The sequence below is a fragment of the Paenibacillus sp. FSL F4-0087 genome (assembly GCF_038020215.1).
In the GTDB taxonomy this organism is placed as follows: Bacteria; Bacillota; Bacilli; order Paenibacillales; family Paenibacillaceae; genus Paenibacillus; species Paenibacillus taichungensis.
Genome location: NZ_JBBODJ010000001.1, coordinates 2,768,233 through 3,229,605, shown reverse-complemented (window position 1 = coordinate 3,229,605; position 461,373 = coordinate 2,768,233). Strand labels below are relative to the sequence as shown.

The following is a 461,373-nucleotide window of genomic DNA, read 5'->3' as shown; positions in this document are numbered from 1 at the left end:
CTTGGAATTCCCACGATCTTCATCGATAGCGCTTCCGACATCTGTTATCCGGAATTTCATGCCGATTTGCTGCTAATGGAGAACGAGCACAGCACGTATCAGTTAACCAGAAAATTAATTGAGAGTGGCTACAACCAAATTGGATTTGCCGGGGATTACAATCATTGCAAGAGCTTCAATGAACGTTGGGTAGGATACCAGCGGGCCATGCTGGAAGCGGGGCTGCAGGTCGATCCATCCCAATGCATTGTGGATGATGACCGCCTGTTCTTCTCGAAGCCAGGCTGGTTAAACGAGCGAGTAGCTGAGCTGAAGTCGCTGCCTGATGCGTATGTATGTGCCAACGACTTTATCGCAGTCGAACTGATCAGAGCGTTGAGAGCGAGGAATGTTACTGTACCGCAGGATATTGTCATATGCGGATTCGATAATGCGCCTGAATCACGGATTATTGAGCCTCCATTAACAACTGTGCATATCTACAGTAACGAAATGGGAATCAAGGCTGCGGAGATGCTGTTATCCCGGATTGACAATCCATCCCAGCCTTATCAGGTCTCGCATATCGTAACCAAACCGATCATACGGGAGTCCACACCCACACTTATGAAAGCCAATCCACAAACCGTTTAACCTATCTCATAGATCTCTAAAAAAATAAATAGCCGTATCTTTCACGCAGAATAGAACGTGAAGGATACGGCTATTTCTATAAAAACTTATAAATACCCTTTGATGATGGCAATCACCATATGATGCGAACAGGACGCAGCCTCTAATTGGGATTCGTAGCTCCATGCTACACGGATGCCTTGGATGCTCCTTTGGCCGAACGTACCTCTGTACGAATCAAATTGAAGATCATAAAGACCAGCACAACGAGTTGTGGAATAAAGGTCTCCCATGTCGGATACATGCCAAGCCAGCCCATCGTCGGCAGACTCGGTTCGACATGGGCCCCAAGGGTTGCCGAAACTTGAAGGGAGTGTATGCTCTCTCCAAGGAAACGAAATACCAGATAATAAATCAGCAGCGTAGCGGTCAGGAAAAACCATCGTACAGGCAGACGTACACTGAACTGAATAATGGCCACAGCCAATACAATCAGGATGAGCAATGCTGCCCCCATGCCGATCAACATCTGCGAGGTCTCAATTGCAGGCGCCATACCAATATAAAAGATCGCAGTCTCCGCACCTTCTCGCAATATGGCAAGACCCGCCACAGCGAAGAGTGACCACAGACTTCCCCGGGCAAGCGCACCACCTACCTGTCTCTGGACATAGCTATTCCAGGAGCGGGTATTTGATTTGCTATGCATCCAATGTCCAACCGTCAACATTAGTACAACGGCTGCAAGCCCCGTATACCCCTCAATCATCTCCCGTGTGCTACCCGATGATGCCACAGCAAGGGTCAGCGACAGTACAACGGCCAGCGCCGCACTAAGCAGCAGACCACTACCGGCACCAGCCCAGATCCAGCGCCGGGCCGCAGTCTCGCCACTCTTCTTGGCATAAGCCAGCAATGCAGCCAGTACCAGAATGGCCTCCAATCCTTCGCGAAGCAGAATCAATGCTGCATCCCATGCCGTGTATGAGGTAGTAGCCGTTAACGGCTCCAGCCGATGGATCATTCGGGTTACAACCTCGGTTGCCTTCACCGTATTTGGCGGATTGGAGACGACATATCCGGATGCTTCCGCCATTTCATTCTCAATGGCCGTATATGAAGCTGGAGATGATATCTGTACCTGACCTTCAACCAAAGGCCAGGACACAATAAACTGCTCCAATCCCGATGCGGCAGAAGTCGTATCCCCCGCTTGAATCTGCTGCTCTACTTGCTCCAGTAATTTCAGCAGGTCGGACAAAGAAGAAACACCAGAGGATGCTGACGTATCCTCAACTTCCCCTTCCTTGAGTGTCCCTGCACTATAGTCTGTGAGCAACGTGACCAGTTCCTTCATACGCGCTGTTGCCTGTACTTCCTTGCGCGGCTCGGCCTGCATTGAAATACGAATTAGGCTGATGTCTTTCTCCAACTGGCTGTATACACCAAAATGATCCTGGCGGATCGGAGCTTCGGTGCCTTTCCAGGCCGTAACAATCCGTTTATAGGCAAGCTCTGCCTGGGTCCAATCGCCCTGTTCCATTAAACTCAAACTTTTACGTGCGTCCGGCAGCAGCCTTTCGGCCGCTTTACGGCCTGCATCGCTGCTCTCTTCCGCACCCTGAAACGCCTCAATGTACTGATTGGTCGCACGGGCAAGATCAGCCAGTGCTTTCTTGGCAGTATCAGAATCCTTGCCAGACAGTGCCTGTTCCGTTTTGGACAGGGCATCACTTACAACGCTGGCGGCCGTCGCAACCTGATCTGCGTTCTGCTCCGGCACCAACGTGCTGGCAGTATCCCACAGTTGCCGGAATTCAGCGACATCCTCCGTCGCTTCTGCCAGCTTGCCCTGTCCGACTTCAACCAAGGCGCTGCCCACAGGCGGCAACAGACTATCCAGTTGTTTTTGCACAGACTGCTCTTTGTTTTGGAGCCCCTCAGCAGAAGCGTGTGACATGCCCGGTAAACGAATCACCCCGGACCCCACCATCAGGAACACCAGCAGCATCAGCAAGGAACGCATCAACCTTCCTTTGTACAGCAGCCGCTTCTGCGCCTTCCGATCTGCGATCCTGCCCATCATTGTCATCCTCCCCATTAAATTAAGGTGTCCCCAATATATCCGCCATTCGTAATCCCAGGAAAACAGGCAAATACAGCACTGCCTGTGTGCACGGTATATTCATTCAGCTTATCGTTCTTTGCCAGTCGTTTCTGAATCGGAATAAACTGTTTCTCCAGGTCCCGTTGATAGCTAATGAACAGCAAACCTGCATCCAGCTGTCCGGTCTTGGCATCGAGCCCACTCGAATACGAGTAGGAGCGGCGTAAAATTTGCTGACTGCCATCTCCTTTGGCGAGACGCAGATGTGACGTTGCAGGAATGACAGGCTGCCCATCGGCAGACTTGGCCTTCAGATCTACCGGATCGAACTCGCCGCGGCTGCCGAGCGGCGCTCCGCTGTCCCGGTGGCGTCCAAAAGTCGCCTCCTGGTCTTTCAATGTGGAGCGGTCCCACACCTCCACACGCATGCGAACCCGGCGGACGGCCATATAACTGCCGCCGGCCATCCACCCTGGACCGTCAGCCGGCTGCGCCCAGACGGTCTGGTCCATCAGCACGGCATCCGTTGTATCCGGATTGCCGGTGCCATCCTTGAAGCCGAGCAAGTTGCGCGGTGTTCCACCTGCAGGGTCAGCTCGGCCTGTGCGCTGGAAACCTTCCTGCGTCCAGCGCAATACCGCATGCCCGCGTGCGATGCGCGCGAGATTGCGGATAGCATGGAAGGCGACCTGCATATCGTCTGCGCAGACTTGCACGCACAGGTCGCCACCACACCACTGCGGGTCCAGCGCATCTCCGGCGAATGCCGGCAGATCGCGCAGGCCCTTGGGCTTCCGGCCCTGCAGCCCGAAGCGCCCGTCAAACAAAGATGGCCCCACACCAAACGTCAACGTAGTTCGTGACGGTGTCAGGCCTGCCGCTTCGCCCGTATCGGTAGGGGGCGTATTCAGCGTTGTATTATGTTCGCCAATCATCTCTCCGGCGGCCATGGCAGCGGCGGCCGCCGTCCAGTTCTTGAACAGACGGCGGAGGTCATCCGCACTTCCCGCCGTCACATCAAAGGCGGCAAAGCAGATGAAATCTTGAGCCGGGGTAATAATGCCTGCCTGGTGCTTGCCATAGAAGGGCAGTGCTTTGTCCGGCGTGTTCACATCCAATGCCGCCGAACTGCTTTTGCGGCCCAGCGCCATCAGACCGCTGGCACCGCCTCCGCCCAAGAGCAGACCCAATCCGGCCACGCCGGTCAGCTTCAGCATTTCACGCCGTGACAACGGCTTTTTCAGCGAATCCTTTTTCTGCTCGGTCATCGTTCTACACTCCCAGTACCTGTCCCATGTTCGACAGTGGCTCAGCCAATGCATCCAGGTTCTGACTCAGCTTCTTCACGTCCTCATCCTTCAGCTTCTCATAGGAAACGTACCCGTCTCCATCCTTGAATGGAGCAAGTTCTTTCTCGAGCGCATCGAATCGGTCCGCAATTTGCTGATTCAGATCTTTGTCTTTGGCAGCCAGATCATCCTTAAGCAGGTTATATATCTCGCGTGCTCCCTCTACATTCGCTGCAAAATCATACAGATCCGTATGGGAATAACGTTCTTCTTCACCCGTTACCTTACTGGAGGAAACCTCATTCAGCAGTTCTACCGCACCCGTTACCATTAGACTCGCATCGATGTCCATCGTCTCGACTTTGGCACGCAGGAGCTTCGCATCACTTAACAATGTATCCGCAAAGTCAGTCATGCCTTCGGTCGTCTTGTCTTCCCAAAGTGCTTTCTCAATCCGGTGGAATCCACGCCAGTCGGCAGCCTCCACATCCCCGTCACGAGCATCGATATTCGGGTCCAGATCCCCAAGTGCTTCGGCTACTGGTTCAATGCGTTCATAATACATACGAGCTGGTGCATATAATGATTTGGCAGTCTCCAGATCACCAGCTTTCACGGCATCGGTGAACTTCTCCGCTTGCTTCACGAATTCATCGATCTGCTCGATTGCAAACGCGCGATAGCCATCCACTGCGGTTGTATAATCACTCCCGGCCGCTTCCTGATCTGCTGCATCCGTGGTATCTGTGGAAGTTTGATTTTCGCTTTGAGCAACGGGCGTTTCCGCCTGCTTGTCCGAACCAGCTTCATTATTGCCGCAAGCGGCGAGTAAAACCGAAGTTGCCAGCACAACAGCCGGCAGTGCCAATATTTTTTTCAACACGATACACTCCCCATTGGTTAAACTGATATGGTTGTACACCTACGATAAATATGTCGATGAGTACAAACCCTTAGATTAACGTTCATTTAATGATAATGATTATCAATTTCGGTAAAGACATCATAATTCCGGCGCATACTTATGTCAATATGAAAATAAGGGGACCGGTTTAACCACATACTCAGGTGGAAAATACCGGGTATTAATTCCCTTGAAAACATAGACAAACTTCGTCATCAGCCGTTAAAATGAGACAAAATGTCTAGATTATTTTAATTTATGAAATTGGAGGCTCATGCCATGAAATGCCCAGTATGTAATCATGAAAATGGAAATGCCAGTTTTTGCGAGAGGTGCGGCGCTAATCTAATCCCTTCCTCCCCTAATGCAAATTCTGCTCAGGAGCAACAATCCGCTGCTGCCGAACCTGAATATACCCGTTGGTCGAGCACACAGGCGACACCTTCTCACGCTCCCATTTCTTCCAACACACCTTCTGCTCCCAGACCTGTACAACATGTTTCCGAATCTTCAGACTCTTCCGGCACAGAGGGCGCTTCAGCTTCAGGAGACAACAACACCAATCAGTGGAATAACATCGTACAAAATGAGAAAGTTCAGCAAGCCAAAGAAGTAAGCAAACAGTATCTATCCTATTTCCTTAGTGTGCTCACCCGTCCTTATCAAACTATGAAAACTGTTGGTGAACAGCATTCTCTTAACGGCTGGATCACGATGGCTCTGATTGCGGTTCTATCCTCTACATACTTTTTGATTACTTTCGGCCGGATGGATATGGACGGATTGTTCATTGGCGGGTTTATCAGACCGCTGTTGTTCACCGCCATTTCTTTGGTCGTAGCTATCGCATTGATGTATGCCATTTTGAAGATTGAAAAAATAACGTTCCGCCCCAAAACACTGGTTGCCCAGTTCGGTACATTGCTTGTGCCCGCTGTAGCGTCGCTCGTCCTGGCGAATCTGTTTATTGTTATCTCGTATTCCATCGCTATCTTCTTCCTCGTTGTCTCGTTTTTGATTATCTTTGTATCTCTTAACACGGTACTGTTCCAGTATCCGCTGAATCGTACGAAGGCAGCCATCGATAGCATGTACAGCGTGTTGATTGCCAATGTTGTATTGTTTTATATTTTATATCGCTTGTTGGCCACAATGATCATGGGATTGATCAGCCTTATGTTCTCTCCATTTGGTCGTATGTAGCATCTAGTTCAAAAGCTCTTACGAAGGCTCTCCCTGCTCATGCGAGGAGGGTCTTCTTTTGTTTTCAACGTCAGCAGATTGCACTCGTTACGTTCCATACACTATAATGTGTAGTGTAAAAGGTATGTCCTTTTTTACGTAAGGATATGAGGTAAGAAGCGCTCCATGCTTATATCTGATCTGCACCATTGTCATCAACACTACATTGTGTAGTGAATCGTTGTGATCATTCATTTTATTAAGAAGGGTAGAGGGAATCGATATGGACATGAATATGAATCATATGCAAATGGAGCACGAGGCAGGCACATCCTACCTATGGCTTATCGTTGGAGCAGTCGTTCTACTGTTCTCCATCGCAGCTTATATCTGGTCTGCACGCACCCAGAAGTCTGTACTGGCACATATGAAGAAGAATGAACGAGCCGTGATTAAAAAGAAAACCCGATCCATCCGCCTGGGTGCACATGCACTACTGGGGGTGTCGATCATTGCGTTTGTTCTTTTCTTCATGCAGGGCGCACTTACCAAGTATGATGTTGCGGATCTGAATGCCGGTGCTGCGATCGAAGTGACTGACGATAAATACTACGGAGCCGATCATACAGAAGAGCCGATTCAATATGAGATGACCATCCCAACGTCGGGGCCTCATAACCCGCATGATATCAAGTTTGGATTTTACACCGATTTCCCCGGCTATCCATACCTGGTACATAATCTGGAGCATGGGGATATCATCATTTATTATCGTGAGAACGCAAGTGATGAGCTGAAGCAGCATCTGAAATACCTTGCCAAGTTCCGCAAAGCTGGATCAGGTATCCTGGCAGTGCCGAACAAGGACATCCCTGAGGGTAGTGAGGTCGTTGTGACGGCATGGACCAAAACCATGAAGCTGGACCAATTCGATGATGCCAAAGTAGGCACTTTTATTAATAAATATATTAACCAAGGACCAGAGAAGATCCCTGCCTCCATCCGCCAGGGTGGCGGGACGATGTAAAGCCCCCCTCTTTGTAGTAATAACAGCAAAGGGTTCCTTCAATCAAGGGGAGTCCAAGAGATGAGATATCCATTTATACGTTTCAAACAAGATAAGCTCCTGGATCTACTTGATCCGGGGGCTAATTCTTTATCATGCAGATGCCGATATTTTAAATAGAAATGAAATACATATGTACGTTAGCAAAGAAGGAAACGCAGTTCCAATATGACGATTCATCCAACTTCAATATAAGAATTCATAGTTTTATATATCAAGGGGGAGCATTTCTACTAATGAACAGTTTGTTTATGCGTATCTTTTTATTTTTTTCTTGTCTGATGCTGGCGGCAGGAGCCGTTCTTGGCATTACTATGTATCGCTCATCCGCACAGCTGGTTGAACAATCGATGGGCATGCAGGCACAGGCTGTTGCCGAACGAGCAGCACAATCTATCGATACCTCCCTGTATGCGCCGCTCAGTACAGGACAGGATCAAACCGAGTATTACGATACCTTGCGCGAACAACTCAGCCAGCTTCGTCAGGCCAATGGGTTGAAGTATCTGTATACACTTGGTAAGCGTGAAGAGAACGGAGCCGCATCGTATTATTACGTAGTGGATGGCGCTGCTCCGGATGTGGAAGAGGATGATTTCTCTCCCTACGGGTCGCCTGAAGAGAACCAATATGCGGGAATGCTGCAAGCCTTTGCGCAAAACGAACCTTTCCGGGGCGATCTGACCCAGGATGAGTACGGCGCAACGATTACAGCCTATGTACCAATTCACGGGACTAATGGGGAACTGCTTGGTCTGGTTGGCGCCGACCTCGACTCCACCGCCGTCTACGAGTTAATGACACGCAATCGGATGACCATGATCTGGACTGCCCTTGCCATCGTATTGCTCAGCGTGCTGCTAGTCTATGGATTTGCTCATTATTTGACCCGTCCTCTGGTGAAACTGAAGAAGATCATAGCTGAGGTGGGCAAAGGTGATCTGACCGTCGATGTCGAGCTTGGACGGAAGGATGAGGTTGGACAACTGGCTTCGGAGTTCAAACATCTGGTCACAGATACAAGAGATGTCATGACAGGCATCCGCAAAAGCTCCGATTCCCTGCTGCAAGCAGCCGAAGGGGTATCCAGACACTCGCTGGCGACAGCGGAAGCCAGCCAGCGCATTGCTGAGCACACAGACCACACAGCCAAAGGCGCTGCGGAGCAGGTTGCACGGGCAGGCGAAGTTACTGTAGCAATGGAGGAAATTACACGCAGCATGCAGCATATTGCGAATTCATCTTCCATGGTGGCTGATGTATCCGAGGAGACGACCCATAACGCGATACAGGGTCAGACCAACATCAACACAGCGATTGACCGCATGGACAAAATCCATCAGGCCAACACACAGATGGAAGCATCTACCTCCCAGCTTGCGCAATACTCCAGCAAAATTGAATCGGTAGCCCACATGATGAAGGGCATCGCTTCCCAGACCAGTCTGCTGGCATTGAATGCAAGCATTGAAGCTGCTCGGGCCGGGGAACATGGCAGCGGATTCGCCGTTGTTGCTTCCGAGGTTCGGAAGCTTGCGGGGGAATCAGAGCAATCTTCCCAGCATGTGACTGAACTGATCGCCGAAATGACGCGTCAGACTGCCGTTTTATCTTCGCATATGTCGGCCAGTACCTCAGAAGTTCAGGCCGGTCTTGCTGTTGTACAAGAAGCAGGACGTTCGTTCACGTCCATTCATTCCGGCATTGAGACGATGAATGAACGTCTGCACGAAGTGTCCGCCGCTTCCGAACAGCTCTCCGCCAGTGCCGAAGAGGTATCCGCCTCCGTTGAGGATATGGAACATATTTCGCGCAAGTCTTCTTCCAGCATTCAGGAGGTTTCCGCCGCAACTGACGGGCAGCTGAAATCGATGGATGAGATGAGCACATCTGCGGAATCCCTTCGTGTGTTGTCCAGTGAATTGAATGGGTTGATAAGCCGATTCAAAATATAAATCCGATTGTAGATGGGCAATCCATGGAGCCCACCGGATGAATACAAAAAAAGCCGCAATGCAGGGAACAGGAACATGGGGTTTACCCCATTCCTGCTCACTCTGCCTGCGGCTTTTTATTGTTGTCAATTTAATGGAGGCTGGCCTTGCGGCTGCCTGAATTAATAACGCTGCGGAGCAGCTTTTTTGCCCAAATCCGTCATGTATGTGAAGAACGCTTCTGGATCAGTATCATACACAAGTTGTACTGGACGTCCGTCTGCTTGTTCCACCGTACGGCCTTGGCTTGGACCATCCGGGATAACAATACAGTTCACCGTTTTCTTCTTCACGATGTCTTCACGTCCAACGGAAGCCGTAGTCAACACATCCCACAGATAATACGTGGAGTTCGTTTCACTGTATACCAGTGGCGGACATCCTGCGTAACAGTTACCCAAGAAGTCAACGCCTTCAAAGCGACGCTCTGCAGCCCAACGGTTACGTACAGCAGGTGTCAGAGGTACTTTGTTCGTGCTCTCCAGGGCTACCAGATCAATCTGAATGCCGGTCTGCCATACACGGTAAGCCGCTTCCGGGTCCCAGAATACGTTCCATTCTGCTGTACCATCATGCTCAGGCTCTTCGACGTTCCCTCTTTCGAACGTTCCACCCATCCACACAAGCTTGTCGATTTTCTCTTCAATGTCCGGTGCTTCGTCCAGTGCACGCGCAAGATCAGTCAGCGGTCCTGTGAACAGGAGCAGCGTTTTGCCTTCGGTGTTGCGCACTTTCTCAATCAGATGCTGGTGAGCCGGAACGGCAGACAAAGGAGCTTCCATTTTGCCGGATTCGTTCAGTACTGGAAGTGCATCTACATAGAAGGAATGCAATCTCCATGCCGCAGGAAACGGATTCTTCCCTCTGGAGTTGGATTTCGCTACCTCTACGGAATATGTGCCGAAGCGATCGATAATTTTACGGCTGGCATCTGTAGCTGGCTCCAGATATCCGTCTGCCGGAATAACCGATACACCGGTTACATTTACATTGTCCATTTGCAGAAGCATGAACAGCGATACGAGGTCATCTACGCCGCCGTCATGGTTAAAATACACATTAAGTTGGTTCGTCATGCTTGATTTCATCCTTCCCCCTGGTTGTCCCATTGATGTTCATCCCATCCGTCTGCCTAAGGCTGACGTTACCTCTATTATGTCCCAAAACCCTTGGCCACGTAAACCTTCCTCGTACAAAGAAAATAGCGGGCAGATCTGTTTCTGCGGATATTTTACAGTTCCTCCATTCCATCTCAGCATATACCCGGATCAACCTGCACTCCAATATAAAAATGGTAAAAAAGGACAGTGGGCTTGAGGCCCCCACTGTCCTTGTCTGAATCTATCCATTAATTACATGGATTGTTTTTGTTTCTCTTTGGCTTTCTCTGCAACAGGCACATACTTGCCTGGCCAGAAAGCCCATTTGCCCAGCAACGTAGTAATGGCTGGCACCATGAACGGTCGAACAAGGAACGTATCGAGCAAGACACCCGCAGCCGTGATAATACCGAACTGCACCAGCACCTGTATAGGCAGTGTTGCCAGTACGGCGAATGTACCTGCGAGAATCAGACCTGCGGAAGTAATTACAGATCCGGTTTCACCCACACCTTCCTTGATCGCTTGGCGAAGTGGCATCGTTTTGCGTTTTTGCCAGATGCTTGAGATCATGAAGATGTTGTAGTCTTCACCCAGCGCCACAAGGAATACGAAGGAATACAGCGGAATCGCTCCCTGAATGGCGTCTGCCCCCAGTCCATAGTGGATAATGAGCCAGCCCAGGCCCAGTGCGGAGAAATAGGACAGTACTACTGTGGCAATCAGATACGCCGTCGCTACGACGGAACGCAGGTATAACAGCAACAGCAATGTGATCATTCCGATTACCACTGGGATAATGATGCTGGCATCCCGCTCTCCAGTGACTTCGATATCATACTGCTCAGCCGTCTGACCATCGATCCAGACATGGCTGTCCACGCTTGTTATTCCAGCATCTTTCAATGCCTGTTCAGCCGTTGCCCGCAGATCCGGGATATGTTGCATCGCCTCCATCGAGTATGGATTCAGATTGAATTCCACATCGTAAGCGGTGATGTTTGCATTCTCAGCACCCTGCTGCGCTTCACCTACCTTGCTTACGTAATCCAGCGATTCCAGACGTTGTTTCAGATCTGTCTCGCTGCCTTCTGTATCGATAATCACTTTCGCCGGAGCGAGTTCACCTTCCGAGAACTGTTCTCCAATGACTTTGAAACCTTCACGAGATGCAACATTCTCCGGGAAGGACGATAACAAGTCATACGTGAATTTTATTTGGCTAGAGAAAGCAGCCAGTCCACCCAACAACACCAGCGTAATCGCCAGTACTGTCCACGGTTTGGTTACTACTGTACGGCCAATCCAGCTTTCCTTGATTTTACGCGGAGCAGGCACTGGTTTGCCTTTTTTCTTCGCACGTTCTACTTCCATATCATGCGTACGCGGTACAAACGGGTAAAATGAACCCCGACCGAAGATCGCCAGCAAAGCCGGAACCAGCGTCAGGCTCGCAATAAACATGATGAAGATGGATAAACTGAATGGTACGGCAAAACGGTGATAGGCACCATATTCTGCGAACAGCAGTACAAGCAGTGCTGCAACAACTGTAAATCCACTCATGGCAATCGCACCGGACGATCCGGTAATCGCCTGGAAGAGTGCTTTCTTTTTATCCGACTCATGATAGAGAATTTGACGGAATCTGGAGATCATGAACAGACAATAGTCCGTACCTGCACCGAACAACAGCACTGTCATAATCGAGATGGACTGCGCGTCCACTGTAATCCAGCCCTGATCCGCCATAAATCCGAGAATCGGACTAGTGACCATATAAGCGAACCCAACTGCAATAATCGGGATAATCGCCAGTACTGGGGAACGGTAGATCAACAGCAACAGCACGAGTACCAGTACAACTGTTGCAATCAGCAGGGATACATCCGCAGATGAGAATAATCCACTTGCATCAATTGATATCCCAACCGGGCCTGTAACCCGCGCGCTTAGTGCGCTGGCATCATCAATGGCAACGTCAAATGGGTCGGAGCCAAAAATGTCTTTCGTTTTCTGCTCCAGCGCTGCAATGCCCTCTTTCAACTGTGACGAATCAGCTTCCTGATTGAAAAATAGAGGCATAACCAAGGTGCTTCCGTCTTCCGAAAGCTGACCTTTCAGAGCCTGTGGCGGCAACTGATATAGCGGAACCACAGATTGCTGCTGCTCCACCGGATCTTGATCCAGTCGCTCCGTTAACGCCTGAATGTTCTTAATCTGTTCATCCGTCAGACCGCCGGCTTGACGCCAGACGATGAGGGCGGGGACACCTTCGCCGCCGGGAAATTCTTTCTGGGCAACTACTGCCGCCTGCACCGATGGCTTGGAATCACTCAGATCCTGCGCGTTGTTCGTTTCACGATCACCAACAGCAGGCCACACCACACCAAGTACAACCGCGACGATAATCCATACCAACAGTGTAATCCATTTGCTTCGTTTGCCGGCAACCCAGCGGCCGTAGCCCGAACCTTCTTGCATTGTCTCTTCATCTCCCTATTTTGGTTCTATGAAGCCGTTTTTATGTGATAAATATAGAAATGAACCACGGGTCATAGTATAATTGACTTAATTATATATACCGGAAGGTTAATATTGCAAATACTAATTTTTGAACACTTTTGTACAGCCAACATGAATAAGTAAAGAGGTATGCAACCATGAGCAAAAAAACGAACCCTCCCCGCTCGCCGGGCAGGCCCAAAGCCGATGCCGATCAGGCATCAGCCCAGTCAAAAATACTGATGACCGCCTCGCGGCTATTTATGGAATACGGGTATGAGCCCGTCTCTCTCCAGCAAATCGCCTCGCTATGCGGCGTGACCAAAGCATCAATTTATTATCATTTTTCCAGCAAGCCGCAGCTATTCACCGTCGCCATCACCAGTATGATGGCCATGGGCATGCAGCAGACAGCACTCCGTATGGATGCACCCGGTACATTACAAGAAAGACTGGAGAAAGTTGCGGAAGGACGGATGCAACAATCTCACGTCGATACCGAGACCATGATGCGTGAAGCCAATACCTATTTGGATGCAGATCAGTTGGCCCAGATCCGTGAAGCCGAAGTACGCATCTATGAAGTCCTCGCCACCCACTTTAAGCAGGAGATGGACAACGGTTATTTGCGATCTGCCAATCCGATGCTGCTTGCCCATGCGTTCACGTCCTTGCTGATGCTGGCAAACCGCGAAGGAGTACGCGACATGCATGCAACGATTGCCGATCTGGCACGTGAGCTGGTAGCTTTATTTTTGGACGGAGCTGCTCACAAGGCTTAAAGATCTCTCCATGCTTTTGCCAATGCCGCGACATCAGCTCGATCGGTCCTGCATGACGACTTGAACTCACAGGAGGAATATCCCATGTCTCAACCAACACCATCCCCGCGCATCCCACGTCTGTTGGAAACGAAGCGCATCTATCTTCGTCCATTTGAATCGACTGATGTTGATATCTATTTTCCCGGATTGTTTGACGCCGAGATGCGCAGACTTACTGGAACACAAAACAGCTTCACCCGTACCCAAGTAGAACGCTACATCGAAAACGCGGCCCAGGATGACTCACGCCTGATGCTGCTGATTGCCTTGCAGGAAAATGACCAGGTCATCGGAGAGATTGCCCTGATGGACATGCATACCAAAAATCGCAGTGCGCACATCCGGATCGCCATTGATCATATAGAGCATCAAGGAAAAGGGTATGGCAGCGAGGCATTGCTGCTTATGCTGAATTACGGCTTCGGTATCTGCAATCTGCACCGAATCGAGCTTGAAGTGTATGCCTTCAATCAACGTGCGATTCGTACATATGAGAAACTAGGATTTCAACGTGAAGGTGTACGGCGAGAGGCCTTGTATTACAATCATCAATATCACGATGCCATTCAGATGAGCATGCTCGAGAATGAATTTCGAGAGCGGCATGTCAGTAGACTTGGATAACGAAGACTACGTGCTACCGGGAGGGGATTTCTTCCGGTTGGTTTACGTTCCCGGCAAATAACCATGCTCCAGTGGATTTATCCACTACAGCAACCATAAATGGACGATTGGCCTCTATCCTCACCGGATCCGTTGGTGGAGCACTTCCAGCCGCCATTCCCACTAATGTTGAAGCAGCAGCTACAGTTCCTTGTTCGCTCACTTCCATCACGGCACGATGCAGTACCTGACCAATGTATGCTTGCAAGTTCGGCCCGGGAGAAATCATTTCCGTGAAATTGGCGGCATACGGATCAAAGGCCATTTCCATCCCCATCTGCTGCAACGTTTCTTTCAGGTTCATTCCATACTCTACACGAAAACGTGGCAAAGACAGCTCAACTAAGCTATATTCTGAGCCGCGATCAAGCCGTTTTGGGTCATCCAGCAACTGCTGCTGAACCTCATCCAGCGTACGCCCCTCTCGCGGCAAAACGACAAGCAGATGCATCTGGCCATCTCCGTAAGGCAGTCTAACCGCCTGCCAATACTCATTCTCAGAGTATTGGAACTGCTTTGTCTGATGCATCATCCGCACAGACAGGTCCTTTCCATTGGCCAGCCTGAACTCTTCGTCCGTCGTGTACTCCGGGTCAAACTCATCCATCCAATTACCATCAAATGCAATGACATTCACCAGAATCATCAGAGCTTCCTTTTCGGGCGGCTCCTGCATCAAATTTGGAATCATGCCGTTGGTGTGCTGCTTCACCCATTGATTAATCTCTTCCTTTGCTTGTGCTGGTTGTACATTGAGTGTCCTGATTTCGGCTTCATACGTTTGCTGTACGGCTGTTTGGTACGTTTCCTCTACCGGGATTCCGTCCTTCACCCACATGGAGTTCGCAATACCGATCTGTATTCCTTTTCCCGGATGGGTCAACAACTGCTGCAAAGCCGCTTGAAAAGCATTTACTTGCTCCATTTCTAGCCCCGACCAGCCCATGACCTTTGCCATCTCTTGCCTAGTCTCACCTACACTGCCGTTATATGCCATGCCAATTGCCGCCGTAATACTGTAAGGAGAGATCAGCAGATTATTCCCGTCAGCTTTTTCTTTTGTACCCATCTGTTGAAGAATATGCAGCCCTATGGTGTTCATGGCTTGGATTCTTTCGGGTTCGATCTCTTTCAGAACAGCTTTTCGTTCTGACTCGGATAACTCCTGATTCGAATTAGATTGCATCTTGTTTGGGTCCCCCTTTGCTGAACAGCTCGTAATGATCAGCCCACTTATACAGCATAATAACAGTAATACTCCTAACCGTGCATGCATCGAAATCCCCCCTCATCCGTAATACTCAGATACCCGTCATAGCAATTCACTGATTTCCTTTTTTTACTAGACGTACGGTTGAGGAAAAAGGTTACTTTACACTCATATGCCAAGGTCACCAATTTCTACTGAAGAAAACACCATTCAAAACGAGTCAAAACGGTTATATCTATACCATATACGAATGGAGGGATTCCCTATGATTCCGGCAACGTTGGAACAATTGGAGCAAGTTCGCAAGGAATGCCGCACCATGGTCAAAAAGAGAGCTACCGCTTCCGCCGGTACAACACTCGTTCCTCTTCCAGGCACAGACGTCCTGGCTGATGTGGGAATGCTCATGCAGCTACTGCCTGCCATTAACAATAAATTCGGATTATCGCAAAAGCAGCTCGACGGTATGGACCCTGAGACCAAATCCATGATCTACGGATTCGTCATGTCCATCGGAAGTAAAGTCATCGGACGTATGGTAACCAAAGAACTGGTCGTACAGGTTCTGAAAAGGGTCGGAGTACGCGTAGCTACCAAATCGGTCGCCAAATTCGTCCCTTTTGCAGGTCAGGGATTGGCAGCCGCGCTCAGCTTCACGGCCATGCGATATGTTGGCAACAAACATGTTGAGGACTGTTATGAGGTCGTAAAACGCATGATTGAGCAGCGTGAATTAATACCGGGCGAACCGGCACCTTCTGCGCTTGAGGAAGCAGGCGAAGATACGAAGCTGGAAGTAAAGACATCATCCGGCGTAAACGAAGGCAAAGCTCCAGAAGATTCGAAAGAGGGTTAAGGAAAGAAAAACGATACCGTGAGACTAGCCGCGGTAGAAACAAATAGCCGGGTGTACCCATTGGGTGCACCCGGCTATTATGTTAACGCCATTTAGGATCAGATCGCCTGTGGCTGTTGCTCCGTAAACTGACTGTTGTACAGATCAGCATAGAAGCCTTGCTTCTCCATCAGTTCCTCATGATTACCCTGCTCAATCACGTTACCATGATCCATAACAAGAATCAGGTCGGCTCCGCGAATGGTGGACAATCTGTGGGCAATGACAAAGCTGGTACGATCCTTCATCAGATCATTCATCGCTTTCTGGATGAACACTTCGGTCCGTGTATCGACACTGCTCGTCGCTTCATCGAGAATCAGAATGGCCGGATTCGCCAGAATCGCTCTCGCAATCGTCAGCAGTTGCTTCTGGCCCTGTGAGATGTTCGAGGCTTCTTCATTCAGCACCGTATCATATCCATCAGGCAAGGTACGAATGAAGTGATCAGCATGGGCCGCATCGGCTGCTTTAATGACTTCCTCTTCCGTTGCGCCTTCTCGACCATAGGCGATGTTGTCACGGATCGTTCCGTTGAACAGCCATGTGTCCTGAAGTACCATCCCAAACAGGCTGCGCAGCTTGCCGCGTTCCATGTCCACAATATTAACGCCATCAATCGTAATTTGGCCGTCCTGAATTTCATAGAAACGCATCAGGAGGTTGATCAATGTTGTTTTCCCCGCTCCAGTCGGCCCGACAATGGCTACCGTCTGTCCCGGTTTTACATCAATATTCATATTTTGAATGAGTAACTCATCCGCTTTATATCCAAAATTCACACCATGGAATGCAACGGCACCCTGTGGATGCTGCAATTGTACTGGTTTCGAAGACTCTGGAACCTCTTCCTCTTCATCCAGCAATTCAAATACCCGCTCCGCTGAAGCGATAGTGGACTGAATGATATTCGAGATGTTGGCAATCTGGTTAATCGGCTGAGTGAACTGACGGGAGTACTGTGTGAATGCAAGGATATCCCCGATGGAGATGGCACCACGTGTAACAAAGATCCCGCCGACCACACAGATCAGCACATAACCAAGGTTACCTACAAACGTCATCAGTGGCATGATAATCCCTGAGATAAACTGGGCTTTCCAACCGGATTCATACAGCTCTTCGTTCACTTTTTCGAACTGTTCTACCGAATGTTCTTCCCGTCCAAAGGCTTTAACCACTTTGTGTCCGGTGTACATTTCCTCGACATGACCGTTCAACTCACCAAGTGATTTCTGCTGGCCTGCAAAGTGTTTTTGTGAACGGGATGCCACCAGCATAACTACTACCACGCTTAATGGCAGTGTCAAAATGGTAATGAGGGTCATCCATGGACTTATGGTCAACATCATGATGATAACTCCGACAATGGTAACTACAGACGTAATGAATTGCGCCAAACTTTGCTGGAGTGTATTACTGATGTTGTCCACATCGTTTGTCGCCCGGCTTAATGTTTCTCCGTGGGTACGGGAGTCAAAATATTTCAGCGGCAGACGTCCAACCTTTGCACTGATCTGCTCACGCATGTCGTACACAACTCGCTGAGCTACACCAGCCATCAGGTATTGCTGAATGTACATGAAAGCTGCACTGAACAGATAGAGTCCCCCAAGCAGATACAAAACCTTCATCAAGGCAGGAAAATCAATCCCGGCCCCCTGTACACCCTGAAGGATGGCAATAGCACCTTTACTGAGAATATCCGTCCCTTCTGCCATAACCTTAGGACTGATTATGCTGAACACGGTACTAAGAATTGCAGCAACCAGCACACCCAGCAAACGATAGCTGTGGGGTTGAAGATAACGCATCAAGCGCCGCAGTGTACCTTTAAAGTCTTTCGCTTTCTCCACGGGAGGCCGCATGCCCATTCCGCCTCCGGGATGACCCGGCCCGCCAGGGGGACGAGATGACTTGCGTTCTGTACGTTCACTCATGCGATCTCCTCCTCTGTCAGCTGGGAGGATACAATCTCGCGATATACTTCATTGTGCTCCAGCAGCTCTTTATGTGTTCCCGAACCGACAATCCGTCCCTCATCCATAACCAGAATGCGATCTGCATCCATAACCGTACTTACGCGCTGAGCCACAATAAGCACTGCTGCTTCAGTCGTTTCGGACTTCAGGGCAGCACGAAGTTTGGCATCGGTTTTGAAGTCAAGTGCCGAGAAGCTGTCGTCAAAAATATATACTTCCGGACGGCGAACCAGTGCGCGTGCAATGGACAAACGCTGCTTCTGTCCACCGGATACGTTGTTACCTCCCTGCGCAATGACGCTGTCGTAACCGTCTTTCATCTCCGTGATGAAGTTCTCTGCCTGAGCCGTTTGAGCGGCTCGAACAATTTCCTCCATGGTCGCGTCTTCCTTCCCGTGCCGGATATTCTCCGTAATCGTTCCGGTGAAAAGAACCGCTTTTTGCGGTACAAATCCGATTTTGGCACGCAAATCTTCCTGCCGCAGCTCACGTACATCTATTCCATTTACCCGTACACTACCCTCCGTTACATCATAGAAACGTGGAATGAGACTGAGCAATGTGGATTTACCTGAGCCCGTACCCCCAATAATGGCTGTGGTTTCACCCGGGCGTGCCGTAAATGAAATACCTGACAACGCAGCATTTTCTGCACCCGGATAACGGAATGTCACGTTATCGAACTCAATCGTACCTTGCAGAGATTTCATATGACGAGGCTGCTCTGGATTGCTAAGATCCGGATGCATATCCAATACCTCGTTGATCCGTTCTGCCGAAGCCGAAGCTCTTGGAATCATGACAAAGATAATGGAGACCATAATGAGAGAGAACATGATCTGCATCGCATACTGAATAAAGGCAATTAATGAACCAATATTCATATTTCCACTGTCAATACGCTGTCCACCGAAATACAAGATGGCAATCATTGAAAAGTTCATAACCAGCATCATGACGGGCATTAGTGTTGCCATGAGCACATTCACTTTAATGGAAACATCTCGCAGATCCGTATTGGCTCCATTGAAGCGAACACGCTCATGTTCCCCACGATTAAAGGAACGCACCACGCGAATTCCTGTTAGTTGTTCACGCAGGACCAAGTTGAGTCGGTCGAGTTTTTTCTGAATTTGTTTAAACAAAGGCAGACCTTTGGCACCAATCAGGGCGATAGCCCCAGCCAGTACAGGCAAGACCACCAGGAAAATGGTCGATAATTTGGCATCCTGGGATACCGCCATGAAGATACCACCGATACACATCATCGGTGCCATAACCATCATGCGCAGCATCATCGTTAATACGTTCTGAACCTGCGTAATATCATTTGTGGTACGGGTAATCAGCGAGGCTGTACCTAATTTATCAAATTCCTGCAGCGAAAAGTTCTCCACATGGCGGAACACTCTGCTGCGCAGCTGTTTGGCAAATCCACCCGCTGTACGGGAGGAAAGATAACTGGCTGTTACAGAACAGGCCGTGCCTGCTACAGCAATTAACAGCATCCAGCCACCAATCTGCCAGATGTACGGAACATCTCCTTTTACTATGCCGCCATTAACGATGTCCGCCATCAGGGTTGGCAAATACAGTTCAGCTAGCGACTGTAACAGCACCAGACCCAATATGAAGAAAATGGGAACTCGGTAAGGCTTAAGCATGCGAAACAATTTCATCATGGCTTATCATCTCCTTGTGTGGACGCATCCATCTGTTGGGAAACCTTTGTATCAAAAAAGGTGTACACCTTGGTCAACAACTCCGCTAATTGAAGACTGTCTTCCTCACCCAGATGCTCAACGAGCTTATTGAATATCTCCATACGCTCCTGATGAGCCGCCCGAATAATTTCACGACCTGCTTCAGTAATGGTAATACGGACTGCGCGACGATCCTCTGGATCCATCGTTCGTTCGACCAGGCCTTCGTCTTCAAGCCCCCGAATGACAGGAGTAATCGTAGGCGATTTCACACGCAACAAAGCACTAATTTCTGATACTTTCAGTCCTGGATGATTCGATTGTAGCGTGTCATTGAAATTAGGAGGATTATCCTGCCAATTCAATCGTTCCCCCGGATGCATGCCGTGGAGCAAACAACCCAGAACCATAATTTCATTGTGATTGCGCCCGTGTGGTTTATGTTGCCTCCATTTGCCTTTATTAAACTGCATAATGGAATACAAAAGCTTCTGGGCAACCGGATCTATGCCAGTCATTATTGTCCCCCCTTTAATTTCATTATCATTCCATAGAGGTCCAACATCATAGGACATCTATTAAATAGCATTCCAATTAAATAGCCAATCAATTAATTAGGTGTACTAAGTATATTCCTGCAAAAGTTGAATGTCAAACAGCAAATGCACAACAAAAAACCGTGACTTTAAAGCCACGGTTTTGAACCAAATATAGAAGAATCAGGACTGTGAAGCAGAAACAGTTTTGAGTGCGGAAGCAAAAGGGAAATACTCCTTCGCATTGTTGTAGGCAATGCCCTGTACGATCTGTCCAAGCAGCTCCATATCATGCGGTACCTCGCCCTGTTCGGCCCATTCACCGATGAGGTTGCAGACCAGACGGCGGAAATACTCATGTCTTGTGTACGAGAGGAAACTGCGGGAATCGGTCAGCATGCCGACAAAACGGCTGATTAGACCGACATTCGCCAGCGCCTTCATTTGAGCAAGCATACCGTCCTTCGTATCATTGAACCACCAGGCTGCGCCAAGCTGAATTTTGCCTGGAATGCCGCCGCCCTGGAAACTGCCGATAATCGCTGCAAGCACTTCATTATCCCGAGGGTTTAGGGAATACAGGATTGTTTTAGGTAACGCCTTCTCCTGATCAAGTGCATCTAGCAGGCCGATGACTGCTGAAGAAAGTGGCGTATCATTCACCGCATCATATCCGGTATCCGGGCCAAGCTGTGCGAACATCCGACTATTATTGTTGCGGGCAGCATTAATATGGAATTGCATCACCCAGCCCCGATCTGCGTACAGTTTGCCGAGGAAAGTCAACGTTACCGTCTTGTACTTGTCCTCTTCCTCACGACTGACCATCTGCCCAGAGAGAGCTTTGGCAAATATAGCCGCTGCTTCCTCCCGTGTAGCCGCACCAAAAGGTACATAATCAAGTGCATGGTCAGACACCCGGCCTCCTACGGAGTGGAAGAACTCTACCCGTGATTCCAGAGCGGAGAGGAATGAGTCATAATCGGAAATTTCCGTACCGGCTGCCTGCGACAACTTGCCTACCCATTCCGAGAAGGTGTCACGGTTCAATTCCAATCCTTTATCTGGACGGAATGAAGGCAATACTGCGGCATCGAATCCTTCAATCTCCTGAATCTTCAGGTGATATTCTAAGGAATCACATGGATCATCCGTCGTGCATACCACGGTAACATTGGATTTGGTAATAAGATCACGTGCACCGAATCCGTCACTGTTCAGCTTGGCATTTACTTTTTCCCAGATGGCCGGGGCGCTCGTCTCATTCAACACTTCATAGACACCGAAATAACGCTGTAATTCCAGATGGGACCACGCGTACAGCGGGTTACCAATCATCATCGGTACGGTTTTGGCATACGCCAGAAAACGATCGTAATCGGTTACGCCCTCTCCACCCGTAATGTATTGCTCCTCAATTCCGTTTGCGCGCATCAGCCGCCACTTGTAGTGATCACCGTATAACCAAGCCTCTGTAATATTGCCAAAGGTTTTATTCTCGTAGATTTCCTGTGGACTCAGGTGGCAGTGATAGTCAATAATCGGCATGTCCTTCGCATAGTCCTCATATAACTTGATCGCCGTTTCATTGTGCAGCAAAAATTGTTCATCCAGAAAAGACTTCATTCGCCTCGCACGCTCCCTTTAGGTGAGTTTACGTTCATATGGGTTTACTTCCCAATCTTTACGCTACACTGTTTGCCCGCAAAGTTCAATATAAAATGATAGCGTTATCACAAAAGGTTGATTTAGGCATATTTACTGGAACAAGGTATACTGGTTTTAATCTAATTGATGCTGATCTGAAGATGATAGAAGGAGATGAAATGGATGAAAATTACATTTCTCGGTACAGGGGACATGTTCAGTGTAGAGCAACACCACAACAGTATGCTGGCCGAATTCGGCGATACACATCTGGTGATTGATTTTCCGGAATCCAACGCAAAAGCATTAAAGGAATACGGCTATCCCATGACAGATATTCATAATGTGTTTATCACCCATCTGCATGAAGATCATATTAACGGAGTACAGATGCTCGGATATTATTCACAGATTGTGGGCGACCGCAAGCCACGCCTGTTTATCCACGAAGAACTGGTTGATCCGTTATGGAATATTTTATCCCCAGGCATGCGTTATACAACCGATGGGGAGCGTACGATGAGCGACTATTATGATATTGTACCTTTACCGGATGGAGGCACATTTGAGCTGGGGGGCGTAACATTTGAGACTTTTCGAACACAACACGTGCCGGGTATGGTCAGCAATGGCCTTCTTGCAAAGCCCTACTTCTACTATAGTGCGGACAGCACACTGGATCAGGAACGGGTGGAACGGAATGCCGCGGACGTACAGCTGATTTTCCATGAATGTCATATGCATGATCTGGTGATCAAATCACACACCTCACTGAAGGATCTGCAACAACTGCCTGCCGAAGTGAGACAGAAAACCGTGCTCATGCATTATCATGATGACTACGCTGATGCGGACAAACGGGCACATTTCAACCAAGAACATGATCTAAGAATGGTGGGCACGCTGGAATCGTTTGAACTGGATAATGCGTAAATAGAGAGTATTGGATAGGTACCGTAATTGTTCTGTATTCTAATGGAGGTAAGTGCTATGGAGTATCGATTTGAACAAGGTTACTTTTTGATATATTCTTCTGCAAGAAGCACAAGTAGTGGAGACATCATGGTTGTTAAATTATTGGACAGACCCTTTAAAGATAGATTTGAATTCCTTGTCAACAGCAAAAACTATGAATGTACTACACACACTGAATACTTAAACTTTGAGCCTACTTCTCATCATAAACCTGAAAAGCCTGGAGCATTTTCACTGGAACGAAGTGAGTTCAATCGAATGTGGGATACGATGAATCAGTATTTTGAAAGTACATGATTAATGTTTAGTTACCTGAACAGGCAGTACCTGCTCAACTTCCTAACTTGGAACTGGTGGGTGCTGCCTTTTTTTATTCTTCTTTCTACCATGACTTTATATATATATTCTTTTGCCTTCGGAGACGGCTCAGCCTACATAAAAATAATCTTCTGTTCGCTGATCATTCGGCCCATAGGAGATTTTTTATATACATATCTGTATAACTATGGCTTATATTGTTGTCAATCTCTGCCTTTAGCCTCTAACGAACATGAGAAGCCTTATCCGAGTTAAATTCGAGGTTTCGATATTCTAACGAATCCCAGACACTCTAGTCTAATGGTGTTGCTCCAATTGGGACTATTTTAATCGTTTTCATGAAAAATAAAGTTACTGAGATTCGTTAGAATTCCCGTAACGCTAATTTAGTGGAAATAAGGTGCGCTGAGTTCGTTAGGATGGAGCTTTAGTCGTACTTGAGAAAATGCAAACCACCTGAACATATGAGCCTGTTCAGGTGGTTTAACGATCTGTATACTGTTTTTCATATTTATCTGTACGTTTCTGCAGTTAACTGTCGATATTTCATTCTATTACTCAGCATCTACACGATCCTCACCCTGATCCGGGAGAGCCCACACGGAGACGCCCCCACCACATACATGGAAGGTGGCCCAGCCGTCTTTCTCAATAGTAATGCTATCCTCGCAGCTGTGCGTCAGATCGGTCCAGACTTCACCAGCACGGTGTTCGCCAACCAACATCCGTTTCTCACCATCATCACCATTCGAGATAACTACTGCACAACCGGAGCCTTCGATTTCGTCCACCCCGCGGCGTACCCACCCAATCGTGTTCGCGTGATCGAAGTAATCCTCTTGCTCTCCATAAGCTTTGTCGTAACGGGCTGACATCAGAATGTCCAGAATGTCCTTCTTACCCTCGACAGGTTCGGGACCTCCGATGCCGTAATAATCACCGTAAAAGACAACCGGGTAACCGTCACGACGCAGCAGCGTCAGCGCATAGGCGCTCGGCTTGAACCAATCGCCAACCCATGATTCCAGCGCTTCATGTGGCTGGGAATCATGGTTATCAACAAACGTTACGGCATGCGTTGGATGTGTCTGCACCAGGGTGTCATCAAAAATCTTGGAAAGATCAAAATCCCGCCCAGCCAGAGAGGCTTCATGAAGTTTGTAATGCAGGGACACATCGAACAGATCAATCTGATAGTCCACCGTATCCAGAAATTCACGGCATGCATCGAGATTGGAGTTCCAGAACTCGCCCACAATGTAGAAATCCTGCCCCCGTTTGCGGATCATCTCAGCAGCGAATTCCTTGATGAATTCGTGGTTGATATGCTTGATCGCATCCAGTCGAAAACCGCTGCATTGCAGCGTATCGATGAGCCATTTTCCCCATTGGAGCATTTCCTGCCGAACATCCGGGTGATTGTAATCAATATTGGCGAACATCAGGTAATCATAGTTACCGAACTCATCGTCGACATTCTGATTCCAGTTCTTGTTTTCCCCTGCAATGCGGAACACACCACTCCGTTCTTCCTTGGCATCAAAGTCGGTGCCGTTGAAATGTTCGGCGTTCCATTGGAAAGAGGAGTATTGATCCCCGCGGCCCGGAAATGTAAATTTGGTCCAGCCCTCAATCTCGAACGGTTTGGAGATTTCCTTCAACCGATCATTGGGATCGACCTCAATCACCTTGAAGACTTCCTTCTCATCCGCACCCGCCTTATGGTTCATCACCAGATCGACATAGACGGCAACACCATTCTTCTGGCACTCGGCAATTGCATCGACCAGTTCCTGTTTGGTGCCATATTTGGTGCGCACGCTGCCCTTCTGGTCAAATTCACCCAGATCATACAGGTCATATACACCGTAACCGGTATCCTCGGCAGATACGGCTTTGGTCACCGGAGGCACCCACACCGAATCAATGCCTTTGGCTTTTAGCTCTGGCGCCATTTCGGCCAATCGCTTCCAGTGGTTTCCGTCTGCGGCCAGGTGCCATTCAAAAAACTGCATCATCGTATGATTTCTCTTCATTCCCAACCGACCTCCTTGATTGCTTTCGAAGCGGACCACGGCACGGATCTGTATCGTCCTTGTTCGTTCGTATGCTATCCAAGTAATACCCTTTTCGGCCTACCCTTCAATCATGCACAGCAAAGAAAGCTGAAAAGTCTACGATCGATCTTTTAGCTATAAATCGTTATTAGGGTGAAATCCGTGTGTAGTCCTGCCACTCCTCGGGCAGCAATGAACGATAAGGTTCCTCGGTGAAACGATCATCGACCAGCACCAGTACGCCCTTATCCTCTTCCGTACGTATCAGCCTTCCACCTGCCTGCAATACCTTGTTCATACCTGGGAAAACATAGGCATAATTGAATCCATTTCGCCCTGTACGACTATAATAATCACGGAGTACGTTGTTCTCCAGACCAATTTGGGGTAATCCAGCACCGACCACCACAACTCCATTCAGACGATCACCCGGCAGATCCACACCTTCGGAAAATACACCGCCCATCACGGCAAATACCAACCGTGTTCGTTCAGGATTTGGCTGGAACGCGTTCAGGAACGCCTCCCGTTCCTCTTCACTCATGCCCTGCTCCTGCATCATGACTTCTGCCTCGCCCGGCTGTTCCATATACGTCGCATGTACTTCGCGCATATAAGGATAGGATGGGAAAAAGACGAGCAGGTTGCTATGGGGCCACTCGGCAACCAACTGGCGCAGCATACTGGCAATAGGCTGTCTGGATCTTTCACGATCCCGATAGCGAATCGATAATGGCAGCAATCTCACATCCAGCTGCTCCCGCTGGAAAGGCGAAGCAATACGCAAGGTATAATCCTCTTCCTCCGCACCTAGCATATCCCGGTAATAACCAAGAGGTGACAATGTCGCAGAGAAATGAATGGTAGAACGGAACCCTTTGGCAGTCTGGCGCAGCAGCACAGACGGATCCAGGCAGAACAGCTTCACTCGTACTTCACTTCGCACACATTCCATATAGGTAATGAAGCGATCATCATACAGCTTGGCAATACGCAGGAAATTCTGTGCGGTGAAATAGGCTGTCAGCAGCAATTCATCCGTCTCGGCATTTCCCGAACCCCCTTCAACAAGGCATTGCTCCGCAACCATGACAAAAGGCTCCAGCAGTTCAATCAGCTCCTCCGGCGCCTCCTGTTGCAGCAATTTGCCCTCATCCCCGCCGTTTTTGCGAAGCGTAATCAGGTATTTGTCGATGGCACCCGTACGATCCGCGATGGCTTTGGCAGCGGTCACACTGCTGCCCAGCGTCTGGAACTCCCTTTTGACATCCAGAAAGACGGCCTTCTCCAGCTCTGCCGAAAACATCATTCGGCCCCGATCAACCAGATTATGTGCCTCATCGACCAATAATACCGTCTTGCGCTTCTGCTCCTCCAGCATGCGTTTGAGCGAGATGCGTGGATCGAAAATATAGTTATAATCGCAAATCACCGCATCAGCGGCATACGCAGCATCCAGTGAAAATTCAAACGGACATACCCGATGCTTGCGCGCGTACTGTTCAATAACCGGGCGTGTCATTAACGTCTCATGTTCCAGCATATCCAGCACCGCTCCATTAATACGGTCATAATATCCTTCGCACATGCCGCACTGTCCCGTATCACAGGCTTCCTCTTCCTTGAAACAGATCTTGTCCTTTGCGGTGAGACTGATCACATGCATCTTCAATCCTTCGGCCTGCATCCGGGCAAAAGCTTCTTCTGCCGCCACTCGCGTCGTCGTTCTAGCGGTCAGATAAAACAAACGTTTGGCTTCTCCTTCACCAATCGCCTTGACCGTGGGAAACAGTACAGACATCGTTTTGCCAATACCCGTTGGCGCTTTCGCCATCAGTCCCTGTCCCTCACGAATCGTCTTGTATACAGCTCCTGCCAGCTTGCGCTGTCCCTCCCTGTATTTGCGAAAAGGAAAAGGCAGCTCGCGCACGCTTATATCTCGCTTCTCTTCATATTCCACGATCATCTCTGCATATGGCGCGTAGCCAGCGACCAGCTCAGCTGCAAACTGTTCCAGCTCCTGCCGTTCCAGCATCCGCCGAAATCGTCTTTCCTCATTATTCACGGTGTGCACGTATGTAAGCTGTACCTGCATACGGGGTTCATCATGCTGAACGGCGTACATATAGGCATACATCATGGCTTGCGCCCAGTGTACTGGGGCCCCATCGCCCAGATCGTCCAGATTGCCGGCAGTTGATTTGATCTCATCCACCGTCAGTTGACCATCCAGACGAATCAGTCCGTCACATCGTCCCTCCACCACGTAGGTCAAGTCTCCGTGCTGCAGTTCCACTTCGAGAACCACTTCTTTCAAATCCTCTTCTGTGTAATCCTTCTGCACCCGTTGGTGTATCCGAGTTCCCTCCTGCATCGATGCATTGGTGCGGAACCCTGGACGTATGCTGCCACTACGGTACACATATTCCACCAAAGGCCTGACTGATATTCGAATTTCGGTTGTCATGCGATCACCCGTTCTGTTTGTAGTGACTATACTTTATCACGAAAAGCAGTGCTCAAACCAGCCAATCAGCGGATTGGACTCGTCCCTTCCCATATGCTATGTTGAAGTGGAATGTACTTAAATGAGGAGGCATCTTCTATGTATATCTATTTGGTTCCTTCACCGATTCCGGATGCACTTGCTGCATATCCGCATCTGACGTTGCGCAGTGAGGAACAAGTTCGTTTAGCTATTGAATCGACAGAACGTCTGATGAACATCGAGTCCGATGACAACGTAGCGGCGTATGAAGCCTTCGATGCCGCAGGCTCCTGGACAGGCGGCGGTTATGCCGTTCTCAACAATATACCCGTAACCGAAGATGGACGGAATGACTTTGAGGAACGCTTCAAGAACCGTGCACGCAAAGTGGAAGACGAACCCGGCTTTGTCGGCATTCGTGTGCTTCGTCCTTTAAAGGACGATACGTATGTCGTACTTACACTTTGGCAGTCCGAAGATCATTTCAAAAACTGGCAGCAGTCCCAAGCCTATAACCATGTTCACCGCAACCGCAGCACGAGTGAAGGGCTGACTGCACAGAAGCCCACCATGTTTCCAAGACCTTCATTCGTCACGACCTTCACTATAGAGTAAACAAACGGGAACAAACCTGATGTTATGCTCCAGGACCTGTATGCAAGTCTACAGATATACTGTGATTACATTTTGGGTAAGCATCATTTAATTAAGTTCACTTTAAAATGCAACCCCTTCCGCCTCTTCCTCAATGGAAGGGGCTTTTTGTATATGTGAGGTCATGAATGACCCCAAGCGCCTCTCTCCTTTTTCCAATAATTGAAAGAAATGAGCAACCAAGAAGTTCGGTGCTTTTGACACGACATACCATGAGATAGCATAATACTTGTTAAATGAAACTTCGGAAAGGAAGGAAGGCGGTAACTTGTCACGCAATTCACTCACCCGGTTTCTAAGCGGACCGTTTATAGTGTTCACCGTTATTATGATGATCAAAAGCTCTCTGGCCTGGATTGTGATCTTCGATGACATCCCCGTCTGGAAACCGCTGCTGACAGAGTTACCGCTGATCTGGATCTGCTTCTGTCTGATTGAGTGGTTTGCAGCCAAGCGTCGGATGTGGCTCTATCTAGGGCTAAATCTGGTGCTATCGGGCATCTTCTTCGCAGCGATCATGTATTACAAATATTATGGGGTCATTGTTAATTATCACGCACTCGCACAGGTTAATCAGGTAACCTCGGTCAAGAGCAGCATGTTCTCTTTGCTCGATCCGTATTATTTGTTTATTTTTGCAGATATTCTGGTTATCGCGGGGATTCTGATTCGTCGGCGGATCAAGCTCGGCGGGACTGAACGTCCAGGCAGAGTGCCGCTTGAACGAAGGGCCAGAAGACGGATTGCCTCAGTCATTCTGATTCTATCGATGATGCTGTGCATGCTCAACATATACCCCAATCGGGCGAGTATGAGCGAGATTACACAGGCGGAGCAGATGGGTATTCTTGGTTACGAAGCGTACACCATCCTGGCTGATCGGCCTGACAAACCCGTGCCCCTCGATCAAATCGATCAGAATCATATCGACGAGATTAAACAAACGACAGCACTGCCCGCTGTTGTGAAGGAGGGTGCAGCCAAAGGACGCAACGTCATTGTCCTCCAGCTCGAATCATTCCAGAACTTCCTGATCGGATTGCAGGTGGACGGACAAGAAGTTACCCCAAATTTGAATAAGTTGGCGGGACAAAGCCTGTATTTCCCGAACTTTTATCAGCAAGTCGGACAGGGAAATACGTCGGATGCCGAGTTTGTGGTAAATACATCGTTTTACACGCCGCCCAACGGGGCTGCAACTACCGTCTATGCCAATAAGGAATTGCCAAGTCTGCCCAGGCTAATGTCCGCGAACGGTTATCAGACAGCCACATTCCATACGAATGATGTGCACTTCTGGAATCGGGATCAGTTATACAAGGCGCTTGGATTCGACCAGTATTATGACATCAATTATTTCGGAACAGAGGATTCCATCGCCTTCTCGGCATCGGATGAAGTGCTGTACAGCAAGACACTGGATAAACTCGAGGCCATGCAGGCATCAGGGTCACCTTTCTATGCACAAATCATATCCATGTCTGCACACCATCCTTACCATTTGCCAGAAGATAAAAAAAGTCTGACGTTGCCGGAACGCTACGTTAATACGTTGCCTGGGGATTATCTTGTGTCCCAGCATTATGCCGATCAGGCGGTTGGACAATTTATTGAGGGACTTAAGGAACGTGGACTATGGGAAAATAGCCTGCTGGTCGTTTATGGTGACCATCTGGGTCTGCCTATCTACTCGCTGGATCGGACTGACGAGAAGCTGATGCAGGAAATCTACGGTCGGGAGTACACGTCTGCGGACATGATCAATATTCCACTTATCGTCACGGCTCCTGGCATCACGCCAGGAGCTCAGCTGGAACAGATCGGAGGACAGGTGGATATTCTGCCAACGATCGCCGGGTTGACCGGTTCCTCTCTCCAGAACCAACTGTATTTCGGGCAGGATTTGCTGCGTGAGGGAAATAATCTGCTGCCAGAGCGCTATTATCTGCCCTCCGGTTCCGTACTGAACGATGCTTCACTGTTCGTTCCTGAGACGGGGTACGGTGATGGTACTCATTACTCTCTTGCGGATGCCGGGAGACAGGATGTCGTTTCGGCAGAGCCTGATCAGGAGAAGGGGACGATTCCGGACAGTCTAGAGGATGAACCGGCCGTGCCCGCATCTGCCATACCAACCGAAGAGGGCTCGACCTCTTCCGAATTTATTACGAAAGAACAGTACGAACGGGCTTTGGATCTTCTCCACTTATCCAACAGTTATCTGAGTCAGTTACCGAATCGAAATGCAGTGAAATGATACAACATGCACAATGAAATTATCTTTCACTTTTAATTCATGATGAAAAAGACAAGAGCCCATGATAGGTCTGAAATGACCTGATTCATGGGCTCTTTCCATTCCTTTTAACCTCTATATCTAACACCTTTCTCCCCAACTTTCTAACAAAAAGACACCTATAACCACCCGAATCATCCATTGCCAACAAATTCCCCTCTTTAGCGAAGACACCTGGACGTTCCTGTCCCTTGAGCAGCGGTTTACAATGAAAGCGTATTATTCCTTGTTGAAGGAGGAGAATTATGAAATTCGATCTGAACTTTGTACCCTTCAGCCGCAGAGAGTCGTTCCTTGCCGTCTCTCTTCTGCCTGAAGGCAAGAATAGACAGCAGGGCCTCTACCTACGAACTGTGCGGGGTGGGGATGATAAATTTGGCGAGGCGTTCCGTATCGAACTGTTGGATCAGCAGAATCAGACGATTCCATTCACGACAGAAGCTTCTCCAGAAACTGTCCAGCTGAATTCACCAGAGCCCGCAATCTTTGCGGAAATCTGTATTTCGGATAGTCGCACGGTCCGATTCCGTTCGGAAGGGTGCGGGATCAGATTGACCTTTATCCCGTCAACTTATGATTATGCATATGAGGTGAATAAGAACAGCTGGGAAGTAAATAGCTTCACCCATGAATGCCGCTTCATGCTGACTGGAATTGTAGGTGACATGAAGCTGGAAGTGCCGTGGGATAAAATCAAGAGCTCACGCGTAATCGCAGAGTTCAATCCGGATACAGACACGAATACAGCTGAGTTTGCCGTTGAGGAGTTCCGCACAGTATGGGAGCCTCGCCCACAATGGGAGTCCTTTGATGATGACGTAGAAGCGGTTCGGACTGAATTCAGCCACTGGCTGGACAGCAGTCTTGCGATCCCTGATCGCTGGCAGGATGCGCGGGAGCTTGCGGCTTACATTACTTGGTCCTGCCTCGTTCCGGCGGAGGGTTGTCTGACGCGTCCAGCTATGTATATGTCAAAGAACTGGATGACAAATATATGGAGCTGGGACCACTGTTTCAATGCGATGGCGCTTGTTCGCCATGATCCAAAGCTGGCGTGGGACCAGTTCATGATCTTTTTTGATCGGCAAGATGAGAGTGGATTAATTCCTGACTTTGTGAACGATAAATATGAGCTGTGGAACTGCAACAAACCTCCTATTCACGGATGGACACTGGCTTGGATGATGCAACGTACGGATTATATTCGCGAGGCGCAGCTTCGTGAAGTGTACGGCCCATTGTCCAAGTGGACGAAATGGTGGTTCCGGTATCGTGATGATGATGGTGATGGGATTCCCCAATATAACCACGGTAATGATTCCGGCTGGGATAACAGCACCGCGTTTAATAATGGCATTCCTGTAGAAAGTCCGGATTTAGCTGCCTTTCTGATTATCCAGACAGAGCTTCTGGCTGAAATTGCTGGATTGCTTGGGCTTACCACGGAATCTTCTGAATGGAGAAAACTGGCGGACGATACGCTGGAGAAGATGATCAGCCACTTCTGGAAAGAGGATAGATTTATCTCCTTACGTTCAGGTACACATGAACCTTCAGCTGGAGACAGTCTGCTGTTATTCATTCCGATTCTACTGGGCAAACGCCTGCCTGAACCCATCAGAGATCTTCTTCTGGAAGGGCTCAGGGAGGAGAATCGCTTCCTGACGGAAAATGGTTGGGCAACCGAGAGCATAAGCAGCCCTTACTATATACCAGACGGGTACTGGCGTGGACCGATCTGGGCTCCATCAACCATGCTGCTCGTGGAGGGCGTAGCTGCTGCCGGTGACCTGGAGCTGGCTCGAGAAGTATCCCGCCGCTTCTGCAATATGCTTAGCCGGAGTGGTATGGCGGAGAACTTCGATGCGCTGACTGGTGAAGGCCTACGTGACAGGGCATTCACATGGACATCGAGTGTGTTCCTGGTTCTGGGGCACGAGTACACAATCTAAAACCAATATTGCACGTCCCTGGCTGCTGTTTTAAACAGCTTTCCGGGGAGGTGCTTTTCCCGTTCACCCGAAAAATTTTATTTGCAATCCGTAATTTGAAAGCGTTACCATGAAATGATTGGATTCTTCTATAGGCTACCTGTCCGTGCTAGAATGCAGGTAGATGTAGTTATAGCGAGAGGGGAAACCGTTTATGAACATCCAATGGATCAGGCAGCTAAATAAACGCATTTTCTCTGGTTCCTACCGCAGTATACGGACCAAGCTGCTCTTCTGTTTTCTCATCGTGACTCTGATTCCGTTGCTCTCGCTTGGTGCGTTGTCCTATTACCAATCCGCCAAAATCATTAATTCCCAGTTTGGCAAATATGGTGAAAATGCTGTAGCGCAGTTGGAACAACAAACGAGCTCATCTTTAGGCCGAATGAAACAAATGAGTGAAACGATCTACTCGTATTTGCTTGATCCCGCCCATACCGATCTAAGGAACCAGGCACCTGTAAGCTATAGCGAAATCATTGAGAAGAATGACTTTGAAGCCCTACTGAAATCGCTGTGGACAGACCAAACCGCAGGAATCTATATCATTACGCCCTCAGGCTATTATTATGGAGAGAACAATTTGGACGTTGCCAAGCTGAGAAATATGCCAGAATGGAAGACAAAACCGGCTTCTTATAAAGGACTATACTGGCTAGGCTTTTATATGCAAAATCACGCAATGAGCAGTTCAGGCGATTCGAATCTTCCCGTTCTTGGGCTCGCTGTTCCGATTCATAATTCCAACGGAACGCAAAACGGCAGCACCATACTCATAGAGGAGAATGCGCAGGAACTGATCCATATGTTCAAGCTGTTTGAGACAGATACGAAGTCGCATCTGACCATTAAAGCTTCGGACGGAAGAATTATATATGAAAGCGCACCCGATTTCACGAAGAAGGATAGTGATATTACATGGATTCGGACGCTTGCCGTGAACCAGTGGACCATAGAAGCGAGATTACCTGCCAAAGCCTTCTACCTGTCCTCGGGCATTATTCGGTCGAATACCATTGTCGTGGCCGTTATTTCATGTCTGCTTGCCTTTGGATTCGCCTATCTGTTCTCGTCGAGGTTTACAGCTCGTATTCGCACGCTAAAGGATTCGATGCAGAAAGTCAGCTTCGGTAAGTTGGATACACGAATGCCGATCGAAGGCAGAGATGAGCTAGGTAGCCTTGATATGAGTTTTAACCGGATGGTAAGTGGCGTTCAATCGCTTGTACAAGAAGTGGAACAGAGCGAAAGACTCAAGAAGGAAGCAGAACTGAAGGCTTTCCATTATCAGATTAACCCCCACCTGCTGTTCAATACGTTGAACTCCATTCAGTGGAAGGCCCGTCTGGAAGGGGCTGATGATATCCGTCAGATGTTATATCACTTAACGATGGTGCTGGAAGGAAATCTGGATATATCGCAGGAACTGATCACGGTGGGCAGAGAACTACGCATGATTGAGCATTTCCTGAAAATTCAGGAGATCAGGTACGGAAATGTGTTCAGCTATGAGCTGAATTGCGAGGACTCACTGAAGCAGTATCTGATCCCGCGTATGACTCTACAACCGCTGTTTGAAAATATATTTTTCCACGGCTTCACGGATGGAATAGGTGTAATCAAGCTCGATGTCACCGTGGAAAAAAATGAACTTCTGCTGACTCTCCGGGATAATGGAGCAGGTATGACAGAAGAAAAACGGGAGCGTTTGCTTGTTCCAGATCAGAAACGTCGTGGTCGCGGAGGATTAGGCGTCCAGAACGCAGACCAGAAATTCAAACTGCATTTCGGCTCGCAGTACGGACTTACAGTATTTTCGACTAAGGGTGAAGGTACAGCGATTGTCATTCATTGGCCCAAAGAGGAGGAGCGTCCGGATGGATACAGCAAAGAGAATTAAGGTGCTGATTGCAGATGATGAGAGCATTGTACGGAAAGGCCTACGTTCGACCGTAGCTTGGGAGAAATTTGGAATGGAAGTTATAGCTGACGCGCCCAATGGACAAAAAGCCTGGGAAGCCTTTCTGGAGCATCGGCCTGAAATTGTAATAACAGATATTGTAATGCCAGAGATGGATGGCATCGAGCTGTCTCGCAAGATAAAGGAGATGGCGGCGAAGACCAAAATAATTCTGCTCAGTTGTCACCGCGACTTTGAATACGCACAGCAGGGAATTCAACTTGGGGCATCCGGATATCTTTTAAAGACCGCTTTTGAGGACGAAGAACTTGAAGACATGTTAAAGAAGTTCCAGCAGGAACTATCTGTCTCCGCTCCCCCCTCTCTAAAAGATGAAGAACGTATGGAAACACTGCTCTTTGCATGGCTGAACGGACATAGCTGTAAATTTCCAGAGGAGCTGGAGAAGCTGCATGGCGGTCAATCGCATGTTAATGGTCAGCCGCTGTTGATATATCTCATTCGAACGGCAGAATGCGGAGCATCTTGGACCGAGCTGCTACAAGAAGCTGAGAAAAATGACCGCAGCATGCGCGAGGGTACGATCATTCCTTATGGAGAAGAATACTACTATTGGATCGTTCCTGATACGCTGCGAGGGTCTGCAGACGGCCTTCTGGTAGAGAGTAAGAGCAAATGCAGTCAGTTGAAGTGGACTCGTAAAGAATCCTTGCTCAACAGCGATGATCTGAAGCTGGCATTCCAAAACCTTCATAAAGAAGCTGAGCTAGAGAAGCTGTATGGGATATCCGTAAATCATTGGCCAGATCCGATCTGGAAAGCCGTGAATCTACTGTATGCTAATCCCGCAGCTGACTGGTCAGCCAGCGAACTGGCGGAAGAGGTTGGGCTCAGCCGCAGTCATTTCTCCATTCTCTTTAAGAAGGCTGTCGGTGATAGTTTCATTGCCTTCCAATATAAACGGAAACTACGCCTTGCTTATGGTTTATTGCGGGATACACATCTAACTATGCAGGAAATTGCGGAGCGAACAGGACTAGGAGATAGCAAATATTTTAGCAAATGGTTCAAACGCTGTACGGGTCAGACACCGAGTCATTACCGTTCCCAACAAAAAGACGAAGGGTCCCGAACAGATTGACACCTGCTTCAATAATTCGAACAAAATCACAACAACATTCGAATAGATACACGTTTTGAACCGCTTTCATTCGCGTTACGATGAAAGCGGTTCAATTATTATAAACCTCACTGACAGGGAGCTGACAATATGAAAAAAAGAATTTCACACATTGTCCTTGCAACGACGCTGATGGTATCTATACTGTCTGCATGCAGCGGTAACGCTGGAACAGCCAATCCGGAGAACGGCGGTTCGGATCAGACGAAGACGCTTCGTTTTGCAACCTGGGATACGGGAGACGCGCTCAAAATTGAGCAGGATATCGCCAAGAAGTTTGAAGCAGAACATCCCGGTACAAAGGTGCAGGTTGAGGCCTATGCGGACGGATTTGACCAGAAGCTAGCCGCAGGCTTTGGAGCGGGTAACCCGCCAGACGTCATGTACATGTGGGACTTCCCTACTTACCATCAATCTCTTGAACCACTGGATAGCTTCGCAGAAAAAGATAAAGACCTGAAGATAGATGATTTTTACAAAGGATTGTTCAACTACGGAAAAATTGACGATAAGCTATACGGCATTCCGGCAGGCTTCACGACTCGTGTCGTCTATTATAACAAAAAGCTCTTTGATGCTGCGGGTGTCCCTTATCCTAAAGACGGATGGGAATGGAGCGATTTCCAGGATATCGCTAAAAAGCTGACGGATCCATCTAAGAAGCAGTACGGTTTCGGTGCACGTGCCGAGAATGATACGTATGACTTGCAGGGCTTTGTCTGGAGCAACGGTGGCTCCTTTATTTCCCCGGATGGTAAAACCATCGAAGGCTACATGAACAGTAAAGAAACCGCTGAAGCTATCCAAATGTTTGGTGATATGGTGAAGGACGGCACCGCCGTGCTCACAGGTGGTAAAGGCCAGCAAAGCGGTGATGATATCTTTAAAGGCGGTAAGATCGCCATGTGGGAAAGCGGAATCTGGCCGCTCGAATCATTCAAACAAGCGGGAGTTGATGTAGGTACGGTCGAAATTCCGACTTTTCCAGGCAAACCGGTTAAAGGTGTACTTGCAGAATCTGCCCTGTCTATTGCCAAAGACTCCAAGAACAAAGATCTGGCATGGGAATTCGTTAAATTTTATGTTTCTAATGAATCGATCAAAATGCGTGTTGCTGACCTGCCAGTACGACAAAGTGTTGTAAACGAACTCAAGAAGGATCAAGATCCGCTCTACAAACCTTATTACACCATGCTTGAGCGTTCGGACAATACACCTGCATTTCTACTCAATCCGAAGTGGAATGAAGTGAACCGACAGCTGTCGGCTGCAGTGGAAGCAGTTATGCACGGCAGCAATGCCCAAGAAGCGCTGAATCAGGCGGTTAAGGACAGCGAACGATATTTGAAATAACACTTGTAGAAAGAAGGTTAGGAGATGGCTCAGACCTACCTGCAGAATACATCAGAACCGACAGCTACCCTTAAGGCCTTGAAAAAACGTAGATGGGGTGGGCTTGCACCCTACCTCTTTATCTTCCCTTGGATATTTGGATTTGTTTTCTTCACTTTAGGCCCCCTGCTGTTCTCATTGGTCATTTCATTTTTTGATTGGCCAATCGTCGGTAAGGTAACTTTTATAGGGATAGACAACTATGTAGAGATGTTTTCGAATGATCCACTTTTTTGGAAATCTTTATTTGTCACACTTAAATTTGCAGCCCTCTTCGTTCCGCTCAATATTGTAGTTGCACTCGGACTTGCCATGCTGCTCAACCAAAGGGTTAAAGGAAGCGCCATTTTCCGTACGGCATTTTATCTCCCCTCTGTAATTTCAGGTGTTGCGCTTGCTATGATCTGGTCCTGGGTATACAGCGGAGACTATGGAATTCTGAACTACTTCTTGTCTGTCCTGGGCATTCAGGGACCCGATTGGCTGAATGATACAAACTGGTCGCTTGTTGCAATGGTCGTTGCCAGCCTCTGGGGACAAGGATCGATGATGCTTATTTTCCTAGCTGGACTTAAAGGCATTCCTAAGGACTTGTACGAATCGGCATCAATCGACGGAGCAGGTAAAATCCGAAAGTTCTTGAGTGTAACCATTCCGATGATTACGCCAACAATTCTATTCAATCTCATCACATCAATTATTGCAGCATTTCAGCAGTTAACTCTCGCCCTGCTACTTACGGGAGGCGGGCCAATGAAATCAACCTATTTCTATGCGATGTACATGTATGAGAACGCTTTCAAATACTTTAAGATGGGTTACTCTGCCGCCAACGCCTGGTTTATGTTTCTGATCGTGCTTACCTTGACATTTCTGGTATTCAAATCTTCGGAAGCCTGGGTGTTCTATGAAGGTGAAATGAAAAAGCAGCCGCAGAAGAAACTTAAGGCCAGTACAAGGGGGCGGTCCTGATGAAAAAAATAGTTGCATACACGTTGCTGATTGGGTTCTCACTGCTGTTCATCGCCCCACTGTTCTGGGCGGTAACCACGGCACTGAAATCACCGCAGGAGCTCTATCTGTTTCCTCCCAAATGGATTCCGTCCGTCTGGAAATTCAGTAACTTCGCAGAAGCATGGAACATCCAGCCCTTTAATTTATTTTTGAAAAACACGCTGATCGTTACGGTTTTATCCACCCTGGGACAGCTGATATCCTGTACGCTCGTCGCTTACGGCTTCGCCAGATTCCAGTTCAAGGGTCGTGATTTCCTGTTTCTTGTCGTTCTGGCTACCATGATGATCCCTTGGGAAGTAACGATGATTCCGCAGTATATGGAGTTTAACTATTTGGGTTGGATTAACACACTCAAACCGCTGATTATTCCATCGTGGTTCGGCTCTGCCTATTATATCTTTTTGTTGCGGCAGTTCATTATGACCCTCCCTCGGGAGCTGGATGAAGCAGCGACAATTGACGGCGCTAGTAAAATGACGATTCTACTGCGAATCATCGTACCGCTAATGGGACCTTCGCTGATCCTGGTCTCCGTATTCCAGTTCATGAGTTGTTGGAATGACTATCTGGGGCCTCTCATTTTCCTTAATGATCAGACGAAATATACGTTAACGCTAGGCCTATCTCAATTTAAGGGCATGTACGGTGTTGATATGCAATCCATCATGGCCATCACCTGCTTAATTTCGATTCCGCCACTTGCGATTTTCTTCTTCGCCCAGCGTTACATTGTCGGCGGAATTGCCACGACAGGTATTAAAGGATAGGACACACAGATAGAGGAAAGGAATGACGATCATGACTGTTATGAACATTGAGCGCGACTGGGATAACCTCAGCGTGCTGGAGAGAAACCGTGCGAAGAGTCGCTCCTATTTTATCCCTCATTCCAATAAAGAAAGTGCTCTGAGCTATGACAGAGGAAGCTCTCCATGGTTCAAATCGCTGAACGGTATTTGGAAGTTCCAATTTGCTGAGGGGCCAGATCTGGCCACCCCGGATTTTTATCAAAATGAATATGACACCTCAGGTTGGGATGATATTCGTGTCCCTGGCCACTGGCAGTTGCAAGGCTACGGAAATCCGCATTACACGGATCTCGAGTACCCAATCCCTGTTGATCCTCCTCATGTACCTAATGATAATCCAACGGGCAGCTATATAAGGGAATTTACGCTGCCAGACCATTGGGACGGAAGAGTTGTTTCACTTAAGTTCGACGGTGTAGATAGCGCCTTTCATGTATGGCTGAATGGTTCATTTGTCGGCTACAGCCAAGGCAGCCGCCTGACATCAGAGTTCGATCTGACCCCTTTCCTTCGGGCGGGAGTTAACCGATTGGCGGTCCGGGTATACCAGTGGTCTGACGGTAGTTATTTGGAGGACCAGGATATGTGGTGGATGAGTGGCATTTTCCGGGATGTCTATCTGGTTTCCGAGCCTTCAGCATCCCGTATTACAGATTATCGAATTGTAACGGAGCTAGATACAGAGTTTACCAATGCGGTACTGTCGGTCCGCTTAGATCTGGATGGAGAAGAAGTTCAGGGCACGGTACAGTTGCAACTGCTGAATAACGTTGGCGAGCAGATCCTGTCTGCTGAGAAGAATCTAAACCATCCTTCGAGTGTCGAGTTCAATCTGCCTGTGGCAAAGCCTTTTTTATGGAATGCTGAATCTCCTTATTTATATCATCTAATCATTTCAGTGGTTGATTCGAAGAATCAGGTTATAGAAACGATTGCCCAGCGAGTTGGGTTCCGCCGTGTGGAAGTCAAGGATGGACAGTTCTTGGTGAATGGAGTACCGATCCTTCTCAAAGGAGTAAACCGGCATGACCATCATCCAGATACGGGACGAACCGTTACGGTATCCACCATGCTCGAAGATATTCAAATGATGAAGCAGCACAATATCAATGCGGTGCGGACGGCACATTATCCGAACGACCCGCGTTTCTATGATCTGTGTGATGAGTATGGATTATACGTTATGGAAGAGACGGACCTGGAGACGCACGGCTTTGAGCCGCTGGGTAATATTTCACGACTTAGCGACGACCCCGCTTGGAAGGATGCTTATGTTGACCGCATCCGCCGTATGGTCGAGCGCGACAAGAATCACCCTTCCGTGATTTTCTGGTCACTTGGCAATGAATCGGGTTTCGGCTGCAATTTCCGTGCGATGTCTGAGTGGTGCAAAGCCAATGATTCTACACGTCTTATCCATTATGAAGAAGACCGTGAAGCGGAAGTATGTGATGTGGTGAGCACGATGTATTCTTCCGTCGAGAAAATGGAAGGATTCGGCCAGCTAACCGAACATCCGAAGCCGCATATTCTATGCGAATTTGCCCATGCGATGGGTAATGGACCCGGAGGGTTACGGACGTATTTTGACACCTTTGATACTTATCGGCGTCTTCAAGGCGGCTTTGTCTGGGAATGGATCGATCATGGGCTCAGCAGAAAATCAATCGATGGCAAGGCTGACTACGCTTACGGTGGAGATTATGGAGATGTACCGAATAACAGTAATTTTGTTATTGACGGACTGGTTCGCCCAGACCGCACCCCCTCTCCGGGACTCATTGAATATAAAAAAATCATCGAACCTGTAAGGGTCGAAATGATAGACGCAGGAAAGATTCGCGTAACGAACCGGTATGACTTTGTGACATTAGATGATCTGCAGATTCACTACAGCGTCACGGCTGATGGAAGAACCATAAACAGTGGTGCACTCGTACTTCCTCAGATTGGTCCGGGTGATAGCGCAAACGTATTGATTCCACATTTGAATTTAACAGATCAACAGTCGATTCATCTTGAGCCGGGTACGGAGATGTGGCTGAATGTCGGATTTACGCTGGCAGCAGACTGCGCTTGGGCGGAACAGGGGCATGAGGTGGCTTGGGCGCAGTTTGCACTGCCGAATCATTCCACCTCAGCCGTATCTCCCTCATCCCTGCTGTCTGTAGAGCAGAAGTTGTCAGTTTCCGAAGAAGGGCGAGAGCTAATCCTTACGAATGACAGTTTCCGTATTTCTTTTAATCGTCTACGTGCAGGGGTCACCTCACTTCACCTGAACGGAAAGGAACTCATTCAACATGGACCACGACTGAATTTCTGGCGTGCTCCCATTGATAACGATATGTATGTGCTCCCGGATTGGCGCAAGGCACACCTCGATCGACTGACCGAGCGAATAGATCACTTCCGCTGGAATCGATTGAATGAAACATCTGTGCGTATGACTTGGACTTCACGCATAGCACCTCCTGTCTACGATTGGGGCTTCCGCTGTGAAACGTCCTATACGGTTACTGCAGGCGGACTAATCATTATAGATGTGAAGGGAATGCCGGAAGGAACACCACCTGCTATGCTCCCGAAAATCGGTCTTCAGATGAAAGTTCCCGGTGATATAGATCGCGTGAAATGGTATGGCCGTGGGCCGGGAGAGAGCTATTCGGATAGCCGGGAGGCCGGACGCTTCGGCGTATATCAGAGCAGTGTAGATGGATTGTTCACGTCGTATATTTATCCCCAAGAGAATGGAAATCGGACAGATGTAAGATGGGTTTCGATTGCCGATGGAGCAGGAATCGGTCTGCTGGCGGCAGGAGCGCCAACGCTTGATTTCAGCGCTAGACGTTACACGGATGGTGATCTGGAGAAGGCGCAGCATATGAGCGATTTGGCACCTCGTGATTTCATTACTCTGAATCTGGATTACCGACAGAACGGACTGGGAAGTAATAGCTGCGGCCCAGCACAGTCGCCTGAGAATACAGTTAAACCGGAAGCGTTCCGGTTCCGTATCTTGCTTCAGGCGTATATGGCGGAGGATAGCTCTCCTGAAAGGCTGAGCCGCCGAATGAGTACAGAAGCGATGCAATATGAAATGGAGGAAGATAAAGATGCTTAATACACAGGACGTTTTGAATTTATCTGGCAAGGTAGCCGTCGTTACTGGTGGGGCATCAGGCATTGGGCTGGCCACCGCTGAGCTTCTGGCGAGCTTCGGGGCACATGCTGTCTTGATTGATATTAATGAGGCTGCGGGTAACGAGGCAGTCGCCAGTATCCGTGAACAGGGAGGTCAGGCCAGCTTTTACTGCTGCAACGTGACCTCTGCCGCAGATTGTGAACGCACAGCTTCAGAGATCAAATCGACTCTTGGAGGAATTCATGTCCTGTTCAATAACGCAGGGGTTATTCGCCGCAAAACGGTTACCGAGCTGGATGAAAGAGACTGGGATCTTGTACTAGATGTCTCACTCAAAGGTGTCTTTCTCCTTTCTAAATATGTAATTCCCATTATGGAGTCTAGCGGCGGAGGCAGCATCATTAACACAGGCTCAGGTTGGGGACTGAAAGGTGGAGACCGCGCAGCAGCTTATTGCGCAGCAAAGGCAGGCGTTGTCAATCTGACACGTGCCATGGCTATCGACCATGGAGCGGCGAACATTCGAGTCAACTGTGTATCACCAGGGGATACGGATACACCTCTCCTGCGTGACGAAGCGAGGCAGCTGCAGCAGGATGAGTCAGCATTTCTGGTTGCCTCTGCAGGAGGCAGACCGCTGGAGCGTCTAGGTACACCGCGTGATATCGCGAATGCAGTATTGTTCCTAGCGAGTGACTTATCCTCATGGGTAACAGGCAGTGTTCTCGTTGTTGACGGAGGCGGAATCGCTTAGGACGATAAGAATTACCTTTTTCCCAACATATGAACGGAGGCGTTAATTGTGGCTGACAACAAAACATATGCCCATCCCTATATCCCAAATACCGTTCCGGAGGTCCGGGACGCGATGCTGAAAGAGATTGGTTTAACGTCTATGGAGCAACTCCACGACGCAATCCCTGACAGCCTGAAGCTGAAGCGGGAGATGGACCTTCCGCCAGCCATGAACGAGTATGAACTGCGCCGACATATTGACGGACTACTAGCAAAGAACAAGCACAGTGGAGATTATCTTAATTTTCTGGGTGCAGGATGCTGGCAGCACTTCATTCCAGCTGTATGCGACGAGATTAATCAGCGTTCTGAATTCGTGACGGCCTATGCCGGTGAGCCTTACGAAGATCATGGTCGGTTCCAGGCCCTATTCGAGTATCAGAGCCTGCTTGCCGAGCTCGTGGACATGGATGTCGTGAATGTACCAACCTTTGACTGGGCTCAGGCAGCTTCAACCGCGATTCGGATGGCGGGGCGTATTACAGGGCGCAAAATCGTGCTGCTCCCGCGTTCCGTAGACCCGGATAAGGCGGCAATTATTCGTAATTACTGTACTCCAGTCATGGATATTCAGTATGTTGACATCGATCAGGTAACAGGACGAATGGATCTGAATGATCTGCGCAGCAAATTAAGTGACGATACGGCGGCAGTATACTTTGAAAATCCAGGTTATCTTGGAATCATTGAGGATCAGGGTGCCGAGATATCTGAACTGGCTCATAAGATTAATGCCATTTCTATTGTAGGTGTTGATCCCATATCACTTGGAGTTCTGGAGCCTCCGGGCCATTACGGGGCCGATATCATTTGCGGAGATTTACAGCCGCTGGGTATGCATATGAACTTTGGCGGTGGGCAGGCTGGCTTCATTGCAACACGTGATGAGGAAAAATACGTCATGGAATACCCTTCCCGGCTATTTGGCATCGTGCCAACCGAAGTGGAAGGCGAATACGGCTTCGGAGACGTTGCCTATGAACGTACATCATTCGCTCTTCGGGAAAAAGGTAAGGAATCGGTAGGGACCCAGACCGCATTATGGGGCATTACAGCAGGAGTATATCTGGCCCTCCTCGGTCCTGCTGGGATGCAGGAGGTTGGTAGCACTATTATCCAGAAATCGCATTACGCTGCGAAACAGATATCACGAATTCCAGGTGTGTCACTCCGCTTCGAAAATGGCACCTTTTTCAAAGAGTTTGTTGTTGATTTTAATGGTACAGGTCTAACCGTTGAGGGGATTAACCAGAGATTAATGGAGTCAGGAATTTTCGGTGGTAAGAATCTGTCATTATCCTACCCATCATGGGGTCAATGTGCACTGTACTGCGTCACGGAAACGCATACCCAGGCCGATTTGGACCGACTCGTCGATACTCTTCGTTCCATTGTCAGCACATCATAACGATCATATAGAGGAGGACTGAATGCCATGAAACGGATTCGCAGAGATCATAAGGTCCGTAATTTTCATCAAGCTAAATGGGATGAGCCCGTTATCTTTGAACTTCACCGGCCCGGAGAGCGGGGTGTCGTCCCACCGGGAACGGAAGCGGCTGTAGCTGCTGAAGTGGGCTCCGCAGAAGACAACATACCGGCATCCATGTGGCGGCGCACTGTTCCCGCTTTGCCTGAAATCGGGCAGGCTAAGGTACTGCGGCATTATCTGAGATTATCCCAGGAAACGTTGGGATCGGATATGAACGTGGAGATTGGTCAGGGAACCTGCACGATGAAATATATTCCACGGATCAACGAAATGCTTATCCGCAATCCACGTATGACCGAGCTACATCCGCTGCAGGATGTGGATTCTGTTCAGGGGATGCTGGAGATATTCCACAATCTTGATTTGGCAATGCGAGAGATTTCCGGTATGGATGCGTTCTCCTTTCAGCCAAGTAGCGGAACCCAAGCACTTCTGGCTATGGCCTCCATCGTTCGCGCCTATCATGATTCGCGCGGTGAAGGTGAACAACGTGATGAGATCATTACAACGATCTTCTCTCATCCTTCACAAGCTGCTACAGCTGCCGTGAAGGGATATAAGATTATTACGTTGCATCCAGACGAGGATGGATTCCCGGACCTTGAGAAGCTGAAGAACGTTGTCTCCGAGCGGACTGCCGGATTTGTTGTGGCTAACCCAGAGGACACAGGCATCTACAATCATCGTATCCGCCAATTTACGGATGTGGTGCACGAAGCTGGTGGTGTCTGCTACTATGATCAGGCTAACGCCAATGGCCTGCTCGGGATTACACGAGCGAAGGAAGCGGGTTTTGATATGTGCTTTTTCAATCTTCATAAAACCTTTGCTGCGCCCCATATGTGCGGCGGTCCTGCTACGGGCGCTCTCGGTGTGACGGAAGAATTGAAGAATTTCATGCCCGGCCCTTTGGTGGATAAGGAAGATGACGGACGTTATATTTTGAGAGATCAAACGGAAGTCAGCATCGGTAAAGTACGGAGTTTTCACGGTGTAGCCCAAACTGTACTCCGCTCCTACGCCTGGATTATGAGCCTCGGACCGGACGGTCTGAAAGATGTCGCCCAGGTGGCGGTGCTGAATAACAACTATCTATATCATAAAATTGTTCAAATACGTGGAGCGAGTGCCCCGTATGTCCAAGGACGCCGTTTGGAACAGGTACGCTACAGCTGGAAACAGCTCACGGATGAGACCGGAGTGACGACGGAGGATATTACGCGGAGAATGTGCGATTTTGGCTTGCATTACTGGACCTCTCATCACCCGTATATTGTTCCACAGCCGTTCACACTGGAGCCAACGGAATCCTATTCCAAGGAGGATCTCGACGAATATATCCATGCGCTGGAGCATATCTCGAATGAAGCCTATACTCAGCCAGATATCGTCAAATCAGCTCCGCATAACAGCACGGTGCATCGCAATGACGAATCCTCTTTGGACGACCCGAAACAATGGTGTATTACCTGGCGTGCATATTTGAAAAAAACACAGCCAGAGCTTCAGTAAATTAGCATGTATGTTGTAGCTACTGTTATTGTTCATATAGAGGAGTATTAATATTACTCGTTTTATAAATAGACAGAAAAAGTAAAGGCCCTCAACACGTGTTGAGGGCCTTTTTAATATGATTCTATAGCTTTCAGTGGAGTTAAAATAACGATTTTATCCCGTCCCCTCTTCCCCATTTACACCGATTTCCTATTCACTGAGCATGGACTGTGTGAATCCGATCCACTCCCGGGTTGCAAAGGATAAATATCGATCCTTCCGCCAGATCATGCCGAGCTGCCACGGAATCACAGGTTCCATCACGGGTATAATGCGCACACGCATATGATCCACCTCACGGCAGATCGTTTCTGGCAGCAATGCCACGCCCAGATTGGCCGCTACCATCGCACTGAGCAGGTCCCACTGGGAGCTTTCATACACCACCCGAGGCTGGAACCCCGCATGCTGACAGGCGGCGATAATCCGGTCATGCAGCGCAAAATCTTCCCGAAACAGCACAAATGCATCATGCTCCAGCTCGCGCAGCGCGACAGACTCTTTGCTCGCAAGCGGGTGTGAAGGATGTACGATCAGATTCAGTTTCTCTTCCACAAAAACAAAGTGGTCCACAAGTTCATCCACAGTAGGCAGAACGGCGACACCAATATCCAGTGCACCACTAATCACATCGGCCTCTACTTTTTTGGCACCGTCCTCGAAGAGCTGAATGGTTACCTGTGGGTAAGCTTTATGAAATTCACCGATAATCATCGGAAAAAAGCTTGAACCTATCATCGGTGGCAAACCAATCCGAAGGTGTCCTTTCTTCAGATTCATCAGGTCGTCCAGCTCGGACGATAAGCTGCGAAATGACTTTTCAATCTCCAGCGCCTGCCGAAAAAAGACATGCCCTGCATCCGTTAACGCTACCTTCTTGCCATAACGATCCAGCAGCGTTACGCCCAATTCGTCTTCCAAGCTTTTGACGGTTTTGCTAATCGTCGGTTGTGTAATGAACAGCACTTCGGCCGCTTTGGTGAAGCTTTGCTGCCGAGCAACTTCCAGAAAATATTGCAAATGGCGGATATCCATCGTCTGATCCCCATCTCTCATAGATAAATGGAATGATAAACATTCTTAATATGCATTTTACTCATGAAAGAATGCGATGTAAAATTTGTGATAACAAGTGAATCATTTTCATAAACAACTCAAAATCATCACGTTCATTATACAAGGAGGGATTGAAGTGAAGAAATGGGGCCTTGGAATTTTGCAAGTTGCGCTCTTGATGGCCTTTTCACTGCTCATGGACCAGTTGGCCCGTGCTCTCCATCTACCTGTACCAGGTTCCATACTCGGTATGATCGTGCTGTTCATTTTGCTTCAGACCCGGGTCGTGAAGCTGCGCTGGATCGAAATTGGAGCTGCCTGGCTGCTCGGTGAGTTACTGCTATTTTTCATCCCGTCAGCCGTTGGCATTATGAACTACATGCCCATGCTGGAGCAAGACGGACTGCAAATTCTGTTTATTGTTCTGCTTAGCACGTTTCTGGTCATGGCCTGCACAGGCCTTGTTGCCACCCGAATCGCCAAACGAAAGGAGCGTCACACCGGATGATTGGATTCCTCTGTCTCTTGTTAACCGTCGGTATTTACTTGGTCGCCAAACGCATGTATCGCAACCTGCCCAAAGTTTATCTGTCTCCGCTGCTGATTACGCCGCTTCTTGTCGTTGGTGTGCTGCTCGCAACAGGCACGGATTACGCAGCTTACAGCAGTGGCGGTAAATGGCTAAGTCTGCTGCTTCAACCGGCAACGGTGGCCTTTGCCATACCGCTCTATACGTTTTTCCATGTACTCAAAAAACATATTTCCGAGATCGTCTTCAGCGTTATGACGGGTTCCGTCGTGGCGGTCCTCTCTTCTGCCCTGCTCGCCAAGTGGTTGCGCCTGGACTCCGGACTCATTCATAGTCTGATCCCGAGATCGATCACGACCCCTATTGCCATGAATGTATCGGCGACTATTGGAGGCATTCCGGCGGTTACGGCGGTTTTTGTCATCATGACCGGTCTGCTGGGGGCAATTATGGGACCATCCATTGTGAAAATGCTGCGTATTGATGGCGAGATTGCGCGTGGAACGCTGCTTGGAACCGGTGCCCACGGAACAGGCACATCCAAGGCTTTTGAGCTCAGTTCACTGACAGGAACCATCTCCAGTATCTCCATGGTACTGGCCGCATTGTTCACATTAGCGGTTGCACCCGTGCTATCTAAACTTATTTTCCCATAATAGATGGAATTAACCCTATTTCTTGAAATATTATTGTTGTATTAAAGCCCTTTCTTCCTTACAATAAGGACAGGTTTTAATTGTGAATATTGCGGGGGAGATGCGATGAAAAGAACCGGAATGAAGAGATCTCTGGACCGCCTTGGACGAATTGTCCTTCCCAAAGAAATGCGGGATACGATGGAAATCCATATCGGCGATCCGCTCGAGTTTTTCATTGAAGGGAAAGAGTTGATTTTGAGAAAGTATAAATCAACATTGTGTGTGTTTTGCGGTGATGTGGATACGGAAATGTATTTCAAAGAGCAATTCATCTGCCGGACTTGTGCAATTCAATTAAAACACCCGGATGACACTCCCGATTGGTTCGTTCCTCAGAACAAACAGGCTCCTGCACCCGTGGAGCGTCCTGCTACCGAATCCGCCACAGTTTCGTCTCCCACTTGGGAAGAAGGGGCTACAGCTGCCAACCAAGAGTATCCGGACCTGCGGCCGAAGACGGCACGCATGCTGCAACAGATGAAGGAAATTGTTGAACAGAATCCCGGTTTGGCTCAACAGCAAATTGCGGAAAAGCTTGGCATTAGCCAAGGACGCGTCTCCCAACTTAAAAAACTACTATAATAGGAATTTATTCGATTATTTATAATCAGGAGACCTTCCGTTTCAAGAAGTCCCGTTGCAAGAGAACCCTTTGAACTCCGTGGGTTCTTCTTTTTTTTGAGATAAACCACAAAAAAGACGACTACCGCTTAATCACAGTGGTCATCTTTTTCAATATTCTTAACTCCAGCGTTTAACTCTTAGACCTGCACGAGATCCATATCCATTTCTTCTGCTTCCAATTTACGCATCCCCATAATAAGAACGATAATGTTGGCAACCAGCAACACCGCCGGGAAAGGAACAGCTGCGTATTGTCCGTAAATTAGATGACTCCCCACAGCCCCAATCAGAATGAACGTCAATACTCCTGAAGCCAGAATACGAGTACGAGGAATCAACAGACCTACCGCACTGAGCAGCTCTACTACCCCAATGAGATACATCGTCCATGTAGGATAGGAGAACCCTTCGAAAGTCTGCACCATCATCTCTGCTCCACTAACCTTGTTAAAGCCTGCCATTACAAACATACCTGCAAGAACAACCAACGCAATATATCCTAAAATTCTTATGCCTTTGTTCATATGTATAATCCTCCTGAAAATGAATGTCCATATTCATCTGTTGTATAAAAAGCAATCTATGTAAAAGTTACAACGTAACTCTATTTTTAAAATGGGCAGTTTGTACTGCAAAATTGGTATGTGCTGATATTATACATATTAATAATCATTAACTTACTTTTATGAAGTGAGTATATAATAATAACATTATTTATTCAAGTAATTTTTTGACGAATAGTGTATAATACATACAAAAGGTATGTTACAGTACATTTTGTAGTAACATGTTTGACTTCATTGTCCCTTACTTTGGTCAGAGCGGCAGAAAGCCACGCACTTTTATATATACGAATATACGAAGAAATCCATCAATACTTGAATCGAGGTGAACACGTTGAAGCTGAGAAAAGTAAAATCACCAAGTCCCTGTCTCATTACTCAGGCCATGGATATCATCGGTAAGAAATGGGTACTGCTCATCATGTACCAACTGTTATCCGGACCCAAACGATTCACAGAGCTGGAAGCAGAAATGGCGATTAGCGGTCGGTTATTGTCCGAACGTCTGAAGGAGATGGAAATGGAAGGTATCGTAACCCGGCATATGTATCCTGAAATTCCTCCCCGCGTTGAGTATGAATTGACGCCCAAAGGCAGAGCCATCGAACCCGTCATCAATCAGATTTACAACTGGTCCTCAGACTGGTTGAAACAGCAGCAGTCTACTAAGTAGCCAGATTCTGATTCATGTACAACACAAAGACGCCTGAATTGAACTGATCTTTGGATCAGTCCAGATTCAGGCGTCTTTTTCACGCGTTTATATTTCTGGTTACGTCATAAAAGGATTAATGCGAGAGGTGTTTGGATGGCTGAAGCTGTACCGGTAATCCCGAATCTGCCGAAACCAACGCCGCCGTTGTAATTTCCTGTGTACGGCAGGCATCCGCATAATCGGACAATATCCGTGAACGATCTCCGGTACGAAGGGCGTGAATGAACGCTTCATTTTCCCGCTCATAAGGGTTATGCCCTGCGGGAATCTCCAGACCTGCCATCGCATGAGGGGCAGCACTTGGCAGAAGAAGACGTTCAGGTGTCCAGTCCCATACTCCGGCATCCGTGTAGAACTGGAGCCCTGCTCCGCCCTCACCATCTGGCAGCAGGCAGGTGTTGGCAATGCTTGCAATCGCTCCACTCTCCAGCTTAAGCGTTACATTTGCCACATCAGCTACCGTGACATGCTCATGCTTTTCATGCATACTGCGTTGGGCCGCTACAGCGTATACCTCTGTCACTTCACCAGCACAATACCGCAGCAAATCCACGATATGGGTCGTCTGTTCCACAAACTGTCCCCCGGAGCCTTCCTGGCGACGCCACCAAGCGACTCCCGGCATTCCGCCCATCCAGCGTCCAAGCGCCATGCCGACGGTCTGCTCTTTCATCGCTTCTTTCAGTACCTGTGCAGCCTCCTGATAACGGAAATGATAACCTACCGATGTCAACAATCCGGATTTCTGTACCTGATCCAACACCTGACGAGGAATATCCATGCCTGTACTCAACGGTTTTTCCACCAGGAACGGGATACCCCGTCGAATCAATTCAGCTTCAATCGATCCATGAGACATCGGAGGAATACAGATATAGACTGCGTCCAGCTTTTCACCATCCAGCATATGTTCAAGTTCACCGTAGCCAACAGCATCATAGACGGAAGCCATAGCCTCTGCCTTCTCCAACGTTGTTCCGCAGACAGCTGCTACACGAACACCTTCCATTCGTGCCAGAATATCTGCATGTACCTTGCTGAACCAACCTGTTCCAATGATTCCGATCTGTAAAGTCATAGATGTAAACCCCTCTCCTTGTTACACGCTTACATGTTCCATTCGACCCCCAGATGCGAAATCCTGCATTACATTTTGCCCGATGCTTCCAAGAGCAACTGATCCAGTTCATTCGCAAACCGTATCGCTTGTTCCTCCCGCCAATCCAAGTGTTCAGCCATATAGTGAATAACCACTGCCTTATACTGGCGGACTTCATCAATGCGGAAAAACAGGTCTCCGGTGCGTCTCACAAAAAAGTCTGCCGGTGTCACAGCCATCTCCTCGTCAATGGCATAACGCAGCATTATCAGCAGCTCCTGTGACATACCATGCAGGTCGGCCTTTGTCCGCGGATCAGGCATCCGCTCGTACAGTGCGTCCACATTGGAACCATACACTCTGGCTAATCGTTCCGCAGTAGATCTGTCGAGTCCAAGTGCTACTCCATCCTTAATCTTGCGTTCAGCATACGCACCAAATGCGGCGGAACCGCCAACATGGCCTCCAGAAATCGGCATCTTTTTCGTAATACATGGTCCAGCGGATCTCCCCGTCTCCTGCTCCAATTGGCGAGCAGTCAGATCAACAACCATCTCTGCCATCTTGCGGTACCCGGTTAATTTTCCCCCGGCAATCGTGATCAACCCCGAAGGGGCTACCCAGACTTCATCCTTGCGCGAAATTTCGGAAGGCCCTTTACCCTCCTCATGGATCAGGGGGCGTACTCCAGCCCAACCGGACTCCACGTCCTCAGCTCGAATCCTAACGTCCGGGAACATGCCGTTGACGGCATCGATGACATAATCCCGGTCTGCCTCAGAGATTAACGGATGTGCGGGATCATCTTCGAAGACGGTATCCGTGGTTCCCACATAGGTTTTCCCATCCCGCGGGACAGCAAAGACCATTCGTCCATCCGGTGTATCAAAATATACAGCCTGCCTTAACGGGAAACGCGTACCGTCGAATACCAAATGAATACCTTTCGTCATCTGCAACGTTTTGCCTTGGCGGGACCCATCGATCTTGCGCAGCTCATCCACCCATGGACCGGAAGCATTAATCACCTTGGTTGCCCGCAAATCATAAGATTGACCGCTGATCTGGTCCACAGCCTGAATTCCGGTAATGACCCCATTCTCCTTCAGGAATGCTGCTGCCTTCACATAGTTCACTGCCTGTGCGCCGCGCCGCACCGCTTCCTTCATCACTTCAATGGTAAGCCGTGCATCGTCCGTTCGGTATTCCACATAACGTCCACCACCCAGCAGTCCTTCCTTCCGCAGCAAAGGCTCACTGTCTGAGACGGCACCGGCATTTAACATTTGGCGTCGTTCACTACGCTTCACTCCGGCAAGCCGGTCGTACACCATCAGACCAATGGATGTGCTGAAGCGGCCAAAGGTACCCGCCGTATAGATGGGGAGAAGCATCGGTTCGGGTGTCGTCACATGTGGCCCATTCTCGTACACCACCGCTCGCTCCCGTCCCACCTCAGCCACCATTTTCACTTCAAACTGCTTCAGATACCGTAGACCGCCATGCACCAGTTTGGTCGAACGACTGGATGTGCCTGCCGCAAAATCCTGCATTTCCACCAGCGCTGTCTTCAATCCGCGGGAAGCTGCATCCAGCGCAATCCCGGCTCCCGTGATTCCCCCACCAATAATCAATATGTCAAAATGTGCATTCGCCATCCGATCCAGATATTCGGTTCGTTTTTCCGCTGAGAACGATGTTGTCATCCCGATTCCTCCCATTGATTACCTTTGTATTACCCACAAAAGCACAAAAAAAAGACCACGTCATTCGCTTCAGCAATTGCTGAGCGGTACGTGGTCTCTCCCGATCTCCAGACATCATTTTTTAACTTGTGACTTAATCCTATCACACATTTAAGGCGGCGTGAAGGCCTGAAATGACACATTATTCAAAAAAATTTCAAAAAGTTGTTCTGCCTGCGGATGGAATTTCAAACTGATCCACTAATCATTTATTTTTCCTTATAGTGGGTATATGTTTTCTCTTCTCCAGGAAAATAAACCCTGTAAGTTATGCATCATTTTCCACCAATAAATATCATTTATTGTAGAACTTTATCAAAAAAGTACAAATGCCCATTTGAAATATAATCCACTCATTTGAACACCATCGCTGCCTTCACTGCACGTTGCCACCCTGCATACAGCTCTGTACGCTCTTCTTCAGCCATAACCGGCTGGAAGACACGCTCCGTATTCTCGTGATTCGCCAATTCATCCGCGCTATTCCAATAGCCTACTGCAAGTCCTGCCAGATAAGCCGCACCTAATGCTGTCGTTTCGTTCACATTGGGGCGCTCCACAGGGATATTCAGAATATCACTCTGGAATTGCATCAGAAAATCATTGGCCGCTGCTCCCCCATCTACGCGCAAGGCATTCACCGGAATACCTGAATCGGATTCCATTGCCTCCAGTACATCCTTGGTCTGATACGCCAGTGCTTCCAGGGTTGCACGGATAAAGTGTTCTTTGGTTGTTCCTCTTGTCAAACCAAACACCGCTCCCTTAACCTCACTGTCCCAGTAAGGGCTTCCCAGACCTACAAATGCAGGAACCATATAAACGCCGTCTGTAGAGGGTACACGTGCCGCATAGTCCTCACTGTCTTTTGAGGAACGAAGCATCCGTAAGCCGTCACGCAGCCACTGTACCGCCGAACCTGCGACAAAAATACTGCCTTCCAGCGCATACTCGATTTTGCCATTAATGCCCCATGCAATAGTTGTAATCAGGCCATGGTTGGATTGTACGGGTTGTTCACCGGTATTCATAAGCATGAAACAGCCGGTGCCGTACGTATTTTTCATGCTTCCCTTTGTATAACAGCCCTGACCGAATAATGCCGACTGCTGATCTCCTGCTGCTCCGGCAATTGGAATCCGATGACCAAAGAAATGGTAGTCAACCGTATGTGCGTACACCTCGGATGAACCGCGCACTTCTGGCAGCATCGCTTTGGGAATGTCCAGAATATGCAGCAATTCATCATCCCATTGCAGATCATAGATGTTGTACATTAATGTGCGGGAAGCATTAGATACATCAGTGACATGAGTACCACCGCTCAGCTTCCAGATCAGCCAACTGTCGATCGTACCAAACAGAAGCTCACCCTTCTCTGCACGCTTCCGGGCGCCAGGCACATGATCCAAAACCCATTTCACCTTGGTTCCCGAGAAGTAAGGGTCAATGAGTAAGCCCGTTTTTCGATGAAAAAGATCACCCAATCCCTTCGCCTTTAACTCATCACAAATATCAGCCGTTTGTCTGGACTGCCAGACTACTGCATTATAGATGGGACGGCCCGTTTCTTTGTCCCATACCACAACCGTTTCCCTCTGGTTCGTAATGCCGATGCCGGCAATCTGGACCGGCTTAATTCCACTTTCGGCCAGACACGAAGCCATCACTGCCAGAATGGAGCTCCAAATTTCATTGGCGTTCTGCTCCACCCAGCCCGGCTTGGGAAAGTACTGCGGAAATTCCTGCTGTGCAATATGCACAATCTCACCGCTCCGGTTAAACAGAATAGCCCGGGAGCTCGTCGTCCCCTGATCTAGAGCCAATATATATTTTTCCATACAGACAACCTCCTGTTGTGGGATTACTGCTTATATTCTGTATGCGATTTCTTGTAGTGCCGAATCAGGTCCATGTTGGAAGTGGTTACTGCGGTAGCTCCGGCTTCCAGCGCCAGTTCAACCTCTTCCGTTGAGCGGATCAACCCACCTGCAATAATGGGTATACCTGTCCGTATGGATACTTCTGCAATAATATGCGGGATAACACCGGGCAGTACTTCAATATAGTCTGGTTGGGTCTTGGACAGCAAAAGATAACTTTTCTCCAGCGCATTTGTATCCAGCAGAAAAACACGCTGAATGGCTGTAATCCCTTTCTGTTTCGCCTTCTGAATTACACTGGCTCGCGTCGAAATCAGTCCTGCCGGACGAATATGCTGGCATAAATACTCTGCGGCATATTCATCGTTCTTCAGCCCCTGCACCAGATCGGCATGCAGAACTATTTTTTTGCCACGTCGCCGTGCTTCTTCCAGCAGACTATGAAGCTGCGCAATATGCGTATCCAGCATAACCCCATAGGTGTATGGGCCTTCAATCATTGCTTCAAACTGCTTCATGCTCTTGGCAGCCGGTAACACATACTGTCCCTCAAATGGCACCTTCGTTCCTCCCGCATAAATCAGATGCCTATATTGTATAGTTCGTATGGTATGAACGGCAAGCAAAGTCAGGACCGTCAGATTAATTCTTGGCGTGAGACGACGGGGCCATTCTATTTCCTAAACTCAAAAAAGCTGTTCATGTTTACCCCAGAAGGAGCATACACAAACAGCTTAAATTGTCCTGTCTATTGGACAGTATGGCAAACAGGCGTTATGCCAAAATCATATTGAACGATCGATCGGGATCGAGATCAACCTTTTAGGCTTGGGCGTGTGGAAGCAAGGTCTCTTCGCCAGCCCATGCATCATTTTCTGCCAAGTGACCCGAACGGCTCACTTTGGTCTGCAAATATTTTTCGTTGAAGGACGAACGATCTCCCCACAGTGACACACGTCCGCCCACATTAAGTCCCGCTTCCTGCAAAGCAGCGAGCTTGCGTGGATTGTTGGTGATCAATGTTACGGGAGCTGTACGAAGTGCCCGCAATACGGCAATGGCATCATCATAATTACGAGCATCGTCTGTAAATCCAAGCTGCAGGTTAGCATCAACGGTATCCAGACCTTCCTCTTGCAACAGGTATGCCATCGCTTTGCTGAACAGACCGATGCCACGGCCCTCATGGTTTGCCAGATAGAAGAGTGCGCCTGCTCCATGGGCGGCAATCATTTTCATCGATTGCTCCAGTTGGAAGCCGCAGTCACAACGTTTGCTGCCAAAGATATCGCCCGTATGACAGATGCTGTGCATCCGAATCAACGCTTCCTGTGCTTCGGCAAACTCACCGTACACCAATACGCTGGATTGCTGACGTTCAGCCAGTTCGGCGGTAGCGAGAGATTCAATCAGCTCGCGGCTTTCCATAGCTTTCTCCGATTTCATCCAGCTGTACCACTGGAAGGTATGTGTCTCTCCATCAAGATTCACCGGAAGTTTAATCGGTCCAACGAGGTGAATGAATTCTTTTCCACTCGGAAAAGTCTGAATTTTGGGGGCAAGCAGTTGAATAATATGTGAATTAATCATTAGTAATTTCCTCCTGTTAAACCATCTTGGTTATGAATTGATTCGCATCCAGACGTAAAATGGATCACTGGATTGCATATCATACGTATCTATATTATTGTCATCATCATTAGTTACTTTATGTAAGCAAGTTTAAAATAAAAATTATATTGTGTCAAGTAACTTTTGTTTTTAAAGTAACTAATAAATTTATGATACGTAACCGACACAAATTTGTGTTTCATTTCAGGAATATTGGGTATGAGTTTATAAACTGCTCATACACTTATGTTGTAGTCCATCGCACTTCATGCCTCGAACTTAACGATGAGGGGGTTATCACATGATCCGCCGGAAAAGAACATGCTGGACAGCCATTCTGCTAGTCTGTGTCATGCTGGTGAGCGGATGCTCCATATGGCCGGGACAGAACGATTCATCGAGCAACAAAAAGGTAGCGCTTACATTGTGGTACTGGAACCGTTCCATCGATGATAAGCTGATTGCCAAGGCCAAGGAAAAGTTCCCCAATATTGAACTGACCGCCCAGAAAATCGGTGGTGATTTCAAAGCAAAACTCAAAACGACACTCGCTGCGCGCTCAGGTGAGCCCGACATTGTCGCATTGAACGATTGGATCATGGAGCTCTTTCCCAGCGAGGACCGTTTCTATAATCTGTATGATCTCGGCGCAGGTGACGTCGAAGACCAATATCTGGATTGGAAATGGAAGCAAGGCGTTACACCGGGTGGACAAATGATCGGCTTCCCTATGGATACGGGACCGACAGCCCTCTTCTACCGTGCAGATCTATTTAAAGAGGCCGGATTGCCTTCCGAGCCTGAAGAAGTGGCTCGTCAGATCAACAACTGGGATGCCTATTCTGCTGCAGGAGAAAAGATCAAGGAAAAGTTCGGAGGCAAGGTATTTCTAACCGACAATATTGGAACCGTTTACAATCAAGTGTTATCGCAAGGAACCGAACGGTATTTCCGTCCTGACGGCTCGTTTATCGGCATGGATTCTCCACTCGTCAAGCAGAGCTGGGATACCGCCGTATCCTTCAAGCAAAAAGGGCTGCTCGCTAATGCAGACGGCTGGACCCCTGGCTGGAACGCAGCGATGAATAATGGTGAGATCGCTTCCTTTGTGGGAGCCGTCTGGATGAAGCAGGTACTGCAGGAAGCCGCGCCGGATACCTCTGGCAAGTGGCGAGTCACCCGCGCTCCTGGTGGAGACGGCAATAACGGTGGATCATTCCTGTCCATTTTGAAGTCAAGCAAACATCCAAAAGAAGCGTTCGAAGTCATCCAGTGGCTGCAAAGCCCGGATAACCAACTTGAACAATATAAGACGTTGAACCTGTTTCCTTCGGCACCTGGTGTGTTCGATACACCGGCGATGAAAGAAGAAGAACCCTTCTTCGGCGGACAGGCAACAGGGCCTGTATTTGCCGAATCGGCACAGCATGTGCCCGAGGCTTTCTTTGGTGAACGATACCCTTCGGTGCACAACATCATTACTCGGCGGCTGAATGATATTGCGAAGCAAAATGCCAACCCGGAGCAGGTCTGGCCTGATACGGTTCACCGTGTTGAGCGGGAGTTACAGCGTTAATTCAGACACTCTAATGAGATGGCAATCCGTAAAGGAGGAATTCATATGGCTGTAACCGAACCTCGCCTCACTCCGGATCCGGGGAAGGTAAGTCCGGATTTGGATCGGCAGAAATCACTCTTGTCCCGGATGTGGGAACATCGTGCACTCTATGTGGCGATCTCCCCGTTTTACATTCTGTTTGCCGTGTTTGGACTGTTTCCAATCGGTTTTTCCTTATATCTGGCCTTTCACAAATGGGATGGCATTGGTGTGATGACCTATAACGGACTAAACAACTTTAAATATATGCTGACCGATGCTGAATTCTGGCAAGCGGTGGGTAACACGTTCATGATCTGGATTTATTCCACCATCCCGATGTTGTTCTTTGCCCTAATCATTGCGTTTCTGCTGCATGCACCTTTTGTGAAGTTCCGTACGCTGTTTCGGGTAGGGTATTTCTTGCCGAACGTGACGTCCATCGTGGCCGTCGCCATTATCTTCGGTGCCCTATTTGCCAACAACTACGGGTTTCTCAACTATTTGCTCCAGTCCGTCGGGCTTCCAGTGGTGGAGTGGCTGAACGCGCCATGGGGCATCAAAGTGGCAATCTCCTCCATGGTGGTCTGGCGCTGGACAGGATACAACGCTGTCATCTATCTGGCCGGACTTCAGAGCATCCCGCAGACATTGTACGAGGCTGCCAAGATTGACGGGGCATCCGGGATACAGTCTTTTTTCCGAATTACGATTCCAATGCTGCGTCCCGTCATTCTGTTCACTGTGATCACATCAACAATCGGCGGCATGCAGCTATTCACCGAGCCACAAATTCTCGTGGGTAACGATGGCGGCGCAGGTGCAGCCGGGATGACCATTGTATTGTACCTTTACCGCGAATCTTTCATTAATAACTACTTCGGCTACGGTGCTGCGGTTGGTTGGGGCATGTTCCTCATTATCGCCCTGTTCTCGATTGTGAACTGGAAGCTCGTTCAAGGCAAGTCATCCTGATGTGACAAGGGGGGAGCGCTCATGACGTCCAAATCTCTCAAATCGCTGGTGTTGTATATCGGTCTTATCGGGGGCATGCTCATTTCCATGTTCCCGTTCTATTGGCTGATTGTAATGTCTACCCGGACGACGTCCGACATTTATAAGTTCCCACCTCAGCTCTGGTTCGGGGGCGAACTGTGGAACAATATCAGTCGGGTGCTTCAGCAGATTGATTTCTGGGGCGCATTCATGAATACGTTGTTTGTGTCGGGCTTGGTGACGGTACTGGTACTGTTTTTTGATTCACTGGCAGGGTTTGCGTTTGCGAAGTTTGAATTCCCGGGTAAAAAATGGCTCTTCGTCCTGCTGCTCGCCACCATGATGGTGCCTTCCCAGCTGTCGCTGGTCCCTTCCTTCGTGCTCATGGCCACGTTCGGATGGGTCGGTTCCTTCAAAGCCCTCATTATTCCGGGCATGGTGAACGCCTTCGGCATCTTCTGGATTCGCCAATATGCCACGGAGTCCATACCGAATGACCTGCTGGACGCCGGGCGAATCGATGGCTGTAATTTTTTCCGGCTCTATTGGAATGTAGCGTTGCCCATTCTGCGGCCTGCGTTTGCTTTCCTCGGTGCGTTCACATTTATTGGCGTATGGAATGATTATCTCTGGCCCCTGATCGTCCTGACGGATGCTCGAAAGTATACACTGCAGATTGCGTTGTCTCAATTAAACGGACTGTACAATACGGATTACGCGATGGTTATTGCGGGTACATTGCTGGCTGTTATTCCGCTGATCGTGATGTTCCTGTTCATCAGCCGCCAGTTTATCTCCGATATTGCCGCAGGTGCTGTAAAGGATTAGGGATAGCGCATTTTGATCCATCCCTCAAGTCTGATATTCTTATCTATAGATAAATACCAGATGCCATATAAGTTAGGTGAATAGCGCCACGTGGGCGGAGGGGACAGAAAAGGCCTGAAGAAATGAAGTTAAAAGCTTTCCAGAGGAAAGCTACTTCGGAAGCATATGCTTCGCATTTATAACCAAATTTCTCCTTTTGAAGAGGGATCAAAGAAATTTGGGGATAACGGCGATCGGAAGGCTTTCTGTACCCGGAGTGTAAACGTGTAACAGCATTCATTTAACTTATATATTCTAGAAAGAGGGAGGACAAAATGGCTTCTTCACCCTATATGATCGGCGTAGATATCGGCACCACCTCCACCAAGGCTGTCCTGTTCGAACAGAACGGAACCATTGTGGCTCAAGGCGGTGCCGATTACCCGCTGTATACCCCTACTCCTGCGATTGCAGAGCAGGATGCAGAAGATATTTTCAAAGCCGTAGTAGAATCAGTTAAACAAGCGACCTCCAAAGCGGGCATCAAACCGGATGAAATCCTGTTTGTATCGTTCAGTTCAGCCATGCACAGCATTCTGCCTGTTGATGAACACGGCAAACCACTGATGCGGGCGATGACTTGGGCAGACAATCGCAGTGCCGAGTGGACAGAAGCACTCAAAACCGAAATGAACGGTCACGAAATCTATTTGAGAACCGGTACACCGATTCATCCGATGTCACCTCTGACCAAAATCATGTGGCTAACCAGAGATCAACCGGAACTGTTCAAACAGACGCACAAATTTATTTCAATGAAAGAATACGTATTTTATAAATTGTTCTCCGAGTATGTAATTGACCACTCCATGGCCTCTGCCACGGGGATGATGAATCTCGAAAAGCTCGACTGGGACGAGGAAGCTCTCCATGTCGCAGGCATCACTCCGGATCACCTGTCCCGCCTCGTGCCGACGACACATGTACTTAAGAAAGGCTTGAATCCTGAGTATGCCAAGGAGATGGGTATTGCGGATTCGACACCATTTGTCATCGGGGCAAGTGACGGCGTGCTCTCCAATCTTGGCGTTAACGCCATTGATCCAGGCGTCGTAGCGGTTACCATCGGGACCAGCGGAGCGATTCGTACCGTCGTGGACAAGCCGGTCACCGATCCGAAAGGGCGTTTCTTCTGTTATGCGCTCACTGAGGATGCGTGGGTGATTGGCGGTCCGGTCAACAATGGCGGGGTTATATTCCGTTGGATTCGGGATGAGTTTGCGGCATCCGAGGTAGAGACAGCGAAACGACTCGGAATTGATCCGTATGAAGTATTAACCCGCGTCGCCGAAAATGTACCTCCAGGCTCGGAAGGCCTGCTGTTCCATCCGTACATGACGGGTGAGCGGGCCCCACTCTGGAATCCGAATGCACGTGGTTCATTCTTCGGCCTGACGCTGCATCATAAGAAGGAGCATATGATTCGCGCTGCTCTTGAAGGTGTCTTGTTTAACCTGTACACCGTCATGCTGGCGATTGAAGAGAAAATCGGGCGTCCCAAAAAGATTCAGGCGACAGGCGGTTTCGCCCGCTCTGAGCTGTGGCGCCAGATGATGGCAGATATCTTTGACCAGGATGTCATCATTCCCGAGAGTATCGAGAGTTCCTGCCTTGGGGCAGCCGTGTTGGGGCTTTATGCTCTTGGCCGCATCGATTCCCTCAGCGCCGTCTCCGGCATGATTGGATCGACCCATCGTCATCAGCCAGACCCAGATAGCGTTCGCATCTATCGTGAACTGCTGCCGATCTTCATCCGCATCTCCCGCAAGTTTGAAGAAGAGTATGCCGATATCGCTGCTTTTCAGAATAAAACGATGCAGAAGTGACTTGCTACGGCAACGAATCGCTGCACGTTAAAGAGGGCCATCCCACTATGTCTATGACATATGGGTGGCCCTTCTTCATGTACTTTTTTTGTACAAATACCCCAAGTACCATAGTTGCATTGCCCACCACACCATCAGCAATGGTGACATGATATACAAGATAGATAATGAAGTATCTCATTAAAAAGAACTAGAAAAGAATGTATGCATCCATATGCTAACTATTGCAATCATCCATTATATTTGCTGAATGCATCCTTATCTGCCTGCACATTTTCCAAATATACAATCTTCCCCGCCTCATTCACACGAGCGATATCGATGCCTGTTTTGGCATACACCGTTCCGTCCGCAGCTTGTCCGCATACCGCCCAGTTTGTTTGATAGCTACCGTCCGGCTGAAGCTTCCATTGGTCCCACATGTGTTTCACATCGCTATTGTATTCATAGAAAGCTTTCATAAAACCATCGAATCCTGTTCTGCTGGTTCCATTAAGCACAATCTCTGCATCGGGTGTAAACAGGGACAATAGATCCTGCATCGCGCGTTCGTCAGTACGGGAAGCGTCAAATAGACGGAAATAGTTGTTTAACAAGGTAGTCATGGGTATTCCTCCTGAGGTATATAAGCCGATTTCGATTTAAGTTCGAAAAATTTCAAACTAACTGAGATGAAATGTAACATACTTTCTGCATCAATAACAACCCTCAGTTCGAAAAAATTCAAACATTGAAAGAGCTTGTCGAATATGCTACCGTCATAGATATGAAAACTCCAACGATACCTATGGCTTCGGAATTGAATCTGACCACGGTTTGCAACGCACTCGGTGATCCGGTACGGATGAAAATTGCACACTGTCTGGCCAGCTCTGGCGAGAAAAACTGTTCCGCCTTCGAAGTAGACCATATTTCCAAATCAACGTTGTCTCATCACATCAAAATCTTACGTGAAGCAGGCCTTATCCGGCCTCGCATTGAAGGTAAGCAGCACTTCTATTCTCTGCGAAAAGAAGACTTGAACTCCCGTTTTCCAGGTCTTGTTGAACTGATTCTGAATACAACCAAGGAATATGTACATTAAGGAAAACGAAGCTTAATCATGCGATCCATCATCTTATCGATTGTATAAAGGAGGTTTATTTCTTGGATAAAAAAGCAGCAAAAATCCTGCTAGGCACCTTTTGGGGAAGCGGCGGCTGGAAAACAATATCTGCTCCCTTCTCAGGGGATGACTTTGAATATGCCAAAAGCAGAGGTGTCATGTTCGATCCACTGACCATTACCCATGATGAGATCGTCGCGCGTTTGCATGAGATTCATCAGGACAACTCCATCAAGCGACGGGTAGTATCAGCATTTTTACACAGTTTATCTACCAAAAAAGGTTATCTGCGCAGCGCCCTTTCCAGCTGGGCTTTAACATCGCAGCTGCCTTTGCATACCTATGAGGAACGCCGAGCACTGCATGCCAACACCAGCTCCTGTGGGGATTGTAACTTCCTGCGCCTGCAATCGGACAAGACGTACACGGACGTCGATCTGAACGTATTGAACTTTGAACGGGTGAAATGGGGCGGAGTCCGCCACAACAACCTGTTATACTGCCTGATGGATCTGGATCTACTGCTGGCTAGCAAGGAAGCCATCTATGAAGTGACTGACGCAGACATCGCTATACTTGTGAGCATGCTTGAAGCAGCGCAAACCTGCGAGCCTCACGACAGCGCACGCGGGTTAGAGAAACGCTGGAAAGGCTTATTTCCTTCGAGCAAACAGGAACGCGACGCCATCCTCGAAATCTGGGGTGCATCCGGTCTGCTTGTGCCGCAGGATACGCCACGAAAAAGCAGAGGCAGTTACAGCGACTTCCACTTTGCTGCAACCTGGCAGGGCGATGACGGTTATAGCGCAGATGCGGCGATTTCCCTCTTTGGCTCCTATCTGCCCCAGAAACTCTAACCCCTTAACCAGCCCAGCTCTAGATCTGTTTAAGCCGGTTATATGAATAACAAACAAATACTTAGGTGGATATAGTAAAAAACACTACAGCTCGAAGGCTTGCAGTGTTTCACCAAAAATTTACCGTTAATTTTCCAATAGGCATCAAGACATATTTGAAGAACGACTTACTATGTGTGAAATCAAATCACACTTGTCGTTTTTATATAATTGGCAATAATCCACTCTTTACTGCCCGTTTTATTCTAAACTTTTTAACGATTCAATCATGTTAATTCGGGATACCTTTCTCCGAAGCATCAAGTTAGAGAGCCCGGTAAGTAAAAATGCAATCGTGATTGATATCAGCATAACAAACATATTTATTTGATCCGGGATTTGTTGATGCGTACTCGACAGCGCCTCAATTATAATGGAATACATGTAGACGCTAATCGGTAGTGCTATAATGACCGCAAAGGTAGTCAGTATCATGTTCTCGGAAAAGATAAGTCGATTTATTTTATATTTTTGATAACCCAATACCTTAAGAGTAGCCAGCTCGCGATTTCTTTCATAAATGTTGATGGAGGATATGGTGTAAATGGCGCCGAACGAAAGAATAACCGCACTAATGATAAACATAATGAAGATAAAACTATTTTGCTTCAAAATAAATTGTGCGGACTTTTTCAAATCATCTTTATCCGCGATTGTATCTACCTGTTTATCTTGTTCAAAAAACTGTCGAACGTTAGGAAGATCTGCGGCATTGTTGGCTTTCACTAGAATCGATGTTGGCTTATAGTCGATGTTAAAACTATTCAGATACGCTATCGAACTAAAGAAAGATGGATTGGAATACTGATTGGATATTTGTGCAACCTTCATATCGACTGTTTTATTTTCAAACGACGGATCGGTAAATCGAATTTGAATCGTATCCCCTACCTTAACTTTATATTGATTTGCATACGATTTGGGTATCAGCACGCCATTGTCCATAAGTGTCATCGGGTTGTCTTTCTCGTCAAAAAATTGGATAAGAGTGTTATCTTTCTCCGTAACGGTCAACGTGGCATTCTCATGTTCATCGCCCTTGGTAAACTCCACAGGAAAGGTCGATTGAACATAGCTGCTTTTAATCCCAGTGGGTAACTCCACCTTTCCAAGCTCTGCCCCTTTCGTGTATTCGACCTTCAGATCATAGGTATTCACCTCTTCGATCTGGTCCGCGACCCTTTGTAAGGACGTTTGAGTACCAAATGCAGTGATCAACAGCACCGTGCTCACCACAACACCTACGGAGCTTGCTATTGCCTTTTGTTTGTTAAGAAAGATGTTTCTCAAAATAAGTTTATTGCTATAGGAAATACTTCCCCACATTTTCGGAAGCCGCTCAATAAGCAGTTTTTTCATTTTCTTCGGCGGTTTAGGCCTCATGGCCTGTGCTGCGTGTTCTCGCAGAATCCCTATGCCGCTCAAGTAACAAGCCAACATGCCGAATGCACTCGAGAATAGAACAGGCATAATGATTGAGAAGGGGGATAAGGAGAATGTTATATTCGGTAATGAGTAGGATCTGGCATTTGACGCCTCAATCATTGGAACAAATATGATTGCCGAAACGATACAACCAAGAAGGGAGCCTATGATACCGACAAGTATCGGGAATCCCATGTAATGGAGCATGATGCTACTGTTCTTCACTCCTAAAGCCTTCATAATTCCTACCTGGTTCCTTTGCGAATCGATGATCCGAGACATGGTGAGGAAGAGAATGATTGCTTCGATGATAAAGAGAACCAGCGGAATAACCCTACTCATCAATTTATTGTTATAAACTGTTTGTTGAAGCTGCGAGTAATTGAATGTTCGCTCTTTACTTATTTGACTTACATAAGAAAGTTGTTGGGACTGCGCTTCAACGTTTTTGCCTAATCGTTCTATATCGTATCCTTCTTCCGCATCAATCAAAACCTCATTATAATAAAGGCTACCTGCGATTCGAGGAATTCCCGCTTCAGCGACATATGCGAATCCGGAAGTTTTATGGTCCTGAGTTTCGTTCTTTTTGGCATATTCCACATTTTCGCCCAAGCCGCTAATGGTGAATGGCATATTTGCGTTATTAACAATCAAATTTATTTGATCTCCAACACTGTACTGATGTTCTCTGGCGTAATGGGAATCCAGCAAGATTTCATCCATGCTGGATGGAATCTTACCTTCAACTATTGCAGATGTATTAATATTATTAACTGCGGGGATGGAGTGGATTTTTAAAGCCGCTTTAGTATCACCAAATGATTGCATCGCATCAAAGGTATACCGTCCCTCCACCTTTTTTATCCCTTCAATTCCACTCAACTTCGACATATCCTGCTTGGATACTTGGTCGTAGTAAACGTTTAAGTCACTTAAATTATGAGTTTGAAAGTAATTCTTTGAATAAGAGCTAAGGTTATCACTTAACGTTACCAGCCCCGTGTAGAAAAAAGCGCCTATGGTGATAACCAATACAAAGGCCAGAAATTGACCGATTGATTGCTTGATATCCCTTATCAATTTTTTGAATAATTTCATCACCACTCAATCCCTTCAACGCTTTGTTTATGCTCATTGACCGTTACGCTTTCGATTTTCCCGCTTTTCACCCGAATGATTTTATCCGCCATCGGCACAATCGCAGAGTTATGCGTGACCAGCACAACACATTTTTTCGTTTCCGTATTCAAATCCTGAAGCAGCTTCAAAACCGACTTGCCAGTTACATAATCCAACGCACCAGTCGGCTCATCGCATAGCAATAGCAGAGGGTTCTTTGCAACGGCGCGTGCTATAGCAACTCGCTGCTGCTCTCCTCCGGAGAGCTGGGACGGGAAGTTTTTTATCCGATTCTTCAAGCCGACTTTATTTAATATCTCTTTGGCATCCAAATGGTCTTTGCATACTTCAGTGGCGAATTCAACGTTCTCTAAAGCATTCAAATTGGGGATTAAGTTATAGAATTGAAAGACAAAACCTACCTTCTCGGCGCGATATCCCGTAAGCTTCTTTTCGTTGAAGCTAGTAATATCCTTATCGCCAACAGTCACTTTACCCGAGGTGGCCGTATCCATGCCACCAAGTATATTGAGAATCGTGCTTTTACCTGCTCCGCTTGCACCAAGAACAACAACGAATTCACCCTCGTTAATGGAAAAGTCCACACCGTTCAGCGCTTTGATCGGCACTTCACCAATTTTGTATTCTTTTGTTACACTTTTAAATTCGATCAATGTTTTCATAAATTTCTCTCTCCCCGTTATATATTTGTCATACTTCTGGTGCTCCCTTTGGCAAGTATATTTTTATTTATGTAAGTATGTTAGTGTATGAGTATGTCACTCATGTAGCATACTATAATTCCATTGCAAACAATTGTCAATAACTGGACTCCATGTAAAAAAAATCATCATACACCCCTAAGAATTATTGTTTATTGACAAATTTTCGCATATAAGTTATGTTTTTCTGCTAGATGTGTAACAAACTACAATGCTGAGTGGTGAGGTAATGAGCGTCACTTTCGACGAAAAGCAGCCAATTTTTCAACAAGTAGCAGATATCATTGAGGACGATATTCTCAACGGAACTTACCGAGAGGACGAGCAGATTCTTTCCGTTGCTCAGTTTGCTCAGCTCTTTCAAATCAATCCAGCGACTGTTGTGAAGGGAATTGGCCTGCTCGTAAATGAAGAAATATTGTATAAAAAAAGAGGGCTTGGCATGTATGTCTCGTCTGATGCCAAACAAAAGATTAAGAATAAGCGAAGAAATCGTTTTTATAAAGAATTGCTGTCCAATCTCATTTGTGAAGCTGACAAACTTGAACTGGCAACCGAGGATATCATTGAGATGATTAAACAATTAAGGAAGGAATGAATTCATTGTGAGCATCTTGGTGAGTTGCGACAAATTAAATAAGAAATATGGTCGAACCTATGCATTACGGGATCTGGATATACAGCTCGAGGAAAACGTTATTTACGGCTTGCTCGGACGAAACGGCGCAGGCAAAACAACCTTGCTAAACATCATAGCAGGTGGACTCTTCGCGAACGAAGGCACCATTAAGATAAGAGGTAAAAAGTTGGGTAAAGGAGCCCTACCAGAAGATTGCTGTTTCGTACGGGAGAATAACAAGCTATTTGGAGGAGCTCGATTGATTCAGATTTTGCAGTTCGCTGCAAATTTCTATCCCAATTGGGACTGGACGTTTGCTCATAAGCTTCATCAAACGTTTGAGCTTGATCCCAACAAAAAAATCAAACAGCTCTCAAGAGGCACAGAATCACTCGTAGGAAACATCATCGGTCTGTCTAGCCGATCATCGTTGACATTATTTGACGAACCGGTGCTTGGACTTGATGTATTGATGCGGGAAAGGTTTTACAAGGAGCTTTTGGAGGATTACGCCAATCATCCCCGTACGATTTTACTTTCTACGCATTTGATTGATGAAATCGCCCCAATCGCAGAAAGAGTCTATATCATTGATGAGGGCTCCCTCCTGCTTCATGACGAGATGAATCAGATACGGATGGCAGCTAATTTGATTCGTGGAAATTCAGATGCCGTAGCATTGTTCACAAAAGGAAAGCGAGTATTACATACAGAATCTTATGGCCACGGAAAGCTTGCCGCCATCTACGAAAAATTCAACGATGAGGACAGGTTGCAGGCCCGCAAACTAGACATAACTATTGAAAATTTGACGCTTCAGAAGTTTTTTTCGTATTTGATCGAAGGAGGTCGTTAAATTGGGTGCATTGACCGTTCATTTAAAGGCGACTTATTTGCAAATGAGGATATATATATGGATGGTCATTATTTTAATCCTCCTTGGCAGGTTGGCGGAATTTATAGTTGGCCTCTTCATAGACAGCAGTCAAAACACAGGAATCGCGGATGGCAACCTGCTGCTACTTATTTTGCTCATTTTCGCAATCGTACTTCCTCTTAGCTATTACAACCGCATCGTACATTTAGGAGCAAGCCGGAAACAATATTTTTTCGGGCTTCAGTTCGTTTATATCGTGTGGGCAGTGGCCATTGCTTTATTCAATTCTTTATGGTCTGTCCTTGAAGTGAATGTACTCCACAAAAACACCGTAAATCTTATTGAAGCGTTTCATTGGAATGAATTTGGCGTTGTAGGTTCTTTCCTCTATCAAACCATTTTTTATTTGATGACGATGGCGCTCTTAAGCATGCTGATCTCTGGCTACCACCACATTGCCGGTTGGCTGCTGTGGGTGCTATTCATCGTGGCAATTCCAACCGGAACAGCCATTCCTGCGCTACGCGCTCATGTTGTTTCTTTTTTTGAAGCATTGTTATTCAACAGCTCACTACTCAAGGGTGTTGGATTTAATCTTGTGCTTTTCATCGTTTTCGTGGCCGGTGGTTGGTTTTTCACAAAGGGGAGGACATACTAAACTATCTGGGTAGAAGCTTAGGTTACAATAATGACATCGACAGATTTCCTGTTTAGCTCGTATAATAGGGGGAAATTGGTAGATAGGAGTGAATCAAGCGAATTTATGGTATACATACTGGCTTTTATGCTGTCTTTTGCTGTCGTGGTTCTGCTTATTCCGCCGCTTGGTCGACTGGCACATCGGCTCGATTTTGTGGACAAGCCCCGAGAAGATGTGGAGCGTAAGCTGCACAGGCAGCCCATTCCACTGACGGCGAGTTACGCGATATTTACTGGATTCTTCCTGACATACATTGTTCTTACGAAAGAAATTTCTTGGGAAACGGCGGCCCTGGTCGCCGGCGGAATGCTTCTATTAACGATTGGTACAGTCGATGACTGGTACAAAACGAAAGGCAAAGACTTCCCTGCCCTGCCTAAAATGATCATTCAAGTCTCGGCGGCAGTACTCGTTTTTGCTTCCGGCATTGCGTTCACAGGATTTGTGAATCCCTTCAACTCCGAATACATTATGCTTCCGATCTGGCTGCAATTTATTCTGACGATCCTGTGGATCTTCGGTGTAACGACAGTCATTAACTTCACGGATGGCATGGACGGACTGGCAGGTGGTTTGTCCGCCATCTCAGCCATTACACTGTTTATCGTTGCAATAACCAAAGGCCAAACCGATTCTGCCCTCATGGCCATTACGCTGGTGGGTGTAACCCTTGGTTATCTGAAATATAACAAAGCTCCAGCCAAAGTGTTTATGGGAGATGCAGGGGCTACGTTTCTCGGCTTTATCCTGGCGGTAATCGCCCTGGACGGTGCATTCAAACAAGCGACCATGTTGTCCATCTTCATCCCGATTCTGGCACTCGGCGTACCGATCTTCGACAACATTTTTGTGGTCATCAAACGTTTCATTCAAGGCAAAGCCATCTATCAGGCAGATGCAAGTCAAGCTCACTATCGCTTGCTGCGTGCAGGTCTGAATCACAATCAGGTGGTTGGCGTCCTGTATCTCATCAGTACCTGCCTTTGCCTCTCGTCCATTATTTTGATGCTGGTGGAGATGTAATATTAGTAACAAACGTTTCAACAAAAGGTGTAAAAAAAGAGACGAGCCCACTGATCCTGTGGCTCGTCTCTTTGCTATGTCGCTGATGAATTGAACTAACATTTAAGAGGGTAACAGCTACACTGTCGTGCACAAGCCTCTGCAAACGCCTCCTACCCTTCCGATACCCGCCCCTGCCTGCACCTGCACCTTATATTCGCTCTTATCTTGAGGCTACAGGTGGTAGCGGGACCGCAGGTTGCTGCCCATCTGCCCAACCCGGTCGATCAAGTTCAACGAGACGGCGATAACGCTCTTCCCGGGCTAGCAATTGTTCGTGAGATCCCTGCATGGTGATCTGTCCATTTTCCATAAAAATAAGTTCATCCATCCGTTCCGCTCCCATCAGGTGATGGGTGACCCAGATCATTGTTTTGCCCTGCATGCTGTCCAGAATCGTCCGCATGAGGGCTCGTTCCGTCACAGGATCAAGTCCTACCGTTGGTTCATCGAAAATAACGACAGGTGTTTCGCGAAGAAGCACCCGGGCCAGTGCAATTCGCTGTCTTTCTCCACCAGAGAAACGAAGTCCTGTCTCCAGCATCGGGGTATGATAACCCTGCGGCAAGGATTCAATGAGATCGGATAAACCTACTTGCGCAGCCACTCGCTGGATTTCTTCGTCTGTTGCATGCGGACGGCCAATTCGCAAATTGTTGGCTACCGTTGTATCAAATAGATGTGGACTTTGGTTCAGCACCGCAATGACATCCGTTATATTTTCGCCCACCGTTTGTACTGGAAGATCATTGATGAATACGTTCCCGGCGGATGGGAGCAATGCTCCCTGAATGAGCTTCAGAAGGGTTGATTTCCCACCGCCACTGCGACCGAGAATAGCCAAGCGTTTACCCTGAGGTAGATGAAGGGATACCTCCTGCACCGCACAAGGAGCATCTGGCGTATAACGATAACTCACCTGATCGATCTGAATGTCAGCTCGTAGCCTGGGCGGAATGCGCAAGCGGATGCGTCGATCCGAAGCTCTTTCCGTGCGATTCAGGGAATCCAGCTGCTCTCCAGCTACCAGATTACTACCTGATACACCTAAAGTCATATCCGCTTTGGCTCCGGCTGCTGCATTCGCCCCTTCGGTTCCAGACTGTTCTGGTTTATGCTCTTCACCTTCCAAATGCTGCAAGCGTTCCAGCGATTCACGATACTGCGGAATATGCTCCACCGCATCTCCTACGGGCAGCAGTGCTTCTGTGAGTGGAAACAGTACCAGCACAAATGCAGCAATCATAACCGCAGGCAGCTGCCCGGCATAAGCCGCACTTCCCGCCCATAAGGTCACGGATACTACCATTAGTCCGATCACACATTGGGCAACCAGATCACGCCAGCGGGTCCATTGCCGCAAGCGGAGGCGAATCATATCTGCCTGGCCTTCAGTCTCTTCCTGCCGACGCACAAATTCTTCTGCTCGTCCACTTGCTATCCAATCTCCGAGGCCAAGCACACCATCGGTCAGACGAGTGTACAACTTGGCGTTTTCCCGCTTCAGCCGCACTCGCAACTTCCAAGTCACTCGGAGGGAAATGGCTGGCAGCACGGCAACCAGAAACAGCATATACAACCCCATCCACATTGCAAAACCCAGATCAACGCTGCCAAAGGCCACAACAGCTCCACCGTACATCATGAGCGCCGTAACCGCCGGAAATACTGTACGCAGGTAAATATCCTGCAGTCGTTCTACATCCTCTGCAAGAGCAGCAAGTACGTCTCCCGTCTGCATACGAGAGCGCAGGAACAGTGCCTGCGGCTCCAAAATCCGGTACAGCTTCACGCGCTGATCCGCGAGTATACGCAAAACCGCATCATGACCCGCCAGACGTTCGACATACCGGAATACGGCACGGAAAATCCCAAATGCACGAACACCCACGATAGGTACATATACCATCAAAATATTTTCAGGACGGAGCGCTGACTTGGAGATCAGAAACCCGGAGGTGAAGAGCAGCAGCACAGCACACAATGTAGCACATATCCCCAGCGCAATGACTGCAAAGAGTCTCCAGCGGTACTGTGCCACGTACGGAGTGATCCAGCTATTCTTTTTGCCCCCGCTCCGAGCTGTTTCTGTCAGCTCATAACCGGCTTTCATCTTACACCGCCTCCATCTGGGCCTGAATCATCTGGTAATATACGCCTTGTCGGGCCAACAATTCCTCATGTGTTCCTGTCTCTGCAACCGTGCCGCCATCCATCACGATAATGCGATCCATATGCGGCATCCAATGCAGTCGATGTGTTGCCAGAAACACCAGCTTACCCTCAAACAGCGGTAACATGGTCTGTTTCAGTTCATACTCGGTCTCCACATCCAGATGCGCAGTCGGCTCATCCAGCAGTAGGATCGGGCGGGCACTAAGCAGAGCTCTCGCCAAGGCCACCCGCTGTTCCTGCCCGCCGCTGAGCTGCCTTCCCCCAGCCCCAATCGGTTCCTGCAACCCATTCGGCAAGGAGGAGGCAAGCTTATGCAGACCTGCTGCGTGAATGGCGTCAGCCACCTCCACATCCGAAGCTTCAGGCATATAGAACCGAACATTATCCGCCAAGCTGCCACTGAAAATAGTTGGATGCTGCGGAATCGCCGCCGTTTGTTTTCTCCAATCTTCCATCTCTGGAGATAAGGGCTGGCCGTTATATAAGATCTGACCTGAAGTAAGCTGCTGGAAACCTGCCAGCACATCAATCAGGGTTGATTTCCCTGCTCCGCTCGCTCCGATAATCCCTACTTTACCAAGACCAGAAACCTGAAACGTCACATCATTCAGCGAACATGGCCCGTATTCCTGATGCCGTACCTGTACGTTAGTGAGCGCCAGTCTGCTCGTTGCCTCCCAAGAGGGTTTGGATGAGAAAGCAGCCACGCCACTTCGGGCATCCACCTCACGTAAAACCACCCGTATGGTGGATGGAGCCACACCGCTTAGGCCAGAAGAAAGCTCACAAGAAGAGGATTCTCCGTTCTTTTCTGACACACCATGCAGAACAGCACTTGTGTATGCTTCCTTTTGCTTACGTTCGGCCATTTTCCCTCGTTCAATCATCTGGCTGATCGCTTCCCCGGCCTCTTTGCCGTCCAGTGTAGCGTGGTAATCTGCGCCTACCATTCGTACAGGCAGGAAGTATTCCGGTGCGAGAATGAGTACGGTCAGCGCTGGTCCAAGCAGCATATGTCCTTCCGTCAGGCGCAGCCCCAATCCAACCGCTACCGAAGCCACCGACAGCATGGTGAAGAAATCAAGTGCGAAGGAGGACAGAAAAGCCATACGCAGCGTAGACATCGTAGCCTTGCGATAACGTTGACTGACCCGAATGATCGTTTCCCCATGCTTACCGCTTTGTCCCAGTGTTTTGAGTGTTTCCAGCCCACGGAGCGTATCTACGAAATGGTTGGCCAGCGCTTTGTACGACTTGAACTGTCCATCGATCTTGCGTTGTGCAGCCAACCCCACCAAAATCATAAACACAATCAGGATCGGCAGCGTCAGCGTCAAAATAACCCCGGACATCATATCCAGCTTGAAGACATAGAACAGAATAACGATTGGCGTGAACCCCATCCCCAGCATTCGGGGAATAAACAGTTCAAGATACGTCTTATACTGGGCTATTCCTTCGCGTGCCAAGGTTACCAGGTGCCCTGTTCCTTCCGTTTTGGCAAAACGCGGTCCCAGCCGGAACCACTGCTCCACCATCTGTCTACGCAGATCGTTTCCTGTCTTCTCCGCGTACCGCGAAGCGATGAGCTGCAACCAGAATGACAGGGCATAGCGGGCGGCAAAAGCGGCCAGGAACAACAGCAGCACCGGGTACTGCTCCGTTACGGGCGAACCTTGAAACAATGCCGTAATCGCCTGTGCCAGCCATTTCGCTTGCATGATAATCGTCATCGCCTGTAACAGTACTAGCGCTGAGGCCAGCGCAAGTACTGGCCGGATGCCCGGCAGCTTCAGCAGCCCCCGTCCCATATCAGTACTCCAGGTGATGCTGATCGTTCAGACGTTTGCGGAAAATGTAATAACTCCAGATCTGATAGCCGAGTACAAACGGAAGCAGCGTACAAGCCACAATCGTCATCACTTTAAGCGAATATGCACCGGATGAAGCATTATAGACTGTCAGGTCAAACGCCGAACCCATTGAACTCACCATGACCCTTGGGAACAGACCGATAAATACGGAGGCAAACGCAATTGCAATCAAGGCTCCCGTCATACCGAAGGCCCAGGCTTCACGTTTCTGACGCACAAAGTAAGCGGCCAGCCCCAATGAAGCAGCGCCAAGGACAACCATAATCCAGAGAGCCCAGCCGCGTACGGCAAACACATCGGTCATGAAGTATGTCATCACAGCGTAGATCGCGAGGATCGCGGCCAGCGGCAACATCAGTTTTTTGGCCTTATTCAGGGCACGTTCTCTAAGATCTCCGACGGTCCGCAAGGAAGCAAACAGCAGACCATGCACCAGACACAACAACGTTACGCTCAACCCACCTACCACCGTATACGGATTGACGATGTCCAGGAAGCTGGGACGAAGCTGCATCTGCGCATCAATAGGCAGGCCTTTCATCAAGGTAGCGAAAACAACGCCGAACAAGAATGGTAGTAACGCACTGGAGACTACAATGATGATGTCCCATGTTTTGCGCCAGCGTTCATGTCTCATTTTGCTGCGGAATTCAAAGGCAACTCCGCGTCCGATCAAGGCCAGCAGCACGACGACCAGCGGCAGATAAAACCCGCTAAACAGCGTGGCATACCAGTGCGGGAAGGCTGCAAACATTGCACCCCCTGCCGTAATCAGCCATACTTCATTGCCATCCCAGAACGGACCGATCGAGTTGATCAGGGTACGACGTTCACGATCCGTTTTTCCAATCATTGCAGTGGACATGCCCACACCAAAATCAAAACCTTCCAGAAAGAAAAAACCAACAAACAAGACGGCAATCAGCAAAAACCACAACTCACTTAGTGACAACAGAATAACCCCCATCCACGCCGAACGGATCGGCCGATTCATCATGCTCCTCCGGCTTTTCGACTGCACATGGCCCTGCCTTGATTTCACGAACGAACAGGTAGACCATCACAATGCCGAGAACCGTATACGCTGCTGTAAAAGCAATGGTGGAGAACAAAATCTGGCCTGCGCTTACGTTCGGAGATACCCCGGCTGCGGTTGTCATATAACCAAATACTGTCCACGGCTGCCTTCCCACCTCAGTCATAATCCAACCCGACGTATTGGCGATAAACGGAAGGGAAATGGCAAACACCATCAAGCGCATAAACCATTTTCCTGCCCCCTCCAACTTGCGGCGCATCGCCAGATAGGTACCGTATAAAGCAAGCAGAATCATCAAGCCGCCCGCAGCAATCATGATGCGGAAGCTCCAGAACGTCGTCCGTACCGGAGGAATGTAGTCTCCTGGACCATACGTCTGCTCATACTCCGCCTGCAATTCTTTCATGCCTTTGACACTGCCAGAGAACTTGCTATAGGACAGATAACTGAGCAATCCAGGGATTTTGATTTCGCCGGAATTCTCCTGTTTGTTCGGGTCGATAAAGGCTACCACGGTCCATGGTGCAGGGTCTTCCGTCGTCGTCCATGTTCCTTCACTGGCTGCCATTTTCATTGGCTGCGTCTCCACTAGATATTGCGCCTGGAAGTGACCCGAGAAGGCAACCCCCAGCGAGGAAACCAGGCCAATAATGATGGCAATGTTGAACGATTTGCGGAATATTTCCACATCCTGCTTCTTCATCAACTTGTAGGCACTAATCCCGGTTACGACGAATGCACCTGTCATCAGGGCACCAAAGATCGTGTGCGGGAACTCTACCAGCAGTTGACCATTCGTTATCAGTGCAAAGAAATCATTCATCTCGGCGCGGCCATTATTAATCTCGAAGCCAACCGGATGCTGCATGAATGAATTGGCTGCCAGAATCCAGAGCGCGGACAGGAATGTGCCGACAAATACAAGCCAGATACACGCCAAGTGCACCTTTTTGGACAAACGATCCCATCCGAAAATCCAGAGTCCAATAAAGGTAGACTCCATAAAAAACGCCAATAAGGCTTCTACAGCCAGTGGCGCACCAAATACATCCCCGACAAAACGGGAGTACTCCGACCAGTTCATGCCGAACTGGAATTCTTGCAGAATGCCTGTTACTACCCCAACGGCGAAGTTAATCAGGAACAGTTTGCCCCAGAATTTGGCCATCGTTTTGTAAACTTCCTTACCCTTCACTACGTACAACGTCTCCATAATGGCTACCAGCAGCACAAGACCGATGGACAGCGGTACAAAAAAGAAATGGAAAATCGTTGTGAGCGCATATTGGATACGCGATAACATGATCGGATCCATACCGTTACCCCTTCTTTCTGTTCATATCGCAGTTTTCGTATTTGGCATTGAAGCCCCTTCTTCCGTTTCTGTCAGCCAAACACGTATTGATGAACGTATTGTGCCAGATAGACTATTTTATACATGTGACAATTATCACAAACCCTGCCATGACAGCAAAAAAAAGTGACGATGGTCACACAATAGAAAAAAATAAACCTAATCTTTGAGCTTGCCAGCTTCGTCTATTCACGGAAGATGCTCATGTTTGGGACGGAACGCCCATATGTTAGTGTCAGGCATAAAATACGCTGGGCAAAATGGGCATTACATATTGAATTATTGGATTCATTGATATCATTCAAAGCAGCGCCAATCTGATGTTTATCAGGTGGTGATGCTTCAATCCGTGAACGGACAAAATGTAAATCAAGTGAGGTGATTCATCGATGGAAGAGCTGTCTCCGATCCCGGACCCGGAGCCTCATCAAGGGGTAGATGCAGAAGAGCCAAGTACGGACCTGTCTGCCTTTCGTTATATTCTTTTCCCCCGGAAGGGAGGATGGTCTGCTTTTCCCTATCCAGACATCGCTGCTCTGATGGTTGCGGAAGGGCCTGTCTACTATGTCAGCAGTCTGGAGCGCTCCGAGGAAATGCCTGCGAATATCACCGTCATCACGCTTCCCGAAGCAGAACAATTGCTGCAGGAGCCCCGTACGGTTGCTGTGGTTGCTCATCCCTACTGGCTTACCGCCACAGCCTCGCTCCATCCGGAGCTCTGTATTGTACTTCTTCCCGAGCCGGTTGGTGAAGAAGCCGAGTCCCCCTTATGGGAGAGCTGTATTTCAAGACTGGTCGGTATCGCCGATCTGGTGGGCACCACTTCAGAAACACGCTACATGAAGCTGGTATTCCAGGGTGTACGCGCCATCTGGCTGAATGGTGAGGATTCCTCCCCTGCTGGTGTCATGCAAAAGGATGACCTCGAGGTCCCTCTCCGGGACTATGAACTGCTATTCCTGCATGCGCTGCGGCAGACCCTCTCGGGTGTTCAGGATACGGTCACCCAGCTGCAATGCAGTGTGCGGGCCGACTTCTATCGTCAGCTTCGATCCAAAGCAGGAGCGCATGAGACAATTTCCTTTTTGCTGGCAGCCTATGAGTATGTGCTAGAGGATTCGAGAGCGGCCGCTTCACTCAAGGAGGCCTTCTCCCACGCGGTATTAAACGGGCGCAATGATTGTGTAAGCTCCCACTATCGATTCCTCTCCGCCATTCATGCAAGGGCCGGGGAAATCGAGAATGCGCTGCAGGTTTATGGAATCAGCGCAGGCAACGAGCAGGAACGGCACCATTATGAACAACTCTGTCGCTGGCTGGAGGCCGGAGAGGAACAGCTTGTCCGGGCAGAACTGCTGCGTCTGAATGATGATTATGGAAACGCATTGCACATTTTGGATGAACTCGGAGGCGAAACGGCACGGCATTGGAAATTTCGTATCTATCAGGAGACTGGACGTGTGGAAGATGCATTAGATTTGGTGCATGCAGTGGATATTCAGGATAGCCCCAGCCGACAGGATTATCGGCAATTATCAGGTCTAGCTCTGGCTCTGCGGGGAGAACGTCACGGGGCGGTGAGACAATTTCTGGAGACAGCACTGGAGGATGAAGATGCTCTTGCGCGAATCGTCGAGATGGAGCTGTTGGATCAAGCCGTCCAGCAATTGCTGGGGGAGGTGCCATGATGCTGGACCCGAAGAAGCGCAGACTACATGTGAATGGACCGATGGTGCATAAGGATATACGATCCGAAACAACTCATACTCCAACGGAAACGCTGGAATCGCTGCATGCTGACCCAGAGGGACAAGGGGATCAGCAGCATGCTGCAAAACACCAGGATACAGACCTATTCAGAGAGCCGTTTTCCGTTCGTCGGGTTCGTAAAAGTCAGGGCAATAAACTGACCGCCATGCTTCAGGTACGTAACGAGCGAGGGCGATATCTGGAGGAAGTGCTGGACGATTTAAGTGAGTTTGTGGATGAGATCGTCATTGTGGACGATGCCAGCACAGATGGAACACCCGATCTATGCAGAGCCTATCCAAAGGTCGTTCGTCTGGAAGTGCTGGAAAAGCCGTTATTTGCGGAGGAATGGCGATTACGCAATGCACTATGGCAAGCAGCAGCAGGTACCTCGCCGGATTGGTTGCTCTCGGTTGATGCCGATGAGCTATATAGCACGGAAGCGAAGAAAGCGATACGCGCTCTGATTAACCAGGACCATGCGGACTGGATCGCTTTCCGCTTCTACGATATGTGGGGCGGACGAACTCACTATCGGGAAGATGAGCTTTGGGGGCTTCACCGACGTCATACCGCTTCTCTGGTTCGATATATGCCGGGTTATCCTTACTTTTATCCGCAGCAAAATCATCATGTGCCTCGCCTTCCCTTACCCTGCACTGTACTGCCCGGAATCAGCACAGAATTGAAAGTCCAGCATCTTGGCTGGGCAGGAAGTCTGGAGGATCGGGTTCGAAAATATTTGCGTTATAAACGAATTGATCCACACGGCGAGTGGGGCAGCCTGGAACACTATGAATCAATTCTTGATCCGGAGCCCCGACTGATTCCGTGGAAGGAGGAGCAGTGAGATGGGCGTGGTCAGCATATTGACACACAGCTTCACCGATGGATATAACCGGGAATTCAGCCGGGTGTTCGGGGGCGGTCTGGAGCGTTACGTTCTTGATTTGTGCAGTGTAATCCGCGGATTGGGACATATCCCCGAGGTTCATCAGTTGTCCTATTTTGAAGCTTTTCATACCCGCACGGAACAGATCGATGTATATGGGTATGCCTACGATATGAATGATGTGCCCGAAGCTTTTGTCCGAATGGCTGCGGCAGCGCGAGGGCCTGTGATCTATGCAAGCTGCCTGTGGCAGCCCATTGCCTACAAGCCGGGCAGCCTCGGTATCTGCCATGGCATTAACTGGGATCGTCCCGCGCTGCCACTCGAAACCAAGCAGCAAGTTGCTGAGCATATTCAGCTGGCACTGGATGGACTTGTACGCATCGTGTCGGTCGATTCCCATTTTCAGACCTTTTGCCGTGCTGCTTGTACGTTTGCGGATGCCAGTCAGGTCGTGCTTATTCCCAATGCGGTGGATACCTCCTACTTCACACCTGCTCCGCCAAGGCGTACGTTTGAGCCTGAACAGGAAGAAGAATGGCTGGCTGCATGGAAGAAAGATCTTGCAGGCCATGAAGAGCATGCTGAAGCTGCCATCTCGGGGTTGAATGCTGCGTCATCCGTGGGGGAAAGAAACGTTGGAAACGGCATGGTGCGGGCGGACAAATCCGAGGTGACAGTAATCGCTGAAGAACTGGACTCGAGGGATATCCAACAGGGCCGCACTGGTCGGCAGCCAAATGAGCTGATGGATGAACATTTGAAGGATCAGGGCGACGACACACCGGCTGCAACTAATGTGAACCCCTCACGTCCACTGCGCATTTTATATCCACGCCGCATCAGCATGGAACGGGGCATTATTCCGATGATGCTGGCAGCAGACCGACTGCTCGGTGCCTTTCCCGATCTGGAGGTCGAATTTGCGGGAGAGCTGGTTGAAGGCAGTACGGTGGGTCGATCCTTCCGATATTGGCATCGTACGCACCCCCATGCGGATCGAATTATACAGCGCACGTATGATTTTCGGGATATTCGCGAGGCCTACCATCAGGCAGATATCGCGGTGATCCCGACAGTCTTCTCGGAAGGAACATCCTACGCTTGTCTGGAGGCGATGAGCTGTGGACTTCCGGTTGTTGCTTCCAATGTTGGCGGATTGAATGATCTGATTCAGGATGGCTTCAACGGACTGCTGGTACCTCCAGGGGAAGAAGCGCTGACCGCCGCGCTGGTGCGTCTCGTTCAAGACCGGGCCGAGCGGGAGCGGCTGGGTATCTATGCCCGCGAGACGGCGCTATCCTACGACATCTCCCACTGGCGGCGCAGATGGAGTACGGTATTGGAATCTTTTCTGGCAGAAGCAGGATTAAAGGAGGGAATTCGGGGATGATGGATACGCCAAATGCAACGGATTTCACGGAATCAAGATACATTCGGGAGGGCGACCCCAAAACGGATACATTGGTTTTTCCACTGCATCCTGCGTGGTGGAGCCGTCCGTACGAGTACGAATGGGCACGCCAGTTTGCACGTCAAGAAGACGTCGTACTCGACGCCGCCTGTGGTATATCCCATCCATTCAAATTTTGGCTGGCAGAGCACTGCCGGGAAGTTCATGCCTGTGATTGGGATGAGCGTATTTTGTCCAGAGAAGCGATCCGGCTGGATATCGCTTCTGATTTTGGTGAACAGGCCGCACGCGACCTGCCGGAATTGAGCCTGGACCGACTGCATCTTGCGCAGGCCAATCTGGCTCAGCTTCCGTATGCACCGGAGATGTTTGACAGCGTATTCTGCATCTCTGTGTTGGAGCATCTGGATACAGGCACGATGCTGCGCGCCTTTCGCGAGTTCGCCAGGGTGCTGAAGCCGGACGGACGGTTGATAGCCACGTTTGATGTACCCGAGATGCGCCCTGATCTGCTGGAGACCATTATGGCTGTCACTGGACTGACGATCGAAGGTAAGCTGAGCGTGAAAGAACCGGAGGATGCCATCTGGTCTGACATGTATGGCCCGGCAATCCGTTGTTTTCGTGCTGTTATTCGTAAGGAGTAATTGGGATGGATAAATGGGATCACTGATGAGGGCATAGATTGAGATTAACTCCAAATCCTTAAACCTTTGGATACCGAAGCCGTTAGAGATGAACCAGCAGCATGCTGCACTGGTTAGCGTATGCTTCGGTGGATGCTGCGCCGGGTGATGTCAGGCGCAGCAGGGTGTGCAGGCCCGGCGGGACGGTGGTCGCCGGGCTGCCGGAGGCGGCGGGTTGCCGTGCAGTGACTTGGGCCCATTCGGCCCAATCACGCGCAGTGCGCTGCCGCCCTGCGAGCAAAGCGAGCGTGCCCGCCAGTACCATGGCGGGCACTTCGTGCGTGAAGGGCTGCTGGGCGCCATGCGGCGTGCCGAACAGCGCATGCAGCCCTTCACGCACGCTAGCGGGAGCGCGCAGCAGCCCGCAGCGGGCCGCAGGCGGAAGCGCCGCGAGCAGCGCCGGCGCCTGGCCGGGCGGCAGGGCCTGCAGCAGGCGCAGCCATGCGGCCCAGGCGCCTACGCGCGCGAGCGCCAGCGCCGCGGCGTGCACGGCCTGCGGCGCTGGCGGGGCGCAGCGAGCCGGGGCGCCGCCGCGCAGCAGCGCTTCCGCTGCGCGGGCTGCGTCTGGCGCGGCCCCCTGCTGGCGGGCCTTACGTCGCGCTGACGGCGACGCTGCGACGCCTCGCGCTAAGCCCGCCGCAGCCCGGGTGCGGTGCTCGCCGGGCTGCTTGTGGCCGAGCGCCCACAGCGCTAGCGCCGCCTCCGGCTCGTGCTGCGCATGCGTTGCCCAGGGCTGCAAAGCCGCCATGGCAGCGGCGTCCTCGCCGAGCTGGGCCAGCGCCAGCCCAGCGGCGAGGGGCTGCGCCCGCAGCGCGGCGGCCAGCGAGGCCGCGTGGCGCGACAGCCATTCCGGCCGATGCGCATCCAGCGCGGCCGGGATCAGCGCCTGCCAGGCCGCAGGCGGCAGGCTTATCCGCTGGGCTGCGCTTGCGATGGCGTTCGGCCGCCCGCTAGCTGCGGCCAGCAGCAGCAGCCGCTGCCATGCTGACAAGCTGCCGGGCTGTACAGCGAGCGCAGATGTATAAGCCTTAGCTGCCTCCTGCCAGCAGCCCAGCCGTTCATGGGCCATGCCTTCCAGAGTCAGGCTGCGATAAGTTCCGGCACCAGAAACAGACGTATATCGACTGGCTGTGGATGCTGCCGCTTTGGCCTGCTTCAGCCAGTCAAGCGCCGCAGCATCCCGTCCCTGATCGAGCTCCAACACAGCACCAAGCTCCAGCAAGTCAGGGAAGTCAGCATACACCGGCCTCCATTCCTCAACGATAGCGAGTGCTCTCTCTGGGCGGCTACGTTCCCGCCAGGCATAAGCCGTTTTGAGTACCAGATCCGAATGATATCCGCATTCCGGCGTAAGCTTTGCCAGCAAAGGCTGTAACAACTTGAGCGCTTCATCGTATCTCGCTTGCTGAAACCACTCGGCAGCCATCGCATATAACAGTTCCGGTTGATCCGGTGACTCTTCAAGAGCGGAGCGAATTAGCCGCATATTGCGCTCGGGTTTATTTTTGCCAACAATAACGTGCTCCAGATAGCCATAATGAATAATCTCAAGCCCGGAATCGACCACACCCCACGGAGCGAAGGAGAGAATCGAAGATGCCACTTCTTCATGAATCATGCCTTGAAAAGCAATCCGGGGATCATTCCGAAATAAACGACACACGGCATCCGTCACACGCTCTTCTCCAGACATTCCGAGCAAACTCGTGACCTGTATCCAGTATCCCCATACGTCGTCCTGACTTGAGGTCAGCAGCCGCTTCATCTCGGCCAGATTGTGCTCGGTCTGCATCCAGACTTCATCCGCATCCAGTACCAGAATCCAAGGATGAGTGGCAGCAGCAAGGGACAGGTTGCGGGCAGCACTAAAATCTCCGGTCCATGCTGCACTGATGACAACCGCACCATAACGACGGGCAATGTGGATCGTCTCATCCGTTGATCCCGTATCCACAACGATGATCTCATCCACAACATCCTGAATAGCATCCAAGCATCGCTGAAGCGACCGGGCCTCATCCTTCACGATCATGCACAGGCTGATTCCTGTCTGCATGTTCATCCTCCCTCCTTCCTATTCGGGGTTCTGCTCTCTTTCATTCAATCTTCAAAACTCAAAACCATCCGGCCCCGGTAAATCCAGCCTAATCTGTTGAACCACAGGCCAACAACGATCTCGCTGTCCTTCTGTCCCTTGAGCATATGCCTCCAAATGATGATCGGCAGCACTGACAAGCCCTTTCACCAGCCAGCTCGTTCCGACACGTGAATCGGAGGCTCCGGGAAAGGGTTCTCCCGCTTCCTGCCGGGCTCCTTCCACCAATGGATACACTCCTTCTGCCAACTGCCCCTGACCAAGCTGGACCAGCGTATGCAGCACATCCCATTTCCCGGATTGCACACATCCTTCCATCATCAGTCCAAGTGCCTGCCAGCCATTATATGCTGTTCCAGCACCCACGTTTGAGTCGTCATTTTGGGCAACGGCTTGTGAACTACTGATTCTTTCTGCCTGTTGATATCGCTCCGACTCCGTACCCGGTTGCGAATGACGGTACAGCCAAGAAGTCAGTTGATCTTTCCCCTCGATCGTTCTACCTTCAATCCAGTCTAGTCGCTCTATCCAATGGGTAGCTGACACAGAAAGCTCTCCTTTTTTTCGCCGTACCGTCTCCAGCTTAAGGCGTGCCTTGTTCCATTTCCTCTGTTGAATCTGAAGCAAAGCCTCAGCCATGGATAACCTCCCCCTCATCTCCGCTGAAAGGTCTGAAGATATGTCTGGCAACAACTGCACAGCTGTATCATAGCAACGACACTGCTCCAGAATGCCCAATACTTTCTGAATTGCCTCTTCTGAAGTCATTGCAAATCGCTCCCTAATCAGTTCCACCAAGTGTTGCTCTTGACCCGAAACCCGCATGATCCGAAAAATCCGGTACAAGGGCGGCAGCAGGCTCGATTTGGCACGGACTGCTTCCACATAAGCATCCACTGCGCCTTCAAGGTCCGCCCGCCCCTCCAGCAGCCTCCCCAGGGTATACCAGGTCTGATAGGCTCCGATTCCTTCTTCCGTATGAAATATGGGTGGCGGCGGTCCCATACGAACAGCTTCACGCAGTGATAGCTCTGCCTTTTCGGTCTCGCCCAACGCCTCCTCACATACTCCGCGATGATGCAGCAGGTCCGTGTATTCTGGGAAGAGTTCAAGAGCAGCATGGATGTGATCCAATGCTTCCTGCCAGCGACTCAAATTCTGGAAACAGCGAATCTCATATTTGAACAACAGATGTGCATAACTTGTCAGGGTGGGATCAATTCCCGCTTTTGCTACCCCAAACGTCTTCAGCGCCTGTTCCGTTTCTCCCATCCGTAAATACTCAACACCCAGGTTATAGTGATGGAACGGCTGATCTGGCTCTTCCTCCACCGCCTGTTGAAGCAAACGCAAATTCCGGTTCACCTTATCTTTGCGCTCCACAATGGCCGTCTGATACCCGTAATGGTGGATGATCATGTCTGTCACGTGAAAAGCAGCCTGTGGATTTTTCCGACAAATTGCCACCGCGATCTGCTCATGAATCCGACCCTCGAACCGATGCTCCGGCTCGTTCCTGAAGAGGCGCAATACTGGATTTACCGTCACCCCTTGCTGACCAGAACCTGTATAATTATGAATATTTAAAAACAATCCGTCACATCCGCTGGCTGCCGTCCAGCTTCTGATCTGCTCCCGTGCTGTCTTATCCAGCGCCTCGTCCGCATCGAGAAAAAGAATCCATTCGCCCGAAGCCTGCTCCAGCCCAGCATTTCGTGCCGCGGCAAAATCGTCGCTCCACACAAACGGCACAACCACTGCCCCATATTCCCTGGCAATGGCAGCACTTCGGTCCGACGAACCGGTATCCACAACAATGATCTCGTCCACCGCCCCGCGGACACTTTCAAGACAATGAGGCAACAGTTCTTCTTCATCCTTCACGATCATGCATAATGAAATGTGAATGTGTTTGGTCGGCAAGCTGGTTCCTCCTCTCCTTCGCATGGAACACCGTACGCCAAGGAATGCCTTCGGCGGTTCGTAGCTGCGTTTCCAGCACAGTCTGTTGTGCCATAAGTTCTTTGTCAGCGGGAGAACGAGTTTGTTCGTGTCTGATAACCCCTAGCGCCTGCCGCATATAACAGACAGCAGCTCCAGCCCTCGCCTGCCGCTGTTCTGAGTCCTTCTCCAATGCCTGCTGGAAAAGAATCAATGCCTGATCATAATGCCCTTTAGCATACACGGCTTCCCCGAGGTAAAAGAGGCTTTCCGCATCCAAATCACCTTGTGACATACATTGAATCAGCAGCTCTGCGGCTGCCATGGTGTATCCCTGGCGGTAAAGAACAGCGGCCAGCCAACGGCTATGAACACCATTTCCATCGTGTTCAGGGCTAATTGCAGCCATCTTCTCGTACAGGTTCCTGGCAAACGCCAGTTGTCCCATTTGTACTGCCCGAATCAATATGTTCTTACTCAGCTCCGTTGCAGCCTGAAGCGTCTGGTGAACTATTTCCCCATCTCTGTCATCCTCGGCATGCACCCGTTTTCCCGTATCCAGCAGGCCATTCAGCAATCTCCATCCTTCCCTCTCCTGAGGTTCTGCTGCTGCCATAAATGATTCGGATACAGACAACTCATTTGCCCAAAAGGTCAATGCCAAGTCTAGTCGTTGCTCAGGTTGGAGGTTTACGCCCGCACGTTGCTCGTCACTCCATTGTTTCTGCACGAACTGCAACGCATCTGATACCCTGTTGTCACATAACATCCAATACAGGTACTCTTCATGTTTTATACGCGTATTTCGGGCATCTCCATGTAGCAAGTCTAATGCTTGCCCATACGCTCCGCTGGAAGCAAGTGCATACACCACATATGCCTGACCATCATCGTATGTGACTCCGCTCAGATCTGGATCCTCTTTCTTTGAATGCTCTTTCCAGCGTGCGCATAGTGTCTCTGTTATGCTTTCATCCGTCTCTCCGGATTGCTGCAATACATCGGCTAACCCTGTCCATGCAGGAGCATACGTGATCTCACTCCCCAGAGCCAGGCTGTACAGATGAGCAGACTCCTGCAGAAAGCCTCTTTTCTGTGCAAGCCTTCCCATGGCTGTATAGGCCTTGTAGCTATCGCTACCTATATCCGTTACGTAATGTCTTTCCAATCGGGCTGGCTCTCTGTGAACATCATCAGAGGACTTGCCCTCACGTAATTCATCGCTTCCCGGTTTATCTGTTTGCTCGATTGCTTGCTGATGTATGCCTCGAATCTCTGCCTTGTTATTGTCCTTGAGATCAGCTCCATTGAAGCCCTCCCGGCAATCTGTTGCTCTTGCATAGGACTTGTAGGCCCTCTCCTCTAGACCCTGTTGCTCCAAAATCTCTCCATATATCAGATGCAGGTCGGCATACCCCGCATAACGCTGTCTTTCTACCGCCAATAATCCATGAGCCTCGTCATAACGCCCCATTGCCAGTAGAACCTTGGCATAGTCCCGAACCAGGGTGGAGCGATACGGAGCGTGCAGCGGTGTATGAAGAAAGGATTCAGTAAAGGCTTCTGCTGCCTGTTCGATATTCCCTAACTGGCAGTATGTCACCCCCACATTATAGAGGTGAAAAGGTTGCCCCGGACGATCAGCTAATTCCTGCTGCAAAAGCTTTAGATTACGCAAAGGTTTATGTCCTAGAGCAATCGTGGACGGCAAATAACCATCATGAACCAAACGCAGTGGAGCCAAGGGTTCATGCTCAGCGATACCGTCTTCCTCACGGGTAGAGGAGTCGTTTATTTCCAGAGCCCCTTCTTCTTGTTTTCCATTATCCTTTGCTCCTCCACGAACCAATTGCTCATGTATACGCCCCGCATACCGATATCCTTTGTGGGCGCGAAAAAGACGCACAGGTTGGAAGATCACACGCTCTCCCGCTCCCTCGCCAATTCGGTTCTCTATCGTAATCCGTAGTCTCAAAACGCTCTTATGGACCTTCGGTAGATAATCCAAAAGCTCTTCCAATCCCTGTATGACATACTCATCCGCGTCCAGACACAGAATCCATTCTGTGCTCGCGAGAGGCAAACTTATATTTCTGGCATGTGCAAAATCATCTTCCCAACGGGCGTGAAGCACGGTTGCTCCATAATGTCTGGCGATCTCCGGTGTACGGTCTGTTGAGCCGGTATCTGTGATGAAGCATTCGCTGCCAATCGGCTTGAAGCTGTCGAGACAGCGGGCCAGATGATGTTCTTCATTTTGCACAATCATATGAATTCCGAGTAACCTGTTCTGCATATGCAGCCACCTCCAATGCAAAAAAGTACATGAAGCCCATCAAAGGGACTCCATGTACCTATATGACAACTAGCCAGATTATGTGCCTTGTCCATTGAAGAACACATCAATCGTGCTGGGTGCTCCCAGCAGACTGGAGCGGTAGGAAAGACGTGTATATTTGAGAAAACGCTGTGGCACCAGAACATCCACCGAGCCTGGCAAAATCCCGGTCACCGTGTCCACATCATCGTACCAGTTGGTACCGTTGGCACTGATTTCAACGCGGGCATCAACCCGGTTAAGCCCCGGACCCCTGTTATATACAAAGAAAGAATAAGTGCCGAATACACTCGTCGTGACCGCCGGAAGCGGTGTAAACGTGTTTGCCGTCGGCGTACTAAGAAGCTGTGATTCCTGAAAGCTCTTTTGCGAAATGGACGTCACGCTGCTGAGTGTACCCGCTGTAATGGTGGCTCCCAATACGCTGGTAATGGTACCATTTAACAAGTTCGTCAATGTTCCGGCTGTAATGGTGGCACCCAGTACACTGGTAATCGTACCGTTCAGCAAATTCGTTAACGTTCCGGCTGTCACGGTAGCTCCCAATACGCTGGTGATGGTACCATTTAACAAGTTCGTCAGTGTTCCTGCGGTAATCGTAGCTCCAAGGACACTGGTGATTGTACCCGCAGTGATTGTTGCTCCAAGCACACTGGTGATCGTTCCTGCGGTGATCGTCGCTCCGAGGACACTCGTGATTGTACCGTTTAGCAAGTTCGTCAGCGTTCCCGCCGTCACTGTGGCTCCAAGCACGCTGGTGATTGTTCCGGCTGTAATTGTCGCCCCAAGTACACTCGTGATTGTACCGTTCAGCAAGTTTGTCAGCGTCCCCGCTGTCACCGTGGCTCCAAGCACGCTGGTGATCGTTCCTGCTGTAATTGTCGCTCCGAGGACACTCGTGATTGTACCGTTTAGCAAGTTGGTTAGTGTTCCCGCTGTCACTGTGGCTCCAAGCACGCTGGTGATTGTTCCTGCTGTAATCGTCGCTCCGAGGACACTCGTGATTGTACCATTCAACAAGTTGGTCAACGTTCCTGCGGTGATTGTAGCTCCAAGCACGCTGGTGATGGTACCATTGAGCAGGTTTGTTAATGTCCCCGCAGTAACGGTTGCCCCGAGCACACTTGTGATCGTTCCGGCAGTAATGGTAGCTCCCAGAACACTGGTGATCGTACCATTCAGCAGGTTTGTTAATGTTCCGGCTGTGATGGTTGCGCCAAGCACGCTGTTAATGGTACCCGCCGTGATCGTTGCTCCGAGGACGCTGGTAATCGTTCCGTTCAGAATATTTGTGATGGTTCCGGCATTAATGGTAACGGTAGTGAGACCTGATATATTACTAATCGTACCATCCAAAATAATTCCGAGTACGTTCCCGCTTGTATCGGTGTGAACCGGCTGGGCAGCACCTGTACTATCATGACCAAAAATCAAAGTCCTGAGATTATCCGGATTCGTATTAAACGTTGTAAAGTTAGGCATATGCCTCGTCCTCCTCCCTGGTCAAATCGGTTGTATTCCACGTTCTTACGGCATACGCTGCGCCTGAAAATATACATCGAGCCGGGTTGGCTGATCCGGTTCAACCGATTGGATAACCAGCCGGGTATAACGCAGAAATCGCAGCGGCACCAGCGCTTTGGTTTGACCTCCGGCAATCACTTCCTGGCTGTCCACAGCATAGTCTCTGGCATTAGGGCTGATCTGGATCTGCACAAGAGCCGGATGTTCGCCCCGATTTACAATGCCATATGTGTACATGCTGAGCGATGAGGTGTCTTGAGCCGGAAGAGAATTCATACTACCGTTTGTCTCGGCTCCGACATACGTATGCTCTGTAAAACAGTGAGTAGCACCAGGGAGTGTCGTACGTGAGGAACTACCCTGCTTGAACCGGGGACGAGTAATCCGGGAACAAGGAGGTTTCAGCAATTTAGCGCGGCAGGAACGACGGGATTGGCGGCGGCTGACATATTTAGTTGTTTGGTTCGTTTTCTTCTTGCTACGCTTCGCTGTTCGACTCATATCGATTTCCCCTTAAAAAATGTGCTTCCGCATCGTATGCCTGCATGTAAAATACGGGCACGGCATGCGCCGTTATTTGAGGATTTACTATGCATATCCCAAACCCTTCCCTTGTTTCCCACATACACTGCAAGTACAACCTCTTCACGGCTCTCTTTCAAACTTTCATAGAAACAGCTCATTCCAAAAAAATCGCTTTGATTACTTATTCAAGCAGATTGGAGGTGGATTATATGACCAATTCCAATGTATTTAATCAATCCAACGGCCCCTTATATACTCAACTAACTAATACATTCTCTGCCCCCGGCATTGAGTCCACTCCAGAGGGCGGTGCGGCAGCCGCAGGCAGTTCATTTGCACTGACTACCAATAATGTCAGTGTAGGTGCTGGACTAAATCTGTTGCTGCAGGTCGTTAATGCAGCGGGCAGTGGGCGTACCTTGTACGTCTCTAGGATCAGCGGAGGTACAACCGCAGCTGCTACACTCATTGTCTATTCCGGCGGAACCATTACAGGTGGTACCACACCTGCGCCAGTCAATACATTGTTGGGCAATACCAATACGAGTGTGATGACAACAAGGCAAAATACCGGCTCATTAACGGGAACATTAACAAGCTTGTTAAGCATTCCTCTTACAGCGGGCATGTATATGTTAAACCTGAACGGTTCTATCATCGTCCCTCCAGGGCAGACACTATCCATCAGTGCGGGAACGGGTTCCCAAACCGCCTCCATTAATCTTTCCTGGTGGGAATTCTGACATATCATTTAGAAAAGGAGTGTGCACAATGCCGAATGATCACGTGTTCAACCCGCTAAACCGTCCCGTTTATACGTCCATTACGAATACGTTTACTTCTCCCGGCATTGTGGCTCCACCTGAGAATAATGCAGGTAGTACTGGCAATCTGTACAATGCAGGCTCAACCAACTCCACAACACTAGGATTGCTGGGGGGCAGTGTTATTGCTACTGTCCAACTGACCAACCCAGTCGGGAGCGGTAAAAATGTGTATATATCACGGCTTTCCGGTGGAATCACGGTCGCGCTCAACTTGCTTTCTTCCTTCAGTGGTACCATGACTCTGTCTGCAAATGGAACATTGACATCACCGAGCACACTCACACCGGTAAACAATAATTTATCAAGCAGTAATACGAGCATTGCAACGGTACGATTCTCCGCTGCCGCTCCCACGGGTACCACAACCTTATTGGCTATGCCCTTGCAGGTAGGGCCCTTTCTATCCAACGAGTTAGGACGTTACGTGGTTCCTCCCGGTCAGTCCATTAACCTGTCGGTGAGCGGATCCCTGTCTGTTGGTGGGCTGATGGCCTCCACTTCCTATTTCTCTTGGTGGGAAGCATGATGTACTGCCCTATTAAATAGAAATAGCCGCTTACGGATAAGTAACCGTAGCGGCTGTTCATCGTTCGATCTTCTTTTTACCGTAACAATGGCAATTATGGCTGTCTGACTGACTTCTGTCCAAGTTCTCCAGTCGACTCTACCGGATGCGCTTGTTTCCCCACCCATAAGATTCGTTGCAGCAGCATGCCTGCCAAACCAATGGCCAGTGTCGCCATGCCGATATATTGAAATGTGGGACTGGGTCCTACACTCCGAATCAAGGCGCCGCCAGCAAGTGGAGCAACGACCAGCACGACACTGGAAAGTGAGTTTTGAATACCGAATACACGGCCTACATAGGCAGGCGGAGTTTCTTTTTGTAGCAAGTAATTCAACGTCACCATGAACAGACCATTGCCCACTCCGATGCATAAGCCCCAGATGATGATCCAGAACTCGGACGTTTGAGAACTAACCCAACCAAGCGCAGCAATTCCCGCACCAATCAGCAAATATCCTCCACCCAGCCCCCAGCCATAACCAATTCGCGGAAGGCGATTCAACAGGAGAATGATCACAACCGCACCTGCCCCAGCGGATGATCCCAGCCAGCCAATCAGGGCTTCGTTGCCAGGCTTGATCTCCCGAAACAGCGTCGTAAACTGGTAATCGATCATGAGGATCGCCATTAATCCAAAGCAACCAAACAGCATCGTACTCAGAAGGATGCGGCTGCTCTGAATAAAACGCCAACCTTTCTGCCATTGGCTGAATAAAGATTCCGTGGTCTCCCCCGTTTCCAAAGGACTCCCGTCCGATGAAGACGATTCTGGATTCTCTGTTAGACGCCGTAAAGGCCATAATACGGCTCCGGACAACAGACGTGTAAAAGCATTGATTAAAATACAAACTTGCGGTGAAAATACGGCCACAATGACTGCACCCAGCAGCGGTCCCGCTACTTTGGAGCATTGGCTCACAAAACCGTTCAATGACGATGCCTGGAACAAATGCTCCTCTGCTACTACTTGGCGGGTGAGTGCCTGCTGCGCAGGAACATGGAATACTCCCATTAGCGCTCGTAAAGCAAGAAGCGGTAGCAGCCAAGCCGCACTTGGTGCGAACAGAATTGCAACCGTTAATACAACGGTGATCACATCACATATCATCATGATTTTCACCTTGTGCAAACGATCAGCGAGTGCACCTGCCACTGAGCCAAGTACGATACCCGGAACAGCCATACATACCGGAATAAGGGCAATGATCAGCGGATCAGCACCCCAACGATAAGCGACCATGATCTGGATGGCGAGCGCGTCAAACCAATCTCCAAAGGTTGCAAGCGAATACGCAATAAACATTCGCATGAAGCGGAAGTTGGTCCATAGGCTTTTGGAGGCGCTATTGGACGAAATGGATGATGGATTGGGTTCATTTGAAACGACGGTCATACGTTATACTTCCTCCCCTGATTACAGCCTTGTTGCTGGCTTGTATGTTCCTGGCTGTAATCATAAGGGAGTTATATCAGAGGAAGATCAGAGGATGGAGCAAACGGGGATAAAAATGTGCGGATTTCATCCACAATTTGCTGTCCATAAACAGGTACGCCGTAACTTTTGGAGATATCCGCATGAATTTGAAGGTATTTAGTGCGAAGACGCCCCTCTATCCGGTGATGTGCCATGAACAACAATATCTGGTATGCCGAATTGAGATATAGCGGTGCGTTCAATGTCATTTTCAATACGTCCAGACCATCGTCCATTCTCGGCTCTGCCTCTCGTATTCTCCCTTGTCTGAGCAGCCATAGGCCTTCCATTACTTGAAAACGTCCGATTTCCCGCAAGTATGGCGCATCTTTCAACCCGGAACGCAGAGAAGCCATTTGATCTTCTACCTCTTCGCCGCTGCCACCCCACAGTTCCACATACAACGCTGAGAGCTTTACCGGAAGTCTGAAATGGACCAGTTCATCTTGCTCCATCACATGATACGTTTCAATAAGTCGAGCTTTGGCCTGCTCATACTGGCCCACCTCTGCGTAGACTTCAACAATGTTCAGAATGCGAAGTTCACGAAGCTGTTCGGCAGACAAAGCGGATGAATTCAGAGCCTTTTCGTACAATAGCAGACTCTCCGATGGTTCAATCAGGGTATGTGTAAAAATGAGCAGCCAATACAAACGTTCCTCGAAGGGAATTTCCGTTGTTGTAATCAGCCATTCCAGATCTCCCTGAATAAAGTGGATATACAACTGATAAAATGGATCAATCTCAATGCCCAGCGCTTCTTGCTGATCCAGCAGCGTGAGCATCGACTTGCCCTGCCCATACAGATGATATTTGCGGAACAATCCATGAATCACTTCTCGCATCTCCTGATCTTGGGCGGAAGGGTTAGAGGGCAATATCGCCATATTCGATCGGATGTTAAGCCGGTAACCATAACCACGCACGGTCTCCAGTGCAATTTCTTCCCAACGTTTCAGTTTCTTGCGCAGTCGATACACATGGTCGTCCACGGTGCGTTCAACCGGATATTCCAAGGGCCATACCCGGTCCAGCAGTTGGCTGCGAGTAAAGGCTTTTTCCTTGTTCTCATACAAAAAATGCAGCAGCGCAAATTCCTTCGCCAGCAGGCGGATGGAATCGGTACGCCGGGTTACGCTGTATGTTCCTTCATCGAATTGTAACGACATGCACGGCCCTCCTATGTATGCTTACTAATTGTGGTCCTTATTCTGTTCAACATACCACAAAAACCCTTTGCGAGAACGCAAAAGGTTTTGTAATGTGATGTACTGGCTCTCTTCAGTGATCGCAAGGTGCTCCTTGGATTTAACCCAGCACCACGCGATCATCGGCCATTTTTTTACCACTGATACGTTCAAACTCACCCAATAACTCAGGTACGGTCAGCGTGCGTTTACGTTCTTCACTAACGTCCAAAATAATTCGGCCTTTGTCCATCATTATTAGACGATTGCCCAAACGTATGGCCTGCTCCATATTATGTGTAACCATCAACGTTGTAAGTCTCATCTCACGTACAAGCGTCTCTGTCAGCTCTGTGATCAGCTCCGCACGAGAAGGATCAAGTGCAGCCGTATGCTCGTCCAGCAGCAAAATTTGCGGCTGGGTGAATGTGGCCATCAGCAGGCTGAGCGCCTGACGCTCACCGCCGGATAGAAGGCCCACTTTAGCATTGAGACGTTTGTCGAGCCCGATACCAAGCTTCTCCAACTGGGCGTTGAAAATCTCCCGTCTGGCACGGGTAACTCCAAAGCCCAGTCCCCGGCCCTTGCCGCGTTTGTACGCCATCGCCATATTCTCCTCAATGGACATATGCGGTGCTGTACCCGCCATCGGGTCCTGAAACACACGGCCAATCCAGCTGCTACGCTTATGCTCGGGCAGGTTCTTGATGGAACGGTCATTAATCAGCACATCGCCCATATCGGGCTTCATGACGCCTGAAATAATGTTCATCAACGTTGATTTCCCTGCGCCGTTACTGCCAATCACCGTCACAAAGTCTCCCGGATTCATGGTCAGATTTACACCAACTAGTGCGGTCTTCTCGTCCGTCGTTCCCGGATTAAACAGTTTGGTCACTTGTGTAATCTCAAGCATAATCACATGCCTCCCTTCGCCTGTTGACTCGACGAGCCCATAAGCTCTTCGGTTCGTTTGCGAGCCAGACTTTTCTGCTTCATGGAGCGCTGCATGGTTGGGAAAACAAGTGCGATAATAACGATCACCGCGGTGATTAGCTTCAGATCGGATGTATCGAACCATTCGACCTGGAGTGCGATCGCGACCACAATCCGGTAAATAATTGAACCGACAACTGCCGCAAGAGTGGCCCAGAATACGGTTCTTGCACCCAGAATCGCTTCCCCGATAATAACGGAGGCCAGTCCGATAACGATCATCCCAATTCCCATCGTAATGTCTGCAAAACCAGATTGCTGTGCAATAAATGCTCCAGACAGCGCAACAAGTCCGTTGGACAGACTGACACCAACAATGGTGGTCACATCCGTATTCGCACCGAAGCTGCGAATCATGCGTTTGTTGTCACCTGTGGCGCGCAGTGCCAGTCCGATATCTGTTTTCATAAACAGATCCAGCATGATTTTGAATACCAGCACAACCACGATTATGATGATCATGACATGCTCACCCGAAAATGGGTTGTCCATGCCCATAATGGATTTGTTTGGTGCGCCGAGAATACGCATATTAATCGAATACAAGGCAATCATCATCAGAATACCGGATAACAGCCCGTTAATTTTGCCTTTGGTATGCAGCAGACCTGTACAAGCGCCAGCCACCATTCCTCCAGCCATTGCTGCCAAGCAAGCGAGCCAAGGAGAGAAGTCGTTGGATATCATGACCGCCGCGATTGCGCCTCCAGTTGTAAAACTTCCGTCTACGGTGAGATCGGGGAAGTCCAGTATGCGGAATGTAATATATACACCCAATGCCATCAGTGCATACAACAATCCAAGCTCGATTGCCCCTTCAATTGAACCCCAAGTCAAATTCACATTGCTTCCTCCCTGTCTATCGAAAAGAATGAGGCGAACCCGCCTGCACGTCCGCCTCGCATCCGTACTGCCGGAGGATCTCCAGTCAGATTATTGAATAATGTTGTTATCCTGGTCCTTCACTTCTGCCTTCATCTCATCGGTAACAGTGATACCTTGAGCTTCAGCCGCTTTCAGGTTCAGAATCAGATCCAGCTTGTCCGGCACAGTGACTTTCAAGTCGCCTGGTTTCGATCCATTTTTCAGAATGTCCGCAGCCATTTCACCCACTTGGTATCCGTGATCGTAGTATTTGAAGCCAACGGTTGCGAAAGCCCCTTTTTCCACGGTATCCCGGTCACTGGAGAAGAACGGAATTTTATTTTTATTCGCTGTCTGGATGATTGTATCCACTGCGCTAACTACCGAGTTATCCAGCGTGATATAGAAGGCATCTACTTTGCCAACCAAAGAATCGGTCGCCTGTTTTACTTCGGAAGTGTTCGTAACTGGTGCTTTGACCAGCTTGATATTATGTGTTGCGAGCGCTTTTTCCGCGTTGTTTGCCATCACAACAGCATTTGGTTCGCCCTCGTTAATAACCAGACCTACCGTCTTTACATCCGGCAAATTTTTGGCGATAAAATCAGCCAATTGCACAATCGCCTCCGGGTTCGTATCCGATGCACCTGTTACGTTACCACCTGGCTTGTCCATGTCACTCACCAGTTTGGCACCCAGCGGGTCTGTCACCGCTGCGAACAGCAGTGGCTTGTCCTTTACTTGTTGAGCCAGTGCCAGTGCGGATGGTGTTGCAATCCCTAGGACCAGATCATTTTTGGAATCCCCGGCAATTTTCTGGGCAATGGACAGGTTGTTCGTTGAATCGCCTTGCGCGTTATTGTAGTCAATCGTCAGATTCTTGTTTTCTTCAAGACCAGCATCCTTCAGCGCTGCAATAAATCCTTCACGTGTGGCATCCAACGATGGATGTTCGACGATTTGCGAGATCGCGATGCGATACGATTTTTCTGCCGTACCTTCACCTGTTGTGCCACCAGATCCCTCGGTCGTTGTGCTACCGCCGCTGTTATTTCCGCAACCAGCCGCTACAACCATAGATGCAACCATCATCAGAGACATTAACCATTTCTTTTTCATGTGTGAGAACCCCTCTCCATCTTCTAAAATGTTGATGCCCTCATCGTTATCCAAGTGACACGATAGGGCGGGACAAAACGAACGCTTCAACGCATTGTTGCTTTGATCGACAAAAGCAGACAAATATAGACTTTTCTCATGCGACTGAAGTCCATGACTCGTGTTGGTATTTTATTGTTTCCCTAATATTAAGGTGCGACCTGTTTCCCGTCAATGGTTGAACCGCTTCCAATTTGCATTCATTGCAGATACGTGAGAGAAAACATTACATAAAACAAAAAAAGAGACTGTTCCGAGTGATCGAAACAATCTCTATACATTCTAATTCCCAGCCGCCTCGCGAATCTGGTATGTGCATTTTTTGCCGCCGTCTGCATAACATTCGGTGCGCTCCACATCAGCCTGCAGCAATGAACGGAACAGTTCCAGTTCACAGCGGCAAGCCTGTTTATAGACACTCGCTACCTGCACAATGGGGCAGTTCAGCTCGGTAAGCACATAGGTGCCATCCGATTCCTTGGAGGCATCGGCCATATATCCGTTTGCATTCTGAATGCGCGCGAGTTCCTCGACACGTCCGGCCAGATCCTGACCTTCCATCTGTGGCTGTCCGCTGCGAAGCAGCTTGTCCCGACGGCTCTCGAACAATGCATCCACGACACCGCTGCCCGCTGAATCCGACAGTTCCTCCAGCAGTTCCAGGGTCAGTGATGAATATGATTTTGGGAAAAAGCTATCCCCACGTACCGTCAGATGGTACACAGCGGATGGACGTCCTGCTGTCGCTCTGGCTTCCCGAACCTCAATCCAACCATCCTGCTCCAGTGCCGTGAGGTGGCGGCGGATCGCCATGCCGGTCAGACCAAGCTCAGCTGTCATTTCCCTTGCGGTCATTGTGCCTTGCTGCTTGAGCATGAACAAAATCCGTTCACGCGTCGTTCGTTCCTCTTCGCGCTTCACGATCAGCACCTGCTCTCCCTGCTTATGCGGTTACCGGTGCTGCCTCCCGGCAAGCATCCGAGCAAAAGCGGTTATGCGTCTCTTCGCAATCCTCACAGCATACATGCTGCAGGTTGCAGGTTGGACAATTAATATAACGGTCATGTGTCGTTCCACAGTGATAACAGCTAGCAATCACAATATCTTCATCCGTCCGGTTAATCGGCACGGAAATACGCTCGTCAAATACATAACATTTGCCATCAAACAGACGACCTTGTACCTCATCGTCCTTACCATAGGTAACAATTCCGCCATCAAGTTGTGCCACGTCCTGGAAACCTTCGTTAATCATGAACCCAGTCAGCTTCTCACAACGGATTCCGCCAGTACAGTAGGTAATGATCTTTTTGTCCTTCATGTCACCCAGGTTCTCCCGAATCCATTCCGGGAACTCGCGGAACGATTCAACGTCTGGACGAATCGCGCCTCGGAAATGACCGATCTCGTACTCGTAGTCATTGCGGCCGTCAATTACAATAACATCCTCCTGTTGAAGATGCTCGTAAAATTCTTTTGGGGACAAGCGTTTACCACTAATGACGTTCGGGTCCAAGTCTTCGTCCACGCGGAACGTAACCAGCTCGGCTTTGTGACGAACAAATATTTTTTTGAACGCATGCTCTTCGACATCATCAATCTTGAATACCATATCGCTGAACAGCGGGTTGGCATGCATATCCTTCATGTACTGCTCGGTTTGCTCTGGTGTACCGGATACGGTTCCGTTAATGCCTTCTGAGGCAATCAGAATACGTCCTTTTACACCCAGGTCCTTACAGTATTGCAGATGCTCTTGCGTAAACGTTTCAGGGTCTTCTATCTTCACGAACTTATAATATAAAAGCACGCGGTACGCGCTGTTACACATGTGTATCACCTGTTCCTATTCCATGTTGTTATTGGCCGGATCATCCGACAAGACTACAACGTTGCAACCTTGCTCATTAAAAAGAAAATAAACAGCCGCCCGAAACAATGTCTCGAACTGCTGCTTTGAACATTCGACTTTTATTCCTGCATTCTAGTTTATCGGAAGCGGAATAGCTTAGTCAATATAAATGTATAGAAAGGAATGTAAGTTATGGAATACATTTTTCGTTACTTATCTTAATTGAACGATTAAGAATACTGAATAGCATTGGCAATAAGCATAAATACAATACCCATAGCGATCCACATGACCATCAGCGGCCAAAAGAATCTAACCCATTTCTGATACGGAATGCCGGATACCGCGAGACTGCCCATCAAAGCAGAAGACGTTGGCAGAATCATGTTGGTGAAGCCGTCTCCGAACTGGAACGCCAGTACGGCTGTCTGACGGGTAACCCCGAGCAGATCCGATAATGGAACCATAATCGGCATCGTAGTCACAGCCATACCTGTACCTGACGTGATAAACACGTTCATAATATTTTGGAAGAAATACATACCCAATACCTGCACGGAGGACGGCAATTCGCCAACCGCTGTAGACATTCCGTATACTACGGAGTCAATAACGTTACCCTGATCGAGGACAACCATAATTCCTCTTGCCAGACCGATGATAAAGGCACCATAGGCAATACCACTTGCGCCTTTGACGAATTCACTTGCAATTCGGCTAGGACCGAACCCGGACACGAGACCAGAGATCACGCCCATGCTCAGGAAGAGAGCCGCCAGTTCCTCCATCCACCAGCCTTCTTTGGATACACCCCAGATTAACAGGGCAAAGCCAGCTACAATCGTAATGATGGTCAGAATATGTGTGATGCTAATCGTTGGCAGTTTATTCAGATCCACTGCAGGTGTATCTGCTGCCTGCTCCTGTTCCAGCTCATGCACCAAACCACGAGTTGGATCAGACTTCACTCTGGACGCATACCGCATAATATAGATACTTGTTACGGAGATGAGACACACCAGGATAATCGCACGAAGCCACATACCTGAGAAAATCGGAACTTCTGCAATAGCTTGAGCTAGTCCCACATTGAACGGATTGAGCAGTCCCGCGGTAAAACCACACGAGGCCCCCAGCGAGATCATCGCCGTACCTGTTAGAGCGTCATACCCTAGCGCACGCGCAATGGCGATCCCGATCGGTACAAAGACCATAACCTCCGTGGACATGCCCATCGTAAACCCACCAACGGAGAACAAGGTGATGAATACCGGGATGACCCATAATCCTTTATTAGCGAAAGAACGGGCTACCCTTCCTGTAAGAGCTTCAATCGTTCCCGTGCTCGTAATGATCTGAAATGCACCGCCGATGATGAAAATAAAGAATACAACGTCCGCGGAATCAACCAGTCCGCGAACAATGGACTTGGGAATATCCCACAATCCCGTTGGATTGGCCTCTACATGATGGTATGAACCTGGAACGAGCAAGGATTTGCCTGTTGCTTCATCCTTGACCCGATCAAATTCCCCTGCGGGAATAATATAGGTCAAGACAGTAGCTACCAGCACCAAAATGAACAAGATGACGAAGGTGTGAGGCATTTTGAACCATTTACGCCGTTGTTGTGGTTGTTTTGTTATGTTTTCCAATTCATCATCCCTCGTCCTTCTGTTGTTTCCATGCTTCAAATTCATCACGTACCTGCTTCAATGCTGCCTTGTCTGCGTACAAATCGAACGCTGTCAGTGCAAGTGCCTTCGCCGCACGGTTCAGTTCAATCATGCCTTCCTCTGCTCCGGCAAGCCGGGCAAATTCAGGAGTGTGTGTTGTCGCATCTCCTAACCGAATATACGGATGGATTGCGGCTGTAATTTGGCTTACGTTACCGATATCCGAGGAACCCACACCGCCTGTTTGCGGTGGATCATGTACTTCAATGCCCATATCCTCCAGGTTCTGCTGGAACAGACCCGCCAGAGTCTTGTTGTTATTCCGCTCGGCATAGATCAGGCCTTCTGTAATATCTACCGTAGCCCCAACGCCTTCCGCAGCATGGCGCACGACGCGGTAAACTTTGTCCATGACGACTTTCAGTTCTTCAACTGTCTTTGCCCGAATGATATATACGGCTTCAGCGAGCTCAGGCACCACGTTGGGCGCATCTCCACCCTTGGTTATAATCCCGTTCACCCGAACGTCATCCTTCAAATAAGGACGCAGCGAGTTTATTCCCGCGTACGCGTTGACCAAGGCATCTAGCGCACTAATGCCCTTCTCAGGAGACGAGGCAGCATGTGCCTGCTTGCCGTGGAACGTAAAGGTTGCGTCCACACAAGCCAGCGCACCTCTCAGTACCATCGTTTTTTGCTGCGGGTGACACATCATGACGGCATCCATCTCATTGAATACGCCATCGTTCACCATGATGATTTTGCCACCGCCCTCTTCTTCAGCCGGTGTACCAAGTACGACAATTCGTCCCGGAAGTTCAGGGCAAGCTTCCTTGAGCGCCAATGCTGCACCTACAGCAGAGGTTCCGATCAGATTGTGTCCGCAGGCATGTCCGATGCGGGGCAGCGCATCATATTCAGCGAGCAGTGCAATCGTGGGTCCACCTGACTGACCTTCCCATACAGCGCGGAACGAGGTGTCGAGGCCTGAAATGCCTTTTTCCACCTGAAATCCGGCTGCTTCCAGCGGTTCGGTTAACCACTGTTGTGCTTGGATTTCCTGAAAGCTAAGTTCAGGGTTAGCGTGAATACGCAGGGATAATTCCCGCAAGTCGGGGTCTAGCCGATCTACAGTTTCTTTGATTTTTTGCTTCATAAGAGCTGGGTCAGAATACATATTGTTTTGCCGCCTTTCTTCAAATACAGCATTTCTATATTCAATTCAATCGAATAAATATACAATCAGATTGGATATATTGTATGTGTGACCAAGCTATAAGTAAATTCGAAAAAATTAAGGAATAGCCCATAAAAAATTTTATGGACTCGCTAGATAATAACATATGGATATCATTAGATGTCAGTATAATACTGGTTTATTTACATATTAACCAAGACAGCATCGGTATACATTTTAATCTTATATACATCCTTCGAATCAGTTCCCCCCATAAAAATAACATTGCCAAATGGCAATAAAATTCCTGTTTTGATAAGGAAATATCGGATAATTATGCATAAGCCTAGCACCTGCACCACCACGTCTGTATCTAGCTTCCATCCACAACATGCTGTGTTCCAGCCGTTTTCATTAAATCAACAAAGCGACCAACCGTTGCCTGTTGCAGCACACTTTCCTTATACACCAACCACGTGTTACGCCGCACTCCCTGTCCATTCTGTCGGATTAGTTCCTGCTGATGAAGACCATCCGAAGCAGATACGAAAATACCCGGAATAATGGCATAACCAAGCCCGTATCGCACCATTTCCTTGCATGTCTCATAGCTGTCCACACGCATCGCTACAGTTGGTGAACATTCATAGCGCTCATACCACCAGGCCGCTACTCCTTCTCGGAATGGGTTCACAGGAGATCCACCCGTTTTTGTCAGGGGCTCCTGAAATGCAATTTGCGGAAGCTCGGGAAGTTCATCCAGATTAATGGGTTCACGGGATACAATGCAGACCGGTTCATCGTGCAGCAGATGTTTCCCCTCATACCAGGGATGCTCCCCCCGTATGACACCCACCTGGATTTCGTCCCTCATCAACAGTTCCATAACCTCCACACTTAGTGCACAGGTCACAGCAAACTGAACCTCAGGGTACAGCTCCTTGAACTGCTTTAACAAGGGAGGAAGCTTGTACAACGAATAATGATTGGCAATCCCAAGGCGCAACGTTCCCTTAACCTCATTACGAATGTTAGACAGCTGCTCCTTGACCTGGTTAAGCTCATTGAGCATTTTACGGGCATAGATCGCGAGATGCTCTCCTTCGGGAGTAAATCTGGCGCCTTTTAACGTTTTATCGATAAGTGGCACGCCAAATTCCTTCTCCAATTGCTGCAAACGGTATGTCAAAGCCGGCTGGGTCATAAACATGCGCTCCGCAGCCTTGGTCAGACTGCTTTCTTCGGAAACGCTCAGCAGCAGACGGCAGTCCTTTTCATCCATGATCATGTTCCCCCTTTACTTCTCGTCTCTTCAGTATAACCCAGAAAACCAGCGTTAAAGGTACAGAAAAAGCCCAACTCGATATGAGTCAGGCCCGCCCTGCTGATTTGCTTCTTATTCGATGATGATTTACTGCGAAATCGTAATGACCGAGGTAACAAAGTGGTATGATTCATTTTCCTGCACTGCCTGCGACAGCAAAATCCGGTTGCCTTCCGGACTCCAGCTCAATGGATCAGATGCGTTATCCATTTCAGCTGAGATCTGGAACTGCTCCGCCGATTCCGTATTGGAGACAAATAGCCCTTTTTCATCATCACTTTCCGAATTGATCGTGTAGGCGATTTTGGAATCGTCACCAGACCAGCTCGTGCCGAAGATCTGCGTGCCTCTGGCAAGCGTGGCTTTTTCATTCCCTTCCAGATCGGTCAGCACCAGCGCCCGTTTGGTATCGGCTGTTTTTTTCACAATCGCCAGTCTTGAGCCATCGTTGGATGGAATTACCCTCTCTACACTTTTCAGTACCTGCTTCACTTCACCGGTCTTCGTATCGTAGCTATTCAACTGTCCGTCCGTGCCTGTGATGTAGTAAATCACATTCCCAGAAACGCTGACGCTGCTTACATTGAAGTTTCCCGTCTTGACCAGCGCTTTGGTCGTTCCATCCACACTAGCTGATATGATATCCCCATTCATGTTTGGAAAAACAACATGCTCCTTATCCAGCCATGCTCCTTCAAAGACAAATCCATCGTCCTTGCCCGCAGGTACCACTTCCCCGTTGTGCAGGTTCAGAATAAAGCCTTTGCCTGTCGATTCCTCTGGTTCTCTGTAGAAAATATACTGACTATCCGGGGACACGAGTGGTGAACCCAGACTCACTTCACTTTCCTTCACGGGTGTATCTGTGCCCTTCGTAAGATCATACATGTATAAGTTATGCGGGTAACGTTTCTCACCCTCAACCGTGATAGGCTTCATGGATTCGTTTTCTTTATCCGACAAAATCCAGTCATTGCTTAGCCACGCTACCCCGCGCATATTCGACAGTTTATCGATTTTCTCCAGCTTAAAGCTCTGGTATACCGACGTATTTGTATTGTCCTTCACCGTAATATCCGTGCCTGATTTCCCGTTCTGTGTATGATCCCCTGGTTTCGTTGTTCCCCCGCATGCTGTTGCCGATAATAGGACGATTGCCCCGAGCGTGCCCATAGCCGCCTGTTTCCAATTCATCATGGTCCCTCCTGAGTGCTTTCTATAGACCAAGCATACACATCGCATACTTCCAAAGTTATTCAGACTTGTTTCCAACTTGTAAACTTGAATGCGCCAACGGGAAAATAAGCTGGAACGTTGTCCCTTCTCCGTGTTTCGGATCGCCCGGCAACAATGAGATTGTGCCGCCCTGCTTCTCTACAAATTGCTTGACGAGTGATAGTCCCAACCCGGTTCCTCCGGTTTTTCTAGCCCTGTCTTTATTGACGGTGTAAAAGGGTTCAAAGATTTTCTCGCGCGCCTCGTCCGGAATGGGCGTACCCGAGTTGAAGATGCAAATCACCGCTTGTCGCTCCTGCATTCGCAGTTCATTGCTTACCCGGATGACACCTCCCGGCACATTATATTTGATCGCATTATCCAACAGATTGATGAAAATATGCATCAGGCTTTCCCGATCGCTGCGGATCACCGCAGGCAGTAACACCAGCTCCATGTTCAATGCAAACTTCTCGGCTTTGCCCCGCATCCGGCCACAGGCATCCTCCAGTAGAGCACGAACTTCCACGTCTTCTGCCTGATTCTCAAAATCATATTTCTCCAGAGCAGACAAATGTAATACCTTCTCAACCATCTCGTACAGCCGCTCGGTTTCCTTGCCAATATTGCTCGTGGCATCATTCAGCAATTGTGGATCATCCTTATACATGTCCAACAGCTCTACATACGCCTTAATCGACGTAAGTGGCGTCTTGAACTCATGGCTGATGTTGCCGATATATTGTTTCTGCTGCTGCTCCAGGGCCTGAAGCTTCTCGATGGCAAGCTGAAGCTTCTGCTGTTCCGCATGCATGGCTTCAATATTTTGCTGAATCGATGTGCTCATATAATAAATGCCCTGTCCCAGCTCACCTAATTCATCCTTGCGTCTCACAGGTGATTCAGTAATATAATGCCCTTCACGGATGGAATCGGCAGACCTCTTCAAGCGGGTTATGGCAACGGCAAAACGATTGTAGAAGAGATATCCCAGAATGAAGCTTAGTCCAACAACCGCAATCCCTGCCCACATAAACAACTGAAGGATACGGGCATAAAATTCATGATAGCTCTGAACCGGATACTGCATGCGCACAGCACCCATCTGTCCATCCGGTCCGTCCAGCGGTGCTATGTAGAGCAGGGTATCCCCCTGTTCGTGATAAGCGATTTTATTTTGCAGCGCATAGTTCAGCGTAGCTGTGATATCTGCACTTTCCTCAGACATGATCGATGAACCAACCTGCTGTCCCTTCATATCATAGAGCGCGATTGGCAGACCTGTGGAGCTTGCAAGCTCTTGAGCCAGCCTGCGGCCATTTTGCTGTAAAAAAACCTCCTGCTCCAGACGAACGGACTCGGTATAGTAAGACTGCCGCACATTCAGATTCACCAGTCGGGTCTGCTGGGACAGAATGGTCTCGATCTGCGTCTGCTGGTTGCGCTCAATACCTCGCAATACCAGGGAGCTGAGCACAACGACGGTCAGGATAAGCAATGCGGCCAGAAAAACGCTGAACTTCAGCTTGATGCTGACTCTCATACCAAGCCGCCCGGTTCAGGGGCTGATGCCTTATAGCCAATGCCGTATACCGTCTGCAATTTTTGCTGGTCGGTATCGCCGATTTTTTTGCGCAGCCGCTGAATATGAATATCCACCGTGCGTGTACCCCCGGCATATTCCATGCCCCACACCCGGTCCAGCAGATCATCCCGCGTGTATACACGCTCAGGGTTGGACATCAGAATGGTAAGCAAATCGAACTCTTTTGGCGTCAAATCCAGCTTCTCCTCATTCACCGTCACGGTGCGGTGAGCGATATGGATACGTAGCGTTCCATTGACGATAGCCTGATTCTTGGAATCATCAGATGGTGGACTGCTTTTCTCCACGCGGCGCATCAGTGCCTTTACCCGTGCAAGCAGCTCGCGGATCTCAAACGGTTTGGTCATGTAATCATCCGCGCCCATTTCCAGGCCAACGATCTTATCCACGATATCATTTTTGACAGTGAGCAAAATAATGCCGATATCCTCCCGATCCTCCAGCCTGCGGCATACGCCGTATCCATCCAGTTTGGGCATCATCACGTCCAGAATCATGACCTGCGGATGGAATGAAGCTACCTTGACCAGCGCTTCTTCGCCGTCATTTGCTGTCTCTACTTCATATCCTTCGCGCCGCAGCGCGTAAGCAATGGCACTAACAATGCTTGACTCGTCATCCACGACCAGCACTTTTTTATTCATCGGAATCATCCTCTATATGTGTCATGAGTTATCTTATTCTTTGGATCTATGTTAACAAGGTATGGCCTGATTAGCTATGGAGGACTTTTCGATTTGCGAGAAACGCTAGAAACGTCTGTATCCTCCCAGCTTGGACTTCGCTCCACTTTTTTTATACCCCAAACACAACAAAAAGAGCCCATCATCAGGAGAAATGCTCCATCCCATGATTGGCTCTTCTTTAATAAGACTAACCGCTCCAAGTGCGGCGCCTTTTTATTTCTATACTCCGCTCAAATCGAATTTATTTTCCAAACCATCATCATACTGCTGGCACAGGCTGAGCTCCAACTTCCTCCTCATGATCCAGCAGATCATGTTTCTCCCAAGCCCGGCTCTTCCAGCGGAAATACATAATGACAGCGCGTGTCCACTCGTCTGCGGCAATCGCAAGCCATACACCGGCGAGCCCCATGTGAAGCTTGAACACCAGCAGATAGCCCAGCGGCAGACTCATGCAGACCATGGAGATCAGTCCCATATATACCGGGAACTTCGCATCACCTGCGGCACGAAGAGAACCAATAATCACAATGTTGCAGGTTCGCCCAGTCTCCAGCAGAAGACTGAGCAGGATGACCTGTGCACCCAGTTTTATAATTTCCGGATTATCCGTGAACACACTCATCAGCGGAACACGGAAGAGAATAATAATTACATCGATCACAACCGTTGCGAGCAGCGCCCATTTTACACTGTCGAATACACGTTTGTATGCATCGTTCTTGCGCCGTGCACCGACCAGTCGGCCAACAATAATGGATGTCCCCATTCCGATAGCCATGCTGAATAAATAGATGTAGCTTGAAATGTTACCCGCATATTGCCGGGTCGCCATCGCTTCAGCACCCAGATAGGTCACATACAGTGTGAAGACGAGCTGGCAGGACTGATATACAACGGATTCCAGCGCAGAGGGGATACCAATTCGCAAGATTTTGCTGATAAATTTCTTCGAAAGGTTGATGTAATAGCTAAACTCCACCCTTACATCCATTACCCGATAGAGCAACCAGAAGAAAATAATCAAACAGATCAGACGGCTTCCGACCGTTGAGATCGCTGCCCCTTCTACACCAAGCTTCGGCATGCCGAAATGGCCAAAAATAAGAGCGTAGTTACCAACGACGTGAATCACGTTCATCAGAACAGAAACATACATCGTCTCTTTGGTGTAACCATGCGTACGAATCGTCGCGGCCAGCGCGTTAATCAGCGCCTGAAGGAAGATCCCGCCTCCGACAATACTTATATAAGAACGGGCAAAATCGTATATTTCACCTTGGATATGAAGCAGTGTAAGCAGATGTCCTCCGAACAGAAGGAAGCTTCCGCTCAGGATTAGTCCAACAATCAGATTAAGCGTAATCGCATTACCTGTGACCTGTGCCGCCTCACTCAACTTCTTCGAACCAATATATTGTGCCACAACAATAGCAGCACCATGTCCAATGACTTCCAATACAAGAATCGCAATGGAAATAATCTGGTTGGCTGCTCCGACTCCGGATACTGCATTATCGGACACCGAACTGAGCATGAACGTATCCACGCTCCCCATCAACATAAACAAGAAGAGTTCCAGGAAAATAGGCCATGTTAGCCGAATCAGATTCAGATCTTTGGCATCCGAACGCAAGGACTCTTTGGTTGAGGATATTGCTGTCATTTTCTCACCTTTCCCGTGTGGGCTTTAATTCTTAGGGTATGTTAGCACAGGTAGTTTGAAAATGCAGTAGTTTTGCGAAAAAACTTGAAAGTTTTTTGAAATTCCAATAATAGGTATTTTCAGTTCTTTCATTTAATTTGCATTATAGAGAAGAAATACATTCATATAGTCGTTCTAAATACATGTTCTCAGGAGATATACGAAGTCCGAGACGATGAACAAAAACCCTAACACATCCCTTTTGGACCGGGATATGTAAGGGTCCAAGGTTAAGCTAGCCATTTAATCATATTGAATACATGGGTCTATCCTTTTACCGATCCTGCAGCGATGCCCTCCACAATTCGATTGCTCAAGACGAGGAAAGCGATCAGGATCGGCAGGATGCTGATCATCAGTGTCGCGCCAATCGCTCCCCAATCCGTTGTGTACTGTCCAATAAAATTCTGTACCCCAACAGTCAGCGTCTTGTACGCATCTGTGCTGATGAACGTATTCACGAAGATGAATTCATTCCAGTCATAAATCATGTTGATAATCGCTGTCGTGGCGATCACCGAGGATGTCATCGGCAGGACGATACGGAAGAAAATCCGATGGACAGAGCAGCCGTCCATCACCGCTGCTTCCTCCACTTCCCGCGGAAGGGCATAATAGAAACCAAGCAGGATCATAATGGTGATCGGCATATTAAACGCAATGTATGAAAGAATGACCGACAATGGATGATCTGTAAGATGGAGCTTCAGAAACAGGCTGAACAACGGAATCAGCGTAGAATGCACAGGGATCATCATACCCACCATGAACAGTCCGAGCACCAGAGAACGTCCTTTCCAGCGCATGCGGGTTATCGCGAAGGTGACCAGACTCGCGAACAGTACGGTGAACACAACGGACACCACTGTGATCCAGACACTATTGAAGAAATACAAGCTAATGTTGCCTTCCGTCCACACCTTCACATAATTCTCCCAACGCGGAGTCGCGGGAAGGGCGAACGGTGCCATATCGAATACTTCCTGATTGTTTTTTAGGGAGAACAGCAGCAGCCATATCAAGGGCAGAATCTGCAGCAGCGCCACCAGAATCAACAGAATGTAGAGCAGGACATAGCCAAGCCTTCTCAGCACTGTCGGTCCCGCGCCTGTTCCGGGATAGGCTGGCAACCGAACCGTGGTATCGGTCTTCACAGGGATGGACCTCCTTTCATTTCACTTCACTCAAGAATACTGAATGGTGTCCTTGGATGCCGTAGCCTTTCGAAGCAGCCAGGTTACGACCAGACAGATCACGAGCAGGAAGAAGCCGACAGCACTCCCGTAACCAAAGTCGAATCCACGGAAAGCCTGATGATACATATAAGAAGCCATCACTTCACTGGAGCCATTCGGTCCACCGTCCGTCATCACATAAATGAGGTCAAAGTACTTCAACGAACCAACGACAGCCAGCACGATCGTCACTTTGATCACTTCCGTGATCAGGGGCAGCTTGATTCGGAATGCAATCTGCCAAGGGCTTGCACCATCAATCCGCGCTGCTTCAACCAACGATTCCGGGATATTCTTGAGTGCAGCATAGTAGATCAGAATATAGAATCCCGCATACTGCCACAAGATCGGTACGAACAGCGCATACAATACCAGGGATGGCTCCGCCAGCCAGGCTGGCGGATTGGCAATACCGACAGATTCCAGAAAGGTATTAAGCACACCATTGCTGGGATGGTAAATCTTCAACCATAACTGGGCAATCGCTACGGAGGACAGCAGCATCGGAATCAGATATATTTTCCTGAACAGGTTGGCACCCTTAATTTTGCCTGACAGCACCAGGGCAATCATAAGATAACCGATCAGACTCAGTGCAGAGAACAAGGCCAGTAGAAAGGTATGATATGCACTCTGCCAGAACGTTGCGTCATGAAGCAATCTTGCATAATTTTCAAAACCGATAAAGGTCATTGCGCCGATCCCGTCCCACTGCATCAATCCGTAATATCCGGTCAGCACGATCGGGATATAGATCAGTACCAATAACAGCAGCAGTGCGGGAAGCACGTACAACGCAGCGACTAAACGGTTGGACATGACTTTATCCATCACAATATCCTCCCTATGAGCGTTGTACGTTAGTTGCCTTTATCAATCGCTTCCTGATGATTCTTCACAAATTCCTCAGGAGTGACTGCTTTTCCGAACAGTGCCTGGATCATGTCCAGATGGACTTGAGCTGCGGTCGGTTTCATCTGCACGTCGGCGAATAATGTCAGGCTGCTGGCCTGATTCAATTCATTCAGCAGGTCACTATAAAGCTGCGGCAGTTGTACCTCGGCTGTGTCCACTTTCGTTGCCGGAATAACACCCGCTTCGGTTACAGAGCTTTCGCCCCATTTTTCCACAAAATATTGAACGAATTTTTGAGCTTCATCCTTCACCTTGGAGTTCTGTGCGACGAACAAGCCTACACCCGGGCCGCCGACCCAACTGTTAATATCGCTTTTGCCACCATCCATTGTCGGGAATTTGAAAAATCCGATTTTATCCTTGAACTCCTGCGGTACATCCGGATTGGTGGTATAGTTCGGCAGTTCCCAGGTGCCCATGAGGTACATGGCAGCTTTCTCATTCATGAATTCCGATTTGCCTTCATCATTGGACAAGCCGTTATAACCTTTGTTAAAGGCGTTCATATCCACCAGCTTCTGTACTTCGGCTGCCGCCTGGATCAGGGCTGGATCGTCAAACTTGCCTGTGCCATTGATGGCCTTCTCCAATGCATCCCCGCCCAATCGATTGGCCAGATACATATACCAGAGAGACCCGGTCCAGCGATCCTTGTTGCCGAGAGCGATGGGAACCACACCATTGTCTGTCAGCATTTTCACAACATTCAGAAATTCATCATATGTTGCCGGGGGCTGCAGATTATATTTGGCGAAAATGTCTTTGTTGTAATAGATCGGAGATATGTTCAGTTCAATCGGGAGCGCATAGGTTTTGCCTTCCACAGCATATGCTTCGGTTGTTCCGGCAATGAATTTCCCTTCTAGTGAACCACTCAGGAGGTCATCCAGTGGAGCAAACAAATTGCCCTTTACATAAGGCTCAAGAAAACCCGCTGCCCACGTTACGCCTACATCCGGGAGTTCATTGGAAGCGGACAGAATTTTCAATTTGTTCTTATATTGCTCATTCTCCAGCACTTCCTGTTTGATGGTCACGTTGGGATGATCGGTCTGATACTGTTTGATGATTTCATTCACCAGCTTATTCTGCTGTGCAGAGCTGCCTGCTGGCCAGAGATGCATAAACTTGAGGGTCACTTTTCCGTCAGAGCCACTACCGCTCGCTTCACCCTCTCCGTCAGAACCTGAATTGCTGCATCCGGATAAAAACACGGCGAGGACAAGTGTCAATGTCAGTAGCATGGCTATTGGCTTTTTTCTCATATTCCTAACCCCCTGTAATGGTTATTCGGTTGATGTAACCGCTTTAATAAAATTGTAGCATGGGTACATCTCCCCCATAAGACCAGGATGATTTGGAAAAACTCCACTATTTTATGGTTATTTAGTCTCTTTACGAATCCCAATGGAATGACGATATTTGCTTGGGCTAAGCCCTTCGAGACTTTTGAATACCTTAATAAAATATTTATCCGTCTGGTAGCCTACCTGTTCGGCGATCTCCGAGATGGGCAGGGCCGTCTGAACGAGCATCTCCTTTGCCCGTTGAATACGTGTACGGGTCAGATATTCGCTAAAATTAATTCCTATCTGCTCCTTGAACAAAACGCTAAAATAACTGGAGTTCAAGTGCAGCATATCAGCGATTTCCCGCAGGGTAACATGTTCACTCAGATGGGCATCCACGTAAGCAACAGCTTCACTGATCTGGGGATTAAGTCTCTCGTCTCCCCGTTCTTTGGCATCCAGCAGCTTGGGGTCAACCAGCTTCTGCATCATTTGAATACGCCGTTGTTGGTCTCCAAGCTGCAAAGCCTTCTCTACCGTCTGAATCAGCTGTTCCTTCTCAATCGGTTTAAGCAAATAATCTACCACGCCAAGTTTGATGGCCTGCTGGGCATATTGGAAGTCGGCATGCCCTGACATAATCAATACAACTGGTTTGCTCGGAAACTGCTGCACGGCTTCAACGAGGGACAGGCCAGAGAATTCCGGCATGCGAACGTCAGTAATTAAAAGGTCCGCCGTCTGTTCACGGAGCCATGCTGCAGCTTCGACTCCACTTGCCGCAGTTCGAATTTCGTTACGACCAGCTGACCAGCCTTCCAGCGTCTTGCGAATTCCTTCTCGTGTACGCGGTTCATCATCAACGATTAGAATCGTTCTGCCATGAATCATATGCACCCTCCGTATCCTTCGGAATCTCAAAGCGAATGACAGTCCCTTCACCGACCTTACTCGTAATGGAAAGTCTGCACAATTCGCCAAGCTGACTGCCAAAATAAAGCTTCAACCTGCGATGCACGTTAATTAGCCCCACGCCTGTTCCCTTGTCGGAAACAGCAGGTCCACCATTCAATGCACGAACAACGGATTGAAGCCGGGAATCATCCATGCCAGGTCCATCATCCCGAACTTCGATGTGAACCAGCCCATCCTGCGTGGAAGCATCTACATGGATGCTTACCTTTCCCGGTTCAATTTTGCTCTCTATCCCGTGAAGAATAGCATTCTCCACCAAGGGCTGTATGAGCAATTTGGGAATCTTCACGGTGCGCATCGCATCACTCAGTCTGATCTCCCATTGCAGCCGTTCTCCCAGCCTCATCTCCATAATTCGAAGATAACGCTCCGCGTGCTCCAGTTCATCGGCCATAGTAACCCATTCATCCTGATTGGGACTGGAGATGATGTAGCGGAATAGGCGGGACATCGCCACAACCATACGCGCCATTTCCTCGTCTCCTTTGTCATCAAGTGACCAATAGAACGCCTCCAGCGTGTTAAACAGAAAATGAGGATTGATCTGCGACTGCAGAGCTTTCAGTTCTGTTCTTGACTGCATAATTTCCTTCTCATATATCTCCTGAGTCAACTCATTCAACCGATAAACCATCTGATTGTATACTTCATTAAGCCTGTGAATCTCCATCGTTGAGCTGAACATAATATTGGGCTTCATGGCTCCTGGCCGCGCACTGCGCATGGCCCTCATCAGCCGGGTGATGGGACGTGTAATCATGGTCGACAAGAGAAAGGACATAATGAGGAACAGCACGACGCCAAACAAACCGGAAATAAGCAGTGCCGTCCGAAGAATGGACACACCCTCCGTTGTCTCGCTAACAGGTGTAAGAACCGCGAGCGTCCATCCCGTCATTTCGGAATGCTGTCTAACGACGATATAAGGTTCCTCCCGGGTCTCGACTACAGAACTGTCACTGCTTAGGAGTGCCTTCACATCCAGACTAGCCTCCAGATTGGAAGTAACTACGCTTCCTGCCGCATCTACCAGAAGAATAGAATCCTCCACATCGTCCTCAGCATCCAAGTCATTCAGTTGAAAAAAGCTGCGCTGCATCCGCACCACGACATAACCTCCAGGTTCAAAAGCCCGGTCCATGAGGCTGACTCGCCGAATAGCCATAATAACCCCCGGATCTTCCGGGTCAGGACCGACCCAGACCAGCCTTCCCTTCTCTGCGTCTGCTTCCGCTATCCAGTTACGTCCGAGCCTTCCATCCAAAGATCGGTCATCCATGGGAAATATTCTGCTATAAGTTGTCGTATAAATTTCCAGACTCTGCACACCGCTCATAAAGGATGGATAGCTGCTCACAACCTGCAAGAGCGCTTGGCGCTGATTAAACGTAGCCTGTTCCCCACCTTTCTCATTGCTCAGTAAACGCTGCACATAAGAATCATCTGCCACTTGAGCTGTCAACGAGTTAACTTGTGCGATTAAGGCGTCCAGTCTGCCGTTAGCCTGAACAGCAGTTTGATGAATATGCTTCTCCGCATTGGTCTTCAGCAAACCGGATACCCGGTCATAGGCAGCGATTCCCGCAATAAATAACACCACCAACATCACCAGTACAAAACCAACAAAAATCTGATTGCGCAACGAGTTCCATCTGCCCCAATTCACTCGCAAACCCCATTCTCCTCCCCGCATGTAAAAGAAATCGCCACCCGTTTCTCATCTTGGGTGACGATTGAGTACAAGTATGCCGGAATCCATCATCGCCAATTATTGAAGCGTTTACATTTTGGCTCGTTGATCTCCTTCACCGATCTTTGTTTAGTGATTAAACTAACGACTAAAAAATAGCACAGAATCCTATCTTTATCAATCATTTAAATATAGGGCAGCTCCACAAACCGGAAGCTCATGAAAACAAAAAAAGGACGGACTCCATGAGTCCGCCCTTTTCTTCATTATTTCACTGAACCTTGTGTTACACCATTGATAATCCATTTCTGTGCAAACAGGTAAATGATGATCATCGGCAGCAACGCCAGCAGGTACGATGCAAACGCCAGGTTGAAGTCGGTATTGAATTGACCCTGGAACACATATTGTACCAGTGGTAGTGTGTATTGTGCCGGGTCGCTAATAATAATGAGTGGCAGCAGGAAGTCATTATAGGTAGACAGACAAGTTAGAATACCAACCGTGGCACTGATCGGCGCCATCAATGGGAAAATGATTTTCCAGAATGTACCCCAGGTTGTTGCTCCATCTACGAAGGCTGCTTCCTCCAGCGCTACCGGAATGGACCGAATGTAACCTACATACACAAATACGTTAAAGGCGAGCCCATACACCGTATGCAGCAGGATAAGACCCAGAAGATTGGTCATTTCCAGTGATGCAGTCAACTTAACAATCGGCAGCATGATGATTGGAAACGGAATGAACATCGCACTGACGAAGTAATAGTACAGCCCTTTGAAAAACTTCCGTTTCTCCATATTCCGGGCAATCGCGTAAGCAACCATAGAGTTACTGAGCAAGGTCAGAATGACTGTTGACGCAGTAACAATGGCACTGTTACGGAACGATTGGAAGAAGTTGGTCATGTCTATTGCACTTGCAAAGTTCTCCCAGTGGAGCGTTGTCGGAATAGCAAATACCGATTGAGCCATTTGCTCCGGATTCTTCAATGCGATTGTAACTGTCATATATAAAGGGAACAGAATGAACAAGGTACCCAGAACAATTAACAACATAACGGGCCAGTTGGTACGTAAACGGCTTCTCATTACAGATCCGTCTCCCTTCTTTGCAGGAACCGGATTTGCAGAATCGAAATCACCGCAATAACGATGAAATAGATAACCGAGTTCGCAGATTGATATGCATATTCGCCGCCTTCAAATCCACCCGTGTAGATCAGATGGGAGATGGACTGTGTTGCCCGTCCCGGTCCACCATTCGTTAAGGCCACGATCTGGTCAAAGACCATCAGTGAGTTTTTCATCGCCAGCACCATATTAATCGTGAAGAACGGGGCAATAAGCGGAAACGTAATGCTCCAGAATTCACGCCATTTGCCGGCGCCGTCCAGATTGGATGCTTCATACAATGTCGTAGGGATGGTTTGCAAGCCCGCCAAATACAGAATCGTATTCAACGCGACGGATTGCCATACCGCTACAATCACGATCCCAATCCATGCCAGGCTTTCGCTACCCAGAATGTTGGTGGATAGGGCGTTGATGCCCAGGTTTTGTCCCCATATCGGGAATACGTTGGAGAACAGGTAGTTAAATATGTAACCTACGATCAATACACTCAGGATATTCGGCAAGAAGTAGATGCCACGGAAAAAGTTACGGAACTTGATCTTGGCATTCAGCCCAAGTGCAATGAGCAGGCTTAGAATATTCGTGAGGATCGTTACAACGATCGCAAACTTGAAGGTAAACCAGTAGGCGTTGCCTACATTGTCATCTTGAAACAAATTGAAATAGTTTTTGAATCCAACAAAATCATACCCTTTACCGAATCCGTTGTAGTTCGTAAATGAATAATAGATCCCCTGGAGGGCCGGCAGCGTCATAAATACAAAGAACAGTATTACCGCCGGAACCGTCATCCAGTAATAAGGCGCGATGCGCTTGTTCATACTCCATCCTCCTTCGGACAAGGCGTTATCGCCGATTCGCTACCTTGTCCCATTCTTTGTCGAGTGTATCCAGATAGTTGTCAATGTTCTTGTTCTGCAAAAAGGACTGTACGATGGAATTCAGCTGCACCGCAGCCGGAATATAGTGATCGGCGAAATCGATAACCTTGCCCTGCTCAATGTAAGGTGTCAGTTCCTGTACAGCAGGATCATCTTGTTTTACACCTTCCACCGCAGAGAACAGCGTCTGTTCCTCAATGTATTTGCCTATATTTTCAGGCTCCAGCAGAAACGCGATGAACTGCTCTGCCTGCTCCTTGTTCGGTGTATCCGCTGCAATGGTAAACAGGGAGTCGATTCCGTTCACCAGCTTAATCTGGCTCGGATCATTCCCTGTCGGGAATGGGAAGAAACCAATGTCCACATTCGGGTTGGCTTTGCGAATCTCGGAGATCGCCCAGGTACCCTGGATGTACATATATGCTTCGCCATTAGCAAAAGCACGGTTACCATCCGAATACGCTTTACCGAAGTTGTCACCGTGACCATAATTCATCAGCTCCAACTGCTTCTCCGCAACCTCACGGTATTTCTCCTTGAAGGTCACCTTGTTCTCGCGACGCTCCAAGTAGAAATCAATACCAACCAAGTTAGGTCCGAGTGCATTGAACGGCAGATTCGTCTGCCAGTCATCCTTGTATGTGAAGTAAAACGGAATTTTACCCGCATCCTTAATTTTTTTGGCTGTAGCAATCAGCTCGTCCCAAGTTTTGGGTACGTCCAGACCCATTTCCTTAAACAACGTTTTGTTGTACATGATGCCGTTTGCATTTGTTGCGTAAGGAACGCCTGTCACTTCTTCCATGCCCGTGACATCCTTCAGCATCTTTATGTAGTTGGGATCGATCGTTTTTAACAGTGGACTGTCTGTCAGATCGGCGAAAATATCACTCTGTGCAAGAATGGAATAGGTATCGGTTGCCCCCATTGCCATGATGTCTGGCACATCGTTCTTCACCACACGTGTCTTCAGCACCGTCTCCGCGTCAGGTGGATTCACCTGAGTGACCTGAATATCGGAGTGTTCGGCATTGAATGTTTTGATTAATTCGTCAAAGGTTCCTTTGGCTTCGGGTTTGTTCTGAAAAAATTCAACCTGCACTTTGCCGTTGGCATTATTCCCACTGGTGCAAGAAGACAGAAGTACAGCCGTTATTCCACAAAGCAGTATTAACCCGAGTGCCTTGGTAAGCGATGTTCTCATGTTGTACCTCCCTCAGCTTATATACGTAAAGATTTACCCATTAAATTAGTGAAGTAACCACGTGGTTAATCCTTCCACCGTTTTATACTTAGAGCGTTGACTATAATGTGTCCTATTATTCCTAAAACGGTTTCGGTAAAATTGAATCAGTCCCACTGAGAGCGAGTCCGCTCATCGATATAACAAAAAAAGGACATCGGAATATATCCAATGTCCATCATGTATTCAGTTACGTGCTTACATCAAAGCTGTTGTTAACTCTCTATCAACGCTCTATTTTCGGCAAAGCATTACGTAAACGCTTGGCTCGGTAACTCTGAAATGCACGGATTAACATGCCGATAACGAGCATAACCACACCAACATTTATTGCTACATCCGCCAAATTGAGAATACCACGCCCCGACGGAAATACGAGAAAATCCGTTACGCGTGCGTAGATAAACCGATCGATTGCATTACCCAAAGCACCACCAACCATGAAACCGGCACCTGCCTGCATCCAGAAACCGCGAATCTCACCTTTTCTTCGATAATACATTATGCCCGCCACGAACAGAATGGCAACCACACCGAACAGACGCGCATTCCCTTGAAACAGGCTGCCTGCCATTCCACTGTTCTCATAATGCTGCAATTGCATTCCCGAGTCGCCAAGCCTCATCGTGTCGCCAACTTCCATATACATCCTCACCGCCATCTTGGTTCCCTGATCAACCAAGGTAACCAGCAGTGCTACAAAATAAAATAACATGTGCCACTCCTCCTGCCGGACGCTCAAAAGTTAAACTAAAGGGTCTCCGCTGTAACATTTCCTTCACTTTAACACACCCGAAGCGTTGTCACCAACTGGGTTGAGCACGCGCTTGGCATACACTCATAGGAATGGAATGGGCAAAAAAAATCCGTGCCTGGATTAGGCACGGATGATAAATACTTTTATTGGAGTTGAAATCCACCATTTTATTGAATAGCGGAGAGCACATCCAGCAGCATGGATTTGAATTTCGGACGGTCAATGGCTTCGCAGACACGTACATTTGGCTCTTTGCCGAAACGTCCATTGATATCCACAACGCTATATCCGCGTGTTAACTCTCCTGCTGCTTCTACATCCACATAATACTGACCGGATTTGGTCATGAGCGACTCATCTGCGGCAACAGCCATCAGCAACGTATCCGGGTGAGTGGTGCCATTCAGTTTATGTACCGATTTATTGAACTGCATAACCACTTTGTTGATGGCTGTGAAGAAATCAGCACCAGATGTACCCAATGCTGCAATCTCTGCATGATCATCATCATCCATAACAGAATACTGCGTACACATTTCCCAGCCAACCATGGTGGTCGGAATGCCGGCATGCAATACGATTTTGGCTGCTTCCGGATCTACATAGAAGTTATACTCCGCGGCTGGTGTGATATTACCCAATGCATTATTCGTTCCACCCATGATGTAGAGGTGAGCAATCTCCGGAATAATGGTTGGGTCCTTCTGGATTGCCATCGCAATATTAGTTAGAGGTGCAATGGCCAGAAGCGAGATTTCGCCCGGATGTGCGTGTACCTTTTCAATGATAAAATCAACTGCATGCCCTGCCTCTGGACGCTGGTCTGCCTTCGGGAAATGGGCTCCGCCCATGCCGTCATCGCCATGTACGTCTTCCACCGTGCGGTGCTGCGCCTTGCCATAGGCCATCAATGGGCGTTCGCATCCTTTGTACACAGGCACCTTGCCGCCATGTCCAGCAACCTGAACCGTGTACAGGGCATTTTCAACCTCCTGGTCAAACTGTACGTTTCCGCCTGTAATCGTAATGCCCTCCACCTGGAAATGGTGCAGTGCCGTCAGGATGGCAATCGTATCGTCTCCTGCTGTATCTGTATCGATGATGACTTTTCTCATGATGCCGCGCTCCTTCTTCATTGAATTGATATTCATTCCAAATAAACACTAGGGTTTATTTTACATCAAAAACGTACCAATGACGATGGAAACGCCGATGATAATGGAACGCAGCAGCTGTGCTACCGCCATATTGCCTCGTGCGATTTCGTCACATACCCGCATCTTGGGAATCAGGAAGTCAAATATAATATAGACCAGACACAAAATAATGATTCCAAGCGCCGACCAGAGCAGCATATCCAGCCATGAATGCGTGGAGAAGGACACCATGCCCACAATGATACACAGGCCCAGCAATTTGCTGCCCATATACATGCCTGCCGCCTCGTTACCTTTCGCGATTTCCTCGCTATCGTTATACCGGGTCAATTGGCTAAAAGCGAAATACCCACATACCAATACAACCAGTAAAATGCCTATACCTACCGCTACATTCAGCAGGTTTAATCCCAAATTGTCCATTCCTTCTCCTCCTCGTCATCCATCCGCTCATTGACCACAGCCGCACAATAATAGGCCATATCTCCGGTTACCTTCTCCCCGATCCGAGGTAGCACACCAGCAAAATGTCCACCAATGACAAACACCCCTGTAAGCAAATAACCGCTGTATTCGCCATCCTCTGTCTGAATTACGGCCTGCTCCATCGGTACCAGCTGCTGATATATTTTAGGCTGATTATTATAATAGGCTGCGATCTCCTCATCTTCTTGCAGTTCGTCTGTTGTGTTGGAGTTCATAGGAGCGTGCAGCTGATAAGAAGCAGCCGTTTGGCCCCCATGATGATCCGATTCCTCACCCAGCAGCGATGTGCCTCGACCCTCGCGGCCCCAATAGCTTTTGGCTACATAAGGTATTGCGCTCCATTCGAAAGGCCCAGCTTCGAAATAAGTCGGTAGCAGATACCGTGAAATGGAAGCTAACTCTGCATCGTTAAACAGCCGAAATCCACAATATTCCGGGGTTTGTTCATTGCGTTCATAGAGTGACCAGATCGCAGCCATGAAGCCCTTGCTCTGCATCAGCACATGCTGTACAGGATTCATCAGACCCAGGCGTCCATCCTGAACCAATTCAAGCAGTGCTGCGCCGATGTCCACGCCGGTCGTTTCATCTCGATCATCGATTAGATATTCCAGGGGATAGATCCGGTACAGAAGGTTGATCTCGCGTCCATGATGGTAGAGCGCCTCCCCAGGAATAATCTCCAACTCCTCCAGTGGCGCGTAGAACGTTTCATACCCCGCCTCCTGGCACAGCTTCATCAGATACTCCGTATTGGTCCGATCCTCCACATGCTCCCCAAATGAAGTAAAGGTCACCGGGCCCAGCAAACCCTGCTTGGCGTAAGCATCCAGCCAGCGGCGAAAGCATTCCCGGATACATTCATCCATTCCTTTGGAAGGAGCATGGAGCGATATTTTTTCAGCCATCCCCACCAAAATACCTTCCAATGCAGCTGCTTCAGGTATGCCGGTTGGGGTATCCGTATTATTTTCAATACATTTAGGCCCAGCTTCCCCAATAATCCAGTCCTGCCGAGTGATGCCGCCTGTCACCATCTCCATACGCGCCGCCTGAATCAGGCCGGGATGAATGCCCAACTGCTGCTCCAGAAAAGAGTCGGGCATGTATTGTTGAATAAAACGCATCACCTTGCAGTAGATTCCGTCTACAGCATCAACTGCCGTACGCAATTCCTGCATCTCCGCTGGGGAAAAGACTGTCAACGCAGGCACACAATATTGCTTGCCATACATGCGATGGTAAGGAACCTGCTGCCCTGCTTTGCCCCTGAAAACTTCTTCATGACTGAATGGCAGTTGGTATATATGCCTCATCAGGTTCTAACCTCCCGAACTGCGGAAAAAGCTGCCAAAGCCGCTCGATTTTGAACTGGATTTACTGTAGGAGCTGCTATCCTTGTTGCTCCGATAGGACGATCCGCCACCGTAGTAATAGTGCCCACTACTGGAGTCATATTCACATCCAGTATCGTATTCCGGGTCACATTCGTCGCTATTGCTGCTACAACCGGATAATACAGCTGGAACCGCAAGCATTAGCGAGAAGGCAACAAGCTTGGCACGTGATCCAGGTTTGGGTTTGGAATCTTCGGCCATTACAGATCCACCTCCTTCATCAAAAACAACACTTTCTTGCGATCCGCATCCAGCACGGAATACACAAATTCATAGGTGATGCCGCCCCGGACCATGTAATGGTCCAGCAGTTGCTCGGCAAGCTCCACCGTGTACGAGGAGGATTCTGCCAAGTCCAATTCCTGAAATGCACTCCCATTCCACAGCATATATTCCGCACTGTACATGGAGGACATTTTACACATTGCCAGTGCAGCGTCCGCAATCGCTGTACCGTATTCGGCAGGTTTTTGGTTGTCATACTCGGTCACGTAGACCGCATGCTCCCGACGATCCTCACATTCATTGGATAGATGCGCCCAAAGCTTATTTTTCATCAGGGTCGCATCGACCAGCTTGCGCATGAACAGCTCATCGCGAGTAACCGATACCTGCTCCAGTACCCCTGTCTCCACCTGCCGGTCATCCGACCAGTTCCGATAAGTCATTGAATAATAAATAACGATAACCTGCCTTTCTGTGAGCTCTAAGAGGAGCCGTTTCCATACACACAAACGTATTAAACGCATGAGAAGGAAAAAAGTTACACTATTCCCGATGACATGTAAAAAAGCATTTTAAATAAATCCCGAGGGTAGTTTTCAATCAGCAAGATATGGATCGAAATGAATCTATTCGTCTAGATCTTGTACCCATGATCAATACACAGCATATCTAGCCACTTACTGCGGATATCATCGCATTATGAAGCTAACTTTGAAAATCAAAAAGGCCAGAGATCTTTCTCCGGCCTTCTTTCCTCCTTTATCTATTTCAAGATCTATTTCAAGATAAGCTCCGTAATCTGACCTGTCTCACAGCTCTGCCCACTGGGCCAACATATCATTGTATTCACCAGACAATCGCTCGCGTTCGTTCCACATTTGCTCCAGCTCGTTTGGATTGTTCTGCACAGATTCAAGCTGGCGATCCATCTCCTGGATTTGCCCTTCAAGGTGAGCCAGTCGCTGCTCCAATTGTTCAGCGGACAGCTTTTTAGAAGTGTACGTTGTATCAGGCGTTCTACCCGACTCCGTCTCCAGTTTCGGTTTTGAACTTCCACGTGATGGAGTGGCTACAACTGCTACATGCTGATTTGCCGCAGCTGCGCGGGCTTGCAGATCAAGCTTCTTCTCGCGATAGGCTTCATAGTCTCCAAGATAAGTGGTCATCCGCCCATTCTCCAGTTCCCACACGCGGGAAGCGAGTCGATTGACGAAGTAACGGTCATGCGAGATGGCAAGCACCGTTCCTTCGAAATCAACGAGCGACTCTTCGAGCGCTTCCCTTGAAGCGATATCCAGATGGTTGGTCGGTTCATCCAGCAAAAGCACATTCGGCTTCCGCTGAACCAGCAGAGCCAGCCTTAGCCGCGTCCATTCCCCACCAGATAACTGTCCTACCGAGCGAAATACATCTGCTCCATAGAATAGATATCGGGCCAAAATGCCGCGTGCTTCTCCTTCTTCCACGCCCGCTTCCTGACGGAAGTACTCCAGCACATTCAGCTTCGGATTGGAAGGCTCCTCCTGCTGGGCCAGATAGCCAACATCTACACGTGCCCCCCACTCCAGGTTGCCTGCACTGGGTTGTTCCTCGCCCAGCAACAGCTTGAACAACGTCGTTTTGCCTGAACCATTGCGTCCAATAAGGGCAATTTTGTCGCCATATTCGAGCAATCCTGATACACCGCGCAGAATCGGACGTTCTCCATAAGCCTTTTCGACCTGTTCCATAACGGCCACTCGTTTTCCCGTACGGTCTGTAGGGCGTACATCGAAGTCGGCGTTACGCCGCTCCAGTACCGGGCGCTTCACCTGTTCCATCCGTTCGATTGCTTTACGCATCGAAGCTGCACGCCGGAAGAACTTTTCATTACCCCCGACTCGGCCCCATTCTTCCAGTTGGCGGATCGTTTCTTTCATTTTTTTGATCACCTTCTGCTGCTCCTTGAACTCCTCGAATTGCTGCAGCAGTCGTTGTTCCTTCACTTTCATATATTCCGTATAGCCACCAGCTGACGTCTGCGCTTCTCCATCCTCCAGTTCTAACGTCCGGGATGCTACACGGTCCAAAAAGTAGCGATCATGTGAGATCAGGATAATCGTACCTGTGTACTCGCGCAAAAATCCTTCCAGCCATTCCACCCGCTCCAGATCAAGATGGTTGGTCGGCTCATCCAGCAATAACAGATCAGGCCTTACAATTAGCTGTGAAGCCAGCACAACCCGGGTCTGTTCACCACCAGACAACGAACCAAACCGCCATCCGTAATGCTCCTTCGCAATATCCAGACCGTCCGCCACCTGATCGATCCGGGCATCCATTTCATATCCACCCTCGCGCTCGAACTGGTCCTGCAATGCCGCGTACCGCTTCAACAGTCGCTCCAATTGGTTCGGATCGGATGCACATTCCGGATCGGACATCTGCTGCTCCATATCCTTCATTTGACTCCGGCACGCCATAAGCTCCCTGAATCCAAGACTCAGCACATCCAGCACTGTGTAATCGTCCATTCCTTCCGGCACCTGAGCGACGTAACCAATACGTGTATCCTTCTTGATCATCAATTGTCCTTCATCCGGCTGGCTCAGTCGTGCCAACAGACGCATCAATGTCGTTTTTCCGCTTCCGTTGCGGCCAATCAGGGCGACCTTGTCGCCTTCCATAATTTCAAATGTAATGCCGTCCAGCACCAGATGTGCTCCGTGGTATTGAGTCAGTTGTTGCGCACTAATAATCATCATAATAAGGTTCCTCCTATGGATTGGAAGATCCTGACCGCAACACAAAAAGAGCCGCAGGAGGTTAGCTCCGCGGCCCTTCAGAATTCAAGCAATATCGCTTATCGTCCGAATGAGGTCAAGGCAGGCATCTTCTCGCAAATGTTAACTTCCGTATATTCAAAATTGGACAGACTTCTCCCGTTGGTCAGAAAAGTATGAACAATGCCAGCCATAGCAATCGGCAGCTGGCTAATACGGTTGTTAAGCATCTCGTGATTCACCTGTCTTCACCTCCCTTGTCATAATTAATGTCAATATATCACAGACGAATGCATTCCTGCAACCGTCCGATCGTCCAATTCACTCTTACTGTACAGCAGCTAACCCTCCGATTAATTCCGTCTCCGACGCCGAAACACTCCATCCGTAATCGCCACCGTAATTAGTGTCAACATTCCCGCTGCACCCAGCGATGCACCAAGCAAGGCATAACCGATACCGTTCCACCCGCCAATCTCAATGCTAATCATGATCACAACGGCTCCGCCGAGCAAGGCCACACATGGCAGTATATATTGAACCCCGGTCATTCGACGTCCCTGCAACCGATAGATGAGCCATTCAATCAGCAGCTGCACTGCCCACATGCCAAGCGTCCATAGGATGAGTACTTCCATAAGATTCTCCTCCTTCTTGCTGAATGGTTAGAGCCTTCGTTACAGACCTCTCATTATTTCAACCAGTTGGCAAAGAACTCCCGGTATCCTTCTTTCATGATCGTGCGCGAAAAAGCACCAAAAGCATACTCACGGTTGTCTTCGGAAACACTACGCGGAGCGGCAGCAGCCATATTCACCAATTCAAACCAGTTATCCTCATTTCCTGCAAAAGCATGCGTGGAACGGATGTGTCCATAGCAGGCATGCTCCGGTTTCACAACCATTTTGCCCATCGCCATAGCTTCGGTCAGCGGCATCGCAAACGTATCAAATGCCGAACAGCTCCAATACACCTTGGAAGAGTTCATTAGGGTAAATACCTCATCCTGTGTCAGCGCGAATTGCAATTTTACGTTGTCCGGAATGTTGTATTTCTTCATGCTTTCCTCATAGCGGCGACCGCCGAATACCATGTATACTTCCTTGTCCGGGTTCTGCCGGGCGTATTCCAGCACCAGATCCGGGCGACGATTCGCTTCATCCCGACCGATCCAGAGCACACGATTATGCACAACCTGACTTGGGTCGTAGTGGCGGTTTGCGAGCTCTTCGCTAAAGCCAATCGGGATAACGTTCACGTCATGTACACCGAAATTGCGTCCCAGTTCTGTTTTTAGGAACTCTGTCTGCACAATCGCTTTATCCACCATCGTATAAAATGGCTTCATCATCTCATACCCCGTCAGCGCCGGGTCGGGAAAGCTGTGCGGGAACAACACACTCTTCGGTAAAAACATCTTCAAAAACGTAAACCCGGATACGGTGTAGATGACATGCTCTATATTTTGGCTATATATCTGGTCCAGTACGATATCATAGTTCACCAGGTCGCCTTTCTCATGCTCATAACCTGGCAACCAGTCATACCCGCTGACATGGCGCTCCGGCGAGATGAACACAATCTCCACGCCCAGCTCCAGCCCGATCTGCTTCAACCGATCCGCAAATACGCGCGGGCCCTGTGCCTCCGTGAATTGAATTTTACGCATTACGAGTCCTACTTTACGCATGTTCTGCACCCCTCATTTCTATTCCCTTCAACACTGCTTCATGCACTGTTTCAGTGTCATTGCCGTCTCGTGCCACTGGTTCCGCAGCTGTTCCTCCGGCCATACACAGTCTGCACTTCTCAGATCCCCATCAATCAGACGCAGCATCCAGAGCGAGAATACAATGGCATATGCACAGTACCACCTTTTAAAAGAAACCCGTTCAACCTGAACGCTATGGCGTTCCAGCCCGTCCAGATAAACATCGATAATCTGCTCCCGCAGCTCGGGCGTAACGGTTCTCGGGAACAGCGGATGCGATAGATCTACCAGATGATATACGTCCCAGAGAGCCGTATTCAGATGCGCATGCTCCCAATCGATAATCACCAGCCTGCCATTCACATCCGCCATGTTGCCGGGATGAAGATCTCCGTGACACAAGACACGAGGTAACTCCTCCTCTGCTGTATGGATTAGCGAGGAGATGTTGTGCCAATCCGATGGTGACAGCGAGACCTCCAGCTTGGACAACAAATCAGCAGTGGATTCCTTCTGCCCAAGCAGATCATCCAGCATGTCCCGGATTGGCGGTTTCTGACCCACCCGGGGCAGCTCAGCCCAATCAGCAACAGATAAGGAGTGCCACTCCGCCATATGTACAGCAGCAGCCAGCATCGTCTCTTCCCGCGAATCATGCACCAGTTCGCCCAGATCCTCATAGATGATCCAGCTCTGTTCCGCGTTAATTTCACGGTCTGATGCAGCAATTAGCGCTGGATAAATAGGCGGCAATACAGACAGCACATACTGGGACATCCATTGTTCACGTCCATGTTGTGCAGGATTGGTCAGCGGTTTGAAAATATAACTTTCCCCGGTACGAACAGTGAAACGCTCCACATATTTACCATTCATGCCTTTGTAGAGCCTTTCTCTGCTTGTTACATATTGTTCATTTAACGTCCCTTCGGGAGTCACCCAGCGATGCGCCTGCACGTCTTCATTCACGCCATTCACCATCCATTTCGTTCCCAGGCCTGGAGCTGGTGCTAGTCATGTTTGCCTTTGCATCCTACTTCTGCCCACGCTCCGCGCCCGCCTATCCGTTATTATTTCTATCCATCATACGTTGCCGTTCATAAGCCTGCAAGCTTTGAGCGAAAGCACTTTTCCTAGCGTTAAATAAGAGATTCTGAAATGGCAGTTGCAATTTAGTTAGTAATCACTTACTATACAATCATGAAGAACAAACCTCATGTAGACAGCAAAAAGAAAGACATCCTACAAGCGGCGATGCGCTTGTTTGCAACCAAAGGCGTTGACGGCATTTCCGTCAAAGAGATCGGTGACGCCGCCGGAGTAACGGATGCGGCGATCTACAAACATTTTAAAAACAAAGATGCCGTTGCCCTTGAGGCTTTCACCCAATATTGCGCAGACTATACTGCATTAATTGACGGGTATGTTCGCCAGGATGGTCCGGTGCTCGAACGCTTCCGGCAACTGATTACCGAAGTTCTCCACCTGCATGATGAAGATCCCTACGGACTGCTGCTGATTTCACAAAATCATGAGATTTTCATTGAAGCTGGAAGCAGTGAGGATTACCGTCAGCCGCTTGATGCGTTGATTGATCTAATCGATCAGGGGATTATGCGAGGTGAACTACCCGCTCAGGATTCACGGCTCACGGCCGTTCTGGTCATTGGTGCCATTACGCGCCTGGCCGTATCCAGTATGCAAGGTGAACTGCCGGAGCTGCTTGTTCCTTACACCGGAGAAACCGTTCACCGACTTGCGTTGATGTTGGGCCAGGTAACAGCTGAGCTCGGATAACACCCGATGGATTGCATCTCGAATTCGTTCCGATCAGACAGGCAATAATCATTGGTAATTGGTATAAGTTTTCACCTATATACAAGATCGGCTTCATCCAGCTTCAGGATATTTCTGAATGTTCACCAGGTCATTCGTGACCTTTTCTTTTTGCACATGAGGTTAGTGTTCATTAACTAAAATAGTCAGGACGTGTCATCATTATGAAGAAAATATTAATTATTCAAGGAAACCCCGTCTCCCCAAGTTACAATGGCGCAATCGCCGAAGCTTATCGTAAAGGCGCTGTGCAGGCAGGTGCCGAGGTTCGCATGATCACCCTGAACGAACTGGAGTTCAACATGAATTTAGAGGGAGGCTATCGTAATAAACTGCCGCTCGAACCGGACTTACTGAAAGCCCAAGAGGCGATTAAATGGGCAGAGCATCTCGTATGGGTGTTTCCGATTTGGTGGGGAGGACCACCAGCTTTGTTCAAAGGATTCATCGACCGCATCTTCATGCCAGGCTATGCCTTCAAGTATCACAAAGGTAAACTTTTCCCGGATCAACTGCTCAAAGGTCGCACCGCACGCATGATCACCACCATGGATGGTCCGAACTGGTACTACAAATGGTTCCAGGGTGAACCTGCACACAAAATGATGAAGATCTCCACCTTTGCTCTGACAGGCATCAAACCTGTACGCATAACACCTGTAGATCTGGTGGGCAAACAGTCCGAGGAACAGAGAAAGAAATGGCTCGAGAAAATTGAGCAGCTTGGACGGAAATTGGGGTAAAAAACAACTCGTTCTTGAAGGGATTTTCATTTAATGTTATCAATAAATTAAACGATATATTCACCTAACAATTTATAGTCGATACTATTTACATTTAATAGAAAGAAATTAAACTTAACCAAAAAAGATACTGCGTGCATAAGCACCGCAGTATCTTTGTCCATAGATGAACGCTATTCAAGTAGATGGGATAACTTAACTCCAATACAGACTAGGCTTTCACGGCAATGCCTTCATAGAACCGACGAATGACCTTCTCGGCTGGTTTACCGTAAACTCCGTATCCATCATCGCTCAGGGCATCCTTCTCTTGATGCAGATGCGCGCTCCAGTCCCACAGACCAAATCCGCGCACCCAGTCCCGCTTACTTGCATGACGGAACATGGCTTGATAGAACTGCTCCTGCTCCTCCGCGCTGACCGCACCTTCTAACCCCCAGTCATTCGGCACCTGTGCCGATCCACTACGGCTAGGGCAGCCCGCTTCTGCGAAGAAAAAAGGTTTGCCGTAAGGTGCAATGACCTGTTCAATCCGATCCAGCTGCGCCTCCCAATCCCCAATCGGATAGTAACCGCTGGAGGAAATGACGTCTACGGCATCCCACCATTTCACTTGCCCTTCCTGATACTTGTCGGTGTTGTAGGATACTAGCCCGGAATACACTTCACGCACTCCCGCGATGACCTCGCGCCATTCCTCGCTCCGACGCTCAGACTGCACCATCTCACAGCCCACGATGAACATCTCGCATTTCTCTCGCTCTGCAATGGCTGCATAATGCTTCTGATACACGGTATAACTGCGGAACCAGTCTTTCCATTTCGGCTCACACGGCACATCGATATCAAAGAAGTTAATGTGTGCACGCCATGTGCCATCGGTGCAATTGACGGTTGGTTTCAGAATGACCCGCAGTCCGAGCGTACGGGCATAACGGATCATATCCACCAATTCATCGTCTTCCACCATATGTTCACCCTCATATTTGACTTCTACAGCCTGCGGATGATCCTGATGTGCCGCCAGTGCAAAAATAACATGCGAACTGCCAGTGCGTTCAGCCATCAGACGCAAGGATTCTTTCGCTTCCGGCTTGCGGAAGTCTCCCCTGCCACTCATCCAGCCAAATGTAAATCCCTTGATGTATTCCATATGCATTGTTCCGCAATGCCCCTTTTTCAATTAATGTAAAATGAATGACCGAATGTATACACGTCCAACTACGATTGCAGTACCATCTTCCGATCGCCGTTATCCCCAGATTTTTTTGAATCTCTGATGAAAGGGGAAATCCGAGGATAAATGTGAACACTTCGTTTCTTCAGATCAGTTCTGCACTCTCCGTTATTGTGTAAATTCCAGATTTATTTAAAATTGTTTCACTTCAATTATAATTTTCCTTCCTCACGGTCTCCGGCAATGACTTCGTCGGTCTCGATGACGTAGTTCACGATTTCTTCGACAGTAGTATAAGCCACTCCAACGTATGTGTCAGCTGCGCCATAATAGATGGCGATTCGTCCGGTCTCCGCATCATGCAATGTGGCACATGGGAATACGACATTGTCTACAAACCCTTGCTCCTCATACCATTTTTCCGGTGTCAGTACGAAGTTCGAGGAACGATATTTTACTTTCGATGGCTCATCCAGATCCAGAATGACCGCACCCATGCTATAAACAAAACCATTGCACGTACCCGTTACGCCGTGGTAAAACATCAGCCAGCCTGCGGACGTTTCGATCGGTGCGGGACCGCCGCCAATTTTGACGGATTGCCACCAGCCCTGACCGCCTTTGCTCATGACATGACGGTGCTTGCCCCAGTACACGAGATCCGGACTTTCGCTCAGAAAAATGTCCCCGAACGGCGTATGTCCGCTGTCGCTTGGTCTGGACAACATCACATAGTTATCATTGATTTTGCGTGGAAACAACACCCCATTGCGGTTGAACGGCAGCATCGGATTTTCGAGACGTAAAAACGTTTTGAAATCTTCCGTCTTGGCCAACCCCAGCGCTGCACCGTAGAAATCGGTACACCAGATGATGTAATACGTATCTTCCACTTTCACCAGACGTGGGTCGTATGCATAGTTCGGCATGAAGGGATCGCCCTTTTCGTCCACAAAGGCGATACGTTCCTCTTCAATCGTCCATGATAATCCATCCTCACTCCACCCCATGTGCAGGTGTGGACGTCCATTAATGGTTTCTGCGCGGAATACGCCGATGAATTTCCCTTCATAAGGAATCACTGCACTGTTGAAAATACGGGCAATTCCCTTGACCGGGTTACGAGGCACAATCGGATTCGCGGAGTGTCTCCATACCGGACCTTCCGTGCCCTCCGGTTTATCCTCCCAAGGCATATTCGGCAATGCATCCCCAACAATGTGTACGTTTTTCATATCAACAACTGTCATCGTTTCATTTCTCCCTTCGGTTAGGCTATATGAAATGAATACTTGAAATTACACGAGTCCACTCCGTTTCTCCAGCTTTTTTCTGTCCTCTTCGTTCCTGTGTATTCTCATATGCATTTCATATAGCCTTTTGTTTTTTTATTTAACGGAGCCTTGTGCGAAGCCGTTGTAGATGTACTTCTGTAGCAGCAGGAAGATGATCATCGTTGGAATGATGGCAATCATAATCCCTGCGCTGATAACCTCCCACTGTGATCCGAATGGCCCCTTGAATTTGAAAAGAGCCGTGGATATGACCTGCAAGTCTGTCTTGGGCATATACAGGAATGGTGTGTAAAAATCGTTGTAGATGTTGACACCCTTCACGATAATGACCGTTACAATCGCCGGTTTCAGGAGTGGCAGAATGATTCTCCAATAGATCGTGAAGTAGGAAGCGCCATCCAGCATGGCGGATTCATCCAATGCGTTTGAGATGGAACCCAGGAATTGCAGGAAGATATATACCGCGATGATATCTGTACCGAGGTACATCACAATGGCTGCCCAACGGGTATTGAACAGGTCGAGCGCATTGATGATCTGGAATGTAGCGACTTGCGTCGTCACACTTGGAATGAGGGTAGCGAGCAGAAATGCGGCGACCATGATCTTTTTACCTTTGAATTTGAAACGATCCAGCACATACGCGATCATGGAACCCGTCAAAGTGGCACCCACGATAGAGATGATCAGGATGATAATTGTATTTTTGAAACCGACCAGCATGTTGCCGTCCACAAAAGCCTTGGTATAGTTCGCAAAGTTCAGCCAATTGGCTGGTGGGGCAAGCGGACTGCTGGTCGCGTACTCTGCATTGGTTTTGAGCGATGCAAACAGCACCACAACAATGGGTACAAGCGCAATGAACGCTGCGAGAATGAGTGAAGCATATTTAAATATGCTCGCTAGGGTGTATTTGAATGATTGCACGTTCATTCCTCCCCTTTCATGGTGACACGCTGAACCAGCGTAACAAGAATGACAATAAACAGCAGCACAACAGCCATTGCTGATGCCAAGCCCAGCTTGCCGTACTTAAATGCCAAGTGAACGGTTTGAATCACAAATGTCTCACTGCCATTGGAACCGTCTGTCATAATGTATGGAATATCGAACGCACTGATTGCGCCGCTAATCGCCAAAATCAGGTTGAGCTGCAGGATACGCGTAATGCTCGGCAGGATGATATGGCGGAACTGCTGCCAGCGATTGGCCCCGTCAATATCTGACGCTTCATAGACATCTTTTTGGATGGAAGAGATCGCACCCAGGAAGATAATGAAGTTAAAGCCCATGTATCTCCATACCGATGCGCCTGCGAGTGACACGTTAATAATGTTCGGATTCCCAAGCCAGAGCTGGGTGTATTGTCCAAGCCCTACGGCCTGCATGAGTGTATCGAGGGTACCATCCGGCTTGAAGAAAAAGAGGAAGATAAATCCGATGGCTACGCCATTCAGCAGATAGGGAAAAAACAATATGCCTTTGAAAAAGTTTTTGCCGCGGATTTTGAAGCTCAGAATCGTTGCAAAGTAGAGGGCCAGACCCATTTGTACGAAGGTAGCCACAAAATAATACAAACTGACAATAAACACTTTAAAATACTCAGGGTCACTGAATATCCGTGTGTAGTTCTCAAACCCCACATAATCAAACCTTTTGCTGTATCCGTTCCAATCGGTGAAGCTGTATTTGAACATGTTAATGACAGGTAAATAAGCAAACGTGAACAGCAGTGCCAGCGGAATGATCGAGAAGGCACAGATGATAAATATGCGTTGCGCTGAGTAGCCCCAATTCGAAATCTTCAAGTATTTCATGCTCTCCACACCTCCAAGCGGTTCTGCCGCTTTTATATCGAAAGACTCCCGTCCAAATCACAAATGCCTGAGTAATCAACCACCGAAGGTGGCATTTCACATCCGATATGCTGCATCCAGATGCAAAATGCCGTATCAAAAGGGAGATCCTCTCCCCTCAGCCAAGGCGCGGTGCCTCGCTGCATGTCAGCGGTGGTCGGACATAGGTAGCAACTTTACAGATCGATGTATCCCCGCAATCTGTTTATTTCGCGACTTCTGTCCGTGCTTTAACCCATTTCTCATTCAGATTCTTCATGATGTCGTCGTACGATTCGCTGCGATTACCGATGGCAGCTTCGATAATGCGTTTCTTGAAGTCAGGCTGCCAGAGGCCAATCTCGCCTTCGTTGTCGATTTTGTCAACCAGACCTTCCTGTCCTTCTTTGGCAGGAGTCAGTGTGGAGAATGTAACGTCTTTGTATTGATCCAAAATCGGTGGCAATTCCGCATTTTTGTCTGCGCTCATGCCCCCGCCTTGCTCAACCGCGTAATTCGATTTCGCCAGGAACCAGTCAATCCACGCTTTCGCAGCAGGTTTGTTCTCGCTGTTCACGTTCATGCCGATGTTGTAGTCTGCTGCGAGCGGAACGACCACATCACTTGCATTCGTAGGAAATGGCAAGAATCCGATATTATCTGGTGTATCCGTCAAGCCTTGAATTTGGGTAATTGCCCATGATCCAAGTGCCATCGTTGCAATTTTCCCGTTCGCCAGATCAGCCTTGGAGCTTTCCCAGTCGGTTGTGGTCGGATCTTTCTCAATCAGGCCATTCTTGGCTGCGTCGTAAAGCACTTTGTACAATTCATAGTGCGGCTTGCCAGCCACAAAGTTTTCATCCGTGTTCGGTTGATCAATGTTTACGTAGTCCACACTGCCTGCAACCGTCGGCAGATCTGCTTCCCATTGTGTCAAAGCCCAACCGGAGGCATAGTTGGTGTACAGTGGAATCGCGTCTGTATTGTCTTTCACCAGTTGCAGTGCAGCCTGGAATTGCTCAGGTGTTTTGGGAACTTCCGCAATGCCAGCGTCCTTGAACACCTGCTTGTTATAGATGATGCCGGAGAACGTGATAACGGTTGGAATACCATAGACTTGGCCGTCAACCATACGCTCTTCAATGGCTGTGTACTTATCTTTCAACTCATCGTACGTGCCCAACGGTTCGAAAAAGTCCGGAATGTCCGCAATCGGTACGCTGGTGGGGATCATCAGCACGTCACCATAATCTTTGGTGCTCATACGAATCTTCACTTGTCCCTCATAGTCAGCCAGCGCCTGGAAGTTTACTTTGACATCCGGGTATTCCTTATTGAACTCCGCAGCATAGTCTTTAAATACCGTATCAACAATATCTGTACGCTGCGTGAGAACGGTGATCTCGCCCTTGATATCTGCAGGATCTGTACTGATTTCCTCTCCTGCCTGCGAGGATCCACCTCCAGAAGAGCATGCTGCGAGCAGAGAAGTGATGAGCAGCATGGTGAGCAGCACCATCCAACCTTTGTTTTTATTCAATTGATTTGACCCCTTTCTTAAGTTAATTTAAGTTATCGTTAAGGTTACAAAATGAATTTTATTATGGTAACGCTTACCTGTCAATTAAATTATTTATTACTTAACAACAAGTTTTTATCCCCAGACGCGTTGACAATGCTTTTTCCCGACACTAGTATTATAAAATAAGGTTAACGTTAACTTAATTAAACTTTATCCCTGTACTTTGAAGGAGCGCTCACTTATGACTCACATCAATGACATCAAAACTGAAATAAAAGAACACTGGGAAGGTCATATTCTGCCATTCTGGTCTGCCCTCAAAGATCATAACAACGGCGGATTCTATGGTTGGGTTGGCAATGACCTTCAGGTCGATCCACTCGCTCCCAAGGGCGGAATCGCCACGGCACGACAATTATGGTCCTTTGCAGCTGCCTACCGGGTAACCGGAAATGAAATCTGGCGTGATCACGCTGAACATGCTTACCGTTTCCTTGTGGATCATGTGATGGATATGGAATACGGCGGAATGTACTGGATGGTCAATGCCAATGGAGAACCATTGGACACAAGCAAACATGTGTATACCCAATCCTTCGGCGTCTACTCACTGAGTGAGTACTATCGTGCCACCGGGGATGCATCTGCTTTGGAACTTGCGAAAACGCTTTTTGCTCTCATTGAGGATCAAGGGCTGAATGCCGAACTACCTGCATATAAGGAACAATTTGACCGCCTTTGGAAGGAACAGCCCAATGAAATGCTGAGCGAAAATGGTGTGATTGCGGATTACACGATGAATACGCATATCCACGTGTTGGAGGCCTATACCACGCTCTACCGAGTGTGGCCAGATCAACAGGTGAAGACGGCACTGGAACGCCTGCTCGGCATCTTATATGAACGGGTGTATGACAAGAACACAAAGTTTCTCGGTGTATTTTTTAACAAGGAATGGCAATCCATCATCGATCTGCGTTCATTCGGGCATGACATTGAAGCCAGCTGGCTGATCGACGAAACGTTGAAAGTGATGGGCTTGGACAAACACCCGGAGTATTCCGCGATGGTTACGGATATTGCCTATAACATTTCCAATGTGGCTGTACAGGACGATGGCTCCCTGATGAATGAACAAGAGGGCGATCATGTGGATGAGAAACGGATATGGTGGGTTCAGGCCGAAGCGATGGTCGGATTCTATAATGCCTATGAGCGTACAGGTGACCCTTTGTTTTTGGAGAGAGTAGAACGCTTGTGGACATATACGAAGGAACATATTATCGATCACCGTGCTGGCGGGGAATGGTACTGGTCGGTAGACGGAAACGGCACACCTGATCAAAGTGAAATCGCCGGACCGTGGAAATGCCCGTATCACAATAGCCGATTCTGCATTGAACTAATTGAGAGGATGGGATAACGATGATACACCCCAAATACAATGAATTATTGGAGCAACAGGAGCAGCTGCTTACGCGTCAAAATGAAATTGATTCTTCCTTCTACAATGGCGTATATGATCGGTACCGTTATCCGGTAATCACACGCCATCATGTACCGCTGCACTGGAGATTTGATCTGGACGAAACGACAAATCCCCACTTCATAGAGCGTCTGGGCATTAACGCTACGCTTAATCCGGGGGCCATCTTTTTCAATGGCAAATACGTGATGGTCATCCGAACCGAAGGATTGGACCGTAAATCCATCTTCGCCCTAGCTGAGAGTGATAACGGAATCGACGGATTTCGTTTCACAGGCAAACCATTAGTGTGGGAAGATATCGATGCCGACGAAACCAACCAGTATGATATGCGATTGGTTCAGCATGAAGATGGCTGGATCTATGGCATCTACTGCTCGGAGCGCAAAGACCCAGAAGCTCAGGCATTTGATACATCCAGTGCAGTAGCCCAGGCCGGACTTGTCCGGACACGCGATCTGCTCAGCTGGGAGCGTCTGCCCAACATCACGACCAGCTCCCCTCAACAGCGCAATGTTGTATTGCACCCCGAATTCGTAGAGGGTAAATATGCGTTCTATACACGGCCTCAAGACGGATTTATCTCCACAGGCAGCGGCGGCGGGATTGCCTTTGGTCTGTGTGATGACATTCTAAATCCGGTGATTGATGAAGAGACAATTATCGATGAACGCAGATACCATACGGTATACGAAGTGAAAAATGGCCAAGGCCCTGCTCCGCTCAAAACCGATCGCGGCTGGATTCACATTGCCCACGGGGTTCGCAACACGGCAGCGGGCCTTCGTTATGTGCTGTACACGTTCGCCACGGATCTGAATGATCCGGCACGCATTATCGCCAAGCCGGGCGGACATTTCATCGCTCCTTATGACGACGAGCGCGTTGGCGATGTGTCCAATGTTATTTTCTGCAACGGCGCGGTGGTCAACGAACAAGGTGATGTTTTCATTTATTATGCATCCAGCGATACCCGCTGTCATGTGGCCACAACGACGCTGGATAAACTGGTCGATTACACCTTTAATACTCCGGCTGATCCGTACCGTTCCCTGGATTGTGCCATCCAGCGCGGTGACCTAATTGAGCGGAATGAGAAGCTTCTCCAAAAGCAATTGGTTTAAAACCGAAGATCAGCCTTCAGGCGGAAAATGCAGCATGCTGAAAAATTAGCGTAGCGCTAACCAGAATTTCTTTATTCCATGTGGGTAACGATGTATACTAATATGGATTGTTGTTATGTTTGAAGGAAGCGCTAACCATAATGACAGCACATTGTACGTAAACCGGCTTGAAGGAGGCGACCAAAGCTGAAGAACAATATCACCATGCGGGATATCGCCGACAAGCTCGGAGTTAGCAGTGTGACGGTCTCGAAAGCATTAAATGATAAAGATGGCGTCAGTGGCGAATTGAAGGAAAAAATTAAAGTGCTTGCCGTTCAGATGGGCTATCGGTATAACGCCGCAGCCCGTTCGATGAAGGAAGGCCTGACTCATAATATTGGTGTTATTATCCCGGAGCGGTTTACCGGACCTACACAATCGTTCTATGTACGTGTATTCCAGCGCATCACCAAACATCTGGAGGATCAGGGGTACTACGGTATTCTGCATATTCTGAATGTGGAGGACGAAGAGGAATTAATCCTGCCTAAGCTCTATAGTGACAACAAAGTGGATGGTTTCATTGTGCTGGGACAAGTCAGCAAGGAATATATCGAGCTGGTCCAATCGATGGACGTTCCCAAAATGTTTCTCGATTTCTACGATGAGCATTCTGATATCGACTCTGTCGTTACCGATAACTTTTACGCTGCTTATGAGCTGACAAATGTTCTTGTTCAACAGGGACACCGCCGCATCGCTTATGTGGGGAATCTCTATTCTACAAGCAGCATTCAGGACCGATTCCTCGGTTACTACAAATCATTGCTGGAACATCGGTTACCGATGAATCCGGATCTCGTGCTTAATGACCGCGATGAGCGAGGTACGTTTATTGAAATTGATTTGCCAGCTCAGCTGCCTACGGCTTTTGTATGCAACTGTGATCAGGTTGCCCATCTGCTCGTTCAGAAACTGACTTCACTGGGTATTCAGGTGCCTGCACAATGCTCTGTGGTTGGGTTCGATAATGATATCTATGCCACACTCTCCGATCCCAAATTAACAACGGTTGAGGTCGATGTGGAACAGATGGCGCGTACTGCGGTTCATTCCATGCTCAAAAAGATCGATAACCCGAGTCGCAGCTTCGGCCGCGTACACGTGAAGGGCAATATCATTTATCGTGATTCGGTGAGTGCTGCACCTGCCCTTTCGGATGACGTACCTAACTAAAAAGGAACTAGACTCCCTGTTCCACAAAAAGAGTGCTCCCGGCCATTACGGCTGCAGGAGCACTCTTTGCTTATGAAAAAAAGAGAAAGTGGTCAGTAACCACTATAGATCACGGCCACACTCCACTCGATTCCAAATACAAACTCCTGTTACAGCCTAGTAACTCGTCTTCAGCCAATTATCTTTGGACCAGGATAATTTGCCTGCACCTGCTCCGCTTGAACCAGTGAGGCGTGCATTCAGCGTCGCTGGATCATCGGTAGTGTAGCTGTAAGGAAGTGCCGAGAATCCGTTCCAGGAGAAAGCTTTCACTGCGGCCGGAACCGGGCTGAGCGGACTGCCGGATGTATCACTGTTTCCACGGAATGAGCTTCCATCCAGAGAATACATCGTGTCAGTTACCTTAATTTTACCGGTATACGTTGCATCGGCCGGATCCGTCTGGTTATTGCGGACCGGGAACAGTACGTCTTTAATCACGGATTTTTCGACCAGCACTGCACCATCTTCAGTGGAAATAGCTCCATTGCCAATGATATCAAAATGATACCCTTTGGACGAAATTGCCGTTGCCATCGCAGAAGTGATTCTGGATTTGGCCGCACGCGCCCCTGTCGCATCCATCACAATATTGTAGGCATGCGCATTACCTCCGCGCAGACGTGGCATCCGATCCTGGATATCCTTGTACAGGTTGTGATGCAAAGTCATGGACAGATTGGCGTTGGCTGATTCGAAGCTGGTCGAGCCCACCAGATGACCTTTTTTCTGAGGAGACGAAATGGCAATGATATCGGCTTTGCTGAGCCCAACCGCGCTGCTGCGCAGGTAGTTGTACATCGGATAGGAAGCCTTGTTCGCCTCCAACTCGTTAATCTGCTGAGTAACCCAGCTGTTTGAGCTGCCGTCATCGCCTTTGAAGAGAGACCAGGAAATGGTCACACCGCTTGTTCCTTTTTTCGAATCGACAAGCCCGTCATAGGCTTTATTAAAGGTACAGTGATCAATCCATACGTTGCTGTTCTCCTCAAGAGTGATGTAATCCCAGTCGTTCTTATCATAATCACCCTTGGTGGATTCATCCCACTCCCAGAGCTCATCAAATTCGAGGTTACGGATAATGACGTTGGAGCTTCGTTTCACGCTAATGGCAGCATGTTTGATTTTGGAACCGTTAGCGGAGAAAATAGTGAGTCCATTAAAACCGTCAATTGTAATCTTGCTTACGCCAGTCTGTTTCAATACAGGATGCGTTAAGGCATCATTATGCTTGGCAAAAGGTGATGTCTGCGCGGCACTCGGAATTTCGTTCCACCCTAGATTCAAATCATTCATAATCTCCACCACTTTGACGCCGGAGTTCTTCTTCAACGCCAGTGCCAGGTCAGTCGCATTGTATACCTTCTTATACGTGGACGTGTTCGACTCACTGATGATGCCACCGCCCGTGTTACCTTGGGAGAATCCCGTGAGATTGTAATCTGCATTCCCTGCTGCCTGCACACTTGCAGGACCCGACATTAGTGTGATCCCCAACGTTACAGCCACGGCTGCACTGCACCAGCTTCTTAATTTTGTTTTCATCCCATTCATTCCTCCCATTTCATAATTGATAAGGCTCGTCCCTCGCTGCCATACCGTGTCATGAAGGACATGTCCTCACTGTATATTTTGAAAGCGATTACAACAATAATCTTAATCTCACATCCATGTGGAAAAACCCAATCTGGTAAGAGGTTATACTGTAATCAACTATGAATCGTATAGGTTTAACTTGGTTTCAGGATGACTACATTTCCGATATATATAGTTAAGTCCTACTTCCTGTGATAAAGTAAGAGAGCAGCAGGCAATTCCACATTGTGGATAGAGTGTATTAATAGGACAAACAGCGGCTGACTTATCTATAAGTTACATAAAATGGAGTGAAACAGATGAAGTTTAGAAAGATGCTCTTGATATCGTTTATTTCTATTTTTATTTTTGGCAATTTGGGCCTTCACAGCGTAATTGTGCACGCTGCTGATTCCCTTGAATTCAGGGAGCACGATGATTTAATCAATATTCTAAAAGATGGTGATGGAGAAAACCGCGTCTTCGGATTTACAACGAAGAACAAGTTGACCGCATCCAATACCACTTTGCGCTTGTATGTCAATGCGATAGAAGTGGACTCCAAGGACTATGTTGTGGATTATGCCAACTATAGCATCACCTTCAATAAAGCTCCCGACAGAGGTGCCGAGATTCATATTAAATACGGCATTATTCCCGGATTTGAGTGGGAAGAAGGTGCCAATATGGGTTTTGCCTTGCCTGAGGGAGATGGCTCCACACGGAATTTTCCAGTGTCGTTAAACTATACGCTAAATTCAACCAAACAGATCAGTCTTTCCATTGACCTAACGAAGGTAGCCACGTCCCGATTTACCTTCAACGCAACAACGAATACCGTAACCCTATCCGAAAAACAGCAGGTTCCGCACTCCGGTGCCAAAGTCTATTTCTATATCCCTAAGGCTTCTATTTCCAGTAAACCCTCTCCTTCCGAAGAAGTGATTGAGAGTCCGAGTCCGAGTCCGAGTCCAAACAAACCATCGGAGCCTCTTGTTCAAATTCCAACAGGAGAGCGCTATCCCGGCAGTATTACGATCAGATCAGGCAATACCATTACCATCAAACTGTCTGAATCGGCCTCCGTTTCCGGGTACACCTCCTATTTAATGGTGAAAAATGCAAGCGGGCAGGTGGTTAGGCAAATAAAGATTGAGCCAGGAAAGACCTTCAGTTTCACACTAAGAAAGATGGGGCTTCCAACAGGCGGATATTATTTTTACCTAAAATCGGCCAATCAGTCAGGTGAACTGTCTGCTTCTATTCCTCAATTCGTTATAATCAACCATGAGCCTACGAATATTCAGGTGTTTATTGAAGGTGAGAAGCAGGTTTACAAGCAACCCCCGACTAATTTCAAGGGGAGTGTGCTCGTGCCGCTTCGAGGAATCTTCGAATCGTTGGGAGCCGATGTTAAATGGAACAGTTCCACTCAAACGGTTACGGCAATTAGAGAAGGCCGGACTATCGTGCTGACGATCGGCTCTAAAATTGCCTACATTAACGGTGTCGCTGTAACCTTAAGTGCAAAACCACAGATCATTAACGGCGTAACCATGGTGCCACTACGGTTCGTCAGTGAAGCATTCGGAGGAGAAGTAGAGTGGCACGGAGAAGCTGGTTCGGTTACCATTTTTCTAAATAAGCCATCCATTCCTACATCTGCTGAAAGCGAAGAACCGGCTTCGGGAGCAACAAAAACAACAGAATCTGGGTCTTCAAGTACCTCGCCTATTTTAAATAATATATCGAAGGGAATTAATACTCCGTCTGATATTATATTTGTTATAGACGTGACGGCCAGTATGGGTGAAGTGATCGACTATATCAAAGAAACGGTTAAGAGCTTCGTTGATTCCGTACCTGCCGGTTCGAATTTTGCGGTTATCACCTATCGGGACGTTAACATTTACAGAAATGGCGATTACAATTTGAAGTTCTTTGATTTTACCCAGGATAAAGATAAGTTAAAGGGGGATTTGAATACATTGGTGGCTTCTGGCGGAGGGGATATAAGAGAATCGGGACTGGAGGCTATTAACTTAGCTACTAATAAGCTCTCGGAGTTCAGCAGCGACAACGCCAAACGGATTATATTCATTACCGATGCCCCTGTCCATGAGTCACTCCCCTTGTCTTCCTTTAGCATTAAAGAAATAGCTGATAAACTGAAAGCAGACGAGATTGTATTTGATGCCATCGCCCCATCAGACGGTGATGCCTACAGACAGATTATCCAACTCGTTAAAAGTACCCCTGACGGAGTTCTCTATGATATCAAAGATGCTTCGGTACTCTCTCTGAACAAGTGATACGTTAGCTGTGCGATCTCTCCCATTCATAAATGAAACGGAATCCCGGACATGATGTGCCGGGATTCCTTTTTGTTCGCGGTTATGGTAGCACACAAATTTATGGTTATAAATGCACCCTGAAGTGGTACATTAACCATAACATATAACCTACAGGTGTGATAAATAGTGTATCTTATTCAAAAAATTAAAGAAGTGACTATGCAATATAACAATGCCAGAAAAGTCATTGGCGAGTTTTTTGATTCTACCATGTTGCATCATTACAAGTTATCGCTTAATAGAACGTGTCCAGAAGCCACCATGGAATTGTTTTGGCTCCACCGTAATAACGAAGGCTTTGGGGTCTAACCCGAGAATCGTCTGGTAGAGCAGTTTCTGGTTTTTGCGTTTCGCCAAAATCTCCATAACCAGCCGATCTCCATCTCGTCCACTACCAACCCAAGCGGTGACCCCGTAACCTTTATCTCGCAATGCATTCGCTACATCCCCGCCCATCTGGTTACAAATAACCTTAACGGTAACGTAACCGAGTGCAATCTTCTCTTCAATCCAGGCACCCAGCAATACCCCCAGCCCATAACCAACGGCATATACAATTAACGCAGACGGCTGGGTCAGATATTTGAGTACCAGATTCAGGCCGAGTACGTAGATCACAATTTCGCCCATACTAATGAGCGCAGCAATATATTTCTGTCCTTTGAGCGTCAGAATCATCCGAAGTGTATAGGCAGATACATACACAATCTGGATCAAAAAGATAAATACCAATATTTTAAACAATCGCAATCCCTCTTTCCTGACTTTCACAACGGAATGGGCCGTTTGATGCACGCCTTCTTTCCGCTTCCTCTGCATGTCATTTACGCTTCTGCGTATTTACTCTATCTCCATCATTGGACGTTATGAGGTCATTTTAAACGGTGGAACGTAAATCGGGCTGCAGTTCCTTGCCGGAACTGCCATTATAGAGCCCTTTCTGCGCATTATCAACCCGGCATGAGACCCAGGGGCGAAAATCGGCTTGACTGAATATGCTGAACCAACAACAGGTAGATTAAGGCGTACAGGCAAACAGGTTCGGGAAACGACGGCTACCAAAAGGGGGGAACTGTCATGCAGTTGTGGCACGAAATGGAGCGGGAAGGTATGGAAGAACTCATATTTTGCCATGATCCACGCAGCGGGCTTAAAGCCGTCATCGCCATCCATAGTACAGTACTGGGTCCCGCACTTGGGGGATGCCGCTGCTGGACGTATGCATCGGAGGAAGAAGCGGTTCGGGATGCCATCAAACTCGCAAAGGGCATGACATACAAGTCGGCAGTCTCCGGTCTGCCTTATGGCGGGGGCAAAGCTGTGGTGTGGGATGTGCCCGCCGAACTGGCCACCCAACGGGGCGTAGCCAGCCCAGACAACCATCTGAATCCCAAAAAAGGCAAACAGGATGTCGGACCCCATACGAACATCATTAAAGGCAAGGATACATCGAACGGATTAGATAAGGGGTTAGATACGACATCCAAAAACAACCGGTTAGCTTCCCGGCGTGCTGAAACGTTCCGTTCTCTGGGCCGCTATCTGGAACGACTGAACGGACGTTATGTGACGGGCCTGGATCTGGGCACTACGGCGGCAGATATGGACCAGATCCGGCTGGAGACGGTACATGTGACAGATACGACCGGATCGCTTGGTGCACAGGATGATTTCACAGCCGAGATGACCGCCTACGGTGTATACACTGGCATTGTGACATCGCTGCGTCACCAAGGCATCGACGCCTTGCAGGACATTTCCGTTGCCGTCCAGGGACTGGGCAAGGTCGGGTATGCCCTGTGCCGTTACCTGCATGCAGCCGGGGCACGGCTCATTGTGGCAGACGTTGTACCCGAACGTGTACAACGTGCCCTTGTGCAGTTCAGCGGCGCTATTTCGGCCGATCCGGCCCATATTCACGCCGCTGACTGCAAGGTGTACGCCCCCTGTGCCCTAGGGGGCGTACTGACCCCGGCAACGGTGGAGGAGCTGCGCTGCTCCATCGTTGCCGGGGCGGCGAACAACCAGCTCAGCCACCGGGAGCTGGTTGTTCGCGGCATGCAGGCGCGCGGCATCCTGTACGCGCCTGACTATGTGCTCAATGCAGGCGGAATCATCAGCACCGCCTACGAGCTGGAGGGCGCAGGGCCCGACCTAATCCGCCAAAAGGTGGCGGGGATTGCGGGCACGCTGACCAAGGTCTATGCGATAGCAGAGCAATCTGCCCTCTCCACGGCGGATGCAGCCGATCAGCTGGCAGAAGCTGTCCTACAAAGCGGAAAACCCCATGCTTAGCATACCGATACCGATTTATCACACTAATTCAATCTCCCAATCTTTTAAGTGCTCCAGAATCGAGATCACTGTTACAGTTCGGCATATCATTTATTTTCTCCATCTTTAAAGTACATCGCATCACGTAAAGAATTAGAAAAAACGTAAAAAAGCCAATCCGATTCATCAACACCGGATTGGCTTTAATCAACTTTTCTTCATAATTCTCATAATTCCATCTGCTAAACTTCATCAGGCAACCTCAACCTGCTACCGCCCGCCTTAACCTCCCATTACAGAGGCCCGCTTCACTCGATGCAGCATCGTCCAGAACAGCATATTAATCACGATTAGTAGCGCTATATAGATCCAGATGCCTGCTGGTATGGTGCGGATGAATACATGTAGTCCCCATAACAGTGCCATGAGCGGAAAGAAGGCAAAGACGAGCCAGCCGTCACTCTGCCCGGCCACACTGAAGGATTGGGAGAACGGCGGTTTTCGCATCAACAACTTTCCAGACAGCGGAATTAGTGCAGTTGCCACCAAAAATATTACGATCAGATCAGGAAGAATTCTTAACCCAAAGGTCCACACAAATATGATAGTGTTCAATATAAATACAGGTAGAAACATATTACATAAGAAAGCCTTCAGCGCTCCACTATATAGCACATTCTCGTTGGCCAGAGGGGCTGCCCGGAAGGTCCAAAACGCCTTGTATTGTCCGGAATACTTCAGCATGGTCACAACAGACACAATCAGCAAGAGCAAAATATATAGCGTGTAAAAGAAGGAGCTTTCCCTGAATTCTGCCCACGAAGAACTCTGCAATTGAGTGAACCAGAATACATAGGGCAATACAAAAGATAAACCCATCGACGGGTATACCTTCAGCTTGAACTCTCTTTCACTTCGCATCATACTGGCAGACAAACGAAAGCACGCCTGCTCTTCTCTCGAACGAGAGAATACCTTCGCCATGATGCGATCCCAACCCCCACGTCTTCGTCCAGTTGCCTGACCTGCGTGTGCCATTTTCTCCAAATACAATTCAAAGGAAGGCATCAGCTTCACGTACACCAACAGACTGACCATTGGAACAATCACAGCAAACGCCGAGAAAGTATAAAGCCATGCATCTCCCCCGCCACCGAACAGCAGCTCAAAAACCGCTGCATACCATACCGGAGGCAGCAGTAACTGCCACCAGGCAGGCGTGAAAACCATATTAAAGTCGATGATGCTGAACGAACGTATGACCAGCTGATAACCTACAGCAATCCCGATGGAAAGCAGGATTTGCATCATATTGATCATGTCCTTCAGCTTCTCACCATCCAGAAACTTCATCATGAATAGATAGATCAGGGACGTGGTCACCAGAATTAACATATTAATCAGCACCAGTTCCACCAGAAAAAGCAGGAAAAAGCCGATCCCGTGGGCAATCAATCCGGCTACCAGCGGTGCAGCCGTCAGAGAGCCTGTCAGCAGCAGCAAATAAACCCCTGCGTGAATGGCACGAGCCAAGCCAACAGTGCGTCCATTTACCGGCTTGGTCATGATGATATTACGATCCCGGATATCAAGCAGTACCGAAGAAAAGTCGGAGATCATGGAGGTCATGATCATAAACATCAGCATGGCGGTCACTAGACCCATCTGGAGCATAAAGTGTCCCGTATCCCAGACAACAAAAGGAACCATAATCAGCCCCATCAGTGCATACAACCAGAGGGAACGCAGATACAGGTTGCCTTCTTTCTGCTTCTTATTGCCATTACGCGCTGACAATACCGTCGGCACCCTGCGCTGATCCATCTGAAACTTCACCCGTAGAATCAAACGCAGTACATCATAATCCGCTCCTGTTTTGGCGATGATAGGGCGAAAACGGTCCAGAATCTTCAGCGTGCGGAAGTCCGAGGATTCCGCCATATCAATACACCTCCTGCACGATGGACACAAAACGTTCGGCAATTGCCCGATGCTCATTGAAGCCCGTCAGTTGGTTGAATACTTCCTCCAGTGAGCCTTCCATGGATTGCTGCTGAAGCTGCCTGAACGTACCATCCGCCATCACACGTCCTTCGGCAATCAGAACGATTCGGCTGCTGATCTTCTCCACCACATCCATGATGTGTGACGAATAGAATATCGTTGTGCCCTTGGCTGACAGCTGTGTCAAAATCTCTTTTACCACCATCACACTGTTAGCGTCCAGTCCGCTAAGTGGTTCATCCAGGAACAACAGATCCGGGTCATGCAGAAGCGCGGAGATCAGCAGCACTTTCTGACGCATGCCTTTGGAGAAGGTAGCAATGCGGGAATGATATGATTTTTCCAGTCCAAAACAGTCCATCAACTGCTTCGCCTTATAATCGGAATCTTCATAGGACAATCCGTACAATTCTCCTATAAAGGTCAGATATTCTGCCGGGGTTAATTGTTCATATAGCTCCGCGACTTCCGGTACATAACCGATTCTGCGCTTATATTCCGCGTCACCATCCGCGATATCCTTGCCAAAGATGCGGACCGTACCCACATATCCCTCAACCAGTCCGAGCAAAATCTTGACCGTCGTACTTTTACCCGCACCGTTCGGACCGATGTATCCGATCATCTCGCCCCGATTCACTTCCAGATCAATCCCATTGAGCACATAACGCCCGTTATACCGCATACGCAAGCCTTCAATTGACAGTACTTGTTTTTCACTCACTTCGTTATCCAGCCCCTGTCTCAACTTTTTCTACAATTCTACTAGTTTACCACAGATTGGATTAACAGAGAGGGATAAAGAAAAATTAAAAGACCTTTGCTCTGCATAAAGAAATGCATAACAAAGGTCCAAAATTTATAAAACAGAATACAATTTTTGTTAATTTACTAATTAAGCCTGGTAATTATTATTTTTTTATTTAGTTGAAATTCTTATTAATAAAAGGTAAAACAGCACCCCTCCTATCACCCCAAAAAAAGCATATAAATCTGTAAAAGTATAAGCTATAAACGCGGATGATATCAACGTCACAATAATCCCTGCTCTATTTTTCAATAATAATCTATAGGTTAGATAGCCTAGCAACCCAGAGATTAATGTCGATAACAAAAAAGGAAGAAAAACGTACATTTGCTAACCTCCTAACTCGAACTCATGTTTCACCATTTTTTACTTTGTGGCAGGGTCCTACCAGTAATATATCTGAGCAATGTAATCGTCCTGAAAATTAAGCTTTTCCGTTATTTATACTAATACCTTTTTTCTGCTTTTGATAATCTAAAATTAGAAAAAAGATTCAATTGGAATGTTTCAACTCTAGCTTATATAGCTTAATATTTTTCACAATAAACCCTTGTCCCACTCATAATGAGGGACAAGGGTTTAATTGTGAATCTATATGATGATTAACTGACCAACAATAAATCCTTATTGAACCTTAACAATCTGGAATTGCTGATTCGTACCACCATTATCGGTCCACTGGATGGCATCTGCCCCGTCTGCCAGGGATTGTCCCGAAATATCAAGCACCTTGCCTGTGCTGCGGTTTTTCAATTTATAATAACCACCGCCCACACTAACCAACTGCCATTGCTGACTGGCCCAGCCGCCATCGTTCCACTGTTCAATAACAGCTCCATCTGCAGTAGAGCCATTCTCAACACCAATCAGCTTGCCGCTGGATCGGTTGATGATTTTGACATAACCGCCACCCGCATCCGTGATCTGCCACTGCTGGCTGGTCGTTCCGCCGTCTGCCCGCTGCTCCAGATCGGCACCATTATCCGCAGAACCACCGATGACATTAAGCAATTTATTGCTTTTGCGACTAATCAACTGGTACGAAGCATTCGGGTCCCATACGTTAGTGTTATCCACTCCAGTTACGGAACCCGTGGCTGCATCGATGGTAACCGTGCTTGCCCAGTTCATTGCCAGACTGGTTGCACTAGGGAAAGACAACGGTAACCACACATACTTGGAGTCCTGCACTGGCCCGCTCCAGGCGCCCGCCCAGCGATCGCCCATGTAGAGATAGGATGTTGTCTGTGAGCCTTCCACGGGAAGCACATACGCCGATTGGGAACCATAGGTTGTACTATCCCCAAAGTTGCTCAGGCCGCTCCACGTGCCAGTTATGCTGGTAGCCGTTGCATACTTGGCCTGATTCGGATTCCATCCCGTAGCCCCGGATGTGATCAGGAAGTAGACGCCACCCTTTTTAAACATGGCAGGTGCCTCACGATATTGACCCGGCCACAGCGTCGTTACAAGCGATTCCACACCGAGAAAATCTGGAGTCAGCTTGTAGATATTCAGGTCGGCATTCACTTTGGTCGCTGAGATGAGATAAGCTGTTCCGTTGTCGTTGTAAACTGTCATGTCTCTCGAATCATAGCCAAGAGGCCGATAGCTGCCTACATACGTATAATTTCCATCCACTGTACTTGAGGTCGCTACCGCCACTCTGGCTTCACCATAGTCGACCCCGTTTTCTTTATGCATCCAAAGAACATACTTGCCTGTTGCACTGTTATAGATGACCTTCGGGCGTTCGATGTTGGAAATGTTCAGCTCGGCAGCCGAGCTGCTGGTGAGCACATCATTGCGATACTCCCAGTTTTTCAGATCTGCTGAACGATATACGGAAACCGCCTTGAACGTTCCATTAGGATTGCGGTTCTCTCCAAACCAATAATAATACCCGTTAGCCTTAATCATCCCGCCCCCATGGGCATGAATGACATTGCCGTTTGTATCCTTGAACTGTACCCCATTGGTCACACTGAGTGGAGCAGCGGAAGCCTGTTGTCCTGGAGCGACCAGCATACCTAGCGATTGTAGCGCCAAGATTAGAGCAAGCAGATAACAAAGGCGACGAGTGAAACGATGTGTTTTTGTTTTCTTTTTCAACCAACCCTCATTCATAGAACAATACACCTCCGTAATTTATTTATAAAGCGCTTACAATAAAATCGATACGTCTCTTCTTCCTCCGATCAATGATGCATTTCATAGATTACCGTTACTCAGACTGGCTCGGCACTCACCTCCTGATTACGATTGTATCCACGATCCTCCTGCTCGAATAGTGAACAATACGGCGGAACATGTACGATTAAACACTGAACTTATGGAGCGAACAGCAAAAAGACGCTTCATCCGAAGCGTCCTCTGTTATACACAAGCCAAATCCCTATAATATATGTTATTTCTTAATCTTCGTCGTCAAAATCCTGGTCAAACGAAAGCACTTTGCCTGTATTGGCATCGACGTCTACATCGGCTTCACCGTTTGCTGTTCTCAGTTCCACTTCATAAACATAACGGCCGTTATCATGATCCAGTTCGATTTCGGTTACTTTTCCGCCTGTCACCTGTTTCAGGGCAATGTTCGAAGCTTGTGCTTCTGTCAGTTTAACCTGTTTTGAAGCAGCTTGATTAGAAGAAGTACCTGCCACAGTCCCATTATAATCATCGTCGTCATCGTAATCTTCATCATCGACTACTGCAAGGATTTTACCTGTGTAAGCATCCAAACGAACGACAACATCATTACTACCTTTTTTATCGATTTCAACTTCATAGAACGTTTGGCCGTTTCTGCGCTCCAGATCCACATCATCCACTTTACCATCCGTTGCTTTCAAGGCTGCTTCTTTTGCCTGTGCGACCGTCAGCAATTTACCTGTGTTCTGGGTCTGTGTTACTGATTGTGTAGTGGACGTTTGCGTAGGCTGTACCGATTGTCCGTTTACACTCCCACTAGCCAGAGCGGCTGATCCTCCGAGCAACACCGCTGCCGACAAGCTGCCAATCCATAGTTTATGTTTGTTCATCATCATCATTCATCTCCTCGTTGTTGTTCTCGTTCTCGTCTACAGTTATAGAATAACCTGTACGAATGAGAGTTCAGCGAGAGTTAGATTAGAATTTGATGAGAAAATGAGTGAGAACCTCACAGAATGGCTTCTATTCCTTTAATCATCGTCATCATCCCAAGTGACCGAACGAATCGCGCCTGAAATGGCATTCACCTGCACAATGGCCTCACGGCCGTCTTCCAGGTCAATTTCAACCAGATAATACGGATTGCCACTATTCGTTCCACGGAGTTCGATATCATCCACTTCACCAGGAATCCTAGCCAGCGCCTTCTGCTCTGCTTCTTTCTCGCTCAGAAATGAAGTCTTAGTGCCTTCCCCTGTCGTCGGGTCGGGTGAAGAGGATTCCAGCGTCTTTGAAGACTGTTTCTCTCCGGTATAGGGATCGATGGTCCATTGCTCCCGAGTATTGTCCTTCATCTTAAATACCGCCAGATACACCGGGATTCCCTGCTGCTCGACAAGTTCAAGCGACAACAGTTCGGCATCCGTTTGTTTCAGCAATTCCGTCTTGATTTGTTCCCGGCTCCATAACGTCTTCTCCTCGGCTTGTGGGTTGGACTCCAGCCGTTTAATGGAATTCACAGTTGCCGTAGCCGCATCAACTTGTACGTCATACAGTCCGGTTTCTGAGCGGAGCTGCATGATGTAGGTTCCGTCCTTCAACGTGGAATTCACGATTTCTCCCGGATATTGATCCAAGACCGATTGGGCGGCTGCATCTGCTGTTAACATCACGCGGTCTGATTGCCATGACTTCCACCACATGACCACTATAACGACAAGGAGAGCCAGTAGCCCCACACCCCACCAAAATGAATGTCTCGGCTTTGCCCATCCTTTGCGTCGTTGTTTTTCCCGTTTCATTTCCGGACGCCCCTCATGCTCTTCCATCATGGTTCCCCCTTACGTACTCTCTTATGATCCGAAATTGTACCGTGTTCACCAGTATATAAGAGAAGAATGAGATTTTCATGAGAGTGACCCGTTCTGTACGGATGTGGGCAAAATAATGGAAGCCTCGGTTCCCCTGCCCTCGGTGCTGCTCAGTTCAATGCGTGCGCCCACGGCCTCTGCGATATCTTTGGCAAGAGACAGTCCCAAGCCCGAACCGCTTGCTCCGCCGCTGCGTGTTCTGGCCTGATCTACGCGATAGAAACGGTCAAACACCTTGGACAATTCCGCTTCACGCATGCCGATCCCCTTATCCACAATACGTATCCGACATTCCTGCCCCTCTGCCTCCAGCCGCACTTCAATAGCATCTTCACTATACTTACGAGCATTGTCCAGCAAAATAAAAAGCAGCTGCTTCAGCTTGCTCACATCGCTAATCGCCCATATCCTGCCTGGATCATCACAGTGGACTTCCCGATGATAGGCTTCGCGAAATGCACGTGTGGAATCCAGCGCAAGCCGGGTGATATCCACCCGCTCCAGCTGTACATTCCACTGCTCTGGCTGCTTTGCCAGCAATAGCAGCTGCTCGGTCATCTCTCGCATGCGCACGGATTCGGACAGAATCGCTTCTACCGCCTCATCGAATACTTCGGGTCGTTCCTTGCCCCTTCGTTGCAGCAGACTGGCATAACTTTCAATGATGGTAAGTGGCGTTTTCAGTTCATGAGAAGCATCGGAAACAAAGCGCTCCTGCCGCTCGAAGTTGGATTCGAGCAGATCCATCATGCGGTTGAACGTCTGCCCCATCGTTTTCAGCTCGTCCTTGGATTTTTCGTCGAGGGGAAGCCGCTTGAACTGACCGCTCGACTGGATATCACTCATCGTACGTGTCATCTGCTGGATCGGCCGTGTCATCCGGTTCGCCAGAATACGGCTGGAGATGATGGCCGGAATCAGCGCGATGATGGTCACGGCAACAAGAACCGTACGAAGCACAGACAGGCGATTCTCGGTATCCTCAATGCTCTCGGTGACTTGTAGATTCACCACTTCTCCGTCCGGCCAGATCACTGGAACAGAGACCCAGACATAACCGATTTGCTCAACTTGGGTATACTCGGATTTTTTTTCGCTTTCGTACTTGTAGGATAGCTTGCTCAGTTGCTCCTCAGCCGAGGTCGTCACCGGTGGGGAGCTGGTGCCGTCTTCATTGACGATCCGCAGCATGCCGTCCAGCGGCGCGTAGGCCCGGAGCAAGTCGTCCGGCGGAATGGAACCGGCAGACTGGCGCACTCCTTTTACAATAGACTCGGCCTCAGCCTCTACCCGCTTGATCTCGTTATCGATCGACATTCGTTCAAACACGATATACACCGACAGGTTGACGGCAATCAGCAGTACGGCGAACAATACGGACGAGTATCCGTAGATTTTGCTGCGCAGGCTCATACTTGCTCCTTCAGGACGTAACCAACACCCCGAACGGTATGTATTAAGGGTGGTGTGAATCCGTTATCGACCTTTTTGCGCACATAACGGATATACACATCCACCACATTGGTATCTCCATAATAATCGTATCCCCAGACGGCCTGAACAATCTGATCCCGGCTCAGCACCTGGCGCTGGTTTTGCAGCAGATACACCAATAGATCGAACTCTCGCGGGGTAAGCTCCATCGATTGGCCATCCCTGGATACCTCACGGGTTCCTTCATTCAGCTTCAATCCACCTGCGGTAAGCCAGCCTGTCTCATTTTCCGCCGTGTGCTCTGATGATTGCGCCGTTTCCCGTGGGACCGAAGTGGCAGAGTGGGCAGCAGCCGATGCAGCACTCAGGCGCAGTGCAGCACGCACTCTCGCGAGCAGTTCTTCAATCTGGAACGGTTTTGTAATGTAATCGTTAGCTCCGAGATCGAGTCCCGAGACTTTGTCTTCCACAGAGTCTTTGGCTGTGAGCATCAGTATGGGCACGGTCGCATCTTTGGCACGTATCCGCCGCAGCACTTCAATCCCACTCAGACCCGGCAGCATAATATCCAGCAGAATCAGATCCCATTGCCCGTCCCCATACATCTCCAGCCCTTCCGTTCCGCTGCCTGCCTTGCCTACCTGATATCCCTCATACTGTAATTCCAGTTCAAGCAGGCGTGCAATTTTGGGCTCATCCTCGATCACCAGCACGGCTTCATTCATGCAGAGCTCCCCCTCATTCCGTCATTCCATTCTCCCGTTATATTACAATACGAATTACAATTTACCTAAGGCATCCTCTACCAAGTCATCCCCAGCAATCAGATCAAAAGCCATTCGATACGTCTTCTCCTCCTGGAGGGAAGCAGCGATGACACGAGCCACGTCTTCACGTGGAATACTTCCCGGTTTCAGATCTGTTCCTACAGAGATTTTGCCGGTGCCCGGTTCATTTTTCAAACCGCCAGGACGGATAATGGTGTAATTCAGATCACTTGCGAACAACGCCCGATCAGCATAATGCTTCGCCACGTAATACGGCTTAATGGCGTCCGACCATTTCTCCCGTTGATCTGCCCCAAACGCACTGACCAAAATATATCTGGTAATTCCCTGCTGCTGTGCAGCCTCCATTGTTTTCACTGCACCATCGAGATCAATGAGCAATGTTTTGTCTTCGCCCGTAGATCCACCGGAACCCGCTGTAAATACAATGGCATTGTGATCTTTCATTGCCTCGGCTAGATCATCCACGCCGCCTTCCAAATCGCCAATTACGACATTGGCACCAAGCTGCTTAAGTAGGTCTGCCTGCTCCGGTTTGCGAATCATCGCGGTGACCTGATGTTTCCCTTCCTCCACCAGTTGCTGCACCAGAAATTTGCCGATTTGTCCGTTCGCTCCAATGACTAATACGTTCATATGTCATTCCCCTCTCGCTTTTCCTTTTATAAGCTAGTTTTTATAAAACAGACTTGTCTTTAATTTAAACGAAAGCCGACGCTTCTAAGCGCCGGCTGCTATGTATTACTACCGTTCAGCGCATCTGGCAAGATGCGGATAACATGTCTTTCCTTTAATATACCATACACCCTATACGGTTATACCGAGCACTTTTTTCTTCAAAACATCTCTGATAACAACGGTTATACTTCCGCATTCACTTCATGGAACTTAGCCCCTATGCCAAACGGATGCTGGTTAAAAATAAAAAAAGGCACCCCAAGTGGGGTGCCTTTCTGCTGCATGGCGTACAGGTATTAGTAAGCCAGTGCAAACAAACCGTGAATATGAGCAAGGTAACGGATGTTACTTGCTTCTTTCATCATGGTTGCTGGCAGACCTTTCAGACGAGTCTGGTTGCCACCGATCATGCCGACAGCATCCTTACGACCCAGACTTCCCAGTGTACCGGAGAATACTGGTGTGAAGGATTCCATTGCGCCACCTTTGAACATTACGCCCAAGTTGTGACCAATAGTTTCACCCATTTGCCAAGCCAATTGTGCTGTTGGAGGGTATGGACGAGCGCCTTCGCTAGGGAAGACCACTGCGCTGTCACCAGCAACAAACACGTCTTTATGGGAAGTGGATTGCAGTACTTCCGTAACTTTCGCACGGCCACGATCCACTTCAATTCCGCTGTTGGCAACAACTGCATTACCTTGAACGCCGCCTGTCCATACGAGTGTGTTCGTAGGGATCGAGCTTCCGTCTTTCAGCAGAACTTCATTTTCTTTCATTTCGGTAATCGCTACGCCAACGATGAAGTTAACGCCACGTTTTTCCAGACTCGATTTTGCACGCTCAACCAGTTCTGGCGGGAATCCTGCCAGGATGGAAGGACCTGCTTCAACCGTGTACAGGGAAACTTCTTTGAAGTCGATACCTTTTTCTTGGCATACAGCCGGAAGAAGGTCAGCGAATTCACCAACAAGCTCGATACCTGTCAAACCACCGCCACCGATAACAAACGTAGCGTCTGCTTTGTTGCCGGATTGTTTGTAAGCATCCAAACGAGCTTCCACGTGTGCACGAATGCGGTTAGCATCGCTAACGGATTTCAGCGTGAAGCTGTACTCCTGCAATCCCGGAATTCCGAAGAATGCCGTTTCACTGCCCAAGGCAACAACGAGTGCATCGTAAGAGTAAGTAGAACCGCTGGTCATGAGAACTTTTTTCTCGTCCGGCTTGATTGTATCCACCGTATCGATTTTCAAGTTCACATTTTTACCACTCAGCAATTTTTCGAGTGGAAGGGCAACTGCTTTTTCAGCAATGCTTCCTGCTGCAAGACGGTGCAGTTCCGTAATAATTTGGTGCGTAGGGTAACGGTTCACGACTGTAATAGTCGCTTCTTCCGGTGTCAGGTATTGACGCGCAGTCAGCGCAGTCAACAGACCACCGTAACCTCCGCCCAAGATCAAAATTTGCTTCGACATATCCATCCTCCGTTCTTCTAATCTTAACGTTGCTGTTGTTGACGCTCGTTCAGGATGCTCAGGAATGATTGAGCAAAACGCAGCGTTTGTTGTACGTTTGGATCTTTAAGCATTTTGAGCATAGCGAACAAACCAACCGAAGTTTGCTCGGCTTGCGCACGATCACTTGCTTCGATGGCAGCAGAAGCTACACCTTTAGCTTTGTCTACAACAGGTTTAGCAAACTCGCCCATTGCGCTCATTGTGTCGCTGATCAGAACTTTGTCTGTAGCTACGCTTTGTGCAAAGTCATAAGCTTTGGTCATTGCAGTGACCATTTCAGCCAGTTTAGGCAGGTTCTCCACCAGAACGGTCAGAGACTCCTGTACCTCAGGCTTCATCAGTTGATCCAGTACGTCCAAGGACTGGCGTTGGGAAACGTCGGCACCTTCTGTAACCGGCACCTCTTGTTGAGTAGGCGATTGTGACATAAGAGAAAGTCCTCCTTTACTTTGGGATAGAAGTCCGCGACTTTCATGATGCCTGTCAAGCAGAGCCGAACCACAAATACATCCAATACAACTAAATGTACCAAATTTCACACAATAGAATGAGCATAGCCCAAGGGCCGTTCCCACATCGTGTATTGTATCTTGGGTCTATTGCGGACAACATGTGTTGACGCAAAACGACAAGCAGGCCGAAACCGAACTCTATACCCCTATATTACACCTCTTACACATGAACATGAAAAAGAAATTTTTTACACTTGTGAAGATATTGTGAACATTGTAACAAAATCGATTTTTTTGTCAAGCATTGCGGTCGGTTTAAAATCGATTATTCTCCTGTCCCAGATCCGTAATCCTACCACATGTGGTATGAAGACAAGACCCCATATGACCATATGTGCGATATGTACACAAGGAAGGATTTTTTCAACTGAATTTTACAGGAATTGTTTTCCAAAACCATGAATTTCATGCAACGAAATTGGTCACTGTCGTTATTATGCAGCTATGGGTGCAGCCTTATTCCTGAAATGACATCATTTCTTGTTCAAGTATGAACCTATCCGGGCATGAAAGCAAAAAAGTCAGAAAGAAGGCCTGACGGATCGTCCGGCCTTCTGATATTTCTTTCACTGTTTGCCTGATCTGATCGTTACATGTAGGTCACACCATAACCATTTGGGGAATGCTGATCCATTTCTTCAAGCAACGCTTGTATTACAATGACAGCAGCCCGCTCCAATTCCTCCACCTCCAGAAGTATCGAGATAGCCTGATCGGCATGAAGCTTCTCATTAGGCAGTCCTCCATCTGGAAAAGGAAAACACTGCTTGAGCATATTTAACCTTTGGGACATGTTTCGATATAACTCTTCCGCCTGAAGACAGAGTGGAATCAAGCTGGAATGGAGGGGAGTCGAAGCCCACTTTACAGAAAGTTCTTTGAAAAACTCACTTGCATAACGTCTTGCATCCCACAAAACCGCAAGGTTATAGGCATGACCGTTCGGTTCTACCCGTCTATATTCTAGGGCTTCTCTCCAGACCGAATAGGCAGCCAGACCACTGACCGTGTTCGGCAAGGTATACGGGTCCTCCCCACGATAATGAGCCAAAACATCTGTCAGTGCTGCGCGCAGGTTCATTTCTCGTATCATGCCATCTGATTCCGCTGTCATTACAAATACTTCCTGATTCACACCCCGCCCTACATGATCATAGGGAATTGTTCCTGATTTAATGAAATCTGTACCGTATAAGGTTCGAACTGCATCATCATAGCCATAGATCAATCCGAATTCGGGAATATTCAGGTCCCATACGACGGCCGGAATTCCCCGATGAATGGAGTAACGAATCAGGGAGAGGGCGCGGACTAGTCTTGGATTTAGCACCCTTTTCCCTTTCGCTTTCTCCTCTAGCATCGAGGGATCGACCAGATTGGCATTGAGCCCCGCTTCGCTCGCCAAAGCCTCAACCGCATGGGAACGATAACCCATATGCCGCAATCCTCGGGTAAGCACCTCTTTGAAGTTATAGGCGGTGGGGCCAGCGATATGTATGTCCTGAGGCAGGATGGTCAGACGAAAAGAAAGTCCAATCATCCCCATAACCATGGGGAGAGATGGAGATGAACCGATATAACCTAACATCTCGTGAATGGATGCTGCTGCCGAGTTCCAGGTTTGGGGAGCTCGAAATGAAAGGGGTTCCTCCAAAATCAATCGATTTTGTCCGATTGAATGCCACTCTGCCAGCATTTCTTCTACAGATAAATGAATATGAAGCTGCGACACTTTTTTACGTGAACGGGACAGAATTTGATACACATTAGCACTTGTTAGATTGAATTTGCAGGCAATTTCTTGCGGCGACAGCTGCTCCATCCAATACGATGTAAAGACCTGTTGCTCTCTCTCATTCAGACAACCTAGCAGCTTGTGGAGATTGTTCCTCATTTCCTGCTGAGCAACAGCTTGATACGGATCATAGCCTGTCTCCCAGGATCTCCGATCGGTGTCATTCAAAAAATGATTCAGCGTCATGTCGAGCGAGTCTTGATCGCTCCATGAGGCATCATCGGCTCCAAATCCAAATGCAAAGAACGAAGAAAAATGTTGTTCCCGTTGCTGCTCTCGGCGCTGCATATGTGAATACGCCTGATTACGCACAATGCGCTGCATCCAGGCCATAAAACGGTCAGCATTCTGAAGCTGTCTCATATGAATGAACGCACGAATAAGCCCATCCTGTAAAATGTCTTCTGCGAGATAAGAATCATGCGTAAGTGCTCGCACATAACGGAACAATTGTCCGCGGTAACGGTGAATCAACTCACCACAGGCCTCTGTATCCCCAGTTTGGGCTCGTTGGATAAGCGCGATGTCCGACTCCTTTTGCCGATTCTCGAATGTTTCATCTTGCCCTGAGCTGATATGGAAATGATTAACAGTTAATTCATCCATGTGATTTTCCTTTCTCATAGCCTCGCTTCACTTCCATTACTCCATCTTCAAAATAGCAGCTTCGATCATGGCTTCTGTCTCCGCAAGCGCCTCCATGATTGTCGCAGCAGCCTCCCAGTTCCGGGAGACAAGACGGGATTGGCATTCCCCGAATTGGCGGGATTGTGCGTATTTCAAAGCAGAAAGATCAGGATGGATTGTTTTAAAAAACAAGCCAAAATCATGGGCACGACGCGCGCCTACTGGCAGAGCAAAATACACATAATGAGCCCACTCATTACCATCGATTGATCCAGCACGAACCTGTTCCGCCTTATGCAGAATTGCTGAAGCTCCTGTCCGTCCTTCCTGAGCAGCAATATCATTGAGCTGTTCTGTAAGGCTTGATTTGAACCAAGTAAAAGCGCGGCGGTTAATCTCCTCCAGATCAGGCTGTTCCATGCGTTCAGGACTCCACCATCGTCGATACACACCGCTACTCCACGGGAATTCAGACTTCCATGCTTCCTCAAGTGTATCCAATGTGAGGAAGACATTCGGGAATCCAGCCGGGTCATGCAGGCATATTTCATCGCCCTCCATGCTCAACGCCACTACATAATGATCGCAACCACCCAGGTTGGGAAAGTTGGGATTGTAGACGAGTTTGCCCATATCCAGCGGACCCATCATCACAGGACCCTGCTTCAAGGCCTCTCTTAGCTCATCTACAGGCATCTCTGTACCCCGTGATTGCACACTTTCACGCACACTAAACCCCAGAATGCTCATCGCTTTGCTGATGGCCAGATCAGGACTAGAGGTACAATTATCAAAAAAGAGAAGGTCTTCCTGCGTTCGAAAGGCCCCTAGTGAAAAGCCACCGACGGTTTCAAGCAGACCAGGGTCTACCTTTTCTCCAATGGACGACAGCAGCATTGAAGCTGAATTGGCGTAGCAATATGCACCGTTTCCAATATAATTGCTCATATCATAACATCCTCTCATTTCTTTAATGAAGCACGCGATCATGCAATGCCTATACTTATACTGACTCTTCGTACAGATCATTTCTGACAGAATATTCAGAACAAATTTTTGCCCGCATGAACTAGCGAACGTTTAGAATGCAGACATCCCGGTTAATAAGGACTACACCAGAAACGAAGGAGATGTTCGATATGAGTAATTCAACTAGCGATAAAATCAAAGCAGGCGTAAACAAGGCCAAAGGCGAAGTGAAGGATCAGGTCGGTAATGCAACTAACAACAGATCCCTTCAGGCTGAGGGTAAAAAAGACAAAGCCAAAGGTGCTGTGCAGGACAAAATTGCTGATGTAAAAAAACATCACTAGATCCATTCGTTAAACGTGAACACGCACGACGATTCGTGCAGTAAATATAGAATCTTTGCCCGACCGTCCATATCGGTTGAAAGCCGGGATTCGACGGGGGCGCAAAAAAGCCAAGGAAGGTGTTATTCACTACACCCTTCCCTGGCTTTTTTTGTCCTATTTAGATAGCCGGAACTGCATATCTTGCCATATCGATAATAAAACTGCGTGCTTCTCTTGTCGTGTGGTATTCACGGCTGAATTGTCTTACCCATTCGGGATGTTCCTGATACCATCGAAAGGTCTGCTCCAGTCCCTGCTCCAGCGTCGTCTGGGGGAACCATCCGGTCTCTGATCGTAACTTTCCAGAGTGAACGACCAGACTCGAACCCCTGGACTGGGTGGGCTCCTGCTCTCGAATCTCCGCCGTTCCATTAGAAGTATGCAATTGTTGCAATTGAGCTCCGATCTCTTGCATGGTCGTTCCTTGCCCCGTCGAAATGTTATAGATCTGCTGATCTTGTCCATTCAGCATAATCTGTTCAATCGCTCGCAGCGCATCATCCACATACAGAAAATCACGTACAGCTGATCCCTGAATATCCAGAGGAAGGCCGTCCATCATTCGGCCAAAATTACGCGGGATAATCCGATCCGGCAACTGCCAAGGACCATAGAGATTGGTTAAACGAAATATTTTTACAGGAAGCTGGTAACATTGAGCGTAGGATCTTGCGAGCATCTCACAGGCTACTTTGGAAGCGGAATAAGGGGATACCGGAGCATATTCATCGGATTCGTGATACACTCTGCCCATCTCCCCTCCGTATACCTCAACGGATGAAGCCAGTACCACGGGAATATGGTGATCGGAAGCGTATTGCAGAATGGCCTGTGTACTGAGGGTGTTGTTACGAAACACTTCTCCGGGGTGATGATACGAATAATCTACGTGCGGCATCGCTGCCAGATGAATAATATAGTCTGTTTCGTGCGGCAAGCTGAATCTGTCCTTCGCGAGATCACAACAGATAAAAGCCATCTCATGAAGTGGAGAGCTGTGAACAAGCCTCTGACAATAATCATCCTGGTCCACCGGGGTGATTCGATGTCCTTTTTGCGCCAAATACTGAGAAAGGTTAAATCCTACAAATCCAGAAGCCCCTGTAATGACAATATTCAAGCACATTCCCCCTTGGATTAATACAACAAGTTCACTGAAGAGAGTCTATGTTCTGATTATAACCTTATAGTGATACATTTTGTATCATTTTACAATTGTTTTTTGTTCTTCTCCAGAAATAAACGGGTAATGCCATAGAGAGGTGATATTTACGATGAAAGAGGACATGAACAATGTACAGACAATGTTGTTCCAGGACGATGGTGTGATCCCCAATCATCCAAGTCTGCCTGTACTTCTGTATAAGGGGATTTGGGCAACAGATTCCTCTCGTGCAGAGTCGTTGCTGAACCAAAACGGATGGGGAAACAGCTGGATTAACGGCGTGTTTGATTATCATCATTATCACAGCAATGCTCACGAAGCACTTGCAGTGGTGAGTGGTTGGGTTGAGCTCATCCTTGGTGGAGAACATGGAAAGGTTGTGCGCCTTCAGGCAGGAGATGTCGTCGTATTACCTGCGGGAACCGGACATAAGCGGCGGAGTGCGAGCCTGGATTTCCGCATTGCAGGGGCCTATCCAGGTGGCATGAGTTATAATACCCGAACGGGTGAACCGGGAGAGCGTCCCAAAGTTCTGCGTGAAATTCAGGAGGTTCCCACCCCGGATACCGATCCGGTCTATGGGCAAGAGGGGCCACTATTGGAGTTATGGAAACAGAATAAGACATGAAAGAATAATGGACTGCTCCGGGATAAAAAAACTACCGGGAACAGTCCATATTTCGGTCACTGAGGGAGCCTCACACTGTATAATCGCATGGCATGCGGCTTCCCTTCCATCTCAAGCTGTCCTTGTAAGATCAACTGTCGAACACGGTATTCAATGAATGCGTCTCCGACAGCTTGTTCGAGATGGCCCAGCACCTCACCTACGACGCGGGCTGATTTTATAAACTCGCCAGGCTGTCTGGTTAACGTAACCTCCCTAGCCTTCTGCATAATGTACTCATCAATCGCGTCTTCGGGCACGCTCTGAATCTGCCCATCCTTCATTAATCGCAGAAGTCCAGGCTGTACAGCCAGATTCCCCCACTCTTGCTCCATGTGTTTTCGTTCCTCCACAGACAACGGTTCAGCATTCACACGGTGTTGCCACATCGCTAACAACTTCTCGGAAAAAATTTCACCTGTTCTAGGAACATCATACTGAACTTCAGAAGGTTTGAATAATTCCCGATATAATGCACCGGTATCGATCAAATAAATAGGCCCCAGCCTTTTACGAAGCAAATGCATGGCATATAAAAGCCCCGTTCTCTCATGAGCATTATTCGCATACCAGATGATGATTCGCGTATCTTCATCAATTGAACTCAACATGTTGTTTAATTGAATCAGCTCATCCATGCCTTGGACGGCATATCTTCCATGCTCATTCCAATAGAATTTCTCAAGTAGCCAGAGGTGCCTGCGGTGTAAATCCGCCTTGTTCGTCAAATCGCCCAATGGACCGATCGCATAGTAGTCATTCATAGAGAAAAACCGCCGCTCCGAGCGCCCTGGAACTTTGCCCATCGCAACCTTAATGCTGCCTAGCGGCGATTCTCCAATTGCTATATGAATTTCACGTGGTTTTTGTGCCTTTAGTGCCTGTTGCTCCGCTTTCTCCCGGTTCCGATTCTCGTCCAATGTATTAAATATCGACTGAATTTTTGTTGCAAAATGAACAGAATGTTCTTCCGCTGACTGATCACTGACTGCCATATCTGCGCTGAGATAGAGCGTACGCAATAACGAACGCAGCTCTTCCTCATCCATACGGTACAGCTCCTGATCAAAATCAAAGACATTGTCAATCATGTTTATCCCCCTCTAAACAGTCTGAACAGATGGTCATCTCCACACTTAACCATTCAAAATCGAGTACGTATTTGTATCATCGTAAGTTTACGAAGAAATAGACTTTCCAGAGGAGTGACTCCGTTCATTCATTTCCTCACGATTGGATGACGAACGGGTGAAGTGCCGCTCCAACTTCCGACTTGCCCACAGGGATACTGCGATAAACAGCAACACGCCGCCCCAGCGCACAGGGTGTTCCATAAACTGAGCTACATTGGAACCGATATACGTCACACAGAAAATCATAATGGCTTTGCCAAAACTCACCGCGAGCAGGAAGGACATTAATCTCATCCGTGCGATACCTGCCGCAACATTGATAATCACGAACGGACCCACTGGAAATATACTCAACAAAAACACATAGCTGAACGCATTCCGCCGAATCCATACCATACTGCGCTGCACACGGGGTTTGTTGGCCCAACGTTCCACAAAAGCCGATTTCCCAATTTCTCGTACAATCAGGAACGTAACGGTACATCCCAGGACCATCCCGATCCATGAATATAAAAACCCTGCCCATAGCCCATACACTGCTCCGTTAACCCCAACAATGAGCAGTGTAGGCAGCGGGGGCACGAATGATTTCATAAAGGTAAGCAAAATTGCAGGTAAAGGGCCCAGGGAGCGGAACTTCTCCAGCCAAAAACGAATATTCTCTTCCGTAATATAGGACATGATGTCCAAAGATGCCGGGTTCATCTGCTTCCCTCCAATCTATTCAGTTCAAATTTTCTAAAGATGTGGTGCCCATTATAAAATACATCTGGTAAACCGATGTGAAGTTTCACGACTCACTTCTCCCCAGTATAACGTACATATGAGCGCTGTACCGTTGTCAATTTGAAGAAATTTCACCAGCGACGCTGAAAAACAAAAAAGCACACCCGGACCTGTACAGTCTTGGTGTGCTCTATATATCGGATACCCACTTGAAACCATTGGTCAACAAGCTTGGGGCAGTATTTGTATTTCGCATAAACCGTTTATTCTAGCTGAGCTTCCTGCATTGCCAATTCATTCAGCTCTTCCTGATGCGCAGCATTCCACTCGGGAATACCGGAACGCATGAATTCCTCGGCATCCATCGCTGCTTTGGACTGATTGCACAGATTGCAGGCGCAGACACAGTTAAGTGGGGTCGTATGCCCACCTTTGGCTCGCGGCAGCAGATGGTCAATCGTATCTCCATACGATCCACAGAAGTAACAGGTATAGTTATCACGGGTCAAAATAAACCGTTTGAAATCCTTGTTGCTAAACAATCGGCGGATCGTGTACCGATTAACTACAACAGCGGCTTTTTCCTTGACCAGCGTGACCGCCAGCTCCATATCCACTTCCTGATGCCAGCGCCGCCCTTTGTCCGTCTTGCCACGCATGCGCACCATGCCCTGCCGGTTCGTCCGAAGCGATGCCGGATCTTCCGGATCAATCGCTACAGGCACCGCCGGTGCATGACGGCGGGTACGACTTTCCGTTCCAGCCCCATGACTGCGGCTGGAATGTACTGGCGCCCGCTGCCCGGATGATCCGGCGCGGGCTGTGTCTTCGCCGCCCGCCTTGGGCGCACGCTCCTTGCGTGCCGAGCGCGGCTTCGACCCGGGCGAGCCTGGCTGGCGCCCGGGTGCAGGAGGCGCAGCCTCCATGTCCGTGCCCGGTGCTTGGCCGGGCACGGGCTTTGCAGCAGCGGCAGGCTGTGCGGCCGCTGCGGGGGGGCCGGCGACCGAGGCATCGCCACGGTCGCTCAGGTTCGGCGCACTGGCCTCAGCTATGCTGCGGGCCTGTCCTGCGCCGGACGGCAGCGCGGCAGCACGTTTGCGGCGCCGCTTGCGTTTGCGCTTGGCTGCGGTCGGCTGATCCGCAGCCCCTGGCTCTGCTGCCGGGCCTTGCGGCTTAGCTGGCAGCAGAGCCTTGGCCGCCGCAATCTCCTGCTCGGCGGCCTGATCCGTGCCAGCGGCTAGACGCGCGCGGGCACGCTTCGCAGATGGATCAGCATTCGCTGTATGCACCTGCGAATCCCTGTCTTGCAGATCAGCCCCCGTCTGAGGCTGATCTACAGTCTCGTTCTCCTTGTCAGTTCGGGAGAGCGATTCCGTTTGCTCTATACCAGACTGAAGCTCTGGACGCTTTGCTTTTCTCCTCCTTCTCCTCTTCTTGCGGTTGCCCGAAGACGAAGAGACAGTTGAAGAAGCAACGAATTCAGCCGTTTCACCTTCCATCGAAGAAGATGACCCCACCGGCGGCTGTGACTCGCCGTGTCCTTCTGAAGCAGCAGCAACAGAAGGCGTACCAATTGCTGGATCGACGCTCCGTTCTGCTGTATGACTTGCAGGTGCAGAAGGTCGGGCAGTCCCAGCACCTTTATGACTCTTTACCGACTCATCCTCAGGCCGGAGTGAGTTGTTATTGTTATCCGCTTGTCCACCGAGCTGACGACAGTAGCGACAAGCGCCACGTCTGGCTCCAGGGCCAGCCCGCTTTCCGGTTCTTCGTCGGAATTCGGACAAAGGACGCTTTTGCCCGCAGTACATACATGTCTTGGTCAGTTGCGCTTCATGTTCCGTCATTTCCTGCCGGAAAGGGGCCGAGCCCATCTCCATGTTGTCACCTCGGTTCCGTATGAATCCGGTTTCTTTCTATTGTATCACATCTGCTCGCCAACACACTCATAGCCAGATGTCCCATAGTCTTTTGTCTTGTACTCCTGGGTCTGCCCCACGCATTCGTGAAGGATGTGTTCCACGTATTCCAATATATCTTGCATCGGTTTCCCGCATTGTTCACATGTTGTCATTGTTCTCACCTTAATCCTGTTCTTAAAGTTATCTGCTTATCAAATGATAAAATGTGTTCCGCCTTCTCATTACCCTTCGCGTGCAAAAAAGAAACATCCGTTCCCCATATATGAATTAAATCCGCAATCAAAAAACCGTTTCCTGCTCAACCCTAATGGTCGACCAAGAAACGGTTTATTATTCCTGTATTGGCATAAATATTTTAACGAACGTCGAGTTGTCCCGAGTTTTGTTGCGGTACCAGACGAGGCTTTGGTTTTGGCAAATTGCCGAAAATCACCCATGCAAATGGAACGAATCTTGCAGTGAGTCCAACCACAATCCAAGATGCGATCAACGCCACACCAAATCCTCCCGCGTACCAGAGGTGAATCAGCCAGGAAACCCCGGTTTGTGGTGGATAATTCCGATAGACCAAGAGGAAGAATGGATGTATCAGATAAATACCAAAGGACAATGCCCCAAGCCGATTGAGTGGCTTAACGATCAGCGATGGTCCTTTACGATAAAGCAGGTACGCAATCTGAATGAGCACCAGCGCACAGGCGAACGTATGCAGATTCCAGAAAAACTCGTACCACAGCGTGTTATACGTCGCAATCTTCAGGCGCAACAGATAATAAATATATACATGGCCGAGTCCGGCAAAAATCCATACCGCCCACAGCACAATCCATGAAACTACACGAGCCTTGGTTGCATTTTCCCGACTAATGACAAACCATTGTTTAATCTTCGGAAAATATACTCCGATAAAAGCACCCAGCATGAAGTAGGAAAAGTACGAAAATGCCCAACTTCCCTTGTTCGGCACCTGGAAGCCATATTTATTACTTACGATAAATGCCCACTGAATGAGCAACCCAATCGGTACCGACCATTTGACGACTGAGGGATATTTCTTAAGCAGCCACAATACCAACGGGAATAACAGATAAAATTGCATGTTGATAAATACAAAGTACAGATGCGTATACGCCTTGCCCGTGAACAGTTTCGTTATGAAACTTACTGCTGATTCACCGAACGGACGGCCCTGATAGTGGGTGAAGTGCAGGATTACAAAATACATTAATGAAAATAGGAAATAGGGCAGTAAAATGTAAACAAATCTTTTTTTGTAAAAGTTGCTGACCAGCTTCTTATCGAGCGGACGAGAATAATAATTATAGAACAGTACAAAACTGCTCATGAAAATAAACGTTGGTGTACCATATTTCATAAAAATATTAATAAAATTGTACAGCCAGTAATACCCTGAACCTGTCATGTCCACCGTCGCGTATGAAGTGGAATGCACACACAGCACACCGATGATAGCCATTGCCCGTACGAGATTCAGCTCTGGGATTCGCTCTCTTTTGATGGTTTCACTCATAATTAGCGTTTCTCCTTAATATGTTTCGTTGATATGTCTAAGATGACTTAATACGATAAGCACACTATCTATTAAAAAGCATAAAGCTTAATATGGGTAGTCCAAATTCTTAAAAGTTCCTAAATTTTCAACATGTTTCACAGTTTTTTCATGTCTATATATGTAAAAAAGACCGCTATGACGCGGCCTTTAAGCATGTTTCGTATCTGTCCAAAATATTGTTGGTTCACTGGGATGAAAATGGTAAACTTCAATGCTGACGACTGGCCAGAATTTGTTTATAGACCTCAATAGCCGATTGTCTTGAGACTTTCAGATCCACAATTGCACCCTGCCGAGGCTGATGAATCTCTTTGCTATGCAAATCCTTCAAGTCAGGCAGCCATTTGCGGATGTAATCCCCTTGGGGATCATACTTCTCTGACTGTGTCACCGGATTGTTCACCCGAAAGTATGGAGCTGCATTCTCGCCAAGTGATGCACACCACAGCCAGTTGCCCCGGTTTTGAATATTGTCATAGTCACGAAGCTTGCGTCTGAAATACGCTTCACCCAGCGTGAACGGGCATCGCAGATTTTTGGTAAGGAACATCGCGGTCAGAATACGAAGCCGATTCGGCATATGTCCAGTCTCATTCAGTTCCGTCATGGCTGCATCGATAATCGGAATGCCCGTTTCGGCCTTACACCACTGTTCGAAGTGGACCTCACTGAGCGCCGACAGATCATAAACTTTTTCATATGTAAAATAATGACTCTCATATACGGCCCGATACAGATAGAAGTCGCGGAAGCACAATTGTCTGATCCATTCATCCGAATGCTCCGTGCGTTTTGCAGCATCGTACATCTTGCGGATGGAAACAGCCCCCACAGCTACATAAGAACTGAGCCGACTCGATTCATAAGCTTCATATTCATCCCGATGGTCTCCGTAATCGGCAATTCTGTCAGATAAAAATCCATCCAACAATTGATGAGGTTCCTCCAAATCCGATACATCATATGACAACAATTGAGGTGGCACCTGGAAGGTCTCCGGCCATTCTATCTGCTGATCACTGACCTGCACATCCGCAACCGTAGTGGTTGAAGCTGGATTAGGATGCTCATTCATGAATTCCACCCAGCGTCGGTGGAAGGCAGCAAATACTTTGTAAGGCTCGGACTTACCCGTATAATCAGCGAACCCCTTCAGGTCCATCAGCAAATGATCCGTCAGCTGCGTAAACGTGACTTCTCGTGCCTCCGTTACCTTACGTATTCCACGATCACGCTCGATTGCATATGGCGTCATATCCCGATGAACTACAACTTCATCTATACGACTTTGCATCCGATCGAGGATATGTTCAATCACCTCAGCTGGTTTGCCATAAAGAACGTGCAGCTTGCGGCCTGACTCGCGGTACCGCTTACCAAGCTCAGCAGCATGCTGTAGAAAGTTCACTCCACTATGTTCCTCTTCGCGACCTTGCCGCAGCAGAAATGGATCATAGATGAGCACATGCAGACTCTCTGCCTCCTGGTTCCGCAAATAATCAAATGCGACTAGATCATCTGTACGCAAATCTTTGCGATGTATGAATAACTTCATGCTTCATCCTCCTGCTGAACTTCTGCCTACTTTGCCGTTAAATCTTCATACAGCCTGATTGTCTCCTGCTCCGGTTGATGTCCCAGTTCTTCAAGCAGGGTCAGCGTAAATGAATGATATATTCTGAGTATGGCTTGTTGATCACCCATGGATGCACATACTCTCATCATTAATCGGCAGATCTCTTCGGCATACGGCTCCCGTTCCTGTAGTTCGTTCAACTGCTCCATCGCTTCCTTGCTCCGTCCATGCTTCGTGTCCCATTCGGCGATATCCATAACCAGTCCTACATATTTACTTTTCAGTTCTCTAGCTTTGGCTTGAGCCCAGCGATAATCATGCTCCTCCAGATAATCACCGCGGTAGAGCGGGACGATATCCCGCAGTTGATCGACATTGTCTGACGTAACGGTATCATAGGCCATACCTTGCTCAAATTGCTCTACATCACTCACCAGATTACCCGATAACAAACGATAGCGGTTCATGTTGTACTCCAGTTTGCCCGTCATGTTCCATTCCTTCAGCAGTTTGCGTATCTGATAAACGGAAGTATGCAGATGCGTAAGCCCTTTCTCTTGCGAAACATCCGCCCACAGCTTATCGAGCAGAATCTCTTTGCTTACCCAATCCCCTCTATGGTGAAACATAAAAGCAAACAGTTCTTGCGATTTGGCTGTACGCCACTTATGCTTCTGTGCTTCCTGATCCAGACTTCTGTAGATATCCAGATGTTTAAAAGTAAGCAATCCAGGCACACGGGTATCCAACTCCACAGCCTCAGATTCCTGAACCTCAGCAGTTGCAGCAACCTGAGGGGATGAGGCTATCATCCCTGCGGCAATGCGATCGATCGTTTTGCCAAGCCTCACTGAACTTACCGGCTTCAGCACATAATCCAACGCCTGAAGTTCGAAGGCTTCAACCGCATGATCCGCGTAAGCCGTTATAAATATAATGCGAATACTGCTGTCCAATTGCTGTATATATTCAGCCGCTTCCAGTCCATTCATTTCCGGCATGCCAATGTCCAGAAACACTACGTCCACACGCTCTTTTGCCAGAAAATCCAGACCGGCACGGGCTGTTGAAAAACACTGCACGGGTGTAATCCGCCCATCCGATCGTAACAGGCGCTCCAGATGAAGCTGCGCCGGTTTCTCATCATCGATTACAATGGCTTTCATCGCTATTCCAGCCTCCTGCCGTGAATTATTCAATGGGAATACCGGTTATCTTGGCACCCGCTTAATAGTCTGTTAACCAAATCCGCCCAGCTCGGCCCATTATTTGGAACCATTTCTCTTCTCCACAGGTATGCGAAACCGTATTAGCGTTCCTTTCCCCGAATGACTCTGAATCTCCAGCCCTTGACCATATATAGACAACAGGCGTCGATTAATATTCTGTAGCCCTACACCTCCAGGACCTTCAGTTCGCCCTGAACTTACTTGAGCCAAACGCTCAGGAGGTATGCCTACTCCATCATCCTGTACCACAATGACGATGTGCTCATCTTCCCTGGTAATACCAAGGTTAACCGTACCGCCTGCAGCACGCTCCATCACCCCGTGACGAATCGCATTCTCCACAAGTGGTTGAATACTGAGTGGTGGCAGGTAAAGACGCACATCTGGGTCGATATCATAATGGACCACCAAACGTTCCTCGAACCTAGCTTGTTCCAGATGTACGTAGGACTCCACTAACTCCAGTTCCTTCGCTAGCGGAACCAGTTGGTCGCGGTTCTGGAAATCGAAACTTCCCCGCAAGTAATGACTCAGTTCAATAAGCAAATCGGTCGCTTTATCCGGATTGACGGCGCATGTTGCAATAATGACGTTGAGCGCGTTATATAAAAAGTGCGGTTTGATCTGAGCTTGCAAAAAGGCCATTTCCGTACGAATAGCTTCCTGTACCGAGGTACGCATCTCAATTAACGTCCGCACTCTTGCACGCAGTTCACCTGCATCCACAGGTTTGCTCAGAAAATCATTTGCTCCTGCCTGGAACCCCATTTTGATATCTTCAGGCAGCCCGCGAGCTGTCAGCATAAGAATAGGCAGCTCGGACAAGGAGCTGTTCTCACGCAGCTTGCGACACAGCTCAAGCCCGGACATTTGTGGCATCATCCAGTCTGTAATGACAAGATCAATGGAGGGGTGTTCTTCACGAAGCTTAAGTGCTGCTACCCCGCTATCCGCTGCAATGACACGGTAACGTTCCGTTGATAGAAGATTGAACAATACCTGTCGATTCACAGGATCATCGTCCACAATCAGAATGGTATGCTCTGCTTCCAGACTATCATCCGTCTCATCCCAATCCACTGCTGCTGCCGTATCCTGCGCTCTTCTTTCTTGGGTAGATACATATTGAGCCGCAACAGGCTTCGAATTCACTTGCAGCAAAGGAAACTGCACAACAGGCAGGGTAAAATGAAAGGTCGAACCTTCACCTGGCTCCGATTCTACCCAGATGATCCCTCCCCCAAGCTCGACAAGTTTGCGAGTGATACTCAGTCCAAGACCAGTTCCTCCGTTAACCCTCTCACTTGTTCCGTTGCCCTGTTCGTAAGACTGAAATATGTCTTCCAGTTTATCTGGGGTAATACCAACACCTGTATCGGCGATAGATACCGTCACCATAGCTCCATCCACACGGGCATAGATCCGAATCTCACCTTGCTTCGTGTACTTATACGCATTGCCCAGCAGGTTGTACAGAATCTGCCTTAGGCGATCCTCGTCCGCTTCAACCAACGGCAACGCTGGAGGCCATTGTTGAATCAGCACAATCGGTTTATCTTCAAAGGTAAAACCAGAGACTTCAACCACCGTTCGGGCAACTGATTCAAGGTCCACAGCATTCCGTTTTAATTCAATTTCACCATTTTTGAGCTTGGAAAAATCCAAAATATCGTTTACCAGCAGTGAAAGCCGCTTTCCAGTTGAGGTGATCATGGACAGATTTTTAGCCTGCTTGGGTGTAACCGCTCCTGCCGCCCCTTCCAGCATCGATTGAGCAATATTAATAATGCCATGTAGGGGAGTTCTCAGTTCATGTGACGTATTGGCCATAAACTCATCCTTGAGAATATCAATGGCAAGCAAACGTTCAGACAACGCTTCAACTTCACGGAATGATTGTGCGAATCGGGTCGCTGTTAGAATCATCTGTGCAAAGACGAATAACAGAAGCTCGTACAGCGCAAGAAATGTCGTATCCACGGTGGTGAAAGCACCAACGGTGTGCAGCACAACCACCATAAATATACTCATCATGCTCATTAGGACAAAATGACCGTCGTTCGGTTGCTTTTTCAGCCAATGGAGCATAGCTCGCAGCGTGTAACCAATCACCACCAGTGAAATCAGCAGCATAGGCAGCTCCAACAATGAGAATAGAACAGGAGACAATGTAAGGCCTACCACGCATTGGACTATTACCAGAACCACACCCAAGCGAACAAACCATTGATGTACCGCTCCAGGAACAAGTGCATCCATGTAACGTAGCAAGTAATAATACGCAAGAGCCGCGCTGAGTAATTGCAGCCGCAGAATATCATTATTCGGTAAGAATGGTAACAGGGTTCCCAGCAACTTCTCTCCATGAGTTAATGCGTACATTGCACCGGACAGGCTGAATAACCCTAGATACCGAAGCTCTTTCTCACTGCGCCGCAGCCGGAATAACATCAGGAAGAAGGCCGCTGGCAAAATAAATCCGAATAGTGTCATCAGATCCTTAAGCCAATCCTGCTGTTGGCTCTTCAGGATACTGTGCTCGTCTCCAAACAAAATGGATGCGATAATGCCTCCAGACGAGTAGCTGTAATTGGATACCTGAATGATAATATCTGCAACGTCGCCTTCTATGGAAGTAAATCCTGTAAAAGGCAAATTGAGCTGAACATCGGTATTTCTCGTTGTACCTGGTAGCCCTTTTCCGCCAATCTCTTTGCCATCTATAAATAAACGATGGGCCATACGGATATTTTGAGTGCGGATTCCGTAATCGTTCTTCTCTGCTCTAGGGGGAATTCGAACACGTAAATGATAGGTCCCATACCCGTGCGCCTCTCCAAGAGTCCCATTCCACCGGGAGGGGACATGGATAGGTAGAGGTTTGGAAAGCGGCTTGCGTCCGGATACGTCCGCCTCAAAATCAACGGGCTTCAACAACTGACCCGGATAGAAATCCCAAGTACCATTCAGGGACGCAGCCCCATGCCTGTCGAAGTTCCAGCTGGTCAGGTCCATAACCCCCTCCCTTGCATGAGGGTTGCCGCGCTCAATAATTAACGTTTGAATAATGGATCCCAGAGGAAAGGCAACAATACATATAAAGCTAATGGTGAGCATAATCCAGTGTTTTCTCATCTATGTAATCCTTCCGCCTCCATGGCGAGAGACGTCTAATTTTGTCGTTTTATACCTATAACTCCATGTTACACGTTTCTGTTGCTGACGGAAATAGTTCTTACATGATATTTTAACGCCAAAAAAGCCACAGGCTCAGCTACCGGAATGAAGACCGGAGTAAGACCCGTGACTTTTTGAATTTGTTGACTATCTTTTTTACTTCTCTCGTTTCCTTACGCTTGTCCAACGACCTGGGCCAGTTTCTGCACGATTCCAGCCCAGCCCTGCTCCATCCGTTCACGAACCATGGCATGAGCCTGTCCAAATTCAGTCAGTTTGTCCGCGTCCCAGCCACTGTGAATCAATGCAAAGTCAGTGTCTTGTCCTTGCTCCGTTAGTTCAAACGTAAGCGTCCAGTCCTTACCCCATTGGAATGACAGCTTATGTAGCGGCTGAACTTCCGTGACTTTGCACGGTGATTTACCAAAGGGTCCTGCTTCCAATATAAATTCATGCCCTTCCACCGGCTCCAGATTGCTTGGCATAAACCATGATTCCAAGCCCTTCGACGTCGATACAATCGCCCACACTTTCTCCACAGGTGCGTGAAGTAACAGTTGTTCCCGAATATCTGGCAATGCACTTGAAGATTCCATGATATCTCTCCTTCTAAATGGATATAACTCATTGTTCAAGATTAGATGATATGTGTCAAATATATTCTGCTAACAACAGGTACTCTGTTGACCGGCATTGAAAACAAATCTATAATTGGAACATATTACATAAAAGGTGCGTGATTTCTTATGATAGTCTGCTCTGAAAAATTCAATTCCAACCGTTGCCGGAAGGGATAAACATTTCGTAGCTAGTCCCTTCCACATTCTATTCTAATTATGTTGTGGAGGAAACGTTACATGTCTTTTAGTTATTATGGTCCGTTATGTACCGAGGTTTATAATGCCACCAAACCCGTTGGCCAATCCCTCGGAGGCGATATTGAATTTTACCGTGATTATCTGATGAACTGCAATGGACGCTTCCTGGAAGCAATGTCTGGTTCAGGTCGAATGCTGATTCCATTACTTGAGGCTGGTTTGAACGTAGACGGTCTTGATTATTCAACGGATATGCTCGATTCATGCCGGGCTCTTTGTACCGAGCGAGGATTGCCCCTGCCTGAATTGTTCGCTGCTGATCTGGAGACACTTGATCTTCCTTATCGGTATGAAGTCATTATCATCGCCGCAGGCTCCCTGCTGCTTATTCAAGATAGACAGGCTTCCATAAAGGCCCTGCGTAATCTGTATCAACATCTGGAACCTGGAGGCCGACTTGTGCTGGACCTCTTTCTACCCGATGTAACGAATACGACTTCACACTACTCAGGTACCTCGACTGTTCAATTACCGGATGGCGATACGATTACAATGGAGAGCAAAGACATCGAAGTCAATATGCTTCAGCAGTACAAAGTAAGTTTAATTCGCTATGAAAAGTGGCGCCATGGCACCCTCATAGCCACAGAACTGCAACAGCTTGCATTACGTTGGTACGGTGTGGAGGAGCTGCGCATGATTCTGGAACAGATCGGTTTCGTCGACGTTGTTGTATATGCAGACTTCGATCCCGACCAGGAACCTTCGCGTTCTGATCAGAAATTTGTGTTTGAAGCGACACGAGGACTACCCTCGGAAGTGGATTCACTTTCAGGTCAAAGCGCTAACGAATCGACCACACCGGGTAAGATCCAAGATCGAGGAAGTAACGTGCATACGATTCGTTAATACGTAAACCTGTAAAATTTGCAGCTAATAACAGTTGCTCGGTTCATTAAATTGTAATGATGCTAAAAAGGGATGTCCTCCGTCATGTTCATGACTTATGGGACATCCCTTTTTAATTGAATTTATATAAATGTTCTAATTAAAAATGTTCTAATTAAGATCAGTACCCGCGGGAATATGGCTGTGCGATAGCCGCTTTATCTTTGCTAACACCCAGTTCCAGAGCTGCATGAGTCGCCCAGTAAGGATCACGCAGCATACCTCTGCCAACCGCGACCAGATCTGCATCACCGTTGCCGATAACCGCTTGAGCCAGAGCTGAATCTTCAAGCATGCCTACCGCAATGACAGGAACGTTCAGTTCTTCACGGAAACGACGAGCAAACGGCACTTGGTAACCAGGGTAGTTACCCGGTTTACGTTGTCCGGAAGGTCCTTCACCGCCAGAGCTAATGTGGAACATATCCACGCCTGCTGCCTGATAGGCACGGGAAATCTCAATGGTATGATCAATGTCATACCCGCCATCAGCGTATTCCACTGCCGAAATCCGCATAATCAGCGGCATATCTTCCGGCATTTCTTTTTTCACTGCGCGAATAATCTCGACACCAAAACGGGAAAGATCCTGTCCATACTCATCCTCGCGATGGTTCATCAGTGGAGAATGGAATTGATGAATGAGATAACCGTGTGCACCATGCAGCTCAATCGCATCGACCCCCGCAGCTACTGCACGGCGTACACCGTCCGCAAATTTCTGTACCATGGCTTGTGTTTCCTCTGTAGTTAAAGCGTGTGGTGTATTAAAGCTCTCTCCAGGGAAGGTAACCACTGATGGAGCTACAGGTCGAGCCGCATCCTCTGCTTTACGTCCAGCATGCGCGATCTGAATCGCCACCTTGGAGCCATAAGCGTGAATGCCATCCACCAGCTTGGTAAAGGCAGGAATGTGTTCATCTGACCAGATGCCCAGATCATTGTCAGTAATACGTCCGTCCGGATCAACATCCGTCATCTCGATCACGATCAACCCTGTACCCCCAACCGCACGGCTTACATAGTGTACCTGATGCCAATCGTTCGGAATGCCGTCTTTAGCAGTAACGGAATATTGGCACATCGGTGCCATAACGACACGGTTATTTAGTTGAAGTCCCTTGAATTGATAAGGGGAAAATAATTTCTCTGTCATTTCAATTCCATCTCCTATTCAATATGTTGATATATGTTGAGGCAATTCCTTGTTTTCCAGATCGGAAAACAGCTGCCCATGCTTGCCGCAGTTGTCCTGCTTCAAATCCTCAATAACTATTATGAACCTAACCTATAGAAATACAAGTACGTACTTTTTTGTAAGATAGTACCCTTTTTTATACCTAGTTGGCCTTTTTCTTCTGTGCATTCACCACAACTCGAAATGAACCCAAAACATGATATGATAGCCATACAGACATACAGGTTATACTATACCCACTTTATATAAGTTGTACCTAACGGTTACACGAAAACGGAGAGGGCAGGATAAACTGGAGAAGCGAAGCTAAAAGCTTTCTGAAAGAAAGCTGCATCGGAAGCACACACTCGCCTTTATCACCGGATTTTCCCTTTTAATAAGGGAATCAAAAAAATCTGGGGATAACAGCGATCAGAAGGGTATTCTGACCTCGTAGTGATAGTGTAAAATAAGTGGTCAACTTATATACTAACCGAGCCGAAGGAGCGATTACTGGTGAAAGATATTTTAATTCAAAGACTAACAACCTATGCTCAAATGGACACACAATCCGATGAAAATAGCGAGACCTGCCCTTCCACACCAGGCCAGCTGGTCTTGGGTAAATACCTAGTTGAAGAATGTACATCCATTGGATTGCAGGAAGTGACCATGGATGATAACGGCTACGTAATGGCGACATTGCCATCCAACACAGACAAGGATGTTCCAGTGATCGGTTTCCTGGCTCATCTGGATACAGCAACCGACTTCACAGGCAAAGATGTCAAACCACAGGTCATCAACAACTATGATGGACAGGACATTGTGCTGAATCAGGAATTGGATGTGGTGTTATCCACCACTGATTTCCCAGAACTGCGTGAATATAAAGGCCACACTCTGATTACAACAGATGGCACAACACTGCTTGGCGCGGACAATAAAGCCGGTATTACCGAGATCATGACAGCAATGGCCTACCTGATTGAACACCCGGAATTAAAACATGGAAAGATCCGTGTTGCTTTTACCCCGGATGAAGAGATTGGCCGTGGGCCGCATAAGTTCGATGTCCCTGCTTTTGGAGCCAAATATGCCTACACGGTGGACGGCGGACCACTTGGCGAGCTGGAATACGAAAGTTTCAACGCGGCTGCTGCCAAAATCACAGTACGGGGCACCAACGTGCACCCGGGCACAGCCAAAAACAAGATGGTCAATTCGGCTAAAATTGCGATGGAGTTGAACCGCCGATTGCCTGCGGAGGAAGCACCCGAATTCACAGAAGGTTATGAAGGATTCTATCATTTGTTATCTATCGAGGGAGACGTCGAACTGACTAAGATGAGTTACATCATCCGGGACTTCGACCGGGAGAAGTTTGAGGAACGTAAAGCGTATTTGTTGGATGTCGTGGGCGAATTGAAAAACAAATATGGCGAGAAAAGTATCTCCATTGAATTAAATGATCAATACTATAACATGCGTGAGAAAATCGAACCTGTGCGCCAGATCGTCGATATTGCACACGAAGCGATGACTCGCCTGAATATCGAACCTGTCATCCGCCCAATTCGGGGAGGCACAGACGGTTCCCAGCTTTCGTACATGGGTATGCCTACACCCAACATCTTCACTGGCGGAGAGAACTATCACGGCAAATTCGAATATGTATCGGTGGATAATATGGTGAAGGCCACACAGGTCATCGTGGAAATCGCTCAATTATTCGAACAGCGTGGAGATGTTTAAACCATATCTAAATTAATAGAACGACAAAGAAAAAAAGCCTTCACCTGACAAGTGGAGGCACTGGACACCCTCTGATCTGCAGAGGGTGTCTTTACATTTTTACCGTAAAACGATGTGAGGTACTGCCATCTAACCTACTTATTCGTACATATTACCTCCCGCAATTTCACGCAGCTGCTCCAGATTGCAGATGACAATGTTGCGCTGTTCTTTGCGGATGATTTCACGGTCACGAAGGTCATGGATGACCCGGTTCAAGTGTCTATAGCTCGTGCCCAGCATATCGGCCAGCTCTGTTAACTTGGAGGTCTGGATTTCTTCTGTGATCTGCTCCCCCTGTTCCATCGTGGACAACAAATAGCTTGCAAAACGGCTCTCTACAGGATAAAGCAGATTAAGACTCGATAGATTCGAGAAGGTATATAATTTGTGGGTCACATGACTAAGCATAAAATGGAGAAATTTCGGGTTTTCAGCATATGTATTCTTGAGATAGCGATAGCTTACACCGAGCAGCAGGCTCTTGTTGACGGATTCCACCGTGTTTTTGGCTTCCTTACCATTGACCAGCTCCAGATCACCTACCAGCGCAGGAGGCATACTGAAACGCAGCAACAAAGACTTGCCATTCGGAAGTGTTGTATAAATCTTGAGCTTACCTTGGACGAGAAAATATAATCGTTCGGGACGTTCACCTTTGGCACATATAATCTCGCCTTTGGAGGCTTCGAGCAACCTTAATTCAGCAAGTGCAGGCTCGTCGAGCACCTGATCCAGGCCATGCTCCCGCGCAAGCTGGCGCAGCAATCCAAAGTCCATGATTTCTCTCATCTCGGAACCCCCCTGTGTAGATCTACATATGCATTGGACACATGTCCCATAAACGATATAGATCAGTACAAATATCTTGATGTAAAAATAGTTACAACTAGAACTTATATCCAATACATTCATTTAAATGGGAAACACTTTAAAATCCAGCCTTCAAAATGACAATATTTTATGAAAAAAGAAGTACATGATAGCGCACTCTTATCCGATGAAAGATAAAGCAATAAGCATAGTTACAACTGCTAATTTAGAATTCAAATAAAGAAAGGATGGTTCTACCTGTTATGAACGTTGTAGATGCTCTTTTGAAAGTAATGCCTTATATCCGTATGATTCTTAGAGAACCAGCCAGTCTAACGGTGTATGATCACGAGAAGGTACTGTATTCTGTCTCCACCGATAAGTTCAATCTTGGATTCAACGAAGGTGATCCTCTTTTGGATGGATATAAGAACTTCACCGCTCTCACGAACGGAAACGAAGCCTCTCTGACCCACCTGCCGGCAGAATACTACGGTATCGAGCTTGATATCCTTAATGTACCGATCTTTGATGATAATCATCAGGTCGTTGCTATTTTCTGCGTATCATATGATCAATCGAACCAGAATCAGCTTGAAGCTATTATACAAGAAAACCAAACGATTAATGGAAACCTGGTTGAAATGGTCCAGCACGTTGCCGCTCATGCGGAGGAATTGCAGGCCACCAGCGAACAGATTCTGGAGAATACACGCCTGGCGGTAAAGAATTCGTCTCAGATCAACAAGGTTGCCGGGTTCATTCGTGAAATCTCGGAACAGACCAACTTGCTTGGGCTCAATGCCGCTATCGAAGCTGCGCGTGTAGGTGAAGCCGGAGCAGGCTTTGGTGTGGTCGCAACGGAAGTGCGCAAACTTTCTGTCGATGCCAAACAAGCTACCAGCGATATTGATATTAGCTTGAAGGATGTACAACAGGTTATTAAACAGATGGAAGTCGAAGTATCTCAGATTGCAGCTTCTTCTCAGGAGCAAGCTACGCTCGTATCTTCGTTCACGGATGTCATCGAGAAGCTGAATGAAGCGGGAGAACGCATGAAAGCCCTGTCTGAGCAACTGATCAGTTACTCTGTGAACGATTAAGAAAATGTGCATCTCCCGATAGGATGGTTACCGACTCCACCAGTACTCTTTGAATAATAACTAATTTAGATGTAATAAACAGGACTTGGAATCCCCGTCCCCGTGACGGAAATTCTAAGTCCTGTTTCATTTGTCTTTTTATCGCGGTGTACGTGGAGTCCCTACTACCTCGGCCTCCGACTCCCAGCATTCCACTTCTCCCGGAATGTGAATACGGTCCCGAGTAAAGATCGGGTCACGTCCTTCGGCCTTTTGTTTCTTGTAATCTTTCAGCGCATCGAATGTCACCTTGGACAGCATCAGGATGGCGATCAGATTCACCACAACCATTAGTCCCATAAACAGGTCGGCCAGATCCCATACCAACTGTACCTTGGCAACGGCACCGAACAGCACCATCGCGATGACACATACACGGTATACCCACAGCCATACTTTATTGGATTTGATAAACTCAATATTGGTTTCCCCGTAGTAATAATTCCCGATGAGCGTACTAAAGGCAAACAGGAACACCATCACTGCCAAAAATCCGGATGCCCATGAACCAATATGCACACTTAATGCCGCTTGAGTTAATTCAATCCCGCCCAGATTGGAACCTTTGTACACCCCAGATAACAAAATAATCATGGCCGTGCTTGTACAAATAACCAAGGTATCGGTCAACACACCAAATGCCTGAATAAGCCCTTGTTTGACCGGATGTGTTGTATCCGCCGTAGCGGCAGCATTCGGTGCACTACCCATACCCGCCTCATTGGAGAACAAACCACGTTTGACACCATTCATCAGCGCGGCTCCAAGTGTACCACCCGCGACCTGTTCAATGCCGAAGGCATTTTTCACAATCAGCGCAATCATGGCCGGAAGTTGTGTGATGTTCGACAGAACAACAAATGCAGCCACACCAATGTACAGCACAGCAAGAACAACGACGATGTATTCAGACGCCTTGGCAATCCGTTTAACACCACCCATAATGATTCCTGCGAACACAACGGCCATAATGATGCCTACAGTCAACCGATCGATGCCGAAAGAATTTTTAAATGCGACTGTAATCGTGTTGGACTGCACAGCATTAAAGACCAAACCAAACGACAACGTAATGAGAATTGCGAACAATATCCCCATCCATCGTTTCCCGAGGCCACGCTCCATATAATAAGCCGGCCCTCCGCGGAATCCGCCTTTATCTTTGATTTTATAAATTTGAGCAAGCGTACTCTCCACAAAACTCGAAGCTGAACCAAAAATTGCGATAACCCACATCCAGAATACAGCCCCTGGTCCCCCCAGTGCGATTGCCAGTGCAATACCGGTAATATTCCCGGTTCCCACGCGGGCCGCCATACTGATACAGAATGCCTGAAACGGCGAAATTTTGCCGGGCTCCTTGCTCTTCGGCTCCTTGAGCACTTTCACCATATCCCCAATCATGCGGAATTGCATGAACCGGGTCTTGGTCGTAAAATACAAACCACATACGACCAACAAGATGATTAACAGCTTGGACCACAGAAAATCATTGAAAACTGCAATAATATCTTGTATTGTTTGCTCCATTGGCTATGCCCCTTTTCGTTGACGGTTCGTTAAAAAGCGTTCCCCAGCTGTATGACTGAGCGAAAAATTCTCATACTACTTCATAAAGGCATACAGTTCTATCGCTCCAGACGGACAGATCTCTGCTGCAGTACAATAGTTAAGAGATCGTTTGCACCATTCTGCACATCTCGGAATCCACATTTTCGGATGTTACCTATACTACAGGGTCATCTACGGAAACCGACAAATACCTACACGGAAACATTTAAATTTTTTATAAATAAGCAACGTTTATCCATTCACTGTTACTTTATCTGACATATCCGTCAGCATACACGGGTCTTCACATCGGGATATACAACCAAGTATGATAATAGGGGACATTAATAGCAGGGAAAGATCATTTATAGAGCAGAGAACGAAATATATAGGAGTGAACTTAATCAGAAAGGAGGACCACGGAAATGCGTTATTTTATTGTGGATGATGATCCTGGGGTTCGATCCATGCTAATGGATATTATTGAAGATGAGGGGCTCGGTGAGATTGTGGGAGAAGCCGAAGATGGGGCTCATATTCATGCTGAACTGTTGGAGCTGCATAAGGTGGATGTACTCCTGATTGATCTGCTCATGCCGCAGCGAGACGGGATTCAGACGATACGTGCGCTTGAAGGAAGGTTCGATGGCAAGATCGTGATGATCTCCCAGATTGAGTCGAAAAATATGATTGGGGAAGCCTATTCGCTTGGCATCGAATACTATATTACGAAGCCGATTAATCGACTGGAGATTCTGTCTGTTCTGCGACTGGTGGACGAGCGTCTGCGTATGCAGCAATCCATCGCAGATATTCAGCGTACGCTGCAAGGACTGTCCAGATTACAATCTTCTGAACGTGCTTCAACACCGGCCCCTGACAAAACGATCACGACAGCAGGACATTTCCTGTTATCCGAGATGGGCATGATCGGAGAAGCCGGCAGTAGAGATCTGCTGGACATGCTGGAATACCTGGAGCAGATTGAAACGGAGGAACATAAACTCTCTCCATACACGTTCCCGTCACTTAAGGATATCTTCCAGAATGTAGCCATACGCAAACTGGGTTCCGATGCCACATCAGCGGAAATAACGAAGGAGATCAAGGCATCCGAGCAGCGCGTTCGCCGGGCAATTTTCCAAACATTAAGCCATGTCGTATCGCTCGGACTCACGGATTACACACATCCGAAGTTCGAGAATTACGCGTCAAAGTTCTTTGACTTTACGGAGATTCGCAAGAAAATGCTGGAACTGCAAAACAATGTGGAGCCCTCCTTGTCCCAGACCCGCATTAACACCAAAAAGTTCGTTCAGGTACTGTATCTGGAAGCCAAGCGGCTGTTGCATTAAAGAGTAAAAAAAACATGCGCTCATGATCGAACTGGAACTGATACAGCATTCGTTCTTCCTGCTGCCTATTCCAGCTATTATCATGTGCGCATGATTGCAAAAAATAGCTCATCTATATCCATCAAGCCCTCGGCTTGCTTAAGTGCATTCGATTATACTCATTGATCAATTCATCCAGTACCATGGACTGCTGAAGCACATCGGGATGTCCAAATCTACCCTCGTTATGCTCTACCAACATATGAAGGTTATGTCTGGCTTTCTCTATTTGATTTTTCAATTCCAAACTCATAACCATCGCGTCTAATCCCTCCCTATTTCTGTGTTACATTTTAGGTTTTCCTGTCAATCTATAGTTGGATTAACATATGGCATAGTTCGCATGGATGTTTTGTATCCTTCTCCAATTTTTGAAAGTCTCTATAGCCATCTCTACAAGACGATCCGAAAATGGCTCTGCAACGCCTAATTGAAGGTTGGTTTACAATTTCACGAGCAAATTTTCCCCACTAACTTCATATTCAAACAGTTGTGTCATTATTGTGTATGTTAAAAAACCAAAAAAACCCTCTCAATCTACAGGCTTACCCAAGGGGTAACCCTATTCGATAAAGAGGTGCTTCTTCGTCAGTTCACTTTAAAGAATAAACATGTAATTTTCCGTTTTTCTCCACCTTGCTCCAAAAGGTAATAAAATCCCTTTTCATACGTAATTCATTCAGGTACAATAGGGCGATGTGTGTGTCCGGACCAGGCGGATACAAAATAAGAAGTATAGAGGACGATTCAGTTCGAGCGGATCATCCTGATTTGATTATTTGGAGGCTCATCAACACCATGCAAACCGATTCACAGACTAAAGTCAAAATCATAAACGCCGATCCCAGCGCGATGGGATTATTTGGGTTGGCCATCGTCACTCTGGTCGCTTCTTCCCAAAAGCTTGGCATTACAGACGGCCTTAGCTACGCCATTCCTTGGGCGATTTTCCTAGGTGCTTTTGCCCAGTTGTTCGCTTGTATTCAAGATTCCAAACGTAACAACACCTTTGGCACAACTGCCTTCGGCGCATATGCATTCTTCTGGTTCGCCATGGGTGCCAACTGGCTGATCAAAATGGGCGTGTTTGGCTCCACTCTTGCGGAACAGGCAGATGGAAAGCAGCTCGGATTTGCTTTTGCCGGATACCTCGTGTTCACCCTGTTCATGACGCTGGGTGCCGTGGAAGCCAACAAAGTATTGCTCATCATTTTCATTCTCATTGACTTCCTGTTCCTTGGCCTGACCTTTGACGCTTTCGGCGTAGCTCCTCATATCTTCCATACCATCGCAGCTTATGCTGAAATGGGAATCGGAATCGTGTCGTTGTACGGCACAGGTGCTTCCGTACTGAACGCTCACTTCGGCTATACGTTCTTGCCTATCGGCAAGCCGTCTGGCATTTTCAGACCCAAGGCTTAATATACAGCATCAAACCGCCAGCGCGCCGGTCCGCGCCTGGCGGTTTTTTTGAATCATGCTTCACTTGAATAGGGATACAGCTTCTTTTTTACTTTTTACCATTTTTTTTATTTCTTTTTCTGAAAAAAAGTATAATATTAACATGTTATATACAAAATTCTACTAGGTGAAGGAGTTTATAACAAATGAGAAACAAAGCAAGATCCGCAGTTTTATCCTTAGCACTAGCCGCAACTTTGGCGATCCCAGCAGTAGTTAGCGCTGATAGCGTCCAAGCAAATCCGGCAGATGAGACAACGCCACCAATTGTTACTCCGTTCTCTGTTGGTAACCAACAGCCGCTCACAACTGTGAGCGCTGCTACTTCTATCGTCCCCGCTTATTTCTCGGTTCCAGCTGGTTACGGACATGGTAAATTCTACTTCCTAAACAATGGAACAAGCAATCTAACTGTTACGATGACACACTCATCAGGATTAGAGTATATTGCAGCTACTGTTAAGCCGGGAGTAGCATATACTTGGAGAAGCACGGCGGATTATCCGCAAGGTATGCGCGGTGGTGATTATACCATCTCATTCCATTGTTCCAGTGGTGTAAATGCAAAGTGGTCTGCATTCGCTTCCAATAGCGTCACTGAAGCTAACGCATAAAACATTGAAATCCGTTACGACTGATTATTCACAAAAAAGGATTCGAAATGTAACAGTGTATGACAGTCTATTATATTGGTACATCAGACGGCATGTCGTCGACGCTAAAAGCGCCCTAGCTTCCGATAATATCGGTGAACGAGCAGGACTCAAGCAGTCGGCTATTGCCCGACTGGAGAGCTCCGCGCAGATTCCGCGCTTCGATACGCTCCAGAAGGTGGCTTTTGCGCTTGGCTTGCGCTTTGAACTGGTTCCTGATGGCGAGGAAGAAGTGACCGACACCTATACTAGAACTAACATATAGAGAGGATGGACGCGGCATATCTTGCAGCGTCCATCAGCCATACTGTCAGGAGGACTACAAAGAATGAGAGAGATACCTAAACCTACGGAATTAGATCAAGTGGAGAGAAAGTATGTGCGTGAAACACGTTGTTTCAAGACGGCAAGAGTATTTCCAACCGATGTAAACAACCATAATACCTTGTTTGGCGGCAAACTCATGTCCTATATCGATGACATTGCATCCATCGCCGCATCCAAGTTGTGCCGGGTCAATACCGTCACGGCTTCGACCGATTCGGTGGATTTCCTGTATCCGATTAATCCGACGGATTCGGTGACGTTGGAATCCTTCGCATCGTGGACGGGACGAAGTTCAATGGAGATTTTTGTTAAGGTGATCCGCGAGGATCTGAAGACGGGGGAGAAAAAGATTGCGGCGACCGCATTCCTTACCTTTGTCGCTTTGGATGAAAATAACCGTAAACTCATTGTTCCTCGCATCATTCCGGAGACGGAGGAAGAGAAGAAATTATACGAAACTGCCCCAGCCCGCGCGGCCATGCGGAAACAACGGCGAGAAGAAAGCAAGAACTTCGCCGACTTCCTCACCGTTAGTTACCCCTGGGAATAAAAGAACCGCGCGCGCTATTCAGTCCTGAAGCATACGTTCATGAATGGTCCGACCCTTCTGCCCTGGTTCAATCAGGAGACGCGTCGGTTTGATATTAATTAGCGCGGTCAGCTGTTCTCCCATGTAGTGGGAAGAATACTTGAACCCAATCTCCGCCCAATGCATAATCACACCAACGGTTGCAGATACCAGGTAACTTAGCATGATGTCGTAATTAATGGTGTACTCGCTGTCTTCGGTCACCAATACAAAATCTTCGGTTAAATATGTTCTGAACATGTTGCAAAGTCTGGTTCCCATATCCCCATGCATCGTCATTAAAGCTCGAAAGATGTCTTGATGCGCTTCAATATATTCAAATACAGGCATCGTTGATGGCAGTAATGCTGTCATATCTACTTCTTTTAACTCCGCATAAGGTGATGCATAAGCTTGTCCCACGCCCTGCATGAAATCATCCAGAATGAATTGCAATAGCTCGGGTTTACCAGGAAAATGTAAATAGAACGTTCCCCGGTTATAATCCGCCCGCTCCGTAATGTCACGAATCGTGACGGCTTCAGCTCCCTTTTCCAATATCAAAGAAACTGCCGCAGCGATGATGGCATCCTGCGTTCTTCGTGCTCTCCGATCCTGAGGGTGTTCGATAATCAACATTTCCACCTCCTCTGTCCATTATTGTAACCTAAATGAACACCGCTTACATCTCTGTCCGATAGCTGACATATGCGCTGTCAATGATGATTGTCACATTTCTATGTATATCTTAACATTGAGATAGGAACGATAGACCACAGGTTGAACGTTCACTCACAGTTCACCTGATTTCATTTTATAAGGAGCGAATACATGATGAGTACATCATATACCCAAACAGCCGTTATTACAGGAGCAGCCGGAGGCATCGGTAAAGAATTGGCACGCCGCCTTGCTGAACGTAAAATTAATCTGGTGCTGGTCGACCTGAACGAAGAAGCCATCCAGCAAACCATCACGGATCTGAAACTCGACAAAGAGCACGCCATTGCAGTGAAAGCAAACGTATCTCAAGAAGCCGACGTGAAAAACTATGTGCAGCAAGCACTTGATACGTTTGGTCGTATCGATTATTTTGCCAACAATGCCGGCATTGAAGGTCCAACCGGACTGATCGAGGATCTGAGCGTTGAAGCGCTCGACCTCGTATATAACGTCAATGTGCGCGGCGTATTCCTTGGTTTGCAGAACGTCATCCCTGTCATGAAAAAACAAAAATCTGGTGCGATTCTGAATACCTCTTCCCTCGCAGGTCTGATGGGTGCTCCAGCCGTATCTCCATATATTATGTCCAAACATGCCGTGATTGGCCTCACCCGCACAGCAGCGAATGAACTCGCGCCTCATGGTATTCGGGTTAACGCGGTATTGCCAGGCACCATTAATACCCGTATGATGCGTCAAATCGAAGCAAACTCCGGTAATGTGGAAGATTATCAATCCGCTACCGTATCCGCAATTCCGATGGGCCGCTATGGTGAACCGGAAGAAGTCGCAGCCATCATGAACTTTCTGTTGTCCGAAGAAGCTTCGTATGTCACCGCTTCCCTCTATACTGTCGATGGCGGTATGATGGGTCAATAAGGAAAATGGGCCTAGCCCAACGGGCTGGCTGTTTAAAAGGTAATTCCCAAAGCACAATCCAAAATGACCTCAAAATTCCACAGTAACGTGGAAGCTGAGGTCATTTTTCTTAATAGATTGATTTAAATTTAATCCACGTAGCCTGCGAGACCTTTTTCCATCAAGTAGTCCATTTCAGCATCCAGAATGCCTTCAACGGTCAGCTCGTCCAGCTTCACATCTTTGCGGCTCAGAATGTAGTCGGCCAGATCATCACCGTCGATATCCACGTCGCCTTTGGCATTTTCATGTGCTTTGTTAATGTATGCCTGCTCGTGCTTCAGGACAAGAGCGATATTCGCTTCGCTTGCCTTTGTCTTCTCTGCAATATATGCCTTCATTTCCTGTTCATTAATTGAATTTGCCTCAGTCACGTTAAAGTCAGCTCCTTGATTCATACGTTCTGTTGTCATTGTAGCATAGGTTAACCCACAACAGTCATGCCTTATTCCTTACCCCTAGGATAAACGAACGTAAAATGTTGCACCTTCCCCTACCACACTGCGGGCGTAAATCTCACCTTTGTGCTGCTCCACGATCGACCTTGCAATCGCAAGACCCAATCCATGTCCACCATGTTTCCGAGCTCTGGAGGCATCCGTGCGATAGAAACGATCGAAGATCCGGTCCAGATGTTCAGCCGCAATGCCCTCTCCCGTGTTGGAAACGGCCAGCACAACATCATTATTTTGTTTCTTCAACGAAACGTTGACCGAGCCTTTGGCTCTGGAGTATTTCACAGCATTATCGAGCAAAATCAGAATGACTTGCTTAATCTGTTCGCTGTTGCCATGGACCATGAGCTGCGGCTCAATGCTGTAGTCCAAGGATATATTTTTCTCGAAAATCACAGCTTCCATCGTCAAAATGATCGTCTCCACCGCATCGCTCATATTGAATTTGGCATGAATCATCGAGGATCGCGAATCGTCAATTTGAGTCAGATATAACAGATCATTCGTCAGTCCCGACATGCGTTCCGTCTCCGACTTGATGTAATGCAGCCACTTGGCCTGATTCTCAATCGTGTCCTCCCGGTTCGCGAGCAGCACATCCGTGTTGGTATTAATGATCGCCAGCGGCGTTTTCAACTCATGTGAAGCATCGGCTATGAACTGCTTTTGCTTCTCAAAGGCTTCCTTGACCGGGGTAATGGAACGATTGGCGAAATAACGGCTCAGGAAGAAGATGACGATCAGCATGATCAGACCTACGATGGCAAAAGTATAAATCAGATTCGTTAGGATGCCCTGTTGGGCCGTCACATCGATGAACACAATCATGTGCCCTGTGCTGCTCGGGTCGATCACATAAGCCCAGTCCGTTCCATTCAGCGTAAATTGTCCGGTTTTCCGATCCAGATCGTTAACCTTGTCCACCTTTTGCAAAGCTTCAGTATAGAACGTGTCATCCATATCAAACCTGGAGTGTGCATCCGTGATTTTCCACTCACTGTCCGTCTTGACCATGAACGATACAGAACGACCTGGCGGTGAGTTCGGATCACTTCCCGGTGCTCCATTCGCAATGGAATCCGATGGTTGTGATCCTGTCACTGAATCCCTGTCATCACCACGCGGTATCTTGCTGGAGTTGTACGGACCATGATAGAAATCCGACACTTTGAACAGCTCCATGTTGGTTTCCCTCTGTACATTCTGGTACGTAATGATGTAGATCGTAGCAAAGGCAACCAGCATCATAATTGAGATGGATACCAGGTTCACGATCAGAAATCGATTTCTGAGTTTCTTGAACATCAGGACGTCACCTCAAGTACGTACCCCACACCCCGAATCGTATTGATGCGGACCGCGGAGTTCAGGAAGGTTAATTTTTTGCGTAAAAACGAGATGTACACCTCCACATTGTTATACTCCACTTCCGAATCGAAACCCCACAACTTCTCAATAATCTGCTCTTTGGAAGTGATGGCCTGTTTGCGAGTGATTAACAGTTCCAGCAGTTCATTTTCCTTCAGATTCAGCTTGATCTCCTTACCTTGAACACTTAGCTTCAGCTGCGTGGTGTTCAATTCGACGTCACCGAACTTCAGTCCATCCTCTGGAACGACTTCTCCCTTCCTTCTCAGGGCTGCCCGAATCCGTGCGAGCAATTCCTCCGTGGCAAAGGGCTTTGCTATATAATCATCGGCTCCATAATCCAGCCCGGTCACTTTGTCTGAAATTTCTCCTTTGGCTGTGAGCAGAATGACAGGCGTATGATTGCCTTCGCTGCGCAGTTTCTTCAGCACGGTAATCCCGTCCATTTCCGGCATCATGATGTCCAGCAGCAACAGATCATAGATTCCACTCAGCGCATAATCCAGACCCGATCTCCCGTCATGCACCATGTCTACAGAGTAATTGTGTTTTTTCAATATTTGCGATACGGCTTCTGCCAAATGAACCTCATCTTCCGCAATAAGTATTCTCATCGGTTCTTCATTCCTCTGCATGAATTGGTTTCGATATATGTCAATCTATTATACCAACGATTGTAACAACCGAACCTTGAATCAATCTTAATTCCACTTTTTTCGCGAACTATTAAAGGAAGGTAAAAAAAGATCAACGGAATGTAAAATCATTTAAGATTCATTCAAGGTTGGGGCTCTAAGATACAGACATGGAAGCAATACACGATGCAACAAAACATACAAAACATGGATGAAAGGACTGAACCCCCATGGCAATTGAAGTATTCAACCGATATGAGAGCAAGTATCTCCTCACCGATGAGCAGTACGAGAACTTCTACACCGACTTGCTGAAGTATATGGAGCTGGACGCCTATAACAAAAAACACGAGTTTTACTCCATTAGCAACCTGTACTTTGATACTCCGCAGGATTCCCTGATCCGCGCCAGTCTCTCCAAACCCAAATACAAGGAGAAGCTGAGACTGCGGGCATACGGAATTCCTGAAGAGAATGCGAAGGTATATCTGGAGATCAAAAAGAAAGTATTTGGCCTGGTGAACAAACGCCGAACTGCCCTGAAGCTGGATGAAGCCTACGAATTCGTACGGACAGGCAAAGCGCCTGATCTCGCTGATTATATGAACAAACAGGTTGTCGAAGAGATCAAGTATTTCCTCCGGCTGTACGATCTGGAACCAAAAGTATATCTGGCGTATGAACGCAAAGCGTTGTTCGACAAGAACAGCCGCGATCTTCGCATCACCTTTGATACCAACATCCGCAGTCGCAGATACGATCTGAAGCTGGAGCAAGGGGATTACGGTGAACCACTGGTGAAAGATGGACGCTGGCTGATGGAAGTCAAAGCCGAGAAAACCGTTCCGATGTGGCTCTCTCAACTGTTATCCGAACACGGCCTATATCGCACCGGATTCTCGAAATACGGCAATGAGTACAGACATCTGGCCAGAACAACCAACCTGAACTACCAGACTGAACGAGAATTGCTGCCGGGTACCGATTTCAACCCATCCATAGAACAAGAAAAAACAATCACAGAAAGAGAGCGTGTAGTATATGCTTGATTCCATTTTCAGCTCAGCTTTAACAGATACCACCCTAACTTTTAGTAATGCAATTCTAACGATCGGACTTGCCATCATCATGGGGGTCATCATCAGCCTGACGTACATGAAGACAAATCAAAGCACATATTCCCAAAGCTTCACACTAACTATGGTCGTCTTGCCAGTCATCGTAGCCATCATCATTCTTCTGATCGGCAGCAATATTGCCCGTGCATTCAGCCTCGCCGGTGCCTTCTCCATCATCCGATTTAGAAGTGCGCCTGGTGACCCGAAAGACATTGCTTATGTTCTGTTCACCATGGCTTCCGGTCTTGCCTGCGGTGTAGGCGCATTCGGTTATGCTGTAATGTTCACCATTATCCTGTGTGTACTGATGTTTGTCCTGAGCCGCTTCAACTTCGGAGGGAAGAAAGCCCAGCAAAAAACGCTGAAAGTAACCATTCCGGAAAACTTGAGCTATGAAGAAGCACTGAACGAAGTGTTCCATAAATTCAACGTACCTTTTGATCTCAAAAAAATCAGAACGACCGAACTCGGCAGTCTGTACGAGCTTGTCTACAGTGTTACCATTCACGAAAGTGTAAGCCAAAAGGAATTCTTGGACGCGATTCGTACACGAAACGGAAATCTGGATATCTCGTTAACGATGAGTCCAACACCAGAATACTAAATTGAATCCGAAGGGAACGATATACTATGAAAAAGAAAATCATAACTGGCAGCAAACTGTGGTCCGTCGCGATGATTACTGCAATGGTTACGGCTTGCAGCGCCCCGGCAGCAACCAGCAGCACTGCAAACGCCGCAGTGTCAACGACAGGGACAACCAAAACCGTATCCGTCAGTGAGCAAACCTCAGTGAAATATGCCGATCTGGTCACGATGGATGCAGACGATACCAACGTTAGCTGGAGTGCAACAGATTCCACAACGATTAAGCTGAACGGTACGACCGCTTCCATCACAGGATCGGGTGCAAAAGCAGCAAACGGATCGGTAACCATCTCCGCAGCAGGTACCTATGTACTTAGTGGCAAGCTTACCGATGGACAGATTGTGGTCAATGTTGCTGATAAGGGCACCGTACATCTCGTATTAAACGGGGCAACCATCAATGATAACGACAGTGCAGCTATCTATATCCAGAAAGCGGGCAAAGCCATTATTACGTTGGAGGAAGGAACCGAGAATGCCGTCTCGGATGGCAAGACTTACGTATACGCCGACGCAACAACAGATGAGCCGGATGCAGCCATCTTCAGCAAGGCAGACCTGACGTTCAATGGTACAGGCAAGTTGACAGTTACGGGTAACTATAATGAAGGTATTACGAGCAAGGATGACCTGAAAATCGTCAGCGGCACAATTAACGTCAAATCGGCCGATGACGGCATCAAAGGTAAAGATATGGTGGCGATTCAAGCCGGTACCATTACCATTAATTCAGAAGGTGACGGCATCAAATCTACAAACGATACGGATACGACCAAAGGCTTCGTTGCCATTGCAGGAGGCACATTCAACATCCAGAGCGGCAGCGACGGCATTCAAGCGGAAACCGCATTGGTTACGGATGGCGGCACATTTGACATCGTAACCGGAGGCGGCAGTGAAAATGCACCAGAAAAAGTAGAAGAAGGACCATTTGGCGGCGGTGGCGGCGGATGGGGTGGCGGTACACCTCCAACCGATATGGGCACACCACCGGATGGGGAACCACCTGCTGATATGCCGAACAATAATGGAACGAACGCAGCAGGCGCAGCACCATCCAGCTCTACAAATGCAACAGCACCTGCTGATTCCAATGCAGATGCAGACACAAGCACAACAGCTGCAGAAGAAGAAACAACGAGTGCCAAAGCACTTAAAGCAGGAGCAGATCTTACCGTTAATGGCGGTACGTATACGATTGATTCCATGGATGATTCCCTGCACAGCAACAACAATGTGACCGTCAATGACGGCAAGTTCAGCATTGAATCCGGTGATGACGGTATTCATGCAGATCAGGCGCTTACCATTAACGGCGGAACGATCACTATTGCCAAGAGCTATGAAGGACTTGAAGGTGCAATTATCACTATGAACGATGGGAATGTAGATGTGACTGCATCAGATGATGGCGTGAATGCTTCCGGTGAAATAACTGCAACTGATGCAAATGCAACCACCACTGCAGATGACAGCACTCAAGCAGCCGATACCGATACAACTGCAGTCTCCAACACTTCTGTTACAGAGACGACTGGCACAACATCAACTACGGATCAGGCCAATCAAAGTACAGACGCGAATAGCAATACTCGCCCACAAGGCGGTGCTCCAGGTGGTATGCCGGGTGAATCCGCCAGCAACAGTGAGCTTCATATCAACGGCGGTTCCCTCACTGTCAATGCAGGCGGCGACGGACTGGATTCGAATGGCTCCATCTATATGACAGACGGTACGGTCATTGTGAACGGTCCTACAGACAGCGGCAACGGAGCACTGGATTATGACGGTAACTTCGAGATTAGCGGTGGATATCTGGTCTCAGCTGGCAGCTCCGGTATGGCTCAGGCAACATCTGAATCATCGACTCAAAATACTATTGCCATGACGTTCCCTGAAACGCAAAAAGCAGGAACACTGGTACACGTGGAAGACAGCGAAGGCAATAATATCCTGACCTTTGCTCCAGCGAAAGATTATCAAACGGTGGTAGTCAGCTCCCCGGATCTGAAAAAAGATGGCTCTTACGTGATCTATTCCGGCGGATCATCGACTGGTAAAGCTGTGGATGGGCTCTATACAGACGGAACGTATAGTGGCGGAACCAAAGTGGTTGCCTTCCAATCCACAAGCAATGTAACTTGGGTGAATGAATCTGGTGTTACAACTGCCAATACAGGTATGGGTGGTCCAGGCGGAGGCCGTGGCCAAGGTGGATTCGGAGGCGGTAGAAACAGAACGCAATCCGGTACATCGGGCACAACAACAGACACTACAGGTACAACGGGCACTACAGATACCGCCAAGTAAGCTAAGATTCAGGCTATAAAAAGCTAACGATTAAACAATTAAAAATAAGGGATGTCCCATACGTCATGAATATGACGAGGGACATCCCTTATTTTTGCTATTTTTTTCTATAGAAGCTGGTACACGCTATTCGCTCTCAATTGCCCAGGTCTGTGAAGGAATAACGTTGCTGATGTTCATTAAATGCTGCATCCCTTGATATCCATCTTTTAAGATGCTGTACATTCGTTAGCGCTCAAAACGTATATACATACACCTTGGTACGCAGCGTATCCCGGCATGTAATCGTCCGTAGCGGTACCTTGCCTGGCAGTGCAAAACAAACGCTAATCACCTTTGCTCCCGGCGGAAGCTCCCGATTGAATTTGTCGACGAGACGTTTCATTGCTCCAGGGAACAAATAACAAATGACGCAATCTGCGTGTTCATATGAACTGGTATAGATGTTGCCACGGATGAATCGCAGCCGCCCCTCCAGAGAATGACGCTTTCCCTTCGCTCGCCGTAAGCGGACACTTAGAAAAGCAATGAATTGGGAGGCCCATAAGGGAATGATTGAATTTTCGATCCCCGTAAGCCGTTTACCTGGGCAATGCCTCACCACATCCAGTCCGAGCGTTCCCCACCCGGAGCCTGCCTCAATAACATCGCCGTAACCGGGAATGCGGTTGACCTCCTGAATGACTGTCTGCCTGACGATGCTGGATGTAGGCATCGGTGAGATTCCATTTTTCCAACTGACCAGCACGATGGATACTACCGATATAAGTGTCACCACAGCAATGAGCCATGGTATAAATTGAAATATGAACATAACCTCAACCCTTTGGATTTTAATTAAGAGGCGGCATTTGCACCTTCATCATAACAAAAGAAGCTTCCCCAGGTCTAAAAAAGCCTGGCAGAAGCTTCCTGCTTGTTATTCTATTTTGGGTTAATCTCATTCCATCCCGCTGCTCATTTCACGCATTCAGTCCGGCACATGGGACTTCATGTATACACCCTTTTTGTACACCGACTTGATTGTAAAATGTACGCCCAGCTTGCGATTTGTCCGGTAGATGAGCGAGTTAATCTCGTCAATGCCCACCGGCTCACTCTCCAGCATGCTTCGCTCCGGCCACACTTGGCCGACAATCTGCTCCCGTGTCACAAAGTGATCCAACTGGCTGTACAATAGCTTGAACAGTTGGTACTCCTTCTTGGACAGTGGAATCTCCACTTCTCCAATCTGCACGGTTTGCAGGTGATCCTGTAAACGCACGCCTTCGCCCAGCAGGTCAGATAACCGATATTCTCTCGTTTCTTCGAGATCCCCTTCTACGCGAAGCTGAATCAAGCCGTTGACCAGCGTCAGGCTGTCTCCTTCGGCAAACGGATATTTCTCATAAGGAACGAGGCGTTGCCCGTTCAATTCCGTTCCATTTTTGCTATCCAGATCCTCAATCCACAGTTGCTGCTGCACATCATAATGAATGCGGCAATGCCGCTTCGATATCAACTGATTGTAGACAGACAATTCCAATTCATCTCCACCCGTGTAACGCCCCACAGTAATGGAACGCCCCTGGCTGACATAAGCGAACGAACCGTCACTTTCCTGCCCTGGCGTACGAATGACGATTTTTGCCGTCTCCCGCATGTTATTCTCCCACCTTCAAATATCACTCTATCTCTATGAGCCTTCCGTTCATAAATAATGATAAATTCATCAGATTTGTTCCATTGTTTGCATCCGTAACAATTTATATAGTGTATACAGGCATCGTTATATGCTTTTCTCTACTATACCAGACGTTGTGCCTTTTTTCTCATAACCGTCGTATGCATGTCTTAGCCCAATCAACAAGAGAGGTCCCTCATCATGAACAAAAAAAACATTTTCATATATGTGCTGCTCGCCTTCACCCTGTCCATTACATTAACAGTGCTCTCCCGCATCAATGATGATCGCGGAGAATCATTGAAAGGCATAAACACAACCGAAACATCATGGTTGCAACTGAATACCCAGCCGTAAGTATACTCTATTATAACGTGATCAACGGAAAAAACGTTTCACGAATGTCATCTTATGCTGGGTCATGCCATCCCTGAATGAAGAACAGATCATAATCGGTTCAGCAGAATAAGGCCCCTGAACGCTACCAACCAGCGCTCAAGAGCCTCATTTTAATGCATATTTATGATATGGATACCAATCAGTTCATCCGATAATAAATTATGTCAAAAGTGATGTTGCAACGGCATTCTCTGCACTTAACGCCGCTTTTTCCTGATACCAAGTTTCCTCCACCCATACACAATAAGAGCTACAGAGCCAGCAATCCAAAATAATTGCCATAACATGATACTCAGATCAAATCCCATGTTGTATCCCTCCCCCAAAGATTGTGAATGCTGTTATCAATTATCCTAAAATCGGTTATTTTTATCCTCCGGCAGATCGGATTCATTGGACTGTACGGTCTCTCTAGCCTGAATTTCCTCCATCCGGCTCGACACCTTCTGATACAGATAAGAAATTCCAAGCAGCAGTACGCCAAAGCTGAAATAGGCAATAATCTTGCTGCCCGATGTAAGCAATCCTACATCATAGAACACCATTTTCCCGGTGGAAAACAACGTCAGGCCTAGACCGAGGCGCCGAATCATTACATATTTTCTGCGGAACCCATAGGCAATGTACAGGATCGCAAGCAGTAGATAGATTAGGCTGAATAACAGCCCTACATCTCCCCACTGGAATTGGATCGTCAGGAACACGGTGATGACACCCAGCAGATAGACCCCTGCGATAACCGGATACCATTCAATGCTTTTGAACTGCCCGCGGATTGCCGTTATCAGCAGATCCCTTCCTGCAAAGAACACGCCCACATTAAAGATGATTAATACGAGTAAACCTACGACTTCAGCCGCTGTGTGCTGCTGAACATCCGGCTGAAGTGCCGGCATGGATAACGTTACTGCCAGTGCAATACAACAGCCCACCGCATGCAGGAAGACGATATAACCCTGCACGATCCGATCACGCAAAAGCCTCACTTTACCCAATCCATAGGCCATGGCAATGGTCAGCGCAGCGAACAACAGCCATTTGTAGAACAGGTATAACAGGAATGAGTCATCGACTGCTTTTATATACAATTCATTCGATTCATACAGCACATATAACCACAGATTGGCGAGTGTGACGTACTTGAATGCATTCAAAAAGCCAAGTTCTGTCTGGCTATAATGATACTTCTCCCCGGATAGGGAGCCGTTGCGATCCAAGGCGTAATAGAGCGTAATAAGCAGCGCACCCAGCGTAATGCAGGAGTATTTTAGCATAAAATAGGATTGCTCCCCCATGAAGAACAGCACCAGCACGTCATAGTACACAAAGGTGAACATGCACAGAAGCACGATTCCCCATCCAGCACGTTCCACCAACTTGAACCGCTTCAGATGTCCGAGCGTAACCAGCAGAACTCCTTCGATGAGCCAGCCCATAGACAGCCACTTCGCACCAAACTGGAACGGTATAATCAGAATGACAAAGGTCAGGGAAGTCACGTAGAACAATAGAAGGGTCTGCTTTTCCTGAGGCATCCTCTGCTGGATAAAACGGGCGAGCCCGAAATAGACCAGAGCGAAAATCAGAGCAAGCAAGCCTTTTGCGTCATTCCATCCCGCGCTATCGAACAATACATACAACATCAGGCAACTGATGCTCGTATTCATGGCCAGGAGTGCGAAGTCCCACCAGGTTAACTTCACGCGATGTTTGAAGGGATATGCCAGTGTAATGCCGAGATATAATGCAAATGTCACAATGGAATACACCATGCCGATCTTCTCACTTGGTGAGAGCCATAACAGGATGAGCATGGACGGTGTGTTGAACAGAAAACTGATATAATGCACAATCGGCCACCGTTTACCAAATGAAATTAAAACAATAATTCCGTTTAAGAGCAGAAGATAGATCATGGCAACATACACAGCCGAACCTTGAAGGCCGAAATAGGCCATGTAGGAGATTAATGGTAAATACCCTCCAACCAAACCAAGTGAGCAGATGGTCCTGGACTGATACCTCAACGATAGCAGCACGGATATGGCCGAAACTAACACCGACAAGACAAGTCCCGTATATAACCCGATCATATGCAGTAAAAAGTAACTGTAGAAGATCGAGCCAAATAGAACGGAAATCCCGCCTCCCAGCAGCCCCATCGCGAACGTCTGACGCTTGCGTCGGAACAGCCACTCACCCCCGGCAAGCATGAGCGCACCAAGCAGGAAAAACGCGCCACCTTTCATCTCATCGTTGAACCAGGTCTTGTAGGAGTACTGAAAGGCTGCACCAACGCCAAGAATGATCAGCAGGATGGCGACCTTGTTGATCCAGCTCAGGCCAATCTTCATCTCCATCCGGTTCTGGCGAATACGCCGCTGAATGGTCTCTTCGCTTAAGCCTTCTTCCGCCATATGTTCGTATCCTTGTTGCATCTGCCCGCGTAGCGCCTCTTCTCTCTCCCACAGGACCTGTCTGTGCAGCTCAATTCGTTCCTGCACCTCAGTAGCCAGATGAGCAATTCTCTCCTTCATCTCATTGGCGTCACCCTGAAGTTCCTCTGAGGCCCTGTTAAATATGGCATTCAAATTCACTTTGGCGCGGTGCTCATGCGCCGCAAGCCGATCATTATGTACACTCGTCTTTCCCCGAAAATAGGTCTCCATCTTCTCCTGGGATACACGAATGAGATTCAATTTCTCATCCAGCATCTGTTCAGACAGAGCCATGCGAAGACGGGCATTCTCCTCTTCCATTTTCCGTGTGCGTACTTCAAGATGTTGCAGCTTCAGTTGGTGCGCTTCATATTGCGTTCTCAGTTGTTCGTTCTGCACGATCAGGTCATCGGATTGATACTCCTGAAGCAGTGCATTATATTCCTTTACCAGCTGCTTCTGCTGCTCCTGAACCTGGTGAAGCCGATCCTTGAACTCTTTCATGAGCTTCCTCCGTTGGGTGATGTTGATGTCGTTCCCTATATTTTACTATATTATGGAACAAATTAAGATGTTCTTACCCAAAGAATAAATAAAAAAACATTAGCATCCTGTTGTCTCTTAAACAACTTATGGATATACTAATGCTTCGCTTCTAAGTTCCCGTCCCCAAAATTTCCAGTTCTCATTAGAATAAAATTAGTTCGGCAAAAACAGTTTTGAGTAAACTTATGAATTTTACTCTATAAAATCTGTTTTTCGAATAGAAATACTACTTTTGACAAGAGTCCATCTTTTATCCATAAAATTCTGTACTAAAGCTACTTCTGAATATACTTCGTCTAATTTCTTATCACTAACTATTCCTTTATCCATCTCAAAACTCAAGGAATATTTAACAGTCTCATCACTTAAATTTTTTTGTGTAAATCTTAAATTTTTAATATAGGGCATGGTTTTTTTTGGTAATATATAATTAATCTTGGATTGATCATTTTTCGTAATCACTGCATACATATTGTACTTTCCTTTTTCAAAACTATCGTGATATTGTTCTATAGTCATTAGATCACTTTTGTAATTAGAAAAATCATCCATGCTGAACTTCTCTAAATAATACTCACCCACATCAAGTTTTAGATCAGTACCATTTTTTAAATTTATATAGACATTATTGAAATAAGGTATGAATTCATTTAACTGTATAACTAATTTATTTTCTTCTTTGTTAATGATCGTTACGTCTTTCATGACTTCATCTTTATCAGCATAAAGTGAAATATGATCTATATCTAAATTCTCAATGGCGAATGTAAATGTCAAAGTTATATTCTTCTTTTCAAAAGAATCTGCATTATAAATGAAATGATTTTCGTTAGATACATCTAAATTTCTTAGTTTGTTGTACAACTCATTTTGTTCCGAAGACTGACTAGTCTCTTTAATTGATAAATTTTCGCTTTTAGTAGAACATCCATTTATAAAAATGACTGTAAATATTGTAAGAAAAATTAGTTTATTAAATATTTTCATTTATTACCATCCTTATCTTTTTAGTCCTCCTGTATGAAAAGGAGGACTAAAGTTAATAAAACTTCTCACATTGGATGAGTAAATATCCATTTTTCAATTCCACCATTATTGTCATAACTTGAAGCCGATAAACGAATTTCAGGCCCCATTGATCCATCATCAGAATAATTATCAGTATACATATAATTTCTTTGAACAGCTTTTACTGCTGTTTTAAGTTGAGTAACATTATAGCCCGGTACAGTTACCTCAATATTAGTAGTTCTACTAAATGTTGCGCCTACCTTCATGGACATATCTACCTCTGCAACACTGAAAAAACCAAATTTTGTGCTACCTGATAATTCAGCAGTCATAGATGATGTAGTGCTTACAGACAATTTCGCTGGCTCTTTACTATAATTATTTGTTGTATCGTAATCATGCCCCGTGTAATAAGATGACTGACTAACAAGTGTCCATTTATTAATTCCCATTGTGCTAATCACATCTTCATTTAACTTTTCAACTTTAATGTTTCTTTTAGCCTGTTCCAAATCAATTTTTTTGATATCATCTTGTGTGTAATAAGGCAGCCCATCTATGTACTTCTGCCCATTTATAACTGTTTCTACTGGAGCTCGGTAGTGCGTATCATCTTCACTAACCGAATCGGCGAAAGCACTAATCGCAAATAGATTAAATGCTAGCCCTCCTACCAACAAAGTTTTCATTATTTTTCTCACTTAAAAACCTCCATCTGTATTTTTTTGAGCCAACTAACCATATAACAAAAAATTATAATTTAGTACATTAATAGTTAAATTAATCATAAAAGACTATATTTCGACAATTTCTTTTAGTTAATAATCCTTATTGTATTTGTATTTTCCAGTTCTGCTAACTCAAATATTAATACTCTTGAAATATTATTAATAATTAATATTAGTCATAATATATTTTAACTAATATTAAGAAAAGAAGCCCCAGAAATATTAATCTTCTTTGGGCTTCTTTCTAAATTGTCCTGAAAACGTATATTGTTAATGGAAGTCTGTTGCTAAAAAGTTACGCCGGATCTTTCGTATCCGCCGTCTCCGGCTCCATAATTTCAGTAGTATCCGGGTCTAGCCAGTTCGCGAGCAGGGTTCGCACATATTGCAGATCACTCTCTGACAAATCATAGTACCATGTGCCGCTGCGCGTTGCGCCTTCACCCTTCAGCATGTAATTGCTGATTGTTGGCGTGCTGTCTTTCATATATAGAGACTCGGCAAATTTCACGATGAAATCCGAGTTCATGTTGGTTGTAAAATTCGATCCAGCGATTTGGATAACGTCCGGAATCTTGGTCAGGTTTTTGACCTCAAGCGCACGATTCATGAAGGCACTTAGAAAAAGACGGTGCCGCATCGTCCGATTGAAATCGGAATCTTCCCGGTAACGGACATAGCCCAGCGCTTCTTCGCCGCTGTAGATCGGTTTGTTCGCTTCAACAAACAGCTTCTCATGCGTTTTCAATTTGTTCTCAATATTTTTCTTAATCGGCAATTCAACACCGCCAACCGCATCAACAATATCCTTGAGTCCGTTAAAATTAATCGCGGCATAGAAATCGACTTTGTTTTCCAACAAATGCTCCACGGTATCCATCGCCATCTTGGCTTCACCATGTGCATAGGCTGAATTAATCTTCGACTTCACATCCCGGCCGATAATATCGGTGTAGGAGTCACGTGGAATCGACAGCAGCAACACTTTATTTTCTTCCGGACGCACAACAGAATAGATCATGGTATCCGAACGGCTTGGTTCGTTATCTCGTTGATCAATTCCTAACAACAACAGCGAGAATGGATCGGTATGTTCTACAACGGGTGCATCCTTATCGCCAACAGGCTTGAAGGATTCATCGAGCGTTTCCTTTACGGTTTCCGAAGCAAACAGGTTAAACGCAAACACAACGAGTTGCTTTTGATAGATAAATCCGAGTCCCCCCAGCACAATCAAAGTACTCAGGATGATAATCAAAGGTTTCTTCCATCTCTTCTTTGGTTTCTTCGGCTTCCGTCTGGTTAAATGTGCGGCACTGTTCTCCATCATATCTCCTTTAATAACGGTCTTAGAATCATTTAACTATATTAATAACACGTTTTCAATAGATTACGTTATAATCTGCTATACAAGAAATGACACAGAAGGAGCGATGAACGATGGAATATCGACGTTTAGGGAATAGTGGTCTGCGCGTTTCCGCACTTGGACTCGGTACCAATGCCTTTGGTAAACGGGCGGATGCCCCCACTTCTATCCGCATTATTCATGCGGCACTGGATCAGGGAATCAATTTTATCGATACCGCCAACATCTACGCCGGAACGGAATCGGAGCGGATTATTGGACAAGCCCTGACGGGCAGACGTGAAAACGCTGTGCTTGCTACCAAAGCCGGACTTCCCCGGCATGAGGGTCCTAATGGACGCGGTTCATCCCGCTATCATTTGCAGCAAGAGCTTGAACATAGCCTGCGGCGTCTGCAAACGGACTATGTGGATCTCTATCAGATCCATACCTTTGATCCGCATACACCACTGGATGAGACGCTGCGCACATTGGACGATATGGTCACTTCCGGCAAAGTCCGCTATATCGGAGCTTCCAACTATGCAGCCTGGGAACTGATGAAAGCTCTTGGTACCAGCGAACTAAAAGGATATTTACGCTATATCTCGACCCAAACCAGCTACTCTCTGGCTGATCGCACGCCTGAGCTTGAACTTGTACCGATGTGCCTTGATCAAGGCGTCGGTATTATCCCGTATTTTCCGCTCGCAGGTGGCATTCTGACAGGAAAATACAATGGTGAAGCTGGCGTGCCTTCCGGTTCCAGAGCGGATACTGATCCAGCCTTCAATCGTTTCTTGTTGGAACACAATATTAAATTAGGTGAGCAGATCAGTGAAAAGGCATCGGCGTATGGCTGCTCCCCAAGTGTCCTGTCGCTTGCATGGCTACTGGCCCGCCCTGCTGTTTCAACGGTTATCGTTGGGGCAACGAGTACCGAACAGCTGGAGCATAATCTGGCTAGCCTGGACATGAAACTGACCGATGATATGATCTCCGAGCTCGATCAACTCAGCGACTCTTTCCGTCACGGTAAGCCATTCGCGACTTATCGGTTGGATTGAACCAACAGAAAAAACCTCCCGGCTAAAAAGCCCGGGAGGTACAACTTCACTACACATTGTAGTCTAATAAATCATAGAAAAAATCTTTCTATGGTTTAAACATCTGTTTTATATCGAATAAATTCCTGCATAATTTCCATGTATTCGTCCTTACGATCACTTATATTATCAAAGAAAACCTTGTCCGCGGCTTCAACGAGATGAATACCTTCAAGCGCCAAGCGAGTTCCTTCCCGCGTTGTTGTAATAATATTCGCACGGGTATCGGTAAGATGACGCTTCCGAGTTATCAACTCTCTCTTTTCAAGAGCACGGAGAACTTGAGAAGTAACGTTAACATCCACATTGGCAAATTGCGCAAGCTGGACCTGAGTTACGCCCTTACCCTCTGTGTCGCGTTCATTGAGCCACACACAGGCATGCAATAATACAAATTGGGGTTGTGTTAATTCCAGAGGCTCGAGCACCCTGCGTATTTCCTTTTGCCACATTGTAGTAACCTGCCATAGCAAGTATCCTGGACTTTCCTGAGCATTTTTATACCGTGAGCTTTCCATCTCAATATACCTCCATCATTACACCTTGAGCTTCATCATTTCTTATAACGCTTGTCGGAACGTATGCGTTTCAACATTGTACATTTTCATCAGAAAACATTAGCGCGAAGGAATAAATTGCTTGACCCATTGACCAAATCCATGCGGATTACGGCTCTGAATCAGGACTGTCCCTTCACCACGGAATCGGCATACTAATCCTTCTCCACTGGTCACGCTGGATAACCAACCTTGTGAAGCTTTCTCAATGCGATAATCCATATAATTGGGCCATGCAACCAAGTGGGCATTATCCACGATCACTTCTTCACCCGCAGCCAGATTGATCGCATGGATTGCACCATAGGATGATAGGAACACTGTTCCTCGCCCACTGATCTCTATAATAAAGAAACCCTCTCCTGAGAAGAGACCTTTCTTTAAGTTTTGCATTTTGGTATTCACCTGGATGCCTTCCGTTCCGGCCAGAAATCCATCTTTCTGTACGTAGAGCGAATAGGAACCATCCAGTTCAATGGCCTCCACATCCCCCATACTGGAAGGTGACAACAGAATTTCCGCAGATCCGCCTGCAGCCGTCAATTCCTGAAAAAAGAATTTCTCGCCGCTGATCATACGTCCAAATCCGGCAAACATACCGCCTTCGGCAGATCCCTTCAATTCAACGGTTGGTGTCATGGATACCATGGCCCCGCTTTCTGCCTTGAACCGTTCTCCCCGTTGCAATTGCACTTTAAGCATCGCAAATGCACCATCATATAGAATTTCATAGTTCATGGCTTCATCAGCTCCTTGTTGTCCGTGTTAAAATCATTTAACCCATTATCCTCCAACACAGAGAATTTATCTCCGTATTCCTTAATAATATGCTGATCTCCCCAGTTACATAGGGCATTCAGAATTGGTTCCAAACTTCGCCCATAATCACTCAGTTCATACTCCACCTTGGGAGGTACCTGATTATACACAATGCGGTTCACTATCCCGTCATCTTCAAGCTCCCTTAGCTGCTGCGTTAACATTTTCTGCGTAATTGCGGGCATAATACGCTTGAGATCACTAGTCCGCTTCTTTCCGTGTGTCAGATGGCAGAGGATGACGCATTTCCATTTGCCACCGATGACTTCAAGCGTCGCTTCAACTGAGATATTATATTTCTTTCTGATCATGCTGAATGTCCTCCCTGGAATTGTTATTCATAAAAGCAATTGCTATATAGGCACTAAAAAGTACGTAGGGTACTAAAAAGTACGTACTATTCATTTTATGTCGAATAACTCATAATAGCATTTGCCGGTACGTAAATCTACATTCTGGGGAGTTGAACAAAACATGCTACAAGATTCAAAACGCAGTACCTGGGCACTGCTGGCGCTGGCAATCAGTGCGTTTGCCATCGGCACCACTGAATTTATCAGCGTTGGTCTGCTGCCCCTTATTGCAGATGACCTGGGCATTTCCGTAACGACAGCGGGACTGACCGTTACTTTATATGCATTAGGCGTAACCTTCGGGGCACCGATTCTGACCTCATTGACGTCAACGGTGTCACGCAAGACGCTGCTGCTTGCCATTATGGTTGTTTTTATCGCTGGTAACACCATGGCGGCGCTCTCGAGTGGAATTACCATGCTGCTCATTGCGCGAATTGTCTCCGCTCTAGCACACGGAGTATTCATGTCCATTGGTTCCACCATTGCGGCAGACCTGGTTCCTGCAAACCGCCGGGCGAGCGCTATTGCCATCATGTTCTCTGGTTTGACCATTGCTACAGTAACTGGCGTACCCCTGGGTACACTCATCGGTCAAAACTGGGGCTGGCGCGCAGCTTTCATTCTTATCGTTGTCGTAGGTGTTGTGGCCTTCATCGGCAACATGCTTCTCGTGCCATCCACGTTGCAACGTGGAACGCGAACTGCATTCCGAGAACAACTGAAGCTGGTGACAGGCGGACGGTTGCTGCTGGCTTTTGCCATTACAGCCGTGGGATATGGGGGAACGTTTGTGGTATTCACTTACCTGTCCCCACTATTGCATGATATCAGCGGGTATTCCGAGAAAACGGTCGCTGGAATTCTGCTGCTGTACGGGATCGCCATTGCTATCGGCAATATTATCGGAGGGAAAGCCGCCAACCGTAATCCACTCCAAGCACTCTTCTATATGTTTATCATTCAGACCGTCATTTTGGGCATACTGTATTTCACAGTTCCATTTAAGCTGGCAGCGTTACTCACCATACTCGGCATGGGTCTGCTTGCCTTCATGAATGTGCCAGGGCTTCAGATGTACGTCGTGACGCTCGCAGAACGTTATGCTCCACAAGCCAAAGACGTCGCCTCCGCCTTCAACATCGCAGCCTTTAACGCAGGTATCGCAATTGGTGCATATTTGGGTGGTGTAATCACAGATTCCATCGGTCTGATTCATACCACATGGGTTGGTGCAATTATGGTTCTGGCTGCTGTTCTTCTAACTGGTTGGGCAAGAGCGCTTGATCGTAAAGATCCCTATTCCCCATCAGAGACGTAAGACAGGTTCAGTCAGAGATCAGCGTAAACACGTATCTTTCCAGTGTTGAAGCTACAACTCGGAACCGGTTTCGCCTTTTATTGTAATCTAGTATAATACGTTAATTCGAATTTAATCTACTATGACTTAATGAAGGATACTAGGATTTATCGTTTACATCGTTACTACCATTTTGATTCATAATATGAGGAGGACTTCACATGACAGCACAACATTTGCAATCTACAGTAACTTTAAATAACGGCGTTCATATGCCTTGGTTCGGACTTGGTGTATTTCAGGTAGAAGAAGGATCTGAATTAATCGAGGCAGTTAAACAAGCGATTGCTCACGGCTACCGCAGCATTGATACAGCCGCTATCTATGGCAATGAATCCGGTGTAGGACAAGCCATTGCTGAGGCATTGAAAGAGAATAATCTGAAACGTGAAGAACTGTTCATTACGTCCAAAGTGTGGAATGCAGACCTCGGATACGAGGAAACTCTTGCTGCTTTTGATGTCACGCTGAACAAACTGGGACTGGAATATCTGGACCTGTATCTGATTCACTGGCCAAAAGAAGGCAAATATAAAGGCGCATGGAAAGCGATGGAGCAGCTGTACAAAGCAGGCCGCATTAAAGCCATTGGCGTCAGTAACTTCCAGATTCATCACCTTGAAGATCTGTTGCAGGATGCTGAAGTGAAGCCAGCCATTAATCAGGTGGAGTACCACCCTCGTCTGACTCAAGCTCCGCTCAAAGCGTTCTGTGAGAAAAACGGAATTCAATTGGAAGCTTGGTCCCCGCTGATGCAGGGTCAACTTCTGGACAATCCGGTTCTGACCGAGATTGCCACTGCGAAAGGTAAATCGGTAGCACAAATCATCCTGCGCTGGGACTTGCAGAACGGTGTTATTACTATTCCGAAGTCTACCAAGGAAAAACGTATCGTTGAGAACTCTTCCATCTTCGACTTTGAATTGTCCAATGATGAGATGGAGCGTATTAGCGCTCTGAACGAAGATGTTCGCGTTGGACCTGACCCGGACAACTTTGATTTCTAATTGAAGATTCTAATTATGTCAGTATAAAATTCCAGATAAAATAAGTAGGGCAAATCCATGTTGGAGCCTGCTTTGACATACCATAGCCAAAAACCACCGGATCAAGATCCGGTGGTTTTTGGTCTTCCCTTTTCTTATCAATTTCTGTTTAGCGCCGAGAAAAAATCCATGTGTCATATTCTCTTTCCATTAACTAAGCTCGCCAACACTGCACGCTTCAATTAAAAATGTTGTATTTCAATTTTTAACTATTGAAGCTGCCACAAGGCAGGAACGTTGGATGGTTCCCACCCTGCCAAGGAGGTGTGGGGCTGCAAACATTTATACGTCTTGCCGTTATATGTGACCAATTGTCCCGCAGTATAAGCTGTGTTGACCTGCCACGCGGATACACCAGGATTCGTCGTTTCGGCGGCTGTCTTCACACTTACCGCGTTGCTCGCTGCAGATACGTTGCCTGCCGCATCCTTTGCTTTTACTGTAAATGTATACGAGGTATTCGCCACAAGCCCGCTAATCGTTGCGGTCGTACCGGTTACCGTTGTTGCCAGTGTCGTTCCGTTGTACACGTCATAACCCGTTACACCCACATTGTCAGTGGATGCCGACCAGCTCAGCGTTATGCTGGATGTCGTTTGCGCGGTGGACACAAGGTTCGTTGGTGCAGTTGGTGCTTGCGTATCGCCTCCCGGCTGAGCCGTTGTGCTTACGGTTACAGCATTACTGGCTGCAGACAGATTACCTGCCGCATCTTTTGCTTTTACCGTGAAGGTATATGAGGTACCCGCTGTAAGTCCACTAATTGTTGCTGTCGTTCCGGTGACGGATGTCGCAAGATTAGCGCCATTATAGACGTTATAACCGGTAACGCCTACATTATCCGTTGAAGCATTCCAGGCCAGCGTCACCGAGTTTGCTGTCACGCCTGTCGAACGGGCATTCCCGGGTACGCTTGGTGCTGTCGTATCTACTGGAGGCACTGTGCCTCCGGTAGGCAGATCGGCTTTCAGTTTGTTTTGAAGTGTTTTGTTACGGTCACCGCTGAGCTCCCAGAACATCGCTCCGCCGAGTCCTTTGCTCTTGATATAAGCCGTTTTATATCCAATGGACTCCGCATCGTCATAACTGATAAAGCGCTTGTTGGACGCATTATAGAGATATGGCACTTTGGCGGTGTCATTCCAGTAACGTGTATATCCGTTTTTGTTGATGTAATTGGCTTCCAGATCATAGAAGTCAAAGGAGCCTGCTTCCCATGTTCCAACGGAAGAACCACCCGTACACGTCTGATACTGGCCGTTGCCTGCTTGTGCGCATCCATCCCAGCCACGACCGTAGAATGGAACACCAAGCACGAGTTTAGCGGCCGGTACGCCTGCATCCAGATGCCCTTGTGCTCCGGCTGCCACATTAAATGCATTGGCATCTGGCACGCCAGCAGCTGAAGCTGCAGGATCATAATTCAATGGCGCATTATGTGCGCTGATTTTTTGCCAAGCGCCGTTAAAATCGTATGTCATAATGTTAATCCAGTCGACGATGGCAGCAATTTTTGCAAGCTCCGTATTGGCAGCATAGGTTGCAGACGCACCGCTTGCAATCGTAAGCAGATACTTCTTGCCGTCCACAGTTCCCGCCGCATCCAGCTTTTCACGGATTTTGCTCAAGAGCAATGTGTAGTTTTGCTTATCTTCAGGACGTTTGCTGTTACCATCGAGTCCGCCTGATACCGGGTACTCCCAGTCCAGATCTACCCCATCAAAATTGTACTTCCGTAGGAAGTCTACGGCAGAGTTAGCAAAGACCTCTCGGGTTGCAGCAGTCGCGGCTACATCAGAGAAACGGTTGGACCACGTCCATCCTCCAACGGAGATAATAGTCTTCAGATTAGGATTGGTTTGTTTCAACTTGTTAAGCTGATTGATATTACCCGCAATAGGCTGATCCCAAGTATCCCCTGCAAATGTCTTACCCGTATCGATCCATGGATCGCCGAGCACGATTGTTCCGTTCGGTACATTGATCGTTTGGCTTTTTTCATTCTGACAGGTCCAGGTTACAGGATTGGGTCCCGAAGGGTCCGGATTTCCATGAATGCCGTTCCAGCAAATATCAGCAAATGCATAGTTGATATGTGTCACTTTGGTCGGATCGATGTCAGCTACATTATAGTTTCTCCCGTACGCAGCCCAGGACGGATAGTAACCAACAATTTTATAAGAATCTGCTGCTTCGGCCGTAGCAGGTTGGAGCGCAAAGGAAGGTACGATGACGGATAAGAGCAGGGACAGACCAAGGAAAAACTTTGCAGTCTTCTTAAAAGCAGTGTGTTTATTTAAATTTATCATTTAATACACAACCTCCTCTGTCTTTTGCGTGCTAAACCCATTCAGGAACGGACGATGTGCGTTCGAGAACTGGTTATTCGTATATGCGTCCCAGTTGATTGACCAGGTCATGATGCCCTTGAGACCGGCATAGCCCGCAGGCTGGCGCAAGGTATAGGAACCGCCGTATGATACTCCTTTGATCAAATAATTCAATGCCTTTTGCAGCTCAGCTGGCGCCGTATAGCCGCCTCCAGCCGCCTGCTGGGAAGCTGGTACGCCAATCGCGATCTGGTCCGGACGCAGAGGGCTGAAGAATGGACCCGAGCTTCCACCTACGTTAAACCCTTGAAGCAGCATTTCGGCCATGGCGACATGGAAATCGGCTGTCCCTTGAGCGTAAGAACGTCCATCCAGCCCCACCATCGAACCGGTGTTATAGTGCTGCACATGAAGCAGGGTCAGGTCATTGCGCAAGGCATGAATCACTGGAAGATACGCCCCCCAAGGACCACCATAGTTCAGATATCCGCCCTGTACGTAGGCCGTTTCCGGTGCAGCGGTCAGGACGAAATTGGCACCAAAGTGTGATTTAAGCGCTTTCACGCCGTTAATCAGGTTAACGATCTTCGGAGTCGTTGGACTGCGAAAGTCGGTATCGCCCGCATTTAAAGACAGGGAGCTTCCTTCAAGATCGATGTCGAGACCATTGAATCCGTAAGTCGAAATAATGGATTTTAGGGAATCCTCGAACTGTTGTCTCTTGGTCGCATCTGTGAGCTCAATTGTGCCATTGGCTCCTCCCATAGATATCAGTACCTTCTTCCCTTGACTTTGAAGGTACGCAATGTCCGACTTGAACTCTTCTACCGTAGCGTTATACGGAGTAAAAGCGAGCGTTCCGCTGCCGGGTGAAATCGGCTCGGCAAAGGAGACATTAATAACGTCATAGGCTGTTGACACGTTGCGCAGTTTAATGTTGGTAGAGCCATTATCGAAGTTGTGCCAGTAGCCGATCAGCCATTTGCTGCCGCTAGGCCCAGGATTCGAAGTTCCGGTGGAAGTGGTAACGCTGAGAGAGGTGCTTGCTGCGGACAGATTGCCTGCCGCATCTTTTGCTTTGACTGTAAAAACATATGTGGTGCCGGCTGTCAGTCCTGTTACTACAGCCGTAGTCGTTGAAGTGTTCGCCGCGAGAGTACCGTTCCGGTACACTTCATATCCGGTTACACCTACATTGTCCGTGGATGCGTTCCAGGTAAGATTGACCGATGTCTCCGTGACGAAGGATGAGGTTAAACCTGCAGGAACGGAAGGTGGTGTCGTATCCGGAGTTGGAGTTCCTCCTCCCGTACCTTCCCCCACGTATTTCCACAATGCAGGCACATTTGAGGGCTCCCATCCGGTCAAAGCCGTATGGGGCTGAATACATTCATAATTTTTATTTAAATAGGTTACTAGATCTCCTTGTTTGTATGCGGTGCCTGCCTGCCACTGGGCAGCGGCGTCTGCTCTTGGTGCAAACCACGTAATAATCAGAAGAAATGCCAAAGCGAATGTAATGACCGGGCGGAATCGAACAGCTTGATTCAAGCAAAATCCCTCCTGTATTCAGATTATTTTCACCTTGCAAACAAAGCTTCACTGGTGCACTTACATGTGATCCGTAATCTTAGAGCTTATAAAGCCGTCTGACGATGAGTATCGTTTCACTCCCTTTCTTTATCAAAATGGACCTTCCCTCTCGTTTTCTTTTTTTGCAGACATCATCCAAATTTACAGGGAATTTACAGATCCTCACCCTGTATTTAATCAGTAAAATGCAATTGAGATAAGGGATAAATTATTTCTATGGGGGGCGAAAAATGTAATATACCGCGCAAAAAGGCCGTCTATCAGGTCATTAAGAGAATTGATAGACAGCCTTTTTTTTACTTTCATTTTATAAATTAACGGATGTATTCCTAAGTTTGTTATAACTTCGAGGAGGATAGTTCAAATGACAACATACCTTCGAAAGGTTGCCACCCATCCTCACCGGATAAAATAACAGGCACAGTATATTCGGCCGCTTCCTGATCACTGAGTATTTTCGCCCACGGAACTCTCCCCATCACACTTCCTGCACCAGGTCCGGCACTATGATATTCAACGTACACAACTGTTGCTTCCGCATCGGTCTTGTTCCAGTTATGCCAGCCCTCCTGCTTCACATGTGCCCCCATCCAGCAGTTCAGGAAACAGACTTTGGCATGATTACGCCACGGTCTGCCTAAATATACGGACTGAGCGGGGGCGTTGCTGGTCAGGTCACAATCGATAAACACATAGCCATATCGTGCGCCCTCTGGTGTGGAAGCAGCCGTGATCCAACCATTCACTTCTCCCTCTGCAGCAGCATCGCTCAACCGATTCTTCGCAAAAATCTCACAGCCCTGAAACACAGCCGTAGCCGAGCCAAAAATAAAATCGACATCTCCCTCAATGTAACAATCTTCATAATATTGGCGCAGCTTCCGCCGCTCTGCCCCGTCACGCGGCCCCCCGAAGAAACTCCGGTCAATTGGCTGCTCGGGCAATGGTCCGGTAAAGATCGTGTCCTGGTGACCTATAAATCGGCAATGCCGGAAGGCTGCCCGATCCCCATCCACATATACAGCCAACGCCTGACCCACCTCACGACCAGGCCCAGCCGAGTTGATGAAGGAAAGTCCTTCAGCGGTGAAATCATCTGCACCAATAAAGGCCGTGTACGAATGAAAGGTATGATACAACTCCCCGTTCGGGAACTTCTTGAGCGCATAATCATCATATGTGATGATAGTCTGTTCAGCTCCTGCACCGACGAGGTGAACCCTCGGCTTCTCGATATGCAGTTTTTCAACATAGGTGCCTGGCTTTATGCGAATCGTATACTTTTCAGTGTAGTTGGCCGGAATCGCATCAATGGCAGCCTGAATGGTGGGAAAATCGCCGCTTCCGTCCGCAGCAACCAGGTAACCATTCCTGTACAGATCCAGATCTGACCCGCATGACAGAGGTTTGTTCATGGCAATCGCTCCATTTCCAGCGCAGCCAGCAGGAGCGGCGCCACACCCATGAACGAGTCACTCACAATCTGCTCGCCGACATAATAACTGTATGAACCATCCCGATCCAGACTGAGTCCTGCCCCATGACAGATCGCGTCCAGCTTCACGCCTTTCTCCGTTTCCTCCATCAATCGGGATGTCAGTCCATGCCATCCCTTCTCTGCGGCCTGCCTGAAATGCGGCTCCAGGTAACGCAAGCGAACGCCCTTCGCCATAGCATACACAAACATGCTTGAACCGGAAGCTTCCAGATAATTGCCCTTGCGGAATCCCTGGTCCAGCACCTGGAACCAGAGCCCGCTCTCCTGCTCCTGTACACGTACCAATGCATTACACATGCGTTCGAAGATGCCAATGATTGTGCCCCGTTTCGGATGATGGATCGGGAAGTGCTCCAGACTATCCACGATCGCCATCGCATACCAGCCCATCGCCCGGCTCCAAAAGTGTGCGGAGCATCCGGTTACGGAGTCCGCCCAGATCTGCTCCTTCGATTCATCCCAGCCATGATAGAGCAGACCCGTGCGAGGATCACGCGTCTTGCGTTCGATTAACAAAATCTGATGAGCCACTTCATCCCACAGATCAGGCCGGTCAAATGTTTTGGCATATTGCGCCAGAAAAGGCGACGACATATACAATCCATCCAGCCACATCTGGAAGGGATAGATTTTTTTGTGCCAGAATCCGCCCTCTGAAGTTCGGGGCTGTCCTGCGAGCTGGACTGCGAGCAGATGCGCAGCTTCAGCGTATCGCTGATCCCCGGTGGCTTCCAGCAGTTCGAACAGGTTCTTGCCCTGATTGATCTGATCCAGGTTGTACTCTTCCAGGGAATACGTTCCGATGGAACCATCCTCCTGAACATACAGATCCATATGTCTTTTCATAAAAGAAACATACTCGTCCTTGCCGTATTGCTTGCCAGTGCGTGACATCGCCATTAACGTCATCCCCTGAACATATGCCCAACGTTCCGAAGGAAACACATGATAGCTCTCTCCATCGCATTGCTGGTAAATCATCTCCGCTATTCGCTCTGACCAAGATAACTGCGTCTGTACCTGCATAAAAGAACCCTCCCTGGACCTTGAATGTTGTACTCAGCCTATCATTAATACTCAGACACTTGCTGCCGACAAATCGCCGTCGAGTTGCGATGATTCAGCTTCGGTTGGATAATCACCGGATAGTCCACCTGCTCATCACGGATCAACGATACGATCAATTCTGCTGCCTGTGCTGCCAGTTCATCCAGTGGTGGACCAATAGTTGTTAGCGCCACCTCGGCATACTGCATATCCGGCAGATCATCATAACCGATTAACGAGATATCATTTGGCACATTGTAGCCAGCTTCCAGCAAAGCCCGCAATGCACCTCGAGTTACAAGGTTGTTCAAGCCAATAAATGCCGTTGGTGAATCAGGTTCAAACGTATAATTCCGAATGGCAAAATATCCGTCCTCCCAGGAGGAATGTGCAGGCAGCACATGGCGTTGATCGAAATTAAGGCCTGTGCGCTGCAACGCTTCCCGATACCCTTCAAGCTTGATATTTTGGGAGTTTCCAATGAAACCAATTCGGCTATGGCCCAGTGATTTCAGATGCTCAACCGCTTTGTATATACCCTCTTTCCGGTCAATCTTGATGTAAGGGGAATTCGGGGCTTCATCTGTACCAAGCACAAAACATGGCATGTTGAGTGTCGCGAACTTTTTCCAGAAGGCATCCCGATTGTCCAGAGCATAATCCCACAGGATACATCCATCCACGCGAAGCTGGCTGAAGACATCCAGCCCATCATCCGCGACGACCAAAATCATCTGGTATCCCCGCTTCTTCAGCTCCGCGTGCAGATTGCCCGAAATATTCGAGAACAGCGGATTGCTCAGTTCATCAAGAACAAAGCCGATAATGTTACTTCTGCCGGTGGAAAGCTGCTGTGCCATAATGTTTTTTCGATATTGATGCTTTTCCGCAACCGCGAGCACCTTCTGCCGCGTCGCCGGTTTGATGCGGGGATCACCGTTTAGCGCTTTGGATACCGTGCTGTAGCTCACTCCCGCCAGTTTGGCAATGTCCTTAATGGTTATCAAAATCAATCAACACCTCTCAACCCTTGGGAAGCTTATTGCTGTGCAGCCTTATACCGGTCATATTGCGCCTGTCTGCCGGCAATAACCTGCTCAATGTTCATTTTTTTCAAAGTCTCAATATAACTGTCAAACTGATCCAGACTGTCATCTCCGCTTATAAATTTGAAGTTCATCTCTTCCACATATGTCGTAATATCCGGCATGGACATGCTCTCTACACTCGCCTCATCTGGCAAAGCATATACAAATGGGAACGGTTCGTGGATGTAAGGCTCCAATTCCTTGTCGAGCTTGGCATGCCATTCGGCCACAACGGAATCCGCCGAATCGGTAGACTGAATGTTCGGTAGATTCACGGGACCAATGCCGAGTTTCTGGATATAGTCATTATCTTTGCCTTTGTCCGTGAATGTCTTCACGCCATTCTCTTCGGTGTACGTATCGTCCTTGATTCCCCACGTATAATACGTCTGCGCTTCTTCACTAACCGCATAATCCAGGAAACGGAAGGCGAGCTCCGGATTTTTGCTATCTTTGGAGATTCCAAAAATTCCACTCACAGGCGTACGTCCAATATAAAACTGGTCTCCATGCGGTCCTTTCAGTGGCAGAATGCCTTTAAAGATGGGCTCCACCGGATCGTAATCTTTGAACAACGGACTGTAGACCATCGACATGTACCAGCTAAAATTAAACGTGGCTCCGGTTACATCCTGCGAGATGCGAGAGGTCACCTGATCACTTGTGGTACTGGCATAGTCCACCCCGAGCAGTCCTTCTTTGTACAGCCCGTTCAGGTATGTGAGATATTCCTTGTAGGCAGGTTCATAATAGCTGAAATGTACCTTACCCTGGTCATCCGCATAGAACTGATTGGACAGATCAAGACCAAAAGCAGGACCAAATGCCATCGGCACAAACTTGGATTCCATGGACAACGGTATTTCATCCGCCTTGCCGTTACCGTTCGGGTCGTCTGTCTTGAATTTGCGCAGCATCGCTGTGAACTCATCCAGTGTCGCAGGTTCGTTCAATCCCAGCTTCTTCAGCCAGCGTTCATTCACCATAAACAAGGGCATGTAGTTTTTCGTAAGCGTTTGCTGCGGAACATAATACATTTTACCATCTGGCGTCGTTAAACTGGCTTTGACGGAGGGGGATTTGTCGTATATTTTTTTGAGATTCACACCATACTTCTCCACCAGGTCATTCAGCGGAATAAACAGACCACTGTTAATGTATTTCATGAGCTGATCCTGATCCGGCAGATAGACGATATCTGGCAATCCTGTTCCGGCCGCAAGCCTTGGATTCACTGCATCTGCATAATTCTGCGGCGGAATGAGATCCCAATCGACTGTTACCCCGGCATTACTCTCAATTTTCTTCACAATTTCCGCAGTAGAGAGATCCACATTGGTCGTCCATGCGTTGGTCCCGAGAATCGACAGCTTGGCATCTTTCTGGTCCGTTACCGGACCTGCCCCTGTGTAGTTGAACGCTGGCTCCGAGCTTGGTGAAGCACTGCCCTTATCTCCCCCTGCTCCTGTACTACTGCTGCATCCGGCGAGACTGATAGCAAGAATCACCGCGAGAACACTTTTTCTTCCGGCCCCTCTGATTATCATCCGTTATTCCTCCTTATTATGAACAACCTTGGGTAATGCATGGTGATCGATAAGGCTATCCTTTCACGGCTCCGAGGGTAATCCCTTTGACGAAGTACCGCTGGATAAAAGGGTAGATCGTAACGATTGGCAGAATGCTGACCACAATCGACACATACCGAACCTGAAGTGTGGACACTGCAAGCGCGCCCGTGGTCATCGTGCCGCCCATTTTTTGCATGACCTCCGGTGATGCCATGATCAGCACCCTGCGCAGGAACATTTGCAAAGGCTGCATATCCTGTTTGCCCAGATATAACAGGGCTGAGAAGAAGTTGTTCCAGTGGAATACGGCGTAATATAACGTCAGCACGGCAAGCGTTGGCTTGATAATGGGTATCGCCAGACGATACAGCATCGTCAGTTCATTGGCCCCGTCTATGCTTGCACTTTCGAAGATTTCATTCGGAATACCCTCGAAGGCTGAGCGGCAAATCATGACATTAAACGTAATGACCAGCACAGGGAGCACCATTACCCAGCGGGTATTATATAGCCCCAATGACGTAATCAGCATGTAAACCGGGATGAGTCCACCCGAGAAATACATGGTGAAGGCAATGAAAAAGTTTAGCTTTCTGCGCAGGAAAAATTGCTGCCTGGATAACGGAAATGCTGCGAGGCACGTAGCAACAATATTCAGGAGAGTACCTATAACGGTGTACCACAGGGTGTTATAGAAGGACACCCACAACTCCCGGTATTGGAGCACCATTTTGTACCCGGACAAAGTGAATCCTACCGGCCACAACGCAACCTTTTGTTTGTCGATTGCATCAACTGAGCTGAATGAAATGCTGATCACGTACAGAAAAGGATACAGCGTAACGACGACTGCCAATATGGTCAGCAGGTAGACAAATCCATAGAATAACCGGTCACTTCTTGATTTTTGCATACAGGTCTCCTTTGGGTCGGGATGTGGTCTTACCAGAGTGACATCTTGGTCAGACGCCGGGTCATCGTATTAGCCGCGAACACAAGCACAAAGGTGATAATAGAGTTGAACAGGCCGACGGCTGTCGCAAATCCGTAGTTCTGTCCTTCAATCCCCATCCGGTACACGTAGGTAGATAACACGTCTGCAGTCTCATAGGTAGCGCCGTTATAGAGCAGATATACTTTCTCGAAGCCTACACTCATAATGCCGCCAAGCGACAGGAGCAGCAGGATGACAATCGTTGGTTTGATGCTGGGAAGTGTAAGGTGCCATAGCTCTTGGAATTTGTTGACGCCGTCAATTTTACCGGAATCGTACATTTCGGGGTCAATGCCCATAATGGCCGCAATGTAGATGATGGAGCTGAAGCCAAAGCTCTGCCAGATATCGGAGCTGGTGAATATCGTTCGGAACCATCCGGCATCCATCATGAAGTTCACTTTCTCCATACCGAGCTTGGCAATCAGGGTGTTCACGATCCCATCCGTGGGTGACAGGAAGTTAATAATCATGCCCGCGACAACGACGGTCGAGATGAAATGCGGAAGGTAGGTGACGGTCTGGGCGAACCGCTTGAACGTCTGATTCTTGATTTCTACAATACAGACGGCGAACAGAATGGGGATGGAGAATCCGAACAGGAGCGGCAGGAAGGCAAGCAAAAACGTATTGCGCAGTAGCCTCCAGAAGTAGATGGAATTCACAAACTGATCAAACCACCTTAGGTCCACCCATTCCCCGCTGAACATTCCCTGCCCAGGCATGAAATTGCGGAAGGCCAGCAGCATGCCCGGCATGGGAACATACATGAAGATGACGTAATACAGAAAAATGGGTGAGAACATCAGCAGCAAATACTTATCCCGTTTGATCAGGCTGAACAGCGTGGACATGCGATTCTTCACCTTTTAGACTCCCCTTCGCATTAAAATTACAACGTTTGAATTTTCAGTCATAAACATGCCACTTCATGCACAATTCAGATCATTCCCTTAAACAAAGAATCCATAAAACCCCTTTCAAAATAGAATATTAGAACAAATAACAAACGATTGAATACGTAGATATAAACACAAAACCAAAATTACAACGTTGTAATTTTACCCTAAATGTATACGCTTACAAAAAACTATTTTTCCCATCTTAGCAAAGACCAACTGGTTTGGCAACAACAAAAATCAGTGTTTAATTGCGAAGAGGTCTACATGCTTTTGCCGATCTGGGAGACATGTTAGCGGGCAAAAAAGGCGCGAAAAAAGGGCAATGAACGTATTTCTTTCGTTCTGCCCGGTTCTTACCCTGCCTAAGCCAGCTTTCTGGCACAGCGCAGGATTGTTTTATTTTTGAAACGTTCACCCTTGGTTTCAACCTCTTCGGCTTCTACATCTGGTTTCGATACTCCATCGGTGTTACACCCGTCACGCGCTGAAACGCCCTGTAGAACTGACTGACATTGGAGAACCCCAGCCCAAAGCTGATGGTGGTCACTGAATCTGTTGTATGGCGCAGTCGTCGGGTGGCTTCCTCCACACGCAAATTCAGTACGTACTGATACGGCGTTGAACCTGTCAGCGCCTTGAAGGAACGCATAAAATGATATCTGCTCTGGTGCGCAACCGCCGCCATCGATTCAATGTCCATTGGACTTGTATAGTCACTGTGTATATACTCCAGCACGCGCCGCAGATGGGGGTCGATGAACGCGCCGCCGTGGCTGCTTGTTTGCTGATACAGATTCTGAAGCTGCCCATAAACCAGGCCAGCCCCCACTCTCCCCGCCACACCTATTCCTGCGGTTGCCAGCGTCAGGTTACTCCCATCCGGTTGACCAGTCAGCATCCGTCTAAGATATGTCTCTACTGCAAGCTCTGCTTCCTGTATCTGCAATGGTTCAGGCGCATCGTCAAGCAAAATGGCGTTCCAGCCTCGAAACAGTCTGCTAATTTCAGCAGGATCGAAGGTTTGCGTAGTCCGAAATTCGGTCTGCACCCCTTGCCCCCCTGAATCCTCCAAGCTGCCAACTGGCGGATTACGAAACTTGATAACGATAACCGCGGAATCCGAACCAATCTCGAAAAAGTGCTCCATCCGGGGATGTGCAATAATCCCTAGTCCTGCTTGTAGTGGATAAGCATGCTGTTCCTGCACTAGATGACATTGTCCTCTTACAGGCAACGTAACCTGATACCAATCATCATGCACATGGGGTTCATTGGCGAATCCGCCAGAGGCCTTCCACAATTCCAATCCATTCAGCATCATATTTAATTCCATCGTTTCCTCACCTGCTGACATTATAGCAAATCGTGCTCACTTTCCAAGCACTTTTCACAAAGACAATATCTGTCCGTATCTTTTATCATGGTAAAAAATAATTCGAGGTGATCTCCCGTGGCACAAGCCGCTGTAAGCAAAATGCAAATCAATCACTCCGCCAATTGGGCGCTTGCCGGGGTCAGCTTCGCCCATCTGCTGAATGATGCGATGCAGACCGTTGTTCCGTCTGCTTTTCCGCTGTTCCAGCAGACCATGCAGCTCAGTTTCGCCCAGATGGGTTGGATTGCCTTCACATTGAATATTACCGCATCGGTTCTACAGCCGCTGGTCGGTTATATGTCTGATCGCAAGCCCATGCCAATCCTACTGCCCGGAGGCATGTTGTTCTCCCTGATCGGTGTTCTCGGCTTTGCCTTGTCTTCTGAGTTATGGATGCTGCTTGTCTCCGCAGCATTGATTGGGATAGGCTCATCCATCCTGCATCCTGAATCCTCACGCGTCGCCCATCTGGCGGCAGGTCGAGGACGTGGAATGGCACAGTCCATCTTCCAGGTCGGTGGCAATACAGGTCAGGCTCTCGCCCCGTTGCTGGTTGCCTTTATCCTGCTCCCGCATGGACAGCTTAGTTTTCTGTGGCTAATGGCTTTTGCCCTAATCGGGATCATTATCCAGTCTTCCGTTAGCCGTTGGTATAGAGACAAATTGGCGGATAATCGCAGCCGTCAGCAACAGTCTGTACAGGCAAATGGCATTGTGCAGCCTACTGCCCAGCCCTTAAGTCGGGGATTTATCGCTTTTACAATGGGTATTCTCATCCTGCTGCTATTTTCCAAATTCGTGTATATTGCCGGTATGACCGGGTACTATGCCTTTTATTACGCGGATGCGTATAACCTACCTCTTTCGCGGGCCCAGATCTGCCTGTTCGTTCTACAATTTGCGGGTATGGTTGGAACCTTGCTCGGCGGCCCACTGGCTGACCGTTATGGACGTAAACCGATGATCTGGTTCTCCATCGCGGGTACTGCACCATTTTCACTGTTGCTGCCTTATGCGGGACCTGCTCTATCCATGGTATTATGCGGCATCATCGGTCTGATTCTGATGTCCGGCTTCAGTGTCATCATTGTCTACGCACAGGAATTGCTTCCGCGTCATATTGGGACGGTATCGGGATTGTTCTTCGGCCTGTCGTTCGGCATGGCGGGACTCGGCTCGGTTGTGCTCGGTTCCCTGATTGATGTGACCAGCATTTCATTCGTCATCAAGCTATGTTCTTTTTTGCCGCTGCTAGGGGTGTGTGCTGTATTCCTGCGCCGGGATCGGCCAAGAAACGCCTAATATGCATTGAAACGTCAGTCGTTTTGTGACTACAATAAGGTCAGGATAATCGAGACAGAGGCTAATTAGAAGGAAGGAATAACCCATGATCATTGATGTACAGCATGTTACTTGGAAAAGGGGACCCATCACCCTGCTGAACGATGTCAGCTGGCATGTAAACGAAGGCGAACATTGGGCATTGCTTGGCCTGAATGGTTCCGGTAAAACCACACTCTTGAACATGATCACCGGATATCTTTGGCCCACAGAAGGTACGATATCCGTGCTCGGACACCGTTACGGGGATGTGGATTTGCGTGAGCTGCGAAAGTCGATTGGCTGGGTCAGCTCCTCCCTTCAGGAGAAATTGTATGGCACCGACCGCACCCAGTATGTCGTGATCAGCGGCAAACACGCCACGATCGGACTGTACGATAAACTTTCAGACGATGATCTGGATCAGGCACGAGAATTGATGCATACACTCGGCTGTCAGCATCTGTGGGATCGCGAATACCGCACCTGCTCTCAGGGGGAGAAGCAGAAGCTGCTCATTGCCCGAGCCCTGATGGCTAACCCGCGTGTTCTCATTCTGGACGAACCCTGCAATGGACTCGATCTGTTCTCCAGAGAGCGGCTACTTGAAAGTATCAGTGAGCTAACGCAGAAGCCGGATACCCCTTCGCTCATCTACGTGACTCATCATACGGAGGAAATATTGCCTGTGTTCAGTCACAGCCTGCTGCTCCGGCGGGGCGAGATCGTGAATAGCGGATTAACCAGCGAGTTGATGAACAAAGACGTACTGAGTAACTTTTTTGAAGCACCTGTGGATGTGGATCGACATGGAGAACGTGTCTATGTCAGAGCATCGTATAAATAATTTTCTATATCTATTCACAGTCAGAACAGTCGAAGCAGCCCAAAATCTTATCCACATGTGGACAGGTTTTTGGGCTGCTTGGCTATATTATGAATTATCCACAGTATTCTGTGTACTATTTCCGGGCAGAGAGGAATAAAAACAACGGAATCCGCTGTCTTCGCAGGTACGTCTCCTCGTTCACAAAATGCTGACGCTGAGGCGCCGATTCCCGCAGATGCTGTACTTGAAATCCTGCCTGCTGTAATGCCATATAGTAGGATTCGATGGAGCGATGCATTTTTTTCACCGTACCTCCAAGCCATTGCTGCTCCCGAAATCCCTCCACAAAATACTGATCGACGATCCAGTTGGTTCGGACTCCCGAAGGCTGCAGCGTCGACGTGATCACAGGATGCTCTACCGAAAATACGAATGTGCCATTCTCTTTTAACGTGTGGTATACCTTGCGAAATAGGCTGTCCACATCCTCAATATAATGAATCGCCAGTCTGGATATGACCAGATCATATGTATCTGCAGGATAGCTCCAATCTTCCATATACGCTTGCTCAATCTGGGCGTTCTGACCCTTTATCGATTCATGGGCAGCCTGAATCATATTCACTGAACCTTCAATTCCCGTATAACTGCCACCACGATGTTCAGGACCCAACAGTTCTGCTCCGAACCTCGCATCACCACAGCCGAGATCCAATATGCTCTTGCCCCCAACGTCTCCGACTAACTCCAGCATTACAGGCTTCTCCAACGTATCATTGGCATTCTCCTGCCACTGCCGGCGTTCCATATACTTCTCGAAATTGGCCCCATCGTCGTAAAAATCCGATCCCCGTTCGATCATTGCGCAACCCCTCCGTTACTGGAATGAAGCCAGCTCTCATATTCAGCCTGGAAGATTATACAGAATATCGGCATAGGTTTCTACAGCAAAAAGGCTGTTGCCCGAAATAATCCAGCAGACAGCCCTATGCATTAGTAAATTTTCGTTATACTGGCTCAGCCAAAGCGCTGCGTTTTGTACCATTTGCTCTCACGTTTCTTGATCTTGTCCATGACCAAAGAGTAAAAGGCTTTGATCGAGATGAGAATAAACAGCTGCGCATACGTAAAATAGGATACACAGGCGTATATGAAATTACGAGTATTGCTCTGTCCAATGTCTGCCGCGAGTGCAAGATTGATCTGCAATACATATATAAAGTACATAAACGCCCATCCAATGACGAGAAATACATACGCATCTCCGGCAAATTGGAACGGTGAACTCACTCCCGGTTTGAACATCGCAATGATCTGGTAAACCAGATTAACGAGAAAGATAATATCCGATACAATGATGGCAAGCATAAACCAAAAGTAACTGACCGCATAATAGATAACCAACAACTTGTTACGCCAGCTGGACCGGTTGAACAGGTTATGGATATTATCCAAAACAACCTGATAGTTCCCTTTTGCCCATCGTTCACGCTGTTTCATATACACGCTGACCTTTTCTGGCTCTTGTTGATAGGCTTCTGCCTGGGGCGCAAGGGCAACGAATTGCCCTCGATTCAAAATCTCAAAGGATAAAGCCGTATCTTCCGTGATCGCGGTAACATCCCAGCCGCCAATCTCACGAATCAGCTCCGTTTTAATAATATAATTAGTCCCCGGAATGGAACCGAGCTGGAATAATTCCCACAGCCCTGTGTGGTAGACTCGTTGAGATGTGATAATCTCCAGATTAATGCATTTGGAAAGGAAGTTCTGCCCCCGGTTCCTTGCTTTATTTCTGCCAAATACGACACCGTATTGCTCCGGGTTTTCCAACGCCTTCTGTGTCAGAAACATCAGGGAATTTCGCTCAGGGGCAGCATCTGCATCAAAGATGCAAATCCACTCACCCGTGGATATCTCCAGGCCGTCATTTAACGCACCAGACTTGCCTCCCGTACCCTTACGCTCCATAACGGTCACATTCCGATGTACATAACTGGTTTGGCTGAGAAATGTCCGCAGCTTCTCCGCTGTATCGTCCGTGCAGTTATCCGCAATAACGATGACCTGAACCTTATCTTCAGGATAATTTAGACGCAGGATATGCTCCACGGTAGCTACAATAACCAATCCTTCATTATGTGCAGGTACCATGACGGTTACGGTTGGATAATGATCCATGTTTTTAGGAATCTGAATCCCTTTTTTGTCCTGTTTTTGAATAAAACGAACGGCTCCAGCCATAATGACTATCGATTCAAATACGGCAATCCATATACTAAATATGGATAGTAGTAATATAAAATCAGCCACTTACCTTCCTCCGATCGTACTTACGAATCACCTTGGATCGAAAGCGAAGAGTGGCAATCGTTAATACAATTGTAAAAACCGCGAACATACAGCTGACGGCGATACAAATCGGGATGAACCATGACATGTAGTCCACAGAGCATCTCTCCTTTCACGCTAGTTTTAGATATACTCTCCAATGAGATCTGTCTCCGTGTTCCGTTCCAGCGCGGCAATAACAGCATCAATATCCTCATACTTGCCGAACTGTTCCTTCTGGAATACCAATGCACCGGATCGAATAACCGTCTGTAGTTCATTTCCTTTTTTATCAATCATCTGCAGATCCATCATCGCTTTTTTGATCCGTCCTGTAAGCACTGGCAAGTACCCCACATCGGTCATCGGGCAAATGATCACAAACCGTCCCCGATCCACATAAAACTTGTAATCCTCATATCGGATTTGCTTCTGGATCGTATTGGACAGCTCCAGCAGAAACTGTGCATATCTTACGGAACCAAGTGACTCCAGTACCAATGGCAAAAAATCAATCTTGAACATGGCCATGCTGAACCCATATTGCTCCGAATAACGTCTGGCAAGATTGCTTTGTTTAATGACCGTATCGGTAAGAGCTTCCTTGTTGCCCAAGGATGTATCCGGATCAATCTGCGGATTACGTTCCTGCAGCTCCTGCAGACGTTCCATGACACGGGCACTGCGCACAAGACTTGCCTTAATAAAAGCAGCCACAGCCACATTAGCCGGAATTAATAGCCACCATGAGAACGTAAGCACATTCACATCTGCATAGGTAACAAGCCAGACAAAGTAAGAGACCAGATATACAAATCCGGCGACGACAGACACTCCGACAGGTATCGCAAAACCAAGAACCAGCGCACCGAGCGTTGCGATACTAAACACCACATCCAGTGTGGTATAACTCTGATTCATATAAATTTTAAGATAGACAACGAGTTGCTGGATCACGGCTAATCCGATCAAACTGGCATATCCCCATGCAATACGACGAATGGGTGCTTTATTCCTCATAAGTACCTTCTCTCCAGTAGAATTTAATAGTGATCATTAGAATTCAACAAATTACGACATGAATAGACAAATATTATGCTAACACAATATTAAACACATAAAATGACAGAATTATCATTTTTCAAGAAACTTTTGTAATTCAGTCTCACCAAGCAAAGGGAACAGGTTATCAAACATATGTGTATCGCCATCAAATACGTACCCTCCTGGATAAGCGTTATCCAGACTGCGCAAGTTGATCATATGGTTATACAGCTGTTTGGCCCATTTTGGATCACCTGTTTGAACAGCGAGCAGCATGGCGAGTCCATAAACGGATGGAGATTCATAGGATACGGCGGGTGTACGCCCCGTACGTTTATATTGGCCCGGCAACTGATGACGGGTATTGAATTCAGTTTTCAGAAAAGAAATAAGCTTGTCCGGCGTCCGGTTGGTTGCCGTTAAATGGTTGGCGACAATTAGCTGATCGATCAGGTTGACCGTATCATCATATGTATATTCTTTCGTTTCAACATTAAAGGTTTTAGGGTAAAATATGCCGTCATCCGGCATGCTTTTCAGCAGAGATTCGTATTTGGTATAGATTCCTGGTTCCAGCATTTCATGCTCTTCCATCGCTTGCAGCGCCTGCAGATCAACATAAACCAGACTTAATATATCCGGTGAATGTCCATTGGCGAAATCGTGAAAATCAACATAATACCCCTTGGTCTGAACGGACTGCGTAAGTGTACGGACAATATGATTGGCTGTTGCCAGCTTCTCCTTCCGGCCCTGCTCCCATTGATCTGCCGCCTTCAATAATGCCCCAACGATTCGAAAATCATCGCCAAGCGCATTGGTGGTCACATGAGACTTCCCTTCCGTATCCAGCTTCCAGGCAATATAGTTTTGAGGCATCAGGAAATAGGTCTTTAAGAGATCATAACTCTGCTCAAATAACACCTGATCGTTCTTGGCTACGGCGTATTGCATCCACAGTCCGATGGATTCAGACAAAGCCTCCCGACCTGCAACAATATTTGGATCTACTGACGAAGCATCCTGAAGATAGGTGGCCAGTGTGCCATTCGAATTGGTCATATGTTTCTGTACAAAAGAAGCTGTCGGGGATGGATCGTTCATCACAAACCGCTCCTTCATAAAAATAATCCATGCTGCCGCGATACCAACCGCCAGTATGACCAACCACACCAGTCTTCTCCGGTTCATGACCTGCATATTTCCCTCCTGTGTTGTTACAGCTCTGGAATATCACTCTTCGCTCATTCAGATTGGTCCATATAAGGTCGGCGGCCGCCCTTTTTGACGAATTTCCAATCGACTTCAATGTTGTGGCGCATCCGCCGCAGAAGCTTAACCGCAATCTCGATCTCTTCCTCCGTTAAGCCCTCCAGCGTTACTTGATCAGAATGAACACCCTCCCTGCGGATGAACTCCCAGGCTTCAAGACCAGCATCTGTCGGATATAACAGCTTATTCTTCTTATTACCCATTGCCGACTGTTTGACGACAAACCCGTCCGCTTCCAGTTTGCTAATGGCTCTAGCCGCAGTGGTCCGATCCACTTTGATTAATTCAGCGAGCTGGTTGGGGATAATACCTGGATTCTCACATATGCGATAAAGATACAAATACTGTCCACGAGACAAGTTTAGATGTTGGAATTCAACGTTGCTGATCGAATCCAGACAGCGGGCAATCATGCCGATTTCACGCAACACTTCTTTTTTTTCAGTCAATGGATTCACTCCTCTATAAAATTGTTGCATTCGCAACATAATTGATGATATAACTGATTTAAATCAGTTTAAATTTTAACCATGATAACACATGGAACAGGTATACGTTCATGCTATCTACCAGTTTACCATGCCATAATAGAATTACTATTGACTAAAGGGGAAACATTCATGAATACAACTATTGTTGAAGCTAATAACCAGGAATTGCTCGACGCCTGCTTCGCCATTCGTACCGCTATTTTTGTTGAAGAGCAAGGGGTGCCGGCTGAGGACGAATTCGATGCTTATGATGCACTGGAGACGGAAGCAAAACATATTCTGCTCTACGTAGACGGCGTTCCCGCTGCCTCTTCCAGGCTGCGTGTGGTCGAAAATGTTGCCAAATTGGAACGGATCTGTGTCATGATCGATTATCGGAAACACGGACTTGGTCGTGTGCTGATCGATAAGCTGGAGCAAATGGCACTCGCCCAAGGACTCGAGAAGGCCAAGTTGCATGCACAGGTACAGGCCTCAGGGTTCTACGAACGTCTCGGATACACGGCAGCCTCGGACGTATTCATGGAAGATGGCATTCCACATCTACTGATGACCAAGAACTTAAAATAAATACCAAAAAGAGCATCCTCAAAGTTCAAGAACAAGACTTTGGGATGCTCTTTTTGGTTTCTAATGAACCCAGCCCGTGCTATTAATGGAGATTCAATTATTTGGGAGTGTAACGAATCGTACAAACCTTATTTTCTGTTTTTGCAACCTAACTTGCACCTTTTTAATGTGAATTTGACTGAAATAACTTGATTGAAGTTCGTTAGCATTTCTAATTCACGTATTTTGCCGCAATTAGGTGCGAAGAGTTCGTTAGATGTAGCGCCACATTGGGAGAGTATTTACTATGTAAATAAGATGACAAAGAAGCCAGGCGTTAACCTGACTTCTTGGCTTACATCCTTATCCCAAAGCCAGACGACCTGGCTGAGATTCAGCGGCGTTGTTTTTCATCTGTTTACTGCGCAATTGTCCGCAGGCCGCATCGATATCGGTACCATGTTCCATGCGTACAGTTGCGTTAATGTTATTCTTTTTCAATGTATCATAGAAGCCCAGAATGGACTCTTCCGTACTCCGTTGATACTGACTGTGCTCATCCACCGGATTGTACGGAATCAGATTGATACTGACCATACTCTTGCGGGTAGACAACAGTTCAGCCAGTTCGGCCGCATGTTCCCGCTGATCGTTGACGTCCCGAAGCAAAATATACTCAAACATAATACGCTTATTCGTCGTAGCCAAGTAATAATCCACCGCGTCCATCAATTGTTCAATTGGGAAAGCCCGGTTGATCTTCATGATATGTGTCCGCAGTTCGTTATTCGGTGCGTGCAGGGAGATCGCCAGATTTACCTGCAGACTGCTGTCTGCAAATTCCTTGATCTTGTCAGGCAGCCCACTCGTGGATACGGTGATACGTTTGGCCGCAAGCGCCAGCCCTTTACGATGCTTGATCACTTCAATAAAGTCAGTCATGTTCTGGAAATTGTCAAACGGTTCGCCAATTCCCATCACGACCACGTTAGTTACCCGCTCGCCTTGACCAGCTGCATCAAGATACTGTTGTACGTGCATAATCTGTTCGACAATCTCACCACCAGATAGATCGCGACTTTTCTTGATCAGCCCGCTCGCGCAGAAGCTGCAACCAATATTACATCCCACTTGAGTAGTTACACATACAGTGAGACCGTATTTTTGGCGCATTAAAACCGTTTCAATCAGATTTCCGTCCTGCATACGCAGCAGAAATTTCACCGTGCCGTCAGCAGATTCCTGCTTCACATGTTCACTCAGTGAGTTCATCGTGAAATGCTCGGAAATGACATCCAGACATTCCTGACGCACATCCGTCATCTCTGTAAAATCATGCACTCGCTCCTGATATAACCATTCCCAGATGCGGGAAGCACGGGATTTCTTCTGCCCATGCTCCGGCAGCCAGTCACGTAATTGCTCTAATGTTAATCCATATATGGATGATTTAATCATGTTATTGTCCTCTTTTCGCAAAAAGCATATGGCTCATCGGTCTATCGAAAAAACCTCTACTCTGTATTGTCCCAAAATTGACGAGGGAACACAAGGGCTTTTGCATTTCTTCCAAGAGGTTTTATCAATGGCAAATCTGCACAGTAACTTACTGCTTCACTCCAATGCCCAACCGTTTAGAAGTGAATAATACCTGAGGTATGCAGCAGAACCAGAAGCACCAGAATTGGCGCTACATAACGCAGCATGAACAGCCATACCCGGAACCAGCCTGCACGCAAGCCGGATGCTTCAGCAGCCTTTTTCCAGAAGTATCCGGCAAAAATAGTAACGAGCAATCCACCAATCGGAAGTAAAATGTTGGACGCCATAAAGTCCATCCAGTCGAACACACTCTTCGAGCCAATCGTCCATTCAGGGAACAATCCGAGCGACAATACCGAAGGAAGCCCAACGATGAAGACGGCAAGTGAGATGGTCCATACCGAGCGACTCCGGCTCCAGGATAGTCTCTCCATGAAATATTTCACCGGAACTTCCAGCAAGGATACAGCCGATGTTAACGCCGCAATCGCCAGAAGCACGAAGAACAACCCGCCAAACACGAAGCCTAGCGGCATAGCCGAGAAGGCTGCCGGCAAAGCCACAAAGATCAGCGATGGACCCTGATCTGGTGCAATCCCGAAGGAGAAGGTCGTTGGGAAAATGATCAGACCTGCAATGAACGCATAAATCAGATCACCCGCACCAACAGCAACGGTTGCTGCACCCAGTGATTGATTTTTATCAACATATGAACCGTATGTCACAAGAATACCCATACCCAGTGATAGGGAGAAGAATGCATGTCCAAGCGCTACCAGCGCAGATTCGGTCGTAAGTTGCGAGAAGTCTGGATTCAGGAAGAAGGAAACTCCCGCACCAGCTCCTGGCAAAGTCACTGCACGAACCATCAGGATAATGAGCAGAACCAGCATCGCTGGAATCAGCACTTTGTTAAACTTCTCGATTCCGTTCGATACCCCTTTGGCTACGATCCAACCTGTAATCAGAACCGAAACCAGTTGCCACACAATCGGCATATAGCCGCCAACAAAGTCACCGAACTGTCCGGCATAATCCGGATTGTTATACAACGTGCCACTAAAGGACGTGATTGCGTACTGCAGCGTCCAGCCTGCAATGATCACATAAAAGGAAAGAATGATAAATGGCGTCAGTACTTGCAGCAATCCAGCCGCAAGCCAACCTTTTTGCCCACCCGCTTTAATAAAGGCCGTAGCCGCGCTTCCTCTGCCGCTGCGACCAATCGCAAGTTCAGCCAACAATACGGGCAGACCAATCAACAGGAGACAAACGATAAAGAGCAGGAAAAACGCCGCTCCCCCGTTCTCTCCCGTAATATAAGGAAACTTCCACATGTTGCCGAGACCCACTGAACTACCAATGGCAGCCAGAATAAATCCGGCCTGCGAGAAGCGTTCACCTTTGTTGGGTCCGTCTTGATCCAGATTAGGCTTACTAAAATTCATCGTATCTACTCCATCACTTTAAAGTTTTCCCGTAATTATATACTACTCCACGTGTCAGGTCATTCGAAAATCGAAATTTGTCGAAATGTTATTTATTTACAGGTACTTATGCAATAAATAGGTTGGCCCTTGCTTCTTCATTTAACATAGGAAGCAGCCAGCGACGTGTTGTCCACTGAACTTTCTAATATACAGTATGTGATAAAAAGGAGCATGCCAACCCTGCCCTGTAGATCGGTAATTCCAAAGGTGACTGGGATCCATATCGTGATTCTGCTCTGGGTTGTATATGCCATGACCCGTGAAGTTCTGAATGGACGGAAGAAACGTAGCTGAATATGATCCTGCAATAATAAAAAAAAGAGGTGTTCCAGCAACCACTTACATGGTTACCGAAACACCTCTATTTGGATTAAATTTTAATTTCAAGCAACTCATATTTGATAATGCCCATAGGCGCATTTACATGAATGACACTGCCTACCTCTTTGCCCATCAGTTCTTTACCAAGCGGGCTCTCATACGATATTTTGTTATCAGCAACATCCGCCTCGGCTGGACCAACCAACATGTATTCAATCTTCTCGGCGAATTCAATATCATTAAGCAGAATGGTTGAGCCAATGCTTACTTTGTTCGAGTCGATATTGTCCGAAGTGATGACTCTTGCTTTGGTCAGCATTTTCTCCAGAATCAAAATGCGTGTTTCCATAAAAGCCTGATCATCTTTGGCTGAATGATACTCACTATTTTCCTTCAGGTCACCGTAACTGATCGCGAGTTTCAGACGCGCCGCCAGTTCCTTACGCTTCACCGTCTTTAATTCCCTCAGTTCGTCCTCCAGCTTTTCCAAGCCTTCCTGTGTCAAAATCACTTCATCATTAGCCATTTTTTCCATCTCCTAATCCTACTTTCTATCTATATTCTAACCTATATCCACTCCAAACGGTTAACATACCAAGAAAAAGAAATAACGCTCCCATTGATGGAAAGATGTGTATGTGTCTTCTTAGACTGTACCGGTACAATTGAAATAAACCAGTGTATTCATTTCATCCGTTCACTTTTACAATGAATTCAGGGCAGCAGTTTATAACACGCTCACTACATGACTCGAGGTGATCTGGATGAATGTTACATTGACTCCAACTGAAATAATGGCCTACCTGAAACGGATAGGCATCCATGATATCAAGGAACCCACACTGGCATTCCTATCTGAAATTCAGCAGGCACATGTGCAGTATCTATCCTGGCAAACGGTCGATATTTTTGCAGGTCGACCTACGGGCATTGATCTTCAAGAATCGGTCCAGCTTATATTGCAAGGCCGCAGTGGTTACTGTTTTCATCTGAATGGCGCTTTCAGCGTTCTGCTTCGCTCTCTGGGATATACGGTGCATTGGCATCGTGCCGGAGTTCAGCCATTCGGAGAGCAGCCACGTGTGAACTCGTTCCATCTCGGTCTTTCCGTCTCTTTGCTAGATGCAGACCCGAATGTGGAACGTTGGATTGTGGACGTCGGTCTGGGCGGCATGCCCTTTGAACCGCTTCCCCTTCGTTATGGAACCTACGGATCAGCCCCGTTTACTTATACATTAATGCCTTCATCCGTTGCCCCTGGCGGATGGCGACTTGAATATGAGCCGAACGGGCCAAGTGAGGGTGTCGACTTCGCTCCCGAAGAGCTTACCAACATGGAGGAGTTCATTCCCAAGCATGAATTCTACAGCCAGTCAGCCGATTCGCCTTGGCATAACGCATTTTTACTCCGTCAGAGGCATGCTCTCCAAAGCAACGAACTACGTGGATGTATGCTCCGGACGCATGACCGTGAAGGTATCCGCAAAAAGGAAATTCAAACCTACACCGAGTGGAAAGACGTATTGGCTGAGAAATTCCACGAACCGTTGGTGAATTACACAGAACTTGAACGCAAAGAAATGTGGGGACGGGTACAGGCTGCACATGAAGAATGGAAAAGAACACAGCAGGTATAAACCGGCACGGGCAGACCCGATAAACCGATGATTATAAAGGAAAGTGTGCAATCCATGCCGAATACATCGTCAGGTGATAAATGATGATAACGATTCAAGTTCTTCAAGTTCCGGCAGAATTGCCGGAGACATACTGGAACCTTTTTTTGTCTTACGTATCTGAGGAAAGACGAGGACAAGCTGCACGTTTTGTACATCAGGTGGATGCTTATCGCTCTGTACTGGGTGAAGTGTTGACCCGTGTAACGCTGAGCAAGTTAACTGGCTTGAGGCCGGGGGAACTTTCGTTTACACGTAACAAATACGGCAAACCTGCACTCAGTCTCAGTAACTATGCTGATGTTCAATTTAATGTCTCGCACTCTGGCGATTGGATTGCTTTAATCTCTGGCGGTGACGCTGATCTGGGTGTGGATGTGGAAAAAATATCGCCCATCGACATGAAGATTGCCGAGCGCTTCTTCTCTATCACGGAGAGTGGACTCCTGGCTGCGGAGCCCGCCGAAATGCAGCTGGAGACCTTTTACCGTCTATGGACGTTAAAGGAAAGCTACATCAAGGCCGTCGGCATGGGCCTGTCCATGCCACTTGATTCATTCTCCATGATCCGTAATGCTGACGGGAACTGGCACTCGCCAGAAGCAGCCGCTTATCCATTCCTCAGCCTGCGACTGGATCACGGGCATATGTTAGCAGCCTGTTCCGCAGGAGAAGCTTTACCTACTGAGCCGGATGTCATCACAATCGAAAAGTTGTATCAAGCATTATTATGAAGGAGGGGTTACAAACCCTTCCTTCATTTTTTACATTTTATCAAAAAGTGCATTAATCCCTTTTCAAACCATAATTTTCAAACAAAATGATTAACATTCTGTCCAGTTAATGGTACTATAGGACCAAAAGGAAGAGAAGTAGGTAATATAGATCAGGTATTTATAACTAATTTCTACAGTACATACTTGTTAATGCTCGATTCTCTCTCCATTTATTATTTTAGAAGGAAGTGGACAAATGCATATCTTTTTGCAAAACAATGCAGGTGTGACCAAAAATGTTAAGGTTGGTTTCAGCTGGACAACACTCTTTTTCGGTTTTTTCCCTGCTCTTTTCCGTGGTGATTTGAAATGGGCTGCCATCATGTTTTTGATTAGTGTTGCTCTTGGAGTCTTCACTGTGGGTTTCGGAGCTTGGGTTAGTGGAATCGTATTCTCCTTCGTTTACAACAAAATTTACATTAAAGAATTGCTGGAAAAAGGCTACCGTCCTGCAAACGCTGAGTCTCAAGCGGTTCTTGAGAGAAATCAGATTATTGCTCGAGCAGCATAAACTTAGAAAAGAATGTAACCAACATAGCAATTTAGAGTTTTATTGTAGATTTATGAACTAACACGCACGCATGTAGAAATATCGAAAAGTCCCTGGCGAACCCGTCAGGGACTTTTTAAGATTCAAATGCACTGCATTCACGCACTCTGATCTGAAGAGACATCATGTTCAACTGCCAGGCTACAGGACTTAACCTTTCGATTGTACAGACGATTCCTGCGTCAATGATGGTGATTTCTTTTGCCTCCGGAAGAGACCCTGACCGCTGTTTTTCCGTATCGTTGCAGCCGCGTCAGCATCGATGATTTTCAGGGCAAAGCATAAACCAATCAACAGAAACGCAGCAGCACCCAGTAAAGCCAAACGGTACGCCAGCATATTCGGCTCCAGCGCTCCAGCCGCAGTAACCGTCGTTGTACCTACGCCAGCCAGAACAGCAGACAATAAAGCCATTCCAATGGCGGAGCCCAGCCGATTTTGCACCGTGAACCAGGTGGAAGCTCGTCCCATTGAAGGAGGCGGTATTCGGGCAAAAGAAGCAATCTGTACCGCGCCTACCGTCTGCCCCAGGAAGATCCCCACGCCGAACAATAATGAACGAATGAACCACGGATTCGTATCCACTGTAATCTGACTAAGCGTAATGAAAATCACAGCCGTGCAGATCAAACCCATGGATATCAGCTTACGCGGACCCAGTCGCGGATATGTCCAGGGCACAAGCTGCGAAGCGATCATAAGTCCCAGAGCTTCAGGGAATGTGGTTAGTCCTGTCTCCAGCGCAGAGGCGTTTAGCACGTTTTGATACATCAGTGGAAATACATACAACATGCCCAGCAGACCCGCTGCTCCACATACGGACACCAGACCGGAATAGCGGAATAAACGGTCTTTCAGCAAACGTAGATCAAGCAAAGGCTGCTTCGCGCGCAGTTCGGCAACCACGAGCAACGTGAGCAGGATGATTCCCGTCAGACCAGCTCCAATAATAAGAGGGGAAGTCCACCCTCGCAGCGGACCCTGACTAAGAGCGTACATCGTCAGAGCGAGCCCTGGAGCAGATAATAACCACCCCGGTACATCCAGTGGACCGGCTCCCTGTTCTTTGTGTTCCTTCAGATAAATCATTCCGAAGATTACCGCTGGAATGCCTACGGGTAGATTCACATAGAAGATCCATCGCCAAGAGAGCTGGTCCACAATCAATCCGCTCACAATCGGCCCTAGGGCCGGGGCCAGCGCGATGGGCAGTACGAGCATTCGAGATACCTTAGCCCGTTCCTGGGGAGGAAAGGTTCGAAACAGCATCGCCATCCCTACTGGAGTAAGCAGACCACCCCCTGCACCCTGCAAAATGCGAAAGAACGTCAGCGTACTTAATTGATCGGCCGTCGCACACAATGCAGAGGATACCGTAAACAGTGCCAGTGCCGATAAGAAAACTCGTTTCGTTCCCCATCGATCACCAAGCCACCCGGCGACAGGCAGGAATACAGCCAAACTCACCAAATACCCCACATTCAAGGTACCCGAAGCAGCCGGGGGAATCCCCAGATCCTCACTAATGGTTCGTAATGCTACGTTCAAGACCGTTCCATCCATAGCCACCATAAACATCGCTAACACATAGACGATGCTGACAATGACCTTGGGATTCAGACCGAATTTCATCTGCTAGCCTCATGAACGGCTCCAGGCATACCGATTTCATCACAGAGGCTTAACGGTTTCAGATCTGTCCATTGCTCGGCGATGTAATCGAGACACACCCGGCGCTTGGCCTTGCCAAGCATCACGGTCCAACCTACGGGTACTTCAAGGGATGCAGGCCAGAGGGAGTATTGCCCCTCCTCATTGATTAACACCAGATAATTGCTGTCTTCATATTCAAATGGGTTGCTCATCGCCTTATCCTCCTATTTATGTTGAATTTCGCGCTTGTTCAGCTCTTCCAGCTTGGCGGCCAGTGTTCGGCAGATTTCCTCCAGCGGTACAGGCTGACAGAGGTCTTTGTGACGGCAAGCGATATCATGACGTTCCAATTGGCCCCCGATATACGCATTCCACATTTCCGGTTCAATCGGGTCGAACCAGTCCGGAATAATGGTGGAACGGAAGAAGATCAGATCCCCCTCGAATCGGGATGGCGTATAGGCCCCCAAGATCCGTACGGAATTTTCATAGGTCTTCCGCAGCTTCATGATCGTATCTTCGTCCAAACTTGCCAGTGCACTGCCCTCACTGCGCAATATGCGCATAGCTGTTGCCATATCCAGCGGCCCATCCCCAATGCTGTCCGGATCATAACCACCCAGTGCAAGCAATGCCGTTAAGGCTTCTTCCTCATCCGGTTCTCCGCGAATCGGCAGATAGTGGCTCGGATACGCATCCAGCATGGCAAGAAACTCCACTTCTTCCCCTTCCGATTGCAGTTGTACCGCCATAGCCTGGGCTACGTTACCTCCGAGAGACCAGCCCAGCAGACGGTAAGGTCCCTCAGGCTGTACCAAGCGGATATGGCGGATGTAGTCTGCTGTCATATCTTCCAGTGTAGACGGAAGTTCCTCGTACTCAGCAATTCCTCTGGCCTGTAACCCGTAGAGCGGATATTCCATGCCCAGATGTTTCATCAGTCCAGCATAACACCAGCTAAGTCCTCCTGCAGGATGGACACAGAATATAGGCAGATGCTCCCCATGCGTTCTGAGCGGCAACAGCACTTGAAGCGAGCTTTTTCCGGAATCCGAATCCATCTCCAGTCGCTCCGCTAGTCCCGCTACGGTAGCTGTTTCGAACAAAATGCCTATGCCCGGCTCCCTTCCCATCGCTTCACGAATGCGGCTCATCAAGCGAACAGCCAGTAACGAATGGCCACCCAGCTCGAAGAAACTGTCATCAATACTCACACTCCGCATGCCCAATACTTCGGCAAACAAATCACAGAGGATCTCCTCCTGCGGGTTGCGAGGCGCTCTGCCACCTGTCGTTAATTGCATTTCCGGTGCGGGTAGTGCCTTGCGATCGAGCTTTCCATTAGCTGTAAGCGGCAGGCTCTCCATCGCTACAACCGAAGATGGAACCATATAATCCGGAAGGCTGGCAGACGCATGACGACGCAAGGCAGTCGATTCCGGTATCGTCCCTGTGTCCGAAGCCGGAACGATATAAGCTACAAGACGTTTATCCCCCGGCTGGTCCTCACGGACAATTACAGCAGCCTGGGCCACGCTTGAATGCCTTGCCAGCACCGCTTCAATCTCGCCAAGCTCAATGCGGAATCCCCGTATTTTCACCTGCTGATCCGCCCGCCCCAAATAATCAAGCGAGCCATCATGCAGACGCTTCGCCAGATCTCCTGTCCGGTACATACGTGTGCCTGGTGGACCGTATGGATCAGCAACGAATCGCTCAGCTGTAAGATCAGGTCGTTTCCAATAACCACGAGCCAGACCCTCTCCGGCTACATACATCTCTCCGGTTACTCCTGTTGGTACAGGCTCAAGCTGATCATCCAACACATATACCCGAAGATCCGGTATGGCGCATCCAATCCAGCTGCTCGCGCCTTCCGTAGAACTGCCTGCATGCAGTTCCTGGTAGCTGACATGAACCGTCGTCTCAGTGATGCCATACATATTAATGAGTCTTGGCGCATCATCAGCATGACGTTCATACCAATCATCCAAGCGCCCAAGCTCCAGTGCCTCACCTCCAAAAATGACATAACGGAGTGCAAGCTGCTGTCCCCAGGCCGGATTTTCCCTGTCAGCCTGCATGAGTTGGTAGAATGCGGATGGCGTCTGGTTCAATACGGTCACCTTTTGCTCAGCAAGCAACTGCAGGAACGCTCCAGGTGAACGGCTAATCTCATGAGGAACAACGACTAATCGCCCTCCATGCAGCAGCGGTCCCCAGATTTCCCATACGGAGAAGTCAAATGCATAGGAGTGGAACAAGGTCCATACATCACTCGCGTCAAAATGGAACCAGTGCTGCGTGGCATCCAATAAACGGATGACATTGGCATGCGGAATAACGACCCCTTTAGGCTTGCCTGTCGAACCCGAGGTATAGATCATGTAAGCCGGGTTCAGAGGTGTTACACGCCCATTGCGTTCACTATCCGCAGGGTTTCGATCATCCAGCATCTCCAATTGCTGCAAAGTATGCAAATCGTCCATATTAATACACTGAATTTCTGCCACCTGCGGAAGCAAGGTGTATACCTCTGTACTCGTTACCATTACTTTCGGTGCTGCATCTGTCAGCATATGTGTCAACCGATCTGCCGGATAATTGGGGTCAAGTGGTAGATAAGCGGCTCCTGCTTTTAGCACAGCGAGAATGCCCACAACCATTTCAACGGAACGAGGCAAGGCTAGCGCAACCATTTGTTCCGGTGCCACGCCTTGAGCGATCAGTAATCTGGCAAGCTGATTGGCTCTTGCATTCAGCTCCCTGTAATTCAAGGTGATATCCTCACAGGTCATGGCAGTCGCTTCCGGATGAGCAGCTGCTTGTATCTCAAAGCGCTCGGCTATGGTCAGTTGTGCATCCTCACTCAGCGTAAAGGACCATTCTTTTTCAAGCTGGGCCTGCTCTGTTGGGGTCACGACATGAAATCTGCTGATTCGCTCATCCAACTGCTGCACTGCATCTTCAAGCACCTGCATCAATCGGACCACAAGTTCACCTGCAGTAGACTCCCGGAAGAGATCTGCACTATATTCCAGCACACCTTCAATTCCGCCTGGAGATCCATTATGCTCACGCTGCTCTGTCAGCTCAAGGGTTAGATCAAATTTGGATGAACCCACACCATGCATGCAGGTTTCCGCCGCAATACCCGGTAGATCAAGACGAATATCCGGTGTATTTTGCAGCACAAGCATCACTTGGAACAGCGGATGTTTGGAACGCGACCGAGGCGGATTTAATACTTCAACCAACCGTTCAAAGGGCAGATCCTGATGTTCATATGCAGCCAGATCGACTTCCCGCACACGAGCCAGCAGCTCACGGAATGTTGGATCACCTGAAGTATCTGTACGCAGCACAAGGGTGTTAATGAACATACCTACGACTTCATCCAGCGCATCATCGCTCCGTCCGGCAATCGGTGTTCCTATCGCAATATCCGTTCCTGCACCCATTCGGGTAAGCAGCAAGGACAGTGCCGAGTGCAGCACCATGAACAGGCTGACTTTATTCTCACGTGCGATGATCATTAATTGCTCATGCAAACGTTGACTGATCGTAAAAGGCACTGACCCACCGCGATAACTGGACACGACTGGACGTGCGTAATCCGTAGGGAATGTAACCTGCTCCGGTAAATGGGCCAGCTGGTTGCTCCAGAATTCCATCTGTCTTGCAATCAGACTGTCCTGCTGTTTCTCATTCCCTAGCAATCTCTCCTGCCACACCGCATAGTCGGCATATTGAATGCGCAGCGGCTCCCAGGCAGGTGAAGAACCCCGCAAGCGTGATGCATAAGCCACCGACAGATCGCGGATGAGCGGTGACAATGACCATCCATCCCCGGCAATATGATGCAGCAGCAACAACAGCACATGCTCATCAGCGCCGATTCTGAACAACTCGGCACGAATGCCTGGTTCAGTGGAAAGCTGGAAACTGTAGCGTGACGCTTCTGTCAGAAGCTCGGGAAGCTCCTGCTCCGTAGCAGCGGTTATATTCAATTTCACTTTGACGTCAGCAGCATTCAGAATATGCTGGCTCGCAGAACCCATTTCAGGCGGATACAACGTTCGTAATGTCTCATGACGGTCTACAATATCCTGCAGGGCGTTCTCCAGAGCATCCGTATCCAGCTTCCCGGCCAACCGGGCAACCAGCGGAATGTTATACGTCGGATTGGCGCCTTCCAGACAATACATGAACCACAACCTCCGCTGGGCAAAGGAGAGCGGAAGCTCCCCCTGACGTGAAACAGGCTGAATAACAGGTCTCACCGATTTCGCCTGATCCAATCGTTTGGCTAGGCCTGCTGCGGTTGGAGCTTCAAATACATTGCCGATCGTTAGATCTGCACCGAATACATCACGGATACGTGCTGTAATTCGTCCAGCCAGCAGGGAGTGCCCACCCAGTTCAAAGAAATCATCGTCAATGCCCACACGACCAACACCAAGAATCTCAGCGAACAGACTGCATAGAATTTCTTCTTGTGGCGTGCGCGCCTCCCGTCCATTGGCATTGGACAGCAAAGTAGGCACAGGAAGCTGTTTGCGATCGATCTTTTTATTCGGTGTCAACGGCATCTCAGGCAGTAGTGTGAATGCAGCAGGCACCATATAATCCGGCAACGCATCCGCCACGTAAGCTCTTAGTTCTGCCAGATCCATACGATTCTCGAGTTCAGACTCACCCACTACGTACGCTGCCAATCGCTGGTTTCCCGGTTGGTCTTCGCGAGCCATGACCGTGACCTGAGCTACGCCAGGATACCTGGAGATTACCGATTCAATCTCGCCCAGTTCTATCCGGAAACCTCTAATTTTGATCTGATGATCTGCACGACCCAAATAATCGATAGAACCATCCGGCAGCCATTTCGCCAAATCTCCTGTACGGTACATCCGACTGCCTGGCTGACCGAAGGGATTGGCTACAAAGCGTTCTGCAGTCAGATCAGGCCTGCCCAAATACCCGCGCGCAAGCCCTTCGCCTGCGATATAGAGTTCCCCTACTACACCCGAGGGTACTGGCTTTAAGCCTTGATCCAGCACATATAGCTGCGTGTTGCGAACCGGACCACCAATCGACGGTTTCCCCATTTCCCCTGTGTCGAACGAGGCAGCTGTGGAATAAATGGTTGTCTCGGTTGGGCCGTACTGGTTATTAACGTGACACCCCAGTTCCTGCAAAGAAAGCTTCAGTTCCTCCGTCAGCGCCTCTCCTCCAGTAATCAAGGTTAGCCCATCGAATCGCCCTGGCCGGCTCGTCACCAAAGACTGCCATAACGTAGGCGTAGCCTGCATGATGGTGGTTCCCAGCTCTCTCATCTTCCCAGCCAGAGCTACCGGATCAAGAATCGTCTCTTTGTGTGCAATATCCAGCCGGGCACCCGTCGTAAGCGGCAGAAATACTTCCAGTACGGATATGTCAAAAGCAATCGTAGTCACCGACAGCCAGTGGTCCTGCGGACCAACCTGTAGTCTCGTCTTCATATCCTCAAGCAGATTCGCCAGCCCCAGATGGGTTACGGCTACGCCCTTGGGCTTACCTGTGGAGCCTGAAGTGTAGATAATATACGAAGGATTGTGCAGAGAAGCTGTACTTGTCAGATCATCACCTTCGGGATTACTTCCAGGCCGGCGACTCACTGCCATAGCAGTATTTGGTTCATCCATGACCATCATCGGTACACTGGATGTTGTCGGTAGACTGGAAACATGGTCCATCACCGTCACCACACAAGCAGGCTTGGCATCCTCCAACATGTAGATCAGACGCTCTTCGGGATAGTCAGGGTCAAGCGGCAGATAGGCGGCCCCCGTTTTGTGGACAGCCACAATGGCGATGACCACTTCGAGCGAACGAGGCAGAGCAATAGCCACCCGCTGTTCCGGTCCTGCCTGATATCGTTGTATCAATTCATGAGCCAACTGATTCGCTCGTTCATTCAACTCCGCATATGTCAGGGACTCCCCTTCGAATGTCAGCGCCGTTGCAGAAGGTGTGCGGCGGACCTGCTGTTCAAACAGTGCTGCTGAATTGCTATCGGCCGTCACCCCTCCCGTTCCATTCCATGTCACCAATACTTGTTCACGTTCGGCAGGGAGCAGCAATTCCAGTCGTCCCACCGTCTCCGTCTCCATGCCTTCCTGCATTACCAAGTTCAGCAGCTGCATATAACGAAGCTGATGGTTCTGCAGTTCGGAATCATTGTAGATAGACGGATTCGCATCAAAATCAATACTCAGCCCATGACCATGCCCTTGGTCCACCACATGAATGGACAGATCGTCTACCGGGCCCGTGGACAGGTTGTGAATCATGCCGCGCTGCCCTGCAAAGTTTAATTCATGGTGGAATGGCATGACATTAATCATGGGTCCGAACAGGCGACGATTCTCTCCAAGCAGCTTCAGATCACGCCGCAGATCCTGGTGGCGATAGCGTTGATGCTTGCGTACCGCCCGTATCTCCTGGACAATCTGTTTCAGCAACTCTGACACGGTCAGATTTGACTCTACGTTGAGACGCAGCGGAAGTACATTCATGACCATACCCGGAACCCGCAAGGATGTTGATCCCAATCGGCACATCACGGGCAGGGCCAGCACAACATCGGTCGCCCCTGTCATGCGGTGTACGTAAATGGCTGTTGCCGCTACAAACAAATCCGGCCAGGTCACACCGAACCTTGCCGCTGCCGCCTGCATTTGCTCGCGCTGCGGCTGTGTAAGCAGACAACTCTGTCTCAGGAAGTAGGTAGAGGTTCGCGGAGCCCGTTCACCCAGACTGATAACATCCGGTTCATCAGCATATCGATCCATCCAGAACTGACGATCCTGTTCTTTATCCACGGAGCCAAGATAAGCCTCGTCTTCCTGAAGTACAGCCGTCAATGAGCCAAACGACGCCCCCTGCTGGACTTGATCTACACCTTCTCCTCTTACCCTTGCAGAGTATAGGCTCGCCACCCTGCGGGTAATCAGCGAAACACCGTATCCGTCAATCGCGATATGATGGATGCGCTGGTACCAGTAATAACAATCATGGCTCAGCTGGAACAATGCCTCCGTAAAGAGTGGACCTGTCGCCAGATTGACGGGATTGGCCAGATCCTTTTTCATCCAGTTTAGTGCTGCTGTGTGGGGCTCCGATTCCTCCCTCACGTCGATGACATGAAATGTCCAATGATTCGGGTTGGTGTTCAACGACTGCCATGGACCTTGTTCATTTTCGCCATAAACCATATTCAGCGACTCTGCTTCCGAAACGGTCTGACGCACACTTTCTTCGAAGCGTCCTTTGTCTACGCTACCCTCGATGACCACATACTCGGCTGTATTGTACATCGGATTGTCCGGATTCAACTGCTGAGCGAACCAGATGCCGGACTGTGCAGAGGACAGGGGCCAAGCCGTGTCCCGACTGTGCGACGTATGCACGGCCCCGCTCAAAAGTAGTCTCCGTTCGGGAGCACCTTATTTTTGGCCTTATCCAGCAATGCTGCCCATGCAGCCAATGTAGGCAGCTCCGCCAGATCCACGAACGTTACCCCCGCTCCTTCCACTCGAAAGCGCTCAGCCAGACTCATAATACGAATGGAATCCAGTCCCCACATCTGAATCAGATCATCGTGCTCTCCAATGTTGCCAGGCTGCTCCTGGAGCATCTCTCCGACCTGATTTCTCAACGCTTCCAACGTGACTTGTTCAATGCCATGACTTCCGTCCTGAATTGGCTCTGCTGCGGATGCCGTTTGCTGCTCAGCCTCCGAACCAGCCACCTGAGCAGATGCAGCATAGGAGCGCTCCCCTTGCTCACCCACTTCGGATTTCAGTGCTCCTTCATTTCCGTCAGCGGCAGAATCATTTAGCGATTCAAGTAAACGTCCGGTTGTCAGTGTTACCGCGCACCTTTCTGCTGCATACGTCAGGGCCATGCGATGTTTTTCCGCCGAGAAATCAGCTACTGCATCCGCAACCAGGAACGCCTGAATGTCTCTCATAAAGGCTTCACAAGAGGTCATCAGACATCCGATATGAGCATAAATACCGCAAACGATCAGTTGATCGCGGCCATCCCTCTGCATTAGTTCAAACAGGTCTGTTTTCTGGAAGGCGCTATATCGCCATTTGGTCATGAACGTATCTTGCGCAGCGGGTGCGAGCGCATCAATAATTTCTTTTTGCACAGGTCCTCCATCAATTCCCGCACCCCAAAAGTCCAGCTGTAACCCGCGCTGCCCCGGAGTCTGTCCGCCCGGTTGTGCGGAGTAGACCACTGGAATGCCCAGCTCATGACACTTTGAACGAAGTTGTGAAATATGATCGATCAGCTCCACAACAGGGGATTGCCCTGCCGTAAAGGCGTTCATAAAATATTGCTGCATATCATGGATCAGGAGTACCGAGCGCTTCGTATCCGGTGTCCATGTTACCTTGTTGACAGGAAGCTCCGACTCTATAGGCATTGCATAGGGTTGAATCTTTGGAAGTGCCATGAATATCCCTCTTTTCAGCTTTATTTATCACAATCATGTTCATCACTGCGCTACAGTGTACAGTGGCTATCTATCAGTCGTTACAATCAGGAGATGGGCTGTTTAGCCGTAATCATCTCACGCAACGCTTTTTTGCTTACTTTGCCAACTTGAGTTTTGGGAAAAGACTGCACAAACTCAATCCGATCCGGTATTTTATAGCTCGCCAGGCCCCGGTTACGCAGAAAAGATTTTACTTCGGCAGCTGACGGAGCTTCACCGCTCGGCACGATAAATGCACAGGAGCGCTCGCCCAGATATTCATCCGGCATGGATACTAATGCCGCATCATGTACGGCAGGATTGGCCAGCAGATGATTTTCCACTTCCTCGGCAGCCACTTTGTCACCGCCACGGTTGATTTGATCCTTCGCCCGTCCTTCCACAACGAGATATCCATCAGCCGTGAGACTGGCAATATCTCCGGTACGATAGAAACCGTCCGTGGTAAACGATCTGGCATTATGTTCATCAGCCTTGTAGTAACCTCGAATCGTATAAGGTCCTCTTGTCAATAAATGCCCCGATTGTCCCTGTTCCACATCCATGTCCTCGTCATCAACAATTCGTACTTCATCATACGGAGACATCGGCTTGCCCTGAGTGTTAACAATCACATGCAACGGATCATCCAGACGGGTGTAGTTCACCAGCCCCTCCGCCATGCCGAACACTTGCTGTAAGGTGCAGCCTAGGACGGGTTGGACACGCGCAGCCACCTCGGCGCTGAATTTGGCTCCACCAACCTGAAGCACCTCAAGTGAAGGAAGTTTAATCCCCCGGGTAGCCGCCGCATTCAACCATATGAGTGCAAGTGGTGGTACAAGAGCCGTTATGGTTACCTTATGGCGCATAATGAGTGGAAAAGCTTCATCCGGGCTGGACCCGCGTGACAGTACAATGGTTCCACCCGCATACAACGTACCCAGAAAGCCGGGTGAGCTCATGGGATAGTTATGTGCTATAGGCAGAACGGCCAGGTAGACACTATCTGGGGTAAGTCCGCAGACTTCCACACTTCTCCGCAAACTGTAGATGTAGTCATCATGAGTACGGGGAATCATTTTGGACAGCCCGGTACTTCCACCAGACAACTGTAGAAAAGCGACATCCGAAGAAACTGGCTCATCCGGCAGTGTGACTGGTGCTGTATAAACATCCTCCAAAGCCGTAAATCGCCCCGCTTCTCCAGCCACGAATACATGCCGAAGTCCCGGAACCTCTGCCTGAACCTCTTCGGCCAGTGTGCGATAATCAAACCCTCCATCCTGATCAGGTATCACGTATGCTACGGCCTCAGAGAAACGGGCAAAATACGTAATCTCACTCTTCCGATGTAAGGGAAGTGCATATACAGGCAGTGCACCAATGCGGAATAAGGCAAAACACACCTCGATAAACGCCGTAATATTGGGCAGCTGGATAATAACTCGATCATGCTGTCGTATTCCTTTGGCATATAAGCCAGCGGCCAGACGATCCACCCGATCGTTCAGCTCCGCATAGGTTAATTGTTGTTCACCACTGATAACGGCTACTCGATTGCCATATCGTTCTGTGCGCTGGCGGAGCATTTCTCCAAACGTAATTCCTTCCCAGCAGCCTTCCTGACGATAACGTTCGGCAACTTCCTCAGGCCAGGCCTGAAATCCTGACAGCATCATTCATTCCTCCTTCATACTGGACACAGATGAATCCAAACCCATGGCGAGCAGCATTGTTCCGAATTTCGCTGAGGTCTCTGCCAGCTCCGCTTCGGCTGTAGAACCTGCCACAATACCCGCGCCAGCGAACAGTTTAAGCGTATTCCCTTCCACTTCCGCACATCGGATCGTTACAGCCCACTCGCCGTCACCCTCACTGTCACACCAGCCCACCATGCCGGTGAATAATCCCCGTTCAAACGGTTCCTGTTCTCGGATGGCATCCCGAGCGGCCTGTACAGGCGTTCCACAAATTGCTGGTGTAGGATGAAGAGCAAACGCAAGTTCCAGTGATGATGTGTTCACATCAGCAAGCTCCCCGTGAATTTCCGTAGATAAGTGCCACATGGTTCGTGTTTGGATCAAGGAGGGTTCTGCCGGGACGGATAGCTGCTTACACAACGGACGCAGCGCTTCCGCCACAGCCTCAATGACTACTGCATGTTCATGGCGATCTTTGGCGGAAGCCAGCAGTGCTTCTGCACGGCGGCGGTCCTCAGCCGGATCATCACTCCGGGCAGCAGACCCAGCGAGTGGATTGGCTCTCACTTTGGACCCTTTCCGGGTAACCAGCAATTCGGGACTCGCTCCGATATAAGTCCGATGAGTTTCTTTTTCCGCCTCCACGTAAGCGCGTTTATCCGTTGTTATATTACTTTTTGCTAGAGAGAGTTTCGTCATCGGAACAGCAAATGTATATCCGTGTGTGTTATCCCTGAACAAATTACGGAGTAACTGATGCGTGTTCACGAACGCCTGTGAAGTCACATGAAGTGTACGGGATAACACCACTTTGTGGAGAACGCCTTGATTCAGATCCCTCAAAACGTTGTTTACACTTTGCTGGAATATGGCTCCGGCAGGTTCTTCACGCACCTCACAACCCACTGCGGCCGGGCGTTTTTCCACCGCTGCTCTGGAGTCCGGGGATAGGGGTTCAGCCCATTGGATCTTCTCTGGCACGAATAGCTCTGCAGAAGAATGTATCGGATCGAACGGAATGGCGCCGACCACAATCGGTTTCGTTTGGCCCGAGCGTCTCGCCTTTTCCATCAACTGCTCCATCTGGTTAATGAAAAGCTGCGTTTCTTCATTCCGCTTTTGTTCAGTACCATTAACCGCGCCCATGAAATCAGTTGTATTCTCTTCCGATACCTCCATGGCAGACCATCGAATCTGCCCCCCTTGAGCTAACAGGGTATGTTGCGGTGAAGACCAGAAAAAGGACGTCCCCTCCCGATATTGTTCCAGAAGGTGTAAGGCGGAAGTTGCAGCAACCGTACCCGCTTTTGACATGATTATCATCTCCTTATCTTGATTCAGGCACCTAGCGTGGCGCCTCCGTCCACACACAAGTTATGCATCGTAATATGTCTAGCCTGATCCGATACCAAAAAAAGCACACTATCCGCTATATCCGATGGTAACGCCAGCCTGTTCAGTGGTATGCCCAGTCGGTATGCTTGCTGGGAACCGGCGATAACGGTCTGTGCTCCCTGCTCATCTGCCCACAATGCACGCTGCATATCGGTATCCGTCGAACCTGGAGATACAATGTTACAGCGGATATGGTCTGAGGCGTATTCAAGCGCCAAACATTTGGTGAACATGGTTGAAGCCGCTTTGGAGGCCACGTAGGCAGACATGTGCATCCGGGGCACGCCAGAAGCATTTGAACCGACAGTAACAATCGCCCCTGATTGACGTTCGGCCATGTATCGCACCACAGCACGGGACATGTAAAATACACCGTGTGTATTCACGTCAAAAGTTCTTGTCCATTCTTCATCACGGAGCTCACTCACAGCCCCCGTGTATAGTACTCCCGCTGCATTCACCAGAATGCCAATCGGACCTAATGTCTCCTCAATACGCTGGATTGCATCTTCAACGGATTGATGATTAGATATGTCCACAGGAAAGGCTGTTGCCTGATGACCCTGACTATGCAGATCTGTGACCAGTTGATTCAACTGATCCTCTCGTATATCGACAGCTGCAACAATAGCGCCTTGCTCGGCAAGCAATCTCGCCACGGCTTCACCAATGCCTTGTGCAGCACCGGTGACTACGGCTACTTTTCCATCAATCCCTGTGTAACTCACTCCTGTTCCTCCCTTGCATTACTGCTCCCTCTCCTGTTGGAGAGATGTGTTAGCCTACTGAATCCGATTGGATCATCCGTAAATCCGTAACATTTCGGTCCACTTGTCTTTCGTCCAATCTCCCATACTGATACCTCTAATTATGAAATCGTTGTCTCTTTCCTCCTACGACTCCGGGCTGCAGGCAAAACGCATCGTACGACTAATCAGAAATGGCAATACGGATACATGGTTTTCTTCTTCAAACTCGGTATATTTGATGTCCAGACCCGGCTGATTCAGCGCAGATAACCGTTCTGTAAGACTCGAAGCCTTATCATTGTTGCGGGCAGGATGCGTCTTCTCCTGTTCACCCATGCCAATCCACACCTTGACGTTTACGGGATGCTGCTCCAGCCGTGCGACAAATTCCTGTTCCTTCGCCAACATGACGTTCTGGTTCCAGTGAAGGGAAGGGCTACCCGCAATGTAATAGCGAAAAGCTTCTGGTTTCTTGAACAACGTATGCAATACGAACAATCCACCAAGGGAATGACCAAAAATAGCTTGTCTGCTCCGGTCAATCCGGAACTGTCGTTCCATATCCGGCTTCAGCTCTTCTTCAATAAACTGCAAGAATTCATCGGCTCCACCCTGTTTCGGTAAAGGCGTTCCATCCGAATTCTGGGTATATTCCGTTGTGGCCTGCGGTGTAAAGTCATAGTAACGGTACGGCGAAAAAGGGCCCGCTGTTGGATACCCAATGCCAACAACAATGGCCGGAAGTGCTCCGGTCTTCTCCGGTCTGCGGCCCTGTACACGAACAGCTTCGACCATCGTGCCAAACACCGAGTTGGCATCTAACAGATAGATCACCGGATACCCCGAAGGCGGTGGCGCTTCTGCTGGTTGGAATACCATGATCTGATAGGAATGATTGCCGTGGCGTGATTTCATCGTCCATTGTTCGGCGCGTGGAATCTGTACGGTACTGCGTGCGATATGTTCAAGGGTGCCAGATGCGGATTGATTGGGCTGAAACGTCATTACGGATGGTTCCTCCTCGTTGTTCTGCGTATATAAGTTGAATACTGAACTACACATACACTCCACCGTCAGAATAACCTTCCAATCGCTGTTATCTCCAGATTTCCTCTATCCCCTCTTATAAAGGGAGAAATCCGGAGATAAAGGCGAACGCTTCGCTTCTCCAGGTTTTTTCTGACGTCTCCGTTTCTGTGTAGTTCATAAACTCAACTTATACTGTTATGTTTAATATAATTATTGAAATGTATGAGATTGATTCTCATTACCAATTATAAAAGAGTAAATCCGGCTGTCCCATGGACGATATCCAGAAATGATTTTGATTATCTCCATATTCCCACATTTCTGTAACTGACTTGGTTACCCCTAAAATAAAAAAACTCCCTCACGGAATACCTGAAACGCTGGAATATGTCCGGTTTCTGGCACTCCGCAGGGAGCTACATTTCTCATATTGTGATCAATACATCAATGGATTGCCTCTATTATTGCGTTAACGCCTTCAGCGTGTCGTCAATGACATGACCGTAAGCAATCAATCCGCCGCCCAGCCACGGAGCTGGCTCTACTGCGTACACATGTCCAGCTTTAACGGCTGGCATGCTGTTCCATACTTTTGTATCTGTCATTTCCTTCATGCTCCCCGGACCCTGTTCCACCGTGAAAATAAAGTCGGCATCAATCTCAGGCAACACCTCGGTCGATACCGTTGCGCTGTTCTCCGTTTGTACCAGTGTTGGTTTGCCGAGTCCCAATTGCTGATATACCACGTAACCACTAAAGTAGTTACCACCCATCATACTGATCCCACGAGGTGCAAAACGAATGATCGCTGCTTTCTTGCCCTCGGTAACTTTGGCGAGCTTGGCCTTAGCATCGTCTACCTTCGCATGATACGTTGCAATGGCTTTTTCGGCCTCAGCCGTTTTGCCCAGCAGATCACCAATTACCTGCAAAGACTTCTCGACATCACCCGAAGCATTCGTAAATACGTAGGTTGGTGCAATTTTCGAATAACTCTCATATACACCGTTCTCGGCATATTGGGCCGTGTGTAGAATAATAAAATCCGGATTGTACGCCATTAGTGCTTCAGGAGAAGGCAAACCACTGGAGAAATCAAGTGTTGGCACTCCGCTCAACTGGTCCTGGAGGTAGACATGACCTTGCGTACCACTCGCCCATTGAGCTACCGGTTTGACACCCAGTGTCAGCAGAGAGTCTTCCAGATAAGGTGCAAAAACACGCTCCGTATGCTCAGGAACGATAACATCATGTCCCAGATCATCTTTGACAGTTCGTTCTCCTTTGGTTTCTTCCGTGTTCTCTTCGGTTACAGCAGTCCCTGATGTGGCCGTGGTCGAAGCCTCCGTCGTTGGCTGCTCTTTCTGTGCTTCCCCCTCATTTTCTGATTTTGGGCCACAGGCAGATAGCAAACCCGTAATCAATACCAGTACGAGCAAGGCCGAAAATCCGGCACTACGAAATGGACGAACGGAACGGTGTCCGTGACCTTTTTTCTGTTGAAACATGACATATCCCCCTTGATAAACATTCTCATTTAGATAGATGGATTATATGTCATGTAGCCCGAGAATCACCATGGACGTTATCCAGATATACATTTGGACAATATCCCGTGAAAATCAGCAGCGCTTCATCCAGCATACGCATCACGCCTACGGCAGAGTAGTCAAACCAGGGATCACCTGTAATCAGATGAATCTGGTATTGCCTTACTGCCTTAAGCTGACGCCATACTGGCGAGTGTTGCAAACTGAGCCAGTATGCACGCGATGCGGCCTCAGGACACACCATAACAAGAATCCGATCTGGATTTAGCGCAGCCAGTTGTTCCAATGTTAACCGTGTATTGGCCTGAACATCGGGGAACGTCTCCAGTTGTAAACCATTGTTGTACAACACCTCTTCAATACCCGGATTTCGATACAGATAAAGGTGCTGCCCATACACTCGGACAACGATGACCTTCTCTCGGCCCACTTTCTGTTTTACGGAATCCCGTGCCTTCTCGACTCGCTGATTGTATACACCAATCCACTGCTCTGCCTGTTCTTCCCGTTCCAGAAAAGCAGCAATCATGCGTAACTGCGCACGCCAATCCAAGTGATACTTCGGTACAAAACAACAAGGTGCAATCTCAGCAAGTTTGGCCTGATCCTGGTCACTGATTTGATCCGTACCGACAATAGCGTCCGGCCGGATATGAACCAAACGCTCCACGTTGGCTTCAAATCTCAAGCTGGTATACGGGTCTGTCAATCTCAAATGTGACTGAATCTCTGTTCGGTGCGCGTTATAATAATAAGCGGTCCATTTGGGATCAATCGGCGCAGCGACAGGCATGACATTAAGCGCCAGCAACTGTCCAATGATGCTGGAGGAGCAGGTGGCGATGCGTTTTCTCGCATTTTTGGCATAATCTGAAGGAGATACGCCCACTTCCTTTTTAAATTTGCGGCTAAAATAATACTCATCGCTATACCCTACTCTCAGCGCGATTTCACGGAGTTTGTACCCTGTTTCTTTCAGATATCGTTTCGCACGATTGATGCGAAGATCGGTCAGATATTCCATTGCACTCTGCCCGTAGGTCTTCTTGAATAGATCCACGAAATATTTCGCACTGATATTGGCTTTGTGGGCGAGATCTGCAATAGACAATGGTTCGTCATAGTGCTCGTCCATATATACTTTTACCTTGGCAAGATCCGTCTTGGGACTGCGGCCGGTAACGGGCAAGTGCGCAGGGGTCTGCGAATCATTTTCCAGTAACATAAGGCCACTCCTTTCGATCTGCTTGATCGGTTTGATATGAAATGTAAAGGGCAATACAGCCGGTACTATATTAGACTAACGAAAATGATAATCATTATCAATTAAAATATCACATTCTTTTCCATTCAGTCAATCCATATATGGAAGAATGTACACAGTTCGATGTTAGGACTATCCAGTAAACAGTAAAAAAGCCAACTACGTGTTTGGGGCACGAGTTAGCTTTTGATGATGAGTTGCATGGTTAAGTTTGCAAAAATTTGAATTGAATTAATCCCGGCTCCGCAGCTTGCCGAGTAGACGAATAATTTCAAGATACAGCCATACCAGCGTAACCATCAATCCAAATGCACCGTACCACTCCATATATTTCGGAGCACCGTTGTCGGCACCACTTTCAATAAAATCAAAATCAAGTACCAGATTCAGTGCGGCCACAATGACGATAACGACAGAAATGCCGATTCCGATCAGGCTGTTGTCATGCAGATAGGGAACGGTGATCCCGAAAAAACCAAGAACAAAACTGAGGAGATACATAATCATGATGCCTCCGGTTGCTGCGACAACCCCAAGCTTGAAATTCTCCGTAGCTTTGATCAATCTTGTCTTGTATGCCATCAGCAGAGCAATAAAGACGGCCATGGTCAGCAAAGCAGCTTGCAGCGTAATGCCGTTATACAAGTATTCATACGTAGCCGAGAGTGCTCCGAGGAACATGCCTTCCGCAACGGCATAGATCGGCACAAGGTAAGGCGCCGCAACAGGTTTGAATGAAATAATCAATGCGAGGATAAAACCGACGATTGCCCCTCCATATGCAAGAGGAAGCACTTCCTGCCCATTGAAAAACATCATCCAGGATGCAAATGCACTGCCCAGTAAAATTACCAACGTAATAAACGCTTTGTTTACCGTACCGTTGATCGTCATTCTGGTTTGATACCGATCATCTCCATAACCTCTGGAGTCTTCAAACGTACTATCTTTGAGTGTAGGGTTACCGCTACGTCCGATCAAAACAATCACCTCTTCTATGTATTTGGTTAATCCTGTACTACCATCTCTAGGTTCTACATTGCTGTTTCTACGAACTACATATTAAATTACATATTGAAAAATAAAAATTCTAATGCTTTTAAGCAGACGTGGGATGCAATCCGCAGATCACATCCTTGTCTGTTGACGCAAGCCATAGGCTATATGTCCCAAAACTTTGCGAAAATACTTTACACTTTATTCAGCACATTCCATCATTTGATTCCAATTCTTATCGCTCTTGGGGCACATTCGAGATACTTATTTGTACAACACTTTATCTACATTGTATTTCGCACGCAACGTGTTGATGATATAGGTCTCGTAAATTTCGCGGTCCACCGGATCTTCAATTACGCACACTTCGATGGTAGTTACTTCCTCGCGGTGTGACTTCATTGGTGATACCGTATCTTCAAAATGTTTCTTGATGCGCGGTCTTAATTTTCGTGCTTTCCCGACAAATAACAACTCATCATCGGCATTGTAAAACATGAAGATACCGCCTTTTTCCCGTGTAATCAGGTGGAAATCGGTAAATCCATAAATGTGGCTAAGCTGTGGATCAGCCTGCTTCGTGATGATGACATCTGGTGTTGGCACAGTAATATTAATCAATAGGTTCACTTCCTCATTATCTATAGGTTTACATCCTATCATATATTATAAAGGGAAACCATTTCATTAATAAGAAGCAAGATTCAAGCTTTTTTCAACTATTACGACAAATATTTCAAAAAAAAGGTTAACTTCCCTGATTCAAAGTGGTACTATAGGGGTATGAGGAAGAATTTGGGCACTAAGACATATGTCTTTATATCTACTTCCGTCTATTGTACCCTATGATTGATCATCTTTTTCATACTGAATTCTGTTACGTGCGCACGACAAGAGTACAGTTAGCAAGAACCTAGCTTTATAGCTTTACGATTCATCATCTATTCGACCCTTGCAGCAAGCAAACGTAGAAAGATCCTAGCTTTACGAAGATAGTATAGAACTGGATTGACCTAGAAAGCCTGCAATTATAGCCGTACGAGAGTAAATAGACACACGTAGAAGGACAGATAGCTATCGATCCTAGAGAGACTAGTCATGCAACGCCAACCTAGAAAGTTATAAGCAGCAGCACTATAAAAGATGGATCACGTTTCACCCCAGCCCGGCATGATGCCAGGGCTTTTTTACGTTTGCGCAAACAACCAACCACCTCCGCAGGGAAACAGAGGTATCGTGGTTCTTTCTGCGGGGGTTATAATATGGCAAGATAGCAAATAAGGGAGTGATGGGATGTATTCCGATCTGCAACTGACGGAGGACCGCCCTGTATATATACAAGTCAAAGATTATATGAAGCGATTGATGCTCAAAGGCGGCCTGCAAGCCAAACAAAAGCTTCCTTCCACCCGCGAACTCAGTACACTCATGAAAGTAAGCCGCAGCACGATTCTGCTGGCCTATGCTGAACTTGAGGAGGAAGGCCTGATTTACGCGGTCAAAGGCAAAGGCAATTACGTAAGCTCCACCATTGATGCACCTGAGGCAACATCCGGGTGGCAGCTGGACTGGAACGAACGTGTCAGCGATTATGCAATCCAGGCAGAGCAGTATGATCTGATGAAACATGGCTCTGGCTCAGAGCGTGGTGAGATTTCATTTACCAGCATTGCGCCGGATGAGAAGCTGTTTGACATGCACAATGTCAAAAGAGCCTTTCTCGACCGGATGTCGCTTGAAGGTGAAGTGCTGCTGAATTACGGATATGCGCAAGGCTACAGGCCTCTCATGAAGTATCTACTGCGTTATATGGAAAATAAAGGTGTCGACCTATCCGGCAAGGATATTCTGATTACCAACGGATTTACGGAAGGTTTTGATCTGGTACTGGGCGCACTTCGCAAAAAAAGCGGCAGGGCTCTGTGTGAAAACCCGACACATCATACCGCTGTTAAAAATCTGAGACTTCATCAATTCCATCTCACCGGTGTGGATATGGAATCAGATGGTCTGGACCTGAAGCAGTTGGAACGGGAACTTGCAGCCAACCCGTATGATCTGGCCTACCTTGTGCCCTCCTACCACAATCCAACTGGGATCGTCACATCACCTGCCAAACGGACAGAGATCATTCGACTGATGAACCAGTACCATGTGCCGATAATTGAAGACGGCTTTAACGAGGAACTGCGCTATTCCGGTTCCCATGTCTCCCCTCTGATTGCCAGTGTGGGCAAAGGGAACGGACTCGTGTATCTGGGCAGCTTCTCCAAGGTATTGTTTCCGGGATTACGCGTAGGCTGGGTCATTGCGGATGCGGCACTGATTGATTATCTTGAAAGCATGAAACGGGCGCGCAGCATTCATACCTCGACGCTGGATCAGTCCCTGCTCTATCAATATCTGAGCAACGGCAATTTCGAGAAATATTTGAAGCGGGCTCGCACGGAGTACAAGCGAAAATATGAGCTGGTCGTCCGCTGCTTGCGGCAGTATCTGCCGATGTGCCGGGTTTCCGGTGAAGGCGGACTTCACCTGTTCGTACAATTTCCACCAGAATACCGCACGAGGGAGCTGCTGGCGGCTTGCAAGGCAAAAGGCGTTACCTTCATGCCCGGGGATACTTTTTATCTTGAACCTGGCCAGGGACAAAACACGATGCGTTTGGGCTTCTCCCGAGTCAGCGATGAGAACATTCGCAAAGGTATTCGCATCATTGGCGAGACGGTTGCTCAAATGAAATGAGGAGGATTACACATGAAAGTTGGCGTGATAATGGGTGGCACATCTTCGGAGCGGAATGTTTCTCTGCTCACCGGACAGGAGATGATCAACCATCTGGATGGACAGAAGTATGAGGTTATTCCGGTGGAGATCAACAGCAAACGTGATCTCATTGAGAAAGCCGCAGGATTGGATGTGGCACTGCTCGCTCTGCACGGCAAATATGGCGAGGATGGTACGATTCAAGGTACGTTGGAGTCGCTGGGTGTTCCTTATACAGGCTGTGGTGTCCTCGCGAGCAGCGTATGCATGGACAAAGATATGTCCAAACGCCTCATCCAGCATGCGGGTGTACCTACTGGCGAGTGGCTTCAGGTAAGCAGTTTGGATGAATTGTCATCAACCGCTGTGCAGCAGTTAACGTATCCCGTTGTAGTAAAACCCAATTCAGGCGGTTCCAGCATTGGTACGCAAGTGGTACAGGAACCCTCGACTCTTCACGCGGCTGTAGAAGCGGCACTCGTCTGGGACGAAGTCGTCATGATTGAGCAATATATTGAGGGTGAGGAGATTACCTGCGCCGTTCTGGATGGTCAGATGCTTCCAGTTATCTCGATTCGTTCAAATGCTGATTTTTTCGATTACACTTCCAAATATAATGACGGCGGCGCTGATGAGCAAGTCGTTCATTTGCCTGCGGATTTGCACAAACGTGTAGAAGCGGCAGCACTAACCTGTTACCGGGTGTTAAAATGCAGTGTCTATGCCCGTGTGGACATGATGATTCGGGATGGCATGCCATATGTGCTTGAGGTAAACACGCTACCAGGTCTTACCCGAAATAGCCTGCTGCCCAAAAGTGCAGCCGCGGCTGGTATCTCCTTTGCCGGTTTGCTGGATTCCATCATTGATCTCTCGTTAAAAGAACGTCAAAAGGAGGCAACGCGATCATGAGTCTGAATATAACAATTCGTAACAGTACCCCTGAAGATCTGCAGGACATGGTCATTCTTATGGATCAACTCGGTTATCCAACCACGTATGCTGAGATGAAGGAGCGTTATTCGCACATCGCTGCGGATTCAAACTTTGCAACGTTGGTTGCCGAAGTCCGTGGCCGTGTCGTTGGACTGATCGGACTCCAAACATCTTATCTATATGAAAAAAACGGAAAGCACTGCCGTATTATGGCTCTTATCGTGCATGACCAGTTCAGAAGCTCCGGCATCGGTCGTCAGCTTATTCTGGAAGCAGAGCAATGGGCAGCCACTCATGGCGTGGATTCCTTATCCCTGAACAGCGGCAATCGCCCGGATCGTGAAGATGCGCATAAATTCTACCAACAGATGGGCTTTACCGCGGGAAGCACCGGGTTTAGCAAAAAGCCGCAGGCTTTGCAGCATAGCTGACTGTTTGCAAAGTAACATCAAAAAAACGCCCATTTCCAACACAAAGGTCGGAAACGGGCGTTCTCTATTTCGCTATAAGTAATTTATCTTTTGGCCTTCATGGATTCATACGCAGCAAGTAACTCCTCTATAGCCACTCCATTAATCTTCATTCCTGCCACCTGACACTGTTCCAACTGTACGTCGGATAGATCACAGTCATTGAAATGACTGCCCTTGAGATCACAATGTTCCCAACGCATGGGTACTCTGTCTTGGCCGAGATGTGTATCCTGAAAATGAACACCATCCATAGCACAGAATTCAACCTTGCTATCTGTTAAACGCAAATCGGCCAATAATATGCCCGTCATATTCAGATTGGTGAATTTGCCCCACTCAGGTTGCAATCGGTCATCCGGATATCCCGAAGATTGCTGGTGCTGAAGCGAAGTGAACCGAGATCAGCTTGGTAAAATTCAGTAACCGTCTCACCCTTAACATTGGATAATTCCTCGGATGGGAGCTGAATTACAGGCTCTATTGTTATGATTTTCTCATATCCATATTCATCTTCAGACGCATAGAGACAGATATAACCCATTTTCTCATAAAAATGATGATTATCCCGCTGTCTTCCCGAGGTCTCCAGCTTCCATATCCCAATCTCGGGGAATTCGGCTTCAACAAGCCTGATGACCTGAGATCCTATACCCCGACCATGACAAACGGGATCAATAAAGATTTTATCCAGTCTCGCATGCCTACTTCCCAATACATTGACACTGACTCCACCAATGGTACACCCATCCCATTCTATAACGTAATAGTCCCATTCACGGATCACGTAACTGTGCATACGAACAGACGAATAGCCTGGTGGACAAAGGTTGCTGTCCGGAACTGTGTCTCCTTTAGCCCAGACTCTAATCGCATGGTCAAAGGCTCTGGTGCATATCTCCGTAAGCACTTCAGCATCCTCTTGGCATGCACGACGAAGCTGAACTTGAGATTGCAGCCCCAGTGAAGATGCTGGTGCCGGCTGTACTTTATGTCGCTCAAAGTAATCGTAATCTGCCTGATCCGAAAGTTTTCTGCGAGAGACATAACGAAATTCGGCATGCTCAAGCACCTTGCGTGAAGGCTGGTTAAACGGCTTCACAATACCCACGATTCGGTCCAACAGAGTATTTTCGAACAAGTATGTCGTTAAGGCATTCACTGCTTCTGTGATATACCCTTTATTCCGATAATCCCGTGAAATGGCGTAAGCCACTTCACGATCATCACTATCCAGCATGTCATTGGGAAACACACCACACCAACCAATGATTTGCTGGTCTTTGTTGTGTACAACAGCCAGCATGATCCGTACATCTTTTGGATCGAACTGCTCGTAACTGCCAACAACAAATTGCAGAAAACCATACAGCTGTTCCTCTGTCATCCTCCATTCGGGAAGAATATCCGTGATTTCAGGTTGTCGGATTAGTGCGTACAGCGCGTCCTGGTCTTCCAGCGTTAGTGGACGTAATGTAATCGAACTGGATTGGATGATTAATTGACTTTTCATATATAACACCTCTGGGGATCTATTTGGGATGACACGACAAAGAGGAGCACCTCTAATAGAGGCACTCCCCGATTCGTTTCATCATTTCAGAAACGCCGAAGCTCCTCGTAATGGGTCAAAAAGGACACACGTATCCCGTTAATGGTCTAACGGAATTTTTTCATTGTGTTCTTTCATGATCATTACGAGAAATCTGGCATACTCTGAAATCCCCTCTCAACCTAAGACTCACATACAAATCTTACTTATGGCCGGTCGATGAAAATCCAGCCTGTTTCTTTTTCCTTATCTACAGATGCCCCAAGAGACTCAGCCATAAAGCGCAGCGGGACGTAAGTTTTGCCGTTTTTGCCCACATAGGCGGGTTCAACCATCGTTACTTCCTTGCCTGCAACGGTGGCCTTCTTGGAACCTACAGTCAGGACAATCTCATCGCCGGTGATATCGTCAATAACGACGATTTTATCCGACCCTTTGGTCCATTTCACTTCAGCATCCAATTCCTCGGACAGATAACGAAGAGGAACAAATGTTGTATTTTTAACAGTGACTGCGCCATAGGATTCGTCGTCCGGATACAACATGACATATTTACGGGTGATTCCCGCTTCATCTTTCAACAGCTGATACACAAGTGAATTGGAATCAAAATTGCGCAACATCTGACCTGGCGTGATATCTCCCTGCATCAGATCAATTGCACCAGCCGTTTTGTCCACGGCATCCACAGTTACTGGTCCACCAATATTCCAAAGTTCGCTGTCACCATATACGGATACCGATTTGATCGGCAGATCTTCAGAAGCAGGCAACGCTACTTTGAAATCATAATTCTGTTTACGGATATTCAGTGCGCTGTCCAGATAAAAGTCCAATTTGAGATTGGTCTCAGTTCCGAACACCGTCTTCAATTCAGGTGTTTCGGTCAACAAGTTGGCTAGTTCCTTGTCGTAATTAGCAAGAATCTCGTCAAGACCGCCCTTAATCATTTCATACAATGAAGCAACTTCGGCATCCCGTGATTCGCTAATCGTAGAAGGAAGGGCACTGCCGTCGCCAATATCAACCGTGTTGAATGTAACGAGGATAGGGTAGAACACATCATACAGATCTCCAATCAGATCCTTGAGTCCTTGCTCATCCTGAGCAACACTTGTCAGAAACGGTTTAACCATGGCAAGAAGCTCTTCTCCACTGATCTCCACATGCAGCTTGGAGAGACTCAGCGATTCACCATTAACCGATTCCTGTACCGGGGTTACGGAAATATTTTTCGGGTTGGACAAATGCTTCAGCGCAAAGGTCAGCAATTTCGGGGAAAGCTCCTCGATCTGCTTCTCCAACGCCTTCGTATCTAGCATAGGAAGTGTGTCATCCTGCAAAGATATGTATAGAGGCTTTTGCGCTCCGTCTACATCAATGACCATTTCCGATTTATCCATCGACAGATGGAAAGGCAATTTCTTTCCTTGCATACTCAGTGTGCCTTTGACAGACGCCGTGTTGGAGTCCTTCACTTTGGCATCTTCAATATCCAATGAAACGGAATTAATGAGTTCAATCATTTGAAGCGCATCCTCATCGACGAGGTTTGCTGTAGGTTCAATTTTTATATGCATGGACTGTTTGGATTCACCGGACTTGACGGTTGTACTATTGACAACGGCTTTGCCAATATCTACGCCACCTACGGCCTGACATCCCGTAAGCGCAACCATCATCAAAACGAGTGGTACGGCAATCCACTTCAATAGCTTGTGATTTTTGATACGATCTCCTCCTTAGGAAAAATGTGGTTCACTCCTATTATGAGGGTTATAGGTAATTGTTGTAAACCGGATCCATAAATAAATACCAAAAAAAGGCCGAACAATGGTCCGACCTCGGGTATGACGTATATTTAAAATTTGGTGTAATTGGCTTCAACAACACTATGCCTAGTCCAATCATAAACAGTTAAGTTTATTCTTTTTTCGTATCCTCTGCCTCAGTGTCCTCATCGGATTCTTTACCATCGGTACGTGCAGGGGTTTCAAATTGATCCGGTTCGTCGTCTTGAATGGCTTTGTTCTCTTCATTCTGGTCTTGTGTCATATCGTATTCCCTCTCTTTTACCGGATTTTAGGCACAGTCTGTGCCTTGTTTCTATCAATAACCGGAATAATGACAAATTAAACAGACAGAGGTGGGAACTTAGAAAATATAAAAGACAATTCCGTTTCCGCTTGCAGCCGTTGCCTGATATAAAGCCTGAACATCATTCAGTGTCTGAACGATCTCCTGGAATGTCTCCTCTGCGTCCCAATCCTCCATGACAGGATACACGCCCTCAGCTACCATTTGTTCCAGGCTAAACCGTTTCTTCAATTCTTCAGGTGTCAGTTGTTCTAACGCCATGTACGCCTCGAGCACCTGTTCATTATTCAGCAGGAACAGATCCATGTCTGAATAGTTGCCCAGATATTGTTCGCCTGCCAAAGGGACCACATATCCCAGAGGAGGCTGCCCCTCTACCACTTCACCAGTCAACGTAAACTGAAGCATCTGCCACATTTTATCGATATCCAGCTCGACCGAACAATCATGTACACTGACTTCACCTGACTTAATGGATGCGACCAATTCATTGGTGACAACAAGATATCTGCCGGACATGCCCATACCCTTATCCCTCCTATGTATATACTTCTCTTCTTTCCCATTAACCGTGCATGTTGTACAAGAATCGGGGTAAAGAGGTGGAAAGGAACAATAATCTTCAAGGAGGAGCGGAATCCATGAAAAAGTTTGATTACAGCCTCAATTACGAGGAGCTTGATCTGCGCAAGCAACCTGAACTATATACCGTTGGCCGGGGAGAGCAAGGGGTATTAATGGTGCAGCCCTACAAAAGCGAGATTCTACCGCACTGGCGGTTCAAAACACCTGAAATTGCGAAAGAATCCTCGCAGAAGATCTACGAACTATTTTTGGAGTATAAGAAAAAGGATGACTTTGTCGGTATGGATATGGCACGCAAGTTTCTGCAAATGGGCTATACGCGGGCCCGGCGGTATACGAATCATAAAGGTGGACGCAAATATTCGAAGGAGGACGGCTCCATCCTGCCTTATCAGAATGATAAGGTGAAGGCTGAATCAGCAGCCATTTTCAAAGCACAATGGGAGATCGCCAAAACGGACCCGGATTATGTGAAAATGAAGCAGAAGCATCGGGAGAAGTACGAGTCGGAGAACGCGCAGGAGCATGGGTGAAAATACATGATTCATGCAGATGTTCATTTTGATATAATGCAATACATCAAGCTTCACACACGAGATTAACGATGTACGCCCATCCAAAGGAGCCCTTATGAACCCACCTAGCCACCATTTCATCCTGACGCTTGTTTGCATGACCCTGTGTCTGTTTATTCTGCTTCCTTTGCCTGCATCTGCAGCCAAGTCTGAACTTGCCAGACAACATGAAATGACGGCCTTTGGTCCGCTACAAAGCGATGTTGACGGGATGCAGCCGGGATGGAACCTGGGAAATTCCCTGGATACGGTCGGAACTGATGAAACGTATTGGGGCAACCCGCGAGTTACCCGCGAACTGATACAGCAGATCGCTGCTCAGGGATACCGAAGTATTCGCATTCCCGTCACATGGGATGGGCATATTGGGGACGCACCAGACTACACTGTTGATCCAGCCTACATGGGTCGTGTTCAGGAGGTTGTCCAATGGGCGCTGGATGCCAACCTCTATGTCGTCGTGAACGTTCACCATGATTCCTACCTCTGGATCAGCCAACTGGAGACGGACCATGATCAGGTGCTTTCCCGTTATAAAGCAGTATGGACTCAGATTGCCAAGCAGTTCAAAGATGAACCACGTAAGCTGATGTTAGAAAGTGTTAACGAACCGCGCTTTCACCGCGGAGCAACAAATGCAGGCGACATGGGCTCAGGCAGCAATATTGATGAGGCACGGCAGTTAGAGCTTTTGCATGAATTGAACACTGCATTTGTAAAGTTGGTACGAGAAACAGGTGGAAATAACAGCGAGCGCCCGTTGGTCCTGCCTACGCTGGAAAGTTCACCAACACAGGTAAGACTCGACAGTTTGCAACAGACGATAGCTGGCCTAAAGGATCACAATCTGATTGCTACGGTGCATTATTACGGATATTGGCCGTTCAGCGTTAACATTGCAGGGCATACCACCTTCGATACGGATACGAAAAATGATGCGGCCAGCACGTTCAATAATGTGTACAACACACTGGTTATTCAGGGCATTCCGGTTATTCTGGGCGAATACGGCCTGCTCGGTTTTGACAAACATACGGATGTCATCGAACAGGGAGAGAAGCTGAAATATTTTGAGTTCATTGGTCATCAGTTAAAAGAAAAAAAGATCACGTCCATGTTATGGGACAACGGTCAGCATCTGAATCGACTAACATTCCAGTGGGCTGACCCGGATTTATTTCAGATGATCCAAGCGTCCTGGACAGGACGTTCTGCCGCAGGAGAAAGCGATCTGCTCTATTTCAGACAAGGTTCGCCTGTAGGAGACAGACAATTGACGATCAAATTAAACGGAAACAAGTTAGTTGCCCTGTATGCGGGTGATCAATTGCTGAAAGCTGGCACGGATTATTCGTTCATTGGCAACACCTTAACCGTCAAATCCACTGCGTTATCCCGGATGATCAGCTCAACTCAGAAGCTTGGGAACAATGGGATAATCACAGCGAAGTTCAATCAGGGCGCAAAATGGAAATGGAATGTGATTGTGTCCACGGAGCCCAAGTTGGGCCACGCAACAGGTAAAGTAGACTCCTTCTCCATTCCCACCCAGTTTCAAGGTGATCAGCTTGCCACGATGGAAGCTGTGTATACATCCGGTGAGAACACAGCGCCACAGGACTGGACACCGTATAAGGAATTCTTGACAACATTTGCTCCTTCTTATGAAACGAATGAAATTAAGCTACAGCCCGATTGGCTCAAAGAACTGCACGATGGACAGATCGAGCTGACATTTCACTTTTGGAGTGGTGAGCTCATTCGCTACACTCTGATTAAGAACGGAAATCAGGTGACTGGCAAGGTACGAAATAATTGAAACTGTTCGCAGGTTGAGTTGAGATTGAACGCCCCGTTGATTGCAATGGGCGCTACTGGATGCAGCATGACCTATGAAGTAGTGAATTACTGAAGATTATTCAAATAGAGACGCTGCCAGTGGAGTATGTCAGCTGTGGACATAGCTAAGCCATAATTGATAAGGAAACGAAAAAAGGAGCAGGTCCTTCATCCGAGCGATGAAGGACCTGCTCCTTTTTATCATTATATATAAGGGATTACTATCGCTAATTAACGCCCGGCTTCATTCTCAGCTTCCCAACGCGAGATTTCAGCACGGACTTTGGGAGCGACTTCTTTGCCAAGCAGTTCAATCGCTCTCATTACCTCCTCATGCGGCATCGTGCCGAGGGGAGTGTGTAACATGAAGCGAGTGATACCAACTTCTTTGCGCAGATAGATAATCTTCTGAGCCACGGTATCCACATCACCTACATACAGCGCACCTTCCAGACTACGTGCCGCGTCAAAGGTTGCACGACTATAGTGTCCCCAGCCGCGTTCACGGCCCAGTATGTTCATTACAGCCTGAGCTGGAGGGAAGAATTTCTCCACGGCTTCATCTGTTGTATCCGCAATGAACCCATGAGAGTGGGAAGCCACAGTCAGTTTGGAAGCGTCGTGACCTGCATGTGCAGCTGCTTTTTTGTACAACTCCACCAGTGGTGCAAATTGAACGGGGCGACCACCAATAATGGCGAGTACAAGCGGTAATCCAAGCAGACCTGCGCGGACAACCGATTCCTGGTTACCGCCACTGCCGATCCATACCGGAAGTTTTTCCTGTACCGGACGCGGGTAGATGCCTAGATTATTAAAGGAAGGGCGGTGTTTGCCTTCCCAAGTTACTTTTTCCGAATCACGCAGCTTTAAGAGCAGCTCCAATTTTTCATCAAATAATTCATCATAATCATTCAGATCATAACCGAACAATGGGAACGATTCGATGAATGATCCCCGCCCTGCCATAATCTCTGCACGCCCATTCGAAATGCCGTCCAGCGTTGCAAAATCCTGAAAAACCCGTACCGGATCAGCCGAAGATAGCACCGTTACAGCGCTGGTTAGGCGAATGCGTTTGGTCTGTGAAGCTGCGGCAGCCAGAATAACAGCTGGTGATGAAGCGGCATAGTCGGCACGGTGATGTTCTCCCACGCCGTATACATCCAGCCCCACCTGATCTGCCAAAACAATCTCTTCAACGACGTCGCGAATACGCTGCGCATGACTTATAAGTTCTCCTGTGTTTACGTCTGGGTTCGTCTCCACAAATGTACTGATTCCAATTTCCATTGTCTATTCCTCCCTGTTATGAAGCGATCCGTCGTTCATCTAACCTATTGTAAGTAGATCACCTTTTGTTATTTATCTTAATATTGAACTATTTTGATGAAAAATACAAGTGCCCCCTGTTCTCCAGAGGGCACTTTCGTGACATATTCTTCTCAAAATCCAATGATTTCATAATTATTTCTTTTTCCCAATGTACAGCAGATGAGACGAGATTCCCAGTATTGACGGGTCTTTGGCCGCCTCAATCATATACTGGATCAACTCATCGTATTCTCCGCGTTCTTTCCAATATTGCTGCTGCTCTTCTGTGAGCATAGCTCTCAGACTGGACGATCCAATCAGGTCTACCGTTTCGAATCCGTGCTGCTCCATAAAAGGGTTAATATCCTGTATGTTGAAATAGTACGCCCCTGTAAACCGCCCTTGATCCAGATGATCGAATGTACCCTTTTCCACAAAAGACCGGATAGCTTCCATGTGGTCATGTGGTTTCCATTGCTGCGGGAATTGTAAAGAGGTAATGCCCATTCGCATACGGCTCTGCATCGCTACAAACACAGTTCCCCCACGCTTGGTGACCCGATGCAGCTCCCGTACCGCAGCCACTCGCTCTTCTTCCGTCTGCAAATGATACAACGGCCCCAGCATCAGAGACGCATCATATGTCTCATCTGCAATATCGTTCAGATGGGTCGCATCCAACACATGAAATCCGTCAAACTGCTGTGTCAAATCCAATTCCTTTGCCTTCTGTCGAGCCAAATCCACAGATGCAGGGGTCAAGTCTGACAGCGTGACATGGTATCCAAGTTTGGCAAGCTCCATGGCATATTTGCCTGGTCCTGCGCCATTGTCCAGCACAAGTCCGGTTGCCGGAAGTGACTCTCGGACATAATGCATATTAATGATGAATTCCAGCGGTTCTCGGTCCAGCCTTCCCCACTCGTCAAATCTGGAATAATACTCAATCACACGTGATCTTTCCATGATTCTGCACCTGCCTTTTCTCAACATTAAGGCCATATAAAAAAACAAAAACCTGCCACCTCAACTAAGAGGCGACAGGTCTGACCTTCGCGGTACCACTCTTCTTGATCCATGAACAGGATTGGAAACATCATACTCCAACCTATCCTGCCATAACATCTCAGGACCTGATGACGGAGGTTAACCGTCAGGATCTACATGAAGTCAGCGTATAGCATCATTTTCAACATCCAGCCCTTTCGTGTGCTGCACAACGACGATACTTACGTTACTACGATTCGATCCTGCTGCTCACAGGCGAGTTGGGGAAAGGTTGGACTGCCTTGCACCATAACGACAGTTCTCTGGACCAAACCTTGAGCCTTATTACTCCTGATCATTGCGTTTGACTGTTAAATTTTATCCAGTATAGTACTTCTAAATATTTCCTGTCAATTCATCTCAAATAAATCTCTGAGGTAATCTCTCCGCCCATGTAAGATGCGATAAATGATAATACCCTCTAGAGTAATGCGGTAGAAAACCAGATAGGGAGAAACGACGATAAACCGGTATCCTCGTTGGATCAGGTTGTAATCATCCTCTGACAAAACAGAACCTATATTGGGAAAATCGGCGATGTTCCTTATTTTTTCATCCAGTTTATCAAGCATCTTCTCTGCCTGTTCTACGTTGTCCTTAGATATATAAGAGAAAATTTCGTCGAGATCATCAACAGCAGCAGGAGTATATCGGATGCTACTCTGTTTTGGAAGCATCCAATTTTCTCCGTAATCGTGTCATTACTTGCTCGTGACTGGGCAACTCTTCACCTTCAGCCACCTGTTTCTCAGCGACGAGTAGTTTGGATTGCAACGCGGTTCTGGCTTCCATTCTTCGGTACGCTTCATGGCTCATCACAACTAAATCAGCTTCTCCATTGCGGGTAAGTATCACGGGCTCATCCAGCTCATGACAATATTTAGAGAACCCATTATAGTCCTTGCGTATTGTAGTTGATGGTTTGATCTGCATAACTTCCCTCCGATATCATTATAATCACTTAATTATAACATTATAATACTACTTTATTCATCTGGGGTCCTTTCTCCACCCAACAAAAAAGAACCTTCACTTCCACATCATTGCAGAAATGAACGTTCTTTTATGGTTTAAGACAAGTCCACTAACATGGCAATCCAGCCGTGCCTAAAGAGAAGCTAGATTTTTTTCACAAACTCGGACTTCAACTTCATTGCGCCTAGGCTGTCGATTTTGCAATCGATGTCATGGTCACCGTCAATCAGTCGGATGTTTTTGACTTTGGTTCCCTGCTTAACTACCAGCGAGCTGCCTTTCACCTTCAAATCCTTAATGACCGTAACGGTATCGCCATCATTCAGGACATTACCATTGGAATCGCGTACTACTTTAGTTTCCTCCGCATTCTCTTCTTCTGATGCTAGCGCCCATTCGTGCGCACATTCTGGACACACCAACAGATTACCGTCCTCGTAAGTGTATTCGGAATTACATTTGGGGCAATTAGGCAAATTAGACATATGTATTAAACTCTCCATTCATTTTGTGGCTTCCTCGCAAGTATACGGGAATGCAGTCCATTGTTCCACATAGGCCACAGTGGTTAATTGATTTTAAACTAAATTTAAGATTGCCCCGCCCCCTGATTTAAGGAAGGTTCCTTATACTGAAGCTATAGAAGAAAAATGGTGGAGTATCACAACGAAATACTATTCTTAAAAGTCGTGTCTCACACGAAATGCTGATATACATCCTATAAAAGGAGTTTCTGCTCATGTCACCCTATGTTTTTCCTGTCCAAACGGCTTTCTTTATTTTTGTCCTTATCGCCATGTTTCTGCTGGTGCCTTGGTTAATCTACGGATATCGAAAAGATGGATTTTTTAGCTGGTCGCGGTTTGGCGTCAGCTTTTCATTTATTTTCTACCTACTGGCTGCATATTGTCTGGTTATTCTTCCTTTCCCGACGACTCGTAATACATGTGCTCAGCAAGCAGCGGATACCGTCTATTACAACCTTGTTCCATTCACCTTTGTAAAAGATATTATGAAAGAAACACCAATTGTCTGGTCTCAACCCGCCAGCTATATGGGAATGATTCAGGGCAGAGCTTTTCTGCAAGTTCTGTTCAACGTATTGCTTCTCATGCCACTTGGCGTGTATATCCGTTATTTTTGGCAAAAGAGATCTTACTGGAAACAGGCTTTGTTAAGCGGATTCGGCTTATCCCTGTTCTTTGAGATTACCCAGATCACCGGCTTCTACGGTTATTATGATTGCCCGTATCGGCTGTTTGACGTGGATGACCTGCTGCTGAATACTTCAGGAACGGTACTGGGATTTTTCGCAGCACCCATCGCGCTTGCCTTATTCCCATCTCGTGCAAGTATTCAGGCGAAAAGCGAACAAATCATCGAACAAAACAAGGTCTACCCTGTAGCCCAACTACTCGCACTCATTATCGACAGTGTAGTTGTCGTATTCCTGTCCAATCTGATGTCCATTTTCAATCTATCCCATACAAATGCCATGATTAGTATGCTAAATACCATGATTGCGATGCTGGTTGTATTTTTCTTTATCCCATCGCTGCGAGAAGGCAAAACACCAGGCTCAGCCCTGATGCGATTCAGATATATTGATCAACGGACAGGCGATCCTTCCAGCACTTCCCTGTTCAAAAGATTGCTCGCGCTTTACGTCCCTTGGCTGTTTGTGACCATTGCTCAAATTATAAACGAGTATGCTTTGCTAAACAAAAATGCGATGCTTGAGCCCTATAAAATATGGCTTTCTGTCGGCATTGTTGGTTTGCATGTGCTGATTCTTCTGGTGTTGTTCGTTCATGTCATGCTGGTGCTGTTCTCCCGGGGCAAGCGAGCCTTTTACTGTGATGATGTGTCTAAGACAAGAGCATCCCGAAAATAAATGCTGGACTCATTCCACTCACAGCACATAAGTTTAGGTGAAAGATAGTACTGTATCGTTTGCCATTAAAGCCGGCAAGTTTGATCCATCGTAAAAAAGGTGTGCCTCGTCAGCCAATGACGAGACACACCTTTTGTCTATGTTGAGATGAAGTCCAAACAGGGTCGAACTATAGCCCCAGCAGCTCACGTTTGGAAGCTTCCGGGTCATGGACCACCTCTACTTCATGATTGAATATCAGCGTAGCGCGATTATCTTCGTAGGCAGGCCAATCTACTCCCGATGTCTCAGGCTTGCCCTGCTTGGCAAACGAAATCCATGCATCCTGCACTTTACCCGCAAGTTTTACCGCGGCAGCATCCGGTGCGGCATTCATAAACTTCAATACAGGTAACGTATTAAAAGCAAAGAAGATATCGATGCTATGGATTGATTTATGCAGCAGTGGGTGCTCCGGCATCACCCAATCAAAGCGATACATCCATACAGGTGCATGTTTCTGCTGAGCTGCCGCATATTGCACAGCCGAGCGCCAGAAGAACAGATCCGTCATCACCTGGGCCTGGCCATCTGCAGTTTTGGGATAACTGGCCGCAATTGCTATCCGATTCTCCAGATCAGGTGTCATGAAATCAACAGCCTTCACCATGTTGATCTCTTCGGAGTAAGGCACCTGAGGTTGAATAAACAACGAGCCTTCATGCAAAGTGGTTCCGATCAGTACAGGGATATCCTGTGCCGCGCCCTCTTCTACCGCCTGAAGAGGCGACTTCGGAAGTGTAACTTCATCCAGTACGGGCTGGAACAACAGGGCCATCCCTGCACCGCTTTGTTGTTTAACCGTCTCGCCAGCAGCGATGATTTGCTCCACTGGAATGGTTTTGAGTTTGTGCAGGTCATCTGGTGTTACACCCAGAACCTTCAACATACCATCACGAATGGCTGAAGCCTGCTCTGCTGGCATGACTTGTGAGGCTCCACTTTGCATAATGGCACGATGGAACAATCCTTTGGCAGCTGGCATCGCCATCAAAGACGCAATACTCATGCTGCCCGCAGATTCCCCGAATACAGTGACGTTATGCGAATCACCGCCAAAAGCTTCGATGTTGTCCTGTACCCATTGCAGTGCAGCAATCTGATCCAGTAAACCCACATTGGATGCAAAACCCTCCCCAAGCGGAGCCAGATGCAAGAACCCTAGCGGCCCCAGACGATAGTTGATCGTCACGACGATAACGTCTCCCCGGAGAACAAGTTGTGTTCCATCGTACATGGGCTGGCTGCCAGCGCCTGAAACGAACGATCCGCCATGAATCCATACCATCACGGGAAGTGGATCATGGCTTTCTTTTTCAGGTGCCCAGATATTCAGGTAAAGACTATCTTCCGATTCCACCGGCGGCTGTCCGGATATGGCCTCGGTTTGGGGATTTCTTGGCTGTATATTTTCAGGGCCGAACTGCGTCGCCTCTCTGACTCCATCCCACGACTCGGGTGAGACCGGGACCTGGAAGCGTAATTCACCCACGGGTGGTGTAGCATAAGGAATGCCTTTCCATACACTCGCTCCATGCAGAAGCTCTCCTTGAACCGTTCCATATCTTGTATTCACTTGAAGTTCCCTCATGCGCATATACATCCTCTCTACTGATCGATAGTTCCAGTTTACGACTGGTATTGTTCAGATCTGGGTGTAACTTTGAGCTGATGAAATTCTGTCTCAAGGTTTGTTTAATAACGTACACAAAGAATAACCTTCTATTGCTTCAACGCCCTCTCGTATGTACTAGCTGGCGCGTTTCCACTATTTGAGTATAGATCTCCGCGATACCCATTTACAAGTTTGTCCAGATTCAAGTACCACTGCTACGTTTCACGTGGAACTTTTACAGCAATAATAAAGACTCCGCTTCAATTAACGAGCGAAGTCTTCTATTGTTGCCCTGCATATTTCATCAACTTACCCGATGTATGGATCAATTACCGCCGTTTACTTTTATCGGATAATGAACCGTATATTCTGCGCCTTCAATCCAGCTCCCGGTCACATGATTACGTCCCTTAACGACAACCCGATCACGGTATACATCGACATGCAAACTCTCACTTCCCTCCAGATGCTCGTCCTCATCCGTCCAGAGATAAGCTACAGAGGAAGCATTAAACATCGTTGGCAGCTGTCCGCCACCTTCGTAGATGGTATGCTTAGCCTCTAATTGCCAATGGGTGTGCCCAGAGAAGAGGATGACCTGCGGATAACGACTTAGCACAGCCTTTACTGCTGCGTCCTGACTCACGCCATACCAACCCTGTTCCTTCATGGAACCCGCGACTGTATCCATCAGTGGTTGATGGAGAAAAACAAAAATCGGCTGCTCCGGCAATGCTTGCTCCGACAGTTTCGTTTCCAGCCATTGCAGTTGATCTGCAGACATATCACAATCTTTCGGATGAGGCTGCTCCGTACCCAGGAAGATATAATGATATCCGTCGATCCAGTGGTCGTGATACGATCCGTTCATACCTGTGATTGCTGTAAAATCGCTCAACCGCTTCTGCCATAACTCTTCAATTGAGATGGAATTCTGGGGTTTCTCAATATTTTGAACCTTTATTTCGCCTACATCGTCTGAATGCCCCAACACCTCGCCTACCTCGTGCTGGTTCATTGTGGTCAAGTTCAGCGGCGGATCTCCCCATAGAATGGCTCCGATATCATGATTACCTACGGTGTAACGTATTTGAGGCAGTGATTCGCCCTGAGCCTCCAATATACGCTGCAACTCTTGGTATTCTTGTGGCAGTCCACGATCGGTCACATCGCCCACATGCATAATTCCGCTGCTGCCATGGCTATACGTTGCGATGTCTTCCAGCGCTTTCTCCAGATGACGGTTATGGATATGATCAGCCTGCTCTCTCACATGAGTGTCTGTGATGACCTGGAAGCTGATTATCGGTTGTTCGTGTTTATTTTCATTTCCCATCAGGAATCACTCCATTTCAGTCCAATAATGCCAATCAGAATAAAGCCCATCCAGACGATCGACATCGCCTTCAGACGTTCACCCAGAAAGTAATGTCCCACGATCCCAATCAATGTAATGCCTACGCCCGACCAGATGGCATAAGCAACACCCAGCGGCATATACTTCACAGCAAAATTCAACAGGGTGAAGCTCGCTCCATAACAGGCAAACATAAGAATGGAAGGCCATACGCGTGTAAAACCATCCGAGACCCTCATCAGAATCGTACCGCTGAGCTCCAATCCAATCGCTAGGGCAAGCAGTATCCATCCCGTATACGAATGACTCGTCATCGGTTTACCTCGACTTCCAGCAATTCATCAAACGAACGAACCGTAAGGTCCGCGAGCTTGATATGAGCAGGTTCACCGACAGCAATCTTCCAGGCAGCTCCGGCAGCACGAGCCATCTCCATATCACCATCCGTATCGCCGATCACGACAGCTCTTGCAGTAGGTACACCCAGACGCTCACACGCCAGCAACAACATGTCAGGAAACGGTTTTCCCCGTCCAACCTGATCCGTTCCTACAACTACGGTGAAAAAAGATTCAATCCCCATCCACTTCAAATGACTTAGCGCATTTTCTGTCTCATCCGCTGTGACGACGCCCATTTTCAGTCCTTTGCTGCGACACTGCTCAAGAAAGGCAAGGACGCCTGGGAGGGGCTGAGCAGGGCGCTCCTTATTCATTGCATATTCTGCCTGTAGCAAACATTCCCTCACAATAATTTTCGCTTCCGCCCAGCTTAATCCTGCACGATAGCCATGCCAAGTTAATACGGCGTAGACTTCCTCCATTGTTCCCATAGCAAGGGGGCCTCGCACATCATAACCGTTCATTCGTCCCTGCTCATCATGGAATGTTCCCCATATACGAGGAATCTCTGCTGCATTGAACTGAAGGCCACGGGCAGCAAGCTCTTCCCGGAAGTTCTCCATCACACGATCGGTCCAGAAGCCCCACATCGCTGTAAAATCAAGCAATGTCCCATCCTTGTCAAATAAAATAGCCTCAATTGGGGTAGAAAGGCTCCCCAGCATTAAATCGGGCATCGGTTACGCTCCTTGTCTGCTGAATTACTAAGTCAGAAAAGCGGCACATGACTGCACCGCTCCTCCAAGTTAAGCTTGTTTCCCTTGTTATTTCACGCGATCCAATTCTTTTTGAGCCTTTTCTTTGGCTTCCTTCAGCGCTTGTGCCGCTGGAATGTTATTAATCTGTACCTGATCTGCTGCATCCTTCAGTGCGTCATTGATTTTGCCTCCAGTCGGGTCCTGGAACGGAGCCGAAGCATGGGAAGCCTGCTGCAGTGGAACCTTGATTTGCGGGTTCTCTTCACTGAACGTTTTGAAAGCAGGATCTTCTTGAGCAGATTGACGAACTGCAATGTAACCTGTGTTCATGGACCAAGCTGCTGTATTCGCTGTTTCCGAGAAATACGTCAGCCACTTATAAGCTGCTTGCTGCTGTTCCGGACTTGCTTCGGCCGGGATACCAGCCATGATTGCACTCGCTACAGGTTTGCCTTGGCCTACACCTTCCCAGCCTGGCTGTTCCATAGCTGCAACGATGCTGAAATCCAGATCTCCCTGGTCACCGCTGGAACCGGTGTATCCGGCTGCTTTATTTTTCATCACATCATCAATGGTTTTGTACCAGTACTCCCAGCCTTGGCCGCCAAAATGAATACCCATGGTCTTGTCCTCATTAATCCACTTGCGGAACAGCTCCCACGTCTCTACCCATTCTGGTGAATCAATCGTTACGGTCTTGCCGTCATCACTCAGAATTTTCCCGCCTTTACCCAGCACGGCGTCGATCATATTATCGCTACCCCACATCGGCTCCCAGCCATAGAAGGTTGTCTTGCCATTCTCCTGCTTGCTCATCTTAGCTGCTGCTTCAGCAAGTGCCTCCCACGTGGTCAGAGTGGCAGAGTCGATATTATTATCTTTCAGCGCATCCATACGGTAATACATGATCTGAGTTGTTCCGTACATCGGTAAGAAATATTGCTTGCTGTCTACTTTTCCCTGCTCCAGGAAGGTTTGCACGTAATCTTCCTTGTTAAAGCTCTGATCGGCAGCGATCAGCTCATCCAGAGGTGCATAGTAGCCTTTGCGCGCCCAGTCGATATTGGAGCTTAGTACAGCGGCGGGTACTTTTTTCGACGCAATGGCTGCCTGCAGTTTTTGTTCCGTCTCCGTGTAATCTGCTTGTACAATCCCTTTCACAATAACTTCGTTCTGGGATGCATTGAAGGCGTCAATCGTCTTCTTCATGTTATCTCCCAGGTTACCACCCAGACCATACCAGAACTCAATCTCGACCGGACTACTTGATGCAGAATCAGCTCCATTCGCAGCAGCTGCATCTGAACCCATGCCTGTGCCGCTATCGGCAGAGGAACCACACGCGGTGATCAGGGCAAAACTCGCAGCCAGTACCAGCGACATGCCCCCTCTCCACCTGAGCTTTAATTTGTTCCGCCATTTCATACTCGCTTGACCCAATTTCATTTTGATTCCTCCTATATAAAGTATGTTGTGAAAATCAGTTCTTGTTCACACCGGCAGTAATATTCACACTCTGCATGATCGTTTTCTGGGTAAACAAGAAAAGGATAAGCAGCGGTGCGATGGTAAAAGCACTGGCAGCCATGATCTGCGGCCATGCTAGACCGTAGGCTCCACCTTCCACGAAAAAGCTGCGCAGACCTGCGGATACCAATTGTAGATTCGGGTCTTTGGTAATGAGCATCGGCCAGAAATAGTTGTTGTACTGGTCAATGAATGTAATCAACACCATCACGGCAAATGACGATCGAACCAGCGGCGTCATAATGGTCCACAGAATGCGGAAGTGCGACGCTCCATCCAACTGGCCGGCTTCCACCAACTCGTGGGATACCTGCATGAACGCCTGACGGATCAGGAAGATAGAGAACACACTGACACAGTTGGACACAATCAGTCCGGTGTAGGAATCCAGTAATTTAAGTTCGCTGAGCACCAAATAACTGGGCAAATAAACGGCGGTACTCGGAATCATGTAGCCTACCAGAATCAGTCCGGTGAGTACCCCTTTTATACGAAATCGCATATGGGTGAGTGCATAGGCCATCATGCTGGAGTTAATGACCTGGATCAGACAGATCGCAGCCGCTACCCCTGTACTATTCAGAATGTAACGGGCAAACGGAGCAGCTTGCCACGCATCCACATAATTGTTCCAACGGAACGTTTCGGGCCAGAAGGTTGGCGGGAACTGCCAGATCTCGTCATTCGTTTTGAAACCGCTAATGACCATCCAGTAGAACGGAAATGCCATCGTCAGACTCACCAGAGCAAGCAGCAGATAGCGAATTGCGGTAGCAAATCCTTTTCCTGCACGAGGGACCTTCCGTTTCTGCACTTCTTCACGACTATTATCTTTTCTTGTTTGGTTGGTTAAAGTGGTCATGTTCATTAGTAATGCACCAGGCGTCGACCGAGCAGGAAGGATACTCCCGACAGCAGAACGCAGATCAGAATAATAACGACGGCGATGGAAGAAGCCTCGCCCACATTGAAGGACTCAAATGCAGATTGATAATACATATAAAGCAGTGTTCTTGTTGATCCCGCCGGTCCCCCTTGCGTCATCACGTTAATCTGGTCATAAGCCTGAAGCGACTGGATCGTCAGGATGATGGACAGGAAGAACGTGGTAGGTGAAATCAACGGCAGTGTAATGCTTCGGAACTTGTCCCAACTGCCTGCCCCATCAATCGATGCCGCTTCAAGTAAATCGGATGGCAGATTACGCAATGCAACCAGGTAAAATACCATGGACCAGCCAATCGACTTCCACAGCGTGACGATGAGCACAGCTACCAGTGCCCAGTTCTGATCTTTCAGCCAGCCGATCGGGGATATGCCGACCCATCCAAGCAACAGGTTGGCTAGCCCCACTTCAGGCTCGAAAATCCAGGACCACGCAATGGAGACTGCGACAGTCGGGGTCACCCAAGGGGAGAATAGCAGGGTCCGGAACAGGCCGGAGGACTTAATCTTGCTGTTCATGAGCATGGCCAGCGCCAATCCACCCACAATCGTAGGCACTACACTTCCAAGACCGAACAACAGCGTAACTTTTAATGAACGGTAAAATTCAGAATTGGTTAGCAGATAGCTGTAGTTATCCAAACCGACGAATAATTTGTCAGGACTCATGAAGTCCCAATCCGTAAAACTCAGATATACAATGTATCCCAAAGGCCCCAGCCAGAAAATGAGTAATGGGATAAGGGCAGGAAGGGTGAAGAGAACCGCTTCTGTCTCCCTCCATAATTTCACACGCAATTTGCACACTCCTAATCGTCCAAATTTTATTTAATTTTTCTAAAAATCATGCCTTCAAACTCCCTTTAATCTCTTCTGTACAAAAATGATTGTATAATACATTTGAAAAAACTAATTCCGGGTTATGTTAAAATAACGCGAGGTCATGTAAAATATGAAAAGGAAACAGGGAGTCCCATCCATATACTAGAGGTGAGATTGTGGGAAAAGAAGCTGCCGAGGACCAGAACCATTCCTCGTTGTCCTATCGGCCCGAGCTGAGGGAGAAAGTCATTGACGCCATTGCCAATACCATGGATCTGTATGGAGTCAATCATTCATTTGGTCAACTGTATGGCATTATGTATTTTGAAGATCGCCCGATGACGCTGGAAGAGATGAAAACGTCCATGAACATGAGCAAAAGTAATATGAGTTATGCTGTACGTTCGCTTACCGAATCTCAGATGATCTATAAATTGGAGGAAAAGCGGGAACGTCAGGATCAGTATCTGGCCGAAACCAACTTTTTCCGTACGTTTCAGAACTTCTTCGGGGCCAAGCTTCAACGGGAAATCGACGTGATGCAGGAAAGCCTCCGGGAGGTCATTCCGCAGTTATCGGAGATTATTCTCGCCAGAACAACTCCGCCGGAGGAACGGGAAGACGCTTTGCGGGATTTGCATAAACTTCAGCATGCCGAGCAGTATTATGATTGGTTGCAGGGATTTGTAGACCAACTGCGGGATGGTGTTTTTTACAAAGACGCTCCACATGAAAGTGATTAATTACGCTAAGGAATCATATCCGCCTTATTATGAATAGCATTCACTCCGTTCGTTAAACTACAAAAGCCAGTTCAGCGAGCAACGATGTGCTTGCTGAGCTGGCTTTAAATAATTAAAAGGGGAGCCCCGCCATGTTTTCATGGTTGGGGCTCCCCTTTTGTTATAGATATGGTTATCTTATTTCTGCGCCGCAGCCTCAATGTCTGCATAAGCCCAGTGTGTTGCTGGTACGTCTGTAAAAGTTGGCGTAGTTACGCCTGTTGCCGGCGTACGTTTGAACAGTACATTTAGTACTTTCACTGCTTCAGCGCGGGTCAGTTTACTGTCCGGTTTAAATGTACCATCGTTATATCCGGTCATCAGGCCAGCAGATTGTACGTAAGCAATCGCATCGGAAGCCCAAAGGTCGGCGGACACATCTGTAAATCCAGCACCATCTGTTGCTTGTGTTGTGCTGCTTGATGCATCTGCGCTTTGTTGCTGTATCCAGCGGTATGCAATGGTCGCCATTTGTGCACGGGTAATTGAACCCTCTAGCACAAATTGAGTAGCGTTCATACCGTTCATGATGCCTGCGGATTGCGCTTTTTCAATATCGCTTGCTGCCCAATGAGTTGCAGATACATCGTCGTAGTTTACAACGTTCGCAGATGCAGTTCCCGCATCATCAGACAGATTACGAGCCAGCATCGCTGCCATTTGCGCACGGGTTACGAATTCATCCGGGCGGAAATCAGCACCAAATCCGTTGATATACGGGTTGTGCGAACCTTGGGAAGCTCTCAGCCCATCCACCACAACGAGCGTGAACGTGCTGAATTTGTTAACTGTAAACTCGATGCCTTCACTGGAATCGCTGAGTTTCACCAGTTTGCCTTGAATCAACTCTTTCGTACCGTCACTGTGTTCGATGTACACAGCCAGGTTGTCCAAAGCTTGCTGGCGGGCAGCAGGATCAGTTGGCAGACTGTCGCGCAGCGGCAATGTCAGTGTTACTTCATGGCTTTGCATATTGGTTTCGATTTCAACTGGACGAGCCAGTACTTTCACGTTTGAATTTGGAGTAATCTGTTGAATCAATCGCTCCTTCTTCGCACGTTCTTCCACTTCTTTACGCTCGGATTCCTTTTTCAACGGAACGACGCGGAAGTATAGATCCTGGTCGAATCCGGCAATCGACTTCGTTGGAACCGAGATAATAGCGTTCTCTGTGGAAATCTCAAGGTTAAGCCCACCATCATTCAGCTGTTTCACCGCTGCTTTTGGCAGTTCAATGCGTGTCTCAGATACAGCATCTTTGGCGTCAGGGATGACAATGCGTGCAGTGTTCATGTTTAATTGCTTCGCTTTTTCCACTGATTCCTTGGCAATCGCCTCAGACATTTTCACAAGGTCCTTGATCGTGCCGTCGACTTCGGTTGTACGTGTAATTGGCGTTTTGGTCAAATTGGTGCCATTCGCTCCGTTCACGTCCACAACGATTTGTTCCTGCTTCGTCGTCGGTGTAGTCGTTACAGGTGTAGTCGCTGACGATCCTCCACCTGTGTTTCCACCCGGGTTAGGGTTAGGTGTTGAACCATTTCCATTATTGCTATCGCCATTTGCCGTGAAGACAATCTTCACCGCGCGTCCTGGTAATAAGTCACTGATGGCTTTGTAACGAACCCATACCGTTTTGTCACCGCTAAAATCAAATTTCTGAATGGAAGCAACATCAATCCAGTTCAGTTTGCCGTTAAGAGAGATCTCCATCGTGTCATCCAAGCCAGTTATGGTGTTGTTGATATCATTTCCCGTTACATTAGGGGCCGTGAAAAATTGGTTGAATACATATTGTAAATTCCCAACATCCTCGTAGCGGTCTTGTTCATTAAGTACCCATTCGGCCAGTTCTTTCTTGCCTTCCGGGCTGAGATCAGCTCTCTTGGATAAATCAAGTTCACCTGTAAGATTGAATTTGTATTGGTCAAAGAAATTGTGTCCGTTAAACTGTTCATTCATAGTTGTCTCAAGCCACTGATCCATTTGATCTATAGTGGTGGCTTCCTCAAGAGGCTGGAAAGGCATTGATAGCAGTGCCAGCAGAAAGCGCGGATCTGCAATCTCTACTTGAGCCTGTTTTGCAATGCGTTCCAATCCCAATAAATGCAGGTACTTAAAAGCGAAAATTGGTTTGTTTACTTCGCTTAATTGTAGATGATGATCTCCAACTTGACGAAGCATATCTGTCTCAGGGTCTTTAAAATGATCGGGTCCTTCAGACAGTTTCTGCGCAAATAGGTCCAGCTTGTCCTGAAGTACGCCCAACCCTCTCTGCTCCCAGATCAACTGAGCTTGTACAGCAAGCTCAATCATATATTGAACTTGTTCCTTATTTTCATAGTTTCTTTTGATATTATCAATCAGGAATCCAGCCACATAGTCCTTGACATCCTTAGATAAAGAACCGTATTGATTTGGAAAAGTAATACCCAAATCAGGGTTCTCCATAGCCAGACGCATGGCGTCTATATCTTTGTTAACCCTTGCAGTATTTACGGCAGCCAACGGATCGCTTTCGTTATCATCATCATTGAAAAATTGATCAAATGCAGTCTGAATGGCTTCATAGCTGGCATACCCACCAAGCGGTCTTTGATTAAGCATATGATCAGCCAAATTCTCCTGCTCTTCGGTTGTAAGGTTATCCATTTTGCTGATACCCAGAGGAAAGCTCATCATCGGGTTTTCAGGATTCGCAGTGTTGTATGAGATACTCTCCTTCTCAAGGTCACGGAACTTCTCCAACGATTTCAACATTTCCTCAGTCGTGTTTGCACGATTAATGAATGGCGTTTTTTCTACAGCTGTGTCTGTATATTTCAAAACTCGAGAAATGGTCGGTGTTTTTTTGAGTCTAAGTTCGTACAGATAAGCAGTCGTTCGTTTATCAATCTCGGAGGCAGTGCTATATGCAGCAATGAGTGGATAGAAATTATCTTCAGCACTCGGATAATCAAAATGATTTATTCTTTCTGCTTGCTTACTATACAGGTCATTAAGTGCAACTAATGCATTCGGTCCATCGATTTGGCGAGTCACTTCAAGAGCTTTCAGAGCTAATTGCACCAAGAACTCAACTTGCCCCTTGTTCTCGTATCCATTGCTTGTTGGTGCCTCGATATCTAATAAGTATTTTGCAATAGCCTCCTGATCTTCTACAGGCAAAGATTCATAATCAGGCGTACCAATGAATTGCTTATTACGAAGCAACAAAATAACATCTTGGATAAAGTCATTGCTGTTACCCCGGTCTGCTTTCTTTTTGAGCTCGTTATACTGATCCAGCTCACTCAACTGCACAGTGAATTCAATGGATTGCATTTGATACGCAGCTTCCAAATATCGATCTTTAACAACGACATTGAAATAGTACGTATCGCCTTCGATTAGATTTGTAATTATTTTTGAATATGTACCATTTGTAGATTCTGAACCATTAATAGGATCACCGTAGGAATGTCCTGATGTTCCGCTAATTTGTTGCATGTCTGTAAGATCAGGAGCATTAGATATGTAAACCTGGTAATTTACATCAGGTGGTGTAGAAGATTGGGATCTTGCATACTCCCACTGAAGTTCTATTGAGTTCTCGTTCACATACTTTATCGTTAATAGACCATTGTTCCCTGGTACCGGATACGATGCCCCTGCACTTACCTTTCCTGCTGGTGCTGCTAACCATGGAGCTGCCAACACTAAAATGAGCAACATGCTAATTATTTTTCTGTATTGCATATACGCCTTCCTCCCTAATCTCACTTGTCGAAATATGGGCCTATTGTAGTACATAGCTCTGAACGAATTCTGAACATTCACTCCAATAAACGGAAAAAAATCCGGCCTGTAGGTGAAAAACAGGCCGGATTTCAAATATTTTTCGTCATTATTCATCATTTTTACTTCTGTATTTAATTATAGAGTCCTATATTCCATAAAATTCAAGATTCTTGTCACGTCGTCCCTGTACTCATCCCACCGCTCCTAGCACAACAAACAAGTAGACGCATCAAATCATCGTATAGCCGCCATCCACAAATAACGTACTGCCTGTCGTAAATGTATTTGTCATAAGATACGTAACTGTATGTGCAATCTCCTCATTGTAGCCCACACGCTTGAGCACAGACAGTTTCTCATAGTCTTTGAAATGTTCGCCGCGAGGTGTACCCTCCTGCCCCTCACGCCAGATGGTTCCGGGGGATACGACATTCACGCGAACAGGCGCCAGCTCCACTGCAAGTGCTTTGCCCAGACTTTCAATCGCTCCGTTACACGCTGCGTAAGAAGCGCCACCATCCAGTGGGCGTTGGCTGAAGCCACCCGACATTAACGTGATCGAACCCGAAGCCGATAGATATGGAGCTGCGTATTTGGCAGCAAAATACTGAGGCCAGAACTTGCCCTTGAAGCAGCTTTCGGCCGTCTCCCGATCTGAAGTTAACGGACCACGGGTGTATGCAGCTCCAGGGGTAAACAGGTGATCGAATTTGCCAACCTGAATGAAAAATTGCTCGATTTGCTGTTCATCCTGATTGTCCAACACATAAACTTCGATGGATAACGCTCCAGTCTTGCCTTCGCCTGCGACTTGCGCAATCTGCTCCCTTGCTTCCTCTAGCTTGTTCTCCGATCGTCCCGCGATAACTACATGTGCACCAGCCTCAGCAGCCTGCACGGCTGTTGCAAGTCCAATTCCAGAGCTTCCTCCTATAGTCACGACACGTTTATTCTCCAATGTAAATGGACTCATTCTGCATCTTCTCCTCGTAGCGCCAGAACTTTCGTTGTACCAGCGTTTGTTTTGTTCATTATTATTGAAAAGATTAGCGCTGAACAGTACGCAATTGGATCGTACCAGGTACGAAAATTCGTACTATTGGAACCAGATGACACAGTTATTCCTGCCCTATTCACATAGACAAAACAAGCGGAACGCGAAAAAATCAGGTATGATGGAGTTATATATAGTTGTTTAAATCGAGGTGAATACTATGGATTTGCAGGAGCCACGGTTACAAGGTGTTCTTGTTACGTTGGAAGCCATTAATGGAAAATGGAAACCACTCATCCTGTTTATTTTATTGAAGGAAGGCACGAAACGGTTTGGTGAACTAAGACGCATGATTCCTGATGTAGCGCAGGGCACGTTAACGAAACAGCTGCGCGAGCTGGAACAGGATCAGATTATTGTGCGCACTCTCTATGGCGATGTTCCACCGAAGGTCGAGTACAGACTGTCCGAACACGGGCAGACGATTGGTACGCTGTTGGATGGCATGTGCGGCTGGGGCAAGGCGCATCTGGAATACTTGAACGGAAATCAGCAGATGATTAATGCAGAGAAATTAGCCGGGGAATCCCATAACGAGGCAAAAGCTTAATAAAAAAACAACAAGGTAGCCCTCTTAGCCTTTTACCATTTAGGAAACAAACTTGTTTAAGACAAGCACGTCAGCTATACTTTCGTTCAGATGCACAACGGGAGAGGGGGATATGTAATGTTGCAACTTTCGGAAAAACAGGCACAGGATATTGTCGATAAAATGATGCAGGACATTCCGTACAACATCAACATCATGAATGAGCAGGGCATTATCATTGGAAGCGGACAGAAGGAACGCGTAGGCACGATTCACCAGGGAGCGGTCCGTGCCCTGACCACCGGAGACCGCGTCGAAGTCTGGCAGGATGGCAGACTGGAAAAGATGGGCACCAACGAACCGATTCGGATCAATCATCAGTATGTCGGTGTCATCGGCATTTCCGGGCATCCGGATGAAGTCCGTCCGTTCTGCAACATTGTGCGCACAACCGTATCTCTCCTGATCGAACAACGTAATCAATTGGAAAGTCTGGCCCATGAAGCTTCTCGGAAAAAAGCCTTTCTGGAACGGTTGCTTGCCCACTCGGGTTCCTATTCGCAGAAGATCCGGCGGGAAGCGGCGCAATACCATATCGATCTGCAGCTGCCAACGGTTCTTCTATACATTCGCTTTCCCCATGAAGCCCCTGATTTTGGCACGGAGACAAGCCGGGTATTCCTACAGCTTCCCTCGTTCTCAATGGAGGAGGATGGCCACGTGCAGCTTATTCTGATCCAGAGCGAATCGGACGTTGATTCGATAATCCAGCTTGTACATCAGGAACAACCTCAAGCCTTCATCTCTGTTAGTAGGCGTGACGCCAGTATTGCCATCTGTTACGAACAAGCGAGATCTGCAATGAACATCTTGCTCGCGCTTCGACCTGCGGCACCATTGATCCGTTATGATGATGTGCAGTTTCTGGTGCGCTTCAGCACGGCCAACCTAGTTCGCCATAACAACGTCGTCAGTAAACTGGAGGACACAGCCGATCTGCTTGACACGCTTCGCAGTTTCATTCATCACAATGGCAGCATGTCAACGACTGCAGAGGATCTCAACATCCACCGCAATACACTGCAATATCGGCTCAAACGGATCCAAACCCTTACAGGCAAAGACCCGCGCAATTGGCTGGAGCTCATTGAACTTACGCACGGACTACTCGCGTCTTATCAGTAGAGTCCACAACAAAAAAAGACTGAACCGGAATGCCCTGTCCCTTGTGGACGTCCCTACGTTCAGTCTCTTTATACTCTTCGAACCCCACTAACCGAACCACAGAATGTTAAGAAATCAGACCCAATTTCAGCACTCTCGCAATATTCTCGGTTGTACGCTCCACATTCTCTGGGCCTTCGCGCAGAAGTCGTTCCAGATCAGCCGCCCCCGGCACAATACCAAACACCGCGTCAATACCTTCAGTGTACAACGTATCTATCCCTTCACCAACGTAACCTGCAATGGCGATAACTGGCTTACCCGCTTCCTTTGCAGCACGCGCTACACCGTAAGGTGTCTTGCCAAATTTCGTTTGAAAATCAATGCCGCCTTCGCCCGTAAACACCACATCCGCATGTACCAGCTTGTCACGCAATCCAGTGTATTCAATGACAATTTCAATGCCTTTGCGCAACACAGCCTGTGTAAAAATCAAAAGCCCTGCGCCCAAACCACCTGCCGCACCAGCACCCGGCACATCACGTATATCCTTGTGTAGCTGCTGCTTCACCACATCTGCATAATGGGAAAGATTAGCATCCAGCACCTGCACCATCTCCGGTGTAGCTCCCTTCTGCGGTCCAAACACCCGTGAGGCGCCATGCTCTCCGCATAACGGATTCGTTACATCACAGGCGACAATGAACTCCACATCCTGCAATCGTTCATCCAGCCCAGTCACATCGATATGCGCCAGTTGATCAAGTTCGCCGCCTCCACGTGCAAGTGGCTGTCCGTTTGCATCCAGAAACGTTGCACCAAGCGCTTCGGCCATGCCTGTACCCCCATCGTTGGTCGCACTTCCACCAATTCCGATAATGATTTTACGAATACCCTGATCCAGACACGCCCGAATCAGCTCTCCCGTGCCATAGGTTGACGTGCGAAGCGGGTTCCGGGTTTCCTTGGTCACCAGATGAATGCCGCTCGCCGATGCCATCTCAATCGCCGCCGTTAACCCATCGCCCAGAATGCCATACTGCGCTGATACAGGCTGCCCTAGTGGCCCGCTCACCTCTCTCTGGTGAATTACGCCGCCAGAAGCATCCACCAGCGACTGCACGGTGCCTTCGCCTCCGTCAGCCATCGGTACATGAATATAGTTGGCGGTTGGATAAATTTTACGCAATCCTTTTTCCATGGCCACACATACTTCTTTCGCTGTCATGCTCTCTTTAAATGAATCCGGCGCCAGTACAAATGTCGTCTCTCTCATCTTCTCCCACCCCATCCGTGTTATTAAAGGATAAATCCGTAAATTAACGTCGCTACAATCGCCATCGTTCCACCCACGATTGCTTCATAAGGAATAACGCCCATCCGCTGCTTGATTGTCATCTTCATGCTGTCAGCAGAGACGTGGAAGTAATTTCCCTGTGGCAGGGAATCGATAACTGTCGCACCCGTGTGCACCATAACCGCCGCTGCGAGCGGAGCGGTTCCCATGTTCAGAATTGCATCTCCGAATGAACCGGTGGCAAGGATAACTCCTGTCGAGGTGGAAGCCGTCGCTGCCGCCATCAGAATACCAGCAATCGGCGCCAGAAAGGTACCGGATATCCCGGACGCTTCAATAAGACTAACCACCTGACCAGACAGATCGGATGCAGAGATCAGTCCCGCGATGCCCCCGGCTCCGATCAGAATAAGCACGGTGGCAGTCATTTTATTCAATCCGGATGTCGTGTATTTCACAATGTTTTTGCCCTGACCCATCGCCAGCATGCCGATAATACCCGCAATCGGGAGAATATACATCGCATCCACTTTGAATGTGGATAGTGCTGTGATACCTGTAATGGAGCCGATTGGATTAATCATCAGCAGGATGATCGCAACCAACGGTGCCACAATCGCTTTTCTCAGTGGTGGATACTGTGAAGTGTCCACTTCACCCTGCTCTGCTTCCTGATCGGTTACCATTACACCTTTGTTTCTAAGCATTGAAGCTACGATAACGGTTACAATTAATCCGCAGATGGCTGGAATCACGCCTGCCAGCATGACATTGCTGAGATCCAGATTGAACCCCCGTGCTGCAGCGATCGTATTCGGATTCGGGGATATAATATTCCCCGCCTTGCCTCCACCGGATAAAGCAAGCAAAAGGGCCAGCTTGGATATACCCATTTTGTTACCAACAGACAGCGCAATTGGCGCTACGATCAGGACGGCCACGGGAATAAATACCCCAACGGCTGTAATAATCATCGTTGCCAGTGCCAAAGCCAGAATGGCCTTACTGCCGCCAAACTTTCGTACGATGGCCTGGGCGATTGTCTCTGCTGCCCCCGACTCCATCATGACTCCAGCTAATACCCCAGCAGCCAGTACACGAAGCACGGTGCCCATGACACTTTGAGTGCCGTTCACTAGTATATTTACAGTCTCTTCTAGATTAGCTCCGCCAATTAAAGCGCCTACAATTGCGCCCAGAAATAAAGAGTAGACCGGATTAAGCTTCTTCAGAATCAGTATAATCGCAATTGCAAGTCCTGCCAGCGCGCCGATCCAGCTAATTGTTAAAGGTTCCATTGTTCATTGCCCCCCATGCACTTGTTGAACACGCTTTCATTATAGTTGCTGGTGAGCCAAATAAATATTGATGATCAGACGAAATTCATTGTGCATATGCACAACGAATAGTGGCAAGACCGAATATTCTGCCACCATTACACTAACGTGAATCGCTGCTTCCTAGAGCAGCACACGGTGTTCCATTATATTTTTCATACTGATATGGGATTTGGATGGACCAAGCTTCATAAGCGAGTCTTGGAACTCAGCAAGCTCTTCAATGGTTGCCGTCTGAACCTTGATCAGATAATTGTACTCACCGCTAATCCGATATAGATCCGTGACCTCAATAGCCTGTTCACAGAAGTGAACGAATTCCTCACAATGCTCTGTTTTGAGTAAAATAAAAGTCGTTGTCCCACGATTTAGTTTGGCCAGATCATAGATGGTTGAATATCCCGATATGACCCCATTTTCCTCCAGTTTGAGGATTCTTTCCTTGACCGAAGGTTGGGACATGTTCACCTCTTTGCTAATCTGTACAATTGGCATGCGTGCATGGTGCTGCAGCAGTCGCATAATTTGATGGTCGATCTCATCTATAACATAACCCATTTGTAGACCCTCCTGAGCATCAGGCTAATTTAATAAGCTTTTTGAGATAAAAGAGCTCATAAATTGCAACTCTCACCCCATTATATCCTTTGATATCGCATGGTTCCAATGCAGCGTTCCCTTTATACTTTAGAAAACAATCTGTAGAAGGAGTGATGAGCATGAGTGTAAACGGACTTGCTCACGTAGCCATTCAAGCACGTAATTATGAGGATACCCTCTCATTCTATACCGATGTATTAGGATTTAAAGTTGGTCACTCCTGGAGTCTGCCCGCCTTTCAAATTACCGAGGCGTGCATGCTGATCTCACCGGATCAACGCACCTGCATTGAACTGTTTGACCCCGGAGCCGTAATCGCGGCCGAAGGCGAACCAGCAGACTCTCCGGAAGCAGTGAAGCATGGGGCATTGCTGCATTTCGCCTTTTACGTAGACCATGTGGAAGAGATCTACGAGCGAGCGCTTGCTCATGGTGCTAAACCTTATATTCAACCCGATTGGATCTCACTTGGTGAACCCCCGCTTCAAGTTCGAAATGCGGTTGTGCATAGCCCGAATGGTGAAGTGATCGAATTCCTCGAAGAGGTTGATTTTGACCGTTCCTCTATATCATCTATCTAGCGTCATGCAAACCGAACAGCCTGTGGCCCGGATATCCGTGGCGGCAGGCTGTTTTATACTATGTTATTTGAGCAATAGGACAGCGAGCGTATGGGCATAAGACATACTCCTTGCCCTCATTCCCTCTCTTCAATCCGGCGTATAATCGCTTAACTTCCCTTCATACACCAGCTGCAGTTGTTCACTTTGGCGAAAATCATCCGGGGTCACCAGCGCAGGCAGCTTGTTCCACAGCTTGATGCCTGAACGTTGCAGAATCTCGGCAACAAATTGCGAGCAAAAGTAGGAGTTGCTGAACTCTACTGGCTCCTTCAACGTAATGCCAATCACACCAAGCAGATTGTACATATATTTCTGGCGGCTGCGAATGAAGATGTGCAGCACTCGTTTCATTTTTTCCACTTCACGCTCCGTCACCTGAAGCTCATAAATCACACATGTGGTATTTGGATACTTACTGTATGTACCTGTCTGAATATCTTCCTTCACGAACCCGCCGTTCAGCGGATTGCTGGGATGCTTGCGCCCAAAGCTGTACAGCTCGGACAATTCCCGGTCAAATGAGATGGAGGCATGATTGTATGGTGCTCTGGTGTAACTCTGAATGACTTTGGTAAACAACGTTCCCGTATTCGTAAGTAGGATATAGATGGAGCGTGGTTCTGTCATAACGAAATTTCCCCTTATCAAGTTGGTACTATTCCTTCATAATAACATAGGTACCCTATATTGGAATCTTATTTCTGGATAAGCAGGTGATTGTACTTGGGTAGTTCACTCTTTACCTTAACACTGATTTTTATTGCTTTATTGGTCATACATATCGTGTACAAAATCATTACGAGGCTTCAGCCGGACAAGGATTATTCGGGCATTGGCAACAAAATCAAAACCTGGTGGGGCATGTTTGTCATCTTTTGTCTCGCCACCCTCTTCAATCCGATTGTCTCCCTGATCTCCCTCATGGTACTTACCTTTTTCGCGCTGAAAGAGTACTTCTCCATGATCCGTAGCACCCGCAAAGCTGATCGCAGGTTGTTTCTATGGGCGTATCTGGCGATTCCGGTACAGTTCTACTGGATCTATATTGGATGGTATGGGATGTTTATCGTGTTTATTCCGCTCTATGTCTTCCTGGTGTTACCCCTGCCACGTCTAATTAATAAGGGCACGGTTGGTTTCCTGCGCAGTGTTAGCTCGACGCAATGGGGTTTGATGCTAATGGTATTTGGACTTAGTCATCTGGCCTACTTCCCGTTCGCAACACCGGAATATGGTTCAAAGCTGGTCCTGTTCCTGGTCGTGTTAACCCAACTGAATGATGTGGTGCATTATCTGGCCTCGCTCTATCTGGGCAAACGAAAAGTGGTGCCCACGGCCAATCCTTTTTTGACATGGGAAGGGTTCGCCTGTGCATTCGTTGTAACCACCACCGCCTCTTATTTCATTCACCCTTACCTGACTCCGTTTGATGCACGTTTCGCGCTTTTCATCGGTGTGTTAATCGCTCTGGCTGGGTTCTTCGGAAGTCTGACGGTTTCTGTTCTGAAGCGGGATTTGTTAATTGGGGATGACAATAAGTTCGATGCGCTGAAAAAAAGCTACCTGAGCCGGGTCGACAGCCTGACGTACACCTCTCCAGTCATGTTCCACGTGGTGCGTTATTTCTTCGACTTTATGTAGGAACAGCAGTATCTGTTACAGATACGAGGTGCGGAAACGCTCAGTCGATAGAACAAAGTGAGAGCTCGCGTCATCAATAAAAAGCAGCCTTTACGGCTGCTTTTACTCATTTATGGGAGAAATGAAGGCATACGTATAATGTGCCTATTTCATTTTCCATTTTGAATTAACAGAAAGCACCGAACACGGCTATGATATGCCTGATTATTTTAATTTAATTTCCTTCTCCGAGGTCACTTCTTTCCCCTCTTCATTGGTAAACACAAACGTCGCTTTGCCGCGTTCACCCTTCATCTCATCCGAATAGATAAATCCGGAGAATTGCCCGTCACCACTGATATAAAATCCTTCTTTCCCATTCGCGCCATGCTCGATCGCTTCCTTGTAGGAATTCACAATCGTTACCGTGTTGGACGTCCAGCGCATCTCGGATAAAGCATAGCCCTCAGGAATTTGTTTTATCGCAAAATCAAAGCTATTACCCTCGGACGGCTTATCCGTCTGGTCAATGACGATCATGACCTGTCCTTCCGCATCAGCGGATTCCGATTGGGCCGTAGGCTTGCCTTCATTCCCACTTTCATTCGCCTGATTATTGTTATTCTTCGCCTCCATATTGGGAACGGAACTATTTCCCGCTTCCTCTATGGGCTGCTTTGATTGTGGATAGGCGTGTTCCTGTACGGATTCGTTGTTATTTTTCGCCCCACATGCGCTGGTCAACAGCAGAATACATAGAGCAGACACCCAGAGAATAGATTTATTTTTTTTATTTTTCATCATTGGAACTCCCTCCATTGATCTAAAGTAACAAGCACGATGCATTCATCCAAAGAGAACTTTCCAATCAGCACCTTCTATAGTAATTACTACACCATATCGTCTCACATTAAGCTCCATATTATGTAAATGAGTACTAAATTCAATTCGTTAATACACTTCGATGAACCCTGAAATGTTGACGTGTTACCCTGAAAGAGTTAAAAAATAAGCTATATGAGGGAGGAAAAAGGTTGAATCGCTTTGCTTTTATGATGCTTGTTATACTCGCTACTTCGCTTATGGGTTCATCCTTTGCTGTGGGCAAAATCGGACTGGCTTATATCTCACCCATACTGCTGGTTGGCATTCGATTTACGCTCGCTGGAGGACTAATGGCGCTGTGGGTACGAAATAAAAACCTTCCCGTAACCTCGCCTGACTGGCTCCGGTTGTTCGTCATCGGTCTGTTCCAGACGACGGGCGTGATGGCCTGCATTTTCCTGAGTATGCGCACCATACCTTCCGGGCAGACGTCCATTCTCACGTTTACAAATCCGCTATTGGTGGTTCTTCTCGGAAGTATATTTCTTGGTTTGAAATATCGGGCATACCAGTGGTTTGGGGTGCTCATCGGTATAACGGGGGTGTTCATCACGCTTGGATTCCATCTTCAATTCTCCGGAGGAACGTTACTGGGTGTGGGTTCTGCCTTGTCCTGGGCAATCGCTACTCTCTTGGTCAAACAATGGGGCTCACGCTTCAGCACATGGGTGCTAACGGCATATCAGATGTTATTCGGCGGATTAACACTGTTATTGCTCAGTTTTACCATGGAATCAACCAAACTCATTCTGAACACCACATCCATAGGGGTGATTCTGTATCTGGCGATCCTCGGTTCTATTGTGCAGTTTGCTACGTGGTTTTACCTGTTAAGCAAGGGCGATCCGGGCAAGACAAGTGCGTTTTTGTTTCTTGCTCCCTTCTTCGGTGTCTTATCAGGTTGGCTACTTCTGGGCGAAGTCATTCGGGATTACGTTTATATGGGCGGGCTATGCATATTCCTGGGGATCTTTCTGGTACACTGGACTGGACGAGCAAATAATAAGGACGTATTGATAAAATAAAATATTCATGCCTGAATTTCGGCGATGCCCAGTGCATCGTTTTTTTATAATATCAACAAGTATAAACTTTACTGATATAAGGACGTGCGCCCAATGATTTCTGCTGAACTGAAAGAACAATACTATGAGGCTCTTGTGGCTAAGGATTCGGAATACGAAGGTTTATTCTATGTAGGCGTCAAGACGACGGGTGTTTTCTGCCGGCCTACATGCCCCGCGCGGAAGCCCAAGTTCGAAAACTGCGAATTCTATGAGACGGCTCAGCAGGCTTTACTTGCTTCGTATCGTCCTTGCCAGCGCTGCCGCCCGTTGTCTCATCCCAATCAGGTATCTGATGTGGTACGCGTATTGGTGGAAGCCGTGGAGAACCATCCGGAGAAACGCTGGAAAGGCCAGGACTTCAAGGCATTATCTATCGACGAATCGACGGCCAGACGTCAGTTCAAGAAGCGATTTGGCATGACCTTTGTGGAGTATGCCCGTGCCCGTCGTATGGGACTGGCCCTGAAAAATATTCGCTCCGGTCGAACGGTCATTGATGCCCAGCTGTCCACCGGTTACGAGTCCGGCAGCGGGTTCCGGGATGCCTTCTCGCGAATCATGGGCGCAGCGCCCACACAAGTAGATGAACAAAATGTCTTGAAGGCGTCCTGGATCGACACACGTCTTGGACCCATGATGGCTGTAGCCGATGAGAAGGCGCTATATCTGCTCGAATTCGTGGATCGCAGAGGTCTGGAGTGTGAGGTAGAACGTTTGCGCAAACGAACGAAGTCAGCCATTGTACCTGGAGTAACAGAACCGATTCGTTCCATTGAACGGGAACTTGCGCAGTATTTTGAGGGCACGCTAACTGTATTCCATACCCCGTTGTTCTGGTTAGGAACACCATTCCAGAAGAGTGTATGGGAGCAATTGATTGCGATCCCACCGGGCGAGACGAGGTCATATCAAGATATCGCGAATGCACTGGGTAAACCTACAGCATGTCGGGCGGTAGCACAGGCCAATGGAGCCAATCAGCTGGCCATTGTTATTCCATGTCACCGTGTGATCAATGCCAGTGGAGAACTGGGAGGATACGGAGGAGGCCTGACACGCAAAAACTGGCTTTTAACCCACGAGAAGCAGGCTCCTGAATAACTCAAGAGATATGAAATGAACGGCATGTGGTATGAAGAGGATTAGCTATGTAACGGAGGAGATAAGTCTTATGAGTACGCAACAAGAAAAAGCGGCGATGTTCCACCAATCCCATACGAAAGGCAATCCCTTGATTCTGGTCAATGTCTGGGATGCCGGGAGTGCACTCGCCATCCAATCTGCTGGAGTAGCAGCAATCGCTACTGGAAGCTGGTCTGTATCTGCTGCCCACGGTGGGAGAGGCGATGCCATTCCAGCTGGTACTGGACAATCTGGCCCGGATTACAGCGAGCGTGGATTTGCCTGTTACGATCGATATTGAGGGAGGGTATGGCAGGTTTGCGTCAGAAGTGAAGGGAAATGTGAGCCAAGTGATCCATCACGGTGCGGTAGGAATTAATATTGAGGATCAGCTCCCTTCTGGCGCAGGACTGTACGCTGTGGAGGAGCAATGTCTGAGACTGTCGGCTGCCCGAGAAGCCGCGGAGCAGGCAGGCATTCCGCTGTTCATTAACGCCCGCACAGATATCTTTTTGCAAAATGCACCTGAACGACACAATCACGCACTCCTGGAAGAAGCACTTATTCGCTCCAAGGCATATGCAGAAGCAGGCGCCAGTGGTCTGTTCGTTCCAGGCTTACAGAATCAACAACTGATTCAGGAATTGTGTGAATGTTCGTCGCTTCCGGTCAACGTGATGGTTACATCCCATGAGCCTTCACCGAAACAACTTGCTGGGCTGGGTGTGGCACGCGTAAGCTATGGGCCTTATCCTTATCTGCAAGCAATGGAATACCTGAAAGAACTGGGACAAAGTATTCTATCTGGAAACTAACACAAAGGCGTGCTTCTCATTTTTCACCAGAGGGAAGCGTACTTTTTCACGATATTCAATTAATGCTACTATTATAAGCGATCATCTATGATGTGAATCCTCAAACAGGTGCTAGACTGCGCCTGTTTTTTGATGCTTATCTTTTCACCTATGTATGTTATAATCACCACTACCCAACACTAACAGGAGGAAAATATGCTTAACGTTGAACAAAAGCTTGAAGTGCTACAATCGTATCCCCAACTGCAACGCAAAGATGTTTCTCTCGGTCGTGTTAATTTCCACTACGAAGAAAGTGCGTATGATAAAAAGATTGTTGCTCTCCATATTCACCCTAACGGTAACGGTTATATCTATGCAGGGCTACTGCCCAACTATGAGACCGATGCTAAAGGATTCGTCAATATTCGTGATTACTCCGAAGAAGATCTACGCACATTATTAGATGAGACAATCAAAGCGATGTCTCACAATCCCAACGCAGTTGAATTCGAGGTGCCAGAACAAGTAAAAACTGCTGCTCCTGCATTGGCTACAACCTCTACAGGTGGCGGAACATGGGTCGATGAAGATGGACATACGCTGACTTTAAAATATGAAGATGACATGTGGTATGTGTATTCCGGTGTTAATCTGGATATGGCTTTCGAAACACGTAGCGAAGCTGGCGAGTATCTCAAAGAAGAAGGATTCAAACCACAAGCTCAAGCCTAACTTATACAAAAAAACACGAGGCGTGTATGTACACACTCGTGTTTTTCTGATCTGATCAGTCTTTTCTGCCTTTCATTGTAAGCGGCGCATTCTTCATCATCGGGTACGTGCTCAGAAGCAAAGCACCTCCAATGCCCCCCAGAGTGGTGAACAATGCGATGAGATTGACATTTGTAAACCACTGGACCCACGTGCTCAGATCTGATAGAACAATTACCAGCGTAACGATTAAGCTAACCCCAAAGAACAGGACAAAAAAGTTGCGCATCCCCAATCTAATCCAACAAACAGTTGAGAAGATGGATAACCCCAGCACCAGAAAACCAATCATCAGATCAAACCATAGATAGGAAAAAAAATGATATTCACTTGAATACAGCATACCTGGTTGATAAAAGGTTACGCCAAGCGTCCCATATTCATGGAGAAGATGCATAATGAAATAGATGACGTTCAGTATCGTAATTGTTCCTACGACCATCCATACCGAAATGATATAAAAGGATTTCATAAACTGTATTCGTGTACTGCCCATACCGATCGCAACCGGAAACAATGTGATGATGCCCGCGACCGCAAAAGCACAGATTCCTCCGTACATTGGACCGAATAGTTGAGTAGTATACGTCACATCAAAGATGAATCCAATGGCCAGATAGACAACTGTAAGCATGAGTGTAATTGACGAGAAAATCATTAAATACCAGCGCATATCGTCCAGAATCAGCCGATTCGTACCTTTCACCGAGTTCATCGCTTAATCCCCTCCTGATTACGCGTCCTGTTGACCAAATAATCCTGTAATGTTGCCTTCTCAATGGAAAGCCCCTGCGTATGAGCGATGTCTTTCCACGTTTTCGAGTATGGCTCATCAATCATCACTTTCAAGGTCGATCCCATCTGGGAAGATTCTATGACCTTCACGTCTGCGGTGACTCGATTGACATCTTCAATTCTCCCTGTTAGAAGAACTCCTTTTTCGCGCATCTCTTCCATCGGCTGATTAAATAACACTTCCCCGGCTTGCAGAACGATGAGGGACTCACATAAAGGCTGAATCTCCTCAATATGATGGCTTGATATTAGGATTAGACGCGGGTTATCTTCATACGTCTCCAGTAAAGTATTGTAGAAATATTTACGTTTCTCAGCATCAAGTCCATTGGTGGGCTCATCCAGAATCGTTACTCTTGCGTTACTGGCAAGACCCAATATCATCTGAGCGGCGGTCTTCATGCCTTTTGAGAATTTGGTGATCTTCTTCTTCACTGGCAGTTCGAACATGTCGATTAGTTGCTCGGCGAGACCCTGATTCCACTGAGGATGGAAGTATTGACCGAATCGAACCATGTCGTTGATCGTCCAATTTCTACCCAGGGGATGGTTCTCCTGGATATAACACAGATTCTCCTGCGCAGCCAAGTTGTTGTATGGATCCTGGCCCATCACTTCAATGGTTCCAGTATCAGGCCGGTTATGGCCTGCGAGCAGACTCATCAGGGTTGTTTTGCCTGCACCATTTCTTCCCCACATTGCACTAATGATCGGCTCACTCTCATGTAACGTCACGTTTTTTAGCACCGGCGTCTGTTGATAGCTGTAGGTCACCTGCTCGATCTGAATCATAACTCACTCTCCTTATCTTTCTTGCCCCGGATCAAATCGATAATCATGTCCTCATTCATGTGAATCCGTCTGGCCTCTTCAAGTAAAGGTTTGATATATTCTTCGTAGAAATGCTGCTTTCGTTCAACAAGCAATGCTTCCCTGGCTCCCTTCGCAACAAACATTCCAACACCTCGCTGTTTGTAAATGATACCTTTGTCCACGAGCATTTGAAGCCCTTTGCGTGCCGTGGCTGGATTAATATTGTAAAAGCGAGAGAGTTCATTGGTTGAAGGGACCTGTTCCTCCACCTTCAATCTGCCGTCTACAATGTCATCCATAATCATCATGGATATCTGATGAAAAATAGGCTGAGATTCATCCAAATTCGATTTCATGCGATTCCAACTTTCATCCATTGTTAATTAGTTAGTCGGTTAGTTACTCATGTAACTAACTATAGTATACGGAAACCAATATGTAAATAGGCGAAGCACTAATTAATCAACTTTTTCATTTTGGCTCGATTGTATTGATTAATAAGACCGTCCAGAACTACAGATTGCTGGATGACTTCAGGATGAAGCAAACTGCCGTATTCCGACTGCAAGCGGTGAAGCTGTTGTCTGGCTTCTTCGATCTGAGACATTAACTCCAGGCAATCCATAGTACCCCTCCTTTTTGTCATATTTTAGTTTATTATGCCAATCGATAGGCCGCAAGGGGTACGACATACTTATTCTTCCACCAGACGCAAAAAAAGACGCCTCTGAATGAATATTCAGAAGCGTCCCTTACCAATTTTTTAAGTTCCGAATCCGTGGTCAGCAGTTCTCATAATTCCGGGGTCTGGAACTTCCTTGCCTGAGACAGGTTCCGTAGCAGGAGCTACAATGTAAATAATAATACTACATGTAGCTATCAGCAAAGCCAACTTTCTCTTCATTGAGTTTCTGCACCTCACTAATGATCAATTTGTATTGCTGTTTCGCCGTCTCAGTTGCAAACTCCCTATATTGCTCAAACAGTCCGACACCTCTAAGCATACCTCGTCCACTGCTAATTTCAATAGAGAATCGTAAACTATCCAGAACAAATTGTATTCCTGTGAAATACTCGTCTTTCTTTAGATAATACGCAGCGAGATCTGCTAAAAGACGTAAATATCGATCATCTGTAACCTGTCTGCTAACCTTTCCAATTCGGTTGCTCTGTTCCTGGTACGTAAAGTATGATTCATACTGTTCGAGCACATCATCAATATTTTTATCATAGCGATTGGCAGCAGTCACAATATCACAAAGCGCCGGGAAAATTTCATTTTCTTTTGTTGAGATGTAATTCAAATATTCAGGCAACACATCAAACTGTCCGCTCATTAATTGATATATATAACGGTTGCCCTCAGCCCATTCCTGAAACTGATTCATAACTACCATCTCGTCTTGATTAGGGTTCTTAACCCAACTGTTATCCGTGTATAAAGAAACATATTTAAGGGCGCCTTGATAGTCTTTAAGTTGATAGCACGCACTACCTGAAGCCAAATAAGAATACAGAATGTAAAACACAATTGGTCTTTTGGTTTCTTCCTGTTTCCTTCTTCCATTCAGCTCATAATGGATGGTTGCTTTCACCCTAAGCTTCTCGGACAGCTCCTGAACTTTATTCCATCTGTGCAAGGCACCAAAGGCATTGATCAGTTCGTTGAGCGCATCCAGCTGATAGCGTTCATCCAGCCGATCCACATAGTATTCGAATTGGGCCGCAATGATTAGATTTCGTTGCTGATCATTGCTCAGCCCCAATCTGAATAGTCGATACTGACATAGTGCAAGCCGTTCGGAGTGTTGCATTTTCTCACTTTCGGCTATCGTTTCATATAGTAGAACGGCCGGTTTAAATTTACCAGCATGGTAGAATTCTTCAGCCAGATCAAATAACAAAGGAATATAAGATAGATTATCCATCATCAACCGGATAACATCTTCAATACAATTCAATTTATTCAATTCTGCACATCGATGAAGGAATGGCCCCAGTCTTCGCCAGTCAGGGGCAGCATGGACAAAACACTCATCTATATACAATTCATAGAAGTAACCTTCTTCAAGTCTCATAGCTGAAGTGATTCGATCCAGCTGCTGCATCGCAATCGGACGATTCTTGTTCAAAATGTTGCTCAGCGTACCCGAGTTAATTCCTGACGTTTCCGAAAAAAGACTAATGGACATCTGCTCACGCTTCAGATAACTCTCTAAATGATCGCGTATCGTGGTTGTCGGCTCCAAACTAACACCACCCTCCAAAATAAAAAACCATAAACAGGATTAACGGTATGCAAAAGTAATTATATGTAATAATTAAGCAAGGGTCAATAAGATAAATTCAACTAATTTGTATTAATTACAAAATAATCCTTTTGTTAAAATAGAGGCCCTATCCTTATTTTATACCGGGAATGAATAAGCATCAAATAAAGGATAAAATAAAAACACGAGCGCTATATACGCTCGTGTTTTACATGCAATACAGCAGATCATTCTGCTATGTATTGATTTGGGTTTAAGGCAGCACATTACCAGCTGCACGATAGATTTCGTACCACTCTTGGCGTGTAAGGTGAACATCGCCAGCTTTGATGCAATCCTGCAAACGCTGGATGTTCATTGTACCTGTCACGGGCTGCATTTGTGCCGGGTGACGCAGCAACCAGGCAATTGCGATGGTCGTGTTGCTCACTTCATATTTTGCAGCAATCTCGTCGATCTTCGCATTCAGTTCCGGGAACTTATCGCTACCCAGGAATACACCTTCGAAGAATCCGTATTGGAACGGGGACCATGGTTGAATCGTGATATCATGCAGGCGGCAATAATCAAGAATACTGCCATCACGGTTAACCGCGGCATCGTTCTCCATATTTACGTTGATTCCACTATCAATCATCGTGGTATTGGTAATACTCAACTGCAGCTGGTTGGCTACCAGTGGCTGTTTAACGTATTTTTTCAACAGTTCGATCTGGTTCGGATTCTGGTTGGATACCCCGAAGTGACGCACTTTGCCTTCGCGTTCCAGCTGATCAAAGGCTTCAGCTACTTCTTCCGGTTCCACCAAGGTGTCCGGGCGATGCAGCAATAAAACATCCAGGTAATCGGTTTTCAAGCGTTGCAGAATGCCATCCACCGAATTCAAGATGTGCTCTTTGGAGAAATCAAACATGCCTTTGCGGATACCGCATTTGGATTGAAGAATCATATTTTCACGAACTTGGGGATTCATCTGCACAGCCTCTGCAAAGATCTCCTCACAAGCCCCGTTTCCATAAATATCAGCATGGTCGAAGAAGTTCGCGCCTGCTTCCATGGCGGAATGAACAAAATGTTCAGCTTCTTTGCTGCTTAATGAATTAATTCTCATGCAGCCAACGGCTACAACCGGTATTTCAAGTGCGCTGCTGCCAAGTTTAATTGTTCTCAAGATGATTTCCCTCCATATTCGAATAGTATCGTACATTCATTCTCATGATCTTTGCCAACTAGTATATACTTGTCTTCCGTCTATGATTGTGACACAGAACTGCAATCGGTTTCAATGGAATTTTAGATTTCTTATATGGAATAATGGAGGTTTTTTTCTGCATCGTTCCTCCACCTATACTTCTTCCGGAACTATCACTTCAATATGCCGAGGCAATACACTGATTTGAATGGGCAGAGAGGGCCCTTCTTCTCCATCCACATTTGTGCGAATGGCTTCTGTAGAACGGACGTGAACTTCTTTTGCCGTAAAATAATCAACATCCTTATGATTCTTCAGATTGCCAAACAACAGGGACGTTCCGAGTGTTACCGTATTAAAGACATTCATGCTACGGATTACAAAACAATGTATTAATCCATCATCCACCGCTGCTTCCGGGGACAATTTCTCAAAACCTCCAACCGAATTGGTCAGTGCCGCGAGAAAAAGTGGAGACTCCCCTTCCCAGAACTGCCCATCATACTCAATAGTGAGTGGCTTGGCCGGTGTGTTCATCAAATCTTTCAATCCTTCTTTCAAATAAGCGAATGAACCCAGCTTCGACTTCTCTTCAGAGGATACCGAGAATAACGCCTCTGCCAATGAACCCGCTGCCACCACGTTAGCAAACAGACGATCGTTGATTTTACCAAGATCCACCTTATGGATCTGCTCCGAACGTAACTGCCGAATGGCTTCCTCCGGATCAAGCGAGATATTCAGCGCACGCGCAAAATCATTCACTGTACCCAGCGGCACCACACCCAGTCTGGGACGATGCTCCTGATCCATCATGCCGTTAATCGTCTCATGCAGCGTCCCATCCCCTCCAATGGAAATGACGAGATCACAGCCATCTTTGCAGGCACTCAGACAGTAGTTGGTCGCATCGCCCTCACCAGCCGTCTCATTGACCACCACTTCATACTGCTGTGATTCAAGAATTTCTTGTACCTGGGACACATATTGCTGAGCCTCTTCTTTACCCGACGATGGATTACTAATGATCATGGCTTGGCGCATACCTGCATCTTCTCCTCCAAATGGCTTTCTTACTTCATCTATACCCTTTCTGCCATGGAGTTGAATAGCATCTGGGGGAGTTGTACAATTTTTTTTGAAAAAGATGGCTGGAAGAGTGCAGTATGGGGTTTGTATCATATAGAATAGAAGTAGATGTTCTGCCTGTCATGAATTTCTTGTTCCTTTTGCCCCATGATGGGTTAATAACTATAGATGTGTTTATCTATTATATCTGTCCATATCGTAACTATAGTAGTTTTACCGACATAAATTGGTACTCACAAATTACATAAGAACGGTACACTTACCTATCATCAAAATCGGAATCGGAGGGAATTCATGCAATGAGAAGAATGACTCTACTATTTCTAGTCTTCATCCTGAGTCTCGGGGCGGCTGGGCAAGCGATGGCCTATACTACGGCAGACTTGGGCGAAGGAATCATCAAAGATCCTGCACTAGAGAACGGACTGAAGCTGATTCTGAACAAACCGGTAGATTCCCCGCTAACCTCTTCCGATCTGGAGCAGTTGAACGTAGTGGATCTCAGCAATGCAGGCATTCAAAGCCTGTCCGGCCTGGAATACGCCACGAATCTGACACACCTCCGGTTATATGGCAATGAGATTGAAGACCTAACACCGCTGGCGCATCTGACTCAGCTTCGCGAGGTTGACGTTCGCAATAACTACATTACATCGATTGATGCACTCGCTGATTTGAAAGACCTGGGACGGCTGTATATCAGCAACAATTCCATTTCTTCCATAGAAGTTGTACGTGGATTCACCCGTTTACATACGTTTCACGCCAGCGGCAACCAGATTACCAGTCTCTCCGCACTGGCGGATGCAGATGATCTTCAATGGCTTGAAATCTCGAATAATGCGATAACGTACCTGACACCACTGGCGGATAAAAGAAAACTGAAACAGCTCAATGTGGCCAACAACCACATTCATACACTGGATGTACTGGCTGATCTGCCGAATACACTTCAGAAGCTGAATGTGGCAGGCAACGAGATCTCCGATCTGATGCCCTTGAAGCATTTGACACGCCTGCAGGCGCTAGACTTCTCCGGGAATCAGGTTCAGCATCTGGCACCCTTGGAAGACCTGGTAGGGTTGAAAGAACTGAATGCGGAGTCCAATCAGATCTATGATCTGGAGCCGTTACGCCAGCTGTCCAAGCTGGAAGTACTGAAACTGTCCAATAACCGGGTGTGGGATCTGTCACCGATTGCCGGTTTTACTTTTACAAGAAACAGCTCTGCAAATACAAATACGATAACGGATATCTCGGCTTCCACTTCCTTATCCTCCGGTACGCAGACCTCGGTCGTCTCTGAACCGGAACCTGCCGGACTCACGGTACAAAATAATTATCTGGATGTTGCGAGCGGCAGTGACACGATGCGCCTGCTAAACCAGATGAATGTGCGGGAGCAGAAACGTACTCCACAGGGCAGCTTCCAGCGGCTTATTGAAGGATCTACCACAGCCTATGTCGGGGATCGTGCTTACGCACTGGAGGCTGCCCCCTTTATCGATGAAGGACGGACCTATGTACCACTCCGCTTTGTCTCCGAGCAATTGAATGCCAGCGTGAACTGGAATCCGGATACACAGGAGGTTCAGATTGCGCAGAATGGTACAGTGGTTCGGTGGACCGTGGGCAACAAACAGGTGATTGTAGACGATACACTTGCGATAAACGATGCACCACTGTTGATGAAGGATGGAAAGGCGTTTGTCCCGGTACGTTTTATTTCGGAGCAATTCAATACGACGATTGCGTATATCGGAAGCAGCAAAACGATTCTGATCTTCGAAAACAAAGCGCAGGCCGAGAATGTACAGCCTTAATTAAGCCAAGCATCATCAAGCACCGAGCACTTATCTCAACTTTTCTCAATGCACAATTACATGCACAGCGAAGTCCCCGTCTGAACATCAGCGGGGATTTTTGGTGAGCAGTATACAGGATACACTGGCGACATTACGATTGGCGGAATGGCGATTATTTAATCAAAAAAACGGATGCTGCACAGGGTCTGCCTGTATTCACTGGGACTCATGCCAGTCCATCTTCTGAACTGACGACTGAAGTGCGCAAGACTGGAATACCCAAGCATGGTGGCAACCCGAGTGAGGTTAAGATCAGGCTGGTGTATCAGCTGCTTGGCTTCGTGAAGCTTCAGTTCGGACAAATATCTGCGCGGAGAGATGCCGTATACTTTCTGAAAAGTCTCCAGAGCATATCCAGGGCTGATTTGAAGCGAGGCCGCAATCTCTTCAATCCGAATCCCCTTATCCCCCAGCCCTTCCCGCTGGATATTCCCGGCATTGAAACGGCTTTTGATTGCCTCGGCAATCAGTGTTGCATAGTGCGCCACAGTAGGCGATACGGTTTCTTGGGAACGGGACGAGCTTTGCTCTGCCAATATCGCCAAAATCTCCAGCAAACCAGCCTGCATACGGAACAAATCTGATGTTGTATATTCTTCTTTGTGCTGAAGCAGATCCACCCATTTCATCATGACTTCCGTTAATCGCTGATTATCCTCGCCGTCACATGGAAACAACATCTGCACATGTCTACTCATCTCCTGGCGAAACAGAATCTCATCAACATTGAAATGGGCAATAAAGTAGGTAAGCCCTTGCTCCTGATTACATTCATTGGTATGTTTGCACCCAGGCGGGATGAGCAATATATCTCCTGCGTGGAGATCATAACGAATATTCTCCAGTATCGTCGTCTGCGACCCTTCCAGAATCAATATCAATTCAAAGGCCAAATGCGATTCCAGCGGCACTTGCCAGCCCTGTTTCACCTTCTGCATATGAGCACCAAACAGCTTGACGTTCCAGTCCGTCGCAGGTAGCCATCGGCTCTCCGGAGATAGATAAGAACGGTATGGTTCAGGAATGATCATGCATTTCACCACCTTGGATTAGGGCAAATTTTACGCGGTTCAGCGTATCTTCTTTTGCAAAGGGACTTGATATACTGACTGTACATCATACCTGAGATTCAAGCGAGGAGGAAATTCCAATGTCCCTGACATTACATGGTTATTCCACTACACCAGATCATGCGTGGAAAGAGATTTCTTATACAACTACAAATGAAAGCGCTAACTTAAAGCTCACAGGTGAACAGCATCAGCTTGTAGAAGGATTTGGCGGTTGCTTTAATGAGCTTGGTTATATTGCCTTGTCCCACTTGAATGATGAGCAGCGTCATGACGTATTTCATTCCCTCTTCCACCCGGAAGGAGAACATAAATTCAACATCTGTCGCCTGCCCATTGGCGCGAGTGATTATGCAGAGCAATGGTACAGTCACAATGAGGTGGACGGCGATGTGACCATGGAACATTTTTCGATCGAACGTGATTTCAAATATCTGATTCCATACATCAAAGAGGCCCTGACATATAATCCGAATCTGCAATTCTTCGCCTCACCGTGGAGCCCGCCTACCTGGATGAAGTCACCGAAAGCCTATAACTATGGAACGCTGCGCTGGGAGAAGGATATCCTGGAAGCTTATGCGCTGTATTTCGTCAAATTCGTAAAGGCGTACAAGGACGCTGGCATTACCATCCATCAGGTCCATGTACAAAACGAAGTCATCGCGGATCAGAAATTCCCTTCCTGCATGTGGACAGGTGAGCAGCTGCGTGAGTTTATCGCCGATTACCTGGGCCCTGCTTTTGATCAGCACGGTCTGGACACGGAAATCTGGCTGGGAACGATCAACGCACCTGATCCATGGGAAGAATTGATCAAAAAGAAAACAAATGATTTTGACGAATATGCCGGACTGGTGCTTAGTGATCCCAAAGCCTACGCCTATATCAAGGGAGTCGGTTATCAATGGGCAGGCAAAAATGCCATCCAACGTACAGCCGCGAGCTACCCGGAGCTTCGTTACATGCAGACCGAGAATGAGTGCGGTGACGGTAACAACTCGTGGAACTACGCCAAGTATGTATTTAATCTGTACCAGCACTATTTCAGTAATGGAGTGAATGCGTATATTTACTGGAACATGGTTCTGGAGCCAAAAGGCCGCAGCACATGGGGGTGGGAGCAAAACTCTATGATTACGGTAGACCCGGATGCCAAAGGAATCATTCGGAATCCCGAGTATTATGTGATGAAGCATTTTGCTCATGATGTCGTGCCTGGTGCACGAAGAGTCGGACTGTCTGGAGCCTGGAGTGGCAAAGCCGTGGCTTTTCGCAACCCGGACAATAGTCTCGTCATTGTCATCAACAATCCGTTCAAGGACAGCCGGGACCTGCATTTGGCGTATGAAGGACAGACACTCCGGTTCGAGCTGGAGGCGGATTCCTTCAACAGTATTATCATTCCTCAATCCTAATACCCATTCAAACCACGAAATAGCGTCATGTCGCCCTACTTGATGTGGGCACATGACGCTATATTTTTGTCAAGCTATGGAAAGAAATGATTCTGTGAATGGTTCTGCCTGCCTAGCTTAAGGATTGTTCGCAAGATAATTTCTCAGCCATTGCAGCGCTGGACGCTCTGTACCATTCGTATTCACCAAATGGGAACCACTCACCCAAGTCTGACCTTGATTAAAGCCCCACAACGTCACACCTTTAACGGCCGAATGCTGCCAGAGGACAGGGAATTTCTGCTGGTAGCGCTGCAGCTGTGTGTTATCATCGCCGGTTATATCCAGTTCGGATACATAGATCGGCAATCCGGTTGCCGCAAGTTTGTTTAATACGGTATTCATTGTGCTGACAGAAACGTTATCCATATTAAAGTAATGACACTGGATGCCGATGCCATCAATCAGGCCTCTGCTCTTCAAAATATTGATGATCTGAACGTATTGATCAGCTGCATTCGGATCGCCAATAATCCCATATTCGTTCAGCAGAAGCTTGGCGTTCGGGAAAGCTTGTCTTGCTTGCTCAAAAGACCAAATAACCCAGTCCCACCCTGTCGCTCCATCACCACCAATGGCGTTACGATAGGAAGGTTTGGCATGTAATGGTTCATTGACTACATCGACAAACGCTGATTTGGAATATCTCTGGCCTGCTGCCTTGATCCACTGGATTACTTCAGCCTTCTGATCTGCAGCGGAGAGTCCACTAATCCAACCTGGCTCCTGACTTCCCCAGACAAGCGTGTGAAACTTGAACGGAAATCCATTGTTGTTGGCATAATTGTAGGCGATATCCGCCTGAGACCAGTTCATATTGTTACGCGTGGCTTCAACTGCGCCCCATTTCGTTGAATTCTCCGGCGTTACCTGGTTCCAATAGGGACTGAAATTGGAGGGAACACTGCTTGCAATGATATTGCCCAAAAACTTGCTTCCTTTGGCCAAACCTGCACTCACACTGCCAACGGCTACTGAGGTAGCGAGCACACCTACCAAAGCCAGTGAACCGACAGTCTTGAACCATTTGGACTTGAACATGATCTTCCTCCTTCGAATATTAGTATTCGATTTATTAGTAAGCGCTTACAAATTCCATTTTACTGGATAAATATGTAATTATCCATGTAGAAAGTATAGCTTGTCCCTCAGAAAGTATAGATGTTGGGGCACTAAAATGGTGACTTATCTAAATTGAGTTACATTTTATTATATTTACAAATCTATAAATATAGATATAATGTAATTCTGAGAACCTATTATATCGGCCGTATATTTTTCTATAGGTAAGGAGGCTTTTTCAGTCCATTATATCTATTTTTCTATATATATAAATTAATTTGGAGGTCTACACTTTACATGAAATTGAAATCACAACAGGTTAATCCGTTACTCATCCTCATTCTGGCGCTGGGTGTGTTCGCCATCATCACTACAGAAGTAGGCATTATCGGAGTGCTTCCGCTGATCACACAGAAATTCAACATCACCGCTGCACAAGCTGGGTGGCTGGTAAGTATTTTCGCTCTCGTCGTTGCCGTTTCTGGCCCATTCTTGACCCTACTCGTATCTGGTATCAATCGTAAAACCATTTTGCTAACTGCCGTGCTGTTATTTGCCATTTCCAATGTAGTATATGTCTACACAACCCGGTTCGACATGATGCTAATCTTTCGGATTATCCCGGCCATTTTCCATCCAGTCTTCTTCTCTGTTGCTCTCGTCACGGGTGCCAAGCTGGTCCCACCGGAAAAAAGCAGTCAGGCCGTTGCCAAAGTGTTTACTGGGATCACTGCCGGCTTTGCATTTGGCGTGCCCTTAACTTCCTACCTTGCGGAACGCTTCTCGTTGGAGGTTGCGTTCTGGTTCGGAGCGGTTGTCAGTCTCATTGCTTTCATCGGTATATGGATTTGGCTGCCCTCGATGCCTGTGCAAGAGAAGATGTCTTATGGCAAACAGATCCGCATTTTGCGTAAACCTGCGCTGTGGCTAAATATTGCTACTGTCATTTTTATTTTTGCAGCGATGTTCTCCGTATACAGTTATTTCGCCGAATACCTAGGGCAAGTCACCCAAATGGGCGGTTCATGGATTAGTGTGATGCTCTTGGCCTTTGGTGTTATTATGATTGCCGGAAATTTGGTATTCGGACAGCTTCTGCATCGGAATATTCCGAGAACTGTTCTCCTCTTCCCGGTGCTATACATGGCGGCTTATTTACTCGTTTTCTATGCAGGTTCCTATTTCATTCCGATGGTTATCATGGTGTTCGTCTGGGGTGCGATTCACTCTGGCGGTCTGATTGTCAGCCAAACTTGGCTTACGACGGAGTCTCAGGAAGCACCTGAATTCGGAAATAGCCTCTTTGTCTCTTTCTCTAATCTGGGGATTACCCTCGGAACCTCCATCGGTGGCTGGTTCATTGCCCAACTTGGAATTCATCAGGTCATCTGGAGCGGAATAATCTTTGGTCTGCTTGCTTTGGTATCCATCGTTGTCAAAATAAAATTTTTCACCTCTCGTAGTCGTAGTTCAATAGAGACGGTTTAAAAGTTAAGTGCCCAGCGTCATCTACAATCAAATATGATTTGGGTGGTGTTGAGGAAGAAGTTTAAACATATAAAGAGACGTGTAGAGACTACTCTAATCATTTCCAGTGAATTCCTATCGAATGATCCAGAGTAGTCTCTTTTATATGTCATTTTGTGGTTTACATTTACCAAATGTTTATCTAGTATTAACTCCAATGACACATATCTTTACATAACACTAGATAACAAGGGAGATTACAACATGCGCAAATTTTCGCCGAAACGTTACGCCGGATGGCCCTTATCATTCCTCTTATGTGCCTCCATCCTCTTCGCACCTTTTGCCTCCACTCCGGCTCAGGCTGCTGAAGCAGACAAGGAAACCAAGATTACATTGTTGGGAACATCGGACATTCATGGCCGATTTATGCCGTGGGACTATGCACTGGACGGTCCAAATCCAACCGGCAGCATGACGCAGTTGTACACGATCGTGAAAAAAGTGCGTGCTGAGAATCCAAATACGATTCTGTTGGATGCAGGCGATATGATTCAGGACAATTCTGCTGAACTGTTCAACGATCAACCCCAATCTCCCATGATGGTCGCAATGAACGAAATGAAATATGACGCATGGGTCATGGGGAATCATGAATTTAACTTTGGATTGGACGTATTAGAGAAGATTTCCTCACAGTTCAAGGGACAACCCTTGGTAGGTAACATTTTCAAAGAAAACGGCGACCGCTACATGCCTGCTTATACGATTATTGAGAAGGACGGTATCAAGGTTGGCGTCATCGGAATGAACACACCTATGATTACCGAGTTCGAGAAAGGTACGGATCACCTGGACGGCATCATTGTCAAAGACCCGGTAGAGGAGACCAAGAAGGCCATCGCTGAGCTGAAAGGCAAAGTGGACGTCATGGTTGGACTTATGCATATGGGACTCGATAACGAGAACGGGAACCCGGGCACCGGGGTTACGGATATTGCCAATGCCAACCCGGAGCTGGCTGCTATTTTTGCCGGACACATGCATACGCTGATTGAATCCCAAACGGTTAACGGCGTATTGATCTCCGAGCCGAACAAATATGGTTCACACATTTCACGGATTGACCTCACGTTTGCCAAAGAAGGCGACAAGGTTGTACTGAAAAGCAAGGAAGCACAAGCACTCGCTGTAAAAGCAGCTGATGGCTCTTATGAAGTGTCCGATCCCGGACTGGAAGATACACTGCATCCGTTCCACGAGTTCGCTCGTGCCGATGCCAACATTGAAGTAGCTGAGCTAAAAGGAACCAACCTGGTACCAGCAGATGAGATCAAAGGCATTCCTGCTGTGCAGATTCAGGAGACACCACTCTCTGACTTCTTCACTGAAGTCATGCTGCACTATAGCGATGCCGACGTAGTCTCGCACCAGATCGATAACGATAAGGCCAAGCTGGATGTCGGACCGATCAAGAAAAAGGATATTGCGTTCAACTACCAATTTACCTTTGGTGAAGTAACGGTATATGAAGTGACCGGACGTGATCTGAAGGATTACATGGAATGGTCTGCGGGTTATTTTAACTCCACACGCCCTGGTGATGTGACGATCAGTTTTGATCCGAAACGACGTGCTTCCAAATACAGCACCGACGATTTCTTTGGCGGGGTGACGTATGAAATTGACCTGACCAAGCCTTACGGCAGTCGGATTACGAACCTCAAATACAGCAATGGCACAGTGATTAAAGAAGAAGATACACTCAAGCTCGGCATGAATGCCTACCGGATGGAAGCCCTGATTGCCAAAGGTGGGGCACTGGAAGGACGTAAGTTCAAGCAATTGTGGTCCTCCAAGGATGCTTCGGCATTTGGCGAGATTCAAGGTACGATCCGTAATCTGTCCATTGCTTATCTCAAAGACGTGATGAAAGGCGTTTATGAACCGAAGATCCAGCACAACTGGAAAATCACCGGTGTGGATCTGACAGCACCTGCACGTACAGATATTGTAGAGCTGATTAATGATGGCATCCTGTCTGTTCCGACAACGGAAGATGGCAAGTATACCAATATTGCGTCCATTAACATTTTGGATGTGGTGACTGAAGAAGAAATGACTGCACTTGCCGCCAAAGCGAACGTAAGTATCGCGAAATTCTCTGGCGTGAAAACCAAAGGTGAGTTCTATCAAGAGCTGAATAAAGCTCGCAAGGCGTCCACTGGCAGTGCTGAGGAAGAGACTAATACACCTGAGAAGCCGACAACACCAACGGTACCGAAACCAGACACATCGAAACCCGACAAACCATCTACATCACCAAGTACAGGTAAACCGGGTACAGTCGTAAAAGGTAAACAAGCCAAGGTTACTGCAGTCTACCTGAACGTGCGCTCTAGCGCTTCATCCAAAGCCAAAGTAGTTACTGCCGTACCGAAAGGCACCGTCCTTGAAGTAATCAGTACAGATAAGTATGGTTGGGTCAAAGTGAAACTCGATGGACGCGTAGCTTATGTCTACGGAAAATATGTAAGTATGCTGAAATAGATTGAAAGACCTCCTCCACAATGCATGTGGAAGAGGTCTTTTCTTTTTTGGATTTTAGAGTAATACGTACGTGTTCACCTACTCCTGCGCCAAGCTTCGAACCTTTTTCACAAACTGATCCAGCTTGATTCCATTCGTTTGTTTGGTGAATTCAAGCGCCTCATTGGAGAACCCTTCGTAGGCAGAAAGGACATAATCCCCATCGACGATATAGTACGTGCCATAACGAGAGGAGTAATAACCTCCTCGTTGCTCGGACTCTACTCCCTTTTTGATTGCTGTAACTATTCTCTGACCAGGCATAAGTTTTGGATCGAACGCCGCAAACGCTGCGTTATAGAACAAAAATGTCTCCTTGGCTACATCTTCTCCTACAATTACTTCGTGCACCTTTACCTCGTAAGAGACGAACTCAGCTTCGTAGGGAGTCATTCCCGTAGTCTCCTGCTTTTCTGCCATTTTGCGTTCGGGTGTATCTGGTTCAGTGGTTATCAACATGCTGAAATCCGGAAGAACGCTCACAACCTCTGCCACAACAACTGCATCTGAGAAGTCCATGATCTCTCTAAAGGTCACTTTTTTCATCCATGGAGTCACGAGAGACTGTGGCGATAATGGGTACGCCACCCTCAGTTCCTGTAACCGGTCTTGAGAGAGAACATCTAAAAAATCTGATTTATCATCATCTGAGTTAGAAAAAGAGGCCGAGCAACCCAATAGACCGAATGTTAACGTGATTGCAAACAACCAACACACTACACGAAGTTGTGTCACGCACCCTTCTCCTCCCAGCGTTTCCTCAACCTTATATTAATCCCGCTTAACGTCCCAGCTCGCAAGCATGCCTCTCGCCATTTCCATATTGGATTCTTCCCCAGTGATTAATGCAAACTGCGCAACGATTGCCGGGTATGCCGCCCACTGCTCCCGAATATGCTCCAGCATCTGCGGCCATGTCCTTCCCCCTGCCTTCTCATAGCGATTAAGCAAATTCCGTAAGCCTTCCTCTTCGAAGAGCGCATAATAGATGACAAAATCCTTACCCGGGTCGGCAATCTCTGCCTCCGTCCAATCAATCAGCCCGGTAACCCGCTGGGCATCGTCGACGATAATGTGCGGCGGATGCAGATCACCGTGATTGAACGTTGAGTGTTCAGGCCAATAGCTGTCCGTTGTCAGCCAAGCTTCCCACCGCTTGGACAGTTGTTCTGGCACCTCAAAGCTTTGTTTAATCTCTTCAATATTGGCTGCAAAAGCTTTACGAGCTTCTGTAGGCGTCTTGCTGCGCACTCCGCCCTTTATCGCCTCATCAGGATCAATGTTATGCAATGCCACTAGTGAAGTAGCGAGCGATTCGAAGAAATCATCGGATAAGCTATCCTGTGAAAATCGCCATGCGTATCCTCCCCCTGCCGGATCAACGACCGCAATCGGTTCTCCATCAAGTAAAGGATAAGCGATCAGTTCCGGCGTACAAATCCGCCACTCTGGTACCTCTACCGGTAGACGACTTTTTACAACCTCAAGCACCTTGCGCTCATTTTCAGCCCTTTCCCACACATCCTCGCGCCGTGGCTGGCGCAGTATCCACTGTTGTCCCTGTTCATCGGTGGCAAACGCTACCCGAAAGTCCATACCGGACTCGTTAATTTTCATGGATTCCTCAGCAATATGAAGCCCATTCTGTTCGGCCAAAGACCATAGTTCTTTTTGAAATTCCAGACGCTCATTTGAAGTTAATTTGGTCATATTAGGTACTCCCCTTTTCTTCAATAAAATAAAAAAACACAGACATTCATGCCTGTGCAGTCCATTTGGATATTGGGTATACCTGAATGCTCGCAAAAAAATAGTAGTACATTAAAGAACTACTCTATTGGAGCGATTCTTCAACGAATAGCGGCATACGTGTAAATAGGCAAACCGATCCCGATGAGCTGCACACAGGCAGAAACACAGCAAGCGCAAACAAACGTTTCGCCATACTATCTCAATCGGAAAAAATTTACCACACATATCCCTCCGTTCCGTAAGTTAACCATATGTTAACATATTCCATTTTCTAGTTCCAGCTTAAATAGCAGTTTTTCTGTTATTTTTTAAGCGATGTGTAGGAACCTTGGTAGCTCAAAAACCGTCATACCTAATAGATACATTACAAAGGATGGGGTGAGCAACGAATGTCCATTGTGCGAAAATTATCCCTAATGCCGCTCATTTTACTTCTGTTAACGCTAGGATGTTCAGAAGAATCAGCGGAAAAGGAGGAGGGGAAAGCTCCTGTTAGCGGAGTGATCACGGATTTTGTTGAAGAAAAGGGACAGGTCCTCATCGATAATGAAAAAGATAGCGGTGTTGGATCAGGTCCCATCTTAATTTCACTTCATACGAACGCGGAACTTATCATCAATGGTAAAACCGCTGCTGCCCGTTTGGATGGAACATTGGTTGGACGCAGAGCTGAAGTGTGGACAGGCCCGTCTATCGCTCAATCTTTTCCCCCACAGACCACAGCCTTGAAGATGGTTATTTATGAATAGAGAACATAACAACCGATACATTTCGTTTCACGTGGAACGCTTTGATACACCTTCCCCCTTCGGAGGTAAGCCACTCCCATAGGTGCTGCTCACAGTTTTTCTCGGAAAATGAAGTTTGGCAGCATTAAACTAGATGCTTATAGCAATTACTCCGTTAGCGCATCTATATATAGAGTATAATGAAGAGGTATACGATAAATGTACGGTGCAATGCTTATATGTAAGCATATCGCAAAATGCGATTCCAAACGGTCCCGTGTACAAGTCGCTTTAAAGAATTATGCAATATGCTCTTGTATTCAAAACTAACGTAAAAGAGGTTAACGATGAGTAAGCAACAATTTAAAGATTATGGACTTGGCGAAGAAATCGTAAAAGCACTGGATAGCCTGGGCTATGAAACCCCAACGGAGGTTCAAACCAAAGTTATTCCAGTAGCCCTTGAAAATAAAGATCTTGTAGTCAAATCCCAAACAGGCAGCGGGAAAACAGCCGCCTACGGTATTCCAGTCTGTGAGCTGGTAGATTGGAACGAAAATAAACCGCAGGCTTTGATTCTCACGCCAACCCGCGAGTTGGCTTTGCAAGTGAACGAAGATATCACCAATATCGGACGCTTTAAGCGTATTAAAGCAACCGCACTATACGGTCAGTCTCCTTTTCATGTTCAAAAAGCCGAGTTAAAACAAAGAACGCATGTCGCTGTAGGCACACCGGGACGGGTACTGGACCATATCGAACGTGGCACCCTGCCGCTGGATCGGATCTCATACCTTGTCATTGACGAGGCCGATGAGATGCTGAACATGGGCTTCATTGAGACGGTGCAATCCATTATTCAAGCACTGCCTAGCGAGCGAGTGACGATGTTATTTTCCGCGACGTTCCCTGAAGATGTGGCCAAGCTGTCACGCAAATACATGAACAATCCGGTGGAGATTGAGATCAAGGCAAGTGGTCTTACCACAGCCACGATTGAACATGCCGTGATTCACGTGCCAGAGGTGAACAAAACGGCGCTGCTTCAAGACCTGTTTATTGTTGAAAATCCAGATAGCTGTATCGTGTTCTGTCGTACGCAGGAGAACGTGGATAAACTGTTCCGTGTCATGGCTGACCTCGATTATCCAGCGGATCGCATCCATGGAGGGATGGAACAAGATGAGCGCATCGAAGTGATGAATGCATTCAGAAGAGGACAATTCCGTTATCTGATTGCAACGGATGTAGCCGCACGCGGGATTGATATCACGAATATTACCCATGTCATCAACTACGATATTCCTTTGGAAAAAGAGGGATACGTACACCGTACAGGCCGTACGGGTCGCGCAGGTAAAACAGGTAAAGCCTTTACTTTGGTTACCCCGAAGGATGGCAGACGTCTGGCCGAGATCGAATCGTATATCGGATTTGAGATCCCTGTCGTTAAAGCTCCTTCCGAGGAAGCTGTTGACCGTCGTCGGGAAGAGTTCGAGAAGCGTTTGAAGATCGTGCCTGAACGCAAAAAGGACAAGCGTGAACAGTTGAATCAACAGATCATGAAGCTGAACTTCAACGGAGGCAAGAAAAAGAAACTCCGTGCGGTAGACTTCGTGGGCACCATCGCCAAGATTGAAGGCGTCACTGCAGACGACATCGGGATTATTACCATTCTGGATAATGTAACCGATGTGGAAATTCTGAACGGCAAAGGCCCACTCGTGCTTGAGGTGATGCAAACTACAACGATCAAAAAGATGCAGCTCAAGGTTCGCAAAGGTCATAAATAGGTTTTGAATCTGTTTAAATAGAGTGTTATTCCAAAAGGGATAGTAGCTTATTTTATAAGTCTACGATCCCTTTTTTATATATTGAAATGAGTTAAATGACTCGCTATCGCCGCTATATTCGGGATAAAGTTCCATTTGTTCATCAGGGTACACATTGTTCACTTGTACAAGATTCCATTTTAATTACACTAAATATGTAAACGCTTCACAAAGGACCGAAATTAGGAGGTGTGTGTAATGGGCAACAGGAAAGCAGTCTGGTTTCTGGTCTTCGCGCTCACGCTAACCATGTTTGGCATTCATCCCGAACGGACCAGTGCGGCAAGCGTGACCATCACTAACGGTTCCGATTGGCTGGATACCGCAGGCAACCCCATTCAGGCCAATAGCGGAAACATTCTGAAAGTCGGCAGCACGTATTATTGGTACGGCGAGCATGCGGTCAGCGGCAAGTTTGACAGCGTTAATGTCTATACTTCAACCGATCTGAAGAATTGGACGTTCAGCAATGCCATTCTGACCAAGGATTCAGCCACCGAGCTGGCCTCCAGCAAAATCGAACGTCCCAAAGTCATCTACAACGCCGCCACAAAGCAGTATGTGCTATGGGCACATTACGAGAACGGTACAGATTACAATCTGGGACGGGTCGCGGTAGCAACGAGTAGCACACCAAACGGTAAATTCACGTATGAGGGAAGTTTTCGGCCTTTGGATTACGAGTCACGCGACATGACTGTTTTTGTAGATACAGACGGTACAGGTTATCTGATCACAGCATCCCGCAAGAATGGCGGGGCCAATGATACCATGGCTATTTTCAAAATGAATGCCAGCTATACCGGTGTGGAATCCTTTGTGGGTTGGCAATTCGAGAACGCCTATCGCGAAGCTCCTGCCGTTGTGAAAAAGGGCAATCGATATTACCTCTTCACCTCCCAGGCTGCTGGCTGGTATCCGAATCAGGGCGCGTATGCAACCGCATCGTCCATGACAGGCACATGGTCCGCTCTTACACCTTATGGCAATCCATCGGCCTTCGGCTCCCAGATCCATGATATTGCCACGATTACAGGCAGCAACACCACATCCTATATTTATATGGGCGACCGCTGGAATCCACTTAATCTCGGTGAACATAAACATATTTGGCTTCCTTTAACCTTGAATGATTCAAACGGAACCGCCTCACTGGAATGGTACAAAGAGTGGAATATCGATGCTGTAACAGGCACGGTAACGCCACCTTCTCTTGTTAATCACGCCCAAGGCAAAACAGCTACCGCCATCTCCACAGCCTCTGGCTCAACTGCATCCAATGTTAATGACGGCAACTATCAGACTTCTTGGGCAGCGTCGTCTAATACTTGGCCAGCCTGGTGGCAGGTCGATTTCGGTGCACCGAAGACCATCACGGAGATCGATATCTCCTGGTTTATGTATAAAGGATCGGAAGGCTATTATAAGTACAAAATTGAGATCAGCAACGATGGCGTCAACTACTCTTCGCTGGATCGAACCAGCAATACCACCTATGGGTTTACGACCGACGCTGTTCATTTTACCGCCCGGTATGTACGTATCAATATGGTCAACGCTGTCCTGTGGAACAATCCGGGTAACTGGTACACCCCAACCCTGCACGAGGTCAAAATGCTAGGCCCAGCAACACCTGATGCGACGAATTACAGCCGTTTCAGCTCCTTCAATTATCCGGATCGGTACATCCGTCATTCCAACTTCACTGCACGGATCGACGCCAACGTCTCACCTGTACTGGATTCCCAGTTCCGCGTTGTACCCGGCTTGGCCAGCTCTACAGGCATCTCCCTGGAGTCCATCAACTTCCCTGGCTACTTCCTGAAGCGCAATGCCAGCAACAAAATCGTACTTGAAGCGTATACGGATACCGCCACCTACAAAGGAGATGCCACTTTCCTGAGCAGCGCCGGCTGGGCTGACAGCTCCAAAGTATCCCTCCAGTCGTACAGCCAGCCCGGATACTACATCCGGCATTACGACTATGTATTGCAGCTGGATGCCATCAATGCCTCCAGTAGTGCAACGATGAAGAGTGATGCCACGTTTGGGCGAGCTGATTTTTAGTTTAGAAATTGGAGATGAGAATGAGCATCCACATCTCGGGAAAGAGGCTGCTTCTTCAGGAATCTTAACTGGAGACATAGCCTCTTTCGGCTTTAAAAAATTTTTAATTCCGACTGGAATTACCCTATTTTATATTGATTGAGAATGCAGGTTGGATTAAGGCATAATCTCCAGCCAGACTGGCTACCGGCCGCCAGTTTTCTATTGCTATTTTATAATCACCCGCATAAGCCTCATGATCAACCTGAGCCTGCTCTACTGTTCCAAGAACCAGATGATCTGTACCCACCTCAATAATCCGATCCAGTGTAAGTTCAAAGGCAATAGGAGCCTCAAGCACGGAAGGCACATTCACACGTTTGCCCGGATTAGGCGTAACTCCTACCAGTTCGAATTCATTTTCCCCCGATGACACATCAGCGGACGATTGCTGCATCGACTCTACCAACGATGATGAGACCATATTAATGACATACTCACCTGTCTCCCGAATATTAACCAGTGTATCTTTGACGGTACCCTCCCTATCGCCTACGCCTGGTCCAATGGAAATGAGCAGTGTGGGTGGGTTGCGCGAAGCCACGGTAAAAAAACTAAAAGGCGCCAGATTAAGAACCCCATCCTTACTCCTCGTGGAAACCCATGCAATAGGCCTTGGCACCACGGACCCGATCATCAATTTATACATTTCCTCTACAGAGAGACCTGCTGTTACAAACTCATTAGCATCATGTTTTGGCAATCTTTCTCGTCCTTTCTTCCACTCCCATTCACGGCTCCTTCGGTTTACAAACTCCAATGGGACAAATATAGTTGATTTAAGAATATACACATGTTCAGTACAAAAAAAGTACGCACTTCAAAGTGCGTACCTACTCGAAGGAGCGTATCTACGATGGATAAACCAAGTACAACCAAGGAGGAAGCACTGACTCCATTTGACTACACCTTGTCCATCATTGGCGGAAAGTGGAAGATGAAGATCATGTATCAACTTGCCTTTCATGGGGTTACACGTTACGGAGAACTCAAGAGACGTGTCCCTGGAATTACGTATAAGGTGTTAACCTCCCAACTGAATGATCTGGAGAGCGATGATATTGTGAAAAGAGTGGAGTATGACCAGACACCACCAAAGGTGGAGTATTCATTAACACTCAGAGGGCAGAGCCTGATGCCGATTCTCGAGGAAATATGCAAATGGGGAGTACACAACGTACCGGACTCACAGACTCTAAATGAATTATTATAGCTTATTGACGATATCCAAGAATGCCTTCATATTGTATGTGTCGTCCTGAATACGCCATTCTCCTTGTTCTTGTAAAAAGGTAATCTCCCCTTCTAACGGAATGGTCTTCGTTTCTACTCCATCATAATTCGTGAATACCAAATTTAGCGTGTACTCCACGAGCATCCAATCATTTTTACTTTCTTTCATCTTTGCCTTTATATCTTCCGTATGAAGTGACGCATCTTCTTTGTCTGCCACCTGAAATGGCAAACCCACGCTATTTCTTTCAAAGTTCCGTTCAGTCAGGAAAGGCTTCAAGATCTCTTTTTTGGCTAGCATCTTCTCTACGGTTAATAATTCTTCACTCTCCGTATTATCGACTGCAAACTCCGCCTTTTTATATTCCAAGGTCATTTCAAGAGCCTGCTGTTCTTCCTGGGCAGATGCCTTTTGGTTCGTCAATATACTCAACTGACTCGTTGAAGATGGAGCTGGCTCTTGAATACTTTCGGGTTTTGGGGACTCGTTACACCCCATCATTACGACAGACATCAGAGTAACTGTTCCGATGATATAATTTAATTTACGCAAAATCATCCTCCATCCTGTGCGTTCTTGTTATTGACTACAGCTGAATACATAAGCAGGCGGCAGGTTACGGTACACCCTTGTCATGCTTACGTTTTCGAAAAATTGCTTGAGTAATCCCCGTTTAAGTAACGTGTACTGAAAAGTAATGAACTTGCCATCTTGTTTCAAATATTGCCTTGATTTAGATAAAATGTCCAGTGATACCTCCGCAGGCAGACTCGCAAAAGGCAGTCCGGATACAATGTAATCAACCTTATCCAGTCCATATTGTCGTATGTGCTGATCGACATGCACGGCAGAATCGTGAATGATGTGTACATTCGGAAGATGACCGTACTTTTTGCGAAGCAACTGGCAGAAGCGGGCGTTGTTTTCAATCAGGATCAGAACCGTCCCTGGCTGCATGTTCGCAAGCAGCATTTCCGTAAATACCCCCGTGCCTGGCCCATACTCCACAATGCATGATGCACGGTCAAATGCGATGTCTTTCACCATTTTTGCTGCTAGATATTTTGAGCTGGGGGCAATTGCTCCAATCCATCGGGGACCCTGGATGTATTGCTTCAAAAAGGATAACCATTCCATGCTGTCCGACCCCCTAAGTTGATTTCTGAGATCCGTATAGAACTCATATCTGAAGAAGCAGTCGATGAAACTAAGAAGAATAATGAAGATTTGCGACCTTGGCATGCTATATCATATTCCGGAAGGACAAACCTTGCGAATGCTGCCGGTTAAAAGCGTAGAAATATCCACAAACAAAAAAAGAGCCTACCAGATTACTTTTTAGGCCCTTAGATATAATCAAATATATTATCTAAAATAACGATTAACGGTTTGAAAATCTGAAGATCAACTTTTCTCCATCATGCGTTTGGTCCTGAAGCTCCACATAGTTTCCCTGGGTATAGTTCGATACAGTTTTTCGCCAAAAGTGTTGACCTACTTTATTTTTCTCTGAAGGATTCGTGAACAACTCCCACCGACCCCGATACCTCTGGAATACCTCTTTTGCAGCGTGCTCTGCAATCCCCACACCTCTGAATGGCTGCATTAGAAAGAATTCATGTACAAAGAAATCCGTGTCTGCCGAACAATGCGGCGCAGTAGCAACAAATATAAAACCTGCTGGTACGCCATCTACTCTAATCAAAAATGCATAGAGGACATTCGGTTTTTCCCACCATATGTTCTGGACATCATATTGATCTTGCAACGTTTTATAATCATCACCCATTTCGAAAATCCCATGTTTATTCGGAGTGTGTTCTGTTTTCAGCCCATAATGTCCGGATAAATCATGAAGGTATAGAGGATACATGTTTTTGATGATATATGCCTCATGGTTATGCGCTAACTGTACTTCAATTTTCATGTTGTTCCCCCCACAGATAACGTAATGTTTTGTTAGTAACAGTTCTATAATCTCATTGTATTGGTCTCCTTTCGCACAATATAGGCAGCAAACCATTTAAACTAATCCCTACACAAAAAGCCACATTCGATATCTCGAATGCAGCTCTAACCCTTAAATCACTTTTTGGAATATACAATTTTCTTGATACTGTCGATGGACAAACAATATTTTTCTATGAGCTGGTCGATGGACATGCCCGCAGCGAATAGTTGGCGAATCTCATCGTTTCTTTGCTTCAAAATCATCCGGCTGCCCGAATTCTCGCCCCACTTTTGATGGGTTTCCTTCGGTTTAGGGATATACACCAATCCACCAGGAATGTGGCGCTGGATCTCCTTTAGCAATGATTCCGGAAAGATCGTGTCTGCGTTAATATATTTCATATTTGCTCCGCTCCTTAAAAGTTAAGATCTTTAAGGCAGCAGAGTCAATCGATGAACACTTGTTATACGCATTATAGTGGTATGGCGGAAATAGATTTCAAGCTCTATACAAACAACCGCCGTTGTTCATCGCATGGACTCTGCATAGAGCGGATCGTTAAACTTCTTATGAATTGAATCATGGTAGCCCCCCATTCGGTGAATCCTATATAAGTTACTTTCATGGTACTCTTATATGTTCCATATGAGAACACGATATCCTTTTACAACATTCAATACTGATTCAAACTCCGTTCCAGCAACTCTCTCACTTGTTGTTGCAGCTCCAAAGGCTCAACCACCTTCACTTCTGGTCCGTAGGAGAGCAGCTTCCGCGCTGTAAAAGGAAACTCCTCAGGCGGGACAAGTCCTCTCCACTCATTCCCTTCAACCGACTTGAACAGAACATCTGATCCTGCCATTCTCGCCCCAAAATCCGTGAATTGCAGCACCACTTCTACGCTTTTTCTGTTTTCCTTATAATTCAGCCACTCTTTCAAACTAGGAACCGACTCGTCGATAGAATCCAGCATAACCAGCTCCTGCATTCGATCCACTCGATACAACAGCACCCGATCCTTCCTCCGGGCTGGCATATACCAATACCCGTGATCGTAATAGATGCCTATGGGGAAAGCCTGTACTTTTTTATGTCCCTGCCGGGAATGATATATAAATTCGATCTCTCTTTTATCTACTGCCGCGCTTAATATCTCTGTTGTTAGTGCCTCGACCTGCACAGCATGATGTTGAAGGAACGTAATGTGCTTCCTCATCCGTGTAATCAGATCCTGTACATCCTGAGGTAAAGTTGAATAATATTCCTCGGCGAGATGCTCACGAATCGATCCATACGGAAAATCCGGGACGTTCTCCAAATATTCAATCATCATAAACAAACCCAACGCCTCATGCTGTGTGAGTTGAAGAGGTGGCAAAATCCGATTAGGAAGCACTCGATAACCCCCGTTCACTCCAACCTCCGTATACAAAGGAAAGCCCAACTCCTGCAGATCATTCAGATCTCGCTGGATCGTACGGATCGACACCTGAAAACGCTCCGCCAATTCACGAGCCGTAAACTTCTTTCTCGAATCCATGAGTCGCATCAATGCGAGTTTTCGATTATTCATATTCACCCCACCTAACTACGTCAACTTTTGTCATAGTTGGAGTGTATCATACATTTCAGAAGGGAGCGATTGATATGTCTAACAATAAAGTTGTGCTATATATTGCGATGAGTCTGGATGGATACATTGCAAGACCGGATGGTTCGGTGGATTGGCTGTTCGATGTGGAAGGTGATGGTGGCGATAACGGGTATGGCGAGTTCTATTCAACGATTGGATCGGTGGTTATGGGACGTCTTACGTATGAAGAGGTGCTCAAGCTGTCAGAGGATTTCCCCTATGCGGATCGCCCGACATATGTACTTTCCCGTTCCCAACAAGCCCCTGCTCCACACGTACAATTTACGGACGAAGCTGTAGAGAACCTGATTCCCCGGTTGAAGCAGGACTCCAGCGGTGACATTTGGATTGTTGGCGGAGGCCAGCTGGTGCAGGCCGTTCTGGAACAACACTTGCTCGATGAGGTTGAGATTGCCATTATTCCGAAGGTTCTCGGCAAAGGAATCCCCCTATTTCCAACAGGAACGGTACCAACCCATTTCAAAATGGTTCATACGCAGACGTTGGGGCAGATCATTTCGATCCGCTATCAGGTACAAGGGAAGTAACTTTAGCGTAGTTAACACATCCCTTTCGATGTATAAGGTGTACTAAAAGAAGAGCCAGGCCTCTCTAACTAAGAGAGGTCTGGCTCTTCCGATTTCAAATGTAAATTAAAATTTATTTTAAAATTTCCTTTAGATATTCCGATAACGCATCAGCAGTTCTTCGATGAGATAACTCACCCGGATGGCTTCTGGCGCCTACCGTCTCCTCGTTCGAATTGGGAAGCTGTAAAACCGAGACTTTCGTATCTCCAGCCTGTTTCGTATAAGCGTCAACAGCACGATAAATCGCTGGCATCATCGGGAACCCAAGCATGCCGTATGCCCATACGAGATGCGCCTCAGGATTGTTTTTTCGAAGTTGAATTAGGAATCGGGTCACAGCATTCTCAAAAACAGCAAGATCCTCTTCATGGTAAGTCCCGTCTTCGTTCAGGCGTTGCTTGTACACCTGTCCGGTAGCGGGGTCCTTCCATGCCGGGGTTTGAAAAGCTCCTCCATCATTGCTTCCCAGGTTAATCACCACTACATCTGGCTGCCAGGCGTTAAAATCATGCTTGTCCCCTGCCCCAAGCGCTGCGTTCTTATCTCCGGTCACCAATCCACAGATTTGCTCGTAATAAGCAGGGATATTTGCATTCGGATTGTTATCCCAACTCGTCAGCACACCCCAGCCGCTCTGTGAGATGACGCGGTATTCTGCATTCAGCGTTTCTGCTGTCATGGCCGTATAATTATGTATGGCGCTGAACCACATCGGAATCCAATCCTCTTCCGCTTTGGCTCCAATTGCGCCTTCTCCGGATGTAATACTGTCGCCGATAAATTCAATCTTGTACGGTCTCTCCTCAACAGGCACGAAGACACCATCGGACTTCACTGCATGAATCTGCAAGGAACAGCCCGGATCTCCATTCATGGCCTGTACATCTTTGACGATGCGTACATTTTTCACCACATTCTCGTTCATTCCTCGGAATACGCAGATCCAATACCTTCCCGCCGTTAACATCTGTCTGCTCACCGGGACACCGTTAATCAGAATGCTGATCCAAGGTTCATACAGGTCATAATCAGATTCGAATTCCACCCACAACTCAGAGCCTTTTACATTAAGTTCAACCGCACTTCCAGTCCAAAACAAGGTTAGGGGCGACCGTTGTCCTGTCGTTCTGCCATGTACTTTAAGATTGCTGACATCAGATAACGCGTACGTCTGTAATTTCTCATTAGCCTTCACGATCTATTCCTCCCGCATGATTATTGCCCCAAAGGGCAGTCTCATATGACTAGATTTTGAGAAAATGGTCTACATGCTTCTGGTACTTCCCGTACCAGATTTTCCATTCTGCTTCACGAGATTCCAGGGTACTGCCATCCAGTAATGCCTCAATGACGTTTAGGCAGACATGCCACCCCGCTAGATCCTTAGGTGTATGGCTTGTGATGTGATGAATGGTTTCGAGCAGCAGCAGACGACATCCATTTGGCTCTGGATATAGCTCAAACCGAACCCGGTCTTCTGCCCAGGTATATTCGAGAACAGAGCCAGGGATAAGCTCGATAATGTTGAGTTCCATAAAGGTGCCATCCGGCATATTAAACCTGATGCTTCCCCCTTCCCGAAGATCCGTTACTTCGAGTTCGGAGAACCATTTTGCAAGCTTTTCGTTTTCCGTCAAAAAGGACCATACATCCTCCGCAGCGTGCTTCCAATGACGTTCAAAACAAGCTATCGTGCCATTCGGCACTCGCTTCAAATCTGCAATCATAATGTACCTCCTCCATAAGGAATTAATCGATATTATGCAAAGCCTTAAGCGCTTCCTCTTTGTTACTCAAAAAGAAAACATGCTTGCCATGGTTGCACTCATAGATGAAGTCTCTGAGGCTTTTGCTGTTGTATCCTTCAAAATCTCCGACTATAGCAAGTTTCACCTGGTAATTCACGTATTTCTGCAAAATATCACCTGCAAGTTTGGTCTTCAAATCGAAGAAATCTTCGGTGAGGTTGGATTTATCCATCAAGATTTTATGTGCGTCATCTGTATAGTTCACTGAGGCCATCAGATCGAGAGCGTCTTGAACATTGTTAATAACGATGTCATTGCTTTCGATGATAGCGACCTTGGAGCTGCCCTGTTGATCAATAATTATATTCATTTTAATCCACACCTTTCCCCTATTAAATTATTGGATTAATATTCGGTCATCCATAAATTGAGTGATATGAAGTACGGCATGCCGGATATACTTGCTATCTTCATAAAGCTTGCTTAACATAACGCCTCCCTCAATAATGGCGATGATGTTGCTGCTCACTTCCTCTAGTGCAATATCTGTTCTGAATTCCTTTTGCTCCGTACCCTGAATAAGAACCTGTGTCAGCTCATTCAGCAGATTGGTCATGGCATGCTGTGCCCTTTCTTTCAGCAAAGGGTGTGCATCATCACTTTCAACCGCAGTATTTAGTAGGGGGCATCCCCCTTCCAGCGTATTGTTTTCCATCATATCAATATAAACACCGCATATGGCGAGTAGTTTGTCTTTGGAACTTGTGACGCCTTCAAGAGCCTGTGAGTGGAATTGCAGCATCTGTGATACCGAGTAATCAAAAGCAGCCAGTGCTATCTCATCTTTACTTTCAAAATGATTATAAATCCCGCCCTTGCGAACGCCGCATCGTTCTATAATTTCAGACAGGGAGGCACCGGTGTATCCCTTCGTGTTGAAAAGTGCTGCCGACTCACGAATAATATGTTCTTTGGTGATTTGGCCTTTGCGCACAATGCTCCCTCCTTTTCCATTCATACCGATTGGTCTTAAAATATCATACGCCTATGGCCTAATACAAGCATGTATTCATACATATGCTGTACATGAAAACTGAAATTCAAGGATATTGCATGAGGAGCGTAGTTTATGTTATTTTAAAACAGACCGGTCGGTATTATTAAACAAATACACGTTTCATCTAAGGAGAATATTCGCCATGACGCTAACCATTCAGCATATCCGCCATGCTACCTCCCTGATCACCATACAAGGAAAAACGATTCTACTCGATCCAATGTTAAGTGATACGGGAGAACTTCCGCCTATTCCCTTTACACGTCACGTTCGCAGAAACCCAACCGTCCCATTATCTGTGCCACTAGAAACTTTCAAACACATTGATGCGATACTCGTTACACATTTACATGTTGACCACTTTGACAAAACGGCAAAGAAAATACTCAACAAAAAGATACCTGTACTTTGCCAGCCGGAAGATCAACAACGCATTTTATCGTGGGGGTTCGAGAATGTATTCCCTATCGAGCAGTTCAAACACTGGGAGGGGATAGATTTTACAAGAATTCGTGGTCAGCACGCAAAAGGAAACATCTCCAAACTGCTTGGCCCCGTATCCGGGTTTATCCTGAATACACCTGACGACAGATCGTTGTATATTGTGGGTGATTGTGTCCTTACAGATCAGATTAAGCAAGTGTTTGAGCAGCACAACCCTCGGATATGCATCGTCAATGCACCGAATGCTCAATTGTTATTTGGTTCAGTCATTACAATGATACCCGAGGATATCGGTACAATCCTGAAGACTTCACCCTCCACCAAAGTTGTCGCTGTACATATGGATGCCATCCGACATTGTACTTCATCAAGAAAGGATCTATTACAGTACATAGAACAGCAGCAGTTATTAGATTCAGTCGTGATTCCTGAGGACGGGGAATACATTTACTTTTGAAATATAAAGACTGCCACAAAATAACACCCTATATTCATCACCCACGATCTGGATAGAAAGCATCGTCTGCACCATCTTCCTTAACAAGATTAGCTTTCGGAATCGATACGACAAACGCGGAGCCCCTATCGCCTTGCGGCGCTGATTTCACGCCAATTCGGCCTTCCAGAGACTGAACGATATCACGTACATGGGACAGGCCAATTCCGGTTGCTGCAATGCCCACTTCATTGAATTTAGTTGTATAACCCGGTTCGAAGATCACGTCTCGCTTCGCCTCGGGTACACCTTTCCCAGAATCGATAACCACAAATTGCACATCCGCCCCCTCTTCCAATACTCGAATCCGAATTGTTCCGTCGTTCTCAATGGCTTCCACGGCATTGGCGATCAGATTATTCATTACAGTTAAGAGAGGAATGTAGTAAGGGGAGTCGCAATCATATTGCTGGTCGATATGAATCTCAATCTTTTTGTTCAGCATTTCACTATATTTCCGATTTCCTTTGGTTGCAAAGTTCAGCACCTCGGAAAGGCTCATATTCACTGATTTTTCGCTATCGTACAATTTCAACAGACCTGCAAGGATACGTTGGGAGTCCTTTTTGACCTCATGAATCTGTTGAGCAATGCCGAGCGTTCGCTGGCTATAATGGTTCAATTCCTGCTCTCTGAGATCACGATAAAGGTCGTAGCTGTCTACGGCAATGCCTTCAATTGTATTCATGGCTTTTTTCAGATAAAAGACTTCACCGTACAGACCAGAGTTAACGCTCAGCATCTGCTCCATCCGCTTCTCCTGTTCAGCATGTAGCAATCGCATCTGCCTCACCGCAAAGCTGTTATACAGCCCGATGATAAAGTAGCTTCGCAAACCACCGAGCACCAGCAGATAAAGCCATTCTTTCATATAAAAGATATTTGTCCCACTCAACACACCGCGAATGAATAGCTCCACGAGATTAGAGGAAAAATCAATGCACGTAATCAATCCACCCAGCACAAGAGGCGGTATCTCATGGAATCTGTTCTTGAGTTTGCTGAGGCCATAGGTGAACACGACATAATATATTCCCGCGCCCAGATTATCCTGCATGCTTTCGACGATTGAGATCGAATTCACATGATTCAGTAAATCAGCCGATTGAAAAATGAAATTCGCAATCCCCGCCAAAATCCCTGTCTTTACATAAGACAGATGCGGCATAAGCATCAGCAAAAATAAAAGTATACTTACACCCAGACCAATCCGGAAGTAATCCTCCCGAAAAGGATTTATTTTAAAAAGCGCCCCCACAGCAGTCGCAAAAGCAACTGCAGTCATTTGCACACTTTCATTACGAACCCAATTGCGCATAATATTCCACCCATCATACCCTCGATTAGCGCTCCTCATTCATCTGCGCTTAAGACGTTAAACATACTAACATATGAAGAATTCATTAGAAATGATAAAAATAAGGGAAGTACTTATTACGCTAAAGAGCCTCTACAACCTACCCCTGGCCCATATATTACTCTCAAGTGCGTATGTCACTTTGAGGTGCGTACTTCTCACCTTTCTTTTTCTGATCCACAATAATGACAGAAGAAGAGAGGAGCATGCCCATTGAAACCCAATCAATCTGTTACCCGTTACACTGCGCTTGTCATCGGTGCTGGAGGCGTCATTGGAAGAAACCTTATTGATTATTTAATGACACTTCCGGAATGGAATATTATTGGTGTATCACGTCGCGGAGGGGAAGATGCCCCTAGGTTACAATATATATCGGCCGATTTGCTAAACGAAGCAGATACTCAGGCCAAACTGTGCCAGTTAACATCGGTTACTCATATTTTCTACGCAGCTTATCAGGATCGCCCGACCTGGGCCGAATTGGTCCAGCCCAATCTCGACATGCTCGTCAATGTCGTGAATACCATTGAACCGATCGCCCCCAATCTCCAACATATCAGTCTAATGCAAGGTTATAAGGTGTACGGTGCACATCTGGGCCCATTTAAAACACCTGCCAGGGAAACGGATGCGTATCATATGCCCCCTGAATTCAATATCGACCAGCAGCAGTTTCTCGAGGAACGGCAATCTGGAAGCAGTTGGACCTGGTCAGCCCTGCGGCCATCCGTTGTATGTGGGTTTGCTCTGGGTAATCCAATGAACCTCGCCATGGTTATTGGGGTGTATGCATCCATTTCTAAGGAACTTGGCTTGCCACTTCGTTTTCCCGGGAAACCCGGAGCTTACCATTCCCTGCTTGAAATGACCGATGCATCACTGCTCGCTCGTGCGACTGTCTGGGCAGCAACCGATCCACGCTGTGCCAATCAAGCGTTTAATATCACCAACGGCGATCTGTTTCGCTGGAATGAACTTTGGCCCAAAATTGCTGCATTTTTCGAACTGGAAACGGCACCACCCCTGCCTCTCTCGCTTGCAACCGTTATGGCAGATAAAGAGGTGCTTTGGAATTCCATGATTGAAAAGTATGATTTAATGAAGACCTCCTATGAGGATGTATCCTCCTGGTCCTTCGGTGATTTTGTCTTCTCTTGGGATTATGATTTCTTCGCGGATGGATCCAAAGCCCGTCGTTTCGGATTTCACGATTTCGTTGATACAGAGACTATGTTTATGGATATATTTGAAAATCTACGCGAGCGCAAGATCATTCCGTAATAGATATAGCATGCACAATAAGCCGATTCCTGTTACAAAGAATCGGCTTTGCACCGTTAATGGTCAGATGTCGGCGGCTTGAATAAAATTTTTCCTCGATCACCATAAACTTTTTCCACGTGTGTATCACCCCACCTGCACATCAGATGAAGAATCTCTTTAAGGCTCCACCCATACTCCGTTAACTCATATTCCACCTTCGGCGGGACCTGGTGATGGGAAATACGTGAAATAATACCCGCATCCGTCAGTTCACCAAGCTGTTGGGTCAACACTTTCTGTGTAATGGATGGTAGCAGCCTCATCAGTTCGCCATTACGTTTCTTGCCAAAGGTAAGATGGAATAAGATAACTGGCTTCCACTTGCCGCCAATCACTTCAAGAAGGGCTTCAACTGCAGTGTTATATACTTTGATCGGTTCCTGCATATCAGCTTCTAACCCCCTTCCAAAATTCAGTGCATACTGAACAAATTGTATTTTGCACACCAGCGATGCGCTGGATCATTATTGAACTAGAAGCGCTTGGCAAAATGCCTCTTATCCTTATATCATAACTAAAATTCTGACTGGATAGGTATTAGTGTTACAAAAAAATAGCCTGCTTCCTTTATTTCAAAGGTTCAGGCTATTCTTCAATCATCCCGATTCATCTTCTCAAAAATATTAACTAATTGTGCTCGATCCTCTTGGGTCAGTTTCTGGAATAAATTTTTACGCAGCTTCTGCCCCTCCAATATTGCTCTTTCGAGGACTTCGATCCCTTTGTCAGTAATGTTCAAATATATAATACGGCGGTCAGCTTCATCTACCATTCTGACGGCTAATTTCTTGGCAACCAGCTTATCAGCTAAATAGCTGAGCGTAGGTGGGGTCAGGCCCAATAGCTTGGCAATATCCGAAGGTCGGCTTTTTCCATTTTGATTGAGATGACTGAGTACCAGCACATGAGAGACGCCGAGGTCCTCATTAAACGATTTGTTCCACTGTATAATCAATTTATTGGTGAAATTGTCCATGTTGTGTATGAGCTCAAAAATGTTCTGTTCTTCCATGTGATCCTCCTCGCAAAAATAAAACAACAGCCCTCATTCTACTTAAGGGCTGTCATCATTTTACACGCTATTGGGCTGAGTATCCACCATCGATAACCAGCTCAGATCCTGTAATGTACGAAGAATCATCCGATGCCAGGAACAATGCAGCGTTGGCAATATCGATAGCCTGCCCCAGACGTTGCAAAGGCGTTGCCTGAACGAGTCGATCAAGCAATTCCTTCGACGTGTTCAAGGCTTGAGTCATTGGTGTTTCGATGATCCCAGGGAAGAGAGCATTCACCCGAACACCTTGACGACCAAAGGTTGTCGCCGCTGCTTTGGATAATGCGCGTACTGCCCCTTTGGATGCCGAATAGTGGTTAAAGCCTTGTCCAATCAATGCGGTGTATGAAGAGATATTGACGATGGAACCTTTCTTTTGTGCTGCCATATAAGGAGCTACATGTTTCATGCCAGCAAATGGGCCAAAGCCATTAATGGAGAGCATTTTCTGCCAATCCTGCGCATTGATCTCCTCAAATGGCTTCTCTGAAGAAATACCTGCATTGTTGACCAGAATATCGATTTTACCAAAACGTTCATTAACTACTTTCGCTAATATCTCCCAATCTTCATCGGAGGAAACATTCAACTTCATTCCATACACATTCTCTTTTTGGCTTGCTTTCTCCAGTGCTTCCTCATTAATGTCTGCAGCAATAACGATGGCGCCTTCCTTTGCAAAGAGATCCACCATGCCTTCACCAATTCCTGATGCTCCACCAGTAATAATAGCTACTTTATTGTCTAATCTTCCCATATGAAACGCTCCTAACGTAATTTATTTATACGACGCTGCTTTAGTTGCTAGGCGTATTGTGTGATTTCATAAACTGTTCAAAATCCGGAACGGTTGGGTTGGCAATATAATGGCCGCCCTCAACCTGGATGGTCTGACCGGTTATGAATTTGGACTCATCTGAGGCCAGGAATACGACGGTGTATCCAATATCATCGGGTTCCCCGTGATAAGGCAGTACGTTATACTTTGCGAACATATCCAATACATCCGGAGGCATATTATTCTGGGTTGCCGGGGTCAAGATCAATCCAGGTGCGACAGCATTGCAACGAATGTTATGCTTGCCATATTGGGTGGCAATATACCTTGTTAGATTCACTACTCCTGCTTTTGAGGCACCGTAAGCAACCCGAACCGCATCGCCTGTAAAGCCAGCCATGGAGGCCGTATTAATGATGGAACCTTCACCCGCTTCAATCATGTGAGGGATGGCGAATCTACAGCCGAGCAGCACGCTTTTCAGATTCACGTTCATCAGCCGATCCCACTCGTCCAGATCTACGTTAACCACGTCCAAATCCTTCTTCAGGTTGGTCAGGCCAACGTTGTTGAACAGACTCGTGAGTTTACCATATTGTTGGACCGTAAATTCCACAGCTTCCTTAATAGAAAATTCGTCTCCCGCATCAACAAAAACGGCTACTGCATCTCCGCCTTCAGCTTGAATGTTCGCTGCCGCTTCTTTTGCCCCATTGACATTGAAATCAGCAATAACGACTTTCGCTCCTTCTCTCGCCATCAATTGGGCTGCGGACAATCCTATTCCAGAAGCACCTCCAGTTACAAGGGCTACTTTGTCTTTCATTCTCAACATGGTTCTCAAGCTCCTTTCATAAAGAAACCGAAAATGAATAGCAGCTCTATTATTTAGTTATTTAGATGACTAAATATTAGATGTCTAAATAATAACAGAGGAATGGTCTTTCTGCAACGCATACGGCTCTGTATCCTTATTTTGGATGCCTTTAGCGAAACAAGCGAAGTGTTATATAAATACAGCCCTCATGGATTTGAGGGCTGTATAGCATCAAGTCTCTTAATCAATAAATTGATCCAAGTTTTCTGAAAATTTTGATAATGTCACTTTTCATTCTCCATCCCAGAGTCAGGATAAGGCTTGCCCACCGTATCATCTGGTGTCTGAACGTACCACTGAGCATTTGTCGCGTTACCAGAATCGGATTCGGATTTCTCTGGCTTGCAAGTAAATTGGTAAGCAGATATATCCTTTCCGCGTAAGGTTACAGTCACGGCAAGCTCCGGGTCGCCCCAGCTTGGATATTTCCTACGGTACTGTTCATCAATAATTTCACTTTTAAAAGAAGGGCTGGTCATAAATACTGTGGTTTGAGTGAAAAGTCGATGAATCTCTTCTTCATCCGGTTCTGTTTTGACCGTATATGCGACTTCGACCCGAGGTGTGGAATAACGAATCTCCGTCTTTTGAATAACAGGAAAATCTTGCTCGATATCCTGCCGAAAAGATTTGACTTCTTCTGAAGAGACGTTGGTGTAAGAAGTACATGCCGTCAAGAAAAGAATCAAAGCCAGAATATTCACTACGTGCAATATTCCTGAACAATGTTTGATGCCAGACATACAGTCACCGGCTTTATTTAATATATATGAACGTATGCAGATAAACCTCCCTCAGCACCCCGACTAAATTAATTCAGCAATTCAACACAGTCATACACCCACCCGGCACTTAACCAATTGCCCAAGTCGCTGGAGCCGCTGATTGGCGTAATGGTCACGGTGTTGGACCCATTAACGAAATAGGAAGCCGGGATATTCCAGGAAAAGGTTGTATTGTTGCCCCGATAGGTCCCAATCGTAAAGCTGCGAGAGTTCGGTTGGGAGGAAGCTGCCGGATTGGTTAACGTCTGACCGTTAATCGTTACGCTGGGTCTTCCATTGTTGTATGCTGCCGTAATACCGATGTTAAGTACATGCGAAGATGCCGCTTGGGAAGAGTTCAGGCTAAAGGTAACGGTTGTGGGCGAGTTTTGTCCCCGGAACTGAATCGCTGGGAACTTGTTGGTTGCACTGCCGGTGGCATAACTGACAGGACCCCAGCTTGGATTACGGCTATCGGAAGGATGACGGATTGGAATCGTCTGGCCGTTCAGGAACTCCGATGGCGTACCATCCCAATTCCCAATACGCCAGATGCTGGATGCTTTACTTGGGTCATTGTTGATCGTACGCGTATTCAGCGTTGTCGTTGATCCTCCAGTGATGTTCACACTTTCCGTATAGACGGCCAGTTCCCCCTTATACACCGTCATGGTGTATGTACCCGGAATCATGCTGTATTTGGCAGCTGCCCCGCTCGAAGAGGAATTCACCCAATATTGGGCGTTGCTATTAGCAAAACCAACTGTATACGCATACCCCGTATCCATGCCAGAGAGCCCATTAAGCACGACATTACCTCGGCTGGATACCCAACCTATCAGGTTCAGACCCGACATCCAGCTAAAATCAGGTACGCTTGGCGTTGCACCGGTGGTGAAAATCAAGGCATACGGCCCATGCAGACCCATGCGCCAATTTTCAGTCTGGGCATGTCCTGAATTCATGTAATTGTAGACCTCCGTATCTCCACCGCTCTGGAACTGAATATCACGGAAGAACGGACCTCCCGAACTTTTCTCTCGGTCGCCATAGGCCATGAACACACCCACGCCGCTACCCGTAACACCTCGAATGGTCAGATCCTTAGCTTGATCATTGCCGTAATACTTCGATGTACTCTGTCCGTTAGCGTAACCAAAAACGTCCTGGCTCTCAATCGCGCCGGTGTTATTCCGATTATTCGAATTGGCCGGAACTCCTGTTAATACGCTGCCGTTGCCCCGGAAAATATAACGCAACTCACCCACAGACGGTTCTGCTGTGACGTACGTTGCCATATAGATAATGTTCTCACCGCCCCGTGATGCATAATAGTGGGTAAGCGTGCTGGTTGATACGGTGATCAATACAGTTGATCCCGAAGGAGATGTGTTCCAGGTTACATTGGCTGAGCCCAAACCAGAGCCGATATGGGACGCCTTGCTGGAGCCGTTCAGCTCCGTTCCGTTCATTTTGGCAGATATGATATCTCCATTGGTTTTATTCACCGTGTATACCAGCCCTGCTCCTGTGTTCACTTCAATCCTCGACCCGTTATCCGTAACATAGATGGTGGCCGCGTGTCCGGTGGATGTTGGATATAATACCGCTGCTGCCATCATCACCAGTAATAGAAACGAACTGAATGCCTTCTTCATTAAACGTCTGCTCACGAGCTAATCCCTCCCTGGAATAGTTTTTTTAACGTTTTCGTAATGGGCCAAAATCAGATTTAAATATCGTATATGTGATAGCTGAATCAGAAGTAAAGCGCTTACATTATAATGTATGACAAACGAGCCTATGTCTCATCTCGGTATTCTTGCTGCATGCGGCATATCCATGGAGTCAACTTTCTTCCATATCAGTCTCTTATACCACCACCTCCTGTATAGGAATAATATAGATCCAACTTACTGGTAATATCATTAAAATAATACCATTATATTACATACCGTGGCAATGAAAATAGCTATCAGCCTGCCGTAATCTCTCTCTGTTTTTTTGTATCTTATCCAGATAAAAAATAGCGACCGCTCTCCGTAACCCTACCGGAAATCAATCGCCTCGCCTCTACTTCCCGTTATCCAAAATATTTGTTCATTGTCCCTATCGTGATCTTGAAACTCAGAAGCGGCCTACCGCTACGAACACGGCTAACGCCAGGAACACGATATTCACGCCAATTTGCTTATACTCCTTACGGGCAATGTGGAATATGGCTCCTAACAGTACAACGACAGCAAGACCAATGGCCGCCAGTGGCGTCAATCCAGGGGCGATATCTGTTGCTTGAGGAACAATAAGTCCAATGACCCCAACCAGTTCCAAGATCCCGATAAAAAATACTAACCCTCTCGAAACTTCGCTTGCCCAAGGCCACGATTTCTTTGCCTGTTCATACTGGAATGCCTTCATCCATCCCGAGAAAATAAATCCTAAACCCAATATACCTTGAACAATCCATAACGCCATATTCATAACTCGTAAGCCCCTCTTCTTGTATATGATCAATACCTAGGCATATAATATTTTATGGGTTAACTATTTGGAAGTAGGCACTTAAACTAAACATAGTATACAAAAAGAAACCTTAGATAAATAAAGGAGTTGAGGGCATCATATGAGTACTTACTGCAAGTTTGAAACGGCGTTGGACATTCTTGTTGGAAAATGGAAACCGGTGATTTTACTTCGGCTTTTCGCCAATGGCACCATGAGATTTAGCGAGCTTCAGAGGGCCATCCCTGACATTACCAAGAAAATGCTCACCCAACAATTAAGGGAATTGGAGTACCATGACATCGTCCATCGTGAGGTCTATCAGCAGATACCTCCCAAAGTAGAGTACTCCATCACGGAGTACGGTCAACGAATGACCCCTTTATTACAGGCCATGAATGATTGGGGCGAGGGTCACATCGATCATTTGAACGAGCTTTATGGGGAAGATCTGACGACTGAGCTACCTGAACGCAGCTAAACAATACACCGGTGATCTCACCATTAACATTACGTTCTTCTTCTACAGCATGAATGAGAGGTTTTAACTGAAAAAGCTGCACCCTTTGTTACGGATGCAGCCTCTTCAATATTTTATATCACAGGAAGCTATCACCTTCTTACAGTGAACCCTCAAGGTTTGCAGGTTGATTTCCCTCATTCACCAAACCTTGAATAAAGGTCTCAACATTGGGCGCAAGCCAAGTGATCTTGTAGCCTTCTGCTTTATTCACATGGACAACCTCGGGCTCGCCGGCATTGCCGGATTCACGATAATCCAGCATCACGACCTCTGAATTGGAAGAACACTCACATAGAATGACACCAATCTCAGGATAACCCCCTTTTTCTATGATCGCTCGACTGCCCGCTTCTCCACACAGTGAATGTGCCTTTTCCCGTCCAACACCCAGGATATTGAAAATTTCAACTTGAATCTTCCCATCACTCTCCGCCTGACTAACCGGAAAATAACGATAGTGGGGCACACCACCATTATGTAGTTTCATCATGTTCACATAGAATGTCGGCAGCTTGAACACCAATTGATCCTCCACTGCTTCAATTTGCTCATCGGTAGGAGGGGACAACACATATTGATCGACGTTTGCTGGACTGTCATTCCAGAAGCTCGTCGATTCGGGGTGGATACCAGGTGCAGCTTCGATGGTGGTTTCATTGATTGAATGGACTGTATCCACGGGCTCCTCTACCGCTTCTTCTGTGAGCTCGTCTGCTGTTTTATTCCGAATCCATTCCAGGAACTCCTGTGTATCTTCATCTCCCGGCTCTAATCGGTCCGCTGCTTCGAAAGCTTCACGCGCGTTCTCATATTGCTCCAAATAATAATACGCCAGACCAATGCGGTAATGCCAAAGCGGGTCATTTTGTCCCTCTTCTTCAACCGACAGGAATTGCTCCACCGCCTCCTGGTAACGCTCCATATTATTCAAGGCTCTACCCAGATGGTTGACCAGAATATAATCCCGATCCTCTTCCCGAACCTCTGTAATCGCATCTATAATCTCTTCATACTCATCCTGTTCATGCCAAGCCTCTAGCCGTTCCAAGAGTTCATCATTCATTGACCTTGCCTCCCTGTCTTATTCGTTGTAGAAATTATATCAATAAATTATGAATAAAAAAAACGCAGCTTCATCGAGCTGCGAACAATAATCATCGTGAAGTGATCGAATGATAGATATCGATAATTTACGCCTACCTTGCTGTAACCTATTTGGTATTCATAACAAGCGAATATTTATTGAAAATCCAGGACTCCCTCATATCATTCATAGCTTCTTTGCTAACCCGAACAGAAGTCTTTTGCTCGTGTAAACCTTCTGGTGCAGGTACGGAAAACCGCAGCAATTTGGTTATTTTTTTTATTTCATTTGCCACTTCATGATATAACCCATATGTTAACGGCCGATGCTCCCGAATATCCTCGTATATATAATATTTCCCAATCTCATCTTCCAAATCCATTTGGACCCCTTTAGGAAACGATAGCACGATAGACGGCAATTCATCCTCCGCCCATTGTCCAAGATACGGGAAGCAGACACCCTCGTTTTTCAAGAAAAATCCAGACTTCCCCTGATCCAGCTTACTCAAGAGCGAATATACGAAATGAGGGGGAATCTCCTCTCTGTTCTCTTCCTTCGTAGCAGTAAAAGATTGATAAAATCGGCTATACGCTTCATATACCTGATCATAATCATACTTGGTCTGCGCATGATTGGGTCTGATAAATTGAACCTGTTTCTGCTCGAAAAGGGCTAGCAGGCTTTTGAGCTCTTCAGGCGTAATGAAAAATTTCAGTTTATAAAATCCACTGTTCTTTAATCGTTCCATTCTCTCACCACCAATTGTAAAATGGAGTTTCCTATTTCACCACTATTAGTTGAAGAGAGCCTTATGTGCGAATTCTCCATTTTGTAGATATGCCGTTCCTCTTATTTGCTGTCCACATATTTTGAAGAGAGATAGTTTTGAACATAACGGATAAGGGGAGCGGTCCACATGGGAGTCATGCCAAAAAGCTCTATCAAAAAGCAGGGAGTTTCTATTATTGCCTGCACGAAACGCCAAAGCTATATAAGAAACCTATTTAAGAACTACAGCCGACAGATCCACGCCAAGAAAGAACTTATCATTATTATCAACAACAATAACATCCCCCTCAAGCCTTATCTCAGTCTAGCGAAAAAGTTCCCAAACGTACACGTATATCGTCTTCCGGAACGTACCTCCCTAGGTGCCTGTCTTAATTACGCGATCAAGAAAACGAAATACAACTATATTGCCAAGTTTGATGATGATGATTACTACGCTCCCTATTATTTGACGGAAAGTTTGCTGACCTTTCAAAGAACCAAAGCCGATGTCATTGGCAAGCGGTCTCATTATATGTATTTACGTGGGTCAAAGACGTTTATTCTTCGTTTTCCACAAGATGAACATCGACCTGTGACTCTAATCCCTGGCGCAACGCTAGTTTTTAAACGCAAGGTAATAAACAAAGTTCCTTTCCCAAATCAAAGCGTCGGTGAGGATGATCTTTTTTGCATTAGAAGCAAACGAAAAGGATACCGCGTTTATTCTGCTGGAAAAAATAATTTTGTCGCGATTCGCAGGAGAAACTCATCCAACCATACATGGATCATTAGCGATAAAGAACTGATCTCTCAGAGCCGAAAAATACCTTCTGTTACGAACTACAAGAAATATGTGCAGAAAAAGCCAAAGGGCTTATTATAATGGTGAACCCAGACCGTTCTCGTGATTTGAATGGAGTTTCTATCATTGTTTGTACCAAACGACGACAATGCATGGGCAACCTTTTTCGTAACTACAGCAGACAGAATTACAAGATCAAAGAGCTTATCATCATATTAAATAATAATAATCTGCGTGTAAACGAATATATCCAGGCGGCAAAACAATATAGAAATGTAAGGGTAGTTTCTCTGCCGGAACAAGTATCGCTTGGACATTGCCTAAATTATGGAGCTTCATTATCTAATTTCAATCTCATCGCTAAGTTTGATGACGATGATTATTATGCTCCTCTCTATTTAACAGATAGCGTGCATACCCTGGGAAAGACCAGAGCAGATATTGTAGGGAAACGAGCCCACTACATGTACTTGAGCAGCAAAAAACTCTTTCTGCTACGTTACCCTACCAAGGCGAATCAATATGTTCCCCTGATTCAAGGAGCGACCCTGCTCGTAAAACGACATGTCATAAGCGAGGTTGGCTTTCCCGACCAGAATCGAGGAGAATGCGTGACGTTTTGTTCGGACAGCCTGGCAAAGGGCTATAAAATTTATTCAGGAGGTTCATCCCATTTCCTTGCGATTCGCAGGAGGAACTCCAAAGATCATACGTGGATCGTAAGCGATAAAGAGCTTTTAACAAGAAATGTTAAAGTGCTGAAAGTGAGAAACCCAAGAAAATTTATATGCCAACCCGATAACTTTATTTAGCAATTACAGATCGATGATTCTGTTAACGGCAGGTTGAATATCAAAAAAAGAGCAGCATTTCGCTGCTCTTCTCTTTTCTCGATCCCGGTATTCATATGTGATGGACTCAAGCCAAATACTCGGCCATAATCTGCTCGATATCAAACGGGGTAATTCCTTGCTCCACCGAATAAATTGTATCGGCCTGATCCAACGTATCCACCAGTTCACCTCTGGCCTTGGCATGAAGCGTGAACAAGTCGTATAGATCCGGCTTGCGTAGTGTGGTCAAGGCTTTGCCCATCAGGACCATCCCTTTTTGATTACCCTCGACATTATTGTAATATTCCGGGTGCCTAGTCAGTGCCAGATCCGTCCAAATGACCGTACGCTCCACTAGATCCATAATGACGGGAATGGCAATCTGTGTATCTGCCGTAATATCAATCTTGTTTGCCACCGTGGACGGCTCGAAGATCTCGCCAGAACCCGGCTTCTTACGCATCATCCAGCCCACAAAGCATTCCGGCAAATCGCAATATGGATGACTCGTAAAGGAAAGCAGACTCGCCACCACATAACGCCCACCATAAGCAACAATCGACGGAATATGCAGGTCAATGAACTCACTCGCACCATGAGGCGCTGTCACGATATCCCCGCTGTGAACGGCCTTGTAGTTGGATGAACGCAGATTCGTATAGGAAATATGCTCCACATAGTTCCAGTTCTCATCGTACATCACCGCAGACAGATCGATATCTACACGCCCCGTTGCTTGACCATTCACGGTGCCTTCCTTCCACCAGTTGAAGAAACGAATCGTATCTCCCTCGGCCATCGGCACCCGGCTTCCCCGAACAATCGTATGAAGGGCCTTGCTCGCCGATCTTTGGGAAAAGGGAACCAGATAATCATGGAGCTGTGGATCAACATACGTCTTTCCAAGCGAAGGAAGGGCGGCGAAACGCTGCACCAGCGCCTGCTCACACATCTGCACGACGGCACGACAAGTGTCATCGTCCATCTCGGGAAGCTGATTCGGAATGGCGAAAGCCTTCGCTACATTGCCTTTCGGGAAAAATACACGCAGATCCTGCGGTTCATTACGCCGGGCAAAATGCTCCCTCACCTGCAACAAAACCGGGGTCGATACGTGCTCCAGAATTTCTCCGAACGCCAGCAATACATACTCCTTATCCGTGGTAGAGCGCAACAAGTGATCCAATCTTCTCGCAAATTCACCAGGGCGCTGCTTCAGCAGCTCAATCAAACTCCACACATTCTGGTATTGGAAGGCAAGCTCCACACTCCCGTTAAAGGTCGTAAACGACTTGTTATTACGCAAAATATCAAAAGCTTCCTCGCATCGCGGGTAACGAAGCTTATATTCAGAAGGATGCAGAATTTCGCCCAGTCGAATCCAGCGATCCTTGTAACGAAGCATGTCTTCCGTAATTGAACCGCATTGCTCCAGAAGACCAAGCAACAGGCGTCTTTCACGGCGCTTGAATTTACGGAATGGCGAAGCCAGAGCCAGACTGACATCGCCACCTGACCAAGCCACAGCAAGACGAAGCACATCCGTTGCCGTTCTGAAATACGGCCCGATTCGGTCGATATTGGCCTTTTCAAACGTTAATAAGGAAGCTACCACGAACCCCACATTTTCCTTGAAAGGAATCTCGGCTGGCAACAGCGCATCTACTTCATCCGGTTCTGCATGCTCCAGCACCGTATCGATGTCTGCTTTGTCTGTCTCCGAGATAGAGCCCTTCGCTTCGATCAGTTGGCGCATGAGCGTCTGAAAGTCAGCCTTGTTGCCGAGGCCAATGACTTTCAGGTTTACTTTACCCAGCAAAGGTACCCTTTCCACCGGTTCACGATTCGGATATAACAAGGTCAGATAATGAAGGATGGCATTCAGGTAAAGCTCCACCTCATCTTCCTCCATCACCTGCGCCGGGAATCCAGGGTACATCGGTTTGTAGTCCACATGGGCGCCGACCATGATTCTCAGATCAGCCACAACCTGGGCAACCAATACCTCAAACTGTTCCTTGGATAATGTTCGCACGGCTTGCATCAATTCATCCGAGAATGTGTATCCAAGCGTTTCTATATTTTGAAGGGCAGTCGCCAAATAAACCTTCGGCAGCTGTTTCTCCCCTTGTTCTTGCTCGATCATGAGTTTGTTCGCTCTGCGCAAATAGATGGTATTGTTCATGATAAAAGAGTCCAGGAAAGCCATATCCCTACAATTGGTGGTCTGCTGTAGAAGGAAGGAATATGATAGCCTGGACGCCTCCTCTCTGAATTGAGATCTTCAGGAAAGCGGCGACCCTAAGTTCGCCAATGAAGTTAGAAGGAAGGATCGCCATAGCCTGAAGGCCAAAGGTCCGAAGTTTGTGACCCGAACCTTTGATGAACCCATCATCTCAGATTCCACGATCTCCCAACAGGGCGAAAGTATTACGACATGCGAAACTAAGGGGGAATTCTCTGACTTGTGTGGAGTAGTACTGAAGAACGGCATACAACTGATGGTACATAAAAAAGAGCTAAGCACGGTTTTTAGCCGGCTTAGCTCTTTCTCACACCTACTATAGAACAGGTTACATACAGCTCGTTACATACGAACGACTGATTTCTCAGCCGTCAGCCCAAGCACCCGAGCGGTTGACGCATGTACCTGGTTTAGAAGACTAAGATTTTCAACCAATGACTCGCCATAGGAAGGAACCATTTCCTTGATCTTTGGTTCCCAGGCATTCATATGCTGCGGGAAACACTTCTGGAGGATCTCCAGCATCACGTGAACCGCGGTTGAAGCACCCGGTGAAGCTCCGAGCAATGCTGCAATCGAGCCATCCGCCGCAGTAACTACCTCCGTGCCGAATTGAAGCGTTCCTTTGCCGCCTTGAGCCGTATCCTTAATCACCTGCACACGCTGGCCCGCCAGTACCATATCCCAATCCTCGCTCTTCGCATCTGGAACAAAGTCACGTAATTCGGCCATGCGTTGTTCTTTGGATAACATGAGTTGTTGGATCAGGTATTTGGTTAGTGAAATTTCTTTGACGCCTGCCGCGAGCATCGTGAGCAAATTGTGCAGCTTCACGGACGTAATCAGATCGGCATTGGAGCCTGTTTTTAAGAATTTTGGCGAGAACCCGGCAAACGGTCCAAATAGCAGCGACTTCTGATTTTCAATAAATCGGGTGTCCAAATGCGGAACAGACATTGGCGGAGCACCCACCGAAGCTTTTCCATATACTTTGGCATGATGCTGTTCCACGACTTTCGGATTTTTGCACACCATGAAGATGCCGCTAACCGGGAAACCGCCAATATGTTTACCTTCAGGAATGCCGGCTTTTTGCAGCAAATGCAAGCTTCCGCCGCCCGCACCGATGAAAACGAATTGTGCGGTGTGCCGTTCGACGGTTCCGCTCTTCAGATTTTTCACGGCTAATTCCCAAGATCCATTGCTTGTGCGTTTCATATTCTTCACGCTATGTTGGTAGTGGATATCCACGTTTTGGCTTTTTAAATGTTCCATTAGCATACGCGTTAAAGCACCAAAGTTAACGTCCGTACCGGAGTCAATTTTGGTGGCTGCAATCGGTTCATTGCCCGTGCGGTTTTTCATCATAAGCGGAATCCACTCCGCCAGTTTTTTCTTATTATCCGAGAATTCCATGCCTACGAATAACGGATGTTTCGATAACGCTTCATAGCGTCTTTTTAGAAACTGGACATTCTGCTCTCCATGCACATAACTCAAATGAGGGAGCGGCATAATGAAGTCCCGTGGATTACGAATCAGATTGCTTTTGACGAGATAGGACCAAAATTGCCTTGAGATTTGAAAATGCTCATTCACCTTAATCGCTTTGCTAATATCTACGGATCCGTCTGGTCGTTCAACGGTATAGTTAAGTTCGCACAATGCTGAATGCCCGGTTCCGGCATTATTCCATTCGTTGGAGCTTTCCTCCCCCGCACTGGCGAGCTTCTCAAAAACCTTAATATTCCAGTCTGGTGCCAATTGTTTAAGCAAAGTTCCCAAAGTTGCACTCATAATTCCGGCACCAATCAAGATAACATCTGTACTCGTTTGTCCCTGGCTCATGTCTACCGTCCTTATATCCTATATTTGCCAAAAGGATGTAAGCGTTATCGATTTGGCATTGCAGCAAGCCCCATTCTTGAACAGGCCCGCCCCTTCTCTGAATGATATAACCTTGATCTAGTGTATCAATAATATGGGTCAATTTAAATATGCAATTTGAAGATATTTGCTATTCCATCAGTATACGCTAGTTTATGTCAGATAGATAACCCGGTTATAGGGCTGAAAGATTAATTTGTTCAATAAAAAGAGACAATTCTGGTTGCGTAGCCTGAATTGTCTCTGAAAGTTGGGCGTGTTGGTACCTTTGCCTTTAATAATTCGTCCTAAAAAAAGATCAAGATGCTACTCTCCAATGTTATCCCTGATAAAGTTCTAATTTTTTCATGAAATTATTCAATAATTCAGTATACTCTTCCTGATCCTCTTCGTCAGCCCATTCAATATTAGACAGGTTTCTGTTAATATCCTGGAGCAAAGATGCAAGCTGTGATAATTCTTCAAATTGATTTAATTCAATCGAGTAGAGTATTTTTAATAAATGACCATCATACATTTCCCCAGCAAGTGGATCACCTTTTAAAATTTCCAAAGCTTTTTTTATACCAAGATCCATAAAAACATTTTGAGCTAGCATTCTACTAACATCTTCTAATTCTATCTCATCTATTGTTTTATCGATAAGTCTGTTGTACCACTGATCCAAAGGATACTCAGATTCTTCGGTCTGAATATTTTGATTTAGTGCGTAAATCTCTTTAATTGGCTTGTTCATTTATTCTACTCTCCCGCTGGCAGGATTAACTTATTATTCAAAGATAAACAAAAGGTTCAGCTCTATTTGTAATATTAAATCATCTTCGGATCTTTATAGCACCAATCAGAGTCATAACTCATTGAATGTATCTTTTGTGTATCTTCCCAGGTGAAGACCCAATCGTAATCAGCCACCGAACTTAAAACTGAGACATGGAAATCCATGTTGTTCAGACTAAGATTATCGATATTACAGCTAGTCATATACGATTGTTCCAAACACACACCAGATAACTCATAATGTTGAAAATCAACTTCCCGTAATCGTAGCTTCTCACCTTCTTGACCACTAGTCTCTAACCACTTTTTTTGAAGCTCAAATTTAAGATCTAACTCTTGTTTTATGGCTCTTCATCCTCTATGTTAGGTATGAATGGGGAGAGAAACGGATCATCATTCTCCCTTACTTTACCTCGGATTAAAGTGTAGACCTTAAACTGATTGAAGGATTCCGTATCATCACTATCTCTTACATAAAGAATTCCATAGGAGCCCGGAGCTATTTCGCCTACCTTTTTCAACACTTCGGCGGGATCATACTTTGATACAGGTTTGCGATTATCTAGGCCCGCTATCCATAGTTGAAAGTCACCATTAACCGCTCTCAAGTCCAAAACACCCGCAGGCCAATTTAGCTCCTCTACATATTTCCGCAGATGTTGAATAACTAAACCATAGTGATACTCATCGTCTTCAAACGACGCACTTTCTCTAATGGTTGCCCAGCCATGATATTCATACATAATCTCTTCACAACCCCTCATCGGTATCTATGTGGGTTAGTTGACTATAAAAGTCATTATCTTTAATCTGTTCTTTCAATAATCGCTTTAAAGGGAGCATGTCCTGTTTCAACATTTCTCAACAAAGTAGGCTTTCTAAACCTTAGACTACACTGTAATTTAAAGATCGCTGTTGCTTCATCTAAACCTATAAAGATTACATTAATCCATATAGGCACCATTGGCTCTAAACCGCAAAGAACATTCACCGTATTGATTAACGGTAACTGCTTTCCTCCTATATTATCCTCACTCAAAATATTCAATCGCATCATATCATCTGCACTATTCAAAGGCTTATCCTTTTCCCTAACAGGCTCGATAATGAATCTATATTCATTAGATGTTAACCCAATTTCATTCGAGATTTCTTGAATTGTCTTTAATAAATTTTCTTTGAATATTTCTTTATTCATCTGTTTTATCTGTTCCAAAGTCATTCCTACTTCCCTGAAATTTTCGTACTTGAGACTTTAACAAGTTCATTGGTATTAACATATCCTGAAGGAGTTGTATCTATAGAGAATATTTCTAACCATGCATTTTTGGTTTTTACCCCAGCCTGTTCCAGAATTTGTGGAAATGCTCTTGTTTGTTCAACTGAGGGCGTGTAATGTCCAGATAAGTTAGTGATTCTTCTAACCTGTCCATCCGCATTTATCTTTAGCTTCCCTGCTGCTTGAACAGACTCACCATTTGCTAGAAAAGAATGACCTCTTCCTATATGAAGTTTGTTTTTCATGTCTACAACAAAATCCATCTCATTAAGTCCATTTACATCTTTCAGTCTTCCGCTCTCTATACTAAAGGTGAATTCTTTCCCAGCTTGAGCATCATCAGGAAACCTATTATTGATTTTTTGTGATGATACTATATTTCTCGGGCTCTTACCACCTGTACTTGCAGCCTCAATATTCTGCTTAATTTTCGCCACAGCTGAACTAGATGATGGTAAGCGAAATGGCCCCTTGCCACCGGGAACACTCCCACGAACCATCTGAATCGCCATAAACACTTGGGCAAATTTTAGAGAGGTAACCATGGTTCGAGCATAAGAATCAGAGACAGTTTCTCCTGTATAGGGATGTATTCCGTTCTGGAATGCCTTGATCTGTAGTGAAAATATATCATCCCCAGGTGGTTCAACCTTCACACCTTCCATGCGATTAACATCCAGATGTCCATGATCCTTCTCATACGCCTGAAGGGCAGCCTGATCCGCATCACCATCCTCGTTGACAGGCATCCACACCCACTTTCCAAACATATTGATTCGTGCCATCCGATATCCCTTATCACCCGAGCTTGAATCACCTGCTGAATTGGTCATGATTGCTGCGGCACCGACTGCTCCAGTTGCACCACCCAGACTTACCAACTGAGCATCTGCATCCTGGAAGCGCGTAGCGATGTCCTTCAATTCCTTGGATGTATTCACCATACTCTCCAGCGCTTTATCCAGTATAAGGCGTGATTGCTCAAACTCATAGTAAAACCGCTCCTGCGTCACACCCATCCACATCATCTGAATGAACATGATCTGTCTCGTCAGATCACCCCGTATATGCTCCAACTGTTGTCTGGCCTGATCCATCTGATTCGATACGTGATGTAGTTGTTCAGGGGTTACTTTGATTGTACTCATACGTTTCTCCGCTCATTTAATATATGATTAACCTATGTTAGCAGAAGTTTTTAATACAGACCATCCGGCTAACATCCTGATTTGACCATTTTAAAACAGATGCTGTACCCCTCATCGGTGCTATGGTCCTATATGCCTTTACCCATTTCAAAGCACTTATCATCAGCCAATAATCCCCTTACCCTATCTCCTCCAAAAACGCCCGATACCGCCCAACCTGCTCCTCCGTCGCACATTCCCGCAACGATTCCAATAGGGCCAAGCATTTTTTGAAATACCGATTCATCTCAAGCTCATCTGCTAATCTGATTGCCTGCAAAATGAACTCCACCGCTTTCTTTTGCCTTCCCATGCATTGTTCGTATAAAGCCCGGTGATAACAGTAATGGTACATATTTACGTTGTTTGAAGAACCTATTTCTCTGCCGACAACCTGAACCTGACTCGCAAATATATGTAAAACTCGATCAATCTGCCAACGATACCGAACCGCCGCCTCCACAATCGTTCTCAGTCCTGCTATACATTCCTCTGGATGCTCTAGCAGAATATTCACATACTCCTCCAGCATCTCTGCATGCCCTGCTTCAATCTCCAGCGCATACCGATTCACCTGTGCTCGATGCCTAAACTCCTGCATTACCTGCCTTCCCGTCTCATCCAGCTCTTCCATCCAGCCCAGCTCTGCATACTGGTCAATACACGCCCGCGCCTGATCTACCTCCCCCATCTTCTGGTGAGCCACGCCCCGCATTTGGAGACTGAACCCGTGATAATAGATAAACGGACGCTCGGTATGAATATAGGGTAAAGGTAACCCCTTGGTTCGATGCTCCTGTCGCTCTTCATGGATGCACTGCACACACTGGTACAACATGTCCGCCCTCTCCATCACTTTGCTCCAATTTTCAAAAGCATAAGCCATGTCCAACATTTCAACAATAATGTCCGGTTTAAGTGATTTCAGGATAGAAGTTCGCAAAAGGGATTCCTCCTTAATTATCCATTATCAAATAATTGTATAGTTAAATCAAAAGAAGATCAATATAAATTGTACTTATAAGTACTATTATATTCACAATCAATTTGTATCTGTTAGTCTGTAACGATTCTATAACCTCTTCTAACCTTAAGTGGAGGTGATCATATGAATTTACCAGAAAGTGTAGGGAATCGAATACGCGAGTTAAGAAAGGCCAAGGGTTGGACTCAAGAACAACTAGCAGAAGCAGCAGGTCTTCATTACAGCTATATTGGTGGGGTTGAACGGGGAGATCGAAATATTTCTCTGGAGACTCTAGAAAAAATAATAAATGGATTTCAGGTTCCGGCTGAAGAAATCTTCAAATTCAACGAAGAATCCGAGTACAAAAGAGCTTTGGATGAACATATAACATTAATAAGTGGTAAAAGCGCAGATGAAATCGCATCATTAACGAAAATCAATAAAGAGATTCTGAATACTATAGAAAAGCTACAAAAAAGCTCTGATTAAACACATCAGCATCGAAATCAAAAAGAGTGGAGTAACCCTCACACTCTTTTTTAATTTCATGAATCTACAAAACAACCCGCTCAAACTCCGCAAATTCAATCCGATTACGCCCATTCTGCTTCGCCTGATACAATGCCTTATCTACCGCAGCGAACAGCTGAATCAGATATCCCTCCGGGTTATCCGGTACATGCTCCAATTCAAAATCCTCAATCGACAGAATGCCTATGCTGATCGTAATGGACACCTGTTCAATCTCGTGATCCACCACAATGAGGTTTGACTCCACCGACAATCTCACGCGTTCTGCAATTTGATTAGCCACGTCATGCTCCGTGTGCGGAAGGTAGATCATAAATTCCTCCCCGCCATATCGCGTTAGAATATCGGTGCTCCGAATGGATTCTTTGACAGCCTGAGCTGTACGATGCAGCACTTCATCGCCGATGACATGTCCGTAGCGATCATTGATCGCTTTGAAGTAGTCAATATCCAGCAGTATGAGTGAAAACGGCGTTTTATATTGAATGTTGGTGATGACCTCGTGATTCAGATGTTGGGTCAGATAACGACGGTTATAGCAGTTGGTTAGACTGTCCGTCAGGGCGAGTTCTTCCAGCTTGCGATTGGCCTCGGACAACTCCAGGCGAATCCGATCCAGGGCATGATTACGCTCCTGAAGCGTCTCATTCTGCCGATTCATTTCTTTTACATAGAAGCGCTCTTGAGAGACATCCTGGAACGTAAGGATATGACCAATGGGCGCGCGAGCAGCATCAACAATGGGAGACGCTTGGAGGATATAGTGACGGATGTCATCCCGCCCCACGAGTACTTCAATTTGAGACAAGGTATTGTCCTTTTGCTTATACTCCTCCAGAAACTTCTGGCGGCTGCCCTCAACACGAACAGAACCCAGGAATGCCTCCATATCAAAAGAATCCCCCACATGCAGATCCATGAAGGATCGGGAGGCTTTGTTCAATTCAATAATCATCTCATTCTCATCCAGTACAAGGATGCCGTAAGGAATGGTATTGATTACATCCTCATGGGCGATGGAAACCAGATCCAACACATTGTACCTTTTAATAACATAGACGAAGAAAAGGTCGGACACGAAAATCCCCAGCGAAGTCAGTCCGGGAATGATGAACGGTAAATACGCTCTTAGAACCACATTAAGCAGAGCATCGATTGTTGCAAAAGCAGCCAGCACGAATATGCCCCATAGCGTAACTTTCACCTGATTTTTAATCATGGAGGACGTTCGAGAAGAATAAAGTGCCCGGAATAAAATAAAGAGGGACGTTACAAAGTAACTCACGAGTATAGCCATGACAACCCAGAACCAGTGTCCATATTCCCGCTCGATATAACCGCCTTCCAGCGGAGTTACAAACCAGCCCCACGGGTTCAGGACCACGCCAACCGCTCCAATAACCGCAGGGATGAACAATAGGAAGGATTTTTTTTGGCCTAATCGCTCCGCTTCACCCGTAATGAAGATCGTAAGCAGCAGCCAACCACTCCCTAGTAAGGAAACGGCGACAAAAGATAACGTAACATAGAACAACTGCAAGCCGGGGTCCTTCGTCAACGTACTCGCAAATTGACAGAATGGCCAGAGCATCATCAACCCATGAAACAAAAAGTAAACCTTATGTAAGTTCGTAATTCTAACCGTTGCAAAAACATATACGTATACACCAAACAATAGGACGAATAGAAAGAGATCATACCATACTAATGGGCTCACGAATCTTCTCCTTTTTGCATGCGACAACGAAGATAGTATTGAACTGGGTTATTCCTTAACGCTATGTGAACCTTCGATAAACCTATAAAAGATATTTCTATATTATTGCTATTGGTTAATTTAACCACATCTTATCACACCGCTAATGGGGTGAGTAGCCCATACAATGGCAAACCAACCAACCTCTGATTGAATTTTGCGCAATTTTTGCGTTTTTGTGAATGAAATTGAACGTTTAGATGTAAACCGGGAGGAAAGAAGACCTTGTTAGCTGTCGTAAGAGGCAAGCAGGTACGTATGTAGAGCCCTCCGTCACCGGACGGCCCTCTCCTCATTCGTGTACAGAAGCCAAAGGCAAATTGTCAGAGAACAAATCCGGATTATCTTGGAGCATGCCTGTGATCACTTCCGTCAACAAGGCTGCATCACACACTCTGACAATCGCATCGCCAAGCTGTCCCTTATGCATCGCACCTTTACGTTCTAGAACGTCATCCACTTTCCAAAAATGCTCTGACCACGATAATCCGCAATGTCTCCGGGAAGGCACCGAAATTTCGGTTCCATCGGATAAAACCGTGCGTAACATCTCAGGCTCATCCGTTAATCTGCCCGGGATGTCGACCCATTCTTCGATACCATGGATAAACGTGTTCCGTTTCAGATCAACGCCGACCAACAAGATGGTTGCCTTCCGATCAAGCAGCTTGCCCCAGGCTGAGCCTCGTGCGCATGGTGTATCGAAAAGATGATCGTCCTTCGTAAATGCTTCGGCGTCGTGTCCCAGAGCGGCTACCGAATGTGTAGGGTGCCAAGAACGTACTACTTCAGGTCGTTTGCGAAATAGTTCTGGAAGAATACCGACGCAGCATGGCGAAGATTCCACGTGGAACATCGGATTGTCCGCATTGATCGTGGACCATGTATGGGTTGGCAATACCAGCAGTCCGTCCTTCATATACTCGGTCAATGCATCCAACACCGTATCCGCACCGCCTTCGACTTCGCCCATACTTTTCATGGAAGAGTGAACGAGCAGCGTCCCTTGATCGTCAATGCCAAGCTGGCGCAGTTGGTGGAGCAAACTTTCTTGGGTATGTATCATGAATAGATAACCTCCTTTGGGCTATTATAGCAAAATAGAGCGTAGACGACGGTACTAACGTTATCCTTTGTATTGGAGAGAGCACAAGATCCGTTTCAGGCCATACACCATGCGCCTCATGGCAAGACAAAGGGCCGGGGAACCCCCCGGCCATAAGGAAAGAATTTGTATAAGTTCCTGAATAACAAAACTATTTAATCACAACGTACTCCAGGTTCACCAATTTCGCATAGGTCACGATTTGATCAGTAGTCAGGTTCAAAGATACTACGGTATGGTGACCGCCGCCATTCTCAATCCAAGCTCTAACCCCATCCTGGAAGTTAGGCTTCACATTCCACAATACACGTGCTACCGGCAGATTAGGTGCTGGAACCGTTGGCTCGAATGCGGATACTTCGTTGATCAACAGTTTGTAATGCGTTCCGAAGTCTGCCATGGATACCACGACACCTTCTCCTGCTTTGCCATCGAATACGAGACGTGCAGGATCTTCACGATCGCCAATACCCAGTGGGGACACGATGATTTTAGGTTTGTTGCTGGCGAGTGTCGGGTCAACTTCAAGCATGTGGGATTGAAGGATAGCCTCTTGACCAGCTGCCATCTCGTACGTGTAATCCTCCATGAAGCCCGTGTTCTCGTTATGGGCCATGACTTTGAGCAGGCGATCGAGTGCAGCCGTTTTCCAGTCACCCTCTCCAGCAAAGCCGTATCCTTGGGCCATCAGGCGTTGAACAGCCAGACCCGGAAGCTGCTTCATGCCATGCAGATCTTCGAAGTTCGTGGTGAAGGCACTGTATCCACCCTCGTCCAGGAAACGTTTGATCGCAATTTCATAACTTGCTTGTACACGTACGCTAGCTTCCCAAGCTTCTTTGCTGTTCGTGCCATGATCGAATTCATACAGCTCTGCATACTGAGCGATTAGTTCATCGATTTCTTGCTCCGTTACGGCATTCACGTATTGCACGAGGTCGCCGATACCGAAATAATCGACTGTCCATCCGAATTGGATCTGTGCTTCCACTTTATCGCCTTCGGTCACGCCAACGTTGCGCATGTTATCTCCGAAGCGAGCAACTTTGAGGTTGAAGCCTTCGTTAAAGGCAACCGCTACGTCCATCCAGTCTGCAACCTGCTGTTGCACTTCCGGGCGCTCCCAGTAGCCAACCACGATTTTGTTTTGTTTTTTCAGACGTGCATTGATGAAGCCATATTCGCGATCACCGTGAGCCGCTTGGTTCAAGTTCATGAAATCCATGTCGATGGTCGCCCATGGAATGCTTTCATTGAATTGTGTCGCGAGATGAAGCAACGGTTTTTGCAGCAATTTCGTACCCCGAATCCACATTTTCGCAGGCGAGAACGTATGCATCCAGGTGATCACACCCGCCACCTCGTCGCGATAGTTCACTTCTTTCATAATGCTCGTGATTTTATCTGCGCTTACGGCCAAATCCTGCAATACGAGCGGGTATGGCAGAACGCCACTTGCATTAAGGGCATCCGTAATTTTCTGTGCGTTGGCTTTAACCTCACCCAGCGCTTCTTCCCCGTACAGATGCTGCGAACCTACGACGAACCAAAACTGTTTAGCTGCTGTTGCTGACATATATTCATCCTCATTTCATTTTTATAGTTGAACAAATGGGTTACACTTACCACTCCGATTGCAGTACCATCTTCCGATCGCTGGTTATCCCCGGATTTCTTTGATCAATTTTAATAAGGATGATATCCGGTTATAAAGGCGAGCGCTTCGCTTCTACAGATTAGTACTGCACTCTCTGTTATCGTGTAAAAGTTTGATACAACTTCATTGGTAGTAGTAACAAACAACTTATTCGCTTGAATTATTATGAACCGATCGCTACATAACCAAATTACTTCTGTCCGTAATAGGCGTCTTTTCCGTGTTTCCGCAAATAATGTTTATCCAAAATGCCTTGCGGCAGTTCTTTTGCAAAGTTATTCAATTGCCGCGCATACAGGTTCATTTTGCACACTTCCTCCAGCACGACGCTGTTCACTACCGCCGACTTGGCGTCTTTCCCCCATGTAAACGGCGCATGTCCATGAAGCAGAACTGCCGGGATTGCCATCACATCCAGCCCGCGCTGTTCAAATGTTTCAATAATGAGGCGGCCCGTCTCCGCTTCGTATCCGCGATCAACTTCATCCTGGTTCAAGAAACGGGCACAAGGTACGGCACCATAGAAGGTGTCAGCATGCGTCGTCCCCATCACGGGTACGTCCAGACCAGCTTGCGCCCAGATGGTCGCCCAGGTGGAATGAGTATGCACAATACCACCGATTTCCGGGTAATGTTTGTACAGCACCGCGTGAGTCGCGGTATCAGAAGAAGGTCTCATTTCGCCCTCCACCACATTGCCGTCCAGATCCACCACAACCATGTCGCTTGGCTTCATCTTGTCATAGCTGACACCGCTCGGTTTGATGACAAACAGGCCACTATCCCGATCCATCGCGCTGACATTACCCCATGTAAACTTCACGAGTCCGTGCTTCGGCAGTTCCAGATTCGCCTCATAAACCTCTTCTTTCAGTTGTTCTAACACGTTATTCCCTCCCGTTCTCTACCAGATGATCTACAGCTGCCTGCTCAATCGCAAGCCCATTCCGGTAGCGTTCGATAAATGCTTCAAACCCTTTGACATCCGATGCATCCGGCGAAACTTCCTCACCCTGGACATCGCTGAAGACCTTCTGCTCTAGGAACACATCCAGACTCTCCTGCTGATCTTTGTTGATCATGTACGAGGCCAGAAGCGCCATACCCCATGCGCCGCCTTCACCCGCTGTAGACATGACTGACACCGGCACGTTCATCGCTGCGGCTACAATCCGCTGACCGACGACAGGGGTCTTGAACAGACCACCATGAGCCAAAATGCTGTCAATCGCCACATGCTCGTTCTTCGTCAAAATGTCCATGCCGAGCTTGAGTGCACCAAACGCGGTGAACAGATGTGTACGCATGAAGTTCGCCAGATTGAAGTTGCTTTCCGGTGAGCGGACGAACAATGGACGGCCTTTGTCGATGCCCGTAATGTTTTCACCCGAGTAATAACCGTAGCTCAGCAAACCGCCACCATCCGGGTCAGCTTCCAACGCCTTATTGAACATCACGCTGAACAATTTGCCAGTATCCACTTCGTATCCCATCGCCTCTGAAAATTCACGGAATAATCCAAGCCAGGCGTTGATGTCGCTGGAGCAGTTATTGGCATGCACCATGCCTACCGGACTGCCGTCCGGCGTCGTAACCATATCGATCTCGGGATACACTTTGGATAATTCCTTCTCCAAGACGATCATTGCGAAAACGGACGTGCCGACGGAGATGTTGCCCGTACGCTTCCTCACGCTATTCGTTGCTACCATGCCCGTTCCGGCATCGCCTTCTGGCGGACAGAGCGGAATGCCTGACTGCAAATCATTCGAAGGGTCGAGTAGCTTGGCTCCCGCTTCGGTTAACTCACCAGCATTCTCACCAGCGAGATAAACCTTGGGAAGAAGGTCCTCGACCTTCCACGGATAACCTTTACTTGCGATCAGTTCATCGAACTGCTTGATCATGGATGGGTGATAGTTATGCGTAGACTCGTCGATTGGGAAAATGCCGGAAGCATCGCCGATACCGATGGCTTTATTGCCCGTCAGCAGCAAGTGTATGTAACCAGCCAGAGTTGTCAGGTGATCGATGCGAGGTACATGGGTCTCTTCGTTCAAGATCGCTTGGTACAAATGAGCGATGCTCCAACGTTCCGGTATATTGAACTGTAGAAGATCCGTCAGCTCCCTCGCAGCCCTCCCGGTGGTCGCGTTACGCCACGTCCGGAACGGTACCAGCAGTTCTCCTTCGCTATCCAATGCGATATATCCATGCATCATAGCGGAGAATCCGATGGAACCTACCGTTTGCAACGTGATTCCGTATTTCCGCTCTACGTCTTGCTTCATCTCACGATACGCAGTCTGAAGACCTGTGATAATATCCTCTTGGTTGTACGTCCAATATCCGTCTTTCAGGAGGTTCTCCCATTCATAACTGCCTGACGCGATGGTCTCAAAACGTTCGTCAATCAGCACCGCCTTGATCCGCGTCGATCCAAATTCGATGCCTAGTGAAGTGGCTCCCCTGGTAATCGCTTCTTTCATATCCACATGACTCATGATCACGTAGTCCCCTCTCTGACCACATTAGGTAAAAGTAAAAATATAATTGGCTTAAAGATGATTAAATTGGATTCATATTTCGGTTTATTGAAAAGAATGCGCTTTCCTTTTCTGACAGCCTTAGTATATTTTTTTGTACGTACATTTGTCAATAATATATAATAGTTATACTTACATTAGTTAAGATATAACGTCTAAACGATCTCATTTCTGTGCTTAAAAGGTTATTTTGTAGGGTACACATTTCTGTTTAAGGATGGGAATTGTACGGTTTATTCTGTAAAACTCGCTGTTACATAGCCATTCCATTCGAATCATGATAAAATATGTACGTACAACTATGAATATGACGATGTTTTTTATAGATAAGTAACGATGAAAGAAGTGGACTGCGTGAAGCCAAAGTATCAGGTCATCATTGACGATATCAAAAGCAATATCCTATCGGGAACCTATAGCGTAGGCGAACAAATCCCTACCGAATCCGCACTTCAGGACAGTTACAACGTGAGCCGCCAGACGGTGCGAAAGGCCATTTTGGAGCTATCAAACGAGGGCTTTTTGAGAAGTGAGAAAGGTTCCGGCACCTATGTAAGCAATCTGTATCGATCCAGAACCGGCGGGAACACGATGAAAAAAACAATCGGCGTCATCACGACGTATATTTCCGATTACATCTTCCCCTCCATCATCCGCGGCATTGAAGGCCGATTAAATGAAGACAATTATTCGTTGCTGTTAGCCAGCACCAACAACGACGTTGCACAAGAGAAAAAAGCGCTAGAGATGATGCTCTCTTACGGTGTGGATGGCCTGATCGTCGAACCGACCAAGAGTAATCTGTACAACCCCAACATAGCGTACTACCTTTCCTTTAAAGAGCAGGATGTACCGTTTACAATGATTAATGCCTTTTATGAAGAGCTGGAGGTGCCTTTCTTCTGTCTGGATGACGTGCAGTCCAGCTACCTAGCTACTCGGGAACTGATCGCCAAGGGACATAGCCAGATCGGCATTATCGCGAAAATGGATGATTTACAAGGGAAATATCGGATGAAGGGATATATCAAAGCGCTGGGCGAAGCCAAGTTGCGGTTTCATCCCGAGCAAGTGCTTTCGTTCGATACGGCATCGAAGCCGGACCTCTCCACTAATCTGGAGGTGTTCCTGGAGGAAAACAGAGATGCGCTAACATCCCTTGTCTGTTACAACGATGAGGTGGGGCTAGAAGTCGTACATGCATGTAGAAAGCTGGGCATTTCCATTCCAGACGAGTTATCCATTATCGGCCAGGATAATTCTTATATCGCCAAGAACGCCAACATCAAACTCACGACGTTAACTCATCCCCAAGAGCAAATGGGCCGTGACGCTGCGGATTGGGTCATCAAGAAACTACAAGGCAAAAAGGATCTGCCCACCAACACCTACTACCAGCCCATGCTGGTTGAGGGTGAGACAGTAAAAGAGATTGAGTTGGAATAGTATTGGGACTAAGCATGAAAAAAGGGCCGTTGAATTGTTCAACGGCCTCTATCCATATATAAGTGATTAAATTACTCCCACCGAGGAGAAACTGAATCTACTTCGTTTCAGCTTCATTTTCATATTCCAAACTTACAATGACACCTTTCTTCTCCAGTTTTTTTATAACCTGCTCCGCCTGTTCATTCAACGGATTGCCGGCCAACGATACCTCTATTAAATGGGGTATGGTGTCGAGCACTGCAATATCTTGAATGAGGTTATCCTCCACATAAAGATACTCCAATGTCGGATGGTTCTTTAACGGACTTAAATCCTGAATTTTATTTCCATCCATAATGATCCACTCTAGATTTATTTTCTGAAGAGGACTTATGTCTGCTACCTGATTGCCACTGGCAAGCAAACTGGTCAACTTATGTAAATTTTTCAATGGTGTTAGATTTTTAATTTGATTACCACTAATCAAGAGACTTTCTAGATTACTTAACCCGGAGAGTGGGGATAGATCTGAGATCTGATTCCCTTCAAGAACTAAAAACTCTAGTTTTTTCAACTTGCTGAGCGATGTAATATTTTTTATTCTATGACCAGGCATAATTAAATCCACTAGGTTAACGGCATGTTCAAGTCCTTGCAAATTGGAAATCTTGTTTTTGGTATCCTCGGCATATAACGATTTTAATTTCTTCAGATCGCTCGTCTTGACTTCTTTTTTAGATGATATCTTCAATGTTGCCCGAATAACTTTTGACAGAGCCACATCTTTAATAACAGGTGCAGCCGACATGGTTGTTGCCGGTAATAATATGAGAACCAAACAAAATACAATCATATTTTTTACGAATTGAGTAGGCATTTCAGTCTCCTTTAAGCATCTTAGATTATGTGTCATATGTTTATATGAAATTCCCAGAAAACTACATCTTTTACGATGGTACCTCCTTTCTACAACTTTGTCCATGATGAATACGTTTCGTCAAATCGCCGCCATCTCCACAACCAGAACAGTAGACCCTGAAACGGCAGATTTGGGCATCAAGAAACTGCAGGGCAAAATGGATCTTCCCACCAACACTTACTACCAGTCCGTGCTGATTGAGGGAGAGACAGTCAAAGAAATTGTGCTGGAATAGTATTGGGACCGAGGTTTGGTTGATGTAAATTAAGGTATAACCCTTTATCTATCCAGGCAAATATTAAACTTGAGTTCGACGAAAAGCTCTACACAGTTTGTGAGTATCACGACTCCATCCACCAATATGTTGGACGGAGCTTTTTGCGTCTGTTTTTCTAAACTTTTTCACTTGTTTAATGAAGAAATTGATACTTAACCGGAGGTTACCATTTACAAATTTTTCATTGACACTCCCTTTCAAATAAAGATATATTTATTGATGTTGATAATCATTCTCATATGTAAAACGTTTTATATTCATCTGCTTTGATGAGTTTTCACAGCCTGAAAGTCAGATTCAACAAATATATTACAGATTAGAAAGGGGAAACACATGAACACGAAAAGAAAGCTCTCTTTAATGACACTACTTATTTCGGTAGTGCTGATCCTAGCCCTGGTAGGTTGTGGAAGCAAGCCAGCAACTCCTGCAGCGAGTCCGGCTGCGAGTGATTCAGCAACGACCGAAACGACCGAAACACCAGCCGCTCAAGATGAGAATACCGAATATCCGATTACGATCAAGCATGCTTTGGGAGAAACCGTTATTGAGAAAAAGCCTGAACGTGTAGCTACGGTTCAATGGGCTAACCATGATGTCGTTCTCGCTCTTGGACAAGTTCCTGTAGGCTTCTCGGCGGCAAACTTCGGCGTTCAAGATGACAGCGGATTGCTGCCTTGGACTGCGAAAAAACTCGAAGATCTCGGCGTAACAGACCCGAATGTTTTCAAGGACACAGACGGTCTTGATTTTGAAGCCATTTCCGATTCCAACCCGGATGTTATTCTTGCAGCTTACTCCGGTATTACTCAGGAAGATTACGATCTTCTTAGTGAGATTGCTCCAGTTGTAGCTTATCCGACTGCTCCTTGGGCAACAACTTGGCGTGAACAGGTTCTCTTCAATTCCGAAGGTATGGGCATGAAAGCAGAAGGCGAGCAACTGATTAAAGACACTGAGGCTATGATTAATGAAAAAGTAAGCGCCTATCCTCAGATTAAAGACAAAAAAGTGGTTTGGGTAAACTTCTCAGCTGAAGATATGTCTAAACTGCATATTTATACACCTGTAGACTCCCGCGTCTCATTCCTGAATGAGTTGGGACTGGTTGTTCCAGAAAGCATCACTAGCCAAATTACGGACCCTAACAGCTACTCCCTAAGTCTAAGTGCTGAGAATGCTGAAGCCCTTAATGATGCGGATATCCTTGTTGGATACGGAAATGCCGAGTTGTTGCAAGCTCTTCAGGCTGATCCGCTTCTTGGTAAAATTCCAGCAGTTAAACGTGGTTCAGTAGCATTCATTGAAGCAGATACACCTTTGGTTGCTGCTGGAACGCCAAACCCACTGTCGATCTCTTATACGATCGATGATTATCTGAAACTGATCGGCGGAGCTATTGATAAATTAAATGAATAGTTCATCGATTCCGAATAACAATCAACCACGCTTGAATATCCCGAAAAATTTCGGGCTGGTTCTGGTCATCTGCTTTATCCTGCTCATCGTAAGTGTGGTAGCCTCACTGGTCCTCGGTTCTCGGCCAGTGGGGTTTCATGAACTAATCGACGGATTATTTCACCCGGAAGTAGACTCCTATGGGGCAAACATCGTGCGCAAGCGGATTTCCCGAACTGTCTTCAGTTTATTATGTGGGGTGGCACTCGGAGTATCGGGAGCAATTATGCAAGCCGTCACACGCAACCCGCTTGCTGATCCAAGTATATTGGGTGTTAACACAGGCGCATCTTTGTTTGTGGTATGCGGCATTGCGTTCCTGAACATCAGCAGCGCGGGGCAATATATATGGCTGGCTTTGGCTGGGGCTGCGATTACTGCAGTGTTTGTATTCGGAATCGGCTCTATGGGGCGTGGCGGCGCCACGCCCATTAAGCTTGTTTTGGCAGGTGCTGCTGTAAGCGCTGCTCTTTCATCTCTGGTCACCGCCATCATGATTCCCCGCTCGTATGTCATGGACCAATTCAGGTTTTGGCAAGTGGGAAGCGTCGGCTCGGCAACCTGGAGTGGGATCGGCACATTCATTCCATTTCTGATCATCGGAATTCTCATTGCGTTTATTACCGCTCCGGCACTTAACGCGTTAGCGCTGGGAGATGATGTGGCTACGGGATTGGGCGTTCGAACCGGAACACTGAGGCTTATTTCCGCCCTTGCGGGTGTACTGTTATGCGGAGCGGCTACCGCTCTGGCTGGACCTATTGGTTTTATCGGATTGTTATCCACTCACGTCATACGCCTTATTATTGGGCCTGATTTACGCTTCGTCATACCCATGTCAGCCATTGCTGGTGCGATCATTCTGACGATCTCCGATGTAGGGGGCAGACTCATTAGTAACCCTGGCGAGCTTGAAGTCGGCGTAGTGACTGCATTTATAGGTGCTCCCATACTCATTATTCTAGCTATGCGATCGAAAGTGCGTTCATTATGACCAACCATTCTATTGAATTTATTATGGCGGGAAGACGTCAAAGACGCCGCCGATGGATCCTTGTCACTAGTCTCCTTGCCGTACTGGCATGCATTCTATGCTGCGCCATGCTTTTATTAGGAAACACGATATATCCGGTGAAGGACGTCATTCAAGCCCTTTCCGGTGAAAAAATCAAGGGTGTCTCTTTTGCCGTGAGTACCATACGTCTACCCAGAATGCTGACCGGCCTTTTTGCCGGATTTGCGTTCGGTATTGCAGGTTACACGTTCCAGACCATGTTGCGGAATCCCCTTGCAAACCCCAATGTCATCGGGATCACGTCTGGTTCAAGTGCTGCTGCTGTTTTTTGCATCGTCATTCTTCATGCAAGTGGAGCCGTCGTGTCCTTCGCTGCGGTAATTGCAGGCCTGGTCACCGTTCTGTTCATTTATGTACTATCAAGAGGAAAAGTATTTTCCATCGGACGATTGATCCTGATCGGTATCGGCATACAAGCGATGCTTGATGCTGTCATCTCCTATCTTCTTCTGGTTAGTTCTGAGAAGGATGTTCCCTCAGCGCTCAGATGGCTCACAGGTAGTCTTAACGGTTCACAGATGCACGAGCTTCCGCCTCTTGTGATCACCGTCATCATCTGTTCGCCGATCATCATCTTGCTGGGCAAACATCTCAGCATATTGGAGCTTGGAGAACAATCGGCATTTTCTCTGGGTGTAGACACGGACAAGACCAGAATTGCACTTATTGTAAGCTCTGTCTGTATGGTTGCGATTGCTACGGCTACCACAGGCCCGATCGCTTTTGTCTCATTCCTTTCGGGCCCTATTGCCAAAAGACTCGTCGGTGTGGGCTCCTCCAATATTATTCCGGCAGGTCTTGTTGGCGTCAACCTTGTCCTGGCATCCGATCTTATCGGACAATTTGCTTTTGAGTACAGATTCCCCGTAGGCATCATTACCGGATTACTCGGAGCGCCTTATCTGATCTTCCTGTTAATCCGAATGAATCGAAAGGGGGAACTATAATGAAAGCAACACATGTTTTTCAAGCCGAACAACTCGTCGCAGGCTATGAGAACAAAACGATTATACATGGTGTGGACCTCGTTATACCCAGTCATAAGATAAGCGTTATTATCGGATCCAACGGATGCGGTAAGTCCACGCTTCTTAAAACGATGGCCAGGCTCATCAAGCCCATATCCGGCAAGGTCACTTTAGACGGTAAGCCCCTATCCAAAATCCCACCCAAGCAGTTAGCTCGTGTGGTGGGGCTGCTACCCCAGTCTCCCATTGTCCCGGAAGGGATCTCTGTAGCAGATCTGGTCGGCAGAGGACGGTTTCCTCACCAATCCTTGTTCAGTGGCTGGACCAAAAAGGATTACGAGGCCGTTGCCGAAGCAATGACCATCATGAATATCACCGAGTTTGCCAATCATAATATTGATGAGCTCTCAGGCGGCCAACGACAACGTGTCTGGATAGCCATGGCATTAGCGCAACAAACGGACATCCTGTTTCTCGATGAGCCAACAACCTTTTTGGATATCACCTATCAAGTCGAGATTCTTGACCTGCTCACGGAGCTTAATCGGAAACACGGAACAACGATCGTCATGGTGCTTCATGACATCAACTTGTCCGCACGTTATGCAGATCATATCTTCGCACTTCATACAGGTAAGCTGGTCGCTGAAGGAGTACCCTCAGAGGTCATTACAAGCACACGGGTCAAAGACATCTTCGGCCTGGACTGCACGGTAATTGATGACCCGATTTCGGGATCTCCGATGGTTGTACCAAAAGGGCGATATCATGTGAATCATGAGGTAACTTCCTAACAGGATTTAAACCCAACAGATCTCTAACCTTAAAAGGGCAAGTTAGCGCCGTTGTCACGACTGACGCTAACTTGCCCTTCATTTATCGTAAGCTTTTAACATAAGACCCTTCATGTATCCTTTACTTCCCATCCGTAGCCAAGAAACGTACCGTAACGGTTGTTCCAACACCTTTCGTACTTTCATAATTAATTTCCCCGTCATATTTTTCTACAATATTAAAACAGATCATTAATCCTAATCCGGTTCCATTACTTTTTAATGAGTAAAACGGAGTCCCGAGTGACTTCACCTCATCCTCTGACATTCCACTTCCTTCATCAATGATTTTGATCTCGATATAATGATGATTCCTCTTGGCAATCACAGTGACGGGTTTCCCCATAGTCGAGGCTTCCAAAGCGTTTTTAATTAGATTCATCATCAGCTGCTTAAACTCGATTGGATTAATAAAAATGAAGCAATTCTCCTCTGCCTCGATATTCAGCTGATTATCAGATAACATCGCATAGGAACGAACCAGACCTGTCACGCTCTGAAGAGCATCGTTCACATCCACTTTTTCTGGTTGCTGATCTCTATTGGGCTTGGAAAGGGTTAGAAACTGAGAGGTAATCTGTTCAACGGTATTTAACTCATCAATCATTAAATTAAACTTCTTTTTGATTGGATCATCAAATGCAGGATCTTCTCTGTATAACTGCAAAAAACCTCGGACAACGGTGACTGGATTTCTAATCTCATGCGCCACAGCTGCCGTCAAATGGGCTATCATCTTTAAACGCTCCGATTGTTGTAATTGTTCATGATAGAGCTGCTGCTTTTTCATACGACTAAAGGACAAATGGAAAATGAGAAATAATAATACCTGACTCGCTATAATATTAATGAGGTTCCCCACGATGTCATGATGTACATACGAATATATTTTACCTTGATCAATCAGAATGATATAGCCAAACGTGATCACAATTAAAACTCCATTCAGAATGATGGAGAAATAAAACAATTTTAAATCAAAAAACAAAATGGCAAGTAAGGGAATCAAACAAATGAGAATGTACGTAGTCCAGGTCTCTGGATATAAGAAGAACATGGTATAGAAATAAGCAAAGCCAAACAGGATGATGATCTTTCTGAAAACATAGGTTTCATGCTTGGGGTAGATCAACAAACAAACCGCTAGAATGGCCACACAAAAAAAATGGATAACATACCCCACTGTAATTCCGCTTAATTCTGTCGTCGATAGGATTAATCCAGATAACATAAGAGCAATGAGAGTTAACATCGAAATATAATATGTTTTTCGGTTCACCTGACTGTACAATTCTTTCATCCACTCACCACTTTAAATTAATGTCGACACCTTCGGTATGTATGTAGTCCTTTTCATTCCTATATTTAAAGGCATCCAACTGGATGCCCTTATCTATAATAGCATTGTATCTCATTTAACTGCCTATATAATATGAAAATTTGAAATAAACGATTCCCAACAACATAAACCCATTAATGGCCATACTAGGGCACGGCTCAAAATGCAAATTAGCCGTACGGATCAATATCCGTACGGCTAATTTCGGTTGAAAATATGCTTTCAGCTTATGGACTATTTCCAGAGCTCTTCAGCAATTTCTTTAATAAACGCAAGCTTCTGCCATTGCTGCTCTTCTGTCAGATGGTTTCCTTCTTCCGTGGAAGCGAATCCGCATTGCGGGCTCAGGCAAATTCGGTCCAGATCCACATATTGCTTCGCTTCCTCGATACGCTTAAGAATATCTTCCTTGTTTTCAAGCTCACCAAATTTGGAAGAGAACAGCCCAAGCACGACCTGTTGGTTGTCCTTCAGGAAACGAAGTGGTTTGAAATCGCCTGCCCGTTCGGTATCAAACTCCAGATAGTAACCGGAGTAGTTATCAATGTTCAGGAGCGTTTGCGCGATCGGCTCATAACCTCCACCGACACCGGCATATGTTGATACGTAATTCCCACGGCATACATGCGTCGTTACGACGAGGTCCTCCGGCAAACCGGATACAACTTCCTCGTTCAACTTCGCAAGTTCGTTCGCATAATCGGCCACATTTACGCCAATCTGCTCCATGAATGCCATGAACTGCTGGTCGCAGAGTGCTCCCCACGTGCAATCGTCAATTTGAATGCTGCGGCAGCCCGCTTCATACAAAGCCAGAATCGCCTCTTTGTAAGCTTTAGCAATATCCGTAAGCAACTCTTCCCGGTTCGGGTAAATGGCTTGCGTACTTTCTTTATTTTCTGCCCGGTCCAATTCAAACAGGAACTGTGCTGCAGCAGGAATGGATTGTCGCGCAACGACGTCATCGCCAGCGACACCTTTTAAGAATGCATAATGTGAAACAAACGGATGGCTGCTGAAACTTACTTTGCCCGTCAGACGTGCTGTTTCGGGTCTGGATTTGGCACCGTTAAACTCATAGCCTTGATCAATGATGGTCCGGTCAACACCGTCAAGTCCCCAGAAGAAGTCCAAATGCCACCAAGAGCGACGGAATTCTCCGTCCGTTACAGCTTGAAGGCCAACTTCTTTTTGTTTTTGCACGAGCTTCACAATTTCAGCGTTTTCTACTTCCTCTAGTTGCCCAGAAGTAATTTCACCGTTTTGGTATTTCGCTCTCGCCTCTTTCAACGCGCTTGGGCGCAAGAAACTGCCTACAATATCATATCGAAATGGAGTGACGGTCCGCTGTTTAGGTTCTGTTTGAATGCTCATCATTTAATCTCCCCGTAAATTAATTATAAGATTAAATATAACATATCCGATCGGATTTAATGTTCTATGAAAGAGCTATAGCAGGTTATAGTTATAAGCTATATCTGAGTCCGATTTTCCTTTACCCGTGAGGTATATCCCATCCTAAAGAGAAATTTAATTACCTTATTGACTTAAACCATAGTTTAAGTCGTATGCTATTCCTGTCGACAGAGTTAACACCTATTTGGAGGTCTCCAACATGAAGTATTTTTCCATTAGCGAAGCTTCAGCCCAATTGAATATTCCAGATTCAACGTTACGTTTTTATGAGAAAAAAGGACTTCTGCCCATGATGGAGCGTGATGATGCTGGCAGGAGATTATTTTCAGAAGTTCAGATGGCCTTATTAGAAACCCTTGTTTGTTTAAAAAACACGCACATGCCCATTAGTCAAATAAAGCAATATATGGACTGGATCATCGAAGGGAACTGTACGCTCGAGGACAGGCTTGAAATGATGCAAAATCACAAGCAAGCTGTGCTGGATGAAATTTCGTTGATGCAGGAATCCCTGAAGGGCATTGATTTTAAAATTACACGTTACACCCGTCAAATACAGGAAAGAAACGAAGAAAAAGATACCTAAGAGGAGAGATACTATAATGAAACTTTCGGGAAATACAGTACTCATTACCGGCGGAAGCTCTGGGATCGGGTTAGCATTTGCAGAACGCTTCTTAAGAGCTGGAAATACAGTCATTGTTACTGGACGACGTGAAGCTGTACTTCAACATGCGAAAGAAACACACCCGGGCCTTGTTACGTATGTGAATGATCTGAATATTGAATCGGAGCGGGTAGCGTTGTTTGATTGGGTAACCGCGAACTATCCGGAAGTAAATGTGTTAGTCAACAATGCTGGTATCCAACAACGTTTTAATATGCTGACAGCGGATGCGAAGAATGATTGGAGTTATTTTGCCAAAGAAATTACAACGAATATTGAGGCTCCTTTTCATCTATCCATGCTGTTCGCTCCTTATCTTGCAACCAAAGAAGAGGCGACGATGATTAACGTGACCTCCTGATTAGCCTTTACACCGTTTGCCATTGCTCCGATATACTCAGCAACCAAAGCGGCACTTCACTCCTTTACGATCAGCCTGAGACACCAGCTTTCAGATACGTCTGTAGAGGTCATTGAAGTTGCTCCTCCAGCAGTAATTACAGATCTTGGTGGAGCAGGACTGCACACGCATGGAGAACCATTGGATGCCTTTGCAGATGGAATTTTCGAAGGATTACAGGAGGGTCATAAGGAAATTGGCTATGGTACCTCTATCGTTCGTTTGCGCATGTCCCGAGATGAAGTCGATGAATACGCAGAAAATATGTATCACGCAACGAAAAACTTCATTGAATAACTCGCCTATGAGACACCGCGTGACTCACCCGTTTCTCTGTATATTAACAAAGAGGCCATTCCAGCTACGGAACGGCCTCTTTAAATTTTATATAAAACTCATGTATCTACTAACCTTGAATACATATGGAGATCGTTAAATGTTCCTTCTAATGTGAAACGGAGCTTTTGTAAGAGCTTTATCGAATTCACATTTTCGGGATCAACCTTTGCTTCGACTCGGTTCAGTTTTAAAGATGAGAATGCATGATCTACCAAAGTAGAGACCGCCTCTAAAGCATATCCTCTTCCCCACGATGATTTAGCAATATCATATCCAATTTCTGCTTTTAAGTTGTCAAAATCCAAAGAATTATAACCGCAAGAACCTATAATCTCGTTGGACTCTTTTTTAATTATGGAGAAACGGATAGCCTTACGATCTTGAGAGAGATCATCCAGAAGTTTGATCATTTCTTTCGCTTGCTCTACGTCAGTAAAACAACTAACATTCATAAATTTAGTAACCTCGGGATCAGACCAAACGGTGAACAAGCTCGAAGAATCCGACACCTTCATTTTTCTCAATTGTAAACGTTCTGTGTGTAACTCTGTAATCAATACTTTTACCTCCATTAGGATTTAATAGTTAGGTTTAAGATATTGATATCTGCGCATAGTTCAGTCCCTTCATTTCCAGGCTATTTACATTATACCAAGAATTTTGACCGAATCAGAATCCACTCTATAGATCTCAAGTCAGCGTAAGAATGATCTGTTCTCCGGAACGGGTAATCTTGTAGATCCCCTCTTGCATGTCAATGCCATAGTGCTTTTTCAGCAACCACTTTGCGTTACGATCCGTCTCCACGACGACCAGATAATCGTAGCCACTCAGGAGGTTGTCCATATTATCCTCATAGAACAACACGATCCCGTCCACATGTGGAGCATACAAGAAATACTTCCCGACATACTGCATGTAATAATTCGTGACCTGCTGGTCCCTATCCGAGGCGTAGAACAGATATCTGTTGTTGTCCTCCTGCCCATCTTTATACCAGCGATCGCCGGTAATCGCATGGATTTTGTAAGGGAGCGTTGTATCGTAGGTTTTAGCAATCGAGACAATCCCGTTGTATTCCGATAAAAGGATGGTCGCCGCAATCGCCATACAGCCGATGATTCCTTTTTGATAGTGCCCCTTCGTCTCGACCGTCTTAAAGGCTTGATAATCAGGCACTTCACCAATCCGATAGTGGAATGAACGCTCCAGGTCGATTGCAGCACACAGCACCAGCCCGCCCGCGAACAGCACCACAATACTCGAGGCATAACGCTCAAAACCTGCCAGTACGATCGCCTCATCCATCGGCATGGAGAAGAGATACAGCGCCAGAATGCCTGCATAATACAGCAGCAATACAACATCCAGTGCAATCAGTGCTTTCCACAAATTCCACTTCTTCTTGAGCACCACATAGGCAAATATCGAAGCCGCAATCGCTACAATCTCGAAAATGACAATACCGATGACCGGCCGTGTCGTAATATCCGTACTCGATTTTAAGAACAGCCACAGAATCTCATGCATCTGCTCCGCCGTTTTGCCGGATTGAATTCCGGAAGTGGCCACATCGAATTTGTTATCGACGCCCTGAAACACCGTTGCCATCCGCCAGCTCCAGCCGAAGTATGGAATCAGTGAACCGCAGATGGTGCCAATAACAGCCAGCGCAGTTTTCCAACTGAACTTTTGTCTGTGTTTTAGCCATGTATACACCAGGAAGATCAGGCTGATGGCTGCGAAAATAATGCCTGTGCTTTTAATGACCGTCAGCACGCCTGCAAGTGGGAGCATGATGATACATGCTCGCTTGATATCATGACGATATTGGTATATGACCGCCAGGATGGCGAGCGCATAGATAGGAAGCAAGAAATCCACAAGCAGGTTGGTAATCCGAATCGTTAGGTTGAAGAAAGAAAGTGTAGATAACCCGAGTCCAAGAAATGCATACAGCAGAAAACGTTTCTTCTCGGATACAATGCCAAACATGGCGTAAAAACAGGAAAAGATGAGCAGACCTTGTGCCAGGAGCATCACGGACTGGGAATGTCCCATGAAGCGACAGACGTAATAAATAAATGATGAGGTCCCTAGCGGATAATTTTTAAAATCAATTAGGTTCGAATCCGGTGTCGGAAAAGTATCTGTGCTGAGCATCTGCTTCAAGACAATCGCCCAGTGGGAAAAATTATCGTAGTGCGTTAGTTGATTATGGAAGAGTACCAGCAAGAAAATGAACGTCCCTGCCAGGAATGAAAACTGGAATAAGGAAAAAGAAATGCGAAAGGATGCTCCTCGGCGCATTCCGAGAAACACCATTCCTCCATACAATAGTAATCCGACGAAAAGAAGGACAAGGCTGCCAATGTAGAGCTGCCCTGCCAAACCGCTAAGAAAGACAATACATGCTATGGAGGAAAACACAAATACAGGGATGAACTCCCAACGTATCGATAGTGCCTTTCGAACAAACTGCATGTAACCCATAAAGGAGAATATCAATAAAACTCCCATCACAAATTGAAGCAAATACAGCATATCTATCTCTCCTAACCCTCTCTGGTGAAACGCTCGGCATGTGGATGGGTCAAATCACTCAGCAATTGATCAATCAAACCGCGCTCCACGATATCATCAATATTCTCCACCGAGAGAAGCACTTCGCGACGATTGGCTGTTGTTTTCCCTGTATGCTGCAAGATGACTTCAATATTACTCTTCGTATAAAAAGTAACGACCTCTCCTGCCGTAATATCACCATGAAGACCCGTGGCGGAAAAGAAACGATAATTGAAGCTGCGCAGCGTACATCCAGCATGATTGGTGAAATGAACTGGAAGCTGAAGGGAAAGCCTCGGCATTTTTCGTTGATCCGATCTAGGTTGAACAATACGTTTTTTTACATTGCGAAGCATATCGTCGTAAGCCGTATCCCAAAGGTTCATCTGCTCTGGCAATGAGTGTTTACGATCGTAGATGATTTGCATGTATTGACGGTTATCCGTCTCATCAATCGGCTGAACCGTAGCGGAATAACGCCAGCCTTCTCCATCCTGTTTCACATAAACAATGACCGCTTGAAGATTGGCCTCATACCGCTCGGATTTTACGACCAGAGAGATCGTCTTCTGTTCAGGTAGATAAATGGGATAGGGGACATAAAAGGCAATACCTTGTTCAGATACATCTACAGTCTTGGCCTGATAGCGCAGATTCGTGTCCTGGTCGTGGATCATGACATCCTCCTGCGCCCGAATCCGCTCTGTCTCCCGATACGCACGACGCCCGATCATGAAGAACAGGGCATAACACAGCGCAATCATATTATGAATGAGCCAGAAAATAATGATACTGCTGAAGAACAGCGCGATGCCATACTTGCCGTTAACATATCGAATCACAGCCGCAATCGAAAGCAAAAGCAGAAAGATATGCGGAAGTGCATATAACAGAGCAGACATCCATTTCCGGCCATTCGCTCTGCTTTTATTCGTAACCTTGAATTTTTTCTCGCGGATGCCCAGCGTTTCAAGTAGAACCGGCCATATCAGATAAGGCATAAATATTGTATCAATAACCTGACTCCAGCGCTGATTCCGAATATTGCTCGACAGATAACGCATCGATACACTGTAGAAGAAATAGGACGGAAGCCAGAATATTAAGATTTGCCAGAAGGTTGTGTTTACAATCTTGAAATCAAACAATGCAAATAAAATAGGAGCCAGAATGAAAATCAAACGGTTAAAGAAGGACCACCAGTATAAGAAACTGCTTAAATAGGTTACCCTCGTCCAGAAAGGAAGCTTCTCGGATATAGGAGCACGTGTATTCTGCAGGCTCTGAATAATCCCCCTTGCCCAGCGGATTCGCTGCTTAATCATGCTCGGGACTGTTGTTGTCGTCTGCCCGGCAGCTTGAACCTCTTGAGTCGCATAGGTAATATAGCCTTCCTGCTGTAGGCGGATGCTTGTCTCAAAGTCCTCGGTGATTGTGTTCAGCGGAAAACCGCCGATGTCTTCCATGCCTTGCCGGGAAATGATCGTATTACTTCCGGTATAGGCTACCGCATTGGAGGCATTACGCAGGATGTTCACTTCTCTGGAGAAGAAATCCTGTTCATTCGGAATTCCTTGCTCTGCATACAAGTTAAACTGGAACAGATCCGGATTATAGAAGCTTTGAGGGGTCTGTACCAGCCCCAGCTTGAACTTTTTATCTATTTCATTCTCACGGCGAAGCCGCCATCTCCCGTTCTCTTCTATAAACGTGGAGAGCAGGAAATACGGGACGGTTTTCATCAAAAAGGTGTGTTGCGGGATCATATCTGCATCAAAGGTTGCAATGAGTGGAGAAGAGGTTTTGCTCAGGGCATTATTCAGGTTACCTGATTTGGCATGTTTGTTGCCGGGAAAACCCAGATATCCTACGCCAAACTGCTTCGCAAGCTCCTCCACCTCAGGTCGTGCTCCATCATCACACAGATAGATGTGAACCTTCTGCTTGTCAGGATAATCCATGAACGTACAAGCATTGACGGTTTTATACAAAAGATCAACCGGCTCGTTATGGGTGGCAATGAACACATCCACATGAGGATAAAAATCGGGAGGGACGATGGGAAAGTCGAGCTGGGTACGTTCCTTTTGCATCTTTTGAAAAAACAATTCAAAGGTGGTCAGTACGGTTACCGTTTCAGCCACAATTAAGAGCATGCCGAAGATGACGTTCAGAACGCCTTCTCCCCATGGCAGTGTAAAGAACATCCGCCATAGCAAATAAATCGACATCAGGATCATGGTGATGACAAAGAAAATATGTTGTCTTTTTTCGTTTTGCACTACAGCTGCTTCCTCCTTGCTGCAAATACCCATCTTCGCTGCAATTGAAAACTGAGCAGGAACAGCAAGGCATCACAGACAAATTTCGCGATTTTCTCATCCACGAAGAAAATCGTATGGAACAAATATACCCCCGTACTGGAAAGCACAATCACGAAACCGCACAACGTCAAATAGCGCCATAGACTGCCCTGGCTATCTTCTTTACGGAATACAAAGTGCCTATTTAGTACATAATTGACGACAATAGAGATAATTCTCGCAATCACGGTTGCGAGCAGAATTCTTAGATAATCCTGGTGACCCAATATAGGCCGCAAAAAGTCGATCAAAAACCATGCAATTCCCAAATCGACGACAGAACTCGCAACGGAAGAGGAAATAAACCGCAGGAAGTTGGAGAACAGCACACTCATTACCCGAGCGCTGTCCTGAATCGCTTTAAAATGTGTCCCTGCATTTCCATTCTCATAGATGACTTGAATCGGCATGGTATGAATCGGTATACCGGACTGAATGCACGAGATGAGCATCTGCAGCTCATATTCGAAACGAGTGCCGCGAACATCTTGCATGAAAGCAAGTAGTCCGGGCCCAAAGGCTCGAAGTCCGGTTTGGGTATCTGACAGTTTCTTGCCGTAAAGCATAGCAAAAATAAAGGACGTCATCCGGTTACCCAGCAAAGATTTCGGCGGTATGCCTCCCTCGCTGAAGTTCCTTACCCCGAGAACCAATGCATCAGGGTGCTGTCTGGCTTCTTTGGCAAGTCTGTATACATCCTCTGCTGCGTGCTGCCCATCTGAGTCCGCAGTGACGACGAATGAAGACGCACCGAACTGCTGTCCGATATACTTAAATCCGGTCTTAAGTGCAGCACCCTTTCCCAGATTTTCCGCATGCCGAAGCAAGACACACCCGTTCTCACTCAGCTCTTCGAAAATCGATTGATACGCCTCACCAGATCCGTCGTCCACAATGACAATATGGGTCAAGCCATATTCTCGCAATTGCCGTACATAGGCTAGAAGTCTCTCATCTGGCTCAAGCGATGGAATAAGGATGATCGTTTTGCCGTCTTCACTTTTATCTATAATCATCCTAGTTAAGCCTCAATTCGACATATTTTCACAAATTCTTTTTGAATACTGTGAGTATAACATCGAAAGAGTATACAGTAAACGAACAACTTGTATATATTTTGGTAAAAAAGCTGTATACACATTCGCATTAATGTATAGGCAAAAAATACTAGAAATAGGACTGTGGTATACACAACGAAAAACTCGCCATAATTATGGCGAGTGCATGTTCAGATATCATGTAACAATGCTATTCTATTCGTATTGCTTCGATATAAAGCTCGATGTTTACTTCATTTCCGACGACAATTCCACCCGTTTCTAGAGGCGAGTTAAAGCTCAAACCAAATTCATTACGATCGATACTGGCAGTCGAATGAAACCCCACACGTTCCCTGCCTCGAGGGTCTTTATTAAACCCTTCAAAAACGGTATGAAAAGTGATAGGTTTTGATACTCCATGCAGCGTTAGATTGCCTGCAAGTTCATATTGCCGCTCGCCAGCAAGAACGCAGTTGGTGCTTTGAAACGTAATCGCTGGATACTTGGCAGTATGAAAGAATTCTTCGCTCTTAAGATGTTCATCGCGTTGCCGCTGGCGAGTTGTGATACTATTTGTGTCGATGGAAGCCTGAATCCCCATAGTTGCTACATCATTGGGGTCAAAACTTAAAACCGCTTCGAACTGCTCGAATACACCTTTGATTTTATTAATCATTAAATGCGTCACCGAAAACTCAACAGAGCTGTGGTCCGGATCCAATTCCCATTTGACATTGCTCATAAATAAATTCCACCTCTATAATCATATGATGAGAAAGGTCGCCCCTTCTCCAAAGCACTGCGCTATTCGCATGTTCTTAATATACAAAAGGGCTACTGACAACGTAATGTCAGTAGCTTTTTCGCGTTCTAGCTTTTCTTATAAATATAGACGAATGTCCGCTTATGCTGGTCACTGATTTGAATTAGAATTACCGTAGAAGTCTGGAAAAAGGCTGTGATTCCAATGTTAATCAAAAGAGATAAATGGCTGCAGTATCGCATCCTCCGCAATGCGTCCTCTCTCGCCGGACGGTTACCTGAAACACAGTTACTTAAAAAGGACACTTTAACGAAAATGCTGCTTCAATATCAAAGCGTCGTACTGAAACCTCGTAACGGAAGTTATGGAAGAGATATTATTTTTATCAAACGGAACAGTGTAAGAACCTATCATATTCAAAATGAAAATAATGTGGTCATCATGAGAGACACCAACAAGGTACTTCAATGGCTCCACAAAAGAAACAAAAGTCATGGATACATTGCCCAAAAACGTCTGTATCTTGCCCAAATTGGGCACAAACCGTTCGACATTCGAATCATTGTTCAGCGCAAAAAAGGCTCTTCAGCCACTTGGAACGTTACCGGCTCCTACGCTAAAGTTGCGGCGCAGGGGTATCTGGTCACGAATGTGACTAGCCGCACCATTCCAGTGCTGGAGGCTCTCAAATTAGCTCGAATCGAAGATCCGAGCTTGCTTGTCAAAGCGGAACACATTGCACTATCAGCTGCCAAACGACTGGGAGAGCGTTACCCTAAGCTTAGACAAGTCGGGTTCGATATAGGTATCGACAGGAAACGTCGAATTTGGATTATTGAAGGTAATTATAAACCGGACCTACGGCCTTTCCAGCTTTTGAAAGATTCCTCAATGCATCGCAAAATATTATGGTACAAGAAACATTAAAGCAAAAAAAAGAGACGACCGGCCTTTTTCTACGGCCAGTCGTCTTTTTAGGCTAAGTTTGATGCTTATGATGATCGCTTCAGTTATTACTTGCGGCGTCTCGTGGCACTAGTAACACGTGTCACTTGGAACTTATTAACCCCTACCTGTATAATGGCAAACTGGCTGTAAGAAGTACCGGAAGAAGTATACGGCTCGGCTTCAATATTCCCACTTGGCGTTCTAACCGTTGCGGTGATTCTAGTCAACAAACAAGCCCCACGACTGGAAGCTCTCCAAGTCTCGTCACGCAGAACACTATAGTTGTCGTCACTACAAAAGATGGATGCATATTCAACTTTTCCAGACGCATTAAACGAAGTAGAGTTATAGATCTGAACAGGGTCATAACCACCTCTTGGTCCTCCAGGTCTTCTATTTCCCATTATCAAAACCTCCTTATTATTGATAGTTTTATTAAATGCACTTCAAATGTTTTGGTAAGGTATAAATGTGGACAAGGAACAAAAAGTGCGTTTGTCCGGTGGTTGCAAGGACAGGGCATCTCATCGTGATGTATCTCAAAACAAAAAGAACCACCTGTGTTGTTACACAGGTGGTTCAAGAATGATAGATTCTTTTTAAATTATGAAGCTTTTGCTGCAACAGCTTTTTGAATTAAAGCTTTTGCATCGTTAGTAGAAAGACCTTGTTTAGGTTGAAGCAGATTTTTCTCTGCTGCACTAAGAATACCTTTGTCAATCAGTTTTGCCATAGATTTCACCGCATAGGTAGAAACGGTTTTGCCATCTTCAAAACCTGCAATGATCGTAGCCGCATTTTTGTCAGAAGCTTGATCTTTCACCAATTTAGCAAGAATGGTAGCTGCTTCTTCACGAGTGATATCACGATCAGGATTGAAGTTACCACCGTAGCCTTGAATGAATCCAGCGTGAGTCGCTTCAGCGATTGCATCTGCATATGAAGCGTTAGCAGCAACATCCTTGAATGCAGGTGCTGCAGCTACTTCGTTCAGTTTCAACAGGTCTACTAGAGCACTAACAAATTCAGCACGGGAAATAAATTCTGTTGTTGCAGGTGTTTCTGTTTCTTCTTTAGATGCAGCTAGATTCGTGATACGTCCTTCCGTTTTAGCCACAATGTCAGCGCCTTTATACGTATCTACAATGTACTGGTAGAATACATCCAGATCGATAGGACCAGCCAAGGATGATTTAGCATCTACTAACACTTTATAGTTATCTCCACCTGCAGCCATAAAGTTGTTAACTACAGCTGTATATGTTTTTGCAGGATCAATAGGTGTGCCATCTTCCAGACTAAGGCTAGTAACACGTTCTGCAACTGGCTTGTTGAAGTCTGCAGTATATTTCAAACCAGAGATTTGTAGAGTTTTTGTGTTTGGTGTACCGTCAGCGTTGGTACCCCATTGTTGCTGCAACAACGTTTTAATTTGTTCTCCAGTCAACTCCAGTTTCACTAGAGTATTGCCAAAAGGTTGGATTTTAGCAAGATCAGCAAAGGTCACATCGCCTTTTGGCAAATCCGCACGAATACCACCTGGATTCATAAATGCAAAGTCAGCAGCACTTGCCTTATCCCCAAAGTCTGCTTCACGCATTGAATCTGCAATGAGGTTGCCCAGAGCGGCTTCATTATTATAAGCATCTGTGCGGGTAACAGAACCATCCGTTGTACCAACTGGCTTAGTCAACTCAGGATGCTTGTCTAATGATTTTTTAATAATAGCCAACGTTTCAGGGTCTTCTTTTACACCCTCTTGGAAAGTCGTTGTAACGGTAGCTGATTTCTCCGTTACATCCCCAGTAGCAGGGTCAATCATCAATTTAATATCTTCAAATGCCGTACCATAAGAGAACGCTTGAACGATCAATTTTCCATTCACTTCACCGTTAGCCAAGGCATGATTGTCACCTGCGACGATAACGTCAACAGGGGAATCTGCTGGCAAAGCTTTTGCTAAATCAGCCGCTTCTCCAGTGGTTACGCCTTCTTTGGTTGTTGCTGGATCATGTGCCAAAACGATGATCGTTTCTACACCTTGATCTTGCAATTCTTTTGCATATTTATTAACGGCTTCAACTTCTTCTTCTGCGCTTAAGAAACGCACACCAGCTGTCCCAGATGGGGATACTTTGGCAGGTGTGGATTTCGTCACTAATCCGATGAATCCGATTTTGACTCCGCCTACTTCTTTAATAACATACGGCTTAATCAATGTTTTGCCAGTGGCAGTTTCAATGACGTTTGCATTGACGTAATCAAATTTTGCACCAGCATGAGTTACTTTGCCTTCTTTTGGATCAAGGCCACCAAAGATTTGTGCCTTCAAGGCAGCGATACCTTGGTCGAATTCATGATTGCCTAGAGAACCTACATCAAAGCCCATCATATTCATCCATTCCATGGTAGGCTCGTCACGATCGAGAGATGAGACTGGAGCAGATGCACCGACAGAGTCTCCATTATGGAAGAGTAGGGAATGTTCATATTTTGCTTGAGCTTCTTTTAAGTAGGTTGCTAGAATTGGAGCCGTTCCTGCCTTTTTATCACTAACGATCGATGTGGTATCTAACTGACCATGGAAGTCATTGATACCAATCAAGTGTACTTCTACATCTTTGCCTGCGGCAGAGACAGAACCCGCTGCGCCCAATAGTTGGGTGAGTAGTAGTGCAGCAGTTGCCACACGAATTGTGCTTTGGCCCAGAACTTTTTTCCAATACATGAATTAACAAAACCCCTCTCCAATTATAGATCCTGAAATATTTTACCATAGTTCAATTCATAAAAGTCGTAGAATATATTAAATGGATGTAAAAAATTTAAAGATTGATAGAGAAAGGACATACCTGTATCTGGATTTTAACCAAAGTTAGTTCTTGGGGTTTCAATCTGCTCTGAGGTCTATTTTATTTGAAGATGACGAATTTTAAATTTTTTTCTTTTAAGTGTTTAAGAATAGCCGGAAGTGCTTCTAATGTGTTTTTGTTCTCATGCAGCACATATACTCCGCCAGCAGCTTCGACCTGATGAAAGTATCGAATAATATCCTCTGGCTTCTTCGCATTCCAGTCCTCTGGATCTCGATTCCACAGAAGGGTCTTCATATTCAACTTCTTAACCTCGGAGACAAGTTTGTTGTTAACCGCACCGTATGGTGGACGGAACAAAGTAACCTTTTTATGCGTCAATGATTCCAGAACGCTGTTTGTCTTCGACAAGCTCTCGCTCTGATCCTGTGGGGTGTCCTTCGGAAGAAAACTGTGATCCCAGGAATGATTCCCAATCGCCATTCCATGTTCACTCGCATAGATAACAGCATCTTGATTGCGTTCCACCTTCTGCCCTACAAACAGGAATGTTGCCGCTACCTTCTGTTCTGTCAGAATGTCCACAAACTGCTTCGTGAGTGTGGAAGGTCCATCATCAAAGGTTAAAGCCACATATTCCTTCGGTAAACCAAAGAAAGACTCCTCTTTATCAATGTCGATGACTTCAAAGGATTCGTGATTACTGTCAGGCTGATCGGATACGTATGATAGGACGATAGGATTTGTTCTGGCAGCCGTAACTGAAGTTTCCGTTTTGTATGGTTCACTTATAGCTGTAAGCACCATCGGCGCTTCAAAATCATCGTCTTTTTCCCCAGCCATCGCCACCCCGACTGATCCGCTAAACGTATTTGCAGAATCGTCATTCCCCTTCGAAGTGATAGATAGAACAATCAGAAAGCCGATAGTTACCAGGGACAGAATCAAAATTTTGGGCATGTGTGCAGACAATTGCCGCAGGAGTTGTGTCCGTTGCTGAGCGGGTTCCGCTACTCTGTCTTCCACTGGAACGGGCGGAAGGTTCCTGATCCGCTTAATTTCATTTATGTATGCTTCGCTGCATGCAAAATACTGCACATCCCGGGAAACTTCTGTAGTTCTAATTATGGAACTATAAAAGGTATTTCGGTATGGATCCCACTTGGAATAGGGAGAGAGTCTGATCCTGTCTCCATTTAGTGGCTTCAACATTTCAAGCCCAATATATGTAAACTCGTCAATATTAATTTCGTATATAGCTTGCCTATCCTCTTGGGACACTGCGACCGTGATTTGATTTACACCATCCGAGGTCTTCCCAAGCGATAACAGCTCCATTACCTGCGTAATGTATGTCTCCATACCATTCGTCCTCTCTTCCGATCAGCAATGACTTTAATCGATTGGAGATTCCTCGGTTGTTCCTGCGTTCGATGCAAACGGAGATGTCAATCTGTTAGTAAAGTCATTTACAACATTAAGCAAATGCGTTTTCTCCTGGCGAAGAGCATCGAATTTCTGTTTCATTTGAGTGAGCTCGGATTCATATCTTACATTCTTCTCCTCAAGCTCGCTGATTCTCTTATTCTTATCGGTAATCATCTCATTGTGCTTCTGAAGCAGGCCGGCATAATTCTGGCGTTCAAGCTCAATTACACCTTTAAGCTCCTCATTTTGACCAGACATAGTGGATTGAAGCTCCCGAAAGTCTTCCATTATTTGATCGACCTTCAGATTCTTATCGGCCAGCTTTCGCTCCAGCTCCAAAATGCTCTTCTCGCGTTCCTCAATGACCTTGCCCAAGTTCTTTAGGTCTCTGTTCAAACGATCGTTTTGTCCGTTCGAATGGTTTAATCGATCCTGCAAATCATTATGACTCATTTCGACATGCTGCTTGTCCTTAATCATCTGCTCTACGGCGAATACCAGATCAAGCGAGCTCTTATCCATAAGACCCTTATTGATTAAAACAGAACTTGAGGGCTCTTCCTTCACCTCGGAAGGAGTCAAATTTAGCGACACTTCCTCTTGTGGCTCGTCCAAGTCCCTCCTCATGTCAAGGTCCTCTCTCGATTGCTGCTGCTCAAGTCTACTCTTCTTCTTTTGGAATGGTGAAAACATATATTAAATCACCTTTTCTAGGATAATGTTGATAAATGTCGATTTATGGCATATAACCGCATATTTATTATCGGAAATTTACCTTTATTTTTTAATATATTCGATAAATAAACATCAGAACGCAGAAAAAAGAGACGCGGACATCACTCCAGCGTCTCTTAGGGCTATTTTTCATGACTCCATCAACCGCAGTAAGATAAGCTTATTTTTATATATTGACAAATTAATGTGTTAGACTACTAAAAGAAGAATTGCCCATCTATACTAAAGAACGCTGCACAACTGGATGCAGGCAGTTATTACGATAAACGTAGTTAGAAAGGAAACCCCATGAATCGTTCCCTGAAGCAACTAATAAAATCATTATTAGCACCAGCGTTCCCCGGTGGAATCATAACCATTCTGATATTTTATCTTGATTACTTTCAATTCGAACTTGTTGAAAAGTTTCTACTTTTTGCGGCATTCGTCATTGTACCTCTTGTGATTTTACTTTTGAACCATGACGAAAAGAATAAACATCAACGAATGGTTTATGCTGCTATGAAATGGCTCCAGTTTCCCGCTGCGCTTCTTACCCTAGCCTCGGTAATGAGTAGTAAGATGTGGGGGTTAGAAAGTACGACAATCCCAGGGATTCTGTCCCTTGGGTGGCTACTGTTCACACTGCTGCTTGGCATCTATGGCTTGACCACTATTGTGATCGCTAAAGGAAAAGCAGCGGAAATAGCGATTGGAGCGGGGCTCGTTTATTTTTTTATCGGAGGCATTTGGTTTACCTTATATCAATATCATTTGAACCTCTTCCAAGCTAATCCTGCAACGCACGCATTAAGCTCAGTTCACTTTCATTTCTCATCTGCTATCGTTCCAATTTTTATTGGTGAACTTGGACGCATCATGACGAAGAAAAGCTGGTATCCCTGGGTCGTTGCCATCGATATCATCGGACCCATCTTGATTGCTATTGGTATGATTTTCTCCAAGCCAATTGAATACATTGGTGTCACTTTGTTCGCCTGTAATATTGTGATTTACACCGCTTATCTCCTTGCTTACTTGAGGAAAAACGCTTTGGATAATAAGGCGACCTTCTTTTTAGGCCTATCTTGTCTAGCCTTTTACACGGTTGTTGTGCTTTCCATTTTATATCCGCTACTAAAAAAGATATTTTTCTTAACCATACTTGATTTCATTCCCGTTTACGGATCTCTGCATGCATTTGGTTTTGTTTTATGTGGACTGATTGGTTGGGTGTACACGGTAGACTTCATTAAGAGAAAAAAGATGGTCAAGGAGAATAGATCGGTTGATACATATATATGAGTGATTACATACAAAAACATGAATTGGTGAATGTGATGTATAGGCTGTCAATCGGCTTCATAGGAGTAGTTTAGTCAGGTTCGTGCTATAATAGTGTTCACATAAATAACATTCATCATTCTGCCGAGATGGCGATGATTAAGGAGATTGAATTTTGACGAACAACCATGATATTGGAGCAGTTAACGAACTACCGGAAAACTTTGAAGAGCTCAAACGAGCGGCTAATCGGACGAGCTGGAGAGACAGACTAAATGCGGTGAACGAATTGGGGAACTGGGATACAGCCCCTACCATTAAGTTACTGCAGCATGTTTTGACAAATGATCAGGTGTTCCAGGTGCGTGAAGCTGCATATTTCAAGCTGAAGCAGTTGGATGAAGATGTTCAAATGCCTGCCAAAAACAAAGGTGAGCTGTTTAAAGGTCTTAACAAAATTTTGCTACGGATTAAAAAAAGCCTTCCTGAAGGTCACACATTTGAGCAATTTAAGGAAAAACTGCAAAAGACACGCCTGGATATTTATGATACTTACGAGGGCGACAAAGATACTGAGTTCGATTCCTGGCTCCATGGAATATGGGAGACACTAGGTAGAAAATAGCCGCCGTTCAAGCTACAATGTAGTCTTTGCACAGTCTCCATACGGCTGATTTAACACTCGACCCTTTGCTTTATCACGATCGCTATTATACCGTTTACCGTATAATAGCTGAGTACAAAGCCACTCCAGAAAAATGGAGTGGCTTCTTTATTTTTTATTAATTAGATTGTCACCAGATTTTATCTCACTCTTTAGCACTTTGAAGTATGAATGCATTTAATCGTTCCGACACGAATATCTTGTACTGCAAAATCATCGATCGTTGCCAACGTTTTTCCTCCTCCATTGCGTTTTACTGCTCTAGGCGGAACGGCTGCAGGAGTCGAATCCCTTCCTCAATGGATCCCTCCATCAGTTCTAAGAACTGGGGCACCAGTTCCTGCATCCGGGGGGCGCTCAGGTTCCGATCGAGGGCATCCCGGTTTTCCCAGCGCTCGTAGATGATGAATGTGCCTAGCAAGAGAGGCCTTGGAGGATCATCCGTAACATAAATCTGAAACTAAAGGTCTCATAGGATCCCATCAAGGCTATTTTTCGCCGTCACTTATGGTACGGTTCAGTTTAACGGGCCTATCGGCGAAAAGGGCTAGAAAAACAACCATCGACGATATTGAAAGTCGGCGACTATCACACCTGCGCTAAATCATGAGAATTGCCAAAAACCTGCTACTAGATCTTGTATCTCATCAGTCCCTAATTTGGCGAAAATATAGAGAGACCCAAAACCAAAAGGATAACTGTAATCATCTTGAAGCATGGTTTTCCATCAGTATATCAATCAGTGTACTTTTACCACTGCCACTTGTTCCTATAAAAGCGCAATGTTGTGCCTCTTCAAACGTGAATGAAATGTTTTTATATAGCTTATTATTAGATGTATTGATGAACATAGGTTTTGAGTTTACCGTTGTTAGAGTAACATTGTTTACAAACAACTTCAATCGATGTGTATCCCTTACCCTCACTTGGAAATATTAATATTTCCTTTAATTCTATTGCTTATATCCTAAGCTCACTTTATATAAAAAATACAATTTGACTTAAAGTCCACTTTAACACTTATCATTATATTGAAGAAATACAGCCTCAATGCTCAGGAGATATTATTATCATTCAATGTTGTTGAGAGGGGATACGTAAAAATGGAGCTAAACGATAAGATTGTTATTATTGGGGTAACAGGTTATATTGGCGCATGGGTTGCCAAAAAGTTAACAGATATAGGTTATACGCAGATTGTCGGAACGTACCGAAATGAAGCAAAAGCGGGGCAGCTTCAAACGATGCTACCAAACGTAAAATTTTACAAAGCAAACCTAGGTGAAACAGAAAATTGGCATGAAGTATTAAGTGAAGCAAAGTGGATTTTTAATCAGGGGAGTGCCTCCAGTCCCGACGACAAAACATTTAAAGATAGGGGCCGCACGAAAGAAAAAGGAATCCGCATGCTCTTGCAAATGGCTGCCCAATCAGGCACTGTTAAAAAGATCGTGCACACCACTGCAGAGTCAACTATTGCTTATGGCAACGATGATCCGTCAAAAACGACGTTTACAGAGGATGACTGGACCAATGAAGACAGGGAAGGCTTATTCGACCACAATATGGTATCGAAGACGATGGAAGAAAGAGCAGCCTGGTCATTTATCCGCTCCGATGAAAATACAACAAATATAATCATGACAACGATCCATCCTACGCATGTCATGGGACCAAGCTTTGCGCCTTGGCACAATGATATGATCTATGCCATGCTTCGCGGCGATAGAGCTATGGCAGATTCGCAATTGTATGGGGTTGATGTGCGCGATGCCGCGGCAATGAATATTGCTTTGATGAAATCGACTGAAGCGAATGGAACGCGTCATTTCGCCTCTGCTTTTAAATCAACATACTCTACCCTCTTAAATTTGATTAAAGAACAATTTACAGATGAACAGATTAAAGCCGTGTTAGGTCATACTGCTCGAATTATCCCTGGAGATGAAGCGGCGGATATATTGAGCCATTGTCATTCAACGTCATACTATCAAGATATGGTACCTCGTATGTTAAACCGCATAGAGTACAAGACTAACTATCCTGACGTGTACGCGTATCAGTATACAGAACCCAATACTACAGTCATAGAAGCCATGGAAAAAATGTTGAAGGATAAAAACAAAGGATAACATATTAACGCAAATAAAAGTGTAGCCTCCCTATTGCGGGAGGCTACACTTTTATTGTTCATCTTTCTGGAAAATACTCACATACATCACTCAATATAGCGCTGTACTTCCTTTCGCCCTCTATTCTCAAGAGGAAAACAATCCAAAAATAGAAGCATAATAATCCGAAAAATCAATATATCTCCCTAGAAAATAACCAATTGTAATAAAAATCGAACACCAGCACAAGGCTCCGAGGCCCGAGTAGAGTATATATTTCCGTGGGCTCATAGCACTCATCCCTGCAAGATAACAAGTCAGATGACGGAACCCTGGTATATAGTAACCAATGCATATCGCCCAGGGGCCGTAACGCTGAAACCAATTCTCTGTTTTCTCTAACCTTTTGGTCGTGAGCCTGACCCATTTTCCATACTTCCACAGCAACGGCTTGCCGAACTTCCGCCCAAGGGAGTAACTGCACAGCATACCAGTCATAGCCCCGATTACGCTGATCACAAGGGATATCGGAAAATAAAGCAGCCCAATTGAAGAAAGATAGCCAACAATTGTCATGAGAACCTCATCAGGCACAGGCAAACCAATAATGCCAAGCGCAAGGCATAAGAAGATGCCAATATAACCGTACTGGATAACAATATCTTGTAAGAAAGCCATGATGTTCACACTCCAGTTCTAATGGCTTTGGGCAAGGAAGACTGTCTTCGTCTCCTGAATGTTTCATCGCCCTTCCTGGTATCCTACTGCCTCCCTTGTAAATAAACCTAGTGCCGAATTGTCACATGACGCTTTCTAAATAGCTGGAATGTCATAGATGACGAAATGCAACTTGTTGGTGTGACAACTCCTTTGCGATACTGGGCTCAGCCGATGGTTAAAAGGCAAATCCAATGGTTAAGGAGATATCATTTATGAAGAATACGAAGAATATGAGGAACACGAAGAAATGGATTCGCAAGAATCGCGCAGTTCTACTATTAACTGTTCTGGTGTTAACGGGTACAGTCATTAACGCTTGTACGCAAGTAGGGAACGCATCCAATGCCCCGCAGACTCACCCGCCAGTTACATCTGAGGTTACCAGCCTGAAGGCGCCGCAGGATGCCAAACAACTAGAGGGACCGCGGGATACCAAGGAACTGGAGACCTTTGCAGATGGCATTTTTGCGGATGCGATGAAAAAGTATAATACGGTTGGTTCTAATTTCGCGGTCGTTTCGAATGGTAAAGTGCTATTAAGCAAGGGGTACGGTTATGCCGACAGGGAAAATAAAATTCCGGTAGACAGCAGCACCGTTTTCCAAATTGGTTCTGTAACGAAGCAGTTCACGGCATTGGCAGCGATGCAGCTGGTCGATAAGGGAAAAATTGATTTGCATCACGATATCCAGGAATACCTGGGAGGGATGAAGGTACCGAATAAGACAGGCAAAAAACTAACGATGTACGATCTGCTTACGTATACCAGCGGCTTTGACAAACCGGATATTCTCTCGGGATCGAAGCCGGAATATGTGAAGCAATTCTACCCGATGAAGGAGGCTCTTGAAGCGAATATGCCGACGATTGTCAGACCTCCGGGGGAAGCGTATACCTACGATAATTTTGGGTTCACACTGGCGGGGTATGCGGTAGGGCAAGTAGCCGGCACGTCATACGCCCAGTATATGGAGGACAATATTTTCAAGCCGCTGGGCATGAACTCGACGAATGTGCGGTTTAAACCCGAACTGCTCAGCAAAATGGCTGCCCATTATGATCCTAAAGGCAAGCTAATCCCCTTGGAGGGATTCATACCAACCGATCGGCCTAGCGGCGGCATGGTATCAAACGCAGATGACATGGTGAAGTACCTTATGATGCATCTGAACAAAGGAACGTATAAAGGCAAACAAATCTTAAGTGCCAAGAGCATTGACCAAATGCACACCTATCAGGTGTTCCCTGACAAAGACTACCCTGTCACAACCATCGGATTTGAAGGCTACTTCAAAGAGAAGATGAATGGTCAACATGTGGTTATCAAAGGGGGAAATGTGACCGGTCATTCGTCCTTAATTGTTCTTCTTCCAGAGAAAAATACAGCGTTCTACATGTCCTACAATAACGACTCCATGATGAGTCTCGACGTGTATGAGGAATTTATGAATCATTACTATCCGAGAAAAGAAGCGGCTCCAAAGCCATCCTATTCGGCAATCAGTGAGCAGCAGGCCAAGGACTACGTGGGATTGTACCAAAACACGCGTCTTGGATCCATGCGGACCCTCGTTTCCTATTCAAACGGAAAATTGGTTACGGAGACAGGAGATCTGGGCAAGAGTACGCTGAAAATGATCCATCCTTTACTCTTTGAGGATGAATCAGGCAATAAAGTAGCCTTTCAAAAAAATGGGGCAGGCAAAATCACCTATTTCTATTACATGGCACTTCCTCACTACGTGGGTTATGCACAAAAATTAAATATGAATGCGAAATTCACTGATGTACCGGCCGGCAGCAAGTATGCGTCTTATATTCAAAATCTCCATGCTTTAAAGATCATGGACGGAAAAACAGCTACCCGCTTCAATCCGAATGGAACGTTAACTCAGGGTGAGTTCTCGGCATTGCTGATACACGCCCATGGCTGGGAAAGCATGCCTGATACGATTGAACCCAACAAGAAGCAGATGTTGTCCGGAGTGCCTAATTATAATTCTAATTCTCCTATCACCAGAGAGATGGCGGCAGTGATGATCCAAAACCTGAGGCAAGCTGAGCCTGGATCCAAGAAGGTTACATTGCGTGGCGAAAGTGATGCCTGGGCAGTTAAAGCCATCACAACCCTTGTATCCCAAGGCATCATGGACCCGGATACTAAGATCAATCCGGACGGCTCGATCAACTTCCGTTCCAAGCAACTACTGAAGCGGCAGGAAGCGAGTGCCTTATTGGATCTGGCATTTGATTACTACACATTGCCAATTGCCAAACGGTAATGAACGTAAACCCTAATTCTGAATAAGTAAAAAACGGCCTTTAAAAAGCTAAATGGCGGATGCCGACATACGAAGCACAATCACTCCGTATGCCGGCATCCGCCACCATAATACATAACTCGGGGGTTATTCCAGAAGCCCGGCCTCCCTGGCTTTTTCCACCGCTTCCTCCCGGTTGCGGACCCCCAGCTTCATATAAGCTGATGATGCATAGTTTCGAACCGTACCATCGGATAAATATAATTTGGAAGCAATGCTTTTATATCGCAGCCCTTTGGACACGAACTGTAAAATTTCAAGCTCCCGCGGCGTTAACTCATAGGCCGATGACGCTTCTTTGACTAACGAAGGATCATCCCCGTTATTGTCCGCTTCCAGTTGGGCAAACAATTTGTGCGACATCCCCTGATCGATCAGCGTGCCCCTGCGGTAGACCGTGCGTATCGTTTCAGCCAGATCTAACGGCTGCATGGACTTCAACAAGTACCCGTCCACCCCGCTTCGCATCGCCTCTAGAGCCTGTTGGGTATCCTCGAACGTGGTGAGAATCAGAATGCGGATGTCGGGCCACAATTCTTTTATCTTACGGGATGCGGAGATTCCATCCATATTCGGCATTTCCAGATCCATAAGCACCAGCTGCGGCTGAACCTGCCTGCACAGCTCGATCGCTTGCTCGCCATCCTCTGCCGTCCCAACAACCTGCAAATCCTGCTGCTCCTCCAGCAGAGTTCGCAGGCTTTCACGAATAAAGGGCTGATCATCGACAACCAACAGACGGATGACTTCATCCTTAGGCTCCGTTTGTCTAGGCAGCGTACAGGTTACCAGAGTGCCTTCTCCCGGCTCCGTATAGACGGCCACATGGCCTTGCAAGTTCATCGCCCGCTCCTTCATGGCACTGAGGCCGAAGCCCTCTCTCACATGCTCTATCCCGCGGCCGTTATCTTGGATTTCCAGTCTCGTCTGCTGGGGCTCGAATTGCACGGACACCTTAATCTCTGTCGAGTTCCCATGACGTACAGCATTCGTCAACGACTCTTGCAGGCAGCGATAGAGTGCTGTCTTCGCTTGCTTCGTTACAGGGTATTCCTCCCCGTAGGCATGGAAACGAACCGTCACGTTGGCATGCTCCTGAAACTCCTCCGCCAGCTTCCTCAAAGACTGAAGCAGCGGGAGCGCCTCATGCGGCGATTCGATTTGATGCACGTAGCTTCTGACCTCCTCCATATTTTTGCGGCCCAGGTTCAATAGGGAGTTAAGCCTTTCTGTTCCTGTATCCGTTGTCAGCTCAGGACGCAACGTTTCCAATCCCATAATCAGCGAAGTGTAGGCATGGCCGACGGTATCGTGAAGCTCTTTGGACAGCCGGTTCCGCTCTTCGGCAAGCGTAATGCGCTCAATTTGGGACAGATACTGCTCCAGCACTCCATTTTGGTCGCGGATAATTTCGCCTTGGCGAGAATTGAGCGCAAGTAAATGGAAGGAAAATCCAAAAATATACGCCAGCCCAATGTGAACGGCCATGACCCAGTATTCACTCTGCTCTGCAAGCAACTTGATTATGGCAGGCAGAAGCAATATGGATATAGGCCCTGACCAGAGATAACTCCTTTGCGAACTGTGGGCAGCAATTAAAAAGGCATACAGCAGGAATGAGAAGTAGGCTTGTGGAAAAAATGAAGCCAGATATAAGCACAACCCGCCCGAGATCACGATTTCAGTAAACAGGTAGTATTTAAAATCGAGCTGCAAGCAAAGCCATGGAACAGAAAAAGCAATCAACTGCCACAGCACAAGAACCACAATCGGCAGCGTGAAATATTGCTCTAGCCCTATGGTCGTAAACATGAGAGAAATGCTGCATATCAGACGAATTATGAACATGAGCCAGTCGTACCAGTACCATTGCTTGACCATATCAAACAAAATCATCAACCCCTAAAGACTCTCAGTATGACATTACGTAACTAGTATTGAGTAAACTGCTATAGCCTAAACTACCATCCGACGACCTATGCAGCGAAGCCCGGCATACGTCTACCGGTTCACATGCTTGATCATCAGGACCGTGTAGCCGCCTATCAGGCGCGTCAAGCGGTCCGTAAGCCTGTAGCTCACCATCATCAATACGACCCCTGTAGCCGACACCATCATGGCTTTGGCAACCGTATCTACTGCCGGCATACCCATAAAGGAAAGGTCGATGAACCGATAGAGGAACGGAACCGCAATCAATATAAGCGGCGCCGCGTAGAGCAAGATCGCACTGATCAGACTAAATATCCCTATCGGAAATTTCAGCAGCAGCCAGCAAATTGCGATCCAGTTGCGTAGATTCAGCAGCTCCTTTTTCACTTGGAGCCAGTTGGACACATCGACATTCACGGTTTTAACGCAAGGCTCGGTGGTAATGTCCGTATAAATTTTGGTCTGTACTCGTTCAAATTGCAGGAAGGCGGTTGTCGTCCGCATAACGTGAGTCAGGAGAGGAACGCCCGCGACGGTAAACGAAAGGCTCACGCCCAATGTAAGAGCGACCAGATAAAAACTGAAGTAAAACAATCCTGTGACAAAAGTAAGCAGCAGGAAATAGCCATTTTGAACAAAGCTGACGACGGTTCTGGCCATCAAATAGTCCACATCCTTTCCAAGTAGTAGATGTATTCTATGGATCTTGATGTCATATCCGCCAGTGTCATAATGTCATGTGACATGAAATGAACGGAGCTGTTCAAATACCAAATTAGCTGCGACCAATTCAGTCACATCTTCATCCGGGTGTTTTTTTGCAATATGGTCTAATGCTCGAGGCCGAAAGTAGTTCATCTGGGGAGCTGTCCTGCTCGTTGCTGCATATAGAAGAAGAAATACTCCCCCTCTGCCGTGAACTTAATATTGCAGTTGTACACTATAGCCCCTTAGGGCGTGGGTTCTTAACTGGAAAGATCAAATCTGTTGATACACTCGTAGAAGATGATTACAGAGGGAATACACCACGATTCCAGGGAGACAATTTCACTTACAATCTTGCATTGGTTCAACGTTTAGAAGAATTAGCTAATGAGCTGCATATTAATCCTCCTCAGCTTGCTTTAGCATGGTTACTGTCTAACGGCGAAGACTTGGTTCCTATACCTGGGACAAAAAAGAGTTCTTACGTGGCAGAAAATATAGGAGCTAGACATTGAGCTACCTAAAGATGTTAAGGATTTTATAGATAAAACGATTCCAGTAGGCACGGCTGTTAGTGACCGCTATCCTGCAAATTCCATGACGTTACTAAATCAGTAAGCATGGTGGAGGTAGGGCGATTTCACTTACCCACCATAACTTGCTTGAGAAAGTAGTAATTGACCAAAATCAAAAATGGCGTTTAAGGAATAAGCTCCTAGACCGCTATTTTCTTCAGTATTAACATGATTTTTTGTTAAAATGAGCTATCATTTACGTTTACTGATATGCATTTGAGATAGCACCATACAATTATTCAAGTTTACTCTTTCGTTTGCATTCGTTCTATTTGTGATATGGTTCACCTCGATTAATCTTCACTGCGCGATAAATCTGCTCCACCAGCACCAGCCGCATCAACTGGTGCGGCAGAGTCATGCGCCCGAAGCTCAAACGCTGCTTCGCGCGGCGCAGCACCTCATCGGAGAGCCCATGGCTCCCTCCGATGACAAACACGACGTGGCTCGTCCCATACGTGCCGAGCTTGTCGATCTCTGTTGCCAGCTCCTCGGAACTCCAGAGCTGGCCATCCAATGCGAGCGCAACCACATGCGCCTCGCTCTTCACATGCGCGAGGATGCGTTCACCCTCGCGCTCCTTCACCGCCCGCACCTCAGCTTCGCTCAGGGTGTCGGGCGCTTTTTCGTCTGCGACCTCGATCATCTGAAACTTGATGTACGGGGCGAGCCGCTTGGCATATTCCTGAATGCCCAGCGTCAAATATTTTTCCTTCAGTTTGCCTACGCCAATAATCTGAATCAACATGAAGATTCATTCCTCCTAATCGTCCTGCGAGATAATCTATAAGTAAGATGCTATCTACAACGCATCGTTTGTTCCAATAATTAAAGCTAACGAACTCCACACACCTTATCCAGCCTCATTACGGCTCCTTTAAAATCTAAAGAATCCGAGACACGCTATTACAGGCAAAACACGCCAAAAACACAAAAAGAGCGCTCCGACACGCTCTCTTTGCTCCTTACCTGTGATGTTCATACCGGATGGCAGGCGAGCGAGTGCATCCATGACAGACGCACCAACTGCGGATGCCTACACAGTACGCTAGACGACCAGATACTCGGCCTTTTGTTCGCACTCGGCGCACTTCGCAGGCGGGTCCCAATCGGCAAATTCCGTCTCCTTCAGATCAACGATATCCGGAGCGTCCTCATACTCATCAACAAACATGTCAATGGCGATGTCCACGTGTTCTTTGCATACAACGTACATCCGTTCAAGCATCCTTTCTGTATCCAGCTATGCTCCCGATTCACAACCGCTTATCCATACAGGATAGCCACTTCTCTGTTCTATCACACCTGCCGCGGAAAAGAAACCCCTAGCCCCCATTTATCGTGTCCAACTTCCGTCAATCCTCTCATTTCAGCACAAAAAAAACCAAAAAAGCGTCACTTCTCGACACCCCGTTGGCATCCCAAAGTAACACTTCTCCAAATTCCGAATCTATCCCACTCATTCGTTACTATTCAGATTACCACACATATGAAATCCATCGTCCGATTGTATTCAAATCCATACTCAATGGATATCGGTCTTACTCCAGCCCCGACTGCGCCTTCGTCAGCAGCTTGCCGCCCTGGAATGCGATTACTGCATTGGCTCCCGAACCCCCGGTGCCCTTATAGTTGTAGACCACCATATTTTCCGCTTCGCTCAATGCCTCGCCTTCGCCGCCAAGGATATCGATAACTTCCTCCACCGCCATGCCGACCTCAAGCTTTTCATACTGGGCAAACGTAATCAGCACCCCATCGCCCTTTCCAGCCGATCCGTTGTTTCCCGAGCCAACAGGTGCTTTACCGCCAGGCTCATTCACCGCAATCACGGTGGTGCTCAGCTCCTCCAGCTTTTTCTCCAGATCCGCGATCTTTTTGTTCTGCTCACTATTCTTCTCACTCTGGTCCGCAAGCTTCTTCTCCAAACCTGTAATCTTCTCCTGTAAACCACTAACATCAGCAGTCCCTGACGGGGACACCTCAGAAGTACATGCGGACAAAACAAACAGCGCAGATACCAGGCCTGTTCCCCCCAACATGGTTTTCGTCAAACGTTTCATTGAATTAACCCCTTCCAATCCAGATTGAGAATACAGATCGACAAACAGATGTTACTCGCACAGCCGCCCATCACCAACACATTCCCAACAGTTTACCATAAATGAAACCCTCTATAACAGAGACTTTGGCTCTGGTCCTAACCTATCATTGGGAAACGACAAAATCCCCCCTGTAACCTTATGAATTTGGTTTATATGTAAATCAAGATTAGTGCAATAAAAAAGAGCGGATCAACGAGTTGATCGACTCTCTTTTATTACCCTGTTTCTGTGTGCCATGCACATGAGAGCAATTCTCTTACTCCGGTTTATCCGTGAGCTTCACCGACACCTTCTCAGCGTTGCCATCCCGGTAAAAGGTGATTTCAATCGTATCGCCGATCTTCTTCTTATCGTACAGATATTTCCGCAAATCAAGCGTAGAGGTAATTTTTTGCCCATCAAATTCCGTAATGACATCATTCAGCTTCATGCCCGCTTCGGATGCTGGACCGGACGCTTCCAGTACAACCACACCGCTGTCCACGTGGGATGGCAGCTTCAAGTCTTTACGCTGCTCGTCATCCAGTGGGGCGTACGGATTGCTCAGATCGACAGTATACACACCCAGATATGGACGAGATACTTTGCCATTCAGCAGCAGGGAATCGACTGTTTTCATCACTTCATTCATCGGAATCGCAAAGCCGAGGCCTTCAACGCCTGTATCCGAGATCTTCATCGTGTTGATGCCGACCAATTTGCCGTTAAGATCGGCCAACGCCCCGCCACTGTTGCCTTCGTTAATCGCCGCATCCGTCTGAATCACGTTTTGTTCCCAGTCGTACACACCATCCTGATTAATGGATACCGGCAAGATCCGATCTGTGTAACTCACAATACCGGATGTCAGTGTGCCACCAAGGCCGAGCGGATTACCGATCGCCAGCACCGTTTGACCGCGCTGAAGTTTGCTGGAATCACCAAGTTCTGCGGCCGGACCGATGCCCTTATCATCTTGCACAGACAATACCGCAATGTCACTCACCCGGTCTTTGCCCACCAGCTTCGCCTTATGCGTTTCCCCATCCACCGTTACAATCTCCAGATCACTCGCGCCTTCCACGACGTGATGGTTGGTCATGATGTAGGCTTTGCCATCTTCCTTCTTGAAAATGACGCCTGATCCCAGCGCGGAATCCTCCATCGACAGGCTGCTGCCCGTCTTATGGTTCACGATGCTCACCACGGAAGGGCGAACCTTCGCCGCTGCCTGGATAATCCGGTCATACGGATCAGCCGCCTGCGCTGTCTGTGTACCGCCTCCGCCGTTCCCTGCAGCGTTCGCCAGAGGTAATGATGCAGGCTGCATGATAAAGCTGAACAGCGTAACGGTCACGATGGAGCTGATTACCGAACTGATCACGGCTACCTTGACCGTGGAGCTAAAGCCCGAGCGTGACTTGCGTGGATTCTGCCAGCGGTCCCGTCCTCTGCCCCTGCCTCCAGGGCGAATGATCTGAAGTTTACCTTTCTGTTCAGGTTCGGCGCGTCTTGATACTTTGGTTGAATAAAAATCGTCTCCAAACAATCCCATCGTGATCCTCTCCCCTTCGTTGTCACGCATCAAGACCCTGACTGCCGCCCGATCGTTTTGGCATGGCCAACGATGGTGTTCTCACATAGCCCACTCCGCCGGCAGACGAACCTTCCGATCGCTGTTACTCACAAATTTTATTGATTACCCTATAATAAGGTAAAAATTTGTTCATAAAGGCGAGCACTCCGTTTCTTCAGGTTCCTTCTGCCGTCTCCGTTACGTGAAGACCCCAACGGTTTTCCATGCTTTCTTGCATGTTTTAATAATCGTTTTGCATATCGCTGCCATTCCCATTAACTCGGAATGAAGCGTCTATGTACAACAGAACGAATATCCCATTCTGCCTGTGACTCTATCAGAAATGCTCTCGCATTCTACGACATGCCTTTTTGCGCGCAAAACAGCCTCTACTATAAAAGCTCCTTATATACTAAACACGCCAAATCTTAAAAAGTTGCATAATTACGAAGATTAACGGAAATTTCCGCTATAACGCGCTTAACAATAAAGGTCCATAGTATCTATCACCACAAAATCCAGTTCGCTAAGCGCAATTTTGCCTATTCCCGTGAACTTTTTCATCTTCTTAAGCAAAATGCGGCCCCTGGTTCAGCATACACGTCCCTTACGTGTAATTATAGCGGCAAAAAGAGGAATGTTTTCCATCAAGCCTGACTACAATAATAGTAAAAGACAATTCGAAGCTTCATAGAAGGAGGATTCACATTATGGATCGCACGCGTACACTCACAGCCATGGATGAAGTTCATATGGCGGCCAAGCTGGCCGATCTCAAGGAAGAACATTACCGCAATACCCTTGCCCTAAGCACGATTATTGAACTGCTCGTCGACAAAGGCATTCTGACCCGCGAGGAAGTGGAGCGCAAAGCTACCGAACTCGACAGCTTTATGGCTCACCCACCCTATCCCATGGCGTAGGCCGATCATAATACGTATCACAGAGCTTGAACTCATGATCCCGATAAAAGCAACCACGGCTCTCCATCGCATCACGTACGGTCATTTTCGCCAAGTCCATCATATTATGATCCCGGCTCAAATGTGCCAGATACGTGCGCTTGATGCGTCCGTTCATTAGTTCACTAAGCGCAGCTCCCGCCGCTTCGTTCGACAAATGCCCAATGTCGCTCAGAATGCGGCGCTTGGTGTTCCATGGATACCGCCCCATGCGCAGCAATTCGACATCATGATTCGCCTCCAGCACAAGTACATCCGAATCCGAGATCGCATCGCGAACCTTGTCGCTCATATATCCGAGATCCGTCGCGACGGACAACTTCTCACTTCCATCATCGAATGTGTACCCTACCGGTTCCGCCGCATCATGGGAGATGCCGAAGGATTCCACGCGCAGGGAGCCAAAATCATGCTTTTCTCCCGTCTCAAACACCCTCCGGTTTTCCTCTGGAATCGCCCCAACGGACTTCTCCAGGGCCGCCCACGTATTGGTATTTGCATAGATTGGTAAATTATATTTCCGAGACATCGCGCCTAGTCCTTTAATGTGATCGGAATGTTCATGTGTAACCAGAATCCCGTCCAGCTCTGTTCCCGAAATCTCCCGTTCCAGAAACAATGCCTCCAGCCGCTTCGCACTAAGACCTGCATCAATCATGAGGGACGTGCCCCCATGCTGTATAACCGTGGCATTCCCTGTCGAACCGCTGGATAACACGGTAAAATAAATCCCCATAACGCATTACTCCCCTGGTTTGTCTGTCTTGGGACTGAATACATCCCCACTGATGCCCTGCACGTACAACACTTCGCCACTTTCCAGCACGAACCGCCATGCCGGCATCGCCACCTGCATATCTGAATTGAACAACTGGCCGTAATAGCCCAACTGAATATCTTTCACAATCGCATCATTTGGCAAAAAGTTCTCGATCAGCGTACCCAGCGCCTTCGACGCCGGAAGCACCTGCTGATCGCTTTCCTCCGCTGTCGTAATCCGCACCGGAGTCTGACGGTAACCCGTAATTTTCTGATCGCTGTAGAATAGCTCCAGACTAACATTGAAGAGCGGCCATTTGCCATCCACCAACGGATGCAGCACAAATGCCCCATCCTCCGCCATCAGCTGATCCCATCGATACGTACCGATCTGGGGAATCTCGTCCTGTAGTGCATCCTCCAGCTCGCTTTGCGAGAAGATCAGCTTGCTGTCCTCGGTATTTTCCAATTCAACATCAATGCCTGTCTTGTTATCTTCAATGAACTCATACGACAGTTTCGGCAGCTTCGGCGTCTCATTTGGAATAGGAGCCAGCACCTGAATGCCCTTCTCCTCCATCGCCTGTTGTGTATTTTCCGCCAGCGAGGTGAAGTCCAGATTGGCTCCGGCCGTCTCCCGCGCATCCATCCAGATCTGGTATCCCAGCACCAGATTGAGCAGCAGGAAGGCATAGATCAACACATTTTTCGCCCGTCCCCAATCCAAAACATCCACCTCCATCATTTGATAAATACGACTACTATCACACTTACCACTCCGTGGTCAGAACAACCTTCCGATCGCTGTTATCCCCAGATTTCTTGATTCCCTTTTCCCAAGGGAGAAATCCGGAGATAAAGGCGAGCGCTTCGCTTCTTCAGGTTATTTCTGCCCCCTCCGTTAACGTGTGATTCTAAACCTCGCCCGGATATCAAATGTCTTCATATCCTATAACCCATCAAGAAACGGTGGTTTCCTCCCCGTTTCCGAAGCGGATTACCCACACCGGGATGAGCTTCAGCCCATCCTCGATGCTGGATGGACGGTACGCCGGATACACGTCTACGACCTTACGGTTGGTACCCGCCACCTTCTGGATGAGCGCCTTCAGCTTGTCCCCACCGGGCAGGGTGACCGATTTCTTCGTCTCCGCACCTTCGTTCAGATATTCGAGCGAACGCTCATAGCTGGATACCGTCTCCTGCTGCATCTCCATGCTGATTGTGCCGAACCTGAACTGCATTGAGTCCATAATCGGGAAGCTGCTGTAATATTGCTGGAACTGAAGTTTCGTCTTCGTATCGGTTGTATCCAGCATCATGCGCGAACGACCTTTCCAGCCACCATGCTGATTCACAAAATCAACTGCGGACAGCGCATCCTTCGCTGCGTCAATCTGTCCCGCAGGCGGTGCCGCCGGATCGGTGTAGCTAATCCAGCGCTGTTCTTGCTTCACTTGCAGACTGCGCTTACTGTCTGTATAGATCTCCGATCCATCCTTTTCCCGAATGTTTCGGGTCATGCTTGGATCAAAGAATAGGCTGCGCTGCATTTGTTCGACAGTGAACTGGCCTGTAGGCACGTCAGCCTCAATCGTCTCCAGTGCTTCTGCCGGGATATAATATCCGCCGTCCATCAGCGTATAAGGTGTCCAGCTGCTGCCGAAGTCGACATGCTGCTGCACGTCCTGTACTGTCAGATCCGCCTGCGTCGCCTCATATACCACATCGCCTTTGGCGCTGAAGAACAGTGCGTGAGCCTTTGTTTCATTTTTGGCGGTATAGATCGAGATCCGATTAATCGTTTCCCCTTGGAAGAGGGAATCTGTACCTAGCCGCATCACGCGCTGTAACAACGCTACAGGGATGCCTTCTTTGAATGACAGCTCAAAGCCAGGATTCTCCTTACGAATCTGATCCCAGTTGACCGATTGCACGCTCCGACGCTGGAAATCATCAAACGTACGTCCTTGCAATCGTGAATAAATCAACTGATAGAACGTATTGCCCGGATAAAACACCGTATGTTTGTCCTCTCCCAGATGAATAACCATCTGATCCGGGAAAATTAAATCTTCAATATTGCGCTCCTGGCCCATATTCTCGGTTTTCACATAGTTCGTCTCTGACGTCACAATCGAATCGCCACCACCGGGCAAACGATAGATTAAGAAGTAACTTTGTACCAAACTGGCAACGACGAGGGAAGCAAGCACCAAAGATTTAATCCGCTCTTTCAAGGTGCTCACCTCCTTCCTCACGCATAGGCAGTGTGAACGTTACCGTCGTCCCCACGTCCACCTCGGACTCCAGTGAGATATTACCGTCATGGGCCTTCACAATTTCCCGGGCAATGGATAACCCAAGCCCTGTGCCGCCCATACTGCGGGAACGAGCCTTATCTACCCGATAAAACCGCTCAAAAATGCGGTCCAGATCTCGCTGTGGAATCCCCATCCCCGTATCGGTCACTGATATGGCGAGAGTATGATCATCATTGCGTCTGGCTGCAATTGTAATCGTGCCGCCTTCGAGCGTATATTTCAGCGCGTTGGACACGACATTATCAAGCACCTGATCAATTTGGTCGCGATCCAGCGGAACTGCTGGAATTCCGTTCTCCACAGAAAGCACAGGTTGAATATCCTTCTGATGCATCTGGAACGAAAAACGATCTGACACTTCTTCCAACATCTCCATGATGTCAGTTGGCTGTTTGCGCAGCATCGCTTCCTTGGAATCGAGTCTGGACAGATGCAGCAAATCCGTAACCAAGCGAATCATACGCTCGGTCTCATTCTGGATTACCCCAACGAATCGTCCAGCGAGCTGCGGATCTTCCAGAGCTCCATCATCCAGCGCTTCTGCGTAGCTCTTAATGGTAGTCAGCGGTGTACGCAGCTCATGAGAGACATTCGCCACGAATTCACGTCGTGATGCTTCCAGTTCTTCCTGCTCCGTAACATCTTGAAGCACAGCGATCGTGCCGGTAATGCCTAGCTCACGACGATGAACCGGTGTAAACGTCATGCGGATGACAACGGGATCTTCTTGTCCCGCAGGCGCAATCTGGAGCAGCGTCGAGCCTGTAAAACCACTGGCTAACGCTTCTGCATCTTCCGGATCAATGCCGAGCAATACGGCAAAGTGTCGTCCCTCAATGTCCGCCGGACGCATGCCCAGAATGCTGCTGGCACGGCGGTTCACCAGAATGACTTTGCCATATTCGTCCGTTGCGACCACGCCATCGCTCATATTGGTCAGAATGGACGTGAGCTTCTCTTTCTCCTCTTCGTTCTGGGAGAGTGCATCTCGCAATCTGCTGGTCATATAGTTGAACGCCCGACTGAGCTGCCCAATCTCATCCGTTCCGAATACAGGGGTCTGCTGATCAAAGTTGCCTTCCGCGACTGCCGTCGCCCTTCGGGTGACTTCCTTGATCGGCTGCGTAATCGTATGTGACAGAATGACACCGAGCACTGCAGTTAATACCAAAGCAATCAAAATGCCGGAGATAAAAATCTTGTTAATGCCCTCCATTGTGGCATATAACTCATTCATCGAGGCGGCGATGTAGACCGCGCCGATAATCTTGCCGCCGGACAGCACCGGCTTGGCAACGACCTTTTTGCGAACATTATCCTCGTCCACGATATATTCCTCATTGTCCCGAATGCCTTGCAGCGCACGGCTGACAACGGTTTGGGTGTTTTTGCGCCCAACATAGTCTGAGTGGGAACTGAGCGAGGTGGTCAGCACTTTCCCGCTGGCATCCAGCACCTGAATCTCGGCGCCGTTAATGTTGAACAGGTTGTTAACCAACACACGCAGATTTTCCGTTTTGTCCTCACCAGCCTCAGCTTCCCCACCAGCCATCGTCTCCCCTACTAGCACAGAGAGCATCTCAGCCCGCGCCTGCAAATCCTCAGTGAAGTTGCTGGTCAACGAGTTCTTCATCGCACTCACAAAATAAACGCCGATCAATTGCATCGCAATCAGAATCAGCAGTACATAGATAATAATCAGTTTCGCCTGAATCGTTCGAAAGAACGAAAATCGCGAGAAACGCCCCATTATATCCCCACGCTTTTGGGACTGCGCACGAGATAACCCAGCCCGCGGCGAGTCAGAATCGTTTCCGGTTTGCTCGGGTTCTCCTCAATCTTCTCACGCAGACGACGAATCGTAACATCAACGGTACGCACATCCCCGAAATATTCATATCCCCATACCGCCTGCAGCAGATGTTCACGTGTCATGACCTTACCGGAATGCTTCGCCATATAATAGAGAAGTTCGTACTCACGGTGGGTCAGATCCAGCGGTTCGCCACCTTTGTAAGCTGTATACATGTCCATATCAAACGCCAGATCAAATAAACGCATGACCTGTTTCTCTTCGTCTTCCGGCGCTTCAGCCGTAATGGCAGGCTTCTGCCGTCTGCGCATCTGTGCTTTCACCCGGGCGAGCAGCTCGCGCGTACTGAAAGGTTTCGTCACGTAATCATCCGCGCCCAGTTCCAGACCGAGCACCTTGTCGATCTCGCCATCCTTTGCGGTCAGCATAATGATCGGCATCTCCAGATGGGCACGCACCTCGCGGCACACATCCATACCATCCTTACCTGGCAGCATCAGGTCCAGCAGCATCAGATCCGGCTTCTCGGATAACGCCAATTCAACCGCACGAATGCCATCAAAAGCGCAGATGACCTCGTACCCCTCTTTTTCCAAATTAAACTTCAGAATGTCCGCAATGGGCTGTTCATCGTCCACCACCAAAATCTTCCCCTGCATCGGCTGTCTTCACCCCTATATCCTGCTTGATCCGCCTGAGCGGTCTATCTCTCTTATTCAACTTATATAAATTGTGTTTCTACGATTTCATTGAGTATAGTCTATATCATATGGCTTGTTGCCTATAGTCTATAGTTTAACATACCTGAAGCACCGTCACATCCCGATCAGGGCCAATGTGCAGCCCAAACTGAAAAATTTTTACAGCAGCAAAAAACAAGGCCAGCATCTTGTGCCAACCTTGCCCTGGATTGCGATATAACTAGTTCAAGTATGTCAACGGATTTTCCACCGTCCCGTTCTTGATAATCTCGAAATGCAGATGAGTTCCGGTCGAACGGCCCGTATTGCCCATCACGCCGATGCTCTCACCTTTTTCGACGACTTGTCCAACCTTAACACCAATGCTGTTCAAGTGCCCATAAAGTGTTTCGTATCCATTACGATGGTTAATAATAATAACATTGCCATAACCACTCTTCTGTCCTGCAAAAGTAATCACGCCCTCATCAGACGCTTTCACGTCCCGGTTACCGACAAGATCGACACCTTTGTGCTGGCGACCCCAGCGTTGTCCAAAGCTGCTGCTCATCGTAGCGTTGGATACCGGCCAAGCAAATTCACCTGTACCTTCACCGACCACTTTGGTTCCACTAAGGACCACTTCAGTAACTGCTGCCTTGATGACTTCCTGACCAAGCCATTCCTCCTGAACGACTTCACCATTTTCCTTCGTTATCCGATATTGCATGCTTTTCAGACCACTTTGACCTGGACGCACCACTTTGGTTGTACCTGCTTTGAGCTCAGCACTTTTGCGTACTTCCACTTGTGGCTTGATCTCAATCTGTTCTACCACCTGCTCTACCGATTTAACAGTAACGGCTGGTTTTGGCACCGTCAGTGTAAGCTCGTCCCCAATTTGCAGCGACGTTTCTTTAATGCCCGGGTTATGTTTGCGAATCTCGCTTTGCGTAATTTCGTATTTGGCAGCAATGGAAGAAATCGTATCTCCTTCACGCACGACATAAGTTACAGGCGCGTCTTTACCAACGGTTAAAGCTTCAACCGCCTCGGACACATCCCATATTTTGTTTGGGTCAGCCTTCACTACATCTGTCGCTACATCTTCCTTGATGCCCACCGACTTCAGCGTAGTACTCGGCCCGTCGGCTTTCTTCGTTGAGTTTGCCGATACCGACTTCGTCTTGAGCGAACTGCGCACAGCCGATGCCGATATGTACTTGTTCTGCACTTGTTCCAGAATCGCATCTGCTGTAGCCTGGTCCTTCACAATGCCGATTACTTCACCGTCTACCTTGAGCTCTACACCCTTGGCATAGGCGGTAAGCATATCGCCGAGCTTGTCCAGCGTCTCATCGCTGTTCACTACGGGCTTGTATGCTTTAATGGTTTCGGTCGTGATGCCGTCTGTGTTCAGCACCATTTCTGCTTCTGGATATTTATTTTGGAATTCCTCGGTTTTGTCTGCAAATAATTTCTGTAATTGCGTCTCATCCGTGATGGTGCCAATCTCATTTCCTTTAACCATCACTTTATAATATGGGACGGTGTTTGCAGCAACGTATTGTTTGCCTGCGAATCCGATCGATGCAGCGATGAATAAACCGCATGCTGCTGTTATGATCCATTTGCGCGAGGCCAGAACGCGCTTTTTGTTACTACTGAAGTTGGACATGCTCATGTTGTTTTTGTCTTCGGCCGTCCGGTGTTCCCCGGATTGTTCGTGTTCCCGGTTCTTGCCCGGTTGGCGTATGCCTCTGAAACCTTTCATGATTCTCTCCTTTTCAGCACTTCTCAGTTCGCATTTCTGTCAAGACATCACCCAATGTGTCTGTCCCATGCTTGTCGATATTTGTATTCGGGTGTCCGAAAATCAGGACTTTAGCTGCGCTCGTAAAAGTGTCAAAATTTTAACCTTTTATCACACCCGTATACTTTAACACAGGTTTTACACTCATTTCAACTGTACACGTCATAGCGAAAAGCCGCGCCACGCTTGGTTTTCCTGTATTATCCATAAGATGGCAAAACAGAACCCTTCCCCATAACGCCTCTACTTCAGGTATACTATGTACTTTTGATCATTTTTTAAGACTAGGTTCTAAGACCCACTGAAATGTGTTTTCTTTTTCATAAAAATACAAACTGAAATCCCTCGCCAGATCAACTCTGGTGAGGGATTTCGTTGAACTCTTGCTATAGAGTGCCTCATATGGGCTAGATTATATGCTAACCAAATTCTGCTTTTATTTCATTTTCCAAATGGCTTGAATAAATAAATTGATTCTACATTTAACTTTCAGAATTCGATCTCTCGATCCCCTTTTTGAATATTCATCAAAGGGTAGCAGACCTACGGATCTCACCCTATATGAACTTGGTCTATTCCGCCTGAAGGACTTCCATCAGATTATCATATTCTTCGCTCGTCAGATACTTGGAGATCACCTGCTCAATATCACGCAACTCCTGTTCCGTTAAGCCGCCTTCCATGGCGCCTGAAATTTGCTGCATCTCTTTCTGAGGCAGCTTGTTCATCAGCAGGCTGAAAATCTTTTCTTTTTCCTCCAACGGCAGCTTGTCTTTCTTGCCTGTGATGTCATCCGGAGATACTACAATCTCATCATTCCCTGAAGAAGCCGTACCAGTGGAGTTCGTACCTGTTCCGTTGCCGGATGCTGTATTGTTGCCAGTTGTTGTCCCAGAATCGGTACCGGCATTTGTACCAGCATCTGCGTCTGTTCCCGCGGCTGAGCTGCCCCCTGGATTTGATCCCGTAGCGGAGGAGTCCGTTCCTGAGCCTGCTCCTTGACCCTCGTCTGATCCCGTACCCTGTCCTGAGCTGTTGCCTGTATTCGCGCCTGTTTCTCCGCTTTCTGTTCCATTGCCCATGACAGATATCGCATCTTCTGGAACGTGTTCCTCCTCCGCACCTGCTGGCTGATCTGTCGTGCCCGTTCCCGGCTTCTTCTCTTCACCGGACTTACCACCTAATGCCCCCTGAAACATGGCCGTTAACCCCATAGGCTGCCCTTCCCACTGAATATTGAAACTCGCCAGCAGCGATTTTACATATGACTGAACGATTAATCCGGTTGTCAGCAGGGTCAATGAACTGACCAGCATCACGGTAAGCAATATTTTAATGAACCATTGAAGCAACTTCATTCCCGTTCTCTCCCTCCGTTTTCCGACCCCATATCACATTCAATGTTTCAGGATCTATGAGTCTACTGTTAACCAGTATTGACGGAAATCCGGGGATTATATCAGGAAGGCGTGCGAAAAACCCCAGCCATCGCTATTTAAGCGATAACTGGGGCTCTATGATGCCTATATAGGCATATCATTTAGATGAACGTTCAACTTCGTATAGCCGAGTTAACCTAGCTGCTTATTCGTAGATAGGAAGAACCTGATTCGTTTGCTCACGGTTACGACCTACAGAGAAGATAGCGATTGGAATGCCTGTCAGTTCGGACACACGCTTCACATAGTTCTGTGTGTTCACAGGCAGGTCTTCCAGCTTCTTCGCTGCTGTGATATCTTCGCTCCAGCCTGGAAGCTCTTCGTATACCGCTTCACATTCTGCCAGCATTTTCAGGCTTGCCGGATAGTGAGTGATAACCTCGCCGCGGAATTTGTATCCTGTGCAGATTTTCACCGTTTCCAGACCTGTCATTACATCCAGGGAGTTCAGGGACAGACCCGTAATTCCGCTGACACGACGAGCGTGGCGAACAACAACACTGTCGAACCAACCGACACGACGCGGACGTCCAGTTACAGTACCGTACTCATGTCCAGTCTCACGAATTTGGTCACCAACTGCATCATGCAGCTCTGTCGGGAAAGGACCATCTCCTACACGTGTTGTATAGGCTTTAGCCACACCGATAACCTGTTGAATACGAGCTGGGCCTACGCCAGAACCGATACATACGCCGCCTGCAGACGGATTGGATGAAGTAACGAATGGATAAGTACCTTGGTCAAGATCCAACATAACGCCTTGTGCACCTTCGAACAATACTTTTTTGTCCTCATCGATGTATTCGTTGAGCACCACTGATGTATCACGCACATAAGGACGCAGAATTTCTGCATATCCCAGGTAATCTTTCAGAATTTCTTCTACATCTACAGGCTCGCCACCATAGACTTGCTCGATTACACGGTTTTTTTCTTTTACCAAATGACGCAGTTTCAGTTCGAACTCTTCCGCATCCAGCAGATCAACCATACGAATACCGATACGGGCTGATTTGTCCATGTAACATGGGCCAATTCCCTTGCCTGTTGTACCGATTTTGTTCGGGCCTTTGCTCTCTTCTTCCAATGCATCCAATACCATGTGATATGGCAGGATGATGTGTGCGCGTTCGCTGATGGACAGGTTTTTGGTCGTAAAGTCATTGTCATGAATATAGTTAATTTCTTCGATGAGTGCCTTCGGGTTGATAACCATACCGTTACCAATTACACATGCTTTATCTGTGTAGAAGATACCCGATGGGATCATCGTCAATTTATATTTTTTGTTATCGATCAGAATCGTGTGTCCTGCATTGTTACCGCCTTGGTAACGAGCAACCACATCTGCGGATTCCGCCAAATAATCCGTAATCTTGCCTTTACCTTCGTCTCCCCATTGCGTTCCCACTACAACTACCGTTGACATAGTACATACCTCCGTGGGTGCCTTGCGCACCTTTGTATTGGTCTGTCCGTCCTCTATCTCGGCAGGAATTTAAAGTGAAATTACCAGCGGAGAAGCGTGCTAACGGACAGTGAAAATCCCCCTCGGTTTACATCCAAGGGAAGGTTTTCGCTGCTTTAACGCAGCAGTACTAGTGTACCAGTCCCTTTTTTCAAAGTCAAATCAAATGGCGAACAATTAGATATAGTCAAACTCTAATGTTCGGAATTGACTCTATATTGCGACGCAAAAAACCGGCGAAGCCAGTCAAATCTTGCTTGACGGCTAACCCCGGTTATACGCTACGCGTTTAAATCCAACGCTATATGTCGTATTCACAACGTATTTATGAGTTCATATGATCTAATGATTGATGTCGGGGACAGACGATTTCACTTCCCTACCGAAGCAGTCTGTGCCTGTCCCCTACATGGCAAAGGCATCATTATGTGCCCGCTCGTAGTTAACGAATTTATTAAAGTTTTTCAGGAAGACCAGTTCCACCGTGCCTACCGGACCATTACGCTGTTTGGCGATAATAATCTCGATAATGTTTTTCTTCTCGGTCTCCTGGTTATAGTAGTCATCCCGGTACAGGAACGCAACGATGTCGGCATCTTGCTCGATCGAACCCGATTCCCGCAAGTCACTCATCATCGGACGTTTATCCTGACGCTGCTCTACACCCCGGCTCAGCTGAGACAAGGCAATAACCGGAACTTCCAATTCCCGACCAATCTGTTTCAGTGTACGCGAAATCTCGGATACCTCTTGTTGACGGTTCTCGCCGGCTTTACCACGTCCACTAATCAGTTGAAGGTAGTCGATCAGAATCATGCCAAGGCCTTTCTCTTTCTTGAGACGACGGCATTTCGCACGAATGTCAGCTACAGTAATCCCTGGCGTATCGTCAATGTAGATGTTTGCTTCATTCAAGGCTGCAATGCCCATCGTCAGCTTCTGCCAATCTTCATCACCTTTGAAGTCACCCATACGCATGACACCCGCATCCAGATTGGCCTCGGCACAGATCATACGCTGTACGAGCTGTGCCGCTGACATCTCCAAACTGAATATCGCAACCGTCTCCTGCGCTCGAATGGCTACATTCTGAGCGATATTCAGAGCAAAGGCGGTCTTACCTACAGATGGACGTGCAGCTACAATAATCAAGTCACTACGCTGGAATCCGGCGGTCATCTTATCCAGATCGATGAAACCTGACGGAATACCCGTCGTCGTTCCCCGGTTCTGATGCAGCGTCTCCACGCGGTCGAATACTTCCATCAGTACATCCTGAATGGCTATAAAACCGCTACTGGAACGTCGGTTGGAAATCTCCAGAATGCGCCGCTCTGCTTCTCCAAGCATAGCCGCGACATCCTCACCACCCGTGTATCCTTCACTCACAATTTGCGTAGCTGTACGAATCAGGCGACGCAGCATGGATTTCTCTTCGATAATCTGAGCGTAATAATCCACGTTCGCGGCAGTCGGAACACCATGAGCCAGCTTGGCCAGATAACTGACGCCGCCGATGTCCTCGAGCTCGCCTTTATCCTTCAGCAGCGAAGTCAGTGTCACGAGGTCAATCGGTTGGTTTCCCTCGCCAAGCTGGATCATCGCTTCAAAAATTAATTGATGGGGTTTATCATAGAAATCCTCGGTTTGCACCCGTTCCATCGCTGTAATCAGGGCTTCGCCCTGCAACAGGATTGCACCCAGCACGGCCTGTTCGGCTTCCAGGTTCTGTGGGGGAATCCGGTCGAATAACATTTCGCCGCCCATCTTACTCTTCCGTTACCTGTACCTTCAAGGTAGCCTTCACTTCAGGGTGAACCTTGACGGTGACTTGTGTTACGCCGAGTGTGCGAATAGGCTCGTCCAGCTCAATTTTGCGTTTGTCGACTTTCAGACCTTTCGCTGCCAGAGCTTCTGCGATTTGTTTGCTCGTGATTGCCCCGAACAGACGGCCGCCTTCGCCAGATTTTGCTTTCAGCTCAGTTACTTCAGCTTCCAGCTTTTTAGCCAGAGCTTCCGCTTCTGCTTTCTCTTCCTGCTTACGTCTGTCTTCCGCTGCCTTCTGGTTGTCCAATGTTTTCATGTTACCATCTGTTGCTGGACGTGCGATTCCCCGTGGAAGAAGGAAGTTCTGTGCGTATCCCTCGGACACTTCCTTCACTTGTCCTTTTTTGCCTTGACCCTTCATATCTTTTATAAAAATGACTTTCATTCGAACAAACCCTCTTCCTTTTCGATTTCAGCCAGTACGTTCGTCAGCCGTTTTTCCGCCTCTCCAAGCGTTCCTTCAAGCTGCACGGCAGCATTCGTCAAATGTCCGCCACCGCCCAGTCGTTCCATGACCACCTGAACATTCATGCGCCCCAGCGATCTCGCGCTGATGCCAATCAGTCCATCCGGACGTTCACTAATGACAAATGAAGCGACCACGTCAGTCATATTGAGCAATGTGTCCGCCACTTGGGCGATCATCATCTGTGGAATCTTGTTGCCAGGGTCTGTGACCGCCAGCGCAATGTTCCCGTATACCATTTTAGCATGCTTTATGATTTCTGCCTTAGCAATATATTCTGACAAATCTTCTTTCATCAGCCGCTGGATCATAATGGTGTCTGCACCACTACGACGCAGGAAGCCTGCCGCTTCAAACGTTCTCGATCCTGTATGGAGTGCAAAATGCTTTGTATCCACCGTAATCCCGGCCAATAACGCCGTCGCTTCCAGCGGAGTGAATTGCACCTTGTCATGAATATATTGGAGAAGCTCAGTCACCAGTTCTGCTGCCGATGATGCATAGGGCTCCAGATAGATCAGCACTGCATCGTTAATGAATTCTTCACCCCGACGGTGGTGATCCACAACCACGACACGCGTAGCGGATTGAACCAGCTTTGGCTCCATTGTCATGGATGCCTTGTGCGTATCGACAACAACGAGCAGCGTATGCTCCGTCATCATCTGGGTTGCCTGTTCCGGCGACACAAAGGCTTTGGACAGCTTTTCATCCTTATTCACCTGTTCCATCATGCGTTCAATGGAAGGGTTGGGCCCATCCAGTACAATTCGTGCTTCCACATTGTACAGACTCGCCGCTTTCCATACCCCAATAGACGCGCCAATCGCATCCATATCAGGCATTTTGTGACCCATGATAATCACGCGGTCGCTCTCCTGCATCAAATCACGCAATGCATGCGCGATAACCCGGGCTCTTACCCGTGTACGTTTCTCCACCGCGTTGGACTTCCCACCGTAAAAGGACAACCGCTGTCCAGATTTTACGGCAGCCTGATCGCCGCCACGGCCAAGTGCCATATCCAGACTGGACTGAGCCAGTTCCCCCATCTCACTGATGGTATCCGAACCAAATGCCAGTCCAACACTTAGTGTCATCGGCACCTTAAGATCAGCCGTCATCTCCCGGACTTCATCCAGAATGACAAACCGGCTCTGCTCCAGTTCCTGCAAAGACTTATAGTTCAGCATCATGAGATAACGATCAGAGGAGAGGCGGCGCAGGTACACCTCATACCGCTTCGCCCAGGACGTGATCTCACTTGTTACGCGGGCAATCAGTGCAGTTCGCTGCTGGTCATCCATACCCTGGGCTGCTTCATCCAAGTTATCGAGGACCAGAATGCCCAGTGCAAGGCGTTCATTCTCATATTTATCACGAAGAATGGCTAGCTCCGTAATTTCGTAAACATATACATACCGCTCCTGCGGGTTATGGATAACTCCATAAAATCGATCATCCAGTTGGAATTCGTCATGAAGTTCCTTGGACGGCTCCTTGGTCCCATCCTTTTTTTCCTTCGGTTGAGGAAGCTTAGGAAATAAATTTTGCAGCGGATTGCCTACCATCGTCTTCTCTTGGAACATGTCCGCGACGAAGCGATTATGCCACTCTACGGTACGATCTTCGCTGTACAGCACAATACCGAATGGGAGCATGCTGACCGCTTCTCCCTCCATTCGCTTAATCCGAATGGACAGGCCATTAATGTAGTCGTTAAGCTCACGACGGAACGCGAGCTCCGCCTTAATCATGACGATTCCCAGCGCCGAAGCCAGTATCAGACTAATCAAACCAAGCGTCCAGTTGTAGATGGTCACGAACATAACAAGCAGAAGCAGCAGTATGAACGCCCATACGGTATAGTAGCCGTGCCAGCGTTTCTTCAGAAATTTAGGCATGACTCATCACCCTATCGTTTTGGTTTCGATATTGCCTCGCGAAGCGGGAACGCCAGATCGATAATCCCGATAATCCGCAACGGACCAATGAAGAAGACTGCCGCCGCCAGCAAATACGGTACAACCGGATTCCATTTCTTTGCATGTGAGAGAAAGAAGAAGAATCCGATAGCTTGAATCATGAAGCCCAAATTGATTAGAGGCGACAAGTTCATGGCAATCATGGTCCAGTACGATCCGTCACTCTGTCTGGATATCACTTCGAACAACAATGCCAGGAAGTAATACCAGATCAGGGCACGCGGCATACGCCATTCACGCGCAGGTGGAAATTTCGGTACAACCACACCCATAACGTTCAGAATCGGACGTGCAATGAGATGTGTGATTAGAGCCATGACCAGAGACGTGACCACCAAGGCGAATGGAATCATCAGCTGCGTCTGTCTTGCAACATCCTGTGTCATTTCAGGTGTCCATACAAACCCATTTACCATCTGACTGGATGAATTCGTCAGCGGTTCAATTGTCAATCTGACCACATCATCAATATAACTCGACAAATCAAACTGGAAGATTACACTTCCAATCAACAGGACCAACAGATATTCGGCCAGCATGGCTCCACTTCCTACCATTAGGGCGAACAGGGCTGACTTCTTTTTCTTGTACGCATTGCCCATAACAATGGCGGGCAGGGTGAACAAAAGCAGTAATAACAAATAAATCGGACTAAATATGACCAAAATAATCGCCACTGGGACGAGATGCCATATGAATGATTTTACTGGTAATGAAGCAAACAAAATAACTCCAGGTATCATCATGAAAAATATGGCCAGAACCGATAAAGGAGTTAACAGCGAAAGTAGCAAGAGCAGATAAACTACGCTCCAGACAGCTGATTTAAAGCTAAATTTCAACAAATTCACCTCTTACGCATGTGATCTTCTAACGCGGAAATATCCTGGTACCAATCTTCCAACTGGTGACCTTCCTGTTTATGCTTTTTCAATTTCTCAATAAGCAGTGCATCCAGATCCTTGAAAGGAATACCGAGCCTGCGGCCCAATATGTAACTACTCATCATCAAACTGGCGAGACTGTCCCCGATTCGGGTTGTACTGCCTTCCCATAACGCTTTGAATAATCGGGATACCTGATCAAGCACTTCGGTTTTAAGCCATTCAATCACTTTAGCGCGTTTGGCTACATCCAGTTCTTTAGGCATATTGGCGAAAGTCACTCTCCCCCGAAAAAGCTTTATTCTCCATTATAGCATAAAAAGGAGGGCCGCAAAATTACCCCAAAAAGCGGAGAAGTCCTCCGAAACTTATCTCAGGTACTTTGCGGGGACCCCGTAGAACGAATTCGTATTTTATCTTGTCGAAAATTCATTTAAGTTCGCTCTTGGTCAGCTCTTCTTAAGTTTAACATGATACCGGACGGCTGTGATTATCCACGCTGCTGCAACAATATCGAAATTTGTTTCGACTTACTTCACTTTCATGGATTCCTTGGCTACAATACCCTCGCAATACTCAATAATTTGACTCCGTCTTACGATCCCAATGAAGCGCTCCATATCATCAACAACCGGCACAAAGTTCTGCACTTTGGCCAAATTAATCAAATCCTCCATGTTGGCTTCAATGGATACCGGTTTGATATCCAGCCGAAGTGGAACGTCCTTGAGCAGAAATTTTGAAGCGTTTTCAAATGTGATCTTTCCCTCGGCGTTCTTCATATACCACAACAGGTCACCTTCGGTAACTGTACCGATATACTTGCCTTCCTTATTCAAAATGGGCACCGCCGTGAACCGATGATATTCCATCCGTTCCAACGTTTGCCGCAGAGTAGAATCCGACGTCACGCACGTAACTTCTTGTTTGGGTAGCAAAAAAAATGCGATGTTCATACCCTTAAGTATCCTCCTTGTGAAATTTCATCAGTCAGCTTATTACATTCAACTTACATAGTACGCATTAGAACGCAAGATGTTCCAAAAGGACATAATTCCATCTACAAAGTAAAAAAAACAGCAGCCCGCCAATAAACGCACTGCTGATCGTTGTCAAAAACATAACGGCTGTATGGAATTGGTTACTCGATCTTCTGCCGGTCAGGAATCATCACTTCACCGGCTGGGGTCGACTCATCCATCCAGTTGTTAATCAGCTCTTTGGCATATTGGACGTCTTTCTCATCTGCTTTGCCATAATAAATTCCGTCTTTCCGCATCCCTTCGCCCAAAATAGTGAAGCTTGAGATTTGCGGTTTTTCCTGAGTCAGTACCTGTTTAGCCAGATCAATAATGAAGGAAGGCTGCATATCCGTCTGAAAGCTGTCTCCCATAATCTGAATCAATTCCGGGATTTTGCTAATGGCGTTCAGATTAAGCATCTCATTCGCCATGGCATTCAGGAAAATCTGCTGCCGCTTGGTGCGATTAAAATCGCTATCCTCACGGTATCTTACATAGTAAAGAGCTTCCTGCCCGTCATAGATCGGCTTACCGCCTTCAATTGTGAACTGCACATGTTCCGGGTTCTTGTTCACAATGTCCTCATCAATCGGCAGCTTCACGCCACCAAGCGCATCAACGACTTTTTTGATCCCGTCAAAGTTAATCGTTGCATAGTAACCTACATCCGCATCGAGAAACTTCTCCACCGTATTGATAGACATATTCTCCCCACCGAAGGCGTAGGCATGCGCGAGCTTGTCATAATCATCCTCGCCATCCTTGTTGGCATCACGTCCAACAATCTGCACATAGGTGTCACGTGGAATGGACACCAGGAGTACTCGAGATTCTTTCGGACGAACAACGGCATAGATAACCGTGTCTGAGCGCCCACGTGTTTTCTCATAGGCACGTTTGTCTGAGCCTAGCAGCAACACCGAGAACGGTTCTTTGCGATATACTGTTGGGTCGGGCGTATTGTTGCCCTCCTGCGGCACGTAGGAACGGGACAATTGATCTTCAACTGAACCAGCGAGAAACAGATCGAAGGCCGCTACAGCAAGCTGCTGACGAAACAAATAGCCCCCGATTAACAAAACTACGAGCGATACGAGCGTTATATATAGACCTTTTCTTCTTTTCTTCTTCTTATCTTTAGTTCTGCTTGTCATCCATCGATTCCTTCTTCACTGTCAAAATGAAATTCGATACTACTGCTATATAAGTTGAATTTAACTTATCCTGACCCCGCAACGGTACAGTGTTAATGATCCGTTCAACTTATATACTTACCATTAAACGTACGCAATGGCTGGTGACACGGTGTTCTCTGAAGTTTTCTCTATCTGAAAAGAAAACGCCGCTCACGCTCGTTCTATTGTAATCATTGCTGGATGATGAAAAGTTACAATACGGTTAAATTGAAAAGAACAGCGCCCTTTTTTTACTGGCAAAAGGTGCACTGTTCTCTTGATGTGGAATGGCCATCCATTCAGTTTGTTGAGGCTGTCTCCACCCGATTCCTCTTCTCTTTATGACGCAGACGTCCTGTAATAACCGCAGCGACCAGCGTGAGTACACTGAAAATAACAGCAGACCAGAACAGCCCATTATAACCCTCGCCGGTCGTCTGATGTAGAGCCTGCAGCAGCACATCTCGAATGCCCGAATCAGGAATTTGGGACAGTCCTTCTGTTAAGCTGGAAATATCGCTCCCTGAGGCCGAACCGCCGCCAGACGCATATTGTTGGAGCGCTTCGGGCGGCACCTGAATGCCCTGATCTGCAAGACCCTGCTGAATATTGGATCCCAGGTTGGAGAAGGAACGAGCAAGGAAACCGGCAAAAATGGTAGGGGCGATCGCCATTGCCATCTGACGGAATAAGGAACTGGTCGCTACCGCAATGCCCTTGTTGTTCTCACCCGCTTGCTCAGTAACGAGTACGTTCACTGGAGCTCCCAGCATCATACCGAAGCCAATCCCCACAAGTACACTCGCAATCACGAATTGCCAGATATGCTCTACCCACAGCGGGAAGAGCAGGAAGCCGATTGCCGACAGCAATCCGGCTACAGATAACGTCCAGATTGGTCCTTTGCGGTCAACCAGATAACCACCACCACCCGCACCAATGCCTGAAGCCAGAGCAAGCGGTGTAAACCAGTAGCCGGATGCTGTGTTGGATACCCCGAGGTATTGCTCAACAAAGCCTGGAATAAAGATCACAGATGCCAGAATGGCTCCTGAGAAAAAGGCAATCAGTAGCGTCCAACGAAAGGACGCAATGCCCAGAAGCTGTGTAGATACAACAGGTTCACGTTGTGATCCTTCCAGCCTTTTTTCAAGAAAGTAGAAGAGCACCAGAATGACCACACCTGCCAGGAAGAAACCATAGAACGTGGGTGAGCCAAGACTTTGCAGCATATTTACGCCATCCAGGTTGCTGAAGCTGTACATCAAACTAAGCACACCCAGCGTCAGGACTGCGATACCACTCCAGTCCACCGCCTTACGGCTCAGCTCCTGTTCTTCATGAATATAACGGATGCCTGCAATAAACAGCAAAATGGCGATCGGTACATTGATTAAGAACAGCCAATGCCAATTCCCCGTAATGTCGAGAATAAAAGCACCGATATTCGGTCCAAGAATCGCCGCAACCCCGTTCATCCCTCCCAGAAGACCCAAGGCTGTGCCCTGACGCTCCTCTGGGAACTTGCTTAATACGTAAGAGCTCGCAATGATAAAAATCCCGCCACCACCCAGCGCCTGGATGACACGAGCAATCAGGAAGAAGGTAAACGATGTGCTTAGTGCAACGAGTAAAGACCCGATTCCGAACAAAGCCACTTCAATCAGAAACAGCTTCTTGCGTCCATAACGGTCGGAGAGCTTACCTGCAATCGGCACACTCACCGCAAGTCCGAGCGTATAGAGCGTAATTGTCCACGCTCCCCACGTCGGCGACACGCCAAACGACGCATTTAAAGTCGTCAGGGACGACGTAATAATTCCGTTATCCAGCGCAGCCATAAACACCCCGATAGCAAATAGGATAAGCGGCCATTTCATTTGTTTTTGCATCCCATGTTTCCTCCCCAATCAGATTGCAATCCAGTAGCGTAAGGCTGTAATGATACATATATATTAAACCAAATCGAACATTAATGACTCACTGGTCATTTTAAAACAGAATGGTTTCATATGTCAATTTGTTAATATGCTTGTATACCTCATTCAATTCCCTGCTCCAAAATAAAACCGTCCCTCAGGTTGAATGGAACCCGTGGGACGGCCTTCTTGTTGAACTAAGCTACTATTGCTGCATTAGGTGGCGATTCAGGAATTTTTCAATGGCACGATATAAATCCAGTTGATTTTCAACATTGCCGAAGCCATGTCCTTCATTGGCTTTTAACATATAAGGCACATCTACTCCACGCTTGCGCAGAGCCTCCACGATCTGATCAGACTCGGCCTGTTTGACACGCGGATCATTTGCACCCTGAACCACGAACAATGGGGCTTTCATCTGATCGATATGGAACAGTGGTGAGACAGCTGTCAGCAGTTCCTTGTCTTTCTCCGGATCACCCATACGTTCATAGAACATGTTGCGCTCCGACTCCCAGTAAGGTGGGAGTGAATCCAGCAGCGTGAACAGATTAGATGGCCCGACATAGCTAATTCCTGCGGCATACACTTCTGGTGTGAATGCCAGTCCTGCCAGAGCAGCATATCCGCCATAAGATCCACCGTAGATGGCTACACGCTTCGCATCAACCGTTCCCTCTTCAACCAGCCAATTTACACCATCTGTGAGATCGTCCTGCATCGCTTTACCCCACTCTTTGTTGCCGGCATCCAGGAATTCTTTCCCGTATCCAGTAGAGCCACGAAAATTAACCTGTAGTACGGCATAGCCACGGCTTGCGAGAAATTGAATTTCCGGATTGAACCCCCACGAATCCCGCGCCCAAGGTCCACCATGAGGAACAACAACCAGTGGCAATTGGGAAGTCTCGTCTCCTTGTGGAAGCGTCAGATAACCATGAAGCGTTAAGCCATCACGTGACTTGTACGTAATGGGTTTTACATCCGACATTTTACTCTCATCGATCCAAGGTGCCGCGTCAGCTAACTTATCCAGCTTACCTGTCTTGGAATCGTAGAAGTAATAGGTGCCCATAGATTTATCGCTATACGCAATGAACAGAACCTGACCTTCTTCACTTATGTTTGAAATGCTTACTTCTTTACCCGGAACTTTTGCCTGAATATCCTGCATCAATTTTTTGAAATCATTATCGAAGTATTCATAGTTAACCTTGTCAGTCTCATAGACAGCTGCAAGGATTGTGCCTTTTTCTTTAGAAGGAACGAAACTGGATACATCCACATCCTTATTTTCATAGATGGTTTTCGTTACTTTTTTGCTGCTTGGGCTATATTCGACAATCGCAGTTTTATCCCGCTCCAGATTGGATACTGCATAGATGTTTTTGTTATCATACGTGAACATCACCGGCGCAAATGTTTCTCCCAGCTTGGTGGTCATCAAATTCTCAAATGGTTTATCTTCCGATTCACGATACATCAACGAAGAGACATTACCATCACTGGATATGGCCACACGGATTTTACCCTCATGGTCCGTAAGCCAGCCCGTAATATTGCCCGGGTTCTCTGCAGCAAGCACAGCCTCACCTGTCTTGATGTTAATCCGGTACACGTCAAAGATTCGCGGATCACGTTTGTTCATACCTACTAGAATTTCATCTGGAATATTCTCCAGAGAGTCTACCAGGATCGCTCTTGTATTCTGATATGGTGTCAGATCCTTGCTGTTCTTCCCATCGATATCCGTTACATAAATATGATAGTTCTCGTCCCCTGCTTCATCCTTTACATATAACAGCTTGTCCTTTGTCGCCCATACAAATCCCGCTATACTGCGTTCAGTCTCACTTGTGATACGTACCGACTTGTCCTGACCATTTTCTTTTACCACAATATTCATTCGGTTGTTCCACGGCTCCATGTAAGCCAGATGTTTACCATCCGGAGACATTTGGAATCCTGCTTGAGCCGGCTGTTTGAAGAAGTCTTCCAGAGGTGTAAGACCTTCTGACTGTACATCAAGCCCAAGAGCGAGGTACAACGCATCAGCAAACTCACCATGGGTCACTGAATTTTTGGCATTAAACGCACTGCCTTCAATAATAAAATGCTGCTTCAGACGAATCGCATCCTCCGTATGTACCTTCGGAATCTGCGCCATATCACTGTATACAACCTGAATGCCATTATCCTTCAGTTCAAATGCCCGAGTAAACAACGATGCCATCTGTGCTCTTGTGAGAGGTGCATCTGGTGCATACCCTTTGGCTTGTCCTTGAATAAGACCACTTTGCTTCAGCGCGTAAATGGCAGGAGCAGCTTCATCCTTAGCCAATACATCTGCGAAACCTGTAAGAGACGCTGGAGCATCCAGTTTAAGTACACGCTGCAGAATGATTGCTGCCTGAGCACGAGTAATCGGCGTTTGTGATTCTCTCATTCCATCTGTTGTGCCATCTATGTATCCCAGTTGCTGTAGTGTCTGTGTTGCCTTCGAAGCAATGGATTCAGCGACTGTCGCCGTAGGCTTCACCGCTTCTGCTGCCTGGACCACTGGTTGAATTAGAGCGATTGACATCGCCATGCTAAGCGTGAGAGCATATACCTTTTTACTCATTGCGTTCAAGCTAGTCCCCCCTTTAAAGTGAATTACATCATAATTTGGAATTATACGTAAATCATTTTACCATGATCCACCATTGGTTAACAGCGTAGAGCCCCCACGTTCCATTACCCCCTTACTTTGAACCGGAAAATCCATAATTGAATAGCTTTCGTGTCTCGATGAAACGTCCCTCACGACTATCCGAACCCAGTACAACGGAGATCAGCCGCTTGCCATTGCGCTCAGCCGTTCCAACGAAATGATAGCCGGAATCCTCATCATATCCGGTCTTCAATCCATCGTTGCCATCGTAAGCATAGGGTCCGCCAATGGAGGACAGCATCCAGTTGGTGTTGCTCATGTACATTCCTTTTTGGTGCATTGATACCTGCATTTGGCTGGAAACTCTCAATATTTCGGGGTAGTTATTTAGCAGATAACGAGCAAGCTTGCACGCATCTATAGCAGTCATTACAGTCTGGCCTTGTATTTCCTTGGGACGATTCGGACCGAGTCGTTTTTCGCTTAAACCTGTTGCATTGGTAAACACCGTCTTGTCAGACAGTCCGATCTCGGTAGCCTTCTGATTCATCTTTTGTGCAAAAGTCTGCTCTGTCCCACTAATATGTTCAGCCAGAGCAATAGCAGCGTCATTCGCGGAATAGACGGCTACAATCTGGAATAGCTCCTGCACAGTAAATTGCTCGCCTTGTTTCAAACCCAGATGGGTGCCACCTACTGAACTTGCATACAGGCTGATATTCACTGGGTCGTCCCAACGCAATTGTCCGTTGATCACGGCTTCCATTATCAGCAGTTCTGTCATCAATTTGCTGATTCCTGCAGGTGCAATCTCTTCAGAACCGTTAAAGTTGATTAGTATCTGCTCAGAGTTCATATCCATTAATACAGCCGATTCAGCCTTAATCCCCGGTTTGCCCACCAGCATGTCCGGTTTTACACCCAAATATATAATGACCAGTAGAGCCAGCAGCATTCCTGCCCGTATCCACCATCTTTTCATCGGAAAATCACCTCTTACAGATATAGACGAAGTGAAGAGGCATTTTGTCTGCACTTTTTTGAAAAAAAGTTAAATTTTTTTTATTTTTTTGTCACCAAAAAAACATGGACCCCATACCCCCATGCCAGAGTGTACGGAATCCATGTTTTTCAAAACTTTTTGTATTCATACCTAGAAGATTCTTTTCAATTAGATCTAGCAACCGAATTCTTAAAAGGACCCCAATCCTTATTGTTGCTAATGCTTTTTTATTACTCTGCTACAACCGCTTTATCTGCATTAACTTGAATGTCATTCAGATATAAACCTGTTCCGTCACCAATCGCGTAGTTCATTACACGTTTGTTCACTGGTGCTACAACAGCACGGTACAATGTCGGGAATACAGGAACTTCATCAACCATGTACTGTTGCCATTGGTTGTAGATCTCTTTACGTTTGTCTACGTCAAATGCTTCAGCAGATACACCTTGTGCCAGCAACTTGTCATTTTCTTCGCTGGAGAATCTCGAGAAGTTATACAGTGCATCACGGCCATACAGACCTGCTGGATCTACGTCAATACCAACGCCCCAAGCAGCTTGATACACGTCCACATTTGGATCATCTTTACCTGTGTTACCTACACGATCATAGAAGTTGTTAAACTCGATCATTTCCAGGTTTACTTTCAGACCAATTGCAGCCCAGGATTGAACGTAGTAACGGGCGAGCGGCTCTGCAGTGTCGCCACCTGTCATGGAAATAAAGTTGATTTCCAGTGGGGAACCGTCCGGATTTGTACGGAATTCACCATCCAGTTTGTAGCCTGCTTCGTCCAGCAATTTCTTCGCTGCTTCAGGGTCATAGGCTACACCTGGATTGTTGGAATCATGGAACTCTGGGTGGGACGGCGGGATCAGCGTTGTTGCATTCCAGCGCAAACCGTTGTAGAAACGTTTACCTACTTGATCGTTATCCACTGCCATCCACATGGCTTTACGCAGGTTTTTGTCAGCCATTTTTGCATCTGGGTTTGTAACAACTTTGCCGTTGTCAGCATCCCATGTGCCCAGTTTGAAGCCGATGTAGGTGTAAGCACGATCAATTGCACCCAGGAATTCAACGTTGGACATATTGGCATTGTCTTTATATTGATCTGTCGGGAATGAATCCACGAGGTCTACCCCGCCAGATTTCAATTCTTGAACAACCGTTGTTGGGTTGATTACTTTCAAAGTCACTTTGTCCAGTTTTGGAGCACCACGCCAGTAGTCATCGTTTTTAACGAAAGTCACAGACTCACCTGGAGTGATCGTTTCCACTTTAAATGCACCAAAACCGATTGGTTTTTCACGCACTTCTTTGGAAGAAGACATTTTCGCTACATCCATACCACCAAAGATATGTTTAGCCAGCGGATATGTCCATACGCCACCTGTCAGCAGGGAAGGTGTAGATTCTTTGTACGTAATGCTGATTTGTTTTTCGCTAAGAACTTTGATCCCAGAGATCGTTTTTGCTTTTCCAGCGTGATATTCATCCATACCTACTACACTTGTAAAGTTGGAATCGTAACGTGGACCATCATAAGCTTTGTTACCGATAACTTCATAAGCAAACTGCAAATCTTCAGCCGTTACCGGCTTGCCGTCATGCCAGTTTACATTATCACGAATGGTCAGTGTGAACGTTTTTCCATCTTCCGATGTTTCATACGTTGCTGCACCATCGTTGGTATATACATAGTCTTTATCCCAAGTCAGCAAACCTTCATCAAACCATTGCAGAACCATTGCATCTGGATTACCGGAGTAGAAGTTAAAATTCAATGTTCCTTCAAACGCAGTATCGGATACAAGTCCGTATGTTATGGATCCACCCTCAATTGCAGTGCCTTCATTCGTTTTAACGTTGTTGAAATCTTCAATCGAGTAAACGCCTTCTTCTTTAGCAGGTTTTTCCTCCGTCTTTGTTTCCCCTGTGTTCGTAGAAGGCGTTGGTGTTGCCGCCTCTTTCTCCGAGCACGCCGCAAGCGCAAGTACGAAGACCAACATCATCGTGAAAAATAGTCCCCGTGAAAATAATCCCTTTTTCATGAACCTTTCCTCCCTTTTTTTAACCTCTTCTTTGTCTTGCATCAGTCGCACGCTTCAGGGCTTGTCCGACATTATTTATACTCAACATCAATACCAGAATAAGTACCGATGCGGGTAGCCATATCCACCATCTGGATTCCAGTGTTTGCGGATTACGAGCATAGCTTACGAGTGTTCCAAGACTGGGTGTGCTTTCGGGAAAACCAAATCCCAGGAAAGACAGCCCTGATTCGAGGCCAATGTTGGCAGCGAGGTTTAACGTCATCGTAACGATGATAATGGAGCTAAGATTAGGAAGAACCTGTGAGACCATGATCTTCAGATGGGAAGAACCTAATGTTTTTGAAGCTTTGACATATTCCAGTTCACCCTCTTGTAACGCTTTGGAGCGAATCAGCCTCGCAATCCCCATCCATAAGAAGGCAGTCATAATCAGAGAAAATGAAATAATATTATACTTTGGCACGGCTGTTACAAACGCAATAACCATCATCAGGACCGGAAGAATCATAAAAAAGTCCACAATACGCATGAACAGATTATCAATCATTCCACCGAAGTAACCGGATAGAACACCAACAAAGATACCAATGATACCCGTCATAAAGGTAACCAGAATTCCAATGCTTAACGAGTTGCGTGTTCCGATAACAAGTTGGCCAAATACATCTCGACCACCATAATCCGTACCAAGCCAGTATTGCGCGGAAGGTGGTTCGTACAAGGCGAACAAATCTACCTTAACGATTTCGTCCTGATCCAGGATCATGGAAGCTCCATATACAAGGAAGATGACGAGCCCCAAAAATATGAGTGAAACTAGGGCTACCTTATCTCTAACCAGCTCTCGCCACAATATATTCAAGCTAGAGGGGCTTTTATCAACCTTCTGTGAAGTTACTACAACATCATTGGTATTGCTCATCTTGTTTTCACCCCGAAATCTTCAAGTTCTTACTTAATGCGAATACGCGGATCGACTAATCCTAGAACAATATCAGAGAGCAATGATCCCAACACGGTAGCTATCCCGTATAACAGAACGAGTGCAGTGACCACACTGAAATCTCTCAATGAGATCGAGTTCAGGAACAACTGCCCCATACCCGGATAACTGAATATGCTTTCAATGAAGATGGTACCACCGATAAGTCCAGCAATTTCATAACCAAAAAATGAAGCGACTGGCAATAAGGAGTTTCGTAGAATGTGTCTGTTGTAAACCCGGGATTCCGAAGCACCCTTTGCTCTCGCGGTAAGGACAAATTCTTTATGCTTTGTATCAATAATTTCGCTTCTTAAATACTGCACCGTCGAAACGGTAGAAATCAAAGCCATTGACATTGCTGGAAGTAGCAAGTGGTGGATCTTACTTACAACGTAATCAAATGTTCCTGGTGTTAGTCCAGGTGCTACACTTCCCCCAGTTGGGAACCAGCCAAAATTGAATCCAAAAATCCATACCATCACCAATGCGAAAATAAACAATGGAGCTGCAAAGCCCAAGTAGGTGTAACCTGTGATTAATCGATCGGACCAAGTATCGTTGTAACGTCCGCTGATAATGCCAAGTGGAATGGCGATCAGATAAGTGAACACCAGCGTCGCCAGTGCAAGCCAGAACGTATTGCCAACCCGCTGACCAATCAGATCTGATACTGGCATTTTGAATCGGAATGATTGTCCGAAATCGCCTTGTGCAGCATTTTTGATCCAATCCCAATACTGCACATACCATGGATTGTTTAATCCCAGTCGTTCCCGCTGTTCCTCCAGCGCTTTTGGATCAATACTCGGATCGAGCAATCCGGTAAGTGCATCCCCCGGCATCGCTTTGGCCATCAGAAAGACCAGAAGACTGAGCAAAAAAACCTGAGGGATCATAATGATAATTCTGCGTACTATCGTTTTCCACATATGGCCTTCAACCTTTCTGAGGTAGAGCTACTCGGTGAGTATCGGAAATGGATTGGAGCGAGTATGCCAGCCCTTCCTCATCAAAGAAGTTTCGGTATGAATTTTCATACTCGGATTTGATCTGTTGACGGAAGGCTACCATTTCTTCACGTTTGGTTGGATCCATATCCGGAATGGCTGCTATTAAACGCTTAGTATAGATATGTTGTGGGTTCTCAAATATATCATCCGTTGTGCCCTGCTCCACATATCGACCTTTATACATAATTCCGATTTGATCACACATATGGCGAATAATGCCGAGATCGTGACTGATGAACAAGTAGGTCAGATTCAACTCTTTTTGAATTTCCTGCATGAAGTTAAGCACCTGTGCTTGTACAGATACATCGAGTGCAGATACTGGCTCATCTGCGATGATCAGCTTTGGCTTTAATGCAATCGCACGAGCGATCCCAATCCGTTGCCGCTGACCCCCGGAGAATTCATGCGGATACTTATAGATCGCTTCGGGACTCAATCCGACCTTCTCCAGAAGATCACGGACCTGACGTTTCTCTTCCGTAGCCGTCAGTCGTTCATAATTGCGGAGTGGCTCAGCAATGATGTCGATAACACGCTTCTTGGGATTTAACGAAGAGTACGGATCCTGAAAGATCATCTGCACATCACGCTGCAGTTGTCTATCTTTCCGCCTCTCTTTAGCCAGATCTCTTCCATTGAAAAGAATTTTCCCGGCTGTCACATGGTTTAAGCCAATAACGGCTCTACCCGTAGTCGTTTTGCCTGAGCCGGACTCACCTACAAGACCGTATGTTTGACCCTGCTCAATGGAGAAGCTCACATCATCAACGGCTTTGATGTTACCAATCTCACGCTTGATCAACCCTCCGCGAATCGGAAAGTGAATTTTTAGTCCTTCTACTTCGAGTAATGCCATTATGTTATTCCTCCTCAGCTTGATCAGGGAAATGAAAGTGCTGATAACAGGTACAGCGTACAAAATGACCTGGCGCAATTTCATGCATCTGTGGGTTTTCTTCATGAGCCGAATCACTTATCCATGGAATTCGAGCCTTGAATCGGCACCCTTGGCGAGGAAGATTTTTCAGTGATGGAACAATGCCTTGAATGACATGAAGCTTCGATTTTTCTTCAGAAATAGTAGGAATAGAGTTTAGTAGAGACCGTGTATATGGATGCTTGGCATCCGTCATAAGAGTATAAATATCTGCAATCTCCACAATTTCTCCTGCATACATAACTGCTACGCGATCAGCCATCTCGGCAACGACTCCCAGATCATGCGTGATCAGGATAATTCCTGCGTTAATCTCGTTCTTCAATTCGCGGATAAGCTCCAGAATTTGTAGTTGGATTGTAACGTCAAGTGCTGTCGTTGGTTCATCGGCAATCAGCAATTCAGGTTTATTGGCAATCGCAATCGCGATAACAACTCTCTGTCTCATACCACCCGATAGTTCGTGAGGATACTGCTTGTATAATTGTTCGGGACGCGGAATCCCTACTTGGTTGAGTAAATCAATTACTTTGTCTTTCTTTTCTTTCGAAGATAGCTTGGGTTGATGCAGTGTAAGAATCTCTTCGATCTGTTCACCGATCACCATCAGAGGATTTAATGCGGAAAGTGGGTCCTGAAAGATCATTCCCATCTCTTTACCGCGGAGTTTGTTTAATTTGTTTGGAGATATACCAGCAATATTCTGCCCTTTGTATAGAATCTCCCCTTCAATTTTGGCTTTGTTATGCAAACCCATTATGGAAAAAGCAAAAGCACTCTTGCCCGATCCTGATTCTCCCACAATAGCCAGTACTTCATTCTTTTTAACCGTAAGGTTAACGTGATCAACTGCTGCATAATAGTCATCTTCAATTCTGAATGATGTAGTTAGATTTCTGACTTCCAATAGCTCTGTATTCAAATCAATCACCCTAACCCCATAATTTCCGCAGACTGTATTCATGTGTAGAAGAATGCATCCACTGTATATTTCCATGTTCTTGAAGATAATGAACGAAAGTGTATACAAAATAACAAATCATTAGGAGAATCCATTTTTGACTACTGCTATTTAGACCGATGGTCAATTAATGCTGACAATTCCTAGCGGGATTATAATGCAAAATAATTAATGTAATCATACGTGTAAATTTAGATGACGTCAATGCTTAATTTGAGATTTATGGTATAAATGTTTTTTATAGCACAGTTTTGGGTATTAGTTATACTTTAAAGGGAATAAATCAAGGAATTTCAGAGCCAGGCGGATACTTTCAATGGTAAGGTTTGAATCTTAAATATACCGATTATCTAAATATATGACATTATCATTACACGAATTGTGTAGTTAAATGTTAGAAATGTAGATATAACAAATTATTATGTTAGGTATGAGGGAATTGTGGAGGTCTTATTTTATTTGGAAGTGAAATTGGTTTCTATCCAAATTCTGTACTTTTAGAGGTGTGATTTAGATATTACTAAAGGATTGAAGTTAAATTTCTAGTTATTATAGTATAGTTTCATTTAATCGCTTATGTAAAGAACAAATTGTCATCTTTTATCATTTATTTTACAAAAGAAAGAAAAAAGCCCTGCAAAATGCAAGGCTTTTCTAATATTTATACATATAGATGTATATATAATATCCTATTTAGTGTGTGTCCGGAGGTCTTTTCCCACGCTTCAAATCGTTGATACTTAATCCAAAGTCCATCTGCAAGTGAGGATAATCCGGGAAGTTAGCCCAATCTCCTCCCCATGTAAACCCTAGTTCTTTGGCAAGCTCCACAACTTCCAACCAATCTGGCTTTCCATTGCCGTTATCATCACGTTCCATATCCCACACTACATCTCCTTCAGGAGTCCGTAACGCAAAATCAATGGCCAAACCATAGTTGTGATAGGACTCTCCCCCTTTGGCGTTGGTAACGATATTTCCGGAAAGGGAGCGTCCTTGATTATAGAGGGCATCTTGTTCGTCTATGCTGCGGAAATCATGTGTAATCACGACTTCAATTCCTCGTCTAGCTGCCTTTCGAACCAACAACTTCTCACTTTCCGCGACTACCGGGTGGAGTCCTGTAATCGGCACGGCTTCTTGTACGTTGGTTCGTGGCCATATATCATAGGTATCTCCTTTTTGCTGTAACCACACATATATAATGGAAAGCAAAAACGTAGCTACGATCCAAAATCGCAGACTACTCTTGCGTCTCTGTTTTACTTTACGTTTGGATGTATTCATGCTCTCTCCTGATGGTGGAATCTATATTCGTTGAACTCAAGCTACCTGATATCAGCAATATAATAGACTCTATTATAAATCATTTACGCCTTAATTGCTTCTATCGTCGCAACTCTTACGAAATCCAATTACCAGGAGATAAACACCTTGATTATTTTCAGATGCAAAAAAGCAGCCGGCTATAAGCCGACTGCTTTGTATCCATGCTGAGTAAGACTACTCAGTTGTGTATGGCAGCAATGCGATTTGACGGGAGCGTTTGATGGCAATCGTCAGCATGCGTTGATATTTAGCGCTAGTACCTGTTACACGGCGTGGCAAAATTTTTCCGCGCTCGCTGATAAATTTACGAAGCAAGTCCGTATCTTTATAATCGATGTGAGTAATTTTGTTAGCTGTGAAGAAGCACACTTTACGACGTTTGTTACGGCCGCCACGGCGAGCCGGTCTTTTATCGTTGTCTCCGCCTTCTCTTTGCTTGAAGCTCATGCTTTTCAGTCCTTTCCTATCGTTTAGCCAATCACTCTAAGAGTGTCGGTTCACGTTAAAATGGCAAATCATCATCCGATATATCAATCGGTTTTCCGTCATCGGAAAAAGGATCCTGATTGTTGCTACGCGAATTATTGTTATTGTTCGCGCGCCCGCCGCCTCCGTAAGAAGGCTCTTCACGCATTGGTTGCCCACCGCCGCCACCGTTATTATCACGGTTAGCTGACTCCAAGAAACGGACGTTATCGGCAATGACTTCGGTCACGTATACACGTTTTCCTTCGTTATTCTCGTAATTCCGTACTTGAATGCGTCCTTCGACTGCAGCTAGGCGTCCTTTGCGCAAATAGTTTGCACAAGTCTCAGCAAGCTGTCTCCAGGTTACGACCGGAATGAAATCCGCTTCCCGTTCTCCCCCTTGGCTTGTAAACGGTCTGTCCACTGCCAAAGTAAATTGCGTAACTGCTACTCCAGCTGGAGTATAACGCAACTCAGGATCCCGGGTTAACCGGCCGATCAGAATGACACGGTTCAACAATGTAATCCCCTCCTTCAGAGCGTATTGGTGCGTTGATCACGAGTTGTCTTAAGCAGACTTAACGTCGTTTGTAATGAGATAACGAATTACTTCGTCAGAAATCTTCATGAGACGCTCAAGTTCAGTAACTACTGCTGGTTCAGCAGTGAAGTGTACCAAAACATAAACACCATCACGGAATTTCTTGATCTCATACGCAAGACGGCGTTTACCCATAACGTCGTGAGCTGTAACTTCACCACCGCCGTTGGAGATGATGCCTTGGAATTTATCGACTGTAGCTTGAACAACTTCTTGCTCAACATCAGGACGAATAATGTACATCACTTCATATTTGCGCATAATTTTCACCTCCTTATGGACTCTGGCCCTCAATCTAGGTTGAGAGCAAGGAACGAGCACAAACTCGAACTATATTAATATAACAAAAATGACGCCCCAATGCAAGCAAACGTTCCCTCTTCTCATTACACATGATCATAACTCCAATGGAGCACACTACAGAAGCAACATTGAAATCCATTTTGCCGAGGAGGTTTTATCATGGGTGAAAGAACCGAGTTTGAACCAGGAGACAAAGCGCCAAACGATGGTGAGTACACCGAGGTTGGTGAGAAGAGCTTTCATACGGAGATTAATAATCCGAAACGGGTAACCCTCCAAAGGGGCGAAGCTTTCCCTGAAACAAGCAATCAGAATCGCAAGTGGAAAAAGCTTACCAAAGCCCGCGTCCACTAGGCGTAAAGATTTTTTTTCAGACTGCTGTATATAAAACGTACTAATGCACATAATACAATCAGGCGATGCACGAGAGAGGTGTGGTTCCGTTGGACAACGAAGCCGAACATTCACTGTTGGAGATTCATCACGTAATTTAAGAAGCACGATGGTTGTGTGTAAGGCCTTTGTCTGAAGCACGAGCAAGTTTCTGATCGTTACGACCGATTGTTTCCTAACAAACCGAATGCATCGCCGAATGAAGAGCCCTTAGGGGCTCTTTGTTTTTTTCAATTACAAATGATAATCAATCAACAAAATTAAAAATAAAAAAACCTTCCAGATGGAAGGCCTTTTTTGCATGTATAAAGCTCAACACACGTTGAGTAAGTTGTTCAATTACAATTACAAAGCAAGATCTATTAGTGGCGGAAAGGGTGGGATTCGAACCCACGCACGCTGTGACACGCCTAACTGATTTCGAGTCAGCCCCCTTGGGCCTCTTGGGTACCTTTCCGCAGCAATAATGATTATAGCATGATCATTTACAGAACGCAATACCTAAGCTGTGCCTGCATGTAAACGTTATTATGGAGTGCGAAAAGAGTGAACATTACCGCATTTTTTCATTAGGATTCAGACGAATCCTCTGTTGAACGAAGTACCTTTTTCATGTTTTTCTCGAATTTCGCTCTGGGAATTAATACACTGTGTTTACATCCTACACATTTGATACGAATATCCATGCCCATCCGGATAATCTCCATCTCATTGCTACCACATGGATGCTGCTTCTTCATCTGCACAATGTCCCCAAGCTGGAAACTTTTACGCTCCACCAATGCCATCCCCCTCATCCTTCTCCTGAGCTGCTGCTTGCTCTAATGCTGCTTGATTGCTCATCTCATGATACTCCAGTGTTTTCTTCACATCACTCTGGATTTGGCGCTCTACAGATGCCCTGGAGTTAGGCAAGCATTCAGCAACAATGCGAACCACATATTCCGAGGTAGACATCGACTGGATACCAAGCACGTCAGGTACTTTAACGATGTTCAGATCTCGATCCTCAATCCCAGTCAACGCTCGTTTCACCAAGTGTACTGACTCGTCCAGGGTCTGTTCACCCTTCATGGGAATGTCCACAACTGCAAGGGAATTAGACATCGAGTAATTAGTTACACTTGCAATCGTACCATTTGGAATAATGTGTACCTCACCCTGCCAGCTAACCAGCTTGGTCGTTCTCAGTCCAATGACCTCAACCGTTCCTTTATAAGTACCTGTTTGAATAACATCGCCTACTGCGAATTGATCCTCCAATATAATGAAGAAACCCGTAATAACATCCTTCACCAATCCTTGGGCACCAAAACCGATAGCCAGTCCAAGTACTCCCGCACTCGCTAACAATGGTCCAACTTTCACGTTGATCTCAGATAACAGTAACAGAATCATAATGAAATTACATGTTATGGAGGTCGCATTTTTCATCAACTCTCCCACCGTTATAAATCTCCGCGGATTGACTCGAATCTTGCCTTCCTGCTTTCGTGCCATCGTGCGATCTATAATACGTGATACAATCTTGATCACAATACGCGTAATAATGAAAATAATAATGATTCGGATCGAACTGAACAGAATGTTAAACCACATATCTGCATCAGCGACTTTAGCCCATAATTGGTCTGTCCAGCGAACTGCACTATTTATTGTTCCTTTCACATCCGGGCTAGTATTGCCCCCAGCAAACTTAAATGGCAACATAGATCAAACCTCCTCTACATGGGTATGTTATCATAGCTGTCAGCGGTTTTGAAATAGAGGCCACGGATCTCCACAAATTCGTTACGAATGATCTGTATCACTCTCTCCAGATCTTCTTTTGGAAACTGAATACATAGAGCACAGCCCGCTGTGATCTCTTTTGGGGTAGGAAATAAGTCGATCTCAATCTCGGCAAACTCCAGCAGCATTTCTGCCCGCAGCGCCTGCTGGGTGGAATCAAAAGCAATCAGCATCCAATCATCAATCCACTCGTCCATGTCCGTCTCCTTTCGCGATACATCCATCCCTTTGAAAAAGCTTGTCCCCACGAAGTATAAAACGTTCTATTCTTCCATATACTGTTACTACTATTCCAAGGGAAAGGATAGATCCTATGAATCCCATTTCGCATTCCTTCTCATCTCAAGACATGGCCAGCCTGAAAATCCCACATACAGATCCAGGCATTCACTCAGCCATCATTCATCGTTTAATGTTCCATCTCTATAAAGCTCATTCTTTGCAAAATGTAGTTGTCGTCTGTATCGGTACAGATCGCTCTACCGGTGACTGCCTTGGCCCGCTCGTCGGCTCATCGCTTGCCAAGTGGGACAGCCCTCTATTCCATCTCTATGGCACATTGGATGAACCCGTACATGCAATGAACCTACAGGACACCCTTCACAAAATACACACCACACACCACAACCCTTATGTGATCGGCATTGATGCCTGTCTGGGACAGTCCTCGAGTGTTGGATGTATCCAGGTCGTGAATGGACCGCTCAAACCAGGAGCGGGTGTAAATAAAGAATTACCGCCGGTCGGCGATATCCATCTTACAGGTATCGTTAACGTCGGCGGCTTTATGGAATACTTTGTTTTACAGAACACACGTCTCAGTCTCGTCATGCGCATGTCCGAGATTATATCCAGCAGTCTCTACTCCGCCATTCGCGAATGGCATACCCGTTCTACTCTGCTTGCTGTGCCAGAGTAATGGCTTCCTTTTCCTCAGGGGAAAGAGTATACGTGGACTCTCCCCCTTTAAGAGGTTTAGCATATACATAGGAACCGTCTCGATTATAGATACCAGTGAGTACCATACCGTCCTGGCTATCGTTAACCATTGCCATGGAGAAACTCAGATCACTGCCAAGCTCCCCATAAGCGTTATACCGTTTCACGCCCACTTTACCCTGGATACGGGTCAGCTTCTGCATGACAGTCTGTAACTGATCCGTTTGCAGTGTATGCTCATCCTCAATGCTGTCCATCTGAATTTTCAGATTGATTAACAGAGACTCCAGATCTTCCACTCCACTACCAGCCATCATGGCCTCATATTTCCGTTTAAACTTCCGTAGCTTTGCGCCTTGAGCAATACTTATGATAAGCAAAATCACCAAAAGTAAAGCCATGCCGCCAATAATCCATATCAGCTGTTCCAGAATCAGCTCATTTAATTCAGCCATGTAGTGCAACTACCCCTCTGTTGGTTTGTTCAGGTTAACGTTTGTACCTTCAAACGTACTCCACATCATACATCATCGATCCATTCAGCTAAGAAAAGCATCCAACGCTCTAATGTAACCGTCAAGCTTACCCTTATTATTCACCAGATAACCCATACAGCTAATCACTCGCTTTAGCCTCTTACCTCTTTTGCTTTTTGCTTATTCAAGCGATAGAAATTCATGTTTTATTAGGGCTGATTCATACCGGTTTTGATGCAGTTAATTCGATAACTGCTTCGATTAACGCATCGACATCTTCTTTTGACGTACTATACCCCACGCTCGCTCTGACAGCCCCACTTGCCGTTGTACCAGCTGACTCATGGGCAAGAGGTGTGCAATGAAAACCTGAGCGCACAGCGATGCCATAACTTCGGTCTAATTGAAAAGCGAGCTGAGCCGAATCATACCCTTCAACAGTAAAGGATAACAATCCCGTACGCGGCTGTCCAATTTCAGGGCCAAGCATTCGAATCCCCTGTACTGATGATAACCCATCCATCATATGCTGAGTCAAATCCCACTCCTGTTTATATATGAATTCAGGTGTCAGTTCAAGCACATGCTGCACTCCGGCTGCCAGACCTGCTATACCCACGGTATTGGGCGTACCCGCCTCATAGCGATCAGGACGAACAAGTGGCTGCTCAATTGCCTCAGATTGGCTTCCTGTGCCGCCGTGAAGCATTGGTTGCACATCCAGCTCAGGAGCGATGTACAGTCCACCTGTTCCCTGCGGTCCCAACAGTCCTTTATGCCCTGGAAAGGCAAGCATATCGATGCCAAGCTGCTTCACATCCATAGGGATAATTCCAGCACTTTGAGCAGCATCAACAAGCAAAGTCACCTGGTGTTTTTGACACATCAGTGCAATTTCACCAATGGGCAGAATACTCCCCAGCAGGTTCGAACTATGCGTACAGACAACCAATCTTGTATTGGAACGAAACAAGCGTGCGAATTGGACCAGATCGATCTCCCCGGCTGCATTAACAGGCACATAATCAACCTCTACATTACGAGATCTGCGCATGTACTCCAGTGGCCGTCTTACTGAATTATGTTCAGCCATCGTAGCAATGACATGATCGCCTTCTCTTAGCCACCCTTGAATAGCTAGATTCAAAGCTTCTGTGGTATTAGAACCCAGAGCAATATCATTGGCATTACGAACACCCAAAAGAGTGGATATCGCTTTTCTGGCACCAAATAAAACTCGGCTTGCCTGTACTGCCATCCGGTGACTTCCTCTGCCTGGGTTCGCCCCTGCCACATCCAGAGCCTTCATCATGGCTTCCCCGACAGCAGGTGGCTTAGGCCAAGATGTCGCTGCATGATCCAGATAGATAACTCCCTCCACCTCATGACCACCTCTGTCCCTAATTGATTGTTATGGTTGGATATAATCCCTAGAAACAAACAATGACATATCGTTTCTCCATGGTACAGAGGCGATATGTCATCACATGAAAAAGCCCCGCATGTTGTTCATCGATCATGGAGTCATGACTATTATTGCAACAGTTCCAACAGTCGCTCCAGATCTTGTTTGCTGTAGTAGTTGAGCTCAATTTTGCCTTTATCTTTGTTATGCTTAATTTTCACCGTTGTTTTAAACCGTTCACGTAAAGACTCTTCCAATGTATCAATAAACGGATCTTTTTTCTTTAACTTGGATTTTGCTTTCGCTTCACCCGTTTTGGAACGATCCAATTGTTGAACAGCCTCTTCCAGTTCACGTACACTCCACTGTTGATCAATAGTTTGTTTTGCCAGCTGCTTCACAAGGCTTTCATCTTTAACGCCGACGATAGCACGTGCATGCCCCATTGACAATGTTCCACGTGAAACATGATCTTTCACTTCTTCTGGCAATGATAACAAACGCAGGAAGTTAGCGATGTGAGAACGTGATTTGCCCACTTTTACGGAGAGCTCTTCCTGGGTTAACCCAAACTGGTCCATCAGCCCCTGATAAGCAACTGCAACTTCCATCGCATTCAGATTCTCACGCTGCAGGTTCTCGATTAAAGCAATCTCCATAACCTGCTGATCACTGAAATTACGAACTACAGCAGGCACAGTGGCATTACCGCAATACTGGGAAGCTCTGAAACGTCGTTCACCAGCAATAATTTCATAACCTCTCAAAACAGGTCGTACAATAATAGGTTGTATAACACCATGTTGACGGATCGATTCAGCGAGTTCATGTATCGCATCCTCATCAAATACTTTACGAGGTTGGTAAGGGTTTGCCCGCAGTTGACTAATCGGGATTTCTACGACTTTATCATCGTCATTAATTGAAAGCGAAGGAATGAGGGCATCAAGACCTTTTCCAAGCCGCTTACTCATAAGAAATCACTTCCTTTGCGAGCTCTAAATAAACTTCAGCCCCTCGGGATCGAGGATCATACGTAATGATAGACTGACCATGAGAAGGCGCCTCACTAAGCCGCACATTGCGCGGAATAATGGTCTGATACACCTTTTGTTGAAAATACTTCTTCACTTCTTCAATCACTTGAATGCCCAGATTCGTTCGAGCATCAAACATCGTCAGCAATACTCCTTCAATCTGTAGGGACGTATTCAGATGTTTCTGCACCAAACGCACCGTGTTAAGCAATTGGCTCAACCCTTCGAGCGCATAATACTCACACTGAATCGGAATGATCACCGAATCGGAAGCTGTCAACGAATTGATCGTTAACATGCCGAGGGAGGGTGGACAATCGATCAGTATGTAATCATAGTTTTTTTTCACCATGGCGAGTGATTTTTTCAGGCGGACTTCCCGTGATATCGTTGATACCAGTTCAATCTCGGCTCCGGCAAGCTGAATCGTTGCAGGTATGATATGAAGGCCTTCAATCTGGGTTTCCACAATCGCTTCCTGAGGGGGAACCTCATTAATGATGACATCATATATACAATTGGCCACATCTGCTTTGTTGATTCCGACTCCGCTGGTTGTATTCCCCTGGGGGTCAATATCGACAAGCAGCACCCTTTTCCCGAGCGAAGCCAGTCCTGCACCCAAGTTAACAGATGTCGTCGTTTTCCCCACACCGCCCTTTTGATTTGCTACGGCCATAATCTTAGACAATTACTTCACCTCAAATAAAATAGGAGTCTTTTCTTGTAGGTTGTGAACTACAGTTAACAAAAAGCAGGTGGCTATCATCCACACAAACATCAACTACCGTTTCTTCATGGTGCTATTCTACGCTGTTCATGCCACTCTCAACTTTATAGACAGAAAAAGCGGCCCATTGCCGCCTTAAGCTTCAACAATTATTTGCGTTTCGGGATATGGATAACGATCTCGTAATGGTCCTCATGGTCCGCTTCCTTGGTTTTGATGTCTAGACCGGAGCCCGATACCATATCAATGGATTGACGAATCGTATTAAGTGCAAGTCTAACGTCCTTCGTGAAGGAGATACGTTTGGATTTTTTGATCTTCGAGGATTCCTTGTAAAAGGCAACTCGTGCTTCTGTTTGTTTGACATTCAACTCTTTATCAATAATTTCGCCGAGCAATTTCATTTGCAACTCTTCCGTATCCAATGATAGCAAAGCTCTGGCATGACGCTCCGAAATCTTACGTTCCATCAGTGCTGTCTTAATGCCCTCCGGAAGCTGTAACAACCGGATTTTGTTGGCGATCGTCGACTGGCTTTTGCCTAATCGCTGCGCAAGACTTTCCTGTGTAAGTTGGTGCAGGTCAATCAATTTCTGATAAGCAACAGCCTCTTCAATTGAAGTGAGTCCCTCACGCTGCAGGTTTTCGATCAATGCGATGGACGCTGCCTGAGAGTCGTTGAATTCACGCACAATGGCCGGAATATGATCCAAGCCCAGTTTTCGAACTGCACGCCAGCGACGTTCCCCGGCGATAATCTCATATGATCCATTTCGTACGCGGACGACAATCGGCTGAATAACTCCATGTGTCTTGATCGTCTGCAACAACTCATCAATTTTATCATCATCAAAAATAGTACGGGGTTGATATGGGCTGCTCACAATTTCATTGACCGGAATTTGTTTAATCTCATCTCCGTTATTGCGCTCCGCCAAACCAAACAACTTCGAAAATTGTTCTTTCATTCCGTATATTACCACCTAGTTTCGTAATAGCTCCCGCAGAACTGCAGGTGCTTCTTATTCAATATGCGACCCTTCCAAATGCTGTCGTTCTTCGAATAAGTTTTGCCTTCCATGACGCTTTCTGTAACCTATACAATAATGCTCAAAAATCTATCTATACATATAATCTATGATCTCTGTAATCCAGGACCGGATACTTCTATTCTATCATCTTTTCTTCCATAATCCTATGTTTACCTATTCTTTAAACTCTTCTAATTTTCCTGCTTTTTCTTCATGAACATTAGCTATATGACCTGTTTGTACCCATTAAGATATGGAAGATCTCTGTAAACAGGACCTGCTCCTAGTAGCTACGCTGTGTGCTCGTTTAATAATGTAAAAATGAATTTTCATAAGATAGCCTCAGTGGCAGAATAAACTCTTTCATACGTGTCTTTCTATTCTATAGCTACTACTATTGCCGATGCTCTTTCTCTATCCATAGGTCAACGACCTTCATTCAAGAATAGCTGTAACAAGAAAAGGATTTTCCATCAAAAAAAACTTCTACGCTAAATGAATTAAATCTCCGATTCCGTTTTCTCTACTCTTATGTACTCATAATGTGGATACTATCTATACCTAGATAAAAAATCAAAAAAACAAAAAGAGGATGTTTCACGTGAAACATCCTCTTTACTCTTATCCTAAGTTCTTCATTAAATAAACGAAAAATGATCATCTTACCTTTTAATACATACGATGTTGTGCCAAGAACTATACCAAAGGTGTTTTTAATGGTGTTCCTGGTTTACGTGGATATTTAAAAGGTGTCTTATCAAACTTCTGAATCAGAATGATATGCCGTGCCGACTCTTCAACAGGTAGCTGGAACGGATGAACTGCTTTTACCCGTCCTTTCAGCTGGTTAAAGCTGAATTCAGCCTCCTTCATTTCTTCGCGCGGGTCTCCGCCCTTCATTGCAGCGAATAATCCACTTTTGCGAACAAAAGGCAGACAGAATTCATTAAGCACCGCTAGCTTAGCAACTGCACGCGCAGTAACAAGGTCGTAGCTGTCACGATATCCTTCTTTGCGTCCAAGTTCCTCGGCACGACCATGAATCAATTCTACATCGGTCAAGCCGAGCGTATCTACAACATGTTGCAAAAAGCCAATACGTTTATTTAGCGAGTCAATGATCGTCAGCTTGATATGTGGAAAACAAATTTTAAGTGGTAGTCCTGGGAACCCAGCCCCTGAACCAATGTCTGCAAGTTTGTTTACCTTCGACATATCTGTATAAAATGCCAGCGATACTGAATCATAGAAATGCTTTGTATATACTTGTTCACGTTCGGTAATCCCTGTTAGATTCATCTTTTCATTCCAAGCTACCAGCTCCTGAAAATATAACTCGAATTGCTCCAACTGGCGTTCATCCAGCTCCAGTCCATGTTTCTTCAGGCGCCGTTGTAGCTGCTGTTGAATATCGTCCATTATTGTCCCCTTGCTGCGGTTACACGGTTATAATGCTCCAGGTAAACCAGCAGAATGGAGATATCCGCAGGAGTAACCCCAGCTATACGGGACGCCTGTCCTATCGAGATTGGACGAATCGTAGCGAGCTTCTGCTTTGCTTCCATAGCAAGACCATGAATTTCGTCATATATAATCGTGTCCGGAATTTTCTTTTTCTCCATTTTTTGCAAACGTTCCACGTGGATCAATTGTTTCTCAATATAACCCGCATATTTGATTTGAATTTCCACTTGCTCTTTCATATCAGCGGTCAGTTCCACCTCGGAAGATGAGATTTGCTCAATCCAGTCATACCCGATCTCTGGGCGGCGCATCAATGTCAGAAGTGTGCTGCCATCCTGAATCGGTGTAGAACCGATCTCTTCCAGCTTCGGATTCACTTCGACAGGGCGAACTTTGGCTGCCTTCAGACGATTCACTTCCTGTTCTACTTTTGCCTTTTTGTCCAGGAATTTAGCGTAACGCTCATCAGGAATCAAACCAATATCATGACCAATTTCCGTCAAACGCATATCGGCATTATCATGACGAAGCAATAAACGGTATTCTGCACGAGAAGTCAGCAGACGATAAGGTTCATTCGTACCTTTGGTAACGAGATCGTCAATCAGAACACCAATGTACCCTTGGGAGCGATCAAGTACGACAGGCTCTTTTTCCTGTACTTTACGTGCAGCGTTGATTCCAGCCATTACGCCTTGTCCTGCCGCTTCTTCATACCCGGAGGTACCATTAATCTGCCCTGCTGTGAACAGACCTGGCAGACGTTTCGTTTCCAGTGAAGGCCACAACTGTGTAGGCACCATTGCATCATATTCAATTGCGTAGCCGTTACGCATCATTTCTACTTTTTCCATACCCGGAATTGAACGAAGGACCGCCAATTGAACATCCTCTGGCAGACTGGTGGACAGACCTTGTACATAGTATTCCGATGTGTTTTTGCCTTCTGGCTCCAGGAAAATCTGATGTTTCGGCTTGTCGCTGAAACGCACAATTTTATCCTCGATCGATGGGCAATAACGTGGTCCGGTACCTTCAATAACACCTGAGAACATCGGTGCACGGTGGAGATTATCGTTAATAATCTGGTGTGTCTCCACAGACGTATACGTCAACCAGCAAGGCAGCTGCTCATTATCGGAAGATTCCGTTTCATAAGAAAAGAACTTCGGCTTGTCATCACCTGGCTGGATTTCCGTTTTGCTAAAATCAATCGTATCTTTATGCACACGCGGCGGTGTACCTGTTTTAAAACGAACCAGGTCAAAACCAAGCTCACGCAGATGTTCGGATAACTTAAGGGAAGGCTGCTGATTATTTGGACCACTCTCGTACATCAACTCACCCATAATTACTTTACCGCGTAGATACGTACCTGTTGTCAAAACAACGGCTTTGGCCCGATACTCGGTACCCGTCTGAGTAACCACACCTACGCACTGTCCGTCTTCAACGATCAGGCGATCAACCATGCCCTGACGCATCGTCAGGTTGCGTTCATTCTCCATCGTTTCTTTCATCGTATGCTGGTAAGAGAATTTATCCGCCTGAGCACGAAGTGCATGCACAGCAGGTCCTTTACCTGTGTTAAGCATTCGCATCTGAATAAAGGTCTTATCAATGTTCCGTCCCATTTCTCCACCAAGTGCATCAATCTCACGTACCACATGTCCTTTTGCCGGTCCCCCAATAGATGGGTTACAAGGCATGAAGGCCACCATATCCAGATTGATGGTAATCATCAGTGTTTTCGAACCCATACGGGCTGCAGCCAATGCCGATTCCACACCAGCATGTCCTGCCCCAACGACGATTACATCATAACTTCCACCATCAAAAGCCATTCCAGTTTACCTCCTTTTTGCCGCCGCACACCTAAATTCATGCAAACGATCTATTTTCTGTAAAAACTACGAAACGCAATTCACACTAAATGGAATGCATTTCGATCTATATTAAGCCATCAAGTCTATAGATACTTCAGACATATTCGCGGATTCTTTGACCACCCACAGATGGACTTTATTATCATACTACTTTTCAGAGCCGCTATGTTTGTCAGGTGTTATTTTCCGAGGCAGAATTGAGAGAAAATTTGATCAATCAACGCATCATGTGCTGTATCGCCCACGATCTCACCCAGCTGCTCCCATGCCAGACGAACATCGATCTGAATCATATCAATGGGAATCAACTGCTCTGCCGCTTCATAGGCATCAATGAGCGACTGTTTCGCTTTTTTGAGCAAAGCAATATGACGCACATTGCTGACATACGTCAGGTCGGCCGACTCAAGCTTGCCGCTAAAGAACAACGTTGAGATGGCATCTTCCAATCGGTCCACGCCCAGATCATCTTTCACCGACATCGGAACAAGCCGTTCCTCAGGGATATAACGAAGCAGCACTTCGCGGTCCGCCTGCGGCGCTAAGTCCATTTTATTCATAATAATTATGGATTGTCTACCGCGGATTTGTTCCAATAATTCAATCTCGTCCTCATGCAGCGGCTCCGCAGCATTGATAACCATCAATAACAGATCCGCCTCATTCACAGCAGAGCGAGAACGCTCCACCCCGATTCTTTCCACGACATCCATCGTTTCCCGAATACCTGCCGTATCGAGCAGTTTGAGCGGTATATTGTTAATCGTAACAAACTCCTCAATGACGTCACGCGTTGTACCCGGAATGTCCGTTACAATTGCCCGGTTGTCCTGGGCCAACGTATTGAGTAATGAAGATTTCCCTACGTTTGGCCGGCCTACTATCGCAGTTGTGATCCCTTCACGCAGTATCTTTCCTTGCTCTGCTGTTACCAGCAATTTATCGATTTCAGTCATCACCTGACTGGATTTTTCTTTAATAAATTCAGAGGTTAGTGACTCTACGTCATGCTCAGGATAATCGATATTTACTTCGATGTGAGCAAGAGTCTCCACCAATGTGTATCTGAGATCACGCAGCTTGGAAGACAATTTGCCCTCCACTTGCTTGAGTGCAACGGAGAACGCCCGATCAGATTTGGAACGAATGAGATCCATGACCCCTTCCGCCTGGGACAGATCAATCCGTCCATTGAGAAAGGCACGTTTGGTGAACTCGCCGGGTTCAGCGAGGCGAATATCGAGCTGCAACAACAGATCCATTACTCGCTTAACCGACACCACTCCGCCATGGGCGCTAATCTCCACGACATCCTCTGTTGTGAAGGATCGTGGCGCCCGCATCACCGTAACCAATACTTCTTCAATCTTCTCGCCAGTCCCCGGATCTACAATATGACCATAATGAACCGTGTGGGATGCTGCCTGTGTTAGTGGGGTTTTGCTGCGAAAAATCTTCTCCGTCTCCGACACCGCATCCGGGCCGCTCACCCGGATTACAGCGATACCCGCTTCTCCGACCGCTGTTGATATCGCTGTAATCGTATCACTAATCATCGTTATCTCTCCTTGCTCTATTTTAAAATTGCGCCCCTCGGGACGCTATATTAATTTCTATATATAGTTCAGTTGTTCGGTTACACAACGCTTCTTATCGATCATTCATATCTTGATATGGCTTTATTGAAGTCGCCCTATAGTTTTGGAAAAGTACTTCTGTACGAAAAAAGCAATGGCTTCTGCACCGGGCAGGAAGCCATTGCGTCTTCAATTTCGTGTTATTTCGTCGTAATGACCACGCGCCGATTAGGCTCCTCGCCCTTGCTGTATGTCTTAATCTGCGAGTGATTTTGCAATTTCGCATGAATGACTTTGCGTTCGAGTGGCGGCATTGGCTCCAGCACAACTTCCTTGCCAGTGCGAATGGCCTGTCCAGCCAAACGTTCAGCCAGATCCTCCAGCGTCTTGCGTCGACGTTGACGGAAATTCTCTGCATCAAGTACGATGCGAACGAAGCTTTCCGAATAACGATTTGCTACAATGTTCGTTAAATATTGAAGGGCATCCAGCGTCTGTCCACGTCTACCAATAATCATGCCCAGGTCTTCACCGGCAATATTGAAGATATGTCCATCCCGCTGTTTTTTGATATGCACTTCAACATCCAGTCCCATACCTGCTGCCACTTCTTTTAAGAAAGCAGCCGCTTCCTCATAGGGATTTTTAGCAGCCACACCCTCAAGTGTTTCTTCAACCTGAGGTATATGTGCGGCCGGCTTGATCGGCTGTGAAACAGGTTCAGGCACAGGCAGAAGTTTCACTTCCACTTTAGCGGCCTTAACCCCGATCAAACCCAGGAATCCTTTTGACGGCTGCTCTAACACTTGTATCTCGACCTTGTCCCGGCTCACGCCAAGCTCAGCCAATCCTTGGTTTACAGCATCTTCAACGGTTTTTCCTGACGCAATGACTTTGGTCATTTCGATTTTTTGGCCCCTTTCGAACCTTTTCCAGAGACAGTTGCCTTGCCACCGTTTTTGCGTTTAGCTCCATTTCCATTTTTGGAAGAGCTGGTCTGCTTCACGTTGACCTCAGCCACGACTTTATCATTATTCCGGTAAAGGAAATAGTTTTGCACGATCGTGTAGATATTACTGTAGAACCAGTATAGTGGCAATGCAGCCGGGAACTGATACGACATAACGAAGATCAATATCGGGTACACCCACAGCATGAATTGCATCGGTCCGACTTGCTGTGCAGGATTCATACGCATCATCATCCACGTTTGGACAAATGTTGTGATGGCTGCCAGCACTGGCAAAATAAACAGGTGATCGGGTGATCCGAGTTGTAGCCACAAGAAATCATGTGTTCTCAGACTGGAGTTTCCGTAAATTGAGTTATAAAGTGCGATGTAAATCGGCATCTGAATGATAAGTGGCAGACAACCGGCCATCGGATTAACTTTGTTCTCCTGAAACAACTTCATTGTTTCTTGCTGAACTTTCTCAGGTGTATCTTTATACTTGGCTTGAATTTCTTTCAATTGCGGCTGAATAGCTTGCATCGCCTTGGAACTGCGAACCTGCTTCATTGTCAGCGGCAAGATTAACGTCCGTACAATTAACACCATCACAAGGACGGCCAGTCCATATTCACCGTTAAACCAGTTGGCAAATGTATCGAGCGCCAGTGAGAACCAATAAATAACATTGGCTTGCCAAAAAGAATCACTATTCTTCAGATCTTCCGTAGTAACCCCCGAACCTTGCGGAGTACACCCGGCTAGTACAGTGACCATTGCAATGACTGCAATGAGGAGAATCCACTTCCCCTTTGATGTCTTCAATCGCGACACTTCATAACCCCTCTCTTAACCATTCCATTCCACCGTAAATCATACCATAATTAGGAGGACAAATAAACCGAAGCTTACCGCTTGCCCGACTTCAAAAGAGAGCCCTTGCGCAACGCATGCAGCAGGCTTTTTTCCATATCCTTATAGGACATGTCCAAAGCACCTTTTCTGACGATAAAGATCAGATCCATCTGCGTGACAATCTCATTCTCATGATGACGTACAATTTCCTTAATCATGCGTCTCATCCGGTTGCGTACGACAGCGTTTCCGATTTTCTTGCTGCAGGATACACCCACTCGGAATTGTTCTGTATCTTTACGACGACAGCCATACACCACAAACTGATGATTGGCAAACGATTTCCCATACCGGTATACGCGGCTAAAGTCCGCCCGGTTTCGTAAACGCAGTCTTTTATACACGGCGCTTCTCCTTGCTGTTTTCCACCAACATTATTGACGAAGGCCTCATTACTGATTTAGTATAGGCTTTCTTGAATAACGATAAACCGTCTTGGCGGCAACTTCATTTGGGATGATTGTTGATCAGTCATTTCAACTGAGCAAACATTCATCCTTATATAAGGAACGTTTTCGAAAAAACGGACATCTCATTCATTGAACATAAATGTGTAGTTATGCTTTTGCGCAGCCAATTCAGACCTGACCTTTACTAGCATCCAGTCTGAAATGACCTATTTAAGAAAAAAAAGACCACCTCGGTGGTCTTCACATGCATTTAAGCACTCAGGACTTTACGGCCTTTAAGGCGACGTGCAGCCAGAACTTTACGTCCGTTGCTCGTGCTCATTCTTTTCCGGAAACCATGAACTTTTTTACGTTTGCTAACGTTCGGTTTGAATGTAGGTCTCAATGTATTGCACCTCCTCACAAGGAAATACTTATGTGATGAATCACTTTCATCTTCACAGAAAACACCTTTATACATTTAACCACGAACACCTGGAAAAGTCAACTGCGAGCCACGTACCTCCCTTCTCCTTTTAATGCCTATTCCACCCTACCGAAACGGCCATGGATGCGTTCTCCTGTTTATTACCTTCATAAAGCATCATTTAGAGGCTCCAAAAGTTATCCCCAAGTCCCGGTTCATTCACTAAAAATCAAGTTTTACGGTTATCCACACCCCTGAATCCCCTTAATCTTATCTTTCATCACCTCTTCAAGTTATTCACATGTGGATAACGATTATTTAACGTTGATTTACTGTTTCATTGGCCCATGTTTCGGTTAATATTCCTACGTTTCTGAAAACTATAGTGATGTAGCGATCCAATAGATGAGCAAATATTTTGGATTTTGAATTGATATACTTTAAATTTAATGTATCCGCTTTATTCTTATGGTTTACAAGTTTTCGAGAAAGGTGTAGGATAAAAAAATCACATCTTGTATACAAGTATACTTATGGGAAGTGCAGTATAGATCCTGACACATTTAAAGGAAGACAATTATTCCTCCAGCTCTTTGATAAATCCATTTGAAGCAGTATAACGTTCCTAAATTCAGCAGGCGCACAGAGAATAGAACCACTTATTCTCATCATAAGGATTGATGTAAATCGCTCAATCTGCAAAATAGTTGTGCTATGATCAGTATTGAACTGATTACTTATAATAGGAGCGTTAGCCACTATGCTGTTTCCTTCATCCTGGCTTCAGGGAGCTTCCCGCGGGGAAGCCATTGCCTGCGAACTAAGACTGCGGATCATTAGCGGAACCCTTCGTCCTGGCGAAATTTTGTCAGAAAATCGGATTGCCGCTGATTTTGACAGCAGTCGCTCACCTGTACGTGAAGCGTTAAGAACATTGTCGAATGAAGGGCTCATTCGGCTGGAGCGTATGGGTGTCGTTGTTATTGGATTGAAAATTAAAGATGTCGAGGAATTGTACGATGTACGTTTCCTGATTGAAAGTTTTGTGCAGCAGCGGCTTGCGGGGGATGTGCCAGATCAATTGATTACCCAGCTACGTAATGTAATAGACAAAATGGACTTGGCTGGACGCCATCAAGATGCGGTTGAATTCGCATATCAGGATCTCGTTTTTCACGAGACTATTATTGAAGCTGCCCAGCATTCCCGTATTTTACATCTATGGAGAAGCATTCGTTATGTTGTCATGACGGTTATGCTGCTCACCACCCGTAGGGTCTTTGTTCAAGGCGAGCAGAAAGTAAGCGCTGTAATCGGCAAACATCGTTTGCTGATCGAGGCTCTTGAATCGGGTGATAAAACACGCATTCAAGCTGGAGTTCGCACGTATTTTCAGGATTCAGGCAAGACGCTGCACGAAAGCTTTGATTCTTAATGACTTGTAATGAAATTCCATTCGTCAATTCATGGAATATCTGTGCAGAGGGTTCGCAATCATATCCGTTGTGAATGATTGCGCTCCAACTTGTCGACAAGTATACAAAATGCGATTTGTTTCAATTTTTTGGGGCATATTAAGAGGGATTCAAGCCGCCCGTGCTACATGATCGTAAAAGTGTCTTCCCTCCACCTGGTCATGGAACCGTTGTAAGCGTTATATATCAGAAAAAAAGGAGCATACCTCATGAGCACTCTTTTTGGGCTATCCCATAATGCAACGTTATTGGTCTGGACATTAATTGCGATTGTCTTCCTGATCGTGTTGATCTCCAAATATAAATGGAATCCTTTCATTACCCTTTTGTTGTCCGCACTAATGCTTGGTTTGCTTACAGGTATGAAGCCTGCGGATGTCATTTCCTCCATTACGGGAGGACTTGGCGGAACACTTGGAACGATCGCCATCGTTATCGGTCTGGGGACCATGCTTGGTAAGATGATGGCTGAATCCGGCGGAGCCGAGCGTATTGCTACCACACTGGTGGATCGTTTCGGTGTAAAACGTGTGCACTGGGCGATGATGATTGTTGGTTTTATCGTCGGTATTCCTGTATTCTTCGAAGTCGGCGTCATTCTGCTGATTCCGATCATTTTCACCGTTGCACGTAAAACCAATATGTCGCTGCTGCAGATCGGTATTCCGATTTTGGCAGGTCTCTCTACTGTACATGGTCTCGTTCCACCTCACCCGGCTCCCATGATTGCCATCGAAGCGTTCAGCGCCGATTTGGGTAAAACGATCTTGTACTCCCTTATTGTAGGTATCCCGACTGCTATTATCGCTGGACCTCTGTTTGGTAAATTTATCGGTAAAAGAATACATACCGAACCGCCTGCAGAGCTGGCTGAACAATTCGCTACGAAAAAAAGTAACAACTTGCCCGGTTTTGGCATAACCCTGTTTACCATCTTGCTACCGGTCATTTTGATGCTGATTGGCTCCATCGCCAATATCGTAGACCCAGACGCTACAAGCGGATTTACCGTTTTCTGTGAATTTATCGGCCATGAAATTATAGCCCTTCTGATCTCCGTCGTGTTCGCCCTCTTTTCACTCGGATTCTCACGTGGGTTCAACAAACATGACATCTCCCGCTTCACCAGTGAATGTCTGGCGCCTACGGCGACCATCATTCTCATCATTGGCGGTGGCGGTGCGTTCAAACAGGTGTTGATTAATAGTGGTGTAGGTAATGCCATTGCTGAGGTCGCCACACATGCCAATATTAATGTGATCCTGTTCGCCTGGCTTGTAGCCGCACTCATTCGGGTTGCTACCGGTTCTGCAACTGTGGCCATGACGACAGCAGCTGGTATTGTAGCTCCGGTCCTTGCACTAACGCCTGGTGCCAATATTGAACTTGTCGTACTCGCTACCGGGGCAGGTTCACTTGTACTATCTCATGTGAACGACGCAGGCTTCTGGATGATCAAAGAATTCTTCAACATGAGTGTGTCTCAGACGTTGAAGACGTGGACCGTTATGGAAACACTATTATCTGTTGTTGGACTGATCTTTATTTTGCTGCTGAGTACAGTCGTATAAATTGACTACCTATATAGAAGAAGAAAATAAATCCACACCATTAGAGTTTTATTTTATGGGTTCAAAAGAAAGAAGGTTTATGTAAAGTGAACAACTATATGATTGGTATGGATATCGGTACAACCAGTACCAAATCCGTACTCTTTACGGAACAGGGCGAAGTTGTAAGCACCTCGACTCAGGAATATCCTTTATACACCCCAGCTCCCGATGTCGCTGAGCAGGATCCAGAACAAATTGTGCAAGCCGCCCTTCGCTCCGTACGCGGCGTGATGGATCAAAGCGGCGTAGCTGCCGAACAAATTATGTTCGTATCCTGCAGCTCTGCCATGCACAGTGTTATTGCGATGGGACAAGATGGTATGCCCCTCACTCGCTGTATCACTTGGGCTGACAACCGGAGTGCTGCCTGGGCCGCCAAACTGCAAGAGGATGGAATCGGGCATTCTATCTATTTGCGAACAGGTACACCGATCCACCCCATGTCGCCACTGACCAAATTAATGTGGCTGCGTCATGATGAACCTGAACTATTTCAACGTACCGCCAAATTTATCTCTATTAAAGAATATTTGTTCTTCCGTCTGTTCGGCCAATATGTCGTGGATCACTCCATCGCTTCATGTACCGGCCTGCTCAATCTGGAACAACTGGATTGGGATGCAGAAGCACTTGAGGTTGCAGGCATTACACCTGACCATCTATCGCAGCTCGTCCCGACCACACATATTATAGAGGGAATGGATCGCACATGGGCTGAAAAAATGGCTCTCTCCCCCTCTACTCCCTTCGTCATCGGTGCAAGTGACGGGGTATTGTCCAATCTGGGCGTAAACGCCATTGAACCTGGCGTTGTTGCAGCTACGATCGGCACTAGCGGCGCGATTCGCACCGTCGTTGACCGTCCGGTTACCGATCCAAAAGGTAGAACGTTCTGTTACGCCCTCACCGAGAATCTTTGGGTTATCGGCGGACCTGTGAATAACGGTGGCATGCTGTTCCGCTGGGTACGGGACGAATTCGCTGCCTCGGAAGTCGAAACAGCCAAACGGCTCGGCATCAATTCCTATGATGTACTCACTAAGATTGCGGAACGCGTCAGCCCCGGTTCGGAAGGACTTCTATTCCATCCGTACCTTTCAGGGGAACGCGCCCCTTTATGGAATCCGGACGCCCGGGGTTCCTTCTTTGGTTTGACCCTTCACCACCAGAAAGAGCATATGATTCGTTCCGTTTTGGAAGGGGTTATTTTCAACCTGTATACGGTACTGCTGGCCATGGAAGAACAGATCGGACAACCTACCTCCATTCAGGCAACGGGTGGTTTCGCTCGTTCCCCACTCTGGCGTCAGATGATGTCCGATATATTCAACCAGGAAGTCATTGTGCCCGAGAGCTTCGAAAGTTCCTGTCTGGGGGCCGTCGTGCTCGGTCTTTATGCTACAGGGCGAATTAAGTCGCTTCATGCCGTTTCATCGATGGTTGGTACAACACACAAGCATACCCCTATTAAAGAACATGCATCGATCTACCAGGAGCTGCTCCCCATCTTTATTCGCATTTCGCGAAAATTGGAAGAAGAATATGCAGATATCGCGGATTTCCAACGTAAATTTTCCGCTCATATCGAGTAAATCATGCTTTTATAACCACCAAAAAGAGGTTGTTCTCTTAGACCACCATTCCGGTCTTCAGGAACAACCTCTTTTTGGCATACGCAAAACTGCTGCAATGGGGACACATCCATCTCCAAGGTTAGCACGCTTATCCATCCTACCTCTTTTAGGAATAAATCCTACGTTCAATTCATACAAATCAGTAAACGTTCCTTGGTACCAACAGGCCCTCTTCTTGATCTCCTCTGCCTTTGATTTTGTCGTTTCCTCAATTCCTCTCTTCAAAAAAGGAAAAAGGGTATGAAGAGTCACTCCCCTGTAAATCCCCAAAACGGCCATTATCACTTTACGGTTATCCACAGAGAGGTTATTCACAAACAGAGAATACTTTTACACACAATTCAGCATCATTTGACGAATAACCTGTGTATAAAATAATTTGGGTTTTTGGGTCATCTTGTCGAAAGTTAAACAATTTATAAACAATATATTGTGTTGTGATTAAAAATTATACACAAGTTATTGAATTTGTGGATAAAATCACGCGATACATTGAAATGCCGGGCTTCTTTTGCTATGATTGTATTACTTTTGGATGTGAATATGTGATCTGACCCATAATATTATCAACAGCCTGTGGATAAAGTTGTGAACAATTTTCCGTTGTTCATTCTTTTTTTGTTTTCGACCTGCGGGGGTTTGGGGATAAATTCAACAATATATCTCGTATTTCGACACTGCATCATGGCTTAAGCCACACTTGGAACATGTAAAAGGAGTGACAGTCTGTGGACAGCCATACTTCTGATTTATGGCAGCAAATTTTATCAATCATACAAAACAAGCTCAGCAAACCCAGCTTTGACACTTGGTTCAAAGCAACCAAAGCTACCAAGCTGAATGATCGTTCGATCGTCATATCCGCACCAACCACGTTTGCCGTCGAATGGCTGGAGAGCCGTTACACCAAACTGGTCGGATCGACGGTATATGAGCTGCTTGGCAAACAGGTCGATGTGAAATTTGTCATCGAGGAGAACAAGCCTGCTGAACCGGACCCTCAACTGCCAGCGCCAACGCCTACAGTTGTTCAGGAAGAAGCGGTACTCAGCATGCTGAATCCAAAATATACATTCGATACATTTGTCATTGGGCCGGGCAACCGTTTTGCCCACGCCGCATCGCTGGCGGTCGCTGAAGCGCCCGCCAAAGCATACAATCCTCTGTTTCTCTATGGAGGGGTAGGTCTCGGCAAAACTCACTTGATGCATGCGATCGGACATTACGTCTTGGAGCATGATCCGGGCAGCAAAGTTGTTTATTTGTCATCTGAGAAATTCACGAACGAATTCATTAACTCGATCCGTGATAACCGCGGGGAGAGCTTCCGTAACAAATACCGTAGTGTCGACATTCTGCTCATTGATGATATTCAGTTCTTGGCTGGAAAAGAATCGACGCAAGAGGAATTTTTCCATACGTTTAATGCGCTGCATGAGGAACGGAAACAGATCATCATCTCCAGCGACAGACCGCCGAAGGAAATTCCGACCCTGGAAGAACGGCTTCGTTCCCGTTTTGAATGGGGGTTAATTACGGATATCCAGCCTCCAGATCTGGAGACACGGATTGCTATTTTACGTAAAAAAGCTCGTGCGGAAAACCTGGATATTCCGAATGAGGCGATGATGTACATCGCCAACCAGATTGATACCAATATTCGTGAACTGGAAGGGGCACTGATTCGGGTTGTTGCCTATTCTTCGCTGACTAATCAAGATGTAACCACTCATCTAGCAGCTGAAGCACTGAAGGATATTATTCCTTCCAGTCGTCCAAAAATGATCACTATTCACGACATCCAACAAAAGGTCGGCGAGTATTACAGCCTTAAGCTTGAAGATTTCAAAGCACGGAAACGGACCAAGGCCGTTGCGTTCCCAAGACAGATTGCTATGTATCTCTCTCGTGAACTTACAGACTTTTCTTTGCCCAAAATCGGTGAAGCATTTGGAGGGCGAGATCATACCACCGTCATCCATGCGCACGAAAAGATCTCCCAGGCGATTAAAGTCGATCAGGATCTCTATAAAGTTATCAACAACTTAACCGAAAAAATTAAGAATCCAACCTGAATAAGTCCCAAGCCTGTGCACAACGTATACACATGTGGATAGGCTTGGGCTTATGGGTTTATACCCACTTATCCACATATTCAGTGCCCCTATTACTATTATTACTATAAAGATCTAAAAGATATCATCTCCAAATAAGCGATTTCGAAGCTTAGCCTTCGGCCTTTGAAAAACACCTTTCAACACCCAAACACCTAAAAAATCAGCTAGGAGTGAAACCATGAAAATCAGCATAATGAAAAACTATTTAAACGATTCCATACAGCAAGTATCCAAAGCGATCTCGAGCCGTACGACGATCCCAATTCTGAGCGGTATCAAATTCGACGTTAATCATCAAGGTGTGACGTTGACAGCAAGCGACACCGATATTTCAATTCAATCCTTCATCCCGCTTGAAGATGGTGATAAAAGTGTTGTTCAGGTAGATCAACCCGGTAGTGTAGTTTTACCAGCCAAGTTTTTCGTGGAGATCATCAAGAAGCTGCCTTCCCAAGAAGTGCACATGGAGGTAAAAGAAAACTTCAACACCTTTATCTCCGCAGGAGCTACCGAGATTCAACTGGTTGGTCTTGATCCGGAAGAATTCCCTGTATTACCAAGCATCGAAGAAAACCAAACAGTCTCCATTCCAGGAGATTTGCTCAAAAACATGATCAAACAAACCGTATTCTCCATTTCCACTCATGAAACTACGCCGATTCTAACAGGTGTACTCTGGAGTTTGGGTGACAATGAACTGAAATTTGTGGCAACTGACCGTCACCGTCTTGCTACTCGTTCAGCAATGCTGGATAATGCAGAAGGTGTGAGATTCAACAATGTGGTGATCTCGGGCAAAACGCTGAACGAACTCAGCAAAATTGTGCCGGATCAAAATACACTTGTGGATATCGTTGTCGCTGACAACCAGGTTTTGTTCAAAATCGACCGTGTTCTGTTCTATTCGCGTATTTTGGACGGAACTTATCCGGATACTTCTAGAATTATTCCGACTTCGTACAAAACAGAACTCGTTTTGGATACAAAAAAATTAAGTGAATCTATTGACCGGGCTTATTTGCTGTCGCGTGAAGAAAAAACAAATATTGTGCGGATGCAGACGATGGATTCCGGATCGATCGAAATTTCATCAAGCTCTTCCGAGCTGGGGAAAGTAAGAGAAGAGATCGAACCTGCCGACTTTAACGGCGAACCGCTGAAAATCTCGTTCAACTCCAAATATATGCTGGATGTGCTGAAAGTGGTGGAGAGTGAGCAGCTGATGATCGCCTTCACTGGCGTCATGAGTCCTATCATCCTGAAACCACTGGACGACAGTCACAGCTTGTACGTCATATTGCCTTACCGGACGACCAACTAACGAGAGGAAGATCATAGTGAACCAAGTAGCGATTCGTACGGAATATATTAAGCTTGACCAATTTTTGAAACTGGCCGATTGCATACCAACTGGAGGTATGGCCAAAGCACTCCTTCAGGACGGACTTGTACGTGTGAATAAAGAGCCTGAGGAACGCCGGGGACGCAAGTTATACCCTGGGGATATCGTTGAGGTGGACGGAGAAGGTTCGTTCGAAGTTGTCGCACAATAAGAAGACCAGTTAGATCCTGCTGCCTCCTGACGGACGGGATAAAAGGGAGGTTACCGCGTGTTTGTAAACAGCATAGATCTGCAGCAATTCCGCAATTATGAACATCTGAGACTGGATTCATTTGGTCCTGTAAATCTTTTGATCGGGCAAAATGCCCAAGGTAAGACCAATCTTGCAGAAGCCATCTTTGTGCTTGCACTCACTAAGAGCCACCGTACATCCCGTGACAAGGAACTGATTCGTTTCGGTGAAGAACGTGCCAGGCTTGCAGCAGAGGTCGACAAAAAGTACGGATCGGTCAAGCTCGAGCTATCTTTGTCGCAACAAGGCAAAAAAGCAAAGATCAACGGTTTGGAACAGCGCAAGCTGAGTGATTTTGTCGGAGCGCTTAATGTGGTGATGTTTGCACCGGAAGATCTTGAGATTGTCAAAGGCACACCGGGGGTCCGCCGCCGGTTTCTTGACATGGAGATTGGACAGGTGGCTCCAGGTTACCTGTATCATCTGCAGCAATATCAAAAAGTGCTCGTTCAGCGTAACAATCTGCTCAAGCAATTATGGGGGCAGAACGCTTCAGCGCAGACCATGCTTGAGGTGTGGAATGAACAACTGGTGGAGCATGGTGTTAAAATCGTCAAAAAAAGGAAACAATTCATAAAGAAACTGCAAAAGTGGGCTGAAACGATTCATCAGGGCATCACCGGAGGCGGAGAAGTCCTGCGTCTGGCCTACCTTCCTTCCTTCAGCGAAGCCGCTGAGGAAGATGAAGCTGTCTTAATGGACCAATTTATGATAAAATTATCACAAATGAAAGAGCAGGAGATTCGCCGAGGCACAACGCTTAGTGGGCCGCATCGGGATGACCTGTCCTTTTTCATTAACGATCGGGAAGTACAAACGTATGGCTCGCAGGGGCAGCAGCGCACAACGGCGTTGTCCCTTAAACTTGCGGAAATTGAACTGATTCATGAAGAAATCGGAGAATATCCGGTCCTGCTGCTAGACGATGTACTGTCTGAACTGGATCCTTTTCGTCAAACGCAGCTGATCGAAACGTTCCAGAGCAAGGTGCAAACCTTTATTACGGCTACCGGCATCGAGAGTCTGAACGTTGACAAACTCAAAGACGCCAGTATTTATCACGTTCATGCCGGACAGGTTGAACGCTAAGGAGTGAGGGCTTATGTACATTCATCTGGGCGGCGAGAAGATTATCCGATCTTCCGAATTGGTCGCTATTTTTGATATATCGATTGAAAAATCCTCAAAAATTTCCAAGCAGTATGTCACGCATGCCGAGCAGGAAAAAACAGTGGAGCATATTGGTGAAGAGGAAGCCAAGTCCATTGTCGTGACCAAAAACATTGTGTACTACTCGCCTATTTCCTCAGCTACGCTCAAGAAGCGAGCTCACATTTTTCCTGATCTCTAGCCTATCGGCGGTACGAGTTATTGTACCTTTTGCTGCTTGTCTTTATTTAGATTGCTTACTGGAATTAAGGGAATATGTTCATTTCAGCATGCATTCTTAGTTAACGCATATTTACGATATTGAATCTATAGAAGTAGGTGAAAGGCATGTCTATGAATCAACCGTCATATGGTGCAGATGAAATTCAGGTACTTGAAGGGCTGGAAGCCGTACGTAAACGACCGGGGATGTATATTGGTTCCACCAGTGCCAAAGGTCTGCATCATCTCGTTTGGGAAGTAGTGGACAATAGTATTGACGAAGCACTCGCAGGTTATTGTGATCATATCGAAGTTACTATTCATGAAGATAACAGCGTCACTGTAGTCGATAACGGGCGGGGGATTCCTGTCGGTGAACATGCCAAAATGAAACGTCCTGCACTTGAGGTTGTAATGACTGTTCTGCATGCAGGCGGTAAATTTGGCGGTGGCGGGTACAAAGTATCCGGTGGTCTTCATGGTGTAGGTGTATCTGTCGTCAATGCTCTATCAGCGAAAGTAGTTGTTACAGTTAAGGTTGACGGCCATGTGTATCAACAGGAATACCGTCGCGGTGCTCCGCAGTATGATCTGAAAACGATCGGAACAACGGAGGAAACGGGAACAACGGTTACGTTCCATCCGGATCCGGAGATTTTCACGGAAACAAGAGTTTATGACTATGAAACTTTGCTGACTCGTATTCGTGAGCTCGCGTTTCTGAACAAGGGAATTGGTATGACTTTAACCGATGAACGTACAGGTGTAACCAACTCTTTCCTGTATGAGGGCGGTATTATCGAGTATGTCTCCTTCCTGAACCAGAAGCGTGAAGTACTGCACGAAAACCCGATTTATGTAGAAGGATCAAGAGACAACATTCAGGTTGAAGTTGCATTGCAATACAATGACAGCTACACCGAGAATATTTACTCTTTTGCCAACAACATCAACACACATGAGGGTGGAACGCACGAATCCGGATTCAAAAGTGCCCTTACCCGGATTATCAATGATTATGCGCGCAAAGCCGGAGTAATCAAAGACAGCACGGGTAACCTGTCCGGGGATGATGTACGTGAAGGTCTAACAGCGATCATCTCAGTCAAGATCCCTGAACCGCAATTTGAGGGACAGACGAAGACCAAGCTGGGTAACAGTGAAGTGCGCGGAATTGTGGAATCCCTGTTTGCTGAGAAGCTGCAGGAATTCCTGGAAGAGAATCCTTCCGTATCCCGTCGCATTTTGGAAAAAGGACTGCAAGCTGCCCGTGCACGTGAAGCAGCTCGTAAAGCACGTGAACTCACGCGTCGTAAAGGTGCACTCGAAGTCAGCTCTTTGCCAGGTAAATTGGCCGACTGTTCATCCAAGGATGCTTCAATCAGCGAATTGTACATCGTCGAAGGTGACTCTGCCGGTGGATCAGCGAAGCAAGGACGAGATCGTCATTTCCAAGCGATTTTGCCACTGCGTGGTAAGATTCTGAACGTGGAAAAAGCACGTCTTGACCGGATTTTGGGTAATGCGGAGATCAGAGCAATCATTACTGCAATGGGTACCGGAATTGGTGATGATTTCGATATTGCCAAAGCACGTTATCACAAAATCATTTTGATGACGGATGCCGACGTCGATGGCGCCCACATTCGGACATTGCTTCTCACATTCCTTTATCGCTATATGCGCAAAATCATTGAGGCTGGTTATGTATATATTGCCCAACCGCCATTGTTCAAGATTGAGCGTAATAAAGTGATTCGTTATGCTGGTTCCGAGAAGGAACGTGATGAAATTATCGCAACTCTCGGTGAGAATGCGAAATTCAATATCCAGCGTTATAAAGGTCTCGGCGAGATGAATGCCGGACAATTATGGGAAACGACGATGGACCCTGAAAGCCGGACCATGCTTCAAGTATCGATCAGCGATGCGATGCTGGCCGATGCCATGTTCGACACCTTGATGGGGGATAATGTTGAACCTCGTCGTGACTTTATTCAGGAAAATGCAAAATACGTGAAAAACCTCGATATCTAACGATATTCGAAGAGGCGCCTGCGAGGGCGCCTCTTTTACATTATGGGGTTAAGCTATAGAGATTTTAGGTTGGACTCTGGAGTGCCTGTTATCGGTGTGTGCGGCTTTTGGCAGTGGAGGCCTGGGCTTTGGGGGAGGTGCGAGATGTTTTCCCTTTTTTGGAGGGTAATCTGCCGTACGCTCTCGCATAACGCTTGATCTTTCGGTACGTTTCCTTATCAGGCAATAGGCCAAAAGCATAGATACCTGGTAATGTGTTGACTTCAATAATCCATGGCCGTCCATCTTCATCCAGTGCGATATCGATACCAATCTCTTTGAGCCTTGGAAATGACCTCTGCAGCTGTACCGCCGTATGAATGCCTAAACGATATAGCTCACTGCGTAGTTGCTGGAACCGATCCTGATCAAAATGAGGGCGTACCAACTCATTAAAGGTGGCCAGTCGTCCGCCGCCATGAATGTTGGTAATGATCTTGCCCGGTGCAGCAACTCTTCCCAGGATACCTGTCGTTTCCCAGTTGCGTTCTAGATTCTTCTGGGTCAGTACCCGCAGGTCAAAAGGTAATCCATCATGTTTCATCAGCGGAATACCTTGCTGAATGATGTATTCGCGATTCTGGATACGTTCAGTGAGCGCCAGATCCAGCTCATCGAGGGAATGGAAGTGTTTTTCCTCCGTCCCATATCGAAGTTCATACGTGGTCAGAGGGACTTCAGCAGAGATCTCGGCACTGACTTCAGCTTCGGATGGGGAGAGTGGATCAACGGCGTTTTCCGATGTGTTTGCATCGGTAATCGGGTTCTGTTTTATACGGATGGTTTTTACCCGCATGACGCCATTGCCGTAAGTTCCCCGATCCGGTTTGATATAGTTTGACTCGAATAATTCAGTCATCCGTTCCAGGGTCTGGCGACTATATTGTCGTGTTACTGGTATATATTCATTCACATTACGGCTGCGTTGTAACACAGCTGTCTTGGTCCATTTGCTGGAGACACGCTGGATGCCCAAGAGCCATCAGTCCTTTCGTGTTTTAATGGGGTTTATAAGAGTGGCAGACGCGGAGAAATCAAAGGACAAGAGATGATTTCAGTGGTATAATAGAGAAATATGGCGTTTTGTGCGGTTTTGTTGCACAGATGTAGTTTGATCGTAGAACGGGAACGGTCTAAGCCTGAATATACACAGTACAATTGCCGCTTTTTCTAGCATTGTATGTGCAAATGGGGAGGAAGGCAGGGCGAACCCCCAGACTCTCTAAAGTTCCCGGAAGAAAGGCTATTGCCCAGCGGACGTTTAATTGTTTACCTTTTGTGAAAGTAATATAATAAAGAGTAGCGTCCTTGTGCGGTTTTAGCCTTGTTAGGCTCTTCACATATAATTAATTTTGAATGATTGAATGGAATGTTTGTTGAAGGACAAGAAGGAGGTCCAGCATGGCGGAAGAAATGAACTCGCAGATTAAAGATCGGGATATTGGCGTCGAGATGCGTGAATCGTTTATGGATTATGCGATGAGCATTATTGTGAGCCGTGCCTTACCTGACGTGCGTGACGGATTGAAGCCGGTTCACCGGCGTATTCTGTACGCAATGTCCGAGCTAGGCATGACACCCGATAAACCACATAAAAAATCAGCTAGAATCGTCGGCGAAGTTATCGGTAAGTATCACCCACACGGTGACTCTGCCGTATACGAAACGATGGTACGGATGGCACAGGACTTCTCCCTGCGCTACATGCACGTAGATGGACATGGTAACTTTGGATCGGTGGATGGCGATATGGCAGCAGCCATGCGTTATACGGAAGCCCGGTTGTCCAAGATTGCTATGGAAATGCTCAGAGACATCAACAAGGATACGATTGACTTCCAGCCGAACTATGACGGTGAAGAAAGTGAACCTATCGTTCTGCCAGCTCGTTTCCCTAACTTGCTTGTCAATGGTGTCGGCGGGATTGCGGTAGGTATGGCGACCAATATTCCTCCTCATAACCTGGGAGAGGTCATTGACGGCGTACAGGCTATGATCAAAAATCCAGATATCACTTCCATGGAATTGATGGATTATATCCACGGGCCAGACTTCCCAACTTCCGGTTATATTTTGGGACGCTCCGGAATTCGCCAGGCGTATCAAACCGGACGTGGTTCAGTAACGATGCGGGCCAAAACTAACATCGAAGAAAACAACAACAAAGCACGGATTATCGTTACGGAACTTCCTTATCAGGTGAACAAGGCAAGACTCGTTGAGAAAATTGCTGAGTTGGTACGTGATAAAAAGATTGATGGTATTACGGATCTCCGTGATGAGTCTGACCGTAACGGTATGCGGATCGTAATTGAGCTTCGCAGAGACGTGAACCCGGGTGTAGTGCTGAACAACCTGTACAAGCATACAGCGATGCAGTCCACCTTTGGGATTAACATGCTCGCGATTGTAAATAAAGAACCTAAGATTCTGAATCTGCGTGAAGTGTTGTATCACTACTTGCAGCATCAGATTGAGGTTATACGTAGACGTACACAGTTCGAACTGAAAAAAGCGGAAGCACGCGCACACATTCTGGAAGGCTTGCGTATCGCGCTGGATCATATCGACGAAATTATTGCGTTGATTCGTTCATCCAGCAATACGGATGCAGCCAGAGAAGGTCTGATTGAGCGTTTCTCACTCAGTCATGATCAGGCTCAAGCTATCCTCGATATGCGTCTGCAACGCCTGACAGGTCTGGAACGTGAGCGCATCGAAAATGAGTATAACGAACTGATGGTCAAAATTAAGGAATATCGTGAAATTTTGGCCAACGAGCACCTGGTGCTCGAAATTATCAGCACGGAGCTGCAAGAAATCCGTGATCGCTTCAGCGATGATCGTCGTACCGAAATCACTGTAGGTGAAGAGAGCATTCTGGACGAGGATCTGATTCCGCGTGAAGAAGTTATCATCACTATTACCCATACAGGCTATGTGAAACGTCTGCCGGTATCCACATACCGCAGTCAGAAGCGTGGCGGACGTGGGGTTGTGGGAATGGACACCAAAGATACCGACTTTGTTGAGCATCTGTTTGTGACCAACTCTCACAATTACCTCATGTTCTTTACCGACAAAGGTAAAGTTTACCGTCTCAAAGCTTATGAGATTCCAGAGCTTGGCCGTACAGCAAGGGGGACGCCGATTATCAACCTGATTCAGATCGAGCAGGGTGAATCGGTCAATGCCGTGATTCCAGTTCAGGAATTCGAGAGTGACAAGTATCTGTTCTTTGCTACCCGCCAAGGGGTTGTGAAGAAGACACCACTTGAGGATTATACGAATATTCGCAAAGGCGGTCTGATCGGGATCTCCCTGCGTGATGATGATGCCCTTATTGATGTTAAGCTGACAGACGGACAGCAAGAGATCATTATGGGTACAGCTCACGGGATGTCCATCCGGTTCTCGGAAGGAAATGTTCGTTCCATGGGACGGAGTGCAACCGGGGTTAAAGGGATCACACTGGATGAGCAGGATGTTGTAATCGGTATGGACGTTGTAGATCAGGAACTGGATGTTCTGATTGTTACAGCCAAAGGTTACGGTAAACGTACGCCTGTCAGCGATTATCGGATGCAGACTCGTGGCGGTAAAGGGATTAAAACCATTAACGTCACAGATAAGAACGGTGCGGTAGTCAGTCTGAAAATGGTTAAGACGGAAGAAGATCTGATGATCATCACTTCCAGCGGTACGTTAATTCGGATGAGTATGGAAGGCATATCCACGATGGGTCGATACACGCAAGGCGTGAAGCTGATTCATATTCGCGATGAGGATGCCGTAGCTACAGTCAGCCGAATTGATAAGAATGAGGAAGAACCAGATGACGAAGAATTGCTTGAAGGTGCAGAAGCCGCTGATTCTGAAGGTCTAGAGTCAACTCTTGATGAGGGTGCGGTTTCCGATGCTGAAGTTGAGGGCGATGATTCAGGTTCGGAAGTATAGAATTAATTTTCTATAACGAAAATCATTTCATGATTTCAATGAAATTGGAGGGCTCCCATATGGGGGCCCTTTGTTATTTTCACCGCTCCAGGACCATTCTCCTCGAAATCTGGGATGTACAGCCTGATTTTTGAGTAATATAATGGGAATTAACGTGAAAAACCGGGACTATGGTCTTGATATCTTATAGAAGAACGATGAGTGAGGGGAATAAACATGGGATTAATCACCCTGTCTGAAGTCAAACCAGGACTTAAACTGGGAAATGACGTACAAACGCTTCGTGGCAATGTTCTGTTTCAGAAGGGCAAAGTCATTCTGCCTAAAGATGTGGAAGTACTCAGAGCCTTTATGATTCATCAAGTGGACATCGAGCAAGAAAGAACAGGGACAAGCAGCTCAAGTTCTAAAGCTTCATCCGCCTCTTCAGTCCATGCAGCTAATGAGAAGAACGGAGAACGGGCAGGGAAAGGCAGCAGCGCAGTCTCAGCACCCGCAGTACCGTCTCTGCATGAAGAGTATGAAAAGATGGTGGGACTGACCAAAAATGCTTTCCTATCCTCCTTGGCGGCTGAATTACCTGTATATGAATTGCGTACACAGTTGGAAGCTTTGTTTGTTCATCTTAAACAGTATAATGTGCTTACCTTCAGTCCACGAGTGATGCAGGAACATGATTATGTGTATCATCATGCCGTCTTGAGTGCCATTACGTCTTATCAGTTGGCCCAGTGGATTGATCTTCCGTCCAAAGACTGGATGCAGGTAGCTTTTGCAGGATTGTTTCATGATATTGGTAATAACAAAGTAGACCCACAGATTCTCCATAAACCTTCTACGTTAACTGCGTCAGAGCAGGCAGAGATCCGACAGCATACGAAATATGGCTACCAGGTACTGAAACAGGCGAAGGCCATCAATGAGGGAGCTAGACTTGCAGCATTGCAGCATCATGAAAAAGTGGATGGGTCGGGTTACCCGCTGCAGCTCAGCGGCACGCAGATTCATATCTATGCCAAAATTGTAGCTATCGCTGATATCTTCCACGCTATGACTCTGGAAAAGATCTATCGTAAGGCACAGTCACCGTACCTGGTACTTGAACAAATTCAGAGTGAGGCTTTTGGTAAATTGGATCCTGCTATCGTGAATGTATTCGTCCAGCGTTCCACACAGATCCATAACGGTATCCGAGTGAAGCTCAGCAATAATCAAATTGGTGAGATTATATTCTCAGATCGGGATCATCCTACACGGCCGATGGTATCAGTAGAAGGAACAATCATCAATCTGATGCAGCAAAGGCAGCTACATATCCAGGAAGTCATTGGGTAACTAAATTTTCAATTCATATATAAGAACAGGGCCTTTCCAATATGGAAAGGCTTTTTTATTAAACTTAAAGTAGAGTATGAGATTAGCATGTATAGGTGGAGAGATATTCTTACGAAATTAAGCAGAGTAATGTATACAGGATCAGGCTTATATGGGAGCCCTATTAGAGGGAGTGTAGAAAGAAATAACTTTATTGAAAATAAAGCTTGCAATCGAAATCTGTACATGGTATATTCTAATTCCGGCCAAGAAAACACGAGAAACACGGTGCGGCAAGCGAAACAAATAAGCTTCGAAAGAAACTTAAAAAAAAAGCTTGCAAAGTTGGTTCGGATGTGATAAGATATAAAAGTTGCTGAGGTGAACAACACACAGCAATGAAACAAGTTTGATCTTTGAAAACTGAACAACGAGTGAGTAAACATTCTGCTTGCAGAATGAACGCGAAAGTTTGAGACAAGCCTTGGCTTGGATCGACTGGAGCATAAAATGAGATTTTTAATCTCGTCAGTTTCAAAATGAGCTTATCGCTCTTTTCAATACTTTATTGGAGAGTTTGATCCTGGCTCAGGACGAACGCTGGCGGCATGCCTAATACATGCAAGTCGAGCGGACTTGAAGAGAAGCTTGCTTCTCTGATGGTTAGCGGCGGACGGGTGAGTAACACGTAGGCAACCTGCCCTCAAGCTTGGGACAACTACCGGAAACGGTAGCTAATACCGAATAGTTGTTTTCTTCTCCTGAAGAGAACTGGAAAGACGGAGCAATCTGTCACTTGGGGATGGGCCTGCGGCGCATTAGCTAGTTGGTGGGGTAACGGCTCACCAAGGCGACGATGCGTAGCCGACCTGAGAGGGTGATCGGCCACACTGGGACTGAGACACGGCCCAGACTCCTACGGGAGGCAGCAGTAGGGAATCTTCCGCAATGGGCGAAAGCCTGACGGAGCAATGCCGCGTGAGTGATGAAGGTTTTCGGATCGTAAAGCTCTGTTGCCAGGGAAGAACGCTTGGGAGAGTAACTGCTCTCAAGGTGACGGTACCTGAGAAGAAAGCCCCGGCTAACTACGTGCCAGCAGCCGCGGTAATACGTAGGGGGCAAGCGTTGTCCGGAATTATTGGGCGTAAAGCGCGCGCAGGCGGTCATTTAAGTCTGGTGTTTAATCCCGGGGCTCAACCCCGGATCGCACTGGAAACTGGGTGACTTGAGTGCAGAAGAGGAGAGTGGAATTCCACGTGTAGCGGTGAAATGCGTAGATATGTGGAGGAACACCAGTGGCGAAGGCGACTCTCTGGGCTGTAACTGACGCTGAGGCGCGAAAGCGTGGGGAGCAAACAGGATTAGATACCCTGGTAGTCCACGCCGTAAACGATGAGTGCTAGGTGTTAGGGGTTTCGATACCCTTGGTGCCGAAGTTAACACATTAAGCACTCCGCCTGGGGAGTACGGTCGCAAGACTGAAACTCAAAGGAATTGACGGGGACCCGCACAAGCAGTGGAGTATGTGGTTTAATTCGAAGCAACGCGAAGAACCTTACCAGGTCTTGACATCCCTCTGACCGGTACAGAGATGTACCTTTCCTTCGGGACAGAGGAGACAGGTGGTGCATGGTTGTCGTCAGCTCGTGTCGTGAGATGTTGGGTTAAGTCCCGCAACGAGCGCAACCCTTGATCTTAGTTGCCAGCACTTCGGGTGGGCACTCTAAGGTGACTGCCGGTGACAAACCGGAGGAAGGTGGGGATGACGTCAAATCATCATGCCCCTTATGACCTGGGCTACACACGTACTACAATGGCCGGTACAACGGGCTGTGAAGCCGCGAGGTGGAACGAATCCTAAAAAGCCGGTCTCAGTTCGGATTGCAGGCTGCAACTCGCCTGCATGAAGTCGGAATTGCTAGTAATCGCGGATCAGCATGCCGCGGTGAATACGTTCCCGGGTCTTGTACACACCGCCCGTCACACCACGAGAGTTTATAACACCCGAAGTCGGTGGGGTAACCGCAAGGAGCCAGCCGCCGAAGGTGGGATAGATGATTGGGGTGAAGTCGTAACAAGGTAGCCGTATCGGAAGGTGCGGCTGGATCACCTCCTTTCTATGGAGAATCGTTTCCCGAGTGGAAACATTCAAAACCGCAGCTTAGCTGCAAAAACTACTCACTCGTTGCTCAGTTTTGAGAGCTCAAACTCTCAAACAGCTTGCTTTTGCATGGAGCTTGTTCTTTGAAAACTAGATATCGAAACGAAAATTGCGAATTAGAACATTCCTTTTTAAGCTGAACTTGTGTAAACAAGTTTCAATAAAAACGGTAGATTGCATTTGCTCCTTGGAGCAATTGGTTAAGCTACTAAGAGCACACGGAGGATGCCTAGGCGCTAGGAGCCGATGAAGGACGTGGCGAACAACGAAACTGCCTCGGGGAGCTGTAAGCAAGCTTTGATCCGGGGGTGTCCGAATGGGGAAACCCAGCTGGGGTAATTTCCAGTTACTCATAACTGAATACATAGGTTATGTAGAGGCATACCAGGGGAACTGAAACATCTAAGTACCTTGAGGAAGAGAAAACAATAGTGATTCCGTCAGTAGCGGCGAGCGAACGCGGAGAAGCCCAAACCAGAGAGCTTGCTCTTTGGGGTTGTGGGACATCTCACATGGAGTTACAAAGGAACCGGTTAAACGAAGAGGTCTGGAAAGGCCCGCCAAAGAAGGTAAAAGCCCTGTACTTGAAAGTTGGTTCTCTCCGAGATGTATCCCGAGTAGTGCGGGGCACGTGAAACCCCGTATGAATCCGGCAGGACCATCTGCCAAGGCTAAATACTTCCTAGCGACCGATAGTGAAGCAGTACCGTGAGGGAAAGGTGAAAAGCACCCCGGAAGGGGAGTGAAATAGAACCTGAAACCGTGTGCTTACAAAAAGTCAGAGCCCGTTTTAGGGGTGATGGCGTGCCTTTTGTAGAATGAACCGGCGAGTTACGTTCCCGTGCAAGGTTAAGGTGAAGAGCCGGAGCCGCAGCGAAAGCGAGTCTGAATAGGGCGAATTAGTACGTGGACGTAGACCCGAAACCGGGTGATCTACCCCTGTCCAGGGTGAAGGTGCGGTAACACGCACTGGAGGCCCGAACCCACGCACGTTGAAAAGTGCGGGGATGAGGTGGGGGTAGCGGAGAAATTCCAATCGAACTCGGAGATAGCTGGTTCTCCCCGAAATAGCTTTAGGGCTAGCCTCGGAAAACAGAGTCGTGGAGGTAGAGCACTGATTGGGTGCGGGGCCCGCAAGGGTTACCAAGCTCAGTCAAACTCCGAATGCCATAGACTTACTTCCGGGAGTCAGACAGTGAGTGCTAAGATCCATTGTCAAAAGGGAAACAGCCCAGACCATCAGCTAAGGTCCCCAAGTGTGTGTTAAGTGGGAAAGGATGTGGAGTTGCACAGACAACCAGGATGTTGGCTTAGAAGCAGCCACCATTGAAAGAGTGCGTAATAGCTCACTGGTCGAGTGACTCTGCGCCGAAAATGTAACGGGGCTAAACACACCACCGAAGCTATGGCTTGATGCTTTGCATCAGGGGTAGGGGAGCGTTGTATAAGGGTTGAAGGTGTACCGTAAGGAGCGCTGGACATTATACAAGTGAGAATGCCGGTATGAGTAACGAAAAGATCAGTGAGAATCTGATCCGCCGAAAGCCTAAGGGTTCCTGAGGAAGGCTCGTCCGCTCAGGGTAAGTCGGGACCTAAGGCGAGGCCGAAAGGCGTAGTCGAAGGACAACAGGTCGAAATTCCTGTACCACCGTAAGCCGTTATGAGCAATGGGGGGACGCAGCAGGGTAGTGACGCGGACTGATGGATGTCCGTCTAAGCAGTGAGGCTGATGTGTAGGCAAATCCGCACATCATAAGGCTGGGCTGTGATGGGGAGCGAAAATTATAGTAGCGAAGGTCATGATCTCACACTGCCAAGAAAAGCCTCTAGCCAGGTGATGGTGCCCGTACCGCAAACCGACACAGGTAGGCGAGAAGAGAATTCTAAGGCGCGCGGAAGAACTCTCGTTAAGGAACTCGGCAAAATGACCCCGTAACTTCGGGAGAAGGGGTGCCCCGGTAGTGTGAATAGCACGAGGGGGCCGCAGTGAAAAGGCCCAAGCGACTGTTTAGCAAAAACACAGGTCTGTGCGAAGCC

General features: G+C 47.1%; 396 protein-coding genes, 1 tRNA gene, 2 rRNA genes and 5 pseudogenes (2 of these 404 cut by a window edge). 133 read left to right on the top strand and 271 right to left on the bottom strand.

Translation table 11 applies throughout. The features are described from left to right. Window positions 1-633 carry the 3' portion of a LacI family DNA-binding transcriptional regulator gene (locus MHB84_RS15005; protein WP_076287465.1) on the top strand. 429 nt of this gene lie to the left of the window's left edge, so only the last 633 of its 1,062 coding nucleotides appear in the window; the start codon falls outside the window, past its left edge; the stop codon is at window positions 631-633. A gap of 166 nt (window positions 634-799) precedes the next feature. Here the strand turns inward: MHB84_RS15005 and MHB84_RS15000 are convergent, their stop codons facing one another. The 3 genes from MHB84_RS15000 to efeO are packed head-to-tail and all read right to left on the bottom strand — an operon-like array spanning window position 800 to window position 4,888. Further along, window positions 800-2,695, bottom strand: coding sequence for an FTR1 family protein (locus tag MHB84_RS15000; protein ID WP_083678739.1), 1,896 nt, complete (start codon window positions 2,693-2,695; stop codon window positions 800-802). 17 nt (window positions 2,696-2,712) lie between these two features. Then, on the bottom strand, window positions 2,713-3,987 hold the full coding sequence (efeB, locus tag MHB84_RS14995) for an iron uptake transporter deferrochelatase/peroxidase subunit (protein WP_076287464.1): 1,275 nt from the start codon (window positions 3,985-3,987) through the stop codon (window positions 2,713-2,715). Between the two features lie 4 nt (window positions 3,988-3,991). After that, a complete protein-coding gene (gene efeO / locus MHB84_RS14990; protein WP_076287463.1) occupies window positions 3,992-4,888 on the bottom strand; it encodes an iron uptake system protein EfeO in 897 nt (298 codons plus the stop codon). Between the two features lie 303 nt (window positions 4,889-5,191). On the opposite strand from efeO, the gene MHB84_RS14985 reads away from it, so the two are divergent. From MHB84_RS14985 to MHB84_RS14975, 3 genes are all read left to right on the top strand, one after another. Beyond that, on the top strand, window positions 5,192-6,115 hold the full coding sequence (locus MHB84_RS14985; RefSeq protein ID WP_076287462.1) for a zinc ribbon domain-containing protein: 924 nt from the start codon (window positions 5,192-5,194) through the stop codon (window positions 6,113-6,115). A gap of 274 nt (window positions 6,116-6,389) precedes the next feature. Next, window positions 6,390-7,121 carry a DUF3105 domain-containing protein gene (locus MHB84_RS14980; RefSeq protein WP_341143051.1) on the top strand — a complete coding sequence of 244 codons (732 nt, stop codon included), beginning with the start codon at window positions 6,390-6,392 and terminating at the stop codon, window positions 7,119-7,121. Window positions 7,122-7,396: 275 nt separating this feature from the next. Then, window positions 7,397-9,115: a methyl-accepting chemotaxis protein gene (locus MHB84_RS14975; protein WP_076287460.1), complete on the top strand. Its 1,719-nt coding sequence runs from the start codon at window positions 7,397-7,399 to the stop codon at window positions 9,113-9,115. 161 nt (window positions 9,116-9,276) lie between these two features. Here the strand turns inward: MHB84_RS14975 and MHB84_RS14970 are convergent, their stop codons facing one another. Further along, entirely contained in the window at window positions 9,277-10,230 is a 954-nt protein-coding gene (locus tag MHB84_RS14970; protein WP_076287459.1) for a nucleoside hydrolase, read from the bottom strand. A 276-nt stretch (window positions 10,231-10,506) separates the two neighbouring features. Then, on the bottom strand, window positions 10,507-12,738 hold the full coding sequence (locus MHB84_RS14965; RefSeq protein ID WP_076287457.1) for an MMPL family transporter: 2,232 nt from the start codon (window positions 12,736-12,738) through the stop codon (window positions 10,507-10,509). Between the two features lie 179 nt (window positions 12,739-12,917). Between MHB84_RS14965 and MHB84_RS14960 the strand changes: the two genes are divergently transcribed. Together MHB84_RS14960 and MHB84_RS14955 are read left to right on the top strand one after the other, a co-directional pair. Then, window positions 12,918-13,541, top strand: a complete 624-nt coding sequence (locus tag MHB84_RS14960) for a TetR/AcrR family transcriptional regulator (RefSeq protein WP_076287456.1) — start codon at window positions 12,918-12,920, stop codon at window positions 13,539-13,541. A gap of 84 nt (window positions 13,542-13,625) precedes the next feature. Further along, on the top strand, window positions 13,626-14,207 hold the full coding sequence (locus MHB84_RS14955) for a GNAT family N-acetyltransferase (RefSeq protein ID WP_076287455.1): 582 nt from the start codon (window positions 13,626-13,628) through the stop codon (window positions 14,205-14,207). Between the two features lie 13 nt (window positions 14,208-14,220). Here the strand turns inward: MHB84_RS14955 and MHB84_RS14950 are convergent, their stop codons facing one another. Continuing rightward, window positions 14,221-15,432 (bottom strand): serpin family protein, encoded by a 1,212-nt coding sequence (locus MHB84_RS14950; protein ID WP_179087117.1) that lies wholly within the window; start codon window positions 15,430-15,432, stop codon window positions 14,221-14,223. 289 nt (window positions 15,433-15,721) lie between these two features. On the opposite strand from MHB84_RS14950, the gene MHB84_RS14945 reads away from it, so the two are divergent. Beyond that, on the top strand, window positions 15,722-16,312 hold the full coding sequence (locus MHB84_RS14945) for a hypothetical protein (RefSeq protein WP_076287453.1): 591 nt from the start codon (window positions 15,722-15,724) through the stop codon (window positions 16,310-16,312). A 98-nt stretch (window positions 16,313-16,410) separates the two neighbouring features. Here MHB84_RS14945 and MHB84_RS14940 read toward each other — a convergent pair whose 3' ends face one another. The 4 genes from MHB84_RS14940 to uxaC all read right to left on the bottom strand — a co-directional run bounded on the left by MHB84_RS14940 (window position 16,411) and on the right by uxaC (window position 22,198). Further along, entirely contained in the window at window positions 16,411-18,291 is a 1,881-nt protein-coding gene (locus tag MHB84_RS14940) for an ABC transporter ATP-binding protein (protein ID WP_076287452.1), read from the bottom strand. Further along, the gene (locus tag MHB84_RS14935; protein WP_076287451.1) at window positions 18,288-20,015 is read right to left on the bottom strand and encodes an ABC transporter ATP-binding protein; all 1,728 of its coding nucleotides are present in this window, start codon (window positions 20,013-20,015) and stop codon (window positions 18,288-18,290) included. Before MHB84_RS14935 ends, MHB84_RS14940 begins: the two co-directional genes overlap by 4 nt. Beyond that, window positions 20,012-20,554: a MarR family winged helix-turn-helix transcriptional regulator gene (locus MHB84_RS14930; RefSeq protein WP_099857305.1), complete on the bottom strand. Its 543-nt coding sequence runs from the start codon at window positions 20,552-20,554 to the stop codon at window positions 20,012-20,014. The genes MHB84_RS14935 and MHB84_RS14930 overlap by 4 nt, the downstream gene beginning before the upstream one ends. Window positions 20,555-20,755: 201 nt before the next feature. Then, the gene (uxaC, locus tag MHB84_RS14925; RefSeq protein WP_076287449.1) at window positions 20,756-22,198 is read right to left on the bottom strand and encodes a glucuronate isomerase; all 1,443 of its coding nucleotides are present in this window, start codon (window positions 22,196-22,198) and stop codon (window positions 20,756-20,758) included. A gap of 204 nt (window positions 22,199-22,402) precedes the next feature. Between uxaC and MHB84_RS14920 the strand changes: the two genes are divergently transcribed. Beyond that, the gene (locus tag MHB84_RS14920) at window positions 22,403-23,152 is read left to right on the top strand and encodes an MBL fold metallo-hydrolase (RefSeq protein ID WP_076287448.1); all 750 of its coding nucleotides are present in this window, start codon (window positions 22,403-22,405) and stop codon (window positions 23,150-23,152) included. 57 nt (window positions 23,153-23,209) lie between these two features. Further along, window positions 23,210-23,491 (top strand): hypothetical protein, encoded by a 282-nt coding sequence (locus MHB84_RS14915; protein WP_076287447.1) that lies wholly within the window; start codon window positions 23,210-23,212, stop codon window positions 23,489-23,491. 575 nt (window positions 23,492-24,066) lie between these two features. On the opposite strand, the gene MHB84_RS14910 is transcribed toward MHB84_RS14915, so the two are convergent. Both MHB84_RS14910 and MHB84_RS14905 read right to left on the bottom strand, forming a co-directional pair. Continuing rightward, a complete protein-coding gene (locus MHB84_RS14910) occupies window positions 24,067-25,548 on the bottom strand; it encodes an alpha-amylase (RefSeq protein WP_076287446.1) in 1,482 nt (493 codons plus the stop codon). A gap of 169 nt (window positions 25,549-25,717) precedes the next feature. Then, complete coding sequence (locus MHB84_RS14905) at window positions 25,718-28,036, bottom strand: helicase C-terminal domain-containing protein (RefSeq protein WP_076287445.1); 2,319 nt, start codon at window positions 28,034-28,036, stop codon at window positions 25,718-25,720. Between the two features lie 138 nt (window positions 28,037-28,174). Between MHB84_RS14905 and MHB84_RS14900 the strand changes: the two genes are divergently transcribed. The 12 genes from MHB84_RS14900 to gcvPB all read left to right on the top strand — a co-directional run bounded on the left by MHB84_RS14900 (window position 28,175) and on the right by gcvPB (window position 46,258). Further along, window positions 28,175-28,672, top strand: a complete 498-nt coding sequence (locus MHB84_RS14900) for an antibiotic biosynthesis monooxygenase family protein (protein WP_076287444.1) — start codon at window positions 28,175-28,177, stop codon at window positions 28,670-28,672. Window positions 28,673-29,039: 367 nt separating this feature from the next. Next, complete coding sequence (locus MHB84_RS14895; RefSeq protein WP_076287714.1) at window positions 29,040-30,968, top strand: LTA synthase family protein; 1,929 nt, start codon at window positions 29,040-29,042, stop codon at window positions 30,966-30,968. 284 nt (window positions 30,969-31,252) lie between these two features. Further along, entirely contained in the window at window positions 31,253-32,959 is a 1,707-nt protein-coding gene (locus tag MHB84_RS14890; RefSeq protein ID WP_076287443.1) for an amylo-alpha-1,6-glucosidase, read from the top strand. Window positions 32,960-33,152: 193 nt separating this feature from the next. Further along, window positions 33,153-34,898 (top strand): sensor histidine kinase, encoded by a 1,746-nt coding sequence (locus MHB84_RS14885; RefSeq protein ID WP_076287442.1) that lies wholly within the window; start codon window positions 33,153-33,155, stop codon window positions 34,896-34,898. Then, window positions 34,876-36,060 carry a response regulator transcription factor gene (locus MHB84_RS14880; protein ID WP_076287441.1) on the top strand — a complete coding sequence of 395 codons (1,185 nt, stop codon included), beginning with the start codon at window positions 34,876-34,878 and terminating at the stop codon, window positions 36,058-36,060. Before MHB84_RS14885 ends, MHB84_RS14880 begins: the two co-directional genes overlap by 23 nt. A 129-nt stretch (window positions 36,061-36,189) precedes the next feature. Beyond that, entirely contained in the window at window positions 36,190-37,452 is a 1,263-nt protein-coding gene (locus MHB84_RS14875) for an ABC transporter substrate-binding protein (RefSeq protein WP_076287440.1), read from the top strand. 24 nt (window positions 37,453-37,476) lie between these two features. Then, complete coding sequence (locus MHB84_RS14870) at window positions 37,477-38,463, top strand: carbohydrate ABC transporter permease (RefSeq protein WP_076287439.1); 987 nt, start codon at window positions 37,477-37,479, stop codon at window positions 38,461-38,463. Next, window positions 38,463-39,275, top strand: coding sequence for a carbohydrate ABC transporter permease (locus tag MHB84_RS14865; RefSeq protein WP_076287438.1), 813 nt, complete (start codon window positions 38,463-38,465; stop codon window positions 39,273-39,275). Before MHB84_RS14870 ends, MHB84_RS14865 begins: the two co-directional genes overlap by 1 nt. A 31-nt stretch (window positions 39,276-39,306) precedes the next feature. Continuing rightward, the gene (locus MHB84_RS14860; protein WP_083678761.1) at window positions 39,307-42,438 is read left to right on the top strand and encodes a glycoside hydrolase family 2 TIM barrel-domain containing protein; all 3,132 of its coding nucleotides are present in this window, start codon (window positions 39,307-39,309) and stop codon (window positions 42,436-42,438) included. Continuing rightward, entirely contained in the window at window positions 42,431-43,213 is a 783-nt protein-coding gene (locus MHB84_RS14855; protein ID WP_076287437.1) for an SDR family NAD(P)-dependent oxidoreductase, read from the top strand. Before MHB84_RS14860 ends, MHB84_RS14855 begins: the two co-directional genes overlap by 8 nt. Window positions 43,214-43,261: 48 nt before the next feature. Then, window positions 43,262-44,662: an aminomethyl-transferring glycine dehydrogenase subunit GcvPA gene (gene gcvPA, locus MHB84_RS14850; RefSeq protein WP_076287436.1), complete on the top strand. Its 1,401-nt coding sequence runs from the start codon at window positions 43,262-43,264 to the stop codon at window positions 44,660-44,662. A 27-nt stretch (window positions 44,663-44,689) separates the two neighbouring features. Continuing rightward, complete coding sequence (gcvPB, locus tag MHB84_RS14845; RefSeq protein ID WP_076287435.1) at window positions 44,690-46,258, top strand: aminomethyl-transferring glycine dehydrogenase subunit GcvPB; 1,569 nt, start codon at window positions 44,690-44,692, stop codon at window positions 46,256-46,258. A 192-nt stretch (window positions 46,259-46,450) separates the two neighbouring features. Here gcvPB and cidR read toward each other — a convergent pair whose 3' ends face one another. Further along, window positions 46,451-47,335, bottom strand: a complete 885-nt coding sequence (gene cidR / locus MHB84_RS14840) for a cidABC operon transcriptional activator CidR (protein WP_076287434.1) — start codon at window positions 47,333-47,335, stop codon at window positions 46,451-46,453. Window positions 47,336-47,492: 157 nt separating this feature from the next. Here cidR and MHB84_RS14835 point away from each other — a divergent pair, with 157 nt between their 5' ends. From MHB84_RS14835 to MHB84_RS14825, 3 genes are all read left to right on the top strand, one after another. Then, window positions 47,493-47,864, top strand: a complete 372-nt coding sequence (locus MHB84_RS14835) for a CidA/LrgA family protein (protein ID WP_063567332.1) — start codon at window positions 47,493-47,495, stop codon at window positions 47,862-47,864. Beyond that, on the top strand, window positions 47,861-48,541 hold the full coding sequence (locus MHB84_RS14830) for a CidB/LrgB family autolysis modulator (RefSeq protein ID WP_063567333.1): 681 nt from the start codon (window positions 47,861-47,863) through the stop codon (window positions 48,539-48,541). Before MHB84_RS14835 ends, MHB84_RS14830 begins: the two co-directional genes overlap by 4 nt. Window positions 48,542-48,646: 105 nt before the next feature. Beyond that, window positions 48,647-49,165, top strand: a complete 519-nt coding sequence (locus MHB84_RS14825; RefSeq protein ID WP_076287433.1) for an AbrB/MazE/SpoVT family DNA-binding domain-containing protein — start codon at window positions 48,647-48,649, stop codon at window positions 49,163-49,165. Between the two features lie 179 nt (window positions 49,166-49,344). On the opposite strand, the gene MHB84_RS14820 is transcribed toward MHB84_RS14825, so the two are convergent. Beyond that, the gene (locus MHB84_RS14820; RefSeq protein WP_076287432.1) at window positions 49,345-49,731 is read right to left on the bottom strand and encodes a DoxX family protein; all 387 of its coding nucleotides are present in this window, start codon (window positions 49,729-49,731) and stop codon (window positions 49,345-49,347) included. 424 nt (window positions 49,732-50,155) lie between these two features. Here MHB84_RS14820 and MHB84_RS14815 point away from each other — a divergent pair, with 424 nt between their 5' ends. After that, window positions 50,156-50,443 (top strand): winged helix-turn-helix transcriptional regulator, encoded by a 288-nt coding sequence (locus MHB84_RS14815; protein ID WP_062321783.1) that lies wholly within the window; start codon window positions 50,156-50,158, stop codon window positions 50,441-50,443. A 115-nt stretch (window positions 50,444-50,558) separates the two neighbouring features. Here the strand turns inward: MHB84_RS14815 and MHB84_RS14810 are convergent, their stop codons facing one another. From MHB84_RS14810 to MHB84_RS14790, 5 genes are all read right to left on the bottom strand, one after another. Next, window positions 50,559-51,563: a Gfo/Idh/MocA family protein gene (locus MHB84_RS14810; RefSeq protein WP_076287431.1), complete on the bottom strand. Its 1,005-nt coding sequence runs from the start codon at window positions 51,561-51,563 to the stop codon at window positions 50,559-50,561. A 68-nt stretch (window positions 51,564-51,631) separates the two neighbouring features. After that, complete coding sequence (locus MHB84_RS14805; protein ID WP_076287430.1) at window positions 51,632-53,290, bottom strand: glycerol-3-phosphate dehydrogenase/oxidase; 1,659 nt, start codon at window positions 53,288-53,290, stop codon at window positions 51,632-51,634. Between the two features lie 392 nt (window positions 53,291-53,682). Then, window positions 53,683-55,170, bottom strand: a complete 1,488-nt coding sequence (gene glpK / locus MHB84_RS14800; RefSeq protein ID WP_076287429.1) for a glycerol kinase GlpK — start codon at window positions 55,168-55,170, stop codon at window positions 53,683-53,685. Between the two features lie 23 nt (window positions 55,171-55,193). Further along, a complete protein-coding gene (locus MHB84_RS14795; RefSeq protein WP_076287428.1) occupies window positions 55,194-55,772 on the bottom strand; it encodes a glycerol-3-phosphate responsive antiterminator in 579 nt (192 codons plus the stop codon). 262 nt (window positions 55,773-56,034) lie between these two features. After that, window positions 56,035-56,802, bottom strand: coding sequence for a GTP cyclohydrolase II (locus tag MHB84_RS14790; protein ID WP_076287427.1), 768 nt, complete (start codon window positions 56,800-56,802; stop codon window positions 56,035-56,037). Between the two features lie 322 nt (window positions 56,803-57,124). Between MHB84_RS14790 and MHB84_RS14785 the strand changes: the two genes are divergently transcribed. The 4 genes from MHB84_RS14785 (at window position 57,125) to gntK (MHB84_RS14770) (ending at window position 62,109) form a co-directional block, all read left to right on the top strand. After that, window positions 57,125-58,399 carry an ABC transporter substrate-binding protein gene (locus MHB84_RS14785; protein ID WP_063567341.1) on the top strand — a complete coding sequence of 425 codons (1,275 nt, stop codon included), beginning with the start codon at window positions 57,125-57,127 and terminating at the stop codon, window positions 58,397-58,399. A 129-nt stretch (window positions 58,400-58,528) separates the two neighbouring features. Beyond that, entirely contained in the window at window positions 58,529-59,395 is an 867-nt protein-coding gene (locus MHB84_RS14780; RefSeq protein WP_076287712.1) for a carbohydrate ABC transporter permease, read from the top strand. Between the two features lie 21 nt (window positions 59,396-59,416). Then, window positions 59,417-60,244 carry a carbohydrate ABC transporter permease gene (locus tag MHB84_RS14775; RefSeq protein ID WP_072733733.1) on the top strand — a complete coding sequence of 276 codons (828 nt, stop codon included), beginning with the start codon at window positions 59,417-59,419 and terminating at the stop codon, window positions 60,242-60,244. A 314-nt stretch (window positions 60,245-60,558) separates the two neighbouring features. Then, complete coding sequence (gene gntK, locus MHB84_RS14770) at window positions 60,559-62,109, top strand: gluconokinase (protein WP_076287426.1); 1,551 nt, start codon at window positions 60,559-60,561, stop codon at window positions 62,107-62,109. A gap of 230 nt (window positions 62,110-62,339) precedes the next feature. Here gntK (MHB84_RS14770) and MHB84_RS14765 read toward each other — a convergent pair whose 3' ends face one another. Then, the gene (locus tag MHB84_RS14765) at window positions 62,340-62,714 is read right to left on the bottom strand and encodes a nuclear transport factor 2 family protein (RefSeq protein ID WP_076287425.1); all 375 of its coding nucleotides are present in this window, start codon (window positions 62,712-62,714) and stop codon (window positions 62,340-62,342) included. 161 nt (window positions 62,715-62,875) lie between these two features. Here MHB84_RS14765 and MHB84_RS14760 point away from each other — a divergent pair, with 161 nt between their 5' ends. Next, window positions 62,876-63,193: an ArsR/SmtB family transcription factor gene (locus MHB84_RS14760; RefSeq protein ID WP_076287711.1), complete on the top strand. Its 318-nt coding sequence runs from the start codon at window positions 62,876-62,878 to the stop codon at window positions 63,191-63,193. Between the two features lie 62 nt (window positions 63,194-63,255). Beyond that, window positions 63,256-64,071 (top strand): hypothetical protein, encoded by an 816-nt coding sequence (locus tag MHB84_RS14755; protein WP_076287424.1) that lies wholly within the window; start codon window positions 63,256-63,258, stop codon window positions 64,069-64,071. Window positions 64,072-64,311: 240 nt separating this feature from the next. Here the strand turns inward: MHB84_RS14755 and MHB84_RS14750 are convergent, their stop codons facing one another. Further along, a complete protein-coding gene (locus MHB84_RS14750) occupies window positions 64,312-66,636 on the bottom strand; it encodes an ABC transporter permease (protein WP_076287423.1) in 2,325 nt (774 codons plus the stop codon). After that, window positions 66,636-67,340: an ABC transporter ATP-binding protein gene (locus MHB84_RS14745; RefSeq protein WP_076287422.1), complete on the bottom strand. Its 705-nt coding sequence runs from the start codon at window positions 67,338-67,340 to the stop codon at window positions 66,636-66,638. Before MHB84_RS14745 ends, MHB84_RS14750 begins: the two co-directional genes overlap by 1 nt. 268 nt (window positions 67,341-67,608) lie before the next feature. Here MHB84_RS14745 and MHB84_RS14740 point away from each other — a divergent pair, with 268 nt between their 5' ends. From MHB84_RS14740 to MHB84_RS14725, 4 genes are all read left to right on the top strand, one after another. Continuing rightward, complete coding sequence (locus MHB84_RS14740) at window positions 67,609-67,977, top strand: GntR family transcriptional regulator (RefSeq protein ID WP_256716709.1); 369 nt, start codon at window positions 67,609-67,611, stop codon at window positions 67,975-67,977. 19 nt (window positions 67,978-67,996) lie between these two features. Next, the gene (locus MHB84_RS14735; RefSeq protein ID WP_341143050.1) at window positions 67,997-68,854 is read left to right on the top strand and encodes an ABC transporter ATP-binding protein; all 858 of its coding nucleotides are present in this window, start codon (window positions 67,997-67,999) and stop codon (window positions 68,852-68,854) included. 1 nt (window position 68,855) lies between these two features. Next, complete coding sequence (locus MHB84_RS14730; RefSeq protein WP_076287419.1) at window positions 68,856-69,533, top strand: hypothetical protein; 678 nt, start codon at window positions 68,856-68,858, stop codon at window positions 69,531-69,533. Window positions 69,534-69,638: 105 nt separating this feature from the next. Continuing rightward, on the top strand, window positions 69,639-70,598 hold the full coding sequence (locus MHB84_RS14725; protein WP_076287418.1) for an MraY family glycosyltransferase: 960 nt from the start codon (window positions 69,639-69,641) through the stop codon (window positions 70,596-70,598). Window positions 70,599-70,800: 202 nt separating this feature from the next. Here the strand turns inward: MHB84_RS14725 and cydC are convergent, their stop codons facing one another. Genes cydC through MHB84_RS14705 form a run of 4 tightly spaced genes read right to left on the bottom strand, consistent with a single transcriptional unit; the run spans window position 70,801 to window position 77,040 of the window. Continuing rightward, the gene (gene cydC / locus MHB84_RS14720) at window positions 70,801-72,750 is read right to left on the bottom strand and encodes a thiol reductant ABC exporter subunit CydC (protein ID WP_076287417.1); all 1,950 of its coding nucleotides are present in this window, start codon (window positions 72,748-72,750) and stop codon (window positions 70,801-70,803) included. Window position 72,751: 1 nt separating this feature from the next. Then, window positions 72,752-74,623, bottom strand: coding sequence for a thiol reductant ABC exporter subunit CydD (cydD, locus tag MHB84_RS14715; protein ID WP_076287416.1), 1,872 nt, complete (start codon window positions 74,621-74,623; stop codon window positions 72,752-72,754). 1 nt (window position 74,624) lies between these two features. Next, window positions 74,625-75,641: a cytochrome d ubiquinol oxidase subunit II gene (gene cydB, locus MHB84_RS14710; RefSeq protein WP_076287710.1), complete on the bottom strand. Its 1,017-nt coding sequence runs from the start codon at window positions 75,639-75,641 to the stop codon at window positions 74,625-74,627. Continuing rightward, window positions 75,625-77,040, bottom strand: coding sequence for a cytochrome ubiquinol oxidase subunit I (locus tag MHB84_RS14705; protein WP_076287415.1), 1,416 nt, complete (start codon window positions 77,038-77,040; stop codon window positions 75,625-75,627). Before MHB84_RS14705 ends, cydB begins: the two co-directional genes overlap by 17 nt. A gap of 428 nt (window positions 77,041-77,468) precedes the next feature. On the opposite strand from MHB84_RS14705, the gene MHB84_RS14700 reads away from it, so the two are divergent. Genes MHB84_RS14700 through MHB84_RS14685 form a run of 4 tightly spaced genes read left to right on the top strand, consistent with a single transcriptional unit; the run spans window position 77,469 to window position 81,781 of the window. Next, window positions 77,469-78,767, top strand: coding sequence for a hypothetical protein (locus tag MHB84_RS14700; protein WP_076287414.1), 1,299 nt, complete (start codon window positions 77,469-77,471; stop codon window positions 78,765-78,767). Next, window positions 78,767-79,678, top strand: coding sequence for a glycosyltransferase (locus MHB84_RS14695; protein ID WP_083678738.1), 912 nt, complete (start codon window positions 78,767-78,769; stop codon window positions 79,676-79,678). The genes MHB84_RS14700 and MHB84_RS14695 overlap by 1 nt, the downstream gene beginning before the upstream one ends. 1 nt (window position 79,679) lies before the next feature. Next, on the top strand, window positions 79,680-81,113 hold the full coding sequence (locus MHB84_RS14690) for a glycosyltransferase family 4 protein (RefSeq protein ID WP_076287413.1): 1,434 nt from the start codon (window positions 79,680-79,682) through the stop codon (window positions 81,111-81,113). Then, on the top strand, window positions 81,110-81,781 hold the full coding sequence (locus MHB84_RS14685; RefSeq protein WP_076287412.1) for a class I SAM-dependent methyltransferase: 672 nt from the start codon (window positions 81,110-81,112) through the stop codon (window positions 81,779-81,781). The genes MHB84_RS14690 and MHB84_RS14685 overlap by 4 nt, the downstream gene beginning before the upstream one ends. An 82-nt stretch (window positions 81,782-81,863) precedes the next feature. On the opposite strand, the gene MHB84_RS14680 is transcribed toward MHB84_RS14685, so the two are convergent. The 5 genes from MHB84_RS14680 to MHB84_RS14660 all read right to left on the bottom strand — a co-directional run bounded on the left by MHB84_RS14680 (window position 81,864) and on the right by MHB84_RS14660 (window position 90,219). Then, entirely contained in the window at window positions 81,864-83,876 is a 2,013-nt protein-coding gene (locus tag MHB84_RS14680) for a glycosyltransferase (protein ID WP_076287411.1), read from the bottom strand. Window positions 83,877-83,927: 51 nt separating this feature from the next. After that, entirely contained in the window at window positions 83,928-85,838 is a 1,911-nt protein-coding gene (locus MHB84_RS14675) for a tetratricopeptide repeat-containing glycosyltransferase family 2 protein (protein WP_076287410.1), read from the bottom strand. Further along, window positions 85,789-88,152 (bottom strand): TPR domain-containing glycosyltransferase, encoded by a 2,364-nt coding sequence (locus MHB84_RS14670; RefSeq protein ID WP_076287409.1) that lies wholly within the window; start codon window positions 88,150-88,152, stop codon window positions 85,789-85,791. The genes MHB84_RS14675 and MHB84_RS14670 overlap by 50 nt, the downstream gene beginning before the upstream one ends. A gap of 78 nt (window positions 88,153-88,230) precedes the next feature. Next, on the bottom strand, window positions 88,231-89,676 hold the full coding sequence (locus MHB84_RS14665) for a DUF6385 domain-containing protein (protein ID WP_256716708.1): 1,446 nt from the start codon (window positions 89,674-89,676) through the stop codon (window positions 88,231-88,233). 45 nt (window positions 89,677-89,721) lie between these two features. After that, window positions 89,722-90,219 carry a DUF6385 domain-containing protein gene (locus tag MHB84_RS14660; RefSeq protein ID WP_076287408.1) on the bottom strand — a complete coding sequence of 166 codons (498 nt, stop codon included), beginning with the start codon at window positions 90,217-90,219 and terminating at the stop codon, window positions 89,722-89,724. A 233-nt stretch (window positions 90,220-90,452) separates the two neighbouring features. Between MHB84_RS14660 and MHB84_RS14655 the strand changes: the two genes are divergently transcribed. Both MHB84_RS14655 and MHB84_RS14650 read left to right on the top strand, forming a co-directional pair. Beyond that, the gene (locus MHB84_RS14655) at window positions 90,453-90,986 is read left to right on the top strand and encodes a hypothetical protein (RefSeq protein WP_076287407.1); all 534 of its coding nucleotides are present in this window, start codon (window positions 90,453-90,455) and stop codon (window positions 90,984-90,986) included. A gap of 28 nt (window positions 90,987-91,014) precedes the next feature. Next, a complete protein-coding gene (locus MHB84_RS14650) occupies window positions 91,015-91,596 on the top strand; it encodes a hypothetical protein (protein WP_076287406.1) in 582 nt (193 codons plus the stop codon). Window positions 91,597-91,690: 94 nt separating this feature from the next. Here MHB84_RS14650 and MHB84_RS14645 read toward each other — a convergent pair whose 3' ends face one another. From MHB84_RS14645 to MHB84_RS14485, 33 genes are all read right to left on the bottom strand, one after another. Further along, window positions 91,691-93,031, bottom strand: a complete 1,341-nt coding sequence (locus tag MHB84_RS14645) for an MFS transporter (RefSeq protein ID WP_076287405.1) — start codon at window positions 93,029-93,031, stop codon at window positions 91,691-91,693. Between the two features lie 71 nt (window positions 93,032-93,102). Next, entirely contained in the window at window positions 93,103-94,281 is a 1,179-nt protein-coding gene (locus MHB84_RS14640) for a winged helix-turn-helix domain-containing protein (protein ID WP_076287404.1), read from the bottom strand. 139 nt (window positions 94,282-94,420) lie between these two features. After that, complete coding sequence (locus tag MHB84_RS14635) at window positions 94,421-95,215, bottom strand: ABC transporter ATP-binding protein (RefSeq protein ID WP_076287403.1); 795 nt, start codon at window positions 95,213-95,215, stop codon at window positions 94,421-94,423. A 2-nt stretch (window positions 95,216-95,217) separates the two neighbouring features. Continuing rightward, window positions 95,218-96,078 carry an ABC transporter permease gene (locus MHB84_RS14630; RefSeq protein ID WP_064642035.1) on the bottom strand — a complete coding sequence of 287 codons (861 nt, stop codon included), beginning with the start codon at window positions 96,076-96,078 and terminating at the stop codon, window positions 95,218-95,220. Between the two features lie 150 nt (window positions 96,079-96,228). Beyond that, complete coding sequence (locus MHB84_RS14625) at window positions 96,229-97,278, bottom strand: ABC transporter substrate-binding protein (RefSeq protein ID WP_076287401.1); 1,050 nt, start codon at window positions 97,276-97,278, stop codon at window positions 96,229-96,231. Window positions 97,279-97,599: 321 nt separating this feature from the next. After that, the gene (locus MHB84_RS14620) at window positions 97,600-98,238 is read right to left on the bottom strand and encodes a helix-turn-helix transcriptional regulator (protein WP_076287707.1); all 639 of its coding nucleotides are present in this window, start codon (window positions 98,236-98,238) and stop codon (window positions 97,600-97,602) included. Between the two features lie 22 nt (window positions 98,239-98,260). Further along, window positions 98,261-99,148, bottom strand: coding sequence for an oxygen-dependent tRNA uridine(34) hydroxylase TrhO (gene trhO, locus MHB84_RS14615; RefSeq protein WP_076287400.1), 888 nt, complete (start codon window positions 99,146-99,148; stop codon window positions 98,261-98,263). 251 nt (window positions 99,149-99,399) lie between these two features. Next, window positions 99,400-100,824 (bottom strand): YfcC family protein, encoded by a 1,425-nt coding sequence (locus tag MHB84_RS14610; protein ID WP_246318049.1) that lies wholly within the window; start codon window positions 100,822-100,824, stop codon window positions 99,400-99,402. A gap of 4 nt (window positions 100,825-100,828) precedes the next feature. After that, window positions 100,829-102,022: a M20 family metallopeptidase gene (locus MHB84_RS14605; protein WP_076287399.1), complete on the bottom strand. Its 1,194-nt coding sequence runs from the start codon at window positions 102,020-102,022 to the stop codon at window positions 100,829-100,831. Window positions 102,023-102,395: 373 nt separating this feature from the next. Then, window positions 102,396-103,304 carry a LysR family transcriptional regulator gene (locus MHB84_RS14600; RefSeq protein ID WP_076287398.1) on the bottom strand — a complete coding sequence of 303 codons (909 nt, stop codon included), beginning with the start codon at window positions 103,302-103,304 and terminating at the stop codon, window positions 102,396-102,398. 129 nt (window positions 103,305-103,433) lie between these two features. Continuing rightward, window positions 103,434-104,540 carry a DUF5050 domain-containing protein gene (locus MHB84_RS14595; protein ID WP_076287397.1) on the bottom strand — a complete coding sequence of 369 codons (1,107 nt, stop codon included), beginning with the start codon at window positions 104,538-104,540 and terminating at the stop codon, window positions 103,434-103,436. Window positions 104,541-104,598: 58 nt separating this feature from the next. Further along, window positions 104,599-106,104, bottom strand: coding sequence for a sensor histidine kinase (locus tag MHB84_RS14590; RefSeq protein WP_076287396.1), 1,506 nt, complete (start codon window positions 106,102-106,104; stop codon window positions 104,599-104,601). Next, window positions 106,101-106,811, bottom strand: a complete 711-nt coding sequence (locus MHB84_RS14585; protein ID WP_076287395.1) for a response regulator transcription factor — start codon at window positions 106,809-106,811, stop codon at window positions 106,101-106,103. Before MHB84_RS14585 ends, MHB84_RS14590 begins: the two co-directional genes overlap by 4 nt. A 301-nt stretch (window positions 106,812-107,112) precedes the next feature. Continuing rightward, window positions 107,113-108,519 (bottom strand): MATE family efflux transporter, encoded by a 1,407-nt coding sequence (locus MHB84_RS14580; RefSeq protein WP_076287394.1) that lies wholly within the window; start codon window positions 108,517-108,519, stop codon window positions 107,113-107,115. 305 nt (window positions 108,520-108,824) lie between these two features. Further along, on the bottom strand, window positions 108,825-109,688 hold the full coding sequence (locus MHB84_RS14575; RefSeq protein WP_076287705.1) for a carbohydrate ABC transporter permease: 864 nt from the start codon (window positions 109,686-109,688) through the stop codon (window positions 108,825-108,827). 54 nt (window positions 109,689-109,742) lie between these two features. Beyond that, entirely contained in the window at window positions 109,743-110,624 is an 882-nt protein-coding gene (locus MHB84_RS14570; RefSeq protein ID WP_076287393.1) for a carbohydrate ABC transporter permease, read from the bottom strand. A 29-nt stretch (window positions 110,625-110,653) separates the two neighbouring features. Beyond that, window positions 110,654-111,973, bottom strand: a complete 1,320-nt coding sequence (locus MHB84_RS14565) for an extracellular solute-binding protein (protein WP_076287392.1) — start codon at window positions 111,971-111,973, stop codon at window positions 110,654-110,656. 117 nt (window positions 111,974-112,090) lie between these two features. Next, window positions 112,091-112,888 carry a response regulator transcription factor gene (locus MHB84_RS14560; protein ID WP_076287391.1) on the bottom strand — a complete coding sequence of 266 codons (798 nt, stop codon included), beginning with the start codon at window positions 112,886-112,888 and terminating at the stop codon, window positions 112,091-112,093. Next, complete coding sequence (locus tag MHB84_RS14555; protein ID WP_318261362.1) at window positions 112,857-114,638, bottom strand: cache domain-containing sensor histidine kinase; 1,782 nt, start codon at window positions 114,636-114,638, stop codon at window positions 112,857-112,859. Before MHB84_RS14555 ends, MHB84_RS14560 begins: the two co-directional genes overlap by 32 nt. A gap of 290 nt (window positions 114,639-114,928) precedes the next feature. Beyond that, window positions 114,929-115,756, bottom strand: coding sequence for a carbohydrate ABC transporter permease (locus MHB84_RS14550; protein ID WP_076287389.1), 828 nt, complete (start codon window positions 115,754-115,756; stop codon window positions 114,929-114,931). Then, window positions 115,756-116,622 carry a carbohydrate ABC transporter permease gene (locus MHB84_RS14545; RefSeq protein ID WP_063567591.1) on the bottom strand — a complete coding sequence of 289 codons (867 nt, stop codon included), beginning with the start codon at window positions 116,620-116,622 and terminating at the stop codon, window positions 115,756-115,758. Before MHB84_RS14545 ends, MHB84_RS14550 begins: the two co-directional genes overlap by 1 nt. A 25-nt stretch (window positions 116,623-116,647) precedes the next feature. Next, the gene (locus MHB84_RS14540; protein ID WP_076287388.1) at window positions 116,648-117,886 is read right to left on the bottom strand and encodes an ABC transporter substrate-binding protein; all 1,239 of its coding nucleotides are present in this window, start codon (window positions 117,884-117,886) and stop codon (window positions 116,648-116,650) included. 265 nt (window positions 117,887-118,151) lie between these two features. Next, window positions 118,152-118,640 (bottom strand): signal peptidase II, encoded by a 489-nt coding sequence (gene lspA, locus MHB84_RS14535; protein ID WP_076287387.1) that lies wholly within the window; start codon window positions 118,638-118,640, stop codon window positions 118,152-118,154. Window positions 118,641-118,849: 209 nt separating this feature from the next. Further along, a complete protein-coding gene (locus MHB84_RS14530; protein ID WP_063567588.1) occupies window positions 118,850-119,797 on the bottom strand; it encodes a nucleoside hydrolase in 948 nt (315 codons plus the stop codon). A 60-nt stretch (window positions 119,798-119,857) separates the two neighbouring features. After that, the gene (locus MHB84_RS14525) at window positions 119,858-120,262 is read right to left on the bottom strand and encodes a DUF350 domain-containing protein (protein WP_076287386.1); all 405 of its coding nucleotides are present in this window, start codon (window positions 120,260-120,262) and stop codon (window positions 119,858-119,860) included. After that, complete coding sequence (locus MHB84_RS14520; RefSeq protein ID WP_076287385.1) at window positions 120,244-121,641, bottom strand: glutathionylspermidine synthase family protein; 1,398 nt, start codon at window positions 121,639-121,641, stop codon at window positions 120,244-120,246. The genes MHB84_RS14525 and MHB84_RS14520 overlap by 19 nt, the downstream gene beginning before the upstream one ends. Window positions 121,642-121,647: 6 nt before the next feature. Further along, the gene (locus tag MHB84_RS14515; protein ID WP_076287384.1) at window positions 121,648-121,923 is read right to left on the bottom strand and encodes a hypothetical protein; all 276 of its coding nucleotides are present in this window, start codon (window positions 121,921-121,923) and stop codon (window positions 121,648-121,650) included. Then, window positions 121,923-122,390 carry a hypothetical protein gene (locus MHB84_RS14510; protein WP_083678732.1) on the bottom strand — a complete coding sequence of 156 codons (468 nt, stop codon included), beginning with the start codon at window positions 122,388-122,390 and terminating at the stop codon, window positions 121,923-121,925. Before MHB84_RS14510 ends, MHB84_RS14515 begins: the two co-directional genes overlap by 1 nt. A gap of 366 nt (window positions 122,391-122,756) precedes the next feature. After that, a complete protein-coding gene (gene abc-f, locus MHB84_RS14505) occupies window positions 122,757-124,691 on the bottom strand; it encodes a ribosomal protection-like ABC-F family protein (RefSeq protein WP_076287383.1) in 1,935 nt (644 codons plus the stop codon). A gap of 98 nt (window positions 124,692-124,789) precedes the next feature. After that, complete coding sequence (locus tag MHB84_RS14500) at window positions 124,790-124,951, bottom strand: hypothetical protein (RefSeq protein WP_017691697.1); 162 nt, start codon at window positions 124,949-124,951, stop codon at window positions 124,790-124,792. 111 nt (window positions 124,952-125,062) lie between these two features. Further along, on the bottom strand, window positions 125,063-125,347 hold the full coding sequence (locus tag MHB84_RS14495; protein WP_076287382.1) for a hypothetical protein: 285 nt from the start codon (window positions 125,345-125,347) through the stop codon (window positions 125,063-125,065). Window positions 125,348-125,400: 53 nt separating this feature from the next. After that, a complete protein-coding gene (locus tag MHB84_RS14490; protein WP_063567582.1) occupies window positions 125,401-126,399 on the bottom strand; it encodes a glycosyltransferase in 999 nt (332 codons plus the stop codon). 27 nt (window positions 126,400-126,426) lie between these two features. Further along, a complete protein-coding gene (locus MHB84_RS14485) occupies window positions 126,427-127,398 on the bottom strand; it encodes a phosphotransferase family protein (RefSeq protein WP_341143049.1) in 972 nt (323 codons plus the stop codon). Window positions 127,399-127,620: 222 nt separating this feature from the next. On the opposite strand from MHB84_RS14485, the gene MHB84_RS14480 reads away from it, so the two are divergent. Continuing rightward, window positions 127,621-128,217: a TetR/AcrR family transcriptional regulator gene (locus MHB84_RS14480; protein ID WP_076287380.1), complete on the top strand. Its 597-nt coding sequence runs from the start codon at window positions 127,621-127,623 to the stop codon at window positions 128,215-128,217. A 200-nt stretch (window positions 128,218-128,417) separates the two neighbouring features. Continuing rightward, window positions 128,418-128,999, top strand: coding sequence for an NAD(P)H-dependent oxidoreductase (locus MHB84_RS14475; RefSeq protein ID WP_083678731.1), 582 nt, complete (start codon window positions 128,418-128,420; stop codon window positions 128,997-128,999). A gap of 211 nt (window positions 129,000-129,210) precedes the next feature. Here MHB84_RS14475 and MHB84_RS14470 read toward each other — a convergent pair whose 3' ends face one another. From MHB84_RS14470 to MHB84_RS14450, 5 genes are all read right to left on the bottom strand, one after another. Continuing rightward, entirely contained in the window at window positions 129,211-130,152 is a 942-nt protein-coding gene (locus tag MHB84_RS14470; protein WP_076287703.1) for a glycoside hydrolase family 113, read from the bottom strand. 236 nt (window positions 130,153-130,388) lie between these two features. Continuing rightward, window positions 130,389-131,426, bottom strand: a complete 1,038-nt coding sequence (locus MHB84_RS14465) for a glycoside hydrolase family 130 protein (RefSeq protein ID WP_076287378.1) — start codon at window positions 131,424-131,426, stop codon at window positions 130,389-130,391. Between the two features lie 138 nt (window positions 131,427-131,564). Continuing rightward, window positions 131,565-132,404: a carbohydrate ABC transporter permease gene (locus MHB84_RS14460; protein WP_076287377.1), complete on the bottom strand. Its 840-nt coding sequence runs from the start codon at window positions 132,402-132,404 to the stop codon at window positions 131,565-131,567. Beyond that, entirely contained in the window at window positions 132,401-133,288 is an 888-nt protein-coding gene (locus MHB84_RS14455; RefSeq protein WP_062323195.1) for a carbohydrate ABC transporter permease, read from the bottom strand. Before MHB84_RS14455 ends, MHB84_RS14460 begins: the two co-directional genes overlap by 4 nt. Window positions 133,289-133,532: 244 nt before the next feature. Continuing rightward, complete coding sequence (locus MHB84_RS14450; RefSeq protein ID WP_143764498.1) at window positions 133,533-134,846, bottom strand: extracellular solute-binding protein; 1,314 nt, start codon at window positions 134,844-134,846, stop codon at window positions 133,533-133,535. 232 nt (window positions 134,847-135,078) lie between these two features. On the opposite strand from MHB84_RS14450, the gene MHB84_RS14445 reads away from it, so the two are divergent. The 3 genes from MHB84_RS14445 (at window position 135,079) to MHB84_RS14435 (ending at window position 138,656) form a co-directional block, all read left to right on the top strand. Next, window positions 135,079-136,251, top strand: coding sequence for an AGE family epimerase/isomerase (locus MHB84_RS14445; RefSeq protein WP_445322128.1), 1,173 nt, complete (start codon window positions 135,079-135,081; stop codon window positions 136,249-136,251). Between the two features lie 2 nt (window positions 136,252-136,253). Further along, on the top strand, window positions 136,254-137,438 hold the full coding sequence (locus MHB84_RS14440) for a glycoside hydrolase family 130 protein (RefSeq protein WP_076287375.1): 1,185 nt from the start codon (window positions 136,254-136,256) through the stop codon (window positions 137,436-137,438). A gap of 204 nt (window positions 137,439-137,642) precedes the next feature. Then, window positions 137,643-138,656 carry a substrate-binding domain-containing protein gene (locus MHB84_RS14435; RefSeq protein WP_076287374.1) on the top strand — a complete coding sequence of 338 codons (1,014 nt, stop codon included), beginning with the start codon at window positions 137,643-137,645 and terminating at the stop codon, window positions 138,654-138,656. 156 nt (window positions 138,657-138,812) lie between these two features. Here the strand turns inward: MHB84_RS14435 and MHB84_RS14430 are convergent, their stop codons facing one another. Next, window positions 138,813-140,240: a pectate lyase family protein gene (locus MHB84_RS14430; RefSeq protein WP_076287373.1), complete on the bottom strand. Its 1,428-nt coding sequence runs from the start codon at window positions 140,238-140,240 to the stop codon at window positions 138,813-138,815. Window positions 140,241-140,590: 350 nt separating this feature from the next. Here MHB84_RS14430 and MHB84_RS14425 point away from each other — a divergent pair, with 350 nt between their 5' ends. After that, the gene (locus MHB84_RS14425; RefSeq protein ID WP_076287372.1) at window positions 140,591-142,582 is read left to right on the top strand and encodes a stalk domain-containing protein; all 1,992 of its coding nucleotides are present in this window, start codon (window positions 140,591-140,593) and stop codon (window positions 142,580-142,582) included. Between the two features lie 270 nt (window positions 142,583-142,852). On the opposite strand, the gene MHB84_RS14420 is transcribed toward MHB84_RS14425, so the two are convergent. Then, window positions 142,853-143,368, bottom strand: coding sequence for a DUF2179 domain-containing protein (locus tag MHB84_RS14420; protein WP_076287701.1), 516 nt, complete (start codon window positions 143,366-143,368; stop codon window positions 142,853-142,855). Window positions 143,369-143,701: 333 nt separating this feature from the next. Between MHB84_RS14420 and MHB84_RS14415 the strand changes: the two genes are divergently transcribed. Next, the gene (locus tag MHB84_RS14415; RefSeq protein WP_076287371.1) at window positions 143,702-144,919 is read left to right on the top strand and encodes a Leu/Phe/Val dehydrogenase; all 1,218 of its coding nucleotides are present in this window, start codon (window positions 143,702-143,704) and stop codon (window positions 144,917-144,919) included. A gap of 28 nt (window positions 144,920-144,947) precedes the next feature. On the opposite strand, the gene MHB84_RS14410 is transcribed toward MHB84_RS14415, so the two are convergent. The 13 genes from MHB84_RS14410 to MHB84_RS14350 all read right to left on the bottom strand — a co-directional run bounded on the left by MHB84_RS14410 (window position 144,948) and on the right by MHB84_RS14350 (window position 160,031). Beyond that, window positions 144,948-145,151, bottom strand: coding sequence for a hypothetical protein (locus MHB84_RS14410; RefSeq protein WP_076287370.1), 204 nt, complete (start codon window positions 145,149-145,151; stop codon window positions 144,948-144,950). A 29-nt stretch (window positions 145,152-145,180) separates the two neighbouring features. Then, window positions 145,181-146,839 carry a hypothetical protein gene (locus tag MHB84_RS14405; protein WP_076287369.1) on the bottom strand — a complete coding sequence of 553 codons (1,659 nt, stop codon included), beginning with the start codon at window positions 146,837-146,839 and terminating at the stop codon, window positions 145,181-145,183. Between the two features lies 1 nt (window position 146,840). After that, complete coding sequence (locus MHB84_RS14400) at window positions 146,841-147,626, bottom strand: ABC transporter ATP-binding protein (RefSeq protein WP_076287368.1); 786 nt, start codon at window positions 147,624-147,626, stop codon at window positions 146,841-146,843. Between the two features lie 708 nt (window positions 147,627-148,334). After that, window positions 148,335-149,837 carry an RICIN domain-containing protein gene (locus tag MHB84_RS14395; protein ID WP_143764496.1) on the bottom strand — a complete coding sequence of 501 codons (1,503 nt, stop codon included), beginning with the start codon at window positions 149,835-149,837 and terminating at the stop codon, window positions 148,335-148,337. Window positions 149,838-150,124: 287 nt separating this feature from the next. Next, complete coding sequence (locus MHB84_RS14390) at window positions 150,125-150,751, bottom strand: PepSY domain-containing protein (RefSeq protein WP_179087115.1); 627 nt, start codon at window positions 150,749-150,751, stop codon at window positions 150,125-150,127. Window positions 150,752-150,889: 138 nt separating this feature from the next. Then, complete coding sequence (locus MHB84_RS14385) at window positions 150,890-151,687, bottom strand: PepSY domain-containing protein (RefSeq protein ID WP_076287366.1); 798 nt, start codon at window positions 151,685-151,687, stop codon at window positions 150,890-150,892. A 78-nt stretch (window positions 151,688-151,765) separates the two neighbouring features. Beyond that, window positions 151,766-153,142: a sensor histidine kinase gene (locus tag MHB84_RS14380; protein ID WP_076287365.1), complete on the bottom strand. Its 1,377-nt coding sequence runs from the start codon at window positions 153,140-153,142 to the stop codon at window positions 151,766-151,768. Next, on the bottom strand, window positions 153,139-153,888 hold the full coding sequence (locus MHB84_RS14375; RefSeq protein ID WP_076287364.1) for a response regulator transcription factor: 750 nt from the start codon (window positions 153,886-153,888) through the stop codon (window positions 153,139-153,141). The genes MHB84_RS14380 and MHB84_RS14375 overlap by 4 nt, the downstream gene beginning before the upstream one ends. A gap of 54 nt (window positions 153,889-153,942) precedes the next feature. Beyond that, window positions 153,943-154,587, bottom strand: a complete 645-nt coding sequence (locus tag MHB84_RS14370) for an SDR family oxidoreductase (RefSeq protein ID WP_076287363.1) — start codon at window positions 154,585-154,587, stop codon at window positions 153,943-153,945. Window positions 154,588-154,925: 338 nt separating this feature from the next. Then, window positions 154,926-156,107, bottom strand: coding sequence for an NAD(P)/FAD-dependent oxidoreductase (locus MHB84_RS14365; protein ID WP_076287362.1), 1,182 nt, complete (start codon window positions 156,105-156,107; stop codon window positions 154,926-154,928). Between the two features lie 23 nt (window positions 156,108-156,130). Continuing rightward, window positions 156,131-156,577 (bottom strand): DUF1641 domain-containing protein, encoded by a 447-nt coding sequence (locus tag MHB84_RS14360; protein ID WP_024629786.1) that lies wholly within the window; start codon window positions 156,575-156,577, stop codon window positions 156,131-156,133. A 673-nt stretch (window positions 156,578-157,250) separates the two neighbouring features. Beyond that, entirely contained in the window at window positions 157,251-159,062 is a 1,812-nt protein-coding gene (locus tag MHB84_RS14355) for an RNA polymerase sigma factor (protein ID WP_076287361.1), read from the bottom strand. A gap of 36 nt (window positions 159,063-159,098) precedes the next feature. Then, on the bottom strand, window positions 159,099-160,031 hold the full coding sequence (locus MHB84_RS14350) for a hypothetical protein (RefSeq protein WP_076287360.1): 933 nt from the start codon (window positions 160,029-160,031) through the stop codon (window positions 159,099-159,101). Window positions 160,032-160,222: 191 nt separating this feature from the next. Here MHB84_RS14350 and MHB84_RS14345 point away from each other — a divergent pair, with 191 nt between their 5' ends. Next, on the top strand, window positions 160,223-160,396 hold the full coding sequence (locus MHB84_RS14345) for a CsbD family protein (protein WP_076287359.1): 174 nt from the start codon (window positions 160,223-160,225) through the stop codon (window positions 160,394-160,396). A gap of 160 nt (window positions 160,397-160,556) precedes the next feature. On the opposite strand, the gene MHB84_RS14340 is transcribed toward MHB84_RS14345, so the two are convergent. Beyond that, window positions 160,557-161,564, bottom strand: coding sequence for an NAD-dependent epimerase/dehydratase family protein (locus tag MHB84_RS14340; RefSeq protein ID WP_076287358.1), 1,008 nt, complete (start codon window positions 161,562-161,564; stop codon window positions 160,557-160,559). Window positions 161,565-161,712: 148 nt separating this feature from the next. On the opposite strand from MHB84_RS14340, the gene MHB84_RS14335 reads away from it, so the two are divergent. After that, entirely contained in the window at window positions 161,713-162,231 is a 519-nt protein-coding gene (locus MHB84_RS14335; protein WP_076287357.1) for a cupin domain-containing protein, read from the top strand. A gap of 56 nt (window positions 162,232-162,287) precedes the next feature. Here MHB84_RS14335 and MHB84_RS14330 read toward each other — a convergent pair whose 3' ends face one another. From MHB84_RS14330 to MHB84_RS14295, 8 genes are all read right to left on the bottom strand, one after another. Next, the gene (locus MHB84_RS14330; RefSeq protein WP_076287356.1) at window positions 162,288-163,361 is read right to left on the bottom strand and encodes a DUF1835 domain-containing protein; all 1,074 of its coding nucleotides are present in this window, start codon (window positions 163,359-163,361) and stop codon (window positions 162,288-162,290) included. 87 nt (window positions 163,362-163,448) lie between these two features. Beyond that, on the bottom strand, window positions 163,449-164,108 hold the full coding sequence (locus tag MHB84_RS14325) for a TVP38/TMEM64 family protein (protein WP_064641671.1): 660 nt from the start codon (window positions 164,106-164,108) through the stop codon (window positions 163,449-163,451). Between the two features lie 284 nt (window positions 164,109-164,392). Continuing rightward, complete coding sequence (locus MHB84_RS31405; protein WP_445322108.1) at window positions 164,393-165,976, bottom strand: HNH endonuclease; 1,584 nt, start codon at window positions 165,974-165,976, stop codon at window positions 164,393-164,395. A gap of 430 nt (window positions 165,977-166,406) precedes the next feature. Continuing rightward, window positions 166,407-167,582 carry an acyltransferase gene (locus tag MHB84_RS14315; protein ID WP_064641670.1) on the bottom strand — a complete coding sequence of 392 codons (1,176 nt, stop codon included), beginning with the start codon at window positions 167,580-167,582 and terminating at the stop codon, window positions 166,407-166,409. 250 nt (window positions 167,583-167,832) lie between these two features. Beyond that, the gene (locus MHB84_RS14310; protein ID WP_076287355.1) at window positions 167,833-169,179 is read right to left on the bottom strand and encodes a cryptochrome/photolyase family protein; all 1,347 of its coding nucleotides are present in this window, start codon (window positions 169,177-169,179) and stop codon (window positions 167,833-167,835) included. A 26-nt stretch (window positions 169,180-169,205) separates the two neighbouring features. Then, window positions 169,206-170,366, bottom strand: a complete 1,161-nt coding sequence (locus MHB84_RS14305; protein ID WP_076287354.1) for a response regulator — start codon at window positions 170,364-170,366, stop codon at window positions 169,206-169,208. 99 nt (window positions 170,367-170,465) lie between these two features. After that, window positions 170,466-173,564, bottom strand: coding sequence for a hybrid sensor histidine kinase/response regulator (locus MHB84_RS14300; RefSeq protein ID WP_076287353.1), 3,099 nt, complete (start codon window positions 173,562-173,564; stop codon window positions 170,466-170,468). Between the two features lie 215 nt (window positions 173,565-173,779). Beyond that, window positions 173,780-174,202 (bottom strand): SRPBCC family protein, encoded by a 423-nt coding sequence (locus MHB84_RS14295; RefSeq protein ID WP_076287352.1) that lies wholly within the window; start codon window positions 174,200-174,202, stop codon window positions 173,780-173,782. A 261-nt stretch (window positions 174,203-174,463) separates the two neighbouring features. Here MHB84_RS14295 and MHB84_RS14290 point away from each other — a divergent pair, with 261 nt between their 5' ends. Then, entirely contained in the window at window positions 174,464-175,333 is an 870-nt protein-coding gene (locus MHB84_RS14290; protein ID WP_083678727.1) for a methyltransferase domain-containing protein, read from the top strand. Window positions 175,334-175,493: 160 nt separating this feature from the next. Here MHB84_RS14290 and MHB84_RS14285 read toward each other — a convergent pair whose 3' ends face one another. Next, on the bottom strand, window positions 175,494-176,528 hold the full coding sequence (locus MHB84_RS14285; RefSeq protein WP_076287351.1) for an NADH:flavin oxidoreductase/NADH oxidase: 1,035 nt from the start codon (window positions 176,526-176,528) through the stop codon (window positions 175,494-175,496). 537 nt (window positions 176,529-177,065) lie between these two features. Here MHB84_RS14285 and pepT point away from each other — a divergent pair. Continuing rightward, the gene (gene pepT / locus MHB84_RS14280; RefSeq protein WP_076287350.1) at window positions 177,066-178,304 is read left to right on the top strand and encodes a peptidase T; all 1,239 of its coding nucleotides are present in this window, start codon (window positions 177,066-177,068) and stop codon (window positions 178,302-178,304) included. A 138-nt stretch (window positions 178,305-178,442) separates the two neighbouring features. Here the strand turns inward: pepT and MHB84_RS14275 are convergent, their stop codons facing one another. Continuing rightward, window positions 178,443-179,135 (bottom strand): Crp/Fnr family transcriptional regulator, encoded by a 693-nt coding sequence (locus tag MHB84_RS14275; RefSeq protein ID WP_063567772.1) that lies wholly within the window; start codon window positions 179,133-179,135, stop codon window positions 178,443-178,445. A 269-nt stretch (window positions 179,136-179,404) separates the two neighbouring features. Here MHB84_RS14275 and MHB84_RS14270 point away from each other — a divergent pair, with 269 nt between their 5' ends. Next, entirely contained in the window at window positions 179,405-180,259 is an 855-nt protein-coding gene (locus MHB84_RS14270) for a methyl-accepting chemotaxis protein (protein WP_076287349.1), read from the top strand. A gap of 138 nt (window positions 180,260-180,397) precedes the next feature. Here the strand turns inward: MHB84_RS14270 and MHB84_RS14265 are convergent, their stop codons facing one another. Continuing rightward, a complete protein-coding gene (locus tag MHB84_RS14265; protein WP_076287348.1) occupies window positions 180,398-181,828 on the bottom strand; it encodes an alanine/glycine:cation symporter family protein in 1,431 nt (476 codons plus the stop codon). 446 nt (window positions 181,829-182,274) lie between these two features. On the opposite strand from MHB84_RS14265, the gene MHB84_RS14260 reads away from it, so the two are divergent. Next, the gene (locus tag MHB84_RS14260) at window positions 182,275-183,204 is read left to right on the top strand and encodes a response regulator (protein WP_076287347.1); all 930 of its coding nucleotides are present in this window, start codon (window positions 182,275-182,277) and stop codon (window positions 183,202-183,204) included. Between the two features lie 121 nt (window positions 183,205-183,325). On the opposite strand, the gene MHB84_RS14255 is transcribed toward MHB84_RS14260, so the two are convergent. Continuing rightward, complete coding sequence (locus MHB84_RS14255) at window positions 183,326-183,502, bottom strand: aspartyl-phosphate phosphatase Spo0E family protein (protein ID WP_053782597.1); 177 nt, start codon at window positions 183,500-183,502, stop codon at window positions 183,326-183,328. Window positions 183,503-184,041: 539 nt separating this feature from the next. Between MHB84_RS14255 and MHB84_RS14250 the strand changes: the two genes are divergently transcribed. From MHB84_RS14250 to MHB84_RS14235, 4 genes are all read left to right on the top strand, one after another. Beyond that, window positions 184,042-184,665 (top strand): acetate uptake transporter, encoded by a 624-nt coding sequence (locus MHB84_RS14250; protein ID WP_062322933.1) that lies wholly within the window; start codon window positions 184,042-184,044, stop codon window positions 184,663-184,665. Window positions 184,666-184,850: 185 nt separating this feature from the next. Continuing rightward, window positions 184,851-185,318, top strand: coding sequence for a hypothetical protein (locus MHB84_RS14245; RefSeq protein WP_076287346.1), 468 nt, complete (start codon window positions 184,851-184,853; stop codon window positions 185,316-185,318). Then, on the top strand, window positions 185,266-185,622 hold the full coding sequence (locus MHB84_RS14240; protein ID WP_143764493.1) for a helix-turn-helix domain-containing protein: 357 nt from the start codon (window positions 185,266-185,268) through the stop codon (window positions 185,620-185,622). Before MHB84_RS14245 ends, MHB84_RS14240 begins: the two co-directional genes overlap by 53 nt. A gap of 99 nt (window positions 185,623-185,721) precedes the next feature. Next, window positions 185,722-186,234, top strand: a complete 513-nt coding sequence (locus tag MHB84_RS14235; protein ID WP_024629762.1) for an acyl-CoA thioesterase — start codon at window positions 185,722-185,724, stop codon at window positions 186,232-186,234. An 18-nt stretch (window positions 186,235-186,252) separates the two neighbouring features. On the opposite strand, the gene MHB84_RS14230 is transcribed toward MHB84_RS14235, so the two are convergent. Then, the gene (locus MHB84_RS14230; RefSeq protein WP_179087114.1) at window positions 186,253-186,888 is read right to left on the bottom strand and encodes a TetR family transcriptional regulator; all 636 of its coding nucleotides are present in this window, start codon (window positions 186,886-186,888) and stop codon (window positions 186,253-186,255) included. A gap of 198 nt (window positions 186,889-187,086) precedes the next feature. Between MHB84_RS14230 and MHB84_RS14225 the strand changes: the two genes are divergently transcribed. Beyond that, window positions 187,087-187,854, top strand: coding sequence for an SDR family NAD(P)-dependent oxidoreductase (locus tag MHB84_RS14225; protein ID WP_063567763.1), 768 nt, complete (start codon window positions 187,087-187,089; stop codon window positions 187,852-187,854). 128 nt (window positions 187,855-187,982) lie between these two features. Here MHB84_RS14225 and MHB84_RS14220 read toward each other — a convergent pair whose 3' ends face one another. The 3 genes from MHB84_RS14220 to MHB84_RS14210 are packed head-to-tail and all read right to left on the bottom strand — an operon-like array spanning window position 187,983 to window position 190,330. Further along, the gene (locus MHB84_RS14220) at window positions 187,983-188,306 is read right to left on the bottom strand and encodes a hypothetical protein (RefSeq protein ID WP_240342987.1); all 324 of its coding nucleotides are present in this window, start codon (window positions 188,304-188,306) and stop codon (window positions 187,983-187,985) included. Window positions 188,307-188,351: 45 nt separating this feature from the next. After that, window positions 188,352-189,653 carry a sensor histidine kinase gene (locus tag MHB84_RS14215; RefSeq protein WP_076287343.1) on the bottom strand — a complete coding sequence of 434 codons (1,302 nt, stop codon included), beginning with the start codon at window positions 189,651-189,653 and terminating at the stop codon, window positions 188,352-188,354. Beyond that, a complete protein-coding gene (locus tag MHB84_RS14210; protein WP_076287342.1) occupies window positions 189,653-190,330 on the bottom strand; it encodes a response regulator transcription factor in 678 nt (225 codons plus the stop codon). Before MHB84_RS14210 ends, MHB84_RS14215 begins: the two co-directional genes overlap by 1 nt. Before the next feature lie 251 nt (window positions 190,331-190,581). On the opposite strand from MHB84_RS14210, the gene MHB84_RS14205 reads away from it, so the two are divergent. From MHB84_RS14205 to MHB84_RS14195, 3 genes are read left to right on the top strand one after another with little or no spacing between them, the layout of a single operon-like run. Then, window positions 190,582-191,400: a polyphosphate polymerase domain-containing protein gene (locus MHB84_RS14205; protein ID WP_076287341.1), complete on the top strand. Its 819-nt coding sequence runs from the start codon at window positions 190,582-190,584 to the stop codon at window positions 191,398-191,400. Then, window positions 191,393-192,073 carry a DUF4956 domain-containing protein gene (locus tag MHB84_RS14200; protein ID WP_076287340.1) on the top strand — a complete coding sequence of 227 codons (681 nt, stop codon included), beginning with the start codon at window positions 191,393-191,395 and terminating at the stop codon, window positions 192,071-192,073. Before MHB84_RS14205 ends, MHB84_RS14200 begins: the two co-directional genes overlap by 8 nt. 26 nt (window positions 192,074-192,099) lie before the next feature. Continuing rightward, window positions 192,100-194,427 carry a carbohydrate-binding domain-containing protein gene (locus tag MHB84_RS14195; protein WP_076287339.1) on the top strand — a complete coding sequence of 776 codons (2,328 nt, stop codon included), beginning with the start codon at window positions 192,100-192,102 and terminating at the stop codon, window positions 194,425-194,427. Between the two features lie 235 nt (window positions 194,428-194,662). Here MHB84_RS14195 and MHB84_RS14190 read toward each other — a convergent pair whose 3' ends face one another. Further along, a complete protein-coding gene (locus MHB84_RS14190; protein WP_076287338.1) occupies window positions 194,663-195,241 on the bottom strand; it encodes a class I SAM-dependent methyltransferase in 579 nt (192 codons plus the stop codon). Window positions 195,242-195,397: 156 nt separating this feature from the next. Further along, window positions 195,398-196,069, bottom strand: a complete 672-nt coding sequence (locus tag MHB84_RS14185) for an FHA domain-containing protein (protein WP_076287337.1) — start codon at window positions 196,067-196,069, stop codon at window positions 195,398-195,400. Window positions 196,070-196,291: 222 nt separating this feature from the next. Here MHB84_RS14185 and MHB84_RS14180 point away from each other — a divergent pair, with 222 nt between their 5' ends. Next, on the top strand, window positions 196,292-196,447 hold the full coding sequence (locus tag MHB84_RS14180; protein ID WP_179087113.1) for a hypothetical protein: 156 nt from the start codon (window positions 196,292-196,294) through the stop codon (window positions 196,445-196,447). 395 nt (window positions 196,448-196,842) lie between these two features. On the opposite strand, the gene MHB84_RS14175 is transcribed toward MHB84_RS14180, so the two are convergent. From MHB84_RS14175 to MHB84_RS14160, 4 genes are all read right to left on the bottom strand, one after another. Further along, window positions 196,843-199,431: a DUF2339 domain-containing protein gene (locus MHB84_RS14175; RefSeq protein WP_076287336.1), complete on the bottom strand. Its 2,589-nt coding sequence runs from the start codon at window positions 199,429-199,431 to the stop codon at window positions 196,843-196,845. Window positions 199,432-199,665: 234 nt separating this feature from the next. Further along, window positions 199,666-200,460 carry a hypothetical protein gene (locus tag MHB84_RS14170; RefSeq protein WP_076287335.1) on the bottom strand — a complete coding sequence of 265 codons (795 nt, stop codon included), beginning with the start codon at window positions 200,458-200,460 and terminating at the stop codon, window positions 199,666-199,668. 65 nt (window positions 200,461-200,525) lie between these two features. After that, window positions 200,526-201,185 (bottom strand): hypothetical protein, encoded by a 660-nt coding sequence (locus MHB84_RS14165; RefSeq protein WP_076287334.1) that lies wholly within the window; start codon window positions 201,183-201,185, stop codon window positions 200,526-200,528. A gap of 322 nt (window positions 201,186-201,507) precedes the next feature. Further along, window positions 201,508-202,539 (bottom strand): LCP family protein, encoded by a 1,032-nt coding sequence (locus tag MHB84_RS14160; RefSeq protein WP_072733804.1) that lies wholly within the window; start codon window positions 202,537-202,539, stop codon window positions 201,508-201,510. A 113-nt stretch (window positions 202,540-202,652) separates the two neighbouring features. On the opposite strand from MHB84_RS14160, the gene MHB84_RS14155 reads away from it, so the two are divergent. Next, a complete protein-coding gene (locus MHB84_RS14155) occupies window positions 202,653-203,627 on the top strand; it encodes an aldo/keto reductase (RefSeq protein WP_076287333.1) in 975 nt (324 codons plus the stop codon). 95 nt (window positions 203,628-203,722) lie between these two features. On the opposite strand, the gene MHB84_RS14150 is transcribed toward MHB84_RS14155, so the two are convergent. The 3 genes from MHB84_RS14150 to MHB84_RS14140 form a co-directional block, all read right to left on the bottom strand. Further along, window positions 203,723-204,118, bottom strand: coding sequence for a MarR family winged helix-turn-helix transcriptional regulator (locus MHB84_RS14150; RefSeq protein WP_341143048.1), 396 nt, complete (start codon window positions 204,116-204,118; stop codon window positions 203,723-203,725). A gap of 165 nt (window positions 204,119-204,283) precedes the next feature. Continuing rightward, a complete protein-coding gene (locus tag MHB84_RS14145) occupies window positions 204,284-204,961 on the bottom strand; it encodes a TIGR00266 family protein (RefSeq protein WP_076287331.1) in 678 nt (225 codons plus the stop codon). Then, entirely contained in the window at window positions 204,958-205,353 is a 396-nt protein-coding gene (locus tag MHB84_RS14140) for a winged helix-turn-helix transcriptional regulator (protein WP_076287330.1), read from the bottom strand. The genes MHB84_RS14145 and MHB84_RS14140 overlap by 4 nt, the downstream gene beginning before the upstream one ends. Window positions 205,354-205,516: 163 nt before the next feature. On the opposite strand from MHB84_RS14140, the gene MHB84_RS14135 reads away from it, so the two are divergent. Next, entirely contained in the window at window positions 205,517-206,716 is a 1,200-nt protein-coding gene (locus MHB84_RS14135; RefSeq protein WP_076287329.1) for an MFS transporter, read from the top strand. A gap of 200 nt (window positions 206,717-206,916) precedes the next feature. Further along, window positions 206,917-207,762, top strand: a complete 846-nt coding sequence (locus MHB84_RS14130) for an aldo/keto reductase (RefSeq protein WP_076287328.1) — start codon at window positions 206,917-206,919, stop codon at window positions 207,760-207,762. A gap of 248 nt (window positions 207,763-208,010) precedes the next feature. Here MHB84_RS14130 and MHB84_RS14125 read toward each other — a convergent pair whose 3' ends face one another. The 9 genes from MHB84_RS14125 to MHB84_RS14085 all read right to left on the bottom strand — a co-directional run bounded on the left by MHB84_RS14125 (window position 208,011) and on the right by MHB84_RS14085 (window position 220,157). Further along, complete coding sequence (locus MHB84_RS14125; protein WP_076287327.1) at window positions 208,011-210,110, bottom strand: glycosyl hydrolase family 18 protein; 2,100 nt, start codon at window positions 210,108-210,110, stop codon at window positions 208,011-208,013. Continuing rightward, the gene (locus MHB84_RS14120) at window positions 210,111-211,682 is read right to left on the bottom strand and encodes a chitinase (protein WP_143764491.1); all 1,572 of its coding nucleotides are present in this window, start codon (window positions 211,680-211,682) and stop codon (window positions 210,111-210,113) included. 380 nt (window positions 211,683-212,062) lie between these two features. Beyond that, entirely contained in the window at window positions 212,063-213,139 is a 1,077-nt protein-coding gene (locus MHB84_RS14115) for a pectinesterase family protein (RefSeq protein ID WP_076287325.1), read from the bottom strand. After that, a complete protein-coding gene (locus MHB84_RS14110) occupies window positions 213,136-214,248 on the bottom strand; it encodes a glycoside hydrolase family 88/105 protein (RefSeq protein ID WP_076287324.1) in 1,113 nt (370 codons plus the stop codon). The genes MHB84_RS14115 and MHB84_RS14110 overlap by 4 nt, the downstream gene beginning before the upstream one ends. A 44-nt stretch (window positions 214,249-214,292) precedes the next feature. Continuing rightward, window positions 214,293-215,276, bottom strand: a complete 984-nt coding sequence (locus MHB84_RS14105; protein ID WP_076287697.1) for a LacI family DNA-binding transcriptional regulator — start codon at window positions 215,274-215,276, stop codon at window positions 214,293-214,295. A 32-nt stretch (window positions 215,277-215,308) separates the two neighbouring features. After that, window positions 215,309-216,904, bottom strand: coding sequence for an extracellular solute-binding protein (locus tag MHB84_RS14100; protein WP_076287323.1), 1,596 nt, complete (start codon window positions 216,902-216,904; stop codon window positions 215,309-215,311). 55 nt (window positions 216,905-216,959) lie between these two features. Continuing rightward, window positions 216,960-217,841, bottom strand: coding sequence for a carbohydrate ABC transporter permease (locus tag MHB84_RS14095; RefSeq protein ID WP_063565907.1), 882 nt, complete (start codon window positions 217,839-217,841; stop codon window positions 216,960-216,962). 29 nt (window positions 217,842-217,870) lie between these two features. Then, window positions 217,871-218,788 carry an ABC transporter permease gene (locus tag MHB84_RS14090; protein WP_076287322.1) on the bottom strand — a complete coding sequence of 306 codons (918 nt, stop codon included), beginning with the start codon at window positions 218,786-218,788 and terminating at the stop codon, window positions 217,871-217,873. A 475-nt stretch (window positions 218,789-219,263) separates the two neighbouring features. Next, window positions 219,264-220,157, bottom strand: coding sequence for a helix-turn-helix domain-containing protein (locus MHB84_RS14085; protein WP_076287321.1), 894 nt, complete (start codon window positions 220,155-220,157; stop codon window positions 219,264-219,266). Between the two features lie 117 nt (window positions 220,158-220,274). Here MHB84_RS14085 and MHB84_RS14080 point away from each other — a divergent pair, with 117 nt between their 5' ends. Both MHB84_RS14080 and MHB84_RS14075 read left to right on the top strand, forming a co-directional pair. Further along, window positions 220,275-221,501 (top strand): MFS transporter, encoded by a 1,227-nt coding sequence (locus tag MHB84_RS14080; protein WP_083678723.1) that lies wholly within the window; start codon window positions 220,275-220,277, stop codon window positions 221,499-221,501. Window positions 221,502-221,586: 85 nt separating this feature from the next. Continuing rightward, entirely contained in the window at window positions 221,587-222,366 is a 780-nt protein-coding gene (locus MHB84_RS14075; RefSeq protein ID WP_076287320.1) for an ABC transporter ATP-binding protein, read from the top strand. Between the two features lie 115 nt (window positions 222,367-222,481). Here the strand turns inward: MHB84_RS14075 and MHB84_RS14070 are convergent, their stop codons facing one another. The 5 genes from MHB84_RS14070 to MHB84_RS14050 form a co-directional block, all read right to left on the bottom strand. Continuing rightward, window positions 222,482-223,210: a class I SAM-dependent DNA methyltransferase gene (locus MHB84_RS14070; RefSeq protein ID WP_076287319.1), complete on the bottom strand. Its 729-nt coding sequence runs from the start codon at window positions 223,208-223,210 to the stop codon at window positions 222,482-222,484. Between the two features lie 155 nt (window positions 223,211-223,365). Next, window positions 223,366-224,661, bottom strand: coding sequence for a glycosyltransferase family 2 protein (locus MHB84_RS14065; protein WP_076287318.1), 1,296 nt, complete (start codon window positions 224,659-224,661; stop codon window positions 223,366-223,368). A 162-nt stretch (window positions 224,662-224,823) separates the two neighbouring features. Continuing rightward, window positions 224,824-225,699, bottom strand: a complete 876-nt coding sequence (locus MHB84_RS14060) for a diguanylate cyclase domain-containing protein (protein WP_076287317.1) — start codon at window positions 225,697-225,699, stop codon at window positions 224,824-224,826. Window positions 225,700-225,813: 114 nt separating this feature from the next. Beyond that, window positions 225,814-226,914: a glycosyl hydrolase family 8 gene (locus MHB84_RS14055; RefSeq protein WP_341143047.1), complete on the bottom strand. Its 1,101-nt coding sequence runs from the start codon at window positions 226,912-226,914 to the stop codon at window positions 225,814-225,816. A gap of 53 nt (window positions 226,915-226,967) precedes the next feature. Next, window positions 226,968-227,474 (bottom strand): MarR family winged helix-turn-helix transcriptional regulator, encoded by a 507-nt coding sequence (locus tag MHB84_RS14050; RefSeq protein WP_064641639.1) that lies wholly within the window; start codon window positions 227,472-227,474, stop codon window positions 226,968-226,970. A 141-nt stretch (window positions 227,475-227,615) separates the two neighbouring features. Between MHB84_RS14050 and MHB84_RS14045 the strand changes: the two genes are divergently transcribed. After that, window positions 227,616-228,056: a GNAT family N-acetyltransferase gene (locus MHB84_RS14045; RefSeq protein ID WP_076287315.1), complete on the top strand. Its 441-nt coding sequence runs from the start codon at window positions 227,616-227,618 to the stop codon at window positions 228,054-228,056. A gap of 342 nt (window positions 228,057-228,398) precedes the next feature. On the opposite strand, the gene rlmN is transcribed toward MHB84_RS14045, so the two are convergent. The 3 genes from rlmN to greA all read right to left on the bottom strand — a co-directional run bounded on the left by rlmN (window position 228,399) and on the right by greA (window position 231,914). Continuing rightward, the gene (rlmN, locus tag MHB84_RS14040) at window positions 228,399-229,493 is read right to left on the bottom strand and encodes a 23S rRNA (adenine(2503)-C(2))-methyltransferase RlmN (protein ID WP_076287314.1); all 1,095 of its coding nucleotides are present in this window, start codon (window positions 229,491-229,493) and stop codon (window positions 228,399-228,401) included. A 176-nt stretch (window positions 229,494-229,669) separates the two neighbouring features. Next, the gene (locus tag MHB84_RS14035; protein ID WP_076287313.1) at window positions 229,670-231,025 is read right to left on the bottom strand and encodes a sodium-dependent transporter; all 1,356 of its coding nucleotides are present in this window, start codon (window positions 231,023-231,025) and stop codon (window positions 229,670-229,672) included. Between the two features lie 412 nt (window positions 231,026-231,437). After that, window positions 231,438-231,914 (bottom strand): transcription elongation factor GreA, encoded by a 477-nt coding sequence (greA, locus tag MHB84_RS14030; RefSeq protein ID WP_063565893.1) that lies wholly within the window; start codon window positions 231,912-231,914, stop codon window positions 231,438-231,440. 238 nt (window positions 231,915-232,152) lie between these two features. On the opposite strand from greA, the gene MHB84_RS14025 reads away from it, so the two are divergent. The 3 genes from MHB84_RS14025 to MHB84_RS14015 all read left to right on the top strand — a co-directional run bounded on the left by MHB84_RS14025 (window position 232,153) and on the right by MHB84_RS14015 (window position 234,351). Next, window positions 232,153-233,025, top strand: a complete 873-nt coding sequence (locus tag MHB84_RS14025; RefSeq protein ID WP_076287312.1) for an arylamine N-acetyltransferase family protein — start codon at window positions 232,153-232,155, stop codon at window positions 233,023-233,025. Between the two features lie 83 nt (window positions 233,026-233,108). Next, window positions 233,109-233,798, top strand: coding sequence for a 4'-phosphopantetheinyl transferase family protein (locus MHB84_RS14020; RefSeq protein ID WP_076287311.1), 690 nt, complete (start codon window positions 233,109-233,111; stop codon window positions 233,796-233,798). A 238-nt stretch (window positions 233,799-234,036) separates the two neighbouring features. Beyond that, entirely contained in the window at window positions 234,037-234,351 is a 315-nt protein-coding gene (locus MHB84_RS14015) for a hypothetical protein (protein ID WP_063565889.1), read from the top strand. A gap of 189 nt (window positions 234,352-234,540) precedes the next feature. Here MHB84_RS14015 and MHB84_RS14010 read toward each other — a convergent pair whose 3' ends face one another. From MHB84_RS14010 to MHB84_RS13955, 12 genes are all read right to left on the bottom strand, one after another. After that, window positions 234,541-236,022, bottom strand: a complete 1,482-nt coding sequence (locus MHB84_RS14010; protein ID WP_076287310.1) for an MDR family MFS transporter — start codon at window positions 236,020-236,022, stop codon at window positions 234,541-234,543. Next, a complete protein-coding gene (locus MHB84_RS14005; RefSeq protein ID WP_076287309.1) occupies window positions 236,019-236,255 on the bottom strand; it encodes an MbtH family protein in 237 nt (78 codons plus the stop codon). Before MHB84_RS14005 ends, MHB84_RS14010 begins: the two co-directional genes overlap by 4 nt. Window positions 236,256-236,267: 12 nt before the next feature. Further along, window positions 236,268-243,506, bottom strand: coding sequence for an amino acid adenylation domain-containing protein (locus tag MHB84_RS14000; RefSeq protein WP_256716705.1), 7,239 nt, complete (start codon window positions 243,504-243,506; stop codon window positions 236,268-236,270). Further along, window positions 243,503-244,552 carry an isochorismatase family protein gene (locus tag MHB84_RS13995; protein ID WP_076287308.1) on the bottom strand — a complete coding sequence of 350 codons (1,050 nt, stop codon included), beginning with the start codon at window positions 244,550-244,552 and terminating at the stop codon, window positions 243,503-243,505. Before MHB84_RS13995 ends, MHB84_RS14000 begins: the two co-directional genes overlap by 4 nt. A gap of 86 nt (window positions 244,553-244,638) precedes the next feature. Continuing rightward, the gene (locus tag MHB84_RS13990; RefSeq protein ID WP_076287694.1) at window positions 244,639-246,252 is read right to left on the bottom strand and encodes a (2,3-dihydroxybenzoyl)adenylate synthase; all 1,614 of its coding nucleotides are present in this window, start codon (window positions 246,250-246,252) and stop codon (window positions 244,639-244,641) included. Window positions 246,253-246,255: 3 nt separating this feature from the next. After that, window positions 246,256-247,590: an isochorismate synthase DhbC gene (dhbC, locus tag MHB84_RS13985; protein ID WP_076287307.1), complete on the bottom strand. Its 1,335-nt coding sequence runs from the start codon at window positions 247,588-247,590 to the stop codon at window positions 246,256-246,258. A gap of 23 nt (window positions 247,591-247,613) precedes the next feature. Then, window positions 247,614-248,399, bottom strand: a complete 786-nt coding sequence (locus tag MHB84_RS13980; protein ID WP_076287306.1) for a 2,3-dihydro-2,3-dihydroxybenzoate dehydrogenase — start codon at window positions 248,397-248,399, stop codon at window positions 247,614-247,616. A gap of 165 nt (window positions 248,400-248,564) precedes the next feature. Then, on the bottom strand, window positions 248,565-249,425 hold the full coding sequence (locus MHB84_RS13975; RefSeq protein ID WP_076287305.1) for an alpha/beta hydrolase: 861 nt from the start codon (window positions 249,423-249,425) through the stop codon (window positions 248,565-248,567). A gap of 485 nt (window positions 249,426-249,910) precedes the next feature. Beyond that, window positions 249,911-250,957 carry an ABC transporter substrate-binding protein gene (locus MHB84_RS13970; RefSeq protein WP_083678721.1) on the bottom strand — a complete coding sequence of 349 codons (1,047 nt, stop codon included), beginning with the start codon at window positions 250,955-250,957 and terminating at the stop codon, window positions 249,911-249,913. A gap of 49 nt (window positions 250,958-251,006) precedes the next feature. Next, entirely contained in the window at window positions 251,007-252,224 is a 1,218-nt protein-coding gene (locus MHB84_RS13965; RefSeq protein WP_076287304.1) for an AraC family transcriptional regulator, read from the bottom strand. 270 nt (window positions 252,225-252,494) lie between these two features. Next, window positions 252,495-253,244, bottom strand: a complete 750-nt coding sequence (locus MHB84_RS13960) for a Bax inhibitor-1/YccA family protein (protein WP_063565881.1) — start codon at window positions 253,242-253,244, stop codon at window positions 252,495-252,497. A 279-nt stretch (window positions 253,245-253,523) separates the two neighbouring features. Further along, entirely contained in the window at window positions 253,524-253,880 is a 357-nt protein-coding gene (locus MHB84_RS13955) for a nucleotide excision repair endonuclease (protein WP_076287303.1), read from the bottom strand. Between the two features lie 672 nt (window positions 253,881-254,552). Between MHB84_RS13955 and pdxR the strand changes: the two genes are divergently transcribed. From pdxR to MHB84_RS13940, 3 genes are read left to right on the top strand one after another with little or no spacing between them, the layout of a single operon-like run. Beyond that, window positions 254,553-256,004 carry a MocR-like pyridoxine biosynthesis transcription factor PdxR gene (gene pdxR / locus MHB84_RS13950; protein ID WP_076287302.1) on the top strand — a complete coding sequence of 484 codons (1,452 nt, stop codon included), beginning with the start codon at window positions 254,553-254,555 and terminating at the stop codon, window positions 256,002-256,004. 12 nt (window positions 256,005-256,016) lie between these two features. Continuing rightward, a complete protein-coding gene (locus MHB84_RS13945; protein ID WP_076287301.1) occupies window positions 256,017-256,937 on the top strand; it encodes a D-alanine--D-alanine ligase in 921 nt (306 codons plus the stop codon). After that, window positions 256,934-257,392, top strand: a complete 459-nt coding sequence (locus MHB84_RS13940) for a GNAT family N-acetyltransferase (protein ID WP_076287300.1) — start codon at window positions 256,934-256,936, stop codon at window positions 257,390-257,392. Before MHB84_RS13945 ends, MHB84_RS13940 begins: the two co-directional genes overlap by 4 nt. An 83-nt stretch (window positions 257,393-257,475) precedes the next feature. Here the strand turns inward: MHB84_RS13940 and MHB84_RS13935 are convergent, their stop codons facing one another. The 5 genes from MHB84_RS13935 to MHB84_RS13915 all read right to left on the bottom strand — a co-directional run bounded on the left by MHB84_RS13935 (window position 257,476) and on the right by MHB84_RS13915 (window position 261,605). Further along, entirely contained in the window at window positions 257,476-257,745 is a 270-nt protein-coding gene (locus MHB84_RS13935; protein ID WP_083678720.1) for a pentapeptide repeat-containing protein, read from the bottom strand. A 2-nt stretch (window positions 257,746-257,747) separates the two neighbouring features. Further along, entirely contained in the window at window positions 257,748-258,944 is a 1,197-nt protein-coding gene (locus MHB84_RS13930; protein ID WP_083678719.1) for a GNAT family N-acetyltransferase, read from the bottom strand. A gap of 245 nt (window positions 258,945-259,189) precedes the next feature. Further along, entirely contained in the window at window positions 259,190-260,695 is a 1,506-nt protein-coding gene (locus MHB84_RS13925; protein ID WP_256716704.1) for a copper amine oxidase N-terminal domain-containing protein, read from the bottom strand. Window positions 260,696-260,906: 211 nt separating this feature from the next. Further along, window positions 260,907-261,038: a hypothetical protein gene (locus MHB84_RS13920; RefSeq protein WP_256716703.1), complete on the bottom strand. Its 132-nt coding sequence runs from the start codon at window positions 261,036-261,038 to the stop codon at window positions 260,907-260,909. A 99-nt stretch (window positions 261,039-261,137) separates the two neighbouring features. Beyond that, window positions 261,138-261,605 (bottom strand): YfbM family protein, encoded by a 468-nt coding sequence (locus MHB84_RS13915; RefSeq protein WP_076287299.1) that lies wholly within the window; start codon window positions 261,603-261,605, stop codon window positions 261,138-261,140. 116 nt (window positions 261,606-261,721) lie between these two features. Here MHB84_RS13915 and MHB84_RS13910 point away from each other — a divergent pair, with 116 nt between their 5' ends. Further along, on the top strand, window positions 261,722-262,198 hold the full coding sequence (locus MHB84_RS13910; RefSeq protein WP_076287298.1) for a DUF4385 domain-containing protein: 477 nt from the start codon (window positions 261,722-261,724) through the stop codon (window positions 262,196-262,198). A gap of 97 nt (window positions 262,199-262,295) precedes the next feature. Further along, window positions 262,296-264,059, top strand: a complete 1,764-nt coding sequence (locus tag MHB84_RS13905; RefSeq protein WP_076287297.1) for a cellulase family glycosylhydrolase — start codon at window positions 262,296-262,298, stop codon at window positions 264,057-264,059. 251 nt (window positions 264,060-264,310) lie between these two features. Here the strand turns inward: MHB84_RS13905 and MHB84_RS13900 are convergent, their stop codons facing one another. The 5 genes from MHB84_RS13900 to MHB84_RS13880 form a co-directional block, all read right to left on the bottom strand. Beyond that, window positions 264,311-265,372 (bottom strand): LLM class flavin-dependent oxidoreductase, encoded by a 1,062-nt coding sequence (locus MHB84_RS13900; RefSeq protein ID WP_076287296.1) that lies wholly within the window; start codon window positions 265,370-265,372, stop codon window positions 264,311-264,313. A gap of 174 nt (window positions 265,373-265,546) precedes the next feature. Beyond that, window positions 265,547-266,359 (bottom strand): class I SAM-dependent methyltransferase, encoded by an 813-nt coding sequence (locus MHB84_RS13895; RefSeq protein ID WP_076287295.1) that lies wholly within the window; start codon window positions 266,357-266,359, stop codon window positions 265,547-265,549. A gap of 431 nt (window positions 266,360-266,790) precedes the next feature. Continuing rightward, entirely contained in the window at window positions 266,791-267,117 is a 327-nt protein-coding gene (locus MHB84_RS13890) for a type II toxin-antitoxin system RelE/ParE family toxin (protein ID WP_076287294.1), read from the bottom strand. Beyond that, window positions 267,098-267,373 carry a type II toxin-antitoxin system Phd/YefM family antitoxin gene (locus MHB84_RS13885; protein WP_076287293.1) on the bottom strand — a complete coding sequence of 92 codons (276 nt, stop codon included), beginning with the start codon at window positions 267,371-267,373 and terminating at the stop codon, window positions 267,098-267,100. The genes MHB84_RS13890 and MHB84_RS13885 overlap by 20 nt, the downstream gene beginning before the upstream one ends. Window positions 267,374-267,558: 185 nt before the next feature. Further along, window positions 267,559-267,900, bottom strand: coding sequence for a zinc ribbon domain-containing protein YjdM (locus MHB84_RS13880; RefSeq protein ID WP_076287691.1), 342 nt, complete (start codon window positions 267,898-267,900; stop codon window positions 267,559-267,561). Window positions 267,901-268,154: 254 nt separating this feature from the next. On the opposite strand from MHB84_RS13880, the gene MHB84_RS13875 reads away from it, so the two are divergent. Next, on the top strand, window positions 268,155-269,309 hold the full coding sequence (locus MHB84_RS13875; protein WP_076287292.1) for a VanZ family protein: 1,155 nt from the start codon (window positions 268,155-268,157) through the stop codon (window positions 269,307-269,309). A gap of 169 nt (window positions 269,310-269,478) precedes the next feature. On the opposite strand, the gene MHB84_RS13870 is transcribed toward MHB84_RS13875, so the two are convergent. From MHB84_RS13870 to MHB84_RS13840, 7 genes are all read right to left on the bottom strand, one after another. Continuing rightward, entirely contained in the window at window positions 269,479-270,939 is a 1,461-nt protein-coding gene (locus tag MHB84_RS13870) for a carboxylesterase/lipase family protein (protein ID WP_076287291.1), read from the bottom strand. A 349-nt stretch (window positions 270,940-271,288) separates the two neighbouring features. Next, on the bottom strand, window positions 271,289-272,299 hold the full coding sequence (locus MHB84_RS13865) for a metallophosphoesterase family protein (RefSeq protein ID WP_076287290.1): 1,011 nt from the start codon (window positions 272,297-272,299) through the stop codon (window positions 271,289-271,291). Next, entirely contained in the window at window positions 272,299-272,634 is a 336-nt protein-coding gene (locus MHB84_RS13860; RefSeq protein ID WP_076287289.1) for a DMT family transporter, read from the bottom strand. The genes MHB84_RS13865 and MHB84_RS13860 overlap by 1 nt, the downstream gene beginning before the upstream one ends. Beyond that, the gene (locus tag MHB84_RS13855) at window positions 272,631-273,398 is read right to left on the bottom strand and encodes an HAD family hydrolase (RefSeq protein WP_076287288.1); all 768 of its coding nucleotides are present in this window, start codon (window positions 273,396-273,398) and stop codon (window positions 272,631-272,633) included. Before MHB84_RS13855 ends, MHB84_RS13860 begins: the two co-directional genes overlap by 4 nt. An 87-nt stretch (window positions 273,399-273,485) precedes the next feature. Next, window positions 273,486-274,865, bottom strand: a complete 1,380-nt coding sequence (locus MHB84_RS13850; RefSeq protein ID WP_076287287.1) for an ABC transporter substrate-binding protein — start codon at window positions 274,863-274,865, stop codon at window positions 273,486-273,488. A gap of 34 nt (window positions 274,866-274,899) precedes the next feature. Further along, window positions 274,900-275,814 carry a carbohydrate ABC transporter permease gene (locus MHB84_RS13845; RefSeq protein ID WP_256716702.1) on the bottom strand — a complete coding sequence of 305 codons (915 nt, stop codon included), beginning with the start codon at window positions 275,812-275,814 and terminating at the stop codon, window positions 274,900-274,902. Further along, a complete protein-coding gene (locus tag MHB84_RS13840; RefSeq protein WP_063565861.1) occupies window positions 275,814-276,689 on the bottom strand; it encodes a carbohydrate ABC transporter permease in 876 nt (291 codons plus the stop codon). The genes MHB84_RS13845 and MHB84_RS13840 overlap by 1 nt, the downstream gene beginning before the upstream one ends. Before the next feature lie 200 nt (window positions 276,690-276,889). Here MHB84_RS13840 and MHB84_RS13835 point away from each other — a divergent pair, with 200 nt between their 5' ends. Next, window positions 276,890-277,456, top strand: coding sequence for a GbsR/MarR family transcriptional regulator (locus tag MHB84_RS13835; RefSeq protein ID WP_076287286.1), 567 nt, complete (start codon window positions 276,890-276,892; stop codon window positions 277,454-277,456). A 177-nt stretch (window positions 277,457-277,633) separates the two neighbouring features. Here the strand turns inward: MHB84_RS13835 and MHB84_RS13830 are convergent, their stop codons facing one another. After that, window positions 277,634-281,209, bottom strand: a complete 3,576-nt coding sequence (locus MHB84_RS13830; protein ID WP_341143046.1) for an S-layer homology domain-containing protein — start codon at window positions 281,207-281,209, stop codon at window positions 277,634-277,636. A gap of 295 nt (window positions 281,210-281,504) precedes the next feature. After that, complete coding sequence (locus tag MHB84_RS13825) at window positions 281,505-282,248, bottom strand: SDR family oxidoreductase (protein ID WP_076287284.1); 744 nt, start codon at window positions 282,246-282,248, stop codon at window positions 281,505-281,507. A 241-nt stretch (window positions 282,249-282,489) separates the two neighbouring features. Between MHB84_RS13825 and MHB84_RS13820 the strand changes: the two genes are divergently transcribed. Both MHB84_RS13820 and MHB84_RS13815 read left to right on the top strand, forming a co-directional pair. Further along, window positions 282,490-282,879: a winged helix-turn-helix transcriptional regulator gene (locus tag MHB84_RS13820; RefSeq protein WP_076287283.1), complete on the top strand. Its 390-nt coding sequence runs from the start codon at window positions 282,490-282,492 to the stop codon at window positions 282,877-282,879. A 117-nt stretch (window positions 282,880-282,996) separates the two neighbouring features. Beyond that, window positions 282,997-284,043, top strand: a complete 1,047-nt coding sequence (locus tag MHB84_RS13815; RefSeq protein WP_076287282.1) for a CdaR family transcriptional regulator — start codon at window positions 282,997-282,999, stop codon at window positions 284,041-284,043. A gap of 106 nt (window positions 284,044-284,149) precedes the next feature. Here MHB84_RS13815 and MHB84_RS13810 read toward each other — a convergent pair whose 3' ends face one another. From MHB84_RS13810 to MHB84_RS13800, 3 genes are all read right to left on the bottom strand, one after another. Next, window positions 284,150-285,298 carry a glycerate kinase gene (locus tag MHB84_RS13810; protein WP_076287281.1) on the bottom strand — a complete coding sequence of 383 codons (1,149 nt, stop codon included), beginning with the start codon at window positions 285,296-285,298 and terminating at the stop codon, window positions 284,150-284,152. Window positions 285,299-285,321: 23 nt separating this feature from the next. After that, window positions 285,322-286,617: a GntP family permease gene (locus tag MHB84_RS13805; protein WP_076287280.1), complete on the bottom strand. Its 1,296-nt coding sequence runs from the start codon at window positions 286,615-286,617 to the stop codon at window positions 285,322-285,324. A 162-nt stretch (window positions 286,618-286,779) separates the two neighbouring features. Then, entirely contained in the window at window positions 286,780-287,214 is a 435-nt protein-coding gene (locus MHB84_RS13800; RefSeq protein WP_076287279.1) for an Lrp/AsnC family transcriptional regulator, read from the bottom strand. A 161-nt stretch (window positions 287,215-287,375) separates the two neighbouring features. Here MHB84_RS13800 and MHB84_RS13795 point away from each other — a divergent pair, with 161 nt between their 5' ends. After that, window positions 287,376-287,837 carry a VOC family protein gene (locus MHB84_RS13795; protein WP_076287278.1) on the top strand — a complete coding sequence of 154 codons (462 nt, stop codon included), beginning with the start codon at window positions 287,376-287,378 and terminating at the stop codon, window positions 287,835-287,837. Window positions 287,838-287,966: 129 nt separating this feature from the next. Here MHB84_RS13795 and MHB84_RS13790 read toward each other — a convergent pair whose 3' ends face one another. Next, window positions 287,967-288,506: a hypothetical protein gene (locus tag MHB84_RS13790; RefSeq protein ID WP_076287277.1), complete on the bottom strand. Its 540-nt coding sequence runs from the start codon at window positions 288,504-288,506 to the stop codon at window positions 287,967-287,969. A gap of 96 nt (window positions 288,507-288,602) precedes the next feature. On the opposite strand from MHB84_RS13790, the gene MHB84_RS13785 reads away from it, so the two are divergent. Continuing rightward, complete coding sequence (locus MHB84_RS13785) at window positions 288,603-289,520, top strand: phosphatidate cytidylyltransferase (protein ID WP_076287276.1); 918 nt, start codon at window positions 288,603-288,605, stop codon at window positions 289,518-289,520. Between the two features lie 204 nt (window positions 289,521-289,724). On the opposite strand, the gene MHB84_RS13780 is transcribed toward MHB84_RS13785, so the two are convergent. Then, a complete protein-coding gene (locus tag MHB84_RS13780) occupies window positions 289,725-290,303 on the bottom strand; it encodes a hypothetical protein (protein WP_083678717.1) in 579 nt (192 codons plus the stop codon). A gap of 230 nt (window positions 290,304-290,533) precedes the next feature. Between MHB84_RS13780 and MHB84_RS13775 the strand changes: the two genes are divergently transcribed. From MHB84_RS13775 to MHB84_RS13760, 4 genes and pseudogenes are all read left to right on the top strand, one after another. Further along, window positions 290,534-291,409, top strand: a complete 876-nt coding sequence (locus MHB84_RS13775; RefSeq protein WP_076287275.1) for a DMT family transporter — start codon at window positions 290,534-290,536, stop codon at window positions 291,407-291,409. A 93-nt stretch (window positions 291,410-291,502) separates the two neighbouring features. Beyond that, window positions 291,503-292,552 (top strand): bifunctional transcriptional activator/DNA repair enzyme AdaA, encoded by a 1,050-nt coding sequence (locus MHB84_RS13770; RefSeq protein ID WP_076287274.1) that lies wholly within the window; start codon window positions 291,503-291,505, stop codon window positions 292,550-292,552. Between the two features lie 31 nt (window positions 292,553-292,583). Beyond that, a pseudogene (locus MHB84_RS13765) lies at window positions 292,584-293,388 on the top strand (isocitrate lyase/PEP mutase family protein). 195 nt (window positions 293,389-293,583) lie between these two features. Further along, window positions 293,584-294,102, top strand: a complete 519-nt coding sequence (locus tag MHB84_RS13760; protein WP_076287273.1) for a hypothetical protein — start codon at window positions 293,584-293,586, stop codon at window positions 294,100-294,102. 55 nt (window positions 294,103-294,157) lie between these two features. Here the strand turns inward: MHB84_RS13760 and MHB84_RS13755 are convergent, their stop codons facing one another. The 7 genes from MHB84_RS13755 to MHB84_RS13725 all read right to left on the bottom strand — a co-directional run bounded on the left by MHB84_RS13755 (window position 294,158) and on the right by MHB84_RS13725 (window position 300,255). Further along, complete coding sequence (locus MHB84_RS13755; RefSeq protein ID WP_076287272.1) at window positions 294,158-294,856, bottom strand: hypothetical protein; 699 nt, start codon at window positions 294,854-294,856, stop codon at window positions 294,158-294,160. Continuing rightward, a complete protein-coding gene (locus MHB84_RS13750; protein WP_076287271.1) occupies window positions 294,853-295,728 on the bottom strand; it encodes an ATP-binding cassette domain-containing protein in 876 nt (291 codons plus the stop codon). The genes MHB84_RS13755 and MHB84_RS13750 overlap by 4 nt, the downstream gene beginning before the upstream one ends. After that, on the bottom strand, window positions 295,725-296,105 hold the full coding sequence (locus MHB84_RS13745; protein WP_063565917.1) for a GntR family transcriptional regulator: 381 nt from the start codon (window positions 296,103-296,105) through the stop codon (window positions 295,725-295,727). Before MHB84_RS13745 ends, MHB84_RS13750 begins: the two co-directional genes overlap by 4 nt. Window positions 296,106-296,203: 98 nt before the next feature. Then, the gene (locus tag MHB84_RS13740; protein ID WP_076287270.1) at window positions 296,204-296,374 is read right to left on the bottom strand and encodes an aspartyl-phosphate phosphatase Spo0E family protein; all 171 of its coding nucleotides are present in this window, start codon (window positions 296,372-296,374) and stop codon (window positions 296,204-296,206) included. Between the two features lie 241 nt (window positions 296,375-296,615). Further along, window positions 296,616-297,998, bottom strand: coding sequence for a transcriptional regulator (locus tag MHB84_RS13735; RefSeq protein WP_076287269.1), 1,383 nt, complete (start codon window positions 297,996-297,998; stop codon window positions 296,616-296,618). A gap of 274 nt (window positions 297,999-298,272) precedes the next feature. Then, entirely contained in the window at window positions 298,273-299,190 is a 918-nt protein-coding gene (locus tag MHB84_RS13730; RefSeq protein WP_063565845.1) for an aldo/keto reductase, read from the bottom strand. Between the two features lie 174 nt (window positions 299,191-299,364). Then, on the bottom strand, window positions 299,365-300,255 hold the full coding sequence (locus MHB84_RS13725; RefSeq protein ID WP_064641592.1) for a diacylglycerol/lipid kinase family protein: 891 nt from the start codon (window positions 300,253-300,255) through the stop codon (window positions 299,365-299,367). 344 nt (window positions 300,256-300,599) lie between these two features. On the opposite strand from MHB84_RS13725, the gene MHB84_RS13720 reads away from it, so the two are divergent. Continuing rightward, the gene (locus tag MHB84_RS13720) at window positions 300,600-302,123 is read left to right on the top strand and encodes a leucine-rich repeat domain-containing protein (RefSeq protein WP_076287268.1); all 1,524 of its coding nucleotides are present in this window, start codon (window positions 300,600-300,602) and stop codon (window positions 302,121-302,123) included. Window positions 302,124-302,281: 158 nt separating this feature from the next. Here MHB84_RS13720 and MHB84_RS13715 read toward each other — a convergent pair whose 3' ends face one another. Beyond that, window positions 302,282-303,196, bottom strand: coding sequence for an AraC family transcriptional regulator (locus MHB84_RS13715; RefSeq protein ID WP_076287267.1), 915 nt, complete (start codon window positions 303,194-303,196; stop codon window positions 302,282-302,284). Window positions 303,197-303,315: 119 nt separating this feature from the next. Here MHB84_RS13715 and MHB84_RS13710 point away from each other — a divergent pair, with 119 nt between their 5' ends. Further along, the gene (locus tag MHB84_RS13710) at window positions 303,316-304,653 is read left to right on the top strand and encodes a glycoside hydrolase family 30 protein (RefSeq protein ID WP_076287266.1); all 1,338 of its coding nucleotides are present in this window, start codon (window positions 303,316-303,318) and stop codon (window positions 304,651-304,653) included. 117 nt (window positions 304,654-304,770) lie between these two features. On the opposite strand, the gene MHB84_RS13705 is transcribed toward MHB84_RS13710, so the two are convergent. Beyond that, window positions 304,771-305,733, bottom strand: coding sequence for an endo-1,4-beta-xylanase (locus MHB84_RS13705; protein ID WP_063565840.1), 963 nt, complete (start codon window positions 305,731-305,733; stop codon window positions 304,771-304,773). A 318-nt stretch (window positions 305,734-306,051) separates the two neighbouring features. Between MHB84_RS13705 and MHB84_RS13700 the strand changes: the two genes are divergently transcribed. Together MHB84_RS13700 and MHB84_RS13695 are read left to right on the top strand one after the other, a co-directional pair. Further along, on the top strand, window positions 306,052-307,242 hold the full coding sequence (locus tag MHB84_RS13700) for an MFS transporter (protein ID WP_076287265.1): 1,191 nt from the start codon (window positions 306,052-306,054) through the stop codon (window positions 307,240-307,242). 243 nt (window positions 307,243-307,485) lie between these two features. Further along, the gene (locus MHB84_RS13695) at window positions 307,486-309,771 is read left to right on the top strand and encodes a 5'-nucleotidase C-terminal domain-containing protein (RefSeq protein WP_076287264.1); all 2,286 of its coding nucleotides are present in this window, start codon (window positions 307,486-307,488) and stop codon (window positions 309,769-309,771) included. A 78-nt stretch (window positions 309,772-309,849) separates the two neighbouring features. Here MHB84_RS13695 and MHB84_RS13690 read toward each other — a convergent pair whose 3' ends face one another. Next, window positions 309,850-310,398 (bottom strand): hypothetical protein, encoded by a 549-nt coding sequence (locus tag MHB84_RS13690; protein WP_341143045.1) that lies wholly within the window; start codon window positions 310,396-310,398, stop codon window positions 309,850-309,852. A gap of 183 nt (window positions 310,399-310,581) precedes the next feature. Then, on the bottom strand, window positions 310,582-311,520 hold the full coding sequence (locus tag MHB84_RS13685; protein ID WP_076287262.1) for a macrolide 2'-phosphotransferase: 939 nt from the start codon (window positions 311,518-311,520) through the stop codon (window positions 310,582-310,584). 431 nt (window positions 311,521-311,951) lie between these two features. Here MHB84_RS13685 and MHB84_RS13680 point away from each other — a divergent pair, with 431 nt between their 5' ends. From MHB84_RS13680 to MHB84_RS13665, 4 genes are all read left to right on the top strand, one after another. Next, entirely contained in the window at window positions 311,952-312,311 is a 360-nt protein-coding gene (locus MHB84_RS13680) for a hypothetical protein (protein ID WP_076287261.1), read from the top strand. A 326-nt stretch (window positions 312,312-312,637) separates the two neighbouring features. Further along, complete coding sequence (locus MHB84_RS13675; RefSeq protein ID WP_076287260.1) at window positions 312,638-314,083, top strand: DEAD/DEAH box helicase; 1,446 nt, start codon at window positions 312,638-312,640, stop codon at window positions 314,081-314,083. Between the two features lie 288 nt (window positions 314,084-314,371). Next, entirely contained in the window at window positions 314,372-316,189 is a 1,818-nt protein-coding gene (locus MHB84_RS13670; RefSeq protein ID WP_256716723.1) for an AbfB domain-containing protein, read from the top strand. Beyond that, window positions 316,170-316,331 carry a hypothetical protein gene (locus MHB84_RS13665; protein ID WP_179087111.1) on the top strand — a complete coding sequence of 54 codons (162 nt, stop codon included), beginning with the start codon at window positions 316,170-316,172 and terminating at the stop codon, window positions 316,329-316,331. Before MHB84_RS13670 ends, MHB84_RS13665 begins: the two co-directional genes overlap by 20 nt. Here MHB84_RS13665 and MHB84_RS13660 read toward each other — a convergent pair. Next, window positions 316,314-316,931 (bottom strand): flavin reductase family protein, encoded by a 618-nt coding sequence (locus tag MHB84_RS13660; RefSeq protein ID WP_318261345.1) that lies wholly within the window; start codon window positions 316,929-316,931, stop codon window positions 316,314-316,316. The two genes, MHB84_RS13665 and MHB84_RS13660, sit on opposite strands and share 18 nt — an antisense overlap. A gap of 153 nt (window positions 316,932-317,084) precedes the next feature. On the opposite strand from MHB84_RS13660, the gene MHB84_RS13655 reads away from it, so the two are divergent. Beyond that, entirely contained in the window at window positions 317,085-317,441 is a 357-nt protein-coding gene (locus MHB84_RS13655; protein WP_064641566.1) for a winged helix-turn-helix transcriptional regulator, read from the top strand. Here MHB84_RS13655 and MHB84_RS13650 read toward each other — a convergent pair. From MHB84_RS13650 to MHB84_RS13630, 5 genes are all read right to left on the bottom strand, one after another. Further along, complete coding sequence (locus MHB84_RS13650) at window positions 317,436-318,014, bottom strand: hypothetical protein (protein WP_076287258.1); 579 nt, start codon at window positions 318,012-318,014, stop codon at window positions 317,436-317,438. The two genes, MHB84_RS13655 and MHB84_RS13650, sit on opposite strands and share 6 nt — an antisense overlap. Before the next feature lie 27 nt (window positions 318,015-318,041). Further along, a complete protein-coding gene (locus MHB84_RS13645) occupies window positions 318,042-318,599 on the bottom strand; it encodes a class I SAM-dependent methyltransferase (protein WP_076287257.1) in 558 nt (185 codons plus the stop codon). A gap of 244 nt (window positions 318,600-318,843) precedes the next feature. Next, window positions 318,844-319,389: a GNAT family N-acetyltransferase gene (locus tag MHB84_RS13640; RefSeq protein WP_064641560.1), complete on the bottom strand. Its 546-nt coding sequence runs from the start codon at window positions 319,387-319,389 to the stop codon at window positions 318,844-318,846. 158 nt (window positions 319,390-319,547) lie between these two features. After that, on the bottom strand, window positions 319,548-319,814 hold the full coding sequence (locus MHB84_RS13635; RefSeq protein WP_076287256.1) for a CD3324 family protein: 267 nt from the start codon (window positions 319,812-319,814) through the stop codon (window positions 319,548-319,550). Window positions 319,815-320,086: 272 nt separating this feature from the next. Continuing rightward, window positions 320,087-320,986 (bottom strand): helix-turn-helix transcriptional regulator, encoded by a 900-nt coding sequence (locus tag MHB84_RS13630; protein WP_076287255.1) that lies wholly within the window; start codon window positions 320,984-320,986, stop codon window positions 320,087-320,089. A gap of 74 nt (window positions 320,987-321,060) precedes the next feature. Here MHB84_RS13630 and MHB84_RS13625 point away from each other — a divergent pair, with 74 nt between their 5' ends. Beyond that, complete coding sequence (locus tag MHB84_RS13625) at window positions 321,061-321,594, top strand: dihydrofolate reductase family protein (RefSeq protein WP_445322107.1); 534 nt, start codon at window positions 321,061-321,063, stop codon at window positions 321,592-321,594. A gap of 112 nt (window positions 321,595-321,706) precedes the next feature. On the opposite strand, the gene MHB84_RS13620 is transcribed toward MHB84_RS13625, so the two are convergent. The 4 genes from MHB84_RS13620 to MHB84_RS13605 are packed head-to-tail and all read right to left on the bottom strand — an operon-like array spanning window position 321,707 to window position 324,378. Next, complete coding sequence (locus MHB84_RS13620) at window positions 321,707-322,831, bottom strand: SGNH/GDSL hydrolase family protein (protein ID WP_076287254.1); 1,125 nt, start codon at window positions 322,829-322,831, stop codon at window positions 321,707-321,709. A gap of 49 nt (window positions 322,832-322,880) precedes the next feature. Further along, the gene (locus tag MHB84_RS13615) at window positions 322,881-323,363 is read right to left on the bottom strand and encodes an SRPBCC family protein (RefSeq protein WP_076287253.1); all 483 of its coding nucleotides are present in this window, start codon (window positions 323,361-323,363) and stop codon (window positions 322,881-322,883) included. A 22-nt stretch (window positions 323,364-323,385) separates the two neighbouring features. Next, a complete protein-coding gene (locus MHB84_RS13610; RefSeq protein WP_076287252.1) occupies window positions 323,386-323,754 on the bottom strand; it encodes a DUF4180 domain-containing protein in 369 nt (122 codons plus the stop codon). Window positions 323,755-323,781: 27 nt separating this feature from the next. Continuing rightward, complete coding sequence (locus tag MHB84_RS13605) at window positions 323,782-324,378, bottom strand: TetR/AcrR family transcriptional regulator (RefSeq protein ID WP_076287251.1); 597 nt, start codon at window positions 324,376-324,378, stop codon at window positions 323,782-323,784. 205 nt (window positions 324,379-324,583) lie between these two features. Here MHB84_RS13605 and MHB84_RS13600 point away from each other — a divergent pair, with 205 nt between their 5' ends. Further along, a complete protein-coding gene (locus tag MHB84_RS13600; RefSeq protein ID WP_076287250.1) occupies window positions 324,584-325,342 on the top strand; it encodes an MBL fold metallo-hydrolase in 759 nt (252 codons plus the stop codon). Between the two features lie 37 nt (window positions 325,343-325,379). Here MHB84_RS13600 and MHB84_RS13595 read toward each other — a convergent pair whose 3' ends face one another. Continuing rightward, entirely contained in the window at window positions 325,380-326,699 is a 1,320-nt protein-coding gene (locus tag MHB84_RS13595) for a sensor histidine kinase (protein WP_076287249.1), read from the bottom strand. Between the two features lie 252 nt (window positions 326,700-326,951). Between MHB84_RS13595 and MHB84_RS13590 the strand changes: the two genes are divergently transcribed. Continuing rightward, window positions 326,952-328,022, top strand: coding sequence for an SDR family oxidoreductase (locus MHB84_RS13590; protein ID WP_076287248.1), 1,071 nt, complete (start codon window positions 326,952-326,954; stop codon window positions 328,020-328,022). Window positions 328,023-328,078: 56 nt separating this feature from the next. On the opposite strand, the gene MHB84_RS13585 is transcribed toward MHB84_RS13590, so the two are convergent. The 7 genes from MHB84_RS13585 to MHB84_RS13555 all read right to left on the bottom strand — a co-directional run bounded on the left by MHB84_RS13585 (window position 328,079) and on the right by MHB84_RS13555 (window position 334,021). Continuing rightward, a complete protein-coding gene (locus MHB84_RS13585) occupies window positions 328,079-328,450 on the bottom strand; it encodes a winged helix-turn-helix transcriptional regulator (protein ID WP_076287247.1) in 372 nt (123 codons plus the stop codon). A 206-nt stretch (window positions 328,451-328,656) separates the two neighbouring features. Next, window positions 328,657-329,076 (bottom strand): MarR family winged helix-turn-helix transcriptional regulator, encoded by a 420-nt coding sequence (locus MHB84_RS13580; protein WP_076287246.1) that lies wholly within the window; start codon window positions 329,074-329,076, stop codon window positions 328,657-328,659. Window positions 329,077-329,143: 67 nt separating this feature from the next. Then, window positions 329,144-329,878, bottom strand: a complete 735-nt coding sequence (locus tag MHB84_RS13575; RefSeq protein ID WP_076287245.1) for an SDR family NAD(P)-dependent oxidoreductase — start codon at window positions 329,876-329,878, stop codon at window positions 329,144-329,146. A gap of 40 nt (window positions 329,879-329,918) precedes the next feature. Continuing rightward, entirely contained in the window at window positions 329,919-330,734 is an 816-nt protein-coding gene (locus tag MHB84_RS13570) for an SDR family NAD(P)-dependent oxidoreductase (RefSeq protein ID WP_076287244.1), read from the bottom strand. Between the two features lie 266 nt (window positions 330,735-331,000). After that, window positions 331,001-331,519 (bottom strand): hypothetical protein, encoded by a 519-nt coding sequence (locus MHB84_RS13565; RefSeq protein WP_143764480.1) that lies wholly within the window; start codon window positions 331,517-331,519, stop codon window positions 331,001-331,003. Window positions 331,520-331,587: 68 nt separating this feature from the next. Then, complete coding sequence (locus tag MHB84_RS13560; RefSeq protein WP_083678716.1) at window positions 331,588-333,213, bottom strand: rhamnogalacturonan lyase B N-terminal domain-containing protein; 1,626 nt, start codon at window positions 333,211-333,213, stop codon at window positions 331,588-331,590. Between the two features lie 454 nt (window positions 333,214-333,667). Continuing rightward, window positions 333,668-334,021 carry a DoxX family protein gene (locus MHB84_RS13555; RefSeq protein ID WP_076287242.1) on the bottom strand — a complete coding sequence of 118 codons (354 nt, stop codon included), beginning with the start codon at window positions 334,019-334,021 and terminating at the stop codon, window positions 333,668-333,670. A 142-nt stretch (window positions 334,022-334,163) separates the two neighbouring features. On the opposite strand from MHB84_RS13555, the gene MHB84_RS13550 reads away from it, so the two are divergent. Next, window positions 334,164-334,523, top strand: a complete 360-nt coding sequence (locus MHB84_RS13550; RefSeq protein ID WP_076287241.1) for a winged helix-turn-helix transcriptional regulator — start codon at window positions 334,164-334,166, stop codon at window positions 334,521-334,523. 139 nt (window positions 334,524-334,662) lie between these two features. Here the strand turns inward: MHB84_RS13550 and MHB84_RS13545 are convergent, their stop codons facing one another. Both MHB84_RS13545 and MHB84_RS13540 read right to left on the bottom strand, forming a co-directional pair. Continuing rightward, window positions 334,663-335,628, bottom strand: a complete 966-nt coding sequence (locus MHB84_RS13545; protein WP_076287240.1) for an SMI1/KNR4 family protein — start codon at window positions 335,626-335,628, stop codon at window positions 334,663-334,665. 148 nt (window positions 335,629-335,776) lie between these two features. Beyond that, entirely contained in the window at window positions 335,777-336,400 is a 624-nt protein-coding gene (locus tag MHB84_RS13540; RefSeq protein ID WP_076287239.1) for a hypothetical protein, read from the bottom strand. A gap of 168 nt (window positions 336,401-336,568) precedes the next feature. On the opposite strand from MHB84_RS13540, the gene MHB84_RS13535 reads away from it, so the two are divergent. Together MHB84_RS13535 and MHB84_RS13530 are read left to right on the top strand one after the other, a co-directional pair. After that, window positions 336,569-337,306: a glycosyltransferase gene (locus MHB84_RS13535; RefSeq protein ID WP_076287238.1), complete on the top strand. Its 738-nt coding sequence runs from the start codon at window positions 336,569-336,571 to the stop codon at window positions 337,304-337,306. Then, window positions 337,306-338,037, top strand: a complete 732-nt coding sequence (locus MHB84_RS13530; RefSeq protein ID WP_076287237.1) for a glycosyltransferase — start codon at window positions 337,306-337,308, stop codon at window positions 338,035-338,037. Before MHB84_RS13535 ends, MHB84_RS13530 begins: the two co-directional genes overlap by 1 nt. Window positions 338,038-338,143: 106 nt before the next feature. Here MHB84_RS13530 and MHB84_RS13525 read toward each other — a convergent pair whose 3' ends face one another. The 7 genes from MHB84_RS13525 to MHB84_RS13495 all read right to left on the bottom strand — a co-directional run bounded on the left by MHB84_RS13525 (window position 338,144) and on the right by MHB84_RS13495 (window position 346,376). Then, a complete protein-coding gene (locus MHB84_RS13525; protein WP_076287685.1) occupies window positions 338,144-340,243 on the bottom strand; it encodes a TerD family protein in 2,100 nt (699 codons plus the stop codon). Window positions 340,244-340,645: 402 nt separating this feature from the next. Beyond that, window positions 340,646-342,151 carry a malate:quinone oxidoreductase gene (locus MHB84_RS13520; RefSeq protein ID WP_076287236.1) on the bottom strand — a complete coding sequence of 502 codons (1,506 nt, stop codon included), beginning with the start codon at window positions 342,149-342,151 and terminating at the stop codon, window positions 340,646-340,648. 358 nt (window positions 342,152-342,509) lie between these two features. Then, window positions 342,510-342,926 carry a contact-dependent growth inhibition system immunity protein gene (locus MHB84_RS13515; protein WP_076287235.1) on the bottom strand — a complete coding sequence of 139 codons (417 nt, stop codon included), beginning with the start codon at window positions 342,924-342,926 and terminating at the stop codon, window positions 342,510-342,512. 382 nt (window positions 342,927-343,308) lie between these two features. After that, a complete protein-coding gene (locus MHB84_RS13510) occupies window positions 343,309-343,710 on the bottom strand; it encodes an Imm7 family immunity protein (RefSeq protein WP_076287234.1) in 402 nt (133 codons plus the stop codon). 62 nt (window positions 343,711-343,772) lie between these two features. After that, window positions 343,773-344,189, bottom strand: coding sequence for a hypothetical protein (locus tag MHB84_RS13505; RefSeq protein WP_083678715.1), 417 nt, complete (start codon window positions 344,187-344,189; stop codon window positions 343,773-343,775). A gap of 2 nt (window positions 344,190-344,191) precedes the next feature. Then, window positions 344,192-345,394, bottom strand: coding sequence for a WXG100 family type VII secretion target (locus tag MHB84_RS13500; protein WP_076287233.1), 1,203 nt, complete (start codon window positions 345,392-345,394; stop codon window positions 344,192-344,194). Window positions 345,395-345,572: 178 nt separating this feature from the next. Next, entirely contained in the window at window positions 345,573-346,376 is an 804-nt protein-coding gene (locus MHB84_RS13495; RefSeq protein ID WP_076287232.1) for a DNA-binding protein, read from the bottom strand. Window positions 346,377-346,541: 165 nt separating this feature from the next. On the opposite strand from MHB84_RS13495, the gene MHB84_RS13490 reads away from it, so the two are divergent. After that, window positions 346,542-346,889 carry a helix-turn-helix domain-containing protein gene (locus MHB84_RS13490; protein ID WP_076287231.1) on the top strand — a complete coding sequence of 116 codons (348 nt, stop codon included), beginning with the start codon at window positions 346,542-346,544 and terminating at the stop codon, window positions 346,887-346,889. Window positions 346,890-346,953: 64 nt separating this feature from the next. On the opposite strand, the gene MHB84_RS13485 is transcribed toward MHB84_RS13490, so the two are convergent. The 6 genes and pseudogenes from MHB84_RS13485 to MHB84_RS31395 all read right to left on the bottom strand — a co-directional run. Next, window positions 346,954-348,648, bottom strand: a complete 1,695-nt coding sequence (locus MHB84_RS13485; RefSeq protein WP_076287230.1) for a histidine kinase N-terminal 7TM domain-containing diguanylate cyclase — start codon at window positions 348,646-348,648, stop codon at window positions 346,954-346,956. A gap of 331 nt (window positions 348,649-348,979) precedes the next feature. Further along, entirely contained in the window at window positions 348,980-349,750 is a 771-nt protein-coding gene (locus MHB84_RS13480) for an AAC(3) family N-acetyltransferase (RefSeq protein ID WP_083678756.1), read from the bottom strand. Window positions 349,751-349,943: 193 nt separating this feature from the next. Beyond that, window positions 349,944-351,368 carry an L-arabinose isomerase gene (araA, locus tag MHB84_RS13475; RefSeq protein WP_076287228.1) on the bottom strand — a complete coding sequence of 475 codons (1,425 nt, stop codon included), beginning with the start codon at window positions 351,366-351,368 and terminating at the stop codon, window positions 349,944-349,946. Between the two features lie 271 nt (window positions 351,369-351,639). After that, on the bottom strand, window positions 351,640-352,335 hold the full coding sequence (locus MHB84_RS13470; protein WP_076287227.1) for an L-ribulose-5-phosphate 4-epimerase: 696 nt from the start codon (window positions 352,333-352,335) through the stop codon (window positions 351,640-351,642). A gap of 1 nt (window position 352,336) precedes the next feature. Then, on the bottom strand, window positions 352,337-353,161 hold the full coding sequence (locus MHB84_RS31400; protein WP_445322127.1) for an FGGY-family carbohydrate kinase: 825 nt from the start codon (window positions 353,159-353,161) through the stop codon (window positions 352,337-352,339). Between the two features lie 81 nt (window positions 353,162-353,242). Further along, window positions 353,243-353,938, bottom strand: a pseudogene (locus tag MHB84_RS31395) (FGGY family carbohydrate kinase); the annotation flags it as partial. A 411-nt stretch (window positions 353,939-354,349) separates the two neighbouring features. Here MHB84_RS31395 and MHB84_RS13460 point away from each other — a divergent pair. Beyond that, window positions 354,350-355,441, top strand: coding sequence for a GntR family transcriptional regulator (locus MHB84_RS13460; protein ID WP_076287225.1), 1,092 nt, complete (start codon window positions 354,350-354,352; stop codon window positions 355,439-355,441). Window positions 355,442-355,538: 97 nt separating this feature from the next. On the opposite strand, the gene MHB84_RS13455 is transcribed toward MHB84_RS13460, so the two are convergent. Beyond that, window positions 355,539-356,405, bottom strand: a complete 867-nt coding sequence (locus tag MHB84_RS13455) for a leucine-rich repeat domain-containing protein (RefSeq protein ID WP_083678714.1) — start codon at window positions 356,403-356,405, stop codon at window positions 355,539-355,541. Between the two features lie 55 nt (window positions 356,406-356,460). On the opposite strand from MHB84_RS13455, the pseudogene MHB84_RS13450 reads away from it, so the two are divergent. From MHB84_RS13450 to MHB84_RS13430, 5 genes and pseudogenes are all read left to right on the top strand, one after another. After that, a pseudogene (locus tag MHB84_RS13450) lies at window positions 356,461-356,577 on the top strand (GntR family transcriptional regulator); the annotation flags it as partial. A gap of 375 nt (window positions 356,578-356,952) precedes the next feature. Then, window positions 356,953-358,038, top strand: coding sequence for an iron-siderophore ABC transporter substrate-binding protein (locus tag MHB84_RS13445; protein WP_076287223.1), 1,086 nt, complete (start codon window positions 356,953-356,955; stop codon window positions 358,036-358,038). Then, window positions 358,031-359,071, top strand: a complete 1,041-nt coding sequence (locus MHB84_RS13440; RefSeq protein ID WP_076287222.1) for a FecCD family ABC transporter permease — start codon at window positions 358,031-358,033, stop codon at window positions 359,069-359,071. Before MHB84_RS13445 ends, MHB84_RS13440 begins: the two co-directional genes overlap by 8 nt. After that, window positions 359,068-360,099: a FecCD family ABC transporter permease gene (locus MHB84_RS13435; RefSeq protein WP_076287221.1), complete on the top strand. Its 1,032-nt coding sequence runs from the start codon at window positions 359,068-359,070 to the stop codon at window positions 360,097-360,099. The genes MHB84_RS13440 and MHB84_RS13435 overlap by 4 nt, the downstream gene beginning before the upstream one ends. Further along, on the top strand, window positions 360,099-360,914 hold the full coding sequence (locus tag MHB84_RS13430; protein WP_076287220.1) for an ABC transporter ATP-binding protein: 816 nt from the start codon (window positions 360,099-360,101) through the stop codon (window positions 360,912-360,914). Before MHB84_RS13435 ends, MHB84_RS13430 begins: the two co-directional genes overlap by 1 nt. Before the next feature lie 121 nt (window positions 360,915-361,035). Here MHB84_RS13430 and MHB84_RS13425 read toward each other — a convergent pair whose 3' ends face one another. Then, window positions 361,036-361,743: a HAMP domain-containing sensor histidine kinase gene (locus MHB84_RS13425; RefSeq protein WP_341143044.1), complete on the bottom strand. Its 708-nt coding sequence runs from the start codon at window positions 361,741-361,743 to the stop codon at window positions 361,036-361,038. Between the two features lie 783 nt (window positions 361,744-362,526). Beyond that, window positions 362,527-363,669: a 5-methyltetrahydropteroyltriglutamate--homocysteine S-methyltransferase gene (locus tag MHB84_RS13420; protein WP_445322106.1), complete on the bottom strand. Its 1,143-nt coding sequence runs from the start codon at window positions 363,667-363,669 to the stop codon at window positions 362,527-362,529. A 238-nt stretch (window positions 363,670-363,907) separates the two neighbouring features. Between MHB84_RS13420 and MHB84_RS13415 the strand changes: the two genes are divergently transcribed. Together MHB84_RS13415 and MHB84_RS13410 are read left to right on the top strand one after the other, a co-directional pair. Further along, window positions 363,908-364,294 (top strand): MerR family transcriptional regulator, encoded by a 387-nt coding sequence (locus MHB84_RS13415; RefSeq protein WP_076287217.1) that lies wholly within the window; start codon window positions 363,908-363,910, stop codon window positions 364,292-364,294. A gap of 16 nt (window positions 364,295-364,310) precedes the next feature. Next, window positions 364,311-365,072, top strand: a pseudogene (locus tag MHB84_RS13410) (SDR family oxidoreductase). A gap of 98 nt (window positions 365,073-365,170) precedes the next feature. On the opposite strand, the gene MHB84_RS13405 reads toward MHB84_RS13410, so the two are convergent. From MHB84_RS13405 to MHB84_RS13385, 5 genes are all read right to left on the bottom strand, one after another. Next, window positions 365,171-365,671: a GNAT family N-acetyltransferase gene (locus MHB84_RS13405; RefSeq protein ID WP_076287216.1), complete on the bottom strand. Its 501-nt coding sequence runs from the start codon at window positions 365,669-365,671 to the stop codon at window positions 365,171-365,173. Window positions 365,672-365,804: 133 nt separating this feature from the next. Further along, on the bottom strand, window positions 365,805-367,658 hold the full coding sequence (locus tag MHB84_RS13400) for a hypothetical protein (protein ID WP_076287215.1): 1,854 nt from the start codon (window positions 367,656-367,658) through the stop codon (window positions 365,805-365,807). An 11-nt stretch (window positions 367,659-367,669) separates the two neighbouring features. After that, window positions 367,670-369,961 carry a glycosyltransferase family 2 protein gene (locus MHB84_RS13395; protein ID WP_076287214.1) on the bottom strand — a complete coding sequence of 764 codons (2,292 nt, stop codon included), beginning with the start codon at window positions 369,959-369,961 and terminating at the stop codon, window positions 367,670-367,672. Further along, window positions 369,961-371,058, bottom strand: coding sequence for a bifunctional glycosyltransferase family 2/GtrA family protein (locus MHB84_RS13390; RefSeq protein WP_076287213.1), 1,098 nt, complete (start codon window positions 371,056-371,058; stop codon window positions 369,961-369,963). The genes MHB84_RS13395 and MHB84_RS13390 overlap by 1 nt, the downstream gene beginning before the upstream one ends. A 232-nt stretch (window positions 371,059-371,290) precedes the next feature. After that, window positions 371,291-371,824 (bottom strand): YceI family protein, encoded by a 534-nt coding sequence (locus MHB84_RS13385; protein WP_076287212.1) that lies wholly within the window; start codon window positions 371,822-371,824, stop codon window positions 371,291-371,293. Between the two features lie 225 nt (window positions 371,825-372,049). Here MHB84_RS13385 and MHB84_RS13380 point away from each other — a divergent pair, with 225 nt between their 5' ends. Further along, complete coding sequence (locus tag MHB84_RS13380) at window positions 372,050-372,772, top strand: YheC/YheD family protein (protein ID WP_076287211.1); 723 nt, start codon at window positions 372,050-372,052, stop codon at window positions 372,770-372,772. An 86-nt stretch (window positions 372,773-372,858) separates the two neighbouring features. Here the strand turns inward: MHB84_RS13380 and MHB84_RS13375 are convergent, their stop codons facing one another. The 4 genes from MHB84_RS13375 to MHB84_RS13360 all read right to left on the bottom strand — a co-directional run bounded on the left by MHB84_RS13375 (window position 372,859) and on the right by MHB84_RS13360 (window position 377,661). Beyond that, window positions 372,859-373,197 (bottom strand): hypothetical protein, encoded by a 339-nt coding sequence (locus MHB84_RS13375; RefSeq protein WP_076287210.1) that lies wholly within the window; start codon window positions 373,195-373,197, stop codon window positions 372,859-372,861. Window positions 373,198-373,397: 200 nt separating this feature from the next. Further along, the gene (locus MHB84_RS13370) at window positions 373,398-375,521 is read right to left on the bottom strand and encodes a 5'-nucleotidase C-terminal domain-containing protein (RefSeq protein ID WP_076287209.1); all 2,124 of its coding nucleotides are present in this window, start codon (window positions 375,519-375,521) and stop codon (window positions 373,398-373,400) included. A gap of 184 nt (window positions 375,522-375,705) precedes the next feature. Next, window positions 375,706-376,968 carry a polysaccharide deacetylase family protein gene (locus tag MHB84_RS13365; protein WP_076287208.1) on the bottom strand — a complete coding sequence of 421 codons (1,263 nt, stop codon included), beginning with the start codon at window positions 376,966-376,968 and terminating at the stop codon, window positions 375,706-375,708. Between the two features lie 33 nt (window positions 376,969-377,001). Next, window positions 377,002-377,661, bottom strand: a complete 660-nt coding sequence (locus tag MHB84_RS13360; protein WP_246317866.1) for a hypothetical protein — start codon at window positions 377,659-377,661, stop codon at window positions 377,002-377,004. Between the two features lie 396 nt (window positions 377,662-378,057). Here MHB84_RS13360 and MHB84_RS13355 point away from each other — a divergent pair, with 396 nt between their 5' ends. Both MHB84_RS13355 and MHB84_RS13350 read left to right on the top strand, forming a co-directional pair. After that, window positions 378,058-379,053: a YndJ family transporter gene (locus tag MHB84_RS13355; protein ID WP_076287206.1), complete on the top strand. Its 996-nt coding sequence runs from the start codon at window positions 378,058-378,060 to the stop codon at window positions 379,051-379,053. 154 nt (window positions 379,054-379,207) lie between these two features. Then, window positions 379,208-379,657 carry a HEAT repeat domain-containing protein gene (locus MHB84_RS13350; protein WP_076287205.1) on the top strand — a complete coding sequence of 150 codons (450 nt, stop codon included), beginning with the start codon at window positions 379,208-379,210 and terminating at the stop codon, window positions 379,655-379,657. A 761-nt stretch (window positions 379,658-380,418) separates the two neighbouring features. On the opposite strand, the pseudogene MHB84_RS31390 reads toward MHB84_RS13350, so the two are convergent. Next, a pseudogene (locus MHB84_RS31390) lies at window positions 380,419-380,547 on the bottom strand (ATP-binding cassette domain-containing protein); the annotation flags it as partial. A gap of 180 nt (window positions 380,548-380,727) precedes the next feature. Here MHB84_RS31390 and MHB84_RS13345 point away from each other — a divergent pair. Continuing rightward, window positions 380,728-381,828 (top strand): NAD-dependent epimerase/dehydratase family protein, encoded by a 1,101-nt coding sequence (locus MHB84_RS13345; RefSeq protein ID WP_341143043.1) that lies wholly within the window; start codon window positions 380,728-380,730, stop codon window positions 381,826-381,828. A 126-nt stretch (window positions 381,829-381,954) separates the two neighbouring features. Here the strand turns inward: MHB84_RS13345 and MHB84_RS13340 are convergent, their stop codons facing one another. Beyond that, window positions 381,955-382,485: a DedA family protein gene (locus MHB84_RS13340; RefSeq protein ID WP_076287203.1), complete on the bottom strand. Its 531-nt coding sequence runs from the start codon at window positions 382,483-382,485 to the stop codon at window positions 381,955-381,957. A 272-nt stretch (window positions 382,486-382,757) separates the two neighbouring features. Here MHB84_RS13340 and MHB84_RS13335 point away from each other — a divergent pair, with 272 nt between their 5' ends. Beyond that, window positions 382,758-384,809: a serine hydrolase gene (locus MHB84_RS13335; protein ID WP_076287683.1), complete on the top strand. Its 2,052-nt coding sequence runs from the start codon at window positions 382,758-382,760 to the stop codon at window positions 384,807-384,809. A gap of 126 nt (window positions 384,810-384,935) precedes the next feature. Here MHB84_RS13335 and MHB84_RS13330 read toward each other — a convergent pair whose 3' ends face one another. Both MHB84_RS13330 and MHB84_RS13325 read right to left on the bottom strand, forming a co-directional pair. Further along, a complete protein-coding gene (locus MHB84_RS13330; protein ID WP_175380704.1) occupies window positions 384,936-386,738 on the bottom strand; it encodes a helix-turn-helix transcriptional regulator in 1,803 nt (600 codons plus the stop codon). Window positions 386,739-386,849: 111 nt separating this feature from the next. Next, on the bottom strand, window positions 386,850-387,440 hold the full coding sequence (locus tag MHB84_RS13325; RefSeq protein ID WP_076287202.1) for a sensor domain-containing protein: 591 nt from the start codon (window positions 387,438-387,440) through the stop codon (window positions 386,850-386,852). A 173-nt stretch (window positions 387,441-387,613) separates the two neighbouring features. On the opposite strand from MHB84_RS13325, the gene MHB84_RS13320 reads away from it, so the two are divergent. Then, complete coding sequence (locus MHB84_RS13320; RefSeq protein WP_083678755.1) at window positions 387,614-388,000, top strand: aldo/keto reductase; 387 nt, start codon at window positions 387,614-387,616, stop codon at window positions 387,998-388,000. 328 nt (window positions 388,001-388,328) lie between these two features. On the opposite strand, the gene rlmH is transcribed toward MHB84_RS13320, so the two are convergent. From rlmH to MHB84_RS13300, 4 genes are all read right to left on the bottom strand, one after another. After that, entirely contained in the window at window positions 388,329-388,808 is a 480-nt protein-coding gene (rlmH, locus tag MHB84_RS13315; RefSeq protein WP_076287200.1) for a 23S rRNA (pseudouridine(1915)-N(3))-methyltransferase RlmH, read from the bottom strand. Between the two features lie 300 nt (window positions 388,809-389,108). Then, window positions 389,109-389,276: a CxxH/CxxC protein gene (locus tag MHB84_RS13310; RefSeq protein ID WP_063870633.1), complete on the bottom strand. Its 168-nt coding sequence runs from the start codon at window positions 389,274-389,276 to the stop codon at window positions 389,109-389,111. Between the two features lie 325 nt (window positions 389,277-389,601). Then, entirely contained in the window at window positions 389,602-390,123 is a 522-nt protein-coding gene (locus MHB84_RS13305) for a hypothetical protein (RefSeq protein ID WP_240342994.1), read from the bottom strand. A gap of 298 nt (window positions 390,124-390,421) precedes the next feature. Beyond that, the gene (locus MHB84_RS13300) at window positions 390,422-391,699 is read right to left on the bottom strand and encodes a S1C family serine protease (RefSeq protein ID WP_063567361.1); all 1,278 of its coding nucleotides are present in this window, start codon (window positions 391,697-391,699) and stop codon (window positions 390,422-390,424) included. 731 nt (window positions 391,700-392,430) lie between these two features. Here MHB84_RS13300 and MHB84_RS13295 point away from each other — a divergent pair. Then, the gene (locus MHB84_RS13295) at window positions 392,431-392,643 is read left to right on the top strand and encodes a hypothetical protein (RefSeq protein WP_053781978.1); all 213 of its coding nucleotides are present in this window, start codon (window positions 392,431-392,433) and stop codon (window positions 392,641-392,643) included. On the opposite strand, the gene MHB84_RS13290 is transcribed toward MHB84_RS13295, so the two are convergent. The 27 genes from MHB84_RS13290 to rpsF all read right to left on the bottom strand — a co-directional run bounded on the left by MHB84_RS13290 (window position 392,612) and on the right by rpsF (window position 424,533). Further along, window positions 392,612-393,418: an MBL fold metallo-hydrolase gene (locus tag MHB84_RS13290; protein WP_062327768.1), complete on the bottom strand. Its 807-nt coding sequence runs from the start codon at window positions 393,416-393,418 to the stop codon at window positions 392,612-392,614. The two genes, MHB84_RS13295 and MHB84_RS13290, sit on opposite strands and share 32 nt — an antisense overlap. A 6-nt stretch (window positions 393,419-393,424) precedes the next feature. Next, window positions 393,425-394,168, bottom strand: coding sequence for a two-component system regulatory protein YycI (gene yycI / locus MHB84_RS13285; protein ID WP_076287199.1), 744 nt, complete (start codon window positions 394,166-394,168; stop codon window positions 393,425-393,427). A gap of 232 nt (window positions 394,169-394,400) precedes the next feature. Continuing rightward, the gene (locus tag MHB84_RS13280; RefSeq protein WP_076287198.1) at window positions 394,401-395,681 is read right to left on the bottom strand and encodes a YycH family regulatory protein; all 1,281 of its coding nucleotides are present in this window, start codon (window positions 395,679-395,681) and stop codon (window positions 394,401-394,403) included. Next, entirely contained in the window at window positions 395,665-397,515 is a 1,851-nt protein-coding gene (walK, locus tag MHB84_RS13275) for a cell wall metabolism sensor histidine kinase WalK (RefSeq protein WP_076287197.1), read from the bottom strand. The genes MHB84_RS13280 and walK overlap by 17 nt, the downstream gene beginning before the upstream one ends. Beyond that, on the bottom strand, window positions 397,515-398,237 hold the full coding sequence (yycF, locus tag MHB84_RS13270; RefSeq protein WP_062327757.1) for a response regulator YycF: 723 nt from the start codon (window positions 398,235-398,237) through the stop codon (window positions 397,515-397,517). The genes walK and yycF overlap by 1 nt, the downstream gene beginning before the upstream one ends. A gap of 262 nt (window positions 398,238-398,499) precedes the next feature. Further along, complete coding sequence (locus MHB84_RS13265) at window positions 398,500-400,032, bottom strand: peptidoglycan DD-metalloendopeptidase family protein (RefSeq protein ID WP_076287196.1); 1,533 nt, start codon at window positions 400,030-400,032, stop codon at window positions 398,500-398,502. 611 nt (window positions 400,033-400,643) lie between these two features. Continuing rightward, the gene (locus MHB84_RS13260) at window positions 400,644-401,429 is read right to left on the bottom strand and encodes a hypothetical protein (RefSeq protein WP_076287195.1); all 786 of its coding nucleotides are present in this window, start codon (window positions 401,427-401,429) and stop codon (window positions 400,644-400,646) included. Window positions 401,430-401,655: 226 nt separating this feature from the next. Next, window positions 401,656-402,942, bottom strand: a complete 1,287-nt coding sequence (locus MHB84_RS13255; RefSeq protein WP_076287194.1) for an adenylosuccinate synthase — start codon at window positions 402,940-402,942, stop codon at window positions 401,656-401,658. Window positions 402,943-403,386: 444 nt separating this feature from the next. Continuing rightward, window positions 403,387-404,748, bottom strand: coding sequence for a replicative DNA helicase (dnaB, locus tag MHB84_RS13250; protein ID WP_062327745.1), 1,362 nt, complete (start codon window positions 404,746-404,748; stop codon window positions 403,387-403,389). A gap of 1 nt (window position 404,749) precedes the next feature. Beyond that, window positions 404,750-405,193: a 50S ribosomal protein L9 gene (rplI, locus tag MHB84_RS13245; RefSeq protein WP_024629550.1), complete on the bottom strand. Its 444-nt coding sequence runs from the start codon at window positions 405,191-405,193 to the stop codon at window positions 404,750-404,752. After that, window positions 405,190-407,178 carry a DHH family phosphoesterase gene (locus MHB84_RS13240; RefSeq protein ID WP_076287193.1) on the bottom strand — a complete coding sequence of 663 codons (1,989 nt, stop codon included), beginning with the start codon at window positions 407,176-407,178 and terminating at the stop codon, window positions 405,190-405,192. Before MHB84_RS13240 ends, rplI begins: the two co-directional genes overlap by 4 nt. Before the next feature lie 11 nt (window positions 407,179-407,189). Continuing rightward, window positions 407,190-408,110, bottom strand: coding sequence for a DUF2232 domain-containing protein (locus MHB84_RS13235; protein ID WP_256716698.1), 921 nt, complete (start codon window positions 408,108-408,110; stop codon window positions 407,190-407,192). Further along, window positions 408,107-408,409: a MazG-like family protein gene (locus MHB84_RS13230; RefSeq protein WP_076287192.1), complete on the bottom strand. Its 303-nt coding sequence runs from the start codon at window positions 408,407-408,409 to the stop codon at window positions 408,107-408,109. The genes MHB84_RS13235 and MHB84_RS13230 overlap by 4 nt, the downstream gene beginning before the upstream one ends. 264 nt (window positions 408,410-408,673) lie before the next feature. Further along, window positions 408,674-409,099: a CBS domain-containing protein gene (locus tag MHB84_RS13225; protein WP_063567369.1), complete on the bottom strand. Its 426-nt coding sequence runs from the start codon at window positions 409,097-409,099 to the stop codon at window positions 408,674-408,676. 185 nt (window positions 409,100-409,284) lie between these two features. Beyond that, window positions 409,285-410,319, bottom strand: a complete 1,035-nt coding sequence (locus MHB84_RS13220) for an LCP family protein (protein WP_053781967.1) — start codon at window positions 410,317-410,319, stop codon at window positions 409,285-409,287. A 320-nt stretch (window positions 410,320-410,639) separates the two neighbouring features. After that, complete coding sequence (locus tag MHB84_RS13215; protein WP_076287191.1) at window positions 410,640-412,232, bottom strand: MFS transporter; 1,593 nt, start codon at window positions 412,230-412,232, stop codon at window positions 410,640-410,642. A gap of 232 nt (window positions 412,233-412,464) precedes the next feature. Continuing rightward, entirely contained in the window at window positions 412,465-414,885 is a 2,421-nt protein-coding gene (locus MHB84_RS13210) for a S9 family peptidase (protein WP_256716722.1), read from the bottom strand. Window positions 414,886-415,006: 121 nt separating this feature from the next. Beyond that, a complete protein-coding gene (locus tag MHB84_RS13205; RefSeq protein ID WP_076287189.1) occupies window positions 415,007-415,897 on the bottom strand; it encodes a D-alanyl-D-alanine carboxypeptidase family protein in 891 nt (296 codons plus the stop codon). A 251-nt stretch (window positions 415,898-416,148) separates the two neighbouring features. Continuing rightward, window positions 416,149-417,975, bottom strand: coding sequence for an oligopeptide ABC transporter substrate-binding protein (locus MHB84_RS13200; protein ID WP_076287188.1), 1,827 nt, complete (start codon window positions 417,973-417,975; stop codon window positions 416,149-416,151). Window positions 417,976-417,994: 19 nt separating this feature from the next. Further along, window positions 417,995-418,900, bottom strand: a complete 906-nt coding sequence (locus MHB84_RS13195) for an ABC transporter permease (RefSeq protein ID WP_076287187.1) — start codon at window positions 418,898-418,900, stop codon at window positions 417,995-417,997. Between the two features lie 29 nt (window positions 418,901-418,929). Then, entirely contained in the window at window positions 418,930-419,892 is a 963-nt protein-coding gene (opp4B, locus tag MHB84_RS13190; protein ID WP_076287186.1) for an oligopeptide ABC transporter permease, read from the bottom strand. 7 nt (window positions 419,893-419,899) lie between these two features. Beyond that, window positions 419,900-420,832, bottom strand: coding sequence for an ABC transporter ATP-binding protein (locus MHB84_RS13185; protein WP_076287185.1), 933 nt, complete (start codon window positions 420,830-420,832; stop codon window positions 419,900-419,902). Window positions 420,833-420,836: 4 nt separating this feature from the next. After that, window positions 420,837-421,877: an ABC transporter ATP-binding protein gene (locus tag MHB84_RS13180; protein ID WP_218642248.1), complete on the bottom strand. Its 1,041-nt coding sequence runs from the start codon at window positions 421,875-421,877 to the stop codon at window positions 420,837-420,839. Between the two features lie 690 nt (window positions 421,878-422,567). Further along, window positions 422,568-423,161 (bottom strand): M15 family metallopeptidase, encoded by a 594-nt coding sequence (locus tag MHB84_RS13175; protein ID WP_076287184.1) that lies wholly within the window; start codon window positions 423,159-423,161, stop codon window positions 422,568-422,570. A 216-nt stretch (window positions 423,162-423,377) separates the two neighbouring features. After that, complete coding sequence (gene rpsR / locus MHB84_RS13170; RefSeq protein WP_062327715.1) at window positions 423,378-423,650, bottom strand: 30S ribosomal protein S18; 273 nt, start codon at window positions 423,648-423,650, stop codon at window positions 423,378-423,380. A gap of 55 nt (window positions 423,651-423,705) precedes the next feature. Beyond that, entirely contained in the window at window positions 423,706-424,191 is a 486-nt protein-coding gene (ssb, locus tag MHB84_RS13165) for a single-stranded DNA-binding protein (protein ID WP_024629535.1), read from the bottom strand. Window positions 424,192-424,239: 48 nt separating this feature from the next. Beyond that, the gene (gene rpsF / locus MHB84_RS13160; RefSeq protein WP_024629534.1) at window positions 424,240-424,533 is read right to left on the bottom strand and encodes a 30S ribosomal protein S6; all 294 of its coding nucleotides are present in this window, start codon (window positions 424,531-424,533) and stop codon (window positions 424,240-424,242) included. Between the two features lie 201 nt (window positions 424,534-424,734). Between rpsF and MHB84_RS13155 the strand changes: the two genes are divergently transcribed. After that, window positions 424,735-424,929, top strand: a complete 195-nt coding sequence (locus MHB84_RS13155) for a YjzC family protein (protein WP_076287183.1) — start codon at window positions 424,735-424,737, stop codon at window positions 424,927-424,929. A gap of 405 nt (window positions 424,930-425,334) precedes the next feature. Here MHB84_RS13155 and MHB84_RS13150 read toward each other — a convergent pair. The 4 genes from MHB84_RS13150 to MHB84_RS13135 form a co-directional block, all read right to left on the bottom strand. Continuing rightward, window positions 425,335-425,425 (bottom strand) — tRNA-Ser (locus tag MHB84_RS13150). A gap of 112 nt (window positions 425,426-425,537) precedes the next feature. Beyond that, window positions 425,538-425,747 carry a DUF951 domain-containing protein gene (locus MHB84_RS13145; protein ID WP_063567381.1) on the bottom strand — a complete coding sequence of 70 codons (210 nt, stop codon included), beginning with the start codon at window positions 425,745-425,747 and terminating at the stop codon, window positions 425,538-425,540. Then, the gene (locus MHB84_RS13140; RefSeq protein ID WP_083678712.1) at window positions 425,737-426,678 is read right to left on the bottom strand and encodes a mechanosensitive ion channel family protein; all 942 of its coding nucleotides are present in this window, start codon (window positions 426,676-426,678) and stop codon (window positions 425,737-425,739) included. The genes MHB84_RS13145 and MHB84_RS13140 overlap by 11 nt, the downstream gene beginning before the upstream one ends. Before the next feature lie 14 nt (window positions 426,679-426,692). After that, window positions 426,693-426,932: a DUF3343 domain-containing protein gene (locus tag MHB84_RS13135; RefSeq protein ID WP_433923790.1), complete on the bottom strand. Its 240-nt coding sequence runs from the start codon at window positions 426,930-426,932 to the stop codon at window positions 426,693-426,695. A 140-nt stretch (window positions 426,933-427,072) separates the two neighbouring features. On the opposite strand from MHB84_RS13135, the gene yyaC reads away from it, so the two are divergent. Continuing rightward, entirely contained in the window at window positions 427,073-427,678 is a 606-nt protein-coding gene (yyaC, locus tag MHB84_RS13130; RefSeq protein WP_024629529.1) for a spore protease YyaC, read from the top strand. Here yyaC and MHB84_RS13125 read toward each other — a convergent pair. The 12 genes from MHB84_RS13125 to rpmH all read right to left on the bottom strand — a co-directional run bounded on the left by MHB84_RS13125 (window position 427,653) and on the right by rpmH (window position 439,963). Continuing rightward, the gene (locus MHB84_RS13125; RefSeq protein ID WP_076287182.1) at window positions 427,653-428,153 is read right to left on the bottom strand and encodes a DUF4446 family protein; all 501 of its coding nucleotides are present in this window, start codon (window positions 428,151-428,153) and stop codon (window positions 427,653-427,655) included. The genes yyaC and MHB84_RS13125 overlap by 26 nt on opposite strands. Window positions 428,154-428,394: 241 nt before the next feature. Beyond that, the gene (locus MHB84_RS13120) at window positions 428,395-429,555 is read right to left on the bottom strand and encodes an aminotransferase class V-fold PLP-dependent enzyme (RefSeq protein ID WP_076287181.1); all 1,161 of its coding nucleotides are present in this window, start codon (window positions 429,553-429,555) and stop codon (window positions 428,395-428,397) included. Between the two features lie 152 nt (window positions 429,556-429,707). After that, the gene (locus MHB84_RS13115; RefSeq protein ID WP_024629526.1) at window positions 429,708-430,553 is read right to left on the bottom strand and encodes a ParB/RepB/Spo0J family partition protein; all 846 of its coding nucleotides are present in this window, start codon (window positions 430,551-430,553) and stop codon (window positions 429,708-429,710) included. Next, window positions 430,546-431,307, bottom strand: a complete 762-nt coding sequence (locus tag MHB84_RS13110) for a ParA family protein (protein WP_024629525.1) — start codon at window positions 431,305-431,307, stop codon at window positions 430,546-430,548. The genes MHB84_RS13115 and MHB84_RS13110 overlap by 8 nt, the downstream gene beginning before the upstream one ends. A 188-nt stretch (window positions 431,308-431,495) precedes the next feature. Continuing rightward, window positions 431,496-432,314 carry a nucleoid occlusion protein gene (noc, locus tag MHB84_RS13105; protein ID WP_076287180.1) on the bottom strand — a complete coding sequence of 273 codons (819 nt, stop codon included), beginning with the start codon at window positions 432,312-432,314 and terminating at the stop codon, window positions 431,496-431,498. A 759-nt stretch (window positions 432,315-433,073) separates the two neighbouring features. Next, window positions 433,074-433,796, bottom strand: a complete 723-nt coding sequence (gene rsmG, locus MHB84_RS13100) for a 16S rRNA (guanine(527)-N(7))-methyltransferase RsmG (protein ID WP_076287179.1) — start codon at window positions 433,794-433,796, stop codon at window positions 433,074-433,076. Beyond that, window positions 433,796-435,685 (bottom strand): tRNA uridine-5-carboxymethylaminomethyl(34) synthesis enzyme MnmG, encoded by a 1,890-nt coding sequence (gene mnmG / locus MHB84_RS13095; protein WP_076287178.1) that lies wholly within the window; start codon window positions 435,683-435,685, stop codon window positions 433,796-433,798. Before mnmG ends, rsmG begins: the two co-directional genes overlap by 1 nt. Window positions 435,686-435,906: 221 nt before the next feature. Beyond that, window positions 435,907-437,283, bottom strand: coding sequence for a tRNA uridine-5-carboxymethylaminomethyl(34) synthesis GTPase MnmE (gene mnmE, locus MHB84_RS13090; RefSeq protein WP_076287177.1), 1,377 nt, complete (start codon window positions 437,281-437,283; stop codon window positions 435,907-435,909). Window positions 437,284-437,504: 221 nt separating this feature from the next. Beyond that, on the bottom strand, window positions 437,505-438,206 hold the full coding sequence (jag, locus tag MHB84_RS13085) for an RNA-binding cell elongation regulator Jag/EloR (protein ID WP_076287176.1): 702 nt from the start codon (window positions 438,204-438,206) through the stop codon (window positions 437,505-437,507). Continuing rightward, on the bottom strand, window positions 438,203-439,087 hold the full coding sequence (locus MHB84_RS13080; protein ID WP_076287175.1) for a YidC/Oxa1 family membrane protein insertase: 885 nt from the start codon (window positions 439,085-439,087) through the stop codon (window positions 438,203-438,205). The genes jag and MHB84_RS13080 overlap by 4 nt, the downstream gene beginning before the upstream one ends. 74 nt (window positions 439,088-439,161) lie before the next feature. After that, complete coding sequence (gene rnpA, locus MHB84_RS13075) at window positions 439,162-439,512, bottom strand: ribonuclease P protein component (protein WP_076287174.1); 351 nt, start codon at window positions 439,510-439,512, stop codon at window positions 439,162-439,164. Between the two features lie 316 nt (window positions 439,513-439,828). Next, window positions 439,829-439,963, bottom strand: a complete 135-nt coding sequence (rpmH, locus tag MHB84_RS13070; protein ID WP_024629517.1) for a 50S ribosomal protein L34 — start codon at window positions 439,961-439,963, stop codon at window positions 439,829-439,831. Window positions 439,964-440,744: 781 nt separating this feature from the next. Here rpmH and MHB84_RS13065 point away from each other — a divergent pair. The 9 genes from MHB84_RS13065 (at window position 440,745) to gyrB (ending at window position 451,865) form a co-directional block, all read left to right on the top strand. After that, window positions 440,745-441,419 (top strand): GntR family transcriptional regulator, encoded by a 675-nt coding sequence (locus MHB84_RS13065; RefSeq protein ID WP_076287173.1) that lies wholly within the window; start codon window positions 440,745-440,747, stop codon window positions 441,417-441,419. Between the two features lie 249 nt (window positions 441,420-441,668). Then, window positions 441,669-443,030: a GntP family permease gene (locus tag MHB84_RS13060; RefSeq protein WP_076287172.1), complete on the top strand. Its 1,362-nt coding sequence runs from the start codon at window positions 441,669-441,671 to the stop codon at window positions 443,028-443,030. A gap of 98 nt (window positions 443,031-443,128) precedes the next feature. Continuing rightward, window positions 443,129-444,664, top strand: coding sequence for a gluconokinase (gene gntK, locus MHB84_RS13055; protein WP_076287677.1), 1,536 nt, complete (start codon window positions 443,129-443,131; stop codon window positions 444,662-444,664). A 770-nt stretch (window positions 444,665-445,434) separates the two neighbouring features. Further along, on the top strand, window positions 445,435-446,781 hold the full coding sequence (gene dnaA, locus MHB84_RS13050; RefSeq protein WP_024629513.1) for a chromosomal replication initiator protein DnaA: 1,347 nt from the start codon (window positions 445,435-445,437) through the stop codon (window positions 446,779-446,781). 220 nt (window positions 446,782-447,001) lie between these two features. Next, a complete protein-coding gene (dnaN, locus tag MHB84_RS13045) occupies window positions 447,002-448,144 on the top strand; it encodes a DNA polymerase III subunit beta (RefSeq protein ID WP_076287170.1) in 1,143 nt (380 codons plus the stop codon). A 16-nt stretch (window positions 448,145-448,160) separates the two neighbouring features. Next, on the top strand, window positions 448,161-448,376 hold the full coding sequence (gene yaaA / locus MHB84_RS13040) for a S4 domain-containing protein YaaA (RefSeq protein ID WP_024629511.1): 216 nt from the start codon (window positions 448,161-448,163) through the stop codon (window positions 448,374-448,376). Window positions 448,377-448,433: 57 nt separating this feature from the next. Continuing rightward, window positions 448,434-449,546 carry a DNA replication/repair protein RecF gene (recF, locus tag MHB84_RS13035; protein ID WP_024629510.1) on the top strand — a complete coding sequence of 371 codons (1,113 nt, stop codon included), beginning with the start codon at window positions 448,434-448,436 and terminating at the stop codon, window positions 449,544-449,546. Window positions 449,547-449,559: 13 nt separating this feature from the next. Continuing rightward, window positions 449,560-449,808, top strand: coding sequence for an extracellular matrix regulator RemB (gene remB / locus MHB84_RS13030; protein ID WP_017691405.1), 249 nt, complete (start codon window positions 449,560-449,562; stop codon window positions 449,806-449,808). Window positions 449,809-449,954: 146 nt separating this feature from the next. Further along, the gene (gyrB, locus tag MHB84_RS13025) at window positions 449,955-451,865 is read left to right on the top strand and encodes a DNA topoisomerase (ATP-hydrolyzing) subunit B (RefSeq protein WP_076287169.1); all 1,911 of its coding nucleotides are present in this window, start codon (window positions 449,955-449,957) and stop codon (window positions 451,863-451,865) included. Window positions 451,866-451,953: 88 nt separating this feature from the next. Here the strand turns inward: gyrB and MHB84_RS13020 are convergent, their stop codons facing one another. Beyond that, window positions 451,954-452,880 (bottom strand): YheC/YheD family protein, encoded by a 927-nt coding sequence (locus tag MHB84_RS13020; RefSeq protein WP_076287168.1) that lies wholly within the window; start codon window positions 452,878-452,880, stop codon window positions 451,954-451,956. 425 nt (window positions 452,881-453,305) lie between these two features. Between MHB84_RS13020 and gyrA the strand changes: the two genes are divergently transcribed. From gyrA to MHB84_RS13000, 4 genes are all read left to right on the top strand, one after another. Further along, a complete protein-coding gene (gene gyrA / locus MHB84_RS13015; protein WP_076287167.1) occupies window positions 453,306-455,861 on the top strand; it encodes a DNA gyrase subunit A in 2,556 nt (851 codons plus the stop codon). A gap of 216 nt (window positions 455,862-456,077) precedes the next feature. Further along, window positions 456,078-457,196: an HD-GYP domain-containing protein gene (locus MHB84_RS13010; protein ID WP_076287166.1), complete on the top strand. Its 1,119-nt coding sequence runs from the start codon at window positions 456,078-456,080 to the stop codon at window positions 457,194-457,196. 544 nt (window positions 457,197-457,740) lie between these two features. Next, window positions 457,741-459,292, top strand: a 16S ribosomal RNA gene (locus tag MHB84_RS13005). Between the two features lie 242 nt (window positions 459,293-459,534). Further along, window positions 459,535-461,373: ribosomal RNA gene (locus MHB84_RS13000) — 23S ribosomal RNA — on the top strand (it continues 1,087 nt past the right edge of the window). Together the 16S and 23S rRNA genes form the textbook arrangement of a ribosomal RNA operon.

Coding starts and splice junctions, on each gene's coding strand:
- MHB84_RS15000 (WP_083678739.1), bottom strand. CDS start 2,695: ATGGGCAGGATCGCAGATCGGAAGGCGCAGAAGCGGCTGCTGTACAAA.
- efeB (WP_076287464.1), bottom strand. CDS start 3,987: ATGACCGAGCAGAAAAAGGATTCGCTGAAAAAGCCGTTGTCACGGCGT.
- MHB84_RS14985 (WP_076287462.1), top strand. CDS start 5,192: ATGAAATGCCCAGTATGTAATCATGAAAATGGAAATGCCAGTTTTTGC.
- MHB84_RS14980 (WP_341143051.1), top strand. CDS start 6,390: ATGAATCATATGCAAATGGAGCACGAGGCAGGCACATCCTACCTATGG.
- MHB84_RS14975 (WP_076287460.1), top strand. CDS start 7,397: ATGAACAGTTTGTTTATGCGTATCTTTTTATTTTTTTCTTGTCTGATG.
- MHB84_RS14970 (WP_076287459.1), bottom strand. CDS start 10,230: ATGACGAACCAACTTAATGTGTATTTTAACCATGACGGCGGCGTAGAT.
- MHB84_RS14965 (WP_076287457.1), bottom strand. CDS start 12,738: ATGCAAGAAGGTTCGGGCTACGGCCGCTGGGTTGCCGGCAAACGAAGC.
- MHB84_RS14960 (WP_076287456.1), top strand. CDS start 12,918: ATGAGCAAAAAAACGAACCCTCCCCGCTCGCCGGGCAGGCCCAAAGCC.
- MHB84_RS14955 (WP_076287455.1), top strand. CDS start 13,626: ATGTCTCAACCAACACCATCCCCGCGCATCCCACGTCTGTTGGAAACG.
- MHB84_RS14950 (WP_179087117.1), bottom strand. CDS start 15,432: ATGCAATCTAATTCGAATCAGGAGTTATCCGAGTCAGAACGAAAAGCT.
- MHB84_RS14945 (WP_076287453.1), top strand. CDS start 15,722: ATGATTCCGGCAACGTTGGAACAATTGGAGCAAGTTCGCAAGGAATGC.
- MHB84_RS14940 (WP_076287452.1), bottom strand. CDS start 18,291: ATGAGTGAACGTACAGAACGCAAGTCATCTCGTCCCCCTGGCGGGCCG.
- MHB84_RS14935 (WP_076287451.1), bottom strand. CDS start 20,015: ATGATGAAATTGTTTCGCATGCTTAAGCCTTACCGAGTTCCCATTTTC.
- MHB84_RS14930 (WP_099857305.1), bottom strand. CDS start 20,554: ATGACTGGCATAGATCCGGTTGCCCAGAAGCTTTTGTATTCCATTATG.
- uxaC (WP_076287449.1), bottom strand. CDS start 22,198: ATGAAGTCTTTTCTGGATGAACAATTTTTGCTGCACAATGAAACGGCG.
- MHB84_RS14920 (WP_076287448.1), top strand. CDS start 22,403: ATGAAAATTACATTTCTCGGTACAGGGGACATGTTCAGTGTAGAGCAA.
- MHB84_RS14915 (WP_076287447.1), top strand. CDS start 23,210: ATGGAGTATCGATTTGAACAAGGTTACTTTTTGATATATTCTTCTGCA.
- MHB84_RS14910 (WP_076287446.1), bottom strand. CDS start 25,548: ATGAAGAGAAATCATACGATGATGCAGTTTTTTGAATGGCACCTGGCC.
- MHB84_RS14905 (WP_076287445.1), bottom strand. CDS start 28,036: ATGACAACCGAAATTCGAATATCAGTCAGGCCTTTGGTGGAATATGTG.
- MHB84_RS14900 (WP_076287444.1), top strand. CDS start 28,175: ATGTATATCTATTTGGTTCCTTCACCGATTCCGGATGCACTTGCTGCA.
- MHB84_RS14895 (WP_076287714.1), top strand. CDS start 29,040: ATGATGATCAAAAGCTCTCTGGCCTGGATTGTGATCTTCGATGACATC.
- MHB84_RS14890 (WP_076287443.1), top strand. CDS start 31,253: ATGAAATTCGATCTGAACTTTGTACCCTTCAGCCGCAGAGAGTCGTTC.
- MHB84_RS14885 (WP_076287442.1), top strand. CDS start 33,153: ATGAACATCCAATGGATCAGGCAGCTAAATAAACGCATTTTCTCTGGT.
- MHB84_RS14880 (WP_076287441.1), top strand. CDS start 34,876: ATGGATACAGCAAAGAGAATTAAGGTGCTGATTGCAGATGATGAGAGC.
- MHB84_RS14875 (WP_076287440.1), top strand. CDS start 36,190: ATGAAAAAAAGAATTTCACACATTGTCCTTGCAACGACGCTGATGGTA.
- MHB84_RS14870 (WP_076287439.1), top strand. CDS start 37,477: ATGGCTCAGACCTACCTGCAGAATACATCAGAACCGACAGCTACCCTT.
- MHB84_RS14865 (WP_076287438.1), top strand. CDS start 38,463: ATGAAAAAAATAGTTGCATACACGTTGCTGATTGGGTTCTCACTGCTG.
- MHB84_RS14860 (WP_083678761.1), top strand. CDS start 39,307: ATGACTGTTATGAACATTGAGCGCGACTGGGATAACCTCAGCGTGCTG.
- MHB84_RS14855 (WP_076287437.1), top strand. CDS start 42,431: ATGCTTAATACACAGGACGTTTTGAATTTATCTGGCAAGGTAGCCGTC.
- gcvPB (WP_076287435.1), top strand. CDS start 44,690: ATGAAACGGATTCGCAGAGATCATAAGGTCCGTAATTTTCATCAAGCT.
- cidR (WP_076287434.1), bottom strand. CDS start 47,335: ATGGATATCCGCCATTTGCAATATTTTCTGGAAGTTGCTCGGCAGCAA.
- MHB84_RS14830 (WP_063567333.1), top strand. CDS start 47,861: ATGATTGGATTCCTCTGTCTCTTGTTAACCGTCGGTATTTACTTGGTC.
- MHB84_RS14825 (WP_076287433.1), top strand. CDS start 48,647: ATGAAAAGAACCGGAATGAAGAGATCTCTGGACCGCCTTGGACGAATT.
- MHB84_RS14820 (WP_076287432.1), bottom strand. CDS start 49,731: ATGAACAAAGGCATAAGAATTTTAGGATATATTGCGTTGGTTGTTCTT.
- MHB84_RS14815 (WP_062321783.1), top strand. CDS start 50,156: ATGGATATCATCGGTAAGAAATGGGTACTGCTCATCATGTACCAACTG.
- MHB84_RS14810 (WP_076287431.1), bottom strand. CDS start 51,563: ATGACTTTACAGATCGGAATCATTGGAACAGGTTGGTTCAGCAAGGTA.
- MHB84_RS14805 (WP_076287430.1), bottom strand. CDS start 53,290: ATGACAACATCGTTCTCAGCGGAAAAACGAACCGAATATCTGGATCGG.
- glpK (WP_076287429.1), bottom strand. CDS start 55,170: ATGGAAAAATATATATTGGCTCTAGATCAGGGGACGACGAGCTCCCGG.
- MHB84_RS14790 (WP_076287427.1), bottom strand. CDS start 56,802: ATGATTAATTCACATATTATTCAACTGCTTGCCCCCAAAATTCAGACT.
- MHB84_RS14785 (WP_063567341.1), top strand. CDS start 57,125: ATGATCCGCCGGAAAAGAACATGCTGGACAGCCATTCTGCTAGTCTGT.
- MHB84_RS14780 (WP_076287712.1), top strand. CDS start 58,529: ATGTGGGAACATCGTGCACTCTATGTGGCGATCTCCCCGTTTTACATT.
- MHB84_RS14775 (WP_072733733.1), top strand. CDS start 59,417: ATGACGTCCAAATCTCTCAAATCGCTGGTGTTGTATATCGGTCTTATC.
- gntK (WP_076287426.1), top strand. CDS start 60,559: ATGGCTTCTTCACCCTATATGATCGGCGTAGATATCGGCACCACCTCC.
- MHB84_RS14765 (WP_076287425.1), bottom strand. CDS start 62,714: ATGACTACCTTGTTAAACAACTATTTCCGTCTATTTGACGCTTCCCGT.
- MHB84_RS14760 (WP_076287711.1), top strand. CDS start 62,876: ATGAAAACTCCAACGATACCTATGGCTTCGGAATTGAATCTGACCACG.
- MHB84_RS14750 (WP_076287423.1), bottom strand. CDS start 66,636: ATGAAATTATTCAAAAAATTGATAAGGGATATCAAGCAATCAATCGGT.
- MHB84_RS14745 (WP_076287422.1), bottom strand. CDS start 67,340: ATGAAAACATTGATCGAATTTAAAAGTGTAACAAAAGAATACAAAATT.
- MHB84_RS14740 (WP_256716709.1), top strand. CDS start 67,609: ATGAGCGTCACTTTCGACGAAAAGCAGCCAATTTTTCAACAAGTAGCA.
- MHB84_RS14725 (WP_076287418.1), top strand. CDS start 69,639: ATGGTATACATACTGGCTTTTATGCTGTCTTTTGCTGTCGTGGTTCTG.
- cydC (WP_076287417.1), bottom strand. CDS start 72,750: ATGAAAGCCGGTTATGAGCTGACAGAAACAGCTCGGAGCGGGGGCAAA.
- cydD (WP_076287416.1), bottom strand. CDS start 74,623: ATGGGACGGGGGCTGCTGAAGCTGCCGGGCATCCGGCCAGTACTTGCG.
- MHB84_RS14705 (WP_076287415.1), bottom strand. CDS start 77,040: ATGGATCCGATCATGTTATCGCGTATCCAATATGCGCTCACAACGATT.
- MHB84_RS14700 (WP_076287414.1), top strand. CDS start 77,469: ATGGAAGAGCTGTCTCCGATCCCGGACCCGGAGCCTCATCAAGGGGTA.
- MHB84_RS14695 (WP_083678738.1), top strand. CDS start 78,767: ATGCTGGACCCGAAGAAGCGCAGACTACATGTGAATGGACCGATGGTG.
- MHB84_RS14690 (WP_076287413.1), top strand. CDS start 79,680: ATGGGCGTGGTCAGCATATTGACACACAGCTTCACCGATGGATATAAC.
- MHB84_RS14685 (WP_076287412.1), top strand. CDS start 81,110: ATGATGGATACGCCAAATGCAACGGATTTCACGGAATCAAGATACATT.
- MHB84_RS14680 (WP_076287411.1), bottom strand. CDS start 83,876: ATGCAGACAGGAATCAGCCTGTGCATGATCGTGAAGGATGAGGCCCGG.
- MHB84_RS14670 (WP_076287409.1), bottom strand. CDS start 88,152: ATGCAGAACAGGTTACTCGGAATTCATATGATTGTGCAAAATGAAGAA.
- MHB84_RS14665 (WP_256716708.1), bottom strand. CDS start 89,676: ATGCCTAACTTTACAACGTTTAATACGAATCCGGATAATCTCAGGACT.
- MHB84_RS14660 (WP_076287408.1), bottom strand. CDS start 90,219: ATGAGTCGAACAGCGAAGCGTAGCAAGAAGAAAACGAACCAAACAACT.
- MHB84_RS14655 (WP_076287407.1), top strand. CDS start 90,453: ATGACCAATTCCAATGTATTTAATCAATCCAACGGCCCCTTATATACT.
- MHB84_RS14650 (WP_076287406.1), top strand. CDS start 91,015: ATGCCGAATGATCACGTGTTCAACCCGCTAAACCGTCCCGTTTATACG.
- MHB84_RS14645 (WP_076287405.1), bottom strand. CDS start 93,031: ATGACCGTCGTTTCAAATGAACCCAATCCATCATCCATTTCGTCCAAT.
- MHB84_RS14640 (WP_076287404.1), bottom strand. CDS start 94,281: ATGTCGTTACAATTCGATGAAGGAACATACAGCGTAACCCGGCGTACC.
- MHB84_RS14635 (WP_076287403.1), bottom strand. CDS start 95,215: ATGCTTGAGATTACACAAGTGACCAAACTGTTTAATCCGGGAACGACG.
- MHB84_RS14630 (WP_064642035.1), bottom strand. CDS start 96,078: ATGGCATTGGGTGTATATATTACATTCCGCATACTGGACTTCCCCGAT.
- MHB84_RS14625 (WP_076287401.1), bottom strand. CDS start 97,278: ATGAAAAAGAAATGGTTAATGTCTCTGATGATGGTTGCATCTATGGTT.
- trhO (WP_076287400.1), bottom strand. CDS start 99,148: ATGTGTAACAGCGCGTACCGCGTGCTTTTATATTATAAGTTCGTGAAG.
- MHB84_RS14605 (WP_076287399.1), bottom strand. CDS start 102,022: ATGTATTCTGACCCAGCTCTTATGAAGCAAAAAATCAAAGAAACTGTA.
- MHB84_RS14600 (WP_076287398.1), bottom strand. CDS start 103,304: ATGGATGAAAAGGACTGCCGTCTGCTGCTGAGCGTTTCCGAAGAAAGC.
- MHB84_RS14595 (WP_076287397.1), bottom strand. CDS start 104,540: ATGAATTGGAAACAGGCGGCTATGGGCACGCTCGGGGCAATCGTCCTA.
- MHB84_RS14590 (WP_076287396.1), bottom strand. CDS start 106,104: ATGAGAGTCAGCATCAAGCTGAAGTTCAGCGTTTTTCTGGCCGCATTG.
- MHB84_RS14585 (WP_076287395.1), bottom strand. CDS start 106,811: ATGAATAAAAAAGTGCTGGTCGTGGATGACGAGTCAAGCATTGTTAGT.
- MHB84_RS14580 (WP_076287394.1), bottom strand. CDS start 108,519: ATGACAGCAATATCCTCAACCAAAGAGTCCTTGCGTTCGGATGCCAAA.
- MHB84_RS14570 (WP_076287393.1), bottom strand. CDS start 110,624: ATGGATAAAGTCATGTCCAACCGTTTAGTCGCTGCGTTGTACGTGCTT.
- MHB84_RS14565 (WP_076287392.1), bottom strand. CDS start 111,973: ATGAGAAAAAAGCCAATAGCCATGCTACTGACATTGACACTTGTCCTC.
- MHB84_RS14560 (WP_076287391.1), bottom strand. CDS start 112,888: ATGATTCATGGCAGAACGATTCTAATCGTTGATGATGAACCGCGTACA.
- MHB84_RS14550 (WP_076287389.1), bottom strand. CDS start 115,756: ATGAGAAGCCGTTTACGTACCAACTGGCCCGTTATGTTGTTAATTGTT.
- MHB84_RS14545 (WP_063567591.1), bottom strand. CDS start 116,622: ATGAACAAGCGCATCGCGCCTTATTACTGGATGACGGTTCCGGCGGTA.
- MHB84_RS14540 (WP_076287388.1), bottom strand. CDS start 117,886: ATGAGAACATCGCTTACCAAGGCACTCGGGTTAATACTGCTTTGTGGA.
- lspA (WP_076287387.1), bottom strand. CDS start 118,640: ATGTTATTTTATTTTGTAGCACTGCTGGTTACCTTGGTTGATCAGGGA.
- MHB84_RS14530 (WP_063567588.1), bottom strand. CDS start 119,797: ATGAGAAAAGTCATCATCGATACAGATACAGCAGGAGACGATACGATT.
- MHB84_RS14525 (WP_076287386.1), bottom strand. CDS start 120,262: ATGGACAATTTGGGATTAAACCTGCTGAATGTAGCGGTAGGTATAGGC.
- MHB84_RS14520 (WP_076287385.1), bottom strand. CDS start 121,641: ATGAGGCATATATACCAACTGCCATTCAGTCATGAAGAAGTTTTCAGG.
- MHB84_RS14515 (WP_076287384.1), bottom strand. CDS start 121,923: ATGGCCGAAGATTCCAAACCCAAACCTGGATCACGTGCCAAGCTTGTT.
- MHB84_RS14510 (WP_083678732.1), bottom strand. CDS start 122,390: ATGACTTATCGGAACTGGTCGGATGACCGGCAGGTGGAGACAGGGGTA.
- abc-f (WP_076287383.1), bottom strand. CDS start 124,691: ATGATGATTATTAGTGCGCAACAACTGACTCAATACCACGGAGCACAT.
- MHB84_RS14495 (WP_076287382.1), bottom strand. CDS start 125,347: ATGGAAGTACTCATCCTATGGACGCTTGGCATGTGGGCAGTGCAGCTG.
- MHB84_RS14490 (WP_063567582.1), bottom strand. CDS start 126,399: ATGCGTAAAGTAGGACTCGTAATGCGTAAAATTCAATTCACGGAGGCA.
- MHB84_RS14480 (WP_076287380.1), top strand. CDS start 127,621: ATGAAGAACAAACCTCATGTAGACAGCAAAAAGAAAGACATCCTACAA.
- MHB84_RS14470 (WP_076287703.1), bottom strand. CDS start 130,152: ATGGAATACATCAAGGGATTTACATTTGGCTGGATGAGTGGCAGGGGA.
- MHB84_RS14465 (WP_076287378.1), bottom strand. CDS start 131,426: ATGACAGTTGTTGATATGAAAAACGTACACATTGTTGGGGATGCATTG.
- MHB84_RS14460 (WP_076287377.1), bottom strand. CDS start 132,404: ATGAACGTGCAATCATTCAAATACACCCTAGCGAGCATATTTAAATAT.
- MHB84_RS14455 (WP_062323195.1), bottom strand. CDS start 133,288: ATGAAATACTTGAAGATTTCGAATTGGGGCTACTCAGCGCAACGCATA.
- MHB84_RS14440 (WP_076287375.1), top strand. CDS start 136,254: ATGATACACCCCAAATACAATGAATTATTGGAGCAACAGGAGCAGCTG.
- MHB84_RS14435 (WP_076287374.1), top strand. CDS start 137,643: ATGCGGGATATCGCCGACAAGCTCGGAGTTAGCAGTGTGACGGTCTCG.
- MHB84_RS14430 (WP_076287373.1), bottom strand. CDS start 140,240: ATGAAAACAAAATTAAGAAGCTGGTGCAGTGCAGCCGTGGCTGTAACG.
- MHB84_RS14425 (WP_076287372.1), top strand. CDS start 140,591: ATGAAGTTTAGAAAGATGCTCTTGATATCGTTTATTTCTATTTTTATT.
- MHB84_RS14415 (WP_076287371.1), top strand. CDS start 143,702: ATGCAGTTGTGGCACGAAATGGAGCGGGAAGGTATGGAAGAACTCATA.
- MHB84_RS14410 (WP_076287370.1), bottom strand. CDS start 145,151: ATGAAGTTTAGCAGATGGAATTATGAGAATTATGAAGAAAAGTTGATT.
- MHB84_RS14405 (WP_076287369.1), bottom strand. CDS start 146,839: ATGGCGGAATCCTCGGACTTCCGCACGCTGAAGATTCTGGACCGTTTT.
- MHB84_RS14395 (WP_143764496.1), bottom strand. CDS start 149,837: ATGAATGAGGGTTGGTTGAAAAAGAAAACAAAAACACATCGTTTCACT.
- MHB84_RS14390 (WP_179087115.1), bottom strand. CDS start 150,751: ATGATGAACAAACATAAACTATGGATTGGCAGCTTGTCGGCAGCGGTG.
- MHB84_RS14385 (WP_076287366.1), bottom strand. CDS start 151,687: ATGGAAGAGCATGAGGGGCGTCCGGAAATGAAACGGGAAAAACAACGA.
- MHB84_RS14380 (WP_076287365.1), bottom strand. CDS start 153,142: ATGAGCCTGCGCAGCAAAATCTACGGATACTCGTCCGTATTGTTCGCC.
- MHB84_RS14375 (WP_076287364.1), bottom strand. CDS start 153,888: ATGAATGAAGCCGTGCTGGTGATCGAGGATGAGCCCAAAATTGCACGC.
- MHB84_RS14370 (WP_076287363.1), bottom strand. CDS start 154,587: ATGAACGTATTAGTCATTGGAGCGAACGGACAAATCGGCAAATTTCTG.
- MHB84_RS14365 (WP_076287362.1), bottom strand. CDS start 156,107: ATGTCGAAGCAAATTTTGATCTTGGGCGGAGGTTACGGTGGTCTGTTG.
- MHB84_RS14360 (WP_024629786.1), bottom strand. CDS start 156,577: ATGTCACAATCGCCTACTCAACAAGAGGTGCCGGTTACAGAAGGTGCC.
- MHB84_RS14355 (WP_076287361.1), bottom strand. CDS start 159,062: ATGGATGAATTAACTGTTAATCATTTCCATATCAGCTCAGGGCAAGAT.
- MHB84_RS14350 (WP_076287360.1), bottom strand. CDS start 160,031: ATGAGCAATTATATTGGAAACGGTGCATATTGCTACGCCAATTCAGCT.
- MHB84_RS14345 (WP_076287359.1), top strand. CDS start 160,223: ATGAGTAATTCAACTAGCGATAAAATCAAAGCAGGCGTAAACAAGGCC.
- MHB84_RS14340 (WP_076287358.1), bottom strand. CDS start 161,564: ATGTGCTTGAATATTGTCATTACAGGGGCTTCTGGATTTGTAGGATTT.
- MHB84_RS14335 (WP_076287357.1), top strand. CDS start 161,713: ATGAAAGAGGACATGAACAATGTACAGACAATGTTGTTCCAGGACGAT.
- MHB84_RS14330 (WP_076287356.1), bottom strand. CDS start 163,361: ATGATTGACAATGTCTTTGATTTTGATCAGGAGCTGTACCGTATGGAT.
- MHB84_RS14325 (WP_064641671.1), bottom strand. CDS start 164,108: ATGAACCCGGCATCTTTGGACATCATGTCCTATATTACGGAAGAGAAT.
- MHB84_RS31405 (WP_445322108.1), bottom strand. CDS start 165,976: ATGACGGAACATGAAGCGCAACTGACCAAGACATGTATGTACTGCGGG.
- MHB84_RS14315 (WP_064641670.1), bottom strand. CDS start 167,582: ATGAGTGAAACCATCAAAAGAGAGCGAATCCCAGAGCTGAATCTCGTA.
- MHB84_RS14310 (WP_076287355.1), bottom strand. CDS start 169,179: ATGAAGTTATTCATACATCGCAAAGATTTGCGTACAGATGATCTAGTC.
- MHB84_RS14305 (WP_076287354.1), bottom strand. CDS start 170,366: ATGAAAGCCATTGTAATCGATGATGAGAAACCGGCGCAGCTTCATCTG.
- MHB84_RS14300 (WP_076287353.1), bottom strand. CDS start 173,564: ATGAGAAAACACTGGATTATGCTCACCATTAGCTTTATATGTATTGTT.
- MHB84_RS14295 (WP_076287352.1), bottom strand. CDS start 174,202: ATGGAATCTTCAAGTGCATTGCCAGATATTCGGGAACAACTGTTACTT.
- MHB84_RS14290 (WP_083678727.1), top strand. CDS start 174,464: ATGTCTTTTAGTTATTATGGTCCGTTATGTACCGAGGTTTATAATGCC.
- MHB84_RS14285 (WP_076287351.1), bottom strand. CDS start 176,528: ATGACAGAGAAATTATTTTCCCCTTATCAATTCAAGGGACTTCAACTA.
- MHB84_RS14275 (WP_063567772.1), bottom strand. CDS start 179,135: ATGAGAGAAATCATGGACTTTGGATTGCTGCGCCAGCTTGCGCGGGAG.
- MHB84_RS14270 (WP_076287349.1), top strand. CDS start 179,405: ATGGTTCTACCTGTTATGAACGTTGTAGATGCTCTTTTGAAAGTAATG.
- MHB84_RS14265 (WP_076287348.1), bottom strand. CDS start 181,828: ATGGAGCAAACAATACAAGATATTATTGCAGTTTTCAATGATTTTCTG.
- MHB84_RS14260 (WP_076287347.1), top strand. CDS start 182,275: ATGCGTTATTTTATTGTGGATGATGATCCTGGGGTTCGATCCATGCTA.
- MHB84_RS14255 (WP_053782597.1), bottom strand. CDS start 183,502: ATGGTTATGAGTTTGGAATTGAAAAATCAAATAGAGAAAGCCAGACAT.
- MHB84_RS14250 (WP_062322933.1), top strand. CDS start 184,042: ATGCAAACCGATTCACAGACTAAAGTCAAAATCATAAACGCCGATCCC.
- MHB84_RS14245 (WP_076287346.1), top strand. CDS start 184,851: ATGAGAAACAAAGCAAGATCCGCAGTTTTATCCTTAGCACTAGCCGCA.
- MHB84_RS14240 (WP_143764493.1), top strand. CDS start 185,266: ATGCAAAGTGGTCTGCATTCGCTTCCAATAGCGTCACTGAAGCTAACG.
- MHB84_RS14225 (WP_063567763.1), top strand. CDS start 187,087: ATGAGTACATCATATACCCAAACAGCCGTTATTACAGGAGCAGCCGGA.
- MHB84_RS14220 (WP_240342987.1), bottom strand. CDS start 188,306: ATGACAACAGAACGTATGAATCAAGGAGCTGACTTTAACGTGACTGAG.
- MHB84_RS14215 (WP_076287343.1), bottom strand. CDS start 189,653: ATGTTCAAGAAACTCAGAAATCGATTTCTGATCGTGAACCTGGTATCC.
- MHB84_RS14210 (WP_076287342.1), bottom strand. CDS start 190,330: ATGAGAATACTTATTGCGGAAGATGAGGTTCATTTGGCAGAAGCCGTA.
- MHB84_RS14205 (WP_076287341.1), top strand. CDS start 190,582: ATGGCAATTGAAGTATTCAACCGATATGAGAGCAAGTATCTCCTCACC.
- MHB84_RS14200 (WP_076287340.1), top strand. CDS start 191,393: ATGCTTGATTCCATTTTCAGCTCAGCTTTAACAGATACCACCCTAACT.
- MHB84_RS14195 (WP_076287339.1), top strand. CDS start 192,100: ATGAAAAAGAAAATCATAACTGGCAGCAAACTGTGGTCCGTCGCGATG.
- MHB84_RS14190 (WP_076287338.1), bottom strand. CDS start 195,241: ATGTTCATATTTCAATTTATACCATGGCTCATTGCTGTGGTGACACTT.
- MHB84_RS14185 (WP_076287337.1), bottom strand. CDS start 196,069: ATGCGGGAGACGGCAAAAATCGTCATTCGTACGCCAGGGCAGGAAAGT.
- MHB84_RS14180 (WP_179087113.1), top strand. CDS start 196,292: ATGAACAAAAAAAACATTTTCATATATGTGCTGCTCGCCTTCACCCTG.
- MHB84_RS14175 (WP_076287336.1), bottom strand. CDS start 199,431: ATGAAAGAGTTCAAGGATCGGCTTCACCAGGTTCAGGAGCAGCAGAAG.
- MHB84_RS14170 (WP_076287335.1), bottom strand. CDS start 200,460: ATGAAAATATTTAATAAACTAATTTTTCTTACAATATTTACAGTCATT.
- MHB84_RS14160 (WP_072733804.1), bottom strand. CDS start 202,539: ATGGAGAACAGTGCCGCACATTTAACCAGACGGAAGCCGAAGAAACCA.
- MHB84_RS14155 (WP_076287333.1), top strand. CDS start 202,653: ATGGAATATCGACGTTTAGGGAATAGTGGTCTGCGCGTTTCCGCACTT.
- MHB84_RS14150 (WP_341143048.1), bottom strand. CDS start 204,118: ATGTGGCAAAAGGAAATACGCAGGGTGCTCGAGCCTCTGGAATTAACA.
- MHB84_RS14145 (WP_076287331.1), bottom strand. CDS start 204,961: ATGAACTATGAAATTCTATATGATGGTGCATTTGCGATGCTTAAAGTG.
- MHB84_RS14140 (WP_076287330.1), bottom strand. CDS start 205,353: ATGATCAGAAAGAAATATAATATCTCAGTTGAAGCGACGCTTGAAGTC.
- MHB84_RS14135 (WP_076287329.1), top strand. CDS start 205,517: ATGCTACAAGATTCAAAACGCAGTACCTGGGCACTGCTGGCGCTGGCA.
- MHB84_RS14130 (WP_076287328.1), top strand. CDS start 206,917: ATGACAGCACAACATTTGCAATCTACAGTAACTTTAAATAACGGCGTT.
- MHB84_RS14125 (WP_076287327.1), bottom strand. CDS start 210,110: ATGATAAATTTAAATAAACACACTGCTTTTAAGAAGACTGCAAAGTTT.
- MHB84_RS14115 (WP_076287325.1), bottom strand. CDS start 213,139: ATGAACAAACCTCTGTCATGCGGGTCAGATCTGGATCTGTACAGGAAT.
- MHB84_RS14110 (WP_076287324.1), bottom strand. CDS start 214,248: ATGCAGGTACAGACGCAGTTATCTTGGTCAGAGCGAATAGCGGAGATG.
- MHB84_RS14100 (WP_076287323.1), bottom strand. CDS start 216,904: ATGATAATCAGAGGGGCCGGAAGAAAAAGTGTTCTCGCGGTGATTCTT.
- MHB84_RS14095 (WP_063565907.1), bottom strand. CDS start 217,841: ATGCAAAAATCAAGAAGTGACCGGTTATTCTATGGATTTGTCTACCTG.
- MHB84_RS14085 (WP_076287321.1), bottom strand. CDS start 220,157: ATGGAATTAAATATGATGCTGAATGGATTGGAATTGTGGAAGGCCTCT.
- MHB84_RS14075 (WP_076287320.1), top strand. CDS start 221,587: ATGATCATTGATGTACAGCATGTTACTTGGAAAAGGGGACCCATCACC.
- MHB84_RS14070 (WP_076287319.1), bottom strand. CDS start 223,210: ATGATCGAACGGGGATCGGATTTTTACGACGATGGGGCCAATTTCGAG.
- MHB84_RS14060 (WP_076287317.1), bottom strand. CDS start 225,699: ATGAGGAATAAAGCACCCATTCGTCGTATTGCATGGGGATATGCCAGT.
- MHB84_RS14055 (WP_341143047.1), bottom strand. CDS start 226,914: ATGAACCGGAGAAGACTGGTGTGGTTGGTCATACTGGCGGTTGGTATC.
- MHB84_RS14050 (WP_064641639.1), bottom strand. CDS start 227,474: ATGCAACAATTTTATAGAGGAGTGAATCCATTGACTGAAAAAAAAGAA.
- MHB84_RS14045 (WP_076287315.1), top strand. CDS start 227,616: ATGAATACAACTATTGTTGAAGCTAATAACCAGGAATTGCTCGACGCC.
- rlmN (WP_076287314.1), bottom strand. CDS start 229,493: ATGATTAAATCATCCATATATGGATTAACATTAGAGCAATTACGTGAC.
- MHB84_RS14035 (WP_076287313.1), bottom strand. CDS start 231,025: ATGAATTTTAGTAAGCCTAATCTGGATCAAGACGGACCCAACAAAGGT.
- greA (WP_063565893.1), bottom strand. CDS start 231,914: ATGGCTAATGATGAAGTGATTTTGACACAGGAAGGCTTGGAAAAGCTG.
- MHB84_RS14025 (WP_076287312.1), top strand. CDS start 232,153: ATGAATGTTACATTGACTCCAACTGAAATAATGGCCTACCTGAAACGG.
- MHB84_RS14020 (WP_076287311.1), top strand. CDS start 233,109: ATGATAACGATTCAAGTTCTTCAAGTTCCGGCAGAATTGCCGGAGACA.
- MHB84_RS14015 (WP_063565889.1), top strand. CDS start 234,037: ATGCATATCTTTTTGCAAAACAATGCAGGTGTGACCAAAAATGTTAAG.
- MHB84_RS14010 (WP_076287310.1), bottom strand. CDS start 236,022: ATGAAATTCGGTCTGAATCCCAAGGTCATTGTCAGCATCGTCTATGTG.
- MHB84_RS14005 (WP_076287309.1), bottom strand. CDS start 236,255: ATGAGCAACCCATTTGAATATGAAGACAGCAATTATCTGGTGTTAATC.
- MHB84_RS13995 (WP_076287308.1), bottom strand. CDS start 244,552: ATGGCACTTCCAAAGATTCAACCCTATGCAATGCCTATAGAGTCGGAG.
- MHB84_RS13990 (WP_076287694.1), bottom strand. CDS start 246,252: ATGCTGTCAGGATTTCAGGCCTGGCCTGAGGAAGTTGCCGAACGTTAT.
- dhbC (WP_076287307.1), bottom strand. CDS start 247,590: ATGTCAAAAGCGGGTACGGTTGCTGCAACTTCCGCCTTACACCTTCTG.
- MHB84_RS13975 (WP_076287305.1), bottom strand. CDS start 249,425: ATGACGTTTCAGCCCAATCAATCCGCATCTGGCACCCTTGAACATATC.
- MHB84_RS13970 (WP_083678721.1), bottom strand. CDS start 250,957: ATGTTTCAACAGAAAAAAGGTCACGGACACCGTTCCGTTCGTCCATTT.
- MHB84_RS13965 (WP_076287304.1), bottom strand. CDS start 252,224: ATGTTACTGGAAAATGATTCGCAGACCCCTGCGCACTTGCCCGTTACC.
- pdxR (WP_076287302.1), top strand. CDS start 254,553: ATGTATTCCGATCTGCAACTGACGGAGGACCGCCCTGTATATATACAA.
- MHB84_RS13945 (WP_076287301.1), top strand. CDS start 256,017: ATGAAAGTTGGCGTGATAATGGGTGGCACATCTTCGGAGCGGAATGTT.
- MHB84_RS13940 (WP_076287300.1), top strand. CDS start 256,934: ATGAGTCTGAATATAACAATTCGTAACAGTACCCCTGAAGATCTGCAG.
- MHB84_RS13935 (WP_083678720.1), bottom strand. CDS start 257,745: ATGACGGGCATATTATTGGCCGATTTGCGTTTAACAGATAGCAAGGTT.
- MHB84_RS13930 (WP_083678719.1), bottom strand. CDS start 258,944: ATGAAAAGTCAATTAATCATCCAATCCAGTTCGATTACATTACGTCCA.
- MHB84_RS13920 (WP_256716703.1), bottom strand. CDS start 261,038: ATGACACAAGACCAGAATGAAGAGAACAAAGCCATTCAAGACGACGAA.
- MHB84_RS13915 (WP_076287299.1), bottom strand. CDS start 261,605: ATGGGCATGTCCGGCAGATATCTTGTTGTCACCAATGAATTGGTCGCA.
- MHB84_RS13910 (WP_076287298.1), top strand. CDS start 261,722: ATGAAAAAGTTTGATTACAGCCTCAATTACGAGGAGCTTGATCTGCGC.
- MHB84_RS13905 (WP_076287297.1), top strand. CDS start 262,296: ATGAACCCACCTAGCCACCATTTCATCCTGACGCTTGTTTGCATGACC.
- MHB84_RS13900 (WP_076287296.1), bottom strand. CDS start 265,372: ATGGAAATTGGAATCAGTACATTTGTGGAGACGAACCCAGACGTAAAC.
- MHB84_RS13895 (WP_076287295.1), bottom strand. CDS start 266,359: ATGGAAAGATCACGTGTGATTGAGTATTATTCCAGATTTGACGAGTGG.
- MHB84_RS13890 (WP_076287294.1), bottom strand. CDS start 267,117: ATGCTTCCAAAACAGAGTAGCATCCGATATACTCCTGCTGCTGTTGAT.
- MHB84_RS13885 (WP_076287293.1), bottom strand. CDS start 267,373: ATGCAGATCAAACCATCAACTACAATACGCAAGGACTATAATGGGTTC.
- MHB84_RS13880 (WP_076287691.1), bottom strand. CDS start 267,900: ATGTCTAATTTGCCTAATTGCCCCAAATGTAATTCCGAATACACTTAC.
- MHB84_RS13875 (WP_076287292.1), top strand. CDS start 268,155: ATGTCACCCTATGTTTTTCCTGTCCAAACGGCTTTCTTTATTTTTGTC.
- MHB84_RS13870 (WP_076287291.1), bottom strand. CDS start 270,939: ATGAGGGAACTTCAAGTGAATACAAGATATGGAACGGTTCAAGGAGAG.
- MHB84_RS13865 (WP_076287290.1), bottom strand. CDS start 272,299: ATGGGAAATGAAAATAAACACGAACAACCGATAATCAGCTTCCAGGTC.
- MHB84_RS13860 (WP_076287289.1), bottom strand. CDS start 272,634: ATGACGAGTCATTCGTATACGGGATGGATACTGCTTGCCCTAGCGATT.
- MHB84_RS13855 (WP_076287288.1), bottom strand. CDS start 273,398: ATGCCCGATTTAATGCTGGGGAGCCTTTCTACCCCAATTGAGGCTATT.
- MHB84_RS13850 (WP_076287287.1), bottom strand. CDS start 274,865: ATGAAATTGGGTCAAGCGAGTATGAAATGGCGGAACAAATTAAAGCTC.
- MHB84_RS13845 (WP_256716702.1), bottom strand. CDS start 275,814: ATGAACATGACCACTTTAACCAACCAAACAAGAAAAGATAATAGTCGT.
- MHB84_RS13830 (WP_341143046.1), bottom strand. CDS start 281,209: ATGTTGCTCATTTTAGTGTTGGCAGCTCCATGGTTAGCAGCACCAGCA.
- MHB84_RS13825 (WP_076287284.1), bottom strand. CDS start 282,248: ATGAGTCCATTTACATTGGAGAATAAACGTGTCGTGACTATAGGAGGA.
- MHB84_RS13820 (WP_076287283.1), top strand. CDS start 282,490: ATGGATTTGCAGGAGCCACGGTTACAAGGTGTTCTTGTTACGTTGGAA.
- MHB84_RS13815 (WP_076287282.1), top strand. CDS start 282,997: ATGTTGCAACTTTCGGAAAAACAGGCACAGGATATTGTCGATAAAATG.
- MHB84_RS13810 (WP_076287281.1), bottom strand. CDS start 285,298: ATGAGAGAGACGACATTTGTACTGGCGCCGGATTCATTTAAAGAGAGC.
- MHB84_RS13805 (WP_076287280.1), bottom strand. CDS start 286,617: ATGGAACCTTTAACAATTAGCTGGATCGGCGCGCTGGCAGGACTTGCA.
- MHB84_RS13800 (WP_076287279.1), bottom strand. CDS start 287,214: ATGGGTTATGTTATAGATGAGATCGACCATCAAATTATGCGACTGCTG.
- MHB84_RS13795 (WP_076287278.1), top strand. CDS start 287,376: ATGAGTGTAAACGGACTTGCTCACGTAGCCATTCAAGCACGTAATTAT.
- MHB84_RS13790 (WP_076287277.1), bottom strand. CDS start 288,506: ATGACAGAACCACGCTCCATCTATATCCTACTTACGAATACGGGAACG.
- MHB84_RS13780 (WP_083678717.1), bottom strand. CDS start 290,303: ATGATGAAAAATAAAAAAAATAAATCTATTCTCTGGGTGTCTGCTCTA.
- MHB84_RS13770 (WP_076287274.1), top strand. CDS start 291,503: ATGATTTCTGCTGAACTGAAAGAACAATACTATGAGGCTCTTGTGGCT.
- MHB84_RS13760 (WP_076287273.1), top strand. CDS start 293,584: ATGCTTAACGTTGAACAAAAGCTTGAAGTGCTACAATCGTATCCCCAA.
- MHB84_RS13755 (WP_076287272.1), bottom strand. CDS start 294,856: ATGAACTCGGTGAAAGGTACGAATCGGCTGATTCTGGACGATATGCGC.
- MHB84_RS13750 (WP_076287271.1), bottom strand. CDS start 295,728: ATGATTCAGATCGAGCAGGTGACCTACAGCTATCAACAGACGCCGGTG.
- MHB84_RS13745 (WP_063565917.1), bottom strand. CDS start 296,105: ATGAAATCGAATTTGGATGAATCTCAGCCTATTTTTCATCAGATATCC.
- MHB84_RS13740 (WP_076287270.1), bottom strand. CDS start 296,374: ATGGATTGCCTGGAGTTAATGTCTCAGATCGAAGAAGCCAGACAACAG.
- MHB84_RS13725 (WP_064641592.1), bottom strand. CDS start 300,255: ATGCGCCAAGCCATGATCATTAGTAATCCATCGTCGGGTAAAGAAGAG.
- MHB84_RS13720 (WP_076287268.1), top strand. CDS start 300,600: ATGAGAAGAATGACTCTACTATTTCTAGTCTTCATCCTGAGTCTCGGG.
- MHB84_RS13715 (WP_076287267.1), bottom strand. CDS start 303,196: ATGATCATTCCTGAACCATACCGTTCTTATCTATCTCCGGAGAGCCGA.
- MHB84_RS13710 (WP_076287266.1), top strand. CDS start 303,316: ATGTCCCTGACATTACATGGTTATTCCACTACACCAGATCATGCGTGG.
- MHB84_RS13705 (WP_063565840.1), bottom strand. CDS start 305,733: ATGTTCAAGTCCAAATGGTTCAAGACTGTCGGTTCACTGGCTTTGGTA.
- MHB84_RS13700 (WP_076287265.1), top strand. CDS start 306,052: ATGAAATTGAAATCACAACAGGTTAATCCGTTACTCATCCTCATTCTG.
- MHB84_RS13695 (WP_076287264.1), top strand. CDS start 307,486: ATGCGCAAATTTTCGCCGAAACGTTACGCCGGATGGCCCTTATCATTC.
- MHB84_RS13685 (WP_076287262.1), bottom strand. CDS start 311,520: ATGACCAAATTAACTTCAAATGAGCGTCTGGAATTTCAAAAAGAACTA.
- MHB84_RS13680 (WP_076287261.1), top strand. CDS start 311,952: ATGTCCATTGTGCGAAAATTATCCCTAATGCCGCTCATTTTACTTCTG.
- MHB84_RS13675 (WP_076287260.1), top strand. CDS start 312,638: ATGAGTAAGCAACAATTTAAAGATTATGGACTTGGCGAAGAAATCGTA.
- MHB84_RS13670 (WP_256716723.1), top strand. CDS start 314,372: ATGTTTGGCATTCATCCCGAACGGACCAGTGCGGCAAGCGTGACCATC.
- MHB84_RS13655 (WP_064641566.1), top strand. CDS start 317,085: ATGGATAAACCAAGTACAACCAAGGAGGAAGCACTGACTCCATTTGAC.
- MHB84_RS13645 (WP_076287257.1), bottom strand. CDS start 318,599: ATGGAATGGTTATCCTTTTTGAAGCAATACATCCAGGGTCCCCGATGG.
- MHB84_RS13640 (WP_064641560.1), bottom strand. CDS start 319,389: ATGAAAATTGAAGTACAGTTAGCGCATAACCATGAGGCATATATCATC.
- MHB84_RS13635 (WP_076287256.1), bottom strand. CDS start 319,814: ATGAAATATATTAACGCAGACACGATCTTTCCGGAATCATTGCTAAAG.
- MHB84_RS13630 (WP_076287255.1), bottom strand. CDS start 320,986: ATGAATAATCGAAAACTCGCATTGATGCGACTCATGGATTCGAGAAAG.
- MHB84_RS13625 (WP_445322107.1), top strand. CDS start 321,061: ATGTCTAACAATAAAGTTGTGCTATATATTGCGATGAGTCTGGATGGA.
- MHB84_RS13615 (WP_076287253.1), bottom strand. CDS start 323,363: ATGATTGCAGATTTGAAGCGAGTGCCGAATGGCACGATAGCTTGTTTT.
- MHB84_RS13610 (WP_076287252.1), bottom strand. CDS start 323,754: ATGAATATAATTATTGATCAACAGGGCAGCTCCAAGGTCGCTATCATC.
- MHB84_RS13600 (WP_076287250.1), top strand. CDS start 324,584: ATGACGCTAACCATTCAGCATATCCGCCATGCTACCTCCCTGATCACC.
- MHB84_RS13595 (WP_076287249.1), bottom strand. CDS start 326,699: ATGCGCAATTGGGTTCGTAATGAAAGTGTGCAAATGACTGCAGTTGCT.
- MHB84_RS13585 (WP_076287247.1), bottom strand. CDS start 328,450: ATGCAGGAACCGATCAAAGTATATAACACTGCAGTTGAAGCCCTTCTT.
- MHB84_RS13580 (WP_076287246.1), bottom strand. CDS start 329,076: ATGGAAGAACAGAACATTTTTGAGCTCATACACAACATGGACAATTTC.
- MHB84_RS13575 (WP_076287245.1), bottom strand. CDS start 329,878: ATGGGAAGATTAGACAATAAAGTAGCTATTATTACTGGTGGAGCATCA.
- MHB84_RS13570 (WP_076287244.1), bottom strand. CDS start 330,734: ATGTTGAGAATGAAAGACAAAGTAGCCCTTGTAACTGGAGGTGCTTCT.
- MHB84_RS13565 (WP_143764480.1), bottom strand. CDS start 331,519: ATGTCTGGCATCAAACATTGTTCAGGAATATTGCACGTAGTGAATATT.
- MHB84_RS13555 (WP_076287242.1), bottom strand. CDS start 334,021: ATGAATATGGCGTTATGGATTGTTCAAGGTATATTGGGTTTAGGATTT.
- MHB84_RS13550 (WP_076287241.1), top strand. CDS start 334,164: ATGAGTACTTACTGCAAGTTTGAAACGGCGTTGGACATTCTTGTTGGA.
- MHB84_RS13545 (WP_076287240.1), bottom strand. CDS start 335,628: ATGAATGATGAACTCTTGGAACGGCTAGAGGCTTGGCATGAACAGGAT.
- MHB84_RS13540 (WP_076287239.1), bottom strand. CDS start 336,400: ATGGAACGATTAAAGAACAGTGGATTTTATAAACTGAAATTTTTCATT.
- MHB84_RS13535 (WP_076287238.1), top strand. CDS start 336,569: ATGGGAGTCATGCCAAAAAGCTCTATCAAAAAGCAGGGAGTTTCTATT.
- MHB84_RS13530 (WP_076287237.1), top strand. CDS start 337,306: ATGGTGAACCCAGACCGTTCTCGTGATTTGAATGGAGTTTCTATCATT.
- MHB84_RS13525 (WP_076287685.1), bottom strand. CDS start 340,243: ATGAACAATACCATCTATTTGCGCAGAGCGAACAAACTCATGATCGAG.
- MHB84_RS13520 (WP_076287236.1), bottom strand. CDS start 342,151: ATGAGCCAGGGACAAACGAGTACAGATGTTATCTTGATTGGTGCCGGA.
- MHB84_RS13515 (WP_076287235.1), bottom strand. CDS start 342,926: ATGAACAAGCCAATTAAAGAGATTTACGCACTAAATCAAAATATTCAG.
- MHB84_RS13510 (WP_076287234.1), bottom strand. CDS start 343,710: ATGTATGAATATCATGGCTGGGCAACCATTAGAGAAAGTGCGTCGTTT.
- MHB84_RS13505 (WP_083678715.1), bottom strand. CDS start 344,189: ATGACTTTGGAACAGATAAAACAGATGAATAAAGAAATATTCAAAGAA.
- MHB84_RS13500 (WP_076287233.1), bottom strand. CDS start 345,394: ATGAGTACAATCAAAGTAACCCCTGAACAACTACATCACGTATCGAAT.
- MHB84_RS13490 (WP_076287231.1), top strand. CDS start 346,542: ATGAATTTACCAGAAAGTGTAGGGAATCGAATACGCGAGTTAAGAAAG.
- araA (WP_076287228.1), bottom strand. CDS start 351,368: ATGTCAGCAACAGCAGCTAAACAGTTTTGGTTCGTCGTAGGTTCGCAG.
- MHB84_RS31400 (WP_445322127.1), bottom strand. CDS start 353,161: ATGGTAGCAACGAATAGCGTGAGGAAGCGTACGGGCAACATCTCCGTC.
- MHB84_RS13455 (WP_083678714.1), bottom strand. CDS start 356,405: ATGGACAAAGTTGTAGAAAGGAGGTACCATCGTAAAAGATGTAGTTTT.
- MHB84_RS13445 (WP_076287223.1), top strand. CDS start 356,953: ATGAACACGAAAAGAAAGCTCTCTTTAATGACACTACTTATTTCGGTA.
- MHB84_RS13440 (WP_076287222.1), top strand. CDS start 358,031: ATGAATAGTTCATCGATTCCGAATAACAATCAACCACGCTTGAATATC.
- MHB84_RS13435 (WP_076287221.1), top strand. CDS start 359,068: ATGACCAACCATTCTATTGAATTTATTATGGCGGGAAGACGTCAAAGA.
- MHB84_RS13430 (WP_076287220.1), top strand. CDS start 360,099: ATGAAAGCAACACATGTTTTTCAAGCCGAACAACTCGTCGCAGGCTAT.
- MHB84_RS13425 (WP_341143044.1), bottom strand. CDS start 361,743: ATGAAAAAGCAGCAGCTCTATCATGAACAATTACAACAATCGGAGCGT.
- MHB84_RS13420 (WP_445322106.1), bottom strand. CDS start 363,669: ATGATGAGCATTCAAACAGAACCTAAACAGCGGACCGTCACTCCATTT.
- MHB84_RS13415 (WP_076287217.1), top strand. CDS start 363,908: ATGAAGTATTTTTCCATTAGCGAAGCTTCAGCCCAATTGAATATTCCA.
- MHB84_RS13400 (WP_076287215.1), bottom strand. CDS start 367,658: ATGCTGTATTTGCTTCAATTTGTGATGGGAGTTTTATTGATATTCTCC.
- MHB84_RS13390 (WP_076287213.1), bottom strand. CDS start 371,058: ATGATTATAGATAAAAGTGAAGACGGCAAAACGATCATCCTTATTCCA.
- MHB84_RS13385 (WP_076287212.1), bottom strand. CDS start 371,824: ATGAGCAATGTCAAATGGGAATTGGATCCGGACCACAGCTCTGTTGAG.
- MHB84_RS13380 (WP_076287211.1), top strand. CDS start 372,050: ATGTTAATCAAAAGAGATAAATGGCTGCAGTATCGCATCCTCCGCAAT.
- MHB84_RS13375 (WP_076287210.1), bottom strand. CDS start 373,197: ATGGGAAATAGAAGACCTGGAGGACCAAGAGGTGGTTATGACCCTGTT.
- MHB84_RS13370 (WP_076287209.1), bottom strand. CDS start 375,521: ATGTATTGGAAAAAAGTTCTGGGCCAAAGCACAATTCGTGTGGCAACT.
- MHB84_RS13365 (WP_076287208.1), bottom strand. CDS start 376,968: ATGGAGACATACATTACGCAGGTAATGGAGCTGTTATCGCTTGGGAAG.
- MHB84_RS13360 (WP_246317866.1), bottom strand. CDS start 377,661: ATGAGGAGGGACTTGGACGAGCCACAAGAGGAAGTGTCGCTAAATTTG.
- MHB84_RS13355 (WP_076287206.1), top strand. CDS start 378,058: ATGAATCGTTCCCTGAAGCAACTAATAAAATCATTATTAGCACCAGCG.
- MHB84_RS13340 (WP_076287203.1), bottom strand. CDS start 382,485: ATGGCTTTCTTACAAGATATTGTTATCCAGTACGGTTATATTGGCATC.
- MHB84_RS13335 (WP_076287683.1), top strand. CDS start 382,758: ATGAGGAACACGAAGAAATGGATTCGCAAGAATCGCGCAGTTCTACTA.
- MHB84_RS13325 (WP_076287202.1), bottom strand. CDS start 387,440: ATGGCCAGAACCGTCGTCAGCTTTGTTCAAAATGGCTATTTCCTGCTG.
- MHB84_RS13320 (WP_083678755.1), top strand. CDS start 387,614: ATGCTCGAGGCCGAAAGTAGTTCATCTGGGGAGCTGTCCTGCTCGTTG.
- rlmH (WP_076287200.1), bottom strand. CDS start 388,808: ATGTTGATTCAGATTATTGGCGTAGGCAAACTGAAGGAAAAATATTTG.
- MHB84_RS13310 (WP_063870633.1), bottom strand. CDS start 389,276: ATGTACGTTGTATGCAAAGAACACGTGGACATCGCCATTGACATGTTT.
- MHB84_RS13305 (WP_240342994.1), bottom strand. CDS start 390,123: ATGAAACGTTTGACGAAAACCATGTTGGGGGGAACAGGCCTGGTATCT.
- MHB84_RS13300 (WP_063567361.1), bottom strand. CDS start 391,699: ATGGGATTGTTTGGAGACGATTTTTATTCAACCAAAGTATCAAGACGC.
- MHB84_RS13295 (WP_053781978.1), top strand. CDS start 392,431: ATGGATCGCACGCGTACACTCACAGCCATGGATGAAGTTCATATGGCG.
- MHB84_RS13290 (WP_062327768.1), bottom strand. CDS start 393,418: ATGGGGATTTATTTTACCGTGTTATCCAGCGGTTCGACAGGGAATGCC.
- walK (WP_076287197.1), bottom strand. CDS start 397,515: ATGGGGCGTTTCTCGCGATTTTCGTTCTTTCGAACGATTCAGGCGAAA.
- yycF (WP_062327757.1), bottom strand. CDS start 398,237: ATGCAGGGGAAGATTTTGGTGGTGGACGATGAACAGCCCATTGCGGAC.
- MHB84_RS13265 (WP_076287196.1), bottom strand. CDS start 400,032: ATGAAAGGTTTCAGAGGCATACGCCAACCGGGCAAGAACCGGGAACAC.
- MHB84_RS13260 (WP_076287195.1), bottom strand. CDS start 401,429: ATGAAGTTGCTTCAATGGTTCATTAAAATATTGCTTACCGTGATGCTG.
- MHB84_RS13255 (WP_076287194.1), bottom strand. CDS start 402,942: ATGTCAACGGTAGTTGTAGTGGGAACGCAATGGGGAGACGAAGGTAAA.
- dnaB (WP_062327745.1), bottom strand. CDS start 404,748: ATGGGCGGCGAAATGTTATTCGACCGGATTCCCCCACAGAACCTGGAA.
- rplI (WP_024629550.1), bottom strand. CDS start 405,193: ATGAAAGTCATTTTTATAAAAGATATGAAGGGTCAAGGCAAAAAAGGA.
- MHB84_RS13240 (WP_076287193.1), bottom strand. CDS start 407,178: ATGCCTAAATTTCTGAAGAAACGCTGGCACGGCTACTATACCGTATGG.
- MHB84_RS13230 (WP_076287192.1), bottom strand. CDS start 408,409: ATGCCTAAAGAACTGGATGTAGCCAAACGCGCTAAAGTGATTGAATGG.
- MHB84_RS13225 (WP_063567369.1), bottom strand. CDS start 409,099: ATGAACATCGCATTTTTTTTGCTACCCAAACAAGAAGTTACGTGCGTG.
- MHB84_RS13220 (WP_053781967.1), bottom strand. CDS start 410,319: ATGACAAGCAGAACTAAAGATAAGAAGAAGAAAAGAAGAAAAGGTCTA.
- MHB84_RS13215 (WP_076287191.1), bottom strand. CDS start 412,232: ATGCAAAAACAAATGAAATGGCCGCTTATCCTATTTGCTATCGGGGTG.
- MHB84_RS13210 (WP_256716722.1), bottom strand. CDS start 414,885: ATGAGTAAAAAGGTATATGCTCTCACGCTTAGCATGGCGATGTCAATC.
- MHB84_RS13205 (WP_076287189.1), bottom strand. CDS start 415,897: ATGAAAAGATGGTGGATACGGGCAGGAATGCTGCTGGCTCTACTGGTC.
- MHB84_RS13200 (WP_076287188.1), bottom strand. CDS start 417,975: ATGAAAAAGGGATTATTTTCACGGGGACTATTTTTCACGATGATGTTG.
- MHB84_RS13195 (WP_076287187.1), bottom strand. CDS start 418,900: ATGAGCAATACCAATGATGTTGTAGTAACTTCACAGAAGGTTGATAAA.
- opp4B (WP_076287186.1), bottom strand. CDS start 419,892: ATGTGGAAAACGATAGTACGCAGAATTATCATTATGATCCCTCAGGTT.
- MHB84_RS13185 (WP_076287185.1), bottom strand. CDS start 420,832: ATGGCATTACTCGAAGTAGAAGGACTAAAAATTCACTTTCCGATTCGC.
- MHB84_RS13180 (WP_218642248.1), bottom strand. CDS start 421,877: ATGAATACAGTCTGCGGAAATTATGGGGTTAGGGTGATTGATTTGAAT.
- MHB84_RS13175 (WP_076287184.1), bottom strand. CDS start 423,161: ATGAATACATCCAAACGTAAAGTAAAACAGAGACGCAAGAGTAGTCTG.
- rpsR (WP_062327715.1), bottom strand. CDS start 423,650: ATGAGCTTCAAGCAAAGAGAAGGCGGAGACAACGATAAAAGACCGGCT.
- rpsF (WP_024629534.1), bottom strand. CDS start 424,533: ATGCGCAAATATGAAGTGATGTACATTATTCGTCCTGATGTTGAGCAA.
- MHB84_RS13155 (WP_076287183.1), top strand. CDS start 424,735: ATGGGTGAAAGAACCGAGTTTGAACCAGGAGACAAAGCGCCAAACGAT.
- MHB84_RS13140 (WP_083678712.1), bottom strand. CDS start 426,678: ATGTTGCCATTTAAGTTTGCTGGGGGCAATACTAGCCCGGATGTGAAA.
- MHB84_RS13135 (WP_433923790.1), bottom strand. CDS start 426,932: ATGCTGATTGCTTTTGATTCCACCCAGCAGGCGCTGCGGGCAGAAATG.
- yyaC (WP_024629529.1), top strand. CDS start 427,073: ATGAATCCCATTTCGCATTCCTTCTCATCTCAAGACATGGCCAGCCTG.
- MHB84_RS13125 (WP_076287182.1), bottom strand. CDS start 428,153: ATGGCTGAATTAAATGAGCTGATTCTGGAACAGCTGATATGGATTATT.
- MHB84_RS13115 (WP_024629526.1), bottom strand. CDS start 430,553: ATGAGTAAGCGGCTTGGAAAAGGTCTTGATGCCCTCATTCCTTCGCTT.
- noc (WP_076287180.1), bottom strand. CDS start 432,314: ATGAAAGAACAATTTTCGAAGTTGTTTGGTTTGGCGGAGCGCAATAAC.
- rsmG (WP_076287179.1), bottom strand. CDS start 433,796: ATGGACGATATTCAACAGCAGCTACAACGGCGCCTGAAGAAACATGGA.
- mnmG (WP_076287178.1), bottom strand. CDS start 435,685: ATGGCTTTTGATGGTGGAAGTTATGATGTAATCGTCGTTGGGGCAGGA.
- mnmE (WP_076287177.1), bottom strand. CDS start 437,283: ATGATTAGTGATACGATTACAGCGATATCAACAGCGGTCGGAGAAGCG.
- jag (WP_076287176.1), bottom strand. CDS start 438,206: ATGACCAAAGTCATTGCGTCAGGAAAAACCGTTGAAGATGCTGTAAAC.
- MHB84_RS13065 (WP_076287173.1), top strand. CDS start 440,745: ATGCTGTTTCCTTCATCCTGGCTTCAGGGAGCTTCCCGCGGGGAAGCC.
- MHB84_RS13060 (WP_076287172.1), top strand. CDS start 441,669: ATGAGCACTCTTTTTGGGCTATCCCATAATGCAACGTTATTGGTCTGG.
- gntK (WP_076287677.1), top strand. CDS start 443,129: ATGATTGGTATGGATATCGGTACAACCAGTACCAAATCCGTACTCTTT.
- dnaN (WP_076287170.1), top strand. CDS start 447,002: ATGAAAATCAGCATAATGAAAAACTATTTAAACGATTCCATACAGCAA.
- remB (WP_017691405.1), top strand. CDS start 449,560: ATGTACATTCATCTGGGCGGCGAGAAGATTATCCGATCTTCCGAATTG.
- gyrB (WP_076287169.1), top strand. CDS start 449,955: ATGTCTATGAATCAACCGTCATATGGTGCAGATGAAATTCAGGTACTT.
- gyrA (WP_076287167.1), top strand. CDS start 453,306: ATGGCGGAAGAAATGAACTCGCAGATTAAAGATCGGGATATTGGCGTC.
- MHB84_RS13010 (WP_076287166.1), top strand. CDS start 456,078: ATGGGATTAATCACCCTGTCTGAAGTCAAACCAGGACTTAAACTGGGA.